This window comes from Altericroceibacterium indicum (assembly GCF_009828105.1).
Lineage (GTDB): Bacteria > Pseudomonadota > Alphaproteobacteria > Sphingomonadales > Sphingomonadaceae > Altericroceibacterium > Altericroceibacterium indicum.
Genome location: NZ_WTYQ01000003.1, coordinates 112,324 through 529,677 on the forward strand (window position 1 = coordinate 112,324; position 417,354 = coordinate 529,677).

A 417,354-nucleotide genomic window follows, 5' to 3' on the forward strand; every position below is an offset into this window, starting at 1 on the left:
CTGTCCGGGGTCGCAGTTCTGTGTGGACAGATGAAGAAGTGAGCATCGCTGAAGGGCTTCGTGTCACGCTGCTTGAAGTGATCATCCGCGTCACTGATGAAGCGATGGAAGAACGCCGCCGCGCGCAGCAACAGCAGGATTTGTTGATTGCTGAGCTTAACCATCGTGTGCGCAACATCCTCACGCTTATCCGTGGGCTGGTAAGCCAGTCGCAGGCCGATGCGCATAGTGTGGAGAGTTATGCAGAAATTATCGGCAGCCGCATCCGCGCACTGGCCATGGCGCATGACAATATCACCCGCGAACAGTGGGAAGCAGCCTCTCTCCACGACCTGATTACACAGGAGGCTGAAGCCTATCTCTCGGGCAAGCAAAACCGCGTCCGGATTGAGGGCACCGACCGCCTGTTAGCCCCTGAAGCCTATACGGTGCTTGCGCTTGTCGTCCACGAAATGATGACCAACTCAGCCAAATATGGCTCACTTTGCGATAGCGCAGGGCGGCTGGAAATCAGGACTGAAGTTGAAGCCAGTGGCGATTATCTTATCCGCTGGAAGGAAATCGGTGGCCCGCCTGTCCAGCCCCCCAAGCGCAAAGGTTTCGGCTCTACCATCATCGAACGGTCCATCCCGTTCGAGCTGAAAGGCGACGTACAGATCAGCTATAAATTGACCGGCGTGGAAGCCAGCTTTTGCATTCCGGCAAAATTTGTCTCTGCCAACAGACGCCAATCAAGCAAGAACAGCCAAAGCGCCTTGAACAGCGAAACCAAGCGCCCAGCCAGCAAACCCAATATCCGCGACACCACCTTGCCAGAACATGTTCTGCTGGTGGAAGATAATATGATTATCGCCATGGATGCTGAGGAAGCCTTGCTGCGCCTGGGCATTGGGCGCGTGACAATGGCTAGCGGCACCGCCGGCGCGCTGAAGGAAATCGAGAAAGAAGCGCCAGACTTTGCTCTGCTGGATTTCAACCTTGGGTCTGAATCGAGCGAGATCATCGCAGAAACTCTGTCCGAACTTGCGATCCCCTTCTGCTTTGCCACAGGCTATGGGGAATCGATTTCCAAAATGTCGGGCACTGCGGCCCTTGGCGTTTTGAAGAAACCTTATTCGGACAGCGATATTCTGAAACTTCTCGAACAGGTGTGGAGCGCAACCTCAGATGCTGCCGAGTAAAAGGAACACAGGCGCTACTCAATACCAACGCTGCCGCCAAAGATAGCGCCCTGTAATCGGTTCACCGGCTGAATTTAAGGCAGGCGCAAAGCGGAACCTTTCTGTCGCCAATTGGCAGGTAATAGCATCGGCTTTCGGATCGGGGCTTGGGTCGGTCACACGGCAGGATTGTACCCGCCCATCCGTCCCCACGGTCAGTTCAATCACCACATCATGCCCGCGCCGTAATCTCCGCGTGGAGCGAGGGTAATCGCGCGCGCTGGTGATGTTGCCGTCGATCTTTTTCAATCCACGTGCCCCGCCGCCGCCCTGTCCATCGCCATTATTACCACTTCCGGTGCCACTGCCTTCACCGCCAGCCCCTGTTCCCTGACCAGCATCCGCAGCGCCTGAGGAACTCTCCGAACCATTTGAACTCACCGGAGGAAGAGGTTGAGGGGATTTGCGCGCAATTGCAGGCTTGGGCGCAGCCATTTCTTTTGGGATGGCCTGCCTGCCGGCTTCCGCCGCCGCGCCTTCCGCCTTGAGGCTTTTTTGCAGCTCAGCTTCTGGTGGCTCTGGTTCTGGTTCGACAGTGCGCACAGTCACCGTGACAAGCGAGGTCGCTTTTTCGACAACAGATTGGGTGAATTCTGGTGCAAATGCGCGCGCTAATGCGCCCAGAATGATGATATGGAAGATACAGACCAGCAAGAGCACACCCCCATTGATGCCCCTGCGCCCCTTCCCATCAGCATTCACATAAGCCACTCACTTCTCCCAGCAGCATCTCTGCTTCCCTGAAGAAATGCCTGAACCCCTGAGAAAGTGCCAGAACGGCTATTCAGGCTTGGCGGGCAGGCCTCTCACATCTTCCACAAAAGGTCGCGCCCCATGCGGATAGGCTGACCTGCGGTAATATCTGTCGCCAACCGCCAGCCAGGAGGTGCCACCATCACGATGGTCGAGCCATGTTCAAACCAACCCATCTCCTCACCACGCTCAAAAGTGGCCTGACACATCTCAACCCGCGCCCCGCCTTCGCGAACGCCTTTGCTCTGATCCAGAAAGGGCAGACGAATGCTTGCCACCAGTACCGCCGCGACAGGCACCAGCACGATCTGGGAATTTTCCTCAGTCAGTCGCACGGTAATCGGCGCTCTTTCATTTTTGCAGAACAGCCGTTCAATCCGTTTGAGCGCAATGGGATTCACATTCCACGTATCCCCGGAGATATAACGCACCTGCTCCACGCTGAGCGCTGCCGGGGCATGGAAGCGGTGATACATACCCGCCGTCAGCCGCATGGTGACAAACAGCCCGCCTTCAAACTGTGCCGCCTGTTCCACATCTCCCAACAGATCGCCAAGATCATAGGGAAAGCCCTTGATCTGATACACTTGCCCTTTGGTGATCCGCCCATGAGCACCCACAATCGCATCGCATGGGGCTGCAAGGCAGGCTGGATCGGTGTTGATAGGCCTGGCGCCTTCCTCCAGCTGCCGGATGAATGCGTCATGCAGGCTCACAAATGTGCTTTTGCGCGCATCGGTCAAATCGACGTCACAAAAGAAGCGCCATAGCGCAATCGACAAAGCCCGAACGGCAGGCTGCTCTATCCGGCTGAACTTGCCCATAAAGCGAGTGAAGGCGAGGCGCGGAATGCGGTTGGTCAGGAGGAAGTTGATATCCTCCTGCAAGCAGATCCGGGCGATGGTGGAACGCAAACTCATATCGGGCCGATCGGTCTGGAAGGGAACGGGGTGTGACGCGCAAAACAATAGCTTACTGGCTGGCCGGTAGCGCCGCTTTATTGGGCTTGAATAAGGCACGAAAAAGACTCCTTCTCTCGAAGGCCAAACATCGTTCGCTCACCGGCCATGTGCGGATGGCAAAACGGATGGCGGGCCAGATTCCCCATTATGAATTCAACTATCAGGAATTTTTCCGCGCTGATGTCGCGCCCGAAGCCATCGCACTCCAGCGTCAGAAGGGGCTGGAGGAACTTTCCGCACTCTATGCTAGGCGCTACCCCAAGAGCGTCAGCCTCGCCGCCGAAGCGCGTGAGGGCATACCCGATGTGGATTTCACCAGCCGTTACCGCGTGCCCTTTCCATTCAGCCCCATTATCCGCGAAAAGCTCGCCACCGGGGCGGCTTATGTGAAGTCCGATGGGGTGATGCTGACGGATCTAGACGGTAACCAGTTTTATGACCTCACAGGGTCCTATGGGGTTAATCTTCTCGGTACCGATGCCTATAAGCAATTAAGCGCAGACGGTATGGCCATGATGGGGGATATCGGGCCGCATCTCGGCGGATTGCACCCCGTCACCGTGGACAATATGCACCGGCTGAAAGCCATCTCTGGGCTCGATGCCGTATCTTTCCATATGTCTGGCACGGAAGCGGTGATGCAGGCTGTGCGGCTTGCGCGCTATCACACAGGCCGCAGCCATCTGGTGCGCTTTGCCGGGGCCTATCATGGCTGGTGGGGTGATGTGCAACCGGGAATCGGCAACCCCACCCCCGCAGACAATACTTACACGCTGGCCGATATGAGCGATGCCACATTGGAAGTGCTCGCCAGCCGCAACAATATCGCCTGCGTTCTGGTGAACCCCTTGCAGGCGATGCACCCCAACAGCTCCGCCCCCGGTGATTCTGCGCTGGTCGATAGCAGCAGGCGCGCTGAAGTGAATCGGCAGGCCTATACACGCTGGCTGCGCAAGCTGGCCACGACCTGCCGCCAGAACGGCATTGTGCTGATTGTGGATGAGGTCTTCACCGGCTTCCGCCTCGCCGAACGCGGAGCCTGTGAATATTTCGGCATTGCACCCGATATGGTGACCTATGGCAAAACGCTGGGTGGAGGCCTTCCTGTCGGCGTGGTGTGCGGACGGGCTGAATTGATGAAGCGCTATCGCGATGATCGTCCGGCTGACATTTGTTTTGCCCGCGGCACCTTCAATTCTCATCCCTATGTGATGGGCGCGATGAACGCCTTTCTGAAACATATGGAAAAGCCCGAGAGCAAAGCGCTCTACAACGGGATGGATGAGCTATGGAATGACCGCGCCGCATCTCTCAACGCCATGCTGGAGAAAGAAGGTCTCCCGCTCAGAATTGCCAATCTCGGCACGATCTGGACATGTTTTTACACCACGCCCTCGCGCTATAATTGGATGCTGCAATTTTATCTTCGGGCTGAAGGTCTGGCAATGAGCTGGGTGGGAACAGGCCGCTTCATCTTCAACCTCGCCTATAGTGCGGATGATTTCGCGGAAGTTGCCCGCCGCTTTATCGCAGCCGCCAAGGCGATGAAGAAAGATGGCTGGTGGTGGACCGACGGCCAGACCACCAACAAAGCGCTGAAGCGGCAGACGATGAAGGAAATGCTCCGCAGCCGCTTTAGCTGACAGGCAAGCACCCGGCACGTCCATGGATGCGCCGGGTGCTGGTTGGCTTTGATCAGCCGCGTGCTGGCCGCCAGGCAAGACCCCGGCGCAGCAATTCCAGCGGTGCGCGGAAATACAGCTTCATATCGTGGAACGGATCGGTGATGATCTTGGTTGCCCAGACCAGCCCGGTTTCCACATCGCGGATGATGAACAATTGCACCGTGCGGAAGATCAACCCGCCAATGCCCAGAACCAGCCACATCAGGCCGAGGTGCTGGAAGAACTCAATCGTCCCCTGATGCGGGGCAAAAATGCCAAACAATGTCGGGTCGATCAACAGCGGGACAGGGCTCAGCGCCCATAGCCCCATCAACACCACCTTGCGGGCCAGATTATAGCCCACTTTGACGTCTTCCTTATATTCATGGCTGACATCGTTCACATGGTCATAGCCGCGCGGTTCAAAGAAGAAATGCCCTGCCTGACGGCTGGTCATGGCCACACCCCACGCCAGAAGCGCGGCCAAAGCCGGATCGCTCCAGACAATGACATAGGCCACTACGAAGGTCATCGCGCTGATGAAGTGGAGGCTCTGATTGATGATACTATGGTGGTAAAAACGATGATCATCCCAGCGTTGCTCGCGCAGATGCTCGCGAAAACGGCCCATGATGAACTCCTCGAATGGTTTCGGCCGCGAATAGATCGGCCTATGACTTTTGGGATGCGCGGAAATTCAGGCCGGCATCTTACGGTAACGAATCAGCGAAAAATGCCCCAGCGGCGGGAGCGGGCGATTATCCATCAACCGGATACCCGGCTGGGTGGCGGCCCAGGCTTCATAGCGGCTCCACGGAAACTCCGTCCGCCAGCCAAGCTTGCTGGTAACGGGCATCAGAGCCTTTTCAATATTGCCGCGCACGCCCTTGCTGGCCCCGATCCGTGTGGTGATGACAATATCACCGCCGGGCCGGACAACGCGGGCAAATTCATTGAGCGCCTGTTCCGGGTTAGGCACCGCCGTAACGACATATTGCGCCACCACAACATCGAAGCTGTTATCTGGAAAGCTGAGGTTTTCAGCATCCATCACAGAGATCTGTTCAACATTGCTGAGGCCAAAGCGCTTTACCCGCTGGCGTGCTTTTTCCAGCATAGCATCGGCGATATCGACCCCCACCAACTGATTGGCGCGGCTATATTGCGGCAGGGATATCCCGGTTCCCACGCCCACTTCCAGAATGCGCCCACCGACTTCTTCAGCGGCATCAATGGACTGGCGACGACCAGTCTTGAAAACGCCGCCAAACACGAGATCGTAAATCGGCGCCCAGCGGTCATAAGCCGTAGCAACACCAGCCGTCTTCATTTCCATTATGCAATACCCGTCCAAGCCAAGCCAAAATCCGACCGTCTGGAATGCATTGCCGCACCAGACGATTTCCCAAGTGATCGAATATTCCCGGCCAGTTCCCCATGAGGAAAAGACCCATTCAAAGACCTATAGGCGCGGTTTTTGAAACGGATTGGTCGCTTTGGTGACAGTTCGTTTAAACTGCGATGTGCATCTTATGACCGCGATACAACAAAGCCCGCCAAAAGGCGGGCTTGATGCGTGATGTTATGTCACGAAGGGTGGTGAGCCCTGCTGGATTCGAACCAGCGACCTACTGATTAAAAGTCAGTTGCTCTACCGACTGAGCTAAGGGCCCGACCACGCGGTGCTCCCTAGGGAGGGGATGCGGCTTGGTCAAGCGGGCATGAAGCTGTTTTAGTGTAAAATTTGTGACAGGGTCCTTCCAAAGCGGTGCCAGAACGCTCGCCGGAGCGGTTACAAAGGGCCTTTCGCGGAACAGAACATGCGGAATTGTCAGCGTAGAAGAGGCGTAATTTCCACCGCTCCAGAGGATAATATCGAGGTCCAAAGTGCGCGAACGCCAACGCTGGCCACGATTATCGCGACCATGGGCGCTTTCGATTCGCTTGAGCGTGGCGAGCATATCCTCTGGCGCTTCGTCACTCCGCACCAACACCGCGCCATTGGCATAGCGACGCAGGGACGGGCCCACGGGTGCGCTGCTGAGAATCGGAGCGACATCCAGCACGTCCATTCCGGCCCGCGCCAGACAGTCCGGCACATTGTCCAAAATCTGGCGGGGCGACCCGATACGGTGGTGCCGCTGGTTAGACCCCAGGGCAAGAAGATAGATGTGGCTCAAATATCCTCGCTTATCCGCCCATAAAGCTGCGGCCGGCGATCACGGAAAAAGCCCATGCCTGCACGGTGTTTTGCCGCCTGCGCAAGGTCAAGCGTCGCCACAAGGACCCCCGTTTCCTCAGCACCATATTGCGCGAGATAATCGCCCCACTCATCGGTGATGAAACTATGGCCGTAAAAGCTCTGCCCGCCTGCTTCCTGCCCGATGCGGTTGGCGGCAATCACCGGCATACAATTGGAAACGGCATGGCCAATCATCGCGCGGCGCCACATTCGACTGGTGTCCAGATCCGCGTCATAAGGTTCAGACCCGATCGCAGTGGGGTAGAGCAGCAATTCAGCCCCCTTCAAAGCCATCACACGGGCGCATTCGGGATACCATTGGTCCCAACAGATCCCGACACCAATCCGCGTGCCAAAAACATCCCAGACCTTGAACCCATCATTGCCGGGACGGAAATAATATTTCTCCTCATACCCCGGCCCGTCCGGAATGTGGCTTTTGCGATAGGTGCCCATAATGTTCCCATCGCTGCCGATCATGGCCAGCGTGTTATAATAATGGTGCCCATCGCGTTCAAAAAAGCTCGTGGGGATCGCCACATTGAGCTTGCCTGCCAGTGCCTGCATCGCCTTCACGGAAGGATGTTCTGCGGTTGGCCGGGCCAGCGCGAAAAGCTCTTCCTCCTCCACCCGGCAGAAATAGGGGCCGGAAAACAATTCCGGCGGCAGGACGATTTGCGCACCTTGCGCCGCAGCCTGTTCAACCAGAGCGGAGACAGCAGCGATATTTTCCTGCTCATCATCGCTTCCAAGCGGAAGCTGCAGGGCAGCAACAGTAATTTTAGCCATGCGCCCTTTTATGAAGCGCGCAGTGCGCTGTCCATCGTTCCCGCAGCCTAAAAGATACGCATCATGCCATTATCGCGCCATCAGCCGGGCGCGGATCGTGCTTTGAACCAGTGGCATTTTATGAGCAACGCGCAAGGCGACATGGCGAATGACACGCGACGACGGCGCCTCATGTGTGAACAGCCGCACCAGTGCATTCGTACCGCGATAGAGCGGTGCCGAATCTCGCCTGTGGGCAGTTTCATAGGCTGTGAGCACTCTGCGGCCAGCGATATCCTGCCCTTTGCGTGCTGCATCAAGAACCGCCTTTGCCAGCAAGTCCTGCCCGCTCAACCCCAGATTGAAGCCATGCGCTGTGACCGGGTGCATCCCCACCGAAGCGTCACCGATCAGGGCCGCGCGATCCGCCGCGAAATGATGCGACCATGTTGTCGCCAGCGGGTAGAGGTGACGAGTGCCGACGAGCTCCATCTGCCCCAGCCGCCCCTTATACCGGCGTGTTACCTCGGCGTTGAATGCAGCTTCACCCAACTGCATCAAACTTTCAGCCTGCCCCATCGGGAGAGTGATTACCGCTGAGGAGTTGTTACCCTGCAATGGCAACATAGCCATGGTTTGATGATGATCGAACCATTCAGTGGCAACGGCATCATGGGGCTTAGCGTGCTGCATCCGGGCCACCAGCATTCCACGGCCAAGGCGATTGATCTCAGCAGCAATTCCCAATTGCTCCCGTACCCAGGAGAAGCGCGAATCGGCCCCCACCAGCAATTTTGCCGTAATCGCCCGGCCGTCTGCCAGCTTAACCACCACATCACTGCTTGATCGCTCAATCGATACGACTGATGCACCGGTCAGCAGTTCAACATTCTGCTGCTTCTGCGCGCAGCGAAAGAGTGCCCGGCGGATTTCATGATTGCAAACCAGCGCCCCTAAGGCATCTGCCCCGGTTTGCCCGGTATCAAAGTTCAACGCGAAAGAGGAATTGCCGTTCAGCACCCTGGCTTTGCGCAGCGGTGCAATGGCCTCATCGGGCAGCAAGTCCCATGCCCCCAGATCATGCAACAAAGATTGGGAATGATGCGTCAGCGCAATTTCACGCCCATCATATTTGGGGTCGGCAATATCGTCATAAGATTGGCGATCAATCAAGCAAACCGAAAGCCCACTTCCCGCAACCGTACTCGCAAAAGCGAGACCAGCAGGGCCAGCACCAATAATGACGATATCGCAATCCATGAATGGAAACTCCTTTGCGCCGCTATGGACGACAGAGGTGTTCCCATCTTTGCGACGGATCAATCCTTATGCGGATTCGATCATGGCCGTTTGCGGAACAGCAAAGTCATCCGGTCACTTTCACCAATCGCGGCAATGGCTGCCCGGTCTGCATCGGACACTCCACTAAAGCCAGGGGGCAAAGTCCAGACACCGCCGGGATAATTGGCCATATCTTTGGGATTGGCATTGATCTCGCTGGAATCGACCAGATCGAAACCATTGGCCTGAAACAACGCGATCACGTCCTCTTCGCGCATATATCCTTTGCTGCCATCGGTATAATCTGCCGAAGCGTCCGGCTTGGCCCGGTGCTGCACCACGCCGACCAGACCATCATCCTTGAGGAATTTGCGCGCGGCAGCCAGTGTCGGCCGCAGCGAGTCTCCCCGAAACATATTGTGAATCTCGCGGAAGATGAGCAGGCGATCGACTGTGCCATTCCATTCTTCTGGAATCGAACCAACATTCGCACCGAGCACTTTGGCACCTTGATCACCGACCCATCCGGCGGCCTGTTCCGGCATCCGCTGGGCCGTATCGCGCATGGTGGCCGCATAGCCGGTAGCATCGGGCGCAACTTCAGGATTAAGGCCGATGTAAGTGCCGTCTTTCCCGAGATAAGGCACCAAAACGCGGGTATACCAACCACTTGATGGCATGAAATCCACCACGATCATTCCCGGCTCTACCTGAAAGAATGACAGAGTTTCTTCCGGATGACGAAAGGAATCACGAGCCGAATCTTTGGCCCGAAAATCCTGTGATAGCACCTGCGCAAGCTCGGGATTGCCAGACTTTTGATGGTCGTCTGCCATACCCGGCATGGCCCATAACAGGCCGCTCACAGCTATCGCTGTCATAAAAATTCTACGCAAAGTGCCCCTCCTCCTTGGAATGTGTGCGATGAAGACTATCCTTTAGGGCAAGTAAGACAAGCGCGTTTCGGTCCTCAACTGATGGTCCGAATTGACAAAACCTCGAAAGGAGGCAGGAAATGAGCGAGACGCAAACAGCCATTCTGGCAGGCGGATGTTTCTGGTGCACAGAAGCGGTTTTCAACGATGTGGTTGGTGTGGAAAAGGTCGAGAGCGGCTATATTGGCGGCGCGGTTGAGAACCCAACTTATAAGCAGGTCTGCGAAGGCACGACCGGTCATGCAGAAGCCATCAAGGTCAGCTTCGACCCCAGCGTGATTTCCTACGCGGATCTACTGGATATTTTCTTCGGCACCCATGACCCGACGCAACTGAACCGTCAGGGCAATGATGTAGGCACGCAGTATCGATCTGCTATTTTCCCGATTGATCCGGAACAGCATGAAGAAGCGATTGCAGCCATCGGGCGCGCTAATGTCGATCACAACGATCAGGTTGTGACCACGCTGGAATCACCCGGCGTATGGTATCCAGCCGAGGATTATCATCAGGAATATTGGGAAGGCGAAGGGCAGCGGAACCCTTATTGTCAGGCCGTGATTCCTCCTAAACTGCAAAAGCTGCGGAAGAGCTTTCAGGCTCGCGCCAAGTCTGCCTGAACCAATGTGGCGGGGGCCATTTCAGCCCCCGCTGATTGACCTGTTTTATACGGCGCGGCGGAACCGGGCGATGAAGAAGCCATCAAGCCCGCCAGCTTCGGCGTGCATTCCGGGATGGGTCTGTATGTGATTGCCAGAACAGGCGCCTGCCAGACTTTCGGGGCATTCATCGGCCGAGATAGGATCAGGCGTGAGAGCGGCAGGGAAATTCTGCTTTACCCCTTCTTCCTCTTCCAAAGAACACACGGCATAGACAAATTGCCCATCCGGCTTCAGCCATGTTGAAGCGCGCTGGAGCAAATCTTCCTGCAGATCAGCCATTTCATCAATTTGCCGCGAACCAATCCGATGCAGAACATCGGGATGGCGGCGGCATGTGCCTGTAGCTGTGCAAGGCGCATCAAGCAGGATGGTATCGAACTGCCCTTCCGGCTGCCATTCCAGCGCATCGGCGACGATGACCTCAGCGGCAAGCCCTGTCCGTTCGGTATTTTCACGCAGGCGCTCAAGCCGTTTGTCGCTAATATCAAGCGCCGTCACTTTCCAGCCAGCTGCAGCAAGCTGAAGAGTTTTGCCGCCCGGTGCTGCGCAAAGATCGAGCACGGTCCGGCCTTCGCCTGCACCCAGCAAGCGCGCGGGCAGACTGGCCGCGAGATCCTGCACCCACCATTCACCCTCGGCATAGCCGGGCAATTCGCTGATCGTCGCCCCACGCGCCAGCCGTACATGCCCACGTGCAAGGCTGATACCACCGAGCTTTTCAGTCCATTGCGCAGTTTCTTCCGGATTGCGCAATGTGAGATCAACGGCCGGAGGAACGGCAAGACCTCTGGCGATATCTTCACCACGCTCACCCCAGCGCATCATTACGCGATCAGGCAAGGTTGGGACTTCTGGCAGCTTCACTTCCTGCCGCACCAGTGTTGAGAACACACCATGCGCCAATTTGCGCGGGCCACCTTGCAGCAGTGGTAGGCCGGTAGCGATCACCGCATGGGGTGGGGTGTCCAGCTGAAGCCATTGCACCAGCATAATCCGCAAGACCATGCGGGCCTTGGCATCGTCAGGCAAATTCTTGCGCGTGGCCGAATCGATCAGCGCATCAAGATCGACCATATAACGCAGCGCATCGCCAGCAATCGCCCGCGCCAGAGCGCGATCAGCGAAATGATCGAGCCCCTTGGTGGAAGAAGACATCGCCTGATCCAGAGTCTCTCCACGGCGGAGGACGGCATCAAGCAGGCGCATGGCTGCGCGGCGGGCAGGAAATCCGGGTGTTTCGGGCATCCGGGTGCCATAGAACAAGTGACAGAAAAGTGGGAAACGCTTTTTTCACCAGCAAAGCCCCAAAACAGCCAGCGATTGCATCATGATGCGCCCATGCCCATTATAGAGCCTATGAGCAGCGAAACATCTTCCAACCCGAAATCATCGCGTGATTTCAAGAAGCCCGATTACTGGACGAATGATCCAGTACCGCAGCCCGCTGCGCCAAAGCCGCAGACCGAAGCCGCAGATGGGGACCACGATGGGGTCAGCCCAACCCGCTATGGCGATTGGGTAAAAGACGGAATCGCGATAGATTTCTGATTGAGTTGGTGGCGGCAAGTGCGCCGGACTAATCCGTTCAGATCCAGCCAGCCAGTTCGCGCCGCATCAGCATTTCCAGCATATCCATGCCAGCCTCCCCGGTGTTGAGACAGGATAGGGTGGCAAATTGCTCCCCACCTGCTTCCATAAACTGCTCTTGTCCCCGAATCGCCAGTTCCTCCAGCGTTTCAAGGCAATCTGCCGAAAAGCCCGGAGCGGCAATCGCCACCCGCTTGGTGCCTTTGCGCGCTTCTTCTTCCAGCACCACATCAGTCGCCGGTTCCAGCCATTTGGCGCTGCCAAAGCGAGACTGAAAGCTCGTTTCAATCCGCAAGCCCGGCCCCACGAGAGCGTCTGACAAAAGGCGCGCGGTTTTTCGGCAATGGCAATGATAGGGATCGCCCAGTTCCAAGGTGCGCTGCGGCATTCCGTGGAAGCTCAGCAGGAGCAATTCCGGCTGGAAAGTCAGGGCATCCAACTGGCGGCCCAGATCCTTGGCTAGCGCATCAATATAGGCCGGATCATCATAATAAGGCGGCAAGGTCCGCAAGGCAGGCTGCCAGCGCATCGCTTTTAACGTATCAGCGACCTTATCCACCACAGTGGCATTGGTCGCACCGGAATATTGCGGATAGAGAGGGGCCAGCACAATCCGCTCACACCCGGCCTCCATCATTTCTGCCAGCCGCGAGGGGATCGACGGATTGCCATAACGCATGGCAAAGCTGACCTGAACGCCATCCCCCAAGCGCTGTTGCAAACCGGCTGCCTGATCCTCCGTAATCACGGCGAGAGGTGATCCGCGATCGGTCCAGACCTGTTGATAGGCATGGGCCGATTTCTTCGGTCGTATATTCAGCACAATCCCGCGCAGAATCGGCTGCCACGCAATCGCTGGAAGCTCCACCACTCGCCGATCAGAGAGAAATTCGCGCAAGTAACGCTTTACGGCTGCTGGTGTAGGCGCATCCGGTGTTCCCAGATTGACCAACAGCAGCCCAACTTTTCCGGTCGTGACGGGCGGATGATCTGCTGGCAGATTTTGCGATTGGTAAGTCATACTTCCCCTGTGTGCAGCGGCAGGCGGCGCAAGCGCAGGCCGGTTGCCGAATAAAGCGCATTGGCCAAAGCCGGAGCGACCGGCGCAACGGAAAGTTCCCCCGGATCGAATGGGTCAGCATCGCTGGCAATCAGTTCAATCTGAATTTCTGGCGTGCCAGAAAGCGTCGGCAAAGCAAAATCTGCGAGCCGCCCATTGGTCGGCAGGCCCCGTTCATAGCCGGTGGCAGACCCCAGAGCGAGGCCAAGACCATATATCAACCCGCCTTCAATCTGTTGCAAGGCAATGTCGCGATTGATGATTCTGCCAATATCCACCGCAGCAGACATGCGCTTCACATCAAGCCCACCTTCCCCGATCTGAACATCAGCGACAAGCGCGATACGCCCGCCGGTTTCCAGTGTGCCCATGTGATGGCAGGCAAGCCCCTGCCCGCTATTATCGCCGCCGCCGCCCCAGCCCCCAAGGCGAGCCGCACGTTGCAGACATTCCGCAAGGCGCGGATCTTCGCCCAACATCTGCATCCGGAATGACAGCGGCTCACGCCGGGAAAGAGCCGCCACTTCATCGATCAGGCTTTCCATAAAGAAAGCGGTATAGCCATGGGCGTTGCCGCGCAGCCTGCCAGTTGGAAGGCCAATCGATGCAGGCACATGATCGACCGCAACATTGGGAATGGCATAGGCCGGGGTCAGGCCTTCCAGCGCCATCGGATCAGCGACACCTGCCACCTCTGCCATGGCGTCCCAATCTGTCCGGTCATCAAACAGTCTGGCACCAAATTCACGGACAGTCGCGGGAAGTGCCGCACGGGCCAGAAGAGTCTTGATCGCTCCCTCTGCATCCAACTTCACGCTCATCTGCGCGGCAACGGGTGCTCTTGGGTGCAGGGTTAGCTGTTCCTGCCAGCGCGACCATGTAAGCTGCACCGGACGGCCCGTTTCGCGCGCGATCAGGGCCACTTCAACGGCATGTGCATAATCAAGCCGCCGGTCAAAACTGCCGCCAGCAGGCATGGGATAAAGCACCACATCAGCGGGCGACATACCTAATGCCTTTGCCGCAGCACGCCGTGCATGATCCGGGGCCTGCGTCGCGATCCATAGTTCCAGCTTGCCATCCAGTAACCGCGCGGTGGCACTGGCCGTTTCAATCGTGCCATGCACAGCGGGCGCAACATCATAGCGAAAAGACAAGGACGGTTCGCCAAGGCTCTCATCCCCTTCGCCGCGCGTGTAGATGCGCTGCGCTGTGCCTTGCTTCACAGCCTGATCCAGCGTCCGTTCAATCCGGCCACTGTCAATGGGATTGGGAACTGTGAATCGCGGAGCCATCTGGTCCAGCGCCTTTTCCGCGGCCCACCAACTGTTCGCCACGGCCGCCAGCCAGCGATTGCCCTGCACCACACCGACTAAACCTGACCGACCCGCCGCATCTTTGATGTCAAAGGAAGACAATTGCGCCTCTGTCACCGGACCATGTCGGATTGCAGCAAAGACCAGATCCGGCACACGAATGTCTCCTGCGAACAGGAAACTTCCATCCACTTTGGAAGGCAAATCCAATCGTGGAAAAGCAGTGCGTTCTTCCAATTCCAGCGGATCGCTGGGATCGCTCGGCGCTTCAGCGCGCAAGGGTGGGGGATTGGGCGGCGCAATGGCCGCAGCCTCTTCGGCCAGTTCTGCAAAGCTCAGGCGCTTGTCTCCATGCAGGATGAAACCGCCGCGCGCTTCGCATTCCAGCCAGTCAACATCCCAACGCTTGGCCGCTGCCTTAGTGAGCATTGCGCGGCTGAGTGCTGCAGCTTCACGGCAGGGCATTTCATAGGCTGGCAAAGACATACCATCGGCAGTGACAGAGAAGCGGGTTTGTTCAGCCCAGCGACGTACCAGCCAATCATCGGGTTCATCCGTCAGTGCTGCAATGGGCGGCCGCCACAGCGGTGACCAGCGCGCCGCCAGTGCCAGATTGGGGTAGGCCCCGCTGATCGGGGCCGGCTCCACCGCGATTTGCCGCCAGTCTGCCCCCAGTTCCATTGCCACGATCTGCGCCAGAAGTGTGGTGATGCCCTGCCCCATTTCGATCTGCGGAATAGCGACGGTCACCACACCATCGCTCGCAATTTTCAGCCAGGCGTCAAAACTATATTCGTCCCGGCCAGCAGGTAGTGGCGGGTCATAATGGCGTGGCACAAAGCTCCACGCCACCAGCAGGCCGCCGCCCACGGCGGCGCCCGCCAGAAGACCACGCCGCGTCAGGCTCATCCGTGTGAGCCTTTCGCCTTGAGCCAATCACTCACCTTGCGGGCAATCCCGGCAAAAGCCTGCCCCTGTGGCGTATCCCCTGCAGCAAGCGGCTGCCCGGTATCGCTGGAAACACGAATTTCCATGGCCAGTGGAATGCGGCCAAGGAAGGTCTCTTCCAATTGCCCGGCGGCGGCCTGTGCCCCGCCCGTCCCGAAAGGATCGCTGATTTCGCCACAATGCGGGCACATATAGCCCGCCATATTCTCAACCAGGCCAATGATGGGAACATGGGCCTGCCGGAACAGGTCCATCGCGCGTGCGGCATCAATCAATGAAAGATCCTGCGGGGTGGAGACCACCACTGCGCCATCTGGCTTGAACTTCTGGATCATGGTGAGCTGGATATCGCCAGTGCCAGGCGGCAGATCAATCAGGAGAAGCTCCGTATCGCCCCAATCGGCTTCCATCATCTGCGTCAAAGCGCCGCCAGTCATCGGCCCGCGCCATGCAATTGCCTTGCCCGGTTCAATCATGTGGCCGGTAGAAAGCAGCTTCACGCCAAATTCGCTATCGACCGCAATCAACTGCTTGTCTCGCGCTTTCGGCTTCTGCCCCGAAGGGTCCAGCAAAGTGGGCTGCGACGGGCCATAAATATCCGCATCGACAACACCGACCTTATATCCGGCCCTTGCCAGCGACACTGCAAGGTTGGCGGTCAGCGTAGATTTACCGACGCCGCCCTTGCCTGAACCCACAGCGATAATAGGGCGCTTTACCTTATCCGCCATCATCGCCACGCGAACCTCGCTCACGCCCTCGGCACCTTCCAGCGCTCCCCGCAGGTCAGCTTCGAGCGCTTCTGCTTGTGGCCGCGCGAGGCCGGTTGCATCCATGACCAGAGTGGCCACACCTTCGCTCAATTTGGCGGAACGCACCCTTGCAGAAATAGCGTCAGGAAGCTGGTTCTTGATTGTATTTTCACTCGTCATACCAGCCCTGCTAGCGGTTTCGCTTGAGCCATGCAGCGAAAACTTGGTCCACCGCCCCTGTTTTTCCTCCATTATGTGCCTATAACAGACTGCATGAATATTCTGGGTGGGATCATCGGACGGATCGGATTGGCAATGGCCGATAAAAACAGCCCTTGGGGGAAGCCCTCCAAGAGCGGCAATGATGGCGAGAGCAACGGCGGAAAGCCAATGGGTGACAAGGATGACAGCGAGGGCGGCAATGACGCACCTCCGCCGCGCGGACCACGCAACCCCTGGCTCCCTGACGGCAATTCCACGCCTGAACGCCCGCGTCGTAAAGCAAGTATTGAAGACATTTTCAAAGGCAAAGGCCCTGAAGGCCCACGTCGCAGCGGTGGTGGAGGGGGTGGCCCCACATTCCATATGCCCACCCGCCCCGGCGGCAAAAGCTGGGTGCCTTTCATCGTTGCCGCGGTCATTCTTGTGTGGATTTTATTCAGTTCGTTCCATCAGGTTGGCCCACGTCAACAGGGCATCGTCTCCACTTTCGGGCGATATTCGCACACTATTGATTCCGGTATTTCGCTGACTGCACCATGGCCGATTCAGAAAGTCGATATCACTGATGTAACTTCCATCCGCCGCGAGAACATTCCGGAAAGCGGCAATGAGAAGCTGATGCTGACGGCGGATCAGAATCTGGTGGATCTGTCCTACCTCATTCGGTGGAACATCAAGGATCTCAAGCAATATCGATACCAACTCGCAGAACCGGAAGAAACCGTGCGCGAAGTGGGTGAGGCCGCCATGCGTGCATCGGTGGCCGAACATGATCTTGATCGGGTTTTATCCGGCTCAGGCCGTGCAGAAATTGAACAGCGCGTGCGCGACCGGATGCAGGACATTCTTGATGCCTACCGTTCCGGCATTGCTGTGCAGGGTATTGAAATCGAGAAGACCGATCCGCCAGCGCGCGTAGTGGACGCCTTCAAGGCAGTTTCGGCTGCTCAACAAGCCGCCCAGACAGACATCAACCGTTCTCGTGCCTGGGCTCAGCAACTTCTCGCGCAAGCGGAAGGTGACGCTGCTTCCTTTGACAAGGTTTATGCCGAATATCGCCTTGCGCCTGAAGTGACCCGTCGGCGGATGTATTATGAAACCATGGAGAAGGTGCTGGCCAATACGGATAAGACGATCATCGAAGCAGATGGTGTTGTACCCTATCTCCCACTTCCAGAGACGCGCAAACGCAAAGCTGACATCACAGTCTCTGCACCTTCAACCCCCGCGAAACCAGCGACCACCACAGGAGGCCAGTAATCATGGAACAGATCTGGCACAAATATAAGGTCCTGATTATCGGCGCAGTGGTGGCCATCGCGATTGCAATGTCCTGTTTCATCGTGGTTCCGGAAACGCAGCAAGCCGTTATCATTCGCGCAGGTGATCCGGTCCGGGTAGCCAACCGCTTCCGCCCGGATACCCAATTTGGCAAAACCGGCGCAGGCATCATCTTCCGCATCCCGCTCCTCGAACGGGTCGTTCGGATCGATAAGCGCGTGCTTGATTTGGATATGGACCGCCAGCAGGTTCTATCGAATGACCAGCAGCGTCTTGATGTTGATGCTTATGCGCGCTTCCGCATCATTGATCCGATCCGCATGGTGAAAACTGCAGGGACCGAAAGTCGGGTTGCTGAACAGCTCAAACCCATCCTGACATCCGTTCTTCGGCAGGAACTGGGGCGCCGCGCCTTCAGTTCACTGCTCACCGCCGAACGCGGCGATGCCATGAAGACCATTCGGGATAATCTCGACAGGCAGGCTCGCCAATATGGTGCGCAGGTGATCGACGTGCGCATCAAACGTGCTGATCTTCCCGATGGCACACCCCTCGAATCCGCTTTCACCCGCATGGAAACGGATCGTGAAGAAGAAGCGGCCACCATCCGTGCTCAAGGCCGTAAGAATGCGCAGATCATTCGTGCAGAAGCCGAAGCACAAGCATCGGCAACCTATGCGAAGGCTTTTGGCAAAGATCCGGACTTCTACGATTTTTACCGTGCCATGCAGAGCTATACCACGACCTTTGGCAGCGGATCGGGTGAAAGCCAGATCATTCTTTCGCCAGATAATGAGTATCTTAGGCAATTTCGTGGCCGAAAGCGCTGATCATTCAAATCGTATTCAGGCCGAATAGGCTGCAATAGAGCAGTATCCGAATTGGCGTTTTTCAGCGCCTCAGCTGAAAGGAAATAAAGGACGTGAAGCCCATGCGTTATTCTTATGGCATCACATCAGCCCTGCTCGCCGGCGGGGCTGCCATCTCGCTCATCACCGGTTATCCGGCAGGAGCTCAGGTCGCACAAAATGACGCGGCCCATATGGAGCATGTCACACCCCGAGCGGGCGCCCCGTCCAGCTTCGCCGATCTTACGGAACAATTGCAGCCAGCGGTGGTGAATATTGCCACCAAGCAGCGCATTACTGTCAACAACAACCCCTTTGCAGGCACGCCTTTCGCTGAAATGTTCGGCAACCGTGGCCGCCCGACAACGCGTGAAGCACAATCGCTGGGTTCCGGCTTCATCGTCTCGGCAGATGGCTATGTGGTGACCAACAACCACGTGATCGCAGCCGAAGGCGGCGGTGAAGTGGAAGAAATCACCGTCAGCACAACAGACGGCACCGAATATCCCGCCGAACTGGTAGGCCGCGACGCCGATTCCGACCTCGCAGTGCTCAAGATCAAGAGCGACAAGCCGTTCAAATTTGTGAAATTTGGCGACTCCGCTCATGCCCGGGTGGGCGATTGGGTGATCGCTATCGGCAACCCTTTCGGCCTGGGCGGCACGGTGACGGCCGGGATTATTTCCGCTGTATACCGCAACACCGGTCAGCTTGGCGCCTACGATCGCTACATTCAGACTGATGCCAGTATCAATCGCGGGAACTCCGGCGGTCCGCTGTTCGATATGGAAGGCAATGTGATCGGCATTAACAATGCGATCTATTCCCCATCGGGCGGTAGCGTCGGCATTGGTTTTGCCATCCCGGCAGAAATCGCATCACCCATCGTCGATAAGTTGATCGCTGGCGAAGAAATCAAACGCGGTTACCTTGGCGTTTTGATCGGCCCGGTTTCTGAAGATATGGCAGAAGCTCTGGGTATCCCCGAGAACCACGGGGAATTCGTCCAGTCCGTCACCTCAGATGGCCCTGCAGAAAAGGCGGGGCTCCAGCCTGGTGACGTGGTGATGAAGGTGGATGGCAAGGATGTCACTCCCGACCAGTCACTGTCCTATCTTGTTGCCAATATTGAACCAGGCAAGCGCGTACCGGTAGAGATCAATCGCAACGGCAAGCGCCAGAGCATTACGATCACAGTTGGGGAACGCCCGAGCCAGGAAGAATTGGCCAAGCAGACATTTGACCCGGACAGTCAAAATCTTGACTCTCAACAAGGTCAGTCTGCTGGGCCAGGTGTCATCGAAAACGCTCTTGGTTTACAGGCAATCCCGCTCAACGCACAAATCGCGCGTCAATTGGGTGCCAGCCCTGATACAAAGGGTGTTGTGGTCACCGCTGTAGACCCAAGCTCGGATGCAGCCCAGAAGGGCTTACAGCGTGGTGATATTCTCCTCACCGCCAATTATCAGCGCATCGCAAGCGTTGAGGACCTGGAAAAAGTCGTCAAGGCTGCTCAGGCAGAAGGCCGTGAAGCCGTTCTTCTACGTGTTCAGCGTCGTGGCCAGCAGGCGGCCTTTGTTCCGGTTCGCCTGAATGCACCTGACAAGAAATAACACTATCTTCGGCCTTCCTCCCGTTTAGTGGGGAAGGCCTTCAGGAATGAGAACACCGGCAAGAGTGGAATGCTCTTGCTGGTGTTTTTGTATGTCCTGAATGAATAGAAAAGCAGAGGTCAGCAGTCGCAGTCAAAACCTGCAACTGGGCACGTCCTCCTTTTACATAAAAGCGCGGCAATCTGAATGATTGCCGCGCTCTATCTCAATTATGGATAATCACACCTTCAGGAGGAGGATCACGGCGTGTAGGCTTTGTGCTCATCTGCTCAGCCGGTGTCGTCGTGCTTCGCTGCTGCGGTTTGCGTTGCTGCGGCTGTGGTGAGGAGCCAGTGCTCCCACCTGTCGCCCGCTCAAGGAAATCATCACTCGCCGCCTGCGGGGCAGAATCGTCAGAACCGCTGCGCCCGCCGGTTTGTGGCTGTGGTGTCTGATCGCCAGGGAGGGGGTCCTGCCTGTCACCCGGCGGCAATTCATCCTTCTTGGATTTGCCATTAGGTTCAACCAGATTACCCTGATCATCGATGAAGTAATATTCGTCCGGATTGCCGTAGAAATACTCGTCATCAGGCTCAAGCTGCCACTGCGGAAGCTGCAGATCTGTATCGAACTGCTCAACCGGGCGATCCTTGACAGCATAGCGCATATAGGAGGCAAAGGCTCTCGCAGGTGCCGTGCCGCCATACAGGCCAGCCACTGGCTTTGCATCATCTCGTCCCATCCATACCGCAGTCGTGATGCCGCTTGAGAAGCCAACGAACCAACCATCCTTGCTGGAATTCGTTGTGCCAGTCTTGCCAGCGACCGGGCGGCCGATCTGCGCGGCACGGCCCGTGCCTGTCGCAACAGCGCTCTGCAACAGGTCAGTCATCCCGGCGGCTACATAGTCAGGCACCAATTGATGGCCCCGCTGAGGTTCACGGCGATAGAGAACCCGCCCCTTGGATGTTTCGACACGGGTGATGCCGTAAGGCTCAACCGATTCACCTCCGTCAGAAATCTCCGCGAAGGCGCGCGCCATGTCGATCACACGTACTTCTGAAGTGCCAAGCACCATCGAAGGGTAGGTCGAGATTGGGGTGGTAATCCCCATCCGGCGCGCCATTGAGGCAACAGTATTAAACCCTACATCCTCACCGATCTGGGCAGCCACGGTATTCTTGGAATAAGCAAAGGCTGAACGCACATCGATCTCACCTGCATAGGTGCCACCTGAATTATGCGGGCTCCAATTGCCAATGGTGGTGGGCTTGTCGACCACCCTGTCATCTGGCGTGTAACCTGCTTCAAGTGCGGCGAGATAGACAAACAATTTCCATGCCGAACCGGGTTGGCGCATCGCGCTGACCGCACGGTTGTAATTGCTTTTCACGTAATCCGTGCCGCCCACCATGGCCAGCACTGCGCCATCACGGTCCAGGCTGACAAGGGCGCCTTGCGCACCTTTGGGGGCATGGCTCTTGACCGCGTTGATCGCAGCTCCCTGCATCCCAACATCAATGGTTGTCCAGACCTGAATTGGCTCATTCGAATCGCTGTCTGACAACAGTGTGTCGAGCTGAGGAAGAGCCCAGTCGGTGAAGTAACGGATCGAATTGCCGCCCTCATCCTTCTTCAGCTTCACGGCTGAGACGTTAACGGAGGCCGCTTCATCCGCGCCCAGAGCACCATATTTGCGCATCTGGGCCAGCACGACTTTAGCACGTTCAACAGCGGCATTAACGTCAGCAGAAGGTGCGTAACGCGATGGCGCTTTCACCAGCCCGGCAATAATGGCCGCTTCGCCAACGGATAGGTGGCGTGCCGAGTGGCTGAAGAACTTCCGGCTCGCAGCATCAATGCCGTAAGCCCCGCCGCCGAAATACACCTTGTTAAGATATAGTTCGAGGATCTGTTCCTTCGAGAACTTCGCTTCAAGTGCCATAGCCAGCACTGCTTCGCGCAATTTGCGATCCATTGACCGGTTGGAGTTGAGGAAGATATTACGCGCAAGCTGCTGGGTGATCGTCGAGGTAGCCGAGGTACGGTGATCATCGCGAATGGAAACCCAAACCGCTCTCATCAGACCGAGTGGATCGACACCAAAATGCGAATAGAACCGGCGATCTTCCACCGAAACCATCGCATCCTTCATCACCTGAGGGATTTCATCAGAAGAGAGCCATTCGCCATAGCTCGGTCCCAAAGAGACGATCTCTGTGCCGTCACGGGCGCGCATCACAATGGTCTGCCCGCTCTGGCTATTCATCAAAGATGAATAGCTCGGCAGACTGCGCTCTGCAAAATAGACTGCGGTGCCGAGCGCCAAAGCGCCCAACACACCAATGATAAGACCTGCAACAAAAAGCCGCTTGAACCATCTGCCGATGAAACCGCTTGGCGCTTTATGATCTGGTGCTTTTTTCGAAGTGCGAGAATCCCGCCGACTTCCTGCCATATGGCCAATTCAACCTTGTATCCCCGACGCTGGAAAATGCGTCATATGTCCGTCCCTACTGTGCATAGGGCAAATGTAACCCAGCGTTAACGGGGAAAACAGCTTAGGTCATTCTTCTTCCGGCTTGAAATCAAGGGCTGCACTGTTGATGCAATAGCGAAGCCCGGTCGGAGCAGGGCCATCCGGGAACACATGGCCCAGATGCCCGGCGCATTTTGCGCAGCGTGCTTCGGTTCGGATCATGCCATGGCTCATATCGCGATGTTCGATGACCGCACTTTCTTCTGCCGGACGAACAAAGCTGGGCCAACCGGAACCGCTGTCATACTTGTCATCGGATTCGAACAGCACAGTCCCACAACCGGCACAAACATATTCGCCAGCCGCTTTATTCGATTCATACTTACCCGTGAAAGCGCGTTCAGTCCCGCCTTCGCGCAACACCTGATATTGCTGAGGGTCGAGCCGTTCGCGCCATTCTTCGTTACTCAGGTTGAGCTTGTCGGACATCTGTTATCTCCTTTACCGGCCATATGGGGAGCATAGACGCTCAGTCCAATGGCCTGCAAAGTTCAAGCATTCACATCAGAATAATGGCGCGGAGGGGGAAGGCCTTCCATTTTGTCGAGCAGCAAAGGCCGGAAACTGGGGCGGCTTTTCATCACCCGGTACCAGCCGTGAGCACCTTCATGTCCGCGCCAGTCCACACCACCGAGATAATCAACAACGGAAATCTGTGCCGCCGCCGCGAAATCAGCAAGACTCAACTGCGCGCCGGCCAGCCAACGACGGTTATCAATCAGCCAATCCATGTAATCGAGATGTTCATGCAGCAGCCTGATCGTTTCACGCAGCAGGCCCGAATCGGGAGCCGCGCGATAGATGATCCGCTTCTTCATCTTCTCTTGCAGAATGGGGTTTGTGACATCGGCAAAAAAACTCTCATCAAACAGAGCTGTCAGCCGGCGAATTTCTGCCCGATTGGCTGCGGTGCCAAGGATCAGCGGCGTCTTGTCGACGGTTTCTTCAAAATATTCGCAGATGGCCTGACTATCGATCAGAACCACGTCTTTTTCTGAATGCCGCAGCACCGGTGTCTTGCCCGTCGGATTCAGCGCGAAGAATTCCTCGCGCCCCTCCCACGGATTTTCCCGCAAAAGATCATAGGCGATGCCTTTTTCACCCAAGGCCAGCCGAACCTTGCGGCTGAACGGACACAAAGGGAAATGATAGAGCTGCCACATAGTGAAATGCTATTGCCGCAAGCCAAGCGTGACGTCCACTCTCACCGAGCAAATTGCGTTCAAAGTCCAGTGCTTTCGAGAGACAGTAAGCATGGCGGCATCGCTTCGTCGAGCTTACCCGGCTTGGCCAGTTCCACCATCTGGGCACGTAAAAGATCGACAATACCCGCACGGTCAAGACCAGTGTGATCCATCACTTCCGCCATAGCGCGCACGAAATATTCGCGCCCCCTTTCATTGAGAGGCGGGTAATTTTTCGCATCAGCGTCATTATCGTCCTGCTGGCTAGAGACCATCGCGAAGGCCGCAGAACAGCGCATCAAAGTGCTATCTTGCAGAGTAAGCTTGCTCTTCGCTTCTCCCTGCTGAGCGGAGGCAGGTGTCGCTATCACAATGCAGAGCGAGGCGGTGAGTGCCGTATAAAACTTGATCATAGCGCATAGCTCTAGCTCTTTCGCCTGAGCAGGTCGTGAACAATTTAACATGCAACATGCTGAAACCGCGCAAGTGTAGAGAGCCGGCACCTGCTGAAGGCGCCGGCTCTCTCGGAGATTGTCAGGCTTATTTCAACGCCCGTGCTTTGGCGCGTGTTTCAGCAAAGCTGTTCCGCCGCATATTTTCAAAGCCGATCCGCTTTTCGTAACCGGGATCTTCAGGATAATCGTGGAAGTCTTCAAGCACTTCTTCTGCCAGTTCGCGCACTTCATCCTTATGTTCAGGGTGCGGGAAGATGTGCATCTGATTATTGCGGATGCCTTCCAGAATCCGCTCCCCGATCACATCGGGCTCCATGCCGAATTCATGCAAGCCAGCGAGCCGTTCAACAGCCTTTTCATCAACCGCTTGCATCTCGCCCTTAAGCGCTTCCGGGCGGACATCATCGCTGGCGTAGATGTGGCTCTTCACCAGACCGGGGCATACCATCGAGACACCAATACCATATTTCGCCATTGAATAGCGCAACGAATAGGATAGGCCGCGAACAGCAAATTTTGCCGTGTTGTAAATTCCCGGCACAGGGCCAGCGATAAAGGCTGCCATGGATGCGGTGTTGACAATCTGACCACCCTTCACTTCACCTGACAAAGCGCGATCCTTCATCCGGGGAGCAAAGGTGGCGACACCGTTGATAACGCCGTTCAGGTTGACCCCCATAACCCAATCCCAATCATCATAGGAACTGTCTTCAATGGTCTGGAAAAGATTGATCCCGGCATTGTTGAACAGCATGGAGACCGGGCCAAATTCAGCTTCCACCTTATCGGCAGCAGCCTTGTAACCTGCCCGGTCCGCCACATCGAGCTGGACACCCATGACTTCGCGATTGTCGAGCGAAGCCAGCGCCTTATCGATTGCATCCTGCCGAATATCGGCAATAGCGACCTTTACACCTGCATTGAGCAGGTTGCGGACAATGCCAATTCCAACGCCATTGGCACCGCCAGTAACAAAGGCCGTGCGGCCTTCAAAATCCTTCATGATCCTATCCCTTATTTATGTGCGACGAGAGCCGCTTGATCCATGGCCAGCACCGGATTTTCTTTTGAGGATTCACGGCCCGGCAGAAATTCGTTGAGGATACGGCGCTTGGAAAATTTCCATGCTCCATCCACCTTCACCAATTCGTCCTCATAGAGTCCGAACGTGCCCATCTTGAGAGTTTTGCCTGGGCCATCATTGGCCATTTCGTACCAGAAAGCCCGAGTCCAGGCGCGTTCGCCTTCAATCCGGATAGTAGTCTGCGCCAGCACATGACGAAGCACGGCGGGATTGCCGTCTTCATCTTTGTAACGCTCCCCAATCACCTTTTTAAAACCGGTGACAGTCTCCAGAATATTGGCTTTGCCGTAGGCGGTGCCTCGGGCGTATTCGAATTCAGCATCATCCGTGAACATCTCGATAAATGTGTCGAGATCATTCCAATCCAGCGCGAAGAGATAGCGCGCCATTAAATCTTCAATTTCGGCGCGATCCCTAGCGTAAGCATCATCGTAGTTTTGCGAAATAGCGTTAGCAGTCATTACGGTAACTCCGGTGGAAAATAAGCGTTGGGCGAATCAGGGCCGGAGCTTTTCCTGCCGTTCTGTTTCCTCAGCGTGGACCGGGTTACGGAACAGCATGGAGAAGGTTTGCTTATATTCCGGATTTTCGGGCAAATGCCGGGGCACAGATGCAACCATGGCATCGGCCCGATCCTTCACCCCTTCATAAAATTCCGCATGGGTGAGGATGAACAGTTCATCGTTCAAAATGCCCTGCAACACACGCTCGCCCACTTCTTCCTTGGTTTGGAACAGGTGCATGAAATCGCCAGCCATCTGACGGCCGCGATCGCTCTGCGCATAACCAGTGTCGGCATATTTTTCCGGCCGTGTCTTGCCCGCTTCGGCGATGTTGGACTGCACAGCACCAGGACAGAAGGCAGAACAGATCACACCGCGCCCCTGTAATTCAGAGCGCATGGTCTCCATCAGAGCCACCACCGCAGCCTTGCCCGTGGTGTAAGTTGCCGCACCGCCATGCGGCATCATGCCAGACATGGAGGCGGTTGAAACAATATGCCCACCCTCACCATGCGCCAGAATACGCGGCAGAATCGTCACGATCCCATTGATCGTTCCGCCCAGGTTTACCCCAAGGGTCCAGTCCCAATCGCCATAGGATGCCAGTTCAACCGGCCCCAGCGCCGCAACGCCTGCATTGTTGACCAGAATGTGAATTTTGCCGAACTTTGCTTCCGTAGCATCCGCAGCCTTAGCGTAAGCTTCCCGATCTGTAACATCGAGTTTAAGCGGCAGAATATTCTCCCCGCCATTCAGTTCAGCCACTGCCTCTTCGAGATGATCATCTCGGATATCGGCAATCGCTACTTTCATTCCCTGCCCCAGCAGAGCCTTGGCGATGCCAAGCCCGATTCCACTGGCACCGCCCGTAATAAAGGCGGTTTTACCGTTCAGTTCTTGCATGTTTCTCACTCTCCCTTATGCCCTAACACATAGGCTGCGTTGCGGACCTAATCAATTTTTGCTTCGCCTTTTTGTATTCACCACATACAATTTGGCCAAGTGGAATCACTAAGGCTTCCAAAAAGAGAAGCCAGACTTTGGAGAGGATAGCGATAATGGCGATAGCGCCGAGCACACCTGTGGTGCATTCCGACTCGGAAGACCCCGAAACCGGTAAAGCTGCGATACCCTGGCCATCCGAGAAGGCCGGCTTCTATGCCCTTTTCGTGATCATCTTTGCGACATTCCTGTCGTTCTTCGATCAAACTGTTTTCGCCATGCTGGCTGAGCGAATCAAAGTCAGCTTTGGGCTTAGCGATACAGCGCTGGGCTTTCTGCTCGGCCCGGCGACAGTGCTTGCCTATGTGTTTGTTGGCATTCCGTTGGCTCGCCTGGTCGATATTTTCCCGCGCAAATATGTGCTGGGTGGCGGCATCGCGGTTATCGGCGCCATCACCGCACTGGGCGGATTGGCGCAAAACTTCGCGCAATTTATCGGAACACGCCTGTTCGTAGGTGCCAGCGGTTCAGCCCATGGTCCGGGCTCCTATTCCATGCTGACCGATTATTTCCGACCTTTGCGAATTCCTCTTGTTTTTGCGCTTATGCAGTTAGGCTTTATTCTGGGCCAAACTGTTGGGACATGGGGCGGTGGCCAGCTTATTGGCTGGACCTCAACATGGCCCGAGACCAGCGAGTTTCTTGGCCTCACCATCTTTAACTGGCAATATATCCTGCTCATGATCGGTGCACCGGGCCTGCTCGTGGCAGTGCTGTTTATGTTCGTGAAGGAACCGCCCCGCCGCACCAGACCGGATGTTGAAAAACTTGTCCCGGCAGACGCGTCGCTGGGCCGCAAAATCCTGTCATTCACAGGCATTGATGCCATCCGCGCCATCAATATGCGGGGCAGAGCCTATTATCCTCTCTTCATTGCCCTGGCACTTGCAGCAGTCGAAAGTCAGGGGATCAGCGCATGGCGTGTGCCTTTCGTTCTGCGGACCTATGGTTGGGACGAATCACAGATCGGCAATATTCTTGCGCCAATGCTGTTGGCTGCGATGCTGCTGGGAATCGCGTTTGGCGGTGCCTTTGTGACCTGGCTTGGCAAACGCTATAAGGATGCGAATATCCGTGCGGCAGCGATCCTCTTCACTGGCACGACCATTGTTTCCATTGCTGCGCCTTTGATGCCGACTGCAGAGCTGGCACTGGGCTGCATGGCCCTTGCCGCAATGTTCGGCCTCGCTGGGGCTGTACCGCAGAATGCGGCCATTCAGCGCATTGCACCTAACGAGATGCGCGGTCAGGTTACGGCCGTCTACCTGTTCATGTTCACCTTCTTCGGGGCGATGGGTAGCTTTGTAATCGGCTTTATCTCTGACATCCTCAATCACCTTCCGGGTGCAACCGGCGCATTGTGGGAAGCGATTTTCATCACAGCAGCGATCTTCATGCCTACTGCAACCTTCTTCATGTTCCGCGGCATCAAGCCTTACCGTGACGAAGTGGAGAGGCTCGAAGCAATGGGCCTCTAAACCAAAATCTAGAGTGTCATCTGTCAGGAAGATGGCACTCTGCAAGAATACGCATGATATAAGGCATCGAAATAGAACTGATGCAAACTGAGGAATGCAGATGAGCAATTATCCAGAACTCTATATGATGATTGATGGTGAGAAGGTAACCGGAGGCAATCGAGAGACCTTCAACGTCGTCAATCCAGCGACAGGAGAAACCATCGGAGCCTTGCCTCTGGCTGATGCGGCCGACCTTGATCGCGCTCTGGAGGTTGCGGAAAAAGGCTTCAAAATCTGGCGTAAATCCTCGCCTCAGGACCGCGCCAATGTGCTGCAGGGTGCGGCCAGACTGATGATGGAACGGCGCGAAGATCTGGCCCGCACGGCCACAATGGAACAGGGTAAGCCACTTGCCGAAGCACGCATCGAAGTGATGATGAATGTTGGCCTGTTCAATTTCTACGCAGGCGAAGTATTCCGCCTGTATGGCCGCGAACTGGTTCGCCCGGAAGGCACGCGCTCCACTGTCCGGCATGAACCTGTCGGTCCTGTAGCCGCTTTTGCACCGTGGAATTTCCCGCTCGGCAATCCGGGGCGCAAACTGGGCGCACCGATCGCAGCGGGTTGCTCTGTGATCCTGAAATCTGCCGAAGAAACGCCGGCTTCTGCGCTGGGCGTGCTGCAATGCCTGCTGGATGCGGGGCTTCCCAAGGAGGTGGCACAGGCTGTTTTTGGTGTGCCTGATGAAGTCAGCCGCCATCTGCTTGGCTCCCCCATCATCCGCAAACTCTCTTTCACCGGATCGACCGTAGTGGGTAAGCATCTGGCCCGTTTGGCGACGGAAAACATGCAGCGCACCACGATGGAATTGGGCGGACATGGCCCGGTTCTCGTGTTTGATGATGTAGATGTGGAGCGTGTGCTCAACACCGCTGTGGGCGGCAAATATCGCAATGCCGGGCAGGTTTGCGTCAGCCCGACGCGCTTTATCGTGCAGGAAAATGTCTTCGCCAAATTCCGCGATGGCTTTGTTGAACGCGCTCAGAAGATCAAAGTTGGTAATGGTCTGGATGACGATACGCAGATGGGGCCGATGGCCAATGCCCGGCGCCCTGAAGCCATTGACCGGCTGATCGCCAATGCCAAGGGAAAGGGCGCTATTCTCAACACTGGCGGGGAGCGGATTGGCAATCAGGGGTTCTTCTATGCCCCTTCTGTTCTGTCTGAAATTCCGCTTGATGCCAACATCATGAATGAAGAGCCTTTTGGCCCGGTAGCACTGATCAATCCCTTTAAAAATGAAGAGGATATGATCGCAGAAGCCAACCGCCTGCCATATGGTCTGGCGGCCTATGCCTGGACTGAAGACTATAAGCGCCAGCAGCGTCTCGGGGTGGAATTGGAAGCCGGAATGATCGGCATCAACAGCCATATGATTGGCGGATCGGATTCCCCCTTTGGCGGGGTCAAATGGTCCGGCCACGGCAGTGAAGATGGCCCAGAAGGCGTGCGCGCCTGCATGGTCACCAAGGCTGTTCACGAGGGGTAGAAAGGCACTGAACGGAGGCAAAGAGGGCCACAAAGACCTCTAAAGGTTCCAAGAAATAGGAGAGGATGCGCAGCATGACACAGACTGAACTCAAAACCGGAGGCGAGCGTGGCTATCTGCGCATCGCCACCGAAGAAGCCTTCGCCACCAGAGAATTGATCGAGGCGATCATGAAGCTGGTGAAAGATGGCAAAGCCGATAAGGGCACAGAAAGCCTGTGGGGCTTTTACGCTGCCAGCCCTTCAGAGCGGGCGCAGTGGATTATGGAAAGCCTCTATGATCTGAATGACAAACGCATCGCTGATATGGACCGGATGGGAATCGACAAGGCCATCCTGTCGCTCACCTCTCCCGGTGTGCAGCCCTTGTTTGATGTCGATCAGGCCAAGGGCATTGTCACCCGCGCGAATGATTTTCTGAAAGAACGCTGCGAAGCGCATCCTGATCGCTTCTATGGCACGGTGGCCGTGGTACCGCAGGACCCGGAATGGTCCGCTGAAGAAATCCGCCGAGGCAAGGAAGAGCTGGGTTTCCATGCGGTGATGGTGAACAGCCATACGCAGGGGCATTATCTGGATGAAGAACAGTTTGACCCCATCCTCAAAGCCTGTGTCGAATATGATCTGCCGCTTTATATCCATCCCCAGGGCCCGCCGGATAAGCTGATCGGCGATATGGTGGAAACCGGGCTTGATGGCGCAGTGTTCGGCTTTGGTGTGGAAACGAGCTATCATCTGCTCCGCCTCCTCACCATCGGCATTTTCGACAAATATCCGAGCCTTCAGATCATGGCCGGCCATGGCTGCGAAGCGCTGCCTTATTGGCTCTATCGCACCAATTACATGCATCAAGCCGGTGTGCGCTCCAACCGCTATAAGCGGATGAAGCCGTTGAAGCATGATCTGTTCTATTACATGCGCAACAATGTGCTGGGCACCACCAGCGGCCTGCCGTTTGAACCGGCAATCAAGCTGATGATCGAGGTTATGGGCGAAGACCGCGTGATGTACGCGATGGATTACCCATATGAATATGTCGCCGAAGAAGTGCGCATCATGGATAATCTTTCCATCCCCGATGCACAGAAGAAAAAGCTCATGCAAACCAACGCAGAGCGCTGGTTCAAACTGTAATTGAGCCCATCAGAGGAGAATTGTATGACGATCTATGGAGTAACCGGCGCAACCGGCAAACTCGGCCATTTCGTTCTTGATGAGCTTTTGCAGAAAGTGGCTGCCAAGGAAGTGGTGGCCTTTGCCCGCGATCCGGCCAAACTGGCGGATTACGCTGCAATGGGTGTGGATGTGCGCGCGGCCGATTATGATCAGCCCGAAAAACTGCCGGCCGCCTTTGATGGTGTGGACCGCCTGCTGCTGATTTCAGGCAGCGCACTGGGTGAGCGCCCCCGCCAGCATCAGGCCGTGATTGACGCGGCCAAGGCGGCGGGCGTGAGCTATATGGCCTATACCTCCATCCTCGATGCGCCGAACACGCCGATCAAGCTGGGCGAAGAACACCGCGCGACGGAAAAATCGCTCGCCGAAAGCGGGCTGACTTATGATCTGCTGCGCAATGGCTGGTATAATGAAAATTATATCGGCTCACTTGGCCCCCAGATCGAAGCCGGAGTGATTACCGGCGCTGCTGGCAAGGGCAAGATCTCCTCCGCTTCCCGGTCTGACCTTGCCGCTGGGGCCGCCACTGTGCTGGTCAACGGCAAGGGAGGTGACATCTATGAACTGGCAGGCGACACGGCCTGGACCATGGACGAATTTGCTGCCGAAGTATCCCGCCAGTCTGGCAAGCCGGTCAAATATGTCGATATGAGCGAAGCAGACTATACCCAATCACTTGAACAGGTGGGCCTGCCCGATTTCATCGCCAAAGTGGTCGCCAATTCGGGCTACAGCACCAGCAAGGATGCGCTGTTCAATGATAGCGGGACGCTGGGCAAACTGATCGGCCGTCCCACCACGCCCATCAGCCAGACCATTGCCAAGGCTTTGGGAAAATGATTCCCAACCGCCGAAGCTCATGACCATTTTGCCCTGCTGCCATCATCAAAAACTATAAGGCAGCGGGGCAGTGCAGCTTGAATATGTCAGGTGTAGCTGCAAAATTTCCAGAGGATGCCCATGGCGACACCCAATGCCGCAGCCCCGAAAATGGCTGCTTCCACCAAGGTCAGCCGAGCCGGCTGGTATGCGCTGACGCTCGTTTCGCTGACTCAGGCCATGAGCCTGCTCGATCGGCAAATCCTGTCGATTCTGGCCACCAACATCCGCGAAGACCTTCATATAGGCGATGCCGAACTGGGCCTGCTTTACGGCACGGTTTTTGCGCTGTTCTATGCGCTGTTCTCTTTACCTCTGGGGCGGCTGGCCGATGGCTGGTTGCGCGGCAAATTGCTCGCCATTTGCATCACTATCTGGTCATTTTCGGCAGGGCTGGCCGCCTTTGCCAGTGGCTTTGGCCTGCTCGCCATTTCACGCCTTGGTGTTGGCATCGGAGAAGCCGCCGCACAACCGGCTGGCAACAGTCTCATTTTCGATGAATTCCCCAAAGCCCGGCGCGGGATCGCCATGGCCGCCATGGCCATTGCTGTGGCAGTCGGGCTGGGCCTGTCGATGATTTTGGGCGGGATTGCTGCCGATTGGTGGGATAAAACCTACGCGCAAGGCAATGCCCCGCTTGGCTTTTCGGGCTGGCAATTTGCCTTCATCATCGCATCGCTTCCCGGCTTTATTCTCGCCATCCTGCTCTATCGGATGAAAGAACCCCGGCGCGGCGCGATGGAAGGGATTGAAAGCCCCAAAGATCCGCACCCATTCAAGGCCAGTGCCGCAATGCTGGGCGCAGTGACACCGGGCACCAATTGGTTCCTCCTCTGGCATCGCGGTGCCAGCAAAAAACAATGGACGATCAACCTTGTCGGCCTCGCGCTGATCGCCATTTTCGTGGTCAGTATGATTAGCTGGACACAGAGCTTTTCACCCCGCCCTCCGCTTGAAATCGGCAGCTTCCACCTCAACCCGCATGTCCTGCAATGGCTGGTGGTGGGTTTTGGCCTGTTTGTGGTGCTCAACCTGTTTCAAAGCTTCAAGCTGACCGACGCTCCTACCGCAGCAGTTGTCTTGTCCCCTTCCCTGCTCATGCTGATTTTGGTCGGCGGTTTGCAGACCGCCATCAATTATGGCGTGATGGGTTTCACACCGAGCTTTATCATGCGCTCCTATGGGTTAAGCGCAGGCGAGACGGGCTTGCAATTCGGCTTGCTGGCCGCCGCACTGGGAGTGATGGGGCCGCTGATCGCCGGGCCACTGACTGATCTGGTGAACAAACATCTGGCAGGCGCTGGCAGAGTGGGCCTTGCGCTCTTCTCTCTGGGGGCTTCGCCACTGCTCGCCATCTGGGTCTATAGTGCAGACACATCCGGTAGCTTCTACTTACGCTTCACACTTTACAGCCTGATCCTGACAATGTGGATGCCGCCGCTTTATTCCATGATGTATGATCTGGTGCTGCCCCGGATGCGCGGTGTAACCTCTTCGCTCTATATTATGGTTTCAACATTGCTTGGCCTGGGGATTGGCCCCTATGCCGTGGGCATGATCAGTGATGCCAATGGCGGCGATCTGGCCTCTGCCATTATATCGATCAATCTGGTTTCACCTGTTATCATCACCCTGCTGATCATCGTGATGATTCGTGTCAATCGCGATGAAGCCAGTGTGCTCGACCGGGCACGCGCTGCAGGAGAGAAAGTCTGATGCCCACCGTCCGCGAAGTCTCGTTCAAAATCTTTCAGCATTTCGGGGTCGACCGCCTGTTCGGCAATCCCGGCTCCACCGAATTGCCGATGCTGAAAGCAATGCCGGAAGGCTTCGACTATGTGCTGGGTCTCAATGAGGCAGTGGTGGTGGGCATGGCCGACGGTTTTGCCCGGTCCAGCGGGAAGCCAGCGCTGGTCAACCTCCACTCTTCGGCCGGGACGGGCCACGCACTGGGCAATCTCTTCACCGCCTTTCGCAATCATGCGCCGGTGGTGGTGACAGCAGGCCAGCAGGCGCGGTCCATCCTGCCCTATGACCCCTTCCTCTTTGCCGAACGAGCAACAGAATTTCCGCAGCCTTACGTCAAATGGGCGTGTGAACCGGCACGGGCTGAAGATGTGCCGCAAGCGCTGCTGCGCGCTTTCCATATCGCGCTGACCCCACCGATGGGGCCGGTTTTCGTCTCGATCCCGGTGGATGATTGGGACCGCGAATGCGAAATGCCGGGGCTGCCTGATCTTTCACTCGAAACTCTGGCTACACCCACCGGGCTGGATCGCCTCGCCGCTTTGCTCAACGAAGCCTCCCGTCCGGCGCTGGTCCTCGGCACCGGTACGGCGGATAGCCATGGCTGGGAGGGCGCTATTGCGCTCGCTGAAAAAAGCGGGGCGAGCGTGTGGGTCGCGCCTTTTGCAGCGCGTGAAGTTTTCCCGGAAAACCACCCGCAATTTGCCGGTTTCCTACCCGCCATGCGCGAAGATATTGTCCGCCTGCTGTCGGACCATGATGCCATCCTCGTCGCAGGCGCTCCGGTGTTCACCTATCATGTCGAAGGCAGCGGGCCGCATTGGCCGACCCATGCCAAGCTCGCCGCGTTGAGCGATACGCAAAGCCACCTCGCCGCCCTTCCCGGTGATGCGCTGGGTGTGCTGGGCAGTGTCGGCCCGGCGCTGGCAGCATTGGCGGACACAGTGAACCCCCGCAGCTTTGCAGGCAAGCAACACTCTCTCGACACGCCCGATGCTGAGATGACCGACCGCTATGTCCTGTCGCGTATTGCCGCGCTTCGGCCTGACAATGCTGTGGTGGTGGAAGAAGCGCCCACGGCGCGCGGTCCAATGCATGACAATTTGCCGATTCTACGCGAAGGAGGCTTCTTCACCTGCGCCAGCGGAGGGCTTGGCTATGGCCTGCCAGCTGCGATTGGCGCAGCTTTCGGGCAGAGCGACAAGGTGCTCGCCGTGCTGGGCGATGGCGGGGCGATGTACACTATTCAGGGCATCTATTCAGCCAAGCTCCATGATGCGAATATCAGCTTCCTGATTCTCAACAATTCACGCTATGCCGCGCTGCAAGGCTTTGCCAGCCACTTCGGGATGAATTCTGTGCCCGGCACCGATCTGGAAGGCATCGACTTTGTGAAGCTCGCCGAAGCGCAAGGTATCCCTGCCCGCAAGGTGGACGATACAAGCGATCTGGACGCAGCCCTTGCATGGAGCTTTGCCGCAGAAGGCCCGACCCTCGTCGATCTCAGGATCGCTTGAGAGCCGCGCCACATAAGAGTTGAAGGTCAGGTAACGCGCCAGACCCACAGCTTGATGCCAAATTCATAACGCGCGCCCGAGCAGATGAAGATCGACTTGTTCATCCAGTCATAGGGGCCTTCGGGCGCGATAAATTCGGGCACCGTGCGGAAGTAATATTCCGCCGGGTCCACCTCTTCCCCCGCTGCCAGCCGCGCCATCACATCGGGCGGGCCATGGCGTAATCCCCGATTGCGGATCTGAATAATCGCACCATCATCTGTCTCGATGGCATAGAGTGCATCAGCCACGGTCACACCATCGTGCCGGGTCAATTGCCAATCGGCCGAGCTGCCCATCAGCTTCCCGCTTATTTTCGGGCCTTTGACATAACCGCCCTCATTGATCGGAATGATCCGGCGGGTGCCATCCATCGTCTTGCCGATAGGTTTGGGGGCACCCAAATCGCCCCCCGCTTCATAGACAAACTCAAGTTCTGGCTTGATCATCTGGCATTTCTCCCAAAGAGTGGTAATGGATAAATAAACAAAAAACTGAGTGCACCGGGCGAACGAATCGCACGATTGCACTCAAAAAACAACGAGAGGAGTTTTGGATGGCTGCGGACCTTTACGCGGACTATGTCATTGTCGGGGCCGGAAGTGCCGGATGTGTTCTGGCTAATCGGTTGACAGAAAGCGGCAAATACAAAGTGGTTCTTCTGGAGGCGGGCGGGGATGATCGCCCGATGAAAGAACCGAGCCAGTTCATGTCCAACATGATGATCCACACGCCCATCGGCTTTGGCAAGACGCTGAATGATCCGAAGGTCAATTGGCTCTATGAAACCGAAGTGGATGAAGGCTCGGGCAATCGCAGCCACAAATGGCCTAAGGGCAAAGTGCTGGGCGGCTCCAGCTCAATCAACGGAATGCTCTATATTCGCGGTCAATCAGCCGATTATGACGGTTGGGCGCAATTGGGTGCACGTGGCTGGAGCTACGATGATGTCCTGCCCTATTTCCGCAAGAGCGAACATCAGGAGCGCGGTGAATGCGATGTGCATGGTTCAGGCGGCCCGCTCAATGTGGCTGACTTTTCTGAACACCACCCGGTAAGCGCCGCGCTGATTGACGCCTGCGTTGAAGCGGGCATCCCTTATCGCGATGATATTAACACCGGCGATCAGGAAGGTGTGAGCTGGTTCCAGCTGACCTGGAAGAAGGGCCGCCGCCATTCCGCCGCTGTGGGCTATCTGCATCCGGCGATGAAGCGCTCCAACCTCACGGTTGAAACCCGTGCGATGACCACGCGGATCATTTTCAACGGCAAGAAGGCTGTCGGCGTCGAATTCAATCAGCGCGGCGAAACGCGCAAAGTCATGGTCGGCCGCGAAGTCATCCTTGCCGCAGGTTCAGTGGAAAGCCCCAAGCTGCTGGAAATTTCCGGCGTTGGTCAGGGCGCGCTGCTGCAAAAGCTGGGTGTGAACGTGGTGCATGAATCACCTATGGTTGGTGAAAATCTGCAGGATCACTTCATGATCGGCTGTCAGGCCCGGCTGAAGGAAGATTGGCACTCGATCAACCACCTTTCGACCGGCCTCAATCTGGCCAAGGAGGTCGCCAAATACGGCCTTGGGCGTAAAGGCCTGCTTTCCTATCCGGTGGCGCATGGCACAGCCTTTGCCAAAACCCGGCCGGAACTGGAAAACCCCGACGTCCAAATTCACGTCATGGCGGCCAGCATGGACATTGCCGAACTCAACGCCACACAGGCCTTGCAGCTTGAAAAAGAACCCGGCCTTGCGTCCAACCCTTGCCAGTTGCGGCCAGAATCGCGCGGCTCGATCCACGCAAGAACACCCAATGGCAATGACCACCCTTCGATCACGCCGAACTATCTGTCCGATCCGCTGGATCGGGAATCGGCCGTGGCTCAGCTCAAGCTGGTTCGCAAAATCTGGCAGCAGCCAGCTTTGATCCCGTATCTGAAAGAGCCGGGTGACCCGTTTGGTGATACGGATGATCAGATGCTGGAATATGCCAAGATCGCAGGGGGCACGCTTTATCACCCGGTCGGCACGGTGGCGATGGGTCCAGATGATCGCGCGCCGCTGACGCCTGACCTCAAGGTGCGCGGTGTAGAAGGCCTGCGCGTGATTGACGCATCGGTGATGCCGAAAATCATTTCCGGCAACACCAATGCCCCCACCATCATGATCGGTGAAAAGGGCGCAGACCTGATCCTGCAGGATGCGCGTGAAACCGTGATGGCCTGAGCCATCCATCACTGACATAGAAAAGGGCCGCTCCGGATGATACGGAGCGGCCCTTTCTCTTTCTTTTGGGTTTAACCCAGTCAGGCGGGAACAGCTTCTTTCAGGCCAATCGCTTCGGACGTAGCGAAATTGCCATGCAGGCCAAAACGCAGGCGAACCGGCACATTGATCGTTGCCACAGGCCCCTTTTCAATATCGAGCGCGTCGAAAATCAACAGATCAGAACGGCGCTCTTCCAGCCGGTTGCAGACTTGCACAATCCAGCCATCCCCTTCCGGTGCATCGGCTGTCCGGGGGATAAAGCAGGGTTCCTGCAAAGAACTGACCGGGCCGCACCACCAATGCTGTTCATCTCCCGTTTCAAGGTCTTTGAGGAAAAGGCAGTTCATCAACAGGCCTCCTGCACTGCCCCCCTTCAATTCCACCGGGCGGCGCATGTCCATTTCCAAGCCCCAGCCATAACGGTTCTTCTTGCCGGTGAAGCGGTCATCAATCCGGGGAAATTCGGAGGCTGTTTCAGTCAGCGGTGTGATCGAATCAAATTCTTCCCCATTGGAGGCCATGTCGACTGTCCAGCGGGTGAGCTTGCTCATCGCTTCCATTCCGTTGAACGGTTCGCCATGCACATCAGGGAAGAAGGGGAACATATTGTTCTTGGCTTCCGGCGTCACGAAGTGAACCTTCGTGCCTTCCTGCCAGGCGTTGAGCACATGGCTGGCAAAGCAATTGTTACGTTTGAACCAGCGAATATCGTCCTGCTGCACATCATCGCGGCGTGGAATGATGCCAAGATACACCGGCATCGTGGTGTCAAAACCGAAATGCGGCAGGCCTTTTTCAAGCCGTTCCCAACTGCCGATGGATGGGACTATGTGGAGTACCAGATAATCCGGCGTAACCGCGAAATCGTGCATCATGCAATAATAAGGCACCTTGAACCACACTTCGCGGATCAGTTCGCCTTGCGGGTTCACTTCATAATAGGTCACATCATCGCTGCACAGCCCACTGGCCGCATAGCCAATGGCGACCATATTGCCGGTGTCCGGGTCAATTTTGGGGTGTGCGGTAAAGGTTTCCCCGGTCATCTTGCCGTCGAATTTCTCGAACCCTTCAGTCTCCATCGTAACCGGGTCCATGATGAGCGCAGGGCTATCTTCCTTCATGGCCCATAATTTGCCGGCGTATATCCATGCATTGGTGTTGGCGGTGGAGCGGTAAATACCCTTGGCGGCTGGGTCATCCGTCAACGGATTACGGTAAGCGCCGAACAGTCCACGGCCTGCTTCCCGCTCCGCTTTCCACTTATCCGTATGTGCCCAGCGCTGCTTGAAATCGCATTGCCCGTTATGGATGTGAAAGCGGGTAATCATTCCATCACCATTGAAGGCGATGTCATCCCCCAGATAGGGCGGAAATTGCGGATCGGGCTGCACCCGATAGAAGGCACCGTCGATTTCTTTGGGAATTTCCCCTTCATGCGCAAGGTCGCGAATATCCGCCTCAACACGCGAAGGTGTGTTAAATCCGGTGAAATTTGGATTGTCCGGGAAATGTACCATTTTTTATCCTCTCCTTGCGCCGAATTGTATGCTTCACTAACGAATTAGCAAGATCAAAGACGCGGGGCAGGGGATCATTAGTGAAAGAGCGTGGCAGTTTAGTGGAAATGGATAAAATAGAGGGGCTGAATGACATCGTCGGATTTCACATTCGTCTCGCTCATGGCGCAGTAAACAGGCACTTTACGGAGACTTTTGCTGATCTGGACCTCACGCAAAAGCAGGTCTCTGTCCTGTGGCTGACAGACGATCATCCGGGCATTTCCCAGATCGATCTTGGCCGTGAATTACAGATGGATCGGGCCACCACCATGACCATCGTCAACCGCTTGCAGCAAAGAGACTTTATCCGGCGCGAACGCAGTCTGACAGATGGTCGCAAGCAGGCTCTGCATCTTACGGATGAAGGGCGAACGGCTTTAAGCGCCGCGAAACAATGTATCGCTCAACATGAAGCATGGCTAAAAAGTCGACTAAAACCGAGCGAAATTGAGAAATTAGTGGAAATGCTGAGCCGAATACACGATTGAGCGGCCGAGTGAGGGAGAGAACAGAATAATGGCTAGCACCGCCACGACGATGAATGATCCACGTATCATCATTGACGAAAATCCGATGAGCCTGCGCCAATGGGCCGTGGTCGTCATCATGATTATGCTGAATGCGCTGGATGGGTTCGACGTTTTGTCGAGCGCCTTTGCAGCGCCAGGCATTTCGGCTGAATGGGGCGTTCCACGCAGTGAATTGGGCATTGTTCTGTCCGCCGAACTGGTGGGTATGGGCGCCGGTTCTGTGCTGCTGGGCGGGATGGCTGACCGCTTCGGGCGCAAGCTTACCATGCTGGCCTGTCTGGTGGTGATGGCCATCGGCATGTATTTCGCCCATGCGGCAAGCGGTGTCACACCGCTGACCTTGTGGCGTTTCCTCACCGGCATCGGCATCGGTGGTATGCTGGCGGCGACCAATGCTGTGGTGGCCGAAACCACCAGCAAATCCAGCCGCAGCATCGCGATGGCGCTCTATGTTATCGGCTACCCCTTGGGCGGCGTGATTGGCGGTTTTGCGGCACAAGCATGGCTGCTGCAAGTCTATGACTGGCGTGCTGTGTTCCTGTTCGGCGCTGTTGTCACCGCCATTATGATCCCGCTCGTGATGCTGATCGTTCCTGAAACTCCAGCCTATTTCACCGCCCGGCGCGGGGATGGGGCAGTGGCCAAGATCAACCGCGCTTTGCGTGCCTTTGGCAAACCACAAATCACGGAATTGAAAGCCATCTCCACCAGCGCACCCAAGCCCAAAGTGTCAGATATCCTGACCAATTCGCGGCTACGTCCGGTCACGCTGCTGCTGGCTTTTGGCTATATGTTCCACACCATCACCTTCTATTACATCCTGAAATGGGCGGTAAAGATTGTGGCTGATGCTGGCTTCTCACAGCCAGAAGCAGCCAGCACCCTCACCTATGCCAATATTGGCGGGGCAATTGGCGGACTGATCTTCGGCTTTCTAATGAAGCGCTGGCAGATCCGTGGGCCAACCATCGCCATGCTGCTGCTGGGTGTGGTTGCGGTGACTGCCTTCGGCTATGGGCAGGACACATTGTGGGGCTGGCGCATGATGGCCTTCTTCGCAATGTTCACCACCAATGCTGCCATCGTGGGTTATTATTCTGCCTTTGCACTGGGCTTCCCTGCCTATGCCCGGGCGACCGGCACGGGCTTTGTGCTGGGTGTGGGCCGTTTGGGCGCAGCAAGTTCACCGATCATCGCAGGCTTCCTGTTTGATGCATTGGGCAATGATAATTTGCTGCCAGTGTCGGCGATCATGGCCATGGGCTCGGTCATTTCCGCTATCTTGTTCATGCTGCTACCGCTGCGTGATGGTGATGCGGATTTGGGAGACAAGCCAGCCGATCCGAAGGAGGCTGTCTGATCATTCTCTTGCCGAGTATTACCAGTCTGGAAGCCCCTTCTGGCTGGTATACGGCAAGCAGAAAGACCTCTATGGGCCAAGACATTCAAACGCATTGATAAGATGAGGTAACCCATGAAAACCCGCGCAGCAGTCGCATTTGAAGCTAAAAAACCACTCGAAATTGTCGAGTTGGATCTAGACGGCCCCAAGGCGGGCGAAGTGCTGATCGAAATCATGGCGACCGGTATTTGCCACACCGATGCCTACACGCTGGACGGGCTGGATTCCGAAGGCCTGTTCCCGAGCGTTCTGGGCCATGAAGGTGCAGGGATTGTGCGCGAAGTGGGCGCTGGTGTGACCTCGGTGGTGCCCGGCGATCACGTGATCCCGCTCTACACGCCTGAATGCCGCCAGTGCAAAATGTGCCTGTCGGGCAAAACCAACCTGTGTTCCGCGATCCGCGAAACGCAAGGCAAAGGCTTAATGCCTGATGGCACCAGCCGCTTTTCCTACAAGGGCCAGACCATCTATCACTATATGGGCTGCTCCACCTTCTCCAACTTCACGGTGCTGCCGGAAATCGCCGTCGCCAAAATCCGTGAAGACGCGCCTTTCCAGACCTCTTGCTATGTAGGCTGCGGGGTCACCACCGGGGTGGGCGCAGTGGTCAACACAGCGCAGGTCAAGCCGGGTGACAATGTGGTGGTCTTTGGCCTTGGCGGGATTGGCCTCAACGTTATTCAGGGTGCCAAGATGGCCGGGGCGGACCGGATTGTCGGCGTCGACATCAACAACGACAAGGAAGAATGGGGCCGCAAATTCGGGATGACCGATTTTGTGAATCCCAAGCAGGTCGGCAATGTGGTCGAACATCTGGTTAATATGCTGGATGGCGGCGCGGATTATTCCTTTGATTGCACCGGCAACACCACGGTGATGCGTCAGGCGCTGGAATGCTGCCACAAGGGCTGGGGCACCTCCATCGTGATCGGTGTGGCCGAAGCCGGCGCAGAAATTTCAACCCGGCCCTTCCAGCTCGTGACGGGCCGCAACTGGCGCGGCAGTGCCTTTGGCGGAGCCAAGGGCCGTACCGATGTCCCCAAGATTGTCGACTGGTATATGAACGGCAAAATCCAGATCGACCCGATGATCACCCATGTGCTGACCCTTGATGAAATCAACAAGGGCTTTGACCTCATGCATGCCGGCGAAAGCATCCGCTCCGTCGTCGTGTATTAAAGACATACTATTGTGCAGACCGGCACACTGTCGGTCTGCAAATAAGGAGAAAGACGATTTTCAGGCACATCGTTCTTGGCACTGACAATGTCGAACAAGCGCGCAAATTTTATGACGCGACGCTTCAGGCAATCGGCATTCCTGCTGCAAAAATCGACTCCCAGGGCCGGCTCCTTTACGAGCAGAATGGACAGATATTTATCGTCGGCAAACCCATCAATGGTGAACCGGCCACCTATGCCAATGGCGGCACCATCGGCTTTATCGCCCCTAGTACTCAAGCCGTGCATGATTGGCATCGACTGGGCCTCGAAAATGGCGGACATTTTTGTGAAAATCAGCCGACTACCCGCATTTCACCTGCCACTGGCCTGGAGGTCGATGTGGCTCATCTGCGCGATCCGGCTGGCAACAAGCTCTGCGTTGTGCATGAAATAAAGCCAAGCGCCTGAATCTCTCGCAATAAAGGAAACCCCCATGTTCAATCATCTCTACATCGGCGCCAATGATATGGCCGCCTCGCGCAAATTCTACGATGCGGTGATGGCCGTTCTCGGTCAGGATGCACCGATTGACCTGCCCAATGGTGCCGTCGCTTATCCAACCGCAGGCGGCACTTTCATCGTGAATAAGCCAGCCAATGGCGAAGAAGCGCCCGCCTACAACGGCTTCACATTGGGGCTGAAAGCTGCCGATTATGATACGGTTGAAGCCTTCCACAAGGCAGGCCTTGCCAATGGCGGCAGCGATGCGGGTGAACCCGGCTTCCGCGCCAATTCCCCCGGCAATATGTATGGCGCTTATCTGCGCGATCCAGCCGGACACAAGATCTGCGCCTTTGCCCCGAATACGGGCGACAGGGATTGATCTGATGACATTGGATGTGGTCAGCGAAAACCGGAGCTTTGGCGGCACGCAAGGTGTTTACAAGCACAGCTCTTCCCAAACCGGCACGGAAATGACCTTTGCGGTCTTCGTGCCGGACCATGTTGAGGGCACGAAGCTGCCCGTATTGTGGTATCTTTCCGGTCTCACCTGCACCCACGCCAATGTCATGGAAAAGGGCGATTATCGTCAGTTCTGTGCTGAATATGGCATCATCTTCGTCGCGCCGGATACGTCCCCGCGCGGCGAAGATGTGCCCGATGATGAAGCCTATGATTTCGGTAAAGGTGCAGGCTTCTATGTCGATGCGACAGAGGAACCCTGGGCTAAACATTACCGGATGCGCTCCTATATCGAGGAAGAACTGCCCGATCTGATCGCGGCGAATTTCCCGGTCGATATGGAACGGCAGGGCATCACCGGCCATTCAATGGGAGGCCATGGCGCACTGACGATTGCCCTGCGCAACCCGGAACGGTTCCGATCCGTCAGCGCCTTTGCGCCCATCACCAGCCCGCTCAACTGCCCTTGGGGTGACAAGGCCCTGCCCGGCTATCTGGGTGACGATCAGGCTCTATGGCGCGAATATGATGCTGTGGCGCTGATTGAAGATGGTGCGCGCATCGCCGATGTGCTGGTCGATCAGGGCACAGCCGATAATTTTCTGGAAGAACAGCTGAAAACCCCGCTGCTGGTTCAAGCCTGTGACAAAGCGGGCATCGCTGCCACCATCCGGATGCAGGAAGGCTATGACCATTCCTATTATTTCATTTCGACCTTTATGGGCGATCACATCGCCTGGGCTGCTGAAAGGCTGAAAAAGTGAGCAAGGAACAGCGCCTCAGCGAAATCATCGCAGAGCATCAGAGCCGTGAAGGGCCGCTGATGCCGATCTTGCATGATGTGCAAGCCGAATTTGGCTGCGTAGACGCTGATAGCGAGCGGATCATCGCCGCAGGCCTCAACCTCAGCCGCGCCGAAGTGCATGGGGTGGTGAGCTTCTATCACGATTTTCATGGAGAGCCTGATGCGCGCCCGGTGGTGCAGATCTGCCGTGCCGAAGCCTGCAAATCGCGCGGCGTTGAAGCGCTGATCGCGGATGCAGAAGCCGCCGCTGGCACCCGCGTCAAACTGGCCACTGTCTATTGCCTTGGCCTGTGTTCGGTCGGCCCCAATGCCCGCATTGGTGACGATCTCCACGCCCGCCTTGATTCAGACCGCCTCAAAAAGCTGATCGAAACCGTATGACCCTTGTTCGTATCTCCGATGACGCCCTCGCCCGCGCTTGCGGCGCTGATGCTCTGGCTGCGGCTTTTGAACAGCACGGCTGCACCGTTCACCGCGTCTCCAGTTGGGGGATGCAATGGCTTGAACCGCTGGTAGAGATTGATGGCAAGGGCTTTGGCCCCGCCACGCTGGACGATGTGGCGGCTATTCTGGACGGCACCAGTGACCTTGCCATCGGCGTCATCGAAGACCATCCCTTCATCGCCAAACAGCAGCGCCTGACCTTCGCCCGCGCTGGCAAGACCCGCCCTACAAGCCTCGAAGATTACGCAGCCACCGGCGGGTGGAACGGGTTGAAACGTGCGCGCGAAATCGGGCCGGAACAAATTGTCGAAGAAGTGCTCCATTCCGGCCTGCGGGGCCGTGGCGGGGCAGGTTTCCCGGCGGGCATCAAATGGCGCACCGTCGCCGCTGCACCGGGATCGCAAAAATATATCGTCGCCAATGCCGATGAAGGCGATAGTGCCACTTTCGCTGACCGGATGGTGATGGAAGGCGACCCTTACGCTCTGATCGAAGGCATGGCGATTGCCGGGCAAGCCGTGGGTGCCGATCAGGGCTATGTCTATCTACGCAGCGAATATCCCGATGCTATCGCCAAGATGAACCGGGCGCTGGAATTGTGCGCAGACATCATCGCGCCGTTCCAATGCGAAGTGCGCGTGGGCGCTGGGGCCTATGTCTGCGGCGAAGAAACTTCGCTCCTCAACAGCCTTGAAGGCAAACGCGGTGAAGTGCGCGCCAAACCGCCGCTTCCGGCTCTCGAAGGGCTGTTTGGCAAGCCGACGGTGGTGAACAACATCCTCACCCTCGCCGCTGTGCCCCATATCCTGGGGCAAGGCGGCGCCAATGATTATGAAGCGCTTGGTATGGGGCGCTCCAAAGGCACCATGCCGATCCAGCTTGCCGGAAATATCAAACATGGCGGACTGTATGAAACCGCTTTTGGCATCACTCTGGGCGAGCTGGTGAACGATATTGGCGGCGGCACCCAATCGGGCCGTCCGGTAAAAGCAGTGCAGGTCGGCGGGCCATTGGGCGCCTATCTCCACCCCGATCAGTTCGACATCAAATTCGACTATGAAGAATATACCGCCAGCGAAGCGCTGATCGGCCATGGCGGCATCACCGTGTTTGACGATAGCGCGGATATGGGCGGCATGGCCCGTTTCGCCATGGAATTCTGCGCGGCGGAAAGCTGCGGCAAATGCACGCCCTGCCGGATTGGTTCGGTGCGCGGGGTCGAAATTATTGACCGGATGCGCGCAGGCCGCAAGCGGGACACACTCGAACGCCAGCCGCAAATGCACAACACGCCAAAGCAGGATCGTTCAGCCGAAGATGAAGTCACCCTGCTGGCTGATCTTTGCGATGTGATGAAATCCTCTTCACTTTGCGCATTGGGCGGCTTCACCCCCTATCCGGTATTGAGCGCCATGCGCCACTGGCCTGAAGATTTCAGCGACAATCCTGACAGTGTGCGCAATGCGCTTGATCGGGTCGGCACATGATTTTGGGCGTGGTTCTGGCAGGCGGCCTCTCGACCCGCTTCGGCAGCGATAAGGCGCTGGCGGAACTTGGCGGCCATACGCTGCTCACTCGCGCAGTAGATGCACTGTCCGGCTGGTGCGAAATGGTGGTGATTGCAGGTCGGGAAACCGGCCCCGCCCCTTGCATCCCGGACTGGCCTCATCCCGGCATGGGTCCGCTCGGCGGGATCGCAGCGGGCCTGCGATACGCGCAGGATATGGATTATGAAACGGTGCTGACCTGCGGGGTGGATTCGCTGAACCTGCCTGCCAATTTGCTGGAACTGCTGTCTCCTGCCCCTGCATCTCTCGAAAGCCAGCCGGTGATTGGTCACTGGCCCGCAAACGCCGCCACGGCGGTGGAGGCGATCCTTGAAGGCAGCGGCAAACATTCCATGCGCGCATTTGCTGAAAAGATTGGCGCAACACCGGTGAAAAGCACGCATAAAACTGCTAATATCAACACGCAGGCGGATCTGAACGCGGCGGAGAAAAATTATGGGTTATGAGAGGCAAAAGGATTTCGGCACCCCCCGGGTCAAGTCTGAAAAACACGTCACGCTGACCATTGATGGCCGCGCGGTCACAGTGCCAGAGGGCACTACCGTCATGCGTGCGGCCTCCGAAATCGGCAGTTCGATCCCCAAACTCTGCGCGACAGACAATTTGAAGCAATTCGGCTCCTGCCGCTTATGCCTGGTTGAAATCGAAGGCGCGCGCGGCACACCGGCAAGCTGCACCACACCCGCCGCTGAAGGCATGGTGGTCAAAACCCAGACCCCGCGACTCGACAAATTGCGCAAAGGGGTGATGGAGCTGTATATCTCCGATCACCCGCTCGATTGCCTCACCTGCTCGGCCAATAATGATTGCGAACTTCAGGATCAGGCCGCCGCCGTTGGTCTGCGCGATGTCCGCTATGGCTATGAAGGGGCCAACCACCTCGCCGAGCCGACCGATCATTCCAACCCCTATTTCGACTTCGACCCGAGCAAATGCATTGTCTGTTCACGCTGCGTGCGGGCTTGCGATGAAGTGCAAGGGACGTTTGCACTCACCATTGATGGGCGCGGCTTTGGCTCTGAAGTCAGCGCGGGCCAGACGCTGGATAATTTCATGTCCAGCGAATGCGTCAGTTGCGGGGCCTGTGTTCAGGCCTGCCCGACCGCGACCTTGCAGGAAAAAAGCGTCAAGAAAATCGGCAAGCCTGAACGCGCGGTGGTCACCACTTGCGCCTATTGCGGCGTGGGCTGCACCTTCCGCGCCGAAATGCGCGGGGAACAGCTTGTCCGCATGGTGCCTTACAAGGATGGCAAAGCCAATCGTGGCCATTCCTGCGTAAAGGGCCGCTTTGCCTGGGGTTACGCCAACCATCAGGACCGCATCACCCGCCCTATGGTGCGCGACAATATCGACCAGCCTTGGCGCGAAGTGAGCTGGGAAGAGGCCCTGAGCTTCTCCGCCAACAAGCTGAACCAGATCAAGCGCGATCATGGAGCGCGGGCGTTGGGGGGCATCACTTCCAGCCGCTGCACCAATGAAGAAACTTTTCTGGTACAAAAGCTCATCCGGGGCGGCTTTGGTTCAAACAATGTCGATACTTGCGCCCGCGTTTGCCATTCCCCAACCGGCTACGGATTGAAAACCACTTTCGGCACGTCAGCCGGGACGCAAGATTTTGATTCAGTCGAAGATTCTGACGTGATTCTGGTGATCGGAGCCAACCCGACCGATGGCCACCCGGTTTTCGGCAGCCGTATGAAGCAGCGCCTGCGCCAGGGTGCCAAGCTGATCGTGATCGATCCGCGCCGGATTGACCTTGTCAAATCTCCGCATATCAAGGCAGCGCATCATTTGCCGCTGCAACCGGGCACCAATGTCGCCTTGCTCACCGCCATGGCGCATGTGATTGTGAGCGAAGGGCTGGCCGATGAAGAATTCATCCGTACGCGTTGCGATTGGGATGAATATCAGGATTGGGCGCGTTTCGTGTCGCAAGACAAGAACAGCCCTGAAGTGCTCGAAGGGGTCACCCGTGTGCCTGCACAAAGCGTGCGGGAAGCCGCACGGCTCTATGCCACCGGCGGCAATGGCGCGATCTACTATGGCCTCGGCGTAACCGAACACAGCCAAGGATCTTCCACCGTGATGGCGATTGCCAACCTTGCGATGGTGACCGGCAATATCGGGCGCAAGGGCGTCGGCGTGAACCCGTTGCGCGGGCAGAACAATGTGCAAGGAGCCTGCGATATGGGCAGCTTCCCGCATGAATTGCCCGGATACCGCCATATTTCCGATGCCGACACTCGCGCCTTGTTTGAAAAGGATTGGGGCGTCACACTTGATCCTGATCCCGGTTTTCGCATCAACAATATGCTCGATGCCGCCGTGGATGGCGAATTCCGCGCGATCTACATTCAGGGCGAAGATATTCTCCAGTCCGATCCCAACACCCAGCATGTCGCCGCCGGGCTTGAAGCGATGGAACTGGTGATTGTCCATGATCTCTTCCTCAATGAAACCGCCAATTACGCGCATGTGTTTTTGCCGGGTTCGACCTTCCTCGAAAAAAACGGCACTTTCACCAATGCAGAACGGCGGATTCAACCCGTTCGCAAGGTGATGGAACCCGCCAATGGGATGGAAGATTGGGAAGTGACGCAGGCGCTGGCCAATGCGCTTGGCCTTGGCTGGAGCTATACCCATCCTTCTGAAATTCTCGACGAAATCGCTCGTCTGACGCCAAGCTTTGCCGGGGTTTCATGGGACCGGCTGGAGCGCGAAGATTCGCTGCAATGGCCTGTAAATGAAGAATTTCCTGATGGCGCGCCGGTCATGCATGTGGATGGTTTCGTGCGCGGCAAGGGCAAATTCGTTGTCACCGATTATGTGCCGACGGATGAGAAAACCGGCCCGCGTTTCCCACTGCTACTGACCACCGGGCGTATTCTCAGCCAGTATAATGTGGGTGCGCAAACCCGGCGGACCGCCAATGTGGAATGGCACCCGGAAGATTTGCTGGAAATGCACCCATCGGACGCGGAAAACCGGGGCCTGAATGATGGGGACTGGACCACGCTGAAAAGCCGGACGGGTGAGACGACATTGCGCGTCAAAGTCACCGACCGGGTGGCTCCGGGCGTGGTTTACACCACATTCCACCATCCTGCGACGCAGGCCAATGTGGTCACCACTGATTTCTCCGACTGGGCCACGAATTGCCCGGAATATAAGGTGACAGCGGTGCAGGTAATGCCATCGAACGGCCCGTCTGACTGGCAGGAAGAATATACCGACCTGTCCCAGAAATCCCGCCGAATTGCAGGCGAAATGGAGCCTGCGGAATGAGCGGGAGCACAATTGAAACGCTGCGCCGCATGGCCAATCAGATCGCCCGGAATTTCGAGATTATGGGCCATGTTGATGCGGTGGAAGCGACTGCTGACCATATCAATATGTTCTGGGACCCGCGGATGAAAAAGCAGATCTTTGGCGATGGCGGGCAAGACCTTTCTCCCATCGCCAAAGCGGCAATTGAAGAGCTGGCACAGGGCGAGATTCCCGCGCATCAAACCCGGGCGACCGAGTTCAATGCGGTAGACGATATCGGGCAGTCTGACGCTGGCTGAGATCACCCAAATTTGCGCTGACTTAACGGCCCAGCCTGTCACGCGGGAATGGGTGCCCGAAGTTCCTATTGCCTTGGAATTTAACGGTTTAGCCTATTCGGTGATGATGGGCACGCCCGCTGATCTGGAAGATTTTGCGCGCGGCTTTGCGCTCAATGAAGGACTGGCCCGGCAGCTTTCTGACATCACTGATATCGGTGTGGCCGAAGTTGAAAATGGCTGGATTTTACGTGCCACATTGTCTGGCCTGGGCATCGAACAACTGACCGAAAGAGTCCGCACAAGAGTGGCTGAATCAAGCTGCGGATTGTGCGGAATCGAGAATCTGGAAAAGGTGGCACAAAGGCTCCCAAAGGTGCCTGAACACGTTCTAGCGGAACCTAAAGCGATCTTTGGGGCACTGAAAAGCCTGCGCGCGCATCAACCGCTCGGCCGGGCGACCGGCGCAGCCCATGCAGCGGCATTTGTCGATATGGATGGCACCATTCTTCATGCGCGCGAAGATGTCGGGCGGCATAATGCGATGGACAAATTGATCGGCGCGCTGGCATTGGCGGGGCAAAATCCGGCGGAGGGTTTTATCCTTTCCAGCGCGCGTTGTTCTTATGAGATTGTCGAAAAAGCAGTCCGCGCTGGGGCGAGCCAATTGGTGACCATTTCCCTGCCCACCAGCATGGCGGTCGAACGGGCGAGCGCTGCCGGGTTGAGCCTGTGGTCCCTGGCGCGCGAAGATAGCGTGCTGCTGGTCAATGATAGTTCGGGCGGGCTTTAAGCCCTCCCGTTACCGGCTGAGCTGATAGACCGCATATTCGGCGCGCCAATTGGCGGCGAAATGGCCGATTTCGCGGTCCCCGTGGAAGAACCAGCTTTTGACGATCGAAACGCCCTTGGCGGACAGCAGCACTTCAAAATCCGCCACGGTCAGATGGTGGATGTTCTGCGTTTCATACCAGGTGACGGGCAGGCGATTGGTCACCGGCATCCGACCCTTGAACATCAGATGCGAACGCACATGCCAATGGGCGAAATTGGGGAAGCTGACAAAGGCCTGCCGCCCCACGCGCAGCAATTCGTCCAGCATCAGATCGGGCCTTTCTGCGGTCTGCAATGTCTGGCTCAAAATCGCATAATCGAACGCGCCATCGGGATATTCGGCCAAATCACGATCCGCATCGCCCTGGATGGCGGAAAGGCCCTTGCTCACACAATGTTCAACGCTTTCCGGGTCAATCTCGATACCGCGCGCATCCACACCCTTTTCGGACTGGAGCACAGCCATCAGATCGCCATCGCCGCAACCAATATCGAGCACGCGTGAACCGGCTTTCACATTGTCAGCAATCACGCGAAGGTCAGAACGCAAAGCCATCAGCCCAAGAACCCCCCAACCACACGGTCCAGCGCAGGCACATCGAGCAGGAAACTGTCATGCCCATAAGGCGCGGAAAGTTCCACAAAGCTGACCGGGGCCGCCACCGCGTTCAGCGCATGAACCACGCTGCGAGCATCCGATGTCGTATAAAGCCAGTCCGTGTCGAAACTGATCAGGCAGAAGCGCGCAGAAGAACCGGCAAAAGCATTCGCCAGCCTGCCGCCATGTTCTTCCGCCAGATCGAAATAATCCATCGCGCGGGTGATATAGAGATAGGAATTGGCATCAAAGCGGCTGGTAAAGCTAAGGCCCTGATAGCGCAGATAGCTTTCGACCTGAAAATCGGCATCAAAGCCAAAGCTGATCGCGCCCTTTTCGCCATTGGGCCGATCCTGCAGGCGGCGGCCAAATTTATGCGTCAGCCCCGCTTCGGACAGATAGGTGATGTGTGCCGCCATCCGCGCTACGGCGAGGCCGGAATCCGGGTCGCGCCCGGTGTCGTAATAGGCGCCTTCCTGCCAGTTCGGGTCTGCCATAATGGCTTGCCGCCCGACTTCATGGAACGCGATATTCTGGGCTGAATGGCGCGCGGTGGTGGCAATCGCCAGCACCCGTTCGGCGCGTTCAGGGAAATTGGCCGCCAATGATAATGCCTGCATTCCGCCCATCGACCCGCCCACCACGGCGTGCAGTTTTTCAATGCCAAATTCATCCAGCAGCGCGAGTTCTGCGCGCACCATGTCGCGAATCGTGATGACCGGGAAGCGCATCCCGTATGGCTTGCCATCAGGGGCGATGCTGGCAGGCCCGGTGGAGCCCATGCAACTGCCGATGACGTTTGAACAGATGACAAAATAGCGATCGGTGTCGATCGGTTTGCCGGGGCCAACCATCCGGTCCCACCAGCCGGGCTTGCCGGTAATGGGGTGCGGATTGGCGACATGCTGATCGCCGGTCAGGGCGTGACACAGCAGAATCGCGTTGTTTTTTGCAGGGGCCAGCGTGCCATAGGTTTGATAGGCGATCTGGACGCGCTCCAACACCTGCCCGCTGTCGAGCGGCAGAGGTTTGGAAAGCGTCAGGCTGGGGCCGGTTTCAAGCGCAGTTGCCATAAGAAGCGCGGATTGGGCCAACGCAAGCAGGCTGTCAATTCCTCGCAAGGGAAGCTATGCGCGCAAGTGATGACAAAGCGCCCTGAAATGAAGCCGTGGATCGAGGCAATCCACGCTTATGTGCCCGGCAAATCGCGTTCCGCAAGCGGGCGCGAGCTGATCAAACTTTCCGCCAATGAAAATCCGCTTGGCACCAGCCCGGCGGCATTGGCTGCGCGCGCCGCAACGCCGGGGCCGGATCGCTATCCCGATCCCGATTCACGGGCCTTGCGCGAAGAAATCGCGCATCTGCATGGGTTGGATGCGGCACGGGTGGTCTGCGGCACCGGTTCGGATGAATTGCTCAATCTGGCGGTGCAGGCTTTCGCCGGGCCGGGCGATGAAGTGCTCTATGTGCGCTATGGCTTTTCGGTTTACGAAATTGCCGCAAGACGCTGTGGCACGACGCCGGTTATCGCGCCTGATTTGGATTATGGCACTGATATTGATGCCCTGCTTGGGCTGGTGAGCGACAAGACCCGCGTGGTTTTCCTTGCCAATCCGAACAACCCCACCGGCAGCTTCTTGCCCAAAGGCGAGATTGCCCGGCTCCATGCTGCTTTGCCGGATGATGTGTTATTCGTGCTCGATCAGGCCTATGCCGAATATCTTGCCCCGGAAGATGATGATGGCGGGCTGGCACTGGCAAAAGTGGCCAACAATGTGCTGGTCACGCGGACGTTTTCGAAAATTTACGGCCTTGCCGGTGAACGCATTGGCTGGGGCACTGGTGCGCCGCATATCATTGATGCACTGAACCGCATTCGCGGGCCATTCAATGTCTCGCTTTCCGGGCAGGCTGCGGGCCTGGCAGCCTTACGCGATCAGGAGTTTGTCAAGAAATCGCGCGCGCATAATCTGGCGGAACGCGCGCGCTTTGTGGCGGCATTGGAAGCGCTGGGCAATCACGGCATCCGCCCGCTGCCGAGCCAGGCCAATTTCGTGCTGATCCTGTTTGAAGGTGCGCTAACGGCTGAGGCGGTGCATGATGCGCTGGCGGACCGAGGCTATGCGACGCGCTGGCTGCCCGGACAGGGCCTGCCACAAGCCTTACGGATCACCATCGGCGCGTCTGACCATATGACCGAGATCGCCGAGACGATCCGCACATTGGCGGAGCAGGCCGGATGAGTTTCCATCGCATTGCGATCATCGGCCTTGGGTTGCTGGGTGGCTCTATCGGGCTTGCGGTCAAAAGCCACCTGCCGGGGGTTCAGACCACCGGCTATGATGCAGACCCCGCCGTGCGCCTTCGGGCAAGCGAACGCGGGCTGGCTGACGTGATTTGCTCCACCGCCGCCAAGGCCGTGAAAGATGCCGATCTGGTGATCCTGTGCGTGCCTGTGGGCGCGATGGGTGCAGCCGCGCAGGAATTTGCCGATGCGCTGAAACCGGGCGTGCTGGTGAGCGATGTCGGCTCTTCCAAGGCGACGATCACGCAAGCCCTGCAAGATGCGCTGCCCGGTGTGGCGGTGATACCGGCTCATCCCGTGGCAGGCACGGAAAACAGCGGGCCGGATGCAGGCTTTGCTTCCCTCTTCCAACAACGCTGGTGCATCATTACCCCGCCTGAAAGGGCCGATTCCAAACTGGTGGACCGGCTGGTCGATTTCTGGGAAGCTCTGGGTGCGATGGTCGAAGTGATGGACGCTGCCCATCATGATCGGGTGCTCGCCGTCACCAGCCATATTCCGCATCTCATCGCTTACACAATCGTCGGCACTGCTTCTGACCTTGAGGAAGTGACCCGCAGCGAAGTGATCAAATATTCCGCCGGGGGTTTCCGCGATTTCACCCGCATTGCCGCATCAGACCCGACCATGTGGCGTGATGTATTCCTGAACAACCGGGAAGCGGTGCTCGAAATGCTCGACACATTCCTCACCGATCTGGCCCATATGCGCGAAAGCATCATTGCCAGCGATGGCGAAGCAATGTTTGACCTGTTCACCAAAACCCGCGCTATTCGCCGATCTATCGTGGCATTGGGGCAGGATGATGCGCGGCCGGACTTTGGCCGCAGCGATCATAAAGGATAAGGCATCGCCGCGATCAATGCTGGCACGGTCAATTCAGGGCATTGATCGCGGCATGAACCTTTTCTTCCACTTCAGCGCGGGGAAGCCCGGCCGGAATGATTTCGCCATAACGATAGGTGATCGTGCCGGGTCGCTTTAAGCGATGCTGATAGAGCGGGCCGCTATCCACAGCCACCGGCACCACCGGCAAGCCAATCATTTTATAAATTCCCGCAAAGCCTGAGCGCAAAGCCGGGCGTTGCCCATGGGGCACGCGGGTGCCCTCGGGGAAAATACACAAGGGCCGCCCATCATGTGCATGGGTCTTGGCCTGCTTGATCATGCTGCGCAGCGCCTTGGCTCCATCCAGCCGGGCCACCGGGATCAGCCCATAGACCACCGCCGCGCGACCCCAGATAGGAATGTTGAACAATTCCTGCTTGGCGAAGATCACCGGCCGCACAAATAAAGTCGGAAATTCAATCGCCTCAAAAAAACTCTCATGCTTAAAGGCAAAGAAACAGGGGCCTTCAGGCTTCACCCCCTCTTCACGAATGGTGATGCCGAGCAGATTGCGCACGCACCAGCGATGGTGGCGCGACCAGGCATCGCAAATGGATGGCGCAGCAGATGGCGCAACCAGCACCACCGGAATCAGCAGCAGCAATAACAAAACCGTGCCGCCATAGAAGATGACATAAAAGAGGATGTTGCGCAGTAAGATCATATTACCCCGGCCAGGCTTCGGACAGGAAGGTGAGCAGAAACTTGTTATATTCAAGGAATAGCATCTTCAAAGATGGCTCTGTGCGCACGCCATCTTCCAGCACCACGACATCAGCGGGGAGCGCCTGACGCAATTCCTGCCGAATACGGCGCATGTGCCAGTCGCTCGTCACGATGCGGATGGAATGGTAACTGTTCTTCTTGATCCATTGTGCGGTTTCGCGGGCATTTCCACGCGTATCCAGAGCATCAAAACCCAAGGTTACACAGCAATCCATCAACCGGTCTGACACCTTATATTCGGTGGCGAATTCAACCGGACGGACATGAATATCCACGCCGCTTACCAGAAGCTTCTTTGCCTTGCCTTCGCGCAGCAAATCGAGCCCCCGCCCGATACGCCCTGCCCCACCCGTGGGCACCACAATCGCATCCGTTGCCTGCGAATCGTCAGGCCCCGGCAGTGTCACCGCGAACCACAGGAACCCGACCAGCCAAAACAATAAAAACGCAGCAAAAATTCGACCGATCACAGCATTCGTCTCAAGGCACTCAGCACAGTTATCCGGGCAGTTAAGAAAGCAACAGCCACACCGATAAACGGAATTGCGCCAATTGCCACCCAATCCCCGCCCGTAAGCCATGCACTCTGCACCATGCCCGAGCCAAGGGCTGCAAATTGCCGCGCCAGAATGGCAATCGCGCCAAGTCCCACCGCCATCCCGATCACCGCCCCAAGGGCAGCATCGCGCGCCGCAGAACGCTGGAAAATCCGCGCGATCTGGTGGTCGCTCGCGCCGAGCATATAGACGATTTCAATCGTCGCGCGATTGGCCGCCATGGCACTGCGGGCGGCGAGCCATACAGCGGCAATGCTGGTCATTCCGATCAGCATGATCAGCCCCATGGCCAGCCAGCGGAGCGAATTGACCGCGTCAAACACCGGCCCCAGCCATGTCGATTGTGCATCCACTCTGGCAGCGGGGACCTTTTTTGCCAGCACTTTGCGCAGATTTGCCAGATCAGCGGCGGTCACTTGCCCCTTCAGCCGCACATCGATCAGCGCCGGCACAGGAATGGTGCTGTCTGTCGCGAAATCCTTGCCCAACCATGGTTCCAGCAAGGCATTCAGCTCTGCATCAGGCACCCGGCGCAGTTCATACATGCGCGGTACCCCGCCTAAAAGGGTCAGCGCCAGCCGGGCCTGCCGCTCACGCGCAGTCGGGTCGGCTTCGACGATCTGTACCGTTACCCCGCCCGAAATCTCAGCCTGCGCATTATGGGCCAGATTGCTCAGCGAAAGGGCAGCCGCAGCAGCCATGACACTCAAGGCAATCATCACGGCGATGACGGATGGAATCGGCCCTGCCAATCGCGTGCGCGGGATCAGCCCTTGCGCGGCGTCAGACCCGCGCCAGCGCTGTACCCAACCTTCAATCCGCTCCCAATGGTCCCAGCGCGACCTCATCGCCTTGAACCTTCCGAAGAAGTCGCATTTCGTCGGGTCAGCCGCCCCCGCTCCAGATGAAGAATTTGCGGATTGGGCAGATTTTCGCGCAAATGCGCATCATGCGTGGCGACCACCACTGTCGTTCCCAGTCGGTTGAGCGCTTCAAACAGGCGCAGCAATTTGAGCGCCATTTCCGGGTCGACATTGCCCGTCGGCTCATCAGCCACGAGAATTTCCGGCCGGCCAATCACGGCCCGTGCAATCGCGACACGTTGCTGTTCGCCACCAGAAAGCGATGCGGGACTGGCAGTTGAACGATGCGACAAGCCTACCCAATCGAGAATATCGGCCACCGGGCGGGCAATATCGCGTTCGGGCAAGCCTGACAGCCTGAGCGGAAGCGCCACATTCTCAAAAGCAGAGAGGTGCGACACCAGCCGGAAATCCTGAAACACCACCCCAATTCGCCGCCGATATTCGGGCAGCTTCTCTCTCGGTGTGGTGATCAGATCCTGCCCGAACATGCGGATAATTCCCCGCGATGGGCGCTGGGCCAGATAAAGCAGCCGCAACAGGGATGTTTTGCCCGCCCCGCTTGCCCCGGTGAGGAAATAAAACCGCCCCGGCTCAAGCGTCACAGTAATATCACTGAGAACTTCGCGATCCGTGCCATAGCGCAATCCGACATTATCGAATTGCACCACGCTTCGGTCGCTGGGCCGGCTATCGGGGCGGAAACTTGAGTTCACCGCGCATAATCCAATGAGAAGCAGGCTTGCCACAACCGATGGGTATAATAGGGATCGCAAAGCATGTGCGGGTGCTATAGCCTGTGTTGGATGTGGAAAAAAGCTGTGCTTGATGCGTGGTATAGGGGTTCGTGCCTTGTTGGCATGTCGTTCCCGTGCTTTAGATTCAATCCAGTATGATTATTGCCTGCCCAGCCTGCTCCACACGCTATGTCGTGCCGGACAATTCCGTCGGACCGGAAGGTCGGACTGTTCGTTGCGCCAAGTGCCGGCATAGCTGGTTTCAGGAAGGGCCGGACTTTTCCCGCCCTGCGGAAAGCCAGAAAGCGGAGGAATCCAGCGCTTCGCCCCCTCACAATGAGAGTGACAGCGCGGCGCAGACACACGACGCTGCGGCTGTTGCAGAACCGCAAGAATCATCGCTCAGCGTGGCGCAAGCCCCTGTCAAAACCGCCTTTGCTTCAGAAGATCGCGTGCCCCCGCCGCCCATGGCGCCCTACCCCTCAACCGAAGATTCGACGAACTCATCGCAGTTTGACCCAGCACCGCCCTTTCGCCCGCGTCGCAATCCGTTGAAATTGTGGACCTATGCTGCGGTGGTGTTTGCTGTGCTGGCCGCAGCGACTTTGGGTGCGGTCAGCTATTGGGGAATGCCGGACTGGCTCCCGATGAGCCGCCCGATCTTCGCGCAGGCGGAACCCGATTTGCAGCTCGATTTTCCAGCAGACCAGCAAGAACGGCGGCAATTGCCCAATGGCACTGAATTTTTCGGCGCCAGCGGCACAGTCACCAATATCGGCAGTTCCTCGACCCGCGTGCCACCGATCCTGATCGTATTGCGCGATGGGCGGGACCGAATCGTCTATAGTTGGGAAATCATGCCTCCCAAACGCACGCTTGGGCCGGGTGAAAGTATGAGCATCAACGAAGCGAAGACGGATGTGCCCCGGTCGGCCAAATTTGCCGAAATCGGCTGGAAACCAGACTAATCCGCCCGTTTCAGCCGATGACTGCAATCTTTTTACAGAAAAATGCGATTATTTTCACGAGTGCGCTTGCCGGATCATAGACCCTTTGCTAATGGCGCGCTCCTACCCCGCAAGGACGCTGCAAAGCACCTTGTTCGACGTGCGGTCGTGGCGGAACTGGTAGACGCGCAACGTTGAGGTCGTTGTGGCCGAAAGGCCGTGGAAGTTCGAGTCTTCTCGACCGCACCATATTTCACAGAAAATATGAATATTGCCTTCGGGCACCCCCATTCATTGGTGGGCTTTGTGTGCTTATGGTGCTGTGCCACACTGCATTTGGCACACATTTTTTATGTCCTGAATGGCACGAAATCCTCTCATCATTCGAAAATTGCGTGTAATCACGACGACTGATGACAGGAAAAGCAGCTTTTGAGCGCTGAATGCACTTCTGTAATAAAATTACAAATCACTTGCCATAAGCCTCAAAGCCGTGAAAAGCGTATCCAAATTGCCTCTATTCGGATCTTTTGAGATGCAGATTCCCACCGATACTGGCCGCCCACAACATAGCACGCTTGAAGATGCCTATGCGCTGATCGTGGGCTGCATCATGCTGGCACTGGGAATGGCCATATTGAAAGCCACCGGTCTGGTGACAGGCGGCATGGCCGGCTTTGCCCTGCTGGTGGGGCATTTCATTCCTCTGTCGACCGGCCTGCTCTTTGCGCTGCTCAACATCCCGTTCTTTCTCTTGTCGCTCAAGGTGATGGGCTGGACCTTCACCTTGCGCACATTGCTGGTAAGTCTGGGCGTGGCAGGCTTTTCGATCCTGTTCGATCATACGGCTGATTTCACCATCCATAATGCCCCGCTCGCTGCCTTTTCCGCCGGGATTATTCTTGGCCTGGGCATTTTGGCGATTGCCCGCCACGGCGCAGGCGTTGGAGGAATCGGTATTGTCGCGCTCTGGCTGCTATCGTCGCGCGGATGGAATGCAGGCCGAACACAGGTATTTTTCGATGTCGTGATCCTGTCCGCCTCTATCCCCTTTATCGGGACGACGAATATTCTCTATTCTCTGGTTGGTGCCGTAGCGATGTCTTCTATCCTCTATGTCTGGCACCGGCCCGATCTCTATGCCGGAATATCGCCTCCGTTCAGGGCTGCACGCGCCAAATAGAATAATCGGGCATTGTCAAAAACCTCTTCCCCAAGCGCCAAGGAATCGGCACTCTTGGCAAAAAAGGAGAGAGAACAATGTCTGCCACAATGGCCCATCCTCGCACTGTTGAGGGGACTGTATTTTATGCAAGAGACACAGGGAGGGTGGAAACTTTCCACGCCAATGATCTCAGCCTCGATACGGTTCAAAAAGACGCACACACTGTGCCGATCATCGATGCGCGCACATTGGCACAGGCTCCGCAGCTTGATGTGAACGGGTTTGAACTGTTCACCATGCTCACCGCTGTTACCGATTGGCGTGATGCAGAGCGGGCCAGCGCCATCCATCCGGACGAAATTGCTGCCTTTGTGAAGCGCATCACCGGGGCTGATGAAGTGCTGGTGGCAGGCCCACCTATCCTGCGCTGGGGTGAAAGATCACCGGAAGCTGGCACACGGCACAATTCCTATGCCGCGCGGCTGGTCCATTCCGATTCCTATTTCTCAGCCGCTGAACAACAATCCACCGACAGTAACCCGCATCCTGACCGGACAGTGAAACGCTGTGCCCATCACAATATCTGGCGCGCATTTTCCGGCCCGCCGATCGACGTGCCGCTGACAATTTGCGATGCCACAACAGTGAAAGATGAAGATGTGATCGAAGCGAGCGCGGCCTTCGATGTAGATGGCAAAGTCACATGGCGGCTGCCGTCGATGAATTTCATCTATTCTCCCCGGCATCGTTGGTATTTCTTTTCCGACATGACGCCCGATGACGTTCTTGTCTTCAAAAGATGGGATACGGACAGTGCAGTTGCGCGTTATGTTCCTCACACCGCCTTTACCGACCCTTCCGTCGGCTCCGACAGTGAACCGCGTGCAAGCGTGGAGATGCGTACCTTGGCGTACTGGTATGAATAAAAAGGAAAATTTTTCTTTTCGCCGGGACGTCCAAATGCGCAAAAATCAGGATCACCTCATGTTTGCAAGGGGTTGAAGCTGAGAGAACCGGGGCCAGATGGGTAGAGAATGAATCAGTTTTCAGAAAGCCCGCCCATGATCGATCGCACCGCCCTCCGCTCTGCTTATCGCCAGGACGAGCCCGAATGCAACGCGCAACGGATCGCCCAGGCCAAGGACGCTGACAAGGCCCATGATGAGGCCGCCGCTCTGGCTGTAAAGCTGATCGAAGGCGCTCGCGGGCACAAGGAAGATGGCCTTGATGCCTTTCTCCATGCCTATGGTCTGGCGACGGAGGAAGGCATTGCGCTGATGTGCCTCGCCGAAGCACTGCTGCGGGTGCCTGACACAGAAACGCTCGATGCGCTGATCCACGATAAGCTGGGCGATGTGGCGTGGCAGGAGCATCTGGGCGAAAGCAGTTCCAGCTTCGTCAATGCTGCAACATTCTCTCTGATGCTGACCGGGGAAGTCCTGCGCGGTTCCGGCCTGAAGGAAGCGGGCCTTGGCAATGCGCTGCGCCGTTCAGTCGGGCGTCTGGGTGAACCGGTGATCCGCAAGGCCACTTTGCAGGCCATGCGCATTCTGGGCGGGCAGTTCGTTTTTGGCCGCACCATCGAAGAGGGGATGAAGCGCGCCCTGCCTGAACGCAAGAAGGGTCTGACCCATTCTTACGACATGCTTGGCGAAGCAGCGATGACCTTCGAAGATGCTGAACGCTACCGGGTTTCCTATCTCGATGCGATTTCCAAGCTGGCGGCACGGGCCGGTGGCGGCATCGTCAAATCGCCCGGAATTTCGGTGAAGCTATCGGCACTTTATCCCAAATATGACTATCTTCACGCCAAGGCCGCGATTGATGCGCTAGTGCCAATCACGCGCGAACTGGCCGTGGCGGCGCGCGATGCAAACATTCACTTCACCATCGACGCTGAAGAAGCGGAACGGCTGGAATTGCAGCTCGATGTGATGGAAGCGCTGGCTTCTGATGATGCATTGTTCACGCGGGAAGACGGCACCCAGTGGGAAGGCTTCGGCATGGCCATTCAGGCCTACCAGAAGCGCGCCGCCCCTCTGTGTGACTGGATTGTACGCCTTGCTCGCAAGAACGATCGCAAGATGATGATCCGCTTGGTGAAGGGCGCTTATTGGGACACCGAAATCAAGGCAAGTCAGGTCGGCGGATTTGAAGATTATCCGGTGTTCACAGCCAAGGTCGCGACGGATGTTTCCTTCCTCGCTTGCGCAGCCAAACTGCTGAAGGCGGATGACGTGATCTTCCCCGCTTTTGCCACGCATAACGCTTATACGATCGGATCGATCAAGCAGTTGGCCAAGGGTCAGGCGTTCGAGTTCCAGCGCCTGCACGGCATGGGTGAAGAAGTTTACGAAGCGCTCGCCAAGCTTGAGAAGAAGAATGGCGAACCACAAACGCCGGTGCGGATCTATGCCCCGGTGGGCGGGCATAAGGATCTCTTGGCCTATCTGGTGCGCCGCCTGCTGGAAAATGGTGCGAACAGTTCTTTCGTCAACCGGATGGCCGATGCGGAAGTCCCGGCGGAAGAGCTGGCCAAGAATCCGATGACTGAGCTGGGCGACATGCCCATCATGCGCAACCTCAATATCCCGCTCCCGCGCGAAATTTTTGTCACCCGGGTCAACAGCGCTGGCGTCGACATTGCAGACCGCGATGTTCAGGCCGATGTGCTGGCCAAGGTGGATGCGTTGAAAACCCGGAGTTGGCTCGCCACACCAACCGTGCTCGCCGGAGAGGGCGGTGAAGAACATGATGTGTTTTCACCCATCGACACCAGCGATGTGGTGGGCACTGCGCTTTATCCCACTTCAGACGACGTGGATCTGGCCATCACTCGTGCAGTGACGGCACAACGCCGGTGGGACGCGGTGGGCGGCATTACGCGTGCCGACATTCTGGAAGCGGCCGCCGACGGGCTGGAAGCCAATACGATTGAATTTATTTCGCTATGCCGCCGAGAAGCTGGCAAAACTATCATCGACGCGATCCTCGAAATTCGTGAAGCAGTGGATTTCCTGCGCTTCTATGCCAGCGAAGCACGGATGCAATTTGCCGCACCAGTGCCTTTGCCGGGGCCAACGGGGGAGCAGAACCGCCTGCATCTGTCCGGGCGCGGTGTGTTTGCAACGATTTCGCCGTGGAATTTCCCTCTGGCCATTTTCGTCGGCCCAGCGGCGGCAGCTCTGGCTGCGGGCAACACCGTGGTCGCCAAGCCCGCCGAACAGACACCGCTCATCGCGGCCCATGCGGTGAAGGTCATGCATGAAGCCGGCATTCCCAATGATGTGCTGCAATTGCTTCCCGGTGGCGGTGAAGTGGGCGGCATGATCACCAGCGATCCGCGCATTGCAGGTGTGGCCTTCACGGGATCGTCTGCAACCGCACGTGCCATCAACCGCAGCCTTGCCGCACGCGATGGCGGAATTGCGACCTTTATTGCTGAAACCGGTGGCCAGAATGCAATGATCGTGGACAGTTCGGCTCTGCCCGAACAGGTGACACGTGATGTGGTAGCATCATCTTTCCAAAGTGCGGGCCAGCGCTGCTCAGCCTTACGGGTGCTCTATCTGCAAGAAGATGTTGCGGACACTATGCTGCACATGATCAAGGGCGCATTTGAAGCGCTCGACATTGGCGACCCGGCTGATCTTCCTACAGATGTTGGGCCAGTCATCGATGAAGAGGCCAAAGAGAAGCTCGACGATCACGTGGACACCATGCGCCAACGCGGGTTCAAAGTCTGGCAACGTGAATTGCCTGAAATCACGCAGAAGGGCAGCTATGTTGCGCCTACGATCATCGAGATCAATTCCATCGAAGATCTCGATCAGGAAAATTTCGGCCCGATCCTGCATGTGGTGCGATTCAAAGGTACGGAGCTTGATAAGATCATCGATGAGATCAATTCCACCGGTTATGGCCTGACACTTGGCCTGCACAGCCGGATCGACGGCACGCGTCAATTGGTAGAATCTCGCGCCAGAGTCGGGAATTTCTACGTCAACCGCAATCAGATCGGCGCAGTGGTGGAAAGCCAGCCCTTTGGCGGTGAAGGCCATTCGGGCACCGGACCCAAGGCCGGGGGCCCGCATTATGTTGCCCGCTTTGCCACAGAACGGGTGATTACGATCGACACAACAGCCGCCGGCGGGAATGCCAGCCTGCTGGCTGCAGGATAAAATCACTTGCCTCCTGAATCGCTATCCGCAATCCCATGCGGATGGCGATTCTGAGTGATAAATGGATCCGCAACAAAGCGGTCAGCGAGCAAATGATTGAACCCTTTGTGGAAGCACAAAGGCGCGATGGGTGCATCAGCTATGGGCTATCGTCCTATGGCTATGACGCTCGCGTAGCGGATGAGTTCAAGATCTTCACCAATGTCGATAGCGCGATTGTCGATCCCAAGGATTTTGACTCTAACAGCTTCGTGGATCGCAAAACCGATTGCTGCATCATTCCGCCCAACAGTTTTGCGCTTGCCCGCACAGTGGAATATTTCCGCGTGCCAAAGGATGTGCTGGTAATCTGCCTTGGCAAATCCACCTATGCACGCTGCGGCATCATTGTGAATGTCACACCACTGGAACCGGGTTGGGAAGGCCATGTGACGCTGGAATTTTCCAACACCACCCCCTTGCCTGCGCGGGTCTATGCCAATGAAGGCGCTTGCCAATTTCTGTTCCTGCAAGGCAATGAACCTTGTGAAACGAGCTATGCCGACAGAGCAGGCAAATATATGGGCCAGCGCGGAGTAACTTTACCCCGCCTCTAACGGCCCACCATCTCACGGGAGAGAGATTATGGATGCCGAACTCGCCGCGATGCGGGCAGAATTATCTGATCTGCGGGCAGCACAGCAAAAGCTGGCGGCCCGCTTGCAGGAAGCGGAAGACTATCGCGACCTGATGAACCTGCAATGCGCTTATGGCTATTATGTCGATAAGGGCATGTGGGACGAAGCCGCCGATCTGTTTGCCGAAAATGGCACGCTGGAGATTGCCGGGCGCGGAGTCTATGTCGGCCGCGAAAGGGCACGCGCCTATCTTAAATGTCTGCCTGCCTATGGTCACGGCGTGCTGTTCAACCACATGCAATTGCAGCCGGTGATCCATGTAGACAGCAAGGCTGGCACTGCCAAAGCGCGCTGGCGCACCTTCATCACGATTGGCTGGCTTGGCAAAGAGGGCCGCTGGGGTGAAGCGACCTATGAAAATGAATATGTGCGCGAAAATGGCAAATGGCGGATCGCCAAATTGCATGGCGTCATCAATTTCTACGCTGAATATGACAAGGGCTGGCACAAAGGCGGCGTGCCTCTGTTACGCTCAATCGATGGGCTGGAACCCGATCTGCCACCAAGCTTCGAATATGAAGCCTATCCAGAGCCGGTGATTACCCCGTTCCATTTTGACGAGCCTTGAAGAGGGGGCTTCAAGGCTCGTCTGGGGGAAGTTCATATTACCGCAGGGGACTGGAAATTGGTTTGCGGTAATCAGCCACCTTAAATGCTCATACGGACGCTCAACTTAACATTGCGCCCAACCAGCGGTGCGTAATCCTTCGTAGCGCTGGCAGCACGGCGGCCTTCGACATCGAATATATTGTCACCCTGCAGCATAAGGGTGACGTTTTGATTACCGCGCAACGGCTTCCAGGCGAGCGACAGATTCACAAAGGTGAAGCCATCCGTGGACGTCTCATAAGAGGCCACGCGATCCTGCTTGTCGAACCACTGGACTTCCGCCCGGGCATCCCAGCGATCATTCTTGGCTTCAAGCGCACCAAGCAGGCTGAGCGGCGGAATGAATGGAACAGCACCGCCATCATCGAGCGTAGCACGCACATAACTGCCGCGCAGATCGGTCAGGAATTCAAGCCCGCCTTCAGTTTTGTAAAGCGGCAGATTCACTTCGCCTTCCAGGCCGAAATAATGCGCATCCTGTTGCAGATAATTATAGACGGGAAGGCCATCTTCAATCGTCCCTGCGGCCTGCAGATAGATGTAATTATCGAACCAGTTCTTGTAGATCGAGAAATTGACCGTGGCCGGCCCCACATCACCGCGCACATAGCCTTCGAGGCCCCATGCAGTTTCCTTGGTGAGATCCGTGCTACCAATTTCATATTGCTGGGTAGCTTCATGCGCACCATCAGCGAACAATTCTTCCGAATTGGGTGCCCGCGATGCACGCGACCCGTTCACGCCAATCCGCAAACCATCTGCCACTTCGTAGGACGTTCCGATCGATGCGGAGATATTGTCATACTTCTTGGTCGTGTCGTAGGTCGGCACATCAATATTGACGTGCTCATAGCGCGCACCACCCTGAAATTGCAGCGGCCCCTTGTTGATTTCCTGCAAGGTGAAGAGCGAATATTCATCGGTGGTGCTGGGCGGCACGAAGGCTTCGTCACCAATAGCTTCGAACTTGTTGTTGACGAACTGGCCGCCAATCGAGCCACTCCAATCGCCTTGCTGTTTCTGCACCAGTTCCAGGCGGCCTTCGAGATTCTTTACGTTGAAGGTCGTGCCGCGTTCACCACCGGCAATTTCAGTGTGGCTATAGTCAGAATAACCCCAACGCGTCCGCACTTGCGAGAATGGCCCGCTGGCAAGATCGACGGAGCCACGCAGATCGCCGCGATATTGGCGCATGTGGATCTGGACGGGGCCTTCATCCTCTTCGCCTTCGCCGGAGATATCCGCGCTGGGGCGCTCTGGCGTGCCATATTGGGTGTTGTAATAGCCAAAGGACGCACCGAGGGTAGCACTGTCGCCGATCCAGGCAACGCCGGTTCCGGCAGTGTATGTGCGGGTGTTGCTGTTGGGCAGCGTGCCGCGCTCATTCGCTGTTTCACGCAGTTCTGAGGCTTTATCCGGATCGCTGCCCTCCACCGTATTGGCAGCATCAAGCAACTGCTTACGCAGGCCCGGTGCGATGACATAGCCGGGAATGTCGATATCATCCGTCTTGCGGTAGGAGCCATCCACATGGAGCACGAATTGCTTGCCCAAAGGCATATCGGCCGATCCCCCTACCTGACGCAGATTGGTGGCCGTATCGACACCGCCGATGGCATCGATATGAACCGGCTCTTCCGGCACCGCACGCGGGATACGCTTGTCGATAATATTAACCGCACCGCCAATTGCTGAGCTACCATAAAGCAGCACAGCAGGCCCACGCAGCACTTCAATGCTCTGGGCTGTCAGCGGATCGATCGAAACGGCATGGTCAGCCGAAACGCCCGAGGCATCGCTCACCCCGATACCATCAACCATAATGCGCACACGGTCACCTTGCAGACCGCGCAGGATCGGGCGCGATACACCCGGTGCAAAGCTGGAAGTCGAAACACCTGGCAGCTTGGCGAGCACATCGCCCACCTGGCCATCAAGGTTACGCTGTAATTCGATGCCGCTGACAACAGAAGTGCCTGCCAGCAAATTGAGCTGCGAAAGACCCGGTGCTGTCACCACGATCGTCTTATGAAAATCGTCATCTGATGAATCAGCGGTGCTGGTGCTCGTTGCCTGCGTTTCGCCATTATCCTGAGCTGTCTCGGCATGAGCAGGGACAAGCGGCAGCAAGGCGCCAGCACAGAGCAACGCATATTTCGACAACATAGGGGGGAACTTTCTCAACTGTAGCTGAATATTGATATGTTACACTATAACATAAATCGTATATTGTCGAGTCACTTTTGCGCAGTGCAACAATTGCGCCAGAACTGCGATATTCCGCGTAAGAAACAGGCGGCAAGGGATCGTGATCCTTGCCGCCTGTTTCGTATCCGAATTTGTGTTTTTAGAAGCTGGTGCTCAGCCCGACATTGATGGACCGGCCCCGGCCCGGCACATTGCGCAAATCGCCCGTCACTCCATAATCCCCCAGCGACACCCCGCCCATCGGCAGATCATAGGCCTTATCGAAGAGATTGGTTGCATCCACGCTCAAGCGGGCACCCGCGATAGTGTAGGCTGCGCTGAGATTGACCAACGCATAGGCATCGGTGCGCATTTCGTGGCGGGTGGCATCAAGGCGGGTCTTGGCATCCACCCATTCCAGATCCGCGCCCAGTTCCAGAGCACCTTGGCGATGCGTGAGGCCTGCCTTAGCGTTCAGCGGCATCTGACGATAGAGTGGGCCATCGTCAGTAAGGTTATTGCCCCTGAGCCATGAGAGCGATGCGTTAAGCTTGGTCCCATTTTGGCCGCTGCCCTTCCACAGATCGACTGCGCCTGACACATCCACGCCGTAAAACTCAGCCTTCTGATTGGCGAATTGAAGCTGCACAAAACCGCTTGGCATCCCCATCATGTCGGTCAGATCCTGCACAAAGGCAGCATCGATATAGTCATTCACATGGGTGTAGTAGGGCGAAACGCGCAGGCTCCAGCCGCCCTTCCCGGCAAAAGACAATGCCGCACTGAAAGTATCGGCCCGCTCAGGCTTCAGATCGAGATTACCGACATAGCCATTGCCATCACCATACCAGCCGATCATCCGGCTCGCCATGGAGCCACGACCCCATGTGTAGCGTTCATAGATATTGGGCGAACGGGTCTTATGGGCATAGCCCAGCTCCAGCGAAGCCCAATCATTCAGCGCATAATTGACCAGCAAAGAGCCATTCCAATTGTTGTCCACGCGCTTATGGCCGACCGCGTTGAAGGCATTGGCGGCCATCACATCGGCCATGTTCATCATACTGGTGCCATAGGGTGCGACATCACCCGTATCCATTTCCACCCGTTCAAAACGGACACCGGCAATGGTGGAAAGCTGATCGCTCCATTGCGCTTCCCATTCACCATAAAGGCCAATCCGGTCGCGCGTCGCTTTGTTGATGTTGATGAACGTGTTCGGCCCCATCATCATGCTGCCAGCGACAGGCGGCCAGTAATCATTGAGCCATTGATGGTGAAATTCGCTTCCCAGTCGCAGCGTGTCCCGCTCCGTCACAGGCAGGCTGACCTTGGCCGAAGTGTTGAAGCTGTGCACCTGCGTGTTCATCGGCATATCGCCGGGAAGCTTGTCTTCAAGGAAGTTCATTTTGTGACGGGTGTCGCGATACGCCATCGACAGATCGAGATCACCCCAATCGTAAACCCCGCGATAGCTGCCATTGAGGAACCAGCTCTTGTTGGATGTCATATCCATATATTGATTGGGGAAGCCCTCATAAGGCGAGAAATGATAGCCACCCTTCAGCTTGATGAGGCCAGCCCCGGTTTGATAGGCCAGCGCCAGCGCATGATCCGTCTTGGCATATTCGGTTGACCGGACGAGCCCCTTGCTCCCCCCGCCGTCATATTGATCTGACTGGATGTAGGAGCCGGTATAGGTCGCGCTGAGCTTGCGGCCAGCGACGGTGAGCTTCACCGCTCCGCCAAAACCATCACCGTTGGAACGATAGAAAGTGGAGGCATCGCCCGTCACCAGCAAAGCATCTGAGGTCGAGAACAGCGGAGGCGCGCTTTCAACTGAAATCACCCCGCCAATATTGTCCCCCCCTGCACTGACCGGAGCAACGCCCGTCAGCACGCTAACCGAGGCAATATTCTGCGGATCAGCGTAAGAAAGCGGTGAGTTCATATCATTGGGGCAGGCTGCATCAATCAACTGCCCATCGACCAGCACTGCGAGGCGCTGTTCCCCAAGACCGCGAATGGCCGGCATAGTCGAAAAACCACCGCCCGTTGCACCGCTGACACCGGGTAAATCAGCAACCACCTCTGCCATATCGCTGGTGCTGGACTGCTTGCGCGCGATGCTGGCGCGATCCAATTCTGTTGCCGGGTCAGGCATGGCGACCGTCACTTGCGCACCAAGCGTAGCGTCATTCGTATCCTGTGCCTGTGCCATCACCGGCACGCAGCAGCCAGCCACCAACCCCGCGCGAAACGCGGCTTTCCAAATCATCATCATATGTCATCCATCATGGCCCGACAGTTCGGGCCGTACATCATTCAATTTCGCCCGCAATTGGGCGGTCTTGTCACGGGTGCAGGATGGAGAAGGGGGGGCCGCGAAGCGGTGGTCTGGCGTAAAAGATACGTCTCAGATCAGGGGTAGTCAGCGGCGCGAAACCAAGCGCCATGATAAAGGCCAGAGCAATCAGCAGCAGGACCACGTCGCTCGCTTCAAGCCCGCTCATGGCCATGGTCGCAAAGGGGCAGTGATTGGCTGCATGCGAAGCCGTGTCACCATCATCGCCATGATGCATAGACACGCCCTTCATTGGAACCTTCACTAGAAGCGCCGCGCCACCAGTCTGCCCATCACAAATTCGCAAGGAGAGAAAATCCTGCGCTGAATCGACCATATAGCCAGTCGGCACCGCAAATTTCAGGCACAGAGCCAGCGCCATGATGATGGCGACAAGGCGATAATGCCCTTGCAGGAATTTGCGGATCAGTCCCATGGCTCAGGCTCTACAGGGAAGTGGGGCAATAGTCATCATTAAGAAAAGGCTCAGCTTTGTGAACGGGCCTGTTCAACAGCTGCGCGCAAATCTTTCAACCCCAATGCACCGGGGACCAGGTAATTGCCAATCACCATGCCGGGTGTGCCCTGAAGTCCCAAAATTCGAGCCTGCCGATTGCTCTGCGCCAGAACCGCATCAATCTTTGCCGCATGTTTGGTGAGATCCGCGTTCAGCCGCTCCCAATCCACTCTGGCACTGCGTGCAGCGGCCTTGATATCCGCACGTGACAATTTGCCCTGATGGCGCATCAGCGCATCGTGAAACGCATCATGCTTGCCCTGAAACTGGGAAGCCAGTGCAGCACGAGCAGCAAAGTCAGACTCCCCGCCAAAGATGGGCCAGTCCCGATAGACAATCCGCACCTTGGGATCGCTTTTCATCAATTCTTCGAACGCCAGATGCTGCTTCTTGCAATAGCCGCATTGGTAATCGAAAAATTCAACAATCGTCACATCATAGCCGTCTGGCGCAACTTTGGGCACCAGTGGTGCTTCACGCAAAGTATTGCGGAAACGGGCTACGGCATCGGCATCTGGCTGCCCCTGCGCCATGGCGGAAGGAGCGAGCAACGCAAACAGCGCTGCGACGATAGTCAGGAACACAGTCTTCATCCCCCTGTCATGGAGGTGGAAGTTCGCCTTGCCAAGGTGACTTATCGCCATAGCGATGAAATCTCTGGCGAAGCAGCTCCAGTATAATTGACCTTCTCCACGCACCATCATACTCCTTACACCATATTGGTAGCGCTACCCTCCACCTAAAACATCGGCTGGAGCGCAGAGACCAAACGGGAGAGATAGGTTGAAAACGCAATTCACGCGCCGCGCTGTTCTGGAAGCTTCGACAGCAGGTGCTGCCAGCATGGCACTGCCGATGCACCTTCACGCGCGCGAAGAAAAAGAAGAAAAAGGCCCACGCCCTCACTCTGATCGCCTTTGGTATCGCCAGCCTGCGCAAGAATGGGTCGAGGCTCTTCCTGTAGGCAATGGCCGGATCGGCGCGATGGTGTTCGGCGGCATCGGTACGGAACGCTTGCAGCTCAATGAAGACACTCTGTGGAGCGGCGGGCCTTATGATCCGGTCAACCCCAGGGCCAACGCCGCCCTGCCCGAAGTGCGCCGGCTGATAGAGGCTGGTGATTACGCCGCGGCGCAGGAGCTTGCCAATGCCGAACTGATCGCCACTCCCGCCAGCCAGATGGCTTATCAGACCATGGGCGATCTGATGCTGACTATCGGCAGTGGCGAAACTGACGACGCACAGGATTATGAACGTGATCTCAATCTCGATAGCGCCATCGCCAGCACCCGCTTCACTGTCGGCGGAGTGCACTACACCCGCCAAATCATCGCATCGCCTCATCATCAGGTACTGGCCATCCACATCACGGCAGACCAACCCACTGCTCTCAATCTGAAAGCAGCGCTGCTGACTCCGCATAAGGCTTCCTGGCGGGTTGAGAATGGTGAGATTCACCTGATCGGGCATAATGGCGATGGGCCGGACACACCGGGAGCCTTGCGTTTTTCCACTAGGGTTGCGGCCATTCCCGAAGGTGGCGCGCTGGCTGTCCGCGACAATGCGCTTGTGCTCGAAGGGGCGAGCAGCGTCACCCTCTTTATTGCCATGGCAACAAGCTATCGCCGCTTTGATGATCCTGAAGGAGACCCCAAAGCGGTTACGGCCCGGCAAATCCACAATGCCCGCAATATTTCCTTTGCCGAAATGGCGCAAAGGACGGCATATGAACATCGCAGGCTTTACCGGCGTGTTTCTCTCGATCTTGGCACTGACGCTGCAGCCAGTCTGCCCACGGATGAGCGGCTGCGGCGGAACGAAAGCTCGCCATCAGCGTCGCTCGCCGCGCTCTATTTTCAATATGGCCGCTATTTGCTGATTGCCTCTTCCCGGCCGGGGAGCCAGCCCGCCAATCTGCAGGGCATCTGGAATGAATCGGTCAATCCACCATGGGGCTCCAAATATACCATCAACATCAATACGGAGATGAATTACTGGCCCGCTGAAATAACCGGCCTTGGTGAATGTGTGGCCCCGCTAGTGGAGATGGTGCGTGATCTGGCGGTGACAGGCACCCGGACAGCCCGCAGCATGTATGGCGCACGCGGATGGGTGGCCCATCACAACACTGACCTGTGGCGGGCCACCGCTCCGATTGACGGGGCGCAATGGGGCCTGTGGCCGATGGGTGGCGCGTGGCTCTGCACCCATTTGTGGGACCATTACGACTACCATCGTGATGCAGCCTTCCTGAAGGACATCTACCCCCTGCTGCGAGGCTCCGCGCTGTTCTTCCTCGACACTTTGCAACGTGATTCCACCAGCGGAACGCTTGTCACCAATCCCTCCATTTCGCCGGAAAACTGCCATCATGGAGAGATTGCAGTCTGTGCAGGGCCGGCGATGGACCGGCAAATCCTGCGCGACCTGTTCGATCAAACCTCCAGAGCCGCAGAACTGCTCAATGTCGATGCTGATCTTGCCGCGCAATGGCGCGCAGCACGCAGCCAGCTTGCGCCTGACCAGATTGGGCAAGCCGGGCAATTACAGGAATGGCTGGAGGATTGGGACCTCACTGCACCTGAACCCCATCACCGCCACGTGTCCCACCTCTATGGCCTCTACCCCAGCCATCAGATATCGCTTGATAGCACGCCCGAACTTGCACAGGCCGCGCGCACATCTCTTATCATGCGGGGTGATGAATCCACCGGCTGGGCAACTGCCTGGCGGGCCAATCTATGGGCCCGCTTACGCGAAGGCGACCATGCCCATGCGATCCTGCATTACCTGCTGGGGCGGGAGCGGACCTATCCCAATATGTTCGATGCCCACCCGCCGTTTCAGATCGATGGGAATTTCGGGGGTACGGCTGCCATTGCTGAAATGCTGATGCAAAATCACGGCGATACCATCCGCCTGCTTCCCGCATTGCCATCAGCATGGCCAGAAGGTGCCATCAAAGGCCTCAGGGCACGGGGGAGGTGCAAGGTGGATATCGCCTGGAAAAACGGCGCGCTGGTCAACGCCACAATCCTGTCTGATGTCCCCGGCCATAAGACCATTCAATGGGGATCAGGTGAACGCGTGATTGAATTGGTCGCGGGCCGGCCGACGATAGTGACCGGCCCGGACTTCAGTTAAGTTACTTCGGCAGAGCAACCGCATTTTGAACGGAGAAACTGCCTGACTGGAAAGCAAGGCCACTGCCCGGCTGAGCAGACCCAACACTGACAGTATAATTCCCGGTGAAGACCATGCGGTTGCCGTCCAGATCCACCGCGCTGAGATCGCGTGGGGTGAGATCGAACACCACCTTGCGGCTTTCACCCGGTTTCAACGTCACCCGCTGGAAACCGCGCAAGGCGATTTCTGGCGTGCCGGGCTTATCCGGGAAATTGAGATAAAGCTGCGCCACTTCATCCCCTTCCCGCGATCCGCTGTTGCGGATTTCGGTCGCAACACGCAGGCCTTGCCCGGCCCCTTGCGCGCTCGGCGTGATCGTCAGCGGCGCATAGGTGAAATCTGTGTAGCTGAGGCCATAACCGAAGGAATAGACGGGCTTGCCTTCAAAATAGCGATAGGTCCGCCCCTTCATGTCATAATCTTCAAACGGTGGCAGATCATCTACGCTGCGATAGAAGGTCAGGGGCAAACGGCCGGATGGGTTAGTTTTGCCGGTCAGCACATTGGCAATCGCTTCCCCGCCGGTTTCCCCCGGATACCATGCTTCCAGCACGGCGGCAGCGTTGTCTTTCGCCCAGGACAGATTGATCGGGCTGCCATTCATCGCCACCAGCACAATCGGCTTGCCGGTCTTTTTGGCTTCAGCCAACAATGCAAGCTGGTCAGCAGGCAGATCGAGCGTGGTCTTGTCCCCACCATCGAAGCCGGGGATTTCCACCGGTGCTTCTTCTGCTTCCAGATCCGATGTGAGACCAACCACAGCCACCAGCACATCTGCATCACGCGCTGCGGCCTGCATCGCTTTCACAGGGTCAGCGGAAATTTTCTTCCACACCAGCCCGACATTGGACGACCCCATCGCCTGCGAGCTGACTTCCACCGGATATTTGTGGCCCGCTTCCAGGGTCACCGTCTTGAAATTGGGCAACGTACCCCAGCTCGCCTCGGACATATCGATGAAAGGCTTGCCTTCGAAATTCATCACCCCGCCACGGCCACCAAGACCGAGCCGATAGGTGCCGCTTTCCTTGGGGACGATAAAGCCGGTCCAAACCACCTTGTGGTGATCGGCCACTTTGCCAAGCCCCAACCCACGGCCATGGACATCGCTTTCACGCTGTATCAGCGCGGGCTTTGCCTCATAGCGAACGGTGGCATCATATTTTTCCAGCTCACCGGGTGCAAAGCGCTCAGGCGCCTTGCCGATGGGGTTGTAATAATGAGCCGTAAGACCCGGCTTGCCATCTTCCGTTTGCAATGCACTTTCCGGCACCGTGTCGCTGTCAGTGTATGATTCACCAAAGGGAACATATTGCACCTTGGCTTTCGGCATCGCCGCGCGCAGACCTTCCAGCACGGAAACAGGCTCACCCGACATCGGGGAAGAGTAATTGCCCCGTAACACGCGGGTAGCATCGCCCAGGGGGCCGATTACAGCCACACGCATTCCGGCGGTCTGGAACGGTAGAATCCCATCATTCTTGAGCAAAACGAGGCTGCGTTCAGCGGCCTTCAAGGCTAAGGCGCGATGGGCAGGTGTCGCAATGTCACGCACCGAAGACATGCTAGTGCTCAAAGGGCGCACACCGGCCAGATCGCCATTGCGATATCGAGCTGAGAACAGCCGCACCAACGCCCGGTCAATATCATTTTCGGTAATCAAACCCCGGTTCAGCGCATCGCGATAGCGTTCGCCCAGCCCTGCGGTGTCTGACAGGGTTTGCGTGTTGCACTCATTGTCCACCCCTGCCCACAATGCTGCGGTGACGCCCGTTGCCGGGTCGGGTGCATAATGATGGTTTTCGCTAATATCGCGCACTGCATCGCAATCAGACACAACATAGCCGGTAAAGCCCCAGGCATCGCGCAAAGTATCTTTCAGCAATTCCTCACTGGCGCAGGCAGGTGCCCCATCCACCCTATTATAGGCGCACATGACAGATCCGGCTTTCGCCTCGACAATGGCAGCGCGGAAGGCGGGCAGATAAGTGTCTTCCAGATCGTGTTTTGACACGAAGACATTAGCATGGTGGCGGGTCGCTTCCGGCCCGTTATGGACCGCGAAATGCTTCGGTGTAGCCACCACATCTGGAAGATCAGGGTTCGGCCCCTGCATTCCTTCCACATAAGCGACACCCATCCGAGCCGTCAGGAAAGGATCTTCGCCATAGGTTTCCTGGCCCCGGCCCCAACGCGGATCACGGAAAATATTGATATTGGGTGACCATGTATCGAGCCCCGTGCCAATCCGGCCCAGCTTCCCGGTTTCCCGGCCCAGTGCATGAAGCCCGCGCACTTCGGTGCTGATAGACCCGGCGACATCATGGACCAGTTCGGTATCGAATGTCGCGGCCAGACCCACAGGTTCAGGAAAATTGGTCGTCGGCACCGGGCCAAGTGCACCATGCAAGCTTTCGGTCCACCAATTATAGGCCGGAATCTTGAGGCGTGGAATGGCTGGGGCTGTATTGAGAAGTTGGTCGAACTTTTCATCCAAGGTCAACTGGCTGACGATTTTTTCAGCCATCTGATCTGCTTTTTGCCATTCGGCAGATTGGGCAGTGCTGGCCTGATGGGCGGCAGTATCCTGCGCCTGCGCATTCCCTGCAGACATGGCTGTCATGCTGGCCAGTGCAAAACCGCTCGCAGCCAGCAATCGGCTTTTCCATGCTCTCATTATGTTTCCTCTCACGATTAATTACGTTGCAGGAGCGTCGTTTCTCTGGCGATCACACCGGCTGCATCCCGCGTTCCACGATCTTGTTGATAAGATCACGGTGGCGCGGCAATCCGGTTCGCAGACGCTCCGTTTGAATGACATTGGCGCGGATAGCCTGTTCAGCGATACGCGCTTCGCTGGTCAGTGCTTCGGGTTCGACTTGTGTGCGAAACCCCATCCCATAGAGCACATATTGATAGCTGGCTGGCGGGAAGACCTCCTCCACCCGGTCAAATTCATCGTGAAACCAAGGCGATTGATATTGCCACAAGAGCATCAGTTCCTGCAGCCGATCCGGGATCGTTTCAGGTAACAGATTATCACGCCAGAAAGCGCTGTCCGTACGCTTGGTCAGCACATAATGCAGCTTGAGAAAATCGATAATCCGCCCCCAGCGATAATGAGTAGTGGCGTTAAATCGATGTGCGATCACATCCATTACCTCACGGCAGACCGGCATTTGTTCCGCGATCATCTTTGCAGACAGTTCAATCAGCACAATCGCTGACGCTTCGAGCGGCTCAAGAAAACCAGCGGCCAGCCCCACGGCAACGCAATTGCGCTTCCAGAATGTCTCGCGGTGACCCGACCGGATCGGAATTTTGCGTAAAGTGAGATCCTTGCCCGCAGCGCCAATATAGGCCCGCAATTCGCGCTCGGCGTCTTCGTCCGAAATATGCCGGCTGGAATAGACATGGCCTATCCCACGGCGTGAAGGCAGGCCAATGTCCCAGATCCAACCTGCCGATTGGGCGGTGGAGATCGTGTGTGATGCAATCGGGCTAGCCGCATTGTCATAAGGCATCTGCACCGCAAGGGCGGTGTCGCAGAACAATATGTCGCTGCAATCGCGAAACGGAACCTGCAAAGCATCGCCGATCAGAAGCGCTTTAAATCCGGTGCAATCGACAAACAAATCACCGGTAATTTCTCCTGCCTGTGTGGTGACGATCGACTGAATATCGCCATCCTCCGCCAGTTTGACCTGCTCCACATCGGCCAGTACATGGCGAACGCCCAATTTCTCGGAGCAGTGACGCTGCAAGAAAGGTGCGAATTTCCCCGCATCAAGATGGTAGGCATAATTGGCCAGCCCGTCATATTCCGGGGTGGCGATCGTTTTGGGTGCCAGCCCGTCGTCGCAGATTTTCCCCTGTGGGGAGACTGCGTCGCAGAAGCTCATCGCGCCGCTTGGCTCAACAGCTTCTGAACCCGCGAGCCAATGGGGTACAAGATTTAGCTGGGCAAAGCTCTGCGGCAGCATCAAAGGGTGATAATATGCGTCATCTGGAGTGCCCGTGGTCCAGCGGGCAAATTTTGCACCCTGCTTGAAAGAGGCATCACATTCGCGGAAGAAGTCGCTTTCCGAAACGCCCATCCGCTGCAAGGTCGTGCGCAAGGTAGGCCAAGTGCCTTCTCCCACTCCGATAATAGGAGTGTTGGGCGATTCGACCAGCGTTACAGTAAAGCCGGATGCCATCCGCCCTTTGTGCCGGGCGGCAATCACGCCAGCGGTGAGCCAGCCTGCCGTGCCGCCTCCTACGATAACGATATGTTTGACCGGCTTCACCATCCAACACCTCCACAAAGAAGAACCGGGGACACCCTACAGGATGTCCCCGGTCAGGGGAGAGCTCAGAAACGAGCGCGCACACCAGCGCTGTAGCGACGCCCGTAAGCATACACATCGAGCAGTTGGTTGCTGTAACGGCCATGCGTGCTCTGCGTGGCATTGGTGACATTCTGCACATCGGCGAAAACGCTGATGCCTTCTGTGAGCTGATAACTCGTCGTCACGTCCACCTGGGTGTTCGCGTCAACAAATGTCGGCTCTGCACCGAATGCACTGGTATTCTGCAACTGTCCAAAGGCTGAGAGATATTCATCACGCCAGTTGACTGCTACGCGCGCCTGGAACCCATATTTATCAAAGAAGCCGACAAAGTTTGCCGAGTTGGCAAGGCCGGTCACGGCAAAGCCGCTCTGGCTTATATCATCGGGATCATATGGCTTATTGGTTTCGACAAAGGTAGCATTGGCATTGAAGCCAAAACCGCTGTCCCCAAACACATGCTGCCAGGCAAGTTCGATGCCCTTCACCGTCGCGTCAGGTCCATTCACGCGCTGAGAAACAGTGAATTGCGCTGGCTGACCTGTACTCGGGTCAATCACATCATTGATCGTCTGGCGTTGGGTGCCCTGCACCACGAAGTTGGAGACGTTCTTGATGAACACATTAGCTGAAGCGTAGGAATTGGGCTGGTAATACCATTCCACCGCGAAGTCGAAATTGTCCGCCAGATAAGGCTTCAGGTTAGGATTTCCGCCATCAGCCGTCAGCGCACCGACACGCTGGCCACTGCCGATATTCAATGCTGGGGAGAGAAGATCCAGCCCCGGACGCGTTAAGGTACGTGACGCATCAAAACGCAAGTGCAGTGAATCGCTGAGCAGCAACTTCATATCTACACTTGGCAGCAAATAGGAATAATCGCTTTTCGTCGTCACATCCTGCGATTCACTGAAAGCAACGGTCAGCAATGTCGGATCAGTATCGCTGCGTGTGAGGCCAATAGGCAAACGCCCGATACCGGTCGAACTGAGATGCGTCACTTCCTGCCGCAAACCAGCGTTGAAGTAGAACGGCATATCAGCAATTTCGGTTTCGAAATTCGCCCGCATATACAGCGCCCAGGTCTTTTCCTGAATATCGCGCACACTGCCCGGATCGATCGCAACATCGAAAGTTCCGGTGAAATCACCGTTGCAACAGCCATAGCCATAACCAGGAATATTCTGTGCCTGCGGATTACCGAGTGCAGTCAGGAAGGCCTGATAGTCCTGCGCAGTGAAGTCCAGCAGTACCGGCGGCAGCGAACCAGAGAAGCCCGGGATGAAGCCGTCAGTGCTAATAGTCCCCTTGAACAAATCAGCCGGAATAGCGACGCCGCCTGACGTTCCTGATGCGGGGCCATAGCCGGAGTACGCCTGCCAGAAATTATTGGTGAAAGTGTTAGACGCTTGGAATTTATAGTGATCTTCCAGATAAGACCCGCCAAATCTTAGCGTCAGCCCTTCTTGCTCCCAAGTCGCCGCCAAACGTGCCTGCTTAACTGTATCCTTGTTCTTCTGAGCCTGATTAACCGTAACATGCGAACCGATAAAGTCTGGATTCGCCCAGTCCGCTGCATTCCCATTCGGGCCATAGTCATGGAGTTGGGGAATAGCATCCGAGCTATCACCATTAATAGCCACGCCAAGAGCTGGCCCGATAGCAAAGCCATAACCAACATCAGCACCGATATTGCTGAGACGGCCGTCTGGGTTGAGCCAGCTCTGCGAATAGGCCCCGTCAGCCTCAACCTTGAAATTATCGCTGACGTCCCACTTGATGTTCAAGCCGGTCATATTGGTGCGCTGATAAGATTGCGTGGTTTCAGCAGTGAAGTCTGTCTGGGAACCGCTCTGGGTGAAATCGACGGTGGTACCGTTTTCATCCAGCACGACATTGCGCAGACCGCCCTGATTGAACCAAATGCCCACACCGACACTGTCGCCACGGATTTTCTGATTCGAATAATTGTTATCGAGCGTGATTTCTACGGCATCGGACGGGCGCCACTGAAGGGCAATACGCCCGTCAACACGCTCATCGCGTGAATAAAGCTGCTGCGCACCATATTGCTGTGAGAAGAAGCCAACCACTGTCTGCTTGTCAGAATCTGCAGCATCAGGGTTGGTTTCCGGGTTCACAGGATTGCAACTGGTGGCAGTGCTTCCCGCGAGCTGGCAGGGGGCATAACGACCGCCAGGGAAGCCGTGGTTGAAGACATTATTCGTCTGAGTATCGCGGCGGGTATAAATCGCATCGACCAGAATACCGAAAGTGTCGTCTGCAAAGGTGTTGCTGAACAGCAAGCCACCTGTCGGAACGACCTTGCCCGCCTTGTCCTGAATTGAACCGGACGCGGACGCGGCCAGTTGCAAACCGGGCCGGTCAAATGGCTTGGGATATTCAATATTGATCGTCGCGCCGATCGAGCTGGATGTCAGCATTACATCCGGTGTCTTGAGGACAGTCAGGCTACCAAGGAAGTCAGAGCCGACGGTACTGAAGTCGATCGAACGGCCACCAGTGGCGGTGGACAGGCGGCGTCCGTCAACCAGTGTCGTGTTGAAATCGCCGCCAAAGCCGCGAACCGTCACGCCTGTGGCTTCTCCACGCGGGCCGTTCCGAGAAATCGAAATGCCAGGCAGTCGCTGCAGCGAGGCCGCCACGTTGTTATCAGGGAATTTACCGATATCTTCGGAAGAAATCACATCAACAACGCCGGGAGCAGCGCGCTTGGCATCAAGGTTGCGCTGCAACGAACCGCGGATACCGACCACCACAATATCATCGCTATCATTACGCTTTGCGAGAGCGCTATCATTTTGGGACGAATCGCTTGTGTCATTCGTCTGTTGATTTGAAGCAGACAGGCTCCAATCATCAGCACTTTCCTCTGCAGCTGAGGCCGGATTAGCAATTGCCAGAGCAATAAAGCTAGAAGCGCCAGCAAGTAAAAACTTTGCAGACTTAGAGTCGCGAGTGAAAATGGTCTTCATACCCCCTCCTTTTCCTGCTGGTCATTTTTGCCAGCTTGGGAATTGAACAGCAGGCCATTATGGCCCGTCATGCGCACGGGAGAGTTTGTGCCCCGCAATGCAGGACGCCAGAATTCTCCCAAATTTATTTTCTGACACGATGCTAGCGTCAAAAGGTAGCGCTATCAATATCAATTTGTACGTGTATTTAGAATAAATCACATTCGCCTTGCAGGAATGGCGGGATTCCGTAACTTTGCCAATAAGATTAGCAAAGTTCATGACTCTATCATGTGATACAATAACAATTGCTAAGAAAAAGCCGGAGAGGAAAAGGAAAATGGAACTACTTGATAAGCAAAAGCACGCGGATCTACGGATTCAGCAGCCCTCATGGCGCAATGACCATTTCCGGCAAATAATGGTGAATGAATTTTCCGCTGCAGCCTCTGTCTGCCCTATTTTTCTGACCAAGAACCCTGAGACCGGAGATTTCTACGCCGGTGCATTATTTGGCTTCACCGCCAATGAGAATCTGCTTGCCGAACAGCCGGAGATAGCAGGTGCATTCCAACCGCTCGACCTTGCCCGAGAAGCTTTTTACATCACAGGAGAGAATATCAGTATCGATCCTGAACATAGCCGCTTCAGTGAAACTGCGGGTGAACCTTTGTTCGAATCGGATGGAGAGCCCAGCGATGTCTTGCGCAAAATTCAGCGCGTGTTGGGGCAGATGAACATCGGCATGGCAGAAACAGAGCGGTTTATCGCAGCCCTTTTGGCGGATAGTCTGGTTGAACCGCTGGATATTTCCTTGCGCTTTGACGATGGCGAAACGGTCAATTTGCAGGGACTCTACACTGTCAGCCTCGACCGTCTTCATGAATTGGACGATGCTCAGGTGCTGGCCCTGTTTCGTGCCGGCCACTTGCAACTGATTTACACGATGGCAGCATCGCTTAAACAAGTGAATATATTGGCCCATCGCCGGAACATGCGCCTGACAGCAGCAGCCTGAACCGCACGTGCCACACTCACTGGAACCCCTCCCACAATCTGCTCATGCAGCATTGGCCGATCCTGATGCCTTCCGGGAAGGCATCATGGAATATGGCCAGCCCAAGCTCTTGCGCGGGGTGTGCAAGGAGTGGCCTGTTGTTCAGGCTGCGCAATCCGGCGCACAAAATGTGGCGGCTTACCTGCAAAGATTTGATAGTGGGGCACAAGCTCAGGCCTTTATAGGCGCGCCCGATATTCAAGGCCGCTATCATTATGGAGACAATGCGGAAGGCTTTAACTTCCGCCGAGAAACTCTGTCCCTGCCTGATGCGCTGGCGACCATTCTCCGTCTTGCTCAAGCGCCCGGAGAAGGGACAGCCTATTTAGGCTCCATCCCGACACGCGATTATTTGCCGGGGTTTGAGCAAGAAAACAGCTTGCCCTTTCTCTCCGCCAATGTGGAACCGCGTGTCTGGGTCGGGAACGCCTCCACCGCATCCTGCCATTATGACACCTTCGACAATGTGGCCTGTGTGGCAGCTGGCAAAAGGCGCTTTACGCTCTATCCGCCTGAAGCCATCGCCGATCTCTATATTGGGCCGATTGATCACACCATGGCCGGCCAGCCAATCAGCATGGCCATGGGAAGCACAATTGGCGATCCGCGTTACCCACGTTTTGAAGCCATTCGCGATGAAGCCATCATTGTTGAACTGGAACCCGGAGATGCGCTCTACCTGCCAAAGCTCTGGTGGCATCAGGTGGAAGCGACTGAACCGTTCAACCTATTAGTCAATTACTGGTGGGATGGATTCCCGCAAGGGCCGGACACCCCCTTCACCGCAATGATGCTGGCAATGACCGTTCTTGCTGAACGCCCCGCTGCTGAACGGCAAGCCTGGAGGGCCTTCTTCGATCATTACGTCTTTCGCCCAAATGGCCATCCGCTCAGCCACATGCCGGACGAAAGGCACGGCATTCTAGGTCCACTAGGCAATGGAAACCGCAAGCGTATCCGCGCGATGGTGATGCAATGGCTGAGGGGAAGTTAAACACGCAAAAGGCCCGTTTACGCCGCAAACGGCCGCTCTGAACAGATATTCCAGGAACAATTTTACTATATCCTTTACTTCACACATGCCGAAATGATAACGATACCAAAACTTATTTTCTTAGGTTTTCTTACAGAGCGGTGAGAAAATCTCCGAAATAACAATTTCTGAAAGTGAACGTTCGATTCGCGAAACCAGAAATACACGGTGTGAATGCACTCATGAACGGGTGTCATCAACAGGGAGAGTTGATATGTCAGACAAAACAAAGGGCACTATGCAGTGCATTTCATTATCGAGCGTGCGGCACTTCGGGCTGGCCTCTTTGGCAACGCTTGCACTGGGCACAGCCTCCATCGCAATGGCCCAGGTTGGAACGCAGGTTCCACCGCCGGTTGTCAATGCCGCACCGGTAAATGTGCAGAAAATTACCGTCCATTCGGCTGCGATTGAAGGCAATCTTGAAGGGGAAAGCGCGGACCGCACCGTTCTGGTCATGCTGCCGCCGGGCTACGCCAAACATCCTGAGCGGCGCTATCCTGTCGTCTACGCCCTGCACGGCTACTCCATTGGCGCTGAACAATGGGCCGGAGAAATTCATGTGCCCCAGACGATCGAAAGCGCCTTCGCCAAAGGGGCGCATGAAATGATCGTGGTCATGCCTGACAGCAAAAGCGTTCATAACGGCTCGATGTATTCAAGCTCGGTCACAACGGGGGACTTTGAAGCCTTCATTGCCCATGACCTCATCGCCTATATCGACAGCCATTACCGCACGATTGCCGACCGCCGCAGCCGTGGGCTGGTGGGGCATTCCATGGGTGGATATGGGGCAACCCGCATCGGTATGAAACATGCAGATGTGTTTGGCGCGCTTTATCTGATGAGCCCATGTTGCCTGTCTGTCCGGGCTCGCGACAGTTTCGACCCTTCGATAGAGGCAACGCTCGGTAAGCTGAAGTCCCCGCAAGAATCCTCTGGCCTGCCCTTCATTTTGCGGGGGACACTGGCGATGGCGGCGGCATGGTCTCCAGACCCTGACAACCCGCCGCTCTACCTCGATCTACCGATTAAGGATGGCAAGATTCAGGAAGATGTATTGGCAAAATGGACGGCCAATTCACCGCTGGCGTTTGTCGATCAATATATCGGTAATTTGCGGCAATATGCTGCGATTTCCATGGATGTTGGCGACAAGGACAGTTTGAAGAGCGATACAGAGAAGCTCCATAATATTCTTCAAAGCTATCACATTGCCAACCAGTTCGAGATTTACGAAGGGGATCACACAAGCCGCGTTGCCTGGCGTTTTCAGGACAATGTCCTTCCCTTCTTCAGCGAACATCTCGTCAATGAAGATGCAAGCCAGTGATGAAAGCGCTCTATTGTATGCCAGCCCTCGCGCTGGCCGCTATTGCTGTGCCTTCATCGGCGCAGGTTTGGCAGTCAGATCAGGGGAACGGTACATTCCGCAATCCAGTGCTCTATGCTGATTATCCCGATCCTGATGTCATCCGTGTGGGTGACGATTTCTTCTTTGCCACCACCACCTTCGTCAATGTGCCGGGCATAACGATCCTGCATTCGAAGGATCTGGTAAACTGGGAAATCTACAGCCATGTCATCGACCGGATCGAAGGCATGCCGCAATATGATCTGAAAGATGGCAATGCCTATCGCAAAGGGCTGTTTGCCACCAGCCTCAGGCATCACAATGGCCGCTATTATCTGGTGGTGACCCCTGTCGGGCTGAACACGCGAATCTATTACGCCGATGATCCCAAAGGCCCATGGAAATTCCATGAGCTAGACCGGGAAGCTTTTGATCCCGGCTTTTTCATCGATGATGACGGAACAGGTTATATCGCAACAGCGGTGAATTCAGACGGCACGATCACTCTTCTCACGCTCGACAAGGATTATCGTAAGGTCGTTCGTTCGCGGGAAATTCACTACATCAAGGGCGCCGAAGGGTCGAAAATCATCAAGCGTGATGGCTGGTATTATCTCTTTAATGCCATCCCACCGCGCATGGCGCTGACGGTTTCAAGAGCGCGCAGTCTGGACGGTCCGTGGGAAACACGCGAACAGATTGACGATCAGACAGGTGGCCATCAGGGTGCGCTGGTCGATCTGCCCAATGGTGACTGGTTCGGCTTTGTCATGGTCGATTCAGGCGCCATCGGCCGGATGACCAATTTCAGCCCGGTCTTCTGGCAAGATGGCTGGCCGGTTTGGGGAACACCTGATGCACCGGGCAAAGTGCCGGAAATCGCCCGAAAGCCTATTCAAGGATACGCACCTGCTCAACCTGCCAGTTCGGATGATTTCAGCCAACCGACACTTGGGCTGCAATGGCAATGGAATCATAATCCTGACAACACCCGCTGGTCACTCAGCGAAAGGCCGGGTTTCCTACGGCTTCACGCAACTCAGGCAGACAGCCTCTGGTCAGCGCGCAATACGCTGGTGCAAAAGGCACAAGGGCCTCGCAGTCGGGCCGAAGTGAAACTGGACCTCAGCCACATTTCCGCAGGTGATCGCTGCGGTTTCGGCACGTTCGGTCAACACAGCGCAACCCTCTCTGCCAATCGCACTTCAAACGGTGCACTTTTTGTGGATATGAGCGTGATAACCAGTACGCTCGAAGGGCCGGTGGAAGAACAACGCACCAAGCAGCCACTGACATCCGGCAACACGCTGTGGATGGCCGTGGATGCAGATTTCATCAATGATACGGGCGCGCTGTCTTACAGCGCTGACGGCAAGAACTGGACGCCAATCGGCGGCACATTCCCGCTTTCCTTCGCTTGGCGGACCGGCACTTTCCAGGGTGAGCAATTCGCCATTTCCTGTTTCAGCACCAATTCCCAAGGCGGTTATCTGGACGTGGATTCTTTCACGCTCATGCCTCCGCCCGCCACGACCAACGGAGTGGATGAATGAGAGCTTTCAGCAAAATACTCGTCAGCAGCGCGGCCAGTGCCGCCTTTTGCCTGCCCCTTGCAGCCCATGCCGAAGGCGACCTGGAACCTACAGGTGAATGGAGCGCCTATCAGCGTGGCAATGCCGATTTGCCGCCTATGGGCTGGAATAGCTGGAATGCCTTTACAAGCGATATCGATGAAGAAAAGCTGATCGGATCTGCCGATATTATCGTTAAGTCAGGCCTGGCCCAAAAGGGTTATCGTTACATCGATATTGATGACGGCTGGTGGCTTCACCGCCGAACATCAGATGGGCGGATGATTATTCGCACCGATAATTTCCCTTCCGCTGCCATGCCCGATGGCAGCAGCAGCTTCCGCCCCCTGACAGACAAGCTCCATGCGATGGGCCTGAAAGCAGGGATTTACTCTGACATCGGCCGCAATAGCTGCGGTCAGGTCTTCACATCCACCTTTCCTAATCAGCCCGAAGGCAGCGTGGCGGAACGCGAAGTCGGCCTTTATGGCCATATTGATCAGGATATCGCGCTCTATTTCAAAGATTGGGGCTTTGATCTCATCAAGGTCGATGCCTGCGGTATTCGCGGGCTGCCCGCCAGTGATCCCAAGGTTCAATCCGGGCAATATCGCGCCCTGAAACCGCTGATCGATGTCGATTCGCTTGGCCGCACCGACATTCCAGCCGTTCAGGATCTCTATGAACAGGTCAGAGATTCGCTGGAAAAATACAATCCTGACGATGATTTCGTCTTTTCCCTCTGCCTGTGGGGTTCTGCTGATGTGCGCTCATGGGCCAAAAATGTCGGCAATATGTCGCGCACCAGCGAAGATATTTCCCCCACCTGGAGCCGCCTGCTTTTCAATCTCGATTCCACCAGCCGGCGCGCACTTTATGCCCATCCCGGTTCGTGGAACGATCCGGACATGCTTTATCTTGGGGCAGGCGAATTTGATGCAAATCATCTCACCCAGGCGCGTTCGCATTTCGCCTTGTGGGCCATTCTCAACGCACCTTTGATGATTGGCTATGATCTGCGCAAGGCCGACCCTGAAATCATGAAAATTCTCGGCAATCAGGATATCATTGCGCTTAATCAGGACAAAGCCGGCAATCAGGCAGTGCTGGCGTTTGATTCAAGCGACGCCCAGATTTTTGTTAAAACCCTCGCCAATGGCGAAAAGGGTGTCGCCATCCTCAACCGTACCAGAGCGCCGCTGGAAGCAGTGCTGACAGCGGAACATCTCAAATTCCTGAGCAATGCTGGCATTGACCTCACCGACCTGTGGAGCGGCAAGACAATGCGTTTCGTCGGTGAACAGAAGTTTACCCTCGCCCCTCAGGAAACCCTCATATTCCGGGCCAGGGGCAAACGCATTTTGCCCGATGGAATCTATCTTTCCGAACAGCCCGGCATCATCAACCCCGCTGATGATGGAGTGGTGGTGCCAGAGCCTGAACCCGTCACCTATCGTGCGCTGACACCCTGGAATGGCACAAGGGGCACTGGCGAACATCCCCGTTATGGCGGATGGGGCGGCGCGCAGGCGGACAGTACCCCTTATGGAGAGCAATTGGCGATCGGCGGGAAACGTTACGCCACTGGCCTTGGAGTCCTTGCCAATTCAAGGCTCGAAGTTCGCAATGAGGGCTATCGCCAGTTCACCGCCGAAGTAGGAGTGGATGATTCTGCCCGCAATCGCAGCGCGCCAGTGACTTTCGAGATTTACGGAGACGGGAAATTGCTGGCAAAATCGAAACCACAGAGCTTTGGCGATGCACCACAGACACTGGAAGCGGATATCTCGGGGGCAAAAATTCTGGAGTTGGTTGCGCGAAGCCCCGCAGAAACCCTTCAGCCTGATACGGTAACATGGGGAAATGCGGCATTGCTCAAATGAGATGCTTGCTTCCAAGATCAATTACCGCTTAGGTAGCGCTATCATTAAGCTGGTCTAATAGGGCTGGGAGAGGGAAAAATGGATAAATCACAGGACGAACAGGTCCATATACCACTGGTGGCAGCAATTGTGGCTGTTGCGACGATTGGCGGCTTGTTGTTTGGATATGACAGCGGTGCCGTCAACGGAACCCAAGCCGGACTTCAACATGCTTTCAACCTGGATGAAACGGGTCTCGGCTTCACCGTCGGGTCCCTGTTGATCGGGTGTGCGGCCGGTGCCTTTCTGGCCGGACGCTTGGCTGATGCCATCGGGCGCAAACGCGTGATGATGATTTCAGCGATTATCTTCCTCTTCGGAGCGTTGATTCAAGGGTTGACCGGGGACCATACGATTTTCGTTATCGCCCGCTTTGCAGGTGGCATGTCCGTCGGTGCGGCGAGCGTCCTGTCACCTGCCTATATCTCCGAAGTCGCTCCTGCCCGTATGCGTGGACGGATGACATCGGTACAGCAGGTCATGATTATCACAGGGCTGACACTGGCCTTTGTGGTCAATTACTTCCTTGCACAAGCGGCCGGAAATTCGCTCGGGGAATTGGCCGGAAGGCCCGCATGGCGCTGGATGTATCTGGCACAGGCTGTTCCAGCAGCGATCTATCTTGTCGCCTTGTTCTTTATCCCTGAAAGCCCGCGTTACCTTGTCAGCAAGCGGCGTGAAGAAGAAGCGCACGGCGTTCTCGCGCGGATTTTCGGGGGCGACGCAGCCATGCGCAAGGTTGCAGAGATTCGCGCCAGCTTCTCGCTGGATCACCGCCCTCGGCTTTCCGACGTTATGGCCAAAGGCACCATCCTGCGCCCCATCGTCTGGGCAGGGCTGGTACTGGCCGTGTTCCAGCAATTCGTTGGGATCAATGTCATCTTCTACTATGGCGAAACGCTGTGGAAGCTGGCCGGTGTTTCGGAAGAGGCAGCGCTTCAGCGCAATATCATTTCTGGCCTTGTTTCGATCGGCGCCTGTTTCGTTGCGATCGGACTGGTTGATAAAATTGGCCGCAAGCCACTGCTTCTCATCGGTTCTGCCGGCATGGTCTTAACGCTTGGCGCGATGACCTGGGTCTTTTCCAATGGTGATTTTGATGCAGCGGGCAATCTGGTGCTCACCCCATCCAATGGCATGATCGCGCTGGTTGCCGCCAATCTCTACGTTATTTTCTTCAATGCGAGTTGGGGGCCAGTCATGTGGGTTATGCTCGGTGAGATGTTCCCGAACCAATTGCGCGGCTCTGCCCTGGCCATTTGCGGTCTTGCGCAATGGGGTGCCAATTATGCCGTGGTGCAGTCTTTCCCTGAAATGGCGAGCGGGCTGGGCCTTGGCGTGACTTACGCCTTCTACACGATCTGTGCCTTCGTCAGCTTCTTTCTGGTTCGGATGTTCATTCACGAAACGGCCGGTAAGGAACTGGAGCAGATGGAAGGTTGGACAGCCAAAGACTAATCCAGCACTCCCATCCAACAAAAAGGGCTGCCGTGTCGCTACGGCAGCCCTTTTTGGTGCATTAGCATTAAGACGATTCAAGCCATTGGCACAGCCTGTTCAAAGGCCAATGCCAGTGCTTCGCGCATAGACTTCGGCTGATAATCATCATCATAGGGGCAGCAGCGCACTTCCAACCCATCATCACGTGGGGCAAAGCCTTGCAGCCAGCTATATTTGTCCACCAGCCCCCAAGCGAGAAAATCGCCAAGTTCAGGGTAGGACAGCATCAGATCACAATAGCGCCGCGTGAAATCAGCCACCTTCTGATCGCGCAATGCAATATCTGACGGTAAGGCCTTATCCTTCACATCAAACTCAGTGACGATGAGCTTGTACCCCATACCCGTCACTTCATCGAGAAAGCGGCGCCAGCCTTTCTCCCGATACGGCCCGGTCCCCGTGGCAGGGTCGATTTCGAATATCTCGATATGAGACTGGATGCCCAGAGCATCTACCGGGGTTCCTCGTTTGCGGAAGCCTTCCAGCAAACGCAGAACATCATTGCAATGCGCCTCATGCTGCGGTTCCCAACTCATATAATCATTATAGACCAGTTGTGCCTCAGGTGCCGTCTGCCGTGCCGTATGGAAGGCCAGATCAAGCACATCTTCCCCGCTACCCATCGCCCCGGAAAGGCTAGTGGCAAGGATGCCATGCCCATCATGGTCAATGGCTTCATTCACCACATCCCAGGAATGGATCTGCCCGCCATAGCGCTTCATCACCGTCTCTATGTGATGGGTAAGCAGCCTTGCTGCTTCACTGGCAGGCTGCGCACCGAAGTCATAATTGTTCAACCATTCTGGAAACCACTTTGGCCGGTGCCAGAGAAGGGTATGGCCGCGCAATGCAATGGAATTCGCTTTCGCCCATTGCGCGATGGCATCCATTTCTGTGAAGTTGAAGCTCTGAGCATCTGGCCGAATGGCCTGCCACTTCATCTCATTTTCAGGGACAACAATCCCGCATTCATTGAGCACAAGATCAGCATAGCGCGGATTTTGCACAATAGCACCGCTGTGCCGCAAATGGCTCGATGCAATACAACTGCCAAACTTTCGCCCAGTGGACTGCGCCAATTGAGTAAGGCTTGGCGGTGGATTCAACAGATCCTTTGCACGAGCCATTGACCCCATCGTCCCAGCCAAAGCTGTTCCCCCCAACCCTGCCATCACATGGCGACGGCTCAATCCGGCTGACAAAATATCTCGCATTATCATTCCTCTCCCCCGCTTCATTGGGCCGTTTCTCAGCTTTCTTGGGTAACGGGCTATGGTTGCACTATTTGATAGCGCTACCTTTGCTTTGCAGGTTGCTTCTGTCAATCGCAACACAGGCTGAGGCGCCGGCTCTTCGCCTCCCATATAAAGCTAATGTGCACTTAGTATTCGATATGCTTGCAGAACGGCACCTCTAAGGCGTAGATTATCCGTTATGAACAAGGATAAAAGTCCGCGCAAAAAGGGCGGTCGTAGACAGTCAGGCCAACCGACAATCTCTGATGTCGCGAATTTAGCGCAATGCTCCCCCATGACGGTCAGCCGCGTTATCAATGGCGAAGACAGTGTCCGCAAATCCACGAGAGACAAAGTTCTCGTCGCTATAGAGCAGCTGAACTATTCTCCCAATCGTGCTGCGCGCAGCCTGGCAGGTGCTTCGCAAATCCGCATTGCCTTGCTCTACACTAACCCATCCGCATCTTATCTCAGCGAATTGCTGATGGGCTGTCTGGATGAAGCAAGCAAAAGCGACGTGCATCTGGTCGTCGAGCGTTGCGCTTTTGGGGAGGACGAAGAAAAGGTCGTTCGCAACCTGATTAAAAGCGGGATTGGCGGCTTCCTTTTGCCGCCACCTCTTTGCGATGAACAGCCCTTGCTGGAACTGATCGAAGAATTAGGCGGCAAGGCCATTCTGGTCGGCCCCGGTAAAGCGCAGCCGCATCAATCTGCCGTGATGATTGACGAATATCAGGCCGCCTTCGATATGACGACGCACATCATTGGCCTTGGCCATAAACGGATTGGCTTCATTATTGGAAACCCTTACCAGACTGCCAGCGGGCAACGCTTGTCAGGCTTTCTTGATGGCATGGCGGCTGCCAACCTTAGCGTACCCGAAAGCATGGTCCGGCAAGGCCTCTTCACCTATCGCTCCGGCATTGATGCCGCAATGTATCTGCTTGACCAGACCGACCGCCCGACGGCAATCTTTGCTTCCAATGATGACATGGCGGCAGCCGTGGTTTCGGTTGCGCAACGCCGCCATCTTGATGTGCCGCTTGATCTGTCCGTCTGCGGCTTTGACGATACAACTATTGCCAGCACGATCTGGCCGGAATTGACGACCATCCGCCAGCCGATTCAGGAAATGGCGCGCCATGCGCTGGAAATTCTGGCGGAACAAATGCGTTCGGCTCGAACTGGTAAGTCGAGCAAGCCGGTACACCTCAAGATCGACTATACCTTGATGCGCCGCCAATCGGATGGCGCTCCGGGGCTTGCCAGAAGCGCCATCCGCAAAGACAACTAAATCACTGGGTGACGGGCAGTTCGAACCCCGGCAGCGGTATCGCTGTGTCGTCATAAACATTGACGATCGGACTATCGGCCCAACCATAACGAATGCGCGATACCGGCTTGCCATCGCCCTTCACTAACACGCTGGTTTCATCCGGGCGCGCTTCTGCATAACGGCAGCTTGCTTCATCGGCGCCGCACATTTCGATCGATAAGATCTGATTGCCGCTCCACGTATGAAGCGCATCTTTCACGCCCGAAAAGCTTATGCGAATATCGCCATTTTCGGCCACAGCCGCTTGAGGCATGATGAGATTATCCCCCATCGCAGCGAGAGCCAGACGTTCACCCAACACTGTTTTATTGGCAGGGTGAATATCGGTGCGCTCACCCAGATCAATGGCCGTGACCAGCGCTGCATTGGAATCGGCGACCACCGCTTCACGCTGTGCTTCGCGGATTATCGCCCAGCCTGATTGCGTTGGTGCAAGCTGCGGAGGTCCATAATTGGCAAGCTGCACAACCAGCATCCGCATGTTGTTGCTAAACTGCGTCCGCCAGCCAGCGAAAAGGCCTTTCATTCGATCTGCGTAACCCGGAAGGTTTACGTCGCTTTCGCCCTGGTACCATGCGGCCCCTTTCATCGCGACATGGCCGAGCGGGGCCACCATGGCGTTATGCCTCACACCGATACCGGCATTGGCATCCCATGGGCTGCGCGGAGGTAAATCCTTTACCGGCGCCCGTGAATAGTTCCACCCGTCTGCCAATGAAATGCGATTGTTCCCAGCCGTCGTCAGTGCGAGCTTGTCACCCTTGGAGGCAAAACCACCGGAACCCCATGTGTTTGTAATCGCGACAAGAATTTCATTCTTGCCAGCTTTCAGGAATGTCGCTGGCACTGTATAATCGCGGGAATAGTCCCAGCCGAAGCTATTGCCGATGGGATGACCGTTAACCCAGGTCATGTCCACTTCATCAATAATACCAAGCGCCAGTTGAGCCGGGGATTTCGCCTGCTCTGGTGTTAAATCCACCGTCCGCCGCAGCCAAACAGTGCCAACAGGATCATCCGCAAGGCCCTGATCCCCCCAATCACCCCACATGCCAATCTGCGGCACAGGCTTCCATTTCAGTTGGCTGCTATCCGCCCAAGGCTCACTTCCATGAGCGGATTTGCGATACCAGGCCTGCCACAGCGGCGTGAAACGTTCGACCGCTTTAAGTTGGTCTTTGCCGAACAGATTGAGCATATCCATCTGCTCCTTGCCATAAAGCGGCAAGGCTTCATCCGGCGTCAGCCAAACGCGGATCTGAGATCCACCAAAACTGGCGTGAACTGCACCAATCGGAATTTTCAGCTTCTCTCTGAGGTCACGCGCCATGTGATAGCAGGCCGCCGAAAATGCACCGACATTGTCTGGCCCGGCAGCCTGCCATTGCACAGGACTGGCAAATTGCGACTGGGGATGCGGTGCAGATCCCTTGGGAATGTCAAACAATCGCAGGCCATCATCTGCCGAACGCATCACTGTACCCGGTCCATCCAATCCGCGGCTGACCGGATATTCCATATTGGACTGGCCTGAACACAGCCACACATCACCAACCAGAAGATCATCGATCCGCTGATCACCCACGGTGAGACTGACCGGCGTCATGCTCGCTTTGCGTGGACTGAACTTCAAGGTGAAGTGCCCGTCTTGTCCTGCTTTCTCCTGATGCGTTTCATCACCCAAAGTGCCGGATACCACCTCACCAGGACGGGCCGTGCCTTCCACCACAACAGGCTGCCCTTGTTGAATCACCGCATGGCTCGTCCAATAGGGTGCCAATGTGGGAGAGGCGAAAGCGGGTGTCGTTACCATGACCCCAGCGATTGACAGAAGGGCGAGTTTTTTCATTTTATCTCCACAGGCGCTATTGGAATTCCAGACACGTCACTTCGGAAGGTGAAAACAGCTCCAGCCAACGGCTGAGCGGTACGCTCATGATCTGCCAATCCCTTGCTGGCGGTTGTGACATAGGCTGTTTTGAGATCAGGCCCGCCAAAGGCCATTTTCGTGACATTCGCCGCCGGAATAGCCACCTGCCCCAACAACTGACCTTCAGGCGAATAGCGTGCGACAGCAAAGCCGTTCCACAGGCCGGTCCACAAGCAGCCTTCGCTATCGACAATGGGGCCATCAGGATAGGCATCAGGAAAATCTGCCGCGATATCGATCAAGGGCTGCCATTCACGAAGGGCACCATCACTATCGATATGAGAGCGATAAATGGCTTGGCCCAGCGTATCGGTGAAATACATCACCGTCCCGTCGGCATCAGCAGCAGGGCCGTTGGTGATGGTGATCGCATCCGGACCTGCAGGGTTCAATTCTCCCCTGTCAAAGCAGTAGAAACGGCCTGAAGCCTGTTCTTCCGCATCATCCATTGACCCGAACCACACGCGCCCGAAACGATCCACGCAGGCGTCATTCAGGCGGTTACCCTCCGGCATTCCATGAATATTATGTCGCTTGTCGAAAGTACCACTTTCGGGGTCGAAGAGGTGCAGTCCATCGCGCAGGCCCGCAAGAAGCTGTCCGCAACTGGTCGGCAAGACCCAACCCACCTGATCCGGAGCGGGATATGATGCGTTGTCACCGGTTGAGGGGTCAAATCGCCAGATCGCCGGGGCCTTAATGTCCACGAACCACAGACATTGCCGCTGCGCGTCCCAGACCGGTCCTTCCCCCAGAATCGCCTTGGCTTCGAATGCCAGCTCAACCTTGCCAATCAGCGCCACCCTGCATCCACCCAATAATTGTGGCCGGTGCAAAAGCGTGCATCATCGGAAGCAAGGAACAACGCCATCGCGGCAATGTCAGCAGGCTGGATACGGCCATTCAAACATTGCCCGTCGACAATTTCCTGCTCGCCTTCGGGAGAGTACCATTGCATCTGACGCGGGGTCTGAACATTGCCCGGAATGATGGCATTGACGCGAATGGCCTTGCGGCCCAGTTCGCGGGCCAAGCTGCGGGTGAGCCCTTCAATAGCGGCCTTGGCCGTCTGATAGATTACCAGATCGGAAAGCCCCAGATGCCAACTGATGGAGCCGAGGTTGATAATACAGCCTCCGCCCGCTTCATCCATGATTGGGGCGACAATTTTTGCAGCAAAGAACTGATGCTTGAGATTAACCGCCATGCGCTCATCCCAATAATCTGACGTCACATCCTGAACGCTATGACGATCATCATTGCCAGCATTATTGATCAGAATATCGCAGCCACCCAATGTCTTCATCAGCCGGGTCAGGCTCAATTCCAGAGCTGCGTTATTCGTAATATCGCATTGCTCGAAGACAGGTGCTGATCTTGCCCCGGACAGGCGCTCAACCAGCGCGTGAGACTCGCTTCCCTGAATGTCGATAAAGCCGACGTTAGCACCTTGTGCTGCAAAGCCTTCCACCAGACCTTCGCCAATTCCGCTCGCGCCGCCGGTGATAATCACCTTCCGGTCCAGAAGACTGGGATATTGCGCCTGTTTTGTGGATGGGGCTTGATCCATTTCAGTTACTAACATCAACTTGCCGAGATACCTTGTTAATCAATGGAACGAACCGGCAGCGGCACGCCCAAAGGCGCACCACCTGCTGGCCATTCAGATGCGCTCGCTCAGCTGGCGACGAGCCAGATTGCGAATGAACTCGCCGATGCCCATTTCCCATGCTGGCGCATCGCGGGATGTCGTCACCACATTGGAAAGCATGCCGAGCCGATGCGATGAAATGGTTACTTTATCGCCGATCTTATGGGTGAAACCAGCACCCGGCGTGTCCCGATCCTGCGTCGGCGCGAAAAGCGTGCCGCAGAATAATACGAAACCATCAGGGTAGTGGTGCTCGCTGAGCGTCTGGTTCACCAGATCGAGCGGATCACGGCTGATCTGCGTCATCATGTTGGTGCCTTCGAGACGATAATCGTCCGGCCCTTCAATCGACAAATCCACCGTGGCATTGCGCACGTCATTCATGGTGAAACTATCGTCAAATACCCGGATGAAAGGACCGATGGAGCAAGACGCCGTATTATCTTTGGCTTTTGACAGCAGCAGCGCGGAGCGCCCCTCGAAGTCTCGCAAATTCACATCATTGCCAAGCGTAGCGCCGACAGTTTCGCCCTTGGAATTGACCACCAGAACCACTTCAGGTTCAGGGTTGTTCCAACTGGAATCGGAGCGCACACCGATCAGCGCCTCCGCACCCACGGTTGAGAGCACAGGAGATTTGGTGAAGACTTCCGCATCCGGGCCGATGGCGACTTCAAGATATTGCGACCACATGCCCTGATCGATCAGCGCCTTCTTGAGTGCAGCCGCTTCCTCGCTGCCAGGAACGACCGAGCGAATGCCACTGCCGATATTTTCTTCCAGCTTGGCGCGAATATCCGCCGCATGGGCAGCATCGCCGCGCGCTCTTTCCTCAATCACACGCTCTATGGCGGAAAGTGCGAAAGTGACGCCGCAGGCCTTGATGCATTGAAGGTCAACCGGTGAGAGAAGAGTCCAGCCTTCGGGAAGCCCTTCCTCGACCGGCCCTAAACGCTCCCCTTCAGGCAAAGTCTCGCGCTCAAAGAGCCATGAGACAGTGGCGCAATTTTGCGTAAGATCGAAGAGAAAGCCATCGCGTATGGCCAAAACATGCGGGCCATCCTTCGCAAGAGCACGGCCAACGAAAACGCCGCCGCGAAAATCGGCGGGTAAAATTTCAATCAACGACACGGGCATTTGCCCCCTCTCCCATCTGATAGCGCTACCATAATGGTGCGCCGATAATTTGCAAGAAGCCTTGTAATTTTCAATGCGCGCGCCGCATCACGGCGCGCACTTCATTTCAGATTGCTTTAGTTTGAGCCACTAGCCTGAGCGTATGGCCCAACGACGAGACCTGTGAAAAGGCCAGCGTGCACTGAGGCCATATGTTCAACATCAACATTACGGGCCAAGACCTTCCATTTGCCGCCTGATACCGGGCGCCAGAGAAAGTCTGCTGAACCGCGGTCAAGCGCCATTCGCAACTCCACATCTCCTGATGTCGTCAATGGCGCAGTGGCAATCGTAACGCCAGTTTCAGGCTGATTGGCATCGCGCCGCTCACGCAAAGCAACCTCACGTTGCCTGCCCTTGCCCGTCACACCTATCGTAATGAAGTGATTTTCATTCATGAAAGCCATGAGACCCGCAAAATCGCCGTTCTGTTCAGGTTTGAAGCCCAGTGTCATGGTGACATCAGCCGCGTGATTACGCAGGCGCCGCCCAAGGAACGCAGGCTGGCCGGACACACTTCCAGGTGTTGCCGTGCTGGCAGTGAGATCAAGCCCTTGGCCGAGCTTAAACCATGGCTGCCCTTCATATGTGCGCAACCGCAACCATTCCGGAGACAGTTCCTTTTGGTCAAAAGAGTCCTTCCACTGAGACCAGTTCGCTTGCGGTGACGCAGGGAGCTTCGGCTTTTTGACGAATTCTGGCACGGCCTTGCCTGGTGCCAGAATCAATGGCCAGCCATCCTTCCATTCCACTGGCAAGAGGTAGGTTTCCCGGCCCAGAAGTGTCGATTGACCTGCAAAGGGGCGGGTCGCCAGAAAGGTGACCCATGATGTGCCATCATCCAGCGTTACCATTCCGGCGTGCCCCGTGGCTTCCACCCGGTGCGGACGATCGGGCGACAGATCACGCTGAGTCAGGATCGGGTTGATCGGCCCGGCTTCATAGGGTCCGTCCGGATTGCGGGAACGATAGACCGTCTGCGAATGATCTTCGGCAGTCCCGCCTTCGGCTGGCATCAGATAATACCACTCGCCCCTTTTATAGACGTTGGGGCCTTCCGCCCAAATGGGCTTATCTTCAGGATGCACACCGCCATCCACCAGCACTTTGCGCGGCCCAAACAGCGTGTTGCTGCCAAGGTCAAACTGCTGAATCCAGATAGCCCGGTGTCCTTCATAACGAGGTTCACCTTCCGGAGCGCCATTGTTCAATATCCATGCACGCCCTTTGTCATCGACAAAAAGCGATGGGTCGATCCCTTCAAAATCGAGCCATATAGGATCTGACCAGGGGCCTTCCGGGCGATCAGCCGTGAGCATGAAATTCCCGCCGCAACGCACGCATGTGTCCAATATTCGGAACTTGCCACCGTAATAGCTGATGGTGGGCGCATAGATGGCGTCTGTTGTCCGCATATTCGAAAAGTCGAATTGCTCCGGACGGTCGATCGCGTGGCCGATCAGACGCCAGTTCACCAGATCGGTGCTGTGGTAAATCGGGATGCCAGGGAAATAGTTAAAGGTCGAGGTCGTGAGGTAAAAATCGCGCCCCACTCTCAAAATGGAGGGATCAGGCTGGAACCCCGGCAGTACCGGGTTGCGATAGAAACCTTCCGGTGCAGGCGGTTCTTCGACACCCTTATATTCAACGCTGGCAATATGGGCGACTGGCTGCGCCAAAAGGGGCGCTGCCAAAGACAGAGCCGCCCCGGCCGCGGTAATCATAGCAAATAGCTTCATCAATTTTCCCTCTCCTGCGCGTGGGTTCAACCTCTTTGCGCACAATCTATCTATTTATGCCCGGGAGCATCCGGGAAGTTGAGCGCTTCGTACCATTGAAGATCATGCGGCGGTGCAGTTGCGCCGGCAGGCAGGTCGCATTCGCAGCGTGACGCAAAATAGCTGACCGACGCATCACGCCACCATTGGGCTTCACGCGCTTGCACTTTCAGGTCATCCGCCACATCCTGATAGCGTTGCGCATCAACATAAGGGGCCAACGCCGCCCATTCGCGCTGCATCTCATGCGTTTTGGCAACGCCCCGATCATAGCGAGCCACAAGTTCTTCCCACACGGTCCGGCCCGATTGCGTGCGAAAATTCCATGGAAGGTGCTGGAACCACAAGAGATAATCCTCATCCATCGTGTGAGGATCGCTCCACCCGCTTGCCACAGATGGCGCATATTGGCCTAGGGCGTCACTGCCATTTTTGGTACGATCAAAGCCGATGCCGCTTTTGTCAGCCCGGTTATAATAGGCCGGATTCCACTCAGGCCGCTCCAGATCATTGACCCATGGGCCTGGCCCATAATGGTGCCCGGTGGCCATCTGATGCGCCAATCCCAACGGCGTCATGTAATCGACAACAGCTTGCCGACTGTCATGCATCATCTTCACGGTCACGTTCAAAAACTGCGGGTTTCTGCTGAATGTCTGGGCAGCCCATTCTCTGGCAATGGCGTCGGCGCTCAACGATGTATCCCAGGCAAGCCTTCCAAACGCATACCAGTTCGCCTGATCAAAATGGCTGCCCGACCAGTTCCGGTCGGACCCGATGTTGGACACACCAGCCATTCCGCCCGAAACAATCGTATCGGCAACCGTCAGATGGCCGTTTTTCCCATGCCCGGTGTTAGCGTCGAGCACTTCGGTCCACATCGTGCCAAGATAGGCAAGATGGGTTGCAAACCCGAGATATTCCTTGGTCTGCTGCACTTCCAGCATCATTCTCGTGTGAGGCATCGCACCAAACAGCGGGTGAAATGGCTCGCGTGGCTGGAAGTCGAGCGGGCCATTCTTCACCTGCAAGATGACATTGTCAGCAAACTTCCCATCAAGCGGTTTGAACTCTTCATAAGCAAGCTTGACACGGTCCGTTTCTGCGCTGCTTTGATAGACAAAGGCTCGCCAGATCACCGTGCCGCGATCGCCAATTGCTGTGGCCAACATATTCGCGCCATCAGCATGAGTGCGGCCGTAATCCTGCGGCCCGGGCTGCCCTTCTGAATTGGCTTTGACCAGAAAACCGCCGAAATCGGGGATGGCAGCGTAAATTTCATCCGCCTTGCTTTTCCACCATGCGGCGACTTTGGGGTCGAGCGGATCAGCACTATCCAGCCCGCCCAATTCCCGTGGGGATGAGAAGCGGACCGAGAGATAAACACGGATACCATAGGGGCGGAATGCATCCGCAAGCCGCTGTAATTTGGCGATATAGCGCGGCGTCAGCATGATCGGGCTGGCATTCACATTATTGACGACCGTGCCGTTAATTCCAATCGATGCGTTGGCCCGCGCGTAGTCAATCATGCGGGGATCGAGATGGTCGGGCAGATGCCACCAGTCGAAGATCGATTCTCCCGAATAGCCGCGCTCCACCCCCCGATCAGGATTGTCCCAATGGTTCAGCAAACGCAGCGGGAGAGCCGGAATTGCAAGCTGGTCGAGCTTTTGATTTGCACTATCTGTCTGGAGGTGACGCAGTAGGCCGAAACTGCCGTAAAGAAGGCCGATATCATCATTGGCGGCAATCAGAATACGCCCATCCGCCATTGTCGCCAGCCGGTAGGAACCGGCCATCTGACCGCGCAAACCCTCAGAAAATTGCGCTTCCTTTCCGGAAAGCTGATCGGTTCGCGCCAGAAGGATGGTCGGCTTTTGCGATTCGCAGCGGAAAAGCGAAGCCAGCCCACGATGCAGCTCTGCCACCGCAATATCGACGGTCGCACTGCGCTGCGCCTGCAATTGCACGCCTTGTGCAACAGGACCAGAAAGGTCCACAGCAGGATCACAAAGTGACTGAGAAGCGCCAGAAAGCGGCTGATAGCGCAGCCACAAATCATAGCCATCTTCTGCCTGCGCGCTTGCTGAAAACGCACAGAGCGCGAGCCCCGCCAACGCGATTTGCGCGGCCAATTCAGATAATTTTCTCCCAATCATTTTGGTAGCGCTATCAAATATTGCCTTCCAGTCAAGCCAACGCTTGCTCTTGGGGGTAAAGTAATGGTAGCGCTATCTCGAAACAGTGGAAGGCAAAGACCTTCATTTGTGGAAGAGGACATTATGCGCAGGAAACGTTTTTCAAGCCGTACAGCAATGCTCGCCATCAGCGCATCACTGATGCTGGCTGGCTGCTCGCAAGGCGAGAAGGCCAGTGAGCCAGCAGCCAGCGAAACAGCAGCGACCGACAGTTCGAAATTTCTTTCCCAACCTTTGGTGACCGAAATCTTCACGGCGGACCCTTCCGCCCATGTCTTTGACGGCAAGCTCTACATCTACCCCAGTCATGACATTGACGCCGGAATCCCGGATGATGATCTGGGCAACCAATATGCCATGCGCGATTATCGCGTGCTGGAAATGGACAAGCCTGGCGGCAAAGTCACCATCGGCCCGGTGGCGCTGGATGTGGACGATGTTCCCTGGGCCGAAAAGAGCATGTGGGCGCCTGACGCCGCCTATAAGAACGGCACCTATTACCTCTACTTCCCGGCCAAGGATAAAGACGGCGTCTTCCATATTGGCGTGGCGACCAGCAAAGACCCGATGGGGCCATTCAAGGCCGACCCCGAGCCGATTGCTGGCAGCTATTCCATCGACCCCGCTGTCTTCACCGATACGGATAACGAGAGTTACATGTATTTCGGCGGTATCTGGGGTGGCCAGCTTCAGCGCTGGCACACCGGCAAATATGATGAATCAGCGGGTGAGACGGATCTGAAGCAGGATGACAAACCCGCTTTGATGCCAAAAGTCGCCAAAATGAGCGCGGATATGAAGAGCTTTGCCAGCCCGCCGCAGGATGTCGAAATCCTCGATCAGAATGGCAAGCCAGTGCTTGGCGGGGACCACGAGAAGCGCTTCTTTGAAGCCGCCTGGATGTATAAGCGTAATGGGAAATATTACTTCACCTATTCCACCGGTGACACGCATTTCCTCAATTACGCGATTGGGGACAGCCCGATGGGTCCGTTCACCTATGCCGGGCATATTCTGAAGCCGGTTCAGGGCTGGACCTCGCACCATTCCATCGTCGATTGGGATGGCAAGACCTGGCTGTTCTATCACGACACGCAGTTGAGCGGCAAAAATCACCTGCGCAACGTCAAGATGACGGAACTCACATTCAATCCCGATGGCACGATTCAGGAAATCGACCCGTTCAAGCATTGATCTCAGGCCGCAGGTAGACACACCATGTTTCTCGGTATCGATATCGGCACTTCCGGCGTCAAAGCGGTCGTGATCGATAATGCTGGCTCTGTGGCGGCCCAAGGGGTCGCCGCATTGACAGTCCAACGCCCTCACCCGCTGTGGTCTGAGCAGGACCCGGAAGCATGGTGGGCAGCTACCCATGCGGCCATCCGCTCCATCCCGCGCGATATCCGCCATTCGGTGCGTGCCATCGGCTTGGCCGGGCAAATGCACGGTGCCACTCTGCTGGGCGCAGATGACAAACCGCTGCGCCCTGCCATCTTGTGGAATGACGGACGCAGCCATGCAGAATGCACAGCGCTTGATGAAGCGACACCTGCTTTCCGCGAAACCGGCGGCAATATCGTCATGCCCGGCTTTACCGCGCCCAAGCTTGCATGGGTGCGGGAGCATGAACCGGAAATTTTTGCCGCAATCAAAACCGTGCTGCTGCCCAAGGATTATGTTCGCCTGAAAATGACCGGAGAGAAAATCTCCGACCTGTCAGACAGTGCCGGAACCTTGTGGCTTGATGTGGCCGGACGCTGCTGGTCCGATGAATTGCTGAGCGCCTGTGGGTTGAGCAAAAGCCAGATGCCAGCACTGGTGGAAGGCACTGAGAAGGCTGGCCTTCTGCGCGCTGACATCGCTGAATTGTGGGACATGGATCAGGTGCCGGTTGCAGGTGGCGGGGGCGACAATGCCGCTGGCGCTGCCGGTATTGGCGTGGTGGCCGATGGCGATGCGCTGATGTCGCTTGGTACATCAGGCGTGATCTTTGTGGCTAATAAGGAATTCCGCCCTAACCCGGCACGGGCCGTGCATGCCTTCTGCCATTGCCTGCCTGATCTGTGGCACCAGATGGCGGTTCACCTTTCGGCCGCCTCCTGCGTTGACTGGGCTGCCCGCCTGATCGGCGTCAAAGGCGCGGCGGATCTGTTCGCCTGCGCGGAACAAGCAGGGCCTGCCAATGGGCCGGAGATATTCCTGCCCTATCTCTCGGGCGAACGGACCCCGCATAATGACGCGCAGATCCGTGCCGGCTTCCTTCAGATGGACAATGACACCACGCCCGAACGGCTGGCCCAATCGGTGCTCGAAGGCGTGGCTTTTGCCCTGGCAGACGGGCTGGACGCCTTGCGCGGGGCTGGCACTGAAGTCTCCAGCCTCAGCGTGATCGGTGGCGGCGCCCGTTCATCCTATTGGGGCGAAACGCTTGCCGCTGCCCTCAATGTCGAGCTGGTTTACCTGCGCGGCGGAGAAGTCGGCCCGGCGATGGGCGCTGCCCGGCTTGCGCAGATTGCAGTTGATGGCGGCAGCCCGGCACAGGTCTGCGCTGCACCGCCCGTTTCCCACCGGATCGCCCCCGATCCAGACATTGCCGACAGGCTCGCCCCCAAGCGCGAAGCCTTCATTCAAGCCTATCCCCGTATCACTCCAAGGACGACCCTATGAGCAACCAATTCTTCGCTGATATCCCGACCATTCGCTACGAAGGGCCGGATAGCCATAATGAGCTGGCCTATCGCTTCTATGACAAGGATCGGGTCGTCATGGGCAAGCGGATGGAAGACCATCTGCGCTTTGCCGCCTGTTTCTGGCACACTTTCTGCTGGCCCGGCAGCGATGTGTTTGGTGGCGGCACATTCAACCGCCCATGGCATCGCGGCGCCAATGATGCAGCCGCCGCCCATGAAAAGCGCGAAACCGCATTTGAATTTTTCACCAAGCTCGATATTCCGTTTTACTGCTTCCACGACGTGGATGTGATGGCCGATGCGCAGAGTGTTTCGGAACATCGCTCCCACTTCGCAGAAGCGGTCGATCATCTCGAAGCCCTGCAAGGCACGAGCGGCCGCCGTCTGCTGTGGGGCACGGCCAATCTTTTCAGCCATCCACGCTTTGCGGCAGGTGCCGCCACCAGCCCGGACCCTGAAGTCTACGCCTTTGCCGCCATGCAGGTGCGTGATGCGCTCGAGGCGACGCACCGCCTCGGCGGGGCAAACTATGTGCTGTGGGGCGGCCGCGAAGGCTATGAAACGCTCGCCAACACCAATCTTGGCCGGGAAATGGACAATTTTGGCCGCTTCCTTGCCATGGTGGTGGAGCATAAGCACAAGATCGGCTTCGATGGCACGATCCTGATCGAACCCAAGCCGCACGAGCCGACCAAGCATCAATATGATTTTGATACCGCCACCGTCTATGGCTTCCTCAAGCGCTATGGCCTTGAAAACGAAGTCTGCGTGAATATCGAAGCCAACCACGCCACGCTGGGCGGCCATACATTTGAACATGAACTGGCCATGGCTTCGGCGCTGGGCATCTTCGGTTCCATCGATGCCAATCGCGGCGATCATCAAAATGGCTGGGACACCGACCAATTCCCCAATTCGGCCGAAGAAATGACTCTCGCCATGCTCGAAGTGCTGCGCGCCGGTGGCTTCACCAATGGCGGCTTCAATTTTGACGCCAAGGTGCGCCGTCAGTCTGTCGATGCGGCTGACCTGTTTTATGGCCATGTCGGCGGGATCGACACGGTGGCACGCGGATTGCTCAATGCTGCTGCCATCATCGAAGATGGCCGCATCGATCAGATCAGAAGCGAACGCTACGCTGGTTGGGACAATGATCTTGGCAAGAAGATCGGCACGCTTGATCTGGGCGGCATTGCCGACCTGGCCGAGAAAGAGGCGCTGAATCCCAAGCACCGTTCCGGTCAGCAGGAAAGAATCGAAAACCTCGTCAATCGCTTCTGCTGAAGGACGAGCAAACTCTCCTCTCGGGGAAACCTATCCCGGAAACAGGCTCCTCCTCCTTGTTTCCGGGAGCTTTCTAACGACAAACTGGGCAAGCCGCAGGTAACGGATCATTGCAATATTGGTCCGCAGCGCTGTCTGGCTGGTCTTGACTGATTTCAGCACGCTCCGGTACCGACTGCGGTCTTGCATATTGCTTTCCTCATGCGTTTCGAACACTAAATTCGGCATGAGAACTCGAATCAAAGTCTGCTGCATAGCATCACCGCAAGAAGCCCATTTGGCAGTCCAGGCCGGTGCCGATGCTCTGGGGCTGGTGGCACGTATGCCATCCGGCCCCGGCCCGATACCCGATACCATGATCGCTACCGTCACTGCGGTTGTACCGCCCCCTGTAGCCACATTCTTGCTGACATCGGAAACAACAGCGGAAGCCATTTCCGCTCATGTCCGCGCGACGAACCCAGCCACAGTTCAGGTCGTGTCACACATTGCCCCCGAAGAGTCAGAAAAGCTGGCAAGGCTGGAACCGCATGTGCGCCGCGTGCAGGTGATCCATGTCGAAGGGCCTGAAGCTCTGGACCTTATCCCGGCTTACGCACCCCACGTTCACGCCTTCCTGCTCGATTCCGGCAGACCCAATGCCGCGATTGCAGAGTTGGGTGGAACCGGACGCGCCCATGACTGGGAGGTCAGTGCGGCTTTCGTGCGATCCACCGAAAGGCCTGTGTTTCTGGCTGGGGGCTTGTCAGCCCGGAATGTCGCCGAAGCAATCCGTCAGGTTCGGCCCTACGGGCTGGACCTGTGCTCTGGTGTGCGGACAAATGGCCGACTCGATCCAGAGAAGCTGGCTGCCTTTATGATGGCTGTGAGCCAAACCGATGCTGCATTGGCCACGGCAAACGCCATCTCCTAAGGCCAGCACGACACTGAACCTGAAGAGTAGCTCTGGAGTGTTCAAAAGAACGCTCCAGCGGCGGCCCAAAGCAAACTTTTCCATGAGGATAAGGGCGACCCGAAGGTCGTTATTCTATCGATTTGCTTAAGGAAAAATGGAGCGGGCGAAGGGATTCGAACCCTCGACCCCAACCTTGGCAAGGTTGTGCTCTACCCCTGAGCTACGCCCGCTCACTGGCGTTTCCGGGAGAGTGTCCCGGTGGGGTGGACGGGCCTCTAGCAACGCCTCGCCAGTCCGACAAGAGGAAAGTTACATTCCCATCACATTTTCTTTCCACCCTTCACAAATTCGCCAGAAAGCCCACATTAGCAGCACGTCTTTTTACGCAACAGGAGCACCACCTTGGCGACCAATGCCCTCAGCATCGATGAACAGAAAGCGGTCGAACGGTTTCGCACGGATGTCGTCGAACCTTCTATGACCAAACTGGTCATCCTCGACTTCTGGGCCGAATGGTGTGGCCCCTGCAAGGCACTCACCCCGACATTGGAAAAAGTCGCGGCAGACTATGCCGATAAGGGCGTGGTTCTCGCCAAACTCAATGTGGATGAAGAGCCTTTCATTGCCGCGCAGTTTCAGGTCCGTTCCATCCCCACAGTCTACGCGATGTATCAGGGCCAACCGGTCGCCGATCTCACACAGGCACGAACCGAATCGCAATTAAAGCAGATGATCGACCAGATCCTCGAAAAGCTGCCGGTCCAGGGTGGTGACGATGCGGGCAGTCAGGCTCCTGATATTGATCAGCTTGTGGCCATGGCTGACCAGCTTGTTGCCGATGGTGATCCTGAACGCGCAGCCGCCGCTTTCATGCAGATCGCCAAGATGGCCCCTGACAATGCTTCTGTCCACTCAGGCCTCATTCGCGCACTTCTGGCCGCTGGCCATAAGGAAGAAGCCCAGACCGCTTTCGATGCGCTGCCTGATGACATGAAATCAGACCCGGCGATTGCACAGGCTGCCAGTGCGCTGGAACTGGCGGGTGATGATGTGGACGATAGCGAATTGCAGGCTCTGCGTGCAGCGGCAGCAGAACGGCCCGGCGATATGCAGGCGCAGTTCGATTTTGCCCAGGCCGCCTTTGCTGCGGGTGAACGGGACGAAGCAGCCGATACTCTGCTGCGCATGATCGAAAGCGATGCGGCGTGGGAAGAAGGTGCCGCCAAGGCCAAGCTGCTGCAGATCTTTGAAGCGGTAGGGCTTGAAGATCCGTGGGTCTCTGACAAACGGCGCAAACTTTCTCTGATATTGTTCGGCTGATGGCAGGAACGCGGCTCTCGATCTTTCCGCTTGGCGGCGCAGTCCTGTTTCCGGGGCTGCAACTGCCTTTGCACATCTTTGAGCCGCGTTACCGTGCCCTTGTAGGTGATGCTCTGGCGCGTGACCGGCGCATTGCGCTGATCCAGCCGCGTGCGCCCGGTGAACGTGCGCCCCTCTTCACCATCGGCACTGTCGGCCTGATTGACGAAGTCGAGGCGCTGGATGACGGGCGCTACAATATCGTGCTGGAAGGGGTGGCCCGCTTCCGCCTGCTGCGCGAACTGGATGTCACCACCGCCTTCCGGCAAGTGGAAGGGCAATTGATCGACGAACCCGCCGATGAATTTCTCAGCTCCATTGAACGCGCCAGCATTGAACAGGAAGCGCAGCGTTTTGCGGACCGGCAAGGTTATAGCGTGGATTGGGAGTCCGTCTCCCAGCTTGACGATCTGGCGCTGATCAACGGCATCAGCCAGATCGCGCCCTTTGATGCCGCAGCAAAGCAGGCGCTGCTCGAAGCAGACGGCCTTGGCACCCGCTGCGAGCTATTAATTCAACTGATGCAGTTCTTCGGCCGGAGCCACCCGGACGAAGGCCACGTTACTCTGCAATAGGCCGCAGAGCCTCAGCCAAAGCCGAAAGAGCCCTTCAGGCCATCTATCACATATTGTGACGCCAGAGCCGCCAGAAGCACCCCCAGAAGGCGAGTGATCACAGCCTCCACCTTGTCTCCGAACAAACGCATCAGTGGCGTCGCGGCTAACAGCGCCAGCAAGGTCAGACCAAGCACGGAAACCAACGCCGCAAGCACCGCCAGCATATGCGAATAGGTTGGAGCCTTGCTCATCAACAGCATAATCGATGCGATAGCGCCCGGACCTGCAAGCATCGGCATCGCCATCGGGAAAACCGACACGTCTTCAATATCCGGTGTCGCCATCACCTTTTCGGCGCGTTCTTCGCGGCGTTGTGTGCGTTTCTCAAACACCATTTCGAGCGCGATGACAAACAGCATGATGCCGCCTGCAATGCGGAATGAGTCCAGTTCAATATGAAGCGCAGCCAGCAGCCCGCGGCCAAAAAAGGCAAAACCAAACAGGATGGCCCCGGAAATCACAGTCGCCCGGATAGCCATGGAGCGCCGCTCATTCTCCGGCGCGTCCACGGTAAGGCCAGCATAAATCGGGGCGCAACCGGGAGGGTCAATAATCACGAACAGCGTCACAAAGGCGGAAAGGAAGAGTTCGAGCATTATCTGCCTCCTTGCGCCTGCATGGTCAGGACGTCCTCATCCTGCCCATTGCGTTTCATGGTCACGCTGAACTTTGTGTCATCACCGGTATGGCGCCAGCGATAGGATAGTGTGCGGTCATGAGAGACGCCTTCGCCCCCTGTCGCGGTCAGCTGATTCACAAGCGCCATAGCACTTTTGCCAGATTCCCGCTGGAAAGGCCCCGGCCTGTCACGCTTGGCACAATCGGCAACCTTGGCCTGGATAAAATCAGGAGCAAGCGGAGCTGTTGACTTGAGATTTTCCAGATGGACGGCCCATTTGAAGTCCCCCTTGGATTGGCGCTGCCAGACTGTCGCATATTCGCCGCTCGCACCATCCGCCTTGGTGATCGCGCCATAGGTTACGACCAGCGAACCATCGCAACTGGCCCATACGCTTTGCGGCACCCAAGAATCCGCTTTGGCATTATCTGCAGCCTTGCCCGATGCGGGAAAAGCTGTTCCGCCCATGCTGCTCAGCACAATTGCCCCGGAGGTTGCATATTTGCTTAGAGCATCCAATTGCCCCTTCTCCCGAGCGAGGCGCGCAAGAGCAAGGTCCGTTGCCAATACATTGCTGGGATTGGCGACCCGTTCATAAGAGCCGCCAACGCGCGGCCCGCCTGCACAGGCGCTGAGAGAACCTCCAAGCGCCATTACCAATGCGAGCCGCCGCCACATCATAGAGCGCCGTCAGCCAGTGCGATATTTTCACGGCGATAAGCCGAAACCATCGTATTGCGCAGAAGCACCGCAATCGTCATCGGGCCGACACCGCCCGGCACGGGTGTGATGGCACCGGCAACTTCACTGGCTTGCGCATAATCGACATCACCCACAAGGCGCGTCTTGCCTTCTTCGGCGCCCGCAACGCGGTTGATGCCCACATCGATGACGGTAGCTCCGGGCTTGATCCAATCACCCTTGACCATTTCTGGCCGTCCCACTGCGGCAACCACAATGTCAGCCTGCTTGACCACGGCAGGCAAGTCCTTGGTGCGGCTATGCGCGATAGTGACTGTGGCATTCGCATCGGTGAGCAATTGCGCCATCGGCTTGCCGACAATGTTGGAACGGCCAATCACCACAGCATTGAGACCAGACAGGTCTTTCCCAAGCTTATCCTGCAACAACATCAGGCAGCCGAGCGGCGTGCAAGGTACAAAGCCTTCTTGCCCCACCGATAAACGGCCAGCATTGATGATGTGAAAACCGTCCACATCCTTATCCGGGTCGATCGCGGAAATAACTGTCTGCTCATCCAGATGTTTGGGCAGCGGCAGTTGCACCAGAATCCCGTCAACCGCCGGATCATTGTTCAGCTTTTCAACCAGCGCCAGCAGTTCTTCTTCGCTCGCATCGTCATTGAGGCGGTGTTCATAGGAGTTCATGCCCGCGGCAACAGTCGCTTTGCCTTTGCTGCGAACATAGACCTGACTGGCAGGGTCTTCGCCGACAAGCACCACCGCGAGCCCCGCCTTGCGGCCAGCCTTGGCTTCAAACGCTGTGGCAAACTCGCCTATTTTATCCCGCAAACCCGCGGCAAATGCCTTCCCGTCAATGACCTGTGCACTCATGCAACACTCCCATACGCCAGATTTTGTAATATTATATTGAGGATATTCAGCCCGATGATCAGCACCAGAGGTGAGAAATCAATCGCGCCTGTATCTGGTAAAACGCGCCGAATGGGCCTTAGCATAGGGTCTAGCAGCGCATTCACGGCACGCCAGATGGCCAGCACAAAATCATTGCGCGTATTCACGACATTAAATGAGATCAGCAGGCTGAGAATAAATTGCACGATCACCAGAATGATGATGATGCTGATCAGATAGCCGACGATTTGAGAGAGGGTGAGCAATATCACTGCAGGGGCCTTTCCTTGGTCTTGCCGTGGCCTAGCCGACCAAGGGGTAGTGTATCAACAGGGCAATACAGATCACTTATCAAAGGTGAGCTGGCGAACCCGCCAATCGAGCTGCTCTTCAGTGGCGCCAGGCACATCATTGACCCGGCTGAGCGTGATTGAGCCCTTACGATTCATTTTTCCACTATCAGCAGTCAGAGCGACCGGAACCGTGTAATAAAGGGTGCCAGCAGCCCCTTCCGTCTCGCCATCACCAAAGCTGATCTTCACATCAGGGTAATCACCAATCTGCTCTTCCAGCAGGGCACCGGTCATTTCCGCTTCAGAACGCCATGCGAGCGCAGCATCCGCCAGCCGGTGCTGCGCCACGGCCTGGCTGATATAGGCGAGCACTCGGCGTGGGTTGTCCCGCTCCTGCAACGCATCGCTTGAAAGTGGGGCCGTGGTATCCACGTCATCCTCATCACTCACGACCGGTTCAGGCGTGGAACTATCCAGTTCCGCCGCGACCTGATCCGTTTCATCCGAAGCAGGCTGCTGAGATGAACATGCTGCCAATGCGAGGGCGGCACATGGAATGACAAGAAAGAGGCGCATTATTCGGCCTTTACCAATGTCCCCGCACCGCGCGAGGTGAAGAATTCCAGCAACATGGCATGAGGCACACGGCCATCCAGCACAACGGCTGCATCACAGCCAGCTTCTACTGCCGCCACACATGTTTCAAGCTTCGGAATCATTCCGCCGCTGATCGTGCCATCATCGCGCAGCTTCGCAATGCCAGCAGGGGTCAGGTCGGTCAGCAATTGCTTCTGCTTGTCGAGCACGCCGGGAACATCAGTCAGCAGGAACAGCCGCGCCGCGCCTAGCGCTGCAGCGATAGCACCTGCCATCGTGTCCGCATTAATGTTGTACGTATGGCCATCCTCACCGGCACCAATAGGCGCAACGATAGGAATCATTCCGGCATCGCTCGCCACTTTGAGAATGGTGGTATCGATCTTGGATGGCTCACCGACAAAACCCAGATCGACCGCCTGTTCGATATTGCTATCCGGGTCGCGGGTCGTGCGCTGCACCTTGGTGGCCGTTACCAGGCCGCCATCCTTGCCGGAAATGCCCAGTGCCTTGCCGCCGGCTCCCATGATCCAGCCAACCAGTTCTTTGTTGATGGCACCGGAAAGCACCATTTCAGCAATTTCAGCCGTTGCCTTATCGGTCACGCGCAAGCCGTCAATAAATTGGCTTTCAACCCCAAGCTTCTTGAGCATTGCCCCGATTTGCGGGCCTCCGCCATGAACCACAACCGGGTTGATACCAACCGCTTTCAACAGCACGATATCCTGCGCGAAATCCTTGGCTGCAGCAGGGTCACCCATGGCGTGCCCACCATATTTGACGACAAAGGTGCGGCCAGCATATCGCTGGAAATAGGGCAAAGCCTCAATCAGCGTTTCCGCTTTATTCAGCGTCCCCTTGCTCTCACCCATGCTCATCGTGCCAATAACTCCTTACGCGGCATTTGGGTGTTGCCTTAGCGATTCGCTCTTCCAACTGCAAAGCTTTGCACGCGCGAGTTCTCATCCTTCGTACATTTCATATTATTGCCCTCAAGCTCAATGACGGCAATTGATTTTCAAAACCAGTAAGGCCATATCTGGTCCAACAAGCTACATAAATTTCAGAGCGTCTTTTCAGGAATTTCGAGATGAACGATTTTGCGGCTCGCCTCCAAGCCGCCTATGAAGCGTGGAACAAAAGTGGCGGGCGCACGCCTGATCGTTTCATGGCGCTGGTAACCCCTGATGTCGAATTTCGATCCATCCTTGACACAACGCTGCCCAATGTCTCTCTCGCAGGGCCATATCGGGGTAAGGCAGGCCTGTTCCACTATTTCGCCAAAATGGCTGAAAACTGGGAATTAATCGAAACTCAAACCACCAATATCGTAGTAGGCGAAAAACACGTTGTCTGGCTTGGCCATGAAACGTGGCGCAACCTTCAGACATTGAGAAAGTTTGACAACCCCAAGGTTCAGGTTTGGGAAATCGACATGGAAACCAAGCTCGCCAGCACTGTCTTCAATATGGTGGACACATATGGATTTGCTGACGCTGTAGGGGTGCTGGCCTCACCGGAACTTGGCTAGGCTATGCCTTGGAGGCAGGCCAGCACCTTCCATCCGCATGTTATTGCGCGGTCGGCGCATTGCTTTGTGCGGCTGGTGCCGTTTCAACAGGATAGTTTTCGAGCGTGTTCTGACGCTCAGCATCGCTCGCTGCTGCAGGCACATTCTGATCAGTGACTTCTTCGACCGGAGTCGTCGGGTCTGCAATCCAGATGATAGCCAACACGGCAAAGAGAACGATCAACGCCAGCCAGAGCCATTTGGCATTTGATTTTGACGGTGCTTCGCTGTCGATAGGTTCAGCCATAGGTCTCTCCTGTTGCACTAAGCTGTTGCATAGTAATTACGCGGCACAAGTGGTCCTGTTCCAAAATCAGTCCAGGCTGCGTTAATGAAGCAGGAGAATGACCCGTTGAGATGATGTATAATTTCATTCCAGCGAATAGAGAAACATCTGGTCGCTTATATAAACCGATCAAACTTATAGAAGCGGAACCGTTCATCCACTGTTTCTTTTAAACCTGTGATGAAGCCTGTGCCGCCCCAATGCACTGATGTGCCACGGATGCGGCTCAAGTGAAGTCCCTTATCTGTTGAACCGGTTTCCTCCCTCCCCGGTTCGGCCCTCCCCAACTAAAAAGGCGGCGGTTTTTAAAAACCGCCGCCTTCTTTATATGTCACGGCTCATGCCGATAACGTTGATGGAGTGGCTGCTTACTCAGCCGCAACACCGGCATTGTCACCGAAAAGACCAGGGCCATCATCATCAACCGCCTCATCTTCGTCATTCGCATTGGCCTTACGGCGCGAATCAAAGCTCGACCAGACATCGTTCCAATTGCCGCGTGTGGCAGCCTTGGAATATTCCGTGGAGCGCGCCTCGAAGAAGTTGGCATGTTCCACGCCATTAAGCAGCGGCGTCAACCAGGGCAGAGGATGCTCTTCAATCAGGAACATCGGTTCAAGACCAAGCTGGTTAAGGCGCCAATCAGCGATATAGCGGATGTAGCGCTTGATATCCTTGGCCGTCATGCCGGGGACAGGCCCCATTTCAAACGCCAGATCAATAAACGCATCTTCCAGCCGCACTGTGGTGTGGCACTGATCGTAAATATCTTCCTTCACCGATTTGGTGAGGCAATCACGCTCTTTCGTGAAAGCATGGAAAAGACGGGTAATACCTTCACAGTGCAGCGATTCATCGCGCACAGACCAACTAACGATCTGCCCCATGCCCTTCATCTTGTTATAGCGCGGGAAGTTCATCAGCATGGCAAAGCTGGCGAAAAGCTGCACACCTTCGGTGAAACCGCCAAACATCGCCAGCGTACGGGCAATATCTTCATCGCTATCAACGCCGAACTGCTGCAAATAATCGTGCTTATCCTTGAGTTCTGAATATTCAAGGAAAGCACCATATTCGCTTTCAGGCATACCGATCGTATCAAGCAAATGGCTGTAAGCGGCGATGTGGATCGTTTCCATGTTGGAAAACGCTGCCAGCATCATCTTCACTTCCGTGGGCTTGAACACCCGGCCATATTTTTCGTGATAGCAATCCTGCACTTCGACGTCGGCCTGAGTGAAGAAGCGGAAGATTTGTGTCAGCAGATTACGCTCATGGTCAGCGAGGTTCTGCGCCCAATCGCGGCAGTCTTCGCCAAGCGGCACTTCTTCGGGCAGCCAGTGAACTTGCTGCTGCTTTTTCCAATATTCATAGGCCCACGGATATTCGAAGGGTTTGTAGGTCTTGCGGGCTTCGAGCAACGACATCTTGTGCCTCCGTGAGTGATAAGGCAGCCTATATAGACATATCCTCACAAAACTTCGACTGCTTTATCTGGCATTGGTGGGGATAAAAAACCAAAACCCCCTATTGCGATTTGAAAATCGCCCGTCCCTCCGCGATTCATTGCTGCGGAACAGGAGCAGCTTCCTGCCCGTTACTCCCATGAAGACGCCAAAGCCATGCGATGAAAGGAACTATGATGAGTGCGAATAAGCCTAATGATAAGCAGGCAGACGGTTTCATAACCAGCGGCGATCAATATGCCGTCAATCAACCAGCATTCAATCATGCAGATGATGGCGATGCGGATGAAATTGAAAGAGAAGAGGCAGAAGATCGTTCAGACCCTATCGGTCATGAACCATTGCCGCGCGAAAAGGGCCAGAATAATCAAGCTTCTCCGTCTGCGGATGATCCGCATAAAGCCAAAGGCTTGGGATATGGGGCCAATGGTGAGACAGAGATGCATGATGCTCCAGACAGCTCTGACTGACATCCACATCCCCTAAGATTATCACTCAGCCTACCTGTTCTCATTCAAGGTAAAGGTCAGAAAGCCCATCATGGACGCTGAACTTGTTAAACCCCGGCTCGAACATGACGCCACAGACTGGCTGCGGCGCGCGGCGCTGGAAGGCACCACGATGGGTGAAGCAATCGCTGCTTTTGACCTTCTGCCGCCCCTCACCACAGATGAGATGATGGGGCGATGGCGCGGTTTTGGCGTGCCGACGCAGCACACCTTGGATGGGATGCTCGAAGCCTTTGGTTGGCGGGGGAAAGAGTTCAGAAGCGAAGAGACGGTCTTCCCGCTGCTGTTCAATGATCCTGAAAAGGGCGTGATCGCAATTGACCCGCAATTTCTGCCGCTCGACACCGCTTTACGGTTTGGAGTGAAAGATCAAAGCTGGGCCGTTTCCGCATTTCAGCAATTGGGGCGCAAGCTGGTCAGCACCAACAAGCCCACCGCGCGACTGCGGATGGTAGAATATCGCGGGAAAAGCGGCGCAGCGATGATCTATGATCGCCAGCCCATTATGGACCATTTCCGCCGTGCAGGCCCCGGCCTTGTGATAGGACTGATGGATATGCGTGGCCAGCATCCGTTCTTCTTCGCGCTGGAGCGGGAGGAGGCGTAGAGCCTCCCCCCGCACCCATGCACTCCCGTCAAGCGATGGCGGGCAACTTGTCGAGATATTTGTCCAGCGTTAGCGGGTAATCACGCACCCGAATGCCGCAGGCGTTATATACGGCGTTGGCAATCGCCGCGCCAACACCGCACAGGCCCAGTTCACCCACGCCCTTGGCTTTCATGGGCGTGGAAGCGGTGTCGGCTTCATCGAGGAAGATCACTTCCTGATACGGGATATCGGCATGAACCGGCACTTCATAACTGGCCAGATCGTGATTCACGAAAAAGCCGAAGCGCTTGTCCACTGCCAGTTCTTCGGTGAGCGCAGCACCTGCGCCCATCGTCATGGCACCGATAACCTGACTGCGGGCCGATTTCGGGTTGAGGATGCGCCCGGCAGAACACACTGCCAGCATCCGGTCGATCCGGGTAACGCCGGTGAAGCGATTGACCGAAGCTTGCACAAAATGGCCTGAGAATGTGGCCTGCGCATATTCATCGCCAAAATCGCCATATTCGATTGCATCTTCAGCGACCAATTCGCCATCCTTGGCGGCGTCCTTCAAGGAAAAGGAACGGTTGCCTTGCAGGACATTGCCATCGGTGAAATCAGCCTGCTCAGGATCAAGCCCGAGCTTTTTGGCAATTTGTTCACGCAATTTCACACAAGCTGCATAGGTGCCCGCAGTGGAGTTGGCTGCGCCCCACTGCCCGCCCGAACCAGCAGAGGCTGGAAGGTCGGAATCGCCCAACACCACTTTCACTCTATCGAGCGGCAGACCCATCATTTCCGCCGCTGTCTGCGCCAGAATCGTATAGCTGCCGGTGCCGATGTCGGTCATATCGGTTTCCACCGTCACCACACCATCTGTTCCCAAGCGGACCCGTGCAGCGGATTTCATCAGCATATTGTTGCGGAAACCAACCGCCATACCCATGCCGACCAGCCAATCTCCGTCCTGCTGGGAAGCAGGTTTGGCATTGCGCTTGTCCCAGCCGAATTCCTTGGCGCCGCGACGCAGGCATTCGATCATGTTTCTTTCGGAAAAAGCCTTTTCCGGGTTCATCGGATCAACTTGCGTATCGTTGATGATGCGGAATTCCACCGGGTCCATGCCCAGTTTTTCAGCCATTTCATCCATCGCGATTTCCAGCGCCATCATGCCCGGTGCTTCACCCGGTGCGCGCATCGCATTGCCTTCCGGCAGGTTGAGCACAGCAAGGCGCATAGAGGTCAGGCGGTTGCCCGCTGCATAGAGCAGCTTGCTCTGATTAACGGCCGTTTCCGGGCCGCCACCCGGCAAATCGCCCGAAGTGCTTTCATGTGCAATCGCCTGTAACCTGCCATCTTTATGAGCACCAAGGCGGATACGCTGGATCGTTGCCGGACGGTGCGTGGTGTTGTTCGCCACCAGTGGGCGCTGCAATGTCACCTTCACCGGACGCCTGACCTTTTTGGACGCGAGCGCTGCCACAATGGCATCGGCCCGAACGAACAATTTCGAACCAAAGCCACCGCCAAGGAAAGGCGAGTCCAGCCGCACCTTGTCTTCTGAAACTTCCAGCGATTTGGCGAGCGCCTTCTTGGACCATGCAATCATCTGATTGGAAGTCCATAAGGTCACCTTATCCCCGTCCCAGCTGGCAATGGTGGAATGCGGTTCCATCATGGCGTGGGTTTCATCGGGCGTGGTATATTGGGCATCAAATTGCACCGGCGCTGCTTCAAAAGCGGCTTCGAAATCGCCATAGCGATCTTCGCCCGTGTCATCATCGCCATTTTTATAAAGCGGCGCGGCTTTGGCGACAGCCGCCAGATCAAAGCTGCCATTCTTGCGCTCATAGGTAGTGCGGACAAGATGGGCAGCAGCGCGGGCTTCTTCGAAACTATCAGCTACCACCAAAGCGATCGCCTGATGGTAATGCTGCACTTCTGCGCCGCCAAACAGATTGGCCGTGTTATTGGAACTGAGCGGAACCGGCTTATAATCCAGCGTGGAAATCACATCCACCACGCCCGGCGCATTGCGGGCATCGCTCACATCCAGACTGGTGATTTTGCCACAGGCAATGCTGGCACCGACCATATAGCCATAGGCCTGATTGGGCGCGACATCGTGGCGTTCATAAGCATATTTGGCTTGCCCTGACACTTTGAGCGGGCCATCGATCCGGTCATGTGATTTGCCGACCACCTTCAGGCGGTCAATCGGGTTTGCGCCTGCGCGACTTTCAAATTTCATCGGTTCAGCTCCTTGCCTTGCCAGAAGCGGCCTGCGCCATTGCGGCGGCAATTGTGCGCTCTACCAGAGCGACCTTATAGGCGTTGTCAGGTGTGGTTTTGGCACCCTTGGTAAGAACGCGGGCAACGGCTGCAGGGCCATTGCGCATCTGTGCGTCAGCCGCATCATCGCGCCACGGTTTGGGGGCAATGCCACCAACCGCCACCCGGCCTGTGCCATCAGGCTGCACAATCGCGGCCACCGAAACCAGCGCAAAGGCGTAAGACGCACGGTCCCGAACCTTGTGATAGATATGCTGGCCACCGACAGGTTTGGGCAGAGTGACAGCAGTAATCAGCTCCCCTGTTTCCAGCACATTGTCGAGATCGGGGCGATCACCCGGCAGGCGATGGAAATCTTCCATTGGGATCATCCGCTTGGTGCCATCGGCTTTCACCGTCTCCACCTGTGCATCAAGCACCCGCAAAGCCACGGCCATATCGCCGGGATAAGTGGCGATACAGGCATCGCTTACGCCCATAATCCCAAGCTGGCGACTATAGCCTTCCTTGGCGGAGCAGCCATCGCCCGGCTTGCGCTTATTGCAGGCCATGTTGGTGTCGTAAAAATACGGGCAGCGCGTCCGCTGGAGGAGATTGCCGCCGGTAGAAGCCTTGTTCCGCAACTGGCCGGATGCGCCCGCCACAATCGCGCGGGTCAGCACGCCATAATCACGGCGGATACGCTGATCGCTCGACAAATCCGTATTGCTGACCATCGCGCCGATGCGTAAGCCCCCATCTTCGGTTTCGGTGATTTCATCGAGGCCGAGGCCGTTCACGTCAATCAGATGGGTGGGGGTTTCAATTTCCAGCTTCATCAGATCGATGAGATTGGTGCCACCGGCGATGAATTTAGCGCCTTTGGTGGCAATGGCCGCTTTGGCGGCAGCTTCGGGGCTGGTCGCCCGTTCATAGGTGAAGCTCTTCATGCTGCGCCTCCGACCACTTCGGACATGGCTTCTGCGATGTTGGAATAGGCCCCGCAGCGGCAGATATTCCCGCTCATCCTTTCGCGCATTTCCATATTGGTGGGGGCAGCTGCCTGGGTGATATCTTCAGTCACATGGCTGGGGAGGCCCTTGGTGATTTCATCGAGCACCGCCACGGCAGAACATATCTGGCCCGGTGTGCAATAGCCGCATTGATAGCCATCATGCTTCACGAAAGCTTCCTGCATCGGATGCAGATTATCCGGCATACCAAGGCCTTCAATGGTGGTCACTTCATCACCATCATGCATCACAGCAAAGGTGAGGCAGGAATTGATCCGTTCTCCATTGACGATCACTGTGCAAGCACCGCACTGGCCATGATCGCAGCCCTTTTTGGTACCGGTGAGTTGCAAATGCTCTCGCAATGTGTCGAGCAGCGTCGTGCGTGTATCGAGATTCAGTTCATGGTTTTCACCATTCACCGTGAGGTTGAGTGTATGCATGGAAGGCCTTTGGACAGATGCGCTCTGCGTTCTTGCTGCGGCAGACGGAACCGCCGTTAGCGCTGCAGATGCCACGCCACTGGCGAGCATAGAGCGGCGTGATAATGGAAGAAAACCCTCTCGAGTCATGAGTGCAGCCCCCGTGCATTTGAGAAATGTTCGTCGCAAATTGTGTGATTAGTTTTTTCAACGCACCAATATAATGATAGTTTCAGGCTGCCCCCAAGCGCAGAAAAATTCCTCAGTAATTTCTGAAACTTGGCGCCATATACACAAAGGCCCGAGCGGTTTCCCGCCCGGGCCTTTGTGTCATCTGCCGATCAACCTGCGCTTATTGGCAAGCAAGGCATTCGTCATAATCGGTCTGCTCGCCTGACCCTGCGGTCAATTCGAACCTGGCCGCATCGGGCGTGTTGTCCGCTTCTACGCCACCGGCAAAGCCTGCACGCTGCAAACTCTTCGAACGCAGGTAATAGAGCGACTTGATGCCCCTTTCCCACGCTTGGAAGTGCAGCATCGCCAGATCCCATTTATCCACATCTGCCGGGATGAAGAGGTTCAGGCTCTGCGCCTGATCGATATAGGGCGTGCGATCGCCAGCAAATTCCAGCAACCAGCGCTGATCGATTTCAAAGCTGGTCTTGAACACCAGCTTTTCCTCTGGGCTGAGGAAATCGAGATGCTGAACTGAACCGTCCTTTTCGAGGATAGAGTTCCACACATTGGTGGAATCCTTGCTCTTTTCCTTGAGAATTTTCTCAAGATAAGGGTTCTTCACGATGAAGCTGCCGGACAGCGTCTTATGCGTGTAGATATTGGCCGGGATCGGTTCAATGCAAGCGCTGGTACCGCCGCAGATAATGCTGATCGACGCGGTCGGCGCAATCGCCATCTTGCAGGAAAACCGCTCCATCACGCCCATATCTTCGGCGTCCGGGCAAGGTCCGCGTTCCTTGGCCAGCATCATCGAGGCTTCATTGGCCTTGGCGTTGATGTGCTTGAACATCTTGAGGTTCCACGCCTTGGCCATGGCGGTTTCAAACCCGATGCGCTTCTTTTGCAGGAAGGAATGGAACCCCATCACCCCCATGCCGACAGACCGTTCACGCGAGGCCGAATATTTGGCGCGAGCCATTTCATCCGGCGCACGATCAATGAAATCCTGCAGCACATTATCAAGGAAGCGCATGATGTCTTCGATGACCAGCTTGTCTTCATGCCATTCATCCCACCGCTCCAGATTGAGCGAGGAGAGGCAGCAGACCGCTGTCCGGTCCTTGCCCAAATGGTCAAAGCCGGTGGGCAGAGTGATTTCGGAACACAGGTTCGAAGTTGAAACCTTGAGCCCCAGATCGCGGTGATGCTTGGGCATGGCGCGGTTCACCGTATCGGAGAACACGATATAAGGCTCACCCGTAGCAAGGCGCACTTCCAGCAGCTTCTGGAACAGTGAACGGGCATGAACCTTGCCGCGCACTGACCCATCACGCGGGCTCTTCAATTCAAAATCAGCGCCTGAACGAACAGCTTCCATGAATTCATCAGAAACCAGCACGCCATGGTGCAGGTTCAGCGCCTTGCGGTTGAAATCGCCGCTGGTCTTACGGATTTCGAGGAATTCTTCGATTTCCGGGTGCGACACGTCGATATAGCAGGCGGCCGAGCCACGACGGAGCGAACCTTGGCTGATTGCCAGTGTCAGACTGTCCATCACGCGCACGAACGGAATGATACCGCTGGTCTTGCCGTTGAGGCCGACCGGTTCACCGATCCCGCGCACATTGCCCCAATAGGTGCCAATACCGCCGCCGCGCGAGGCAAGCCACACGTTTTCATTCCAGGTGTTGACGATGCCTTCAAGGCTGTCTTCCACCGAGTTCAGATAGCAACTGATCGGCAGGCCACGGCCAGTACCGCCATTGGACAGGACCGGGGTGGCCGGCATGAACCAAAGCCTGGAGATATAGTCATAGATGCGCTGTGCATGTTCTGCATCATCGGCATAAGCATCGGCAACACGCGCAAACAGATCCTGAAATTCTTCACCAGGAAGCAAATAGCGATCGATCAGCGTTTCCTTGCCGAAATCGGTCAGCAAAGCATCGCGTGAACGGTCAACCTGCACATTGAAGCGGCGCGGATTGATGCTTTTGGAATCGGTCTTTACGGCCGCGGTTTCTTCAGCCGCGGAATCGTCGGACAGACTGGGCGCAGCCGGGCTGTTCTCCGAAGAGGGGCCGGTCATATCTCTATCGGACGTTGCGCTATCCAGATCGTCGAAAGTCATCGCCGTCTTGTCTCCACTATTGTAATTCATGCTCACGCCCCTTTTTGGGCTCTGCAAGACAGGGCCTCAATCATTCTCAATTGCCATGATGACGTTGCGCACATACCAGTTGGGACGAGACGCAAAAGAGAAGCCTCTATCTCGTTCTACCCCGGCTGATTTTCGCTTAACAGCATCGGCAAAATCCAAATTTGATAGCCGTCTTGTTCAAAAAAGGGACGACAAAAAACTCAGTGTTGTGGTGCTTTGCACCGCATTGCTACTATAGATAGTGGTCCAGTGCTAGCAGATATGCAAGTTAGATAATGCCACATAACGCACTGCGATGCGGGTGTGTTGTCATACCAACACGGCGCGACGCATGGCGTTACCTGTGTTGCAAGCCTGAAAACGACCTGGAAAAATATTTGTGATTTCCACAGGTGATTTCACGACAGAGAATCTTTCGGAAATTTTCGTGAAATCTATCAGCCTGCCCTGAGCGTGGACACATTAAGAAAGCTAAGAAAATTCGCCGGCAATCCGGCGCAATTGGTAGCTTTTGCCCCCGTCAGAGATTATCTTGAGAGAATCACGCTTCGGCCCAACGCCGCATCAATTGATGATAGATTCCGGTCAGTCGAGAAACCTGTTCATTTTTCCCGCCGAGCGTTTCACTCAGTGCCTGAACCGTGCGATCCAGCTCATACAGCGTGTTACGCGCTGAACTGTCGCCCACCAGTGATTGCATCCAGAAGAAGCACAGCTTCAAGCGCCCCTCCTTGACCGGGGCGATACTGCGGAAACTTCCCGGTTCGAACACCATCATGTCGCCCGCTGACAAACGATAGCCTGCCCGCGCAAATCGGCCGGACAGGCGCAATTCGCCCCCTTCGTAATCCGCAGGGTCTGACAATGCTACCATAGCGGCGAGATCAGGGCGGAACGGGGCACCGGTTTCCGGATGGCATTGCGGCACCTTGCTCATCTGGCGAGTGAGCGCTTCACTGTCGGACGAAAAATCGAATATCGGCGGCACCAGGGAATGGGGCAATACTGATGACAGGAAGCCCGAATGGTCCATCAGTGCCGCTGTGATTTCTGCTTGTGCAGCCTGTGTTGCATGGGTGCAGGCCGCAGTATCACAGCCTCTTGCGTGATGTTCATAGGCCGCACCCGCTACCAAATCCGCCAATTTCGTAGCCATAGCGGGAGGCAGCACATTTTGCAGTGTAACGATCATGGAATCCCCCAACCATATCGGGGAAGGAAGCTCTGCTGAATTTCGAAACATTGGTGGGTTGGACCTGGCAAGCGACATGGCCAGGCCCAACCCACCTAATCCGCCGCAACCGTGTCGCCCCGAACAACCTCGCCCGCAATGGGAAAAAAACGGACGCTGGAACAGGACTGGGGGGCTGACATCGGTTTCCCTCACTGGCGGATCCCCCGCTCACCGGACACCCTGCAACCCATGATAGAGGGGTCGGCAAGATCTATCATGGCCATTAAGGGCCGGCTGAGCGAAGCTGTGAATTTCATAATTGCCCTCACTTCGTGTGAAAGCGGTTATTGCGACGCATTCTCATTTAGTCAAATGGTATTTGCGAGTTTTTCTCAACAATCGACCTACCGCTCTTTCCAAGCGGTAAGCGACAGGTGTTTTTCGGGTGCGTAAGGCAGTTTGGCGCGTTAGCTTTGAAAACCAGCCCACCCACAAGGACACGGTATACGATGATGAATATTCTAAGCGCCATTCTGGGCGGATTAATCATCGGCGGCCTCGCCCGCTATTTCTACCCTGGCCCTGTCGATATGGGATGGATACCCACCATCGCGCTCGGCATTGGCGGTTCGCTATTTGCAGGCCTCTTCGCCTCAAGCGGCAATCGCAACATCAACCGGGCGGGCTGCCTGGCATCCATTGTGGGAGCCATGGCGCTGATTCTGATCGGACGGGCGTTGGGGATTGGCTAAAGAGCCACATCCAAAAAGCAGCCCATTTAGCGGACGTTGAGACCCAATTCGCTGAGCAATTGTCCGGCCTGTTCGCGAGAAATGGTTGCTCCGCGAAACAGGTTTGCGTCGGCCAGCCGCAGGCCGCCGAGGTCTGCGCCGCGCAAATCTGCCCCATCAAAGCGCGCGCCATCCATATTGGCATCGCGCAAGCTGCATTCGTTAAAGGTCGTAAGGCGGAAATCGCATTTTCGGAGGTCGCTTTGGGAGAAATCGATCTTGGTCAGCGTGGCCTTACGGAAAGAATGGCCAGGTAATTTGGCGTTGATGAGCAGCGTTTCTTCCAATTTCAGCTCCATCGCCTTGATGTGTGTCAGATCGGCTCCGGTCAGTTTACATTGCACGAAGCTGGCCGAGCCAAGCGATGCGGTTTTGAACGTGGCATTGTTGAAATCACACGAGGTGAATTGCGCTTCACCCAGATCACTGCCGGTAAAATTGGCAAAAGGCCCCCGGCAGGATTTCCAGACAGTACCTTCCAGCCGCGCATGGCTGATGTCAGCATGGCGCAGATTGCAACGCTCAAACGTCCAATGCGTGAGATCGAGGCCAGACAGGTCGACCTCTTCCAGATCGCAACCGAAAAGCTGCTGCGCGCCAGCCTTGAACAGAGCTTCCACATCTTGGCGCGTCAAAGCGCGGTCACGCAGCACGCGATCTGCAAAGAGGTCATTCATAGGGTGGCGGTAATAGGCGATATTCGCGCCCACGACCATGCGGCATTCAAACCTTCTCCACCGGATCGATCACCAATAGCAGGCGCTGCTCACCGGTCCCACTGATCGGCGGGGAACGATGGAGAATGGTCGGGCTATCCTGCCACAAGCGCCCTTTGAAAAAGCCGACTTCTCCAAAGCTCAGTTGCTGGATAGGCGGCTCTGGCTCCTCACGGTGGCGCGCTTCGATCCATTGCGTGCCCTGCCCGACATAGGTGGTCAACAAACGGCAGGTCACATAATCGGCGTGGAATTTATAGCAGGAGTTACTTTCCACCACTTCCAGCCGAATTTCTACTCCAGAACTTTGGGCCAGTTCTGCCTGGGCTTGGCCCAGCCTCTGAATATCTGCCAAAAGCCGCGGGCATGGTGGATAGCCAGCTTCATCCAGCGCGACCGCAAGATCAGCCTCTAGAAGATCTGTTGAGGTAGTGAGGCGGACGTCATCTACGTGATCGAGCTGTAATTCTGCCAGCTCCTCCTGCAGTCCAACGCCAATCTCGCGCGACCAGAGGCACAGGCCCAGGTTGCTATCGCTAATCGTGGAAAAGGATGGCGGTGCGCCAACCTTTAATCCTGCCAGACAGGGCTGCGAGCGCTTGCGCTCCAACAATTGCACCGAACGATCAGGCGCACAGATAAGCTGCGCAGCAATATTTTTTGACATGGCACCTTCTTTCACAGGACACATGTTCTATATGATACATTGTATCATCACACAAGCTAAGCCAAGAACCATCATGCAGCAGGATTTCGCGATGCCCAAAGGGAACCGAGCTACCGATCTAGTGGAAGGCACCGCGCTGACGGCGTCCTTCCTGTGCCTGATCCATTGCTTAGCTTTGCCGTTACTATTGCTGATTCTGCCGGGAATTCTGGGCGCCTTCGCCGCTTCCAAAGGTTTCCACATGGCAGCTTTTGCGTTGGTTGCCCCTGCTGCCTTCTGCGCTTTCTGGCTTGGGTATCGCCATCACCGCGTGGTGGCACCGGGGCTCACCGGCATGGTTGGCGTGCTATGCATTGGCGCAGCACTGCTACCGGGCGTCTCACACGCTGGCGAAACCATGCTGACCGTGGTCGGCAGCCTGTTTCTGGTCGCCGGGCACCTGTGGAACTGGCGCAAGCGCAGCGCGCATCACGCCTGCCCCTCAGGGGACGAGCACTGTGTCTCTCGGCGCGGTTGAAGTTTCCGGGTAATCCAGCGTGAAATGCAGCCCCCGGCTCTCATGCCGCTTCAAGGCGCTGCGCACGATCAGATCAGCACATTGCAGCAAATTGCGCAATTCGATGAGATCGGTCGTCACCCGGAAATGGCCGTAATAATCCTCAATCTCATCTGTCAGCAATTTGATACGATGGGCCGCGCGTTCCAGCCGCTTGGTGCTGCGGACAATACCGACATAGTTCCACATAAAGCGGCGGATTTCAGTCCAGTTTTGCTTGATGACCACTTCTTCATCGGAATCGGTGACACGGCTTTCATCCCATTCGCGAATCGAAGGCGGTTCATCGAGCCTATCCCAGCAATCGAGAATATCCTTGGCCGCAGCTTCCCCGAAAACGAAACATTCGAGCAAAGAATTGGACGCCAGCCGATTGGCACCATGCAGGCCGCTTTCGGTGCACTCCCCTGCCGCCCACAGGCCCGGCAGGTCGGTTCGCGCGTCAAGGTCCACCAGTACACCACCGCAAGTGTAATGCTGGGCAGGCACCACCGGGATCGGCTCCTTGGTCATATCGATTCCAAGGCCGAGCAGCTTTTCATGAATGGTGGGGAAATGCTCTTTCACAAATTCCGGCGGCTGATGGCTGATGTCGAGATGAACGTAATCGAGGCCGAGGCGCTTGATTTCATGGTCAATGGCGCGGGCGACAATGTCACGCGGAGCCAGTTCCGCCCGCTCATCAAAATAGGGCATGAAGCGTTCCCCCGTTTCGGGGATCTTCAAATGCCCACCTTCACCGCGCACCGCTTCGGTGATGAGGAAGTTTTTCACTTCCAGATTATAAAGGCAGGTCGGGTGAAACTGCATCATTTCCATATTGGAAACGCGCGCGCCGGCCCGCCATGCCATGGCGATGCCATCGCCCGTGGCCCCGCGCGGCGCGGTGGAAAAGCGATAGACACGCCCCGCCCCGCCTGATGCCATTATGGTGGCCCGACCGGTATAGGCTTGTACCTTACCGCTCGCCTCATCCAGTGCATAGACACCCCACACCCTGCCGGAACCGGAATAGCGTGTTTCATGCTGGCCAGTAATCAGATCAATGCATGTATGATCGGGCAACAGGGTGATATTTGGATTTTCCTTCGCAGCCTTGAGCAATGCGGTCTGAACGGCCCAGCCGGTGGCATCGTTTACGTGGACAATCCGGCGATGCGAGTGGCCCCCTTCGCGGGTGAGATGCAGGTCCGTGCCTTCTGTGTTGAACGGCACGCCCAATTCCACCAGCCGCTCAATCGCATGAGGCGCACGTTCAATGACATATTCAACCGTTTCGCGCCGGTTGAGGCCCGCGCCAGCATCCATTGTGTCGGCAATATGATTGTCAAATGTGTCACCCGTGTCGAGCACCGCTGCAATGCCGCCCTGTGCCCAAGCAGTGGAACCACTGGTGAGCTTGCCTTTCGCAAGCACCAGAACCTTGAGATTTTCCCCTAGTGCCAGCGCCGCGGTTAGCCCGGCCGCCCCCGAACCAATGATAATAACGTCATAGGGTGAAGGTGCGGAGGCTGCGTGACCGTTCGTGTTCATCCATCCGTCATGCCGCGCCTTACGCTGCGCCGCAAGCACGGTGTGACATGGCCCACTTTTCCTTGCTTTTACGCGAATCATGAAGCAAATTTGCTGCGGCGCAGCATTGTCTGCGCGAGTCGCACACTACTGAAATAAATGTAACTCGGGCGCGTTCCACTTCGCAGCCTGCTTTTGCATGACGTCTTGAAGGAGTGACTGCTGACGATGATACATAAACCTCTCGAAGGCCTAGCATGTACTCTGGGTAATCATAAGCCGGCACCCGGCACAAAAACCCGCATTGGGCTTCACCAACATGCCCAGTGCAAATATTGTCAGGAGCCAATCCATCGCGGAACCTCAGGAAATTGGCTGACCGATAGCCGCGATCAACCTACCCCACCGCGCTTTCAAAGCTTGCGGTGCTTGCTGAACCGGCACTTCCCGAAAAAACGCTCAGTCATATGGACGGGCACCACCTATATCAGCCATTGCCACGTGTGCTCTACTCCGATCCGCCGGGAAAGACACAAACTCTGGCGCAAAGACAATGCCATTGATTCAGAAAAAAACGGGCAAGCATAATAAAACGACCGCTTCAAAATCTTCAAGCTGCGCATATTATTTGACGAATAGAATGTGGCTGCATATTACCCACACACCCCCCCATGGAATAGATAATCTCTATTCATTTCGTATGCATGTTACAGATAAAATGTTAAATATTATTTCACGCATTATGTGCGCCATCGGCGTGCATGTTCCGTCGCGGGAAAGTATTGCCAAACACGGGCCGAGAATTGAAGGAAATTGTCGGCATTGTGGCAAAGCTCTATTACGTAATACCATGCATGATTGGGTTGTTGCAGATGCGACGAAAGCCCATTTCAGGCATAGGATTCCGCTCTGCCTGATTGGGAGGCACTACCCCAATGCCCACGCTGCGCGGTGGGATGGCGATTCCTTTGTCAGCCGCTGCAGCCATTGCCGCAAACCGATCCGCCGTGCCCCAACAAGGCGTTGGCGTTATGATCCTGAACGCGCGTAAGGCAGGCAAAGCCGCGGAAGCACTGTATTCCGTCTCTTCGTACTAACCGGCAGGCCTGTCATGACTGGCCTGCGGGCTCCGCAGTCAGCTTCACAAAAACATCCTCCAGATCTGCTTCACGGGTGGAAACATCCTTGATCTGGAAGCCTTCAGCCTGAACAGCAGCCATGACCTGTCCGGCGGTCATCTCATCCTTATCATAAGCGATTTCCAGCATCCGCTCGGCGGGCGTCTCGCAGCGGATAAAGGCAGGATTTTGTGGTAATGCCTCGATATCCTTATCCACGCTCAGAACAATGATCTTCTCGCGAACCATGCCAACCAACTCCCGAGTCGGTTTATTGGTGACCAATTCACCATGATTGATAATCGCAATCCGTTCACACAGAGCTTCGGCTTCTTCGAGATAATGGGTGGTGAGCACCACTGTCACGCCTTCCGCGTTCAATTCGCCGACCAATTCCCAGAGTTGACGGCGCAATTCCACATCCACCCCGGCAGTCGGTTCATCGAGCACCAGAATCGGCGGTGAATGGACCATGGCTTTAGCGATCAGCAGGCGGCGCTTCATCCCGCCAGAAAGCGAGCGCGCATAGGCATTGCGTTTATCTTCAAGGTGCACCGCGCGCAGCAACTCTTCAGACCGGCGGAGCGCTTTGGCCACGCCATACATGCCACCCTGATTTTCCAGCACTTCAAATGGCGTAAAAAAGGGATCGAAAACGATTTCCTGCGGGACGATGCCGATACTGGCCTTGGCATTGCGCGGGTTGCGATCAATGTCATGACCCCAGATGGACACTTCGCCCGAAGTCTTCATTACCAGCCCAGCCAGCGTATTGATAAGCGTGGATTTGCCCGCGCCATTTGGCCCCAACAGACCAAAGATACCGCCTTCTGGCACATCAAAGCTGACGCCTTTCAGGGCCAGTTTGGGCGGAGAATTGCCCTGTCCGGCATATTCCTTGACAAGATTGCGGATAGAAATTGCTGCTTCGGTCATAGCAGCGTCTCTAGGCCGCAAAGGTGCGTTCGCCAAGCGCCTGTGTGGCCTACAACAGCGCAAGGGTAATTCGCACGTCGCCGATTGACTGCACATATTGCAGGAATCATCGCTTGGGGGTAAGCGCAGTGCCATGACAGACGTGCCCGAAACAACCATGGTCGAAACCCGCCGCGTCTCTTGCGATGGTTCCGGCTCGATCCGCCCCGGCGCAGGATACAAGGCTTCTGCTTTGGGCCACCCGCGCGTTTTCCTGGAAATCGACGAGAAGGGCTATGTCGAATGCGGCTATTGCGATCGCCGCTTCGTGCTGAAAGGCAGCCCGGCAGAACATGGCATCCATGAACTTTCCGCCGGTGACCTTCCTGAACCCGGTGACGCCAGCGTCGCCTGAGCGATCAAAGGCTGGTTGAACGCCAGCCTTTCAGGCTGCTGATCTTCACCCTATATCATAGGGATGAATCATGCAGACCCGCGCGCTTTCCTCTATGCAGATGATAAGCTGTCGCCCGAAGAGGCCCAGCGGCTTGCTTCGCAAACTCTCAGTTCTTGCGATGACGGGGAATTGTATCTCCAGTTTTCCGCCAGTGAGACTTTTGTTTTTGACGATGGTCGGCTGAAAACCTGCGATTATTCCCGCGATGCTGGTTTTGGCCTGCGCGGTGTCTCGGGCGAAACCACAGGCTTCGCCCATGCCAGCGATATCAGCGCCGCAGCCATTGCCAGAGCAGGCGAGACGTTGAAGCTGCTTGATCCGGCCAACGGTGATCGCCCACTTCCTCCGCGCGCGACCAACCGTCACCTCTATACCGATCAGTCGCCGCTCGATCTTGTGCCCTTTGCCGAAAAAGTCGCGCTGCTGGAAAAGATCGACACCGCCGCCCGTTCGCGTGATCCGCGTGTGGCGCAGGTTAGCGCATCGCTGGTCGGCAGTTGGAGCGTGATTGAAATCGTCCGCCCCGATGGCTTCATCGGCATGGACATTCGCCCGCTTGTCCGGCTCAATGTCAGCATTGTGGCTGAAAGCAACGGCCGGCGCGAAAGCGGTAGTTTCGGCATGGGTGGCCGTTATCTTTATGACAGCTTGTTCCACGAAGCGAGCTGGAACCGGGCAATTGATGAAGCCTTGGCTCAAGCCACGATCAACCTTGAAAGTGTCGCTGCACCAGCCGGTGAAATGACTGTGCTGCTCGGCCCAGGCTGGCCGGGCATCTTGCTGCATGAAGCCATCGGGCACGGGCTGGAAGGCGATTTCAACCGCAAGGGCACCAGCGCTTTTTCCGGCCGTGTGGGCGAACAAGTCGCCGCATCGGGTGTGACGGTGGTGGATGATGGCTCGATCCATGATCGCCGCGGCTCTCTCTCCATCGATGACGAGGGCACCCCGACTGGCGAAACCGTGCTGATCGAAGATGGTATTCTCAAAGGCTATATGCAGGACCGTCTCAATGCACGGTTGATGGGCGTGGAGGCTACCGGCAATGGCCGCCGCCAATCCTATGCTCATGCGCCTATGCCAAGGATGACCAACACTTTCATGCGGCCCGGCCAGGATGACCCGGCAGAATTGCTCGCAGGGATGAAAGATGGCATCTTTGCCAAGAGCTTTGGCGGCGGGCAGGTGGACATTGTCTCCGGCAAATTCACCTTCTCCTGCACCGAAGCCTATAGAGTAGAAAACGGAAAGCTTAGTGCCCCGATCAAAGGCGCAACGCTGATTGGTGACGGACCATCAGTTCTCACCCGCGTAAAAGGCATCGGCAATGATCTGGCGCTGGATGAAGGTGTGGGCACATGCGGTAAAGGCGGGCAAAGCGTTCCGGCAGGTGTTGGTCAGCCGACATTATTAATTGGGGGTCTGACTGTAGGTGGAACCGGTTGAACGTTTCGTCTTTCAGTCAGCACGTATTAACAGACAATAGTTAATATGTTGGCTTTCTTAGGAGGTTCACCCATGAAGAAGTTGATTCTTGCTCTCACTGGTGTCTCAATGGCGCTTTCCGGTACTATAGCTCATGCAGAAACGCGCGCTGAGAAGGGCCAGCAACAACTTGCCAAAATGCTCGAAGGCCGGACGGCGGGTAAGCCCGTGACCTGCATTTCAACGCCGATCGATAGTCGTCTTCAGATCATCAATCAGACCGCTGTTGTCTATGATACGGGCAAAACGATTTATGTCGCCCGCCCTGATCGCCCTGAAGATCTCGACGATCGCGATATTTTCGTGTTCAAGCGTTTCGGTAGCCAATTGTGCCGCCAAGACGTCATCCGCACGGTTGACCGTAGCAGTGGTTTCCCAACCGGTTTCGTCTTTCTGAGCGATTTTGTACCCTATACCAAGACTGACTCGAAATAAGGAATAAGCTCCATGGCCGCATCACAACGCCGCTGGGCGGCCGAACTGCTTCATTTCTGGTTTCACAGCCTTAAACCATCAGACTGGTTCATGCCCGGATCTGATGTGGACGACACATTGCGTGAGCGGTTCGAGAGCGATCTGTTGATGCTCTGGAACCGCCCGGCATCTGAATTTCTGGGTGATCCGCAGACCGCTCTTGCAGCCGTGCTGTTGTTCGACCAAATCCCGCGCAATATCTATCGCGGTAGTCCCCGCGCCTTTGCGTTTGACCCATTGGCCCGAACGATTACGCGCAGCGCCCTATCGAGCGGCTATGATAAAGATCTAACCCGCCGCCAGAGCCAGTTTCTGGCCATGCCGCTCATGCATAGCGAATTTATCTCCGACCAATTGTGGAGCAAGGAATATTTCACCCGGCTCGGGCAGAATTTTGGTCGCCCCTATGCCCTTGCACATTTCAAGATGATTGCCCGCTTTAGCCGTTTCCCGCATCGCAACAAAGTTCTCGGCCGTAAAAGCAGTGCCGCAGAAAAGCGCGCCGTAAAAGCAGGTTTTGCCTGGTAGGCACTCTCGCCACACTCATGACGAGGGTGTCTGAGAACATAGGGTTCAGGGTTTGAGCAGAATCTTTCCCGCCTTGCCCTTTTCACGTGCTGCTGTCGCCGCATCTGCAACCTCATCGAGCGAGAATATCTCTCCAGTTTGCAGCGTCACTGTCCCCTCTGCCAACAGTTCTACCAACTCCTTGATGAAGCCATGCAGACGCTGCGGCGGCATGGTTTCCAACATCTTTCCGAGCCAAAAACCCTTCACCACAGATTGCTTGAGAATCAGATCGTTGGGCGAAAGTTCAAGCGGTTCACCCGACATTGCACCAAAGCTCAAAAACACACCCTTATCGTCAATCAGATGCAGCATCTGGCCTGCAAGCTTGCCGCCCACACCGTCGATCACACCTTTGATTCTGTTGCCATCAAGAATCTCATGAACCCGGTCTTCCCAATCCTCTTTTTCCGTCGAAACCGCATTGGTGATGCCCAGTTCGTTCAGTTCATCAATGGCCGACTGGCGCCGCACCAGATTGATGACACCGATTCCACGCGCCTTGCCAACCATAGACACAACTTTGGCCACGGCACCGGTTGCCGCGCTTTGCAGAATCCAGTCTCCCTCCTCAGCACCCAGCGCATCGATGGCAAATAGAGCACTCAGTGGCATGGAGAGCATTTGCGCAGCAGTCTTATCGCTAATCGCATCGGGGAGCGGCACGACATAGTCGGCCTTCACAGTGAAATATTCCGCCCAAGTGCCTTGCGTAAAGCTGGTCGCAATCCGCTGACCGATTTCAAACCCGCTCACACCTTCGCCCAGCGCATCCACGACGCCCATGGCTTCGCTGCCGCCAATGGCAGGCAGTTCCGGGCGGTAGCCATAGTTGCCTTCGACAAGAATCAGGTCATGATTATGAATCGATGCAAGACCGGTTTTAATCCGCACCTCACCCTTGCCTGGCTCAGGCTTGTCAGCCTCTCCACAGGTCAGCACCTCACTTGGTTGGCCGAAAGATTCAAAAATAGCAGCTTTCATAATCAATTCCTTTCGCTGCTAATATGAGTGGTATCCATTGCGGTTCCACCTCCAAGGATATGTGAGATTGCAGCCACCCTGATCCAATCAGCGGGATAGCCCACAGCAACGACCCCTCACTGAAAAATTCAATAGGATTGACATGAATAAGTCTGAGTAATACTCATGATAACGTTATCATTATGGCCGCAACCGATGTTCGGTCTCTTTCAATACCCCAGAATAATGTAATTCATCATTTTTTAATGAAAATTTGAATTTTTTGAAACTTATTTCAGGAATTTAATCCTTATATTAAATAATGTTATATTGAATATAAATAATAAATAAGAATTGATTAATAATGTATTTTCCAAAATATATAATATAATCGGGAGATGGGATAATGAGGGTAAAGATTTCAGCAGGGTCAGTGAATCGTCACGCCCGGCTTATGGTGACAGGCTCACTCACTGCAGCGATTGCGATGATGGCTTGTCCTTCTCATGCACAGGCACAATCGGCGCAAACAACATCACAGGCTGATCAACAGTCAGAAGCACCTTTTGCCGCGCCTGCCAGTGAGGGAACGCAAGACATCGTGGTGACCGGCTCACGGATCGTATCCAGCGGATTTAACGCCCCCACTCCCACGACAGTGATCGGGGTGGATGAGATTGAAGCGAACGCGCAACCCAATATTTTCAATACGATCGCCCAGCTTCCATCGCTTCAGGGTTCAACCGGCTCAACCGTGAACACTTTCAGCACTTCGAGCGGACAACAAGGCCTGTCATCGTTCTCTTTGCGCGGGCTTGGTCCCATTCGCACATTGACATTGCTTGATGGTCAACGTGTGGTCGGGGCCAATGTCACCGGCGTGCCGGATATCAGTCTGTTCCCGCAATTGCTGATCAAGCAGGTGGACGTGGTGAACGGCGGCGCATCCGCCTCTTATGGCTCAGACGCAGTCGGCGGGGTGGTCAACTTCATCACCGATACGCATTTTGAAGGCATCAAGGGCAATGTTCAGGGCGGCATCACCACCTATGGCGATGACGAGCAATATCTGGTCCAGCTTGCTGCTGGTAAGAGCTTTCTCGATGGCCGTCTGCACGCAGTGCTAAGCGCTGAATATGGTGATGAAAAAGGCGTGGGTGGGGGCGACTTCGGCATCGGCCTTGCAGGCGGACGTGACTGGTTCCGTCAGTCCACATTGTTCAACCGCAATGTCCTCAATGATGGGTCCCCCCAATATCTCTACCTCGATTACGCCCAGCCTTACAATTATACCAAATATGGGCTGATTACCGCAGGCCCCTTGCAGGGTACGGCCTTTGACCAGGCAGGCAATCCTTTTGCTTTTGAATATGGGTCAAACGGCACCCCTTCAGGCGATGCCGCAGGTTCGGTCAACGGGTGCTATCCCGGCTTTTGCATTGGCGGTGATCTTTCAGGCAATGTCGATGCCGGCCGGTCGCTCCAGTCCGGCGTTAAGCGCCTCAACACTTACGGCCGTTTGGGCTTCGATTTCGCGCCGAATAATGAGATCTATGCGACCTTCAACATCGCGCAGGTGAAGACGCACAACCAGCCCGTTGGCGGCATGAACCGCCCGAACCTCACCATCCAATGCAGCAATGCCTATCTACCCACATCGATTCAGCAGGAATGCGCAGATGCGGGAATTACCAGCTTCACCTATGGAACGAGCAACGCCATTCTTGGCAATACGCAAGTCCATACGGATCGCCGCCAATATCGCTTTGTCGGTGGCTTGAAAGGGGAAGTGCCGGTTTTCGGCTCTGACTGGAATTACGATTTCTATTACGAACACGGCACCAATTACACCGATGTCGACATCAGCAACATCATGCTTTCCCGCCGGTTTAATCAGGCCATTCAGGCGATTACTCTGGACGGAACCATCGTCTGCGCTGATCCGGTGGCACGGGCCAATGGCTGCCAACCACTCAATATCTTTGGTGGGCAGACACCTTCACCTGCTGCGCTTGAATATATCATGCCTAGCAACGGGCCTTATCAGCGCACTCGGCAGACGCAGGATGTCGCCAGCCTCAACTTTTCCGGCTCCCCACTGGACCTGTGGGCAGGCCCGCTATCCGTCGCCTTCGGTGCGGAATTCCGGCATGAATTCTATACGGTTTACGCCGACCCATACGGTGCCGGAGTATCGGAACGCACGCCCTACAACCAGGACTATCCTCAAGATCCGCTGCTGCTCGACAGTGGTAACAATTGGTATGCAGGCAACTATAAGAACGGTGAAGGTGCCTACAGCGTCAAGGAAGCATTCCTTGAACTCGACCTTCCCCTGTTTGACAATTCCGCAATCGGCCGCGCCAATGTCAATGCTGCTGGCCGCCTGACAGATTACAGCACTTCAGGCACAGTCACCGCCTGGAAAGTAGGCGGAACATGGGATCTTCCCATTGAAGGGCTACGCCTACGCGGCGTGACATCACGCGACGTGCGTGCGCCCAATCTGTCAGAATTATTCGCCGCCCCGGTAACCACGACGCTGCCAAACTTCTTTGACCCGTTCAATAATGTTAACGTTCTCGTGATCGCCAATCAGATCGGAAATACCGAACTGACACCGGAAATTGCGAGGAACACCACTTTCGGTGTGGCATTGGCGAATGCTCCTTGGTTGCCGGGTCTGAGCCTGTCGGTGGATTATTATAAGATCAAGCTAACCGACATGATCTCCAGCCTTGGCGCAGCCGATATCGTCAACCTTTGCTATGTCGGCGTCCTGCCTGATGCCTGTAGTGCGTTTAATCTCAACAATCAGAATGGCCCGAATTACGTAAACGTCCAGGCCTTCAACCTCGCGTCGATCAAGACGGAAGGCGTTGACATTGAAGCGAGCTATCGTTGGCAGCAACCGCTAGGGCTGGATGGCACGCTCACCTTGCGTGCACTGGCGACACATATCCGCAAATTCGTCACTGACACAGGGATTCCGGGGACCATTCCGAACGACTCTGCCGGAGTCAATCTGGGAAGCACACCGGACTGGAAATGGCTTGCGGTGCAGAGCTACTCGAACGACCTGTTCTCGCTCTATATGCAGGAACGCTGGTTCTCTGATGGTGTGCTGGGGAACAATTATGTCCAGTGTGATGCCGGAAGCTGCCCCGAATCTACCGTCAATCATCCAACCATCAATACCAACTTCATGGCCGGTGCTTTCTATCTGGATGTCGGCGGAAGCCTCAATGTCACTGATGGCGTGACCGCCTATTTTAAGGTCGACAATGTCTTCAACCGCGATCCGGAGCCGTCACCCTATTTCGTCAACCCCAATCTCTACGATGTATTGGGCCGGGTATTTCGTGCCGGAGTTCGGTTCAATTTCTGACCTGTGCCTCCTCCGCGCAGTGACGACTGGCCGGGAGGCGGTTTCGGCCGCCCTCCGGCCCTTTTCCGTAACCTGCTCAGCCGGTTACGGGCGCAGTGGACTGCCGTTCAATCAGTTCATGGGCGAAAACACATTTGGGATGGCGGGTTTTGGAACCTTTCCGCGAAGACTTGACCTCTTGGATCAACAACCGAAGAGCCTCCGCCGCCAGCGCCCGGACCGGCTGACGAATGGTGGTCAATGGTGGCCACAAGGTCACGGCTGCACTCGTGTCATCAAAGCCGACCACGGTGAGATCATCTGGCACGGACATATGCCGGCGATGCGCGACCGAAACGACCGCAGCAGCCATGTCGTCACTACTCGCGAAAATAGCGGTTGGTGGCTTGGCCATATCCAGCAATTGCTCTCCGGCAACCAGCCCGGACATGTAGGTGAAATCGCCCTGAACCAGAACGGTTTCCACCCCGCCGGCTTCGCGCACAGCCTGATCGAAACCGGCGAGCCGTTCTTCACTGGCCGACTGGCTGGGGTTGCCGATGATGAAACCGATACGTCTGTGGCCCAGAGCAATCAGGTGCTGCGTCATATCATAAGCCGCTGCCCGGTCATCAATCCGTACCGATATCGCATCGCGCGCCGGACCACCGACAACCGCCATCGGCAATTTGGCCAGGCTGATCGGGTCGCGCACAGCCCGCGATTCCCCCATTGGCGGTGCCATAAGCACGCCGCCGATCCCGGAAGCGATCAGGCGATCAATCGCATCGGGCGGCGGTGGCCTGCCATCCTGCCCGCCGAGCAAAAAGAGCTGCGCCCCCAGGACAGAGGCTTCTTCATACACGCCAATAAGAAAGTCATGCATGAAGGCTGCACTGGGATTGGAATAGATCACCCCAAGACGAATTTCCTGCGACGTTACCAGAGCGCGGGCAGCAACATTGGGCGTGTAATTCAGTTCACGGATAGCGTCTTTGACGGCCTTGCGCGTCTCATCGCGTACACTGGTGCTGCCATTAATAACGCGCGACACGGTCATCGGCGATACGCCGGCCCGTTTCGCCACATCGATGACGGTTGCACCGCGCGGTTTGGACGGAGTGATGGTCAAATGTTCCCTTTCGCACTTGCTTCGCCGCATCTTGCCGCAGGGGTCACGCTTTGCAACACCCGTTATGAACCACGCAGATCGACACTCATCTATTCAGCCTGGCACCGGTATGCCAGCTCTGCCAGCACATATTTGATAACGTTACCGAGGGGTATACGCCGATGAAACGCTTTCCGTCGATCCGTTGGACGATCATCGGCCTGTTTTCGCTCGCCATGATCATCAATTACCTCACCCGCAGCGTATTGGGTGTGGCCGCTCCGACAATCATGGCTGAGCAAGCCATCAGTTCCGAGCAATATTCATGGATTACCGGCGCATTCCAGATCGGCATCATGTTCCAGCCAGTCGCTGGCTATGTGCTGGACATTGCCGGGCTCCGCTATGGTTTTGCCTTTTTTGTCATCATCTGGTCGCTCATCACCATGGCCCACGGCCTGGTGCAGGGCTGGCTCGGCTTTCTGGGCTTGCGCGGGGCATTGGGCGTCATTGAAGGCGGTGCTCAGCCTGCCGGGATGAAAGTGGTGTCCCGGTGGTTTCCTGCGCGCGAACGAGGAACAGCAGGCGGCCTGTATCAAATCGGTGCATCGCTTGGTGCCGTGGCCGCACCGCCCTTGGTGGCCTGGGCGGTGCTCAATTACAATTGGCGTGCAGCGTTCTTTGTCGCCGGTGGTCTGGGTCTTGTTTGGGTGATGATCTGGCTGCTCTGGTATCAATCGCCCGAACGTCATCGCGCGATCACCAAGGCTGAGCGCGAAAAGATTGAGAGCGGTCAGGAAAAGCGCCTTCAGAAGAAACGCAAACGCCCCAATCTCAAAGCCATTCTAGGCCGCCGCGACATGTGGGGCATCGCATTGCCGCGCTTTCTGGCGGACCCTGTCTGGGGAATGCTCTCCCTGTGGATGCCGCTATATCTCGTGCAGGCACGCCATTTCGATATCCACCAGATCGCGATTTTCGCCTGGCTGCCCTTTCTTGCGGCAGATCTTGGCTGCTTGTTCGGTCCTGCTGTGGTGGCGTGGCTCCAGCGGCGCGGAATTGATCTGATTGATGCACGCCGTCTGGCCTTTACGCTGGGCGCCATATTGATGACCTGCATGATCTTCGTCGGCACGGTGCAGAGCGCGATTGCCGCTGTTGCCCTGTTGTGCCTTGGCGGATTTGCCCATCAAACGCTGTCGGTCACCGTCATTACCATGGCCGCAGATTTATTCCCGCAGGACGAAGTGGCAACCGCTACGGGCGTCGCCGGGACTGCGGCCAATCTTGGTGTGCTCATCTTCACCCTGCTCTTGGGAATGTGGGTCGATACAGTCGGCTACCAGCCCTTCTTCATTCTTCTTGGCCTGCTCGACCTTGTCGGTGCAGCGATTCTATGGACCTTAGTACGAAAGCCTGCTGCTCTATGATTTCGAACCCAATTCTGCGCGGCTTCAATCCCGACCCATCGATTGTGCGCGTGGGGCCTGACTATTACATCGCCACCTCAACCTTCGAATGGTATCCGGGGGTGCAAATTCACCACTCTCGGGATTTGGCGAACTGGCAATTGGCCGCGCGCCCGCTATCACGCGCAAGCCAGCTGGATATGCGCGGTAACCCTGATTCCTGCGGCGTTTGGGCACCCGATATCAGCTATGCCAATGGCCGCTTTCACCTGATATACACCGATGTGAAACGCTATGGCCGCACAACACAGAGCGATTTTTCCGAAGCCTCCTTGCGGGATTTTCACAATTACTGGGTGTGGAGCGACAGCATCGATGGTGACTGGTCAGACCCTGTGCACCTCAACAGCAGCGGCTTTGACCCGGCTCTGTTTCACGACGATGATGGCCGCAGTTGGCTGCTCAACATGCTGTGGGATCACCGCCCCAACCACCGCCGCTTTGCGGGTATCGTGGCACAGGAAATCGATCTCAGCGACGGAAGCCTGTTGGGCGAGCGGCGGACGATCTTTGAAGGCAGCCACCTTGGTTTCACCGAAGGCCCCCACCTCTACAAGCGGAACGGATGGTATCACCTGCTCGTCGCAGAAGGCGGCACCGGGCGTGAACATGCCGTGGTGATGGCGCGCTCACGCTCTCTCTTCGGACCATATGAGCTGCACCCTGACACCATCGTCCTTTCTGCCAGCCACCACCCAGACGCCTCGCTTAAACGTGCCGGCCATGGTGATCTTGTCGAGACATCGGAAGGTGAGACATGGATGGTCTATCTGTGCGGACGCCCGCTTCCCAAAAGTGACCGCTGTATTCTGGGCCGCGAGACTGCGATCCAGCCGATGCGCTGGGGTGAGGATGGATGGCTTCGCACCCTGGATGGTTCGGCCGCTCCGACCACAGAAATAGAAACCCATCATCGCGCTTCCACACCGCCGGCAGGCCTTGATGAACGGGATGATTTTGACGCGCCAACCCTCCCCCAAGCTTTTCAATGGCTACGCACACCCTATCCGGACGATATCTTCAGCCTTACTGCACGGCCTGGGCATTTGCGGCTTTTCGGGCGAGAAACCGCAGGAAGCCAGTTCAACCAGTCGCTTGTCGCGCGTCGCCAAAGCGAATGGTGCTTCAGAGCTGAAACCCTAATCGACTTTTCACCCGCCAGCTTCCAGCAATCAGCGGGTCTTATTCATTATTATAACAGCACCAAATTTCACTATCTCTACCTGTCGCGGCAGGATGATGGCACCTTATGCCTGCAAGTTCTCTCCGTACTGCCAGACGAAAACAGAGCCAGTACCTGCACAGCCCCGGTGGCAATCGAGGGCGGCCCTGTCCATCTGGCACTCGATGTCCATCACGAGGATATGCACTTTTCCTACCGCATGGCAGGGAAAGAGGAGTGGCACCCCATTGCCGGCACATTCGACGCCAGTATCCTGTCCGATGAAGCCACACTGCCCTACCTGCCCAACTTCACCGGTGCCTTTATCGGAATGGCCTGTCAGGACATGGAAGGGGCAGGCGCTTGTGCCGATTTCGACTATTTTCATTATTCAGAGCAAAGCGAATAGCGCTCTATGCAGGCTCATGCGATTTTACGCTTAAGTCAGCCTGCCCTAATAGCAAAACCGCCCGAGGGTCATTCCTCGGGCGGTTTCATTTTACTTCATTCTGCAATGGGCAGAGCGGATGTTTACTCCCACTCGATCGTGCCAGGGGGCTTTGACGTGTAGTCATAGACCACGCGGTTGATGCCCTTTACTTCGTTGATGATGCGGGTCGAAACCGCGCTCAGGAAGCTGGCGTCGAATGGGTAGATATCGGCGGTCATGCCATCGGTGGAAGTCACCGCACGCAGAGCGCAAACATTATCGTAGGTGCGGCCATCGCCCATCACGCCCACAGTTTTCACCGGAAGCAGCACCGCAAAGGCCTGCCAGATGGCATCGTAAAGCCCGGCATTGCGGATCTCTTCGAGATAGATCGCATCAGCTTTGCGCAGAACGTCGCAGCGCTCCTTGGTCACTTCACCCGGAATGCGGATCGCAAGGCCAGGTCCCGGGAAGGGGTGACGGCCAACGAAAACTTCCGGCAAGCCTAGTTCGCGGCCCAACTCGCGCACTTCATCCTTGAAGAGTTCGCGCAAAGGCTCAACCAGCTTCATGTTCATGCGTTCAGGCAAGCCGCCAACATTGTGGTGGCTCTTGATGGTGACTGAAGGGCCGCCAGTGAAACTGATGCTTTCGATCACATCAGGATAGAGCGTGCCTTGAGCGAGGAAATCCGCACCGCCAATGGCTTTGGCTTCCTTCTCGAACAGGTCGATAAACGCCCCACCAATGAATTTGCGCTTCTTTTCCGGATCGGTTTGCCCGGCAAGCCCTTCCATGAACTGCTCTTCAGCATCCACATGGACCAGCGGAATATTGTAGTGATCGCGGAACAGGGTGACGACCTGCTCAGCTTCATTCATCCGCATCAGGCCGTGATCCACAAAAACACAGGTGAGCTGTTCACCGATCGCTTCATGGATCAACACAGCAGCCACTGCGCTGTCTACACCGCCGGACAAGCCGCAGATGACTTTACCATCACCCACCTGATCGCGAATTTCCTGAATCTTCGTCTTGCGGAATTCGGCCATCGTCCAATCGCCGGCAAGGCCGCAGACATGGCGCACGAAATTGGCGAGTAACTTGCCGCCATCGGGCGTGTGGAACACTTCCGGATGGAACTGTGTGCCGTAATACCGGCGTTCGTCATCTGCGATCAGCGCGAAAGGCGCACCATCAGATGTGGCCACAATGCGGAAACCGGGAGCAAATTTGGTGACCTTGTCACCATGGCTCATCCAAACCTGATGGCGTTCACCCTTATTCCACAGCCCATCAAACAACACGCAATCATCGCTGACGGTCAGGAATGCGCGGCCAAATTCGCCACCATCGCCGGTTTCATGGCCGGGGCGTACTTCGCCACCCAATTGCTGCGTCATCACCTGTTGGCCGTAACAGATGCCAAGAATAGGCAATCCGCTATCAAACAGAACCTGCGGTGCGCGCGGACTGCCCTCATCGCAGACAGAAGCCGGAGAGCCGGACATGATAATGCCCTTGGGCTTCATCCGGTGGAAGGCTTCTTCCGCTTGTGTAAAGGGTGCGATTTCGGAATAGACACCAGCTTCGCGCACACGGCGCGCAATAAGCTGAGTCACCTGGCTGCCGAAATCGACGATAAGGATGGAATCGGGGAGATGTGAAGCGTCCATGCAGGCCCGTTAAGCCTTGTCTATGTGGCCTGTCCAGACAGCTTCTTGGTTCAGCCCCTATAAGAAGGGCAGTAACGAGCAGAATATGCTCCTTACTCCGCATTTTTATCAATTGCTTCAGAACCGTCATCAGGCAATAATTAGGATAGTAGCTTTCACCTTACTCTCGTGGCTGCCTTCATATCCGTGGGGCAGCCACATTTTGCGACCGGTATGATCGGGCGCTTCATTCGCCACAGCTTCACCTGATTGCAAAACCTGCAACACGTATGTTGGTTTTCTCATTTGAGCTGGCCAATGGCCTTCGCCATATGCGCACTCAAGAAATCATAAGAATATAGATCGGATGACCGGGAAGGTGCCCAACATATTTATGGAGGACACCATGCTCATTTTTGCCAAGCGTTTCGTCAAGATGTTCATTGCTGGCGCGTCACACCGCCCACTGATGATGAACTGGCCAATCTAAGCTTCAGTAAGCTTGAAGATGCCAAAACCCGCCTTGGTTTCAGGGCGGGTTTTTGTTTGCACGCCATACAAATTCCTGACTGCAGAATCACTTGCAAGATCGGCTGACAATCATTCAAGTGATCGAAAATCGTTGAAAATCTTCTATATTTTATCGATTCTGTAAGTTGCAAAACTTGCAATTGGCGGCGCGTAAATCGCATTTGTACCGATGCAACTTTGACTTCAGTATACATTTCGACAAAAAATAAAATCTGGATGACCGAAGAAAGGCGGCTGAAAATCTTTGGAAGGACCTCATTCATGAAAAAATTTACCCTCCCGCTTTTCGCCGCTGCCTGCCTCACTGCTGTTGCCACTCCGGCGTTTGCAGATGAAGTGACGGTGCGCGTGGACTATTCCGACCTCGACCTTAGCAATCCACAAGATGTTTCGTCGCTCAAACAGCGTATCGTGGCACAAACTGAAGCGGCCTGCCGCAAGGGCGCAGGAAGCCCTCTCTTCTCCGCAAAATCCTTCACCGACTGCCGTAATGACGGCGTGAGCAAAGCTTTCCGCCAGCTTGAACAGCGCCGCACACTGGCTGCCGCACAAGATTCCGTGGAACGCAGCTAGAGCCCACTATTCTTCAAAAACGCAAAGGCGCACCGTCTCCCGACGGGCGCTTTTGCTAGTTCTGCTGTGCACAAGGCACAAATAGAAGCGTTTTTCTGCCAATATAACGCATTAGCCTGTGGATGAGGGCAAGCAGTGCTTCCTTCGCGCGCGCACGCAGCCTATATGACCATTATGGCAGAAACACCCGAAACGCAGAAAAACGCCAATGTATATGGCGCAGATTCGATTAAGGTCCTCAAGGGGCTGGACGCAGTGCGCAAGCGCCCCGGCATGTATATCGGGGATACTGATGATGGCTCCGGCCTGCACCACATGGTCTTCGAAGTCTCGGACAACGCGATTGATGAAGCCCTTGCCGGGCATTGCGACCTTGTCCTGATCGAAATCAATCCCGATGGGTCTGTCTCTGTAGAAGACAATGGCCGCGGTATTCCGGTGGATATGCATGCTGGCGAAGGTGTCTCGGCAGCAGAAGTTATCATGACCCAGCTCCATGCGGGCGGGAAGTTCGAAAACACCTCTGACGATAATGCCTATAAGGTTTCAGGCGGCCTCCATGGGGTGGGCGTTTCAGTGGTGAACGCGCTGTCTGAATGGCTGGAACTGACCATCTGGCGCGATGGCAAGGTGCATTGGATGCGCTTTGAACATGGCAATACGGTTGCCCCTTTGATCGTGACCGGCGAGTGCCCACCAGACAAGACCGGCACCAAGGTGACCTTCCAGCCATCGCATGACACGTTCAAGAATGTGCTGGAATTTGATTTTGCCAAGCTGGAGCATCGCTACCGCGAACTCGCTTTTCTCAATTCAGGCGTCCACATCCTCCTGCGTGACAAGCGCGGTGAAGAAGTGCTTGAACATGATTTGTTCTATGAAGGTGGTATTGCCGCTTTCGTCCAGTATCTGGACCGTAACAAGCAAGCGATGATCCCTGCGCCAATTGCGATTTCCGCAGAGAAAGACGGGATTGGCATCGAAGTGGCGCTGGAATGGAATGATTCCTATTACGAAAACGTGCTTTGCTTCACCAACAACATTCCGCAGCGTGAAGGCGGCACCCATCTGGCCGCATTCCGCGCGGCTTTGACCCGCACGCTGAATGGCTATGCCGATCGCTCGGGCATGATGAAGAAGGAAAAGGTCACGCTATCAGGGGAAGATATGCGTGAAGGCTTGACCGCGATCGTGTCAGTCAAGCTGCCTGATCCCAAATTCGGCAGCCAGACTAAGGATAAGCTGGTTTCCTCCGAAGTGCGCCAGCCGCTCGAAAGCCTGATGAGCGATAAGATGAGCGAATGGCTGGAAGAAAATCCGGCTGATGCGAAAAACATCATTCTCAAGGTGATCGACGCTGCCGCTGCACGTGAAGCCGCCCGCCGCGCGCGCGAACTCACCCGCCGCAAAGGTGCGATGGATATTGCCTCACTCCCCGGTAAACTTGCGGATTGTCAGGAACGTGACCCGGCCAAGTCCGAACTCTTCCTGGTCGAAGGGGACTCCGCTGGCGGTTCTGCCAAGCAGGGCCGTGACCGCAAGACACAGGCGATTCTGCCGCTGAAGGGTAAAATCCTCAACGTGGAACGCGCACGGTTCGACCGGATCATCGGCTCCAAGGAAGTGGGCACGCTGATTCAAGCGATGGGCACCGGCCTGCGCGATGAATTCAATCTCGATAAGCTGCGCTATCACAAGATCGTCATCATGACCGATGCTGACGTCGATGGCGCACATATCCGCACATTGTTGCTCACCTTCTTCCATCGGCAGATGCCGGAAATCGTGAAAGCAGGGCATCTCTTCATTGCCCAGCCACCACTGTATAAGGTCGCTAAGGGCCGGTCCGAAGTTTATCTGAAGGATCAGGCTGCACTGGATCGCTATCTGGTGGAAGGCGGTTTACAGAACCGAATGCTGGAAACGCAGGAAGGCACGCGCGCTGGCGCGGACCTATTCAAGCTGGTTGAACAGGCTCTACGGTTCAAGAACATCATGAGTTTCATTCCGCGCAAATATGACCCTGCCATTGTAGAAACGCTGGCCATTGCCGGTGCTTTCAAGCCGGGTCTTGACCGTGCCGAGCTGGAAGAAAAGATCGCGCTTGCCGCCGCTCGCCTCAAAGCGGGTGACATGGAGGCACAGTGGACTGCCGAAATCGAAGAAGAAACCGGCGCTATCCGGATTGACCGGCTGTGGCGCGGCGTGCGCGATGTCCGCCGCATTGAAGCCACGTTCCTCACCGGTGCAGAAGCTCGCAAGCTCCATACTGTCGCCGAGCTTCAGGCTGATGCCTATGCTGCACCGTCACGCCTCATCCGCAGCGATTCTGAACCCGAAGCCACCGCCGCAGACGGTGAAGAGCTGGAAATCCACGCAAGCGATGATGATGCCATCACCCGGCCTACGCAATTGGTGGAAGCAGTGCTTTCTACCGGACGCAAGGGGCTGTCGATTCAGCGTTATAAGGGTCTTGGCGAAATGAACGCTGAGCAGCTTTGGGAAACCACGCTTGATCCTGAGAACCGCGCCTTGCTGCAAGTTAAGGTCGAAGACGCAGATGTGACGGATGAAATCTTTACCCGTTTGATGGGCGATGTGGTGGAACCACGCCGCGACTTCATTCGCGAAAATGCCTTGAACGTCGCCAATCTCGATATTTGATCGATCAGAATATCCGGGCCAGCTTTTCATGCAGTCTGGCCCGGATGGTTCTTACGGCTTTTCTACTGCCGGAAGCTGATACATCCGGTCTGGTGTCACATCATCCAGTGGCACATTTTCATTGGTCATCCGATACAGCGCACCATTGGCAACCAGCACGATGGGACGGCTTTCGACACCAATCAGGCGCAGGCGCTTGCCATCAGGCAACCACTGATATTTGCCGCTAACTTTCTTCCCATTTTCTGCCAGTGCGAATGTGCCATCGGGACGAATCGTAAGCCCGTTCTGGCTTTTCGCATCCGAACCTGCAGGGACATATTGCTCAGCAAATTTCACCGCTTTCTTGCCGTCAGCCGCAGCTTGCGGAAGATTGGCCACCGCGGCATTCTTCTTTTGGTTTGAAGCATTGGCCGATGCGGCGCTTTCGCCTTTGATCCGCGCAGCGAAATCATTAGCGCTCTCGCCTTCATCGCGTGCGCCGCACCCTGCCAGCATCATTGCCAGAACTGCGCCCAGCACAGCCCGTTCACACAAACGCCCCATCCGTTAAAATCCTTAGACAATCGCGTGATCGCTATCGATCACCATTGCAGTATAGGACTTTTGCGTGACAGTTTTCTGTCACCTTTCGACGGCGGGCAGTCCATGATCGAGCCGATCAAGCATGTCTTCAAACAACTCATTATACAGCTCGATCTTTTCTTCCGAGTAACCGTGCAGCAACCGTGCACGAAGATCGTCAGCAATGATCAGAATTTCTTCCAGCGCCGCCTCGCCCTTGTCAGTAAGGCGAAGCTGTTTGGTTCGGCGATCGCGCGGATCGGGCAGGCGTTCAACCAGCCCATCCTTTTCCAGCGTGTCGAGCATCCGGGTAAGAGTAGGGCCTTCAATCCGCAAACGGCGAGCGATGTTGACCTGTGCTTTGGGTTCCGGCGCATTCATAATGGCAGCAAGGGCTTCCATTCGTGCGGAACTCTGGTTTATGCGACGCAAATGCTCGTCCAGCAATCCGCGCCAACGCCTTGCGGCGAGCACCATATAGATGGTGAAGCGGATTTCCGGTGTGATATGACCTTCGCGGTAATTGGGGAAGCTGCCAACCTCGTTCTGTGAACGCTGCTTGCTGGTTGTGAGAATCATGCTCATTCGCTCTTCAAGTCCAAACTTTAAAACTGACCTCCCCATCTTTGCGATGTCCCCTATCGGGAGGAGCGCGTATGGGGAAGCCCTTTGCCCTAGAAAATCGCGCAAAATCTTATCCAGATTCTCAATATTGAAAAATAAGGCCCCCTTTCGATGAGACGTCTCCCTCTGATCCTTCCGTTGCTCGCGCTCTTATGTGGCTGCGCCACAATCGACGAGACACACAATAATGCCCCCGCCCCCACCACGGCTGACGTGCCGGTGGAAGTGGGCATTATCGCTCTCAATGATTTTCATGGCGCATTGGAACCACCCAAGCTGGCGATTTCAATCAAAGGGAATGCTGGCGAGCACGGTGACCTGCCTGCTGGCGGCGCTGCATGGCTGGCTGAAGCAGTCAAAGAGTTGCGCAGCCAGTATAAAAACGCACTGACTGTATCCGCAGGCGATCTCACCAGCGCGTCACAGCTTTCATCTTCGCTTTTCCTTGATGAACCAAGCGTGGGTGTGATGAATCGCATCGGACTTGATTTCAACGCAGTCGGCAATCACGAATTTGATCGTGGGGCAAAAGAGTTGCAACGCCTGCAAAATGGTGGCTGTGAGAAAAATAGCATCCGCCAACCCTGCGCTGTGGAACCCAATTTCCTCGGCGCATCCTATCATTATCTAGCAGCCAATGTTGTAAAACAGGATGGGCAGACTCTATTCCCCGGAACCGCTCTGCGCAGTTTCGGCGCCGGCGCTTCGAAGGTGACGATTGGCCTCATTGGACTGACGCTCAAAGGTACTCCTGCGCTCGTTTCACCTGATGGAGTGACCGGCCTCACCTTCAAAGATGAGGCTGACACGATCAATAAGGCCACCGCATCATTGAAAGCACAAGGTGCCGAAGCGGTGGTCGTGCTGATTCACCAGGGGCTTGATCCCGCACCACAAAATGATCCCAATAGTTGCGATGGCGCAGCGGGCGACCTGCTGCCGATCATCAACAAGCTGAAACCGGGCGTGGATGTGATGATCTCCGGCCACACTCACCGCGCCTATATCTGCCAATTGCCACAACCGGGGACCAGTCAGCCACTGCTGGTTACCAGCGCAGGAAAATATGGCACAATCCTGACCGACATTCGCCTGATGATCGATCCGAAGACAGGCAAGCTACTGTCTCGCGATGCGCATAATGTGGTGGTCCAGTCTCAAGCGTTTCAGGAGGGGAGCAAGAGCTACACAGTAGACAACCGCTTTCCGCATTTCACGCCTGATAAAGTGGTTGCTGATTATGTCGGCCTATACACCAAAGCTGCCCAGCAGTTTTCGGCACGCAAGGTGGGAACGCTGGCAGGCATTGCTGAGAAAGACCCGAACAACCCGGCCCGTGGCGGCACGCTTGGGCGTTTGATAGCGGATTCTGAACTCGCGGCGACGCGCAGTGCCGGGGCGCAAATTGCCTTTATGAACCCCTTCGGTATCCGGGCGACACTTGCTCCAGCGCCAGATGGCACTGTCACTTTCGCCGATATCTACAAGGTGCAGCCCTTCAGCAACGGATTGATAACATTCACACTCACCGGCAGAGAGGTCAAACAATTGCTTGAACAGCAATTTGACTCAGAAGGACCGATGCAGGTTCTATCTCCATCGCAAGGTTTTCACTTCACTTACGATCTGTCCCGCAAGGAAGGTGATCGGATCACCAGCATGACCCTCAATGGCTCTGCGATCAATCCCACCAGCACTTACCGCATAACAACCAACAGCTTTCTGGCCAGCGGGGGCGATTCCTTCACTGTGTTTGAAAAGGGGCAGGATAAGGTGACTGGTGAAAATGAACTCATCGCGTTTGAAAAATGGCTAACCGGAGCAAAGCCCCGTGCGCTTCCTGAAAAGCCGCGCGCCATCGATGAAACGCATTGATTGATGCGATCAGAAAGGCCCATACCCGCACCGGTCATGGGCCTTTCATGGCTTTGGACCAATTACTTCTCTGCGCTATCCTTGGTTTCGGCAGTGTCAGCTTTTAATGCCTGCGCCGCATCAGGGTCGCGTGAATACATATTCACTTCCTTCACATCGGTCAGCGGTGTGTCTGCGCTATCCATGCGATAGATAGCGCCGGTGCCAACTGCAAAGATGGCCGGTTTTCCGCCAAAATCAGCAAGCTCAATACGGCTACCATCATCCATCCGTTTATATTTGCCGGAGATGACTTTCCCATCACCTGCATCATACTGATAGGTGTCATCCTGAGAATTCAGCGTGATATGGGATGTCGTACCATCCCCCATATCCTTGCTATAGGTCCCGGCATATTCGATCGTTGTGAGCGAATTGACAGGGATGGTCGGCAGGTTGACCGGAACATCGGCTGCCACCGGCTCAGGCGTCGCCTGCTCCGCTGGAGTCGTCTCCCCGCAAGCCGCCAGAGCCAGCGCGAGTGGGGCAGCAACTATCACGGAAACGATCTTACGCATTATAACATCTCCTTTACTCTCAAATCATCAATTCATCTTGGGTCAATCAGGTCCCATCAAACTCACATCAACAGATCAATGTCGCTTTAATGTGAATCAAACCAAAGCAAAAATCAGCCTGAAAGATAAGCAAATGTCACCCAGCCGCTTCGGTCAAGCGCACAGGGCCAGCAGGTCATATTGAAAAAGGGTGTATAGCGCACCATCGCTACCATCTGGCACGGCGTGGCAAGTGGTATGTGGAAACAAAAGTAGCACAAAACAGATCACTGCCCTTTAAATCTTTAGATTTTCGGGTAATTATGAAGATCGATCAGGACGACTATTTTGAACACCAATTTCCCCCCTTCTGCCAGAACTGGCGCAATCTCGCTGCCCACCCCTAATGTGGTGAGTACTGAACAGCGCAATCGCGCTTTGCAGGCTTATGGCCTGGATGCACTGGAAGACGATCCGGAATTGGCCAAAATTGTCAATTTTGCGTCGAAATTATGTGATGTCCCGATCGCACTTGTCAGCCTTGTAGAAGAAGAACGGCAACGTTTCCTCGCACGGAAAGGGCTGAACGCCCGAGAAACCCCGCGCAGCTCATCTTTTTGTGCCCATGCCATGCTGCTTGGCAGCATTATGGAAGTGCGTGATGCCATGCGAGATGAACGGTTTCACACCAACCCTTTGGTGACAGGGCCGCCAAATATTCGGTTCTATGCCGGTCAACCCCTGCGTTCGCCTGAAGGGGTCCCGCTTGGGGCACTGTGTGTCATCGATCATCATCCCCGGCCTGAAGGGCTGACAGAATTTCAGCGCGAAGGCATGGCCGTGCTGGCAGATGCAGTGATGCGCCGATTGCGCTCACGCCGCGAAACCCTCGCGGCCAAGCAGGAGCTGGAATATAGTGAGGGGCAGTTCAAAGCTCTGGCCGATTCCATACCTGCTATTGCATGGTCCTCCGACGCGAATGGCAATTTTGAATATTTCAACAAAAGGTTGATCGAATTTACCGGCGTTGACCCTGACCGCACCACTATTCATCCCGATGACTTGCTCCCGATGCAAAAGGCATGGGCGCAATCGCTGGAAAAGGGTGAAGAATTCGAGCGAGAACTACGCCTCCAGCGTCATGATGGTGAATATCGCTGGATGATGGCCCGCACGGTTCCGGTCAAAACGGCTACCGGTAAGATTATCCGCTGGTTTGGCACAGCCGTTGATGTGGACGAATTGCACCGCATCTCGGAAAGCCGCGATCTTCTGGCGAAAGAGCTTTCGCATCGCATCAAGAACATCTTCGCCGTAGTGGCGGGGCTGATCTCGCTCTCCATCCGCCGCAAGCCGGAGCATAAGGATTTTGGGGAAGAATTGGTGCAGACGATCCGCGCCTTGGGCCGTGCACATGATTTCGTCAGGCCGGCTCAACATGCTGCCGATGGCAAGCTGCAGGGCCTTCTGGAAGAATTATTCGCACCCTATGGCACCGATGAATATGCGCGCATCAAGGTCACAGGCGATGAAGTAAAAATCGGTTCGCGTGCAGTAACACCGCTGGCACTGGTGTTCCACGAATTGGCTACCAACTCCGCAAAATATGGCGCTTTGTCGATTGAAGAAGGTTTAATTGACCTCGAAATCATCGACGAGGGAGACATGGTTTCTCTGCTGTGGCGTGAAAAAGATGCCCCTCCCGGTGAACTCAAGACGGCGGAAGGGTTTGGCTCACGCCTCATAGATATGAGCGTTTCAGGCCAGCTTGCCGGCTCATGGAATCGCCGCTGGGAAGGCACAGGCCTGTTTGTCGAATTGCACCTTTCCAAAAAAGCACTCGCCGCCTGACGGATGGCGGCAGGCGCCCGCCCCTTCCTCCGCTTTGATGGCGTGATCCGGACATTTGGTGAAACCACTGCCGTTGGCGGGATTTCACTTGAGATTGAAGCCCACAGCTTTGTGGCATTGGTGGGCGCTTCAGGTTCAGGCAAATCGACCCTGCTCAAAATGGTCAACCGCCTGACCGAACCCAGCAGCGGCAGTGTTTTGCTGGAAGGGGAGGAGGTTACTTCCATTTCAGCCCCGGCATTGCGCCGGAAAATTGGCTATGTGTTCCAAGGCATAGGCCTTTTCCCCCATATGACGGTGGCTGAAAATATCGGCATTGGTCCACGCCTGACAGGGGAACGTGCCAGCCTTGCCCGTATCTGCGAATTGCTGGAACTGGTCGAGCTTGATCCCGGCATGGCAAGCCGGATGCCTGATGAACTGTCAGGTGGCCAAAGGCAGCGTGTTGGCGTCGCGCGGGCGTTGGCAGGAAAACCACATCTCTTGCTGATGGACGAACCCTTCGGCGCGCTGGACCCTATCACCCGCGATTCTCTCGGGCAGCGGGTGCATGACTTACACCGCGAATTTGCCCTCACCACCGTCATGGTTACGCATGATATGGCCGAGGCTCTGCTACTGGCAGACCGCGTGCTTGTGATGGATAGCGGTGCGATTGTTGCCGATGCCACCCCGGCGCAATTACTGAATGGTCAAGGTGGCGACATTGCACAGGCTCTGGTCGCCGTACCGCGCGATCAGGCGCGCGCTTTGGCAGATCTCGCATCGTGAACGACCTGCTCCCTGCGCTGCTGCGCCTTGGAGACCCCTTGGCAGCCCATGTCCTGCTCAGTTCTTCGGCCATTGGCCTTGGCACGCTGATCGCCCTGCCTCTGGCCATCTGGGCGAGCCGGTCTGCCAATGTCGCACGAATAGCGTTAGGATTTGCTAGCCTCATCCAAACGATCCCAGCGCTGGCTCTGCTGGCGCTGTTCTTCCCCCTGCTGCTCGCCTTGCGCTCTGTTTTCGGGGAAGGCTTGCCTACGCTCGGCTTCCTGCCTGCTCTGCTGGCGCTTACTCTCTATGCCCTGCTGCCTATTTTGCGCAATGCCGTCACGGCCAGAGCCAATATGGACCCCGGCGTGCTGGAAGCCGCCGATGGCGTGGGCATGACCGCCTGGCAGAAATTGCGCCTCGTCGAAGCACCCCTGGCCGCGCCATATATTATGGCCGGTATTCGCACCGCTTCAGTCTGGACGATCGGCGCAGCGACATTGGCCACAACCATTGGTCAGCCCAGCCTCGGCGATCCGATCTTTGCCGGATTGCAAACGCAGAACTGGGTGCTGGTGCTGGCAGGCTGCATCGCATCTGCGGGCCTTGCCATGATTGCAGACGCATTGCTGGGGCTGGTGGAACGCGGCTTTGCTTGCCGCAAAAAATCGCTCATCTGGATCGGTTTGGGCATCGCCCTTGCCGGTATTGCCACTGCGGGTATCACCAGCCGAGACACGGGCGGACGCGGCACGGTTGTGATTGGCGCGAAGAACTTTTCTGAACAGTTCATTCTCGCCCGCCTGATCGGGCAAAATTTGCAAGATGCGGGCTATCTTGTGGAATATCGCGAAGGGCTTGGCTCTGCCGTGATCCATGGCGCGCTCACCAGCGGGGCGATTGACGTCTATGTCGATTATGCGGGCACCATCTGGGCTAATGAAATGAAGCTGGGCGATAACCTCCCCCGCCAGCGCATGATCGATGCGATTACCCAATGGGAACAAAAGAGCACGGGCACTTTGGTTCTGGGCGATCTCGGATTTGAAAACGCCTATACTTTCGTGATGAATGGCGATCGCGCTCAGCAACTCGGCGTGCGTTCTCTGACAGACCTTGCGCCTGTGTCCCGCAATCTGATCGTTGGCGGGGATGTGGAATTTTTTGAACGTCCTGAATGGCGCGCTGTGAAGCAAGCCTATGGCCTCAACTTCGCCCAGATCCGCAATTACACCGCCACTTTCATGTATAATGCGCTCCAAAGCGGGCAAAGCGATGTGATCGCGGCGTTTTCTTCAGACGGGCGCATCGCAGCCGATAGACTCACTGTTCTCCAAGATCCCAAACACGCATTGCCCGCCTATGATGCGCTGCTGCTCATCACACCCAAACGTGCTCATGAAGAACGCTTTATCAATGCCTTAAAGCCTCTGATCGGCGCGATATCGGTCGAAAAAATGCGCGAGGCGAATTACGAAGTGGATCGCAATGACAACAAGCTTTCCCCCCAGGCAGCGGCGAAAAAGCTTGCTGAAAGCCTCAACACTGCGCCTTAAAAAGCCGCTCCATTCGGCCAATTGGGGGCAGCCAGGCCCATCACTTTGAACAAGCGACCCATCTGCGCATCATCAACAAGCCGGTCTTTCGCCACTTGCAAAGCTTCACTATGCGCCGGTGATTTTTGCGCCAGCGCCTGCGCTCTTTGTTCAATACCCAGAGCCTTCAGCCATGCGCCTTGCGTTACAGTGCCAAGATAACGGCTCCCCTTGGGCGCGATCATTTCAGCCAGTGTGGCGAAATCGACGAGCGCGGTCAGATCAGCTTCACCGGGCGCGGCGAAAGGATCAACCTTCTGATGCGCCCGCACAGCCTGCAAGGTGGAGCCTGTCTGCACCTGATCATAACCGTAGTCGATCAACAGAGCCGCACCGCCTTGAGCGGCCAAACGCTGCGACACTTCCCCCACAACCGCCGCCGCACCGGGGCAGGTTTCGATAATCGCCCCGTCCGGCGCATCACGACGTTCTACAGGTATCGCGGCATCCATTGGATTGGGCCCCGCAACGCAGACGAATTTCTCGCCCTCGACCGCGACCATCCGTTCACGCCAGCCTTCTGCCGTTTTCACCAATTGGCGGATCGGCAGAGCATCAAGGAATTCATTGCCAACAATCAACAGTGGCGCATCATCAGGCAAACTGGAAAGGTCATCATGGAAGTGCGCGCCGGGCACAGCTTTGCTCTGTTCACTTCGCAAAACCTTAGAACCTTCCACAAAATGCACTTCTGGTGTCAGGCCATATTGCCGCATGGCCCGCAGCGCATCCTTGGCCAATGTGCCGCGTCCTGGCCCCAGCTCAACATAATGGACCGGTTTGGGCTGCCCCGCCCGTGTCCAGATGTCGACCAGCCACAGGCCGATCAATTCACCGAACATCTGGCTGATCTCTGGCGCGGTCACGAAGTCACCAGCGCTGCCCAGCGGATCTTTTCCGGCATAATAGCGGGCGTTGGATTCACCCATATAATGCTGGATTGAAATCGGCCCGGTCAGCGAAATCAGCCGCCGGAAACTGTCACCAAGCGATCTATCGCTCATTTCTCGTCCTGCTTTGCTCCACTGGCGATGGCAGGGCGAGAGAGCGACCACACAATTAGCCCGATACCCAGCACGATCAGCGGGATAGTAAGCCATTGCCCCATGCTAAGCCCTGTGCGAGCCGCAAAGGCAGCCAATTGCGCATCAGGTTCGCGGAAGAATTCTACCGTGAAACGCGCTGCCGCGATCCCAGTCACAAAGACACCGGTCAGGAAACCTGTGCGGAACCGCGCACGGCTCAGCCAGAACAGCAGCAGCATGATGACGATCATCAGCGCGCCCTCCAATGCCGCTTCGTAAAGCTGACTGGGATGACGCGGCAATGGCCCTGCGCCGGGGAAAACCATCGCCCATGGTACGTCCGGGCCAGCAGGGCGGCCCCACAATTCGCCATTAATGAAATTGGCGATACGCCCGAACATCATACCGAAAGGCACATTCACCGCCACATAATCGGTCACCCGGATAAACGGCAGCTTCCCGCGCCAAGAGACATACGCCATGGCAATAACGGTGCCGATCAAGCCGCCATGGAAGCTCATCCCCCCATGCCAGACGGCCACCAGTGCCGCCGGATCAGTCCAAAGGGAAGGCTCGTAGAAAGTGGCGTAACCGAGCCGTCCACCCAGAATCACACCCAGCGTACAATAGAAAAACAGATCATCGACATGGGCTTGGCCCATCGGCGCGCCCGGCCGTTTGATCATCCGGCTCAAATGCCAATAAGCGAGCAGAATCCCAGCAAGATAGGCGAGCGAATAATAACGCAGGGTGAAAAAACCCAGATCAATCCCCGGCCGCAATCCCAATTCCGCCCAGTAAATCGGGTGACTTGCGCCAGCAGCCAGAAATTCCATCATGCGCCTTGCCTTATGTCCACGTCTTCTCCCACATCATGTGGGCGTCGGTCAGTCCTTTGGCACAGGCTGCGCATAGACGAAAGACCGCGCAATCATCACAGGACCATTTGCATCGTTCTTTAGGCTAGCTATCTAGGTATTGTGACTGCCATCAAAATTCAAAATCAGCGCGCGGTAATCAACCGACGCAAGCTCGCCGCAGCGATTGCGGATGAAGTTGCTCTCACTTCAGCCGAGAAAGCACGCCCGCGCGTGGTTGAATTGCTGCGGCAAGCACTGGCCGATGGCCGCACGGAACTAGCCAGGCGATTGCAGGAGAAGCCCTCCGCTGGCCATGAATGCACCCATGGCCATGCTTTCCTGATGGATCAACTCATCCGCGTGATGCACGATCATGTGGTAAACGATGTCTATCCCGCTCCCAATCGTTCGACCGGAGAGCGGCTGACAATCATCGCCGTGGGTGGATATGGACGCGCCGAAATGGCGCCGCATTCCGATGTCGACATCGCCTTTATCACCCCTTCCAAGAACACTCCCTGGTGCGAGCAGGTGATTGAAGCCCTGCTGTATTTCCTGTGGGATTTGAGCCTGAAGGTCGGCCATTCCAGCCGCGCATTGGATGATATGGTGCGGATGGCCAAGCAAGACCTCACCATCCGCACAGCCTTGTTGGAAGGGCGTTATCTATGGGGCGATCAGAACCTGATGGATGAGGCCAGCCGTCGCTTCTGGGCTGAAGTCGTGCGCGGCAGTGAAGCGCAATTCGTCGCTGAAAAGCTGGCTGAACGCGATGCACGTCATAAGAGGATGGGCGACAGCCGCTATGTGGTTGAACCCAATGTGAAGGATGGCAAGGGTGGTTTGCGCGATCTGCAAACGCTCTATTGGATAGGCAAATATATCCATAAGGTGCGCAATGCGGCGGAGCTGGTCGATGTGGGCCTGCTCACCAAGCCCGAATATCGCGCTTTCCGCAGGGCAGAAAACTTCCTCCTTGCCACGCGCTGCCATCTCCACACGATCACTGGCCGGGCGGAAGACCGGCTGACTTTCGACATGCAGCCACAAATTGCCAAGGCGATGAATTTTGCGGATCGGACCGGCAAGAGTGCGGTCGAACGCTTCATGCAATTCTATTTCCTGCAAGCCAAGCATGTCGGCCATCTGACCGGGGTCTTCCTCGCACAGTTGGACGAACAGATCGCCAGCAAGCGCAAGGCGCGTGGGTTGCTGGCCGGTTTCCGGAGCAAGCCCCGCATCGTCAAAGGCTACCGCGTGGGCGGCGGCAAGATTGCCGCGCCGCACGATGGCTGGTTCCAGCAAGATCCGGTGCGCCTGATCGAAATCTTTCAGATTGCCGAGGAAGATGGTTTTGAAGTTCACCCCGAAACCATGCGTATGGCCAGCCGGGACGCTGGGCTGATTACTGCGAAGATCCGCAAGGATAAACGCGCAAACGAATTGTTCATCAAGCTTCTGACTGGCCGGAATGACCCGGAAATGGTCCTCCGCTGGTTCAATGAAGCAGGTGTCTTTGGCCGTTTCGTGCCCGATTTCGGCAAGGTCAACGCGCAGATGCAATTCGATATGTATCACCACTATACGGTGGATGAGCATACGATTCAGGCCATAGGCCTGCTGTCGCACATCGAACGCGGGGAGTTAACTTCCGAACATCCGCTGCTCAGTGAGATCATCCATAAGGTATCATCGCGCCGCGTCCTCTATGTGGCGACCTTGCTGCATGACATCGCCAAGGGACGGGGTGGCGATCATTCGGTTCTGGGCGCAGAAGTTGCGCTGAAAATTTGCCCGCGCCTCGGGCTCGATGAGAATGAGACCGAGCTGGTGAGTTGGCTGGTCGCACAGCACCTTTTGATGAGCGCCACAGCCTTCAAGCGCGATCTTTCTGACATGAAGACCATCGTCGATTTCGTGGCCGAAGTGCAAAGTCTTGACCGGTTACGGCTGCTGACCGGGTTAACGATTGTCGATATCCGTGCGGTTGGCCCCGGCATCTGGAATAGTTGGAAAGGCCAGTTGCTCGGGGAGTTGTTCGAACTGTCCGAAGAACGCTTGCGGCTGGGGCATAAACGACGCGGACGGGCCGAACGGGTGGCCCAGCGCAAGGAAGATGTCGCGAAACTGCTGGGCGATCAGGCGCATATTATCGATGATCTGGATAACCGCTTTGACGATTCCTACTGGATTGCCGAGCCTGACGACATCATCGCCATCAACCTGCCCCACTATGCCGCCGCTAGGGAAAAGCAGCATAAGCTCTCGATCCATGCCGAATATTATGAAGCGCGTGGGGCCACGCTGGTGACGGTGATCGGGGATGACCACCCAGGCCTGTTCTACCGGATTGCAGGCGCGATTCACCTTGCGGGTGGCAATGTCATCGATGCTCGGATTCACACCACGCGAGTAGGCAAGGCGGTCGATAATTTCCTTGTGCAGGACCCGCTCGGGCGGCCTTTCAAAGAAACCAGCCAGCTTGAACGGCTACGGGTTTCCATTGAGGATGCACTGGCGAATAAGATCGAATTGCTGCCTCAGCTTGCCAAGCGGCCCAATGCGCGCGCGCGCTCGGAGAGTTTCGAAGTCCGCCCGCGTGTGTCGTTCGATAATGATGCCAGTGAACGCTTCACAGTGATTGAAGTGCACGCCAAGGATCGTCCGGCCCTGCTCAATCGCCTGGCCCGGGCGATGTTTGAAGGCAATCTGATGGTCAATTCCGCCCACGTCACCCAATTCGGCGAACGCGCTGTGGATACGTTCTACGTTACCGATCTGCTGGGCGAGAAGCTGAAGGCGGCTGATCGCCGTCAAGCGGTGGAAGAGGCGCTGCTTGATGCCGCCAGCGAGCAGGTAGAAGCACGACAAGTCGAAGAAGCCTGAAACCTCTTTAACAGACATAGAAAAGCCGGGCCGCTCTGTTGAACGACCCGGCTTTTCCATATTTCAGACTGCAAAGCCTCAGCGCGGCAATTCGCTGACGCCCATCAACGCTTCATCCACTGAACGGGCGCACTGGCGGCCTTCGCGGATCGCCCAGACGACAAGGCTTTGGCCACGGCGCATATCGCCGCAGGCATAGATACCATCCTGACTGGTGCGATAATCGGAGGTATTGGCATCCACATTGCCGCGATCGGTCAATTCCACTGAAGACTGGTCCAGCAGACCCGTCTTGCGCGGGCCGACGAAACCCATAGCGAGAAGGATGAGATCAGCCGGAAGCACGAATTCGCTACCCTCAATCTCTTTCATCTCACGGCCTTCCCATTCGATGCGGACGCATTTGAGGCCAGTCATCTGACCGTTTTCGCTTTCCACTTCCTTGGTCAGAACCGCCCAATCACGGGTTGCCCCTTCTTCATGGCTGGAAGAGGTGCGCAGCTTCATCGGCCAATCGGGCCATGTCAGCAGCTTGTTTTCCTTTTCAGGTGGCTGCGGCATGATTTCGATCTGCGTCACGCTCTTGGCGCCCTGACGGTTGGCTGTACCGACACAGTCAGAACCGGTGTCACCACCGCCGATCACGATCACATGCTTATCCGTTGCAGTCAGCGAGCCACGCGGCGCGGCGCGCAATTCTTCATCGCCGGCATTGCGCTTGTTCTGCTGAGTCAGAAATTCCATCGCCAGACGCACACCGGAGAGTTCTGAACCCGGAATATCCAGCCAGCGCGCTTCTTCCGAACCGCCAGCCATCACAATCGCGTCAAAATTTTCCTTGAGCGACTTCACCGACACATCAACGCCCACTTCAGTCGAAGTGCGGAAGGTCACGCCTTCTGCCTCCATCTGCACCATGCGGCGATTGATGAGATGCTTTTCCATCTTGAAGTCAGGGATGCCGTAGCGCAGCAGGCCACCCACGCGGTCACTCTTTTCGAACAGGGTCACCGTATGCCCGGCCCGTGCGAGTTGCTGCGCACAGGCCATGCCAGCCGGGCCTGAACCCACCACAGCCACTGTCTTCCCAGTGCGCTTTTCAGGGGTTTGTGGCTTGATCCAGCCTTCTTTCCATCCCCGATCAACAATCGCACATTCGATCGATTTGATCGTGACGGGTTGGTCGATGATATTCAGCGTGCAGCTCGCTTCGCATGGAGCGGGGCAGACGCGACCGGTGAATTCGGGAAAATTATTGGTCGAATGCAGTACTTCGAGTGCATTCTGCCAATCCCCTTCATAGACCAGATGGTTCCAGTCCGGGATGATGTTGTTCACCGGGCAGCCATTGTGACAATAAGGAATGCCACAATTCATGCAGCGAGAGGCCTGTTTCTTCAGACCGTCTTCGCTGTGCGGAATGGTGAATTCCTTGTAATGCTTCACCCGTTCCTTGGGATCGTCATACGTCCGGTCCTGCCGGTCGAGTTCGAGAAAGCCGGTTTCCTTGCCCATCTTAGTAACCCTTACTCAGCCGCTTGCGCAGCAGCTTCTTCACGTTCGGCTTCGAGTTGTGTCAGCGCACGCGCATAATCGCGCGGCATGACTTTCACGAATTTGCCGAGTGCATTGTCCCAATCAGCGAGCAATTCCGCTGCCCGTGTCGATCCGGTATGGAGCTTGTGGCGCTCCACCAGAATCTTCAGCCGTTCAGCATCGTGCCGCAGCATATCGCCCATACCCGCATCGTTCACGCTCTGCGCACGCTGCTGCGGACGGCCAGTGCCTTCATCGGCATCCGGTTCTGGTGAAATGGCCGAAAGATCAACCATCGCCATATTGCAACGCTGTTCGAAGGTCCGCTCAGGGTCATAAATGTAAGCAACACCGCCAGACATACCGGCTGCAAAGTTGCGCCCCGTATTGCCCAGCACGACCACGACACCGCCGGTCATATATTCGCAGCCATGATCACCAGTGCCTTCAACCACGGCGACAGCACCCGAATTACGGACGGCGAAACGTTCACCCGCCACACCGTTGAAGAAAGCTTCACCGGCGATCGCGCCATAGAGCACTGTATTGCCGACAATGATATTGTCATTCGCAGTGCGGTTCACCCCTTCGGGCTGGCGAACGATCACGCGGCCGCCGGAAAGGCCCTTGCCGACATAGTCATTCGCATCGCCCACCAGATCAAGCGTCACACCATGGGCAAGCCATGCGCCGAAGCTCTGCCCGGCGACCCCGGTAAGGTTGATGCGCAGCTGTTCAGGCCGCAAACCGGCATGGCCATGAGCCTTGGCGATTTCGCCTGAGAGCATGGCACCAACGGTACGGTTCACATTGCGGACCTCACGATCAAGGACCAGCGTTTCACCCTGTTCAATGGCTGGCTTGGCCGCCTTGATCAGTTCGACATCCATCGCCGAGGCAAGGCCGTGTTCCTGCGTTTCGGTATGGTAAAGTGCATGCCCTTCAGCCGGTGGTACCTGATGCAGAATGCGCGCAAGGTCGACCCCTTCTGCTTTCCAGTGGTGAAGCGCCTTCTTCATGTTCAGACGATCAACCCGGCCGACCATTTCTTCAATGGTACGGAAGCCCATTTCCGCCATGATCTGACGCAGCTCTTCGGCCACAAAGAAGAAGTAATTGATGACATGCTCAGGCTGGCCCATGAAGCGCTTACGCAATTCAGGGTTCTGCGTGGCAACGCCCACAGGGCAGGTGTTGAGATGACATTTGCGCATCATGATGCAGCCTGCCGCGATCAGCGGAGCGGTCGCAAAGCCGAATTCGTCAGCCCCGAGCAGCGCGCCGACGGCCACATCACGCCCGGTCCGCAAACCGCCATCAACCTGCACCGCGATCCGACTACGCAGATCGTTGAGAAGCAGTGTCTGCTGCGTTTCAGCAAGGCCAATTTCCCAAGGGGAACCGGCATGGGTGAGTGATGTCAGTGGCGATGCACCAGTGCCACCTTCATAACCGGAGATGGTCAGATGGTCGGCCCGTGCCTTGGAAACACCCGCAGCCACCGTGCCCACACCCACTTCGGAGACGAGCTTCACGGAGATACGTGCCACCGGGTTAACGTTCTTCAGATCGTGGATCAGCTGGGCGAGATCCTCGATCGAATAGATGTCATGGTGCGGTGGTGGTGAAATCAAGCCCACACCTGGCGTTGCATGGCGCACCTTGCCGATCACCTTATCGACCTTATGGCCGGGCAATTGGCCGCCTTCACCAGGCTTTGCCCCTTGCGCCATCTTGATCTGAATATCGTCTGCATTGACGAGATATTCGGTTGTCACACCAAAACGGCCAGATGCGACCTGCTTAATGCGGCTACGCATGGAATCGCCATTGGCCATCGGCGTGAAGCGATCCACTTCTTCGCCGCCTTCACCCGTATTGGAGCGGGCTTCGATGCGGTTCATCGCAATTGCCAGCGTAGTATGCGCTTCACGGCTGATCGAGCCATAGCTCATCGCGCCAGTGGAGAAACGCTTCACAATTTCACTCGCCGGTTCGACATCTTCCAGCGGAATGGGGTTTTCGGCTTTTTTGAATTCCATCAACCCGCGAATGGTCAGCAGCCGTTCGGACTGCTCATTCATACTGCGGGCGAATTCTTCGTAATTCTTGTGGTTATTGCCACGCACAGCGTGCTGGAGATTGGCGATATTCGCCGGAGTCCAGGCATGGTCTTCACCGCGCAGACGATATTGGTAGATCCCGCCCACATCGAGCATGTTCTTGTAGATCGGATTATCGCCATAGGCTGATTCATGGCGACGAACCGATTCTTCGGCCACTTGTTGCAGGCCGATGCCTTCAATCGTGGTCGCGGTGCCGGTGAAGTACTTATCGATGAACGCGCTGGACAGGCCAACCGCGTCAAAGATCTGCGCGCCGCAATAGGACTGGTAAGTCGAGATGCCCATCTTGGACATGACCTTACGGATGCCCTTGCCGACCGCCTTGATATAGTTCTTCTGGACCGTCTTGCTGTCGATCTCAGGGAACTTCGCTGCGCGCAGAGCTTCCATCGTTTCGAACGCAAGATAGGGATTGACCCCTTCCGCACCATAGCCTGCCAGCACGCAGAAGTGATGCACTTCACGCGCTTCGCCGGTTTCCACCACGAGGCCGGTTTGCATCCGCAAACCCTGACGAACGAGGTGATGATGCACTGCTGCTGTTGCCAGCGCGGCAGGCATTGGAATGCGTTCCTTGGATTCTGCCCGGTCAGACAGGATCAGAATGTTGCGATCCTGAAGCACCGCTTCGGTGGCCGTCCAGCACATTTCCTTGATCGCCATTTCCAGACCATCGGCACCGGTGGAGGCATCCCAGGTCATGTCGATCGTTTCGGTGCGGAAAGCACCATCCAGACCCTTTTCCACCGAGCGGATCTTTTCCATCGCTTCATTGGTGAGGATCGGCTGGCTGACTTCCAGACGCTTATGCGTACCGGCATCACGGCCGAGCAAATTCGGGCGCGGGCCGATCATGGAAAGCAGGTCCATCACCAGCTCTTCACGGATCGGGTCAATCGGCGGGTTGGTCACCTGCGCGAAGTTCTGCTTGAAATAATCGTAGAGCAGGCGGCTCTTGTTAGAGAGCACCGCGATCGGCGTGTCCGTGCCCATCGAACCGATGGGATCATCGCCTGCGGTTGCCATCGGCTCAAGGAAGCGGGTGACGTCTTCCTGTGTGTAGCCGAAAGCCTGCTGGCGCTGGAGTAGGCTCGATTCCGTATTGCGAACCGCTTCGTGATCGGTTTCAATCGCTTCGATGTCACGCAGCTTATACTGCGCATGATTGAGCCATTCCGCATAAGGATGCGCCTTGGCGAGATCCGCCTTCAGCTCTTCATCTTCGATGATGCGCCCCTGCTCGAGATCGATCAGCAGCATACGGCCCGGTTGCAGGCGCCATTTGCGAGTGATGTCTTCTTCCTTGAACGGCAGAACGCCGCTTTCAGAAGCCAGGCACACCATATCATCCTTGGTCACACAGAAGCGTGCGGGGCGCAGGCCATTTCGGTCAAGCGTGGCGGCAATCTGGCGGCCATCGGTGAAAGCCAGGGCAGCCGGGCCATCCCAAGGCTCCATCAAGGCCGCGTGATATTCGTAAAATGCCTTGCGATCCGGGTCCATCAGATCATTGCCGTTCCACGCTTCGGGCACGAGCATCATCATGGCGTGTGCAAGGCTGTAACCGCCGGCCAGCAACAGTTCGAGCGCATTATCCAGGCATGCCGTATCCGACTGACCATGCGGAATGATCGGCCACAATTTGTCGAGATCAGGGCCCAGTAGCTCGGATTCCATGGTGCGGCGGCGGGCGTTCATCCAGTTCACATTGCCGCGAACCGTGTTGATTTCACCATTATGGGCAATCAGGCGGAACGGCTGCGCAAGGCGCCAGCTTGGGAATGTGTTGGTTGAAAAGCGCTGATGGACAAGGCCCAGTGCCGAAACGCAAGTTGGATCGCGCAAATCATCGTAGAACGTCTCAACCTGATTGGCGAGAAGCAAGCCCTTATAAACCACAGTCCGGCTGGAGAAGCTGGGCATATAGAGCCGGGCGATGTCCGGATCATTATGCTTTTCAGCCAGTTCCTTGAGCGGGTTCTGGAGCTGCTTGCGGATGGTGAGCAATTTACGCTCAAACGCATCCTGGTCGGGGCAGCTTTCACCGCGCGCGATGAAGGCCTGCCGGATAAGCGGCATGGAATCGAGTACGGCTTTACCGAGGCCGTCCAGCGTCGTCGGCACATCACGCCAGCCGATCAAGCGCTGGCCTTCCTTGGCGATATATTTTTCGAACTGTTCGACCACGAAGCTACGGGCCTTCTCGCCTTGTGGCAGGAAGCACATGGCTACAGCGTAATCGCCTTCGGGCGGAAGCGTGAGCCCTTCGCCATCGGCCCATTTTCGATAGAGCGCATCCGGAATTTGCATCAGGATACCGGCGCCATCGCCCAGCAAGGGGTCAGCACCCACCGCACCGCGGTGATCGATATTGGCCAGAATCTCCAGAGCCTGGCTTACAATTGCGTGGCTTTTTACACCTTTGATATTGGCAACGAAACCAACACCGCATGCGTCATGCTCATTGCGCGAATCGTAAAGGCCCTGGGGGGCGGGGAACTCGGTCAATTCTTCTATCCTGTTTTTGCCCGGCATAATCACCACCTCATTGCCCGGCCCAGTCAGGCAATGAAGCGCGACCCACCCTCGCTGGGTGGCACCGAAAATGTCGCGAAACACCCCCATGACGACATGATTGTATTTTTGCAAGTCTCAGAGATGTTCATTGAATGCTGTTTCAACTGGCGCTGACGTAATAATCTCACTTTTCCTCACCTTTGCCAAGGGAGAGGCGCGCCCATTTTCCGGGCCTTTGAGATAGAATAAGGACTCAAGCCGCAACAGTTGCGGCCAAAGAGGTCAGTCAGGCAGCGCCACTCATCCGCTGGAGCTTTTCGAGTGCCGCCCGCAGAACGCGCTCCGTCTCCGCCCGATCACCTGACGATTCAGCGCGAGGCTCATCAGCGGAAGGCTCCGTTGCAGTAGTGGCTGGCGGTTGCATATGCGCGGGCGGGTCAAACGGGCGTGTTTCGGGAGACGGTTGTTTCTCCAGCGCAGCACTATCTCCACTGCCTGCCTTGTCTGCATCAACTGCAGGCGATGCGGCCACACTCTCATTCGGTGCAGGATTTTTCCGTGGCTTGGTTTTCAACCGCACCAGCGGCCTTCGTTTGGCCGGCAGATCATCGCTACTGGATACGAGCGAAAGCCGTTGCCCCTCAGCCATCGGTTCCATGCTATTATCAAGCGACGCTTCAAAATCGCGGGGTTTATCATCCTGAGTTGCAGGGACGGAAAGCGAATCGAGGATCGATTCGCCATGATCGGCGGCGGGGCTTTGACCGTATTGTGTGGTGGCCGAAGCGGGTTCAGCCGTCACGCCGCTTGTCGCTTCAGCATCAGGCCGGTTGAAATAAGCAGCCATCGCCATTTTGGCCTCTTCTGCCTCAGCCGCGAGAAGATCATTGCCCAAGGAAATGGTCTGCTCAGACTGCGCGCTCTGAGGTGCCGGTGCATCCTGTTTCTGCAGAACTTCCTGCTGTTTTTCGTGCAACCAATGCCGACGTGCCTCAATGGCTTGGCCTAAACGCTCCGCCAGTTGCACCAGTCCCAACTCATCCAATTCAGTTGTTTTTTCTAAACTGCTGGCCTGCTCTTCCTCATCTTGCGGCACATCCGATTGCGGCTGAAACTCCGGCTCGAAAGCAGCATCATCCACTTGGGGTGCGGGTTCTTCGGGTTCAATTTCCGAAAACTCGGCAATTTCGGCATCAATTCCGTCACTATGATCCGGCACGATCGATGATGGAACAGCCTCCTGCCAAAATGCCTCCTCGCTCGGGAGCGCAGGATCGGGAACATCTGCAAAATCATCTGCCGAGGCCTCAGCACCACCAAAGCCTTCTTCCCCCAGTTCCCGACTGGCATAGAATGGCTCTCGTGCCTTCTTCGCCTCAAGATTTCTGCGGCGCATTTCCTGCAATTCGTCATGATGAGCCGATGGCTGGGTGGAAAGACGGCGGCCCAATATCCAGCCGCCAAGACAGCCTGCAATGGCAGCGGCAAAGGCAATCGCGAATTTGGCCGTACCGCCCAAGGGAGGAGCGGCTGGCGGCAGAATATTCGCAAGGCCAGTCAAGGAAACAACCCGCTCAAACAGACTCAGCGGTAATACCAGGCTCCCCAGTCCCAGAAGAGCCGCAAACCATAAAGCGACCAGAGCAGGAAAAGCTGGGTGAGCGCTGATCGGGTTGGAACCGCCAGCAGGCTGTTTGCCATCGCGTCCATAAGGGGTAGCCATCGTCTTGTCTCTTCCTGTTCGCTCTGAGCGAATCACCACGCCTTTAAACTGGGCTGTTCGTCAGTTTGACGCTTTACTTAGCAATGCATCGTAAACGTCCTGATAACGGTTGACGTTCCGTGCCCAATCGTGATTGCGTTCAACATGCTTGCGCGCTTGCTCAATGAAAGTGGGCCATTTGTCTTTGCGGTCAATCAAGCTCACCAGCGCTGCGCCACATGCCTCTGGATTGTCCGGCGCAAAAAGAACGCCCGTTTCACCATCATTGATCAATTCCCTGTGGCCGCCGACATCAGATGCAGCAACCAGCTTTCCCTGCGCCATGGCTTCCAGCGGCTTCAAAGGCGTGACCAGATCGGTCAGCCGGCTCTTTTTGCGGGGGTAAGCCATGATATCGCAGAGCGAATAATACCGTTCCACCTGATCATGGGGCACCCGCCCGGTGAAGCAGATCGCATCAGCCGCAGGCGAATTTTCCGCCTGAAACTTCAAACTACCTGCCATCGGCCCACCACCGACCATCAGCAGGCGCGCATCGGGATAGCGCGCTGTCAGATATGGCATGGCGTTAATCAGATCATCCAGCCCTTCATAATCATAGAAGCTACCTATGAAGCCAATCACAGGGCCATCATTCAAACCCAGTTCCTGGGCCAGCGCACTATCGCGTGGCGGCGCTGTCCCGAAAAGGGTCAGATCGACACCATTGGGCATGATCGTGATTCGCTCCGCCGGACAATGGCGTTCCAGCAGGTCATCACGCAAACCTGCACAGATAGTCACAATCGCATCGGCTGAACGAATCACGTGATTCTCCAGCGCTCTGGTCAGGCGATATTTAAGTGAATTGGCCCGCACACTACCGTTGCCAACAGCGGCATCTTCCCAAAAAGCGCGAATCTCATAGACCATCGGAATGCCATGACGCCGGGCCACTCTGGCAGCGGCAGCCCCACACAGCGCAGGTGAATGGGCATGGATGATATCCGGTTTCCAATCACCGACCAATTGCTCAATCCTTTGCGCAAAAGCACCGATTTCTCGCCATTCTGCAAAGCCGGAAGGCCCCGAGGGCTTACCAGGTGTACGGTGGAAGCGCAGGCCATCAACCTCCTCCACCAGAGGGCCATCCTGCACATGGCGCTGCCCGGTGACACCGCAAACCTCATAGCCCAGCGCCTGCTGCGCTTTCAAAATAGCGCGCGTGCGAAAGGTATAGCCGCTCTGTAATGGGAGCGAGTGATCGAGAACATGTAATATCCGGGTCATTGCTCTATAGCTCTGCCTCAAGAAACTTAACGAGGTATCAACCAACGCTCTCTAGCGCATATTATTAACATGGTTTCTTCCACGGGAATGAATTCTTGGTCGATTATTTTGCCATTGGCCTTTCGCATGGCCTTATAGCACTCGCCATCTGGCGATTGCTGATGCGTGACGACCTCGACCAGGACACAGATTCAGGCGATTCTTTGCGCGAGCGCCCCTGGCTGAAAAAGACACCCACTGCCGAGAGAGAGAAGGATGCTTGACCTTGCCCTCCTGGGGTTTGTCGCCTTGTTTCTTCTTGCAGGGTTGAAGCGCCCCTTCATCTGGGTGCTTGCCTATATTTATATCGATATCGTCATACCGCAGAAAATTGGCTGGTCATTGATCAGCTCGATCCCCTTGTCGCTCATTTCATTTGTGGCCGCATTTGGTGGGTGGCTGTTGCTGGACTCCAAAAAGGGCAGCAGCTTCACCCTCCGTCAGGGCATCATCGGCTTCCTGTTGTTATATTGCGCGATGACCACGCTCACCGCCGCTTATCCCGAGGCGGCAATGACCAAATGGTCCTGGGTGTGGAAGGCACTGCTCTTCGCGCTGTTTCTGCCGCTGGCTCTGCGTACCAGGCTGCGATTGGAAGCAACCGTGCTGATATATGTCCTGTCGCTGGCCGCGATCCTCATCGATGGCGGTATCAAAACGCTGGGCAGTGGCGGCGGTTATGGTGAATTGGCACTATTGGTGAAGGAAAATTCGGGCATTTATGAAAGCTCGATCATCTCCTGTGCTGCGATCACTGTGATTCCATTGATCTTGTGGCTCACTAAACATGGCACAATCTTCAAACCTGATAAGCGAGTGCGCCTTTTTGCCGCCGGACTGATATTTGCAGCCCTGCTGATCCCGGTTGGAACACAGGCCCGGACTGGCCTTTTGTGTATTGCAATGCTGGGCGCCCTCCTGCTGCGTTCTGTCCGCCACCGTTTTCTGTTTATCGGGCTTGCCGCCATTGGCGTGCTGGTAGCGATCCCCTTGTTACCAGATAGCTACACATCGCGGATGGATACGATCGCCGATCATGATTCAGATGAATCGGCCTCCACCCGTATCGCTGTATGGAACTGGACAATTGATTATGCCAAACAGCACCCTCTGGGTGGCGGTTTTGACTCCTATCTCGCCAACAGCTTCACCTATCAGACCCGCTCTGTGCGCGATGTGGGCGGCACCACGGAAGTTGTTTATGACACCGTCACGGACAAAGGCCGCGCGTTTCATTCATCCTATTTCGAAATGCTGGGTGAGCAAGGCTGGCCGGGGCTGATCATCTGGCTATGGCTGCACCTGCTCGGCATCTGGCAAATGGAGAAATTGCGCTGGCTGTTTGGCAAACGCGAAGGTGGCAAAGAGAGTTGGCAATGGGGCCTTGCCACCAGTTTGCAGCAATCGCAGATCATCTATCTGGTGGGCGCAGCCTTTGTCGGCATTGCCTATCAGCCCTTTGCCTACACCATTATCGGCCTGCAATGCGCCCTCTGGGCCTATGTGAAGCGGGTGGATAAAGAAAGCGTGGACGCGCCTCAGCCATCCTATGCGCGCCACCTCAAGCAAAAGCCGGTGGCACGGCATCCCTCCACCGGCTCCTGAATACTGACGCAGTCAAAGCACGGCGACAACCGCGTTATTTTACCTTACCCGGATTGGCGGAGATCCATTCTTCCACCACCGGGGCAATGCGGCCGCGCCATTTGCTGCCGTTAAAAATACCATAATGGCCAACGTCCCGGGCAAGATGATACTTCTTCATCCGCACTGGTAGATTCACTGCCAGATCCAGCGCAGCTCGTGTTTGACCAATGCCGGAAATATCGTCTCGCTCGCCTTCAATCGCCAGCAAGGCTGTATCGCGAATATCTGCCAGATTGATGAGCTTGCCGTGATGTTCCAGTTCCCCCTTGGGCAAGGAATGGCGCTGGAAGACATGGTCGATCGTCTGGAGATAGAATTCTGCCGTCATGTCGCAGACCGAGAGATATTCATCATAGAATTTCTTGGTCGCGTCCGCGCTCTCCTGATCGCCCACGGTGAGATATTTAAACATCTCATAATGGCTCATCATATGGCTCTGGAGGTTCATGGAAATGAACCCGGCGAGCTGGAGAAAGCCCGGATAGACCTTGCGGCCGGCACCTTTATGATTGAACGGGACCGATGCGATCACATTGTTGCGGAACCAACTCAAAGGCCGGTCCATCGCCAGATCGTTCACCGATGTCGGGCTTGCGCGTGTATCGATTGGCCCGCCCATCATGGTGAGCGTGGCAGGGCGGTTCGGGTTCTTATCTGCCCCCATAATCGCCGCCGCCGCCAATGCAGGCACGGCTGGCTGGCACACTGCAAGGACATGCGTGTTCTTGCCGATAAACCCAAGGAATTCGATCAGATAATCGATATAATCGTCGAGGTCGAATTGCCCTGCACTGAGCGGCACGTCCTTGGCATCGGCCCAATCGGTGATCCACACCTCATAATTTTGCACCATACGCGCCACAGTGCCCCGCAAAAGCGTGGCATAATGGCCGCTCATCGGTGCCACTATCAGCAGATGAGCTGCATTTTTCGGCAGCCCTTCTCGTTTGAAATGAATCAAACCGCCAAACGGCTTTTCGAGCACGACTGTCTCGTGAACCGGATAGGATTTTCCATCCAGTTCGACATCGGGAAGATCAAACGAAGGCTTGCCGCGCGCTTCATACAGATGAGCAAAGACCTGAAGCGCGCTGGCCACCACCGGCCCGCCCCCAAAATACCCGATTGGCAAGGCAGGATTGTTGAGAAGCTCCGCCCCGATAGAGGCCCAATTGCTCGCGCTGGAAAGAAGCGAGCGCTGAAGTTCATATGCCTGATACAGCATGGTGTATCCCCTATTAGCGCAACACCTGAACGGCAGCGCTGGATGGATTCGTGCGACTTGGCAGACGCTTACACCCTATGTTGCACTGCGGCAAAGCTCTTTCAAGAGGCAGGCCCTTCGGTTCCACTTTCGGACAGTGCCAAGAATGCTTCAAACTACGCCACGGATGGTCTATCGGCCATGCATGGCTCGATCCCCCACGCGAACAGACGTACAGCCCGCCGATTCCATCGGCCCTCTCAAAATGATCTGGAACGCTGCGGCGCACTACCCAGGGCGAATGGCATTGGCGTGTATCGCCCTTACCGTCACCGCTGCTGCTACTCTGGCTATCCCGGCAGCTTTCCAGCTTATCATTGATCGCGGTTTTGCCAGCGGCGGGGACATAGCGGGAATTGGCCGATGGTTCCGCTATCTGCTGATGATTGTCTTTATCCTGGCGATCGGCACGGCCTGCCGGTTTTACTCGGTCAGCTGGCTGGGTGAGCGGGTGGTGGCCGATATCCGGCTGGCCGTGCAGCGTAATCTGTTGCGCCTTTCCCCATCCTTCTTTGAAGAGAACAGCCCCAAGGAAATCTCTTCGCGGATGACAGCGGATACCGGGCAGATCGAACATGTCGTGGGGACGACGATTTCGGTCGCTTTACGCAACCTTATTATGGTGGTCGGCGGCGTCGGTTATCTCCTCTATCTCGCGCCCGGCCTCACGGCGATGCTGGTGATTGCGGTTCCCATTATCGTTTTGCCTCTGGTGTGGTTTGGTCGGCGCCTGCGGGTGATTTCGCGCCATAGCCAGGACCGTGTGGCCGATGTCGGGGCGATGGTATCGGAAGTTCTGGGGGCGATGAAGGTCGTTCAGGGCTTTAATCAGGAAGCGCGCGAACAATCCCGCTTTACCGAAGCCGTTGAAGCGACCTTTGACACCGCCCGCCGCCGGATTTTCCTGCGCGCTATCATGACAGGCATCCTGATTACCTTTATTTTTGGCTCTATCACGCTGCTATTGTGGCGAGGTGCCATGCAAGTGGCAGAAGGCACCCTCAGCGGGGGCACCATTGCTGCATTTGTCCTGACCGGCGTCATGGTGGCCGGTGCATTCGGTTCACTCACGGAAGTTTATGGCGATCTTTTGCGCGGAGCCGGTGCCGCCAGCCGCCTTGGCGAATTGCTACAGGAAAAGCCTGAAGTTGCCCCACCTGCCCGGCCACAGGCGCTGCCCGAACCACCGCGTGGCAGCATTGCCTTTCAGAATGTGACATTCCGTTATCCCACACGCCCGGAACAGGCCGCCATTTCCGATTTCAGCCTGACCGTTGAACCGGGAGAAACCGTGGCCATTGTCGGCCCTTCGGGGGCGGGCAAATCTACCATTTTCCAATTGGCCGAACGTTTCTATGATCCGCAGGCTGGCCGGGTGCGGATGGATGGCGTGCCGCTGACCAGTGCTGATCCTGCCGATATTCGCCGCCGTATCGCCTTTGTACCTCAAGATGGCGTGCTCTTTGCTGCCAATGCGCGCGACAATTTGCGTTATGGCGAATGGAACGCTTCGGATGATGATATCTGGGCGGCAGCACGGGCGGCCAATGCTGAAAGCTTCTTGCGCGAATTGCCGCAAGGCCTCGACACATTCCTCGGCGAAGGTGGCGCTCGCCTGTCTGGTGGGCAACGCCAGCGGATTGCCATTGCCCGCGCACTGCTCCGCGATGCGCCGATCCTGCTCCTCGATGAAGCAACCAGCGCACTGGACGCCGAAAGCGAACGGCTGGTGCAGGAAGCGCTCGACCATTTGATGAAAGACCGCACCACACTCGTCATTGCACACCGCCTCGCCACGGTTCGCGCGGCAGATAGGATCGTGGTGATGGAAGCCGGCAGGATAGTTGAAGAAGGCAGCCATGGAGTATTGAGCGCCGCCGGCGGACTTTATGCCCATCTTGCCTCACTGCAATTTGATGGGGTAAATTGATTCACTAGCCTCGTCCTGACATCGCCATTCCCCGATAACATTCCCGATAAAATCCGCGCCACGGCCACTTGGCCCGCCGCCTGTCCGCAGCTGCGCACCTTATTGCGCGCAGGATGCGTGCGGAAACATGATTGTTCGACGCCTCTATTCGACGAATCGCCAATATGGACCGACGAATGTTTGCCGAAAGGTGGCTTAGTGGGATAGGTATAGAGCCATCTTACCGCAGAACCGGACTGCACTGCGGGAACCTTTCGAAAGGTACACTATGATCAAGCACATCCTGACGGCCGGCGTTTCCGCTGCCGTACTGGCGCTCGCCACACCGGCCCTTGCACAAGATACAGCACCACAAGCTGACGCGGCAAAGGCTGAAACCATCCCCACCCCTGAAATGCATTTTGGCACATGGGGTTTTGATCCGGCCTCGCTCGACAAATCGGTCAAGCCGGGCAATGACTTCTTCGATTATGTGAATGGCAAATGGGTTCGCAACAACCCAATCCCGCCAGAATATACCCGTTTTGGTGCTTTCAACCTGCTGGGTGAAAAATCCACTGCCGATGTGAAAGCGGTTGTAGACGACCTCATCGCGTCCAACCCAGCCCCCGGCACGGATGAGCGCCGCATCGTTGACGCTTATGAGGCTTACTTCAACACCGATGCAATCAATGCAGCCGGTCTTGCTCCAGCCTATCCTTATCTAACCGAAATCTTCAACGCCGCTGATCTCACGCAATTGGTCAAAGTGATGGACCAACCGGGTATCCCCGCGCTCATCACCAGCGGTGTAACGGTCGATTCCAAAGACCCGAATGCTTACATCGTCAGCATCGGCTTTGACGGAATGGGCCTGCCTGATCGCGATTATTATCTGATCGACAGCGAACAGAACCGCACGATCCAGGCAGCCTATAAGAAATATCTCTCCTTCCTGCTGAAGCAGGCGGGATATTCCGATCCTGATAGTGCCGCCAATGCGGTTTATGAATTCGAACATAAGGTCGCGGCACTTGAGTGGGACCGCACGGCCCTGCGCAACCGCGACATCACCTATAACAAGCTGACCAAGGCTCAATTGCTGGCATTGGCTCCTTCCTTCCCAACTGAAGCACTGCTGGCCAATGCCGGTGTGGCCGATCAGGCCACATTCCTTGCGCCGCAATTGCCGCCCAGTGCCAGCGAAGTTAAAGAACTCGGCCTGACGGACGATCAGATGGCAGGCATTGGCGCTGGCCTTCCGGGCATGATGAAACTGGTGGCAAGCACGGATCTTGCAACGTTGAAAGCCTTCATGGCCGCGCAATTCCTGTCTTCTCATGCCAGTGTGCTGCCCAGCAACATTGATGATGCGCGTTTTGATCTGTTCGGAAAGCTCCTCAACGGTCAGCAGGAACAGCGCCCACGCTGGAAGCGCGCCATCGCCGCTACAGAAGGTGAATTGGGTGAATTGCTCGGCAAGGCCTATGTCGCCCGCTATTTCCCGCCTGAAAGCAAGCAGGCGATGGATGATCTGGTCAGCAATTTGCGCAAGGCACTGGCACAATCCATCGCTGAAAACACCTGGATGACACAGGCGACCAAGGTTGAAGCCGAAGCCAAGCTGGACGCTTTCACACCAAAGATCGGCTATCCTGACCATTTCAAGACCTATCAGGGTCTGGCGATTTCACCGACCAATCCGCTGGGCAACAGCATTTCTGCCGCCAAGTGGGAGCGTCAGGATGAATTGTCACGTCTTGGCAAGCCAGTAGACCGCAGCGAATGGTTCATGCTGCCCCAGACGGTGAACGCTTATTACAACCCGGTCATGAACGAAATCGTCTTCCCGGCAGCGATCCTTCAACCACCATTCTTCAATCCCAAGGCAGACCCTGCCGTGAATTATGGCGCTATCGGCGCGGTGATCGGGCATGAAATGGGCCATGGTTTTGACGATCAGGGCGCCAAATCGGATGGCACCGGTATGCTGCGCAATTGGTGGGCACCGGAAGATAAGGAAAAGTTCGAAAAGGCCACTCAGGCTCTGGCCGCCCAATATGACAAGTTCTGCCCCTATGATGACGGCAAGACCTGCGTGAACGGCAATTTCACGCTGGGTGAAAACATTGGCGATCTTGGCGGTCTCAGCCTTGCCTATCGCGCCTATAAGATGTCGCTCGATGGCAAGGAAGCTCCGGTAATTGATGGCCTCACAGGCGATCAGCGCTTCTTCCTGGCCTGGGCGCAGGTCTGGCGTTCAACCCAGCGCGAAGCGGCCGGCCGTCAGCGCCTTCTGGTCGATCCACATTCCCCTGAGAAATATCGGGTGAATGGTCCGGTTCGAAACATGGATGCCTGGTATAAGGCCTTCAATGTGAAACCCGGCGATGCACTTTACCTCCCACCGGAAGATCGCATCAAGATCTGGTAAGCCCATTCAAGCCAGCCCTGCTATCGTGGTGGGGCTGGCTTTTCCTTATATTGATTCCAGCGCAGCCTCACCTCGTAGCACTCCCGAAATACGCCCATCCGTAAACTCACTTGGTCGTATTTCATGGAACAATCGAACACCTCAGCCTTTTCATGAGATGAGTTGCTGAAGGATTGTTACATGGGTTTCGTCTTTATGGTCGTGATTGGCGCCATCCTAGGATGGCTCGCCTCGATCGTTGCCAGAGTCGAAACACTCAAGGGAATCCTTGTAAATGTGGGCACTGGCATAGCCGGAGCGCTGCTTACTGATTTCCTGATCAGCCCTTTATTGAGCAATAACAGTATTTTTGGTGGAACCAATTCGGTGGCGACCTTGTTGTTGTCCCTGTTAGGATCGGTATTATTGCTTTTGGCGGTGAATTTTATCCGTAGTTACCAACTACGTTAAACATCGTGAGGGAATATATCCTATTCCTAAATGATCCTATCCCGGGTAGTTATATCAAGATACTATCCAGTTTACTAAAGGGGAAAGTTATGAAGAAAATCATCATGTTCGCGTCTGTCGCCGCTCTGGGCCTTGGCGTTGCCGCTTGTGACAGCGCTGCTGAAAACAAGATGGAAGACAAGGCTGAAGCCGTTGAAGATCAGGCTGATGCAAAGGCTGACGAAATGCGCGCCGGCGAAACATCTCCTGCAATGGAAGAAAAGGCTGACGCTGTGGAAGCAGCTGGCGAAGCCAAGTCTGATGCCATGGAAGAAAAAGCTGACAATATGGATTCAACCCCGCAATAAGCGGATCAGTTGGTCTTATAGAAAGCCGGTGCTGGACAGATTTTCAGCACCGGCTTTTTCATGCCTGCAATAAAAGCTGATAGCGCGCCTTAGACCGGCGGTGCATCCGATCCGCGCCCGCCACGCAAATGATATTCCTGCGTCCCCCGATGCAGTACATGATCTGTATCGATCACCGCTGCATTGGCGTAAGTGAAGCCCGGTGGCAGCGTGTTGTAAATTTCATTGAAGTCCCGCTCCACCGTCTGGCGGTAGAGGTCTTCAAAACTCTCAATCACGAAATAGGTCGGCTGGAGATCATCAATCACGTAATCGGTGCGCATGGCACGGTCCACGCTCAGCATCAGACGATTGGGCGATTGGGCTTCCAAGGAGAATACCGCTTCACGCGGGCCGGACAGGATCCCTGCCCCACAGATGCGCAGCCCCCCTGCTTCGCGGATCAGGCCAAACTCCACCGTATACCAGTAAAGCGCGCCCAGCGCCTTCAGACGGTTGCGCTGCATCGCCTTCCAACCGGCGCGGCCATAGGCCTGCATGTAATCGGCAAAAGTCGGATCAGTGAGCAGGGGCACATGGCCGAACACGTCATGAAAAACGTCCGGCTCCTGAATATAATCAAACGTCTCTTTCGTGCGGATAAAATTGCCCGCCGGGAAACGCCGATTGGCCAGATGCCAGAAGAACACATGGTCTGGAATCAGCATTGGCACCGGAACCACGCTCCACCCGGTGAGCCGGTTCAGTTCTTCCGACAAGGTGGCAAATTCGGGAACACCGCCGCGTCCCAGATCCAGAGCCTCCAGCCCTGCGAGAAAAGCGCTACAGGCTCGCCCTGGAAGAATCTCCATCTGCCGCGCGAAAAGCGCATCCCAGATGGCATCATCGCCCGAATCATATTCCCGCTGCTTGGGTTCGAGCCAATCTTCACCCAGATGCACAGGCCGTTTGAGCGGCGCTGCGAATGTTCCTTCCGGGACAACCGGCAGCGCGGAGAAGTCAAATTCAGATGTAAAATCGTTGGTCATAGTTTCGAATGAAACATTACCATCCTAACCATAACAAAGCAATCGCCTGGCGTCTTTCTAATCCGCTCCGGCTGGCTTGGGTGTGCTGGGCTGAAATTGAACCGCGGGTTCCAGAGCCTCTTCAGGCAATTTGCGTTCTTCCAGCATTTCTGCCGCTTCATCAAGCGCCCGTGCTTCGCCCACAGTCACACCGCCGGGGCCAGGATCGCTATCGCTCTTCTGGCAGCCTGACAGCACAGCAATAACAAAGACAGCAAGAAAAGTTGCGCGCATGGGGTCATCCTTCAAACAGGCGGCCTGCCGCCATTGCCCTTGCGGCCAATGGGACATCTTCCAAAAGAAAAGCGGGCAAAGCACCTGGCTTCACCCGCTCATCCTGAAACAGCCGTTGCCGGCCGCGAACATTAGTTCTTTTCGGCAGCCTTGGTAGCAGCTTCAGCAGCAGCAGCAGCATCATTGGCAGCAGCTTCTGCATCGTCAGCAGCAGCCTTGGTGGAGTCTGCAGCGTCAGAAGAAGAAGCAGCAGCATCGGTTGCAGCAGCAGCGGCATCGTCAGCTGTTGGCGTTGCAACAGCGTCAGAGCTCATGGCTTCGTCCGCAGGCATTTCAACATTGTCAGCAGTCACATCTTCAGATGCCTTGTCCGTGCCGCCGCAGGCAGACAGAGCAAGAGCAAAAGCAGCAGCAACGGCGGTGTAAGCAATCTTCTTCATCGGGTAACCCCTTCAAAAATTTCAATTGCCGGGAATCAAACCCATCCCAGCGCGCCGCGCAAACTAGACCTCATCCACGCAGTTGCAAAATAGAATTTCACTTACCCCGGTTTCCCAATCGCCACTCTTCTGGCACTGGCAGCGGATGGCTGATGAAACCACGCTGCTTCCCAATCCCAAAGACACTCTGCGCCGGGTCTTCGGTTTCCCCGATTTCCGCGGTGTACAGGGAGATGTGGTGAACCGTGTGCTGGCCGGCCGCTCCACTTTGGCAGTCATGCCCACCGGCGCAGGCAAGTCGCTGACTTATCAATTGCCTGCCGTCATGATGGAGGGAACCTGCATCGTTATCTCTCCATTGATCGCGCTGATGCATGATCAATTGCGCTCTGCCCGCGCCAATGGCGTGCGCGCCGCAACTCTGACCAGTGCCGATTCTGATTGGCGTGAAACGATGAACACCTTCCGCGCGGGCGAGCTGGACCTGCTCTATGTCGCGCCAGAACGCGCCAGCCAGCCGCAGTTCCTCGACTTTTTGACCAGCGCCCCGGTGGCACTGTTCGCCATTGATGAAGCCCATTGCGTGTCCGAATGGGGCCATGATTTCCGCCCGGATTATCGCGGCCTGCGGCCTTTGCTCGACAGTTTCCCCGATATACCGCGCCTCGCCCTCACCGCCACGGCAGACCGGCACACCCGCGCCGATATTCTGGGTCAGCTTGGCATTCCGGAAGACGGTTTGATCGTGGCCGGATTTGACCGGCCCAATATCCGCTATGACATCCGCCATCGCGATAATCCGGTCAAGCAGATTACCCGGCTGATGGAAGAACACCCCGGCCCCGGTATCGTCTATGCCCCCACCCGCCGCAAGGTGGAGGAATTGGCGCTCAAGCTGGCTGCGGCCACAGGCCGGGACGTATTGCCCTATCACGCAGGGCTGCCGGGCGATGAACGCGCCGCCAATCAGGCCGCCTTTGTGGCAAGCGAAGATATGGTGATGGTCGCCACGGTCGCCTTTGGCATGGGGATCGACAAGCCCGATGTGCGCTTTGTCGCCCATGCAGGCATCCCCAAATCAATCGAAGCCTATTATCAGGAAACCGGCCGTGCAGGCCGCGATGGTGACCCGTCACAGGCGATGATGTTCTGGGGGGCGGAGGATTTCGTCCTTGCCCGCCAGCGTCTCGCAGAAGTGGAAGGGGAGCGGCAACAAGGCGAAAAGGTCCGGCTTGATGCGCTGGCAGCCCTAGTGGAAACACCTGGCTGCCGCCGCGCCGTGTTGCTGCGCCATTTTGATGAAGATCCACCCGAACAATGCGGCAATTGCGACAATTGCATTGATCCGCCCAAAGTGGTGGATGCCACGGAACTCGCCCGCAAATTGCTCAGCGCGGTCTATCGTACCGGACAGAGTTTCGGTTTTGGCCATATCCAGAAAGTGCTGGTCGGCATGGAAGATGACCGGGTGCGCCAACGCGGGCATGATAAATTGAGCGTCTTTGGCATTGTAAGCCGCGAAGAAGCGCCCATGTTACAACCGCTCGTCCGCGCCCTGAAGGCACGCGGTGCGCTGATTCAGACCGAGCATAATGGCCTTGCGCTGAGTGGTGATGCACGGCTGATTCTGCTCGGCGAACGGCCCGTCAGCATCGCCCAGCCACCACCCCGCAGCAAAAGTGTACGCGGCAAAAGCGGGCAGGAAGCCAACCCCATTGGCAACCCCTTGTTCGAAGCCCTGCGTGCCTTGCGCCGCCGGATGGCCGAAGATTCAGGCGTGCCGCCCTATGTCATTTTCCATGATGCGGTGCTGCGCGAAATGGCGCTTACCCAACCGTCCAGCCTTGCAGAAATGGGCCGGATCAGCGGTGTGGGCCAGAAGAAGCTCGATGCCTATGGCACTGCCTTTCTTGAAGTGATCCGGCAATATTGATTGCACGATTGGCCTGGATATTTATCCTTGATCCATTGTTAACCGCTATCAGGCAGACCCGTGACCATGACAATTTCCGCCAATGCAGGACATTTTTCGGCGAAACGTAAGTTCGGCATGGCGCTGCTACTGGCGGCCATATGCCCGGCAAGTGCAGCTATGGCGCAAAATGCCAGTGCCCCCTTCACTGTTGTAGATACCGGGAAAAACTTCCCCACATTGCAGGCAGCGATCAAGGCGATCGGAGATGGTAGCGGCTCCATCTCGATTGCTCCGGGCACCTATAATGAATGCGCAGTGCAGGAAAAGGGCCAGATCAGCTATCTCGCGGCAGAACCGGGCAAGGTGATTTTTGATGGCGTTGCCTGCGAAGGCAAAGCCGCTCTGGTGCTGCGGGGCATAAGTGCCGAAGTGTCCGGCCTCACTTTCCGCAATATCAAGGTACGTGATTATAATGGCGCCGGAATCCGGCTTGAAGGCGGAGACCTGACGGTGGCGGAAAGCTGGTTCCAGAACAGCCAGCAGGGTATTTTGACCGCAGGTGATCCATCCGGCAAAATTGTCATCGATCGCTCAACTTTCTCAGGCCTGGGTACGTGTGATGGGCCCGGTGGCTGTGCCCATTCAGTCTATGTCGGCGATTATGGCTTGCTGCGCATTACCCGCAGCCGCTTCGAAGAAGGGCGCGGCGGACATTACGTGAAATCCCGCGCGGCGCAGATACAGATCGCCAGTTGCAGTTTCGATGATTCAAAAGGCCGTGCCACCAACTATATGATCGACCTTCCTGCCGGCGCGACCGGACAGATCAGCAACAATTGGTTTGTGCAGGGCAAGAACAAAGAAAATCACTCAGCCATGATTGCCGTCGGGGCGGAGAATCAGAAAAACCCTTCCACTGGCCTGAAGATTATTGCCAATAATGCCAAATTGGCACCGGGGGTGGAGTGGAGCACCGTTTTCGTGGCGGATTGGTCGGGCGACAAGCTCGACATTGCTGACAATATACTTGGTCAGGGAATCACGCGCTTTCAGCGCCGATAAAACCCCTTCTGCGCCCTTTAGGTTCCGCTCTGGAACTTTCAGTACCCGTTACCGGTTGATTTGTCTCAAGGAGATAAATCATGGCAGGTGGATGGGCCCGCGACGGTGCGGTTCAGGAACAGATAGACGATACAATCAGCGATGCGGTGCAACGCGCACGTGCAAGCTTTTCAAATCGTTCAGGAACTTTGGAATGTGAAGTTTGCGGGGAGGATATCCCCGAAGCCCGCCGCAAGGCTCTTCCCGGTGCCAGAACGTGCGTGGCGTGCCAATCTTCGCTGGATCGAAACGCACGCAACGCTTCAGCATTCAACCGCCGAGGCAGTAAAGACAGCCAATTGCGCTAATCTGTATTTTTCAGCTTATTAATCAAGTAGGTGACCCGCACGATTACGCTTCGTGTCAAGGTAATGACTATTATGCGGATTGCTCGGCAATTGATGCGGCACCCGCTCCACAACATTTACCCCAGTCGCTTGTAAAACTGCGACTTTCTGCGGATTATTGGTCATCAAACGGATGGATGGAACGCCGAGCAAATCCAGCATCCGGGCCGCAACCGGGAAGTCCCGTGCCTCCTCGGGCAGTCCCAGCCGGCTATTAGCGTCCATCGTATCAAAGCCCTGATCCTGCAATTTATAAGCTCTGAGCTTGTTGATGAGGCCAATCCCGCGTCCCTCCTGGCGAAGATAAAGTAACACGCCCCACCCGCCATTTTCCTCAGATTCCTGCGCCATAGAGCGCAAGGCCGCATCCAGTTGCGGCCCGCAATCGCATTTCAGACTGCCAAGAATATCTCCCGTCAGACATTCCGAATGCAACCGTACCAATGGCACATAATCGCTCGACTGCTGGCCGATAATCAATGCCACATGCTCACGCATGTCATCGGTAGAACGGAAGGCGACAATCTCTGCATCCTCGCATGCCGCAACGGGCAATCGTGCCCTCGTCGCGATGGAAAGCTGCCGGATATCCCGCCATGCTGCCAAGTCGGACAAAGCCACACTTTGCGGTTCTCCAGCATTGTCAGGGGCCACCAGAAAAGCGGGGAGAATCCCCGCAATTCTGGCAAGTTCCAACGCGAAAGTCGCAGAACTGCGCCATTCCAGTGCTTCGGCCCGGAAAGGCCCTTTAAGCGGCGTGGCAAGATCAAGCGATGGATCAGCCGTCGCCTGGGCGGATGCCAGGTCGAACTTCTCGGCCCCGCGCAGCAGCACCGGCCCTTCAGCAAGCGCCGCTTCTCTTTGATTCGTCAGTTTTAAAGTAGCCGCCCTGCTCGCACCGAGCAGGAGCTGAGGCGCCGAAATAGCCGCCCCTGCGACCGTTTCCACGGGCACAAGAATTGGCGCGCCTTCAATCGCAATAGACCAGCCATGGCGCAAAGCATCGATGGCCTGCGCAACCCGCCGTGCCGGGGACGGCTCGTTCACAATCAGAGGTCGAACTCCGTAGTGATCGGCACATGGTCGGAAGGTTTCTCCCAATCGCGTGCCTCTTCCTTCACGCTATGGCCCACAGCCTGCTTAGCAAGCTCCGGTGAGGCCCACATATGATCCAGGCGGCGTCCCCGGTCATTGACCTTCCAGTCCTTTGATCGATAGCTCCACCAGCTATAATAGCGTTCAGGTGCCAGAATGTGCTCACGGCCGATATCCACCCAGCCATGTGCATCTTTGAACCGTTGCAACGTTTCCACTTCAATCGGCGTGTGGCTGACAACCTTGAGCAATTGTTTGTGGTTCCAAACATCACTTTCAAGCGGCGCAACGTTAAAATCGCCTACGATGAGAGTTGGCCGGTCAATCACATCGGCCCAGCGTGTCATCCGTTCGAAGAAGTCGAGCTTCTGGCCAAATTTGAGATTCTGCTCGCGATCAGGAATATCGCCACCTGCCGGAATATATACATTTTCCAGGATCATGCCCTTGCCGGGTCCGAGCAATTCAACCCCGACATGGCGTGCTTCGCCATTATCCTGCCAATTGTAGCGGGACACTTCACGCAAAGGAATACGGCTGACAGTAGCCACGCCATGATAGCCCTTCTGGCCATGAACGGCATGATGGGTATAGCCCAGATCCTCAAAAGCCTTGAAAGGGAAGAGTTCTTCCACCGTCTTGATTTCCTGCAAACACAGGACATCGGGTGCCTCTTCCTTCAAAAAACGTTCGACGATCGGCATGCGCAAGCGCACCGAATTGATATTCCAGCTCGTGATCTTGACCATGAAGGAGCTTTAGGGCGAGCAAGGAAACCCCGCAAGCGATTGCCGGGACAGCAAAGAAAAACCCTCGCCCCGGGGGCATGGGGACGAGGGTTTCGCTTGAGCGTTCGTCACGCTGTACAAGGCGTATGTCGCGGCCGGGGCAACAGGGGGGAAAACCCAGCCTTCGACGCCTTGCCCATTCTGAATAGGCCCGCTTGGCTTTCCCGAGGATGAATGAAAGTCAGACTTTCATTCACAGAACCGGCCTTGCGACCAACCGTTTACCCTGGCCGACGAGATGTGCGGCGAGGATCTTTGTAGGTGAAGGCAGAATCAGAAACTGCCACTCCGTAACGCTGATTCGACAGCCGCACGGTCGTTCGTTTGTTTTGCGAATCGACCGCTACCCAACTCGATAGCTCGAAACCACCCGGTGCAGCCGAATCACGGACGAAGATCAAAGTGATCACACCATATTCTGGCCTCTTGGCATCCTTCACTTGCACGGCAATCACATTGGGATCGCCAGTTTCCTGCACAGTGCCATACTTCTTCACATCGCGGTTCGGGTCTAGCAAAGCACCAAGTGGGGAATTGCTGATCGGCCAGCGCTGCACCTGCTGAACATCATAGTCCACCAAAGTCAGTGCCTTACCATTCGAAACGATCAGCATATTGACCGAATCTTCATATTCGAATCGAATTTTGCCGGGCCGCTTCAGAGTAAGCTTGCCGCTAAGTACCTGCCCGGAGCGATCCGTCTGAGTGAAATCAGCTTTGAGAGTGGTGATCCCGCGCAAGGCGGCAACCGCCTTGTCTAATTGAGCATCCTTCGTGGATTGCGCAATTGCAGGTGTAGCGCCAACCATCACCAGAACGGGAGTGGCACATGCGAGAAGCCCGGCCATAAAGGCACGGGCCATCTTGTGGTCTTGTTTGTGTAATTTGGTCATAGTGCGAGTTCCAAGCATTGCGCCATTGAACCCGCACTGAACCCGTATAGTTCCTGCGGTTCAGGAAAACCGATCAAAATTACTTGATCTTGGCTTCCTTGAACTCAACGTGCTTGCGCACGACAGGGTCATACTTACGGAAAGTGAACTTTTCCGTCTGGTTGCGTGGGTTCTTCTTCGTGACGTAGAAAAAGCCAGTGTCTGCGGTGGAGACAAGCTTGATCTTGACTGTTGCGGGCTTCGCCATGGCGTAATCCTAAAATTTCTCGAAAGCGGCCGCGGCGGGCCAAACAACAAGGCGGCGCAAACGCACCGCCCTTCCGGGGCGGCAATTGGGACAGATCGATGAAAAAGTCAAGCGCCTGGCATGTTGCGACCAAAGCTTACCAGTCCACCTTACCCCGGTTAGCCTTCACTGCCCCCCTCACCTTCTTGCCTTTGAGCCGTTTTACCTTGCCGACACGGTTAAGCCGGCTTTTCTTGCGCGCCTTGGGTTCAACCTCTGCCTTCTCCAGCAATTCGGTCAACCGCTCGCGCGCATCCTGCCGATTCGCCTCTTGCGTTCGGTGACTGCGAGCGGTGAGGACAATTTCACCCTTGGCATTCAAACGTGTTCCAGCAAGCGCCTTTAACCGATGAAAAACCGGCGGTGGCAAGCGCAAGGCGAATATATTCACCCGCAACTGCACAGCCGTGGCCACTTTATTGACGTTCTGCCCGCCAGGGCCGGAGGAGGCGATAAAGCTCTCCTCCGCCAGTTCAATTGCGCGGGCAGCCAGATCAGCCATCGGTGAAGCCAAGACGGGTGAACGTTTCGGGCAAGGGGGCCGCCGCCACTATAGGTGGCTTACCTTCACGATGCACGGTCAAGCCTGCGGCATGAAGCATGGTGCGCGGTGCGCGGCTGTCCTTCTGGCCATAGACAGGATCGCCGAGCAATGCCGTGCCAAGGCCTGCCGCTGCGTGAATCCGAATCTGGTGGGTTCGCCCGGTTTCAGGACGAAATTCAACCAGAGTAAGGCCATCCACTTCCGCCAGTTTTTTCCAATGGGTGACAGAAGGTTTGCCCTTTTTGGCTGCGATCATCCGCCAGCCACCTTGCGCGCTGCTGATCTTACTAAGCGCGAGTTCAATCGTGCCTTCCGATTCGCTGAGCGGTCCAGCGACCACGCCAAGGTAGCGCTTTTCCACCTGCCGATCTTCAAATGCCTTGGAGAAACGCTTCAGTGACTTGGGGTTCCGAGCGAGAAGCAGGCAACCGGATGTATCTGTATCGAGCCGGTGAACCGGGGAAGGCGCACGCTGAAAACCGAGCTTCAGCGAATCAAGCCGGTCCTCCAGTGCGATGCCGCCAGCGCGCGGACGATCAAGCGGAAGGCCCGCTGGCTTGTCGATAACCAGCGCTTCGCCGTCTTCGAACAATATAGGAATCATATTCATGCCAAAGCCCCTGCGATACGATGGAGCGCTTCGTCCAGCGCGGAATCATCTGCAGCAAAGCTAATCCGAAATCCGCTATGCCCACCAAAGGCGCTTGCCGCGACCACGGCAACGCCGTTTTCCAGCAGATGTAATGCCAACGCCTCGTCAGTTTTGAACCGCTCCATCAGTGGCTGAGCATCAATGAAGCAGTAGAAAGCGCCATCTGGCACAGGCGTTGTGAGACCCGGAATCGCATTAATCGCGGCCACAACCCGATCCCGTCTTGCCAAGAAACGCTCCCGCCATGTGCCCAGAAATTCCTGCGGGCCTTCAAAAGCGGCCACAGCAGCGGCCTGACTGATCGAAGAGGGATTGCCGGTGGAATTGGACTGCAAGCGCCCCATGCCCTCTATCAACCAATCTGGGCCAGTTGCCACGCCGATACGAAAGCCGGTCATCGCATGGCTTTTTGAAACACCGGAGATCGTACAAATACGATCGGCAAGATCAGGGCATAATGATGCCAGCGTATGATGCGGCTTGCCCGTATAGATCAACGGGGCATAAATATCATCGGACATGACCATCACCTGCGGATGACGGCGCAGTACATCCGCAATCCCCAGAAGCATCTCCCGAGAGTACACAGCCCCGGTTGGATTACCGGGCGAGTTCAGCAGCAGCCACTGGGTACGCGGTGTAATCAGTGCTTCGAAATCACCGGGAGCAAAGCAGTAGCTATGATGCGGATGCGTCATCAGAGGCACCACTGTGCCCCCCGCATAGCGTATAATCTGCGGATAGCTGACCCACCATGGCAAGGGGACGATCACTTCATCACCCGCGCTCACCGTAGCGCACAGTGCTTCAAAGATGGCCTGTTTGCCACCCGCACTCACCAAAATGCGCGATGGGTCAGTCGTGATGCCGAGATCCCGTTCGAAATGGAGCGCTGCTGCTTCCTTGAGGCGCTGTGTGCCGGTGACGGGTGTATAGCGGGTCTGCCCAGCATCGAGAGCCTGCTTGGCCGCTTCAATCACGTGCGGAGGAGTGGCGAAATCAGGTTCCCCCACTGAAAGAGAGATAATATCGCGCCCTGCCTCTCGCAAAGCTTGCGCCCTATCCGTCATCGCATTGGTGCCGGACACTTCCATGCGAGACAGAGCTTGCGATAAAATTGCTTTCGTCATGCCTTCAACCTTGCTGACATCAGCCCGCGCAGGGCATTGCCAATGAAAAACCCATCTGTCAGGTCATCGAGCGTCAATTCCGCTTCGCGCGCACGCCCCTGTTCGATCAGCGATTGGCGCAAAATACCCGACAGCAAGCCAAGACCAACAGGTGGTGTTAAGAAGATGCCGTCGCGCTCCACAAAGATGTTGGTGAAGCTTCCTTCCGTTAACAAGCCATCATCACGCAGTAACAGCGCTTCATCTGCGCCATGATCTCTCGCTATACGCAGCGCATCTTCATAGAAACTGCGATCACTGGTCTTATGGCGAAGACGCCAGTCTCCCGGCACCACCGGCAATGGCATGGCAACACAGGTCACTGGCTCGGTTCCGCCATTTTGCAGAGGCGCAGTCTGCAGTGCGACCGCACCGCTTCGTGATAGCAACATGCGGAGGCGGGCAGGCGCTTCCAGTTCAAAACACAATGCCTGAATACGGTTGCGGGCTTCGTGACGGTCAAAAGTAAAGCCCAGTTCCCGTGCGCTCCCTTTCATACGCTCCAAGTGCATTTCAAGGAGAGGAATCCCCTCAACCGGATCAAACCGCATGGTTTCGATGAGATCAAAGGCAGGTGCCGTGTAAAGAGGCGATGACTCGCGCAGAAAGCTGCCCTTCACCAGACATTCGCGCCATTCTGCCAACCCATCACTATCAGCCACCACTGCACCGCCCACGCCAAGTTTTGCTTTATGGCGATTGTTCTCACCCGGCGTGATTTGAAGAGTACGGATGGCCACGTTAAAGCTGGCATTGCCATCTTGATTAATCATGCCAATTGCCCCGCAATAGGCCCCGCGCGGGGCTGCTTCTACAGCATCGATCAGCTCCATCGCCCGAATCTTCGGCGCACCTGTGATCGAACCACAAGGGAAGAGTGCAAGCACCAGATCCATCGCCCCCGTTCCCTGCGGCAAGGTGGCGCGAACGGTAGAAACCATCTGATGCACCGTGGGATAGGACTCAATCGCAAAAGGTGCGTCCACCATGACTGATCCAGGCACGGCCACGCGGGACAGATCATTGCGCATAAGGTCAACGATCATCAGGTTTTCAGCTTTGTCTTTTACCGATCCCGCCAGTTCCAGCGCCAATGCCTTGTCCTGCTCAGGATCATCGCTACGCGGACGTGTACCCTTCATCGGCATGGCCGTGACCTGCTCGCCTTCAAGGGCGACAAAAAGTTCCGGGCTGAAGCTCAAAAGCCACTGCGAACCATCAAAGATGACACCACCATGTCCGGCATTGGATGCAGGACGTATTGCAGCATATATCGCCAGCGGGTCCCCTCTCGCTGCGCCGGCCAGCGGGAAAGTCAGGTTCGCCTGATAAATGTCGCCAGCACGAATCGCGTCCTGGACTTCAGCAAAGGCCGAGAGATACTCTCCTGCCGAGATTTGCGGCTCCAACGGGCCTATCTCTGCTGCCGCTCCACCGCATCGCTCGGCCAACCATTCAATGACATCAACCGAGGGAATTTCCTCGCAACCGTCAAACAGGCCAAGCCATACCAAAGGCCCATCCCCACCGCAGCGAAGGTCTGCCAACGGCCTCAGGCGAGATTCCAGTGCAAGACCCGCCTCATAGGAGACATAGCCTGCCAGTATTCCGCCACTGGATTGGCGGGCTTCATCCGCTCGCCGAAGACATTCAGCAACGTCCTGGGCTCTACGGGCAATGAAAATTTCGCGCGGGGATTCGAGGAATTGCGCTTTCGATCCGACATGACCGCCAGCATCGTCGAGCAGAATGAAAGGTTTTTGTGCCGCCATTCTGTCCGCAATAATGACAAATGCGCGCAAGTCTATTGCTTGACCTGCAACCAATCGCTGCGCCAGACCTGACGAATGATCAGACTGTGGCGGTGAACAACATATGACGCATATTTTTATCGGCCTTGGAAGCAATGGTGAGCGGCAGATTCTCGAACTATCGCGAGCCAATCGGCATGGTTTGATCGCTGGAGCCACAGGGACGGGAAAAACCGTTAGCCTGCAAGGGCTCGCTGAGAGTTTTTCAGCGGCAGGCGTTCCGGTGTTCCTCTCTGATGTTAAAGGCGACCTATCGGGAATCGCACTGGCGGGTTCGCCCACCTTCAAGCACGCTGCCAGTCTGGAGGAGCGGGCCGCGAAACTTGGCATGAGCGACTATAGCTATAGCGATAATCCGGCCATCTTCTGGGATCTGTTTGGGGAGCAAGGCCACCCGATCCGCACCACCATCTCAGAAATGGGGCCGCTCCTGCTGGCCCGCCTCCTCGATCTCAACGAAACGCAGGAAGGCGTGCTAAATATCGTTTTCCGCTTTGCTGATGAAGAAGGGTTGCTGCTGCTTGACCTCGATGATTTGCAGGCAATGCTGTCCTACACAGCAGACAATGCCAAAATGTTAAGTGCACGCTTTGGCAATGTGTCGCGCGCCAGTGTCGGAGCCATTCAGCGTCAGTTGCTGACATTAGACAGTCAGGGCGGCGCACAATTTTTCGGCGAACCCGCGCTCGAAATCACAGACTTCATTCAATGTGATGAGCAAGGACGCGGCTATATCAATGTACTGGCCGCCGATCAGCTGATGCGCAGCCCGAAACTCTACGCCACATTCCTGCTCTGGCTTCTCGCTGAATTGTTTGAAACACTGCCTGAGGTAGGAGACCCGGAAAAGCCGAAACTGGTCTTCTTCTTTGATGAAGCCCATTTGCTGTTTGACGATGCTCCAAAAGCCCTGATGGACAAGATCGAGCAGGTTGTTCGGTTGATCCGGTCCAAGGGTGTGGGTGTCTATTTCGTCACTCAGAACCCCATCGATATACCTGAAGAAGTGGCCGGGCAGTTGGGCAACCGCGTACAACATGCTCTGCGCGCTTTCACACCGCGCGATCAGAAAGCAATCCGGGCGGCGGCTGACACCTTTCGTATCAATCCCGATCTCGACGTCGCGACAGCGATCACCCAATTGCGAGTAGGCGAAGCATTGGTGTCCACATTACTTGAAGATGGCGCACCATCGATTGTGCAACAGACATTGATTAAGCCGCCCCGCTCGCGCCTTGGGCCTGTGAACCAAAAGGAGCGAGCCATCCTGCGCTCAATCTCTCCGGTTCAGGGAAAATATGATGAGCGGGTTGATCGCGAAAGCGCTGAGGAAGTGCTGTTAGCCAAAGCAGCTGACGCAGCAGCCACCGCAAAAGAGGTCGCTGAAAAGGGTGAAAGCGAAGTCCGCAAGCGAGAGAGGCGCAGCCCAAGCCTGTGGGGTGGCCTTGGCGGAAAGATGGCAAAAGCAGCCGCCAGTGCAGCCGCCGCCAGCGCCGGGACGATCCTGGCCAGCAAACTGCAAGGCCGCACATCGCGCTCCAATCCAGCAGCCCGCGCATCCAGCGCCGCTGCCGCAACGGTGGGTGACGAAATCAGCAAGGCAATAGGATTTCCCGGCCTTGGTCGCTTTGCCCGCAACCTTATCGGTGGTCTGATGCGTTAAGCCCCTGGGCAAAACTGCCGCGACCAATGAAAAGCCCCGCAGAATCTCTCCTGCGGGGCTTTTTATCAGATAAGGAACAGCTTACTTACCGGACAGCCATTCTTTGAGTTCCGACTGCAAACGAGGGCGGCTTTCAAGCCGTTGCTGCAAGCTTGCAATCGTCTGATCGACTGGCTTGCGCTCGTCGCTATCCAACGTCCCAGCATAGGCTTTGAGCTTTTCCAGAACCGCTGGGTCGGTGGCCCCTGAGACAAGGCGAGTAATGAAGCGCGAACGGGCTGAATTATCGACCAGTTCATCGACGCGAGCCTGATTGTCCATCACGAAATCGAAGGCAAGTTCAGGATAATTGCGGCCTACGCTGGAGATTATCGAGGCGCTTGTGGTTTTGCCGGGTTGGTCCGTCAAAGCCAGTGCCAGTGCCTTCTTCGCCAGTGCTTCATCCTTTACCGCGCCCAGCAGGCGGTAATAAGTCGCACGCTCAACAGCCGATGTTGATGCTGCTGCCATTTCAGACAACATGTCCCAATCTTCAGGTGTCGCATTACGCGCAGCCACACTCAACAAAGTAGTCTTGAGAGGACCATCCAGTGCGTGCGGATCTTGTTTCAACTGGGCAAAGCGCTGACGAACATTGGCAACAACAGTCTCATCACCGAGATTGCCAAGCGTCGTAATAAGAGCCGCCCGCAAATTAGAATCGATCAGTTGATCATCATCTTTCGGATCGAAACCGAGTTGCTCAAGCCTGGGCAACCATGTGCTTTCTATCAGCTTGTTGAGCTTTTTCTGTTCTGGCTGACCATCCAATAGTGTGGAAATGCCACCCCATGATTCAACCGTATTTTCTGCAACAACTGGATTCGCATTCACCGGAATTGCCGACAGCAAATCAAGCGCGGCGGCATAATTCTGGTAACCTGCCTGCGCCAACGCCAGATTGTCGTCCACCAGGCCCATCTGATCGATCGGCTGGGCTTGTGACAGGTTTGTCGCAAGCTGCTTCAACATCTCCGGCGTATAGAGCGTGCGGAAATACCCCAACTGCCCGCCATTCACGATCACCGGACCACAGCCAGGCAATGTGAGTGAGGCAGTGCCGTCAAGCACATGCCGGGTGGCTTTATTGCTACCGATAGAGATCAGCAGTGGCACTTTCCAGCTCTGCGGATTGGCTGACGCTTCATCCTTGCGGTCCCGGCTGAATTCACTTTGCTTGAGCGAAAGCTGCGTAGACCCATTAGCACAGGTTCCCGAGACTTCGACGAGCGGAATCCCCGGCTGGCGGGTGAATTCATTGGCGATCTCTGTCAGGCCCGGGGCCCCCGCTTTTTCGACTGCACTCCAGAGGTCATTGCTCTGCGTGTTCCCGTAAGCATGGGCCTTCATGTAAGTGCGGATGCCATCACGCCACACATCTGGGCCAGCATAGGCTTCCAGCATTGCAATGACGGCTTCACCCTTTTGATAGGTGATGGCATCAAAGGCCTGATTGGTTTCTTCCACCGTCCGAATCTTCTGAACGACGGGATGGGTGGTTTGAAACCCGTCGAGGCTCATCGCGTATTCACGTCCATTCACCCGGCCAAGCAGCGCATCCCATTCAGGATGGAAATGGTCGGTCGCCTTGGTTTCCATCCAGCTGGCGAAGCCTTCATTGAGCCACAAATCATCCCACCACGCCATGGTGACGAGATCACCGAACCACTGGTGCGCCACTTCATGCGCCTGGGTCACATAGATTTGCTGGCGAACAGCAGGGCTGGTGATCGCAGGATCATTCAGCAAAATGCGTTCAAAGGTGAAAACGGCGCCCCAGTTTTCCATCGCGCCAAAGAATTGTGACTGACCCGGCCCGGCAATATTATCGAGCTTGGGAAGCGGAAATTTCACCCCGAAATAATCGTTGTAATATCCCACAAGCGGGGCCAGCGAATCAAGCGCATAGCGCGATTGCTCACCGCTTCCCTTGGGAGCGACAATCCCCACTTCCGTACCGCTCGGAGTAGGCTTGGCCAAACGCTCGAAATCACCAAGGCCGAAGAACAGCAGATAGGTGGACATTTTAGGCGTGGTTTCAAAAACCACCTGCTTGGTGCCGTCTCCCAAATCTGTTTGACTTTTCACCGGCATGTTGCTGACGGCCATCTGATCCGACGGCACGATGGCAGACAGGTCGAAAGTAGCCTTATAACTCGGCTCATCAAACATCGGCGCAAAGCGGCGTGCATCGGGCGCTTCAAACTGAGTGAACAACCCGCGCACGTCTTTGCCGGTCTGCTTGTCAGGATAATCCAGCGCAAAAAGGCCATTGGCCTGCGTGTTGATGATTCCAGTGTAGAGCGTATCGAGGCGATATTTGCCCTTGGCAATAGCTTTGGAGGCTTTGAAGCTCGCTGTTTGCTTGGCCGGGTCAAGCGTCACCGTCAGAGGAATGGCAGCTCCACCACCAACCGGCACAAGGCTCGCTTCAGTGATATCAAGATCAGCGGCATTCAGCGTCAGCGCATCGACATTGTCGAACACTTCAAGATCGATACTCGACCTACCCGAAAAGTTGAGGTTGTCAGCCTCTGGGCGGATCGCAATTGTATAATGCGAAGGCCGTGCAACGCGCGGCAAATCACTTGGAACACTGTCAGGAAGCGGAGCTTCAGAGGCTGTATTTTGCGCAAAAACCGGTGCAGGTGTGAGAATAGCAGCGCTACCGGTTAAAAGTGCAGCAGCCAGCGCGGGAAAGGCAAAACGCATGAAGAATTGCTCCGGGTAAAGGTTTCGGATGCAATTACCTAACAGCACTCGGTTTAATTGGCGACGGTGTTTATCGATCCTCATCAACCGTTCGTCGGCAGTCGCAGTTCGGCGAGTAGTCCGATAGTATCACCAGTGGGACCTATACGGTTGGACAGATTCAACTGCCCACCATGTTGCTCAGCAATAGCTTTGGCCAGTGTCAGACCCAGCCCGGCACCCCCGGTCTCCCGATTGCGGGACGGATCTCCACGTCGGAAAGGCTCCAGCATGGATGCCATTTCAGCGTCAGGAATACCCGGCCCCTTGTCCGTAATATGAATTACAGCATCACTGCCTTCGCGGTGCAAAGAAATCTCAGCCGCCTTTCCATAGCGAATGGCATTGCTGATCAGGTTCCGCAAAGCACGGCGCAGCCAGGTGGCTCGTATCGGAAGCGATATACGGGCACATTCACCTAGGATGACAGGCTCACCCATATCCTCAAATTCCTCAACCACTGAAGCCGTGAGCGCACCCAGTTCCGTTTTCTCCAAAGGGTCGGTTGGCTTGCCGACTCGTGCCAGTGACAGAATATCATCCAGCGAGTGGGTAATATCTTCAATCGTCGCCGCCATCCGGCCGCGTTCTTTAGAATTTTCTACGGATTCAATCCTGACGCGCAACGATGCCAAAGGTGTTTTCAGATCGTGGCCAATCGCGCCAAGCATCACGTCCTTCTCGTTAAGCAGGGCTGCGATGCGTCCTTCCATCAGATTATGCGCCAAAATCAAGCGACGCATGTCATCTGGGCCTTGTGGTACAAGCTGGCCTTCCAGCGCTCGTGTCTCTGCAAATGCTTCAACCCGATGCGTTAAACCCGCCAAAGGCCTGGTGATCCGCCGAAGAACTATAGCCAGCCCGCCGATCAGCACCACGAAGAGCACGACCGTATTGGCAACAAGGCCCCCAATGGCTTGCAATTGAGGGCGCGGCATGGGTGCCCGTACCACTTCCCAAATGTCCCAACCCGGCTGCTTGATCGCCGCAACCAATATCGGGTTATGCACCCATTCGTCACCCCGCCGGGTCAGCTGTGCCCTTTTGGCTATCTGCTTCAAGGTGAAAGGGTCATCGGTGGGAAGGCGTTCAGTGGCAACGATTTCGACATTATCGATACCGTGATCGGACAGGATTTGCCTGAGCGCGTTTTCCCTCTTTGTATCGCGAATCTCGCCTTTTCGGATCGGAAATTCCACCTGCCGTTCCACAGCCAGCTGGCCGCGGTGACGGCTTTGACGATGATCTCGCCGGGGATCTTCCATCATAGTACCCAGCCGAAAAGCCACCGAGTTCACCAGCAAGGCTTCAAGCCGCTGCTGCTGCGCACGATATAGTAGGACAGCCGACAGCCCTTGGGCGACCAGCAACGCCAGTGCCACTGCCTGAAGCACCTGCCCGAACAGGCTCTTAGGGCGCAATAAGCTCATTATAATGAAGGGGCAGCGATGCGTTTAACGTCAGCCGCCAGCCTATACCCACCGCCCCACACCGTTTGGATAAGTTTGGGATCACGGCCATCTGCTTCAATCTTACGCCGTAATCGACTGACCTGATTATCAACTGCGCGATCAAACAGATGGGCTTCCCGGCCCTGCACCATGTCGAGCAAACGGTCCCGGTCCAAAACCTGCCGTGGGTGATCCAGAAAGGCTTTGAGTAAACGAAATTCAGCGGATGAGATCGTCACCACAGTGCCTTCCTGATCCGTCAAACGATGCTTCAAGGGGTCGAGTGTCCACCCCTCGAACGTATAGAGCGCATCTTCTTCGACTTCTGCAGGAGGCTTATGCGCGCGTCGCAAAACAGAACGGATACGTGCGACCAGTTCGCGCGGTTCAAAAGGTTTCACCACATAGTCATCGGCGCCGATTTCCAAGCCGATGATTCGATCCATCGCTTCGCCTTTGGCCGTCAGCAGAATGACCGGCATTCCTTTGGCTTCACTAAGATGGCGGCACAGGGAAAGACCATCTTCTCCCGGCATCATAATATCCACCAAGGCAATGTCAGGCATTTCCAAAACAAGCAGACTGCGTGCTTTTGAAGCATCGCCCGCTTCGCTCACACGAAACCCCTGGCGAACAAGATATTCCGCCAGAGGCTCCCGCAAATCGGGCTCGTCATCAACAAGCAACACGTGAATAGATGCTGCGTCAGTCATGAATGGCCCGATCTTTCTTACTTGATGTTGGCTCGTGCTTCGCGCTGCTGACTGAATTTGGCACGCATCGCATCGCGGTCGGCTTTACGTTCTGCGGCAGTTACTGTCCCGTTCTTATCGGTATCCATTGCATCGAACTTGGCAAGAGCATGGGCCTGAAATTCAGCCCTGGTGATCTTGCCGTCCTTATCCGTATCAGCCATCATCCCCATCGGGCCATGGCCGCCACGCCCCATCCGATGATGGCCACGCTTGCCCTTCCATTCAGGGCGAGCGGAAAATTCAGCAAAACTGATGGAGCCGTTCTTGTCCGTATCCATCTTGTCAAAGCGTTGCTTCATACGCGCTTCACGGTCTGCGGCATCGATCACGCCATCACTGTTCACATCCATGCGTTCAAACATTTTGGTGGCACGTTCCTGTGCCTGCGAACGGGTGAAATCGCCACCCATCTTAGGCTGGGCATAGGCCAGAGTGGAGCCGCCAGCGATTGCAACGGCTGCAGCGGCAAGAGAGATTATTAATTTACGCATCTTCAAAACTCCAATAAATTGGAGAATGACGGGGCCCGGTAGAAGGGGGAGGAAAACCGTTAACCCCGTCACTCACAAGATGCTTTCTAGAACCCTCTTGTCGCATAGATTTGCCGGTTAGAGCCAAAAGTGTCGCAAAGTGTCGCAGAAGCCAATGAGCGTTCACCTATCCGCAATAATGGCAGTAATTCACAAGGTTAAGATGCTTCTCTGGCCCGGTGGATAGTCCCGTAAGCTGTGGTGATAAAAATCGCTGTAACTTGTGTGGTCGCATCGGCGGTATGCCACCATCCCGCTGGATTGATCGCATAATCCCCACTCTTGAGCGTAACGGTAGCGGTTTCACCGGTTTCGCTTTGCTGATGCAGAACCATTGTCCCAGCAATGCATAGAACAATCTCGTCACCGTGAGGGTGCATTTCCCAGCTTTCCCAATTCTCCGAAAAGCTGAATTGAGAAATAAGCCGCCCCTGTGTGCCATCACCTGCAAAGCGCGCGAGGTACTCATCATACCAGCGCTCACTATCGATTGCAGGCAAAGGCACGGCATTGCCATCTAACCCAAGATGGATCGGGTGGTTCGGCAATGTTTTGGGAGAGGCGGCTTCATCAATCACAGCGGTTGGCAAGCCTCTTCCAGCCACGCCAAGGCATCGCCTTCAAGCTCGGGTGCCAGAAGGTTACGGACCTTGCTGTGGTAATTGTTCCACCATTCCAGCTCTTCTGCTGTCAGCAAAGCACGATCGACCAGTGTCTTGTCGATCGGCACAAAGGTCAGGGTTTCAAACCCGAAATATGTGCCTTCCATCCCGTCAATCTGCCGCTGTTCGATCCTGATAAGGTTTTCAATCCGAATGCCGAAAGCACCCGGTTTGTAATAGCCCGGTTCGTTGGACAGGATCATGCCTTCAAACAATACCTGATCGGTTCCGGCCTGACCGCCACCAGATTTACCGATCCGCTGAGGGCCTTCATGTACAGCAAGGAAACTGCCGACGCCGTGGCCTGTGCCATGGCCGTAATCGACGCCTGCCATCCACAGGAATTGCCGTGCCAAGGTATCAAGTTGCCCACCATTCGTCCCAGCCGGAAAGACTTGCCGATCCAGCGCAATATGCCCCTTCAGCACGCGGGTAAAACGGTCTTTCACTTCTGCTGGAGGTTCGCCAGGACCAACCCACACGGTACGGGTGATATCAGTGGTGCCATCAGGATATTGGCCGCCCGAATCGACCAGATAGACGCTGTTCGGCTCAAGCTGGCGATTGGTTTCTTCATTCACACGGTAATGCGGATTGGCACCATTCGGGCCAGAGCCTGAAATCGTATCAAAGGACAGATCACGCAAATCGCCGCAAGCCTTGCGGCAATCATGCAACTTCGCCGCTGCGGAAAGTTCGTCCACATTGCCCTTGGGCGCTTCTACTGAAAGCCAATGCAAAAAGCGCGAAACGGCTGCCCCATCGCGTTTTTGCGATGCGCGCTGTCCAGCCATTTCGACATCATTCTTGATCGCTTTTGGCAGAACTGCGGGGTCCATCGCCTTGACCGTCTGCGCGCCACCTGCTTCCAGCGCCTGAAATACTGCCGCTACTGTTCGATCAGGATCAACAGCGATCAATTTGCCGGAATAGTCAGACTTGAGAGCAGTTTCAAAAGAATCGCGTGGGCGGATGCGCACGGCGTTGCCAAGTTTATGGACTACATCATCAGGCACCTTGTCCGGCGCAATAAACCAGTCCACCGTGCCATCCGCATTGGCGACAATGTAGGACAGCGCCACGGGCGTGTGCGAAACATCGCTGCCGCGAATATTGAGCAACCATGCCACGGAATCGAGCGCCGAAATCACGGTTGCATCGTAATTCTTGGCTTTTAGCCATTCAGCAATGGCCGCGCGCTTTTCGGCACTCGACTGGCCAGCCAGCGATTCATCCTGCAGGAAGGCAGGTGCATCTGAGGGTGCCGGCTGATCTTCCCACACAACATCCAGCGGATTGCCCTGCGCTTCAACCAGTTCCACGCCATATTCTGCCAGCGTTCTGGCCGCAGCCTGCGCCCAGCCGCGGGTGTGGAGCCATGGATCATAGGCAATTTTTGCGCCCTTGGCGGCATTCTGGCCAATCCATTCAGCCATACTATCAGCCGGAACGGATTTATATTCCCACAGCTTTCCATCAACTTGCGCACGGACCTGCCCGGTATAGCGGCCATCTACAAAGATCGCGGCCTTATCTGCCAGCAAAGCAGCAGAACCGGCAGAGCCTTCAAATCCGGTGAGCCAGAGCAGCCTCTGGGCGTAAGCTCCGACATATTCGCTCATATATTCATCGGAGATCGGAACAACGAATCCGTCGAGCTCGCGGCGCTTCAATTCTTTGCGCAGGGCATCAAGACGGGCTTCATGGGTTTGCATCAACATATTGCGGTCCTTTCCCGTCATACATAGATGCTTACCATGACCAATTCCACCGGCACCGCGCCCGCTCACCCGCCGATAGCGGCGAAGAAACCTTCCCGTGTCACGCATCATGGAATTACCTTAGAGGATTCCTACGCCTGGCTTCGTGATTCAAACTATCCGGAGGTATCCGACAAGGCGATTCTTGCGCATCTGGAACAGGAAAATTCCTGGTTTGAAAACCGCATGGCGCCGCATCAGCCGCGCATAGATAATCTGTTCAAGGAAATGCGTGGGCGGATCAAGGAAGCCGATAAATCCGTGCCGCAGAAGGATGGCGATTATCTTTACTGGGTCGAATATGAAGAAGGTGCGGAATATAAAAAATGGTGGCGCCGCCCGGTGGGTGCTGCTGACGATGGCAGTGCAGACCAGTTGATCCTTGATGAAGTGGCTCTGGCTGAGGGTTGTGAGTATTTCCGGCTCGGCGCGATTGCCGTCAGTTCGAACGCCAAGCTTCTGGCCTATGCGGTGGACGATAATGGGTCTGAGCGGTTTACCGCGCGGATCAAGAATCTCGAAACAGGCGCGATGCTCCCTGATGAAATCCCCGGCACCCTATCATCCCTTATCTGGGTAGCGGGCGATACGGGCATTGTTTATTCACTGGCCAATGAGCAATGGCGCACGGATAATGCGCGGCTCCATTGGCTTGGGAAGCCCCTTTCCGATGATATTGAACTGTATCACGAGGATGACGAAGGTTTCCGCGTATCTTCCTCTCTATCCGCCAATGAAGAATGGCTGATTATCGGCACAGGTGATCATGAAACGAGCGAAGTGCGCTTGCTGCCCGCTGCCGACCCGCTGGCCGAACCTATCCTTGTAAAGCCCAGAAATGCTGGAGTTGAGTATGATGTGGAACTGCGTGACGATACGCTGTTCATCCATACGAATGACACGCATGAGAATTTCCGCCTTGCCACAGCGCCCCTGTCAGAGCCGGAAAACTGGACCACTCTGATCGAAGGATCGGACGAATTCTACCTCACCGGCTTTGATGTTTTCAAACAGTTCTACGTGACAGAAGGGCGCCAGAACGGCCTCGATAAGATACAGATCAGAACCTATGATGACCCTAAAGCGGTCAAGGAAATCGAATTTCCAGAAGAGAGTTATGCGGCCAGCCTGGGCGATAATCCCGAATGGGATATGAGCGTTTTGCGCGTCTCTTATGAGAGCATGATCAGCCCGGCGACGACATTCAATTATCATGTCGAAGATGGCCGGCTTGAAGTTCTGAAAGTGCAGGAAATTCCATCCGGCTATGATCGCGATCTTTATGCGACCGAGCGGCTGGAAATAACTGCGCGCGATGGCACGGCCATTCCGGTGAGCGTGATGTATCGCAAAGACCGTGTGGGCACAGGACCGCTGCATCTTTATGGCTATGGCGCTTATGGCATTTCTATTCCGCCGGGCTTTTCAACCACCCGCCTCAGCCTGGTGGATCGCGGCTTTGCCTATGCCATCGCCCATATTCGCGGCGGCGATGATTTGGGCCGGGCTTGGTATAAGGCCGGGAAGCTGGAAAGCCGCACCAATGCCTTCACCGATTTCGTTGACGTAGCCAAGGGTTTGATTGAGCGTGGCTACACGCAAGCCGGCAAGATCAGCATTTCCGGTGGCTCTGCTGGTGGTGAATTGATGGGCGCGGTGGTCAATTCCGATCCGCAGCTGTTCGGGGCCTGCGTTGCCCATGTGCCTTTTGTCGATGTGCTGGCGACAATGCTTGATGCCTCGCTCCCGCTGACACCGGGCGAATGGCCTGAATGGGGCAACCCGATCGAAGACCGGGCGGCCTTTGAGCTGATTCGAAGCTACAGCCCCTATGACAATGTGAAAGCACAGGACTATCCACCGCTGATGGTAACCGCTGGACTCAACGATCCGCGCGTGACCTATTGGGAGCCTGCCAAATGGGTCGCCAAATTGCGTGAATTGAAAACTGACAGCAATGAATTGATCTACAAAACCAATATGGGCGCAGGCCATGGCGGCAAATCGGGCCGGTTTGAATCGCTTCACGAAACCGCTGAGGAATTCGCCTTTATCCTGTGGCAATTGGGAGTGACTGATTGAGCAATAGCTACACGCTTAGTTTTACCGCAGAGCCGCAGCATATTGATGTGAATGGCCATGTGAACAATGCCGTTTGGGTGCAATGGATGGAAGATCTGTCCACGGCCCATTGGAAAGCGATTGCACCGCTTGAACATCAGGACAAATATGCCTGGGTCGTTACCCGGCATGAGATCGACTATCGCGGCAATATCAAGCTGGGCGAAAGCGCGCAGGGCACCACCGAAATCCGTGAAGGCCCGCGCGGAGCCCGCTTCACGCGCTATTACAGCTTTACCAATGCAGCGGGAAAAGAAATCCTCAGCGCACAAACCGGCTGGGCGATGATTGATCTGGCCAGCGGCCGGGTCATGCGCGTTCCGGAAGAGGTGGCCGCGCCATTTATGCCAGACGTGGAAGCATCTTGAAACAATGCATCACATAGAAAAACTCCCGCCGCTTCCTGAAATATCGGCAGCGGCGGGAGCAGTATTTGTAAACGGCGTTTAAGCCAGCGCTTCTTCCAGCGGCAGGAGATCATAGCCAAGCTCTTCAGCCACGGCGGCATAAGTCACCCGGCCTGCATGGACATTGAGGCCAGCGGCCAGATGGGGATCGCGGCGCATGGCCTCTTTCCAGCCCAGCTCGGCAATCCGCAAGGCATGGGGCAGCGTCACATTGTTGAGCGCATAGGTGCTGGTGCGGGCAACAGCACCGGGCATATTGGCAACGCAATAATGCACCACGCCATCCACCACAAAGGTCGGATCATCATGCGTGGTGGGATAGCTTGTTTCAAAGCAGCCGCCCTGATCAATCGCCACATCGACCAGCACTGCACCGGGCTTCATGTCTTTCAGCATCTCGCGCGTTACCAGCTTGGGGGCCGCGGCGCCCGGAATCAGCACGGCGCCAATCACAAGGTCCGCTTCGCAAATGCTGTCATGCAGATTCACCTTGTTGGAAAAGCGCGTGGCTGCGCGATTTTCAAAATGGGTGCCAACTGTTTCCAGCACTTCCGGGTTGCGATCAAGGATCGTTACCTGCGCGCCCAGACCCACGGCCATTTGCGCCGCATTAAAGCCAACTACGCCGCCGCCGATCACGGCAACCTTGCCCGGCATCACACCCGGAACGCCGCCCAGCAATACACCGCGCCCGCCATGGGCTTTTTCCAGCGCAGTTGCACCGGCCTGAATGCTCATCCGTCCAGCCACCTGGCTCATCGGCTTCAACAATGGCAAGCCACCACCCGGCCCCGTCACAGTTTCATAAGCAATCGCGGTGACGCCTGACTTCACGAGATCGGCGGTCTGTTCCGCATCCGGCGCAAGGTGGAGATAGGTGTAAAGGATCTGGCCTTCGCGCAGCATGGCGCGTTCACTAGCCTGTGGCTCCTTGACCTTCACGATCATGTCGCATTCGGCGAAGATATCTTCTGCCTTGGCTGCAATCGTAGCCCCGGCACGGCGATATTCTTCGTCAGATGCGCCAATGCCTACGCCTGCACCGGTTTCGATCACGACATCATGCCCATTGACCGTCAGTTCATGCGCGCTTTCGGGCGTCAGGCCGACACGGAACTCATTATTCTTGATTTCTCTGGGGCTACCAATGCGCATGGGGCATCTCCTGGTTGCGATTCTCTTTGCAGTTGAAACTTTTGTAAAGGGTAAAGCAACAAATTAAACCCTGTATCCGAATATCTCAGATGAGAGCCGTAGAGAACCGTAATGGGTCAGCTGTATATCTTGCTCAGCAACCGGTTCAGTTGCTCGATTTCCTCTTCACTCAGCCTTTTGGTCAAAATCTCATCGGACTGTTTAACCTTGGCCCGCAAATCAGCCCATATACACTGCCCCTGTTTGGTCAGATGAATACCAAAGGCCCTGCGATCGTCCTGATCCACCCGCCGTTCCACCACACCACGCGCCTGCCAGAAATCAATCGCGAGAGACGTTGCCGGGCGCGAAAGACCAAGAGCATGGGCTAGTTGCGTTTGAGCAAGCCCGGGATTGCAGCCGATCAATTCCAGCATGGTCACGCGCTGCGGAGTGATAGCAGGGTCTGGCATTTTTTGGCTCAACAAACTGTAACCCAAAATCCACACCATCTTGACGGAAAAGCCCGTGAGCGTCGCCATCATCCCAAAATCAACATTCTCGTCTTGCACTTTCGGCAGCCGCGAAACCTTTGAATTATCTTTATTTTCTTTCATTATATCTTACCGTAAGTGCATCCCCTGAACCCAGATTGCCTCCCTCCCTGACAGTTAGCAACCACTTTAGTTATTGCCTGCATTAGTTATCGCCACTAACTAAAAATCTGTCTGATATTGCTTCAAAAAATGAAGGCCGGGCAACAGGGAGAGGAAGTGATGAAAAGTCTCACACATTTAATGGGTCATTGCGCCTTGGCGACACTCGCCACAGCAGGCCTTTGCTGGAGCCTTCCAGCTACCGCACAAGATATGTCCACCCAGTCGGATGAAGCTTCTGCCAACGCCAGGCAGGACAGCGAAACCATCGTGGTTACCGCACGCCGCCGCGAAGAATCCTTGCAGGAAACGCCGATTGCCGTGTCGGCCTTTAGCGCGGCGACGCTGGAAAACCGGCAGGTGACGCAAACGCAGGACCTGGAAAAGATTACCCCAAGCCTGCAGTTCAAGCCCGCTGGGCAGCTTTCGGGCAACAGCGCTGCATCCGTGGTGTTTATCCGTGGTATCGGCCAGCTTGATCCCACCGCAGCGGTCGATCCGGGTGTGGGTATGTATATCGATGATGTTTATGTTGGCCGTTCGGTCGGCGGGACGGTTGAATTTGGCGATATCGCCAGTGTCGAAGTGCTACGTGGACCGCAAGGCACCCTGTTTGGCCGCAACACCATTGGTGGCGCCATTCTGATCCGCACCAAAGACCCTGAATTTGGCGAATTTTCAGGCCGCGCCCGTCTCCGCGCCGGTGCTGATAATCTGATCGAAGGCTTCGGCGTTATCAATGTACCGCTGGCTGATAATATGGCTGCGCGCGTTTCAGGCGGTTTCCGCAAGCGTGATGGCTATGTCATCCGCGCCTTTGACGGGCTGGATCTGGGCAATGACAACAGCCGCACCTTCAACGGTGCCTTACGCTGGGAACCAGCCTCCAACCTCACTATTTCGCTGCGCGGGGATTATACCAAGCGCAAGGAACATGGTGCACCTTTCGTCTTTGCCGGAATCAATGAAAATGCGCCTGTTCCAGCGATTGTCAGCGTGGGGGCAGGGTGCCCCGGTGCAACCATCCCATTTGCTCCACTGACGCCTGGCGACCCTCGGTTTGGCGCGCCATCCGTACCGCAGATCGATGATCCGCGCTGCGCGAATGACTTTCAGGCCAAAGGCAAATTCGTCAATGGCGGCACCGCGAAGGTCCTCAGCACATCGGAAGTCTGGGGCGTCTCGGGCACAGCCGTGCTGGATCTGAACGATGCAGTGACTCTGAAGAGCATCACCGCTTACCGCTCAACCGATTCGCGCGGGATTCGCGATGCGGATAATACGCCGTTTGAAATCCTCACCACTGATGTTGGCTCACAATCCAAACAGTTCAGCCAGGAATTGCAACTGCAGTATGATTCCGGCCCGTTGAGCGGTATCCTTGGCGGCTATTATTTCAACGAAGACACCGATGAACGGGCAACCGTATATCTCGCATTCCCGCCCACTCCAGCAGTCATCGGTTCCATTCTGGATGGTGGCCCCGGATCGCGCGACTTGCAGTTCTCCAAACTGGAAACCCGCTCGCTCGCAGCCTTTGGTGAACTGTCTTATGAAATTGTTACCGGCCTCGAGCTGACTGGTGGCCTACGCTACACGGAAGATCGCAAGACCTATCAGGGCACAGTGTTCAATCTGTTCCCCTCCACCTTGCCCGATCCCGACCCGCTGCCGACCAAGGCCATTCCTGAAGGTGGGCCGCTCTATATCTATAACACGCCCAACCGCCGCACGTTCAGCGCGCTCACCGGTTCTGCCAGTGCACGCTATGAATTTACCGATTGGTTGAACGCCTATGTGTCTTATGCACGCAGCTTCAAATCGGGCGGCTTCAACACCCGCTATAATGCACCGCCACCCGATTACGAGCCGGTGCCATTCAACGAAGAAACGGTGGATAGCTATGAAATTGGTGCCAAGATGGAAATGGGCGATTTCCGCCTGAATCTTGCGGCCTTTCAAGCCAATTATAAAGACATCCAGCTCGTCTTCCGCGAAGGCGCTGTGCCGCTGCTGTTCAATGCAGGCAAGGCACGGATTCGCGGGTTTGAAGCCGAAGCCAGCTACCACCCATGGGGCACTGGCTTGCGGATTGATGCGGGCATGAGCACGCTGGACGACAAGATCCTCTCCATCACCGAGATACCGGGGGCTACCGCCACCGTATCGCCCGGTGATGGCCTGCCACTCACACCGTCCTTCCAGGGTAATTTCGCTATCAGCTACGAATTCCCGCTGGGTGAACGTTACACGCTGACACCCCGCTTTGACGGCAGCTACACGTCCAGCCTCACCTTCATCACCGGCAGCGTGCCGGAGATCGAACAGGATGGCTATTTCGTGGCCAATGGTTCGGTCGAACTGGCGGTGGATGAGAAATGGAAAATTCAGGCCGGTGTCATCAACCTGTTTGACAAGGACTACCTCATTCAAGGCAACGCCTCGCTGGGCACGCTTGGCTATGCCGAAAAGATCTACGCCCGTCCGCGCAATTGGTATGTGCAGGTATCAGCCTCTTTCTAAGCTGATGCACAACCACACAGGCTGATATTGAAAGAGCGGGGTGACATCAGTCACTCCGCTCTTTTCCTATGCGCTTTGACGATAAGGCTTACAGCGGGTTACCGTCCTGATCGCGGAAGATTTCGCGGCGGCCGACATGGTTGGCCGGGCCGACCAGCCCTTCTCCTTCCATCCGCTCAATCCATTTGGCAGCGGTATTATAGCCCACGCCCATTTGCCGCTGAAGCCAGCTTCCACTGGCCTTCTGGTTCTCGATGACGATCTGGCAGGCCTGCCGATATTTGCGCTCTTCCGGATTGTCGGATGCGGTCAGTTCATCTTCGAAGCTGAGGCCCCCGCCATCGGCAGGCTCTTCGGTCACCGATTCAACGTAATCAGGTTGCCCCTGCTTGCGCCAGTGATCGGCCACAGCCTCCACTTCCTCATCCGAAACAAACGGCCCATGCACGCGTACCAGCGGGCCGGTGGTTGGCTTATAGAGCATGTCGCCCTTGCCCAGAAGCTGTTCCGCGCCCTGTTCACCCAGAATGGTGCGGCTGTCGATCCGGCTGGTGACGTTGAAGCTGATCCGGGTCGGCAAATTGGCTTTGATGACGCCGGTGATAACATCAACCGACGGGCGCTGCGTCGCCATGATGAGATGAATGCCAGCGGCACGCGATTTCTGCGCCAGCCGCTGAATCAGCACTTCGATTTCCTTGCCCACAGTCACCATAAGGTCGGCCAGTTCGTCCACAATCAGGACAATCTGGGGCAGCACTTCATAATCGAGCTGCTCTTCCTCATACAACTCTTCACCAGTGTCAGGGTCAAAGCCCGTTTGCACCCGGCGGCCCAGCGGCTTGCCCTTGGCCGCCGCCGCTTTGACGCGTTCGTTAAAACCGCCAAGATTACGCGCACCGATGGAGGACATCATCCGATAGCGCCGCTCCATTTCCTCCACCGCCCATTTCAGCGCCCGCACCGATTTGTGCGGCTCTGTCACCACGGGGGAGAGGAGATGCGGAATATCGTCATAGCTCTTGAGTTCGAGCACCTTGGGATCGACCAGAATCATCCGACATTCGCTGGGGCTGAAGCGATAGAGCAATGACAGCAAAATACAGTTGAGGCCGACCGATTTACCCGAACCGGTCGTCCCGGCGACCAGCAAATGCGGCATAGACGCAAGATCTGCCACCACCGGTTCACCGGCAATATCCTTACCCAGAATGATCGGCAGATTGCCCTTGGAATTGGCAAAGGCTTCACACCCGGCCAGTTCCTTGAAGGACACGGTCTGGCGCACCGCATTGGGCAATTCGATACCCATCACCGTCTTACCGGGAATGGTCGACACACGGGCGGAAATCGCGCTCATATTGCGGGCGATATCTTCAGCGAGGCCAATCACGCGGGCGGCCTTGGTACCGGGTGACGGCTCCATTTCATACATCGTCACCACCGGCCCGGTGCGCACAGCCGTGACTTCGCCCTTTACGTTGAAATCATCGAGCACATTTTCAAGCAATCGCGCATTGCGTTCCAGCGCCAGCTTGTCGACCTTGGGGCCAGTATCTTCCGGCACATCTTCGAGAATATCGAGGCTGGGCAGCTCGAAATTATCGAAGAAGTCCTTCTGCTTCGGCTTGCCCGAAAAAGGCGTGATCTTGGCCAGTGAGCTGGGGTCGGAAATTTCCGGAGGTTTGCGCGGGGGCTGCGTGGGCACGCTTTCTGATGGAGGTGCCGTGCTGATGCTTCTGGCTTCTTTGACGGGCTTTTCAGCCTTTTGAGTGAAAGGCAAATCCTTGGCAGAGAAGAATGGCGCACGCTTCAAAGCCGCCGGAATGGTGAGCAATTGCACCCAATCGATCGTGAACACACGGCTGACCAGCACGGCTCCGCCACCAAGACATAGCAAGGCAAGGCCCAGAATCGTCCATCCTTGCGCCGCTTCAGGCAAGCGCCCGGCCAGTGCTTCAATCGCCCCTGCACCCAGTAGTCCAGTAATCCCGCCCAAAGATGCAGGCAGACTTCCGCCCGGCGCATCGAAAGTGATTGAGAGGACAGTGCAAAACAGCAGCATGGCCACCAGCAGCATCACCACCGTGCGCCACCAGCGGCGGCCTTGCAGGGTTTCTTCATCGTCCGCATCGCGCCACAATTTGCTGGCGAAAACATAAAGCAGCGGCAGCAACAGGATCGACACTGGACCGAAGAAGAACAGTGCCCGCTCAGACGCCCAGGCACCCGCCAGCCCCATCCAGTTTTCCACCCCGCCACCAGCCGCAGCGGTAGAGGGCGACGGGTCCGTCTGATGATAGGAGATCAGTGCCAAGGCGAGAAAGATCGCCGCCAAAAACAAAATGGCCGCTCCACCAAGCTGTAACGCCCGGCGCACGGAGCGGCGAAAGGCTGCTCGCCAATCCGTTGTGGGCGCCTTGCCGCTTGCGCGTGTCGCCATAGTAAATCCCCTTAGAGCAATTCCTGGGAGAATCGGGAGTCAGCCCTCCCTTTGGAATTGCGATACAAATTAGGCCAGAGCACAATCATGCCCGCTTGGCGGACTCCCCGTCAAGAATGGTGAATTTACGCAAGGGTTTGCGCTGGAACATTCTCACTGGACAGCCCATCGATAGCTGCCCAGCGATTCACCCGGCGGCCTGTGGCCAGCACCCGCGCCCTGTGCCGTGTCACACCGCCCAGCGCAATGACCGGCATCATCGCGCGCTGTTCAAGCAGGTGGAATCGATTGATGCCCAACACCTTGCCGCCGGGATGTGAACGGGTGGGGAAGGCCGGCGATAGCAGCGCCGCATCAGCGCCCGCCCGGTGGGCAGCACCCAATTCATGCAGGCTATGCACGGTGGCAAGGCGAAGCAGGCCCGCTCTTCGCTCGCCCAAATGCTCCGGCGCACCATAAACCCCATCGGCCCGCCATTTGCGAGCCAGTTGAGCGGTGTCTGCCAGAATAATTGAGTGCCCGTAACGCCGGGCGATCCGGGCCAAATGGCGGAATCGGGATTCGCGCGTTGGCGGCGGTAAATGATAATGCCGATAGATAAAGCCAGAGCCATGGGGCAGATTGCGAAGCACCCGATCCAACCCCGCATCATTGCGGGCATCGGAAATCAGCCACAGGCGGGCCAGATTTAAGCATTTCTTGGTCTGGCGTTCATGCATGGGATTTGTATAGCGCAAGACTTATGAAAAGCGCAGTCACACCCTTGAGCGAAATTCGCGAATCCATCACCCGCACCTGTCAGGTGGCCTCTCGCAAGCCAGATATCACGCTGATCGCGGTCAGCAAAACGCATCCGGCAGAACGAATCGTGCCGCTTCTGGAGCAGGGCCACCGCGTATTTGGTGAAAACCGTGTGCAGGAAACGCAGGAAAAATGGGGTGACTTGCTGGAACGTTTCCCTGATACGGAACTGCATCTTGTCGGCCAGCTCCAGTCCAACAAGGCAGAAGAGGCTGTGGACTGGTTTGACTGCATCCATTCGCTCGACCGGCCCAGCCTCGTCAAAGCGCTCGCCAAGGCGATGGACAAGGCCGATCGCCGGGTGCCTTGCTTCATACAGGTCAATATCGGCGCGGAAGACCAGAAGGGCGGCTGCGCTATTGCTGATCTGCCGGACCTGTTGAAGCAAGCCCGCGATGCCAATATCCCGCTCGCCGGTCTGATGTGCGTGCCGCCAGTCGGTATCGAACCTGCGCCATTCTTCGCCCTGCTCGACAAGCTGGCGCGTGACAATGGCCTGTCCGAACAAGACGGTGGCGGCCTCAGCATGGGGATGAGCAGCGATTATGAAACCGCGATCATGCTCGGCGCAACCCATATCCGCGTTGGCAGTGCTTTGTTTGGTGAGCGGGAAGGTTGATCGCTGAATCTGATCTGCCCCTATCATAAAGGCCTATGATGATGCTGACGAACCTTCTTAGCTCCACCTATGTTCAGATGCTCACGGCATTGTCGAACTGGTTGGATAAAGCTGCAGCGCAAATGTCGCCGGAAGAGGCGCAGGCCCTGCTTCGTGCCAAGCTCGCCCCTGACATGTTCCCTCTGTCAACACAGGTGCGCTTTGCCTGCGTGCAAGCACAAGAAGGCATGTACCGGCTGAGAGGAAAGGATTTTCCGCCGTCGGTACAGATTCTTCTGGATGAAGGCCGCAATGCAGATGCCCACCCTGGAACCATTGCAGAGGCCAAAGCGAGGATCGAGGAAACCATGGCTCTCGTACAGTCGCTCTCAACAGGTGAAGAACCAGATCGGGATCAACCTGTGGCACATGCTTTGCCTATGGGGATGATCTTTGATCTTTCAGCGGAGCAATATGCCTGCGACTGGGCACTTCCGCAGTTCTATTTTCACGTGATGACCGCCTATTCGATCCTGCGCAACCAAGGTGCCGAACTCGGTAAAGCCGACTATGTCGCCCATATGTTCGCATATCTGCGCCCCGGCACCATGCCTGAGCAATAAGGCCTCACCCCTCAGCCGGAATAGCCCAATCAATGCCTCCGCGCCCATGCTCTTCCAGAAAGGCATTGGCGCGGCTGAAGGGTTTGGAGCCGAAAAAGCCGCGATAGGATGATAGCGGGCTGGGATGGGGTGAGGCGATCACCAGATGGCGGGTGCCTTTCCCCAATTGCGGAATATTGCGCGCCTTTTTCTGGGCATGGCTCCCCCACAGGATGAACACGCTGGGCTTGTCCTGCGCGGCGACAGCAGCCACGGCCGCATCGGTAATAGCTTCCCAGCCGCGGCCCTGATGTGATCCGGCCTGCCCTGCTTCCACCGTCAGCGCATTGTTCAGCAACAGCACGCCCTGGCGCGCCCAATGTTCCAGATTACCATGGCCGGGGATGACAACCCCGCAATCATCGGCCAGTTCCTTGTAAATATTCACCAGCGATGGCGGCACTTTCACACCCTTGGCCACCGAGAAGGACAGGCCATGCGCTTGCCCCGCCCCATGATAAGGGTCTTGCCCCAGAATCACCACTTTCACCTGGTCAAGCGGTGTCAGTTCCAGCGCACGCAGGCGCTGGCCGCGTGGGGGGTAAATGATCTTGCCCGCCGCCTCTTCAGCCTTAAGCCAGCCACCCAGACGGCGGCTTTCCGGGGTATTGAGAACAGGCTCCAGCGCGGGAGCCCAGCTTGCGGGGATTGCTTCATTTGCCATGCGCCCGTCTAACGCGATGCGCGCCGTTGCAAAAGCGCCTCTTTCCCTTGTTCTGCATTCGTCCTAAGGCCAGCGCATGGCTGTACATTTCCACGAAGAAGATTTGCCCGAAGGCGTGCTCGCGCCGGGGCCTGTTGCAATCGATACTGAAACGATGGGCCTCATCACCAGGCGCGATCGCCTGTGTGTCGTCCAGATCAGTGACGGCAAGGGTGACGAACATCTGGTGCGGTTCGGTCCGAACAGCACCTATGATGCGCCGAACCTCAAGAAAGTGCTGGCTGATCCTGAACGGATCAAGATCTACCATTTCGCCCGCTTCGATATTGCCGCGCTTGAATATTATCTTGGTGTCATGGCGGCACCTGTCTTCTGCACGAAAATCGCCAGTAAAATGACCCGCACCTATACAGACCGCCACGGCCTGAAGAATCTCGTCAACGAATTGCTCGGTGCCGAGATTTCCAAGCAGCAGCAGTCCAGCGACTGGGGCGGCAAGGTCTTGAGCGATGCGCAGCGTGATTATGCCGCGTCCGATGTGCGCTTTTTGCACCGCTTGCGTGATATTCTGATTGAGCGGCTGGAACGTGAAGGCCGCACAGAGCTTGCACAGGCATGTTTTGATTTCCTTCCGACCCGTGCCCGGCTCGATATTGCCGGTTGGGAAGATAAGGATATCTTCAGCCACGAGTAAGGCAGGAATACGCACGCTTCCCACATGACGATTCAGGCTGACCAGATACGTGACAAAAGGCGCCATTCCGCAGCGCCCGGCGGCGCGCATGACCGGATGGTGCGGTGGCTTGCCATCGTGCTGCCCGGCCTTGTCGGCGTGGTTGCCGCACTGATGCTGCTGACCCCGCTTAGCCCGCGCGGCGAAGTCAGCTTCCTGCTGGATCGCAATGATGTGGGTATCGCACAAGACCGTTTGCGGGTCGATAATGCGATGTATCGCGGTCAGGATAAAAGCGGCCGGCCCTTCTCGCTCCGCGCAGGTGAAGCGGTGCAGAAGACTGCTGCCGTACCTGTTGTGCAGATGAGTGACCTCATTGCGCGTATTCTACTGCCCAAAGGCCCAGCCATGCTGCAAGCCAGAACAGGGCAGTATAACATTGATAAAAATGAAGTTTTTATTGATGGTCTGGTCCGCTTCACCGCCGCTGACGGCTATCGCATGTCAGCCAGTAATGTGACGGTCGATCTCAACAACAACACGCTGTTTGGCAAAGGCCGTGTCGAAGGCTCCGGCCCCGCTGGTACTTTCCAAGGCGATTCCATCGAAGCCAATCTGGCAGAGCGCACAGTAGCGCTCGAAGGCAACGCAGGCCTTCGTATGATCCCTAATAAGTTGCAGACACCATGACAGCTTATGGGTTTCAGTTGGCGAACAAGCAGGAAAGCTCTATCAACTCTGCCATGACCCGTCCTTCGCTCAAAAGACTTGCCACACGCAGTCTTGCCGCTGGCCTTTTTGCTGGTGCTATCGCCACAGTCGGTTTCAACACTTTGGCTGGTGCACAGGCGATTGCCGGCTTCAATTCCAACGCGCCGGTGAACTTCTCAGCAGATCGGATTGAATTGCAGGACCGGCAGGAACGCGTGGTTCTCTCCGGCAGCGTCATCATCAATCAGGGCGATTTACGGCTGACAGCGGCACGGACCACCGTGGCCTATAAAAACACCGGAACCACCCAGATTCAGCGCATCGATGCGACCGGTGGGGTGGTTGTCACCCGCGCCAATGAACGGGCAAGCGGTTCTGCCGGAGTCTATGATTTCAACAAACGGATCATTACACTCACCGGCAATGTCGCATTGAAGCGCGGCAGTGATACGCTGAATGGTGGGCGCCTAGTGATTGACCTCAATACTGGCCTTTCCAGCGTTGATGGACGTTCTTCAGGTGGTGGAAGCGGCAATACCTCCACCAACAATGGCCGGGTAAGCGGTACATTCTCTGTTCCCGATAAGAAGTGATAGTATCAATACTGTCACTGCAGAACGGCTTAACGCCGTGGTGCGGCCGCACGGGTAATCTCCGCAAGCGCCTGTGCCAGCAGCAATTCAGCTGAGCGATTATCCGCCATCAATTCGCGGTGGGTATTCACCAGCCTCGACACCAGCCGGTCAAGCTTGCGCCCCTGCCAATTACGCAATTGCACAGTCAAATCTGCCCGGTCTTTCCAGAAAATCCGGCGTGCTTTCTGTTCGGCTTCCAGCAAGCCGTTCACATCGCCGCTTCCGCCAAGCTTCGCTGCCAGCCCAGCCAATTGCGCTGCACGGCGTTCAAGCGCAAGAAGCAGACCGACAGGGTTGAGCCCCAACTCATGCATCCGCTTCAATTCACCCGGAAGCTTTGCCCGATCTCCTGCCAACACCGCGTTGACGAGGGTCATAAAGCCCTCTTCTTCAGTCTTCGCGCCGACTGCATCAAGCGCATCCGCATCGGCTGAACGCGGCGCCTGGGGCGATGCATCAAGGTAAAGCGCCAGCTTGGTGACTTCCGACTGCGCCAGCCGGACATCCAGCCCGGCACTGCGGGCAATCCGTTCCGCCAGATCGCCATTGAGGCGAAGACCAGCGGCATCCGCCATCGCCCGCACATCGGCAGTCACCGCCCGAAGATCCGGGGGATAGAACATGGCCACCAGCGCATCATCACGATTGGCAAGCAGTTTGGCAGTGCGCGATTTATCGCTGGCGGAAGTCGCCACCACCAGCACCGGGCAAGCGCCGGCAGCTTCGCCTGAATCAATCGATTCTGCGAGATTTTTCAGTGCATCATGTGCTTCATCGCCCGAAGCACGGACAAAGATATGCCGTGCCTCACCGAAGAGTGAGGTGGAGAGGGCCTCATCGCTGAGCTTCACAGGATCGCGGCGCAATTCCGCCCCGCCGATTTCAACCCGCTCACCCGGATTTTCCAACGCGGCCGTGATCTTTGCAGCCGCCGCAGAGGCGCCCGCTTCATCAGGCCCGCAAAAGAAGAACAGGCGACATTGCCGGGCCGCTTTGGCAGCGCCGGCATTAAAATCGCGTTGAGTAGCCTTCACGATTCGCTTTTACGCAAGGTGAGCGAAACGCGGGTTATAATCCGGTTGGCTACTTCTCGCGCAAGATTTTCCAGCGCCGTGTCTTCCGCAGCAATAGTCGCATATTCGGAAGACACCACATCAATACCCGCATCCGAACCGGCTGTGGCATCCAGCAGCACTTCATCCTTGGTCATATCGACCAATTGATAGCGCGCCCGCAAAGTGCGGCGCTCACGGCCGATCGTATCATCGGTCAACAGGCCCAGACCTTCGAGCCTGTCGTCCAGCACAATGTCCAGCCGATAACGCGGCGTGGCTGCTGCACCGGACTGGCCCAACCGGTCACGCAATTCATTGCGCACCAGCCAGCCAGCCTTGCCTTCAATCGGGGCGACTTCCACCGCCGCCAGTCCGCGCGCCACTGCGCCATTGCCGCCACCAGCATACATCGGCTGCAAACCGCAACCAGTCAGAGCGGCAAGACACAGCAACAGAGGCGCGAAACGGATCATATAACGATGTTCACCAAGCGATCAGGCACGACGATGATCTTGCGGATATCCGCACCATCAATCGCACGCTGAACCTTCTCGCTGCCAAGCGCAAGCGCTTCCAACTGATCCTTGGGCAAGCCCTTGGCCACGGTCAGCGTGTCGCGCAATTTGCCCTTCACCTGAACAGCGAGGGTGGTTTCATCATCCACCAGCAGCGCCTCATCCACTTCCGGCCAGGCCGCTTCGGCCACCAGACCCGTGCCAGACATAGCGGCCCAGGCCTCTTCTGCCAGATGCGGCATCATTGGCGCGATCAGCAGCAGAATCGTACGAATCGCTTCACTCCGGCTGGCTGATGGCTTGGCCTTTTCGGCAGCAGCGGTCAGTTCATAGATGCGCGCCACAGCCTTGTTGAAGGACAGGCCTTCAATATCGCCAGCGGCAGCGGCAATCGTCTGATGAACCTTGCGAGCAAGTGCCTTGTCCTCGCCTTGAGCGCCTGCATCATATTGGCCAAACAAGCGCCACAGACGCTGCACAAACCGCGCGCAGCCTTCAATACCAGCTTCAGACCATGGCAGATCTCGTTCTGGTGGGCTGTCTGACAGCATGAACCAGCGCACTGCGTCCGCCCCATAGCTGTCCACAATGGCATCGGGATCAACGACATTCTTCTTCGACTTGGACATCTTGATGACCCGGCCAATTTCAATTGGCTGGCCATCGGCCTTTAATGTCGCACCATCGCTGGTCCGCTCAACCTCGGACGGGTTAAAATAGACCGGCTGGCCGTTTTCCTCATTACGCCGCGAATAGGTCTCATGCGTGACCATGCCTTGCGTGAACAGGCTGGCGAATGGCTCTGCCACATCCAGCTTGCCAACATGCTTCAGCGCCCGTGTCCAGAACCGTGCATAAAGCAGGTGCAGAATCGCATGTTCGATGCCGCCAATATATTGATCCACCGGCAACCAGGTCGCCGCTTCTGCCGCATCGAAAGGCTTATCCTTCGGCTGGCTGGCAAAGCGGATGAAATACCATGAACTGTCGGCAAAAGTGTCGAGCGTATCCGTCTCGCGCACAGCCTTGCCACCGCATTTGGGGCAGCTTGTGTGTTTCCAGGTCGGGTGACGTTCCAGCGGGTTGCCGGGAATGGACACGTCCACATCTTCCGGCAGTGTTACCGGAAGCTGGTCTTTAGGCACCGGCACCACACCGCAAGTGTCGCAATGGACGAAAGGAATCGGTGTGCCCCAATAGCGCTGGCGCGATACGCCCCAGTCACGCAGGCGCCATACTGTTTTACCTTCGCCCCAGCCTTCGCTTTCCGCGCGGCCAATCACGAATGCCTTGGCTTCGCTCACACCCATGCCGTCGAGCGGACCGGAATTGACCAAAATGCCGTCCCCGGTTTCAGCTTCGCCATCGAATGGCTTGGCCGCATCGCCAGCAGAGGCCGCAACCACACGAATGATCGGCAGATCATATTTGGTCGCAAATTCAAAGTCGCGCTGGTCATGGCCCGGCACAGCCATCACCGCACCAGTGCCATAGTCCATCAACACGAAATTGGCGATATAGACCGGAAGCTGCCTGGCCGGGTCAAGCGGGTGTTGCGCTGTAATACCAGTGTCGAACCCCAGCTTTTCAGCCGTTTCCAGCTCTTCCGCCGTCGTACCGCCTTCACGGCATTTTTCAATGAAGGCTTGCGCCTCAGCGCTTCCTTCAGCGACCTTCTGCGCAACCGGATGGTCTGCCGCAACCGCGACAAAGCTCGCCCCGAAGATCGTATCCGGCCGTGTGGAATAGACATCCACGTGATCGCCATCAGACAGGTCAAAGCGGAATTGCAGGCCGGTGCTCTTGCCGATCCAGTTTTCCTGCATCAGCTTGACCTTATCAGGCCAGTTTTTGAGGTCATCCAACCCATCAAGCAGATCTTGCGCGAAATGCGTGATCTTGAGGAACCATTGGCTGAGCTTGCGCTTTTCCACCAGCGCACCTGAGCGCCAGCCGCGCCCATCAATCACCTGCTCATTGGCGAGCACCGTCTGGTCCACAGGGTCCCAATTGACCGCGCTTTCCTTGCGATAAACGAGACCCGATTCGTAAAAATCAATGAACAGTGCCTGTTCATGACCGTAATAGGACGGGTCACAGGTCGCGACTTCACGGCTCCAGTCGAGCGCAAAGCCAAGGCGCTTCAACTGCGCCTTCATGTTTGCGATGTTCTGATAGGTCCATGCGCCGGGATGCACCTTCTGTTCCATCGCCGCGTTTTCCGCAGGCATCCCGAATGCGTCCCACCCCATCGGGTGAAGCACTTCATGGCCGCGCATCCGCTTGTAGCGGGCCAGCACGTCGCCCATCGTGTAATTGCGCACATGGCCGATATGGATGCGGCCGGAAGGATAAGGGAACATCTCCAGCACATAAGCCTTGGGCTTGGTGCTGGAACTGTCAGCTTCAAAACAGGCGCCTTCATCCCACGCGCGCTGCCAGCGCCCGTCGGCCTGCGACGGATCGAAACGTGTCTCACTCACTTCAAAATGCCCCTGCTTCGATCAACCGGAAATGGCGGAACGGCGGATATCCCGGGCCTTGGTCAGGATGATTTCTTCCAGCTTCTGGACTGTGGCGGCCTGAACCGGCGCATTCACCCAATTACCGCCCTGATAGACCTGGCGACTCGCAGCAACGCGCAAAGCGTCAGCGCGCAGATCCTGATCGAGAATCGACACGGAAACCTTCATCCGTTCACCGGGTTCACCTGGCTTGGAATACCAATCGGTCACGATGACGCCGCCTGCACTGTCTGCCTGTGCCAAAGGCATGAAGGACAGCGTTTCAAGCGCTGCACGCCAGAGATAGGAATTCACTCCGATCGTATTGATCTTTGCCGCGGCGACATCTGCCTTGGGGCGCGAATTACCGCCACCACATGCGGCCAGACCAACACAGACGGCACCGGCAACCATCGCCCTGAAAGCCAAAGCACTTGGTGAAAGGCGTGATGCGTTGCCGGATTCGGTCTTGCGGATATTCGAAATTACCATGCTTGGTCCTGTTCAGATGAAGGCCACCCGCCCGGAAGACCGGAAAGAGCAGCCTCCAGAGCAAATTCAATGCAGTTCCTTTAACCGCCTCTATACTCTGCACACCGTGCGGGACAAGGCTACGTTATGAAGCCCATTGGGCCAAAATGGAGTGAATACGCGCTTAACGCCGGTCTTCCGCTGTGTGGTCTATGCAACAGTAAGCTAAAACCCGGAATTGATTGACAAGAAAGAACTAGGCATTGGTGGCTCACAAGCGTAATTGTGCTTCACTAAGAAACATAAATGCAGTTGGAGAATTCCGGTCAGATAAGCCAGCAAGCCAGTCAGTGCTCAATAACATGATGCTGATGGCGGCCAATGTGAAGATCAGGAATATAAGGGGTTAGTTGAGTCATGGGGCAGAATCGTATCAGGCATTGGAGCAGCGGTAAGGCCGCATGCTTGCTTGGTGCTGCTGCCCTCAGTCTGGCTGCAATTCCAACATCCGGCTGGGCACTCGATTCTCTTTCTCATTCTGTAGAAAAGCCGGTTAGTCTCGCGGCTAGCGGAAGTTTCGCTTCCTTCACCCCTGCATCCATTGACCCTAAAATGGCTAAGCTTGTGGCCAGTTACGGTAATGGCAAGGGGCGCATGATGCGCTTCACTCCCGCCGGCATGGATGAACGCCCGAATCGTTCTGTTACCGTCGCAGTTCGCGTCGATGAACAGACCGCTAGAGCAATCTCTGTCCGGTCCGCTTTGGCCTCTGCCAAGGAACAGGTCGCACCAGATCGCAATCTCGGCATTACACCGACTCGGTATAATCTGGGTATCTCGCGCGGATATCAGAGCTTTGCTCAGCAGCAGGCGCCTGCTCTTAACAAGGGCTTGAGCGATGCCGCACTGCCTGATCTATCATCCTATAAGTTGGCTCCTTCAAAGGAGAGCAGCAAGCCAAGCCGCTTTGGCGCACGCATTACGCTTCAGGAAGAAGATAAGCACGGCAGGTCGCCTAACACGGCTGATTCGATTAGCAATCAGATGATCGATGTTGGTGGTAGCTACAGCCTCACACGCAATCTCAATGTGACTGCTGGCGTCCGCTACTCTCAGGAACGTGACCGGATCGCTCCGCTCACCAGCAGCAATGAACAAGACAGCCAAGCTGTTTATGTCGGGACTCAATTCCGCTTCTAATCTCGCTGATTACCGCGCCCGACCTTTCATATAAAACCTTTCGTCGCGTTATTTTATAAGTAACTCGTGGCTTTCGAATTTCCTTTAATTACGCAGATTTGCTGCCTACTCTGCTTGCGGGTTACCCACAGATAGGTAGGAACTGACTTTTATGGCACGTGTTGCGATCGTTACCGGCGGAACCAGAGGAATTGGCAAGGCGATTTGCCTTGCACTGAAAGAAGACGGCGTCACCGTCGTTGCCAATTATGCAGGCAATGACGAGAAGGCACAGGCCTTCACCAAGGAAACTGGCATTCCTGCCTACAAATGGGATGTCGGAGACCATGAAGCGGCGCTTGCAGGTTGCGCCAAAGTGGCAGAAGATATCGGCCCAATCGACATTCTCGTGAACAATGCTGGCATCACTCGTGATGGCACATTGATGAAATTGTCGTTCGAAGATTGGGATGCGGTGATGCGCATCAATCTTGGCGGATGCTTCAATATGGCCAAGGCTTGTTTCCCCGGAATGCGTGATCGCAAATGGGGCCGCATCGTCAATATCGGTTCCATCAACGGTCAAGCTGGCCAATATGGTCAGGTCAATTACGCTGCTGCCAAAAGTGGGATACACGGATTCACAAAAGCTCTGGCTCAGGAAGGCGCAAAGTTTGGTGTCACTGTGAACGCCATCGCCCCTGGCTATATTGATACTGATATGGTTGCCGCCGTTCCAGAAACCGTGCTGCAAAAGATTGTATCGCGTATTCCTATCGGGCGCCTTGGCCATGCGCATGAAATTGCGCGAGGCGTGGCATTCCTTTGCGCCGATGACGGCGCTTTCGTCACTGGCTCTACGCTGTCCATCAACGGCGGCCAGCATATGTATTGATCAAGAACGCCTGCCCTAGTGCATTGCCTAATGCGCTGGGGCAGGCGTTTCGCGATCAGAGGGAGGGATGAGATTGTCGACCAGCCCTTATCATCCGCCAGTCAAACATTCTGTTGAAATCGCCGGTCACAAAACATCCATTAGTCTGGAACCGGTTTTCTGGAATTTGCTGCGTGATGCAGCCGCTAAACGTTCGCTTCCGCTTAACGCATTGATTGCCGATATTGATGCTCAGCGTATCCTTGCAGACACCCCACCTGGACTTGCCAGCGCTATCCGTATTTGGCTCACTCTCGAGGCTGCACGCTTACACGAAGCAGACCTCGAAAGGGCGGGATAACACCCGCCCTATTTTAGCAGCCCACCATAGCTCGTTAATAATTTGCTGGCGGATCGCTTGCCGGAAAGCTTTCATCACTGGCTTGATCGACACTGTTCCACTGTCGTTTGGGCTTATCCGCCATCGCGGCTGGCCCTGCATCACGTATGGATGAGTTGCCCTGACCACCAGCATAGGCAGGCGAACTGCCATCGCGGGTTTTCTCATAATATTTATAGCCTGCATAACCAAGGCCACCAAGAACTGCGAGTTTGAGAAGCATATTCTCACTCCTTTCATTTACACTGTCCTCAACGTGCCGTGGAAAGGAAAGGTCCAAAGAAAAGGGGCCGGGCGATCACTCGCCCAGCCCAAAAATCATGCTTTATCAAGCAGTCAACCCTGGGAATAAGGGAACAAAGCGGCTGAACACTCCCTCTTGCGGAAGAGCTCTATTCGCCAACCCGTTCGATATCCGCGCCCACCAGTGCCAACTTTTCTTCCAACCGCGCATAACCACGATCAAGATGATAGAGCCGGTGCACCATGGTTTCCCCTTCGGCAGCCAATCCGGCAATCACCAAGCTCATCGACGCGCGCAAATCCGTAGCCATGACTTCAGCACCAGTCATTTTGGTCACGCCATGAACAATCGCCGTACGGCCCGACGTTTCAATATGCGCCCCCATGCGGTTCAACTCCGGAACGTGCATGTAGCGGTTTTCAAAGATCGTTTCGGTCAGCACAGAGGTGCCTTCCGCTCGGCACAAAAGAGCCATCAATTGCGCCTGCATATCCGTCGCGAAGCCAGGGTAAGGAGCGGTAGAAATATTTACCGCACGCAAAGGACCGTTTGCGTCAATGAAGATGCCATTCTTGCCGGTCTCGACATGTACGCCAGCGTTGCGAAGAGCGTGAATGGTGGCTGCCATGTCCGCCGCTTCAGCACCATCCAAATGAACCGCACCGCCAGTAATCGCCGCGGCACAAGCATAGGAACCCGCTTCGATCCGATCAGCCATGCATTTATAGGTCGCCCCATTCAGCCGCTTCACACCGTGAATGGTCAGATCTGACGAACCAATCCCCTCAATTTCCGCCCCCATGGCGACGAGGAGGTTACACAAATCAACAATTTCCGGCTCTCGCGCGGCATTAGTGAGGCGGGATGTTCCATTGGCCAGCACTGCAGCCATCAAGGCGTTCTCCGTGGCACCGACAGACACAACGGGAAAATCGAAGTCACCGCCACTCAGGCCACCGTCAGGCGCCATGGCGCGGACATAGCCCTGTGCCAGTTCAATTGTCGCGCCGAGCGCTTCCAGAACTTTCAAATGAAGGTCGATCGGCCGATTCCCGATTGCACAACCGCCCGGCAAGGAAACGGTCGCTTCTCCGGCTCGGGCAAGCAATGGACCCAGCACCAGAATCGACGCACGCATTTTCCGCACAAGATCGTAAGGCGCAGTCGTTCCGGTCAGCCGAGTCGCTTGCAGGGTAATCACCCGGCCAAAATCATCCGGGCGGCCACCAGCGATCGACACTGACACGCCGAACTGTGTCATAAGGTGTTGAAAGCCATCGATATCCGCCAAACGCGGCAAGTTGCGTAAGGTCAGTGGCTCTTCTGTCAACAGGGCGCAGGGTATCAGAGTCAGCGCAGCATTCTTGGCACCGGAAATTGGAATTGTGCCGGCGAGACGATTGCCGCCGCGAATAATAATCTTGTCCATACCAAGCGTTTAGCGCGATTGGCAAAACGAACAAGAGAGTCATGTCAATTAGGTTGTTGACCTCAGGCTTTCCCCTCTTATTGTGCAGTGCAATGAGCACGCATAAACCCATCAAGAAAGCCGTTTTCCCGGTCGCCGGGCTCGGTACTCGTTTTCTTCCAGCCACCAAGGCTATCCCCAAGGAGCTGCTGCCGATCGTTGATCGCCCGCTGATCCAATATGCGGTGGATGAAGCGCGGGAAGCTGGCATTGAAGAGATCATTTTCGTCACCGGGCGCGGCAAGACTGCGCTGGTCGAAAATTTCGACATCGCGTTTGAGCTGGAACAAACCATGCGCGAACGCGGCAAGGATCTCGGTGTGCTGGACCCGACCCGCTTTACACCTGGCGATCTCATCACTGTGCGTCAGCAGGTGCCCCTGGGTCTCGGTCATGCAATCTGGTGCGCACGGGCAATCGTTGGAGATGAGCCTTTCGCCATTCTTTTGCCCGACGAATTGATGGTGGGTGAAACCGGCTGCATGAAGCAGATGGTCGAAGCCTATAATGAAGTTGGCGGCAACCTCGTCTCTGTGCTGGAAGTGCCGCATGATCAGGTGTCAAGCTACGGCGTGATTGATCCGGGTAGCAGCAGCGGCGCACTCACCGAAGTGCGCGGTCTGGTGGAAAAGCCCAAGGTTGAAGACGCACCTTCCAACAAGATTGTTTCAGGCCGTTACATCCTTCAGCCAGACGTGATGCGCACTCTGCAGACGCAGGAAAAGGGCGCAGGCGGCGAAATCCAATTGACCGACGCCATGGCCAAAATGATCGGTCACCAACCATTCCATGCCGTCACCTTCAACGGCAAGCGCTACGATTGCGGTAGTAAGGTGGGCTTTGTGGAAGCCACGCTTGCTCTTGCGCTTGAGCGTGAAGATATGGGGGCTGAAATTCGCGCAATCGCTAAGAAGCTTCTCGACTAGGCCCTAATTCCACCACATAAAAACCAAAAAGCCCGCCAGGTTATACCTCGCGGGCTTTTGTTTGCCTGACAGAATAATAGGGACACAGAAAAGGCGGCATTACTGCCGCCCTTTCACCCTCTCCAAACACTTAAGCCTTTAGCTTATTCAGCCTTTACCTTATTCTGGGCCACCCATGCCGCCACCATTTTCATTCACAGCCAGTTCGGTGGTAATCATGTAAGGACGTGGATCAACCGCTTCACCATCTACACGCACTTCATAATGAAGGTGCGGGCCGGTGGACCGGCCAGTTGTGCCAATATAGCCGATCAATTCGCCCTTTTTCACATGCTCACCGGCATTCACAGTGTAGCTGGAAAGGTGGGCGTAGCGGGTTTCCAGATCGCCGCCATGTTCGATCTGCACGTAATTCCCATAGGAACCGAAATATTGCGCCTTGCCGACTGTGCCATCAGCGGTGGCATATACCGGTGTGCCGCGTGGGCCGGCCAGATCGACACCCTTATGCGCAGCGCGCTTGTGCAGAACTGGATGATTGCGCATCCCGTACCCGCTGGTGAGGGTAACCCCTTCAACCGGCATACCTGCAGGGACAAAAATTTTCATTTGAGGACCAGCGGCCAGTTCGCCGCCATTGTCAATCTTGCGCCAGCTGGCAAAGAGCTGCTGAAACTCGCGCTCACCGTCACCAATCTTGCTGTCCTTGTCGGACTTCACAGCGCCAGTAATCTGAGTGGTTGCGGCATTGGTGCCTGCATGGGCCGGGCTTGCTGCCATCACGATCATTGCGGCAGTAGCACCAGTGATTGCTCGGAATGTGTTGTTCAAAAGCATGCGACCTCTTTGTTCCCGTCCATAGTCGTGGATACATCTGTATCCGTCGGCTTCCCCCGGTGAGGTCGACCACAAATTGATAGGCCGAACTCGCTTTTCGAAAAATACGGGAACCTCCCGCCTTCCGTCTGGTTACTAGGTATGCGGGTAAAAGAAGATTAAGCAACAGCCTCATAGAAGCTGCGCGACAAACCGGCTGCACTGCGCGCTGAGTCGTTGAACGGAGGCTTCAAGCTGCCTCTAAAGTGCTTTTTGACCAGCCTTTTCCAAAGAATCTCAGGTGTTTCATCGTGGCTTAGGCACCAAGCGGTGAAATGTTTGGCGCCGAAGTGAACATGACGAATCTCGTCTGACAGGATTCTTTCCAGAATCTTCGCCCCACCAAGATCGCCTTGCCCGCGCACGCGATTGAGCGTCGCCGGTGTGACATCAAGCCCGCGTGCCTCCAGCACCATCGGCACAATCGCCAGCCGCGCGGCAACATCATGACAGGTTTCCTGCGCGGCTTCCCACAGACCATCATGCGCTGGCAGATCACCATATTGGATACCGATTTGGCGAAGCTTGCGATCAATGAGTGCAAAATGCATCGCTTCATCCGCCGCCACGGAGAGGAAATCGGCAATGAATTCCTCATCCATCTCACTGCCAAACCGGCCAACCATATCCAGCGCCAGATCAATCGCGACAAATTCAATATGCGCGAGTGAATGCCACAAGGCGATGCGGGTTTTCTCTGAACCGCCCTTGGCCCGCCGGGGCATCTGGCTGGGAGGCAAGAGTTTCAGGCGATCTGGCCAGCAGGGCCGGTCAGGCATCGCGGTGCTCAGTGCACCGCTTAACCGACCCTGCCGCCAATCGCGCACCAATTGGCGCGTCGCCATGACTTTGGCACGCGGATCGCCGGTCAGCAGAGCTGCTCTGATGGCTTCCCCCAGACTTTGCATGAAAATTCCTTAAAGCGCCTGTGCCGCTTCAAGCACGGCCTGGGCATGGCCTTTCACTTTGACCTTACGCCACACCTGGGCAATTTTGCCATCCGGCCCGACGAGATAGGTCGTGCGTTCCATCCCCATGTATTTTCTACCATACATGTTTTTCTCAACCCAAATGCCGAGCGCTTCAGCGATTCCCTCAGGGCCGTCCACCGGTGTGTCAGAGGCAAGTGGAGCCGTCAGCTCCTGCTTTTCAATGAATTTCAAATGCTTGGCTGGCGGGTCTTTACTTACCCCTAGCAGTGCTGTGCCTGCTGCATCAAACTCAGCTTTGAGCGCAGAAAAATCCTTATTCTCCGTGGTGCAGCCCGGTGTTGCGTCCTTGGGATAGAAAAACAGGACAAGCTTTTTCCCGGCAAAATCTGACGGTTTTATCTGTCCACCATCCGTGGTTTCCAGCGCAATATCAGGTATCATATCGCCAATGTCTGGGCGTTCGCTCATGCTGTAATCTCCAATGTCTCGCCAAACAGATCAGCCCAAAGGCTGGCCACTCCATGCCGTGCTTCTGTCAGGTCTTTCAAGAGCTGAGGGAAAGAAGCCTGCCCGCAAATCCGCGCGAGAGCCTCCTGCCCGATGGCGCTGGGGATATGCCCGTCAGGCGCAAGCAGGCGCGCTGCAACGAGCAGCCGGGTAAGCCGGTCATACCATTGCGCGAAATCGGTCGGCACCAGATCTCTTTCTGCTAATGATGCAATGGCTTGGCCCAGATCAGGCTCCAGTGCTACGCCATCACGCAATTGCAGATAGTGCAGTGCAAATTCACAATCGACGAGGCCACCACGCAGCAGTTTGGCGTCCAGCGGCCCGGAAGGGTGTTTGTGCTTTTCCATCTCATTGCGCATTTTCAGCACATCTTCGCGCAAAGTGGCCGGATCACGGGCCGCTTCAAGCACCGAACAGATCATATCGCGCAATTCCGCCTGTGCAGCGGGTGGCCCGTAGAGTGGGCGGGCACGGGTAAGTGCCATATGCTCCCAGGTCCAGGCATCCTGTTTTTGGTAGCGGGCAAAACTCTCCAAACTCACCGCCAATGGCCCTTGCGCACCTTGCGGACGCAACCGTGTGTCTACTTCATACAGCGCGCCCTGTGCGGTCGGCACGCTCATCGCAGCCGAGACCCGTTGGGCCAGCCGGTTGAAATAGAGCGAAGCGGTGAGCGGGCGTCGCCCATCGGATTCGATCCCGATATCTCCGGTGAAGAGAAATACGATGTCGAGGTCAGAGGCATGAGTGAGTGCGCCCCCGCCCAATCGGCCCAGCCCGAGAATCACCAGTTCACCGCCGGGCACCTTGCCGTGGGTTTCCTGAAATTCGGTGCAGGCGGCCTGCGCCCCAGCTTGCAACGCCGCTTCAGCAACGCGTGACAGGCCTGCCGCAATATCGAGCGGATCATGCCGTGCCTCGATCAATTGCGTACCCAGAGCAAAGCGTTCTTCGCCCACAATCCGGCGAATCCGATCGAGCCGCCGTTCATAATCATCACCGCGTTCCGGCCGAACCATTCGCGCGCGCAGAGCCTCTACGCCTCCGGGCAGGTCGAGCGCACTGGTATCAATGAGCGCATCAAGCAATTCAGGGCGACGCGAGAGTTCATCAGCCAGTGGCGGAGCGAGCGTCAGCAAACGGAGCACCTGATCGAGCAGGCCCGGCCGCGCTTCAAACAAGCGGAACAGGTTAATCGCGCTCGGCAGGCGCGACAGCAGCGTTTCCCAGCGGGTAAAGGCGCGCTGTGGATCGGGTGCTTCGATCAAGGCTTCAAGCAGGGCCGGCAGTACCGCATCGAACGCCAGCCGCGCTTCGGCGCTGCGCAACGCACGCATATTGTCTTTCCAGCTTTCAATCCGAGCAGCCAAAGCGCCGGGCTGGTCAAAACCGAGCGCTTCCATTCTGTCCGATACTGCGCCCCCATCGGGCAAAGACGCAAAAGAGGCAGAATCCTCCCCCGGACGGTCAAGCAATTGATCATAACGCTGTGCCACTTGGCTGGTAATCTCGGCCAGCTCGCGCACCAGTGCCGCACCATCTTCCAGCCCAGCCAGAGCAGCGACATTATCCAGCGATGAAGATGATTCAGGCAGGGAATGCGTTTGGCGGTCATGGACCATTTGCAAACGGTGTTCGATCTCACGCAGCCGGTCATAGGATTGCCCCAGAACATCGGCATCTTCGCGCTTGATAATGGACGCATCGGCCAGCGCATCCAGCGCTTGCCGCGTGCCACGGCATTGGAGGGAAGGATTGCGCCCACCATGGATCAACTGATGGGTCTGGGCATAGAATTCCACTTCCCGAATCCCGCCCCGGCCCTGTTTCACATTGAAGCCAGGCCCCGGTTCACGCGGGCCATCATGATGATCGCGAATCCGCTCTGTCAGGCGTCGGATCTCTTCCAGCGCGGTGAAATCAAGGCTCCGGCGCCAGACGAAACTGTGAATCGCATCGAGGAAATCCTCGCCTGCTGTGATGTCACCTGCCGCAGCCCGCGCGCGAATAAAGGCTGCCCGTTCCCACGCCAGTGCGGAGCTTTCATAATGGCTAAGCGCCGCTGGCACCGACACAGATAGGGGGCTGACTTCGGAGGCCGGACGCAGTCGCAGATCAACCCTGAACACATATCCTTCACCGGTTTGTTTGGTGAGCACTTCCATCAACGTTCGCGCGACCCGTTGCGCCGCTTCGCCCGGATCATCGCGTTCCCGCCGGGGCAAAGTGTCAGGATCAAATAGCAGAATCGGGTCAATATCCGAGCTGTAATTGAGTTCGCGCGCACCATGTTTGCCAAGCGCCAAGCCAATAAAGCCCAGTGGCTCCGCATCAGGCACCCGGCGCGTGACCGCATGGGAAATCGCTTGATCAAGCGCGCGATCAGCGAAATCGGACAGTTCTTCCATCACCCGGGTGACCGGGAAAGCCCCCGCCAGATCGCCAATGCCCAGCGCCACCGCCAGGCCAATCCGTTCGCGCCGCAAAGCCACGCCCACATCATCGCAAGATTGCCCGGCAGCTTTCGCCCATGCCAGTGCTTGTTCACCGTCCCCTTTGGCGAGAATCTCTGCGAGTTCGGGTTGCCGCTCCAGCCCGAGCGAGAGAAAAGGGGAATGCGCCCGCGCGCGCTTCAAAGCCTCTGTGAAATCACCTGTCATGCCTTGCGTGGTGCCCGCTTGCAGCCATCAGAGCAAGAGTCTGGATTTGCACTCATAAAACTCCATTCGGCTCAGCACACTTGAGGCGCGCGCCATGCTTTGCCACAAGGCCGCATCGCAATGCCCAAAAGGGGGATTAGAATGTTCAAATTTGCCAGCATCGCGGCCGCATCACTTGCGCTTGCCGCTTGCTCCGGCGGGACAAAAGACGCATCGACGGACGCCTCCACCGACCTGTCTATTCCCGACGTTAAACCCGGTGACATTTCCATCGAGACGATGAAGGAAGTCACCAAGACGTTGTCTTCTGATGAATTCGAAGGCCGTGCGCCCGGCACGGAAGGGGAAAAGAAAACCCTCGCTTATCTGGTAGAACAGTTCAAGCGCGTCGGCCTCCAGCCGGGCAACAATGGCAGTTGGTTTCAGGATGTTCCGCTGGTGGAAATCACCTCGGAAAACTTCAAGCCACTGACCATCACGGGCGGCAAAGAGCCTCTTTCCTTCACCTATGGCAAGGATTGGGTCGGCACGACCTATCGTGAAGAGAAATCCACTGATCTGAAAGACAGTGAACTGGTCTTTGTTGGCTATGGTATCAATGCCCCGGAAAAGGGCTGGAATGACTATGCCGGCGTGGACATGAAGGGGAAGACAGCCGTCATTCTCATCAATGATCCCGATTGGGAAAAATCCACGCAGGATGGCGATTTCAACGGCCGGGCGATGACCTATTATGGCCGCTGGACCTATAAATATGAAGAAGCCGCCCGTCAGGGTGCTGCTGGCGCAATCATCATCCATGATACGGTTCCGGCTGCCTATGGCTGGAATGTGGTCGAAAGTTCGTGGTCAGGCCCGCAAGCCTATGCCCAGCGCAAAGATGGCGGTGCGGATCAGACGCAGGTAAATGGTTGGGTCCAGCAGGATGTGGCCAAAAAAATCATGGCCGCTACCGGGCATGATCTCACCAAGCTGATGCAGGAAGCCAAAACCAAGGGCTTCAAAGCGGTCCTACTGGGCGCGAAAGTGTCTACCCAGTTTGACAATAAGGTCCGCAAATTCGCGTCCAAGAATGTTATTGGCATTCTTCCCGGCAGCGAAAAGCCGGATGAATATGTCCTCAATTCCGCCCATTGGGATCACCTCGGCCATTGCAAAGCCAATGCCGAAGGCGATGACATCTGCAATGGCGCGGTGGACAATGCCACTGGCACTGCGGCTCTCGTCGCGCTGGCGGAAGCAAATGTGAAAGCTGGCCCGGCCAAGCGCACACTGGTCTACCTGGCAGTAACGGGTGAGGAATCCGGCCTGCTGGGTTCCGAATATTATGGTGCCAATCCGGTCTTCCCGCTGAGCCAGACCGTTGGCGGTGTAAACATGGATGCCCTGTCGATGGCAGGTGAAGCCAAGGATGTCACGGTGATGGGTGGCGGAAAGAGCCAGCTTGATGCTTTCCTTGATGCAGCCCTGAAAAAGGAAGGCCGCGTGGCCACCCCAGACAGCGAACCGCAAAACGGCTATTATTATCGTTCGGATCACTTCAGCTTCGCCAAACGCGGCGTGCCGATGTTCTACATCGATGGCGGGATTGATCTCGTCAACGGCGGCACCAAGGCGGGCAAAGCCTATAATGACGATTACACCAAGAACCGTTATCATGGGCCGGACGATGAATATGATCCCAATTGGGATTGGAGCGGCGTCGCCAAGGACCTCCAACTGTTCTACACTTTGAGCCGGATGCTGGCTGACAGCACAAGCTGGCCCAATTGGAACGAGGGTGACGAGTTCCGCAAGACCCGTGATGACAGTTGCGCTGCCTCGGATAAGGGCTGCTAAACTGATGACACAGCGCCTCCCGCCCGAATGGCATCCGCAGGATTGGCTGTGGATCGGCTTTCCCCATGATGAGGAGGAATGGCCGGGCTTTCTTGTTCGTGCACAGGAACAAATGGCAGCTTTTGCCAATGTTGTGGCTGAAAGCGGGCAGGAGGTGCGTTTGGTGGTGCGCGATGCGGCTAATGAAGCCCGCGCGCACTCCCTCACCAATGGATCGGTGAAGCTGGTGCGTCATCATTATGGTGATGTATGGCTGCGCGACACCGGACCTTTGGTAACATTGGGTGCGGACGGGACAGCCCATGCCCAACGCTTTGGCTTTAATGGCTGGGGCGGCAAATTTCTGATGGATGGCGATCAGACTATCGGGGCGGACCTCGCTGCTGAAGCGAGCCTTCCCATATCAACGGCAGACTGGATTCTCGAAGGCGGTGCGATTGATACCGATGGCACCGGCCTTGTGGCCGTGACCGAGCAGGTGTTGCTCAACCCCAATCGCAACCCGCATCTTTCGCGCGGGGATATTGAAACACGGCTCCGCCGCGATCTTGGCTTTGACCGGGTTTTATGGCTGGGTGATGGCCTCATCAACGATCACACCGATGGCCATGTCGATAATCTGGCGCGCTTTGTGGCCCCCGGCGTGCTGGCAGTGCCAGAAGCCACCGGACCGGATGATCCCAATGCCGCCATCTATGCGGACGCCAAAGCACGGGCGGAAGCCTTTGGTCTCACTGTTCGCAATGTGCCTTCACCGGGTCTGGTGGATTCCGGGGATCATATTGAACCGGCAAGCTATATGAATTTCGTCATCACAACGCATCTGGTGGTGGTGCCAACGTATGGCACGCAGCATGACGAGGCGGGCGTGGCCGCTATTGCCGAACTCTTCCCCGACCGGGCCGTTGTAGGCGTTCTGGCCGATGCCGTGCTGGCAGGTGGCGGGAGCTTCCATTGTTCCAGCCAGCAAATGCCTTCAGCACACGCATAAAAATGCCACCCCGGATTGCTCCGGGATGGCATTCTATTTCATTCATGTAACGACGGGCTTTAACGCAAGTCAGGCGCGGTTGCGTTTTCCTTGAGGAAAGCAATCGCTTCGTCGAGCGAGATGAACTTCTGTTCTTTCTCGCCCAGCGTGCGCATGGCCACCGTGCGTTCTTCTGCTTCACGCATGCCGAGCACCAGCAGATGCGGCACCTTCTTCACCGAATGGTCACGCACCTTGTAATTGATCTTCTCATTGCGGAAGTCAGTCTCGACGCGGATCCCAGCCGCTTTCAGCTTGGCTTCCACTTCACGGCCATAATCATCCGCATCGGAAACGATCGTTGCCACGACAGCCTGCACCGGGGCGAGCCACAGCGGCAATTTGCCGGCAAAATGTTCGATCAACATGCCGATGAAGCGTTCATATGAGCCAAAGATCGCACGATGCAGCATGACCGGGCGGTGGCGATCACCATCTTCACCGACATAGCTTGCATCAAGCCGTTCAGGCAGCACGCGGTCGGACTGGATCGTGCCGACCTGCCATGTCCGGCCAATCGCATCGGTTAGATGCCATTCGAGCTTGGGCGCATAGAAAGCCCCTTCACCGGGCAATTCTTCCCAGCCATATGCTTCGGTTGCAAGGCCCGCTTCCTCAACCGCATTGCGCAATTCCTCTTCGGCCTGATCCCACATTTCGTCCGTGCCGAAGCGCTTTTCAGGGCGCAGCGCCAGCTTGATCGAATAATTGCCAAAGCCCAGATCCTTGTAGATCCGGTCCGCCAACGCGCAGAATTTGCGCACTTCATCGACAATCTGATCTTCGCGGCAGAAAATATGCGCATCGTCCTGCGTGAACTGGCGCACCCGCATCAGCCCATGCAACGCGCCATGCGGTTCGTTGCGATGGCAGCAGCCATTTTCATACAGGCGCAGCGGCAGATCGCGGTAGGATTTGATGCCCTGCTTGAAGATCAACACATGCGCCGGGCAGTTCATCGGCTTCAGCGCCATCCAGTCCGCATCGTCCGAAACGATCGGGCCTTCATCTTCTGTATTCGGCACTTCATCGGGAATCACGAACATATTTTCGCGATATTTGCCCCAATGGCCGGACTGTTCCCACTGGCGAGCATCCATCACCTGCGGCGTTTTCACTTCGCGGTAGCCGGCACCGTCGATCGCACGGCGCATATAGGCTTCCAGTTCCCGCCAGACGATATAGCCTTTGGGATGCCAGAACACGCTGCCATGGGCTTCGGCCTGAAGGTGGAACAAATCCATCTCCGCACCGAGCTTGCGATGATCGCGCTTGGCAGCTTCCTCCAGCCGCACAAGATGTTCATTGAGTTGCTTCTTGTTGAGCCAACCAGTGCCGTAAATACGGCTCAGCATCGCGTTCTTCTGGTCACCGCGCCAATAGGCGCCGGACACGCGCGTCAGCTTGAAAGCCTTGGGATCGAGCTTGCCAGTCGAGGCCAGATGCGGGCCACGGCATAGATCGAGCCAGTCCTTGCCAGAATGATAGACAGTAAGCGCATCGCCTTCGGGCAATTCCGCCGCCCATTCGGCCTTGAAGCTTTCCCCATGATCCTTGAACCATGTGATCAGTTGGTCACGCGTCCATTCCTCGCGCACCAGAGGCTTATCCGCCTTGATGATGTCCCGCATCCTCTCTTCAATGACGGGAAGATCTTCTTCGGTGAAAGGGCCACGCTTGCCGGGGGCGAAATCGTAATAGAAGCCATCATCGGTCGCCGGGCCAAAGGTCACTTGCGTATCTGGCCAAAGCGACTGCACCGCTTCGGCAAGCACATGGGCATAATCATGCCGCGCCAGTTCCAGCGCTTCTGCTTCATCCTTGGCGGTAATCAGCGCCAGTTCCGCATCGCCATCAAATGGGCGGTTGAGATCGCGCACTTCACCATTGACCCGTGCGGCCAGCGCTGCCTTGGCAAGGCCCGGCCCGATGGCTGCTGCCACATCTGCCGGGCAGGAGCCTTCCGGCATATCCCGCGTGGAGCCATCGGGGAGGCTGATTTTCATTACTTCGGTCATCGAACCCGTCTCTTAATCTGTTGCGCGCCAAAATCTGGTGCATCCCAATGGCACAGGCGCGCGCGCATCGGAAGATGTGGCGTTCTGCTCATTCAACCGGTTTCGGGAAGTGACGCCATACCGCCCGAACCCGGGCAGTGATGGCAGCGACTAGATCGCGACCGACCGCTCCCCCGGGGAACCGGTGAAGGTGGTAGTGGTCGTGATAGTCAGCATCTGAGCCATGGCCCACGCTCTAGCAACGCTTTGCCAAGGAGTCACTAGCCTTTACCATAGGCTGTTTGGCGTCACCGATCGGCGATGCGCCCAATGCGAAGCAGCACCCCGCCAGGACCACTCACCGCGAATTCACAGACAATCCCATGGCATCATCCAGACTTGAGCAGCAGGAGCGCTAGATAAGGACGGTCAAGTGTGTTCCGCAACGCCTTGTTGTCCCAACAGTCAGCCCCCATCTGCTGTGCATGGCCGAGATACACTTTCACGATATGCCCGATGGGCGCCGCATCGCTTTTCGTCACACGGCTGGCACGGGCCCCGCTTTGGTGTTTTTGCCGGGTTATATGTCCGATATGGATGGCACCAAGGCGACTACGCTGTTTGCCTGGGCGCAGGAGCAAGGACGCGAGGCGCTGCTGCTCGATTATTCAGGATGCGGGCAGAGTTCAGGCGATTTTGCTGATGGCGCGCTGTCTGTGTGGCGCGATGAAGTGCTGGCGCTGATCGCGGCTTATGTGTCGCATCCGGTTTTGCTGGTGGGTTCTTCCATGGGCGGATGGCTGATGGTGATGGTAGGCCGTGCGCTGGACGATCGGCTTCATGCGATGGTCGGCATCGCCGCAGCACCCGATTTCACGCATTGGGGCTATGATGAGGAAGAACGCCGCCAATTGGCCGCTGGTGAGACATTGCTGCGCCATAATCCCTATGGCCCGGAACCCACCCCCACCCATGCGAAATTCTGGGCCGACGGTGAAGCCAACAAACAATTGGATGGCGAGATTCCTGTCACCTGCCCGGTGCGCCTGCTGCATAGCCGCGCTGATGGCGAAGTCCCGCCGCGCATATCGCTCGATCTGGCGGAAAAGCTGCGTTCAGAGGATGTGCAGGTGATTCTGGTCAAGGGTGGCGATCACCGCCTGTCCCGCGATAGCGACATCGCATTGCTGCTGCAGGTGGTGCAGACTCTCGATTGAACAGGCCCTCCCCCTATGTCCATTTCACTCCCCCTCGCCATGCTTGCCCCGCTACTGCTGCTGCAATCCACTGCCGGCGGCGTGCCCGGTTCATCCTCTGCCCCTCTGCCCCAGGATATTGGGCGGGATGACACCACTCTTCCCCCAATGCGCCGCCGGATTCAGGCCAAGCCAACCATTGAACAGGACAGGCTCAGCGTATGTCTTGATAATTCGCGCCGGGACCCGGCCACAGCTATTGTCAACGCATCCACCTGGTTGGCCGAAGTGACCGGGGCTGAGCGGAGTTTCCCGCAGCAATGCCTCGGCATGGCCTATGTCAGCCTGCTCCGCTGGGATGCAGCAGAAAATGCCTTCCTCGCTGCACGCAACTTCAAGCTTGATGATGATCATGTGAATCGCGCAAGGTTGGCCGGAATGGCCGGCAATGCGGCCATGGCTGCTAGCCACGCCCAAGAAGCGCTTAACGCGTTCGACCTCGCGATTGGCGATGCAGAGAAGGCGGGGGACACGGTTCTGGCAGGCACGCTTTCCGCCGATCGCGCCCGCGCATTGGTCCAGCTCAACCGTGATAGCGACGCAGAAACGGCCTTGAACAAGGCTATCACCGACGCCCCCCAGAACCCAACGGGCTGGCTGCTGCTCGCCACACTGGAGAGGCGCGAAGGCAAGCTTGCTGAAGCGGCTGAACATATCCGCACCGCTGGCGGCCTCGCTCCGCATGACCCAGCCATTGCATTGGAAGCCGGGGTGATCGCCGCGCTGGCAGGCGATGACGATACCGCCCGCAAAAACTGGCACGCAGTGATCGATATGGCCGCATCTGACAGCGCGGAAGCCACCAACGCCAAAGCCTATCTGGCGCAATTGAAACAGGAGGATCAACCATGATCCCACTTTCCGTCCTAGATCTCATTCCCATCCGCGAAGGCGGCACCGTCTCGCAGGCTTATGAAGCATCGGGCAAACTGGCCAAAGTGGCTGAAGATGCTGGCTACAAACGCTTCTGGGTGGCCGAGCATCATGCCACGGAAGGCATTGCCGGAGGCGCAACCTCTGTTGCACTTGCGCATATCGGCCATTGCACCAGCACGATCCGCATTGGCGCAGGGGGTATCATGCTCCCCAATCACAACCCTTTCGTGATCGCAGAGCAATTCGGCGCGTTGGAAGCCTTGTTTCCAGGCCGGATCGACTTGGGGTTGGGCCGCGCACCGGGTGCCGGCGGGCGCATCGCACAAGCATTACGCAAGGATTTGCACGCATCGGCGGAGGCTTTCCCCAGCGATGTGGTGGAACTTCGCGCCCTTCTGACAGGTGACATTGACCTGCCGATCAAGGCCACTCCCGGCTATGGCGCGAATGTGGAAATGTGGATTCTCGGCTCCAGCCTGTTTGGTGCACAGCTCGCGGCGAAGCTCGGAATGCCCTATGCTTTCGCCAGCCATTTCGCGCCGGATCATCTTGATGAAGCCTTGCGGATTTATCGCGAACGGTTCGAACCTTCCGAAGCACTCGACAAGCCGCACGCCATGGCCGCGATGACCGCGATTGCGGCCGATAGCGATCAGGAAGCGCTGGATCTCGCCACATCGCAGGATCAGTCCTTCATTCGCCTGCGCACTGGTGATCCGGGGAAATTGCCGCCCCCCATCTCCGGCTATCGCGACAGCCTGCCCATCACGGGGCAGGCCATGCTGGAGCGGATGGACGTGGCCCGGGCCGTAGGCTCTCCTGATACTGTGCGGCAGAAAATTTCCCGCTTTGTCGAACGCACTGGCGCAGATGAAATCATCCTGTCCGGGGCAACCTTCGACCCTGCTGCGCGGGAGAACTCTCTTCGCCTCATCAAGCAGGCTATGGCATGATCGAGAAAATCCGCACTAAGCTGGATTGAAACTCTTCACCGGAAGCCTAAAACAATAATCAGAAAGTCCAGCAAAAGAATCATTCATTTGCAAAATAAGCTTGCTGGAACAGGCGGGCATGGCCCGGATTAGTCCTTTAAGGACTGGAGAAGGACAGAGCATATGGCAGAAGAGATCATCGGTAACGATTCGCAAGCGCAACAGGAACTGACCCAGCAGCTTGTAAGGAGGATCGAAGCATCTCTCCTGCCCGATGAAAAAGGCCTTGCTGAAAATGACCTTCACAAGGCTGCAGCGTTCATTCTCGAAGCGGCTGAAACCCGCAAGAGCGGCACGCCTACGATCCTGATCCGCTCTACCACCGGCCCGCGCCGGTTCCTGCGTATCGCCTGCATCAATAAGGACATGCCTTTTCTGGTCGATTCCATCGCTGCAACCGTGGCGGAGTTCGATGTCCAGATTGATCGGCTGGTTCATCCTATCGTATCTGTGGAACGCGACGATCAAGGGCGCCTCACCGGCATTGCGGAGCATGGTAGCGAGACCGGCTCTGATCAGGAATCGATGATCTATCTCGAAACGGGCCGGCTGGATGCCAGACAGCGGCGCGAATTATTTAACGCATTGGAAGTCACGCTAGCCGATGTTCGTGCCGCAGTGGCGGACTGGCCGGAAATGAGAACCCGGCTTCAGGAAGATGCGGACCAGTTGCAAGATAGCGAAGGCGCGGCCCTGCTGCGCTGGCTTGGTGATGGCATGATGACTCATCTTGGCCACATCACCCGCAACCGCGCGGGCGAGCAGGTGGTTAATCTCGGGATCTGCCGGGAAAGTGCGAAGGACCTGCTATCAGATAAGGCATGGGACACGGCCTTTGCATGGTTTGATGGCCATTTTGGCAAATCGGATAGTCATCAAGACCGTCTGCCCCTGATCGTGAAGGCCAACCGCGTCTCCCACGTTCATCGCCGCATACCGCTTGATCTGTTTGTCATGCCCGTGATGGAAGACGGCAAGGTCACAGCCATTTCTATCCATGCCGGGGTATGGACCAGTTCAGCACTTGCAACCCCGCCCAATGAAGTGCCGCGCCTGCGCCAGCAATTTGCTGCGATTATGGATAAGCTGCACCTGCAAGAGGCCAGCCATGACGCCAAATCGCTGACTCATGCGCTGACCACCCTGCCGCACGATATTATCATTGGCTTTTCGGATGATGACATCGCCCGCATTGCCACGCTGATGATGAGCCTGTCTGACCGCCCACGCCCGCGCCTAGCGCTGGTCACCGCTCCATTGCAGCGCCATCTGTTCGGTTTCGTCTGGTTCCCGCGCGATATGCTGTCCACTTCGATGCGCCAGCAGATCGGACATATGCTGGAGGAAGAAACCGGTGCTTCGATTCTTGACTGGAGCCTTGCTGTCGAAGGCGGCAATCTGGTCATGCTGCGTTATGTTCTCGATTTCCGGGGCCACCTGAACACACCTGATGAAGCCGCCGTCAACGCGCGGCTGGTGGAAATGTTGCGCGGCTGGACCGAAGCTGTCGAGCATGAACTGGCGGACAATGAAGAACCCGGCCGGGCCGCAGCCCTCGCCACCCGCTACGCTGATGCCTTCCCACCATCCTATCGGACCGACTACGGCGCACGGGAAGCAGCACAGGATATTGAACGTGTCCGCCGCCTCACCAGTGGTGAAGACAATAATCCAGAAGGCCGCGATGCACGGCTCTATCGGATGGCTGGGGACGCGGAATGCGATCTGCGTCTGAAAGTCTATCAACTCGGTGGCTGGCTGCCGCTTTCTGACGCGGTGCCTGCATTGGAAAACTTCGGTTTTCGCGTGCTGGCGGAAATTCCCACGGAACTCGACAACGGCAAAATCGGCACGGTTCACGATTTCAAGCTTGGCCTGTTAGCAGGCGATAAAGCGGATCAATTGATGGAGCGAGCAGAGGAGATCGAAACTGCGATCACCGCTGTGCTCAACAATCTTGCGGAAAATGACGTGTTCAACCGCCTCGTGGTGGGCACTGCGCTGGCCGCAGAAGAAGTGAACTGGCTTCGCGCCTTCTATCGCTATCTGCGCCAATGCGGCGTGAGCTTTACAATTTATACGGTTGTGGATGCGCTGCGTGGCGCGCCAGATGTCACCCGTGCCCTCATCACACTGTTTCGCACCCGGCATGATCCCGCCTTTGATGGTGATCGTGCAACAGCAGCAGAAGAGGCAGATACGGCCATTCGTGCAGGCTTAGCCAATGTGGCTGCAATCAATGATGACCGTTTGCTGCGCCTTTACTGGGCCTGCATTCATGCCAGCCTGCGCACCAATGCCTTCGCTCTGGCAGCGCAGGAAGCTTTGGCCTTCAAATTCGATTCCGCTGAAGTGCCAGGTCTGCCCAAGCCGGTGCCATGGCGCGAAATCTTCGTCTATTCACGCCGGGTGGAGGGTATCCATTTGCGCGCAGGCGCCGTGGCCCGTGGCGGTCTTCGCTGGTCTGATCGTCGCGATGATTTCCGCACCGAAGTGCTCGGCCTGATGAAAGCGCAACGGGTGAAAAATGCTGTCATCGTGCCAACCGGCGCGAAGGGCGGGTTTTACCCCAAGCAATTGCCTGATCCAGCAACAGACCGGGAAGGTTGGGCAGCCGAAGGCCAGGCAAGCTACGAAATTTTCATTCGCACACTGCTTTCCATAACGGATAATATCGTAGGCGAAGCGGTCACTCATCCTGATGATGTTGTGATTCACGATGGGGAAGATCCCTATTTCGTGGTGGCCGCAGACAAGGGCACGGCGCGATTTTCCGATGTTGCCAATGGCATTGCAGAATCGCGCGATTTCTGGCTCGATGATGCCTTCGCCAGTGGCGGCTCGCATGGCTATGACCACAAGGCCATGGGCATCACCGCCAAGGGTGCATGGATTTCGGTGCAGCGCCACTTCCTTGAAATGGGTGTCGACGTGCAGACCGATTCGGTCCGTGTGATCGGCTGCGGCGATATGTCAGGCGATGTGTTCGGCAATGGCATGTTGCTTTCCAAAGCGATCAAGCTGGTTGCCGCCTTCGACCATCGCCACATCTTCCTCGATCCCGATCCCGATCCGGCGAAAAGCTGGAATGAACGCAAGCGCCTGTTCGATCTGCCCCGGTCAAGCTGGGCGGATTATAGCAAGGAATTGCTGTCTAAAGGCGGCGGGATCTTCCCGCGCAGCATGAAGCGTATTCCGCTGTCCGAAGAAGTGCGTGCGATGCTCGGCACGGAAGAAACCGAACTCGATCCGGACACCCTGATTTCCACCATTCTGAAGTCGCAGGTCGATCTCTTGTGGTTTGGCGGCATCGGAACTTACATCAAGGCCGAGCGGGAAAACAACGTGCAGGTTGGTGACCCCACCAATGATTCCCTGCGTGTCGACGCGCAAGACATGCAGGTTAAAGTGATTGGTGAGGGTGCCAATCTGGGCGTTACCCAGGCCGGGCGTATCGAATTTGCGCTGAATGGCGGCCGGATCAATACCGATTTCATCGACAATTCTGCCGGGGTTGATTGCTCGGACAATGAAGTAAACATCAAGATCGCACTGGCCGCAGCCGTGCGTTCGGGCATGCTCGACAAGGACAAGCGCAATGTTCTCCTCGCCAGTATGACCGACGAGGTTTCCGATCTTGTGCTGGAAGATAACCGCTTGCAGGCGCTGGCCTTGTCCATCGCGGAAATCGGCGGTGCAAAAGCTGTTCCGGCACTCACCAGCCTGATCGACACACTGGAGGAGGTTGGCGAACTCGACCGTAAAACCGAAGGGCTGGCTGACAATGATGCTCTTTCGCGCCGGGCCGGTGATGGTCACGGGCTGACTCGCCCTGAACTCGCGATCTTGCTGTCAAATTCCAAGCTGGTGATGCAGGCAGCGATTGAAGAATGTGAATTGGGCCGTGATGACGCCCTGATTCCTCTGCTTCTGGCAGATTTCCCGCAAGAAATGCGCGAAACCTACCGCCAGCAAATCCTCGACCACCCGTTGCGCAAGGAAATCGTGGCAACGATCATTGCCAATCAGATTATCAACCGTATGGGGCCGGTTCACCCGTTTGAACTGGCAGAAGAAGAAGGCGCAAGCCTCGATCAGGTTGCCGCAGCCTTCTGCGCCTCAGCTCGCCTCCTCAAGATGGAAGAGAGCTGGTCCGCACTGGAAAAGGCAGACATGCCCGAAAGTGCGCGGCTCATGCTGTTCGATTGGAGCGCTCAGGCATTACGCAGCCATATGGCGGACTTGTTGCGGGTAACGGGCGGCAACATTGCCGTTGGGCCGCTGGTTGATAGCCTGCAGGCAGATATCGACATTTTGCGCCGCGAAGTGGACGGTTTGCTGGCATCTGAAGGCCGCGATCATGCCCGCCGGATGATTGATGAAATGCGCGAAGCCGGGGCACCTGAAGGGTTTGCGCTTGATGTCGCGCGGCTGTTCAAGATCGATGGGGCAATCGGCCTGTCGAGCCTTGCAATGGATACAGGGGTAAGCGTCACCTGCCTTGCCGATGCCTTTGTCGATCTGGGCCATCAGATGGGCATAGACTGGGCACAATCGCGCGCAGCGGTCATGAACCCGTCCGATCCATGGGAACGCTTGCTGGTTGCCGGGCTTGCGCGTGATTTCCAGCAGATGCGGCTGGATTTCCTACGCAGCTTTGCCAAGCGGCATGACCTGCAGGCAACAGCCGATACCGCCATCGCCCAATGGGTCGATAATCATGAGGCTGCGCTCAAGCGTTTCCGCCATGTCATTGCCAGGGCGCAGAGTTCGGCATCCATTGCCCCGTCCATGTTGGCGCAAATTGCAACGCAGGCCCGCAATATTTTGCAGCGTTGATACGCTTGACCTGACCCCATATTCTTAGCAAGCACTCATCTATGATCGAAACTGATGTGGCTATCGCAGGTGCAGGGCATGGCGGCGCACAAGCCGCCATCGCTCTCAGACAACAGGGCTTTGAAGGCCGTATCCTCTTAATTGGGCGGGAATCTCACCTGCCCTATGAGCGGCCTCCTTTGTCCAAGGAATATCTCGCCAGAGACAAACCTTTTGAACGGATCATGATTCGTCCGGAGAAATTCTGGGCCGATAAGAACATTGATCTCCGGCTTGGCACGGCTGTTACGGATATCGATCCAAGGGCCAGAGAAGTGAAGCTGACGGATGGTGAAACCGTCCGCTATGGCTCACTGATCTGGTCTGCCGGGGGGGATGCAAGGCAATTATCCTGTTCAGGGGTGACTCTTGCCGGGGTTCACTCTGTCCGCAACAGACCGGATGTGGACCGGATCATGGCCGAGCTGGATGCAGGCGCGAAGAAGGTCGTCGTTATCGGCGGCGGATATATCGGCCTTGAAGCGGCGGCAGTGATGACCAAGCTTGGTTGCTCTGTCACCTTGCTGGAAGCGCAGGACAGACTGCTTGCCCGCGTGGCCGGCGAAGACCTGTCCCGCTTCTATGAAAAAGAACATCGTGAACACGGAGTCGATATTCATCTCGAAGCCAAGGTTGATTGCCTTGAAGGCGATGGAGAGAAGGTCACAGGCGTCAAAATGCACGATGGCAGTGTGTTGCCGTGCGATATGGTCATTGTCGGTATCGGCATTGTGCCCGCCGTAGGGCCGCTGATCGCAGCCGGTGCAGCAGGCGCCAATGGCGTTGATGTGGATGAATATTGCCGCACCAGCCTGCCTGACGTTTATGCCATTGGAGATTGTGCAGCGCACGGTAACCCTTACGCTAATGGCGCAGTGATCCGGTTGGAATCCGTCCAGAATGCCAATGATATGGCCACTACGGCCGCCAAGGATATTTGCGGCAACTCTGAGAGCTACAACGCTCTGCCGTGGTTCTGGTCCAATCAATATGATCTGAAATTGCAAACCGCGGGCCTCAGTTTCGATCATGACACGACAGTGCTGCGCGGTGATCCTGACAGTCGCAAATTCTCGGTGCTTTATTTACGCGATGGGCGGGTTATCGCCGTGGATGCGGTCAATAATACCAAGGATTATGTGCAAGGCCGAAAGCTGATCGAAGCACGTATTCCGGTCAGCCCGGATACCCTGATGGATACGGAAATACCGCTTAAGGACCTGCTGTAAGACGCGGGCTACTTTACGGGATACTATCAGCCTGAGCAAATCGCTTGCCTGATTGCTCAGGCTGATAGTATCCAAACGATATGAAGCATTTGCCCGATTCAGCCATCGGAGCCGGCATTTCCTCGCATGGGCTGGCGATTGAGGCGCGTGGCCTTGTCAAACGCTTTGATGGGACGCTGGCCGTAGACGGGGTTGATCTCTTCGTTCCTGAAGGGGCAATATACGGCGTTCTAGGCCCTAATGGCGCGGGCAAAACCACCACCTTGCGCATGTTGCTTGGCATCATCGAACCCGATGAAGGCGAAAGACGTATTCTAGGGCACAGCCGGCCACAAGATATCGCCAAAGTCATCGGTTATCTGCCGGAAGAACGCGGCCTTTATCCTTCCATGAAAGCCTATGAAGCGATTGCATTTATGGGAGCATTGCGCGGGCTTCCCATCGCTGAGGGTCGCCGCCGCGCCCGGATCATGCTGGAAGAAAACGGCTTGGAACATGCCATGGAACGGCAGATCCGGCAGCTTTCGAAAGGCATGGCGCAAACAGTTCAACTATTGGGCACGCTGGTGCATAATCCGCGACTGGTCGTGCTGGATGAACCTTTTTCGGGTCTTGATGCGCTTAACCAAGGAAAGCTGGAAATTCTGATCCGGTCACTGGCGGATAAGGGCACCACAGTGATCTTTTCTACCCATGTCATTTCCCATGCCGAACGATTGTGTGAAAACATTGCCATCATCGCCGGAGGCAAGGTGCCCTATGCCGGGAATGTCGATACAGCGCGTGATCGTATTCCGGCACAGGTTCGCCTGGAAACCCGCAATACGGACGGGCCATGGCAGGCAGCACTGCCAGCTAACACGCAGAAGGAAGGCAATGTCTGGACCTTCCCCCTGCCTGATAATGGGGTTGAACCCTTATTGCGCGCACTGATTGAAGGCGATGCAGGGATTCTTTCCCTCTCCATTGAACGCGCCGGGCTCCACGATGCCTTTGTCGCCATTGCTGGAGAGACAGCCGCATCGCAGCTCAAAAGTGACACGGCTGTGGAGATGGATGAATGAGTGAAAGCGGCACGTCCTTAGGTCGCCTCTCAATCTGGCAAGCCGCTTTGGTCATTGCCCGGCGAGATTTCACCGCGATTCTGTTCAGCCGCGCCTTTCTCTTTTTTCTGCTGGGGCCCCTCTTTCCGCTGGCGATCGGGGTTCTGGCAGGGGGCATTGGTGGCAATATTGCCAATTCGGATGGCCCGGAAACCATTGCCATTGCGATGAGCGCTCAGGATACGGCGCACATTCTGGCTGCACGCAAGAATCTGGAACCTGTGATTGCCCGGGATTTACCCAAGCTGGAATCCTTGCCTGCAAGCTCGATGGAGCCCCCTTTCGATCCGGTCCATTTTTTGGCCACGGATAAGCGGCAATTTGCCGCCGTCCTTTCCGGAAGCACTGAAAAGCCAGTGCTAACCGCCACATCAGAACGGCTTCAACAATGGCATGGGGTCGTAGGGCTCATATGCGCTGCGGCAATGTCTGGAAACTCTCTGGCCATCCCGCATGTTGCTGAACAACATCTCGCCTCAAGCAGCCTCAGCCAAAAACGCGGGCGCGCGATCACTGCCAAGGGCGCGCAAGCCATCATGTTCCTCCTGATCATGCTGCTGGCGGGCATGGTGCTTTCCAATCTCGTAGAGGAGAAAGGCAATAAGATCATTGAGATTCTGGCTGCTGCCATCCCGATTGACGCAGTGTTTCTTGGCAAACTCTTTGCGATGCTCGGAATATCGGTTTTAGGGATTACCGTCTGGGGAAGTGTGGCCATACTCGGTATCGGTATTGCCGGAATCTCTCCATCTGACATTCCCACACCTGCCGTCGGCTGGCCGGTCTTTCTCCTTCTGGGCACCATATATTTCGCGATGGGCTACCTGCTGCTTGGATCAATCTTCCTTGCAATAGGATCACTCGCCAGCACCGTGCGTGAAGTTCAGACTCTGTCCATGCCGGTCACGATGTTTCAGGTTCTGGTGTTCTTTCTGGCCAGTCAGGCAAGTGACAAAGCTGGAAGCGCGCTGGAATGGCTGGCGATCATTTTCCCGCTGTCATCCCCTTTCACCATGCTGGCGCGGGCAGCAACGGATGGGCATTTATGGCCCCATATCGCTGCACTGGCCTGGCAAATCACCTGCGTCGCGGTGTTTATCAAAGTGGGGGCAAAGCTGTTCCGCCAGCGCGTGATGAAAACCGGTAAGCTATCACCTCGTAAACGCAGATTCTTTGGCGCAGGATCGCTCTTGTTCAGGAACAGTTCTGCCCGGCATCGGTAAATTCGATAGAATGCAAAGCTCTTCTCTTCATAGACGTAGCCTGTTGGCATGGCTGGGCAGCGCGGGCTGTTATGCGGCGCTCACTGCCTGCGGCAGCAAGGCGGAGGCCAAGACCTACCCCTTCTCACTCAGTGACGCGCAATGGAAAGCCAGATTGACGCCTGCGCAATATCGTATCTTGCGCAGACAGGGCACAGAACGTCCCTACAGCTCCCCCCTGAATGATGAAAAGCGCAAAGGCATCTTCCGCTGTGCCGGGTGCAAGAATCATCTCTTCTCATCCCGCACCAAATTTGACAGCGGGACTGGCTGGCCAAGCTTCTGGGAGCCACTCCCGGGAAAAGTAGAAATTTCGCGCGATTTTGCCCTGGGCTACCCTCGCAATGAAGTGCATTGCGCAAACTGCGGCGGCCATCTGGGCCATGTGTTCAATGACGGGCCAAAGCCCACCGGCAAACGCTATTGCATGAATGGCGCTGCAATGACCTTCCTGCCTGCCTGAACTTTAGCATTCCCGGAGATCCGGATTATCTGTTCGAATCAGCTTGCGGATGGTGCAAAGCCTCATCGTGATTGATCGCCGCCACTATCGTTGCAAGCTCGGCAAAGGCGAGCGTGCGGCCAAAACAGACGCCGTAATGAGGCTCTTTACGCCACCGGACAGTGCATTTGATCTCTGACAGATAGTCGAAATACAAATCAATCCGCTCATCCATCGCCAGAAACTCATCACAGATGATGCACGCGCCTTGCTGAGAAAGGTTAACCAGCCTCACCCGGATCGTATGCCCCAGATGCACAATATAGGCATCATGCGACAAGTTGACGCGCAGCCCGCGTTTCGGATGATCTTTATGGCTTGAAATGATCGCCTTTACATCGATGGGTTTGAGAAAGCGAAAGCCCGCACAATTACCTTCAGTCCATACTGGTTCAATGTCAAAGCAATCGCCATCGGGCATTTCCAGACATATGGTCTTACTGGCCGGGAGGGGGTGAAACAGCCGCAAGCGGACACCGGTATCTGAGATATCACGCAGGACACACACATATTCACCACTATCGAGGCGTATCTTCGCAGTGCGGATGATCAAGGTGGAGCGCAGCGCAGCACGCCTCTCTGCTTGCCCATCGATGTCGACTGAACGCCCTTTGAAGTCCTCTGGCCTTTCTCGCACAGCACACCCCCACTCAAAACAACAAACCTCTCAATTTGTGCTCATACTGATCACAAAGTTAGCAGGCTTATGTTAATGATCGATCAACTGATCGAAGATGATCCTGTTCCGGCAGAGAGCATTAGCGCAGGTTTAGACCATTCATCGGGCTAAGTGGCGAACAGCTGGAAATGGTGCGGGCGGCGGGACTCGAACCCGCACGAGCAAAGCTCAGGGGATTTTAAGTCCCCGGCGTCTACCATTCCGCCACGCCCGCTTATGAAGGCAAACGCCTTAGCCGCGACCAGCCGCGCTTTCCAGAGGGCAAATTTTTTCTGGCGTATTTGTGGCGATTTTTTGCTTCAGCCAAACCGTTTTGCGCACCGTGCATGAAAGGCCGGTTGGAGCAAGCCGCATATGGCACGGTAATTTTCTTCGATCCAAATTAGTATGCATTGCATACTAATTTTTAACTTGCTTGCTTTCGAACCGTTTGCAAATAACTTGAAGAAGCGGGGGCGGAATAGATAATTTCCTGTAAGACTGGGACATCTTCCCCCGTGGTTTTGGAGACCGGCAGAACGTCGGCTGCAATCAATATAGCACCTCCCAGGGGGGGAGGTGTGGGGAGGGGAAAACATGAATATCCAAGCTCTTGGATTTGTCTCGTTCTGTGCGCTCGCCACAGGTCTGGCAACGCCAGCCTATGCGCAAGATACCACGACAACACCCGTAGAAGGAAATGCCACCGGCACCGGTGCCCGAAATACTGAAATCGTCGTCACAGCGGAATTTCGCGATGCGAATCTGCAGGATACGCCCATTGCCATTACCGCAGTGAACGCCGAAATGCTTGAAGCGCGCGGCCAGACTGACATTGCAGAAGTGGCTGGGCAAGCACCCAATGTGACGTTGAAACAACAAAGCCAATATGGCGGTTCGGGCATGGTCGCCTTTATTCGCGGTGTCGGGCAAACCGATTTCAACTACGCATTAGAACCGGGCGTTGGCGTTTATATCGATGACGTTTATTTTCCCACTCTCACCGGCTCGCTGCTGGATCTGACCGACCTTGAACGGGTGGAAGTGCTGCGCGGTCCACAAGGCACGCTAGCCGGAAAGAACTCCATTGGCGGTGCGATCAAGCTGTTCACCCGCAAACCAGATGGCAGCGGACGCGGCATGATTCAGGCCACCTATGGCTCTTTCAATCAGTTGGAAGCGCGCGGCTTTGCTGATTTCGGCCTGACCAATAATCTGTTTGCTCGCCTCGCGGCCACTACGAAACATCGCGATGGCTATGTGACTCAATTAGATTACGGAAAAACGCATCCCGATTCGAACGTGCCGGTTGGCCCTGGCACAACCGAGAAACTGGGCACGCTGGGAGACATCGCTTATTCCGGTGCGAGACTTTCCCTGCGCTGGCTGCCAAGCAGCGATGTGGAAGTGAATGTGTCAGGCGATTATACGCATGACCGTTCCTCTTCGGGTGCAGGCACCTTGCGCTATGTAAGCCCTACTGCGCCCTACACCACGCCAGACGGTATCCCTTTCCTGAGAGGAAAGGATGGCACGGCGGTGCCTTATGATTGCCGCTTTGTCCCCACAGGTCCCTACTCCTGCGACACATTGTCGGGTTCGGGGTATAATCCTCGCTACATCACCTATGAAAACTTTATCGACAATAAGGAGCCTACAAGTCAGGCCCCTTTCAAACCGGTAGCCTTTGACCCGATCCAGCATTTCAACGGCTGGGGAATCCAGGGCACGGTGGACTGGACGATCTCCGATCAATTCCAGCTCAAGTCGATTTCCTCCTATCGAGGCTATGACACGACGTGGGCCACAGCAGTCGATGGCTCCCCCGTCGGGTCTCAGCAATTGAAGCAGCACCTGGATTTCAAATCCTACAGTCAGGAACTGCGTCTCAACGGCTCTGTATTTAATAACTTTCTCGATTTTACGCTGGGCGGGTTTTATTTCCATCAGGACGGTTCGTTGACCGCCCGTGTAGACCTCAACTATGCGGGTCTGGATTTCATTCATGGGCCGGACACAACCCCTGCCACGTCAAAAGCTGCCTTTCTCAATGGCACCTTTCATCTGACGCCAGCATGGTCGATTTCAGCTGGCGTGCGCTATTCTGATGATAAGAAAACCTATACCTACCGGCGGAGCGATCCGGATGGGCACGTTCCGGACAAACCATGTGCTTTCTTCAGCAATCCATCGCTCGGTAGCCCCACATCCATTGGCAATGAACCGAATTGCCTGCTGGTTGGGCTGAACAACGCCAAAGGGAAATTCAAGGGTAGCCGGTGGGATTATCGCCTCGTCAGCGATTATCGCTTCTCCGATGCGTTTCTTGCTTATGCTTCGGTTTCGACGGGTTACAAAGGAGGCGGTGTCAATCCACGACCCTATTTCGGCCCGGATACAGGCGAATGTTCGGACCTTCCGGCCGGCGTGATCAGACCTTGCAATCAGATCAAAAGCTTCGAACCGGAAACAATCACCACTTACGAGGTCGGCTTCAAGGCCGATCTGTTTGATCGCCGCTTGCGGATCAACTCTGCGGCTTTTTTCAACAAATATGACAATATCATCCTCACCCTCAGCGCCTGCCCCGGCTCGCCATGTCTTTTGCCAGCAAATATCGGCAAGGCTGATGTGAAAGGGTTTGAAACCGAAATCACGGCCTTCCCGATTGATGGCCTCTCCCTTGATGGGTCCCTCAGCTATCTGGATTTCCAATATAAAGACACGGGGGATTCCGGCGTACCATTGGACAATGTCACGCCTTACACACCAGAATGGACCTACAGCTTCGGCGTCCAATATGATTGGGAGTTGAGCGCTGGCACCATCACCGGTCGTGTCGATGGAAGTTATCAGTCCAAGATCTTCACCGAGCCATTGAACGATGTTCTCAACACGATTGACAGCTATTTCATTGCCAATGGCCGGCTAGCTTTTACGGCACCCGATAAGGATTGGCAGGTTTCGCTGGAGGTGAAGAACATCTTCAACAAATATTACTTCCTCACTCTATATGACCAGCATTTGAGTTCAGGCACAGTGTCCGGCCAGCCATCACTGCCGCGCACATGGTCTGTCAGCGTTCGGCGCAACTTCTGATAGAACGTGTTCAAAAGCATGAAACGAAAAGGGGAGCGGAAGACATCTTCCGCTCCCCTTTCACCTGGCGTTTGAGATAGGATTGGCGCTACAAAAACATGCAACGCGCGTTCTGCCTAATTGGTGTTCAGGCGTTCGCGCATTTCTTTGCCGGGCTTGAAGTAGGGAACGCGCTTGGGTGGGACTTCTACAGAAGCACCGGTGCGAGGATTGCGGCCTGTGCGACCGTCGCGCTGGCGCGTCGAAAATGCACCAAAACCGCGCAATTCTACTCGACCGCCTTCGGCCAGTCGCGTAGAAATCTCATCGAAAAATATATCGACGACCTGTTCGATCTCTTCGGGGCGCAATTCGGGATTATCATCAGCCAGAGACTGCAACAGTTCGGATCTGATCATCAAGGTCCTCCATACCGACCGTCTCAGATACACAGTCGGCGTATTGGCTATTATTATTACCCACACCTTCACTCAAAGATATGGCACGACCCGGAACGGCGCTTGCCAGACCAAAGCGTCAGGCGCAATCATCCATTTGTATTTTTCGCACCTAACTGCCTAGAAATTACGCTTCCGACAGCAAACTGTGTAAATTAATACCCAAGCGACCCATTTTGGCGCGTATTTCAGGCCATTCCTGATCCAGAAAGCGGGCCTTCTCAATGGCGCGCAGCTTTTCTGCTGCGCCGCGAGTCACGAACATTCCGACCCCACGCCGCACCTGAACCAGACCGTTCACCTGAAATTGCTGGTAAGCCTTTGCCACGGTCAGTGGATTGGCCCCCTGCTCGGCAGCGAATGCCCGGACAGAAGGCAACATCTCACCTTCACCATAACGCCCATCGATGATGGCCGCAGCGATCAAATCGCGCAATTTCAAATAAACGGGGCGGGCAGTTTCACTCATTCCAGTGATATAGTGCCATAATACAGCGACGCGGGTCAAGGCAGGGCCGTATCAGCAGTCTCTGTTTCCTATGTAACGAAAACAGCTTCACATAGGTGTCATTTTCTTTAGGTTGCCGCTCATGATGATCAAGGTGCGCTCAAAAGCGCCCTTTGCTATGAAATTTTGAGGGGACTGCGGGTCGATGGCCAGTCAATATGCTGAAAGCGGGGATGCCCGTGGGACATTTTTAGGACACCCTAAAGGGTTGTTCGTGCTGTTTTTTGCAGAGATGTGGGAGCGCTTTTCCTATTACGGGATGCGCGCGCTGCTCATTTTCTATCTTACCAAGCACTGGCTTTTTTCAGACGGGGATGCAGGCGTTATTTATGGTGCCTATACGGCGCTGGTCTATATTACGCCGGTTCTCGGCGGATATCTCGCTGATCGCTATTTGGGGCAGCGAAAAGCTGTTGCCTTTGGCGCGATATTGCTGACTTTCGGCCATTTCCTGATGGGTTTTGAAGGCAATGGCGGCAGTGATGCGGTTGCTCTCAACATGTTCTGGCTGGCACTTGCCTTTATCATCGTGGGTTCCGGCTTCCTGAAAGCCAATATCTCGGTGATCGTCGGGCAACTCTATCCGCGTACGGATGTGCGCCGCGATCCGGCCTATACGATCTTCTACATGGGCATTAACCTGGGCGCGTTCCTCGGTTCGCTGCTGTGCGGCTATCTGGGCGAAGTCTATGGTTGGAGCTACGGTTTCGGCGCTGCTGGTGTCGGCATGTTGCTTGGTCTTATCGTCTTCGTCTGGGGCAAACCCTTGCTGGTCGGCCGCGGTGAAGCACCCGGTCCGCTTTCCAAAACCAAGGAATGGAGCCTTTATGCTGTAGGCCTGCTGGCCGTTGTAGTATGCTGGTGGATGGTACAAAATCAGGAAGTTGTCGGCACCCTTCTGGGAATTTTCGGCGGCATTCTGGTGCTTGGCGTCGTGCTTTATTCCGTCGTGAAACTGCCACCCCATGAACGCGACCGCATCTTGGCCGCACTGTTCCTGATTTTCGTTTCCATTGTCTTCTGGGCTTTGTTCGAACAGGCAGGCAACTCGCTCAATCTCTTCACCGACCGTGATGTGGACCGGATGGGCATTCCAGCCTCCATGTTCCAATCGCTCAACGCTGCTTATATTTTCCTTCTCGCACCACTTTTCGCCGGTCTGTGGACTGCATTGGGCAAGCGCGGGAAAGAACCTTCTGCACCCTTTAAATTCGGTCTTGGCGTGATTCAGGTCGGCCTCGGCTTTCTTGTTCTGGTGTGGGGTGCAAACGCGGCTGGCATGGAAAATGCCGTGCCAGTGATTTTCATTTTCCTGATCTATCTGCTTCACACAACGGGTGAACTTTGCCTGTCACCGGTCGGCCTCAGCGCCATGAACCGCCTTGCGCCATCACATATGGCGTCGCTCATCATGGGCGTTTGGTTCTTCGCTTCGGCAACCGGTAACTTTGCCGCAGGTCTGATTTCCAGAGCCGCCGGCGGTGATGGCCTTGAAGGCGCTGAAGCTGGCAAGGAACTGGTGCTCGGCGTTTACAACACGGTCGGCTGGTATGCGGTCGGCATCGGCATAGCCGTGCTGGTGGTTTCACCCTTCATCAAGAAGCTGATGCACCTCGATACGCTGCGCGACGCGTCTGATGAATTGACCGGCAGCAGCGAAGCAGGGCTTGAAGCACAGGAAGCAGGCGTACATCCACAAAACTCCCCCCGCGCATAAGCGCCGGGGGCATCTTTTTCAGGAAACGGAGGGGGCAAATGAATTTGCGATTCCTGACTCTCGCAGCCGGGGCGGCGCTCGCCCTGGCTGGTTGCAGCACGGCCAATAACAGCGTGGCGTCCACCGGCAGCCCACGGCCTGCCACTAATGACGCTGTACCCTATGCATCGACTTATAAGCCTTATTCCGGCACGGCCACAGCGCTAGTCGGCGCGACCGTGTTTGACGGCGAAGGTCGAGAGATCGACAATGGCACCGTGCTGTTTGCCGATGGCAAACTGGTGGCGATTGGCGGGCCTGAGCTGGCCATTCCAGCGGGTTACACACGGATCGACGGGACGGGAAAATTCGTCACCCCCGGCGTGATCGATATCCATTCCCATCTGGGTGACTATGCCTCTCCCGCCGTTGCCGCCAATAGCGATGGCAATGAAGCCACCTCACCCACGACCCCTGAAGTCTGGGCGGAGCATTCGGTCTGGCCGCAAGACCCTGGCTTTTCGCGTGCGCTCGTCAATGGCGGAGTGACCAGCCTACAAATTCTTCCCGGTTCGGCAAATCTGATGGGCGGGCGTTCGGTTACGCTGAAGAATGTGCCATCACGCACGGTGCAAGGCATGAAATTTCCTGGCGCACCCTATGGCCTCAAAATGGCCTGCGGTGAAAACCCCAAGCGCGTTTATGGTAGCCGCAATCAGATGCCCTCCACCCGGATGGGCAATTTCGCGGTGGATCGTGAAAATTGGCTCAAGGCGCAGGAATATGCCAAAGGCGATCATTCCACCCGCGACCTTGGCCTTGAAACGCTTGAAGGCGTGCTGGAAGGCAAAATCCTCGTCCATAATCACTGCTATCGCGCTGATGAAATGGCACTGGTGCTCGATATGGCCAAGGAATTTGGCTATAAAGTCACCGCCTTCCATCATGCGGTGGAAAGCTACAAGATTGCCGACCTGCTGCGTGAAAATGACGTTTGCTCTGCCGTCTGGGCTGATTGGTATGGCTTCAAGATGGAATCCTACGATGCCATCCCTGAAAACGCTGCTTTGATTGCCAATGCAGGGGCCTGCGTCATCATCCATTCGGACGATGAAAATGGCATCCAGCGGCTCAATCAGGCGTCAGCCAAGGCGCAAGCTGCGGGCGCGCGAATGGGAATCAACATCCCTGACGCTCAGGTCATCAGCTGGTTCACCTATAATCCGGCCAAAGCGATGGGCATTGCGGATCAGACCGGCAGCCTCAAGCAAGGCAAAATGGCTGATATCGTGCTGTGGAATGGTGATCCACTCTCTGTCTATTCCCGGCCTGAGAAGGTCTGGATCGATGGCGCGCTGATGTATGACGCGATGGACCCCAAACGCCGCCCGGTGAGCGATTTCGAACTGGGCCAGCCGGGTGAAGGAGACGTGAAATGAGCTTTCGCAAACTTCTCGTCACCGCGCTCATTGCCAGTGCCGCTCCATTGCTGAGCACCCTTCCAGCCAATGCGCAGGATATGGTCATCACCAACGCCAAACTGGTGATCGGTGATGGGAGCGATCCGATCGAGAACGGCACTGTCATTGTCCGCAATGGCACGGTAGTTGCAGCGGGGACAGGCATTGCAGCGCCCGCAGGCATTCCGGCCATGGATGCGCAGGGCCGCTGGGTTACGCCCGGGATCGTTGCCTCGCTGACTGATCTTGGCATTCTCGATGTGTCCGGCGTGAGCGACAGCAATGACAGCTCCGCAGGAGGTGCCGCTTTCAGCGCTGCGCTGGACGTTGCACCAGCGGTGAACGCCAAGTCTGAAAACATTGCAGTCAGCCGCGCTGGCGGGGTTACCCGCGCCACGGTCACGCCCTTCGCCTCACGATCGATCTTTGCCGGACAAGGCGCGCTGATTGATCTGGGCGCTGATCCTGACGCCTTGATGAAACCACGTGCCTCCCAATATGTCGAATTGGGTGAAGACGGCGCGCGTCTGGCAGGGGGCAGCCGCACGGCAGCTTACGCCCAGCTGCATTACGCATTGGCACAGGCCAGCCAACCCGACGGCCCGACTGGCGCCATTGAAGGTGGGGACGTTCAGGTCAGCCAGTTCGACATCGCCGCATTGGCACCCGTCGTCTCCGGCGAACAGACGCTTTATGTCCATGTAGAACGAGCGGCAGATATCCGCTCCGCTCTGCTACTGAAGCGCGAATTTCCCAAGTTGCGCCTGGTGCTTGTCGGCGCAAGCGAAGGCTGGATGGTCGCCAGAGATATTGCCGCCGCAGGTGTTCCGGTGATTACCATGGCGCTGAACGATCTTCCGGCAAGATTCGAACAGTTGGCGGCGACCCAGAGCAATGTCGGCCGCATGGTCGATGCCGGGGTTAAGGTCGCCATCGGGCAGTTTTCAGACATGAACCAGCCGCGCTGGGCACCCGAGGAAGCCGGCAATCTCGTTGCGCTGAACAAGATGCCCGGCGCATCCGGTCTCAGTTGGAACGAAGCCTTTGCTGCGATCAGTTCCGTTCCGGCAGACATTGCCGGGATGGGCGGCAAGATGGGCGTTTTAAAGCCCGGCGCCGTGGGTGATGTCGTGGTGTGGGACGGTGATCCGCTGGAAGTGGGGACGGTCCCGGTGAAGGTCTTTATCGACGGAGTCGATCAACCTTTGGAAAGCCATCAAAGCAAGCTGCGTGATCGCTATCGCTCGCTTGAACGCAGTGATTTGCCGCCGGCCTATAATTGGTGATTATCTGGCCGGAGCGAGTTGGCGATGCGCTAGCCCGCTCCGGCCTCACTAGGCAAATGCATGTCAGGTGCTTAATCTGCGCTGATGCATCTGATTCATGACCCCGCCGCAGAGCCTGCGCCTGAAATCACTTTCGACGATTTTCTGAAAGTTGATATTCGCGCTGGTACCATCGTGACGGCCGAAGCCTTTCCCGAAGCGCGCAACCCTGCCTATAAGTTACAAGTCGATTTAGGCCCCGGCATAGGCATCAGGAAAAGCATCGCGCAAATTACCCAGAACCATACGCTGGAAAGCCTTCCGGGCACCCGCGTGATGGCAGTGGTCAATTTCCCCAAGCGCCAGATCGGCCCGGCCCGTTCTGAAGTGCTTTTGCTGGGATTTGCCGATGAAGCTGGCCATATCGTGCTGAGCGAACCCGGTCAGACCGTGCCCAATGGTGCACGTCTGGCCTGAAAGCTCGGGCGGTTTCTACCAGAACCGCCCGGAAATTCTGTTTAAGCCCGCGCTTCTTCCACGCCTGCGCTGTTATGCCGCAAAGCGGATAGCACCGTATCGACGATTTGCGGCGCGTTAAGCCCCGCCTCGTCATATTGCTTGTCCGGTGTATCCTGATCCTGAAAGAGATCAGGCAGGCGCAACGTGCGGATCTTGAGGCCCGCATCGATCAGGCCTTCATCGCTCGCCAATGTCAGCACATGCGCGCCAAGGCCCCCAATACTGCCTTCTTCAACCGTGATGATCACTTCATGTGTCGCCATGAGCTTACGGATCAGCGCACTATCGAGCGGCTTGGCAAAGCGCATATCGGCCACGCTGGTAGAAAGCCCTTTGGCTTCGAGCTGATCGGCAGCCTTGAGACTTTCCGCCAACCGCGTGCCAAGCGATAGAATGGCAACCTTACGACCCTGTTTCTCATCCCCGCGCACCATCCGGCCTTTGCCGATTTCAAGCTGCTGAGGCGTTTCAGGAAGTTCAACACCAGTCCCATTCCCACGTGGATAGCGGAAGGCGATCGGGCCGGAATCATACTTCGCGGCGGTGTGGACCATATGGACCAGTTCCGCTTCATCTGCCGCCGCCATCACCACCATATTGGGCAGTGTGGCAAGATAGGTCACGTCAAAACTACCCGCATGGGTCGCGCCATCCGCACCGACCAGGCCAGCACGGTCAATCGCGAAGCGCACGGGCAGATTCTGGATCGCCACATCATGCACCACCTGGTCAAAGGCGCGTTGCAGGAAGGTGGAATAAATCGCACAAAATGGCCGCATACCCTGCGCGGCCAAGCCAGCGGCGAAGGTCACAGCATGTTGTTCAGCAATGCCAACATCGAAATGCCGTTCAGGAAAGGCGGCGGCGAATTTATCCAGCCCGGTGCCCGTGGGCATGGCCGCCGTAATCGCACAGATCGTGTTGTCCTGCTCGGCTTCGGACAAAAGAGACTTGGCAAAAACATTGGTGTAGCTTGGTGGACCACCAGCGCTTTTCTTCTGTTCGCCCGTGATAACATCAAACTTTTGAACGCCGTGATATTTGTCCGCCGCTTCTTCAGCCGGGCCGTAGCCCTTGCCCTTTTGCGTAATGACATGAATCAGGCACGGGCCTTCCGCCGCATCGCGAACATTTTCCAACACCGGAATCAGCTGATCGAGATCATGCCCATCAATCGGGCCGACGTAATAAAAGCCCAATTCTTCAAACAGAGTCCCGCCCATGGCCATGCCGCGGGCATATTCATCCGTTTTGCGCGCCGCGACTTGCAACGGTGCAGGCAAGCGCTTGGCGAATTTCTTAGCCAGATCGCGCAGACCCAGAAAACGCCCAGAAGACACAAGCCTCGCGAGATAGCTCGACAGACCACCTACCGGCGGTGCAATCGACATATCATTATCATTGAGGATGACGATGAGGCGATTGCCGGCCTGTTCGGCATTGTTCATCGCTTCATAGGCCATGCCAGCGCTCATCGCGCCATCACCGATCACGGCAATGGCCTTGCCTGGCGTGCCCGCCAGCTTGTTGGCAACCGCAAAGCCAAGCCCGGCCGAAATCGAAGTGGAACTATGTGCAGCGCCGAAAGGGTCATATTCGCTTTCAGCACGCTTGGTAAAGCCGGACAGGCCCCCACCCTGACGCAAAGTACGAATACGGTCTCGCCGCCCGGTCAGAATCTTATGGGGATAGGCCTGATGGCCCACGTCCCAGATCAGACGATCATCAGGCGTGTTGAAAATATAATGGATCGCAACTGTCAGTTCGACAACGCCAAGGCCCGAACCCAAGTGCCCACCGGTCGAACCGACGGCATCAATCATTTCGGTGCGTAATTCATCCGCCAATTGGCGTAGCTCACTTTTTGGGAGCTTGCGCAGGTCATCAGGCGTATGGACGCGATCGAGAAGCGGAGTAACCGGAGCTTTGGTCATCCCTTCCGCTTACACTTCCAAAGCGGGCATGTCGATAAATCGCTGCAATCTCATCCAATGTTCTGAAAGCTGATTAATATCAGGTCGTTGCACAATCATTACACAATCCGCGTAGTTCAACCACTGGGCGAACATCCGCAAAGCCATGTCGCTGGCCCGCGTCACGCAAAGCATTTGTCAGCGTGTCATCATCAAGATGAATCGCAATTCCGCAGTCATCACAGATCAGGAAGATGCAATCATGCTGACAGCCCGGATGGCTGTTGGCGATGTAGGCGTTGGAGCTTTCGATCCGATTGGCGAGATTGGTTCGCACAAACAGGTCGAGAATCCGGTACACACTGTTAGCGGCCACGCGTTTTCCGCGCTTCTGACCAACCGAATCAGCAATGTCATAGGCCGAGGCCGGTCGGTCGTGATCGGCAAGCGCTTCAAAAACGTCCGAGCGCATGGCAGTCCATTGCTCACCTGCCTTGGTCAGGACAGATTTCGCTTCTTCGACGAGCTTGCTGCCCGAATGCTCATGATGTGAATGGCTTGCCATGGCCCTGATATAGGGCGCCTAAGCGCCCCCGGCAATCATGCGTGTGCCGCTGGTGTCGTTCAGTTGATCACAAAACTCGCACGATACAGTTTGGGGTAGAGCTTTTTCAGTGCGGCAATTTTGGGAGCGTCCCAACGGAGAAAATAGCCATTATGCGGATGCTTTATGCCAAAATCCTGATGGTACTGTTCTGCTCTATAGAAGGTCCGGGGATTTTCGATCGGGGTTACGATTCTCGACGGCCATTTACCGCTCGCCTGCATCTGCTTGAGATACATTCTGGCGACAATACGCTGTTCAGAGCTTTGCGGCACCAGAGCTGAACGATATTGCTTGCCAATATCGGGCCCCTGCCGGTTGGTCAGTGTAGGGTCAGCGACAACTGAAAAAAAGATCTGCAACAATTGATCATAGCGGACTTTCGATGGGTCATAGACCACTTTCACCGCTTCTGCATGGCCGGTTCTGCCAGTGCTCACCCTGCCATAGGTTGCATCGGCTCTACTGCCGCCATGATAGCCCGCAATAACGCTTTTCACGCCTTTGACATGGCTGAAAACCGCTTCAACGCCCCAGAAGCAGCCACCAGCGAAGATGGCAGTCTTAAGACTGGAGCCTTCCTCAGCCTGCCTTTGAGCAACAGGCGCTCGGACGATATTTTCAGCAGCATAGGCCTGACCTTGGCAAGCGGCCGCCCCCAAGGCCAGGGAAAGTGCAGCGAAGGCAGTGAACCACCCTCGCATCCGCTTAGACCAATTTCGGCAGGATAAAGGCCGCCATTCCAAGCGCAGTAACGCCAAAGCCTACGAAGAAGGCGCGGTACAGGTCTGGCTTAAATAATCCCATAAATAATTCTCTTCACGTCTCGATCCTGTCCCCGCCCCCTCAGATAGGAAGCCGCAGATTGCCCAGCGGTGAATACAGGACGGCCCGTCACGAAGCTGAGACGGGCCGAAAGTGGCATGCTTCCTTGCAGGCTCATTTAGCTTTTCGCGCCATCAATTCAATAGCGCGCAATCTTTTTAATCGATGATTAGTGACGGAAGTGCCGCATACCGGTGAAGACCATGGCAAGGCCTGCTTCGTCAGCCGCGGCGATCACTTCATCATCACGCATCGAACCGCCCGGTTGAATCACCGCCGTCGCGCCAGCTTCAACCGCGGCCAACAAACCGTCAGCGAAGGGGAAGAAAGCGTCCGATGCCACAGCGCTGCCCTGCGTGCGGACAGCATCCCAGCCGTATTTTTCAGCCGCTTCACGTGCCTTGATGGCCGCGATACGTGCACTGTCGCGCCGGTTCATCTGGCCAGCACCAATGCCAGCAGTTGCGCCATCCTTGGCATAGACGATCGCATTGGACTTCACGTGGCGCGCCACAGTCCAGGCAAACAGGCAATCCTGCAGTTCCTGCTCGGTCGGTTCGCGCTTGGTCACGGTTTTGAGAGCAGCGCGTTCAATCGCGCCATTGTCCCGCGACTGGACTAGCAACCCGCCGGTAATCGGCTTCGTGACAAGACCCGTGCGACGTGGATCGGGCAGATCATCGATCAGCAACAAGCGCAGGTTCTTTTTCTTGGCAAAGGCCGCTCTGGCTGCATCATCTGCACCTGGAGCCACCACCACTTCGGTGAAGATTTCGCAGATCGCTTCTGCCGTCGGACCATCCAGCGGACGGTTGACCGCCACAATGCCGCCAAAGGCCGAAACACTGTCACACGCCAGCGCATCATTCCATGCCTGCAACAGTGTGGGGGCCTGCGCCACACCGCAAGGGTTGGCATGCTTCACGATGATGACAGCCGGTGCCTGGCCCTTGAACTCTGCACAAAGTTCCAGCGCCGCATCGGCATCATTGTAATTATTGTAGCTCAGTTCCTTGCCCTGAACCTGTTCAGCCTGAGCAAGGCCCTGCTCCGTGGAGCCATAGGGCAGATAAATCGCTGCCGATTGATGCGGGTTTTCACCATAACGCAGTTCAGACAGCTTGGCGGCGCTCAGCGAAAACTGGTCAGGCAGCGCCTGCCCTTGATCGACACCGAGGAAATACCGGCTGATGGCTGCATCATAACGCGCCGTGGCAGAATAGGCCTTGGCCGCCATTTTCTTACGGAAATCGTAAGAGGTCGCGCCATTGCGGCTTTCCAGCTCTTCCACCAGGTCGCCATAATCGGCGGCATCGGTGACAATGGTAACGAATTTGTGATTTTTCGCAGCAGAGCGGACCATGGATGGGCCACCAATGTCGATATTTTCGATCACTTCATCACGTTCAGCACCACGCGCCACAGTCGCTTCGAAAGGGTAAAGGTTGACAACCACCAGATCGATCGCGCCGATTTCGTGGTCTACCATGGAAGCGGCGTGTTCAGGATTGTCCCGCACGGCGAGCAAGCCGCCATGAACGATCGGGTGCAGCGTCTTCACGCGGCCATCCATCATTTCAGGAAAGCCGGTCAGTTCGGAAATGTCTTTCACGTCCAGCCCGGCATCGCGCAGAGCCTTGGCCGTACCGCCGGTGGAGACCAGCTCAACACCGCGTGCGCTGAGCACTTTGCCCAGATCCGCCAAACCGCTTTTGTCAGACACCGAAAGAAGTGCCCGCTTGATCGTCACATCACTCACGTAAATATCATCCCATCTTTTTCAGCAGCCAGGAGAAGTTGCCCCCGCCGCGAGAGGCCAGCCCCTGTAGCACCAATTGCTGAATAGGGTGAGCCCTGCCGCTGCCATCGATCCACATGCTCTCCTCAATGGTGACTTCACCAGAGCCGGAGACAAACTGCCAATAGCTTCCATCGGGCAAAGCGAAACCCACTCCCTTGCGATTTTCCGCAAGTCCCAGCTCAATTCCGGGGCCAATATGGAATCGCAGCGCATAAGGCACCTTGCCTTTTTGCCCGCGACGCCCTGAAGGCACCAAAAGATCTTCTCCGCGCAATTCTGTTCCATCATCGCGCAGGATAAGAATGCGGCGATGCACCAGCCCAAAGCGCGAACCATAGCCATCATGGCTCGCTTCAATCCGAGTCGCAGTGCCCTGCTGACTTTCCAGCAAGCGCCGATCCAGCTCCACCTCTTCCACACCTTTGCCAAGCTTGCCCCGGATCAAAACCGCGGTGGAATTGGCATCATCGAGCACCAATGTGGAATGTGCGGCAGAAGCCCGGAGGCCCTGTTCCACCCGCACTGGCACTTGCCCGCCCGCAAAAGCAGCTCCGCCACAATTAACGATCAGGCGGTGCCCCCCATGCGAAAATTCAAACGCCAATGTCGAGGCACAACCATTGCGCGCATGTTTGGCCAATGGCGGGGGCGCTGTATCAAATTGCAGGATGCTGCCTTTGGCAGAGACGCGCTGATAACCCCATTGGCGCGGATTGCGTAAAGGCCGCGTGCGCACGCCGCTGGCTTCAATCAATTTGCCGAGCTGGCTGCGATCAATCGCGCCAGAACCCTGCCAGCAGCCAAGCCCGCCGTCTGAATGCGTCAGCGAGAGAAGCGGTGGCACCAGCATGTTCAACATCGCTTCAAAGGCTTCGGGAAAAGGCAATTGCACCGCACGATAGCAGGCACGCAAATCTACCAACAACGCAATCAGTTCAATCTGACCCAGCGGGCTGCGTGACAGAACCCCGCCATCTTCACCGACAAAATCGCCCAGTGCATGAATGAGGCCAGCCTCTGCAAAAAGGCGGCGTGGTTTGCCATCGGGCAGCAACAGCCCCGCAGCGGCAATCGCACACCAGCCGGCGATCTGGCCCAGAAGATCATCGGCACGGTTGACGTTGCGATCCAGCCAGCGGGCCGTTTCTGCCATAATATCCAGCACCCGATTGCGCATCGCCTTGTCCGGCCCAGACATGATAAGCGGCGCATGGACGAGACAATTGAGCAGCCGGTGCCCAGCATGTTCAACTTTCCACGGCACACCCTTCCCGATTTCGGGGTTGGCATTCATCCAGTTGATCAGCAGCCGTTCGCTCGTCTGGATGCATTGTTCACGGGTACCGGATGCACCCAAATCACGCAGCCAGGAAAAGCCATGCATCACCCGCTCAAATGGCGGGGTGAGCTTGGCGCTTGGAGAAAAATCGAGCTGCGCAATAGGCGCTTTCACACCATAAATCAGGAAGTGCCCTGCCCTGAGCGCCATGCCGGCCTGCCGGTCCCCTTCCAGCGGACTTTCGACAGTAGCCAGCAAACGCAGCTTGGCGGGTTTGCGAAAAGGCGCGGCCAGGGTGGAGCCCGGCACACCCAGCCGATAGGCAAAGCGCATGAAGCGTTCCGCCGGGCCAATATCAGGTGGAGTGAACTGAGCGACAGAGAGCGAACGGCCCGGCTGGATCAATTCCCCGCGCGGATCATCATCCTGATCGCTATCACGCAGCAAACCATCTTCATGTAGGCTATCCAGCGGAACGGCCATATCATGAGCAGCCGCGTCCCCTTCCAGCGCATAGCGCTTCGGGGGAGCGGCCGTGTTCACTCAGTTAGGCCTTTGAGCGCAGCGATATTGGCGGCATAACGTTCTGGCCCACCCTTGAAAGTGGCGGAACCTGCCACCAGCACATCGGCACCAGCATCGACGCATTGTCGCGCCGTTTCCACATTCACACCCCCATCGACTTCGAGGCGAATATCGCGCCCCGCCTTGTCGATCATCTTCCGCACCGCTTCAATTTTGCGCAGCTGGCTGGAAATGAAGCTTTGCCCGCCAAAACCGGGGTTCACACTCATCACCAGAACCAGATCGATATCGTCGATCAGATAATCGAGCATCTTGGCAGGAGTGGCCGGGTTGAGCGAAATGCCCGCCTGTTTACCCAGACCCTTGATCGCCTGCACTGTGCGATGGGTATGAGGTCCAGCCTCCGGATGCACCGTGATGATATCCGCGCCGGCATCAGCGAAATCCTTGAGGAAAGAATCCACAGGAGAAATCATCAGATGAACATCGAATGTCTTGTCTGAATGCGGGCGCAGCGCCTTCACCACTGCAGGGCCGATAGTAATGTTGGGCACAAAATGGCCATCCATCACATCAATGTGAATCCAATCTGCCCCGGCAGCGTCTATTGCCCGCACTTCTTCACCAAGACAGGCGAAATCAGCAGACAGAATTGATGGTGAAATAAGTGGCACGCTCATACCCCAGCTTTAAACTCCTGAGAATCATGGAACAAGCTGGATTTGGTCCATTTTCCACATGGTTCTCCTTTCCCCGTGCAAATACCGAGCTGCCTGTTGCCATTTCACCCCTGCGCGAAGGCTGCTTTGGTGAGACACACCGCCCCTCCCGCCAGATTTTTGGCGGAACAGGCCAGATTATCCTTTCGGCATGGTGACAGGTAAATTCAGACGTCATTCACTGCATTTGCGCGATAAAGTGCACGAAAACGGGGTAGATGCATGTCGATAAGATCACTGGATTGGCCAGTGCAGGCATGACATTGTAACACTCTCCCCGGAACAGAAATATTTGAGGTCTGTAACCGATGATCAAAAGCACCAAATTACGCTCCGCACTGATGGGTATCAGTGCCGTTACGGCTGTTTCGCTCGGGATGCTGGCCACACCGGCTGCAGCGGCTACCCCACCAGCCAATTGCGAAGGCGAGAAGAGCGATACCTGGGTTCATGTCGTGGTGGAAGGTGTTCGCAACAGCGACGGCCTGATCGGCGTCACCCTCTATTCAGACGATTCCAGCAAATTTCTCGCCAAGGGCGGATCGCTTTATACGGAGCGTTTCAAAGCCAAGGCTGGCACCACAAACACCTGCATTTTCGTGCCCAAACCCGGCGTTTATGCGATTGTGGTCTACCATGATGAAAATGGTAACCGGAAGTTTGACCGGAGCGGCCTCGGCCTGCCTACCGAGGGCTTCGGCTTCACCAATAACCCATCCACGCTCGCAGGTATTCCGACCTTCAGCTCAGTTCGCCTGAATATCGGCAAGACCAACTTGGGCACGCGGATCAAGCTGCGTTACCCTTGATCAATGACCGATTGAAAAATGCAGAAGGCCCGCAGAAATGCGGGCCTTTTTGCTGGCCTAATGCTTCCCGGTGCGCCGTTTCTTTGCCCGCCAGACCGATAGCAAGACACCCGGCGCAGCCAGAACAGGATGCTTTTCACGCCAGGGGGTAATCTCCACCGGTACGCCGGTATGACGTTCAATCTTCCAGGCAGCATAGCGCGCCGCGCCGTCAAACGTAGTGGAAGCCTTGACCAGCCGAGCCAGATTCAGCGGCTTGCCCATCCTTTGACGGGTTTTCCACCAGCTGAGAACGCGGCGGCGTTCGGCTACGGGAATTACGATGCTGTAATGCCCATCTTTACGCTGCCAGGGAATTCCTGCTTCATTGAGTGCGAGCGGCAATAATCCGTCAAAATGCGCAGCATTTGCATCGAGAATGGAGCGTTCCCGCCCTGGGCTTTCCACTCTGAATTCTGCCTTATAGGTCGCGCGGAATAAGGCGACCCAATAATCATCTGCCGTGCCATGATCCGGCCCCAGAACCGCTGCCAGCCGCGCGGCCGTAACGGAAGCATCGGCAATGGCTTCACGCACATCACGCACTGCCATTTCATCACGCACATAAGCGAGCCCACTGGGCTGGACGAAACGCGCCCATATGGTCGTATCAAGCAAGCGCCCCGCAGCAGCATCGCGGAATTTAGCCAATGTCATGCTGGCAATCTTGGCGCGCAATAATGTGCCTTCATGCAGCCATTCACGATAGCTCACCCGTGGCCAGATACCGCTTTCCGCCTTCCCCGGCAGCAGGACATAGAAATCGAGCACACCTTCCAGCGATCCCGTGCGCAGATTGGAACCATAAAACAGCACCGCCAAGGCACCAGATTCCTGCCCTAGCTTACGGGCGAAAGCACGGATAGCGGCGGGAATATCCCGCTCAAGCCCTGCGGCTATGCGGCTACCCAGGCTCATCGTCACGAGACAACGAAGCTCAAACATGGCCCTAACTGCAAGCGGTAATGCCCCGGTTCAAAAGCCTCCCCATCGAGGATGAATTTCTCTCCCAGCTCAAGGTCGAAAGCTTCCCCCTTGCCGCGATGGACACCAAGGCCTGCCAAGTGCGGCCCTTCCATTCCAGCCAGCAAGGCAGGCAAGCGCATGATGACTTTGCGTAAGGCAGCATCCAGCACGAGATAGCGCAGGCCCGAGCTATTCCTGCCAAATGGCTGCATCCGGAGCGGAAAATTCTCCAGCGTGGAAAAACCCGCAAAATAGCGCAAATCATGCGCCACATGCCCACTGTGAGGGATCTCTTCGCCCGTCACATCATCGCGGATCTGCATCGACGCAAGCTGCCGCCATGCACCTTTGCCAAAGCCGAAGAGGGCCTGTGCCAAGCCGCTGAGCGCCGTAACGCCAATCGCAAAGCTCTGAAATGCACCAAACCGATGCGCCATCTGACCGGTCTCAATGGCCGCATTGAAAACGCCGGCCCCAAACAGAAAGCCCATATGCTGGCTGCCCGTTCCATCTGCTTTCTCAAGCAGCAACGGGTGCCGCGTCACACGCCGGCTCACTCCGCCCTCTCCAATCGCCTTCATCGCATCGGCAAGGCTCCAACCATCGCGAATGCCCAAGTCTAACGCCAGTGCATTGGTTTTGCCATTGGGAAGAATGATCAGTTCCGGCCATTGATCACCGAAAAGCCGTGCCCCGCGCGTCAGCACGTCACGGATCGTACCATCGCCGCCATCAATGGCGAGGTAATCTACACCCTCTGCAGCAAAGCGAGCCAGTGCCTGATCCAACTCCCCTTGTGTGTTTGGCAGCACCGTCAACACCGTATCATCGGATACGGTAACTGGCCCATTCTTCACATTTCGGTGACTACGTGGATTATGAATCGCACCAATTCGGATCGGATTCTGATGCGAATCCACAGCTTTGCTGTCCGCCCCGGGTTTGGTCATATTGCGTGCAAGATAAGATGGTTGAGATCCATCTGCGCGCTCTTAGCCCTTGCAGATAGGCATAGGCCAGCTTTTTCGCACCCGCTCTCAATCCTTCGCCGGAAACCTGACATCTGCCGCGCGGGCATGGCTCCCACGTATCAACGACCAGATAATCAGGCCCAGCAACAACGCCTGCGTAAGCGCATTAACAAAAACGGCCACGGCCACGCCATCTGCCCCCATCACCGGTTCAAACAGCCACGACCCACCGATCAACGCCAGCCCCCCCGCCATTTGCGCAATCATCGACCAATGCGCGCGCTGCGCTGCCATGATGCTGGGTTCAAAGCCAACCACAACCAGCTCCACACAGCCTGCGGCTGCCAGCCATAACAGGCTGACATAGGCCCGGCGGAATTCCTGCCCGCCAACCATGACAAGGATATCGTCCCCGAAAAACACGGCGAAGGCGAAAACCACCACGCTGACTGCAAAGGCAAAACGCATCGTCCGCAAGGTCATGCCCGCCACGCTCCCAATGCCGACATTGCGAACCGCCCGCACGATTTCAGGAAAGGCGGCGCGTGCAACCAATTGTGACAGCATGGTGAGAGAACGGGTCAATTGCGCAGCGAGACGAAAAGCACCTGCCGCCGCCGTACCGGTCAACCCACCAACCAGAAACAATGGCAGTTGCTTGATCGTCATGTTGAGTGACTGGCTGAAATTGGTGGTCAGCGCGAAGCGGATAATGCCCGGATTATCTTCGATCACCTGCTTCTGGCCTCGCCATTTGCCAAGCAGCAAAGGCATGTCCCCGATTTTATAGACCCCGTACCAATGGGCCGCAGCCGTCGCCAGTTCCGCGATAGCCCAGGCAATCAGGAAGCCCTGCAAAGTCGGGTGGGTCAACCAACACACAAGCGCGCCAATCAAGCGGAATGTGGGTTGGGCACTTTCCGCCGCCGCAGCCAATGAGAAACGGTCTCTCAGTCGCATGATCCCCAAGGGCGTGGAGCGCAGCGACAACAGCATAATGATGTTGAATACCAGAGTGGCGCGGGCCAGCGTCGGCTTCACATTGAGGGGTTCGGAAAGGTAATGCAGGATCAGGGCAGCGGCGAAAATGCCGCCTATGGCGCTCACCAGATCCAGCAGCAGACAGCCCCGATAAAGCCGGCCCAGCTTCTCTTCATCGTGATCTTCTGTATGCGTCACGCCATATTGGACGATTACCTGCCAGGTTTGAAACGCCAGAAGATTGGCCAGCAATTGCGCAGCGCCCGTGATGATAGCAAATTTACCGAAGCCGGATACGCCGAGTTCCCGAGTGACAATCGCCAGATACATCAGCGAGAAAACCGCTGCGACGATTCTCCCGCCAACCATCCAGCCGAAATTGTGGACGACAGATTGCGCCGCTTGGGGCGCGTTTCGCAATTTGGCCAATAATGAGGTCAAACCGACATGTCTTTCCTGTTTCGGCGCGGCATCAAGATCATTGCGTTGTCCCATTCCCTTCGAAGCAAAGGCCTCGAAGCACAGGCAAGTCCCGAAGGTCAATTGGCCATTCAATCACTATGGATGAGTTTCTCTTGAAAGAGCCAGCAAAAAGCGATGGTTTCCATTCTGCGGCGAGGGGGGACGAGTGCCAAGCTGGACGAAAGAGCGCTATTGCGATGGCAGATCGTGAACTTCAATCGCAGGAGAGTTGTGAACATCCTGCCTTTCGTCAGCTTTCAAATACCGCCGCCATTCTGTTTCGATCATCGTCTAGCAGCCAGCTGTTAAATTGTGAGTATAGTTCTACCAGCGGCTCTTTGGTCAGCGCGGTAATGTCCATTCCCCGGTCATCATAGGCGTTCACGCATACCCCGCGCTCCAAGTCGACTAGCTTTGTTAAGACAGGTGCTCTCGGCTCTACGCCAAGATCCAGTGCAATCTGGTTCCAGAGGAAAATGTCAGCTTCGTCCCAAGTAAGGCTTACAGCACGTTGCACCCACTGTTCTGCTTCGGGGTCAGCTTCGTCGCCAGGCCACCAAAAGCCACTCCATGAGCCAAGTGCGGCTTCGCATGAGACACCCAACTCGGAAAGCTGTTCAAATCCGGTCTCCGTTGTCCAGCCGTATTGTTGTGCATTCATAACCATGCTTGGGTGAGGAAACGCTCCAATGATCCCGGTGACACTGTCGGTGGGCAAAGCCATACGAGCGAGACAACGAGCGCGATCGAAGCTTCTCGTAAATTTAGTTAGATATCTCCCAACATGATCGCCATCGCACAGCTCAAACCGGAGCCGGTAAGGCGAGGCCCATAATTCACGCTGCCAGTTGGGTTCGAGCGATAAAATCATGAGGTAACACATCTACCAATAGGGCTGACCGCGATTGGTCCATTTCCGATTAGGCTGCATTCCGATAGGAATTTCGCAAAGCTGCCATGTCTGTTTTCAAATGTGGAGGCCGACCGATCAAATGACGTGATTGTCGTGGAAAGCGAACGAGCAGCTTTCAGGCGGCTTCTGGATTGGGCACGCCTTCGCGTGCCTTCCGGCACCAGCGGCGACGCGGTCATCGTCTGGCTCGCAGGTCTGTTATGGCACCGAAGCGGTCGGCCAAGGTGCGGCGCATGATCTGCCGCTGGCTAAGCTCGGTGGAAAGCGCAGGATCAGCAAGCTGAGGACAGGCCCCCGCCGGCGCCCGTGGTGCCAACGGGTCCTCACACACAACCAACCAACCCGCTGATGCGGCCTCGCCGCGACGGTAGATATCACTCGCTTTCGTGCACAGAGCGGGCATCCCGTCGGTGCAGCCCATCGCATAAGCCAGATAGCGGAGATATTCGCGCGGCCATTGCGCATCGCTTCGATCCATCACGCGTGCCTCGGGCAGACTGTCAGCAAGCGCTGCACAACCTCGACCGTCGAGATAATGGTCGGCATTGTGGGTAAAGCAGGCTCGCACCAACGAGTAGGCGCTCTCGCGGAGGAGCCGCTCGCCGCCCAGTCCCACACGCTGCATGATACCCAGATAGGTGCAGCCATAGGGGCCGATTCCGACATCACCGGAGGCGCACACGCGCGCCATCCGCTTTCGCGCCAGGTGATAGTCGCGCAAGGCCGGATTGAGGAATGCGATCTTGCCGGCCTCATAACACCCGTTAATCGTCAACCCAGCCGAGCAAGAGCGGTCGTAGGCGGCAAGTGCTACCGCCTCATCGCCCCGTCGCTCGGCGAGGACCCCATCCTTCCAGCAGCTGTCCACGTCATCTACTGCGGCGCAGGCTGTCGCATCAACACTCGCGGGCGATACGCGAGCAAGCGTAGGCTGCGTTGGCCACAGTACAAACGCCATCAGGGCTGCAAGCCAGCGCGCAAACCTCATATTAACTGCGCCTCGCGCCGTAGAAAATCGCGCCACAGGCCACGGCTAGCGGTGCCCAGAAGTGGAGCAGACCGATAGAGCTCAGCACGTCGAACCGCTCACGGCAGCCGGTCGGGTTCATGCCACACCCCAGCGGCACAAAATAGAAGAACCACACGAAGGTAGCGATGGCGAGCAGCAAGCCGAATATCAGCGAAAGCATCTTCATGCCTTCTAGTTTCACCGAAAATTGTTTGTCGTCTACTCCCTATCTTCAAAGAGCGCGTTCCGCCCTCAAAGCAGGCAATCCGCAGCCGGACGACGAGGTGGGCATAGCCTCGCCAATATGGATTAAATTCACCCCGCAAAATGCCTCTCTCCCGTCTCTCGACAGGGGCAGTCTCCCATGCCTATCATGGCAGGCCATTCAACGGAGCCAAACATGCTGCATGATACACTGCGCGCCGATGCACGTGCCTTGTCGGACGATATCATCACCCTGCGGCGGGCGATTCATGCGGAACCGGAATTGGGTCTGGAAACACCCAAAACACTCGCCAAAGTGCGTGCTGCGCTGGCCGATTTGCCACTGGAATGGCGCGAAGGGGGCTCGTGCACAGGGGCCGTCGCCACGCTGAAGGGCACCGGCTCTGCAGCCGCGGACCCGCGCCGTGTACTGCTGCGCGGCGATATGGACGCATTGCCGATGGAGGAAGCCACCGGGCTGCCCTTCGCCTCGCGCCTTGCTGGACGGATGCATGCTTGCGGGCATGATACGCATACCGCCATGCTCGCCGGAGCGGCGCGCTTGTTGTCCAGCAAGCGGCACGAATTTTCCGGTGAAGTGCACTTCATGTTCCAGCCAGGGGAAGAAGGATTCCACGGCGCACGCCATATGATCGATGATGGCTTGCTTGATCCGCTACCCGATGCGGCCTTTGCGCTCCATATCATGCCCAATTCACGCCATGGCACTCTGGCAAGCCGCTCAGGCCCGCTGATGGCGGCCGCAGATCAGCTAGAAATCAGCGTAAATGGCAAGGGTGGCCATGCCTCCATGCCGCATGATGCAGCCGATCCGGTTCCTGTCGCCGCAGAAATCATCACCGCTCTCCAATCCCTCGTTACGCGGCATTTCAATGCTGCTGATGCCGTGGTGATCACTATCACCCAGATGGAGGCTGGCACTGCGCATAATGTCATCGCCGATAGTGTGAAGCTGAAAGGTACAATGCGCAGCCTTTCCCCTGCCAACCGCGCTTCCTTGCATCAATCCGTTGCACGCCTTGCTGAACATATCGCAGCCGCCCATGGAATCAGTGCGGAGGTCACGATCACCCCCGGCTTCCCTGTCACTATCAATGATCCGCGCGCGATCGCACTGGGTGCCAAAGTCGTACAGGGCCAGCCCGGCGGCGAATTTGTAGAGCTTCCCGCCCCCATCATGGGGGCGGAAGATTTCGCCTATGTGCTAGAACAGGTGCCCGGCGCCATGTTCTTCCTCGGCGTGGCGGAAGAAGGGACCGATTGGCAACATTGCTGCGGCATTCATTCCAACCGTATGATGGTGGATGAAAGCGCCCTGCCCATTGGCACAGCCTTTCTGGCCGGATGCGCATTACGCTTTCTGGAAAGCGGCTGGGAGGGTTGAAGCGTCACCCTCCGCTAAACAATCGCTCCACTTCCGCCAGTGATTCATCCTGAAGCTGCTGGTAGAGTACAAAGGGATCAAGCACCGGAACACCCAGCGCGGCTTCAAACGTATCCTGCGATGCCTGCGCATCATAAGATCGCTGCTCTGCTCCGCCAAGATTGGACTGGAAGATACCCGCAGCACTGACCGGCAGGAAATCCTCATACAGGATCGGCTCTGCCACGATCAGACCCGCTTCAAGCAGCTTATCGACCCCTTGTGTTCCTTTATGGTCACTTTGCGTCGCGTTCAAACCTTCTGCAGTGGGCACATATCGAAAGTAAGCAAGCCCTTGTTTTCGCAAAATTTCCATATCATCCGGGAAGTGAGCAAAGGCTCGTTGCAGCCGCTCTGCATAGTCTTCCGATGTCGATCCCGATGCCCCGCGTGCTTCCGCAAGGCATTGATCATAAAGGGTTCTTCCGGCAGGCGTCAGTGCGATACCGCGCTGCTCGATCTCACCAAATCGCGCTGTATGTGTCCCCTGCGCATCGCCTGTATCGTCAGTGAAGCAGACCACTTCTTCAAGCGCTGTGAAACTCGTCTGGCGCAGCAGAATCGGTACCTTTCTGGCCGGTGGCCCTTCAATGACCGATTTTGCGCTGATCCCCCTCTGCTTCATACCTTCCTGCGCGGCATCGATGTCCAATGTGCTGGGAGTTAAGTGATTGATATGGGGGCCTTTAAAGCTCACAACATCAGCAATCAAACGATGAGCATCATGCAAATTCCGGTAAGTTTCATGATCCACAATCGCATTCGGGTGCCACCGGAAGACATTCAGCACTTCCTGCAAGAATTCATCTTTGTGCTCCAGCGGAAGGCCATTCTTTTCTTCTGCAATTTCAACCAGTTCCAACCCTCGATCTGAGATAATCTGCCGCCCGGCCAGAATAGCCGCCGCCTTATCCCGCAAAGCGACATCTTCGATCAGTTCCAACCGCAGCAGGGAAGTAAAGATTCGGAACGGACTGGCGTTCAGATCAGAGCGCTCCACAGGCCGGAATGCCGTCGAATGCACCGGCACACCCGCGATTGAAAGATCATAATAGGCAACCGGCTGCATTCCCATCAGCGCGAAAATACGGCGCAAATTGCTAAGCTCCTGGGCTGTCCCGACACGGATAGCCCCGTGTCTCTCCACCCCAAGGCGGGCAATCTCTCCGCTGCGCTCCAACCGCGCCTTCAAATCAGGAAATGCATCCATAACACTTTGATTTATCTCAGATACAAGAGAAATCAGATCACCATAGAGCGGCACTTCAGCACGATACATTTCAGACATTGCATCCGAAAAGGTGGCGCGAAGATCACTGGCGGATACGAAATCGGACACTGAAAGGCTCCTGCTTCAATTCATACCCGCCCTATACCGGTTTCTGTCGCCCGAAAGCCAACCTCTTTCAAAAGTTTCCCACCGACTGGCGGCTTTCCACGCGCTTTTCCATGCTGTCCCTCTTGCGACAATTTTAACGATCGTTATCGTTGTTCGTAATGAGGGATATAGAAATGAAACGTCACCCCGGCATGAAGACCTGCGATCAAGGCCAGAAAATCAGCTTTTTCCCTGAGGAAACCGCTGAACATGGATAAGCGCCTTCCGCCGCTTCTGGTCGCGGTCTTCATCAATATTGCGGGCTTCAGCCTGATTCTACCTTTGCTGCCATTTTACGGACAGGTGTTTGACGCGAGTCCCTTTGGTATCGCGCTGCTTTTTGCCGCTTATTCCTTTGGGAATGTGTTTGGCGAAATTCACTGGGGACGCCAATCCGACATCTGGGGAAGGCGTAAGGTTCTGGCAATCACGACCTTCATTGCCGGAGTCAGCTATTTCGCTTTCGCCTATGCTCCCAACTTGTGGGTCGCCATTATCATCCGGATGTTGAGCGGTTTCTTTTCCGGCACGATGAGCGTCGCGCAAGGCTTCATCGCTGATGTCTCAACACCGGAAAAACGCGCCAAAACCATGGGTCTCTTCGGTGCAGCATTCAGCCTGGGTTTTGCCTTTGGTCCGGTGATCGGCGGGGTTTTTGCTGGAACCGAAGTGGCCGCATCCAGCTTCCGCCTACCAATCTTTATCGCAGGTGGTTTCTCAATAATGGCCTCTCTCTGGTGCCTTATCGTCCTGCGCGATGCAGTGGCACCAAAAGGCAAGGGCGCACCCTTGCCACGCTATCGGGAAGCATTTCACTTCGTTGGGACTCGCCCCATTTTGCTCAGGCTCTTCATCATTGGCTTTTTTGGCATCGCCGCCTTCGCCTCAATGGAAGCCATTTACGGATTATGGACTGAAGAGAATTTCGGCTGGAACGCTCATGATCTGGGCTGGGCCTTTCTGGCTATCGGCGCAGGTGGCTTTATCGCGCAGATTTTCCTGATTGGCCCCTTAGTCGCGCGTTTCGGGGAAGCCCGCGTTATCGTGATAGGACTTGTCCTGCTATCCTTATCCATGCTGCTTCAGCCTATCATACGCCTGCCTGTTTCAGGTATTTTGCTGATGGGCTTGCTCATGGCCGGCCATAGCCTCGCTTTCCCCACAGCAGGGGCACTGATTTCCCGTAATACGCCGCCAGAAAGACAAGGCAGCACGATGGGTCTGTTGATGGCATCCAATGCCTTAGGCCGGATCATCGCCCCCCCTATATTCGGTGCAATTTACGGTTCTATCGCCCACGATGCGCCCTGGTATATCGGGGCTGGTATGATCGGTCTGGTGATAGTTTTGGCACTCCAACTGGTAAAAATCACAAGTGCAGCCAAAACCGCCGTGTGAAGTGAGCCAGTGAGATGTCGTAAATGCCCAATCTTTTGCTATTCATTAGCTTATCGGGAGCCGAAAGCGTAAACTGCCGTTTGCTGCAGGATTAAGATACCACCTATTTAGACAGCAGCTTCGAAGTGATTACAGGACGTCATCTATGATACCCGGATTTCCGTATGCCCAGCCAATCGAAGGGTTCTTAGGAGGCCTTCTCATCGGCCTTGCCGCTGCCATTATGTTGCTCGGTATCGGCCGAATTGCAGGCATCAGCGGCTTATTGGCACGTGCATCCGGAATGAGTGACAGCGGCCCCAAGCAATCTATCGCACTGATGTTTATTATCGGCCTTGTCATTGGTGGCGGGCTCTTTTCGCTTACTCTTGGTCCTATAGAAGTCCGTTACCCCCCTAATCTCTGGTGGCTTGTCCCTGCTGGCTTGGTTGTTGGCATCGGCACCAGACTTGGAAGCGGCTGCACCAGTGGACATGGTGTTTGCGGCATGTCGCGGCTCAGCCGACGGTCGATCATAGCAACACTGACCTTTATGGTCGCAGGCTTTGCTACAGTCGCTTTGGTCAATCTTTCAGGCGGAGGATGGTAATGAAGCGCCATATGATCGGCCTGGTTTCAGGCGTTGTTTTCGGTTTTGGCCTTGCTTTGTCGGGTATGATGAACCCGGCCCGTGTGCGCGGCTTTCTTGACATTTTCGGCCATTGGGACCCGACACTGGCCTTTGTCATGGGCGGTGCAATGCTGATTATGGCTTTAGCCTGGGCCTTTCAGCGCCGCACGATCAAGCCTGCTTGCGCAGAGGAATACCACCTTCCTGGCACCAAAAGGATTGATGCTCGCTTGCTGATAGGTGCCGGGTTGTTTGGAGCAGGCTGGGGCCTTGGAGGCCTGTGCCCTGGGCCTGCTATCGCCTCGCTTGGGACGCAATTTGTGCCTGCAGCGATTTTCTGTGCGTCCATGCTGGTTGGAATGCTGCTGTTCCGGGCATGGGATTCACGCATGAGTTGAAGGCTAGCGGTACAGGACTGATCGTTCGTTGATACGATCGGTCAGATCAAAAAAGTCCTGATTTAAGCGCCTTAGCGCGAAGGTGAGGCCAAAGATCCGCCCGACTTCCTCAAAATCGAGATTGCTGGCTTCCTGAGAGTTACGGAAATCTTTGAAGGCCGATTCAAATTCGAACAGGCACTTTCTGGCATCATCCCGATCAATGCTCTCTAGCGATTTAAGGGAAGCTCCACAGGCTTCAGCCAAACGTCCTTCTGCATGGATGAAGGCAGTAGCGGATTCTCCCAAGGCTTGCAGAACACCTTCTGAGTAAGGTTTATCAGTCAAACGGCTGACATGGGTGATATCATTACGGATGCGCCACAGGGTTCGCACGATAGCATCGGACACGCCGGGGCGGCCTAGTTTTGCGGTCTGTTCCTGAATCACATCCGGGAGGATTTCCTCAGCGCTCGCCAGTGCTGTGCGCAAAGCGATATTGGTTTCCGTGGCGCTGTAGCCCTCCCCTTTTTCCAACGCATCGGCTTGGTGGTCGAGCAATTCCTTGATACTTTTCAGCACATTACCAAGCTTGTTCACCATTACTGTACTGGCCTGAACCGGCAGAACCAGGCGCATGGCCAGAACGCCCACGACCCCGCCCATCGCAATTTCGATAATGCGCAAGGTGACGAAAGTGAAAACCGGAATGTCTGGCGCTCTTGTCAGCATGACCACAGCGGCAGTGAGCCCAGCCACGCGAAGGCGTGGGTTGAGAGAGGCTGCAACGCTGGTAATTCCGGCCACAATAACCAGAGAAATGCCGGTATAGAGCGGGCCTGGGGGTGCGAGGAGGACGGCTACGCCGCCCATAATGGCGCCGGCAATCGTCGCAATCAGGCGGTCTATCGCTGCCCTCAATGTTGCCCCGACGGAGCCTTGCATCACCAGCAAAACCGTGAAAATCGCCCAGAAACCCTGATGTAAGCCGGTGATCTGGGTGATGGAATATGTGACCGCGCAGGCGATCATAACGCGCAGGGCCTGAAAATAGGCCGCTCTGTGCCGGTTGAAGATTTGCGCGCCTGTCATGATCGTCCTGTTTCGGCTGAAATTCGAGCTTTTGAAGCGGTTGAGCGCCTCAGAAGATCCGGACGAATGAGTTTTGCAGGCCTGTCGAAAATGTCCAGCCCCAGCGTAAATTGCACCGCTCAAAGGTGGTTGATCGGAACCTAAAGTAACTGAACGGCACCACACACCGGCATAAAGTGCGGCAAAAGGGGGCAAGAGGTGTCACGCCCTGCCCCCCAGATATAAGCCCGCTCAACCCGCGCTGTTTTTCACGATCTGGCGATAGTGATGCAGCAGAGGTTCGGTATAACCATTGGGCTGATTGACCCCATCAAACACCAGAGCGCGAGCAGCCTGATAGGCCTGACTGGTGCCTTCATGGCCCGACATCGGTGAATAATCCGCCGTGCCTTCATTCTGCCCATCAACCTTGGCGGCCATGCGCTGGAAGGCAGCGTCCACATCATCGGCTGAGCAAATGCCATGCAGCAGCCAATTGGCCATATGCTGCGAGCTGATCCGCAAGGTGGCGCGATCTTCCATCAGGCCGATGTCGTGAATATCGGGCACTTTGGAGCAACCGACCCCCTGATCGACCCAGCGCACCACATAGCCGAGGATACCTTGCGCATTATTCTCCAGCTCTTCGCGGATCGCAGTGGCGTCCCAATCGGGTGACGTGGCCACCGGAATGGTCAGCAAAGAATCCAGCCCGGTGACGCCTTCCCTAGCCCGGATGGCTTGACGCTGCGCCACATCAACGCGGTGGTAATGGGTGGCATGAAGCACCGCCGCCGTAGGGGATGGCACCCAAGCCGTGCTCGCCCCGCTTAAGGGATGGCCGATCTTCTGTTCAAGCATATCGGCCATGCGGTCAGGCGCGGCCCACATGCCCTTGCCGATCTGCGCTTTACCCGAAAAACCGCAAGCTAGGCCAATCTGCACGTTGCGATCTTCATAAGCACTGATCCAGCGGCTGCTCTTCATATCGCCTTTGCGGACCATTGGCCCTGCCCGCATGGAGGTGTGCATTTCATCGCCCGTGCGATCCAGAAAGCCGGTATTGATGAAGAACACCCGGTCTTTCACCGCATGGATTGAGGCGGCAAGATTGGCCGATGTGCGCCGTTCTTCATCCATCACCCCGACCTTGATCGTATGGCGGGCGAGCCCCAGAAGATCTTCCACCGCATTAAACAGACGATTGGTGAAAGCAGCTTCTTCAGGCCCGTGCATCTTGGGCTTCACAATATAGATCGAACCTGTCCGGCTGTTCCGGATCGGCCCTTGCTGCTGCAAATCATGCAGTCCGATCAGGCTGGTAACGATCGCATCAAGAATGCCTTCAGGCGCTTCCCCGCCATCAGCGAGCTTCACCACCGGCGTCGTCATCAAATGGCCGACATTGCGCACCAGCAACAGACTGCGACCGGAAAGCGCAAATTCTGAACCGTCTTTGGCGCGATAGGCCCGGTCAGGATTGAGACGGCGCGTCATGCGCTTTCCGCCCTTTTCAAACTCTGCTTCCAGATCGCCCTGAAGCAAGCCCAGCCAATTGGTGTAAGCGGCGACCTTATCTTCGGTATCCACAGCGGCGACGGAATCTTCCAGATCGCAGATCGTCGTGGCAGCGGCTTCCATGATGACATCAGCCAGCCCTGCCGGATCATCTTTGCCGATGGGATGGTTCCGATCAATCACCAGTTCCAGATGCAACCCATTATGGCGCAGCAGGTAATTGTCCCCGGCCGTGCCGACCAGTTCCGCCCCTTTGGCCAGCACCGGCGCACTGCCATCCCAATTTTTCCATGAGCCTTCAGCCAGTGGCACAGTGTCATCAAGAAATTCGCGGACCCAGCCGATAACCCTGGCGCCACGATCTGCGTCATAACCCTTGCCTGCCGGCTCTCCGGCAATCGCGTCAGTGCCATACAGCGCGTCATAAAGGCTGCCCCAGCGCGCATTGGCGGCATTGAGGAGGAAGCGGGTATTGAGGATCGGCACCACCAATTGTGGCGCGGCCAGTTGGGCCAGCTCTGTATCGACCTTTTCCGGGGCGATGGTGAAGGCTTCAGGTTCCGGCACCAGATAGCCAATATCGCGCAGGAATTGCTGGTAGCTTTCTGCATCCCCGACACCATTGGATTGCTGGATATGCCAGCGATCAATCTGTTCTTCCATCCGTGCACGAATGGCGAGCAGCTCGCGGTTTTCCGGCGCGAAGCGGGCGAAAATATCGGCCATTCCGGCCCAGAATTTTTCAGCCTCTACCCCGGTGCCGGGCAAAGCCTTGTCTTCAATGAAACGGATCAGGGGATCGGCAATGGACAGGCCATATGTATTGGTCATCGACATGGTGCGCCTTACTCCTGCGGCTTCAAGCCAGCCGCTGCGATCCCGGCTAGCGCGCAAAGTTCATCATTGTCGCTGGTATCACCCGTGATGCCGACAGCGCCGATGGGGAAGCCATCTGCACCGACGACAATCACCCCGCCTGCAGCAGGCAGTACGCCTTTGGGGGCGATGGCCCCCAGAGAACCGATGAAAGAGGGGCGGTCTGCCGCCATATCACCGATGGTGCGGCTTGATACGCCAAGCGCCAGCGCTCCAGCCGCTTTGGCCGTGGCGATTTCAGGCCGCAGGGTAGACGCGCCATCCTGCCGCTGAAAGGCGAGCAAATGCCCGCCCGGATCGAGTACGGCCACGCTCAAAGGTTTGAGGCCCAGTTCTGCGCCCTTCTCCAGCGCGCTGGTGATGATGGTGTTTGCGTGAGCAAGTGTGATTCGTGACATGAATCCTGTCCCTTTTCCCTAATTTAGTGCCGGGTCTGTTGATCGACCTGTTCGGCAACGAGTTGAGCAGTTGCAGCGGACAGCGTCCAGCCAAGATGACCATGTCCGGTATTATAAAAAATATGAGGCCGCTTTCCGGGGCCAACGCGCGGTAACATGCTGGGCGTCATCGGCCTCAGGCCCGCCCATGGCTTCACATCGCGGGTGCACATGTCGGGAAACAGCTTTTCGCACCAGCGCACCAGCGGGGCGATGCGATCAGCCCGGATATCCTTATTCTCGCCATTGAATTCGGCTGTCCCGGCCACGCGGAACCGTTGCCGCCCCAACCGGCTGGTGACGATCTTGGCATCCTCATCCAGCAGGCTGACCGTGGGTGCAGCGTTCTGGCTCACCTCATCGTCCAGTGAAACGGTGATGGAATAGCCTTTCACCGGATAGATATTCACCCGGTCGCCCAGCATATGCGCAAAATGGCGGCTGGCGACCCCGGCGCAGATCACCAGCGCATCGCCTTCGATGGGATCATCAGGCCGTGTGGCCACTTTCACCTTCACATGATCGGGTGATGCAATGATGCCATTGACGGGCGCATTGAAAACAAAGCGCGCCCCGCGCTTCTCGCAGGCTTTGGCAAGTCCGGAGGTGAATTTGTGAATGTCGCCCGTGCAATCGGACGGGGTAAAGAAACCGCCGGCAAACTGGCCATGCAATGCAGGTTCAATGCTCAGCATTTCTTCAGGCGTAACGGGATAGCGTTCCAACCCGCCTTCAACCATCAGAGCATTGGACAGTTCAGCCTTTTTCAGCGCAGCGGGGTTATAGTAAAGGTGGAGAATGCCACGCTTTTCGAGGTCGAAGTCGATATTTTCCGCTTTGGCCATGTGGAACAGATGCTGCCGCGCGGCGATAGCGAGGCGCGTGGTCTCCACCGTATTGGGCTTGTAATGCAGGATCTGGCCACAGAACTCCGCCATCCAGGAATATTTGTGATAATTGGGCCGGGGATTGACCAACAGCGGCGCATCAGACCTCAGCATCCATTTCAGCCCTTTTAAAATGGTGCTCCAATTGTTCCACACTTCGGCATTGCTGGCCGAAAGCTGCCCGCCATTGGCGAAGGAGGTTTCCATCGCCGGATAACGGTGCTTTTCGACCACTGTGACCTCATGCCCGCGTTCCAGCAGCGCATAGGCTGTGGTGACGCCGGTAATGCCTGCTCCGAGGACGATGATATGCGCCATGTCCTTGTATCTCCATCTATAAAGGCATTCAGGACGCGCGCCGATAGCGGACGCAATTCGCCTGTGGCTCGCCGCTGCCCCATGTTGAGGAAGCGCACCGCCTGCCTGTTGCATTCGAATTTGACCAAATGGCCTGCCCGGCTGATTGTTGGCTGGTCGGGCAGACCGTGACCTTAAGCTTCGTCAGCCACCAATCGGCATCCCCGGTGGAATGTCCGGCAAGCGTTCTGCATCTCCCATTTCCTTTTCGAACAGATCAGAATCGCCCAGTCGGGGGGCAACGTGATGAACGCCGCTGCGCTCCATTCAATCTGCGTTCCAAACTGACCATCGTCCCCCCAGAACCTGACGAATCTTTTTCATTTCGTGGGTACATTTTTAACAGGAAAGGGCTTGCGGATCTGATCGATTTTTCACAGAATTTCTGGTCAAATCTTTATTTTCTCAATTCTATGGGAGTATTTGTGGAGGAATCCGTCAAACTAGCGCTTGATCCAATTGACTATCGCATCCTGCAAGCCCTGGATGCCGATGGACGAATATCTGACGTCGCCTTGGGGGAACGGGTTCACCTATCCAGTACGGCTGTTGCCAGAAGGCGGAAAATCCTTGAAGAACGGGGCCTGATCTCGGGCTACACGGCCGGAATAGACCTGCTCCAGCTGGGCCTTGGCATCAGTGTTATGGTGATGATCGAACTGGCATCACAAGCAGAGGATAAGCTGGTCGAATTCGAAGAGGCGGTGCAGCGCTGCCCCTCCATGTCTTATTGCAGCTTTATCTCAGGCGATGTCGATTTTCTGATGATTATTCATGTCCGGTCCTTTGAGGATTATGACCGGGTCTATCGCCAGGAACTGTCGAATTTACCGCATGTTGCCAAGATTCGGAGCAGTTTTGTGATGCGGACTGTGGCGCAACGCCAATCTCCCCCCGCAGCCTTCCAAAAATAGGGTGCCAGCCATTTTGGCAACTATTTAAAACAATCGGATTTGCGCTTCCGCTCCCTGTGTCTGAACTGTGATCAATTGCCGAGCCGGCTTGTCAGAAAATCACGGAAAGCGTAGCGGCTTGGGCCTTATGTTTATCCGTTTGATGCTCTCGATCCTCGTCCTCCTGGCACTGCCGGCAGTGGCAGTGGCGCAATCCAATCCGCTGGCAGCGGCCACTTCCAGTGCAGAAAAGTCCAAACCGGCTGATCTCTACGGCCGGGGGACACCCCGCACTGCGGTGACCGAATTGCTCGGCGCTCTGGCAGCGCGCGATTATGATCGGGCAGGCTATTACATGGACCTTGGCCAAGGTGCAGACGCCAAACCGCCAGCCAAGGCCGCGGACCTTGGCAAACGCCTGCAGATCGAATTGGACAATTCCGGCTCGCTGATGCCCTTTGCCGCTCTGTCAAACGATCCAAATGGCCAGACAGACGATGGGCTTGCGCTTGATCTTGAAAAGGTTGGCACGCTCAACAAAGATAATCCGATCCTCCTCAAACAGACGCAAGGCCCAGAAGGTCCTATCTGGCGGATTTCGCCAGAAACGGTGGCTGTGCTGAAAAAGCTGGATGTTCCACCAGAGCAGGAAGCCAGCCTCACCAAGCCTGTTGGAACGCAGTTTGCTGGTGCGCCAATCAAGGATTGGCTGGTACTTCTGGCCGGGGCCTTTTCCAGCTTTCTGGCGCTATGGCTCATTTCCAAAGCCATTCTGTTTGTCATGCGCGCAGTGATGGGGAACGAAAAGGAAAGCGCGGTCTACCGCTTCTCACGCGCAGGTCTGCCGCCATTGGCGCTGTTTTTAGCCGTCGTTCTGTTTAACCTCTGGGCGAACGACATCGGCGTCTCGATTATCGCACGGCAGACATTGATGCGCTATTTCGGGATCATCGCGATGATCTCGCTGGTATGGTTCGGCTTGCGTCTCGTGGATGCCATCACCGGCGTTACTTCCGCCAAAATGGCCCGCAGTGAACGCCGACAAGCTGTCTCGGTGATTTCCCTGATGCGGCGGGGTGCCAAGATTGTTCTGCTGGCTCTGGCGACCATTGCTATTCTCGATACGCTGGGCTTTGATGTGACGACCGGGATCGCCGCTTTGGGTATCGGTGGTATCGCATTGGCACTCGGCGCTCAAAAGACAGTCGAAAACCTCGTCGGCAGCGTCACCATGATTGCCGACCGCCCGATTCAGGTAGGTGATTTCTGCCGTGTGGGCGATATTCTGGGCACGGTCGAAGATATCGGCATCCGCTCCACCCGTATCCGCACCCTCACCCGCACGATAGTAACGATCCCCAATGGCGACCTTTCTGCACTGCAGATCGAAAATTATGCCGCGCGTGATCGGTTCTTGTTCAATCCGGTCATTGGCGTGGAATATGGTATTTCTGCTGCCAAGCTGCGTGAAGGCGTCGATATTGTCGAAAGAATTTTGAACGAACATGAAAAGATCGACGCAGAAGGTGCGCGCGCGCGCTTTGTTGCCTTTGGAGACAGTTCGCTCAACATTGAGGTATTCTCTTATATCACCGTTGGCGATTACGCGGAATCTCTGGTGATCCAGCAGGAATTGCTGCTCGATATCTATCGCCGCCTCACCATGGCCGGTCTCGGTATCGCCTTCCCGACGCGGACGATTCATATGATTCAGGAGAAACCGGCCGATGTGGAAGGAGACCCCAAACCACCCAGCCCGCCGCGTGAAATCAAGTAAGCGCCTGCCCGCCATGGTGGTGGGCGCAGTCTTGCTGGGCCTCACCTGCCCCACTTCTGCGCTCGCTCAGGCTTATCAATGCAGCGTCCCGGGAAGAGCCGTTTCCGTCCCTCCCGTCACGCAGGAAGGACCAAGCCGCAAAACACAAATCAGCGGCTATACGCTGGCCCTCAGCTGGTCACCTGAATATTGCCAGATGCATAAGGACAACCCCAGGGACTGGCGGCAATGCTCAGGCAAAGCAGGCCTGTTTGGTTTCATCGTGCACGGCCTGTGGCCAGAAGGCTCCCGCCACTATCCGCAATATTGCAGCAGCCCTGCCCCCTTCTTGTCCGGCGCAGAGGCAGCCCGCAATCTGTGCATGACCCCTTCGGCAAGATTGCTTGCCCATGAATGGGCCAAGCATGGCACCTGCATGGCACGAAGCCCCGAAACCTATTTCAAGATCACCCGCATCTTATGGAACAGCCTGCGCTGGCCCGATTTCGACCGGATCTCTCGCAAGAAAGGCCTCACCGCGGGCGATGTGCGCCAGGCTTTTGCTGATGCCAATCCCTATTGGGAAGTACCGCATATTGGGCTGGTGATCGACAAGAAGGGCTGGCTCGAAGAAATGCGGCTTTGTTACGGCACGGACTTCATGCCCAAAGCCTGCAAAGCAGCGCGCTTTGGGCCGGCTGATTCAACACCTGTCAAAATCTGGCGCGGGCTTTGATTCACCGCCGTTCGGCAAAGAAGCGCCGTAGCAACAAGGCCGCCTCCCCTTCCCCGATGCCGGAATAAACCTCTGGCCGGTGCAGGCATTGGGGTTGCTCAAACACTCTCGCACCATGCTCAACCGCCCCGCCCTTGGGATCACTCGCACCATAATAGACCCGCGCGATCCGGGCATGGACAATAGCCCCGGCACACATCGCGCAAGGCTCAAGCGTCACCCACAGATCGCAATCACTCAGCCGCTCCTGCCCGAGAATCAGGGCTGCAGCGCGAATCGCCTGAATCTCCGCATGGGCTGTCGGATCACATGATTGTCGCGGGGTATTATGACCTTCAGCAATGATTTTACCTTCGCGTGTCACCACCGCCCCAACCGGGACTTCTCCCGCCAAAGCCGCCTGCTGCGCCAGTTTCAGCGCATGCTTCATAGGTTCAGGGAGCGGCCAGCGATTCATGCTATATTGCGCTAATCACTTGCGCCCCGCCCTGCAATGCCGCAGGGAAACTTGACGATTCGGTCAGGCAGCGCTAAGCGCGCCTCTTTCCGAGTAAGCCTGCTTTTGAAGACTGAGAGATAGACCATGTCGCGCATCTGCGAACTGACCGGTAAGAGCCGCCAGATCGGCCACAATGTGAGCCACGCCAACAACAAGACCAAGCGCGTTTTTCTGCCGAATCTGCAGAATGTTACGCTGCTGTCCGAAAAGCTCGATCGTAGCTTCAAGTTCCGCGTTTCGACGCAGGGCCTGCGTTCGGTTGAACACAATGGCGGCCTGGATAATTGGTTGCTGAAAACCACGGATACGAAGCTGTCCGCTCGCGCCATCAAGGTGAAGCGCGAACTGCAGAAGGCTGGCGAAGCCGCCGCCTAAGCAGAACAGGCGCTTCGGCGCCTGCCAGCTTCAGAAGAGCTACGCGATAAGGGCGTGCGGTATTCCGTGCGCCTTTTCGTGTCTTCGTTAATGGGCTGAGCTCATTTTCAGGGCCTGGGTTGCAGCGGCCTCAGTTTGCTTCCCTTTGGCCTGCCCCATGTCCCAACGGATCTGGAGCAATAGCGTTTGCTGTAGCACAGCCTGATTGTCATCCGAAATCATCCACAGATCGACTAACCCTCCCCCCAGATCACGAACGGCTAAGCCCTCATAATTTTCCGAAGGAATGGGCGATGCAAAGTCGAGCAATGTCTGCCAATGCCAATATTGGCCTTTCTTGATCGTCGCCGGGTCCGCAATCAGGAGCCGTGAACGAAATATCGGCGGAAATGGCGGATCAAAATCGCGTAGCAAAATCAGAACCCGCCCGTCCGGTAGTTGCGCCATATCGGTGGACCGATAGCCTTTGGGGTGTGCCAGCCCGAAGATCAGCGGCGTGCCGCCCTCCACGGGATCATGATCATAAAGCAGCCCCACGCTCGGCGCGGGTTTCGGCCCCGTCCCACCTTCAGACATGACAATGAAGCGCCCATCTGCCAACCGCAGGAGGGATTCAGCGCCGCTATTATGTGGCCAATGTGCCATTTCGGGCGGATGCACAGAGGCCCATTTGCCATTCGCTGCAGAATGCCGGCGGATCATGTTCATGCCTTCATATCCAAGCCAGATATCACCGGTCTTGGGGTCACGCGTGGCCGATTCGATATCACTTTGCCACTTTTTCAGCAGTTTACGATCAGTCGGTACGTGATCGAGCCGAGCAGGCCGTTGTGGTGCGCCAGGTGCGGAAAAGCGCAAACGCCAGCCAAAGTCACTGTAAGTCTGAAATTGCCCATCAGGCATCGCCAGCAAGCTGGAATAGCCTCCAAACTCCCGCGCATCGCTCGCAAGCTGCCACACACCCATCAGCCGCATATGCCCCTGTGCCGCTGGCAGGTCACTTTCACCCACAAGCCGGGTAATCTGCATCGCTCCATCCGACCAGGGCGGCGGAACCGGCGATCGCCACCAGATCGGCGGCAAGAGACAGATGGCAACGAGCAGGCCGAGTAGCAGTCGCTTAATAGAAGCAGCAGCAAGCCTGCTCACAAACCGAGATCTTTACGCGCTTGTGCATATGCGACGCCAAATGGCTCCAGCCATTGCGCATATGGCTCAGAACTGCCGATCGATTGAGTCGATATGGGTTCCCGGACCTGAGCCGAACTGTTTGTCGTGACAACCCTCTTCGAACTATGTGGCGTTAGCATAGCGGCTTCGAATGGCAGCCCGACATGCTCCGCCATTCGCTTGATTTCCCGCTCCGAATTACGCACCAATTCTTCATACTGCACGCTCATCAATCGCTCACCCAGTGTCTCCTGCCAAAAATGGCGCAGGCGATGCTCACTCGCTGAACGACGGGCAATCAATTCCAGGGATTGGGACCAATCAATCCCTTCAGCAAAGTGATTGCTGAATATTGACCAGGCACAATCCCGTGGGTTCCGTTCCAACCAGATGAACCGGGCATTCGGAAACAGAATGGCAGCGAATCCCATCAGGCGCGTCGTGCTCAGTGATTTATCAACGACCCGCCCTGTGCCGAAACGATCCGCCATCAGCCTGTGATAATGGGCTTGAGCACTCTCCAGAGCTTGCCAAATATTATCACGAGAGCGCAACTGTATGGGGTTTGCACTTCCTAAAATGCGCCGGCAATGGGCGAGGATTTCTACCTCCCCTCCCCCAACTATATGGCTGTGTGAAGCAAGAATTTGCTCTACAAGTGTTGTCCCGGAGCGTGGCAGACCTGTAACAAATATGGGGCCCACCTTGTCATCATGAATCGCCAGTTCCTGAATAGCATCCCGGCTCCATTCGGAAAGAATGTGCGAGAGCTCCTCCTGATCTTTCAACATATCATAGGGCGTGATTTGCGCCTGAAGCTGACCAGCCTCGCTAAATGCAGCAAAAGCCGAAGCGTAATCCTTGGCAGAATGCTTCAGACTGCCAAGCGCATAATAAAAAGGAATAGCCGCTGCTGGTTGAAGATTGGCACACAGCTCTTTCAACACCGCTTCATCTTCTGATCGAATGCCGCCGGCTTTTGCCAAACCGAGCCAGGCCGGCCCGGTTTGGGGTGCATATTCCACCGCCCGCCTCAAATAGCTGCGTGCCGTCTCGATTTCCCCTTGATCAAACGCGAGCATACCCTGGAAATAGGCATTCTGAACGGGATCAGGTACGGATTGGGGTACAGTTTTCAGTAGCGCTTGCGCTCCTGACAAATCGCCCGCCTTGGCCTTGATGGCCGCAGCATCGAAGCGGGTAAGTGTGCTTGCAACCTGTTCAACCAGAAGATCGGCCGCTGCTCGTGCCAGAGCGAACTCGCCATCCTTGAGCATAACAGTGGCCACACTGCGCCATTGCTGACCCATGGGGTAGCGTAACTGAACAAGGCCGCGCACCGCACTCAGAACTGCGCCATGATCCCGCCTTTGAAGAGCGGAGACGAATTGGCGAATATATTCGGGCCCGGTTTGCTCTGTCATCCAGCAGCCATAGCAAGACAGCACGTGATTGTAAGTTTCGAATATGGCTGTTTTGGGCAAAGAAAAAGGGCCCCGCCAAGCGGAGCCCTTTCCCTGTTTTCAAACTGGTCAGGGCGTTTAGAAGCCCATCTGGAACTGGAAACGTACGTAGCGCGGCGTTTGATAACCGGTAGCCACGCCATAGGAACTGCGCGGTTGGAAGTTTGACAATGTTCCACGCTCTTCGAAATCGAGCTTTGCCTTTGAATTGAAGATATTGAAAACGTCCACACGGAATGAGGAGTCAAAATCTTCAACCGGCAGTTTGAACACAGCAGAGAGGCTGACTTCTGTGAGCCAATCACTGTCGAACTGCGAACCGCGCGGCGTCAGCGTTGTGGAATTGGCAGGGACTGTTACTGATGGGTCAGAGATAATATCTCCGTTTCCATCAACGTTACAATACCAGGCAGCCGCGCCATAGGCACCTGCATAGGGATCAATTGTGCTAGGAATACGCCCGATACAGCCAAATTTCCGTGGCGACTGCACAGTCGCAGACCCACCGAGCACGAGCCAGTTCGTTGGCTGATAAGAGCCAAAGATCTTGAAGTTGTGCTCACGGTGCGGCGGCAGATAGCCATAAGCGCCATTGGTCAAGCCGGGCTGGTCAAAGTCAGTCGTGATTCCGGAGTCATCCTGACCATTATCAGATTTCACACCGCCTTCGGTGTTCCCCTTGAGCTTGGACCATGTGTAAGACCCTTGAAGGCTCCAAACACCGTCAAACTCGCGTTCGAAAGTGGCTGTAATCGCCTTGTAGGTGCGCTTTGCAGCAGGATAGCCCAGTTGCTCTGCCGTGAAATCGATCGTCCGCAGATCGGTTTCACCCGGCAATGGATCAGACAGTGTAATTGTCGCGGAATCGCCCGGGTTGATCAGCACATATTGATGGAACCCCGACCAGATACCTTCACAAGCATCCCTGTCATAACCATTGTCGGCACAGTAATTGTTGACTGCCGCATCAATAGCGCTGTCTTCCAAGGAACGGTTCAGACTGCGGTATGTGCCATAAAGACCAAAGACCCATTTTTCACCAAAGCGCATTTCACCGCCGATGATATATTCATCCATGGATTGCGGCTTGAGGCTCTTTGAAACCAGTGCTTCGGTTGGGTTGGCAGTACCATTGGAAATAACTTCGCAGTTTTCCGTACCTGTATCGAGACAGGCCGCTGATCCTTCAAATCCAATCAAAGGGGCACCGAGAACTGGCGAACCATCCTCGTTCACGCCTTCCAGAACATTGTAGCGTGTCTGGTCAAATTCCGCGCCGGCCAAGCGAATATTGGTATTCGCAGGGATCGGCAGGAAGTAACGGCCGAAAGAACCATAGAGCTTCGCCCGTCCATCATCGAATACGTCAAAGGTAAAGCCAGCACGCGGCCCCCATTGATCTCCCGATTCATAGAACGCTACACCGTCAGCATTTTTATTACGGAAACGGTCGTTGCGGATGCCCAACTGCAATTGCAGCCGATCACCCATCAAAGACCAATTGTCCTGAATATAGAACGCGTCGTTGACAGTAGAGAAAGTACCACCGTTGATGAAGGTTCGGCCTGCGGCATAATCTACACCTGGCGCGGCATAAAGATCGCCTGCGCCAGCTGTATAATAGGAATATGCCACACCGCCGGTATATCGTGTTTCGTTAATGGAATTCAGATTTTCACGGTAATAGCCGCCACGAATATGGTGCGACCCCAGCGCTTCGAAGAATACATCGACGTCGCCACGATAGAACTCGCGTTCATCTTTCGCAAATTCGATTGTATTGCTTGGGTTACCGATGATTTGCAGTTCACCGCTACGATAATCGGCAACGTATGGACGGTTCGGATCACTTGGCGTGTAAGTGTCAGAAAGCTTGCTTTTACCGTAGGCAGCGGAAACTGTCAGCCAATCTGTAAAGTTGCCCGTGTAGCGGCCGACATAGTTTTTACCGCCGTAATTATAAAGCTCTCCCGCTTCATATTTATCGACAATATCAGTTTCAGGATCATAGGTATAATTGCTATAAGTTTCGGTGCCCGAGCTATCGAAATAGGTAAATTCGAGGCGATGGCCATCAATGGGAACAGCGTCCACTTTGACTGCCCAGAATGGGCTATCGGTATAACGGTTCTCGTAAATGTTCGAAGTCGCAAGGCCTCTGTTCGTGGTATAATCACGGAACTGATAGAGGCCATATACGAACAGGCGATCTTTAATGATCGGGCCTGAAGCCTGAATGATCGCATCCTTCTTATCGACCCCATCCATGCTGTTGTCGACATAGAGATTGCCAGAATATGGGTCGCGGCTGTACGGGCTGTCACTGCGAAGGCCATCTGGCTCCCAGTTGAATTTCAGACTGGCGTGATATTCATTTGAACCGGATTTGGTTGTGGCGTTGATAACACCGCCGGTAGCCGGGCCGAATTCAGCCTGATAGCCACCATTCTTGACTTCGACTGTTTCATAGAAATCAAATGGAACGGTTCCAGCACCGAGCCCTTTGCGAAAATCGGTGATGTTGAGGCCGTTCACAAAATACTGGTTTTCCGAAACCGAAGAGCCTCCGATATTGGGAAGGTTCCCGAAGGCAGTATCCCCCTGGGTTGTGCCAGGAGACAATTCGATGATCGATGTCAGATCACGTGCGACAGGCACACGGTCAGCAAGGTCAGCCACTTTGACGACAAGCCCGGTCGTCGTACGGTTGAAGTCGACAACTTCAGTACGGCCTGCAGTAACGATAATTTCGCCGTGTGAACCGCCCACCGGTACAAGCGCGAACTGGTTCGCAGCGCCGTTCTGAGACAACGTCACCCTTGGATCGGTGAAAGTTTCATATCCGTCTGCTGAAACAGTAACCGTGTAATTACCAGCCGGCACCTGACCGATGCGATAAGTGCCGCTTGAGTTGGTCGTCGCTGTCCTGCTGAAGCCTTGAGCGTTTGATACGATGGTGATGCTGGCATCCGCGATGGGTTCGCCATCGGTGCTGACAATGCGGCCTGATGCGGTGACATTGGTATAATCCTGGGCGGCAGCAGGTGCGGCGAACATGGCTGCGGCGCTGATGCCTCCCAGAGCAAGTGCCAATGGTGCCGCGCTACCCCGCAAGGCTTTCGAAAATTTCTTCAAGTTCCAGTCCCCTATTTCATTCGACTGCTCGTTACGAGCATCCGTCAGAACATGTTTGGGAACGCCCCCACCTACCCCGTAAGTGTTGACAGCAGGCACAGTCCCCAAACCTGATGGGAGGTAATGGACCGCATTGTATCCAAAGTGTAAAGTCTAGCTGAAGGCCAGATGAACATATGGTTGAAACTGTAACTTCTGCGCCACAGATTCGAAGCTGATTTGTAATATTATTAGATATCTGAAGCGTTAAATTTCAACATACGGGAATATGCTTAGGCTGCTGTCGCTGAGCATTGTAATATCTTGAGAATTCAAGATTTTACAATCTGTATAATGCCCGGCGGCTCAAGGCAGTACCTTATCAGATGATAAACCAGTGAACCTTCACAAGTCGCTGAGCCAATCACAAGCTACAGAGCGGTTCGCGAGTGAGCCGCCTAACAAGGTATACACGCAAACAAAAAGGCGCGAGCCGAAGCCCGCGCCTTTCTATTCTCAAAGAGAGAAACCTATCAGAATTTGGCGCTAAGAGTTGCCATGTAACGGCGGCCCAGAGCGTCATATGTCGATGGGTATGTGTTACCAGCGTTATAGGTACCATCGCCAATGTAGTTGCTGACGATCGGTGGCTTCTTATCGAACAGGTTCGATACACCCATTGTGAAGGTTACGTTTTCGAACACGTCCTTGCGGTATGTCAGATCAAACGTGCTGTATGAATCGATCTTCATATATTCCGGAAGAACCGAAGATTCCGGATCGGCCAGTTCAGCGGCACGATCTTCATATTCCATTCCGTCCATCCAATGCCACAGCAGCGAGAAATCACCGATGTTGTCAAGGGAAACAGTGGAGCGGAACTGGAAGGAGAATTTCGGCAGCATCGGGTCACAGGTTGAACCGTACTTACCGGCACATTCTACACCGTCAGCAGTCAGGAACTGATCGGTCCAGTTACCATTGAAGCTGAAGTTCAAACCACCGAAGTTTGTCGGACGGCTGTAAGCAACCGAAACGTCGATACCGGACGAAATGATTTCACCGTCCTGGTTGCCCAGTGCCAGAGTAACACCAGGCGTATCGCCGCCGCCATTCAACGAACCATTGAGCGGGTTACGACCAATCAATGCGCATTCAGGTGCGTTCGGATTGGCATCAGAGTAATCACCGTCATTGTTCGGATCATAACATGCGTTCAAGATTGTGTTGGTGGACAGATATTCAATCGGGTCCGTAATCTTGATGTGGTAGTAATCGGCCGTGAAGGACAGACCCGGGACCTGAGTTGGCGTTACAACCATACCCAGCGTGTAGGAATCTGCCTTTTCTGGCTTCAGGCTGAGTGAACCACCCTGAGTTACATTGATCTGGCTTGCAGAAGGCTGATCGATATTGCCAATGATGGCAGCAGGAGCGCCCTGCGCAATACAAATCGCACTCAGCGTTGCGGAGATGCCAGGACCTGCACAAGGATCCTTGGAAAGGCTGCCAAGGCCGGTTGAGGCAGGCAGGAACAGCTCTTCAAGGTTTGGTGCCCGAACAGCGTGCTGATAGTTGCCGCGGAAACGAAGACCATCAATTGGTTCCCAGTTCAGGCCGCCCTTATACGTCCAGGTATCGCCGGACGTAGAGTAGTGTGAATAGCGGATGCCGCCTTCTGCACTCAGGCTGTTGATGAATGGCTGGTCTTCAATCAGCGGAACGTTAAGTTCAGCATATGCTTCCCAAACATCATACTCACCCGAGTAGCTGGGTGAAGGAGCACCGGTGCCCAAGACTTCGTCCTGCGTGCTGGAAGCAGAATCGGAAACCTGGTCAGCAGTGTATTTGCGATATTCACCGCCCAGAGCGAAACCGATTGGAGTGGTCGCACCAAGGAAGCCGGTTTCAGTCAGATCGCCGTTCAGCGTTGCGTTCAAAACGCTCATCGAGGTTTTCACCTGAACGATCGTAGGGGCATTAATGAAGGCAATCGTGCCATCGCTGATGGCCTTTCCATCACCGAACAGGTTGATCGGCACACAACCGTTGGATTCATCAACACAGGTATTTGCATCAACTGCGCGCAACGCCTGCTGAACGCGGGATTTCAAACCCCAATTGTTATATGTGCGGGTCTTTTCGGACTCGCCATAGCTTGCCGAAACATCGAACTTGATAAGGTCTGTCAGGTCACCGCGTGCCCCGACCCAACCCTGGAACATGTTCGTGGTGTACTGAGCCTTACGAGCACCCATTTCCACGAAACGACGATTAATCGTAGTCGTGATTTCGGTACCGTTAGCAATCGCGCCTGCACAGTCAGTGATGCCGTTATCGGCACAAAGCTGCTGCTGGACACCTGCTGGCAGGAACGGGTTGTTAAGCGGGAGCTGCCATGTGTCACCAAACATGCCCGAAGGGGCAAGTTGCAGGTTCACAGTTGTCCGGTTGAACATGCCCTTGGCATAAAGTTCGACGCTATCGGTCAGATCATACCATGCCGACGCATAAGCATTGTAACGCTTACGCGGTGTCTGGAAATAGTTATCCGGCGCGAAGTTATAGGTGTTATAAGTTGGAACCAGTGTACCTGTGTCTGGGTCAAACTGGCTCAGCTTCTTATCGTTAGCATCACGCAGATTAATCAGATTCACACGGGTTGGCGTGCTCGTGCCTGAACCGACAAGTGAGCCGTCAACATCCAAAGTCTCGCGACTGAAGGACCGATCGCCCATCAGAACAGGCTTTACGTTCTGATAGCCGAAGGACACAACCGCATTACCACGACCATCAGCAAAATTGCCGCCCATGGTGATGTCAGCGTTGAATGTGTCGCCGTCGCCTTCTTCGGTCAGGCCATAGCTTGTATTCAGCTGTACGCCGGAGAAGTCCTTCTTCATCACGAAGTTAAGAACGCCTGCCACAGCGTCAGCACCATACACAGATGATGCGCCGCCCGTCAGGACTTCAGTACGCTCGATCAGCGCAGTCGGAATGTTGTTAAGGTCGACAACAGAGGACAGGCCTGATGGAACAATCCGGTTACCGTCGATCAAAACGAGGTTACGGTTATCGCCCAGACCACGAAGGTTGAACGTCGATGTACCGTTGCTGCCATTGTTGACAGCAGAGCTGATACCAGTTGTCACACCGGGAAGATCACCAACGAGATCTTCAGCATTGACGGTCTGGCGAAGCTGAAGTTCTTCAGCGCCGAGCACCTTGACCGGGCTGGAAGTCACCAGGTTAGGATTGGTGATGCGCGAACCGGTCACAACGATGACATCGGCTGCGTTGTCGTCAGCAGCTTGGTCTTGTGCGAATGCAGGAGCTGCCGCAAGCGCCAGTCCAAGCGCGAGAGGTGCTGCACTGAGACGCAGAGCAATATTCTTGGAGTAGGTCAAAATTTGTCCCCTAACTTGAAAACCCGCGCCCTCAGGTCGCGGGATCGTTCCAGTCGCTTTGATCAACCGATTTTAAAAAGCTGATCCGGCGAATGATGAGGCGCAATCAAATTTATTATGGGCTCCACGTAAAGTGACTGTTTCATTACAGCACTCGTTCGTGAGCCAACTGTGGCATGGTAGCCACAAATCTTAAAGCGCTAAAATCCTACGAGAAAAGTCGCTTTATATAATAATATTACGTTTTCCAACTCATTATTGCAAGATGCGTTGCTAAATTACCGCACGGCTGAAAGAAGGGGCCAATTGGATATTAAACCTGCCCCCGATACTTCTTTACATCGGCGGAAGGAACAACAACGGATCGAGGCGCGCGTCGCGCCATTTGATGCTCCAGTGGAGGTGAGGGCCTGTTGCTCGGCCGGATGATCCGATTCTACCAATCATCTCTCCCTGACGCACTTTTTGTCCATTTTTAACGTCGATTTCGGACAGATGAAGAAAGGCGCTGTTGAGGCCCATGCCGTGGTCAATCATCAACAGATTACCTTCAAGACTGAAGGGTTTATTCGCCGCCAGAACCACCACTCCATCGGCAGGGGCGACAATCGGGGTGCCACTTTCACCCGTGGCGATATCGAGACCTGTGTGATAGCTGCCGGGTTCGCCACGATAGATCCGCTGAGAGCCAAAGCGCCCTGAAATCCGGCCTTTGACCGGCCAGATAAAATTCTGACTCCAGCCATCGCTATCGGCGAATACTGCGCGAGCGGCATGAATTTGTGCCAGCTCAGGGCGGCGGCGCTTCATGAAGGCTTCGCTTGGGCCACCGGCATGGCGAGCGACATTTATGTGTTCTATATTCCATTTACGCGGCGAAATCGCCACCGGGCTTTCAACCTTGCGGCCATCGGACAAACTTGCAACCAACAGTTCTTGTGTACCGGCATCGCGGTCGAAAGCGGCGAAAAATTCGCCCTTATCGGTCAGTGTGAGATCCTGATCGCCCAGCTTGGCAGAAACTGTCCCAGCAGGAGCCTGCCCGCGTATCCAACCGCCTTGTGTCAGCTCACCAGAATAGACAAAAGTCGTTGGGCCGGTCGGTTTGGGCGCGGGTGCCTTCGCCGCAGGAGCCGGCTTAACAACCTGAGGTTTAGCAGGGAGGGGTTGCACAACCGCAACCTCTTCACCGCCGCCCTTGCTGGCGGAAGGGACAACCGCACAGGCGGACAGCGCGGACAGAATTGCCACTACAGCCCCAACAAAGACGAGGCGCGACCCGGTTGCTGGCATCATGCCTGATCGAGGATGCGGCGCGTTGCAATCAACGGGCTGGCATAGGCTTCCTGCCTATCCACGCTCCAATATCGCAATTCCTCAAGCGGAATGGATTCTCCGCTCACAGCACAAACGACGAAGTCGCCTGCTTTGACAACACGGAAGGCACTTGGCCCGTAAATGAGAGTTGCGGCACGTCCACCGCCTGAAGGCATCAACATGCCTTCCATCTAGGCATTGGAGGGCAAAGGGGCAAGCGCCCCGCAGCTCAGAACAGGTCGCCCTGCTCGGCAGGCGAGGCAGGTGGAGTGCGGCCTGGCTTGCGTAGCGGGGGGGAACCAGTGACGACTTCCAACTCACCATCATGGAATTTCAGCGTGAGTCTGGCTTCAGCCGAAGCCGCTTTTTGCGATGTCATCGTGCGATTGTCCGATGCGATGACCCGGGCATATCCGCGCTCCAGAGGCTTGTCCGGGTCCAATTGCGGCAGCACGCGAGAGAAGCTGTCCAACATTCCACGCGCCCGGTCGATTCTTGCGCGAATGAGCGCGGGGCGGAGGCCTGCGCCTGCCTGATCGAGCCGCCGCTCACCCAGTTGGACTGCCTGCCGCAATCCTGCGCCAAGCCGGTTGCCCTGCGCATCCAGCCGCAAGCGCCCTTCCTGCACGGGCCGCTGCAACATATGCACCGACAGCCTTGCGCGATCAGCTTGCAGCCGCTCTCTGGCCGTCGACGCGCAATCAGCGAGGCCACGACGGAGGCGTTCCCCCAAATCATCCAGCTTTTGCGTAGATTGTTGCAGCAGTGCTTCGGGCTTGGGGAGACGGTTTGCCCGCGCTTCGAGACGTTCCCGTCCAAGGTCCACGGGGCGCAAAGCGCATTTGCGCTGGCGGAAGGCGTATTCATCCAGCGTGGCCGCCAGATCGCGCAGCACTGGCACAGCGATTTCGGCCGCTGCAGTAGGGGTCGGCGCGCGCCGGTCGGCTGCGAAATCGGCCAATGTCGTGTCCGTTTCATGGCCCACAGCGCTGATGATAGGGATCGATGAATCGGCAATCGCGCGAACCACCACTTCTTCATTGAAGCTCCACAAATCCTCAATCGAACCGCCGCCCCTCGCCACAATCAGGAGATCAGGGCGCACATCATCAGGCAATTGGCCAAAGCCACGCACCGCATGGGCGACCTGCTCCGCAGATCCTTGCCCCTGCACCATGACCGGCCAGACCATCACATGGCTGGGAAAACGATCCGCCAACCGGTGCAGAATATCACGAATAACCGCACCCGTGGGAGAGGTAACCACGCCGATTCTGCGCGGAATAAAGGGTAGGGCACGTTTGCGTTCAGGCGCAAAAAGCCCTTCGGCTTCAAGCCTCTTCCGAGTCTTTTCCAGTAGTGCCAGCAGCGCGCCTTCGCCGGCGATCTCCATAGAATCGATCACGATCTGATATTTGGAGCGGCCGGGGTAGGTGGTCAGCTTACCGCTGGCGATCACTTCAATCCCGTCTTCAGGCAGGAAGGACAGACGTTGTGCGTTGCCCTTCCACATAACCCCATCGATCACCGCCTTCTCATCCTTGAGGGCGCAGTAAAGATGGCCGGAAGCCGCACGTTTCACGCCGGAAAGTTCGCCACGAAGCTTCACATGGCCAAACTGATCCTCCACAGCGCGTTTCAGCCGGGTGGAAATTTCGGTGATGGAAAGCGGTGCAGCGTTGTCCCCGCGCGAAGCCTTGGCTACCAGCCCGCCAGAAGACATATTATCATCGAAGGGAAGGCCGGGCATGAATATCCTTTTGCTGGGTTCGGGTGGACGCGAACATGCGCTGGCATGGAAACTGGCGCAATCACGCGCAATTGCCAAGGAGGGGGGCACGCTTTTTGCCGCTCCTGGCAATCCGGGGATGGCTGACCATGCCGAATTGGTGGCGCTCGATGCCACAGATCATGGGCAGGTAGCCAGCTTTTGTAACGAGAAATCCATTGGCCTTGTGGTCATCGGGCCGGAAGCGCCGCTGGTGGACGGTCTGGCTGATTCACTGCGATCAGAAGGTGTTGCGGTGTTTGGCCCTTCCAAAGCAGCCGCGCAGCTGGAAGGCAGCAAGGGCTTCACCAAGGATCTGTGCGAGCGGGCGAATATCCCCACCGCTGGCTATATCCGCACCACCAGTCTCGACGATGCTGTGCACGCACTGGAGCGTTTCAAAGCGCCCTATGTGCTGAAGGCTGACGGGTTGGCCGCAGGCAAGGGCGTCGTGATTGCGGCGGATCGCGCCGAAGCTGAAGCCGCGCTTGACGATATGTTCGGCGGGCGGTTCGGCGCTGCTGGCGCGGAAGTGGTGATCGAAGAATTCATGGAAGGCGAAGAAGCCAGCTTCTTTGCTCTGACCGATGGTGCTTCTGTCATGGCCTTTGGCAGTGCGCAGGATCACAAACGGGTTGGGGAGGGCGATACCGGCCCCAATACCGGGGGAATGGGCGCATATAGCCCGGCCAAAATCCTCACCCCTGAGCTGCGGGCACAGGTGATGCAGCGAATCATCGCGCCGACCGTCAAAACCCTTGCGGATGAGGGGATGCCCTATTCCGGCGTGCTTTATGCAGGGCTGATGCTGACCGAGGATGGCCCCAAGCTGATCGAATATAATTGCCGCTTCGGAGACCCTGAATGTCAGGTTCTGATGATGCGGTTTGAAGGCGATCTGGCTGACTATCTGCTGGCCTGTGCCGAAAGCCGTTTGGGCGCGATGGAGCAGGCAAAATTTGCCAAGGACGTGGCGCTCACCGTGGTGATGGCGGCCAAAGGATACCCTGATTCCCCTGAAAAAGGGGGGCTTATTCAAGGCATTGGCGAGAGTGAGCGCAATGGTGCCAAGGTCTTCCATGCAGGCACAAAACGCACAGAAAATGGCGATCTGGTAGCCAATGGGGGACGGGTACTGAACGTGACCTCAAAGGGACACAACACCGCCACAGCGCAATTGAACGCATACACAGCGGTGGAGAGCATCGACTTCCCATCAGGCTTCTATCGCCGCGATATCGGCTGGCGTGAAATCGCTCGCGGAGAGAAGTAAGCGGCTTGTCCAAACCGCTCGGTTGAACGCCGAGCGCATTATGAAATGGGAGGGCAAAGCGCCCTCCCATTCATTCCATCAGCCCAACTTCTTTGCAGCCAGCGCTTTCAAATCGACTTCCGGCCTTGCGCCGTAATGCGAGATGATTTCTGCCGCAGCGATGGCACCAAGGCGGAGGCATTTTTCCAGCGGTTCATCGCGCACGAAAGCGTGGAGGAAACCAGCGGCGAACAAATCACCAGCGCCAGTCGTGTCCACCACCTGTTCGATTGGTTCCGCCGCCACTTCAGCGCGTTCCCCATGGGCGACAACCACAGCGCCTTCTGCCCCGCGTGTGACGACCAGCACCGGCACACGGGCAGACAGCAACGCAATGCCTGCTTCGAAATCATCTTCACCCGTCAGGGCGGCCAGTTCGAGATGGTTGGCAAAGATGATGTCCAGCAAACCTGCATCGATCAGATCGTGGAAATCCTGCCCATGGCGGGAAATCACGAAAGGATCGGACAGGGTGAAGGCAACCTTGCGGCCAGCATTCTTGGCCGCGTCAATCGCCCGGCGCATAGCAGCGCGCGGTTCTTCCGGGTCCCACAAATAGCCTTCGAGGAACAGGATCGACCCACCGGCCACCACATCCAGATCCAGCGCATCGGCCGGCAGGAACTGAGTGGCACCTAGATAGGTATTCATCGTGCGCTGACCGTCTTTGGTGACGAAAATCAGGCAACGGGCCGTTGGCGGTTCACCGGGGCGGGGCGCTGTATCGAAATCAATACCCACCGCGCGAATATCGTGGCCAAACACATCGCCAAGCTGATCGTCCGCCACCTGGCCGATGAAAGCGCATTGCGAGCCGAGGGCGGACAGACCAGCCAGTGTATTGGCGGCGGACCCACCGGAAATTTCACGCGCTGGCCCCATGGCGGCGTAGAGTTCTTTCGCCCGTTCGGTGTCGATCAGGGTCATCCCCCCCCGCACCAGATCAAGCTCTTCAATCAATTCGTCTTCACAGGGAGACATCACATCGACGATGGCATTGCCGATCGCGACGACATCATATCTGGGTTCACTCATGGGATTCCTCATTTACTGGCAATGCTTTGGGCATTCGGGCGTTGACTTGGACGCAAGGCCGCGCAATCGCAACCTTATATGCCGATAATTGTCACCAGTCTTCTGCTTGCACTTGGCCAATTGGCCGGGCCGAAACTGTGGCGCATCCTCGCCAAGAGCTTCGCGCTGACGCTGGTGATCGCCGCTGTTTTAGGCACAGGCGCCTGGGTTTTGCTGGATTGGACTTTGAGCATCTTGGGCTTGTCGGACGACCTTTTCAGCGGTTCAGGCGCTTTGCGCCAGACGGTGAGCCTGCTCCTTTCCCTCATTGGCCTGTGGCTGGTCTGGCGGATTGTGGCGATGGGTGTGGTCCAATTCTTCGCTGACGATGTGGTGGACGCAGTGGAAACGCGGCATTACCCCCAAGCAGCCCAGACATTGAGGAACATCCCCTTGCGCGAAGAATGGTCCGTGGGCCTTGCCGCAGCGGGCCGCGCCTTGCTGGCGAACCTCATCGCGCTGCCATTTGCCCTGCTGCTGATTCCTACTGGCATTGGCCCGGCGATCTTGTTCTGGGCCGTCAACGCGGTTCTGCTGGGTCGCGAATTGCAGGACATGGTGTGGCTGCGCCATCGCCCGTCCGCACATGCCCCGGTTCCCTTTTCCCGGCCTGAACGCGTAATTCTTGGCGGAGCGGTGGCCGCCTTGCTGCTGGTTCCCTTCGTCAATTTCATTGCCCCCGTGCTTGGCGCGGCTGCGGCAACCCACCTTCTTCATCGTAAGAGAGACAGACATGCGGTTTAACCCGGCACTGCTGATGCTCCCCCTGTTGGCGGCCTGCGTGAGCCCCGGTGGAATCACCGGCAACAGCACGCCGCCACCCCGGCCAGAGCGGCCAACCCATGTGCCGCCCACCAAACCCAACATGCCGCCACCGACCCATGGCTTCCAGCCGCCGCAAATTCTGCGCATGGCAGGCCTTGAGAATGTGATTCTGAAGGATAGCAAATCGCTGACCCGCATGTTTGGCGCGCCGCGTCTGGATGTGCGTGAAGGCGATATGCGCAAGCTGCAATTTGGCGGAACAGCCTGCGTGCTCGATATCTATCTTTACCCGCTGCAAAAAGGCGCTGAACCGGTCGCCACCTATGTGGATGCCAGACGTGAAAGCGACGGGCGGGACGTGGATCGCGCAGCCTGTGTCGCGGCTCTGAAGCGCTAAGTGCAGCGTGATCGTGAAGCGACGAGATTCTTGGCCTGTCTATATTAATTGCGTAAAATATAATTTGGCACAATTTAACTTCTTTGGCGTTGGTGGATTTGATTCAACATTGGAAGGAGAATAATATGAGCCAGCTTTATACCACCAAAGTCACCGCTGTCGGCGGACGCAACGGCACGGTCCGCAGCGATGATGGCAATCTCGATCTCACCCTAGCCATGCCCAAAGAACTGGGTGGGAAGGGCAATGCGACCAATCCTGAACAATTGTTCGCTGCCGGCTATGCAGCCTGTTTTGAAAATGCCGTCATCCACGTCACGCACGGACAGCCTGACAAGGTGCGCGATGATGATATTGAAGTGGTAGGTGAAGTGGGTCTGCTCCCCAATGATCAGGGCGGCTTTCATCTTGCGGTCACGCTTCACGTTGAAATTGCCGGCGTTGAACCGGCCAAGGCAGAAGAGATCGTTGCTGCTGCCCATGCCGTATGCCCTTATTCCAACGCTGTTCGAGGCAATATCGACGTGGCGCTTAACGTGAGCACACGCTGACGGTTGTACTGCTCGCCTTTTTGAAAAGCCGAGCAGTAACTCAGACTTAAACTTATCTCGCCAATATGCCGCTCTGGCGCAGAAGGGGCATATTGGCTGGGTATGAGCATTCAATTTGAAGACATTGCACGATCTATCGCAGCCGATGGGGTGATATCCTCCACCGATGTTCTGGCCTTGCGCCGTACAGGCTGGTCTCGTGGTGAAATTTCGCCCAGTCAGGCAGAGGCGATCTTTGCTCTGAACGATGCGCTGGAAGAACGGCCTGGTGAATGGGCCGATTTCTTCGTCGAAGCGATTGGCGATTTTGTGCTCAATACGCTCGACCCTAAAGGCCATATAACGGATGAACATGCACGCTGGCTGATTGAACGGGTGAGCGCATCAGGCCATGTTGAAAGCATGGCCGAGATGGATTTGCTCGTCCGGCTGGTGGAACGCGCGGAAACGGCCCCGGAAGTCCTCAAAAGCTTTATTCTGGAAGCTATGGAGCGCGAAATCCTTACCGGTACTGGCCCCACGCGCTGCGGGGGTGAGCTGACAGACCATTTCGTCACCGTGGCGGAATGTTCCATCCTGCGCCGGGTAATCTTCGCTCCTGCCAGCGACCGCCCCGCTGCGGTGAGCGAACGGGAAGCCGACATGCTGTTCCGCATCAAGCAAGCGACAGTCCATTGCCCGGACAACGCGCCGGAATGGAAGACCCTGTTTGTGCAAGGGGTAGCCAATTATCTGAAAGGCTTTTCGCCCGCCAAACACGTGCTGTCATACAAGCGAGCGGCAGAACTGGACCGCTTCATGTCGGACCATAGCAGCGACACAGGCGCATTTCTTGGCAAGATGGCGCGCCATGCGCCCAACAGCCTTGGGGTGGTGTTTGGGAAGAGGCAGAGCGCCCCACAAAAGCCCGATCATGCAGCGATCATCAAACAGGCCGGGGTCATTTCAGCAGCAGAGCAGCTCTGGCTGGATGCGCATCTCAATGCGGACGGTAGCCGCGACGAATATGATCTCGCGCTGCTGGCATTTCTGGCGGAAGAGCAGGGCTGACCTGCCACTCCCGCACACAACTCAGACCATGAAGCTTTCACCGCAACCGCATGCGCCCTTGGCGTTGGGGTTTTCAAAAGTGAAGCCAGCGGTAAAATCGTCTTCCTTCCACTCCATGATCGAACCGACCAGATACAGCACCGAAGCGCCATCGATGTAGAAGGTGCCGCCGGGCGTTTCGATCTTTTCATCGAAGGCCTGTTCTTCGGTCACATAATCCACCGAATAGGCAAGCCCCGAACAGCCCCGGCGCGGGGTGGACAGTTTCACCCCGATTGCCCCTTCGGGCGCTTTGGCCATCAGATCGGCAATCCGCTGCTCGGCTGAAGGGGTCAGCGTCACGGCAGCAGGGCGGGCGCGGGTTTTGATATCAGCCATTATAACATTCCCAGTTCGAGACGGGCTTCATCGCTCATCTTGGCAGGGTCCCATGGCGGATCCCAGGTCACATTGACCTGCGCATCACGGACACCGGGAATATTGCCAATCCGAAGCTCGATTTCACCCGGCATGGTTTCAGCCACCGGGCAATGCGGCGTGGTGAGCGTCATGGTGACGGCCACATCCGCATCTTCCGTCACATCAACGCCATAAATCAGGCCAAGATCATAGATATTCACCGGGATTTCCGGATCATAAATATCCTTCAGCGCCTCCACAACGGAATCATAGATTGCACCGCCCGGTTCGCCTGCGGAAACCGCTTCCGGCTTCTTGGCGAGGAAACCATCAAGATAATCCTTCTTGCGTTCCGCTACAGGCTCGTCTTCCGGGTCACGTTCTGGTGCAGGAATGTCCGAGACGCGCGCACGTGGCGGCTTATCCACCCCGACCACCTGTTCATTAGGCGGCGGTGCAGCGACATATTCCTTCTTTTCGCTCGTCTCGCTCATCCGAAAATCCTTCTGGTCCTGTCAATGCCGCGGATCAGCGCCGCTACATCATCGTCATCGCTATAGAGGCCAAAGCTGGCGCGGGCCGTTGCCGGAACGCCGAGATGGTCCATCAAGGGCTGTGCGCAGTGATGGCCTGCCCGGATAGCGACATTCTCTTCATCCAATATGGTGCCCAAATCGTGCGGGTGAACCCCGTCCAGCGCAAAACTGACAATGCCTGCTGTGTCTTCAGGGCCAAACACGGTCACATCATTCATGCCGCGCAAGGCTTCGCGCGTGGCAGCCACCAGCCGCGCTTCATGGGCATGGATTGCCTCCAGACCGATGCCGGAAACATAGTCACAGGCCACAGCCAGCGCGATGGCTTCGACAATGGCAGGCGTTCCCGCTTCAAAACGCTGCGGGGCAGGGGCGTAAGTGGTCTTTTCAAAGGTCACCCGGTCGATCATCGAACCGCCACCCTGCCAGGGTGGCATGGCATCGAGAATCGGCTTCTTTGCCCACAAAGCCCCGATCCCCGTGGGTCCATAGAGCTTGTGGCCTGAAAAGACGTAGAAATCACAATCTAGTGCAGCCACATCCACCGGCACACGCGGCACCGCCTGGCAGCCATCGAGCAGCAGCTTCGCACCCACACAATGGGCCAGCCCTGCCGCACGCTTCACATCGAGCACCGAACCAAGGACATTGGAGACATGTGCCAGCGCCACCAATTTGTGCTGCGGCGTCAGCATCTGTTCGGCAGCATCAAGATCGATCTGGCCATCCACCGTCAACGGGCAGACATCAATTTCAAACCCGATCTGATCGCGCAGAATCTGCCAGGGCACGATATTGGAATGGTGTTCAAGCCGGGACAGGAGAATCCGGTCCCCGGCCTTCAATTCCTGCGCGCCCCAGGTATAGGCCACCAGATTGATCGCTTCGGTCGCGCCGCGGGTGAAGGTGATTTCATCCTCCTGGCCCCCGATAAATTCCGCCACCCGCCGCCGCGCCGCTTCATAGCCCAGCGTCATTTCGGCAGAGCGTGAATAGACCCCGCGATGCACGGTCGCATAATCCGCGCCCATCGCTTTGGCCGCAGCATCGACCACGATCTGCGGCTTTTGCGCGGTGGCCGCCGTGTCGAGATAATGCCACGCCTTGCCCTCTGCCGTCAGAAGGCCGGGGAAGTCAGCCTTGCGGGTGATGGTCATGCTCACACAGCGTCTCCCAGAACCGTCAGCGCCTGTTCCAGCAAGCGTTCCTGCTCCGCTTCATCATCCAGCGCCGCAAAAGCATCGGCCAGAAAAGCGCGAACCAGCAATTTGCGCGCCATATCCGGGGAAAGTCCGCGCGCCGCCATATAAAAACGGGCTTGCTCATCCAATTGGCCAACCGTGGCACCATGGGCGCATTTCACATCATCAGCGAAGATTTCGAGCTGCGGCACAGCATTGGCCGAAGCCCCGCGTTCCAGCAGCAGCCCCTTGAAATCCTGCGCCGCATCGGTGCGCTGCGCATCGCGCACAACATCAATCCGGCCCAGGAAATTGCCTGTGCCCTTGCCCCAATGAACGGCGCGCACCGTCTGGTTTGAGGTCGCATCAGGTTCAGCATGGATTGTGCGGGTGACAAATTCACGGATCGTGCTGTCGCCCCCCAGCGTCACACCGCCAAATTCGAAATGCGCCTTGCTGGCTAAGGTCACTTCCACTTCAAGCCGGGCATATTGGCTGCCTGCGCTGACCGCGAAAAGTTCGCACTCTGCACCCTTGCCCAAGGTCACCCGCAGACGGCGTAAATCCGTGCCATCGGCCTGATCGAATGTGAAAATTTCACGATGGGTTTCCCCGGCAGGAACAGTGATCTCCCGCCAGCTGTTAATCGCCGCAAGGTCGAGAGATTTCAATGCGTCCACATCGGAATAGCGCCAATTCTCTTCTCTTCGCGTCGGATATGTTGTGGCATCAAGCATCAGGCAGCCACCGTTTCATAGCCTTCGCTTTCAAGCTGCAAGGCCAGTTCCGGCCCGCCGGTCTTCACGATCCGACCCTTGGCCAGAACATGCACCACATCGGGCTTCACATAATCGAGCAGGCGCTGATAATGGGTGATCAGCAGCACAGCCTTATCAGGCTTGCGCATGATCGCATTGATTCCTTCACCCACCGTCTTGAGCGCATCAATATCAAGCCCGGAATCGGTTTCATCGAGCACAGCGAATTTGGGGTCGAGAATGCCCATCTGGACCATCTCGGCGCGCTTCTTTTCACCGCCCGAAAAGCCGACATTCACATTACGCTTGAGCATATCCATGTCGAGCTTCAGCAAAGCCGCCTTTTCGCGGGCAAGCTTCAGGAAATCGCCGCCTGAAAGCGGTTCTTCACCCCGGCTCTTGCGCTGCGAATTGAGCGCTTCACGCAGGAATTGCACATTCGATACACCGGGAATTTCCACCGGATATTGGAAGCCAAGGAAAGTGCCCGCAGCCGCGCGTTCATGCGGTTCCATCGCCAGCAGATCTTCGCCATTGAAGGTCACGGAACCTTGCGTCACTTCATAGCCGGGGCGACCACCCAGCACATAAGCAAGGGTGGATTTACCTGCGCCATTGGGGCCCATGATGGCGTGAATTTCGCCTGCATTCACTTCAAGGTTCAATCCGCGAAGGATTTCCTTGCCGTCAATCTCGGCGTGGAGGTTTTCAATTTTCAGCATGTCGATCTCTTTTGTCTGAGCAGGTATGGCGCTTTGCCTTATCGGCCGCGCACCCGCTGGAAACTGTCTATGTCCGCCGCTTTCTTAGTAGCGCCCGCGCCCATGTCCCGGCCCTGTGCCATGGCGATTATTGCGTGCGCTGGCCTTGGCCGCTGCCAGAGCGACTTCGTGGTTTAGCGGCTTTTTGAGCTCTTCCAGAATCAAGCGCAGCACCGCATCCACATCTTCCAGAACCTGATCGGCAGTGAAACGGATCACCCGAATCCGGTCATCATGAAGCTTGCGTTCAATGCCGAGCGCTGCGCCGGGATTGTCATGCTCATCCCCGTCCACTTCAACCACCAGCCAGCGCGTGGGGCAGGCGAAATCGACGATAGCCGAGCCGATAATCATATGCTGGCGGAACCGGCAATTGCCGAGCTTGGATTCCGACAGATGGCTCCACAAAAGCGCTTCGGCTTCGGTGGGATTGCGGCGCATATCGCGGGCAAATTCGTGCAGCCGATCAAGGCGCGCGGGCGAAATGGGTGAACGCTTGGGCGCTGGCTTCGCATCACCGGCATTTTGCCGTGCGACAGCATCGCCAAGACTCAGTGTTTTCTTCATCCGACGCTCCCTTCAAGCGAAATGGCGAGCAATTTCTGCGCTTCGACGGCAAATTCCATGGGCAATTGCTTCATCACTTCCTTGGCAAAGCCATTCACGATCAGCGCCACGGCCTGTTCTTCATCAAGCCCGCGCTGCATGGCATAAAACAGTTGATCGTCGCTGATCTTGGAGGTGGTCGCCTCATGTTCGATCTGCGCGGTGGGGTTTTTCACTTCAATATAAGGCACCGTATGCGCCCCGCATTCGTCGCCCAGAAGCAGGGAATCGCATTGGGTGAAATTGCGGGTATTTTCTGCATTCGGACCCACGCGGACCAGGCCGCGATAGGTGTTGTCACTGCGCCCGGCGGAAATGCCCTTGGAGATGATCGTCGAACGGGTACCCTTGCCGTTATGAATCATCTTGGTGCCGGTATCGGCCTGCTGGCGATTATTGGTGACAGCAACGGAATAAAATTCCCCGACCGAATTTTCACCATTCAGCACGCAACTGGGATATTTCCACGTCACCGCGCTGCCGGTTTCCACCTGCGTCCAGCTGATCTTGGAACGATCCCCCTGACACAAGCCCCGCTTGGTGACGAAATTGTAAATCCCGCCCTTGCCGTCTGCATCGCCGGGGTACCAGTTCTGCACGGTCGAATATTTGATCTCCGCATCTTCCAGCGCGACCAGTTCGACCACTGCAGCGTGGAGCTGGTTTTCATCGCGCATCGGCGCGGTGCAGCCTTCGAGATAGGAAACGTATGATCCCTTATCCGCCACAATCAATGTGCGTTCAAACTGACCGGTATTCTCCGCATTGATGCGGAAATAGGTCGACAGCTCCATCGGGCAGCGCACGCCTTCAGGGATGTAGACAAAGGTGCCATCCGAAAAGACCGCGCAATTGAGCGTGGCGAAGTAATTATCACGCGTCGGCACAACCTTGCCGAGCCATTTGCGGACGAGATCGGGATATTCGCGGATCGCTTCGCTGATCGACAGGAAGATCACGCCCGCTTTTTTCAGCTCTTCACGGAAAGTTGTGGCGACCGACACGGAATCGAACACCGCATCCACCGCAACTTTGCGTGCGCCTTCCACCCCGGCGAGCACTTCCTGCTCGGCAATCGGGATACCCAGTTTATTATAGACGCTCAAAATCTCAGGATCGACTTCGTCGAGACTTTTCAGCGTCTCTTTCTTCTTGGGCGCAGCATAATAATAGGCGTCCTGATAATCGATCGGCGGAATATCGAGCTTGGCCCAATCAGGCTGCTCCATCGTCTGCCACAGGCGGAATGCCTTCAGACGCCAGTCGAGCATCCATTCCGGCTCATTCTTCTTGGCCGAAATGAAGCGGACCGTGTCTTCGTTAAGACCTTTGGGCGCGAATTCCTGCTCAATGTCGGAGGAAAAGCCGAACTCATAGGTTTCCAGCCGTTTGGCGGCATCGCGCGCGGCCTTATCCTTGATTTCGACGCCCTGTTCAGGGGCTTCGGCGATTTTCGTCTGTTCACTCATGCAGGATGTTCCATTTGTGCCCGTTTCAAAGGGGCCCCTTCTATCTGGGCCAACCGGGTCAGCGGTACTTCGGCCAGCGCGCCGCGTAGCGCCTCATTCACGATTGGCCAATGCGGACGAACCGTGCAGCTTCCTTCCAGCGCACATTCATGGCGGGACGATTCCACACAGGCCGTCAGCGCAATCGGCCCTTCGACCGCCTCGACAATATCAGCAAGGCTGATTGCCGCAGCCGGACGGGCCAGTTGCAACCCGCCTTTCACGCCGCGGATCGAATGCAGCAGGCCAGCACTGCCAAGCAGGCTCACCAGCTTCTGCACCGTGGGGAGGGGCAGGCCGGTTTCTTCAGCCAATTGCGTGGCAGAAACGCGCGCATGGCCGCAATGGCGCGCGGCGGCGCTCATCGTGACGACGGCATAGTCAGCCATGCTGCTCAGGCGCATAAAGTTTCCGTTTCCGACCCGTAATCGGGCCGTTCCAGTGACCCTTGGCAATCGCATCCATTAAATCGGAGCGATTCCATCCGGTTTCACTTAAGGGGGATCAACGGGTTTTTCAATCACCTGAAGGTGCAAAAGCCTGAGAAATTCGCGACTACGATTCGTGGAAACCGCCCCATTCCAATGATTCGGTTTTGTTTCGCCCATTCAGCAGGCCTGCTGCTATCGCAGACCAGCAGCATCTGGGCCCATTATCGATGATAAATCATTGATCTGGCGGCGTTTCATAAAAAAAGGGCGGCAACATACGTTACCGCCCTTAAAGTAGAGAACTCGTTGCATTCCTGCTCCGAGCCCTTCGGGTCGCAAGGGGGAGTCTTGCTATTTTAGGTTGTTAATAATTGTAAAAAGCCGACAACACTGTTCTAATCTTGTTCAGTCGAATGAATTTGCATTATGAACGAACGCATGCTCGTGACAGCGTGAAACCTCTCTGGCATGGGTCCGGCATGATCTATTCGCTGTTGAAGCCTGCCTTTTTCGTTCTCGATCCCGAAAGGGCGCATGGATTGGCTCTGCGCGCGCTGCAATATTGCCCAGGCAGCAAGGTGCAGGCCGGTGGGCCGCTCTCGATGAACCTGGCCGGACTGACCTTTCCCAATCCCGTTGGATTGGCGGCTGGTTTCGATAAAGATGGCGAAGCGCCAGACGGCATTTTGCGGGCGGGTTTCGGCTTTGCTGAGGTTGGTTCGATCACCCCGCGCCCACAAGCAGGCAATCCCCGTCCGCGCCTCTTCCGGCTGGTGGAAGACCGTGCGGTCATCAACCGGATGGGCTTCAACAATGGCGGGGCAGAGGCCGCCGCCCACCGCCTCGCTGCCCGCCAGAATCGCCCCGGAATTGTCGGCATCAATATTGGCGCCAATAAGGATTCAGAAGATCGGGTGGCCGATTATGCGCAGATGACCCGCATTATGGCCCCGCTGGCGTCTTATCTCACGGTCAATATCTCCAGCCCGAACACACCGGGCCTGCGCGCTTTGCAGGATGAATCTGCGCTCACCGAATTGCTCGATGCGGTGATCGAAGCGCGCGGCACCTGCGCAGCCCCCATCTTCCTCAAGGTCGCGCCCGATCTTGAACCGGCCGATATTGACGCGATTTCCCGCATTGCAATGGATCGGAAACTGGGTGCGCTGATCGTCAGCAACACCACAATTTCACGCCCGGCACTCCGCTCAACCCAGGCCCGGGAAACCGGCGGGCTGTCCGGCGCGCCTCTCAAATCTCTGGCGCTCACCCGCCTGCGAGATTTTCGTAAAGCCACCGGCGGCCAGATGCCGCTCATCGGAGTAGGTGGCATTGCGACCGCTGAAGACGCGTGGGAACGCATAACAGCAGGGGCCAGTCTGATTCAGCTTTACAGTGCGATGGTCTATGAAGGCCCCGGCATTGCCCGCAAGATCACCAAAGGTCTGGAACAGATGTTGAAGCAAAGCGGTTTCTCTCACTTAAGCGAAGCGGTAGGCGCCGCGTAGGAGAGCACGCAGCGGCACAGCGATTTGTAGCTAAACCATTGCTTGCAGCCCTTATTCTGCGATCCTACCCATTGATTGATATATGCGGCCGGACCACCGGCCCCAGATGGAGGATGTCCACAAGTGCAGCTTTCCGACATTGCTGGAGCGGACAATCTCGTTCGCCTGTTTTTCGACCGCGCCGATACTCTGGGTAATACGCCCTTTCTGACTGCCAAGCGCGACGGGACATGGCAGTCCATCAGTTGGAAAGAAGCCGCCAAGCAAGTGGCATTGCTCGCCGAAGCGCTGCGCAAGATGGGTCTCGATGAAGGGGACCGGGTGGTGCTGGTGTCCGAAAACCGGCCCGAATGGTGCATCGCGGATCTGGCCATTATGGCCGCGGGCTGCATCACCACGCCCGCCTACATCACCAACACCGAACGTGACCACGTCCATATCCTGTCTGATTCAGGCGCCCGGGCGGTGATCGTTTCCTCCGCCAAGCTGGCCAAGCCTTTGCTCCCCGCAGTCACCAAAACCGCCCTTGTCGAACATGTGATCGGCATGGAAACCGTGCCCACCGCCCAATCAGGAAGCTATGCCTGCCACCAGTGGAGCGATCTGCTGGAAGGTGATGCCACCGCCGCGCGGGCTTTGGTGGATCAACGCATTGCCAGGATCAAGCGCTCAGACACGGCTTGCATCATCTATACCAGCGGCACAGGCGGCGCACCGCGCGGGGTATTGCAACATCATGGCGCTATCCTCAGCAATATGTCTGGCGCAGCCACATTGCTGGATAAGGACTTCAGGGCGTGGAATCACCGCTTCCTGTCATTCTTACCACTGAGCCATTCCTACGAACATACTGCAGGCCAGGGCCTGCCAATCGGTTTGGGGTCCGAAATCTGGTATGCTGAAGGCCTCGACAAACTGGCCGCCAATATCGAGGAAGCCAGCCCCACGCTGATGGTGGTGGTGCCGCGCCTGTTTGAAGTGTTGCGGACCAAGATCATCAAACAGATCCACAAACAGGGCAAAGTCGCCAATGTGCTGCTGGAACAGGCCATCAAGCTGGAAGAGCGCCGCGCTGCGGGCAAGAAGCGCCCCGGTGATCGATTGCTCGATCTGGTTCTGGAAAAGTCCCTCCGCCCCAAGATCAGAGCCAAATTTGGCGGGCGAATGAATGCGCTTATCTCTGGTGGCGCGCCGCTTAACCCGGATGTCGGCAATTTCTTTCAAGCGCTCGGCCTCATCATGTTGCAAGGCTATGGGCAGACTGAATCCGGGCCGGTGATCAGTTGCAATCACCCCAGCGCCGGAATCAAGCTCGACACGGTTGGTCCGCCCTTGGCCGGGGTCGAAGTCAAAATCGCAGAAGATGGCGAGATCCTCGTGCGTGGTGAGCTTGTCATGCATGGCTATTGGCGCAATCCGGCAGAAACCGCCCGCGCCTTGCAGGATGGCTGGCTGCATACAGGCGATATCGGCCATTTCGATGATGGTGGCCGGATCAAGATTACTGACCGCAAGAAGGATATGATCGTTAATGATAAGGGGGACAATATCGCCCCCCAGAAGGTCGAAGGGATGCTGACTCTGCAGCCCGAAATCGGTCAGGCGATGGTTGCTGGTGAACAGCGCCCCTATATCGTCGGGCTGATCGTGCCAGATCAGGAATGGGCGATGGAATGGGCCGCTGCCCATGGCGCGGCCAGGGATCTCGCCACACTCAAGGACAATCCTGACTTCCGTCAGGCTATCCGCGCAGCGATTGACCGGGTGAATCAGGATATTTCCGTGACGGAAAAGGTCCGCCAATTCGTGTTTGCCGATGCGCCTTTCTCAATCGAGAATGAGCAGATGACGCCAAGCCTGAAAATCCGTCGCCACAAGATCCGCGAACAATATGCCGAGCGGATGGATGCGCTCTATCGCAATTAATGGATGTAAAGCGACAGGGTCTTAGCCCGGCGCCTCACAAGTGTCAGGCGACTTGTTCGTCGTCGAAGTAATCCGGATAGAAGCTTGGCTCGTCTTCTGACCAGGCAGGTGCGGTGGCGGCCGCCTGGCTCAGCGATTGCAGCAGGCCCTTGCGGTGATCTGGCCGGATCTGGGGGAGGGCAGCCGCCCCGCAGAAGGCAGAGGCGAGCCAGGGCCGAACAGCTGCACCCAGCAGCCGCTCATAAAGAAAGCGATAGGCTGAAAAGCCCTTCAACGCGCCTTGCGAAAGATCAAAAGCCGTCATGCGCAGCAATGTGCCCATGAAGGCCTCGATCCCTTCAAAGGAATATTCGCTGGGAATAGACCGCTTCAATTGCGCAATCGGGCGGTAGGCCTCGCGATGATCACGCACCAGCGAGATATCACCGGGCTTGCGCACCCAATGTTCCAGCACATTGCGCCGCGCAAGACCAATATCGAGAGCGCGATGAATGTAATCGCGTTCCTCAGCCGAGAAGCTGGCAAATTCGCGCCACTCGGCGACTGTCAGCGATAGAGTAGCAGTTTTTCCCACGATGGCTCCGTCCTTTGTCCCGGACAGAGAAAATCGCAAAATAAGCTTATCAATCGGTAAAGATGGTTAAATCAATCCGGCGAGGGGGCTCGAAGGATCGGCATATTTGCGCGTTCCCATGCGGCCTGCAAGATAGGCATGACGCCCCGCTTCTACTGCCAGCTTCATCGCCCGTGCCATGCGAATCGGATCTTTCGCTTCAGCAATAGCGGTGTTCATCAGCACGCCGTCACAGCCCAGTTCCATCGCCACAGCGGCATCGCTGGCGGTGCCGACTCCGGCATCGACCAGCACCGGCACATTGGCCCCTTCCACGATCAGGCGAATCGTGACGCGGTTTTGAATGCCGAGGCCTGAACCAATCGGCGCGCCCAGCGGCATCACCGCCACAGCGCCGGCTTCTTCCAATTGCTTGGCCGCAATCGGATCATCAGTGCAATACACCATCGGCTTGAAGCCTTCGGCCACCAGCGTTTCAGTAGCTTTCAACGTCTCGCGCATGTCAGGATAGAGCGTGCGTGCTTCGCCCAGCACTTCGAGCTTCACCAGCTCCCAGCCACCCGCTTCACGTGCCAGACGCAAGGTGCGCACCGCATCTTCTGCGGTGAAGCACCCGGCGGTGTTGGGAAGGTAGGTCACCTTTTTAGGGTCGATATAATCCGTCAGCATCGGCGCTTTAGGGTCTGAAACATTCACCCGGCGCACGGCCACGGTGACGATTTCTGCGCCTGCGGCCTCCATTGCAGCAGCGTTCTGCGCGAAATCCTTATATTTGCCTGTGCCGACGATCAACCGCGAGGAAAACCGGTGCCCGGCCACTTCCCAGCTATCATCGGCAAATGTTTCGTCACCACCACCTACGAAATGGACAATTTCCAGCACATCACCATCGGCAAGTGCTGCATCACCCAGTGTGGAGCGCGGCACGATGATGCCATTGCGCTCTACCGCAACCTTGGCGGGGGTGAGGTCCAGCTCTTCAACCAGCCTGGCGATGGTGGAAGCTTCAGTACGGCGGGTTTCGCCATTAACGGTGAGTGTGAGCGGTGCAGTCATACACTGCGAAATAGCGACTGTTACGCCTTACGCAAGTTGAGCATATGGCCAACAGCCACAAGAAATACCCCGGCCACTGTCAGAACAGCTTCTTCCACGCCATGTCCGACGAAAAGCGCAAAGGCCATGCAGCCAAGGCCAGTGGTCGCCACAAAGAGTGGGCCACGGCGGCGGTGATGCATGGTACCAAGCCCGATCGCAAGAGCCGCAATAATCGTCGCCAGCACCAGACCGAAACGATGAATCTCTGGCGAGAGCAGCAATCCGCCGCCAAGACCCAGAACCGCAACGATAATGACACCTGCCACGCAATGCACAGCACAGAGCGCTGAAAGCAGTACGCCTAAGCGATCAAGACGCAGACGAAGCGAGGAAGTGCCGGAAGCCATGTCTCCTTGTATATGTGACAGTATAACATTGCGCAAGTCTCAGAATATGCCAAACCTGCCGAACGGGTGCCTTTGTGAGACGAGTTTTCTCACATTACTTGCGATTTATATGTTTCCGTCGCAATCACTGCTGCCATGTTTTCTGTATCTCCCCGCAAAACCGGCTCGATCGGCTCTCATATCGGCCCGCTCCGCCCCTATGCCATAGCCTGCTGGCTGATGATCGTGGCAGCACTTGTGGTGCTGATGGTGGCTGTGGGTGGTATCACCCGCCTGACAGAAAGCGGCTTATCCATCACCGAATGGAAGCCGGTTACGGGTGTCCTGCCGCCCTTCAGTCATGCGCAATGGCAGGCAGAATTTGATGCCTATCGCAAAATCCCGGAATATATTGAAATCAACGGCCCGGCGGGGATGACCCTGGCCGATTACAAATTCATCTATTTCTGGGAATGGAGCCACCGCCTTCTTGGCCGCCTGATCGGCATGGCCTTCGCGCTTCCTTTGGCCTGGTTCTGGCTGCGCAATGCGATCCCTCCGGGCTATAAGCGCCGCCTTGTTGCCCTGCTGGCGCTGGGGGCCTTGCAGGGTGTTTTCGGTTGGCTGATGGTACGCTCTGGCCTGACGATCCGCACCGATGTCAGCCATTTCTGGCTGTCGATCCATTTGCTGACCGCCCTGTTCACGCTGGCAGGGCTGATCTGGACTGCACTTGATCTGCTGGATCTGGAAGCCAGCCCGCTCGCACGCCCTGCGCGATTGACCTTCCCGCCTGCGACAATCGGTCTGATATTATTCATCCAATTGCTGCTGGGCGCATGGGTAGCAGGCCTCAATGCAGGCCTCGCCTCCGACACATGGCCGCTGATGCAAGGCCGTTTCTTCCCTGAAGCCGATTGGAGCCATGGGGTGTTGTGGGCGATGACGCATGACCCCTTCCTCCTGCATTTCATGCATCGCTGGTGGGCATGGGTGGCTGTGGCCGGGCTGATCATCCTTGCCCGATTAGCCAGAACGGCTGGAGACCGGCCCGCATCCATTGCTGTTCACGTCACCTTTGGCACGCAAATTCTTCTTGGCATTTGCACCGTGCTGACAGGCGTGGCGCTATGGGTGGCGGCATTGCACCAGCTCGTCGGGGCCTTGCTTGTCTGCGCAACCACATGGGCGGCGCATTCCGCTGGCAGGCGGGTCGATGCCGGCCCCAGACTTCGGTGAAAAGAGAACCGGTTATGATAGAGAGGTATTATTTTACCTCTCTGCTAACCCCCGGATTCGCTTGACTTACACCCGATAAACCGACAAACGGCGCCCACTTCGCGCTGGCGAGCCTGTGTGGCGATTCTTTTGACCTGCCCACCGTCTGCTTCGCGAGCCAGACATTCGAAATGCAAGGACTTGTATAGCCATGAAGGCTTTGACCAAGATCACGCAGTCCATCAAGCCGGCTGACGTGGAAAAAAAATGGCATATCATTGATGCCGAAGGGCTGGTCGTTGGCCGCCTCGCGAGCATGATTGCCAACATCCTGCGCGGCAAGACCAAGCCGAGCTTCACCCCGCATGTTGATTGCGGCGATCACGTGATCGTCATCAACGCGGACAAGGTGGCGTTCACTGGTAAGAAGCGCAACGAAAAGGTCTATTACAAGCACACCGGCTACGCCGGCGGCATCAAGGAAATCACCGCAGACAAGGTTCTCGACGGTCGTTTCCCTGAGCGCGTGCTTGAAAAGGCTGTTGAGCGCATGATTCCGCGCGGCCCACTTGGCCGTCAGCAGATGAAAGCTCTTCACCTCTATGCCGGCACCGAGCACCCGCATGATGGCCAGAAGCCAGAAGTGCTCGATGTTGCTTCGATGAACCGCAAGAACAAGGTTGGCGCATAATGGCTGACGAACAGAACACCGTTTCCGATCTCGCCGATCTGAAGAACCTCTCCAGCGAAACTCCGGCACCTGCAGCAGACGCTGAAGGCACTGAAGACGCTGCCCCCAAGGCTCCGGCTGCTCCTGCAACCCCGCTGCGCGATCAGGTCATTGACGCACAGGGCCGCGCTTATGCCACTGGCCGTCGTAAAGACGCCACGGCTCGCGTTTGGGTCAAGCCCGGCACTGGCAAAATCGTCGTTAACGGTCGCGATCAGGAAGTGTATTTCGCACGTCCTTCGCTCCGCCTCGTGATTAACCAGCCGTTCGAAATCACCGAACGTGAAGGCCAGTATGACGTGTTCTGCACTGTCACTGGTGGTGGCCTTTCCGGTCAGGCTGGCGCAGTCAAGCACGGCATCAGCCAGGCTCTGACCCGCTACGAACCAGCTCTTCGCGCAACCGTGAAGGCCGCTGGCTTCCTGACACGCGACAGCCGCGTTGTGGAACGTAAGAAGTATGGCCGCGCCAAGGCACGTCGTAGCTTCCAGTTCTCGAAGCGTTAAGCCTCGCGATCATGCAAAACGAGAAAGGCGGCCCGCAACGGCCGCCTTTTTTGTTCCTTCATACCATCTGACTGCTCTACCCATGCGGTGAAAAATTCAACACAAGGTCTATGCTTCCATGAAAGCCAAAACGATGAAACAGCTTCGCCAGCTTCATCACTATGTCGGGCTCTTCCTGTCACCCATGATCTTGCTATTCGCATTGAGTGGCGCTTTTCAGACGTTTCGCCTGCAGGAAGAAAAGGGCTATGGCGGCACACCGCCGGACTGGATCGTGTGGATGGCCAGCATTCACAAAGATCAGGCACCGCCGCGCGAACGTCACACCAAAGCCGAACATGCTCCAAAAGCGGAAGCGTCGGTCACCCCGAAGGCCGCCAAACTTGCGGCAATGAGCAAAAAGAAACCTTTCACTCTGCCGCTCAAGATCTTCGTAGTCCTCGTCGCCATTGGCCTTATCATCTCAACCATGCTGGGCATTGCCATCGGGCTGAATAACCGCGCGATGCGGCGGACATCCATCCTGTTGCTTATCGCCGGTACGATCGTTCCGATCGCGCTTTTGATGCTCTAATCCGCCAATCAGCTGGTTTTAATGCACAGGCGGGTCGGTGCGCGGGACTTTCCCGACAGGAGCCACAGGGTCTGAAGGGTCACGCGGTGGGCGAGCATCTTCGGGCACATCGCGGATTTTCATCTGGCTTGATTCAATATCGTCAATATTGCGCACTGTGACGTCAAGCATTTCACCATCCCAGCGGATTTCGTTGAAACTCTGCGGGGTGGACCGGATGCGCTGAGACAATGTTCCGGCACCGATCATCCGGATCGGGCCGCAGGCGGTATCATGCGTCAAATCGAACGCATCATGCACATGGCCGCTCAAGACCGCCAGCACACCGCGCCGGGCCAGTTCTGTCAGCGCCTTTTCCCCGCCATGCGTCAGCGCCGTGCCATGGGTGCCAACCTCCACCAGAGGGTGATGAACTGCCACCAGCGTATTGGTCGTCTCCGGCAATTGGTCCAGGGCGGTCAGGCATCGCTCCAGCGCGACCTTGGACACCCAGCCCTTGGACCAGTTCAGCCGAGGCTGCGCACGTGCGGTGGTTTTTAGCGGGACAATGGCGAGATCGGGCAAGTCGATCTCACGCTCCACCAATTCTTCGATTGCATGGAAGCGCTTGTAAGGCGTGATGAACCGTTCCAGCAGGTTGAAATAGGGCAGATCGTGATTGCCCACTTCCACTGTCACCGGGGCATTGAGCGAACGTATCCAGCGGCAAGCTGCATCGAACTCCCGATGGCGTGCACGCATGGTAAGATCACCCGTAATTGCCACAGCATCAGGTTTCTTTGCGTCAATTTCATGCCGCACCCAGTCCAGTGCCTGATTGTCTTCCAATCCGAAGTGAATATCGCTGATATGAAATAAGTGAATTGTCTTAGTCATTCGGAGAGAGTCGCCAGTAGATCAACTTCGCACAGGACAAGCAGGAATTCAGTTTCCGCACTTTCGGCTTCGGCAGGCTCGCCATCGAGCAGCATCTCCAGTGGCTCACCCGACAGGTTACGCAATTGAAGGCGCGTGACTAAGCCCAGATCATCATGGGGGCCTGCACGGAAGTTGCGGCGCAATAAGGCGAAACCCTGGGTAACATAGTCGCCAATATTCTCTGCCCGGTAACCAGATAGCTGAATACCATCATTGGTGGGCGTGAGCATGATCAACGGATAGCCTGCCGCCCGGCCAAGCTGCGGCTCAGCACAGGTGACGGTGGGGGCGTTGAGCGATTTATCAAGCGCATCGGCAGCCCCTTCAGCCATGCCGCGAATATCTATATGCCGCATCGCTTCACGCACATCGTTCCACGCCGTAGCCGGCCCCGCTAAAAGACCTGCCAGCGCATCGCCCTGTGAACAGCGCACAATGCCGGGGCGCACCTTCTGCATATCGCCTTTGGCGGCTCTCTCAAGCACGTCCGCCATTTCGGTATCGCCGTGCAACCGATGGTAGAGAATATTCATCGTGCCGCCCGGCAGGACAAGAATCGCGCCTTCCCAGCCATACAGGGCAGTGATCAACGCATTGGTTGTTCCATCACCGGCAAACACGACCACGGTTTCAATTCCGGCTTCCCGAAGCTCTTCAACTTTCGGTAAGTCGTCATCAGGAAAGCAAATATGCCGCGTGATCGTAAAACCCGCTTTTCCGCAGCAATTCTGCATCATCTCAACAGCGCAATCATCATTGCTGCCGCTTGCAGCATTTGTGACCACCCAGATGGCATTCGTCTGATTCATGTCGATGTAGTGCTTTAAAGAGGCAAGAGGTTCCCGATCATACGCGGTGGCTTAGAATAAGCCAGCCGGCGAGACCGTTTACTATCGTATAGCCTACATAGCCCCAGACCCAATTTTCATACCCCCCGCCAACCAGCAGCATCGCCCCCAGCAGAATCAGAAATTCGATGAAAAGGCTGAAATTCATTCCCAGCCTGTCAGTCAGCCATTGGCGCTGCCAGATCATGGGGTGGCGGGTTTCCAACACGGCCTTGTGAACCGCAAAATTGCCGATTCCGAGGCAGAAGATCACTATTAAAGCCATTTCCTATGCAGTGTGCCTTAACATTCGTCGGTTGCCAATTGCGCTTCGCCGGGAATCGAATGGATTTGGTCGGAACCGCACATCGCTTGTCGTCGAACAAAGATTACTGATCGAATCTTGCGCGAAAGCCCTCACAAACAGGCCTAATCATACTCCTGCATCACGGTTCACATATCCAGTCCCATGCGGATCGTGATGCACCAAAAGGAGGAGATACCATGAAAATTCACAGTCTGATACTCGCCGCTGCTGCAGCCGCAACGGTTTTTGCAACCCCAGCAATGGCCCGCCCTGCTGCCTTTGTAAAAGTTACCGATCTACAATTGACGACAGCTGAAGGTCAGGCAGAATTGCAGAAGCGCCTTAACAAGGCCGCGCATAAAGTATGCCTTTATGATTCACGGGGGCAACTCAACACTCCAGCACAGGAATCCGCTTGTTTTCGTCAAACTCGCAAGGATGTGCAGGTGCTGGTTGCAGAACTCACTTCCAAAGAAAAACTGGGCGGATGAAAACAACCAGTCCAACGCCATAGCGGGCGCTTGGCAAAGTTGCTGGCGCCCAAAGCGTTGTTCAAAGCGAATAAACGAGCCTGGGCCTGTGCCCCTATGTTCGTATGAGATTCAGTCTGGGCCCAACAGTCAGAATGACCGGCCAAATCAAAGTATCGATAATATCACGCATACTTTGCCAATAATCATATCGGCCACCGTTTTCATAGACATAGAGAAAGTCTACGATTTCACCGATGAACGACAAGCCGATCACTGTAAACAACATGCGCTTGTCGCCAAATCGTCCGCGCGTGAAAATTTGAACTGTTATAAAGGTGAACAACCCGGCATGGATATACATCGCATCCCGGGATATGTTTGTTATCTCTAGCAACCAGATTTTACTATCATGGAACGCTACGATCATCGCCCTGCCATTGTTTTGACCTTACGCAGATAGGTTCTCCCTATTCGCAAGGCTTCGCCATTTTCCAGTTCGGCGCACCAAACGCCTAAACCTTCATGACGCAAACCGCGGATGAAGTCTTTACGTAGGATCGTCGAGCGGTGAATACGTATGAAGCGCGAGGGATCGAGCCTTTCTTCAAGCCCGGCAATGGTTTGCAGCAGGAGATAGCTGTTCTCACCCACATGCAGCCGCACGTAATCGCGTTCTGCATCGATCTGATCGACCTGCCTGGCTTCGATCCGCAGTAATTCTGAACGGTGCGGCACCCAGAACTCATCAAGCCAAGCGCTGGCCACTTCACGCTTCTTCCCGCGGCTCACCACAGCGCGAGCAATGGCACGTTCCAGCCGTTCACTGCCAACCGGCTTCAGAACATAATCCACCGCTTCCAGATCGAAGGCTTCGACCGCAAAATCATCATGCGCCGTCACGAAAATAACCGCAGGGTTGCGGTCAGACTGGCCCAGCTCGCGCGCCACGGCAAGGCCATCCATACCCGGCATCGTCATATCCAGAAGCAACAGATCGGGCTTCAATTTTTCCGCCAGCCGCAAGGCTGATGCACCATCGCTCGCTGTTCCGACGACGGAGATTCCGTCCAGTTCCGCACAGATCACCTGCATTCTTTCAATCGCAAGCGGTTCGTCATCGACAATCAATGTGCGAAGTGGTGCATCCTCGCTGAAATCATTCATGAATCATGTCCCTCTACCCCGATCAGGGGAATACGAATATGGGTGGCATAGCCGGTAGGGGTTGGCCCTGAGACAATGCTGGCCTGATTGCCAAACCGTGCTTCAAGCCGTTCGCGCACATTGGCAAGGCCAATTCCATGGCCTTCAGTCGCCACTGCCTGCGCCGCTGCGCTGGTCTTGCCATCATCCTCCACGGTCAAAACAAGCCGACCATATTCCTCCCGGGCAGACAGAGTCAGCGTGACCTTGCCTGACGAGGTGGCAATGGCGTGTTTCACTGAATTTTCGACCAGCGGCTGAAGAATCATGCCCGGCACTTTCGCATCGGCAATCTCATCAGGAAGATCATATTCAGGCTTCAAGCGGGTTGGGAATCGAACGGATTCAATGTCGAGATAGAGCCGCTGCAGGCCAAACTCATCACGGACGGAGACATCAGCTGTCGGGTCTTCTGCCAGACTGTAGCGATAGAAGGTCGACAGCATCTGGATCATTCGCTCTGCCTGCTGGGTCTTGCCGGTCAACACCAGCGCCGACAAGGAATTGAGCGTGTTGAAGAGGAAATGCGGATTCACCTGATAGCGCAGGCTGCGTAACTCAGCCGCTTTGGCAGCACGCCTGTAGGTCCCCTCTCGCCGTTCAGCTGCTTGCGCTTTCTGGCCGGTCAGCAGTGCCAGATAGACCGCACACCAGGTCAGCATCATGAAATAGCGACCAAAAGCCACCTCGGTTAATTGCTGCGTCGCCCCTTCTGCCTGCCGTTTTTGGTCGATCGTGATAGCGCCGCCCGGCGGGGCTTCTCCGGGCATTCCTGAACTGCCACCTGCCGAGGCTCCCGGCAGATAAAGCAAGATATCTCCGCTCTCATTGCGGCGCATTTCCATACCTTCACGCTCTGCCACGCGCGCCAATATACGTTCTTCCATATCAACGAATGCCAGCCGGTTGGCTTCAGCCAGCGCCAAAGCGACAGGAGCCGATGCAAGCAATGCCACAACAATCTTGACCCATTGTGCCTTGCCATCAAACAGGCGCAGCACCAGCCACAGGCCCAGCGTGATCGCGATGCCAGCGAAAGTTGCCAGCAAGCGTCGCCACAACAATTCCTCGGCATAGCCAAGGTCGAGCATATCGGCCCGGAGCGTTGTCAGAAGAAAATAGCAGAGCCAGAGCCCGCAAATCGAAGCGAGAACCGTCTTGAAGGGAACTCTGGCGATATGTTCGTCAGATTTTGTGGACTTTTCCATCCGCCCAACATAGCCCGCTAAAGGCCCGGAGCGCCATGATTATGGTCGACGCGCATAAACCATTGGTCGAAAAGGGAAGGCACCTTTGCACCTCCCCTTTTCCAGCATATTTTACGCTTTTTCGAGCAAATGCTCTTTGGCGATCTTGTCCCGCCAATGAAGCGGGGCGAGGGTGTGGACATTCTGCCCTTCGCTATCCACTGCCACTGTGACCGGCATATCCTTCACGGTGAATTCGTAGATCGCTTCCATGCCGAGATCTTCAAAGCCCACCACTTTGGCTTCCTTGATCGCACGGCTGACGAGATAGGCAGCGCCGCCCACGGCCATCAGATAGGCGACCTTGTGCTTGGCAATCACATCCACTGCACCGCGGCCACGTTCCGCTTTCCCGATCATGGCGAGAAGGCCAAGATCAAGCATCATATCGGTAAAGGAATCCATCCGCGTGGCCGTTGTTGGGCCTGCCGGGCCAACCACTTCATCCATCACCGGATCGACCGGGCCGACATAATAGATCGCCCGTCCCTTGAATTCGACTGGCAATTCTTCACCGCGCGCCAGCATGTCCTGAATCCGCTTATGCGCCGCATCGCGGCCTGTCAGCATGGCGCCGTTCAAAAGCAAGCGATCGCCTGCCTTCCAGCTTTGCACCACTTCAGGCGTCAATTCATCCAGATTCACGCGCTTGGCATTGGCATCGGGCGCCCAGCTTACCTTGGGCCAAGCATCCAGATCGGGCTGCGGAATGAAGCTGGGGCCTGAACCGTCCAGCGTGAAATGCGCATGGCGCGTGGCCGCGCAATTCGGAATCATCGCCACAGGCTTGCCGGCAGCATGGCATGGCCAGTCCTTGATTTTCACATCCAGCACAGTGGACAGGCCACCAAGGCCCTGCGCACCGATACCCAATGCATTCACCTTGTCGAAAATCTCGATGCGGAGCGCTTCAATATCGTTCTGCGGCCCGCGCTGTTTCAACTGGCCCATATCGATAGGGTCCATCAGACTTTCTTTGGCAAGCTTCACGCAATGCTCAGCCGTGCCGCCAATCCCGATGCCCAGCATACCAGGTGGGCACCAGCCAGCGCCCATCTGCGGAATCATCTCAAGCACCCAATCGACGATATTGTCGGAAGGATTCATCATTTTGAACTTGGATTTGTTCTCGCTGCCACCACCCTTGGCGGCCACATCGATCGAAAGCGTATTGCCCGGCACCATTTCGACAGACAGCACGCAAGGCGTGTTGTCGCGCGTGTTGCGACGGGTGAAAGCGGGGTCAGCCAGAATCGAGGCGCGCAGCCGGTTGTCGGCATTGGTGTAAGCACGGCGCACACCTTCATCGACGACTTCCTGCAACGGCAGTTTCGAATCAAGGCGGCAATCCTGCCCCCATTTGATGAAGACATTCACGATGCCAGTATCCTGACAGATCGGTCGATGGCCTTCTGCACACATGCGGCTATTGGTCAAAATCTGCGCAATTGCGTCTTTTGCCGCCGGGTTGGCTTCTGCATCATGCGCTTCACCCAACGCTTTGATGTAGTCCATAGGATGGTAATAAGAGATATATTGGAGGGCATCAGCGATGCTCTCAATCAGATCATTTTCACGAATGGTCACCATGTCGCTCATCGAAGCAGCACTCCTCCTAGTCGATTGGGAAGCCCCATAAGCCTGCTTTACCCCTATGGTCAAAGCGCTTGGCCTCGCTGGCTTGAGGGCTTAAAGCGGCAGCGCCAGCCAACAAGAGAGTTTTTACTGTGACCATCGTCGAAGAAAGCCCGAAGAACACACCCTTTGCCACAGCACGCAAAGCGATGATTGATAGCCAGTTGCGCACCAGCGGCGTCAACACCGAATGGGTATTGAAGCGCATGAGTGCCGTTGCACGCGAAGATTTCGTGCCTGAATCTGCCAAAAGCGTCGCCTATATGGACCGCGCTGTGCCATTGGGTGACGGCAAATATCTCGCTGCGCCGGTGGTGCAGGGGACCATGCTTCAGGAAGCCAACCCGCAAATGTCCGACAAGGCTCTGCTTGTCGATGGTGGCAGCGGCTACCTTGCGGAACTTCTGCGCCCATTGGTTGCATCGCTTGATGTGGTCAGTGCCGAAAATGCTGTTGCCGGAACCGTTCCGTCACGAGGTTATGATCTTGTGCTGATTGACGGCGCCGTAGAACATCTGCCGGAAGCGCTCGTCACGCAACTTGCCGATGATGCCCGTGTGATCACCGGATATATGCTGAACGGCGTGACCCGTATCGCGACCGGCCGCAAAGCAGCCGATGAAGTGGCGCTGCTGCCGATTGCCGAAATCGGGGTACCGGTTCTGCCAGAATTTAACAAAGCGAAAGCCTGGAGCTTCTAAATATGCGTGGGGGAGGGTGTCTGAAAAAAGGAAAAATTATGCGTTTCATTGCACCGGGCCTGATCGGGGCCGGGTTTGCAATCGCATCTCCAGCACAGGCGGATACGCTTGAAGACGCCCTCGTCGCTGCTTACGAAACCAATCCTACACTGCAAGCGGCCCGGGCAGACCTTCGCGCTACGGATGAGAATGTTCCCATTCAGCGTTCGTCCGGCCTGCCATCGGTTAATGGCAGCAGCCAATATACCGAATTTCTCAAGCAATCCTCCGCATCTTTCACCGCGCCTGACCGCTCCGTTTCAGGCAATGTCGATCTGTCTGTACCGCTCTATTCAGGCGGTGCGGTGAAGAATTCGATTCGCGCAGCCAAGACCAGGGTTGTGGCCGGTCGCGCTGATCTGCGTGCAACCGAAAGCAGTGTCTTCAATCAGGTTGTTGCGGCCTATATGGATGTTGTTCTCAATGAAGCGCTGGTCAGCCTGTCGCGCAACAATGTCGATGTGCTGACCGTCAACCTTCAGGCGACGAGCGACCGGTTTGAAATTGGTGATTTGACCAGAACCGATGTTGCGCAATCCGAATCCCGCTTGGCGATTGCCCGTGGCAATCTGGAAAGCGCAGAAGCCAATCTGATCAATGCACGCGAGACTTACATTCAATTGGTCGGCAAGGCTCCGGTTGATTTGCAGCCGCCACCTCCATTGCCGAATCTTCCCGAAGACGTGCAAACCGCTGTTGCTGTTGCGCTGGAAAACAACCCCGACATTGCCGGTGCGCAGGAAAGGGCCAAGGCTGCCGGTTACGACATTGACGTTGCCGGAGCAGGCCGAGCCCCGAAAATCTCTGCTTTCGCCGGGGGTAATTACACAAACTACCTCGACACTTTAGGCGGTGTTGTTGGTGCGGGTTCCATTGCTCAGGCGCAAACATCTGCGCAGGCAGGCATTCAGCTTTCCATCCCCATCTTCCAAGGCGGTCTCCCGGCCGCTCAGCAGCGGCAAGCGCAGGCGCGTGCATCGCAGGCCTTAGAGCAGACTATTGCCACAGAACGCCAGGTCATCGCGCAAACCCGTGCGTCCTATGCCAGTTGGCGCGCGGCCAATCAGATCATTCAATCCAACCTCAGTGCCGTTTCTACCGCAGAGCTGAGCCTCGAAGGCGTGAAGGCCGAAAATTCCGTCGGCAATCGCACCATTCTCGATATTCTTAACGCACAGCAGGAATTGCTGAGCGCACAGATCGATCTGGTGACAGCTCGGCGCAATGCCTATGTCGCCGGTTTCTCTCTCCTGGCAGCAATGGGGCAGGTGGAAGCCCGCGATCTGGGGCTGGGTGAAGACACCACACTGTATGATCCTGTCGCCAATTATAAGCGTGTCCGGCACCGTATATGGGACTGGGATCGTGACCCTGATCCTGCTGCTCAATCTACGCGCACCGTTGACATCCCGGCACAAGGCGGTGACATTCCCGGAGATTAACAGCCATATTAAGCAGACAGATAGGGTCCGGATTAATGAGACAAGAGGGCGAACCCTCGGTCGAGGAAATTCTCGAATCGATCAAGAAGGTGATCGCTCGGGATAATCCGGGGCGGATTCCCGCCACGCCGCGTAATCGGCAGTTCGAAGTTCTGTCAGGCACCCATGTGGCTGAAGACACTTTGCCTGAGGAAGATGAAGCCGCTGATTCAGTCGAAGCTGAAGAAGTGCTCGACCTGTCCGAGGCAGATGAGTGGTCAGAGGCTGAACAGAACAGTCCGGCCCAGACAGATTCTGCTGAAACATCAGAACCTCAATCAGATTCGCCGCTGACCCGGCCTGAATCAGCCAGTTCCATGCGCGAATCCCTGGCTGCTTTGGCTATGCTGTCACAACCTGGCGCTGGCACTGCCGGGGGCGCGGCAGGCAGCACGTCACTTGAAGATCTGGTCCGTTCGATGCTCCGCCCCATGCTGGCGCAATGGCTCGATGCCCATTTACCCGCCATCGTTGAACGGATGGTGCAGGATGAAATTGACCGGATCGCCGGAAAAAAGCGCTGATTTGAACGGTTGGACAAGCGGCAGGCTCTTGCCTCAGGCGATGGTCAGGCTACTGTCCGTGCATGACAATATTCACCACTGGTAAAGCCTTCGGGCTCATCGCCCTTTCCATCGCTTTTGCCGCCCCGGCGCTTGCGGCCAATGATGGCGAAGTGAATGGTAAAGCGCGCTTTTCTGCGCAAGACCTTGTGACAATGCCCCGGCTGGGCTCGCCTGCTGCTTCACCTGACGGCACGTGGGTCGCCTATACGGTCACCACCACCGACCCTGAGAGCTACAAACGCTCCACGAAGATTATCCTTCAGCGCAGCGATGCGGGGCCGGACAGCGGGGTGACTGTGCCGTTTGATGGCTCAGTCTCTTCTCCTTCCTTCGCATCGGACGGTACTTTATATTTCACCGCTTCAGGCAAAGGTTCTGATGGCAAATCTGCCAGCCAATTGTGGCGAATCGCCATACCCAAATCATGGAATGGCAATGCCAGTCGTTTGCCCAGGGCTCAGCAGGTGACTCGCTTTGCCAGTGACGTGGTGGGCTATAAAATCTCTCCCGACAGCAAAAAGCTGCTCGTCTGGGGCGATGTGGCGCGCAAGTGCACGACACTGGATTGCACAATTCAGGGAAATCGCAGCAAGGCTGAACATGGCAATGCACGCTTCTACGATTCCACCGATGGCTTCGTGCGGCATTGGGATCATTGGGAAACCCCCGGCGAATACAGCCGCGCCTTTGCCTATACACTCACCGCCAAAGGGGTTGCCGATCCCGTCGCCCTCGATGGCCCGGACGGCCCCGGCGCACTGATCGCTGACACGCCGAGCAAACCGTTTGGCGGCGGCGAAGAACTGAACTGGAGCGCTGATTCAGCCAGCGTCTATTTCACCGCTCGCCTGGCAGATGTGAATGAACCCACTTCAACCAATCTCGATATTTATCGCACTGATCTTTCTGTCGGCAAGCCAGTAGACCTGACGGCTGACAATGAAGCCACCGATACGCAGCCGGTGCCGTCACCCGATGGCAAATGGCTGGCCTGGCTGGCAATGGAACGGCCCAAATATGAAGCGGATCAACTCACCATCCATCTGCGCAACCTGCAGACGGGCGAAAGCCGCGCGCTGACCAAGGATTTTGACCGCAGCTTTTCTTCCATCGCCTGGACACCCGATTCCCGCGCCATCATTGCAACGGCAGCAGATGAACTGGATGTGCCTGCGTTCCGGATCGATCCGACCAGCGGCATGGTGGAAAAGCTGGACCTGGTCGATGGGAATGAAGCCCATATCGCCAATGTCATTCCGCTGAGCCTCAACCGGATGCTGTTCACGCGTGATTCCATTGCTAATCCGCCCGAACTCTACATTGCAAACGGTCCAGATAAGGCCAAGCGTCTGACCGACATTGCCTATAGCAAAATGGCAGCCTTGGCCCCGGTCACAACCAAGCGTTTTGCCTTTGCCGGTGCCGAAGGTGACACGGTGCATGGCCAGATCACGAAACTGGCAGGCACGGACGGTAAGATGCCCGCGATCCTTTATGTTCATGGTGGGCCACAAGGCTCCTTCAATGATTCATGGTCCAGCCGGTGGAATCCGGCTGTGGTTGCCAGTCAGGGCTATGCCGTGGTCTCGGTCGATTTCCATGGGTCCACCGGATATGGTCAGGCCTTCACCGATTCGATCAATAAGGACTGGGGCGGTAAGCCGCTGAAAGACCTGCAACTCGGCCTTGCTGCGGCCTTGAAGGATGATTCCCAGATTGACGGTAGCCGCGCCTGCGCGATGGGGGCTTCCTATGGTGGCTTCATGATGAACTGGATCGAAGGCAATTGGCCGGATCGATTCAAATGTCTTGTTCAGCATGACGGGTTGTTCGACATGCGCAGCTTCTATTATGTCACCGAAGAAAGCTGGTTTCCGCGTTGGGACTTCGGTGGGTCTTACACCGAAAATCCGGAAATCTATGAAAAGTGGAATCCGGTCAATTTTGCAAAGAAATGGAAGACCCCGATGTTCGTCATCACCGGCGAGCAGGACTTCCGCGTGCCTTACGGCCAAGGGCTTGGCGCATTCACAGTGCTGCGCGAAAACAACGTACCTGCCAAGCTGATGGTGCTTCCGGATGAAAACCACTGGGTGCTCGATCCGGAAAATTCCCTGCAATGGCATCAATCGGTCTTCGCTTGGCTCGATCAGTGGCTGAAACCATGAGCAAGCCCGATCTCGTCACGGCCGAAAGGGCTCTGGCAAAGATCGGCGGTGCTTCGATCGAGCGCCATATCTTCCTCTGCGCACTTGCCGAGAAGCAGAAATGCTGCTCGCGCGAGTGCGGGGAGCGTTCATGGAAATATCTCAAGAAACGCCTCAAGCAACTAGGGCTGACAGGTCCCAAAACCGGGCAGGGTGGGGGTATTCAGCGTACCAAGGCGGATTGCCTGCAAATTTGCGCAGCAGGCCCTATCGCGGTCGTTTGGCCGGATAATGTCTGGTATCATGGCTGCACGGAAGAGGTTCTCGAAACCATCATCCAGCAGCATCTTATCGGCGGCCATGTGGTAAGCGAATATCAGCTCCACCCGGCTACCTGACGGGGCGCATCGCCTTAGGCTGAGTTACCTGTCTTTATCACTGTCAGCTACAGCTTCGTCATGGCCGGTGCCGCTCGATAGGAAAACGAGCCCCATCAGCGCTGCCATCAACAGCATCGCAACCGTAATCCCGAGTGCGGTTGCAATGTAAAAGTGGATCGAGACCAGCCCGATCTTCCAATACAGAACGGTAAGCGCGATGGTGACAAGGCTCACCGTGAACAGTCCCATAAAGACCATCAACCGCCTGTAACGCGCCCAAGCATGGGCAGAATTGCGCGGATTATCGAGGGGGGATTGGCCTGCCATAACCCGCATCATGCGCTTCAGCCACAGCTTGCGCAAGCAACGGCTTCTCAGAATTTGGTGAGACTCGGCTTTCATGGCATGATCGCTCTACCAAAACAAAACCATCACCATGGGTAGAGGGAGACCACAATGACTATCAGAAAGGTAATTGACGGCCGGAATCAGGAAATCCTTCACTGTCTGGAAACAGATAGCGTTCGGGATGCAGCCAGAATACTCGCTGACAACCGGATTGGCGCGTTGCCGATCTTCGATGATGCAGGTGCGGTGACCGGAATATTTTCCGAGCGTGACCTGCTGTATTCAATCGCGCGGGATGAAATGGCATCTCTCGACACGCCGCTGCGCGAGGTGATGACAGCCCCTGCCATCACTGTTACCCCGCAAACAGAAGCCATCGAAGCCCTGTCGCTGATGACCCGCAGGCGAATCCGCCATTTGCCGGTGGTCGATGGCGCTCAACTTGTGGCCTTCGTTTCCATCGGGGATCTGGTAAAATATCGCCTCGGCCTGGTCGAAGCCGAAGCGGAACAATTGCGAGAATATATCCAGACCGCTTGAGGAGCCGCACGGCGCGTCCTACATAGGGACTATGCCTGAAATGCTCACATTGACTGAAGCTGCGGCCAAACGCATTGGCCTGATTGCCGAAAAGCAGGGGAAGCCCGCGATTCTGCGCCTTTCTGTCGAAGGGGGCGGCTGCTCGGGCTTTCAATATAAGTTTGATCTGGCAGACAGCCCTGAAGCTGATGACACTATGAGCGAGACCGATGGCGTCAAGCTGGTGGTCGATCCGGTCAGCCTTGATCTGGTTGCGGGCTCGGTCGTGGATTTTGTGGAATCCCTTGGCGGCGCAGCTTTCAAAGTCGAAAATCCCAATGCCGCGGCCGGCTGTGGATGCGGTTCCAGCTTCGGCATCTGAATTTTCATCACCAGCTTAGGTGAAAAAGCGGTTTCCCTTTTAAGCACGATGCTTAGGTTGCGCGGCCATGCGCATTGCCTCTTTCAATATCAACGGCGTCAAAGCACGCCTCCCGCGGCTTCTCGAATGGCTGGAGGAGCGGCGGCCCGCTATCGCCTGCCTGCAGGAAATCAAGAGTCAGGACGAAACCTTCCCGACCAAGGAATTTGAAGCCATCGGCTATCACGTCGAAACCCATGGCCAGAAGGGCTTCAATGGCGTTGCCCTGCTGACAGATGGCGAAGCGGCAGAGAATGTCGTGCGGGGCCTTCCGGGCGATCCTGACGATGTTCAGTCCCGCTTTATTGAGGCGGATGTGAAAGGGATTCACATCGTGAATCTCTATCTGCCCAATGGCAACCCGCTTCCCGGGCCTAAGTTCGACTATAAACTCGCCTGGATGGAACGGCTGAGCATCCGCCTCACGGAGCTGAGAGCCAGCGAGAAGCCGACTGTGGTGGTGGGCGACTTTAATGTCATTCCGGAAGATAAAGACGTCTGGTCTGTCGCCGCCATGAAAGATGATGCGTTGATGCAGCCGCAATCACGCGACGCGTATCGCACTCTCCTCAATGACGGTTGGACTGACGCAATCGATACGTTGAACCCACGCGGTGGTGTGTGGACCTTCTGGGACTATCAGGCAGGTGCCTGGCAGAGAGACCACGGTTTCCGCATCGATCACCTCCTCTTGTCCCCTGAATGTGCTGACAGGCTCGAAGGGGCAGGGGTCGACAAAGAGTATCGCGGAAGAGAGAAAGCGAGCGATCACGCCCCTGTGTGGGTCGAACTACGCGATTGATGGGCGTGCCACCTGCCCGGCATAGCAGCCGGGCAGGATGTTGCATCAACGATAGAAGATGTGGCGATCGATGGTGGCGAGCGTAACCTTGCGGTTGGCCCAGCGCGGACGGACATATTTCGCATGGAAATACAGCGCATCGCTGGCCTTACTTTCCCACAATTCCTGATGCGCGATCTTGGCAATCGCCTTGGCACGCTTCCAGGCTGCTGAAGACCGGTTCACGGCCGGAATATGTCCGCCACGCACGAAAGAGAACTGCTTGCGCTGCGTGACAACGCCGCAATAATCATCCGGAAATTCATCAGACTCGGCCCGATTTACGATCACCTGCGCAACCGCAAGCTGGCCGTCGAGAGGCTCACCACGCGCTTCAAAATACACTGCACCTGCAAGGCAGTACATTTCACGCGACAGATTGGCCTGAGTGGGCACAGTGCTGACCAATTGGCGCAAAGTGCTGGCAGAATGCTCTGGCAATGCGATCTCGCCTGTCGGTGCATCTGCAGCAAAAGAACTGTCTGGTGCATCCTGTGGAAGCGGTTGAACCACTTCCTGTGCGACAAAGCGAACGTCTGATTGTGCGGCGTCATCCTGAGTCTGACCTGCCTCGTCAGAGGGATTCGTGGCCGAGGCAGAATTTTGTGCCAAAGCGCCGGAACCTTGGACGGCAAAAACCGTAATAAACAACATGATCACCGCTGCAATAGCAGCGGTTTTATAGTTGAAACGACTCATTCATCCTGTGCTTCAGGGCGGTGAACGCACCTGACGCAGAGGTGGCGAACTGGCGGTTCATAAGGAACCTTTCATGCCAATTCGAACGCAGAGCCCTGCCGGCCGTCCCCCGTCTGCGCAACAGCTATTCTCGACGTCAATGTCGAGCCAGTAGCCGCCAGCGCTGTTTGGAAGTGAGGCGGCATCTAGGGATGGTTACCGCAATGTCAACACTCGTTAGGTTTCTATCCCTATGAAGCGAGTGGCATTTGCGATGTCCAGTTCAACCACCCACACATCACGATCCTGATTCACCCGCTTTTGCCAATATTCGGTGAATTCCCAAGGCTTTTCAGGATTTTGCTCCCTGTTTACCGTCCATTGCCGAGTGCCTTCCAGGCTTGGCATACGCTCATACAGAACCGCATTTGTGCCCTTTTCGCAACAGATCAGAAGGATTGTGCCAGCGTCCCTTTCGCCCTTGTGCAGCACGGTTGCGAAGCCGCCTTCCTGCTCAACCAATCGTATCAAACCGCCAATTTCGATATGGGTAGGGAGTCTGGAGTCGGTCATCAGGATTGGCTGGCCATGTAGCCGGGAAGGCCTGACAGGGCGATGCGAGAGCGCATGAATGTGCCCGTACCCCGACCAATCTCTTCACCTTCCTGATCGATCAGGCGCGCCTCGGCCACAAAAACGCGGCGGTGGCCACTGACCCAGCGCCCTTCTGCAATGACAACACCTTCCTTCACCGGCTTGGTGAAATGAAGGTTGAATCCGGTGGTCAGCAGGAAGCGATCAGTGACGAGCGTATTGGCCGCATAAAAGGCCGCATCATCGAGCATCTTGAAATAGATCGTGCCATGCGCAGCACCCGCTGCATGGAAAAATGTTTCATCAATCGTAAAGGTGATTTTCGCCTGACCTTCAGCAGGAATTTCCAATGTGGAATCGAACAGGCGGTTTATTGCAGCCGAAGCATAAAGTGTTTCCAACCCCCGATAATGAAGATCAGCACCTGATGATGGCATCTGTTCAGGCGGCATCACGATCAGTGGCATTGGTCAGCAAGGAATAGATCGCTTCGGCATTGGGCGCATCTGACAAGGCTTCGTACATTTTTTCGTCACGCACCGTCCGCGAAATCGCCGCAAGCGCATGGAGGTGTCCAACGCCTGAATTTTCAGGGGACAAAAGGCCAAACACCAGATTGACCGGCAAACCATCAGAGGATTTGAAATCCACCGGCTCATCAAGCCGCAGCACGACAACTGCGGGACGCTGCAAACCGACAATTCTGGCATGAGGAATAGCAACATTCCGGCCAAAGCCAGTGCTGCCAAGCGTTTCACGCTCTTCCAGACGCTCCTGCACATCCACGGCATCAAGGCCGTAGCTCGTTGCGAAACGCGCTGCCAGTGCTTCGAGTATGGTCTGCTTGGTCCCAGCCCGCAGACATTCTACCGCATCCGGTTTCAAAGAAAAAAGCGCCGTCATTCCTAACAATCTACCATTTGTATACAGTTTCCCGAAATTATATGACATTGCCGACGAAAAATTACGCCGGCAATGTCTCCGAGAAATTCGGAAATCACGAGATAATGCTGTATAAAGCCTTTATCTTGCTGGTTCGACCCAGCCGATCATTCCATCTTCGCGGCGGTAGACCATATTATGGCGTCCGCTTCCAGCGTTTTTAAAGAACAGTGCGCTTGTATCCCGAAGATCGAGAAGCATCACTGCGTCTGACACGCTGACTTCAGGAATGTCGATCCGTGTTTCAGCAACGATCGGCATTGCATCGGGCACGTCTTCGGACTCAGGCTCTTCACCTGCAAAGACCGTGTAGCCTGCTTCTTCCATGTCGACAGTGTAATCGACTGTTTCATGACGCGCCTTCAAGCGGCGCTTGTAGCGGCGGAGTTGCTTTTCAATTTTATCGGCAGCTTGATCGAAGGCCAGATACACATCTTGCGCCTGGCCACGGCTTTTCAGAATAAGCCCGTTCAGAACATGCATCACGATATCACAACCAAAGGCAGATGCCGGGGCTTTGCCAAAAGTGACGGTGGATGAGAGCGCTCGGCTAAAATACTTCTCGATAATGGCATTAAGACGGTTGGTGACATGCTCCTGAAGAGCTGCACCTGTTTCCATCTGATGGCCCGAGACGCGAATATCCATCGAATGTAACTCCTGTTCTGTTTATACTTCCTCGTCTGGCTGAAAAATCTTGCGATTAATTCAACCAGAGTGGTGATTCCAACGTTTGCACGAAGGCTTTGTGCCGGGCCAACTCCTCCTCGCTGGCAGAATGTGGGCGGGGTGAACGAAATTCACGGCGGAGCGGACGGTTTGTGGTCATTTCCACCACATCGCGCTGCGCTTCCGCAGCAAGCTCAAGACCGATCTGCCGCCCGCCGGTCAGCTCCACATAGACCTGCGCCAACAGCTCCGCATCGAGCAGCGCGCCATGTTTCACACGGTGGCTGCGATCGACACCATAACGGCTGCACAATGCATCCAATGTATGCTTGGCACCGGGATGGCGGCGGCGGGCAATGCTCAGCGTATCCACCATCCGCTCAAGCGGAACGATAGGCATGGAACATTGCGCCAATTCGGCATTCAGGAAGCCAAAATCGAATTGCGCATTATGGGCGACAAGCGGTGAATCACCCAGAAAATCGAGCAATTCCTGCGCGCAGTCACGAAATAAAGGCTTATCGGCAAGGAAGGCTTCCGAAAGGCCATGCACATTTTCAGCCTCAGCTGGCATCGACCGTTCCGGATTATAATAGGCATGATAGCTATTGCCGGTCGGAACCCGATTGACGAGTTCGACACAGCCCATTTCCACCATGCGATCCCCCGTCTTGGGGTCAAGGCCAGTGGTTTCTGTATCAAAAACAATTTCACGCATGAATGGCAGTATCACCCTAGCTTAAGAGGCTGGCAAGAGCCTTAGCCTTCTATTTGCGTAAGGATTGAACCAGATTGGCCACGATTTCTTTGGTCCGTGTCAAACTACAGCCTGTATCGATGCAATAATCAGCCTTTTTGCGTTTTTCTGCATCCGGCATCTGAAGCTTCAGGATGGCATCAAAGCGTTCCGCCGTCATGCCGGGACGCGCCAAGACTCGCTCACGCTGAATTTCAGCCCCGGCGGAAACCACTGCAACGGCATCAACATCCTTATAGCCGCCTTTTTCAAACAGAAGCGGGATGTCAAAAACCACCATTGGTGCTTGCAAATGTTTCGCCACAAAAGCTTCACGCCGCGCATAGACTGCCGGATGCATGATCGCTTCCAGCCGGGAAAGAGCAATGGGGTCATCAAAGACTTGAGCACCAAGCGCTGCGCGATTCACCCCAAGCTTGCCCGTTGTGCCCGGAAAGGCCTCTTCAATGGCCGATAGCATCGTGCCCTGTGGGCCTTGCATCATGCGAACCTCGGCATCAGCATCGAATACCGGCACACCGCATTCTTCAAACATGGCTGCGACGGTCGATTTCCCCATTCCGATGGAACCGGTCAGCCCAAGGATGAAGGGGCGGCTCATCGGGTGAGCATGTCGCGCAGTTCTGCATCCTGATCTGCACGCAGGGGAGCCGTACCAAAGAAGCGCTCAAACGCCTCTGCCGCCTGCCCGATCAGCATGTGCAGCCCGTCGATGGTCGGAAAACCGGCAGCCCGTGCCGCTTTCAACAGCGGCGTATCGACCGGATGCGTCACAATATCGTAGAAGATACTGCCCGGCGGTGCATGGCTAAGATCAAAGGCGAGCGGCGGTTGCCCCTCCATACCCAATGGGCTGGCATTGACAATCAGATCGAAAATACCTGTCCGATCATCAAAGGCGAAATTCGTCTCATCCGCAAAATGCGCAAGCGAAACGACATGATGCTCACCTTGCGGGTCCAACTCATCAAGCAATGCGCGCGCCTTGTCAGGATTACGCCCGGCCACCACCAGAACGATATTGGCCCGTGCCAGCGCCACGATAATGGCCCGCGCCGCGCCGCCCGTGCCCAGCACGCGCGCCATGCGGAAAAGGTGCTGCTGCGCCAGAAAGGGCTTCAAAGGGTCGAGAAAGCCGCTGGCATCGGTATTATAACCGAGCAGGCTGCCATCTTCCTCCCGGATGATCGTATTCACTGCCCCAATATCGCGGGCCAGCGGATCAAGCTTGTCGAGCAGCGGTATGACCGCCTGCTTATGTGGCATAGTGACATTGCATCCACGCCAGAGCCCATCTGCCCGGCGCTCAGCGAGATAGGCTTCCAGCCCCGCTGCAGTCACATGATGCGCCTCATATGTTGCATCAATGCCAAGTTCTCTTAGCCAATAAGTGTGAATAGCAGGCGATTTGGACTGGCTGATCGGATCACCGATCACTTCAGCATAGGGACGTGTCATTGCGGCAATTCTCCAAAGTCGCGCAATGCGCCCAGCACGGGGAGCAAAGGCATCCCCAATATGGTAAAGTGATCGCCTTCCATCCGCTCGAACAATTGCACCCCCATGGCTTCAATCCGAAACACGCCTACGCAATAGGACACTTCCGGCCATTCAGCGTCCAGATAGGAGGCGATGAAATCTTCAGAGAGCACGCGGCAATGAAGAGTCGCAAGCGCGTGATGGCGCCACACGATAGCTCCATCACGTGCCAGTGTTGCGGCGCTGTAGAGGTGCATAGGCCGGCCGGAAAAGCAGCGCAGATGGTCAACCGCCTGTTCACGGCTTTCAGGCTTGTCGAACCGCTTGCCATCAACGCAGATAAGGGAATCGCTGCCCAGTACCAACCTGCCCGGATTGGAAGCGGAAACGGCCAGCGCCTTGGCTTGCGCGAGCTGCAAAGCAATCTCTGCAGGCTCAGCATCTTCAAATGAGGCTTCCAGTGCGCGTTCATCAAGATGGGCCGGTTGCGCTTCAAAAGAGACACCGGCAGCCTCCAGCATCGCCTTTCTGGAGGCGCTTTGTGACGCAAGAATAATCATATTGGCTTGGTTCCAATGCGAGGCGGAATGTCCCTCGCTTCGCGTTCATTATATAGTCGGATGATTGCCGCAGCGGTCTCTTCGATAGAGCGCCGTGTCACGTCAATCACCGGCCAGCCATTATCGGCAAACATCCGCCGGGCAAAGGCTACTTCCTTTTCCACCCGCTCTTCATCGACATAATCCGTCTCATTGCCTTCATTGAGCGTCAGCAGCCGGTTGCGGCGGATCTGCACAAGCCGCCTTGGGGCGGTCGTCAGCCCCACAATCAGCGGATGGCGAAGCTGGAATAGCGATGGCGGGGGCGGGCTTTCCACCACCAGCGGAATATTGGCCACCTTATAGCCGCGATTGGCGAGATAGATGCTGGTAGGCGTTTTCGAACTGCGCGAGACACCGGCAAGGAGAATATCGGAATCTTCCCATTCCTCCCAGGCAATCCCATCATCATGCGCAATCGTGAAGTGAATCGCATCCACCCGGCGGAAATAGGCATCATCGAGCGCATGCTGGCGGCCTGGCCTTCCGCGCGCTTCCTGCCCGAACAATTCTTCCAGCGAAGAGGTCACGGCATCCAATGCCGCGACATGGGGCAACCCCAATGCACGGCACCGTTCTTCCAACCGGCGGCGGATATCAGGATTGACCAGCGTGAAGAGCACGAGGCCCGGATTGGCAGCCAGTTCCTCCACGATCCGATCAAGATGCTGGTTGGAGCGCACCATAGGCCAGAAATGGCGGATAACATCAGCATTTTCGAACTGGGCAAGTGACGCTTTTACAACCATTTCCAGCGTCTCGCCGGTAGAGTCAGACAGCAAATGGAGGTGTAATCGGCTCATTCAGCGCCCCTTGCGCGACTTGTGGACAATCAAGGGCATAAACCACGGCACAAGCCTGCGGACAAGTTCGGGGATAGATTCACTACCCACTGCCAGCCGATTCTCCCGGCGTGTTGCGAACAGAAGAGGGAGTCTTTCAACAGGCTGTGGAGAGCGGGCATAAGAGTCGTTTGACTCAACCAGAGTCGAGAGTCGCCATTCGGACTCTTTCTGGCTTCTCGACAAGAAATAATGCAGTGGGCCGATATCCCCAGTATCCACAGGGCCAACAGACTCCAGAATCCTTTAATAAGACTCAATTTTTTTGATCGGACCGCCACAATGCCAGGAATCCTCCTCGACACTTTGAACCGGAAAAACACTGCTCAGCGGCCTATATGGCTCATGCGGCAAGCAGGGCGATATTTGCCTGAATACCGGGCCTTACGAGCCGAAAAAGGTGGCTTTCTTGAACTGGTCTATGATTGCGAAGCCGCAGCAGAAGTGACTCTGCAACCAGTGAGACGCTTTGGTTTTGACGGGGCAATTCTGTTTTCCGATATTTTGATCGTGCCTTATGCCATGGGTCAGAATCTGGAATTTCTGGCAGGTGAAGGTCCACGGCTTTCACCGCCATTGGTGGATCAGGCACTTGAAACGCTGGAGATGGTCCCACAGCGCCTTCAGCCGATTTACAACACCGTGTCCCGTGTTCGCGAGCAATTGAGCCCTGAGACCACCTTGCTAGGCTTTGCTGGCAGCCCATGGACCGTTGCAACTTATATGGTCGCGGGTGAAGGCAGCCGTGATCAGCATGTGACTCGTGCCATGGCTTATCGGGATCCAGAAGCTTTTCAGACCATCATTGATTCCATCAGCGCTGTGACGGTGGAATATTTGTGTGGTCAAATCGAAGCAGGGGCTGAATCAGTCCAACTCTTCGATAGCTGGTCCGGGACTCTTGCACCGGATGAATTTGAACGCTGGGTGATTGCTCCCAATGCGTTCATTGCGAGTCAGATCAAAGCGCGATTCCCGCATGTGCCTGTGATTGGTTTTCCAAAAGGTGCTGGGGCAAAATTGGCTGCCTATGCGCGTGAAACCGGGGTTGATGCTGTCGGGGTAGACGAAACGGTCGATCCGCTCTGGGCAGCAGCAGAATTGCCAGATGGAATGCCGGTGCAGGGGAATCTGGACCCCTTGCTCCTTTTGGCCGGAAGCGCATCGCTCGAACAACGCGCTATCGCGATTCTCGAAGCCTTTGCCGACCGCCCTCATGTCTTCAATCTGGGACATGGAATCGACCGGCATACCCCGATCAGCCATGTTGAACGCCTGCTTGCGACAATCCGCAACTGGCGGGGATGACTCAGGCGTTCTAAAGGCGTAAATTCCCTTCTATGCAGGATGCTCTCTCCATGATTTATCTCTGGCTGAAAGCCGGCCATATCATTTTCGTAATTTTCTGGATGGCGGGGCTTTTCATGCTCCCGCGATATTTCGTGTATCATCAGGAATGCGCGCCGGATTCCCCTGAAAATGCCATGTGGGTGGACCGGGAGCGCAAGCTGCTCAAGATTATCCTCAATCCATCCTTGATCGTTGTCTGGGTGCTGGGGTTGGCTCTGGCCTATTCTCTCAATGCCTGGAGCGAAGGCTGGCTTCATGCCAAGCTCGCTCTCGTCCTGCTGCTTAGCGGATATCATGGTTGGATGGCCTCTTATGCCAAGAAGCTGGCGCGCGGTGAACGGCCCTTGTCAGGAAAGACTCTGCGTCTGCTGAACGAGATTCCAGGCGTTACGGCTGCCATCATCGTAATTCTGGTGGTCGTGAAACCCTTCTGATCTCCGATTCCATTTTGAATCTCTTTTGCCGGCGGGCTTTTATCAGCTCGCCGCGAAGATTTGGCGGATGGTCTTGAATCGCACGCTTGTGAATTGACCTTAATGCCGCTCAGGCTTATTAAGGCTGCTATCCGGTAATCGGCAGCCATATCTGGCGGCCAGGCCTGCTTTCTCCAAGCCCATAGGTCCACCGGCACCTTCTCCTTTGAGTGGAACTCCACAATGCATTTAAAAGAATTAAAAAAACGGGCGCCGGCTGAGCTGGTGTCCATGGCTGAAGAAATGGGCGTTGAAGGCGCCTCAACCATGCGCCGCCAGGATCTCATGTTCGCCATTCTCAAAGAAGTGGCGGATGATGGTGAAGAAATTCTCGGTGTTGGCACGATTGAAGTGCTGCAGGATGGCTTTGGCTTTCTGCGTTCGCCCGAAGCGAATTACCTCGCCGGGCCGGACGACATCTATGTCTCTCCCAATCAGGTCCGCAAATGGGGCCTGAGGACCGGTGACACGGTTGAAGGCGAAATCCGCGCCCCGCGTGACGGGGAACGCTACTTCGCGCTGACAAAGCTCCTGAAGGTCAATTTCGATGATCCGGATGCTGTCCGTCATCGTACCAATTTTGATAACCTCACACCGCTTTATCCGGATGAAAGCCTCAATCTCGATACGATTGACCCGACGGTTAAAGACAAATCAGCCCGTGTGATCGATCTGATCGCGCCACAGGGGAAGGGCCAGCGCGCCCTGATCGTCGCACCGCCGCGCACCGGTAAAACCGTGTTGCTGCAAAATATGGCCAAGGCGATCACCGATAATCATCCTGAAGTATTCCTGATCGTTCTGCTCGTGGATGAACGGCCGGAAGAAGTCACCGACATGCAGCGTTCGGTGAATGGTGAAGTGATTTCATCAACCTTCGATGAACCCGCGCAGCGCCATGTTCAGGTGGCTGAAATGGTGCTCGAAAAGGCCAAGCGTCTGGTGGAGCATAAGAAGGATGTGGTCATCCTGCTCGATTCCATCACCCGTCTTGGCCGGGCCTATAATACGGTGGTGCCAAGCTCTGGTAAGGTGCTGACAGGCGGTGTTGATGCCAATGCCCTGCAGCGCCCGAAGCGCTTCTTTGGTGCAGCGCGCAATATCGAAGAAGGCGGTTCGCTTTCCATCATCGCCACTGCGCTGATCGATACCGGCAGCCGCATGGATGAAGTCATCTTCGAAGAGTTCAAGGGGACGGGTAACTCTGAAATCGTGCTGGATCGCAAGGTTGCGGATAAGCGCATCTTCCCGGCGCTCGATGTTGGCAAGTCCGGCACCCGTAAGGAAGAGCTTCTGGTCGGCAAGGATCAGCTCTCCAAGATGTGGGTGCTGCGCCGGATTCTCATGCAGATGGGCACGATCGATGCGATGGAATTCCTGCTCGACAAGATGAAGGATTCGAAAACCAACGAAGATTTCTTCGCCACGATGAATCAGTAATCTTACCCGATTACCGGTCACAAAAATCCCGCCTTTCCTCTCATTGGATCGGCGGGATTTTTATATTAAAAACAGATATTTACCGCAGTCTATACTGCAGCATAAAGTTCACTGTGCAGGTCGGAAATCCGAGGCCTGAGCGGCCTTCCAATATCGTGCATATTGCGTGTCTTCCGGGCTATCAAGCAGAGCATTCTTGGGCAGGAATTTATAGAACTGATCGATGCTATCAGACCGTACAGTGTTCCACCGCTGACCAATATGGCTGGGCTGAATCTCCCATGGAGAATTGAGCCCCATGGCAACCACAATATCACGCAACCCTTTGACCGTTTCCTTGTGATAGCGGGCCACGCGGGTCGCCTTGTCTTCAACCACCAGGCCCCGTTGCCGGGTTGCATCCTGTGTAGCCACGCCTGTCGGGCAAGTGTCTGTATGGCAGCGCATGGATTGCACACATCCCAGCGCAAACATGAAGGCTCTTGCTGCATTGCACCAATCTGCCCCCAATCCCAATTGCATGGCCATATTCGCCCCGGAATGAACCTTGCCACTGGAGGCGATTTTGATCTCATCCTTCAACCCGCAACCCACCAGTGCATTGCGCATGATGATAAGGCCTTCCCGCAAGGGCAGGCCAACCCGATTGGACAGTTCAATCGGAGCCGCGCCGGTTCCGCCTTCGGCACCATCGACTGTGATGAAGTCGAGCCTGATTCCGGTCTCCAGCATGGCTTTCATCACCGCAAAGACTTCGTGTTGCTGGCCGATACAGAGCTTGATTCCGACGGGTTTGCCGCCCGACATATCGCGCAGACGGGCAGCCCATTCGAGCATTTCAATCGGTGTTGAAAAGGCAGAGTGACCGGGAGGGGAGAGGCAATCCTTGCCTACCGGGACCTGTCGTGCCTCAGCAATTTCCTCTGTGACCTTACTGCCCGGAAGCAGGCCACCATGGCCGGGCTTGGCACCCTGACTAAGCTTGATCTCGATCATTTTGACCTGATCGCTTTGCGCCGTCTCCTGAAAGCGATCGGCACAGAAATGGCCATCATCTGTCCGGCAACCAAAGTAACCGCTGCCCAATTCCCACACCAGATCGCCACCATGGGCGGCGTGATAACGTGACAGCCCGCCTTCGCCGGTGTCATGGTAAAATCCACCCAGCTTGGCACCTTTGTTCAAAGCCATGATGGCATTGGCTGAAAGCGCGCCAAAGCTCATCGCGGAGATGTTCAACAAGGATGCCTGATAGGGTTTTGAACATTGGCTGGAGCCGACCTGTGCCCGCCATTCAGCAGGAATGTCATCCTTGGGTTTGATGGAGTGGCTGAGCCACTCATATTCGTCGGAATAGACATCGAGTTCCGTGCCAAAAGGGTGGGAATCCAGCTCACCTTTGGCACGGGCATAGACGAGGCTCCGCTCATCATGGTTGAATGGCCGTCCGTCGAGATCGCTCTCCACAATATAGCTGCGTAAAAATGGCCTCAGATCCTCCATGATCCAGCGAAACCGGGCAATAAGGGGGTAATTGCGCCGGAGACTATGACGCGTCTGAAAACCATCCCACAAAGCGATGGCCAGCAGGGGAAGGGCAATGAGAAGCACCCATAGAGCGCGGCCTCCTATGAGTAGCGCTACTATGGCGAGAATGGCCAAAGCGGCGGTGGGTGCGAAACGGCGGAAGAGATTGGCGGAAGAACGCCAGTCTGCGTTGTTGGTCATCCCCATAGCTTTATGCCAGATGGGTTTTGAAGAAATCTGCCGTGCGCGTGTCTGCCAGTTGCGCGGCCTCCTCACTGCGGCGCTTGCCAAATTCGGTGGCAAAGCCATGATCGAGGCCAGCATAATCATAGAGCGTCACACGCGGGTGATCGTCCAGCCCTTCATGCATTCTGGCCTGGGTGTCCTTATCGACAAATCCGTCTTCCGTCGGAATATGCAGCATCAGCGGCTGAGCGATGGCGTGTTTTTCATTCAGCAGGCCATCAATCCCCACGCCGTAATAGCCGACCGTGGCATCGCAATCCGTGCGCGCGGCAGTCATATAAGCAAGTCGGCCGCCAAGGCAGTATCCTACGGCACCAACCTTTTGCATTCCTTCTTCCTTGCGGAGATAGGTGATGGAAGCTTCAATATCGCGAATTCCGAGGTCCTGATCGAATTGCCCCATCAGATCGAGCGCCTGCTGCATTTCCTTGTCGATGTCAGGATCAAGCTCGATGCCTGGCTCCAAACGCCAGAACAGATCGGGGGCGAGGGCGAGATAGCCTTCTTCGGCAAGTCGATCACATTTGCGCCGGATTCCGGCATTCACGCCAAAGATCTCCTGAATCACAATGATGGCCGCTTTGGCTGTGCCTTGTGGCCGCGCAACATAGGCTGAAAAAGCATCTGCACTATCAAGGGTGGAAATGCGAAGATTGGCGCTCATATAGGATTCTCCCGGTGGTGTTGCGGATAGGACTATCCTATCAAACATACGGTTGTTGAGCAGCCATGTTCCTATTTGCAGCCCGAGGACAGGAGAGACAGCCATGAAAGTGAATATCGAGATTGAATGCACGCCGCAGGAAGCGCGCAGCTTTATGGGTCTGCCCGATGTAGAGCGGGCGAATGAAGCCTATCTTGAGCAGATGTCCAAAGCGATGAAGGGCGTCTCCAACGTCGATCAGCTACAGGAATATGCAAAGCAACTTGCACCCATGGGGCAGATGGGCGTGAAATTCTTTCAAAGTCTGATGGAGAACAGTGCATCATTCAACGATGGTGCAAAGAAGTCTCGTCCATCCGACGATAAGACCAAACCGTGAACGGCATCCTATTTTGACATATAAGCAGAGCGCTTGATTTCCATGGATACTATTTTTGCACTGTCGAGCGGTTCACCGCCGGCAGGAATAGGGGTTGTACGTATTAGTGGGAAAGCGGCGGGAAATGCGCTGCAAATGCTTTTCGGGCGCTTACCATCTCCGCGCAGGGCAGTGTTTGGCGCTCTGACATCACCGCAAGGTGATGTCCTTGATGAAGCCCTGGTGCTTTGGTTTCCTGGACCGAACACGGCAACCGGGGAAGATTTGGCTGAACTCCATCTGCATGGTGGGCGGGCTGTGGTTGCCGCCGTTTTGAAGGTTCTAGGCACTTTGCCAGACCTTCGCCCGGCTGAGGCTGGTGAATTTACCCGGCGGGCCTTTGCCAATGGCCGGATCGATCTGTCTGAAGCGGAAGGGTTGGCTGATCTCCTTTCGGCAGAGACCGAAATTCAGCGCCAGTCAGCGGTTGCGATGGCGGGGGGGGCATTTTCGCAGCAAGTGTCCCAATGGCGTGATCAGACATTGATGTTTGCAGCGCAAGTGGAAGCAGTGCTGGATTTTGACGATGAAGATGACGTTTCAACGCTCCCCACTGATTTTTACGCAAGTATAGAATCGCTGAAGTGCGACATTGCCCAATGGCTTGATGCCCCTCGTGCTGAGATTTTGCGAGAGGGATTCAGAGTCGCTCTTGCCGGGCCGCCTAATGCCGGAAAATCGACTCTGTTTAATGCATTGGTTGAAAGTGATGCCGCGATCATCGCACCGATTGCGGGCACCACCCGTGATGTTCTGGTCCGTCCGGTTGCCTTGGGGGGAATACCCTTTTCCTTTGTCGATATGGCGGGGCTGCGTGATGATGCAGGTGACGTGATCGAGGCTATCGGAATAGAGCGGGCCAACAAAGAAATTGCGCAAGCAGATGTAGTCTTGTGGCTCGGGCCAGAGGGGCGGGGGCCCGAAGCAGCATGGGAAATCGCTGCGCAATGTGATCGTGCTGATCATCAACCCAAAGTTGCGCCCTTGCATCGTATCTCTGCAGTGACGGGTGAAGGAATCTCAGAATTACGGCAGGCGCTGATTCTTGCGGCGAGGGAAGCCATGCCCAAACCCGGACAATCAGTGATCAATGCCCGTCAGCGTGACCTGCTGACTCAGGCTCATGATGCACTTAATCAGGCTGCATCTCAGCCAGACCCTTTGTTGCTTGGCGAGAATCTGCGGCAGGTACGCTTGGCTTTTGACCATTTGATTGGGCGTGCCAGTACGGAAGATGTGCTCGACACTTTGTTTGGCCGTTTTTGCATCGGAAAATAGCGAATGGAAGTGAGAGTGTTTCACGTGGAACACTTTTCCGGTTTTGACCGGCCACGTTTGAAAGCGTAATATCAACTCATGGATGAATTCGATATTCTTGTGGTCGGCGGCGGCCATGCTGGTTGTGAAGCTGCTGCTGTCGCAGCGCGTATGGGTGCGCGCACGGCTTTGATCAGTTTCGATCTCAATGCAGTGGGTGCGATGAGCTGTAATCCGGCTATTGGAGGGCTAGGGAAAGGCCATCTCGTGCGCGAGGTCGATGCTTTTGATGGGCTTATCGCACGTGCTGCCGATCACGCAGCCATTCACTATCGGATGCTCAATCAGTCAAAAGGCAGCGCAGTGTGGGGTCCGCGTGTGCAGGCTGATCGCGCTCTGTTCAAGCAAGCCATTCAAGCGATGTTGCGCCGGCAGGAGAATCTGACGCTGATTGCGGGTGAAGTCGCTGAACTGAAAATGGACGGCGAACGCGTAACCGGTGTGCGTTTAGCAAATGGCAAAGCATTGCAAGCTCAGGCCGTCATTCTGTGCACGGGCACCTTCCTAGGCGGAACTCTGTTTCGCGGCGAAGAGCGGTTCGAAGGCGGACGGATCGGCGAGGATTCAGCGCAAGTGTTGGCGAAGCAGTTGCGAGAAGCCGATTTACCCATGGCACGGCTCAAGACTGGTACGCCACCCAGACTCGATGGTCGAACAATCAATTGGGCGATTCTGGACGAACAACCATCAGATTCAGAACCTTGGACGATGTCACCGATGACGCAGAGCCGGAGCAACGCTCAGGTTTTCTGCGCTGTGTCTCGAACAAACAATGCCAGCCATGACATTATTCGTGCAAATTTGCATAGGTCCCCGCTCTTCAGTGGTGCTATTGGTGCCACTGGGCCCCGTTATTGCCCCAGCATTGAAGACAAGATTCATCGCTTTGCTGATCGAGATGGGCACCAGGTCTTTTTGGAACCTGAGGGCCTGTCAACGCACCTTGTCTACCCCAATGGTATCAGCACATCCCTGCCGAGTGATGTGCAGCTTGCCATGCTTCGGACGATGATTGGTCTGGAGCAAGTTGAAATGGTCGTGCCGGGATATGCCGTGGAATATGACCATATTGACCCCCGCGCCCTTTCCAGGGGGCTGGAAGTGCGTCGCTTGCCCGGTCTGTTTTGCGCGGGTCAGATCAATGGTACGACCGGTTATGAAGAAGCTGCAGCACAAGGGCTCATTGCTGGTATGAGCGCAGCAGCACACGTGCTGGGCCGGGCGCCTGCAGCAATTGATCGTTCGAATAGTTATATGGCTGTGATGGTTGATGATCTCACCCTTCAAGGTGTGAGTGAGCCTTATCGTATGCTGACTTCTCGCGCGGAATATCGCCTGCGTCTGCGTGCCAACAATGCGACGACCCGGCTTACACCTCTGGCACGTGATGCTGGATGCTTGTCGGAGGGAAGGGTAGACTGGTTCACCAAGCGTGAATCGCAACATTCGGTATGGGGTGATGCGTTGGAACGCGTTGTGCACTCACGCGAATTAGAAGAGACTGGGCTTCCTGTGCGCCGTGATTCGGGTTCATTGCCTTTAAGAGAGTGGCTCCGATTTGGTGGTGTCGATCTCACTGACCTCACGCCATGGCTGCCAGAGGGCTTCGACCCCACAGACGATGTAGGTTTGGAGGTCGCCGAAGATGCGGTCTATGCGCCCTACCTTGCACGGCAGGACGCTGAACTGCGCGACTTGAAGGCAAGCGATGCTGTGCCTTTGTCACAGAATTTTCCCTATGATCAGGTACCAGGATTATCCAACGAAATGATTGAGCGACTTCAGGCCGCTAAGCCGGAAACTCTAGCTGCGGCAGGCCGTGTGAGAGGAATCACACCCGCCGCACTGGCTGCGGTTCTGGTTCACGCTAAGCGCCAGAATGCAGTAGTTGCAGCATGATGATCGAACAAGAAGATGAAGCGAAAGCGTTTTGCGCGAGCCTGACCAACAGCACCGGGATAGCACGTTTGGAACGTTTTGCTGAATTGCTAAAGCTGGAGAATGAGCACCAGAATCTTGTAGCGAAGGCCAGTCTGGAGACCATTTGGCAGAGGCATTTTGCTGATAGCGCGCAACTGTTGAACTATGTTCCACGTGAAACAAGCCCATGGCTTGATCTCGGAACCGGGGCAGGGTTTCCCGGTATTGTTATCGCTGCGATGAAGGCCGACTGTGAAGTTGTGGTGGTGGAATCCCGGAAGCGTCGCATTGAGTGGCTTGAGCGCCTGTGCGACGAACTGGAACTGACCAATTGTCACGTTGAAGGGGCGCGTTTGGAACAGGTGGAGAGTTTTGAAGCACGCGTCATTTCTGCCCGCGCATTTGCTCCGCTGCCCCGTCTTTTAGAATTGTCAGCAAGATTTTCTTCGATCAACACGACGTGGGTCTTGCCAAAAGGGCGTTCTGCAGCGCAAGAATTGTCTGAACTGAAAAAAGCTGCACAATCGATGTTCCACGTGGAACAGTCAGTCACCGATCGGGATGCTGGCATTATTGTCGGTAAATACCGCCATAAACCGAGGCATAGAGCATGATTTCCATAGCCATCGCCAATCAGAAAGGTGGGGTCGGCAAAACGACCACTGCGATTAATATCGCCACAGCGATGGCTGCAGCGGGCTGGAAGACCTTACTGGTTGATCTTGATCCGCAAGGAAACGCCTCCACGGGGGTAGGGATCGAACCAGCGGCGCGCGAATATTCAAGCTATGATTTGCTTGTTGATCAGGCTGATCTGGCTGATTGCACGGTCAAATCTTCGGTTCCTGGGCTTGATGTGGTGCCGGCAACGGTGGATCTGAGCGGGGCAGAAGTGGAGTTGGTGGGGGTTCATGCCCGCACGGAACGCCTTCGCGAATCCATGGCTGGTAACAGCGAGTATGATATTTGCTTTATCGACTGCCCACCCTCTCTGGGCCTTCTGACTCTCAATGCGCTGACGGCGGCTGATCGTTTGATGATTCCGCTGCAGTGTGAGTTTTTTGCTCTGGAAGGGCTGAGTCAGCTTCTTCAGACAGTTGAGCAGGTGAAGCAGCGATTTAATCCTGATTTGGGCATTGTAGGCGTGGTTTTGACAATGTTTGATCGCCGGAATCGCTTAACTGATCAGGTGTCGGAAGATGTGCGTGAAGTGCTCGGTAGCCTGGTGTTTGACTCAGTAATTCCGCGTAATGTTCGACTTTCCGAAGCACCTAGCCATGGGCTTCCGGCCTTGGTTTATGATCATGCCTGCGCGGGCAGCCGATCTTATATTGAACTCGCCAAGGAATTGATCGGGCGTCTTCCCCCTGAGAAAAGGAAAGCTGCATGAGCAGCAAATCGCAATCTGCCGTGAACGATACTGCAGCCAAACCAGCAGCAGCCCCCAACAAGCGCAAATTGGGCAGGGGGCTCGGCGCATTGCTGGGCGAAGTGCGCCGTGAAGAACCTCTCAATCAAGGCAATTCTACAGCGCCTTTGCGCAGCGATTCTGTCCGAAATAACAAAGCTTCTCCTCAATCATCACCAGAGCGCGGTTTGATGAATCTGACGGTTGCACTAATCGAACCGCATCCGCAGCAGCCCCGGACTCATTTTGATGAGGATGCGCTGGATGAGCTGGCAGCATCCATTGCGCAGCGTGGTGTGATTCAGCCTGTGATTGTGCGGCCTTTGAGTAATGGTCGCTTCCAGCTTGTGGCGGGTGAACGGCGCTGGCGGGCGGCGCAAAAAGCGCAATTACATGAAATACCGGCGCTTGTTCGTGATCTGGAAGAGCGTGAAGTGATGGCGCTGGCGCTGATCGAGAACATCCAGCGCGAAGATCTCAGTCCAGTTGAAGAGGCACGCGCCTATCAGCGTCTTGCTGATCAAGAGAGCATGACGCAGGCTGAGATTAGCCGTTTGGTCGAAAAATCCCGCAGCCATGTCGCCAATCTCCAACGATTGCTCGCTCTGCCTGATGAGGTGTTGAACCATATTGAGCTGGGGCGGTTGGATATGGGCCACGCCCGCGCTCTCATTGGTCAGGAGAACGCGGTAGAGCTGGCGCAACGTGCGATCGAAAAGAAACTGTCTGTCAGGGAAGTTGAAAAACTGGTTCGCAAACAGGTGCGAGAAGCGAGTGGTGAAGTTGCCGCGAAACGCCATGCCCGCGAGCCCCGCAGTCAGGCTGAGGATGCAGATATTCTAGCTGTGCAGAGCCAGTTGGAGGAATTTCTCGGCCTGCCGGTGAAAATCAGTTCTGATGAAGATCCGACATCCGGGACAGTGACGATCAAATATCGCACGCTTGATCAGCTCGATCTGATTTGTCAGCGGCTCAGCGGTGGAGACATCTGATTAGTAAAACTTCAGATGGTTAGTATTACTGCGAATAGGTAACGGCGCTGGAAGCGATATTCTGGCTTGATATATATGCCGTATCGCGCCGTTTCAGAGCACGGATCTTCGGGCTGTCAGGGAGAGGTTCCGCTTCAGCTTTTGCAGCTTCATCACGGAAACCGGATCGAGGCGCTGCATATCGCTGCGAATAAGCGGCTTCATAGCTGCTCAGGTAATCTTCGCATTGATTACGAACATGCGTAGCAACAGGCGAATTTTCACGTGCGCTTCCTGTCACCGAACGGGCATCGAGAAATCGCCTGCTGCATTCAGAAATCCAGCCTGAACGTTCCGGCTCAGGATATCGGAAGGATGATTCACCCTGAGCAGAGTCTGTGTCAGCAGGTTGTGCGCGATAATAGGTTCCGGACCAGACCCCGTCATAATTACCGTCAGAGTTCCAGGAGCCTTCCCAACTGCCATAATATTGGCCATGAGTCTCACCCGACCCATCCTGCGCATCAGCTGGGAAGCTCCCACAGACTATGCCTGCAAGTGCACATGCTGATAGAGTGATGAACCGCACAAACATGAAGGTCTCCTCCGGAATGATCCGGTGTTAACCTTTTCTTTACCATTTTGTTTCGATCATGACTACCGCTTGCATGATACGCAAAAATGCATCTGCTTATCAGACTCGCGCGCTGAGAATTTCTGCCAGAGCCTCGATCCCTTTTTGATCCTCTTGGTCAAATCGGTTGGGGAGGGGGCTATCAAGATCAATGACGGCGATAACCTTGCCATCCCGCATAATCGGAACGACCAACTCAGCACGGCTTTCTGCATCGCAGGCGATATGGCCAGGAAAGGCGTGCACATCGGGGACAAGCTGGCTTTGTCCGGTTCCCACCGCTGCGCCGCATACGCCGCGCCCAACAGGGATACGGATACACGCTGGCTTGCCGCAAAATGGGCCAAGCACCAATTCGTCTTGAACCATCCTGTAAAAGCCAGCCCAGTTGAGATTAGGAACGATTTGGTACATTAAAGCCGCAATATTAGCCATATTGGCAATAGTGTCTGGCTCTCCCTCTGTCAGGGCTTTGGCCGCTGAAAGCAGGTCGCTGTAAAGCTCAGCCTTGGGCTGGTTCGGATCGCTGGAGAAATCGTACATGGCAGGTGATTTAGTGATCGTTCTGATTGCCGCAAGCGATTGGCTAGCTTAAAATAGAAGATATGAGCATTTGGAAAAAGATCGCCTTGGGCGTCCTCATCGTCATCCTCGTGTTGCTGGCTGCGGGCTGGTGGCTCACACGTGGGGTTCCAGCGCAATATTCAGTGGCCGATGTGACGGGTGATGACCCCAAACTGGCCAAACCTGATGCGCAAACCATCCCAACCGTCAAGATCGCCAAGCCCATTGGCTGGCCTGATGATATGACTCCTGCTGCGGCAGAAGGGCTGGAGGTGAATCGCTTTGCGACGGGGCTGGTACATCCGCGGACGATGTACACCTTGCCCAATGGCGATGTCATCGTGGCTGAAACCAATTCCCCACCGCGTGATCTTCCCGGTGGTCCGGAAGGCTGGATCATGAGTCTGCTCTTCCGGGAAGCGGGGGCAGATGTTCCTTCTCCCAACAAGCTGATCCTGCTGCGCGATGAAGATGGTGATGGCAAGGCCGAGAAAAGCTTCACTCTGCGTGATGGTCTGGCGTCCCCTTCAGGCCTCGCTTACGCGAATGGCAAGCTGTATGTTGCCAACCATAATGCAGTGCTGAGTTTCGATTATACACCTGGTGAAACGAAGCTCTCCGGCAATCCGAAAAAGCTCATGGATCTGCCGGGCGGCGGCAATCACTGGATGCGTAATCTCAGCCTGAGCCCGAACGGAAAGCTGCTTTATGTTGCGGTAGGTTCGGCGTCCAACATCGGTGAAAACGGTATGGATGCTGAAAAGGGCCGCGCGGTGATTGATGAGATTGATCTCGAAAATGGGTCGCACCGCGAATATGCGGCGGGTCTGCGCAATCCCAATGGGCTGGACTGGAATCCCTGGAGCGGTGAGCTTTGGGTGACCGTCAATGAACGCGATATGTTGGGTTCCGATCTGGTGCCGGATTATCTCACCAATGTGCCGGTTGGGGCGCAATATGGCTGGCCGTGGGTCTATTGGGGCAACATCATCGATGAGCGTGTCACCGCACCCATGCCGAACTTCCTCGTGTCTTACACGCGCCGTCCTGAATTTGCTCTTGGGCCGCATGTAGCGGCGCTGGGCCTTGCCTTCACCAAAGAGGGCAGCCGGATGCCGGAGAAATTCTCCCACGGTGCCTTTATTGCCCAGCATGGCTCGTGGAACCGCAAGCCAGCATCGGGATATGATGTCGTCTATGTCCAGTTTGACGAACGGGGTAATCCGGTTGGTAAGCCAGTGCCAGTGCTGAAAAGCTTCCTTACGGCCGACGGTGAAACGCATGGCCGTCCGACATGGGTGGCCTGGGACAAGACCGGCGCATTGCTGGTCAGCGATGACACGGCGGGAATCATCTGGCGAGTCAGTGCGCCGGGTGCGGAGCCTGCGCCTGCGCCCAAGCGAATCAAAAGTCAGTCACTTCCGCCTCAGCGTGAGCTTCATGGTGACCCGGCGGATGCCTTTAACCATCCGCCTGCCGATCTGATGCCGGGTAACTTTTAAGCGCCCCGGTTTCGGGCTTAGAATTGTTTTCCGGCGCGCCCTGCCAATTCAGTGATGAAGTGGCGGGCGATCCGGCCTGAGCGGGCACCACGGCGCTTTGACCAATTGAGCGCTTCGGCTTCATCCCATTCAAGGCCCAGCTCTTCGGCATAGCCCTTGATGATCGCCAGGAAATCATCCTGCGTGCAGGCATGAAAGCCAAGCGACAGGCCAAAACGGTCTGCCAGAGCAAGATTATCATCCACCGCATCGCGTGGGTTGAGCGGGTCATCCTGTTCCGAGGAATGGCGTTCGACAATTGCGCGGCGGTTAGAGGTCACCGCAAGGCGAACATTTGCCGGCCGGGCCTGTACACCGCCTTCCAGCCAACTGCGCAGATGGCGGGGGCCTGCGGTATCCTCAGAGCCAAAGCCCAGATCATCGATAAAGACGAGGAAATTGCGCTCTACCCTGGCCAGTTCCGTAAAGAGCTGGGAGAGGGTAGGGAGCGCATCGGTACCAATCTGCACCAGTGCAATGCTCGCCTGATCACGGGCCTGACTACTCAGTACCGCCGCACGGACCAGAGCGGATTTGCCCATCCCGCGTGCCCCCCACAAGAGCATATCATGCGCGGCACTGCCTTGCGCCAATCGCGTGACATTGGCGACAACTGCGGCCTTCTGCCTGTCAATGCCCTGCAGCAGAGCCAGTTCGGGCGCATCCATCTTGGCGACACCTTGCGCACCATTTTCGGTCCAGACATAGGCCGGGAAACCAAGCCAGTCCGTGCGCCGATGGCGTGGTGGGGCCATACGCTCCAGAGCGTCTGCGATCCGTTCGAGCAGTTCAGATTGGTCTTTCATCAAAGCCTGCATTATAGCGCAGCACCATGAGCGGCAAGCACCCACCCCATATGCTCACCCCCGATGAAACGGGCATCGCTGAGGCTGCCCGGCTTCTGCGTTCGGGAAAGCTGGTCGCTGTGCCGACTGAGACAGTCTATGGGCTGGCTGCAAGGGCTGATCAGGCAGAGGCGGTCGCCAATATCTATCGCGCCAAAGGCCGGCCTGATTTCAATCCGCTGATCTCCCATGTCGCCACGATGAAGCAGGCGCAGGATCTGGCGATTTTCGATGCCCGCGCGCTCAAATTGGCTGAGACCTACTGGCCCGGTCCGATGACGCTGATTCTGCCCGCAAAACAGCCTTCGGGCGTGGCGGCGGCGGTCACAGCGGGCTTGCCTACCATTGCGGTGCGTATACCCGCACATCCTATCATGCGCGCCTTGTTAAACGAACTGAGTCTGCCGCTTGCTGCACCTTCAGCCAATAGGAGCGGATGTATCAGCCCCAGCAAGCCGACTCATGTCATGCAATCGCTGGGCGGTAAGGTGGATGCGATTCTTGATGGTGGGCCGTGCGCCAAGGGTGTGGAATCGACCATTGTCGCCCTGCGCCCTGAGGGCTGGCAGATTCTGCGCCCCGGACCGCTCACTGAAGAAGATATTACCGCAACTCTGGGCAAAGCGCCGCTTACACTGGACAAGGGCAAGATTGAGGCACCGGGGCAATTGGCCAGCCATTATGCCCCCGGAAAGCCCGTGCGGCTTGAGGTGACTGGCCCACAAGCGGATGAGTTCATGATCGGATTTGGCACGGTAGCAGGCGATGTCACTCTGTCTGCCAATGGTGATTGCGCGGAAGCGGCGGCGAATCTTTACCAATGCCTGCATGATGGCGCAGCTGCGCCGCATCCCCGGATTGCCGTAGCGCCGATCCCCCAAAGCGGAATCGGCGCGGCTATCAATGATCGGCTCCAGCGTGCCGCGGCTTAACGCGCCGACTGCTTCACTTTTTACCGCAAGTCACTGTTCCTGAACCACTCACTTTCTGGGTGCATTCTGCGGTTCCATAGACATCAACATCCCCGGAGCCTGCGACTGAGACATCGGCATGGTCCAATGCGCGAACCGCCACATCACCAGAGCCGCTGATCTTGACGCTGGCTGTGCTTGCGGTCAGCTCGGACATATAGACGTTGCCGCTCCCGGCTATGCTGACTTTGAGTTGATCCGTACTGCCTTTGGCGCGCAGATCACCCGAGCCAGAAATCGAGGCGTTCAGTGACTGCGCCTGAACCGATTGGGCATTGATTGATCCTGAACCAGCGATCGATAATTTCCCTGTCTGGCCGAGTTCTTGCGTGGTGATATCGCCTGAGCCTTTCAGAGCAAGCTCTGCCGGGGGCGGCATCGTCAAATGAATGCGGGCTGCATTTCGTCCGGCACCATCCTTGTCATTTCGGCCAATCAGCAAAGTTCCGTCTTCCAAGCGGAAGCGCAGGGCTTTTTTGGCCTGTTCGTCGCCCTCAGCCGTGAGGGAGGGGGTTGTACCAGAAGTGATTTCAAGCACGTCCGGGCCGGCAAGAGTGACCTTGTCAAATGATTGGCTGGTAAGATCCAGCTCAGACAAGGTTTGCCCTTCCATCGCGTTGGACTGATTAATAAATGTGCAGCCACTCAGAGCGGTTGCGCCTATCACCCCCAGAGCCAGAGCACGAAAAATGTTTCGATTGGACAATTGCATAATAAGAACCCCTTAAAGATGGGGCTATTTTGCGGTGCATTCTGCCAAATCAGCAAGCGCTTTGATCGAAGCAAAGGCGCATTTGGCAGAAAAAAAAGCCGCCCGTTTTCGAGCGGCTTTTTCATAAGACCTGCAAAACGCTCAAGCGTCTTCAGTGTTCTCATAATATTGCGGAGCATGTTCGTTCAGCACTTCGAGAATTTTCTTCAGTGCAGCAGGCTCATCAGTTTCTTCCATCGCCGCCAATTCGCGGGCCAGACGGCTTGAAGCGGCTTCGAAGATCTGCCGTTCAGAATAGCTCTGTTCAGGCTGATCGTCCGGACGGAAAAGATCGCGGGTCACTTCGGCGATGGATACCAGATCGCCGGAATTGATCTTCGCTTCATATTCCTGAGCGCGGCGCGACCACATGGTGCGCTTGACCTTGGGTTTGCCCTTGAGGGTCTGCATCGCTTCTTTCAGCGTCTTGTCGCTGGAGAGCTTGCGCATTCCGATCGCTTCCACCTTATTGGTGGGGACGCGCAAGGTCATACGCTCTTTTTCAAACCGCAAAACGTAAAGTTCGAGCTGCATTCCAGCGATTTCTTCGCTCTGCAGTTCCATCACGCGACCTACGCCGTGCTTTGGGTAAACGACATAATCTCCGACATCGAATGCGGGCGCATTGGCAGCCATTTACTTTCCTTTCCTAGCCAGGCAGACACACGCTCAAGCGGAAATGACACGAAAACCCGCGGGCAAACGCCGGTTGCTTTCCTGTCACTTCGGGCGTGGGTAGGGTGCCTGCCTTCCTGTTCAGGCTGTCACCTGGGGGATATAAAGGTGACAGTTGACGCATTATATAGCAGAACCGTAACAAAATTGCTAGCCTGCAACGTTATAGCGCTCACACTGCCTATCTTTTATGCAGCGCCATAATCAGGTTTTTCCAGCGCCGCATCCAGCTCTGCTCCAAAAAGCAGCACATAGGCGGACAGATAAAGCCAGGTCAGCAGGACAATGACAGCGCCCAGTGATCCATAGGTTGCGTTGTAATTTCCGAAATTCGCAACGTAATATCCAAAACCATTGGTGAGGATCATCCATCCCAGTGCCGCAAATAACGCACCCGGCGTAAACCAGCGTGCATCGGTGCGATCTTCCGCCGGGCCGAATCGGTAGAGTGCAGATGCGCCGATGATGCCACCCAGCAGCAACACACCATAGCTCACCAGCTTGGAGATTACGGCAGATGAGCCGGAGATGTCCGGCACCATAGAGCTTAGCGCTGTGAGTATGGTGGTGGCTGTCACGCCAATACCGGCCGCGATGATTCCGCAGGCGGTAATCGCCAATGACAGCAGATTGGACTTCAGGAAGCTGCGCTTTTCCTCACAATTGAAAGCAATGTTAAGCGCCACCACAATGCTATTGGCGGCCTTGCGTGCACCAAACAGGGCAATGGCCAGAGCAATGGCGAGGCCGATCCCCTTTTTGCCGGAAGAGCTTTGCACCACCGCTTCCAACTGGCCACCGATCAACTGGGTGCCGGGGCCGGGAATCATCTGGGCCAGAGCGTGGACATGTTCAGATACGGTCTGCGTATCGACGATGAGGCCATAGGACAGAACCACTGCGGCCAGCAGCGGAACAATCGCCAGAAAGATGAAATAGGCAACGCCAGCAGAGACAATACCGACATTATCATTGCCGGCAGCTTTGAAAGATCCAATGAGGGTGGATTTGATATCGGCAGCAAATCGCTTCCACGGCGAGCGGTTGGTTGTCAGATAATCTGTCACAACCAACCTACTCTCTATTCGCTAAATTGTGCCGAAAGGGGAAGAATCAGTCGCCTTCGCCGGGCTCTTCGGAGAAGAACTTTTCGAACTTGCCCTCTTCATCCTTCATTTCATCGGCATCCGCGGGCGGATCTTTACGCTCAGTAATATTGGGCCATTCCGCTGAATATTTGGTGTTGATCTCAAGCCATTTTTCAAGGCCTGGTTCGGTATCCGGAAGGATGGCTTCTGCCGGGCATTCGGGCTCACATACGCCGCAATCGATGCATTCGCTCGGGTTGATGACGAGCATATTCTCGCCTTCATAGAAGCAATCCACCGGACAGACCTCGACGCAGTCCGTATATTTGCAGCGGATACAGGCGTCGGTGACGACATAGGTCATGGCTGCTTCTTCCCTTTCTCAGTCTCAAAATGTGAATCGGTGCCTGCTATGGCGATTGATCCGCCAGCGTCAAGTTCCTCATAACATGAACGTGCTTCTGCCGGGGAGCCGCGCCGCGCCGGAAGGGCTGTCAAACGCAGCACCATCACACGTTTTGGCAGAGGCAGGGTCAGAATGTCACCTGTGGCTATTGGCCGGTCAAGCCGGACCACGCGCTGGCCATTGCAACGGATATGGCCTTCTGAAATCCAGCGCTGCGCTGCGCCCCGCGATTTTGCGAGGCGCAGAAAACACAGCAACCGATCAATCCGCATTAACGGACAAGATCCGCCAGAGCGGCAAAGGCATTGCCTTCCCTCGGCTTGACCGGGGCTGATTTGCGTACCGGTGCCTTATCCTTGCGGACCGGACGCCAGCTCCACAAAGTGGGGGCAGGGGGGCCAAAAGCTCCTTCTGCCAGCTCGGGTGTTTTACCGGGTCGGAAACCAGCGTCGCGCATCAGCCCGATGAAATTTTCCGGCAACAGGCCCATGGATGTTGGCAGAGCCACATCCACACGGAAATATTTGGCCCCTGATTTGGCGCGGCTTTCATGGGCGGCACGAAACAGCTTTTCAGCCATATCGACCCGGATCGCCTGTGCACCGGCACGGCGATAGCCAGCAGGCGCCTGCTTGCCTCCCGGGATAACGGCTTCCATTGCTTCACGGACAGGGCGGCGGTCTACGCCAATTGCCCGCAGCAAACGGCGCGGGGCAGGCTTCAGCAGCAACGGCACATAGACATCGAGCGAACCGATATTCACCCCAAGCTTGCGCATGAAAGGGCGCTTTTCCTTGGGGATCTGTGCCAATCCAGCGGCTTCGCGGTGAATCGTACCGGCCTTGTCAGCCAGAATCAGCAGCAGTGCGCGCACTTCGGAACCCGCATTGGGATCAGCCGCTGCCTCTTCGATCTTGCGCAAAGGGGCAAGTGGGGCAAGCTGGCCTTCCAGCCATACTTCCAGCGCTTCCTGCAACCGGGCCTTATGCGCCATATCCAGCGCGTTCAGTTCATTCGCCAGAACGAGACGCGGGCGAGAAGCGGTCTTACCCGGCTCCAGCACAGCCACCACCTGGCCGTCTCGCCAGATTTTGCCCTTCTCGATCGTGAGTGAACCCAGATCCTTGTGAATCAGCATAGTGGCTTTGTCTGCCAGCAATTGCGGCAAGTGCTTTTCCGCCGCAGCGAGCATCAGCCGCCGGTCCTCATGATTAGCCGAGGCATCAACCACGAAGCGGAAGCCTTCAAGATGGCCGATCGGCTCATCTTCCACTGTCACGATATTTTCGTCGGTCAGCGCAACGCGCATCAATCCTGAATCCTTACCCATGGTTTTCATCAATATAGCAGTTCGCCGATTGACGAAACGCTCCTTTAATCTTCCGTGCAGCGTATCAGACAGACGCGCTTCCACAGCTCTGGCGCGGGCCGCCATCTCATCGCGGGCCAGAACCCAATCGGGGCGCTGGCAAATATACGCCCAGCTCCGAATGGCCGCGATCCGGCCCTGTAGCGTGTGAATGTCCCCCTGAACACGGTCAAGCTCAGCAATTCTTGCAGCAACAAAGTCTGCCCCCAGATATCCGCCCCGTAAATCCTGCCATAATCTTGTGACAAAACGGGAATGGGTTTCTGCCCCTTGCTGGCGGAAATCAGGCAATTGGCACACTTCCCAGAAGCGTCGGACCATGCCGGGTTTTCTGACCGAAGCGGCAATTTCAGGAAATTCTGCCAATTGTTTCAGCACTGCCAGATCAATTGCCTGTGGTGCGGGTGCGAGTTGCGGGTGGTCGGGCTTTTCTTCCAGATCCGCAATCAATGTTGCGAGTGAGTGAAAGCGCGGTTCTGCCTCGCGCCAGAACAATCTGGTCAGCGGTGCAAAGCGGTGTTCTTCAATGGCGTAAACTTCGTCTTCGGTAAATTCCGCCCCGTCAGAGCCCTTCGCACCCGCCAAAGTGCCGAATGTGCCATCCCGCTGATGACGCCCGGCACGCCCGGCAATCTGTGCCATTTCGGCCGGGTGAAGGCGGCGCAGGCGCACCCCGTCGAACTTGGACAGGCTGGCAAAGGCCACGTGATTCACATCAAGGTTCAGCCCCATGCCGATAGCATCGGTGGCGACGATGTAATCCACTTCGCCCGATTGGAACATTTCGACCTGGCGATTGCGGGTTTCCGGGCTGAGCGCGCCCATCACCACTGCGGCCCCGCCGCGAAACCGGCGGAGCATTTCGGCCATGACGTAAACCTGCTCCACCGAGAAGGCGACAATGGCAGAGCGCGGCGGCAGGCGCGATAATTTGCGAGACCCCAGATGGGTAAGGGTGGAAAAGCGCGGCCGATCGCTCACTTCCACACCCGGAACCAGCGCCCGCACCAGCGGCTCTACTGTGGCAGAGCCGAGAAACATCGTTTCATCGCGGCCGCGCGCATTCAGCAAACGGTCGGTGAAAATATGACCACGTTCACGGTCAGCGGCAAGCTGCACTTCATCAATGGCGACAAAAGCGCGGCCACCGCCATCACGCGGCATGGCTTCAGCGGTGCACAGAAGATAACGCGCACCCGGCGGCTCTATCCGTTCTTCGCCAGTAATCAGGGCGACTTGCTTGTCCCCCTTGATGGCGCAAACCTTGTCATAGACTTCACGCGCCAGCAGCCGCAGCGGAAAGCCGATGGCACCGCTGGAATGGGCGCACATCCGCTCAATCGCGAGATGGGTCTTGCCGGTATTGGTGGGCCCCAGAACGGCGCGCACCCGACTATCGGAAGCTGGGGACATCACAATGCCGATGAACTTGGCAATTTCGGCGCCGTCCCGCAAGGTGGTTCGACCAATTTGCCCCAAAATGGAGGGGATTGATCGCGATTCATGCCAAATTTACTTTATTCCTGCGAATGTCATGGCATGAAATAGAGCAGCAACCTTGGACAGCTGACAGGCAGAAATGCCGATAATGACCGCAAGATCGGTCATTGAAAGGGAGCGCCGACGGAGGGCGGATCGTGTTGGAACATGGTGACCTCACCGATAAGGATGAGGGTGGGAATGAGAGTCTAAGCAATGGCGCCGAGAAACCTCGTCGCGATCTGCATGATGACGCGCCTCAGATTCTGCACCTGCGCCGGACAGATGTGCACACGATTCAAACCCGCCAGAATGATCCGGGCTGGAGGGAATCTTACGCAAGATGGCGGCAGAGCTTTTCGCAGCGCTTCGCCAAATGGGATATCGCCCCGGATCTTGCCAAAGATATCGGATCAGCCCGCTGGCTGCGCGGATTGGGCACGCTGATCGCGTTGAGCGTGTTGGCGCTTCTGTGCTGGCCGGATTTCGCCCCAGTGGAAGCGGCACCGGCCATGCGGATTGATGAACGGGCGCGGGATGAATTTCGTAGCCAGATGATTATGCCACTGGCTCTGGGTGCTGACAGTGGCCGCCATATGGGGGCGACGCGCTTTGTTTCTCCGCTGAATGATGCACCCGAACGCCCCAGCCTTGAATTTGTGGCGACGCTTGCTCGGGGCGATAGTTTTGCCCGCATGTTGCAGCGCGCAGGGATTGGCAGGGAAGAATCAGCGCATCTGGCCAATATGATCGACAAGGCGATGCCGCTTTCTGAAATTGAACCGGGAACACAGGTTGATATCGTGCTCGGCCGCCGCCCGGCCAAAGATGCACCGCGCCCGGTGGATTCGCTTTCCTTCCGCGCCCGCTTTGACTTGAAACTGGCGGTGGAGCGGCGTGATGGCCGCTTGCAGCTCGCCCCCCATCATATCCGGGTGGATGATACGCCGCTCAGAATCCGGGGCACGGTTGGCTCCAGCCTTTATCGTTCCGCCCGCGCTGCCGGTGCGCCGCCGCGTGCGATTCAGCAATATTTGCGCCAGCTCGGCACGGAACTGAACGTGCAGCGCGATATCAAAAGCTCGGACGAATTTGATCTGATGCTGGATTACAAACGTGCCGCCACAGGTGAAGTGGAGCCGGGCGATTTGCTTTACGCATCGGTGATCCGCAACGGCAAGCCGGTCAAACAGATGATGCGCTGGGGTAAGGATGATCGCTTTTTTGAAGCCTCTGGCGTGGGGGCACAGCAAAATGGCCTGATGGCTCCGGTGCCGGGCCGGATCACGTCGAATTATGGAATGCGCCGCCATCCGATCCTTGGCTATAAAAGAATGCACGCAGGCATGGATTTCAAGGCCACCTATGGCCAGCCAATCTATGCGGCGAGCGATGGCAAAGTGGTCTATGCCGGGCGTCATGGCGGGCATGGCAATTATGTGAAGCTCAACCATGGCAATGGCCTTGCCACGGGCTATGCCCATATGAGCAAAATCGCCGTGCGATCAGGCTCTTACGTAAAGCGGGGTCAGGTCATCGGCTATGTCGGTTCCACGGGTCTCTCCACCGGGCCGCATCTCCATTATGAAATGTATCGCAACGGGCAGACGATCAATCCTGCTTCGGTGAAATTCGTCACCCGTGCGCAGCTTGCAGGCAGCGAATTATCTGCTTTCCGCGCTGAACTGGCCAATTTGCAGAGTATTCCGGCAGGGGCTGCGCTGGCTAGCCTGCCACCTGATACAACCATGCAAGGCGGGCCGGAACGCGAGATTGACCGGGTGGAACAGCCGAAAAAAATCGATTGAGGCATTCCGCCTGATTGAAGCGGGGCCTTGCATGATGCACTGAAGGGGTATGACTCAGAGCTATCCCGCAACCCGCCTTCGCCGTTCCCGTGCCACCGCCTGGAGCCGGGCGATGCACCGTGAAAATACGCTCACCCCCGATAATCTCATCTGGCCGCTATTTGTGACCGAAGGGGATGGGGTGGAAGAACCGATTGCCTCACTGCCCGGCGTCTCGCGCTGGTCTCTCGATGGGATCGCTGCCCGTGCACGTGAAGCGGTGGATCTGGGCATTCCCTGTCTTGCCCTGTTCCCCAATACACAGGCAGAACGGCGCAGTGATGACGGGGCCGAAGCGCTCAACCCTGATAATTTGATGTGTCGCGCCATCCGGGCGATCCGCGATTCTTGTGGCGATCAGATCGGCATCCTTACCGATGTCGCGCTCGACCCCTATACTGTTCACGGCCAGGATGGGCTGATGGATAATGACGGCTATGTGATGAACGATGCGACGGTGGAAGTGCTGGTCAAGCAGAGCCTTAATCAGGCGCTGGCCGGTGCAGACATCATTGCCCCGTCTGATATGATGGATGGCCGGATTGGTGCGATCCGCGATGCTTTGGAGGCAGAAGGGCATCACAATGTTCAGATCATGTCCTATGCCGCCAAATATGCTTCGGCCTTTTATGGCCCATTCCGCGATGCGGTGGGATCACGTGGGCTGCTGAAGGGTGATAAGAAGAATTACCAGATGGACCCGGCCAATGTGGAAGAGGCGTTGCGCGAAGTGGCGCTGGACCTTTCCGAAGGGGCGGACAGCGTGATGGTGAAGCCGGGGCTGCCCTATCTCGACATCATCACCCGCGTGAAACAGCGCTTCGAAGTGCCGGTGTTCGCGTATCAGGTGAGCGGCGAATATGCGATGATCGAAGCTGCTGCTGCGGCAGGCGCCGGGGACCGTGAAGCGCTGGTGATGGAAACCTTGATGGCCTTCAAGCGCGCGGGCTGTTCCGGTATTCTCACCTATCACGCCCCGCTTGCTGCGAGATTGCTCCATGGCTGAATTTTACCTTGAAACAGAACGCCTGATCCTGCGCGACTGGCGCGAAGAGGATTGGGAGCCGTTCTTCCGACACACCAATACGCCCGCCGTGATGCGCTGGCTGGGCGGGGTGCTGGGCAAAGACAACACCCGCATGACCTGCGATTCCGTGCGCGAACGGCTGGAAGGCTTTGCCAGCGATCACGGTTTCACCTTCTGGGTGGTGGAGCGGAAAGGTGATGGCGGGCATCTGTCCGGCGAAATCCTCGGCTTTTGCGGGTTAAAGCGCGCCAATCAGCCGGGCGGGCCGCAGGGCGATATGGAAATCGGCTGGCGTTTCCGTAAAGATAGCTGGGGCAAGGGTTATGCCCGTGAAGCAGCACAAGCTGCGATGAAGGCGGGGTTTGAGCAATTTGGCGCGCCGCATATGATCGCCCTCACGGTGGAAGGTAACACGGGCAGTTGGGGCCTGATGAAGCGGCTGGGCATGGTGCGGCGTGAAGATCTCGATTTTCCCAGCGATGATTTCGGCGCGCATGGCACGATCATCGCCTATTCCATCACTCGTGAAGCATGGGAACAGGGGCAGGGCGCGGCATGACTCAGCACTTCGGCGCGCTGATCCTGCCCTTTGAAGGCAAGACCCCGCAAATCCACGAAAGCGCCTTTATCGCGCCCGGTGCGCGGATCATTGGTGATGTCACCATCGGGCCGGAAGCTTCCATCTGGTATAATTGCGTGCTGCGGGGCGATATTCACAAAATCGTGATCGGCGCGCGCAGCAATGTGCAGGATGGCAGCGTGATTCACGTCGAAGGCCCGCGCCCGGATACAGAGGGCAATCCCACTATTATCGGCGATGATTGCGTGGTCGGCCATATGGCCACCGCCCATGGTTGCGTGTTGGAAGACCACGCCTTCCTTGGTATGGGGGCGATTGCGATGGATGGCGCGCGGATTGGCCGCCATGCGATGCTGGCCGCAGGGGCGTTGCTGTCCCCCGGCAAGGTGATTCCGGAACGTGAAATCTGGGCTGGCCGCCCGGCAAAATTCATGCGTGCCTTGTCAGAAGAACAGGCGACCAAGGTGGCGTTCCAGAGCCTGCGTTATGTGGAACTGGCCCAGCGGCACAAGGCGGCGCTTCGTGGCGAAACCGAAGCCTGATTTCCCGCCCGCAGCGGATATTCTTGCCCAATGCGATAGGGAAGGGCGGCTGGCCGTGCGGGTGACTCCGGGTGCCCGCAGCGAGAGTATCACCATTGCCAAGCAGGGAATCGCCCTGAAAACCCGCGCCAAGCCCAAGGATGGGGAGGCGAATGGCGCGGTGATTGCCATGCTGGCCAAAGCGCTGGGCACGGCCCCTTCGCGGATTACGCTGCTGCGGGGGGATACATCGCGTGAGAAGATGGTGCAGATTCAGTAAGGGGCAGATCCGGCTGGTATCCGCCCTATTCACCATCGTGATGGATAGTTGGGTCGGGGCCAATGTAGATCGTGGCGAGCACGGCGATGCAGGAAAGAGCGCCGGCCAGCGCCACGGCCCACCCGCCAAACTGGCCGTAAGCCAGCGCCCCGGCCACAGCGCCGCTCGACAGGCCGAACCAGAGCGCCAGCAACCCACCGAAACCGGGCACATCCTTGCCGCAGAGCCAATAGGCCAGCCCCTGCCCGAAACGGACCAGCGCCCCGGTCATATAGGTCAGGCCGAAAGGGCTGCCGCCATCGCGCTGGAAACTGTTGTTGAGCGCTCCCATGGCCAGCACCATGCAGCCGACCGACAGCACCACCGAGCCAAACGCATAGGCCAGCGCCCCGCCAAGCAGCAATGCGGTGACAAGGATCAGCACATTGCGTGTTTGCTGCATCCCGCTTTTCAGCGCCACCACACCGCCCGCCAGCACGCCGAGCACAAAGCCGCCAATCAGCAAGGCCGGAATGCGGGCCATATGCGTGTCCGTCACCAAATCCACCGCCAACCGCGTGGTATTGCCCGACATGAAGGAGACGAAATAGCCATTGGCAGAGAGAAACCCCACCCCATCCACAAAGCCAGCCAACCCCGCCAGCCCAATAGCCAGACGCCGCTGCGAAGGGGAAAGACGTTGCATGGGTGTAGCTCTACTCCGCTAAGGCAGGAGGCTCAATCGGGGATTGGGGGCGGTGAAGTTGATGGTATTTTTGGATAAGGTGTATTGGGCCGTAAAGACACCTCGGGATAGCTGCTATTTTGCACATCACCTCATCGGACGCTGCGGGACTACAGAGGCGGATCTACAGCTTTTCCATTCACAACACGCGCAAAATTGACTGATTGCGAACATGTGGCACTACCGCATCTGCCATACGAGACCAATTCAAGCAGAAGGACCGCTCTTCATTAAAACAAATCCTCGTGGGTTGCGCGCCGATCGCCAGCCCAGCTTATTTCGAGTACTGTCACTTACATGCTCAGTCACCCAGTCATGCCCCTCTAAATAGTCAAGCACATAGAGAACGTCTGAGACTGTAATTAAGTGCCTATCTATTACTTCCTGATCCGGAGTATAACCCGCATGTGCCAGCTTATTTCTGTCTTCACCCACGATCTGACAACTATTAAATAGTTTTTTCACTTTTTCCCAATCTAACTTCCTGGCATTAGAGGCATGGATATCTGGAAGGTAATCTCGCAGCACTTTATGAACCGGAGGCGAAGGGACATTGAACGCCAGCCACTCTACGACTGGTGCGACCCGACTGATATGGCCTTTCACACCCACCTCAAGAGCACTTGCTGCCATCAACAAAGCGCTGCGCGGCGAGGTGACTTTTATTAGCTCAGCTTCTGATCGCAGTTCATGAGCGAGAGGTTCTTCCGCCGTCTTGGAACGCCACAGCGCGCGCATTTCAGCTTGATCGTCGGTCTCCCACTTTATGCCCCCAAGTGTCGGGCCGGAAAAAGAGGATGAACGTGGAGGTAGTAAGTCATAATGCCCTGAGGACGCTGTTCGCCAATAGAGACTGTGATCGTCCTGCTTAGGGAGCGGAAAAGGCTCGTTCTGGTGCCATCGTAGCAATCGCAAGAAGCGGAATAGTTCATGCCACATCTCGGATTCTTGCTGTTCTAAAATCTGCCGGATATCGGCAGGTAGCCAGTCGTACCAGAAAGTCATACCTTTCTGAATATTTCCATCGCCATCTACTACGGTCACGTCCTTGTGCTCCAAGGGAAACGCCAAACCGCTTTCGCCATAAGGTTTCAAGCGACGGTGTATGAAGTTCTGTACGTACGAGAACTGCTCAGAAGTCGCTGAAAAATATCTGGCTACTCTAGCATTTATGCCCAAGTGATGACCGTGCTCATCTTTTTCCGGACTAACAGGCTTAATAGTTATCCTGCTTCTAGCCTTACTGGCCGGAAGGACAATCCCGTCTTTTCGTCCAGGGTTAAACATAAATTCTGGAACGCGAGTTTTTAAGAGGAGATGAACTTTCTTGACTGCCACTTTTTTCCTCCATCTCGAGCGGGTAATTTAAAGAACAGTTTTCTGCTCGGGAAGAGTCAATATTACCATTTGCGTTTAAGGGTAGGGCACAGAATCTTGGTATCAATTTAGCTGTTGCGACCCTAGACAGTAATGCCTGCTTGCAAGAGTATTACTAATTGGTGGCACTTGCTGTCATGGGTTCAAAGCCGCGATAACTAAAACCCTCAATCCCGAACCATCGCTCTTAAAGTATCAATCCGGTCCGCTTCATGGACGGGTTTGTCTTTGCGGATGCGGTGGATGCGGGGGAAGCGCATGGCGAGGCCGGACTTGTGGCGTTTGCTCAGGTGAACGGAATCAAAGGCGACTTCGAAGGTGAGGCTCTTGTCGGTCTCGCGCACCGGGCCGAAGCGGTTGATGGTGTGCTGGCGGACATATTTGTCGAGCCATTTTAGCTCGGTATCGGTGAAGCCTGAATAGGCCTTGCCCACCGGAAGCAGCTCTGCGCCCTTGTCCGGGTCGCCATCCCAGCAACCGAATGTATAGTCCGAATAGAAGCTGGAGCGTTTGCCGCTGCCGCGCTGGGCATACATCAGCACGCAATCAATCAGCAGCGGATCGCGTTTCCACTTATACCACAGGCCGGTTTTGCGCCCCGCAACATAGGGGGAATCGCGGCGTTTGAGCATCAGCCCTTCAATCGCATCGGCGCGGGTGCCTTCGCGGATTTGTGCCAGATGGGCAAAATCGCGCGCCTCCACAATCTGTGACAGGTCAAAGCGGGTGGCAGGCAGGCGGGGCAGAAAGGCCTCCAGCCTTTGCCGCCGCTGTTCCCATGGAAGCTTGCGCAAATCCTCCCCCTCCAGACCCAGCGCATCATAGAGCCGCACAAAGGCCGGAAATTCGCTCAGCATTTTCTTGCTGACTGTTTTGCGCCCCAAACGCTGTTGCAGCGCGTTGAAACTGGCTGCGCCGCCTGTCTCTCCGCCCTGATGCTGGCCCTGCACCAGCAATTCGCCATCGAGCACGGCGGGAATCGTCAGCGCTTCGGCCATTTCGGGGAAAGTGGCGGTAATATCGTCACCCGACCGCGAATAGAGCCGGGTTTCACCGCCTGCGTGAACAAGCTGCACGCGAATCCCGTCCCACTTCCATTCGGCGACATAATCGGCAAGATCGACTGTGCCATCCTCCAGCGGATGGGCCAGCATGAACGGCCGGAACAGCGGCATATTCTCTGTATCGGGCGGCGCTTTGCCATGGGCGGCCCAGTCGAACAGTTCGGTATAGGGTGGGGCAATCCCGTGCCAATATTCCTCCACATCATCGACCGAGACGCCAAACCCTTGCGCAAAAGCCACTTTGCCAAGCCTTGCCGAAATTCCGATCCGCATGGCTCCGGTGGCAAGTTTGATAAGGGCGTAGCGGCCGGACACATCGAGCCGGTCGAGCAAGCGGGGCAGTTCGGTGATGACGCTGGTGCGGTTCATCGCTTGCAGCATGTCCACCGTTTCGGACACGGATGGCGGGGGGAGCGTTTCGCCGATGGGATTCGGCCACAGCAAGCTAGCGGTTTCCGCCGTGTCACCCACGAAATCGCGGCTGAGAGACCAGAGCACCGGGTCCACCCGCTCTTTCATTAGATTGCGAATGGTGCTGGCTTTGACCGCTTTGAAATCAAGCCCATCGGTGAGGGCCGCAAGCGCCCAGCCACGGTCAGGGTCGGGGGTTTGGTGCAGATAGTCCGCGATAAGCGCGAGCTTGGCATTGCGGGAGGATGTGTAAACCAGCGCATCGAGAAGGGCGGCGAATTGCTCCATCAGCGGGGTGCCTCAGACAACCCACGCTTGTCATTCCCGCGTAGGTAAAAATCACCAGCTTCGTCATTCCCACGAAGGTGGGAATCCAGATACGGCATTGCCGGGAACGCTGGATTCCCGCCTGCGCGGGAATGACGAGAGGGTGGGCAGCGCATCAGGTCAGTCATCCTCATCCTCGTAACCCACCAGCGCCAGTGCACGGGCGCGGCGTTGGTGAAGCTGGCACCAGCGCAGCAGAGCTTCTTCCCGGCCATGGGTAATCCAGCTTTCCGCGGGGTTTACCTCTTCGATGGTGCGGGTCAGTTCATTCCAATCGGCATGGTCGGAGATGATCAGCGGCAGTTCGACATTGCGTTGCCGCGCCCGCTGGCGAACGCGCATCCAGCCAGAGGCCATGGCTGTGATCGGATCGGGCAGGCGGCGGCTCCAGCGGTCATTCAGCGCAGAGGGTGGGCAGATGACGATATGGCCGCGCATGTCATCCTTGGTGTGGTCGGACACGAGGCGAAGGGGGCCAAGGTCCACGCCAAATTCTTCATAGAGGCGGCACATCTTCTCCATCGCGCCGTGGAGATAGATCGGTTCATGATGGCCTGCGCGGCGCAGTTCGGCGATCACCCGCTGCGCCTTGCCCAGCGCATAGGCCCCCACCAACACGCAGGAATCCGGATGGGCGGCGAGGCGGGCCAGCAGCTTGGCCATTTCCTCCTCAATCGGGGGGTGGGTGAAAAGCGGCAGGCCGAAGGTGGCTTCGGTGATGAAAATATCGCAAGGCGTGACTTCAAAGGGTGGGCAAGTGGGATCAGTGCGGCGTTTGTAATCGCCGGTCACCACCACCCGCTCGCCCGCATGTTCGAGCAGAATCTGCGCTGAGCCCAACACATGGCCAGCGGGGATATAGGTGGCGCTGACATTGCCCAGCAGTGTAATCGTCTCGCCATAATGGACGGCTTGCGTACCCTCATCCGTATTGTAGCGCAGCTTCATGATGGCCAGCGTTTCAGGCGTGGCGATAGTGGCGCCATGCCCGCCGCGCGCATGGTCGGCATGACCATGCGTCACCAGCGCCCGATCCACTGCTCGGGAGGGGTCAATCCAGCAGTCGGCGGGGACAACATGGATGCCATGCGGTTCGGGCCGGATCCATGAAAAGGGCGCGCTCATGAAGCATGGAATGGATGGCGAGGGGTTGGGGTTCCGCCCCCTCGCTTTATGGCCGCAGTTTGAGCACTTGTGGTGCGGTTCAGTTCTTTTCAGCTGCCTTTGTGTCCTTTTCAGCTGCCTGTTGTTTTTGCCACGCGGCAATCGCCGGATCATAGCGCAAAAGCTTGGTATTGGGGTCGATGACGACATGCGCATCGGGTGATTCGAGGTCGATCTGGCCTGTGCCACCGGCCATTTCGACGGTGCTGATCCGGCCCCCGACCTGCACCTCTACCGGCAGGATAAAGGGCTCTTTCGATCCGCTTTTCCATTTTAATTTCAATATGTTGCCATCACGCTGGCTGACCAGTTCCGGCAAGGCAGCCTGGCGGAAATAGGCGTCCACAAACCAGCCAAGATCCTGGCCTGACGCCTCTTCCATCACCTGCTCGAAATCATCCGTATTGGCCACTCGCCAGTGGAAATTGCCGGGCTTGGGATCGCTTCGGCCATAGACCAGCCTGGTGGTACCGGCAAAGAAGGCCTCATCGCCAATATATTCACGTAGCGTGTGGAGAATCCACGCGCCCTTATAGTAAATATCGCCGCCCCAACCGGCCTTATCATCGTTGTAATAAGCGCTGGAAACGGGGGTTTTCGGGGCCAGAGGAACCTTGCTGACGATCTTCTTACGCAAATCCCACAAGGCCACGCGATAGGCCGTTTCGCCATTCTTCCAGCGCAGATAAAGCGGCTGCATATAGGTCCCATACCCCTCATGCAGCCACATATCGGCAATGGTCTCATCGGTTAGCTGATTGGCGAACCATTCATGGCTGAATTCATGCTGCATCAGCCAGTCGTAGCCTTCGGGCGAGAGCTTGAAGCCATTGCCGTAAGCGTTGATCGTCTGGTGTTCCATGCCCAGATGAGGGGTCTCGGCAAGGCCGACTTTCTCATCCGAAAAGGGATAGGGGCCGATGGTGGATTCGAAGAAATCAAGGAAATCCCGCATCTGCCCGATGAGCATTTTTGCGCCCTTTTTATCGCCCGGAAGATACCAGAATTTGATCGGATATGCGTTCCCAAAGCGGCTATGGTAGGTTTCCTGTGCCAGCTCATAAGGCCCTATTTGCAGTGAAACACCATAACCTTGCGGCCAATGCGCCTGCCAGCGATAGGTGCTCCAACCGTCTTTTTCGGTCACTTCCTGCAAGGTGCCATTGGAGGCAACCACCAGCGGTTTGGGTACAGAAACGGCGAGATCCAGCCATTCCACACGCTTGGTTGGATGGTCGATACAGGGCCAGAACAGATCGCAGCCATTGGTCTGGACAGCAGTTGCGATCCATGGTGTCCCGTTTTTGGTTTTGGCCCACACAAAGCCACCATCCCACGGTGCCTTAGGGGCCACGCGGGGTTTTCCGTCATAGGAGATGGAGACGATCGTACTGCTGCCGGCTGCAAGCTGTTGGGGTAAGGTGATGCGCAGTAAGCCATCGTCATTACGCCAGTTTCGGCCAGAAATTGGCTGCCCGTTCACTGCAATTTGGTTGATCGCAAAGCGCGGATCGAGGTCGAATTCCACCACTTTAAGCGGCTGGGTTGCCTTGACGGTGTAGCGCGCAATGCCTGCGATGCTTTCACTCGCCGGATCGACTGAGAGCGATAGTGCGAGGTGGGGAAGTTCCATCGCTTGTTGTACGCTATCAAGCGCCACGCCGCTTTCTTCCGTACGTTTCGCCAGGGGGACCTGTTCATCAGTGGCATAGACCGGGGTTGTGAGCGTCAGGCCCAAAAGGCCCAGGCTCAAGCCAGCAGTTTCGACGAGATTACGCATGATGAAGTGGCCCCTGAAATTATCCAATATACGGGGCTTAGGGGTTTTTAGGCGGAGAGGAAACGGGGTGGGTGGCAATGTTGCCATAAAATAAGCCCTCCAAAGCATATGGCTCTGGAGGGCTTGGATTTCATCATTTGCAGCATCGAAACGATGAAGGGTTAGTCCTGACTTTCTTCACCCTTCGCATCATCCTTGCTCGCTTCAGATGTTGTCTTGGCCGCTGGTTTCTTGCGTTTGCGCGGCTTGCTGACCTTGGGCGGGGCCGGTGTCAGTTCGAAGGCGAGCTTGTCCTCCTTTACACTGACATGGACTTCGCCGCCGCTTGCCAGCTTACCAAACAGCAGCTCTTCCGCGAGCGGTTGCTTGACCTTTTCCTGCATCAGGCGGCTCATCGGGCGGGCACCGTAAAGCCGGTCATACCCACGCTTGCCGAGCCATTTGCGGGCATCGCCGTCGAATTGGATATGCACGTTCTGCTCTGCAAGCTGCAATTCGAGCTGCAGGATGAACTTGTCCACTACGCGGCTGATCGTGTCCTGACCGAGATAGCCGAATGGCACAATCGCATCGAGGCGGTTGCGGAATTCCGGCGTGAACATCCGCTTCACGGCTTCGTCGCTCGCGTCTTCCTTCGACACATCGCCAAAGCCGATCCCCTGGCGAGCCATATCCGCTGCGCCAGCATTGGTGGTCATCACCAGCACGACATTGCGGAAATCGACCGTTTTGCCGTGGTGATCGGTCAGCCGGCCATTATCCATCACCTGCAACAAAATGTTGAACAGGTCAGGATGTGCCTTTTCGATTTCATCAAGCAGCAACACGCAATGGGGCTGCTGATCAATCGCATCGGTGAGCAGGCCACCTTGATCATAACCGACATAGCCCGGAGGCGCGCCGATCAGACGGGATACTGAATGCCTTTCCATATATTCGGACATATCAAAACGCTGGAGCGGAATGCCCATAATGCTGGCCAATTGCCGCGCGACTTCGGTCTTGCCGACGCCGGTGGGGCCGGAGAACAGGAAGGAGCCAATCGGCTTATCCGCATCGCGAAGCCCTGCTCGGCTGAGCTTCATGGCGGTGGACAGCACCTCAATCGCCTTATCCTGCCCGTAAACCACGCGCTTCAGATCGCGACTGAGATTTTCCAGCGCCTTCTTGTCATCCTTGCTGACCGATTTGGCCGGGATACGCGCCATCGTTGCGATGACCTTTTCAATCTCGCGCGCGGTGATCGTTTTACGGCGGCGGCTCGGCGGCACCAGCATTTGCATCGCCCCCACTTCGTCGATCACGTCAATTGCCTTATCGGGCAATTTGCGATCATTGATGTAGCGGGAAGAGAGTTCCACCGCCGTTTTGATCGCATCAGGCGTATATTTGACCTTGTGATGTTCTTCGAAAGCGGAACGTAGGCCTTTGAGGATCTTGATCGTATCTTCGACGGTTGGTTCATTCACATCAATCTTCTGGAACCGGCGCAGCAAGGCGCGGTCCTTCTCGAAGTGATTGCGAAATTCCTTGTAAGTGGTTGAACCGATGCAGCGAATGGAACCGCCGGACAGCGCAGGTTTTAGCAGGTTGGAGGCATCCATTGCCCCACCACTGGTTGCACCAGCCCCGATAACAGTGTGAATCTCATCAATGAACAGGACAGCATCGGGCATTTTTTCAAGTTCCGATACAACCTGCTTCAACCGTTCTTCGAAATCACCGCGATAGCGTGTGCCAGCCAGAAGCGCGCCCATGTCGAGCGAATAGATCACCGCATCCTGAAGAACTTCAGGCACTTCGCCTTCGACGATCTTGCGGGCTAAACCTTCTGCGATGGCGGTTTTGCCAACACCCGGGTCACCAACGTAAAGTGGGTTATTCTTGGAACGACGGCAGAGGATTTGAATTGTCCGGTCCACTTCCGGGCCACGCCCGATCAGCGGATCAACCTTGCCTGCCTTGGCCTTGGCGTTCAGATCCACGCAAAATTGATCGAGCGCTGAATCCTTTTTGTTCTTTTCGGGCTTTTCTTCGGCCTTTGCGCTGGATTCCCCGGCGCCTTCGGGCGAACGATTTTCGAGCTGGCGGCCACCTTTGCCGATGCCATGGCTGATAAAACTCACCGCATCCAACCGGCTCATATCCTGCTGTTGCAGGAAATAGACCGCATAGGAATCACGTTCAGAAAACAGCGCCACCAGAACATTTCCGCCCGTGACAGTGTCTTTGCCGGAAGACTGTACATGTAGGATGGCGCGCTGAATGACGCGTTGGAAACCAGCCGTGGGTTGTGGATCTGCACCATCTTCGGTTTTCAGGGATTGATATTCCTGATCGAGATATTGCTTCACGACCCCGCCCAGCTCTTCCAGATCGACGCCGCAGGCCGTCATTACTTCGCTGGCATCCGCATCGCTCACCAGTGCTAGCAGAAGATGTTCGAGCGTTGCATATTCATGCGAGCGGTCGCTGGCATTCTGCAATGCTGCGTGGAGTGTCTTTTCAAGATTTTGCGCGAAGCTAGGCATATCAGATGTCCAATGGCGAAAGGATGCGATCCGAGAACGATTGTGTTGTCTGCTGAGGATGAAAGGGCGAGAGTGAATGGAAGTGTAACGGCGCAGCAAGGACTATTTCATATAATCTATATGGTGCGCTGCCGCGCAATTGCGAGAGGGGAGTAAGGGGCGGCCGCCCGATCAATCTGTTTCTCTCGGGCTGAAAAGCCTTTCAGCCGCTGCGCGATGGGCATCAGCCTTGGCATGATGCGCTTTCACCCGTTCAATCTCTTTTTCGAGTATGCGGATGCGCGCCGTCAGCTCATCTTGTGAATAGCTGTCCAGGCTCTCGTTTGAGAGCTTGCTCGCGGCATCTCCGCGCAACCGGGGGAGATCGTCTTCATCCATTTGCCGAGCATCGAGCTCTCTCGCCTTGCTGTCAATGGGGTCGATGCTTAGAATTGTATTTCCGCTGATGTTAGCGGATGGCGTTCAGGCAGGAAGGCAAGACATGATATCAGGCATGATGACCGCAATCGGATTTGATGAGCCCGGTGCGGCAGATGTTCTTTATCCAACGCAAGTGTCTATCCCTCAGCCCTCTGCCGGTGAAGTACTGATCAAAGTCGCTTATGCCGGGGTCAATCGGCCAGATGTGATACAACGGCAGGGCAATTACCCGCCACCTGAGGGGGCATCACCGATACTGGGGCTTGAAGTGTCCGGTGAGGTGGTTGCTGTTGGGGAAGCGGTGGACGATGCGATGATTGGCCAGAAGGTCTGCGCACTCACACCCGGTGGCGGTTATGCGCAATATTGCGTAACCCAATCCGGCCACTGCCTTCCGATTCCCAAGGGTCTTTCATCCGCAGAAGCCGCCGCCTTGCCTGAAACCATTTTTACGGTTTGGCACAATGTGTTTGAACGGGCCTGGGCTACCGAAGGGGAAACTCTGCTGATTCACGGTGGCACCAGCGGCATTGGCACTATGGCAACCATGCTGGCCAAATTATATGGCCTCAAGGTCATCGTCACTTGCGGCAGTGATGCGAAATGTGATGCAGCCCGGTCTATCGGGGCCGATCATGCGATCAATTACCGCAAGGTTGATTTTGTCGAGGCGGTGAAGGAAATCACCAAGGGTAAGGGCTTACAGATTGTCCTCGATATGGTGGCGGGCGAATATACACCGCGCAGCCTGCAATGTCTGGCGAGTGACGGGCGGCTGGTGACGATCGCTGTGCTTGGCGGAGCCAAGGCCACCATCAATATGGCGCAGGTCATGGTGCGGCGTTTGACCATTACCGGATCGACCCTGCGTGCCCGTTCGGATACGTTCAAAACCCTGTTGGCTCAGGAAATCAGCCGGAACGCATGGCCCTTTGTCGAAAGTGGCCAATTGCGCCCGGTGATGGATAAGAGCTTCCCGCTGAGCGATGTGATCAAGGCGCACGAACGGATGGAAGCAGGCCAACATATCGGGAAGATTGTCCTCGAAATTGGAGACTGATCACTCCCGGTTTCATGGGTTGCCTGAAGGCAACAGGCCAAGCAGCGCAAGCACTTGCAATCTTTCGCGCAAGGCAGCGTAACGGGCGGAAATGCTCGTCGTTTCTGATTGGGCAAGGTCGGCTTCGGCTCTTTCGTAATCCTGATAGGGCCGAAGCCCGCGTTCAAACTGTTCACGTACGGCGGTCACTTCGGCGCGTTGGGCGGCCACTGCGGCTTCGCGTGCTGTGGCCACTTCGCCAAAAGAATGAATCCGCTGAATGCCCTGTTCAAGCTGGCGGCGGTAATTACGGGTGAGGCGCTGAATTTCACCCGCAGAAGAGGCGGCCCGGGCGCGGGCTTCATCGCGTTCCCCGCCGTAGCTTCCGCCTGAAAAAAGCGGCATCTGCACATCGATCCCAACTTTTTTTGCCAGATCCCAGCGTTTCATCAATTGATCATACTGATAGGCTCCTACGCCTTCGATGCTGATCACGGGGCGTTGTACCCGGCGGGAGGTTTCCAGATCAGCCAGCGCGGCTTCACGCATGGCAATAGCTGCTTTGACTTCCGGCACAGCAAGCGCCGCATTGAGAGAATCGAACGAGGTACCCATCACAATGGGTGGAATGTCCAGAGTCTGGGCCACATGGCTTGAATCATCACAGGGTAATTGCCGGCTGCCCGTCAGTAGACTGATTTCAATTTCCGCTGTCTCTAGCGCCAGTTCAACCTCGACCTTCTGGGCAGCAGCAGATGCCGCTTCTGCAAGTATACTGCTGGCCGTGGCCTTGGTGATGAGGCCTGCTTCAAGCCGCCGATCCACCCCGTCAGACAATTCCATGAAGCGGGATTGGCGGCGCTTGGCCGCAGCCAGCCTTTCCCGACCTTCTAGAATATCCAGATAGCTTTCTCCTGCATTTACGCGGGCCTGAGTGGTGGCGTCTATAATGCTGAACAGCGCAGCACGCGATTTTTCCCGTGCTGCTTTCATCCGGAAGTGGCCCTGACCAAAGTCGAACAGACGTTGTGATGCAATCAAGCCGGTTTGGGTGTTGGTTCTCCCATCAACCAGCCCTGTGTCACCATCAGCCGCACGCGCATAGGCTGCAAGGCTGGGAAGGCCAGTGCCCTGTTCCTGTTTCATTCGGGCTTTGGCAATCTGGCGTTCTGCCAGTGCCAGATTGCGTTCCGGACTATGGCTCATGGCGAGTTGTAGCGTTGTGGGAAAGGCAAGGCATTGTATGGAATCTGTCGATTCAGCCGCTACACTACCCATCACTGGCGGCCCGACGAAGTCCTGTATCGGTATCGTGACGGGCTGGGGTTGCGTGTTGGTACCGGCTGGTGGAATCGGTAAGGGGGCAATCATCTGAGCCTGTGCCGCCGAAAGGGCGGTTGCGATCAGTGCAACCCCTGCGAGTATATGAGCAGAAAGGCTTCTCATGATTGAGCTGCCCTCCGCATGGTGGAGTTGAGCGGTTCGAACAGATAATCAAGCAATGTGCGTGTATGGCCTGACTGTATGAAGGCTTCGATGGGCATACCGGGAATGACTTCTGCACCCACACGCTTCAATTCATCGGCATTCATCCGAATACGCGCTTCATAATAGCTGTAGTCCCCGGACTGGCTGGTTTTCAAATCAGCGCTGACCTGTGAGACCTGACCTTGGAGGCTTGGTGTGCGCCAGCTAGCCAGACCTGAAAGGCGGGTGCGGACAGAAAGGCCGCTGTAAACATTCTCAATATCGGATGGCCGCACCTGCACTGTTGCGATCAGAGCATCATGGTTGGGAATGATCTCCATGATGGGTTCACCCGCACGAACGACCCCTCCGGTGGTATTCATGGTTAGGTTGAGGATTGTTCCGGAAACCGGAGCGGTGATGACGGAGCGGTCCACCACATCTTCCATCGCCAGCAGTTTCTGCGCAAATTCCGAGCGTTTGCTGCGTGCATCGACCATGTCTCTGGCGACTTCCTCAGCAAAGTCAGCTTCGATTTGCGCAATCTGCTGGGTAAGTTCTTCAACCTCAGCCTTGCCAGCGGCCTTGGCAGTGTTGAGACGGCCAAGTTCAGCTGAAAGCGCGGCCTCATCGCGTTCCAATGCGGTGACTTCTGCTGAAGCGATCAGTTTTTCTTTCAAAAGCCCGCGTTTTTCAGCCAGATCGCGCTGAATAATGTCCAAAGCCCGACGATTGCTGGCGATTTCTGTTTCGCTGTTTTCAACCTGCTCTTCCATCCCGTCACGGCGGGCGGACAGCACGCTGACATCGGCGGCCAGTTTCCGTTTTTGCTGAGCGAAGAGATCTTGCTGGCGGCGCATGATTTCCATCTTGGTTTCATCTTCGATTTTCCCGAAGTCAAAATTGGAGAGATCGAGCGCGCTCTCGTGTGCGGATAGGGCTGCCAGACGGGCAATGGTGGCCCGAATATCGGCATAATCAATGGCGACTTGAGTCCGTCCGGACATGGCGGAAACATCGCGCAGTACAATCAACTGTTGTCCGGCTTTAACCGTATCCCCTTCGCGCACCAGAATTTCATCGACAATGCCGCCTTCAAGATGCTGCACAATTTGCCGGTCCATATCCGCTGCCACCTTGCCATAGGCGGTGACGCCTTCGGCTAATGGTGCGAGTGTTGCCCAGAGGAGAAAACCTCCAAAAATGACTCCACAGAAAAGAGCTGCGCGGCGCAGCCAGGGGTCTTGGCGTATGATAGACATCAGTCAGCTCGCTTTGCGAATGGAGAGGGTGAAGTGGAAACCGGTTCGGCGATGGGCGCGGCCAGATAATCTTCTGGCCTGGCAGCAGCGACACGCTGCGGGGACATGAGAATTACCCGATCACATTGTTCGATCAGGCGCGGATCATGGGTGGCCAGCACGATAATGGTCCCCCGCTGGCGCATTTCGTTGAGTGCCGTGAACAGCACTTGGTGCAGATGTCGATCAAGATTGGCGGAAGGCTCGTCCAGTAAAAGCAAAGCAGGGGACCCAAAGAATGCCCGTGCCAGACTGATGAGCTGCTTCTGGCCGGCGCTGACATGGTTACCTCCAGGGCCAACGCGCGTGTCATAGCCGTCCGGCATACTCATGATCGTGCGGTGCGCACCTGATACCCGCGCGGCATTGATGACATCATTTGCATCCGCCTCGCCAAAGCGGGCAATGTTTTGGGCGATCGTACCGGACAGCAGTTCAGCATCCTGCGGCACATATCCGATATAGCGCCCGCGATCGGCTGACGGCCAGCGGTGCACATCGCGTCCGCCCAGATGAACAGTGCCGGAAAGCGCTGGCCATGCACCTGCAAGTGTTTGCAGGAAGGTGGTTTTGCCTGACCCAATACCTCCGACCAGAGCGGTTAGGTTGCTTTCCTCAAAGGATATGCCGAATTTGGGGACAAGCGGCTTGTCCCCGCCGGGAACGCTGATTTCAAGATTTTTGGCTTCCAGAATAGGGTCAGGCCGAGGAAGTGCGGTGAAGCTCTGCTTTTGCTTTTCGCTCAGTAGTTTCTTGCCCAGTTTCCTCCATGATGTGCGGGCGTTCACGATCTGGCGCCACATTCCCACAGATTGATCGATCGGGGCCAGTGCCCGCCCAAGAAGGATGGAGCCTGCAACGATGGTGCCGGGGCTGGCCTGTTGCTTGATCACGAGAACCGCCCCGATTCCCAATGCAGCGCTTTGCAGAACCATGCGCAAACCGCGCGTGGTGGAACTGTAGGCTGCATTTTCGCTCGCATTGCCAAGAGCGCGTGAATCGGCTGCATCCTTGCGCTGCTTCCATGCATGAAAGGCCGGACCAATCATCCCCATGGCAATGATGGCAGAGCGTTGCCGCTCAAGCCCGGCAGCATAAAGGCGAGCGGAATTTTCTGCCTTTTGCGCTTCTTCCACCCTGTCCCGCGTGAACTTTTCACTACTGAAGGCGATCACCAGCAACAGAACCGCCCCGCCCAGCGCCAGAAAACCCAGAATGGGATGAATCAAAAACATCACACCGATGAAAAAGGGCGTGAAGGGCAGATCGAAAAAAGGCAGAATCATTCCGTGCGTGAGGAAAGTCTGCATGGTCGAAAGGTCCGTCTGATCCCCCGCCAACTGCCCTTGTTTGAGCGTTTGCAATCCATTGGCGAATTCTTCTTCGTCATAGAGCGACTGTAACTTGGTGGAGGCCAGCGCTACCGCGCGGCGGCGGGCAGCTTCTGCAACGCCATAAACAATCAGAAGGCCGATCGCGAGGATCGTGATGAGGATCAAAGTCTCCATCGAACCGGAAGTCAGGACCCGATCATAGACCTGCAGCATATACAGGGGTGAGACGAGCAACGTCAGATTCACGATCACAGTGAATCCGGCTGTTGCCATGAAATAGGGGCTTAAAGGCCCCCGCGTTCCGGGTAGTTTTGTCCAAAGGGAGGCTGATCCCGCTGCCGCTGCTTGTGCCATGTTTGTTCCTTCTGCGTCGCTTCCCCCCAAACGCGAGGTGTGCGACCGAATGAACACAGCATATTTAACCAGACCACTAAGCGACTACCCGTAATAACCTCCATTTCGGAGCATAAGGATTATGTGCTAGAAGTAAGAAGCGTAAAAAATCCTTGTGTTTCAGTTGAAAAATCATGGTTTAATATGGATCATGAATATCTCTTTGAACTGAATAGGCTTTAACACCTAATTGCTGCTTAAGACTGTCTGCGGGAGTGTATCGGCAACACTTACCGTCAGATTGGGAAATCGTATGTCTAAGCTACAGCAACACGTCCGTAAGGGAGCCTCTTCACTCTTGGGACTGTTGGCGATGGGATTCATGGCCGACGCTCATGCCCAAACCGGCGGGGAGGCTGTGGCGATTGGCGATATTCAAGGCGCTGAAACGTCCAATGTCCTGGCGGATGGGTCTTTGCAGATCACCATGTCCAACGGATTTACGATCAATATACCCCCCAGTCAGTTCTACATCGCCAATGGAGAGATTTACATCTCGCAAGGAGCGATGGCGTTGAATGGCCTTGTGGCCGGGGCAACCACGGGCTTGCCGTTTGGCACTGTGGTGCTGGGTGTTGGCGCAGTGGGGGCAGGGGTTGCTGCTGCCGTTGCTGCATCAAGTGACAAGGATTCAAAATCCGGGTCCGACGGAGATGGGAATGGCGGCGATGGAAAGGGCGATGGTGATGGTGGAAATACAGCTAATCGTTCTCCCGTTTTAGCTGGGGAAAGCATCGTCACAGTCGATGAAAATCAACTGAAAGCCTACCAGATTTCAGCCACGGATGCGGACAAGGACACGCTGACCTATTCCATCTCCGGGACAGACGCGGCGCTCTTCAACGTGAATGCTTCCACAGGTGAAGTGACCTTCAAGGAAAAGCCTGACTACGAAGCGCCCAATGATGGCAATGAAGACGGTATTTATATCGTCAAAGTCACGGCGAGCGATGGCACCAAAAGCGCCTCCAAATCGGTCAGTATTGTCGTCAAGAATGCCAATGATGCGCCGGAATTTACCAGCAGCGATGCGGTTAGCGTGGAGGAAAATCAGACTTTGGCCTATCAGGCGGTTACTGAAGATCGGGAAGACGATAATATTACCTACAGCCTTTCCGGGACAGACGCTTCGAAGTTTCTGATCAATCAAACCACAGGTGAAGTGACCTTCAAAACGGCTCCCGACTATGAAAGCGATCCCGGAAAAACCTATCAGATTACCGTTTCTGCCGATGATGGAACCCATACCACGACGCAGGATGTGACCATCACCGTCACGGATGTGGATGAAGCGCCGGTTATTAGCACCGCAGCCAGTGTGGATGCGGCAGAGGAACAGACTTCAGTTGTTACCATCTCAGCGGAAGATCCGGAAGGTAAGGATCTGACCTATTCTATCACTGGTGGTGCAGATTCAGGGAAGTTCACTATAGATTCTGCTACGGGCGAACTGAACTTCCAGTCAGCGCCAGATTATGAAACGCCCGGTGCGGCCGATGGTTCGAACGCTTATCAGGTGACTATTACGGTCAGTGATGGTGTCGAGGATTCCACACTCGATCTGACTGTGAATGTTACCAATGTTGCGGACCCAAGCAACATGCCTTCAACCCCCGCTAATGCTGATGATTTTACAGAGGATTCAATAGCGCTCACTTCGCTTGTTGATGCAGGTGCCGTGGACTTGAACATCTTTGAGGATGATCCTGATACGATTGCAGCGCTTGCGGCCTCTGTCCCCACAGGCGAATGGGCCGAAGATCATTCCCAAACTGACCCTGGCATGATGCTGGTGGCTGATGATGTGTTGGAGCTGAGCTTGCAACAAATGGCTGAGAGCGATCATTCGGACATGCTGGCTGCATAAGCCAATAGCAATGGCTTTGCGGGATATATTCAAACCCGGAATGAATATGAGCATATAAAGTAAATGATCTATTCATTTTAAAAATAATATGAATTAATCATTTATATTTTTGCCACATAGTCTTTGAAATGTCGCGGAAATGTTCATCTTCTGTAACAAAGGTTTGCTAGAGAAAATTCGCCGAGCTGGGTAAACTGGGGCTTCACCATGTTTGACGAATTCGACGGACTGACGAAACACCAAGGCACGACCATTGCCGCCTTTCCACAATTGGCGGTGCAGGAACCTGCCAAGCCTGAGCCATCACTGGAAGGCAGACGAAAGTTTCGCACCATCTGGATTAGTGATGTGCATTTAGGCACCAAGGGCTGCAATGCCGAATTGCTGATCGACTTCCTCGATAGCGTCGATTCTGAAACCATGTATCTGGTAGGCGATATTATTGACGGCTGGCGGTTGAAGAAGAAGTTCTACTGGCCCGCTGCTCACAATGATATTGTGTGGCGTATCCTGAAGCGCGCCAAGCGGGGAACGCGGATCGTGTATATTCCCGGCAATCATGACGAGATGTTCCGCCAGTTCACCGGGCTCAGCTTTGGCGGAGTGGAGATTCGCCGCGCAGCCTTTCACACTACCGCCGATGGCCGCCGTTTGATGGTGCTGCATGGTGATGAATTTGATGCGATCATGCTGGCCCATCGCTGGCTCGCCTTTGTCGGCGATGCGCTTTACACCATGACAATGGGTCTTAACCGCTGGGTGAATGCGGTGCGCCGCAAACTTGGGTTGCCTTATTGGTCGCTCAGCAAAATGGCCAAGCACAAGGTCAAGAATGCGGTTGAATTTATTTCCCAATATGAAGAGATCGTGGCGCGCGCAGCGGGAGAACGCGGCGTCGATGGTGTGGTTTGCGGCCATATTCACACCGCTGAAATCCGTAATTTCGACGGCATCGAATATTATAATGACGGGGATTGGGTGGAAGGTTGTAATGCCTTGGTTGAGCATTTCGATGGGCGGATGGAGATCCTCCATTGGGCAGATGAGGTGGCCAAGCGAGATGCAGAAGCAGCAGAAGCCGAAACCGAAGATCTGCCCGAATCGTTCGCCGCATGAAAATCGCGCTCATCACCGATGCCTGGGCACCGCAGGTTAATGGCGTTGTCCGCACCTTACAGACCGTGACGGAGGCACTGCGCCAGCGCGGCCATGATGTGCGGATTATCTCACCCGACCAATTTCGGTCTTTCCCATGCCCAACCTATCCGGAGATTCGCCTGTCTCTGGTGGGGCAGCGCGGTATGGCCAAGCGACTGGATGATTTCGCCCCGGATGCGGTGCATATCGCCACGGAAGGGCCACTGGGTCTTGCTGCAAGGCGATATTGCATCAAGAATACGAAGCCCTTCACCACCGCCTATCATACGCAATTTCCTGATTATCTTGCCCGGCGTACTGGTTTGCCGGCTGCGGTGTTCTGGCCATTTATCCGTTGGTTTCACCGCCCGTCTTCAGGGATCATGGTGGCGACAGAGACCATTCGCCAACAATTGCACGAGCATGGGCTGACGCGGTTGCGCAATTGGAGCCGTGGGGTTGATCTGGCCACTTTTCGCCCTGATGTGACGCCGCCCGATCTCTTTTTTGAACTTCCGCGTCCGATTCAGCTTTATGTCGGGCGAGTCTCTGTTGAAAAAAACATTGAAGCCTTTCTCGCTAATAGCCATCCGGGAACCAAGGTGGTGGTGGGCGATGGGCCAGCATTGCCCCGATTGCGACAAGCTTTTCCCAATGCGCTGTTTCTGGGCAAACAGCAGGGGGCCGCTTTGGCGTCCTGTTATGCGGGTGCAGATGTCTTTGTCTTCCCAAGCCGGACAGATACTTTTGGCCTGGTGATGATCGAAGCGCTGGCCTGTGGCACGCCTGTTGCTGCTTACCCTGTACCCGGCCCGCTGGACGTGTTGAGCCCGGCCAGTGGTGCGATGGAAGAACAGCTGGAGCAGGCTATTGCCAAAGCGGTATGCCTCGACCGCGAAGACTGTCTGGCCCATGGCCAAAGTTTTAGTTGGGAGGCGAGCACGGATCAGTTTCTTGCGGCTTTGGAGCCAGAACATCAGGCTTCGAGTTTTTCGCAATTCATGCCCAAATTGTCCTGCGCCTGAGCCGGAAAAGAGCACTGTAACTAACGAAAATTACTGAATCGGCGTGTCTATGCCGCTTTATCTTGCCGAAAAGCAGGCAATAGCCTAAATGATAGGGGAAAGGCCGCTCCGAAAAGGGGCGGCCCTTATATTTTACGCTCCTTGACAGGGAGCCGAGACATCGGAGATTACCGTGGCCCAGCCCACCCCCCTGATGCCGCACGCGACCGCTTCCTGGCTGGTCGATAACACCGCGCTCAGATTTAATCAGATCGCGGATTTCTGCGGTTTGCATATTCTTGAAGTCCAGGCGATGGCGGATGATTTGGCGAGCGCCAAATACACTGGCCGTGACCCCGTCCATTCGGGCGAACTGACGCATGAAGAGATTGAACGCGGTCAGAATGACCCCGAATATCGTCTCAAAATGCAGAAGGCCCCGGTTGAAGTGGGGCGCACCAAGGGTGCACGCTACACACCGGTTTCCAAGCGTCAGGATAAGCCCGACGGTATCGCATGGATTTTGCGCAACCATCCGGAAATGTCGGATGCGCAGATTTCCAAGTTGATCGGCACGACCCGCACAACCATTGCGGCTATTCGTGATCGCGAACATTGGAACATTCAGAACATTCAGGCGAAAGACCCTGTGACTCTGGGCCTGTGTTCGCAGCGTGAACTCGATGCGGCTGTCGCCAAGGCTGCCAAGAAAAGCGGCGCGACGGAAGCGGAAGATGCAGCTCCTGTGGCGGAAGGTGTGGATGAACGCCAGAAGCTGATCGATGAATTGCGTGCAGAGCGCCAGGATCAGGTTCGCGCCGCAGCAGAAGCTGCTCAGGAAGCAGAAGCCGCAGCCTGGCTTCAGGCCAAGCGTGCTGCTGAAGCAGGGGATACCAAGGAATAGTCTTCCTTCATCTCATGAGTGAATATTGACAAGCCGGCCCCGCAAGAGGCCGGCTTTTTCATGTGCAGATAGCGGCAGGTGATTGATTAATTGGAGTTGGCCAGCGTCAAATTCGGAAGTTCTGCAGATTTCTGCTCACTTTCGTTCTTTTGGGCGCCCTTCTGGGCGAAACGGCCATCCACCTTGGCGCCTTCTTCAATCGTCAATGCGTCGTAGAATACATCCCCTTCGACCACCGCGCTCTGCAAAATCACCACTTGGCTGGCAGTGATGGAGCCGGTGATCCGGCCGGAAAGCCGGGCGCTTTCTGCGGTGACAGACCCCTCTATCACCCCGCTTTCGCCCTGCACCAGCGCGGCGCAGGCAAGATCGCCCTTGATCTGGCCGTCCAGATGAATTTCAGCACTGGCATTCAGATCGCCGGTGATCACCACATCAGCGCCGATGACCGAGAATGTTGATCCGCTTCGTGGCATGGCCGGATTATTCCGCGATGTGGGAAGCAGTGGGTTGCTTGGTGCGGATTTCTTCGAGAACATGCGGGGCGGACTCCAGAAAGGGGCGCGGGTTGACCGCACGATTGTTGATGCGCACTTCAAAATGGAGATGCGAGCCGGTGGAACGGCCTGTGCTGCCCATCGCGCCGATGATATCGCCTGCCTTCACCTTCTGGCCAGCCTTGGCTTTCCAGGCAGACATATGGGCATAGCGGGTCATCAAGCCATTGCCATGGTTGATTTCCACGACTTTGCCATAGCCTGATCGTCGGCCGACAAAGCTCACCACACCGCGCGCGGCGGCGTGAATGGGCGTGCCGATCGCTCCACGAAAATCGATGCCCTTGTGCATCGCCCCTCCGCGGGTGAAGGGATCATGGCGATAGCCAAAGCCTGATGAAATCGAGACATTGGTTACGGGCATTACTTGCGGAATGCCTGCCAGTGCCTGTTCATAGATGGCTAGCCGAGCAAGGCCGAGGCCGAGCCTTTCAAACCGGGGGTCAACCGAGCCATCGCTGCTGGTGGAGAGGCTTTCAAGCGGACCGCCTTGTGCCATTCGCCCTTTGGCGGAGCGGGTGGCGGCGGCCATGATCTTGGGGTTGAGACCCAGGGCACGCATGGCAGCTTCGGCCTGCCTGTTGCGCTGATCAACGATGCGGGTGAGGTGATCGACAAAAGCGATCTGGCGCCGGTCCAGTTGCGCGAAAGAGGCCGCTTCCGGAATCGCTGCGCTCACCTTATTCGCTGTTTCCAGCAATGTCTGGTCGGAAGCAGGTGTGGCCGTTGCGGCGGGCGTTTGCGCGGCTTCCTTGCGCAAATCATCGGGCAGCATATCAACCATCTCTTCGAGGAAGACCTGCCGCCGCTCCAGATCATCGGCCAGATTGTGAAGGTCATCGCGATAGGTGGCGACGCTCTTTTCCGCTGTGGCCACTTCGGTTTCGCGTTCTGCCAGCGCGACGATATCATGCTGCGCGCGGTATTGGTTGAAGGCCATCACCGAAATGGAAATGATCCAAGCCAGCAGCAGAGCAGCAACAGCGCCCACTGCGGCCATTTGCACGCGTGAGGTTAAAGTAATAAAGCGGACCTGCCCTCGGGAACGCATAAACAGCTCCCGATCAGGAAAACAGCTCCGCAGGCGATCCCATAGCCTGCCAGCATTCATAAGCGGTCTTCGATACCCCCGAATCCCTATTTCCGTCCGCCGGAAATGCTATCAGATAGACCTTTTGCCGCCAGAGCGGATCAGCGATAAGGGGGTGAACCGGTTCGCTGAAGCGATGAACCGTGCATTAATATCGGTATACGCATTCAGTTTGTCGACATTTTCGGGAACCAAATCTCATGCCTCCCACTGGTTAAGTAAATCAGCGATACAATGACAAACCGCTCTGCCGGTGCTAGGAATACAACATGGCTACACAACCCGAAATCTCCGACGATTGCACAGATCTTGTGCATGATCTGGCCCGCGATGCGCGTAGCGCGCAGCGGGTGCTTGCCCGGATGAGCGACGCCGAAAAGGCTGACGCTCTGCGCGCCGCTGCCGCGGCCCTGCGCGCCGAGGCTCCAAAAATTCTTGAAGAAAATCGCAAGGATATTGCCGCTGGTGAATCCAATGGCCTCAGCAGCGCCATGCTGGATCGCCTGAAGCTGGATGAAGACCGGCTTGAAGGCATTGCCAGCGCAGTGGAATCCGTTGCCGGCCTCGCCGATCCGGTGGGTCAGGTGATTGATCAGAGCACTGCGCCAACCGGCCTCAAGCTCCAGCGCATTCGTATTCCCATTGGCGTGATTGGCATCATCTATGAAAGCCGCCCCAATGTGACTGCTGACGCGGCATCACTTTGCGTGCGTTCAGGCAATGCCACGATCCTGCGCGGCGGCAGTGAAGCGGTGCATTCCAACCGTGCGATTCACGCGGCCATGGTGAAGGGCCTGTCCTCCAAGGGCGTGCCCGAAGCGGCGGTGCAATTGATGCCGACGCAGGACCGTGCTGCTGTTGGCGCGATGTTGAAAGCCTCCGGCCTGATCGACATGATCGTGCCACGCGGCGGCAAGGGGCTGGTGGCCCGCGTGCAGAATGATGCGCGCGTGCCCGTGCTGGCCCATCTTGATGGCATCAACCACACCTATATTCACGATAAGGCTGATCTGGACATGGCGCGCGCGATTGCGCTCAACGCCAAGATGCGCCGGACCGGCGTATGCGGTGCGATGGAAACATTGCTGATCGATGCCAAATTCCCTGCCGGTGAAAAGGTCGTGGCGGCATTGCTGGATGCGGGTTGCGAAGTGCGCGGTGATTCGCGTGCCCGTTCGCTGGACAAGCGGATCGGTATGGCGGGTGCCAATGATTGGGATACGGAATATCTCGAAGCGGTGGTTTCGGTTGCCATTGTCGATGGAATGGAAGCTGCGCTTGAACATATCGCACGCCATTCATCGGGCCACACCGATGCCATTGTGACGGCTGATGATGATGCCGCTGAACGCTTCCTCACCGAAGTGGATAGCGCCATTGTGATGCGCAACGCTTCTTCCCAATTTGCTGATGGCGGTGAATTTGGTCTGGGCGCAGAAATCGGTATCGCCACCGGGCGTATTCATGCCCGTGGGCCAGTCGCTCTGGAAGGGCTGACCACGTATAAATGGCAGGTGCGTGGAGAAGGCCAGACCCGGCCTTGAGCTTAGCCAAAGCAAACACAATATTCAGCGGGCAGGAATGGAAATTCCTGCCCGTTTTCAATTGGGGGCAGGAGACCAGACGATGAAATATAATCAATTCGGCCGCACCGGGCTGTTCGTTTCCGAACTCTGCTTTGGCACTATGACCTTTGGCGGGGAGGGGATCTGGACCAAGATCGGCGCGCTCGATCAGCCCGATTCGACCCAACTTGTCAAAACCGCGCTGGATGCGGGAATCAATTTCATCGACACGGCTAACGTCTATTCCGCCGGATTATCTGAAAAAATCACCGGGCAGGCATTGCGTGACCTCGGTATCCCCCGGCATGATTATGTCCTTGCTACCAAGGCCATGGGGCCAATGGGCGAAGGCGTGAATGATCGCGGCACATCGCGTTATCATTTGATGAATCAGATTGATGCCAGTCTTGAACGACTCGGTGTCGACCATGTTGACCTCTATCAGATTCACGGCTGGGACCCGGCTACCCCCATGGATGAAACCCTGCGCGCGCTGGATGATATCGTGCGTTCGGGCAAGGCGCGTTATATTGGCGTGTCCAACTGGGCCGCATGGCAGATTACCAAGGCTCTGGGCATTTCGGAGCGTAAGGGGCTGGAGCGTTTTGCTTCGCTACAGGCCTATTATTCGCTGGCAGGCCGTGATCTTGAGCAGGAGATCGTGCCGATGCTGGAAAGCGAAGGGCTGGGCCTGATGGTCTGGAGCCCGCTGGCCGGCGGTTTCCTATCCGGAAAATATACACGCGATGGCGAAGCTGAGGGTCGAAGGGTGGAATTCGACTTTCCTCCGATCAATAAAGAATCAGCCTATGATGCGGTGGATGTGATGCGAGAAATCGCTGCCGAAAAAGGGGTGAGCATTCCGCAGGTCGCTTTGGCATGGCTCATGGCAAAACCCGCCGTCACCAGCGTGATTCTGGGCGCTAAGAAGCCGGAGCAGCTCACCGATAATATCGGCGCGGCTGATCTGGAATTGAACGACGAAGATATGAAACGGCTGGACGCTGCCGCGCCACCTGCCAGCACCTATCCCGGCTGGATGCTTGAACGGCAAGGTGCCTATCGCAAAGGCGGTGTTGCCGGGGACGAACCTCCCAAATGAATCATGTAAGGGGCCAGACTAAGCGGCCTGTCAAAGGCCCTCTGATTGGCCTTTTGGGCGGAAGCTTCAATCCAGCGCATCGCGCGCATCGGCGGATTACGCTTGATGCCATGCGTGCGCTTTCGCTGGATGAAGTGTGGTGGCTGGTGTCCCCCGGCAATCCGTTGAAGCCCAAAAAGGGGATGGCGCCCCTTTCTGTACGGGTGAAAGCCGCCCAACAGATGGCCCGGCGCGCGCCGATCAAGGTGAGCGCGATAGAGCGTGAACTGGGCTCTCCCTATACGGTGGACACGCTGCGGGCGCTCAAGCAGCGCTATCCGGGGCATCGCTTTGTCTGGCTGATGGGGAGCGATAATCTGGCTCAGTTTCACCTTTGGCGGGACTGGCGCGGGATCGCTGCGGAAATGCCGATTGCGGTGATTGCGCGTCCGGGCTATGGAAGGGCTGCCATCGCGAGCCCCGCGATGGCATGGTTGCGGCATTTCCGGTTGCCCGCAAGCAGTTTGAAAAACCGGGATGAATGGAGCGCACCGGCGCTGACAGAATTGCGTTTTGATCCTGATCCGCTCTCGGCGACCGTGATACGCCAAGCTGATCCACGCTGGGCTGACCGCTTTTCCGGCGTGCTACCCAGGGATGATCTGACGCGCTCGCTCATTCATGACCCCACCACCAAATCGGCCGAATCGGCAAAGGGCGTATGATTCTGCCTTTACTAAAAAATCGCCCGTACAAATGCAGGAGCTGGAAACGCTACGATGAATTCAATGCAGACACTGTCCAAACAGACCTCGTCTGCCCGGAATCCATCGCAACCTTTCACCATGGCTGACATATCAGAAAATCAGACGCCTCACGGCGACATGCCCAAACAGGAACCCATCAAGGGTGAACCGGGCAGCCTTCACGCTCTCGTCCTCGAAAGCCTCGATGAAGATCAGGCGCAGGACATTGTTTCGATCGAATTGATCGGCAAGTCGAGCATTGCGGACTATATGGTGGTCGCCTCCGGGCGCTCGACCCGTCAGGTCGCATCCATGGCCGCCAAAATGGCAGAACGGGTCAAAAAGGCGGGCTATGATTCGCCGCGTGTTGAAGGCCTGCCTGCCGCTGACTGGGTGCTGGTGGATACGGGCGATGTTGTCGTCCATCTCTTCCGCCCCGAAGTACGCCATTTCTACAACCTTGAACGGATGTGGGGATTTGGCGATGATGCACCGGTGAGCAAGGCCGAAGCCTGACGCTTGTCGGCGTGACGCTGCTTTATGTCGCGGCCTCCTCCGACGATGGGAGGAGGCGGGCAGGGGCAGACCCGCAACACTCCCAATTCCTTTTGGTGCGATATCGGGTTAGGGCAGCCCTATGCTGCTCCATGTTATCGCTCGCGGAAAAATTGCCCGCTCACCCGAAGCGGAATTGGTGGCGCGTTATGAAAAGCGCATCACCTGGCCCACTCGGCTGACTGAACTGCCCGAAACAGGCGGTAAGATACCAGAGGCACAAACACCCTTCCGGACCGTGCTGCTCGATGAAAAGGGCAAGCAGATGGGCTCGGAAGAATTTGCCCAGCGGCTTGGTCGGTGGCGTGACGATGGGATTCGCGAAACTCGCTTTGTGCTCGGTGCGGCGGATGGCCATTCCGAACAGGAACGTCAGGAAGCCGATTTGCTATTCGCTTTTGGCGCGGCAACATGGCCGCATCTGCTCGCCCGGGCGATGCTGATGGAGCAATTGTTTCGCGCCACCAGCATTCTCGCTGGCCATCCTTACCACAGGTCCGGTTAGGAGCCTTTTGGTGCGCCTTTGGTTACTTTGTGTCTCCCTTACGTTCCTTTCGGTGTCTGTTGTCGCCTGGGGAACAGGGGTGATGGGAGTGCCGTCGTCGCCGGCTTATGATGACCCGAAGGAGATGCGCGATGCACTTCAACGGGCGCTGATCCAGCAAGAAGCAGCGCGCAAACGCAGTGCTGGTTTTGAGGAAAAAGCCCGTAATTCTGCGGCTGAGGCGGATAAGACTGCCAACAGACTGGCGGCTCTGGCGGCCGAGGTTCAGCAGGCCGAAGCTGGTATCGCGGCGGCCGAAGCCAGAATTGCCCTGATTGACCGCGAACGCCGCCAGCTCAATGCAACACTTGCCGAACGGCAGCGCCCGCTGGTGCAATTAAACGCTGCATTACAGCAGCTTAGTAGGCGCCCGGTGGCCTTGAGTGTGGTCCAACCCGGCTCGGTCAAAGATATGGTCTATATGCGGGCAATTCTCTCCACCGCATTACCTGAAATTCAGCACAAAACCGCCGATTTGCGCGATGAAATCGGCCGTAGTCGAAACTTGCACCAAGCCGCAGAAGCTGCTGCACAAACCTTGCGTGCACAGAATCGCAACCTGTTCGAGCAGCGTCAACGCCTGACCGCACTCGAATTGCAACAGCGCCAGATTACGAAAACGGCCGGTAGCAGCGCTGAACGCGAAGCCGAGCGCGCTCTGACACTGGGTGAGAAGGCGCGTGATCTCAATAGCTTGGTGGTCGACCTCGACCGGATGGGCACTTTGCGCCGCCAACTCGCCCAGCTTCCCGGCCCGCTGCTCAGGCCTGCAAAACCATCTGAGGCCAGATTGCCCGAAGCGGCAAAGCCACCGCAGCTTTCCGCCGATCAGGCCGCGCCAAAACTTTATCTGTTGCCTGTCAATGGCAAACTGGTCAGCGGTTTTGGCGTGCCCAATGCCACCGGTACGTCCACCAACATCACCCTCGTACCCCGTGCAAAAGCGCAGATTATCGCCCCGGCAGCTGGACGGGTTGCCTTTGCTGGACCCTACAAAGGCTATGGTCGGATTGTCATTATCGAACATGACGGAGGCTGGACCAGCATCATCACCGGCCTTGGCCGCAATAGTGTTAAAGTGGGTGATACGGTTACGGCAGGTATGCCGCTGGGGGCAGCACAAAACGGCCGCTCCACCGTGTCTGTCGAACTCAGACATGATGGTGAGCCGGTTAATCCGCTGCGTTTCATTTCCTGAAACGCCATTCGACCAGCATCATCTGGTATTCAGGCCGCATGATCTATACATTCGGGTGAAACGAAAGGCTTTTGTTGATGAAATTCGCTCCCGTACTGCGCGCTACTGCCCTTTTGACTGCTGTCGCGCTGCTCCCTGCGACCACTGCAGGTCTTGCGCAGGTGGACGGAACTGTATCTCCTGAATTCAACCGGTTGTTTGCAGTCTATCAGCGAATCAAGTCGAGCTATGTCGAGCCGGTGGATGATGACAAGCTGATCCGCGGTGCCATTGATGGGATGCTGGCATCGTTTGATCCGCATTCATCTTATCTGGACGGACCGGCGCTGCAGCGTCTGGAAACCATGATTGATGGCAATTATCAGGGTCTTGGCATTTCGGTGCAAATGGATGACGGTGCGGTGAAGATCGTTTCGCCATTTAAGGGGAGCCCGGCGGACAAGGCCGGCCTCAAGGCTGGCGATTACATCACCCATATCAATGGCAAGCTGATTTATGGGATGGAACTGGATGAAGCCGTGCAGCAGATGCGCGGGGAAGCGGGAACTTCGGTCACGCTGACAGTCTTCCGTCCGGGGCGTGACGAACCGTTTGATGTCGATGTGACACGCGGCGTCATCGAATTGGAACCGGTCACTTCGGAACTGAAAGATGGCAAGATCGGGGTTATCAGTGTCAATGAATTCAGCCGCGATGTTGGCAAAGATGTCTATAGTGCACTGAAAAAGCTCAACAAAGAGGCTGGCGGAAAGCTTGAGGGTCTGGTGCTTGATTTGCGGCGTAATCCGGGCGGGGCACTGGATGAAGCGGTTGCGCTGTCTGATCTCTTCCTCGACAAGGGGCAGATCGTTTCGCAGCGTGGCCGGACCAAGCGTGATACGATCTATTACGATGCTGAAACAGTATTCCCCGGCGATGCGGCCAAGGGAATCCCGATGATTGTGTTGATTGATGCTGGTTCGGCCTCAGCCAGTGAAATTGTCGCCGGTGCGCTGCAAGATCAGCACCGGGCATTGATTATGGGTGAACGCAGCTTCGGTAAGGGGAGCGTCCAGTCTCTGCTGCCACTGACACGGGACAGCGCACTGAAGTTGACGACTGCTCGCTATTACACGCCATCCGGCCGTTCGGTGCAGGAGGGTGGAATTGAACCGGACATCAAGGTGCCCCAATTGTCTGACCCGGACGCTGCAAAGCGCGCCAAATTTTCTTATCGTGAATCCGATCTTCGTCGCCATCTGGTCAACGAAGCGGGTTTGAAGGATAAGGATCTGGAAAATGACACCAAGCCCGATCCTCGGTTCACAGCGACGCCTGAGGAATTGAAGGAAAAGGGCATTACGGATTTCCAGCTCGATTACGCGGTGAAAACACTGGAACGTACTGGCGGAACGGCCCTTGCTGCGCGCAAATAGACTAATTTTTACAGGATCAGATCTGTGACAGTTTCGAACAGGATGGCGCAGTGGTTGGCGATTAGTATCCCTGCTTTGCTGCTGCTTGGGGCTTATATCAGCGAATATGGCTTTGGCCTCTATCCATGCGAAATGTGCTGGTGGCAGCGTTATGGCCATTTTGCTGCTCTGGGCTTTGCCCTGCTTTCCACCGTTGCAGCACCCAAGCGTCTCTGGATCGGGCTGTCGGCGTTTGCGATATTAATATCCGGCCTGATTGGCGGTTTTCATGCCGGGGTTGAATATGGTTGGTGGGAAGGTTTTACCACCTGCTCTACCCTTGCAAGTGGCGGACAAGATCCATTGATGGCTATTTTGAATGCGCCACTAATCCGCTGTGATGAAGTGCAATGGAGCCTGTTTGGCATTTCCCTTGCTGGATGGAATTTCCTTATTTCCACCTTGAGCGCTATAGTCATAGCGGTTCTCTTGAAAGGAAAGCGCCGCATATGAAACCTGACCGTTCATCGATGATCCGGGTGGATCAGGCGGGCGAGTATGGTGCGACACGCATCTATGCCGGGCAATTGGCCGTAATGGGGGATCGCGCTCCCTATTCAACCGAAATCCGCGGCATGGCTTTGCAGGAAGAACGGCATCGCAAGGCGTTTGATGCATTGATAGCCCAGCGTGGGGTCAGACCCACCGCTTTGCAGCCCATCTGGTCTGTGGCGGGTTTCGCTTTAGGTGCTGCGACGGCTCTGATCGGGCCAAAAGCAGCGATGGCGTGCACCGCTGCGATCGAAGAAGAGATCGACCTTCACTATACCCAGCAGCTTGCTGATTTGGATCAGGCCGGCGACGATCCTGAGTTGAGCGCGCTGGTAGAAGATTTTCGGGATGAAGAGCGTGAACACCGGGAAGCCGCTCTGGCAGCAGGTGCAGAAGAAGCCCCAGCCTTTCCGTTACTTTATGGTGCGATCCGGTTGGGGTGCCGTGCCGCGATCCGTTTGTCTGAAAAGATTTAACCGGGACGCTGTAAGCGTTTTTGCTTGCTTCAGTTGATATTCACGGGCTGTGGTCCCTAAAACCATGCTGATGATGTGGGGAGTATTCCCTTGGAAGGACATGCGATGAAACGCCAGATTGCTGCATTTGTAACGCCAGGACTGATGCTTGTGGGTGTTGCCTGCATCCCGGCACCTGCTTTTGCGCAGGATCAGGCCGGTGAGAAGGTCAATCAAGTCATCGTTTATGGCGATGACCCATGCCCGAAATCGGAAGATGGTACGATCACAGTCTGTGCCCGCATGGATGAAAGCGAACGCTACCGCATTCCAGAAGCTCTGAGGCAGAGCGATAATCCAGCGAATGATAGCTGGACGGACCGGGTGCGGTCCTTTGAAACGGTCGGTGATTTTGGTGCCTTGTCTTGTACCCCTGTGGGGGGAGGCGGAGACCTTGGCTGCACACAGAAGTTGATTGATGCAGCCTATGCAGAGAAGCGCGCTGGGCCATCGGTGCACTTTAGTCAGTTGATCGAGGAAGAGCGCGCCAAGCGCCTGTCCGATATTGATGAAGAAGCAGCCGCCACACAAAGCCGGGTTGAGGAAATCGAGAAAGAATATCTTGAACGCCAGCGCAAGGCGCAGGAAGCTGGCAGTGATGATCAATCAAGCGCTGCCGATGCGGCTCTGCCTGACCCGAGTTCAAAGAAGTAAAGCGGCTTTAAGAAAAGCACGATAGGGTCAGGCTCTATGAACAGCCCTAAAGTGATTCTCACAGTCTTTGGCACGCGGCCGGAAGCCATCAAGATGTTTCCGGTGATTCATGCTTTGGAAGCCGACCCACGCTTTACTTCACGGGTGTGTGTGAGCGGGCAGCATCGCGCGATTCTGGATCAGGTACTGGAAATTTCCAGCATCAAACCCGATCATGATCTGGCTGTGATGCAGCCCGATCAAACGCTCGATGCACTCACCGCCAATCTCCTCATCGGCCTTGGCAAAGTAATGGATGAAGAAAAGCCGGATTGGGTTTTGGTTCAAGGTGATACGGCAACCGCGATGTCTGGTGCGCTGGCTGCTTATTATCGCAAAATTCCGGTGGCGCATCTCGAAGCGGGTCTGCGCTCTGGCAATATCTATCACCCATGGCCTGAAGAGGTTAACCGCAAAATGATTGGCACGATTACCGCGCTTCATTTTGCCCCTACGGAAACTTCTGCTGAGGCGCTGCGCCGTGAGAATGTCGATCCTGCAACCATACATGTCACCGGCAATAGTGTGATCGATGCGCTTCATTGGATCACGGCGAAGATTGAACGAGAGCCGGAATTGGCTTCCGGCCTTGCTCAGTTGGAGCAGCGCTTTGCCGGAAAGCGGATCATTGGCGTTACCAGCCACCGGCGGGAGAATTTCGGCGGCGGGCTGGAAGCCATTGCCGATGCCGTGCGCCGCCTTGCGCAACGCGACGATGTGGCGATGATTTTTCCGGTTCATCCCAATCCCAATGTTCGCAAAGTGATGGATGATGCGCTGGGCAATCTTGTCAATGTCGCGCTGATTGAACCGCTGGACTACCCCCATTTTGCCCGTTTGCTTGATATTTCGACACTGATCCTCACCGATAGTGGCGGGGTGCAGGAAGAAGCACCGGCCTTGGGCAAACCCGTTCTGGTGATGCGTGAAACGACGGAGCGGCCTGAAGGTGTGATGGCTGGCACTGCCAAGCTTGTCGGGACGGATGCCGACACGATCGTAGCTGAAGCGACACGCTTGCTTGATGATAAAGCAGCCTACGCCGCCATGGCAAAATCGCACAATCCGTTTGGTGATGGCAAAACGGCTTTGAGAGTGGCTGATCTTCTGGCTGAAAACGCTGGTGGAGCACCAGCCTAATTACGCTTGATTCACCTTTTGCCACTAAGCGGAAGCTATAAATTTAGAAAGGCGATCCATGCGGGGCACAGAGCAACCCAAAGTCAGTGTTATCGGTCTTGGTTACATCGGCCTGCCAACGGCAGCAATTATCGCTCGCGCAGGGATGCAGGTTATTGGTACCGATGTGTCCCAACATGTTGTTGACACAATCAATCGTGGCGAAATCCATATTGAGGAAGTCGATCTGGATGGGTTGGTGCAAGGGGTTGTTGCGCGCGGGCTTTTGAAAGCCTCGCTTGATGTGGCGCCCGCAGATGTCTTCGTGATCGCCGTGCCGACGCCGTTCCTCAAAGATGGGCAGCACACGCCCGATATTTCCTATGTGCTCGAAGCAACGCGCTCTGTCGCCAAAGTTCTGAAGGCGGGTGATGCGATTATTCTTGAGTCCACATCGCCTGTTGGCACGACCGAGGCGATGCGAGATCTCCTGTCTGAATTACGGACCGATCTTGCAATGCCTGGTCTCACAAGTGGCACCCCGGATGTGTCGATCTCCTATTGTCCTGAGCGGGTGCTCCCAGGCCGGATTCTGGAAGAACTGACTCATAATGACCGTTCGATCGGGGGAATAACCCCGCGCTGTGCTCGTAAGGCTTTGGCTTTTTATAAAAGATTCGTGCGCGGAACCTGTGTCACCACGGATTCACGCTCAGCCGAAATGACCAAGCTGGTCGAAAATGCCTTTCGCGATGTGAATATCGCTTTTGCCAATGAACTCTCCATGGTGGCGGATTCTATGGGGATGGATGTGTGGGAGGTTATTCGCCTCGCCAATCGGCATCCACGGGTCAATATTTTGCAACCTGGCCCCGGTGTGGGTGGGCATTGTATCGCGGTCGATCCGTGGTTCATCGTACATGGTGCGCCTGAATTGACGCCGTTGATTCGCAATGCGCGCGAAGTGAATGACGCCAAGATTCATCACGTCATCGCGCGGGCATCCGAACTGGTGGAAGCCCACCCAAGTATGGGTGTGGCCTGTCTTGGTCTCGCTTTCAAAGCCAATATCGATGATTTCCGCGAAAGCCCGGCGCGTCTGGTGGCAGCCAGCCTCGCCCGCAAGTTTGGCGAGCAGATTCACATTGTCGAACCCTATGCCGCTGAATTACCGCGTGAATTTGATGGTACAGGCGCCGTCGGTATCGATATTGATACTGCGCTGGAAGATTGCGGGATTTTGATCGTGCTGGTGGACCATGATGTGTTCAAATCGGTTCCGCTCGCAGAACGGGCCGATAAGCTGGTGTATGACACGCGCGGTATCTGGCCCGACCAGCCGAAAAACCCCTGATCTTATATTGGTGAACTAGCCGGGGTAGCGGTCAAAGGTGGGCAAAGTGTCCAGTGTTTTCACCCATTCCAACCGTTCAGCGCATTGGACTTGTGCGGTCGGTTGGAGTTGATTGGCCAGATCAAACGTCACGGTTTGAATATCAACAATGCCGGGCAGCGCGACCGCGTTACGGTAAAACAGGCCAGTGCCACATTTGGGACAGAATGCACGCCTTGCGCCATCCCGGCCTTCGTAAAGCGTAGGCTCGCCTTCGAGCAGCTGGAACTGACCTTCATGCACAGCCGTCCAGGCGACCATCGGTGCACCGGATGATGCCTGGCAATCATGGCAATGGCACAGGCTGTTGCGTTCAATTACGCCTTCAACCTGATACCGCACTGAACCGCATTGGCAGCCGCCGCTTTGCATTATGATTCTCCCTGTTTAATCATTTGAACATAAAGAGAACAAAACAAGAGGGAAAGCGAAAACGGCGGCTGTGAGCCAATTAGCCCAAGGCGATATCCGGAGCGTCTTCCTGCTTCATGCCGACAACATGATAGCCGGCATCAACGTGATGCACTTCACCCGTGACACCAGACGACAGATCAGACACGAGATAGAGACCTGCACCGCCCACATCGTCAATGGTGACATTGCGACGGAGTGGGGAGTTCAACTCGTTCCATTTGAGGATATAGCGGAAGTCGCCAATCCCACTGGCGGCAAGTGTTTTAATCGGTCCGGCAGAAATCGCATTTACGCGAATATTGCGCGGGCCAAGATCATTTGCCAGATATTGAACGCTGGTTTCCAATGCAGCTTTGGCAACACCCATGACATTGTAATGCGGCACCACTTTTTCCGCCCCGTAATAGGTGAGGGTGAGAATAGAGCCGCCACTTTCCGGCATCATTTCAACTGCACGCTTGGTGACAGCAACAAGGCTGTAGGCCGAAATGTTCATCGTCATCAGGAAATTGTCGAGGCTGGTATCGACATATTTTCCGCGCAATTCATTCTTGTCGGAAAATCCGATCGCGTGAACGACGAAGTCGAGACTGTCCCAACGTTCTTTCAACGCATCAAAGGCCGCATCAAGCTTGCCCATATCTGCAACATCGCATTCGATCAGCAGATCTGAGCCAAGGCTTTCTGCCAAAGGCTTCACCCGCTTTAGCAGCGCGTCACCCTGATAGGAGAAGGCCAGTTCGGCGCCTTGTTCATGTAGTTTCTGCGCAATACCCCACGCCAGCGATTTGTCATTCGCCAGGCCCATGATCAAGCCGCGCTTGCCCTCCATAAGACCGCTCATCAAAGTGTTTCCTCCGTAGTCTCAATATCTTTAGATCTGTTTGTGCGAATTCGGTCATCCGACTGACCAATCCAGTCAGCTTCTTCCGGCGTTTCTGCCAGAGCCGCATTTAATTCCGCACCCATCACCATCCCTAAGCCGACCAGCCAGAAAAAGAAAAGCGCGATCATCATCCCGGCCAAAGAACCATAGGTCAGATCATAGCTGAAAACACTACGCAGAAGAGGCGGTAAAAAGAGTGTGACCAACATCCACCATAGTGTGACCAGCAAGACACCCGGCCATTTGGGGTAGCGGCGATGGCGATAGGCAGCAGGTGTCAGCGTATAGAACAACAGGTAGATGGACAGGAAGAGGCCGAATGCCGGCACAACCCGCGAATAGGCTAGTCTCCCGAGCCATGTGCTGAGCTGTGGCATGAAGGCGTCGATCACTTCCTGAGCGGCCCCGATCAGCACCTGAAGCACGAGTGATGTCATCAACAGGACAACCGCCCCGATAATAATTCCGGTCGATAGCAGGCGATACTTCCAGAAGGCCGCTGTGGCTTTTGTGCCATAGGCACGGCGTAAAAGATCACGGATGGTTTCGATGAGGCTGCCCACGGTCCAAAGGCCGAACAATCCGCCCACCCAGAGGAACCATCCGCTGCGACTCTCCACCACGCTGCGCGCGACCGGTTCGATCACATTGGCGACGACGGGGGGTAACGCATAAAGCACGGCATTGATTGACGCCATACGTTCGCCATCCTCGCCAATCAGCGCGAAGATCGCCGCACCGGTGATGAAGAAGGGGAAGATCGCCAGCATGGCCATATAAGCCAGATTACCTGCATGGATGAAGCCATCAGTATAAGTGCCGACCAAGACGCGCTTGGTGACTTCAAAGGTGCGGGAGCTGAGCGCTCTTTGCCGGCGCGTTTGTGGTGGGAACCCTTGCTGGCGCAAGGCTGCACGGCGGCGGGCTTCTGGCGAAAAATCAGGGAGCGGAGGTCCGGCCTCGTCATCTATCTGGATGCTGGGTGGTGCCATCGGTCCGTTTCTGCCGCTTCATAAAGGATGGTCCCGCAATGAAGCGGGACCAGGGGACACACCGATTAAACGCCCAGAGCGCTGCGGGGGTTTCCAGAATCCTGCCAGTCCGCCAGCTTTTCGGTGAGAGTAGCAAGATCATCGGGCAGGTGAATCTCCAGCCTGACGAATTGATCGCCGCGTTCGCCGTTCTTTTTGGAGAAGCCTTTACCGCGCAGGCGCAGGACTTTGCCAGAATCAGAACCCGCCGCCACGGTCAGCATCACTGCCCCATCGACGGTGGGAACTTTAACCTTCGCGCCATGGATCGCTTCGTTCAGTGTAATTGGCAGATCAAGCCGGACATGGTCGCCATCGCGTTCGAAAAAGGCGTGGGACTGCACTTCGATGGTGACCAGCGCATCGCCTGCGCCACCCGGCCCTGGCTCACCCTTGCCGGAGAGGCGCATCTGCGTGCCATTTTCGACTCCGGCAGGGAGCTTCAAATCAATCGTTTTACCATCGCTCAAAGTGATCCGCTGCGGGGAAAGGGTAGCGGCGTCCACGAAAGGCACTTTCAGCCGATATTGGACATTGGCCCCCTTGGGTGGGGGGCGACGGTTGAAATTGCGCGCGCCGCCCATGCCAGCCCGGCCACCCCCGAAAAGACCTTCGAAAATATCTCCGAGATCCTCTTGGGCAAAGCCTGTGTCATGACCGCCAAAACCTTGCGAGCCAGCGCGAAAACCGCCAGAATTTCTTCCCCCGCCCCCCATGCCAAAAGGCATGGTAGGATTTCCGTCTGCATCAATTTCGCCCCGATCAAACTGGGCGCGCTTTTCTTTGTCAGACAGCAAGTCGTAAGCCTGTGTCACCTGAGAAAAGCGTTCTGAAGCTTTGGGGTTATCTTTGTTGTGATCGGGGTGGAGTTCCTTCGCCAGCTTGCGATAGGCGGATTTGATATCCTTTTCGCTTGCTGAACGTGCAACGCCGAGAGTGGTATAGGGATCTGCTGCCATGGTGTGTTAGCTAGGTAATGCAATGCCTCAGCGCAAGCAGAACACTTCCCTCTTTCACAAGCAATCGATAGAGCACAGACACGTAAAAGTCTAAAACTGGCAGATCTATCGCCAAGTGGAGCATGGAACATGGACCTCGAACAGGATGCTATCCCTGAGAGCAACCCTTTCGACCTTTTCGAGAACTGGTTTGCCGAAGCCCGCAAGAGTGAGCCTAATGATTCAAACGCCATGGCTCTGGCAACGGCAACTCCGGATGGCGCGCCATCGGTACGCATGGTGCTGCTCAAAGGCCATGACCGTGACGGATTCATTTTCTACACCAATGTGCAAAGTCGCAAAGGTGGAGAAATCCTCGCCAATCCGCAGGCAGCGCTGCTGTTTCACTGGAAATCCCTGCGTCGCCAGATTCGGATTGAAGGCGGGTTGAGCGAAGTGAGCGCAGATATGGCGGATGCCTATTTTCACAGCCGTCCCCATGTTTCGCAGATCGGTTCGGCCGCATCGGATCAATCGCGCCCGCTTGACAGGCGACAGACCTATCTTGACCGGGTGGATGCGCTGGAAGAGCGTTTTGCCGGTCAAGATGTCCCACGTCCTGCACATTGGACAGGCTTTCGGCTCCGTCCAACAGCTATGGAATTCTGGATCGACCGCCCGAATCGTTTGCATGAACGCCGCCGCTTCACCCGTGATGGGAATGGGTGGTCCAGCACATTGCTCTATCCATGAGTGAATCCGCCAGAACAGAAGCGGACATCCGCGCAAGGCTGACCACCAGCGCTGCTGGCGCATCGATTACGGTGGCGTTGCTGCTGGTGGGTCTGAAAATCTGGGCGGCCTGGCGCACGGATTCGACCGCCATGCTGGGGAGCCTTGCCGATAGCTCGCTTGATCTCATTGCCAGTATTGCCACCCTTGTAGGTGTGTGGATCGCCGCGCAGCCTGCGGATGAGGATCACCGTTTTGGACATGGCAAGGCGGAAGCGATTGCGGCCATGTTTCAGGTGGTGCTGATTTCCATATCAGCGGTGGGCCTGGGCGTTCGCGCGGTGGAACAATTTCTCGAAGGCGGGCGCACAAATGCGGCTGGCGATGGCGTGGTGGTATCGCTGATTGCTATTGCAGCGACTTTCGCACTGTTGGCGTGGCAAAGGCATGTGCTCAAGCGTACTCAGTCGGTCGCCATCCATGCCGACCATGTCCACTATCAGTCAGACCTTTATCTTAATTGCGGTGTAATCGCGGCTCTGTTGCTCGATCAATATGCAGGTTTCGCGCTGGCTGATCCTATTTTCGGCCTTGCCATTGCCCTTTGGCTGGGATGGGGCGCTTACCACGCTTCAACCAACGCGATTGACCATCTGATGGACCGGGAATGGCCGGAAAAAAAGCGGCAGCAATTTCTTGATGTTCTGGCGCTGCATCCTGAATTGCGTGGTGTGCACGACTTACGCACCCGTACGAGCGGTACGCATGATTTCGTGCAATTCCATGCCGCTGTGGATGGGCAAATGAGTGTCGCTGAAGCCCACCGGGTGATGGACGAAATCGAAGCGAAAATTGAGAAGGAATTTCCTGGCGTCGAGGTGCTGATTCATCCCGACCCGGAGGGACGGCTCGAAGGAGACGGTCTTCAGGCTGAGGAATTGCTGCCAGACCGGCAGAACGATGGAGGCAATTCGTGAACGCGATTCCCTATTGGCATGTCGATGCCTTTGCTGATCGGGCCTTTGGCGGGAATCAGGCTGCGGTCATGATTCTCGACCATTGGCCTGCAGACAGTGTTTTGCAGGCGATTGGTGCGGAAAATAATTTCGCGGAAACCGCCTTTCTGGTGAAGGATGATAGCGGCGCTGCCGATTGGGAATTGCGCTGGTTCACCCCAGAATGTGAAATCAGGCTCTGTGGCCATGCCACTTTGGCATCTGGCCATGTTCTGCTGTCGCGCGATTCTGACTTGCAGAGAGTGACCTTCTCGACGCGCAAGGCGGGTTTGCTGTCTTTGCAGCGCGGGGACGGTGATCTGTATGAGCTTGCCCTGCCAGCTATTCACACTGAACCGCAAGAATGGGCTGAAGCATCTGAACTTCTGGGTGGGCAGGTGCGCCAAGTGTGGCGCAATTCCGACCGCTACAACATTTTCCTGTTTGATAGTGAACAGGACATCCGCGCCTTAACGCCTGATTTTCGGGCTTTAGCCACTTTGGGTGATCATCAGTTCATTTGCACCGCACCGGGGGATGCTTGCGATGTGGTCAGCCGGGTATTCGTGCCCGGCGCGGGGGTGAATGAAGACAGCGTGACCGGTTCTGCCCATGCGGTGCTCGCACCTTTCTGGGCTAAGCGATTGGGGCGCACTAGCTTCACCGCCCACCAGGCCTCACGCCGTGGCGGTGACCTCACATGCCGGTTGGATGATGAAAGAGTATGGCTGGGTGGGCCTTGCGTGACCGTGGTGGAAGGGCGCTTTTACTTGCCTGAATAAAGCTGGACGATATCGGCCAATGCTTGTGCCAAGGCAGGGCGCTCGGAATCTTGAGTCTTTCCAAGCCTCACCACCGTCAGTTTCTCGCTTGGAACGACGATGACGAATTGGCCCAGATGACCAATCGCAGCGAATGCATCAGCAGGCCCGCGTTTGGCAAACATCTCATTACGGCCGCTTTCGGTCGGTCGGTTCAGCCAGATCAGGGCACCATAATCAGCCGCGCGTGGGCTGGGGCGGCGCATGAACTCGATCCATCCACGCGGCACGACCTGAACGCCCTTCACCGAACCGCCATTGCGCATGAATTCGCCAAATCGTCCCCAGTCGCTGGCGCTGGCCCACAGGAGGGTCCCACCGACCATCGTGCCCGAGGCGTCATATTCGGCTGTCAGCGTGTCCATCCCCAAGGGGGCTGCGAGACGACTTTTCAAAAAGCGGTCCACTGCCTCACGCCGTTGTTCTGCTGACCCATGTGGGGCAAGAATACGCGCGATCGTATCTGACAATATCACCACGCTGGGGGTGGAATATTCAAATATCTGCCCCGGATTAAATTCCAGCGGTTCCGCCTCAGCCCAGGCGGCCATATCATCCCGTCCATCAAGCAGAAGCATCCGCACCGTGTCGGAATGATAGGGCGGATCATCTGTTTCATTGTGCCGGAGGCCAGAGCGCATTTGCAGCAATTGCCGAACGGTGATTTCGCCGCGTGGGTCGCCGGGGCGCTCCCAGTGAGGAATCGGCGGCGAATCATCGAGCGCCAACCGCCCTTCGGCAATCATCATGCCGATCATCACGCCGACCACGCTTTTCGACATCGACCAGCCGAGGAATTTGGTGTTCGCATTATAGCCATTGGCATAGCGCTCAGCGACGATCTTGCCGCCATGCATGACGATCAATGCTTGTGTTTCGCCCAGATCATCACGAGTAAACAGGGCATCTGTCGCCCGAGCGAGCTTTTCGCGGTTTACGCCGGGGTTTTGGGCCACCGTATCCATGACTTCTGCCGGCACAGGTGGAGGGCCGGTTTCTTCCACTGAGGAACAGGCCGCGAGCGACAGGAAAATCGCTGCGAGGGCTGGCAGGCGGAGCGAGCGAGGGGTAGGGCAGGTAAGGCGCATCATGACGCGCCCCTCTTCCTTCATGCGAACCCAGATGGCAAATTCGAAAAGCTCCCAAACTTCAACCCGCATCAGACGTGATGGCACAGCGCCCCGGCCCCGCATCCCATGGGTCCAGATTGCTTTGGTTGTCATTCTGGCAGTTGGCGGACTGCTATTCGTCTATTGGGCTCCGGTACGTGAAGCTGCCCAGGCTGGAACTTCCTATAGTGCGCACCTCACCTGTTCGTGCCGTTTTCTGGCTGGGCGGGAGGCTGGCGATTGCGCATCGCAGCTCGCCGATGGGAGCGATTTTGTCTTCACCAGCACAGATGAGCATGATCGCAGCGTTACCGCCTATGTCCCGCTGGTCGCGAGCCAGACTGCAACCTATCGTGAAGGCTATGGCTGCGTTCTGGAATCATGGAAAAATTAAGCAGGAATCGCGAGTCTGTCGGTTTCTTCGATCCAACCACCACCAACCACACGGTCCCCGGCATAAATCACTGCAGCCTGACCCGGGGCGACTCCGAATTCAGGTGAAGCAAATTTCAGCGTGATGGCGCCGCCATCCCCGAACTGCCCTTCCAACACCACTGGAACCGGCTTGGAAAGGGAGCGAACCTTGGCCGAGAGTGGTGCATCTGGCAGGGAGCCGATACGGTTGGTTTCGCTGATTGTGGCGCTGGCTACAGCCAACAGTCGCTTCGGTCCGACCAAGACCTGAGCTTTTTCAGCGTCGAGCGCGATAACATACAGCGGTTCTGGCTGGCCGCCGATGTCCAGCCCCCGGCGCTGGCCAACGGTGTAATGAATAACGCCTGCATGACGGCCCAGTTCTTCACCGGTCTCGGCATGTACAATCGCGCCCTCACGCCCGCCTTCGGGGCGAACTGAGCGGACGATCTTGGCATAATCACCATCGGGCACGAAACAAATGTCCTGACTGTCCGGCTTGTCCGCCACGCGCAGGCCGAAGGCTTCCGCAATCTTGCGAACATCCTGCTTGGGCAGTCCACCAAGCGGAAAGCGCAAGAATTCGAGCTGCTTTTCGGTGGTGCCATAAAGGAAATATGACTGATCGCGCGCCGGATCGAGCGCCCGATGAAGTTCTACCCCCTGGGAACTTTCAATCCGGCGAACATAATGTCCCGTGGCGAGGCAATCCGCGCCCAATTCCTTTGCCATTCGCAGAAGATCGGTGAATTTCGGCCCCATATTGCAGCGAATGCAGGGAATGGGGGTGCGGCCTGCCAGATAATCATCGGCAAAACGCTCCACCACTTCTTCGCGGAATGAGCTTTCATGGTCGAAGACATAATGCGCAATGCCAAGCCGGTCGGCCACTGCGCGGGCATCGCGAATATCGTCACCTGCACAACATGCACCCTTGCGCCCCGTGGCAGCACCATAATCATAGAGCTGCAGCGTAATGCCGATCACTTCTGCTCCGCTTGCAGCAGCAAGGGCTGCAACAACGGAAGAATCAACGCCGCCAGACATGGCCACGACAATCCGACACTCTTTGGCAGGGCGTGGCAGATCGAACAGCGAATCCGGCGCAAAAGGCAAGTCAGCGATAGGGGAAGCAGTCATCGGCTGCCCTTACACCTGAACGATGAGTCCCGCAAATTTTGCCGATTCACCCGATTAATCAATGAGAAGCCGTCATAATCTAGGGCTCAGGCTTTACCGCTTATTGAGATTTAGAGGCTTAAGTGTGTCACCATGAAGGACAGAGCACCACCTGATGATGACAAGGCCCAGCCCCTGGATGACACGCATAGTGCAGGGTTGCGTCAGGTGTCCTGGGCGCTTCTTGTAGAGAGCTTCGCTAAAATAAGAGCGTTCCGCAATTGGCACCTTGAGCAGAATGAAATAGGCAATGAAAGTGTTTTGTCCAATAAAAACAACGTTTTACCGTAAATCTGCAATGTAAAATTTTGTGTTAACCTTAATGGTTTAGGCATTGGCAAATGGCCACGGTGCACAAGAGAGGTGCCGTTGAAGCGCAACCGTCTGGCATCTGAGGAAGAGTATGATTGAGAACCAGAAAATCCGCCCTGCACAGGTGATTGGGCCGCTAGGTGAACCGTTGACCATTGCTGATTTGCCCGACCCCAACACCAAACGCTGGGTTGTGCGCCGCAAGGCTGAAGTCGTGGCGGCTGTTAATGGTGGTTTGCTGACGATCGATGAAGTGCTGGAACGCTATGATCTGACGCTGGAGGAATTCGCCAGCTGGCAGCGTGCGGTGGACCGTTCGGGTATGCAAGGCTTGCGTGTCACCCGGATACAGCATTATCGCGATCTTTATGAAAGGCAGCTTAAATATTGAGTTATTGTCTTTCTCGATATTCAGCAGGGCCGGCTTTGCCGGCCCTTTTCTTTACCGTTCTCCTATCTCGCTGAACATAATAGGTATTGCAGCGAGATACGCGTGGGGAACGCTTTCCTGTATAAGCGATTAATTGGGAAGAGACGCACAATCCGTGCGACTGTAAAACAGGAGGAAGCTGAGATGGGTTGGATTATCGCCCTTATCGTCGGTGGTGTCGCAGGTTGGCTTGCAAGCATGGTTATGAACCGGGATGGCTCTATGGGCATCTTCTGGAACATCGTCGTTGGCTGTGTAGGCTCCTTGATTGGCAATGCATTGTCAGGCCCATTGCTCGGTGTCCAAGGCACGGTGCAGGCCTTTTCGCTGACTGGTCTGATTATCGCCTTTATTGGTGCAGTTGTGCTTCTGGCGATTGTGAATCTCATTCAGCGTGGACGTGTCCGCTAAAGTTTGAACGATTACCCGTTTAGGGTCGCAAAATGAGAGTGCGGTGCGCCTAACGCGCATCGCACTCTTTTTATGTCCAGTCTGGCCATATAGACATTCGTCGGGATACAAATGTCACTTGTAGAGCGGTGGATTGCTGTCACCCTGTTACCAGCCTATCGGAAGATGTAACATCTCGGTACTAGCGGGGTGAAGCCGTTGGGCGTGGATTGAATGAATTGGGCAGGGGCTTGGATTACCGCATGGAAAGTGAAACGACTGATACGCTGAACCAACAGCCAGTCCTCAATGGAGAGACGTTGGAAGCGGAGCAGCATTCTCCGCGTTTCACTCGTAGTCAGAAGATTGTCGGCGGTATTGCTGCAGTTGTTATCATTATCCTTGCGTGGCTGATGCTGTCGGGTGGCAAGGAAGAGCGCCCCTTTGCTGACAATGATGGTCAGGCTCCGGCTGTTTCGGTCATCACACCGGGAACAGGGGCCATTGCTGATGATATCACGGCTACAGGTACTCTGGCTGCGCGCCGTGAAATGCCCGTTGGCGTGGTTGGAGAAGGTGGCCGGGTGGTTTCCGTTCAGGTGGAACCGGGTGACTGGGTGAAGGCCGGGCAAACGCTCGCCGTGATTGACCGTTCAGTCCAAAATCAACAGGCCACAAGCTCCGCTGCTCAGATCGATGTTGCCAAGGCTGACGCAAAACTCGCGCAGGCGAATCTTGATCGTGCCCTCAAGCTCGTGGATCGGGGCTTTATCAGCACAGCTGATATCGACCGCCTGACGGCAACCCGCGATTCTGCTGTTGCGCAAGTAAAGGTAGCCCAGGCGCAGTATCGCGAATTGCTAGCCCGTAACAACCGCCTCAATATTACCGCTCCTGCAGCCGGTCTCGTGCTGACGCGCGATGTTGAACCGGGGCAAGTGGTCGGTGCAGGCTCCGCCGTCTTGTTCAATATTGCCCGTGATGGGCAGATGGAAATGCTGGCCGAACTGGGCGAAAATGATCTGGCCTCGGTCAAAGTCGGTGTTGTTGCTGAAGTAACTCCTGTTGGCACAGATAAGACATTCAAAGGTCAGGTCTGGCAGGTCGCGCCGGTCATCGATCAGAACAACCGACAGGGTATTGCCCGAATTGCTCTCAATTACGCTAAGGAATTGCGTCCCGGTGGCTTCGCCACAGCGCGGATTGCGGCTGGTTCCGTGAACGCGCCGATGTTGCCGGAAAGCGCTATCCTTTCGGATGAAAAGGGCAGCTATGTCTATATTGTCGGCAAGGACAATAAAACGGAACGCCGTGCAGTTAAGACCGGACTGGTGACAGAAAAGGGTATCGCCATCACATCGGGCCTTAAGGGGTCGGAAAAGATTGTGCTGAGAGCAGGGGCCTTCCTGACCGAAGGTGAAGCCGTGCGCCCGGTTGCCTCCAGCAAGGAATGAGCAGGGCGCTATGAACTTCCGCAATATCTCCGCTTGGTCGATCAAGAATCCGATCGTTCCGCTGCTTATGTTCGCCGGTCTGTTGCTGGCGGGTATGATGAGCTTTTCCCGCATGGAAGTGCAGGACAATCCGGATATCGAATTTCCGCTGGTAATCGTGAATATCTCGCTGCCCGGTGCGGCTCCTACGGAAATCGAAAATCAGATTACCCAACGGGTGGAAGCCGCGGTCAATACGATCAACGGTGTCGATCAGATCACATCGACAGCGCAGGAAGGCTCCAGCCAGACCCAAATCCAGTTCGACCTTGGCACAAATATCAATGAAGCGGTTAATGAGGTTAAGAACCAGATTGACCAGATCCGCGGTGAACTACCTGACGGAATTCTCGAACCCTATGTTTTCAAGGTAGAAACCAGCAACAATACGCTGGTCTATTACGGTATATCCGCAGATGATATGACGATGGAGCAGCTCTCCTGGTTCGTGGATGATACGGTCAAAAAGCGCTTGCTGAGCATCGAAGGTCTGGCAGAAGTCAATCGTGCTGGCGGGGTTGATCGAGAGATTCTTGTTATCCTTGATCCGGGCAAGATGCAGTCACTTGGGGTTACGGCCAGTCAGGTCAATCAGACCCTGCGGTCTTTGAACGTAAACGCAGCAGGTGGCCGGGCTGAAATTGCCGGATCACGTCAATCTGTTCGCGTTTTGGGCAATGCGCAGGATGCCTATGAGCTGTCGCAAACCCAGATATCGCTAGGCGGCGGGCGCACGATCAAATTGGCTGATATTGCGACCGTTCAAGACAAATACGGCGAAATCACTTCCATCAGCCGGATCAATGGCAAGCAGGTGGTGACCTTCGGCGTCAGCCGCGCTCGGGGTGCATCGGATGTGTCAGTCTATGATGAATCCGTAAAGGTTCTCAAACAGATTGAGAAAGAAAACCCAGGCATCAAATTCACCCGGCTTTATACGACCGTCGATTACACGAAGGCACAGTATGAAAGTTCGATCGCTGCTATGATCGAAGGTGCTGTGCTGGCGGTTGTCGTGGTGTTTTTTTTCCTGCGAGACTGGCGAGCGACGGTTATTGCCGCCATGGCGATCCCGCTTTCGGCTATCCCGACGTTCTGGTTCATGGATCTGCTCGGATTTACGCTGAACCAGATGTCCTTGCTTGCTTTGGGGCTGGTGGCCGGTGTGCTGGTCGATGATGCTATCGTGGAGATTGAAAACATCGTGCGCCACATGCGCATGGGGAAAAGTGCTTATCAGGCCTCCATTGATGCGGCTGATGAAATCGGACTGGCTGTTGTAGCCACTACATTTTCCATTGTCGCCGTGTTCTTCCCGGTTGCTCTGATGCCGGGTGTGGCTGGGCAGTTCTTTAAGAACTTTGGCCTCACCGTGGTTGTCTCGGTGCTGATGAGCCTTGCGGTCGCCCGTATGATCACGCCGATGGTTGCGGCCTATTTCTTGAAAGCGCACGGCCATGCGGAACATGGTGGTGGCCGCTTGATGGACGTATATCTTTCCGTTTTACGCTGGTCGCTGAGCGAAGGCCGGGTCAAGGAATATCGCGAAAAGCGGCTGCGCGAAAACAAGAAGGTCGGCTTTTTCGCGCGCGTTAAATCGCGTTTCCTGGATCACCGGATGTGGATGATGGGCATCGGGATGGTGGCTTTGGCCTTAACTCTCACATGCGCTGTCTCCATGCCGACGCAGTTCTTTCCCGATACAGATAGTGATTTTAGCCGTCTTAACATTCAGATGGTGCCGGGAACGACGATCGAGCAGACGGGTGAGGTAACCAGCAAGGTTGCCAATATCCTGCGTAAACAGCCTGAAGTCGATTTCGTGCTTGAACGGGTTCGTGAAGGGGAATCGTTCATCATGCTGACGCTTGCGGCAGATCGGAAGCGTTCCAGTATTGAATTTGAACGTGAAATGACTCCGGTGCTGCAGAAAATTCCGGATGCTCGGATTAACTTTGAAGGCAACAACCCTGGCGGCAGCGGGCGCCCTATCCAAGTTATGCTGTCCGGTTCAGATCCTGTCGCTCTCAAAGCTGCAGCCAGCACACTGGTGGAACAGATGAAGGGGGTGGAAGGGGCTGTCAGTCCACGGATTGATGCCGACCTTCAACGGCCGGAAATCATTATCAAGCCGCGCGAAGATCTTGCATCCAGCCTTGGCGTATCCACTGCGGTCATCAGCCAGGCCATCCGCATCGCAACGCTGGGTGATATCGATCAGAATGCCGCGAAGTTCTCGCTGTCTGACCGGCAAATTCCCATTCGCGTGCGTCTTTCTGAAAAGGCACGCCGAGACATTTCGGTGATCCGTAATTTGCCGGTGCAAAGGGCGGATGGTGGTTCAGTGCCTTTGAGCCGCGTTGCCGACATAAGTTTCGGGTCCGGCCCGACCACCATCGAACGTTATAATCAGCAGCGCAGGACATTTGTCAGCGCCGACCTTGCGCCGGGTGTCAGCAAAGGCACGGTGATGGATCGGATCAACAATCTCCCGATCATGCGCAAACTGCCAACCGGCATTTCCAACGCGCCATTTGGTGAAGATAAGTTCCAAACTGAAATGATCGACAATTTCGGGGTGGCTTTGGTCACTGGCGTCCTGCTGGTCTTCGGTGTGCTGGTGTTGCTTTATCACCGGCTGGTATCGCCGCTTGTGAACATGAGTTCGCTGTTTCTGGCTCCGTTAGGTGGCTTTATAGTTCTCCTGATAGATGGTCAGCCGCTGTCTCTGCCTGTTTTCATCGGTATTTTGATGCTTTTTGGTATCGTGGCAAAGAACTCGATCCTTCTCATCGACTTTGCAATCGAGGAAATGGCGGCGGGAGCGAACCGGTTTGATGCCATCGTTGAAGCTGGCCACAAACGCGCCCAACCGATCGTGATGACCACCGTTGCTATGACTGCGGGCATGGTGCCAACCGCTTTATCCTTGTCAGGCGACTCGGCCTGGCGTGCACCGATGGGTTTGGTCGTGATCGGCGGCCTGCTACTTTCTACACTACTGACACTGCTCATCGTTCCGGCAGGTTTCAGCCTCGCAGATGGCCTTGAAAAGCGCATAGGGCCGTGGCTGCGTACACGTCTGTTGACTTACGATCCCAAGCGCGAGGATAACACGGGTTCCCACACGCATCCTGCGGAGTAACGGATAAGGATTTTCATGGCCGGTAACCCCTGCGAGCGCCGAAGTTCTAAAGGGGTTTCCCCAGCCTTGTCGCCAATCTCAGACCGTGCCCGGCGGATGCGGATCATGGCGACGGGGCTGCTACTGCTGATGGCGGCCATTTTTCTCACCGCGCGTCATTTTCTGCCAGCCTATCCCGGTTTGAGTTACCTTATCGCGTTTAGTGAAGCGGCGATGGTCGGTGGATTGGCGGACTGGTTCGCCGTCACAGCGCTTTTTCGCCGCCCGCTGGGTCTGCCGATTCCGCATACGGCGATTATTCCTGAGAAGAAGAATCGCATCGCTGACAGTATGGCCACTTTCCTGCAGGCCAACTTTCTGACACCGGAAGTTGTGGCCCGCCGTATGCGCGCTTTCAATCTCGCCAGAGCGGCAGGAGATTTTCTGATCGCTCCTGGCAGTGGAGAAAATTCACGAATCCGCACCGGTGCGGGCGCATTGCTTGCAGACATCCTCGAGTCTTTGGACCCGGACAGGTTGGGCAATCAGGTGAAGGCCGGCCTCAAATCTCAATTGGACAGAATTGAAGTATCTCCACTGTTGGGGCAGGCCTTGCAGGCTGCCATTGCGGATAAGCGCCACCTTCCCCTGATCGAGAGCCTGATCCGTTGGACAGGTGTTGCGCTGGAGCAGAATGAAGAACTGGTCCGATCCATGGTGCGTCAACGAGCTAATGCTCTGGTCCGCTGGACGGGGCTGGATGAGCGGTTAGCGAACTCGGTGGTCGATGGGCTCTACAAGATGCTGGCGGAGATTCTGATCAACCCTCAGCATCCCTTGCGCTTGAAATTAGAAGAGGGGCTGGAAAAATTCGCCCATGACCTTTCCCATGACCCAGCCATGCAAGCCAAGGTTGAGCGGATGAAGCGCGAGATCACGGATAATCCTGCGGTTGGAAAATGGTGGGAAGGGGTTTGGGAGAGAATGCGGCTGGCGATGATCGATGTGGCACGCAACCCCAATGGGGCGTTGCCGGATCATTTGGGGGGGAGCCTTGCTGAACTGGGCCATGCCCTGCGTGATGATGAGAGGCTTCAGTCTCAGATCAATCGCTTTGCGCGCCGAACAGCTGTCGGTTTAACCACGCGCCATGGCGGAAAGATCGTGCAACTCGTGTCGGAAACGGTGCGTCGGTGGAATGGTAGAACGATCTCGGACCGGATCGAAGGCGCAGTGGGGCGCGACCTTCAATTTATCCGTATCAATGGCACGCTGGTCGGTGGTCTGGTCGGGCTTACCATTCACATTTTGGATCAATTGTTATGAGTGAACGGCCCTTCTTGCAGACTCAGCGGCTGGAATTATGGAAGCCGCAAGCGCGAGACATGCACGAATTGGTTGCGCTGACCCGGCATGAAGAAACAGCGCGTTTCATCGGCGGCCCAAAAGCTTACGCAGAGGATGTCACACGCTTCATGCGTCATGCGGGCAGTTGGATGCTGTTTGGTTATGGTAGTCTTATGCTCCGTGAACGCGGCAGTTCAGACATTCTGGGGACGCTGGCTATTTTTTATAGCTGGCGTGATCTGGGGAAGGATATGGACGGCCTACCGGAAGCTGGCTGGATACTTCGGCATGATACTGCAGGGAAGGGATATGCTCATGAGGCGATGAGCGCCATTTTTAACTGGTTCGATGAAGAGCACGGCCTGCCGCTCAATTGTATGATAGATTCAAATAATTTTGCATCGATCAAACTTGCAGGAAAACTGGGGTTCAAGCCAATGCGGGAAGCACAGCTTCCAGATGGGGCGAGGACGCAGCTTTTTCATCGGGAGGCAAAGCGAAAGAATTGATCGAATATGAAAAGGGCGGGAAATTATCCCGCCCTTTTGCTTTGATATAAATGAAAAGCTTAGAGCTTCCCGGTCAATTCCGGCACGGCTTCAAACAGATCAGCCACCAGACCGATATCGGCGATCTGGAAGATCGGGGCATCCTCATCCTTATTGATCGCCACGATCACTTTGGAATCCTTCATGCCCGCCAGATGCTGGATCGCGCCGGAAATACCGACAGCGATATACAGTTCGGGCGCCACGATTTTGCCAGTCTGGCCAACCTGATAATCATTCGAGATGTAGCCTGCATCGACCGCCGCGCGTGATGCGCCAACGGCAGCACCAAGCTTATCAGCCAAAGGCGTAATGACCTGTTCGAATGTTTCAGCATCCTTCAAGGCCCGGCCACCGGATACGACAATCTTGGCGCTGGTAAGATCGGGGCGCTCGCTCTCAGATGCTTCGAGACCGACGAAGCTCGATAAGCCGGAATCGCCTTCCGCGCTGGCATTTTCGATAGCGGCAGAACCGCCTTCAGCTTCGGCTTTGTCAAACGCTGTCCCGCGCACTGTGATGACAAGCTTGGCATCCGATGATTCAACCGTTGCAATGGCATTGCCGGCGTAAATCGGGCGAGTGAAAGTCTTCTCACCTTCAACCGACAGGATATCAGAAATCTGCATCACATCGAGCTTGGCGGCCACGCGTGGTGCGATATTTTTGCCGTTGCTGGTGGCAGAAGCAACGAATGCGTCATAGCCATCCATCAGGCCGGTGATGAGCGGAGCAACATTTTCCGGCAGCATCTTGGCGTAGGCAGCATCTGATGCCAGCAGCACTTTTTCAACGCCTGCGATCCTGGCTGCAGCATCGGCGGCCTTGCTGGCTTCATCACCTTCGCCGGCGACCAGCGCATGAACTGCACCGATTTTGGCGGCTGCGGTGACTGTGGAAAGCGTCACGTCCTTAACCGCGCCTGCTTCATGTTCAACGAGAACGAGGACAGTCATGCGTTCACTCCCAATGCCTTCAGCTTGGCAACCAATTCATCGACCGAGCCAACCTTTTCGCCAGCCTGACGGACGGGCGGTTCCGCAACCTTCAGCGTTTTCAGCCGTGCGGTAATATCAACGCCGTAATCTTCTGGCGTCTTCTCATCCATCGGCTTCTTCTTGGCCTTCATGATATTCGGCAAAGAGGCATAGCGCGGTTCGTTGAGGCGAAGATCGGCGGTTACAATAGCAGGCAGAGCGAGCTTCACTGTTTCAAGACCATCATCCACTTCTCGGGTGACGGTGACGTGATCGCCATCGATTTCGACCTTGCTGGCGAAGGTGCCTTGCGGGCGATCTATCAGAGCTGCCAGCATCTGGCCGGTCTGGTTGCTGTCATCATCAATGGCTTGCTTGCCCAGGATGATGAGTTGCGGATTTTCCTCTGCGGCAACGGCTTTGAGGATTTTGGCAACAGCGAGCGGTTCCACCTCAGCTTCGGTCTGAATCAGTATCGCACGGTCAGCGCCCATGGCAAGCGCGGTGCGCAGCACATCCTTGGACTTTGGGGCGCCAATCGAGACAGCAATCACTTCGTCAGCCTTGCCTGCTTCCTTGAGGCGCACGGCTTCTTCCACCGCAATCTCGTCAAACGGATTCATGCTCATTTTGACATTGGCGATATCGACGCCAGAGCCATCAGGTTTCACCCGAGGCTTCACATTATAATCAATGACCCGTTTAACGGGTACGAGGATCTTCATGGGGTCAGCCCTTCCTCTCGGCTCGTATAAAACTCTTCACTACTATGTGTCCGCCTTCGCGCCGACCACGCTGGTCGTCAAGAGGCACGATGTCCCGACCCATCTGGTAGCAGGGGCGGTGATGATCAAGGCGCGAGGCTTTGCTGCGACTGTCTTCCGGACAAAATAAAATCGCCGGATGCGCTTGGCACCCGGCGATTGTGATGTTCCATGTGGCCGGGATTGATCCAGCCTCAAACATTACGCTTGATCAGGCAGCCTGCTTCACTTCACCGACGATCTTTTTGGCGGCATCGCCAAGATCTTCAGCAGCTACGATTGGCAGACCGGAATTGGCGAGGATGTCCTTGCCTTCCTGAACATTGGTGCCTTCGAGGCGAACCACCAGCGGTACACTGAGATCGACTTCCTTGGCAGCGGCAACAATACCTTCAGCAATGATGTCGCAGCGCATGATGCCACCGAAGATGTTGACCAGAATGCCTTTAACTGCAGGGTCGGACAGAATGATCTTGAAGGCAGCCGTGACCTTTTCCTTGGTCGCGCCGCCACCAACGTCGAGGAAGTTGGCTGGGAAAGCACCATTGAGCTTGATGATATCCATCGTCGCCATGGCCAGGCCTGCGCCATTCACCATGCAGCCGATGTCGCCATCGAGCTTGATGTAAGCCAGGTCATACTTGCTGGCTTCGATTTCCATCGCGTCTTCTTCGCTTTCGTCACGCAGCTCAGCCACGTCCTTGTGGCGATAGAGTGCGTTCGAATCGAAGCTCATCTTGGTGTCGAGAACGAGCAGCTTGCCATCCTTGGTTTCCACCAGCGGGTTGATTTCGAGCATTTCGCAGTCGAGATCAACAAACGCCGTGTAAAGCTGTTTGGCCAGCTTCTGGGCCTGCTTGTTGAGATCGCCTTCAAGCTTGAGAGCGAAAGCAACCGCGCGGCCGTGATGCGGCATGAAGCCTTGTGCTGGATCGATTGTGATGGTGGCAATCTTTTCAGGCGTGGAGTGAGCCACGTCTTCAATGTCCATACCGCCTTCGGTCGAAACGATCATGGCAACCCGGCCAGAGGCGCGATCAACGAGAAGCGAAAGATAATATTCGCTCGCAATGTCGACACCGTCTGTGATGTAAAGGCGGTTCACTTCCTTACCGGCATCGCCGGTCTGGATGGTCACCAGAGTGTTGCCGAGCATTTCCTTGGCATTCGATTCGACCGCTTCGATCGAGTCGGACAGGCGAACACCGCCCTTGGCATCGGGGCCGAGTTCAATGAACTTGCCTTTGCCGCGGCCGCCAGCATGGATTTGTGCTTTAACAACATAAAGCGGCCCAGGGAGCTTCTTTGCGCCTTCAACAGCTTCTTCAACCGTGAGTGCAGGGTAGCCAGCGGGGATGCCGACACCATATTTAGCCAGAAGTTCCTTGGCCTGATATTCGTGGATATTCATGGGAGAGTATCTCCGACTGGGAGGGATTAACAGACTCCCGTGCGCATAAGCATATGCTGAGGCGCTTGAAAAGAGGCGCGTCGGCGCGCAATCCTTAATATTGAATGATAGACCACCTTCATCTTGAGCAGATTTGCCGCGAAGCAGCGACCATCGCGATGGGCCAATGGCCCGGTGCAGGGCATGCGCTGGATATTTGGCAAAAGGAGGGCGGCAGCCCGGTATGTGCCGCTGACCTTGCCGTCGATTCGTTTTTGAAAAGAGAACTGAGTGCTTTGCTACCATCGGCGGGGTGGTTGTCAGAAGAAACGGCAGATGATCCCGCTAGGCTTGATAGAGGCCTGTTATGGCTGGTCGATCCGATCGATGGAACACGCGACTATATAAGGGGGCTTAGCGGCTGGTCTGTCTCGGTGGCTCTGGTAAGCGAAGGCCGCCCCCTTATAGGAATGCTCGTCGCCCCGGCGCGGGATGAAGTGTGGAGCGCTGTGGCAGGGCAGGGTGCCTGGCGTAATGGCATCGCTCTTCAGGCCAGCAAAAGAGAGCAATTAGCAGGCGCACGTGTTCCGGTCGATTCGCTGCCGCGCGAAGATGCCGATCTGACTATCGTCTATAAGCCGAATTCCATCGCTTTGAGAATCGCAATGGTTGCGGCTGACGAAGCGGATCTGGTGGCGACTTTAAGGTGGGGCTTTGAATGGGACATCGCTGCCGCCACTCTTATAGCGCGTGAGGCGGGGGCGGCGATCAGCGATGCATTTGGAGAGCCACTCAATTTCAATAAGCGTGATCCAAGAGCATTTGGCCTCCTCGTATGCTCACCAGCCATGCATAATGCGGCAATAGAGCGTTTGGCCGATCGTGCAGAGCGATACGCCTGAATTCAGTTTGTGAGGCGATGGATTGGCGATGCGCACGGACAGATTCGCGACGCTTGGAGCTGTCAAATCACAGCCCGAGTCTTGAAATGTTTTGACTGACCAGCAGCGCAAACCAGCACCTGAATAGATGTTCAACGCAATTCAGCCGTTTCAACCCATAGTTAACAAACTAAAAGACTGATAGTTTCGCTAAATTGAAACTTTTTGACGATTTCATGAAAAAAGTGTGTTGACCGAATCTGGGGTTAGTCCTAGAGGGGCTTCACCGACACGGGGACGGCGCTTCTGGCGCTACTGAGTTGGTCGCCAACATTGATGGGATAGCAATTCCCCTGGGATTTAATTTCAGGGACTGATTGCTGTCTTTGTTGTTGGGGTTCTTTGACATTGTTGATTGATTGATGAAGGGACATGTGGGCGACGGCGCCCGGTCCGGGGGTTTTAAGGCTCCGGATACCGGTATTTAAGTCGTTACCTTACATAGTCCTTCGTATCCATTACGTTTGATAGATGCAGGTAATCGGCTCCTTGAACGTTGGTATGATGGCTGGCTTTGGCTGGTTATTGTATTGATGCACTCAAACTTGAGAGTTTGATCCTGGCTCAGAACGAACGCTGGCGGCATGCCTAACACATGCAAGTCGAACGAACCCTTCGGGGTTAGTGGCGCACGGGTGCGTAACGCGTGGGAACCTGCCTTAAGGTTCGGAATAACAGTTAGAAATGACTGCTAATACCGGATGATGTCTTCGGACCAAAGATTTATCGCCTTAAGATGGGCCCGCGTTGGATTAGGTAGTTGGTGGGGTAAAGGCCTACCAAGCCGACGATCCATAGCTGGTCTGAGAGGATGATCAGCCACACTGGGACTGAGACACGGCCCAGACTCCTACGGGAGGCAGCAGTGGGGAATATTGGACAATGGGCGAAAGCCTGATCCAGCAATGCCGCGTGAGTGATGAAGGCCTTAGGGTTGTAAAGCTCTTTTACCAGGGATGATAATGACAGTACCTGGAGAATAAGCTCCGGCTAACTCCGTGCCAGCAGCCGCGGTAATACGGAGGGAGCTAGCGTTGTTCGGAATTACTGGGCGTAAAGCGCGCGTAGGCGGTCTATTAAGTCAGGGGTGAAATCCCGGGGCTCAACCCCGGAACTGCCCTTGAAACTGCTAGACTAGAATCTTGGAGAGGTCAGTGGAATTCCGAGTGTAGAGGTGAAATTCGTAGATATTCGGAAGAACACCAGTGGCGAAGGCGACTGACTGGACAAGTATTGACGCTGAGGTGCGAAAGTGTGGGGAGCAAACAGGATTAGATACCCTGGTAGTCCACACCGTAAACGATGATAACTAGCTGTCCGGGTTCACAGAACTTGGGTGGCGCAGCTAACGCATTAAGTTATCCGCCTGGGGAGTACGGTCGCAAGATTAAAACTCAAAGGAATTGACGGGGGCCTGCACAAGCGGTGGAGCATGTGGTTTAATTCGAAGCAACGCGCAGAACCTTACCAGCGTTTGACATCCCGATCGCGATGAGAGGAGACTCTTTTCTTCAGTTCGGCTGGATCGGTGACAGGTGCTGCATGGCTGTCGTCAGCTCGTGTCGTGAGATGTTGGGTTAAGTCCCGCAACGAGCGCAACCCTCATCCTTAGTTGCCATCATTTAGTTGGGCACTTTAAGGAAACTGCCGGTGATAAGCCGGAGGAAGGTGGGGATGACGTCAAGTCCTCATGGCCCTTACACGCTGGGCTACACACGTGCTACAATGGCGGTGACAGTGGGCAGCTAGTTCGCAAGAACATGCTAATCTCTAAAAACCGTCTCAGTTCGGATTGTTCTCTGCAACTCGAGAGCATGAAGGCGGAATCGCTAGTAATCGCGGATCAGCATGCCGCGGTGAATACGTTCCCAGGCCTTGTACACACCGCCCGTCACACCATGGGAGTTGGTTTCACCCGAAGGTAGTGCGCTAACTCGCAAGAGAGGCAGCTAACCACGGTGGGATCAGCGACTGGGGTGAAGTCGTAACAAGGTAGCCGTAGGGGAACCTGCGGCTGGATCACCTCCTTTCTAAGGATTAGTACGAAAGCGCCAGCCCTTGCGGTTGGAAGAGCTTCGCACTTTTTCAAAGAACATTGCCGTCGTCCTCATGTCCTTTCATCACTGGAGATTGTTACAGGCGCTTTACTGCGCATGTGATAAATGCCTGAGCTGGCTCACGCCGCCCGCGGCTTGGCAATTCTATTGTATAGAATTGAGAGCTTGTGATGGCGCGATGGGCCGGTAGCTCAGGTGGTTAGAGCGCACGCCTGATAAGCGTGAGGTCGTAAGTTCAACTCTTACTCGGCCCACCATAGATTTTAAAGTTTGGTAGGGGGCCTTAGCTCAGCTGGGAGAGCACCTGCTTTGCAAGCAGGGGGTCATCGGTTCGATCCCGATAGGCTCCACCATTTATGTGGCCTACCGCTGCGCTGCTTGAGGCGTTTAAGCGCCTATCGCTTACGCTACTTGAGGCGCATTCTTTACACTCCAGTGTATGAAATACATCTGATCCCGCCCGGCTTTGGCCAGGGTGTGGTAGCGAAGAGATCTGCTCTTCGCGTCTTTGACATTGTGAATGGGTTTTTAATCGATGCCGTGGCGCATGGATTTATATTGGTCTACGGACTGATGTGATCATGCGACACAACAGATATTTTATGTCTGGCTGAGATAACGTCCGCAACAAAAGCTACAGGTTAGTAGCATGGGTTTGAGGACTTGCTGGTTTATGCAAGCAGCAAGTTTTATCACTCTCAGGCCTGTCGTTGATGGTGTGGATTCTCAAGCGTGAGGTAAGAGCATTTGGTGGATGCCTAGGCATGTACAGGCGATGAAGGACGTGGCACGCTGCGATAAGCGTCGGGGAGTTGTGAGCAAACTTTGATCCGGCGATTTCCGAATGGGGAAACCCACCTTCACCATTTCTCTCGTTGTTCGAGCAATCGGATAATGAGCGAGGTGGATAGGGTATCACCTTAGTGAATATATAGCTTTGGTGAAGCGAACCCGGAGAACTGAAACATCTCAGTACCCGGAGGAAAAGACATCAACCGAGATTCCGTTAGTAGTGGCGAGCGAACGCGGACCAGGCCAGTGCTTCTCATTCAATTAACAGAACACTTTGGAAAGAGTGGCCATAGCGGGTGACAGCCCCGTATGTGAAAATGATGTGAGAAGACTCGAGTAGGGCGGGACACGTGAAATCCTGTCTGAACATGGGGGGACCACCCTCCAAGCCTAAATACTCGTACATGACCGATAGTGAACTAGTACCGTGAGGGAAAGGTGAAAAGCACCCCGATTAGGGGAGTGAAACAGTACCTGAAACCGAATGCTTACAAGCAGTTGGAGCCTCTTTAGGGGGTGACAGCGTACCTCTTGCATAATGGGTCAGTGACTTAATCTACCATGCAAGCTTAAGCCGATAGGTGTAGGCGCAGCGAAAGCGAGTCTGAATAGGGCGACAGAGTATGTTGGATTAGACCCGAAACCCGGCGATCTATGCATGACCAGGATGAAGGTGCGGTAACACGCACTGGAGGTCCGAACCGTTTAATGTTGAAAAATTATCGGATGAGTTGTGCTTAGGGGTGAAAGGCCAATCAAGCCGGGAAATAGCTGGTTCTCCGCGAAATCTATTGAGGTAGAGCGTCGGATGTATGCCGTTGGGGGTAGAGCACTGGATGGGCTAGGGGGTCGCGAGATCTACCAAACCTAACCAAACTCCGAATACCAACGAGTCTTATCCGGCAGACAGACGGCGGGTGCTAAGGTCCGTCGTCAAAAGGGAAACAGCCCTAACCTACAGCTAAGGTCCCCAAGTCATCACTAAGTGGGAAAGCATGTGGGAATCCCAAAACAACCAGGAGGTTGGCTTAGAAGCAGCCATCCTTTAAAGAAAGCGTAACAGCTCACTGGTCTAAATAAGGGTTCCTGCGGCGAAAATGTATCGGGGCTAAAGTGATGCACCGAAGCTTAGGGTTCAGAATTTATTCTGAGCGGTAGCGGAGCGTTCCGTAAGCGAGTGAAGCTCAAGGGTAACCGAGGGTGGACGTATCGGAAGTGCGAATGCTGACATGAGTAGCGATAAAGAGGGTGAGATGCCCTCTCGCCGAAAGACCAAGGGTTCCTACGCAATGCTAATCAGCGTAGGGTGAGCCGGCCCCTAAGACGAGCCCGAAGGGGGTAGTCGATGGGAACCACGTTAATATTCGTGGGCCTGAAGATGTGTGACGGATTGTGGAAGTTGTTCGATCTTAACGGATTGATCGGGCAGCCAAATAGTCCCAGGAAATAGCCTCTTCATATAGACCGTACCCGAAACCGACACAGGTGGTCAGGTAGAGTATACCAAGGCGCTTGAGAGAAGTATCCTGAAGGAACTCGGCAAATTGCCTCCGTACCTTCGGAAGAAGGAGGCCCTGTCTTAAGGCAACTTTTGGCAGGGGGCACAGGCCAGGGGGTAGCGACTGTTTATCAAAAACACAGGACTCTGCTAAGTCGGCTTCAAGACGACGTATAGGGTCTGACGCCTGCCCGGTGCTGGAAGGTTAAGAGGAGGAGTGCAAGCTCCGAATTGAAGCCCCAGTAAACGGCGGCCGTAACTATAACGGTCCTAAGGTAGCGAAATTCCTTGTCGGG

Annotated in this window: 374 protein-coding genes, 6 tRNA genes and 2 rRNA genes (1 of these 382 only partly in view); 183 read left to right on the forward strand and 199 right to left on the reverse strand. The window is 56.1% G+C overall.

Features of this window, described 5'->3' with window-relative positions; genetic code table 11:
- Positions 1-1,181, forward strand: the end of a protein-coding gene (locus tag GRI39_RS09000; protein ID WP_160739389.1) for an HWE histidine kinase domain-containing protein. It extends 1,414 nt beyond the left edge of the window; only the last 1,181 of its 2,595 coding nucleotides appear in the window; its start codon lies beyond the left edge, outside the window; it ends in the stop codon at positions 1,179-1,181.
- Between the two features lie 18 nt (positions 1,182-1,199).
- Here GRI39_RS09000 and GRI39_RS09005 read toward each other — a convergent pair whose 3' ends face one another.
- The gene (locus GRI39_RS09005; RefSeq protein ID WP_343033321.1) at positions 1,200-1,931 is read right to left on the reverse strand and encodes a TonB family protein; all 732 of its coding nucleotides are present in this window, start codon (positions 1,929-1,931) and stop codon (positions 1,200-1,202) included.
- Positions 1,932-2,026: 95 nt separating this feature from the next.
- On the reverse strand, positions 2,027-2,893 hold the full coding sequence (gene asd / locus GRI39_RS09010; protein ID WP_160739390.1) for an archaetidylserine decarboxylase: 867 nt from the start codon (positions 2,891-2,893) through the stop codon (positions 2,027-2,029).
- Between the two features lie 32 nt (positions 2,894-2,925).
- Between asd and GRI39_RS09015 the strand changes: the two genes are divergently transcribed.
- Positions 2,926-4,578, forward strand: a complete 1,653-nt coding sequence (locus GRI39_RS09015; RefSeq protein ID WP_160739391.1) for an aminotransferase class III-fold pyridoxal phosphate-dependent enzyme — start codon at positions 2,926-2,928, stop codon at positions 4,576-4,578.
- Positions 4,579-4,630: 52 nt separating this feature from the next.
- Here the strand turns inward: GRI39_RS09015 and GRI39_RS09020 are convergent, their stop codons facing one another.
- From GRI39_RS09020 to GRI39_RS09050, 7 genes are all read right to left on the reverse strand, one after another.
- Positions 4,631-5,230, reverse strand: coding sequence for a hypothetical protein (locus tag GRI39_RS09020; RefSeq protein WP_160739392.1), 600 nt, complete (start codon positions 5,228-5,230; stop codon positions 4,631-4,633).
- A 66-nt stretch (positions 5,231-5,296) separates the two neighbouring features.
- Complete coding sequence (locus GRI39_RS09025; protein WP_160739393.1) at positions 5,297-5,935, reverse strand: class I SAM-dependent methyltransferase; 639 nt, start codon at positions 5,933-5,935, stop codon at positions 5,297-5,299.
- Between the two features lie 261 nt (positions 5,936-6,196).
- Positions 6,197-6,272, reverse strand: a tRNA-Lys gene (locus tag GRI39_RS09030).
- Positions 6,228-6,779 (reverse strand): 2-amino-4-hydroxy-6-hydroxymethyldihydropteridine diphosphokinase, encoded by a 552-nt coding sequence (folK, locus tag GRI39_RS09035; RefSeq protein WP_160739717.1) that lies wholly within the window; start codon positions 6,777-6,779, stop codon positions 6,228-6,230. The genes GRI39_RS09030 and folK overlap by 45 nt, the downstream gene beginning before the upstream one ends.
- Positions 6,776-7,630 (reverse strand): N-carbamoylputrescine amidase, encoded by an 855-nt coding sequence (aguB, locus tag GRI39_RS09040; RefSeq protein WP_160739394.1) that lies wholly within the window; start codon positions 7,628-7,630, stop codon positions 6,776-6,778. Before aguB ends, folK begins: the two co-directional genes overlap by 4 nt.
- Before the next feature lie 69 nt (positions 7,631-7,699).
- Positions 7,700-8,869, reverse strand: a complete 1,170-nt coding sequence (gene ubiM, locus GRI39_RS09045; protein WP_160739395.1) for a 5-demethoxyubiquinol-8 5-hydroxylase UbiM — start codon at positions 8,867-8,869, stop codon at positions 7,700-7,702.
- Between the two features lie 80 nt (positions 8,870-8,949).
- The gene (locus GRI39_RS09050) at positions 8,950-9,786 is read right to left on the reverse strand and encodes a class I SAM-dependent methyltransferase (RefSeq protein WP_246205003.1); all 837 of its coding nucleotides are present in this window, start codon (positions 9,784-9,786) and stop codon (positions 8,950-8,952) included.
- Positions 9,787-9,905: 119 nt separating this feature from the next.
- Here GRI39_RS09050 and msrA (GRI39_RS09055) point away from each other — a divergent pair, with 119 nt between their 5' ends.
- Positions 9,906-10,445, forward strand: coding sequence for a peptide-methionine (S)-S-oxide reductase MsrA (gene msrA / locus GRI39_RS09055; protein ID WP_160739396.1), 540 nt, complete (start codon positions 9,906-9,908; stop codon positions 10,443-10,445).
- A 45-nt stretch (positions 10,446-10,490) separates the two neighbouring features.
- On the opposite strand, the gene GRI39_RS09060 is transcribed toward msrA (GRI39_RS09055), so the two are convergent.
- Positions 10,491-11,732 carry an RsmB/NOP family class I SAM-dependent RNA methyltransferase gene (locus GRI39_RS09060; protein WP_160739397.1) on the reverse strand — a complete coding sequence of 414 codons (1,242 nt, stop codon included), beginning with the start codon at positions 11,730-11,732 and terminating at the stop codon, positions 10,491-10,493.
- Between the two features lie 111 nt (positions 11,733-11,843).
- Here GRI39_RS09060 and GRI39_RS09065 point away from each other — a divergent pair, with 111 nt between their 5' ends.
- On the forward strand, positions 11,844-12,035 hold the full coding sequence (locus GRI39_RS09065; RefSeq protein ID WP_160739398.1) for a DUF1674 domain-containing protein: 192 nt from the start codon (positions 11,844-11,846) through the stop codon (positions 12,033-12,035).
- A gap of 37 nt (positions 12,036-12,072) precedes the next feature.
- On the opposite strand, the gene hemH is transcribed toward GRI39_RS09065, so the two are convergent.
- Genes hemH through GRI39_RS09080 form a run of 3 tightly spaced genes read right to left on the reverse strand, consistent with a single transcriptional unit; the run spans position 12,073 to position 16,132 of the window.
- The gene (hemH, locus tag GRI39_RS09070; protein ID WP_160739399.1) at positions 12,073-13,095 is read right to left on the reverse strand and encodes a ferrochelatase; all 1,023 of its coding nucleotides are present in this window, start codon (positions 13,093-13,095) and stop codon (positions 12,073-12,075) included.
- On the reverse strand, positions 13,092-15,359 hold the full coding sequence (locus GRI39_RS09075) for a xanthine dehydrogenase family protein molybdopterin-binding subunit (RefSeq protein ID WP_160739400.1): 2,268 nt from the start codon (positions 15,357-15,359) through the stop codon (positions 13,092-13,094). The genes hemH and GRI39_RS09075 overlap by 4 nt, the downstream gene beginning before the upstream one ends.
- Positions 15,356-16,132: an Mrp/NBP35 family ATP-binding protein gene (locus tag GRI39_RS09080; RefSeq protein ID WP_246205038.1), complete on the reverse strand. Its 777-nt coding sequence runs from the start codon at positions 16,130-16,132 to the stop codon at positions 15,356-15,358. The genes GRI39_RS09075 and GRI39_RS09080 overlap by 4 nt, the downstream gene beginning before the upstream one ends.
- 291 nt (positions 16,133-16,423) lie before the next feature.
- On the opposite strand from GRI39_RS09080, the gene hflK reads away from it, so the two are divergent.
- The 3 genes from hflK (at position 16,424) to GRI39_RS09095 (ending at position 20,114) form a co-directional block, all read left to right on the forward strand.
- Positions 16,424-17,632 carry a protease modulator HflK gene (gene hflK, locus GRI39_RS09085; RefSeq protein ID WP_246205004.1) on the forward strand — a complete coding sequence of 403 codons (1,209 nt, stop codon included), beginning with the start codon at positions 16,424-16,426 and terminating at the stop codon, positions 17,630-17,632.
- 2 nt (positions 17,633-17,634) lie between these two features.
- Positions 17,635-18,483 carry a protease modulator HflC gene (gene hflC / locus GRI39_RS09090; RefSeq protein ID WP_160739402.1) on the forward strand — a complete coding sequence of 283 codons (849 nt, stop codon included), beginning with the start codon at positions 17,635-17,637 and terminating at the stop codon, positions 18,481-18,483.
- A 101-nt stretch (positions 18,484-18,584) separates the two neighbouring features.
- The gene (locus GRI39_RS09095) at positions 18,585-20,114 is read left to right on the forward strand and encodes a Do family serine endopeptidase (RefSeq protein ID WP_211371526.1); all 1,530 of its coding nucleotides are present in this window, start codon (positions 18,585-18,587) and stop codon (positions 20,112-20,114) included.
- A gap of 205 nt (positions 20,115-20,319) precedes the next feature.
- Here the strand turns inward: GRI39_RS09095 and GRI39_RS09100 are convergent, their stop codons facing one another.
- The 7 genes from GRI39_RS09100 to GRI39_RS09130 all read right to left on the reverse strand — a co-directional run bounded on the left by GRI39_RS09100 (position 20,320) and on the right by GRI39_RS09130 (position 26,761).
- The gene (locus GRI39_RS09100) at positions 20,320-22,551 is read right to left on the reverse strand and encodes a transglycosylase domain-containing protein (RefSeq protein WP_160739403.1); all 2,232 of its coding nucleotides are present in this window, start codon (positions 22,549-22,551) and stop codon (positions 20,320-20,322) included.
- Between the two features lie 108 nt (positions 22,552-22,659).
- Complete coding sequence (gene msrB / locus GRI39_RS09105) at positions 22,660-23,061, reverse strand: peptide-methionine (R)-S-oxide reductase MsrB (protein WP_160739404.1); 402 nt, start codon at positions 23,059-23,061, stop codon at positions 22,660-22,662.
- Positions 23,062-23,123: 62 nt separating this feature from the next.
- Entirely contained in the window at positions 23,124-23,795 is a 672-nt protein-coding gene (locus GRI39_RS09110) for a glutathione S-transferase family protein (protein WP_160739405.1), read from the reverse strand.
- Positions 23,796-23,854: 59 nt separating this feature from the next.
- Positions 23,855-24,229 carry a hypothetical protein gene (locus GRI39_RS09115; RefSeq protein ID WP_160739406.1) on the reverse strand — a complete coding sequence of 125 codons (375 nt, stop codon included), beginning with the start codon at positions 24,227-24,229 and terminating at the stop codon, positions 23,855-23,857.
- A 127-nt stretch (positions 24,230-24,356) separates the two neighbouring features.
- Positions 24,357-25,274, reverse strand: a complete 918-nt coding sequence (locus GRI39_RS09120; RefSeq protein ID WP_160739407.1) for an SDR family NAD(P)-dependent oxidoreductase — start codon at positions 25,272-25,274, stop codon at positions 24,357-24,359.
- Positions 25,275-25,285: 11 nt separating this feature from the next.
- Positions 25,286-25,816, reverse strand: a complete 531-nt coding sequence (locus GRI39_RS09125) for a nuclear transport factor 2 family protein (protein WP_160739408.1) — start codon at positions 25,814-25,816, stop codon at positions 25,286-25,288.
- A 36-nt stretch (positions 25,817-25,852) separates the two neighbouring features.
- Complete coding sequence (locus GRI39_RS09130) at positions 25,853-26,761, reverse strand: SDR family oxidoreductase (protein ID WP_160739409.1); 909 nt, start codon at positions 26,759-26,761, stop codon at positions 25,853-25,855.
- Between the two features lie 155 nt (positions 26,762-26,916).
- On the opposite strand from GRI39_RS09130, the gene GRI39_RS09135 reads away from it, so the two are divergent.
- The 6 genes from GRI39_RS09135 (at position 26,917) to mdlC (ending at position 35,186) form a co-directional block, all read left to right on the forward strand.
- Entirely contained in the window at positions 26,917-28,338 is a 1,422-nt protein-coding gene (locus tag GRI39_RS09135; protein WP_160739410.1) for an MFS transporter, read from the forward strand.
- 100 nt (positions 28,339-28,438) lie between these two features.
- Positions 28,439-29,869 (forward strand): NAD-dependent succinate-semialdehyde dehydrogenase, encoded by a 1,431-nt coding sequence (locus tag GRI39_RS09140; protein WP_160739411.1) that lies wholly within the window; start codon positions 28,439-28,441, stop codon positions 29,867-29,869.
- Between the two features lie 74 nt (positions 29,870-29,943).
- Positions 29,944-31,002 carry an amidohydrolase family protein gene (locus GRI39_RS09145; protein ID WP_160739412.1) on the forward strand — a complete coding sequence of 353 codons (1,059 nt, stop codon included), beginning with the start codon at positions 29,944-29,946 and terminating at the stop codon, positions 31,000-31,002.
- A gap of 24 nt (positions 31,003-31,026) precedes the next feature.
- Positions 31,027-31,884, forward strand: coding sequence for an SDR family oxidoreductase (locus tag GRI39_RS09150; RefSeq protein WP_211371527.1), 858 nt, complete (start codon positions 31,027-31,029; stop codon positions 31,882-31,884).
- 120 nt (positions 31,885-32,004) lie between these two features.
- Positions 32,005-33,639, forward strand: a complete 1,635-nt coding sequence (locus GRI39_RS09155; protein ID WP_246205005.1) for an MFS transporter — start codon at positions 32,005-32,007, stop codon at positions 33,637-33,639.
- Entirely contained in the window at positions 33,639-35,186 is a 1,548-nt protein-coding gene (mdlC, locus tag GRI39_RS09160) for a benzoylformate decarboxylase (RefSeq protein ID WP_160739413.1), read from the forward strand. The genes GRI39_RS09155 and mdlC overlap by 1 nt, the downstream gene beginning before the upstream one ends.
- Positions 35,187-35,212: 26 nt before the next feature.
- On the opposite strand, the gene GRI39_RS09165 is transcribed toward mdlC, so the two are convergent.
- Positions 35,213-35,674 (reverse strand): DUF3237 domain-containing protein, encoded by a 462-nt coding sequence (locus GRI39_RS09165; RefSeq protein ID WP_160739414.1) that lies wholly within the window; start codon positions 35,672-35,674, stop codon positions 35,213-35,215.
- 107 nt (positions 35,675-35,781) lie between these two features.
- On the opposite strand from GRI39_RS09165, the gene GRI39_RS09170 reads away from it, so the two are divergent.
- A complete protein-coding gene (locus tag GRI39_RS09170) occupies positions 35,782-37,443 on the forward strand; it encodes a GMC family oxidoreductase (RefSeq protein ID WP_160739415.1) in 1,662 nt (553 codons plus the stop codon).
- A gap of 80 nt (positions 37,444-37,523) precedes the next feature.
- Here the strand turns inward: GRI39_RS09170 and GRI39_RS09175 are convergent, their stop codons facing one another.
- Positions 37,524-39,005 carry a lignostilbene-alpha,beta-dioxygenase gene (locus GRI39_RS09175; protein WP_160739416.1) on the reverse strand — a complete coding sequence of 494 codons (1,482 nt, stop codon included), beginning with the start codon at positions 39,003-39,005 and terminating at the stop codon, positions 37,524-37,526.
- Positions 39,006-39,112: 107 nt separating this feature from the next.
- Here GRI39_RS09175 and GRI39_RS09180 point away from each other — a divergent pair, with 107 nt between their 5' ends.
- The 3 genes from GRI39_RS09180 to GRI39_RS09190 all read left to right on the forward strand — a co-directional run bounded on the left by GRI39_RS09180 (position 39,113) and on the right by GRI39_RS09190 (position 42,158).
- The gene (locus tag GRI39_RS09180; protein WP_160739723.1) at positions 39,113-39,535 is read left to right on the forward strand and encodes a Saro_0803 family transcriptional regulator; all 423 of its coding nucleotides are present in this window, start codon (positions 39,113-39,115) and stop codon (positions 39,533-39,535) included.
- 28 nt (positions 39,536-39,563) lie between these two features.
- Entirely contained in the window at positions 39,564-40,937 is a 1,374-nt protein-coding gene (locus GRI39_RS09185) for an MFS transporter (protein WP_246205006.1), read from the forward strand.
- Positions 40,938-41,051: 114 nt separating this feature from the next.
- A complete protein-coding gene (locus tag GRI39_RS09190; protein ID WP_160739417.1) occupies positions 41,052-42,158 on the forward strand; it encodes an S-(hydroxymethyl)glutathione dehydrogenase/class III alcohol dehydrogenase in 1,107 nt (368 codons plus the stop codon).
- On the opposite strand, the gene GRI39_RS09195 is transcribed toward GRI39_RS09190, so the two are convergent.
- On the reverse strand, positions 42,155-42,484 hold the full coding sequence (locus GRI39_RS09195; RefSeq protein ID WP_160739418.1) for a hypothetical protein: 330 nt from the start codon (positions 42,482-42,484) through the stop codon (positions 42,155-42,157). The two genes, GRI39_RS09190 and GRI39_RS09195, sit on opposite strands and share 4 nt — an antisense overlap.
- 151 nt (positions 42,485-42,635) lie before the next feature.
- Between GRI39_RS09195 and GRI39_RS09200 the strand changes: the two genes are divergently transcribed.
- Genes GRI39_RS09200 through fdhD form a run of 8 tightly spaced genes read left to right on the forward strand, consistent with a single transcriptional unit; the run spans position 42,636 to position 50,260 of the window.
- Complete coding sequence (locus GRI39_RS09200) at positions 42,636-43,025, forward strand: VOC family protein (protein ID WP_160739419.1); 390 nt, start codon at positions 42,636-42,638, stop codon at positions 43,023-43,025.
- A gap of 4 nt (positions 43,026-43,029) precedes the next feature.
- Entirely contained in the window at positions 43,030-43,869 is an 840-nt protein-coding gene (gene fghA, locus GRI39_RS09205) for an S-formylglutathione hydrolase (RefSeq protein ID WP_160739420.1), read from the forward strand.
- Positions 43,866-44,291 carry an NAD(P)H-dependent oxidoreductase subunit E gene (locus tag GRI39_RS09210; RefSeq protein ID WP_160739421.1) on the forward strand — a complete coding sequence of 142 codons (426 nt, stop codon included), beginning with the start codon at positions 43,866-43,868 and terminating at the stop codon, positions 44,289-44,291. The genes fghA and GRI39_RS09210 overlap by 4 nt, the downstream gene beginning before the upstream one ends.
- Entirely contained in the window at positions 44,288-45,841 is a 1,554-nt protein-coding gene (locus tag GRI39_RS09215) for an NADH-ubiquinone oxidoreductase-F iron-sulfur binding region domain-containing protein (RefSeq protein WP_160739422.1), read from the forward strand. The genes GRI39_RS09210 and GRI39_RS09215 overlap by 4 nt, the downstream gene beginning before the upstream one ends.
- On the forward strand, positions 45,838-46,368 hold the full coding sequence (mobA, locus tag GRI39_RS09220; protein ID WP_160739423.1) for a molybdenum cofactor guanylyltransferase: 531 nt from the start codon (positions 45,838-45,840) through the stop codon (positions 46,366-46,368). Before GRI39_RS09215 ends, mobA begins: the two co-directional genes overlap by 4 nt.
- On the forward strand, positions 46,358-49,207 hold the full coding sequence (gene fdhF / locus GRI39_RS09225; RefSeq protein WP_160739424.1) for a formate dehydrogenase subunit alpha: 2,850 nt from the start codon (positions 46,358-46,360) through the stop codon (positions 49,205-49,207). Before mobA ends, fdhF begins: the two co-directional genes overlap by 11 nt.
- Complete coding sequence (locus tag GRI39_RS09230) at positions 49,204-49,488, forward strand: formate dehydrogenase subunit delta (RefSeq protein ID WP_160739425.1); 285 nt, start codon at positions 49,204-49,206, stop codon at positions 49,486-49,488. Before fdhF ends, GRI39_RS09230 begins: the two co-directional genes overlap by 4 nt.
- A 52-nt stretch (positions 49,489-49,540) precedes the next feature.
- The gene (gene fdhD, locus GRI39_RS09235) at positions 49,541-50,260 is read left to right on the forward strand and encodes a formate dehydrogenase accessory sulfurtransferase FdhD (protein WP_343033323.1); all 720 of its coding nucleotides are present in this window, start codon (positions 49,541-49,543) and stop codon (positions 50,258-50,260) included.
- Positions 50,261-50,269: 9 nt separating this feature from the next.
- Here the strand turns inward: fdhD and metW are convergent, their stop codons facing one another.
- Positions 50,270-50,857, reverse strand: coding sequence for a methionine biosynthesis protein MetW (metW, locus tag GRI39_RS09240; protein WP_160739426.1), 588 nt, complete (start codon positions 50,855-50,857; stop codon positions 50,270-50,272).
- Positions 50,857-51,972, reverse strand: coding sequence for a homoserine O-acetyltransferase MetX (metX, locus tag GRI39_RS09245; protein ID WP_160739427.1), 1,116 nt, complete (start codon positions 51,970-51,972; stop codon positions 50,857-50,859). The genes metW and metX overlap by 1 nt, the downstream gene beginning before the upstream one ends.
- Positions 51,973-52,041: 69 nt before the next feature.
- On the opposite strand from metX, the gene hisC reads away from it, so the two are divergent.
- Both hisC and GRI39_RS09255 read left to right on the forward strand, forming a co-directional pair.
- Positions 52,042-53,142 (forward strand): histidinol-phosphate transaminase, encoded by a 1,101-nt coding sequence (hisC, locus tag GRI39_RS09250; protein ID WP_160739428.1) that lies wholly within the window; start codon positions 52,042-52,044, stop codon positions 53,140-53,142.
- Positions 53,139-54,050: a prephenate/arogenate dehydrogenase family protein gene (locus GRI39_RS09255; RefSeq protein ID WP_160739429.1), complete on the forward strand. Its 912-nt coding sequence runs from the start codon at positions 53,139-53,141 to the stop codon at positions 54,048-54,050. The genes hisC and GRI39_RS09255 overlap by 4 nt, the downstream gene beginning before the upstream one ends.
- Positions 54,051-54,078: 28 nt before the next feature.
- Here GRI39_RS09255 and GRI39_RS09260 read toward each other — a convergent pair whose 3' ends face one another.
- The 4 genes from GRI39_RS09260 to ftsE are packed head-to-tail and all read right to left on the reverse strand — an operon-like array spanning position 54,079 to position 56,954.
- Entirely contained in the window at positions 54,079-54,756 is a 678-nt protein-coding gene (locus tag GRI39_RS09260; RefSeq protein ID WP_160739430.1) for a lysophospholipid acyltransferase family protein, read from the reverse strand.
- A 1-nt stretch (position 54,757) separates the two neighbouring features.
- A complete protein-coding gene (locus GRI39_RS09265; protein ID WP_160739431.1) occupies positions 54,758-55,288 on the reverse strand; it encodes an ElyC/SanA/YdcF family protein in 531 nt (176 codons plus the stop codon).
- Positions 55,285-56,223: a cell division protein FtsX gene (locus GRI39_RS09270; RefSeq protein ID WP_160739432.1), complete on the reverse strand. Its 939-nt coding sequence runs from the start codon at positions 56,221-56,223 to the stop codon at positions 55,285-55,287. Before GRI39_RS09270 ends, GRI39_RS09265 begins: the two co-directional genes overlap by 4 nt.
- Entirely contained in the window at positions 56,220-56,954 is a 735-nt protein-coding gene (gene ftsE, locus GRI39_RS09275) for a cell division ATP-binding protein FtsE (protein WP_343033324.1), read from the reverse strand. Before ftsE ends, GRI39_RS09270 begins: the two co-directional genes overlap by 4 nt.
- A gap of 176 nt (positions 56,955-57,130) precedes the next feature.
- Between ftsE and GRI39_RS09280 the strand changes: the two genes are divergently transcribed.
- The 7 genes from GRI39_RS09280 (at position 57,131) to GRI39_RS09310 (ending at position 64,513) form a co-directional block, all read left to right on the forward strand.
- Complete coding sequence (locus GRI39_RS09280) at positions 57,131-57,943, forward strand: zinc-ribbon domain-containing protein (RefSeq protein WP_160739433.1); 813 nt, start codon at positions 57,131-57,133, stop codon at positions 57,941-57,943.
- Positions 57,944-58,084: 141 nt separating this feature from the next.
- Positions 58,085-58,171 (forward strand) — tRNA-Leu (locus GRI39_RS09285).
- 286 nt (positions 58,172-58,457) lie between these two features.
- Positions 58,458-59,105, forward strand: a complete 648-nt coding sequence (locus GRI39_RS09290) for a YitT family protein (protein WP_160739434.1) — start codon at positions 58,458-58,460, stop codon at positions 59,103-59,105.
- A gap of 77 nt (positions 59,106-59,182) precedes the next feature.
- The gene (locus GRI39_RS09295) at positions 59,183-60,013 is read left to right on the forward strand and encodes a CmcJ/NvfI family oxidoreductase (RefSeq protein WP_160739435.1); all 831 of its coding nucleotides are present in this window, start codon (positions 59,183-59,185) and stop codon (positions 60,011-60,013) included.
- Positions 60,014-60,121: 108 nt separating this feature from the next.
- Entirely contained in the window at positions 60,122-63,268 is a 3,147-nt protein-coding gene (gene putA, locus GRI39_RS09300) for a bifunctional proline dehydrogenase/L-glutamate gamma-semialdehyde dehydrogenase PutA (protein ID WP_160739436.1), read from the forward strand.
- 41 nt (positions 63,269-63,309) lie between these two features.
- The gene (gene dcd, locus GRI39_RS09305; RefSeq protein WP_160739437.1) at positions 63,310-63,864 is read left to right on the forward strand and encodes a dCTP deaminase; all 555 of its coding nucleotides are present in this window, start codon (positions 63,310-63,312) and stop codon (positions 63,862-63,864) included.
- 28 nt (positions 63,865-63,892) lie between these two features.
- The gene (locus tag GRI39_RS09310) at positions 63,893-64,513 is read left to right on the forward strand and encodes a nuclear transport factor 2 family protein (RefSeq protein WP_160739438.1); all 621 of its coding nucleotides are present in this window, start codon (positions 63,893-63,895) and stop codon (positions 64,511-64,513) included.
- 80 nt (positions 64,514-64,593) lie between these two features.
- On the opposite strand, the gene GRI39_RS09315 is transcribed toward GRI39_RS09310, so the two are convergent.
- From GRI39_RS09315 to GRI39_RS09330, 4 genes are all read right to left on the reverse strand, one after another.
- On the reverse strand, positions 64,594-66,720 hold the full coding sequence (locus GRI39_RS09315) for a TonB-dependent receptor (protein WP_160739439.1): 2,127 nt from the start codon (positions 66,718-66,720) through the stop codon (positions 64,594-64,596).
- Between the two features lie 181 nt (positions 66,721-66,901).
- Positions 66,902-69,025, reverse strand: coding sequence for a TonB-dependent receptor plug domain-containing protein (locus tag GRI39_RS09320; protein ID WP_425482331.1), 2,124 nt, complete (start codon positions 69,023-69,025; stop codon positions 66,902-66,904).
- Between the two features lie 70 nt (positions 69,026-69,095).
- Positions 69,096-69,521: a DUF2946 family protein gene (locus GRI39_RS09325; RefSeq protein ID WP_160739441.1), complete on the reverse strand. Its 426-nt coding sequence runs from the start codon at positions 69,519-69,521 to the stop codon at positions 69,096-69,098.
- Between the two features lie 50 nt (positions 69,522-69,571).
- The gene (locus GRI39_RS09330) at positions 69,572-70,246 is read right to left on the reverse strand and encodes a DsbA family protein (protein ID WP_246205007.1); all 675 of its coding nucleotides are present in this window, start codon (positions 70,244-70,246) and stop codon (positions 69,572-69,574) included.
- Between the two features lie 139 nt (positions 70,247-70,385).
- Here GRI39_RS09330 and GRI39_RS09335 point away from each other — a divergent pair, with 139 nt between their 5' ends.
- Entirely contained in the window at positions 70,386-72,746 is a 2,361-nt protein-coding gene (locus tag GRI39_RS09335) for a glycoside hydrolase family 95 protein (RefSeq protein ID WP_246205008.1), read from the forward strand.
- Position 72,747: 1 nt separating this feature from the next.
- On the opposite strand, the gene GRI39_RS09340 is transcribed toward GRI39_RS09335, so the two are convergent.
- The 3 genes from GRI39_RS09340 to GRI39_RS09350 all read right to left on the reverse strand — a co-directional run bounded on the left by GRI39_RS09340 (position 72,748) and on the right by GRI39_RS09350 (position 80,115).
- Positions 72,748-75,465, reverse strand: coding sequence for a glycoside hydrolase family 3 C-terminal domain-containing protein (locus GRI39_RS09340; protein ID WP_246205009.1), 2,718 nt, complete (start codon positions 75,463-75,465; stop codon positions 72,748-72,750).
- Positions 75,466-75,517: 52 nt separating this feature from the next.
- Positions 75,518-77,080, reverse strand: a complete 1,563-nt coding sequence (locus GRI39_RS09345) for a tryptophan halogenase family protein (protein WP_211371529.1) — start codon at positions 77,078-77,080, stop codon at positions 75,518-75,520.
- Between the two features lie 62 nt (positions 77,081-77,142).
- Entirely contained in the window at positions 77,143-80,115 is a 2,973-nt protein-coding gene (locus GRI39_RS09350) for a TonB-dependent receptor (protein WP_160739443.1), read from the reverse strand.
- 319 nt (positions 80,116-80,434) lie between these two features.
- Between GRI39_RS09350 and GRI39_RS09355 the strand changes: the two genes are divergently transcribed.
- The 6 genes from GRI39_RS09355 (at position 80,435) to GRI39_RS09380 (ending at position 88,489) form a co-directional block, all read left to right on the forward strand.
- Entirely contained in the window at positions 80,435-81,112 is a 678-nt protein-coding gene (locus tag GRI39_RS09355; protein ID WP_160739444.1) for a SapC family protein, read from the forward strand.
- 7 nt (positions 81,113-81,119) lie between these two features.
- Positions 81,120-82,145 (forward strand): cupin-like domain-containing protein, encoded by a 1,026-nt coding sequence (locus GRI39_RS09360; protein WP_343033325.1) that lies wholly within the window; start codon positions 81,120-81,122, stop codon positions 82,143-82,145.
- 253 nt (positions 82,146-82,398) lie between these two features.
- Positions 82,399-83,517 carry an alpha/beta hydrolase gene (locus GRI39_RS09365; RefSeq protein WP_343033326.1) on the forward strand — a complete coding sequence of 373 codons (1,119 nt, stop codon included), beginning with the start codon at positions 82,399-82,401 and terminating at the stop codon, positions 83,515-83,517.
- Positions 83,517-85,091 (forward strand): glycoside hydrolase family 43 protein, encoded by a 1,575-nt coding sequence (locus tag GRI39_RS09370; RefSeq protein ID WP_160739445.1) that lies wholly within the window; start codon positions 83,517-83,519, stop codon positions 85,089-85,091. The genes GRI39_RS09365 and GRI39_RS09370 overlap by 1 nt, the downstream gene beginning before the upstream one ends.
- Positions 85,088-86,992: an NPCBM/NEW2 domain-containing protein gene (locus GRI39_RS09375; protein ID WP_160739446.1), complete on the forward strand. Its 1,905-nt coding sequence runs from the start codon at positions 85,088-85,090 to the stop codon at positions 86,990-86,992. The genes GRI39_RS09370 and GRI39_RS09375 overlap by 4 nt, the downstream gene beginning before the upstream one ends.
- A 78-nt stretch (positions 86,993-87,070) precedes the next feature.
- Positions 87,071-88,489 (forward strand): sugar porter family MFS transporter, encoded by a 1,419-nt coding sequence (locus tag GRI39_RS09380; protein WP_160739447.1) that lies wholly within the window; start codon positions 87,071-87,073, stop codon positions 88,487-88,489.
- Positions 88,490-88,566: 77 nt separating this feature from the next.
- Here GRI39_RS09380 and GRI39_RS09385 read toward each other — a convergent pair whose 3' ends face one another.
- Positions 88,567-89,745, reverse strand: a complete 1,179-nt coding sequence (locus GRI39_RS09385; RefSeq protein WP_160739448.1) for an endo-1,4-beta-xylanase — start codon at positions 89,743-89,745, stop codon at positions 88,567-88,569.
- Positions 89,746-89,965: 220 nt separating this feature from the next.
- Between GRI39_RS09385 and GRI39_RS09390 the strand changes: the two genes are divergently transcribed.
- Positions 89,966-91,060, forward strand: a complete 1,095-nt coding sequence (locus tag GRI39_RS09390) for a LacI family DNA-binding transcriptional regulator (RefSeq protein WP_160739449.1) — start codon at positions 89,966-89,968, stop codon at positions 91,058-91,060.
- Between the two features lies 1 nt (position 91,061).
- Here GRI39_RS09390 and GRI39_RS09395 read toward each other — a convergent pair whose 3' ends face one another.
- The 6 genes from GRI39_RS09395 to GRI39_RS09420 form a co-directional block, all read right to left on the reverse strand.
- Positions 91,062-92,951 (reverse strand): sialate O-acetylesterase, encoded by a 1,890-nt coding sequence (locus GRI39_RS09395; protein ID WP_246205011.1) that lies wholly within the window; start codon positions 92,949-92,951, stop codon positions 91,062-91,064.
- The gene (locus GRI39_RS09400) at positions 92,948-93,835 is read right to left on the reverse strand and encodes an SMP-30/gluconolactonase/LRE family protein (protein WP_160739450.1); all 888 of its coding nucleotides are present in this window, start codon (positions 93,833-93,835) and stop codon (positions 92,948-92,950) included. Before GRI39_RS09400 ends, GRI39_RS09395 begins: the two co-directional genes overlap by 4 nt.
- Positions 93,826-94,602: a D-xylose 1-dehydrogenase gene (xylB, locus tag GRI39_RS09405; RefSeq protein ID WP_160739451.1), complete on the reverse strand. Its 777-nt coding sequence runs from the start codon at positions 94,600-94,602 to the stop codon at positions 93,826-93,828. Before xylB (GRI39_RS09405) ends, GRI39_RS09400 begins: the two co-directional genes overlap by 10 nt.
- A 93-nt stretch (positions 94,603-94,695) precedes the next feature.
- Positions 94,696-95,820, reverse strand: coding sequence for a fumarylacetoacetate hydrolase family protein (locus GRI39_RS09410; RefSeq protein WP_160739452.1), 1,125 nt, complete (start codon positions 95,818-95,820; stop codon positions 94,696-94,698).
- 116 nt (positions 95,821-95,936) lie between these two features.
- Positions 95,937-97,598, reverse strand: coding sequence for a glycoside hydrolase family 43 protein (locus tag GRI39_RS09415; protein ID WP_160739453.1), 1,662 nt, complete (start codon positions 97,596-97,598; stop codon positions 95,937-95,939).
- 50 nt (positions 97,599-97,648) lie between these two features.
- Positions 97,649-99,799 (reverse strand): alpha-glucuronidase family glycosyl hydrolase, encoded by a 2,151-nt coding sequence (locus GRI39_RS09420; RefSeq protein WP_160739454.1) that lies wholly within the window; start codon positions 99,797-99,799, stop codon positions 97,649-97,651.
- 123 nt (positions 99,800-99,922) lie between these two features.
- Here GRI39_RS09420 and GRI39_RS09425 point away from each other — a divergent pair, with 123 nt between their 5' ends.
- The 4 genes from GRI39_RS09425 to GRI39_RS09440 all read left to right on the forward strand — a co-directional run bounded on the left by GRI39_RS09425 (position 99,923) and on the right by GRI39_RS09440 (position 104,728).
- Positions 99,923-101,032: a glycoside hydrolase family 43 protein gene (locus GRI39_RS09425; RefSeq protein ID WP_425482332.1), complete on the forward strand. Its 1,110-nt coding sequence runs from the start codon at positions 99,923-99,925 to the stop codon at positions 101,030-101,032.
- 24 nt (positions 101,033-101,056) lie between these two features.
- Positions 101,057-102,508 (forward strand): xylulokinase, encoded by a 1,452-nt coding sequence (xylB, locus tag GRI39_RS09430; RefSeq protein ID WP_160739455.1) that lies wholly within the window; start codon positions 101,057-101,059, stop codon positions 102,506-102,508.
- Positions 102,505-103,815: a xylose isomerase gene (xylA, locus tag GRI39_RS09435; RefSeq protein ID WP_160739456.1), complete on the forward strand. Its 1,311-nt coding sequence runs from the start codon at positions 102,505-102,507 to the stop codon at positions 103,813-103,815. The genes xylB (GRI39_RS09430) and xylA overlap by 4 nt, the downstream gene beginning before the upstream one ends.
- 226 nt (positions 103,816-104,041) lie before the next feature.
- Entirely contained in the window at positions 104,042-104,728 is a 687-nt protein-coding gene (locus GRI39_RS09440; protein ID WP_160739457.1) for a phosphoribosylanthranilate isomerase, read from the forward strand.
- Between the two features lie 137 nt (positions 104,729-104,865).
- Here GRI39_RS09440 and GRI39_RS09445 read toward each other — a convergent pair.
- Positions 104,866-104,940, reverse strand: a tRNA-Gly gene (locus tag GRI39_RS09445).
- Between the two features lie 172 nt (positions 104,941-105,112).
- Here GRI39_RS09445 and GRI39_RS09450 point away from each other — a divergent pair.
- Positions 105,113-106,030 (forward strand): tetratricopeptide repeat protein, encoded by a 918-nt coding sequence (locus GRI39_RS09450; protein WP_160739458.1) that lies wholly within the window; start codon positions 105,113-105,115, stop codon positions 106,028-106,030.
- On the forward strand, positions 106,030-106,644 hold the full coding sequence (locus GRI39_RS09455) for an LON peptidase substrate-binding domain-containing protein (RefSeq protein ID WP_160739459.1): 615 nt from the start codon (positions 106,030-106,032) through the stop codon (positions 106,642-106,644). The genes GRI39_RS09450 and GRI39_RS09455 overlap by 1 nt, the downstream gene beginning before the upstream one ends.
- An 11-nt stretch (positions 106,645-106,655) precedes the next feature.
- Here the strand turns inward: GRI39_RS09455 and GRI39_RS09460 are convergent, their stop codons facing one another.
- The 6 genes from GRI39_RS09460 to argB form a co-directional block, all read right to left on the reverse strand.
- Positions 106,656-107,282 carry a MarC family protein gene (locus tag GRI39_RS09460; protein ID WP_160739460.1) on the reverse strand — a complete coding sequence of 209 codons (627 nt, stop codon included), beginning with the start codon at positions 107,280-107,282 and terminating at the stop codon, positions 106,656-106,658.
- Positions 107,282-107,983, reverse strand: coding sequence for a hypothetical protein (locus GRI39_RS09465; protein WP_160739461.1), 702 nt, complete (start codon positions 107,981-107,983; stop codon positions 107,282-107,284). Before GRI39_RS09465 ends, GRI39_RS09460 begins: the two co-directional genes overlap by 1 nt.
- Positions 107,983-108,879, reverse strand: a complete 897-nt coding sequence (gene folD / locus GRI39_RS09470) for a bifunctional methylenetetrahydrofolate dehydrogenase/methenyltetrahydrofolate cyclohydrolase FolD (protein WP_160739462.1) — start codon at positions 108,877-108,879, stop codon at positions 107,983-107,985. The genes GRI39_RS09465 and folD overlap by 1 nt, the downstream gene beginning before the upstream one ends.
- Entirely contained in the window at positions 108,876-109,172 is a 297-nt protein-coding gene (locus tag GRI39_RS09475; RefSeq protein WP_160739463.1) for a YggT family protein, read from the reverse strand. The genes folD and GRI39_RS09475 overlap by 4 nt, the downstream gene beginning before the upstream one ends.
- Positions 109,173-109,244: 72 nt before the next feature.
- Complete coding sequence (locus GRI39_RS09480) at positions 109,245-109,769, reverse strand: hypothetical protein (RefSeq protein WP_160739464.1); 525 nt, start codon at positions 109,767-109,769, stop codon at positions 109,245-109,247.
- On the reverse strand, positions 109,769-110,668 hold the full coding sequence (gene argB / locus GRI39_RS09485) for an acetylglutamate kinase (protein WP_160739465.1): 900 nt from the start codon (positions 110,666-110,668) through the stop codon (positions 109,769-109,771). The genes GRI39_RS09480 and argB overlap by 1 nt, the downstream gene beginning before the upstream one ends.
- 212 nt (positions 110,669-110,880) lie before the next feature.
- Between argB and GRI39_RS09490 the strand changes: the two genes are divergently transcribed.
- Positions 110,881-111,321, forward strand: coding sequence for a nuclear transport factor 2 family protein (locus GRI39_RS09490; RefSeq protein ID WP_160739466.1), 441 nt, complete (start codon positions 110,881-110,883; stop codon positions 111,319-111,321).
- A gap of 40 nt (positions 111,322-111,361) precedes the next feature.
- Here GRI39_RS09490 and GRI39_RS09495 read toward each other — a convergent pair whose 3' ends face one another.
- Together GRI39_RS09495 and GRI39_RS09500 are read right to left on the reverse strand one after the other, a co-directional pair.
- Positions 111,362-111,607 carry a hypothetical protein gene (locus tag GRI39_RS09495; RefSeq protein ID WP_160739467.1) on the reverse strand — a complete coding sequence of 82 codons (246 nt, stop codon included), beginning with the start codon at positions 111,605-111,607 and terminating at the stop codon, positions 111,362-111,364.
- A gap of 407 nt (positions 111,608-112,014) precedes the next feature.
- Positions 112,015-113,073: a ribonucleotide-diphosphate reductase subunit beta gene (locus GRI39_RS09500; protein WP_160739468.1), complete on the reverse strand. Its 1,059-nt coding sequence runs from the start codon at positions 113,071-113,073 to the stop codon at positions 112,015-112,017.
- Between the two features lie 212 nt (positions 113,074-113,285).
- Here GRI39_RS09500 and GRI39_RS09505 point away from each other — a divergent pair, with 212 nt between their 5' ends.
- Together GRI39_RS09505 and GRI39_RS09510 are read left to right on the forward strand one after the other, a co-directional pair.
- Complete coding sequence (locus GRI39_RS09505; protein ID WP_211371530.1) at positions 113,286-113,582, forward strand: hypothetical protein; 297 nt, start codon at positions 113,286-113,288, stop codon at positions 113,580-113,582.
- Between the two features lie 70 nt (positions 113,583-113,652).
- On the forward strand, positions 113,653-114,228 hold the full coding sequence (locus tag GRI39_RS09510) for a DUF4334 domain-containing protein (protein ID WP_160739470.1): 576 nt from the start codon (positions 113,653-113,655) through the stop codon (positions 114,226-114,228).
- Between the two features lie 28 nt (positions 114,229-114,256).
- On the opposite strand, the gene paoC is transcribed toward GRI39_RS09510, so the two are convergent.
- From paoC to GRI39_RS09535, 5 genes are all read right to left on the reverse strand, one after another.
- The gene (gene paoC, locus GRI39_RS09515; RefSeq protein ID WP_160739471.1) at positions 114,257-116,464 is read right to left on the reverse strand and encodes an aldehyde oxidoreductase molybdenum-binding subunit PaoC; all 2,208 of its coding nucleotides are present in this window, start codon (positions 116,462-116,464) and stop codon (positions 114,257-114,259) included.
- A 4-nt stretch (positions 116,465-116,468) separates the two neighbouring features.
- Positions 116,469-117,434, reverse strand: coding sequence for an FAD binding domain-containing protein (locus GRI39_RS09520; RefSeq protein WP_160739472.1), 966 nt, complete (start codon positions 117,432-117,434; stop codon positions 116,469-116,471).
- Positions 117,431-118,069, reverse strand: a complete 639-nt coding sequence (paoA, locus tag GRI39_RS09525; RefSeq protein ID WP_160739473.1) for an aldehyde dehydrogenase iron-sulfur subunit PaoA — start codon at positions 118,067-118,069, stop codon at positions 117,431-117,433. The genes GRI39_RS09520 and paoA overlap by 4 nt, the downstream gene beginning before the upstream one ends.
- Before the next feature lie 202 nt (positions 118,070-118,271).
- Entirely contained in the window at positions 118,272-120,257 is a 1,986-nt protein-coding gene (locus GRI39_RS09530; protein ID WP_160739474.1) for a ribonucleoside-diphosphate reductase subunit alpha, read from the reverse strand.
- A gap of 541 nt (positions 120,258-120,798) precedes the next feature.
- Positions 120,799-121,449, reverse strand: a complete 651-nt coding sequence (locus GRI39_RS09535) for a 2OG-Fe(II) oxygenase family protein (protein ID WP_160739475.1) — start codon at positions 121,447-121,449, stop codon at positions 120,799-120,801.
- Between the two features lie 491 nt (positions 121,450-121,940).
- Between GRI39_RS09535 and GRI39_RS09540 the strand changes: the two genes are divergently transcribed.
- Positions 121,941-122,183 carry a GlsB/YeaQ/YmgE family stress response membrane protein gene (locus GRI39_RS09540; protein ID WP_160739476.1) on the forward strand — a complete coding sequence of 81 codons (243 nt, stop codon included), beginning with the start codon at positions 121,941-121,943 and terminating at the stop codon, positions 122,181-122,183.
- Positions 122,184-122,209: 26 nt separating this feature from the next.
- Here GRI39_RS09540 and GRI39_RS09545 read toward each other — a convergent pair whose 3' ends face one another.
- Both GRI39_RS09545 and GRI39_RS09550 read right to left on the reverse strand, forming a co-directional pair.
- Positions 122,210-122,899 (reverse strand): pentapeptide repeat-containing protein, encoded by a 690-nt coding sequence (locus GRI39_RS09545; RefSeq protein WP_160739734.1) that lies wholly within the window; start codon positions 122,897-122,899, stop codon positions 122,210-122,212.
- A 46-nt stretch (positions 122,900-122,945) separates the two neighbouring features.
- The gene (locus GRI39_RS09550) at positions 122,946-123,605 is read right to left on the reverse strand and encodes a DUF1826 domain-containing protein (RefSeq protein WP_160739477.1); all 660 of its coding nucleotides are present in this window, start codon (positions 123,603-123,605) and stop codon (positions 122,946-122,948) included.
- A gap of 91 nt (positions 123,606-123,696) precedes the next feature.
- Here GRI39_RS09550 and GRI39_RS09555 point away from each other — a divergent pair, with 91 nt between their 5' ends.
- Positions 123,697-124,122 carry a MerC domain-containing protein gene (locus GRI39_RS09555; protein WP_160739478.1) on the forward strand — a complete coding sequence of 142 codons (426 nt, stop codon included), beginning with the start codon at positions 123,697-123,699 and terminating at the stop codon, positions 124,120-124,122.
- Here the strand turns inward: GRI39_RS09555 and nadB are convergent.
- On the reverse strand, positions 124,087-125,694 hold the full coding sequence (nadB, locus tag GRI39_RS09560) for an L-aspartate oxidase (protein ID WP_160739479.1): 1,608 nt from the start codon (positions 125,692-125,694) through the stop codon (positions 124,087-124,089). The two genes, GRI39_RS09555 and nadB, sit on opposite strands and share 36 nt — an antisense overlap.
- 538 nt (positions 125,695-126,232) lie before the next feature.
- Here nadB and GRI39_RS09565 point away from each other — a divergent pair.
- Complete coding sequence (locus GRI39_RS09565) at positions 126,233-126,724, forward strand: hypothetical protein (RefSeq protein ID WP_160739480.1); 492 nt, start codon at positions 126,233-126,235, stop codon at positions 126,722-126,724.
- Positions 126,725-126,782: 58 nt separating this feature from the next.
- Here GRI39_RS09565 and GRI39_RS09570 read toward each other — a convergent pair whose 3' ends face one another.
- Positions 126,783-127,727, reverse strand: a complete 945-nt coding sequence (locus GRI39_RS09570; RefSeq protein WP_160739481.1) for an ABC transporter ATP-binding protein — start codon at positions 127,725-127,727, stop codon at positions 126,783-126,785.
- Between the two features lie 133 nt (positions 127,728-127,860).
- Between GRI39_RS09570 and GRI39_RS09575 the strand changes: the two genes are divergently transcribed.
- The 4 genes from GRI39_RS09575 (at position 127,861) to GRI39_RS09590 (ending at position 130,650) form a co-directional block, all read left to right on the forward strand.
- On the forward strand, positions 127,861-128,121 hold the full coding sequence (locus GRI39_RS09575; RefSeq protein ID WP_160739482.1) for a zinc-finger domain-containing protein: 261 nt from the start codon (positions 127,861-127,863) through the stop codon (positions 128,119-128,121).
- 63 nt (positions 128,122-128,184) lie between these two features.
- Positions 128,185-129,609: a metalloprotease TldD gene (gene tldD, locus GRI39_RS09580; RefSeq protein WP_160739483.1), complete on the forward strand. Its 1,425-nt coding sequence runs from the start codon at positions 128,185-128,187 to the stop codon at positions 129,607-129,609.
- 72 nt (positions 129,610-129,681) lie between these two features.
- The gene (locus GRI39_RS09585) at positions 129,682-130,083 is read left to right on the forward strand and encodes a hypothetical protein (RefSeq protein WP_160739484.1); all 402 of its coding nucleotides are present in this window, start codon (positions 129,682-129,684) and stop codon (positions 130,081-130,083) included.
- A 12-nt stretch (positions 130,084-130,095) separates the two neighbouring features.
- Positions 130,096-130,650, forward strand: coding sequence for a DUF924 family protein (locus GRI39_RS09590; RefSeq protein WP_160739485.1), 555 nt, complete (start codon positions 130,096-130,098; stop codon positions 130,648-130,650).
- Positions 130,651-130,695: 45 nt separating this feature from the next.
- Here the strand turns inward: GRI39_RS09590 and GRI39_RS09595 are convergent, their stop codons facing one another.
- The gene (locus GRI39_RS09595; RefSeq protein ID WP_160739486.1) at positions 130,696-131,673 is read right to left on the reverse strand and encodes a zinc-binding dehydrogenase; all 978 of its coding nucleotides are present in this window, start codon (positions 131,671-131,673) and stop codon (positions 130,696-130,698) included.
- 385 nt (positions 131,674-132,058) lie between these two features.
- Here GRI39_RS09595 and GRI39_RS09600 point away from each other — a divergent pair, with 385 nt between their 5' ends.
- The gene (locus tag GRI39_RS09600; RefSeq protein ID WP_160739487.1) at positions 132,059-135,040 is read left to right on the forward strand and encodes a TonB-dependent receptor plug domain-containing protein; all 2,982 of its coding nucleotides are present in this window, start codon (positions 132,059-132,061) and stop codon (positions 135,038-135,040) included.
- Positions 135,041-135,116: 76 nt separating this feature from the next.
- Here the strand turns inward: GRI39_RS09600 and GRI39_RS09605 are convergent, their stop codons facing one another.
- Positions 135,117-136,151, reverse strand: a complete 1,035-nt coding sequence (locus tag GRI39_RS09605) for a LacI family DNA-binding transcriptional regulator (RefSeq protein ID WP_246205013.1) — start codon at positions 136,149-136,151, stop codon at positions 135,117-135,119.
- A gap of 161 nt (positions 136,152-136,312) precedes the next feature.
- Between GRI39_RS09605 and GRI39_RS09610 the strand changes: the two genes are divergently transcribed.
- A complete protein-coding gene (locus GRI39_RS09610; protein WP_160739489.1) occupies positions 136,313-137,560 on the forward strand; it encodes an MFS transporter in 1,248 nt (415 codons plus the stop codon).
- Complete coding sequence (locus tag GRI39_RS09615) at positions 137,557-139,170, forward strand: glycoside hydrolase family 43 protein (RefSeq protein ID WP_160739490.1); 1,614 nt, start codon at positions 137,557-137,559, stop codon at positions 139,168-139,170. The genes GRI39_RS09610 and GRI39_RS09615 overlap by 4 nt, the downstream gene beginning before the upstream one ends.
- 122 nt (positions 139,171-139,292) lie before the next feature.
- Here GRI39_RS09615 and guaA read toward each other — a convergent pair whose 3' ends face one another.
- Positions 139,293-140,867, reverse strand: a complete 1,575-nt coding sequence (gene guaA, locus GRI39_RS09620; RefSeq protein ID WP_160739491.1) for a glutamine-hydrolyzing GMP synthase — start codon at positions 140,865-140,867, stop codon at positions 139,293-139,295.
- Between the two features lie 419 nt (positions 140,868-141,286).
- Positions 141,287-141,640, reverse strand: coding sequence for a hypothetical protein (locus GRI39_RS09625; RefSeq protein WP_160739492.1), 354 nt, complete (start codon positions 141,638-141,640; stop codon positions 141,287-141,289).
- On the opposite strand from GRI39_RS09625, the gene GRI39_RS09630 reads away from it, so the two are divergent.
- Positions 141,639-141,950: a UrcA family protein gene (locus GRI39_RS09630; RefSeq protein WP_160739493.1), complete on the forward strand. Its 312-nt coding sequence runs from the start codon at positions 141,639-141,641 to the stop codon at positions 141,948-141,950. The two genes, GRI39_RS09625 and GRI39_RS09630, sit on opposite strands and share 2 nt — an antisense overlap.
- A 174-nt stretch (positions 141,951-142,124) precedes the next feature.
- Complete coding sequence (gene gyrB / locus GRI39_RS09635) at positions 142,125-144,614, forward strand: DNA topoisomerase (ATP-hydrolyzing) subunit B (protein WP_160739735.1); 2,490 nt, start codon at positions 142,125-142,127, stop codon at positions 144,612-144,614.
- A gap of 51 nt (positions 144,615-144,665) precedes the next feature.
- Here the strand turns inward: gyrB and GRI39_RS09640 are convergent, their stop codons facing one another.
- Positions 144,666-145,160, reverse strand: a complete 495-nt coding sequence (locus GRI39_RS09640) for a copper resistance protein NlpE (RefSeq protein ID WP_160739494.1) — start codon at positions 145,158-145,160, stop codon at positions 144,666-144,668.
- Positions 145,161-145,238: 78 nt separating this feature from the next.
- Positions 145,239-145,757 carry a MarR family winged helix-turn-helix transcriptional regulator gene (locus tag GRI39_RS14715; protein ID WP_281351865.1) on the reverse strand — a complete coding sequence of 173 codons (519 nt, stop codon included), beginning with the start codon at positions 145,755-145,757 and terminating at the stop codon, positions 145,239-145,241.
- A 156-nt stretch (positions 145,758-145,913) separates the two neighbouring features.
- Between GRI39_RS14715 and GRI39_RS09650 the strand changes: the two genes are divergently transcribed.
- Positions 145,914-147,677 (forward strand): bifunctional metallophosphatase/5'-nucleotidase, encoded by a 1,764-nt coding sequence (locus tag GRI39_RS09650; protein ID WP_160739495.1) that lies wholly within the window; start codon positions 145,914-145,916, stop codon positions 147,675-147,677.
- Between the two features lie 62 nt (positions 147,678-147,739).
- On the opposite strand, the gene GRI39_RS09655 is transcribed toward GRI39_RS09650, so the two are convergent.
- On the reverse strand, positions 147,740-148,234 hold the full coding sequence (locus tag GRI39_RS09655) for a hypothetical protein (protein ID WP_160739496.1): 495 nt from the start codon (positions 148,232-148,234) through the stop codon (positions 147,740-147,742).
- 327 nt (positions 148,235-148,561) lie between these two features.
- Here GRI39_RS09655 and GRI39_RS09660 point away from each other — a divergent pair, with 327 nt between their 5' ends.
- From GRI39_RS09660 to GRI39_RS09670, 3 genes are read left to right on the forward strand one after another with little or no spacing between them, the layout of a single operon-like run.
- Entirely contained in the window at positions 148,562-150,064 is a 1,503-nt protein-coding gene (locus GRI39_RS09660; RefSeq protein ID WP_246205014.1) for an HWE histidine kinase domain-containing protein, read from the forward strand.
- Between the two features lie 3 nt (positions 150,065-150,067).
- Entirely contained in the window at positions 150,068-150,835 is a 768-nt protein-coding gene (locus GRI39_RS09665; RefSeq protein ID WP_160739497.1) for an ATP-binding cassette domain-containing protein, read from the forward strand.
- Entirely contained in the window at positions 150,832-152,373 is a 1,542-nt protein-coding gene (locus GRI39_RS09670; protein WP_160739498.1) for a glycine betaine ABC transporter substrate-binding protein, read from the forward strand. The genes GRI39_RS09665 and GRI39_RS09670 overlap by 4 nt, the downstream gene beginning before the upstream one ends.
- On the opposite strand, the gene GRI39_RS09675 is transcribed toward GRI39_RS09670, so the two are convergent.
- On the reverse strand, positions 152,370-153,416 hold the full coding sequence (locus GRI39_RS09675) for a class I SAM-dependent methyltransferase (protein WP_160739499.1): 1,047 nt from the start codon (positions 153,414-153,416) through the stop codon (positions 152,370-152,372). The two genes, GRI39_RS09670 and GRI39_RS09675, sit on opposite strands and share 4 nt — an antisense overlap.
- A complete protein-coding gene (gene lgt, locus GRI39_RS09680) occupies positions 153,413-154,276 on the reverse strand; it encodes a prolipoprotein diacylglyceryl transferase (protein ID WP_160739500.1) in 864 nt (287 codons plus the stop codon). Before lgt ends, GRI39_RS09675 begins: the two co-directional genes overlap by 4 nt.
- Before the next feature lie 141 nt (positions 154,277-154,417).
- Between lgt and GRI39_RS09685 the strand changes: the two genes are divergently transcribed.
- A complete protein-coding gene (locus tag GRI39_RS09685; RefSeq protein ID WP_160739501.1) occupies positions 154,418-157,183 on the forward strand; it encodes a [protein-PII] uridylyltransferase in 2,766 nt (921 codons plus the stop codon).
- Positions 157,184-157,261: 78 nt separating this feature from the next.
- Here the strand turns inward: GRI39_RS09685 and GRI39_RS09690 are convergent, their stop codons facing one another.
- The 4 genes from GRI39_RS09690 to GRI39_RS09705 form a co-directional block, all read right to left on the reverse strand.
- Entirely contained in the window at positions 157,262-158,698 is a 1,437-nt protein-coding gene (locus GRI39_RS09690; RefSeq protein ID WP_160739502.1) for a glutamate synthase subunit beta, read from the reverse strand.
- Positions 158,699-158,709: 11 nt separating this feature from the next.
- Positions 158,710-163,380: a glutamate synthase large subunit gene (gene gltB / locus GRI39_RS09695; protein WP_160739738.1), complete on the reverse strand. Its 4,671-nt coding sequence runs from the start codon at positions 163,378-163,380 to the stop codon at positions 158,710-158,712.
- A gap of 268 nt (positions 163,381-163,648) precedes the next feature.
- On the reverse strand, positions 163,649-165,085 hold the full coding sequence (locus tag GRI39_RS09700; RefSeq protein ID WP_160739503.1) for a hypothetical protein: 1,437 nt from the start codon (positions 165,083-165,085) through the stop codon (positions 163,649-163,651).
- 60 nt (positions 165,086-165,145) lie between these two features.
- Positions 165,146-166,354: a TIGR04063 family PEP-CTERM/XrtA system glycosyltransferase gene (locus tag GRI39_RS09705; RefSeq protein ID WP_160739504.1), complete on the reverse strand. Its 1,209-nt coding sequence runs from the start codon at positions 166,352-166,354 to the stop codon at positions 165,146-165,148.
- Between the two features lie 95 nt (positions 166,355-166,449).
- Between GRI39_RS09705 and GRI39_RS14395 the strand changes: the two genes are divergently transcribed.
- Both GRI39_RS14395 and GRI39_RS09710 read left to right on the forward strand, forming a co-directional pair.
- Positions 166,450-166,617, forward strand: coding sequence for a hypothetical protein (locus GRI39_RS14395; RefSeq protein ID WP_170324287.1), 168 nt, complete (start codon positions 166,450-166,452; stop codon positions 166,615-166,617).
- The gene (locus GRI39_RS09710; RefSeq protein ID WP_160739505.1) at positions 166,610-167,998 is read left to right on the forward strand and encodes a putative O-glycosylation ligase, exosortase A system-associated; all 1,389 of its coding nucleotides are present in this window, start codon (positions 166,610-166,612) and stop codon (positions 167,996-167,998) included. The genes GRI39_RS14395 and GRI39_RS09710 overlap by 8 nt, the downstream gene beginning before the upstream one ends.
- 34 nt (positions 167,999-168,032) lie before the next feature.
- Here the strand turns inward: GRI39_RS09710 and GRI39_RS09715 are convergent, their stop codons facing one another.
- The gene (locus tag GRI39_RS09715; protein ID WP_160739506.1) at positions 168,033-169,265 is read right to left on the reverse strand and encodes a polyhydroxyalkanoate depolymerase; all 1,233 of its coding nucleotides are present in this window, start codon (positions 169,263-169,265) and stop codon (positions 168,033-168,035) included.
- Positions 169,266-169,449: 184 nt separating this feature from the next.
- On the opposite strand from GRI39_RS09715, the gene GRI39_RS09720 reads away from it, so the two are divergent.
- The 4 genes from GRI39_RS09720 (at position 169,450) to GRI39_RS09735 (ending at position 174,444) form a co-directional block, all read left to right on the forward strand.
- Positions 169,450-171,234 (forward strand): ABC transporter transmembrane domain-containing protein, encoded by a 1,785-nt coding sequence (locus GRI39_RS09720; RefSeq protein ID WP_246205015.1) that lies wholly within the window; start codon positions 169,450-169,452, stop codon positions 171,232-171,234.
- Positions 171,235-171,502: 268 nt separating this feature from the next.
- Positions 171,503-173,647, forward strand: a complete 2,145-nt coding sequence (locus tag GRI39_RS09725) for a M13 family metallopeptidase (RefSeq protein WP_160739507.1) — start codon at positions 171,503-171,505, stop codon at positions 173,645-173,647.
- Between the two features lie 180 nt (positions 173,648-173,827).
- Positions 173,828-174,097 (forward strand): GlsB/YeaQ/YmgE family stress response membrane protein, encoded by a 270-nt coding sequence (locus GRI39_RS09730; RefSeq protein WP_160739508.1) that lies wholly within the window; start codon positions 173,828-173,830, stop codon positions 174,095-174,097.
- Positions 174,098-174,186: 89 nt separating this feature from the next.
- Entirely contained in the window at positions 174,187-174,444 is a 258-nt protein-coding gene (locus GRI39_RS09735; protein ID WP_160739509.1) for a hypothetical protein, read from the forward strand.
- 89 nt (positions 174,445-174,533) lie between these two features.
- On the opposite strand, the gene phhA is transcribed toward GRI39_RS09735, so the two are convergent.
- The 3 genes from phhA to GRI39_RS09750 form a co-directional block, all read right to left on the reverse strand.
- A complete protein-coding gene (phhA, locus tag GRI39_RS09740; RefSeq protein WP_160739510.1) occupies positions 174,534-175,472 on the reverse strand; it encodes a phenylalanine 4-monooxygenase in 939 nt (312 codons plus the stop codon).
- A 57-nt stretch (positions 175,473-175,529) separates the two neighbouring features.
- Positions 175,530-175,745, reverse strand: a complete 216-nt coding sequence (locus GRI39_RS09745; protein ID WP_160739511.1) for a hypothetical protein — start codon at positions 175,743-175,745, stop codon at positions 175,530-175,532.
- A gap of 131 nt (positions 175,746-175,876) precedes the next feature.
- Complete coding sequence (locus GRI39_RS09750) at positions 175,877-176,185, reverse strand: hypothetical protein (RefSeq protein ID WP_160739512.1); 309 nt, start codon at positions 176,183-176,185, stop codon at positions 175,877-175,879.
- A gap of 145 nt (positions 176,186-176,330) precedes the next feature.
- On the opposite strand from GRI39_RS09750, the gene recQ reads away from it, so the two are divergent.
- The 3 genes from recQ (at position 176,331) to GRI39_RS09765 (ending at position 179,509) form a co-directional block, all read left to right on the forward strand.
- Entirely contained in the window at positions 176,331-178,118 is a 1,788-nt protein-coding gene (gene recQ, locus GRI39_RS09755) for a DNA helicase RecQ (protein WP_160739513.1), read from the forward strand.
- Positions 178,119-178,184: 66 nt separating this feature from the next.
- The gene (locus GRI39_RS09760) at positions 178,185-179,162 is read left to right on the forward strand and encodes a right-handed parallel beta-helix repeat-containing protein (RefSeq protein WP_211371559.1); all 978 of its coding nucleotides are present in this window, start codon (positions 178,185-178,187) and stop codon (positions 179,160-179,162) included.
- A gap of 80 nt (positions 179,163-179,242) precedes the next feature.
- Positions 179,243-179,509, forward strand: coding sequence for a DksA/TraR family C4-type zinc finger protein (locus GRI39_RS09765; protein ID WP_160739514.1), 267 nt, complete (start codon positions 179,243-179,245; stop codon positions 179,507-179,509).
- Positions 179,510-179,527: 18 nt separating this feature from the next.
- Here the strand turns inward: GRI39_RS09765 and ribA are convergent, their stop codons facing one another.
- The 8 genes from ribA to pabB all read right to left on the reverse strand — a co-directional run bounded on the left by ribA (position 179,528) and on the right by pabB (position 186,747).
- Positions 179,528-180,595, reverse strand: coding sequence for a GTP cyclohydrolase II (gene ribA / locus GRI39_RS09770; protein WP_343033327.1), 1,068 nt, complete (start codon positions 180,593-180,595; stop codon positions 179,528-179,530).
- A 2-nt stretch (positions 180,596-180,597) separates the two neighbouring features.
- Positions 180,598-181,392 (reverse strand): exodeoxyribonuclease III, encoded by a 795-nt coding sequence (gene xth / locus GRI39_RS09775; protein ID WP_160739515.1) that lies wholly within the window; start codon positions 181,390-181,392, stop codon positions 180,598-180,600.
- A gap of 260 nt (positions 181,393-181,652) precedes the next feature.
- Positions 181,653-182,324: a LolA family protein gene (locus GRI39_RS09780; RefSeq protein ID WP_425482333.1), complete on the reverse strand. Its 672-nt coding sequence runs from the start codon at positions 182,322-182,324 to the stop codon at positions 181,653-181,655.
- A gap of 79 nt (positions 182,325-182,403) precedes the next feature.
- The gene (gene rpmG / locus GRI39_RS09785) at positions 182,404-182,571 is read right to left on the reverse strand and encodes a 50S ribosomal protein L33 (protein ID WP_120323726.1); all 168 of its coding nucleotides are present in this window, start codon (positions 182,569-182,571) and stop codon (positions 182,404-182,406) included.
- 136 nt (positions 182,572-182,707) lie between these two features.
- Complete coding sequence (arfB, locus tag GRI39_RS09790; protein ID WP_160739516.1) at positions 182,708-183,112, reverse strand: alternative ribosome rescue aminoacyl-tRNA hydrolase ArfB; 405 nt, start codon at positions 183,110-183,112, stop codon at positions 182,708-182,710.
- Positions 183,105-183,764, reverse strand: a complete 660-nt coding sequence (locus tag GRI39_RS09795) for an RluA family pseudouridine synthase (protein ID WP_160739517.1) — start codon at positions 183,762-183,764, stop codon at positions 183,105-183,107. The genes arfB and GRI39_RS09795 overlap by 8 nt, the downstream gene beginning before the upstream one ends.
- On the reverse strand, positions 183,761-184,936 hold the full coding sequence (locus tag GRI39_RS09800) for a pyridoxal phosphate-dependent aminotransferase (RefSeq protein ID WP_246205016.1): 1,176 nt from the start codon (positions 184,934-184,936) through the stop codon (positions 183,761-183,763). Before GRI39_RS09800 ends, GRI39_RS09795 begins: the two co-directional genes overlap by 4 nt.
- Entirely contained in the window at positions 184,933-186,747 is a 1,815-nt protein-coding gene (gene pabB, locus GRI39_RS09805; protein ID WP_160739518.1) for an aminodeoxychorismate synthase component I, read from the reverse strand. Before pabB ends, GRI39_RS09800 begins: the two co-directional genes overlap by 4 nt.
- A gap of 103 nt (positions 186,748-186,850) precedes the next feature.
- On the opposite strand from pabB, the gene GRI39_RS09810 reads away from it, so the two are divergent.
- Positions 186,851-188,449: a helicase HerA-like domain-containing protein gene (locus GRI39_RS09810; protein ID WP_160739519.1), complete on the forward strand. Its 1,599-nt coding sequence runs from the start codon at positions 186,851-186,853 to the stop codon at positions 188,447-188,449.
- 81 nt (positions 188,450-188,530) lie between these two features.
- Here the strand turns inward: GRI39_RS09810 and GRI39_RS09815 are convergent, their stop codons facing one another.
- The 6 genes from GRI39_RS09815 to GRI39_RS09840 all read right to left on the reverse strand — a co-directional run bounded on the left by GRI39_RS09815 (position 188,531) and on the right by GRI39_RS09840 (position 196,358).
- Complete coding sequence (locus GRI39_RS09815) at positions 188,531-191,200, reverse strand: M1 family metallopeptidase (RefSeq protein WP_160739520.1); 2,670 nt, start codon at positions 191,198-191,200, stop codon at positions 188,531-188,533.
- 83 nt (positions 191,201-191,283) lie between these two features.
- On the reverse strand, positions 191,284-192,669 hold the full coding sequence (locus GRI39_RS09820; protein WP_160739521.1) for a sensor histidine kinase: 1,386 nt from the start codon (positions 192,667-192,669) through the stop codon (positions 191,284-191,286).
- Entirely contained in the window at positions 192,669-193,403 is a 735-nt protein-coding gene (locus GRI39_RS09825; RefSeq protein ID WP_160739522.1) for a response regulator, read from the reverse strand. The genes GRI39_RS09820 and GRI39_RS09825 overlap by 1 nt, the downstream gene beginning before the upstream one ends.
- 17 nt (positions 193,404-193,420) lie before the next feature.
- Entirely contained in the window at positions 193,421-193,936 is a 516-nt protein-coding gene (locus GRI39_RS09830) for an EF-hand domain-containing protein (protein WP_160739523.1), read from the reverse strand.
- Between the two features lie 197 nt (positions 193,937-194,133).
- A complete protein-coding gene (locus tag GRI39_RS09835) occupies positions 194,134-194,580 on the reverse strand; it encodes a cupin domain-containing protein (RefSeq protein ID WP_343033328.1) in 447 nt (148 codons plus the stop codon).
- Positions 194,550-196,358, reverse strand: coding sequence for an aminopeptidase P family protein (locus tag GRI39_RS09840; protein WP_160739524.1), 1,809 nt, complete (start codon positions 196,356-196,358; stop codon positions 194,550-194,552). The genes GRI39_RS09835 and GRI39_RS09840 overlap by 31 nt, the downstream gene beginning before the upstream one ends.
- Positions 196,359-196,394: 36 nt before the next feature.
- Here GRI39_RS09840 and GRI39_RS09845 point away from each other — a divergent pair, with 36 nt between their 5' ends.
- Positions 196,395-198,479, forward strand: a complete 2,085-nt coding sequence (locus GRI39_RS09845) for a S9 family peptidase (protein ID WP_425482334.1) — start codon at positions 196,395-196,397, stop codon at positions 198,477-198,479.
- Positions 198,476-198,886 (forward strand): acyl-CoA thioesterase, encoded by a 411-nt coding sequence (locus tag GRI39_RS09850; protein ID WP_160739526.1) that lies wholly within the window; start codon positions 198,476-198,478, stop codon positions 198,884-198,886. The genes GRI39_RS09845 and GRI39_RS09850 overlap by 4 nt, the downstream gene beginning before the upstream one ends.
- A gap of 78 nt (positions 198,887-198,964) precedes the next feature.
- Here GRI39_RS09850 and ald read toward each other — a convergent pair whose 3' ends face one another.
- Both ald and GRI39_RS09860 read right to left on the reverse strand, forming a co-directional pair.
- Complete coding sequence (gene ald / locus GRI39_RS09855) at positions 198,965-200,080, reverse strand: alanine dehydrogenase (RefSeq protein WP_160739527.1); 1,116 nt, start codon at positions 200,078-200,080, stop codon at positions 198,965-198,967.
- A gap of 116 nt (positions 200,081-200,196) precedes the next feature.
- Positions 200,197-200,676, reverse strand: a complete 480-nt coding sequence (locus GRI39_RS09860; protein WP_160739528.1) for a MarR family winged helix-turn-helix transcriptional regulator — start codon at positions 200,674-200,676, stop codon at positions 200,197-200,199.
- A 159-nt stretch (positions 200,677-200,835) separates the two neighbouring features.
- On the opposite strand from GRI39_RS09860, the gene GRI39_RS09865 reads away from it, so the two are divergent.
- Positions 200,836-203,238: a TonB-dependent receptor gene (locus GRI39_RS09865; protein ID WP_246205017.1), complete on the forward strand. Its 2,403-nt coding sequence runs from the start codon at positions 200,836-200,838 to the stop codon at positions 203,236-203,238.
- Positions 203,239-203,326: 88 nt separating this feature from the next.
- Here GRI39_RS09865 and GRI39_RS09870 read toward each other — a convergent pair whose 3' ends face one another.
- The gene (locus GRI39_RS09870; RefSeq protein WP_160739529.1) at positions 203,327-205,681 is read right to left on the reverse strand and encodes an FtsK/SpoIIIE family DNA translocase; all 2,355 of its coding nucleotides are present in this window, start codon (positions 205,679-205,681) and stop codon (positions 203,327-203,329) included.
- Positions 205,682-205,806: 125 nt separating this feature from the next.
- The gene (locus GRI39_RS09875; protein WP_160739530.1) at positions 205,807-206,400 is read right to left on the reverse strand and encodes a thiamine phosphate synthase; all 594 of its coding nucleotides are present in this window, start codon (positions 206,398-206,400) and stop codon (positions 205,807-205,809) included.
- A gap of 23 nt (positions 206,401-206,423) precedes the next feature.
- Here GRI39_RS09875 and GRI39_RS09880 point away from each other — a divergent pair, with 23 nt between their 5' ends.
- Both GRI39_RS09880 and GRI39_RS09885 read left to right on the forward strand, forming a co-directional pair.
- Positions 206,424-207,101 (forward strand): YggS family pyridoxal phosphate-dependent enzyme, encoded by a 678-nt coding sequence (locus GRI39_RS09880; protein WP_160739531.1) that lies wholly within the window; start codon positions 206,424-206,426, stop codon positions 207,099-207,101.
- A gap of 38 nt (positions 207,102-207,139) precedes the next feature.
- Complete coding sequence (locus tag GRI39_RS09885; RefSeq protein WP_160739532.1) at positions 207,140-207,703, forward strand: DUF1993 domain-containing protein; 564 nt, start codon at positions 207,140-207,142, stop codon at positions 207,701-207,703.
- 4 nt (positions 207,704-207,707) lie between these two features.
- Here the strand turns inward: GRI39_RS09885 and ung are convergent, their stop codons facing one another.
- Positions 207,708-208,406: a uracil-DNA glycosylase gene (ung, locus tag GRI39_RS09890; protein ID WP_160739533.1), complete on the reverse strand. Its 699-nt coding sequence runs from the start codon at positions 208,404-208,406 to the stop codon at positions 207,708-207,710.
- A 76-nt stretch (positions 208,407-208,482) separates the two neighbouring features.
- On the opposite strand from ung, the gene GRI39_RS09895 reads away from it, so the two are divergent.
- From GRI39_RS09895 to GRI39_RS09905, 3 genes are read left to right on the forward strand one after another with little or no spacing between them, the layout of a single operon-like run.
- Positions 208,483-209,100: a ribonuclease D gene (locus tag GRI39_RS09895; protein WP_160739534.1), complete on the forward strand. Its 618-nt coding sequence runs from the start codon at positions 208,483-208,485 to the stop codon at positions 209,098-209,100.
- A gap of 24 nt (positions 209,101-209,124) precedes the next feature.
- Positions 209,125-209,769, forward strand: coding sequence for an LPS export ABC transporter periplasmic protein LptC (lptC, locus tag GRI39_RS09900; RefSeq protein ID WP_160739535.1), 645 nt, complete (start codon positions 209,125-209,127; stop codon positions 209,767-209,769).
- A 53-nt stretch (positions 209,770-209,822) separates the two neighbouring features.
- Positions 209,823-210,383, forward strand: coding sequence for an LptA/OstA family protein (locus tag GRI39_RS09905; RefSeq protein WP_160739746.1), 561 nt, complete (start codon positions 209,823-209,825; stop codon positions 210,381-210,383).
- Positions 210,384-210,412: 29 nt separating this feature from the next.
- Here GRI39_RS09905 and holA read toward each other — a convergent pair whose 3' ends face one another.
- From holA to GRI39_RS09925, 4 genes are read right to left on the reverse strand one after another with little or no spacing between them, the layout of a single operon-like run.
- A complete protein-coding gene (gene holA, locus GRI39_RS09910) occupies positions 210,413-211,459 on the reverse strand; it encodes a DNA polymerase III subunit delta (protein ID WP_160739536.1) in 1,047 nt (348 codons plus the stop codon).
- Positions 211,456-211,953 (reverse strand): LPS assembly lipoprotein LptE, encoded by a 498-nt coding sequence (lptE, locus tag GRI39_RS09915; protein ID WP_246205019.1) that lies wholly within the window; start codon positions 211,951-211,953, stop codon positions 211,456-211,458. The genes holA and lptE overlap by 4 nt, the downstream gene beginning before the upstream one ends.
- Positions 211,950-214,478 (reverse strand): leucine--tRNA ligase, encoded by a 2,529-nt coding sequence (gene leuS, locus GRI39_RS09920; protein WP_160739537.1) that lies wholly within the window; start codon positions 214,476-214,478, stop codon positions 211,950-211,952. Before leuS ends, lptE begins: the two co-directional genes overlap by 4 nt.
- Before the next feature lie 21 nt (positions 214,479-214,499).
- Positions 214,500-214,913, reverse strand: a complete 414-nt coding sequence (locus GRI39_RS09925) for a DUF3576 domain-containing protein (protein WP_160739748.1) — start codon at positions 214,911-214,913, stop codon at positions 214,500-214,502.
- Positions 214,914-215,387: 474 nt separating this feature from the next.
- Here GRI39_RS09925 and GRI39_RS09930 point away from each other — a divergent pair, with 474 nt between their 5' ends.
- From GRI39_RS09930 to GRI39_RS09940, 3 genes are all read left to right on the forward strand, one after another.
- Complete coding sequence (locus tag GRI39_RS09930; protein ID WP_160739538.1) at positions 215,388-216,170, forward strand: hypothetical protein; 783 nt, start codon at positions 215,388-215,390, stop codon at positions 216,168-216,170.
- 151 nt (positions 216,171-216,321) lie between these two features.
- Positions 216,322-217,044, forward strand: a complete 723-nt coding sequence (gene phbB / locus GRI39_RS09935) for an acetoacetyl-CoA reductase (protein ID WP_160739539.1) — start codon at positions 216,322-216,324, stop codon at positions 217,042-217,044.
- 73 nt (positions 217,045-217,117) lie between these two features.
- Entirely contained in the window at positions 217,118-217,384 is a 267-nt protein-coding gene (locus tag GRI39_RS09940) for a ribbon-helix-helix domain-containing protein (RefSeq protein ID WP_343033329.1), read from the forward strand.
- A 34-nt stretch (positions 217,385-217,418) separates the two neighbouring features.
- On the opposite strand, the gene GRI39_RS09945 is transcribed toward GRI39_RS09940, so the two are convergent.
- Both GRI39_RS09945 and murA read right to left on the reverse strand, forming a co-directional pair.
- A complete protein-coding gene (locus GRI39_RS09945; RefSeq protein ID WP_160739541.1) occupies positions 217,419-217,646 on the reverse strand; it encodes a hypothetical protein in 228 nt (75 codons plus the stop codon).
- A gap of 169 nt (positions 217,647-217,815) precedes the next feature.
- Positions 217,816-219,096: a UDP-N-acetylglucosamine 1-carboxyvinyltransferase gene (murA, locus tag GRI39_RS09950; protein ID WP_160739542.1), complete on the reverse strand. Its 1,281-nt coding sequence runs from the start codon at positions 219,094-219,096 to the stop codon at positions 217,816-217,818.
- 92 nt (positions 219,097-219,188) lie between these two features.
- On the opposite strand from murA, the gene galU reads away from it, so the two are divergent.
- Positions 219,189-220,061 carry a UTP--glucose-1-phosphate uridylyltransferase GalU gene (gene galU / locus GRI39_RS09955; RefSeq protein ID WP_160739543.1) on the forward strand — a complete coding sequence of 291 codons (873 nt, stop codon included), beginning with the start codon at positions 219,189-219,191 and terminating at the stop codon, positions 220,059-220,061.
- A gap of 159 nt (positions 220,062-220,220) precedes the next feature.
- Here galU and GRI39_RS09960 read toward each other — a convergent pair whose 3' ends face one another.
- From GRI39_RS09960 to glnE, 4 genes are all read right to left on the reverse strand, one after another.
- A complete protein-coding gene (locus GRI39_RS09960) occupies positions 220,221-220,898 on the reverse strand; it encodes a M23 family metallopeptidase (protein WP_160739544.1) in 678 nt (225 codons plus the stop codon).
- 158 nt (positions 220,899-221,056) lie between these two features.
- Entirely contained in the window at positions 221,057-221,845 is a 789-nt protein-coding gene (locus tag GRI39_RS09965; RefSeq protein WP_160739545.1) for a ferritin-like domain-containing protein, read from the reverse strand.
- A 9-nt stretch (positions 221,846-221,854) separates the two neighbouring features.
- Positions 221,855-222,337, reverse strand: coding sequence for a peroxiredoxin (locus GRI39_RS09970; RefSeq protein ID WP_160739546.1), 483 nt, complete (start codon positions 222,335-222,337; stop codon positions 221,855-221,857).
- Entirely contained in the window at positions 222,334-225,039 is a 2,706-nt protein-coding gene (gene glnE, locus GRI39_RS09975; protein WP_160739547.1) for a bifunctional [glutamate--ammonia ligase]-adenylyl-L-tyrosine phosphorylase/[glutamate--ammonia-ligase] adenylyltransferase, read from the reverse strand. Before glnE ends, GRI39_RS09970 begins: the two co-directional genes overlap by 4 nt.
- A 141-nt stretch (positions 225,040-225,180) precedes the next feature.
- Between glnE and GRI39_RS09980 the strand changes: the two genes are divergently transcribed.
- Together GRI39_RS09980 and GRI39_RS09985 are read left to right on the forward strand one after the other, a co-directional pair.
- Positions 225,181-226,878: a M28 family metallopeptidase gene (locus GRI39_RS09980; protein WP_160739548.1), complete on the forward strand. Its 1,698-nt coding sequence runs from the start codon at positions 225,181-225,183 to the stop codon at positions 226,876-226,878.
- Positions 226,879-226,882: 4 nt separating this feature from the next.
- Entirely contained in the window at positions 226,883-227,869 is a 987-nt protein-coding gene (locus GRI39_RS09985) for an agmatine deiminase family protein (RefSeq protein WP_160739549.1), read from the forward strand.
- Between the two features lie 59 nt (positions 227,870-227,928).
- Here the strand turns inward: GRI39_RS09985 and thrS are convergent, their stop codons facing one another.
- On the reverse strand, positions 227,929-229,926 hold the full coding sequence (gene thrS, locus GRI39_RS09990) for a threonine--tRNA ligase (RefSeq protein ID WP_160739550.1): 1,998 nt from the start codon (positions 229,924-229,926) through the stop codon (positions 227,929-227,931).
- Positions 229,927-230,390: 464 nt separating this feature from the next.
- Between thrS and GRI39_RS09995 the strand changes: the two genes are divergently transcribed.
- The 8 genes from GRI39_RS09995 to msrB (GRI39_RS10030) all read left to right on the forward strand — a co-directional run bounded on the left by GRI39_RS09995 (position 230,391) and on the right by msrB (GRI39_RS10030) (position 241,964).
- The gene (locus GRI39_RS09995) at positions 230,391-231,122 is read left to right on the forward strand and encodes an alpha/beta fold hydrolase (protein ID WP_160739551.1); all 732 of its coding nucleotides are present in this window, start codon (positions 230,391-230,393) and stop codon (positions 231,120-231,122) included.
- Positions 231,123-231,137: 15 nt separating this feature from the next.
- Positions 231,138-232,013 (forward strand): tetratricopeptide repeat protein, encoded by an 876-nt coding sequence (locus GRI39_RS10000; RefSeq protein ID WP_160739552.1) that lies wholly within the window; start codon positions 231,138-231,140, stop codon positions 232,011-232,013.
- Positions 232,010-232,990, forward strand: a complete 981-nt coding sequence (locus tag GRI39_RS10005; protein WP_160739553.1) for an LLM class flavin-dependent oxidoreductase — start codon at positions 232,010-232,012, stop codon at positions 232,988-232,990. The genes GRI39_RS10000 and GRI39_RS10005 overlap by 4 nt, the downstream gene beginning before the upstream one ends.
- Before the next feature lie 162 nt (positions 232,991-233,152).
- A complete protein-coding gene (locus GRI39_RS10010) occupies positions 233,153-237,868 on the forward strand; it encodes an NAD-glutamate dehydrogenase (protein WP_160739554.1) in 4,716 nt (1,571 codons plus the stop codon).
- Positions 237,869-237,909: 41 nt separating this feature from the next.
- Positions 237,910-239,136, forward strand: a complete 1,227-nt coding sequence (locus GRI39_RS10015) for an NAD(P)/FAD-dependent oxidoreductase (RefSeq protein ID WP_160739555.1) — start codon at positions 237,910-237,912, stop codon at positions 239,134-239,136.
- Positions 239,137-239,216: 80 nt separating this feature from the next.
- Positions 239,217-240,200, forward strand: coding sequence for an ABC transporter ATP-binding protein (locus GRI39_RS10020; protein WP_160739556.1), 984 nt, complete (start codon positions 239,217-239,219; stop codon positions 240,198-240,200).
- Positions 240,197-241,462 (forward strand): ABC transporter permease, encoded by a 1,266-nt coding sequence (locus GRI39_RS10025; protein WP_160739557.1) that lies wholly within the window; start codon positions 240,197-240,199, stop codon positions 241,460-241,462. The genes GRI39_RS10020 and GRI39_RS10025 overlap by 4 nt, the downstream gene beginning before the upstream one ends.
- A 10-nt stretch (positions 241,463-241,472) precedes the next feature.
- On the forward strand, positions 241,473-241,964 hold the full coding sequence (msrB, locus tag GRI39_RS10030; RefSeq protein WP_160739558.1) for a peptide-methionine (R)-S-oxide reductase MsrB: 492 nt from the start codon (positions 241,473-241,475) through the stop codon (positions 241,962-241,964).
- A 25-nt stretch (positions 241,965-241,989) separates the two neighbouring features.
- Here msrB (GRI39_RS10030) and GRI39_RS10035 read toward each other — a convergent pair whose 3' ends face one another.
- On the reverse strand, positions 241,990-242,640 hold the full coding sequence (locus GRI39_RS10035; RefSeq protein WP_160739559.1) for a PilZ domain-containing protein: 651 nt from the start codon (positions 242,638-242,640) through the stop codon (positions 241,990-241,992).
- A 171-nt stretch (positions 242,641-242,811) separates the two neighbouring features.
- Positions 242,812-242,896 (reverse strand) — tRNA-Leu (locus GRI39_RS10040).
- A 362-nt stretch (positions 242,897-243,258) separates the two neighbouring features.
- Between GRI39_RS10040 and GRI39_RS10045 the strand changes: the two genes are divergently transcribed.
- Positions 243,259-245,760: a TonB-dependent receptor gene (locus GRI39_RS10045; protein ID WP_160739560.1), complete on the forward strand. Its 2,502-nt coding sequence runs from the start codon at positions 243,259-243,261 to the stop codon at positions 245,758-245,760.
- Between the two features lie 116 nt (positions 245,761-245,876).
- On the opposite strand, the gene GRI39_RS10050 is transcribed toward GRI39_RS10045, so the two are convergent.
- Together GRI39_RS10050 and GRI39_RS10055 are read right to left on the reverse strand one after the other, a co-directional pair.
- The gene (locus GRI39_RS10050; protein WP_160739561.1) at positions 245,877-246,158 is read right to left on the reverse strand and encodes an integration host factor subunit beta; all 282 of its coding nucleotides are present in this window, start codon (positions 246,156-246,158) and stop codon (positions 245,877-245,879) included.
- A gap of 166 nt (positions 246,159-246,324) precedes the next feature.
- Positions 246,325-246,666: a GntR family transcriptional regulator gene (locus tag GRI39_RS10055; protein ID WP_160739562.1), complete on the reverse strand. Its 342-nt coding sequence runs from the start codon at positions 246,664-246,666 to the stop codon at positions 246,325-246,327.
- 184 nt (positions 246,667-246,850) lie between these two features.
- Between GRI39_RS10055 and GRI39_RS10060 the strand changes: the two genes are divergently transcribed.
- The 4 genes from GRI39_RS10060 (at position 246,851) to GRI39_RS10075 (ending at position 251,603) form a co-directional block, all read left to right on the forward strand.
- Positions 246,851-248,422 carry a peptide MFS transporter gene (locus GRI39_RS10060; protein WP_160739563.1) on the forward strand — a complete coding sequence of 524 codons (1,572 nt, stop codon included), beginning with the start codon at positions 246,851-246,853 and terminating at the stop codon, positions 248,420-248,422.
- Positions 248,423-248,460: 38 nt separating this feature from the next.
- The gene (locus tag GRI39_RS10065) at positions 248,461-249,840 is read left to right on the forward strand and encodes an amidohydrolase (RefSeq protein WP_160739564.1); all 1,380 of its coding nucleotides are present in this window, start codon (positions 248,461-248,463) and stop codon (positions 249,838-249,840) included.
- Complete coding sequence (locus GRI39_RS10070; protein ID WP_160739565.1) at positions 249,837-251,147, forward strand: amidohydrolase family protein; 1,311 nt, start codon at positions 249,837-249,839, stop codon at positions 251,145-251,147. Before GRI39_RS10065 ends, GRI39_RS10070 begins: the two co-directional genes overlap by 4 nt.
- 84 nt (positions 251,148-251,231) lie before the next feature.
- The gene (locus GRI39_RS10075) at positions 251,232-251,603 is read left to right on the forward strand and encodes a tRNA-binding protein (RefSeq protein ID WP_160739566.1); all 372 of its coding nucleotides are present in this window, start codon (positions 251,232-251,234) and stop codon (positions 251,601-251,603) included.
- A 41-nt stretch (positions 251,604-251,644) separates the two neighbouring features.
- Here GRI39_RS10075 and dxs read toward each other — a convergent pair whose 3' ends face one another.
- The 6 genes from dxs to rpe form a co-directional block, all read right to left on the reverse strand.
- Positions 251,645-253,579 (reverse strand): 1-deoxy-D-xylulose-5-phosphate synthase, encoded by a 1,935-nt coding sequence (gene dxs, locus GRI39_RS10080; RefSeq protein WP_160739567.1) that lies wholly within the window; start codon positions 253,577-253,579, stop codon positions 251,645-251,647.
- Positions 253,580-253,658: 79 nt separating this feature from the next.
- The gene (locus GRI39_RS10085; protein ID WP_160739568.1) at positions 253,659-254,123 is read right to left on the reverse strand and encodes a Fur family transcriptional regulator; all 465 of its coding nucleotides are present in this window, start codon (positions 254,121-254,123) and stop codon (positions 253,659-253,661) included.
- Between the two features lie 59 nt (positions 254,124-254,182).
- The gene (gene msrA / locus GRI39_RS10090) at positions 254,183-254,866 is read right to left on the reverse strand and encodes a peptide-methionine (S)-S-oxide reductase MsrA (RefSeq protein ID WP_160739569.1); all 684 of its coding nucleotides are present in this window, start codon (positions 254,864-254,866) and stop codon (positions 254,183-254,185) included.
- 290 nt (positions 254,867-255,156) lie between these two features.
- Positions 255,157-256,746, reverse strand: coding sequence for a bifunctional phosphoribosylaminoimidazolecarboxamide formyltransferase/IMP cyclohydrolase (gene purH, locus GRI39_RS10095; RefSeq protein ID WP_160739570.1), 1,590 nt, complete (start codon positions 256,744-256,746; stop codon positions 255,157-255,159).
- Between the two features lie 7 nt (positions 256,747-256,753).
- Positions 256,754-258,610: a heparinase II/III family protein gene (locus GRI39_RS10100; protein ID WP_343033330.1), complete on the reverse strand. Its 1,857-nt coding sequence runs from the start codon at positions 258,608-258,610 to the stop codon at positions 256,754-256,756.
- Complete coding sequence (rpe, locus tag GRI39_RS10105; RefSeq protein WP_160739571.1) at positions 258,607-259,272, reverse strand: ribulose-phosphate 3-epimerase; 666 nt, start codon at positions 259,270-259,272, stop codon at positions 258,607-258,609. Before rpe ends, GRI39_RS10100 begins: the two co-directional genes overlap by 4 nt.
- 347 nt (positions 259,273-259,619) lie before the next feature.
- Between rpe and GRI39_RS10110 the strand changes: the two genes are divergently transcribed.
- The gene (locus GRI39_RS10110) at positions 259,620-260,120 is read left to right on the forward strand and encodes a DUF2141 domain-containing protein (protein ID WP_160739572.1); all 501 of its coding nucleotides are present in this window, start codon (positions 259,620-259,622) and stop codon (positions 260,118-260,120) included.
- A gap of 57 nt (positions 260,121-260,177) precedes the next feature.
- On the opposite strand, the gene GRI39_RS10115 is transcribed toward GRI39_RS10110, so the two are convergent.
- From GRI39_RS10115 to GRI39_RS10140, 6 genes are all read right to left on the reverse strand, one after another.
- Positions 260,178-261,104 carry a hypothetical protein gene (locus tag GRI39_RS10115; protein ID WP_246205020.1) on the reverse strand — a complete coding sequence of 309 codons (927 nt, stop codon included), beginning with the start codon at positions 261,102-261,104 and terminating at the stop codon, positions 260,178-260,180.
- A complete protein-coding gene (locus tag GRI39_RS10120) occupies positions 261,080-262,075 on the reverse strand; it encodes a diacylglycerol kinase family protein (protein WP_160739573.1) in 996 nt (331 codons plus the stop codon). Before GRI39_RS10120 ends, GRI39_RS10115 begins: the two co-directional genes overlap by 25 nt.
- Before the next feature lie 87 nt (positions 262,076-262,162).
- The gene (locus GRI39_RS10125; RefSeq protein WP_160739574.1) at positions 262,163-263,572 is read right to left on the reverse strand and encodes a lipopolysaccharide biosynthesis protein; all 1,410 of its coding nucleotides are present in this window, start codon (positions 263,570-263,572) and stop codon (positions 262,163-262,165) included.
- 217 nt (positions 263,573-263,789) lie between these two features.
- Positions 263,790-264,410 carry a DUF3885 domain-containing protein gene (locus tag GRI39_RS10130; RefSeq protein ID WP_160739575.1) on the reverse strand — a complete coding sequence of 207 codons (621 nt, stop codon included), beginning with the start codon at positions 264,408-264,410 and terminating at the stop codon, positions 263,790-263,792.
- Between the two features lie 217 nt (positions 264,411-264,627).
- Complete coding sequence (locus tag GRI39_RS10135; RefSeq protein WP_160739576.1) at positions 264,628-265,440, reverse strand: hypothetical protein; 813 nt, start codon at positions 265,438-265,440, stop codon at positions 264,628-264,630.
- 1 nt (position 265,441) lies between these two features.
- On the reverse strand, positions 265,442-265,642 hold the full coding sequence (locus GRI39_RS10140) for a hypothetical protein (protein ID WP_211371532.1): 201 nt from the start codon (positions 265,640-265,642) through the stop codon (positions 265,442-265,444).
- 219 nt (positions 265,643-265,861) lie between these two features.
- Between GRI39_RS10140 and GRI39_RS10145 the strand changes: the two genes are divergently transcribed.
- On the forward strand, positions 265,862-267,070 hold the full coding sequence (locus GRI39_RS10145) for a M20 metallopeptidase family protein (protein ID WP_160739578.1): 1,209 nt from the start codon (positions 265,862-265,864) through the stop codon (positions 267,068-267,070).
- Between the two features lie 4 nt (positions 267,071-267,074).
- Here GRI39_RS10145 and hglS read toward each other — a convergent pair whose 3' ends face one another.
- Positions 267,075-268,448, reverse strand: coding sequence for a 2-oxoadipate dioxygenase/decarboxylase HglS (hglS, locus tag GRI39_RS10150; protein WP_343033331.1), 1,374 nt, complete (start codon positions 268,446-268,448; stop codon positions 267,075-267,077).
- A gap of 249 nt (positions 268,449-268,697) precedes the next feature.
- On the opposite strand from hglS, the gene GRI39_RS10155 reads away from it, so the two are divergent.
- From GRI39_RS10155 to GRI39_RS10165, 3 genes are all read left to right on the forward strand, one after another.
- Positions 268,698-269,885, forward strand: coding sequence for an MFS transporter (locus GRI39_RS10155; protein ID WP_160739579.1), 1,188 nt, complete (start codon positions 268,698-268,700; stop codon positions 269,883-269,885).
- Positions 269,886-270,030: 145 nt separating this feature from the next.
- The gene (locus tag GRI39_RS10160; RefSeq protein ID WP_160739580.1) at positions 270,031-270,474 is read left to right on the forward strand and encodes a YeeE/YedE family protein; all 444 of its coding nucleotides are present in this window, start codon (positions 270,031-270,033) and stop codon (positions 270,472-270,474) included.
- Positions 270,474-270,893: a YeeE/YedE family protein gene (locus GRI39_RS10165; protein WP_160739581.1), complete on the forward strand. Its 420-nt coding sequence runs from the start codon at positions 270,474-270,476 to the stop codon at positions 270,891-270,893. Before GRI39_RS10160 ends, GRI39_RS10165 begins: the two co-directional genes overlap by 1 nt.
- A 3-nt stretch (positions 270,894-270,896) precedes the next feature.
- Here the strand turns inward: GRI39_RS10165 and GRI39_RS10170 are convergent, their stop codons facing one another.
- The 5 genes from GRI39_RS10170 to GRI39_RS14720 all read right to left on the reverse strand — a co-directional run bounded on the left by GRI39_RS10170 (position 270,897) and on the right by GRI39_RS14720 (position 276,285).
- Positions 270,897-271,964 (reverse strand): FUSC family protein, encoded by a 1,068-nt coding sequence (locus tag GRI39_RS10170; protein WP_160739582.1) that lies wholly within the window; start codon positions 271,962-271,964, stop codon positions 270,897-270,899.
- A gap of 231 nt (positions 271,965-272,195) precedes the next feature.
- The gene (locus GRI39_RS10175; RefSeq protein ID WP_160739583.1) at positions 272,196-274,292 is read right to left on the reverse strand and encodes a malate synthase G; all 2,097 of its coding nucleotides are present in this window, start codon (positions 274,290-274,292) and stop codon (positions 272,196-272,198) included.
- 14 nt (positions 274,293-274,306) lie between these two features.
- Positions 274,307-274,735, reverse strand: a complete 429-nt coding sequence (locus GRI39_RS10180) for a GlcG/HbpS family heme-binding protein (protein WP_160739584.1) — start codon at positions 274,733-274,735, stop codon at positions 274,307-274,309.
- A 23-nt stretch (positions 274,736-274,758) separates the two neighbouring features.
- Positions 274,759-275,979: a D-amino acid dehydrogenase gene (locus GRI39_RS10185; RefSeq protein WP_160739585.1), complete on the reverse strand. Its 1,221-nt coding sequence runs from the start codon at positions 275,977-275,979 to the stop codon at positions 274,759-274,761.
- A gap of 183 nt (positions 275,980-276,162) precedes the next feature.
- Positions 276,163-276,285, reverse strand: coding sequence for a hypothetical protein (locus tag GRI39_RS14720; protein ID WP_281351878.1), 123 nt, complete (start codon positions 276,283-276,285; stop codon positions 276,163-276,165).
- 158 nt (positions 276,286-276,443) lie between these two features.
- Between GRI39_RS14720 and GRI39_RS10190 the strand changes: the two genes are divergently transcribed.
- The 3 genes from GRI39_RS10190 to GRI39_RS10200 all read left to right on the forward strand — a co-directional run bounded on the left by GRI39_RS10190 (position 276,444) and on the right by GRI39_RS10200 (position 279,403).
- Positions 276,444-276,932: an Lrp/AsnC family transcriptional regulator gene (locus GRI39_RS10190; protein ID WP_343033332.1), complete on the forward strand. Its 489-nt coding sequence runs from the start codon at positions 276,444-276,446 to the stop codon at positions 276,930-276,932.
- Between the two features lie 127 nt (positions 276,933-277,059).
- Complete coding sequence (locus GRI39_RS10195) at positions 277,060-278,688, forward strand: mechanosensitive ion channel family protein (RefSeq protein ID WP_246205048.1); 1,629 nt, start codon at positions 277,060-277,062, stop codon at positions 278,686-278,688.
- Positions 278,639-279,403 (forward strand): ribonuclease T2 family protein, encoded by a 765-nt coding sequence (locus GRI39_RS10200; protein ID WP_246205021.1) that lies wholly within the window; start codon positions 278,639-278,641, stop codon positions 279,401-279,403. Before GRI39_RS10195 ends, GRI39_RS10200 begins: the two co-directional genes overlap by 50 nt.
- Position 279,404: 1 nt before the next feature.
- Here GRI39_RS10200 and GRI39_RS10205 read toward each other — a convergent pair whose 3' ends face one another.
- Positions 279,405-279,860 (reverse strand): nucleoside deaminase, encoded by a 456-nt coding sequence (locus tag GRI39_RS10205; protein ID WP_160739587.1) that lies wholly within the window; start codon positions 279,858-279,860, stop codon positions 279,405-279,407.
- A 126-nt stretch (positions 279,861-279,986) separates the two neighbouring features.
- Between GRI39_RS10205 and rpmB the strand changes: the two genes are divergently transcribed.
- Entirely contained in the window at positions 279,987-280,277 is a 291-nt protein-coding gene (gene rpmB, locus GRI39_RS10210; RefSeq protein ID WP_160739588.1) for a 50S ribosomal protein L28, read from the forward strand.
- Between the two features lie 87 nt (positions 280,278-280,364).
- Here the strand turns inward: rpmB and GRI39_RS10215 are convergent, their stop codons facing one another.
- The 7 genes from GRI39_RS10215 to xseA form a co-directional block, all read right to left on the reverse strand.
- Positions 280,365-281,426: an esterase-like activity of phytase family protein gene (locus GRI39_RS10215; RefSeq protein WP_160739589.1), complete on the reverse strand. Its 1,062-nt coding sequence runs from the start codon at positions 281,424-281,426 to the stop codon at positions 280,365-280,367.
- On the reverse strand, positions 281,423-282,871 hold the full coding sequence (locus tag GRI39_RS10220) for a tetratricopeptide repeat-containing sulfotransferase family protein (protein ID WP_160739590.1): 1,449 nt from the start codon (positions 282,869-282,871) through the stop codon (positions 281,423-281,425). The genes GRI39_RS10215 and GRI39_RS10220 overlap by 4 nt, the downstream gene beginning before the upstream one ends.
- Positions 282,872-282,988: 117 nt before the next feature.
- Complete coding sequence (locus tag GRI39_RS10225; protein WP_160739591.1) at positions 282,989-286,045, reverse strand: TonB-dependent receptor; 3,057 nt, start codon at positions 286,043-286,045, stop codon at positions 282,989-282,991.
- Between the two features lie 512 nt (positions 286,046-286,557).
- Positions 286,558-289,431 carry a TonB-dependent receptor gene (locus GRI39_RS10230; RefSeq protein ID WP_246205022.1) on the reverse strand — a complete coding sequence of 958 codons (2,874 nt, stop codon included), beginning with the start codon at positions 289,429-289,431 and terminating at the stop codon, positions 286,558-286,560.
- 336 nt (positions 289,432-289,767) lie between these two features.
- Entirely contained in the window at positions 289,768-290,724 is a 957-nt protein-coding gene (locus GRI39_RS10235) for a M23 family metallopeptidase (RefSeq protein WP_160739755.1), read from the reverse strand.
- Positions 290,724-290,930: a DUF2093 domain-containing protein gene (locus GRI39_RS10240; RefSeq protein WP_160739592.1), complete on the reverse strand. Its 207-nt coding sequence runs from the start codon at positions 290,928-290,930 to the stop codon at positions 290,724-290,726. Before GRI39_RS10240 ends, GRI39_RS10235 begins: the two co-directional genes overlap by 1 nt.
- Positions 290,931-290,977: 47 nt before the next feature.
- Positions 290,978-292,498: an exodeoxyribonuclease VII large subunit gene (xseA, locus tag GRI39_RS10245; RefSeq protein WP_160739593.1), complete on the reverse strand. Its 1,521-nt coding sequence runs from the start codon at positions 292,496-292,498 to the stop codon at positions 290,978-290,980.
- Here xseA and purD point away from each other — a divergent pair.
- The gene (gene purD, locus GRI39_RS10250) at positions 292,497-293,789 is read left to right on the forward strand and encodes a phosphoribosylamine--glycine ligase (RefSeq protein ID WP_160739594.1); all 1,293 of its coding nucleotides are present in this window, start codon (positions 292,497-292,499) and stop codon (positions 293,787-293,789) included. The two genes, xseA and purD, sit on opposite strands and share 2 nt — an antisense overlap.
- Positions 293,790-293,867: 78 nt before the next feature.
- On the opposite strand, the gene GRI39_RS10255 is transcribed toward purD, so the two are convergent.
- Positions 293,868-294,863 carry an adenosine kinase gene (locus GRI39_RS10255; protein ID WP_160739595.1) on the reverse strand — a complete coding sequence of 332 codons (996 nt, stop codon included), beginning with the start codon at positions 294,861-294,863 and terminating at the stop codon, positions 293,868-293,870.
- A 78-nt stretch (positions 294,864-294,941) separates the two neighbouring features.
- Between GRI39_RS10255 and GRI39_RS10260 the strand changes: the two genes are divergently transcribed.
- The 4 genes from GRI39_RS10260 to GRI39_RS10275 all read left to right on the forward strand — a co-directional run bounded on the left by GRI39_RS10260 (position 294,942) and on the right by GRI39_RS10275 (position 297,665).
- Positions 294,942-295,646, forward strand: coding sequence for an EI24 domain-containing protein (locus GRI39_RS10260; RefSeq protein ID WP_160739596.1), 705 nt, complete (start codon positions 294,942-294,944; stop codon positions 295,644-295,646).
- The gene (locus GRI39_RS10265; RefSeq protein WP_160739597.1) at positions 295,636-296,064 is read left to right on the forward strand and encodes a hypothetical protein; all 429 of its coding nucleotides are present in this window, start codon (positions 295,636-295,638) and stop codon (positions 296,062-296,064) included. The genes GRI39_RS10260 and GRI39_RS10265 overlap by 11 nt, the downstream gene beginning before the upstream one ends.
- A 125-nt stretch (positions 296,065-296,189) precedes the next feature.
- Positions 296,190-296,615: an organic hydroperoxide resistance protein gene (locus tag GRI39_RS10270; protein ID WP_160739598.1), complete on the forward strand. Its 426-nt coding sequence runs from the start codon at positions 296,190-296,192 to the stop codon at positions 296,613-296,615.
- Between the two features lie 102 nt (positions 296,616-296,717).
- The gene (locus tag GRI39_RS10275) at positions 296,718-297,665 is read left to right on the forward strand and encodes a hypothetical protein (RefSeq protein ID WP_160739599.1); all 948 of its coding nucleotides are present in this window, start codon (positions 296,718-296,720) and stop codon (positions 297,663-297,665) included.
- A 21-nt stretch (positions 297,666-297,686) separates the two neighbouring features.
- Here GRI39_RS10275 and GRI39_RS10280 read toward each other — a convergent pair whose 3' ends face one another.
- From GRI39_RS10280 to GRI39_RS10315, 8 genes are all read right to left on the reverse strand, one after another.
- Entirely contained in the window at positions 297,687-298,043 is a 357-nt protein-coding gene (locus GRI39_RS10280; RefSeq protein ID WP_160739600.1) for a HesB/IscA family protein, read from the reverse strand.
- Positions 298,043-298,558: an SUF system Fe-S cluster assembly protein gene (locus GRI39_RS10285; protein ID WP_160739601.1), complete on the reverse strand. Its 516-nt coding sequence runs from the start codon at positions 298,556-298,558 to the stop codon at positions 298,043-298,045. Before GRI39_RS10285 ends, GRI39_RS10280 begins: the two co-directional genes overlap by 1 nt.
- Positions 298,555-299,757, reverse strand: a complete 1,203-nt coding sequence (locus GRI39_RS10290) for an aminotransferase class V-fold PLP-dependent enzyme (RefSeq protein WP_160739756.1) — start codon at positions 299,755-299,757, stop codon at positions 298,555-298,557. The genes GRI39_RS10285 and GRI39_RS10290 overlap by 4 nt, the downstream gene beginning before the upstream one ends.
- 2 nt (positions 299,758-299,759) lie before the next feature.
- A complete protein-coding gene (locus tag GRI39_RS10295) occupies positions 299,760-300,518 on the reverse strand; it encodes a SufD family Fe-S cluster assembly protein (RefSeq protein ID WP_160739602.1) in 759 nt (252 codons plus the stop codon).
- Complete coding sequence (gene sufC, locus GRI39_RS10300) at positions 300,518-301,261, reverse strand: Fe-S cluster assembly ATPase SufC (protein ID WP_160739603.1); 744 nt, start codon at positions 301,259-301,261, stop codon at positions 300,518-300,520. Before sufC ends, GRI39_RS10295 begins: the two co-directional genes overlap by 1 nt.
- A gap of 84 nt (positions 301,262-301,345) precedes the next feature.
- Positions 301,346-301,867: an endonuclease domain-containing protein gene (locus tag GRI39_RS10305; RefSeq protein WP_160739604.1), complete on the reverse strand. Its 522-nt coding sequence runs from the start codon at positions 301,865-301,867 to the stop codon at positions 301,346-301,348.
- On the reverse strand, positions 301,864-303,375 hold the full coding sequence (gene sufB / locus GRI39_RS10310; RefSeq protein ID WP_160739605.1) for a Fe-S cluster assembly protein SufB: 1,512 nt from the start codon (positions 303,373-303,375) through the stop codon (positions 301,864-301,866). Before sufB ends, GRI39_RS10305 begins: the two co-directional genes overlap by 4 nt.
- Entirely contained in the window at positions 303,372-303,818 is a 447-nt protein-coding gene (locus GRI39_RS10315) for an SUF system Fe-S cluster assembly regulator (RefSeq protein WP_160739606.1), read from the reverse strand. The genes sufB and GRI39_RS10315 overlap by 4 nt, the downstream gene beginning before the upstream one ends.
- Positions 303,819-304,324: 506 nt before the next feature.
- Between GRI39_RS10315 and GRI39_RS10320 the strand changes: the two genes are divergently transcribed.
- Both GRI39_RS10320 and GRI39_RS10325 read left to right on the forward strand, forming a co-directional pair.
- Positions 304,325-305,353, forward strand: a complete 1,029-nt coding sequence (locus GRI39_RS10320) for a quinone-dependent dihydroorotate dehydrogenase (RefSeq protein WP_160739607.1) — start codon at positions 304,325-304,327, stop codon at positions 305,351-305,353.
- A 123-nt stretch (positions 305,354-305,476) separates the two neighbouring features.
- A complete protein-coding gene (locus tag GRI39_RS10325; protein WP_160739608.1) occupies positions 305,477-307,279 on the forward strand; it encodes an AMP-binding protein in 1,803 nt (600 codons plus the stop codon).
- 43 nt (positions 307,280-307,322) lie between these two features.
- Here the strand turns inward: GRI39_RS10325 and GRI39_RS10330 are convergent, their stop codons facing one another.
- The 3 genes from GRI39_RS10330 to GRI39_RS10340 all read right to left on the reverse strand — a co-directional run bounded on the left by GRI39_RS10330 (position 307,323) and on the right by GRI39_RS10340 (position 309,298).
- Complete coding sequence (locus tag GRI39_RS10330) at positions 307,323-307,853, reverse strand: hypothetical protein (RefSeq protein ID WP_160739609.1); 531 nt, start codon at positions 307,851-307,853, stop codon at positions 307,323-307,325.
- A 66-nt stretch (positions 307,854-307,919) separates the two neighbouring features.
- Positions 307,920-308,909: a sulfur carrier protein ThiS gene (gene thiS / locus GRI39_RS10335; protein WP_160739610.1), complete on the reverse strand. Its 990-nt coding sequence runs from the start codon at positions 308,907-308,909 to the stop codon at positions 307,920-307,922.
- Positions 308,910-308,929: 20 nt separating this feature from the next.
- Positions 308,930-309,298, reverse strand: coding sequence for a MerC domain-containing protein (locus GRI39_RS10340; protein WP_160739611.1), 369 nt, complete (start codon positions 309,296-309,298; stop codon positions 308,930-308,932).
- Between the two features lie 135 nt (positions 309,299-309,433).
- Here GRI39_RS10340 and GRI39_RS10345 point away from each other — a divergent pair, with 135 nt between their 5' ends.
- The 4 genes from GRI39_RS10345 (at position 309,434) to GRI39_RS10360 (ending at position 312,305) form a co-directional block, all read left to right on the forward strand.
- Positions 309,434-310,516 (forward strand): COX15/CtaA family protein, encoded by a 1,083-nt coding sequence (locus GRI39_RS10345; protein WP_160739612.1) that lies wholly within the window; start codon positions 309,434-309,436, stop codon positions 310,514-310,516.
- A gap of 190 nt (positions 310,517-310,706) precedes the next feature.
- Entirely contained in the window at positions 310,707-311,186 is a 480-nt protein-coding gene (rplM, locus tag GRI39_RS10350) for a 50S ribosomal protein L13 (protein ID WP_160739613.1), read from the forward strand.
- Complete coding sequence (gene rpsI / locus GRI39_RS10355) at positions 311,186-311,731, forward strand: 30S ribosomal protein S9 (RefSeq protein WP_160739614.1); 546 nt, start codon at positions 311,186-311,188, stop codon at positions 311,729-311,731. Before rplM ends, rpsI begins: the two co-directional genes overlap by 1 nt.
- 133 nt (positions 311,732-311,864) lie before the next feature.
- Positions 311,865-312,305: a hypothetical protein gene (locus GRI39_RS10360; RefSeq protein WP_160739615.1), complete on the forward strand. Its 441-nt coding sequence runs from the start codon at positions 311,865-311,867 to the stop codon at positions 312,303-312,305.
- A gap of 18 nt (positions 312,306-312,323) precedes the next feature.
- Here the strand turns inward: GRI39_RS10360 and GRI39_RS10365 are convergent, their stop codons facing one another.
- The 3 genes from GRI39_RS10365 to GRI39_RS10375 are packed head-to-tail and all read right to left on the reverse strand — an operon-like array spanning position 312,324 to position 314,336.
- Positions 312,324-313,181 (reverse strand): metallophosphoesterase family protein, encoded by an 858-nt coding sequence (locus GRI39_RS10365; RefSeq protein ID WP_160739616.1) that lies wholly within the window; start codon positions 313,179-313,181, stop codon positions 312,324-312,326.
- A complete protein-coding gene (locus GRI39_RS10370; protein ID WP_160739617.1) occupies positions 313,178-314,032 on the reverse strand; it encodes a diacylglycerol kinase family protein in 855 nt (284 codons plus the stop codon). Before GRI39_RS10370 ends, GRI39_RS10365 begins: the two co-directional genes overlap by 4 nt.
- Before the next feature lie 37 nt (positions 314,033-314,069).
- Positions 314,070-314,336 carry a hypothetical protein gene (locus GRI39_RS10375; RefSeq protein ID WP_160739618.1) on the reverse strand — a complete coding sequence of 89 codons (267 nt, stop codon included), beginning with the start codon at positions 314,334-314,336 and terminating at the stop codon, positions 314,070-314,072.
- 218 nt (positions 314,337-314,554) lie between these two features.
- Here GRI39_RS10375 and GRI39_RS10380 point away from each other — a divergent pair, with 218 nt between their 5' ends.
- The gene (locus tag GRI39_RS10380) at positions 314,555-314,848 is read left to right on the forward strand and encodes a UrcA family protein (RefSeq protein ID WP_160739619.1); all 294 of its coding nucleotides are present in this window, start codon (positions 314,555-314,557) and stop codon (positions 314,846-314,848) included.
- Between the two features lie 405 nt (positions 314,849-315,253).
- Here the strand turns inward: GRI39_RS10380 and GRI39_RS10385 are convergent, their stop codons facing one another.
- The 3 genes from GRI39_RS10385 to GRI39_RS10395 all read right to left on the reverse strand — a co-directional run bounded on the left by GRI39_RS10385 (position 315,254) and on the right by GRI39_RS10395 (position 318,879).
- Positions 315,254-315,994: a LytR/AlgR family response regulator transcription factor gene (locus GRI39_RS10385; RefSeq protein WP_160739620.1), complete on the reverse strand. Its 741-nt coding sequence runs from the start codon at positions 315,992-315,994 to the stop codon at positions 315,254-315,256.
- Positions 315,991-317,241 carry a sensor histidine kinase gene (locus tag GRI39_RS10390; protein WP_160739621.1) on the reverse strand — a complete coding sequence of 417 codons (1,251 nt, stop codon included), beginning with the start codon at positions 317,239-317,241 and terminating at the stop codon, positions 315,991-315,993. The genes GRI39_RS10385 and GRI39_RS10390 overlap by 4 nt, the downstream gene beginning before the upstream one ends.
- A gap of 111 nt (positions 317,242-317,352) precedes the next feature.
- Positions 317,353-318,879: a fumarate hydratase gene (locus GRI39_RS10395; protein ID WP_160739622.1), complete on the reverse strand. Its 1,527-nt coding sequence runs from the start codon at positions 318,877-318,879 to the stop codon at positions 317,353-317,355.
- Positions 318,880-319,007: 128 nt separating this feature from the next.
- On the opposite strand from GRI39_RS10395, the gene GRI39_RS10400 reads away from it, so the two are divergent.
- From GRI39_RS10400 to GRI39_RS10420, 5 genes are all read left to right on the forward strand, one after another.
- Entirely contained in the window at positions 319,008-319,616 is a 609-nt protein-coding gene (locus GRI39_RS10400) for a protein-L-isoaspartate O-methyltransferase family protein (protein WP_343033333.1), read from the forward strand.
- Positions 319,617-319,654: 38 nt separating this feature from the next.
- Positions 319,655-321,097, forward strand: a complete 1,443-nt coding sequence (locus GRI39_RS10405) for a TolC family outer membrane protein (RefSeq protein ID WP_160739623.1) — start codon at positions 319,655-319,657, stop codon at positions 321,095-321,097.
- Positions 321,098-321,132: 35 nt separating this feature from the next.
- The gene (locus tag GRI39_RS10410) at positions 321,133-321,660 is read left to right on the forward strand and encodes a DUF2497 domain-containing protein (RefSeq protein WP_160739624.1); all 528 of its coding nucleotides are present in this window, start codon (positions 321,133-321,135) and stop codon (positions 321,658-321,660) included.
- A 62-nt stretch (positions 321,661-321,722) separates the two neighbouring features.
- On the forward strand, positions 321,723-323,870 hold the full coding sequence (locus tag GRI39_RS10415; protein WP_160739625.1) for a S9 family peptidase: 2,148 nt from the start codon (positions 321,723-321,725) through the stop codon (positions 323,868-323,870).
- Positions 323,867-324,247, forward strand: coding sequence for a (2Fe-2S) ferredoxin domain-containing protein (locus GRI39_RS10420; RefSeq protein ID WP_160739626.1), 381 nt, complete (start codon positions 323,867-323,869; stop codon positions 324,245-324,247). The genes GRI39_RS10415 and GRI39_RS10420 overlap by 4 nt, the downstream gene beginning before the upstream one ends.
- 24 nt (positions 324,248-324,271) lie before the next feature.
- Here the strand turns inward: GRI39_RS10420 and GRI39_RS10425 are convergent, their stop codons facing one another.
- Positions 324,272-324,556, reverse strand: coding sequence for a hypothetical protein (locus tag GRI39_RS10425; protein WP_160739758.1), 285 nt, complete (start codon positions 324,554-324,556; stop codon positions 324,272-324,274).
- A gap of 129 nt (positions 324,557-324,685) precedes the next feature.
- On the opposite strand from GRI39_RS10425, the gene GRI39_RS10430 reads away from it, so the two are divergent.
- The 3 genes from GRI39_RS10430 to xth (GRI39_RS10440) all read left to right on the forward strand — a co-directional run bounded on the left by GRI39_RS10430 (position 324,686) and on the right by xth (GRI39_RS10440) (position 326,319).
- Positions 324,686-325,117 (forward strand): CBS domain-containing protein, encoded by a 432-nt coding sequence (locus GRI39_RS10430; RefSeq protein ID WP_160739627.1) that lies wholly within the window; start codon positions 324,686-324,688, stop codon positions 325,115-325,117.
- A 31-nt stretch (positions 325,118-325,148) separates the two neighbouring features.
- On the forward strand, positions 325,149-325,478 hold the full coding sequence (erpA, locus tag GRI39_RS10435) for an iron-sulfur cluster insertion protein ErpA (RefSeq protein ID WP_160739628.1): 330 nt from the start codon (positions 325,149-325,151) through the stop codon (positions 325,476-325,478).
- 67 nt (positions 325,479-325,545) lie between these two features.
- A complete protein-coding gene (xth, locus tag GRI39_RS10440; protein WP_160739629.1) occupies positions 325,546-326,319 on the forward strand; it encodes an exodeoxyribonuclease III in 774 nt (257 codons plus the stop codon).
- Positions 326,320-326,364: 45 nt separating this feature from the next.
- Here the strand turns inward: xth (GRI39_RS10440) and GRI39_RS10445 are convergent, their stop codons facing one another.
- The 10 genes from GRI39_RS10445 to GRI39_RS10490 all read right to left on the reverse strand — a co-directional run bounded on the left by GRI39_RS10445 (position 326,365) and on the right by GRI39_RS10490 (position 332,879).
- Positions 326,365-327,057, reverse strand: a complete 693-nt coding sequence (locus tag GRI39_RS10445; RefSeq protein WP_160739630.1) for a cell wall hydrolase — start codon at positions 327,055-327,057, stop codon at positions 326,365-326,367.
- 216 nt (positions 327,058-327,273) lie between these two features.
- The gene (locus GRI39_RS10450) at positions 327,274-327,609 is read right to left on the reverse strand and encodes a DUF1491 family protein (RefSeq protein ID WP_160739631.1); all 336 of its coding nucleotides are present in this window, start codon (positions 327,607-327,609) and stop codon (positions 327,274-327,276) included.
- Positions 327,609-328,082, reverse strand: coding sequence for a PaaI family thioesterase (locus GRI39_RS10455; protein WP_160739759.1), 474 nt, complete (start codon positions 328,080-328,082; stop codon positions 327,609-327,611). The genes GRI39_RS10450 and GRI39_RS10455 overlap by 1 nt, the downstream gene beginning before the upstream one ends.
- A complete protein-coding gene (locus GRI39_RS10460; RefSeq protein WP_160739632.1) occupies positions 328,072-328,533 on the reverse strand; it encodes a PTS sugar transporter subunit IIA in 462 nt (153 codons plus the stop codon). The genes GRI39_RS10455 and GRI39_RS10460 overlap by 11 nt, the downstream gene beginning before the upstream one ends.
- A 120-nt stretch (positions 328,534-328,653) precedes the next feature.
- A complete protein-coding gene (gene hpf, locus GRI39_RS10465; RefSeq protein ID WP_160739633.1) occupies positions 328,654-329,220 on the reverse strand; it encodes a ribosome hibernation-promoting factor, HPF/YfiA family in 567 nt (188 codons plus the stop codon).
- A 55-nt stretch (positions 329,221-329,275) separates the two neighbouring features.
- Positions 329,276-329,959, reverse strand: a complete 684-nt coding sequence (gene dnaQ / locus GRI39_RS10470) for a DNA polymerase III subunit epsilon (protein WP_160739634.1) — start codon at positions 329,957-329,959, stop codon at positions 329,276-329,278.
- Between the two features lie 49 nt (positions 329,960-330,008).
- Positions 330,009-330,599 carry a dephospho-CoA kinase gene (gene coaE, locus GRI39_RS10475; protein ID WP_160739635.1) on the reverse strand — a complete coding sequence of 197 codons (591 nt, stop codon included), beginning with the start codon at positions 330,597-330,599 and terminating at the stop codon, positions 330,009-330,011.
- Positions 330,596-331,456, reverse strand: a complete 861-nt coding sequence (gene aroE, locus GRI39_RS10480; protein WP_160739636.1) for a shikimate dehydrogenase — start codon at positions 331,454-331,456, stop codon at positions 330,596-330,598. The genes coaE and aroE overlap by 4 nt, the downstream gene beginning before the upstream one ends.
- A complete protein-coding gene (locus tag GRI39_RS10485; RefSeq protein ID WP_160739637.1) occupies positions 331,453-332,037 on the reverse strand; it encodes a Maf family protein in 585 nt (194 codons plus the stop codon). Before GRI39_RS10485 ends, aroE begins: the two co-directional genes overlap by 4 nt.
- A complete protein-coding gene (locus GRI39_RS10490) occupies positions 332,034-332,879 on the reverse strand; it encodes a pyruvate, water dikinase regulatory protein (protein ID WP_160739638.1) in 846 nt (281 codons plus the stop codon). Before GRI39_RS10490 ends, GRI39_RS10485 begins: the two co-directional genes overlap by 4 nt.
- A gap of 321 nt (positions 332,880-333,200) precedes the next feature.
- Between GRI39_RS10490 and hemE the strand changes: the two genes are divergently transcribed.
- The 3 genes from hemE (at position 333,201) to rho (ending at position 336,181) form a co-directional block, all read left to right on the forward strand.
- Positions 333,201-334,226, forward strand: coding sequence for a uroporphyrinogen decarboxylase (gene hemE / locus GRI39_RS10495; RefSeq protein WP_160739639.1), 1,026 nt, complete (start codon positions 333,201-333,203; stop codon positions 334,224-334,226).
- 50 nt (positions 334,227-334,276) lie between these two features.
- Complete coding sequence (locus GRI39_RS10500) at positions 334,277-334,702, forward strand: CopD family protein (protein ID WP_246205024.1); 426 nt, start codon at positions 334,277-334,279, stop codon at positions 334,700-334,702.
- A gap of 222 nt (positions 334,703-334,924) precedes the next feature.
- Positions 334,925-336,181 carry a transcription termination factor Rho gene (gene rho / locus GRI39_RS10505; protein WP_160739641.1) on the forward strand — a complete coding sequence of 419 codons (1,257 nt, stop codon included), beginning with the start codon at positions 334,925-334,927 and terminating at the stop codon, positions 336,179-336,181.
- 108 nt (positions 336,182-336,289) lie between these two features.
- On the opposite strand, the gene GRI39_RS10510 is transcribed toward rho, so the two are convergent.
- A complete protein-coding gene (locus tag GRI39_RS10510; RefSeq protein ID WP_246205025.1) occupies positions 336,290-337,909 on the reverse strand; it encodes an FMN-binding glutamate synthase family protein in 1,620 nt (539 codons plus the stop codon).
- 10 nt (positions 337,910-337,919) lie between these two features.
- Positions 337,920-338,618: a dienelactone hydrolase family protein gene (locus GRI39_RS10515; protein ID WP_160739643.1), complete on the reverse strand. Its 699-nt coding sequence runs from the start codon at positions 338,616-338,618 to the stop codon at positions 337,920-337,922.
- A 103-nt stretch (positions 338,619-338,721) separates the two neighbouring features.
- On the opposite strand from GRI39_RS10515, the gene GRI39_RS10520 reads away from it, so the two are divergent.
- The 6 genes from GRI39_RS10520 (at position 338,722) to GRI39_RS10545 (ending at position 344,673) form a co-directional block, all read left to right on the forward strand.
- Positions 338,722-338,997 carry a DUF6489 family protein gene (locus GRI39_RS10520; RefSeq protein WP_160739644.1) on the forward strand — a complete coding sequence of 92 codons (276 nt, stop codon included), beginning with the start codon at positions 338,722-338,724 and terminating at the stop codon, positions 338,995-338,997.
- A 42-nt stretch (positions 338,998-339,039) separates the two neighbouring features.
- Complete coding sequence (mnmE, locus tag GRI39_RS10525; protein WP_160739645.1) at positions 339,040-340,314, forward strand: tRNA uridine-5-carboxymethylaminomethyl(34) synthesis GTPase MnmE; 1,275 nt, start codon at positions 339,040-339,042, stop codon at positions 340,312-340,314.
- Positions 340,315-340,392: 78 nt separating this feature from the next.
- Complete coding sequence (gene mnmG / locus GRI39_RS10530) at positions 340,393-342,252, forward strand: tRNA uridine-5-carboxymethylaminomethyl(34) synthesis enzyme MnmG (protein ID WP_160739646.1); 1,860 nt, start codon at positions 340,393-340,395, stop codon at positions 342,250-342,252.
- On the forward strand, positions 342,249-342,887 hold the full coding sequence (rsmG, locus tag GRI39_RS10535) for a 16S rRNA (guanine(527)-N(7))-methyltransferase RsmG (protein ID WP_425482335.1): 639 nt from the start codon (positions 342,249-342,251) through the stop codon (positions 342,885-342,887). The genes mnmG and rsmG overlap by 4 nt, the downstream gene beginning before the upstream one ends.
- Positions 342,884-343,663, forward strand: coding sequence for a ParA family protein (locus tag GRI39_RS10540; protein WP_160739647.1), 780 nt, complete (start codon positions 342,884-342,886; stop codon positions 343,661-343,663). Before rsmG ends, GRI39_RS10540 begins: the two co-directional genes overlap by 4 nt.
- Entirely contained in the window at positions 343,660-344,673 is a 1,014-nt protein-coding gene (locus GRI39_RS10545) for a ParB/RepB/Spo0J family partition protein (protein ID WP_160739648.1), read from the forward strand. The genes GRI39_RS10540 and GRI39_RS10545 overlap by 4 nt, the downstream gene beginning before the upstream one ends.
- A gap of 25 nt (positions 344,674-344,698) precedes the next feature.
- Here GRI39_RS10545 and GRI39_RS10550 read toward each other — a convergent pair whose 3' ends face one another.
- Both GRI39_RS10550 and GRI39_RS10555 read right to left on the reverse strand, forming a co-directional pair.
- A complete protein-coding gene (locus GRI39_RS10550; protein ID WP_160739649.1) occupies positions 344,699-345,247 on the reverse strand; it encodes a hypothetical protein in 549 nt (182 codons plus the stop codon).
- A 99-nt stretch (positions 345,248-345,346) separates the two neighbouring features.
- Positions 345,347-345,829 (reverse strand): GAF domain-containing protein, encoded by a 483-nt coding sequence (locus tag GRI39_RS10555; protein WP_160739650.1) that lies wholly within the window; start codon positions 345,827-345,829, stop codon positions 345,347-345,349.
- A 62-nt stretch (positions 345,830-345,891) separates the two neighbouring features.
- Here GRI39_RS10555 and GRI39_RS10560 point away from each other — a divergent pair, with 62 nt between their 5' ends.
- Positions 345,892-347,352, forward strand: coding sequence for a PQQ-dependent sugar dehydrogenase (locus tag GRI39_RS10560; RefSeq protein ID WP_160739651.1), 1,461 nt, complete (start codon positions 345,892-345,894; stop codon positions 347,350-347,352).
- Between the two features lie 17 nt (positions 347,353-347,369).
- Here the strand turns inward: GRI39_RS10560 and GRI39_RS10565 are convergent, their stop codons facing one another.
- Positions 347,370-348,197: a DUF815 domain-containing protein gene (locus tag GRI39_RS10565; RefSeq protein ID WP_160739652.1), complete on the reverse strand. Its 828-nt coding sequence runs from the start codon at positions 348,195-348,197 to the stop codon at positions 347,370-347,372.
- 26 nt (positions 348,198-348,223) lie between these two features.
- Between GRI39_RS10565 and GRI39_RS10570 the strand changes: the two genes are divergently transcribed.
- The gene (locus GRI39_RS10570) at positions 348,224-349,168 is read left to right on the forward strand and encodes an L-threonylcarbamoyladenylate synthase (protein ID WP_160739653.1); all 945 of its coding nucleotides are present in this window, start codon (positions 348,224-348,226) and stop codon (positions 349,166-349,168) included.
- Positions 349,169-349,181: 13 nt separating this feature from the next.
- On the opposite strand, the gene GRI39_RS10575 is transcribed toward GRI39_RS10570, so the two are convergent.
- The 6 genes from GRI39_RS10575 to GRI39_RS10600 form a co-directional block, all read right to left on the reverse strand.
- Positions 349,182-349,919 carry a head GIN domain-containing protein gene (locus tag GRI39_RS10575; protein ID WP_160739654.1) on the reverse strand — a complete coding sequence of 246 codons (738 nt, stop codon included), beginning with the start codon at positions 349,917-349,919 and terminating at the stop codon, positions 349,182-349,184.
- A gap of 141 nt (positions 349,920-350,060) precedes the next feature.
- Entirely contained in the window at positions 350,061-350,594 is a 534-nt protein-coding gene (locus GRI39_RS10580; protein WP_160739655.1) for a CarD family transcriptional regulator, read from the reverse strand.
- Between the two features lie 227 nt (positions 350,595-350,821).
- Positions 350,822-351,700: a YihY/virulence factor BrkB family protein gene (locus tag GRI39_RS10585; protein ID WP_343033334.1), complete on the reverse strand. Its 879-nt coding sequence runs from the start codon at positions 351,698-351,700 to the stop codon at positions 350,822-350,824.
- Positions 351,701-351,746: 46 nt separating this feature from the next.
- Positions 351,747-352,085, reverse strand: coding sequence for a ferredoxin FdxA (fdxA, locus tag GRI39_RS10590; RefSeq protein ID WP_160739656.1), 339 nt, complete (start codon positions 352,083-352,085; stop codon positions 351,747-351,749).
- The gene (locus GRI39_RS10595; RefSeq protein WP_160739657.1) at positions 352,082-352,399 is read right to left on the reverse strand and encodes a S4 domain-containing protein; all 318 of its coding nucleotides are present in this window, start codon (positions 352,397-352,399) and stop codon (positions 352,082-352,084) included. The genes fdxA and GRI39_RS10595 overlap by 4 nt, the downstream gene beginning before the upstream one ends.
- Complete coding sequence (locus GRI39_RS10600; protein WP_160739658.1) at positions 352,399-354,909, reverse strand: helicase-related protein; 2,511 nt, start codon at positions 354,907-354,909, stop codon at positions 352,399-352,401. The genes GRI39_RS10595 and GRI39_RS10600 overlap by 1 nt, the downstream gene beginning before the upstream one ends.
- A gap of 194 nt (positions 354,910-355,103) precedes the next feature.
- Between GRI39_RS10600 and GRI39_RS10605 the strand changes: the two genes are divergently transcribed.
- Genes GRI39_RS10605 through GRI39_RS10625 form a run of 5 tightly spaced genes read left to right on the forward strand, consistent with a single transcriptional unit; the run spans position 355,104 to position 359,230 of the window.
- Positions 355,104-356,783: a M23 family metallopeptidase gene (locus GRI39_RS10605; protein ID WP_246205026.1), complete on the forward strand. Its 1,680-nt coding sequence runs from the start codon at positions 355,104-355,106 to the stop codon at positions 356,781-356,783.
- 49 nt (positions 356,784-356,832) lie between these two features.
- On the forward strand, positions 356,833-357,828 hold the full coding sequence (gene hemB, locus GRI39_RS10610) for a porphobilinogen synthase (RefSeq protein ID WP_160739659.1): 996 nt from the start codon (positions 356,833-356,835) through the stop codon (positions 357,826-357,828).
- Complete coding sequence (locus GRI39_RS10615; RefSeq protein WP_160739660.1) at positions 357,821-358,408, forward strand: GNAT family N-acetyltransferase; 588 nt, start codon at positions 357,821-357,823, stop codon at positions 358,406-358,408. The genes hemB and GRI39_RS10615 overlap by 8 nt, the downstream gene beginning before the upstream one ends.
- Positions 358,405-358,971 carry a gamma carbonic anhydrase family protein gene (locus GRI39_RS10620; protein WP_160739661.1) on the forward strand — a complete coding sequence of 189 codons (567 nt, stop codon included), beginning with the start codon at positions 358,405-358,407 and terminating at the stop codon, positions 358,969-358,971. Before GRI39_RS10615 ends, GRI39_RS10620 begins: the two co-directional genes overlap by 4 nt.
- The gene (locus GRI39_RS10625) at positions 358,952-359,230 is read left to right on the forward strand and encodes a DUF167 family protein (RefSeq protein WP_160739662.1); all 279 of its coding nucleotides are present in this window, start codon (positions 358,952-358,954) and stop codon (positions 359,228-359,230) included. The genes GRI39_RS10620 and GRI39_RS10625 overlap by 20 nt, the downstream gene beginning before the upstream one ends.
- 25 nt (positions 359,231-359,255) lie before the next feature.
- Here the strand turns inward: GRI39_RS10625 and GRI39_RS10630 are convergent, their stop codons facing one another.
- The 7 genes from GRI39_RS10630 to GRI39_RS10660 form a co-directional block, all read right to left on the reverse strand.
- On the reverse strand, positions 359,256-359,915 hold the full coding sequence (locus tag GRI39_RS10630; RefSeq protein ID WP_160739663.1) for a YoaK family protein: 660 nt from the start codon (positions 359,913-359,915) through the stop codon (positions 359,256-359,258).
- Between the two features lie 246 nt (positions 359,916-360,161).
- On the reverse strand, positions 360,162-361,292 hold the full coding sequence (locus GRI39_RS10635; RefSeq protein WP_160739664.1) for a hypothetical protein: 1,131 nt from the start codon (positions 361,290-361,292) through the stop codon (positions 360,162-360,164).
- 206 nt (positions 361,293-361,498) lie between these two features.
- The gene (locus GRI39_RS10640; protein WP_160739665.1) at positions 361,499-363,094 is read right to left on the reverse strand and encodes a cisplatin damage response ATP-dependent DNA ligase; all 1,596 of its coding nucleotides are present in this window, start codon (positions 363,092-363,094) and stop codon (positions 361,499-361,501) included.
- 159 nt (positions 363,095-363,253) lie between these two features.
- Positions 363,254-364,258, reverse strand: coding sequence for a ligase-associated DNA damage response exonuclease (locus GRI39_RS10645; protein ID WP_160739666.1), 1,005 nt, complete (start codon positions 364,256-364,258; stop codon positions 363,254-363,256).
- A gap of 79 nt (positions 364,259-364,337) precedes the next feature.
- Positions 364,338-366,077 (reverse strand): M1 family metallopeptidase, encoded by a 1,740-nt coding sequence (locus GRI39_RS10650; protein WP_160739667.1) that lies wholly within the window; start codon positions 366,075-366,077, stop codon positions 364,338-364,340.
- Between the two features lie 161 nt (positions 366,078-366,238).
- Complete coding sequence (gene clpA, locus GRI39_RS10655; RefSeq protein ID WP_160739668.1) at positions 366,239-368,608, reverse strand: ATP-dependent Clp protease ATP-binding subunit ClpA; 2,370 nt, start codon at positions 368,606-368,608, stop codon at positions 366,239-366,241.
- A 171-nt stretch (positions 368,609-368,779) separates the two neighbouring features.
- The gene (locus GRI39_RS10660; protein ID WP_160739669.1) at positions 368,780-368,986 is read right to left on the reverse strand and encodes a DUF1192 family protein; all 207 of its coding nucleotides are present in this window, start codon (positions 368,984-368,986) and stop codon (positions 368,780-368,782) included.
- 118 nt (positions 368,987-369,104) lie between these two features.
- Here GRI39_RS10660 and GRI39_RS10665 point away from each other — a divergent pair, with 118 nt between their 5' ends.
- Positions 369,105-370,088: an NAD(P)H-quinone oxidoreductase gene (locus GRI39_RS10665; protein ID WP_160739763.1), complete on the forward strand. Its 984-nt coding sequence runs from the start codon at positions 369,105-369,107 to the stop codon at positions 370,086-370,088.
- Between the two features lie 12 nt (positions 370,089-370,100).
- On the opposite strand, the gene GRI39_RS10670 is transcribed toward GRI39_RS10665, so the two are convergent.
- From GRI39_RS10670 to GRI39_RS10680, 3 genes are read right to left on the reverse strand one after another with little or no spacing between them, the layout of a single operon-like run.
- Positions 370,101-371,513 (reverse strand): TolC family protein, encoded by a 1,413-nt coding sequence (locus GRI39_RS10670; protein ID WP_160739670.1) that lies wholly within the window; start codon positions 371,511-371,513, stop codon positions 370,101-370,103.
- On the reverse strand, positions 371,510-372,796 hold the full coding sequence (locus tag GRI39_RS10675; RefSeq protein WP_160739671.1) for an HlyD family type I secretion periplasmic adaptor subunit: 1,287 nt from the start codon (positions 372,794-372,796) through the stop codon (positions 371,510-371,512). The genes GRI39_RS10670 and GRI39_RS10675 overlap by 4 nt, the downstream gene beginning before the upstream one ends.
- Entirely contained in the window at positions 372,796-374,442 is a 1,647-nt protein-coding gene (locus tag GRI39_RS10680) for a type I secretion system permease/ATPase (protein ID WP_160739672.1), read from the reverse strand. Before GRI39_RS10680 ends, GRI39_RS10675 begins: the two co-directional genes overlap by 1 nt.
- Before the next feature lie 442 nt (positions 374,443-374,884).
- Here GRI39_RS10680 and GRI39_RS10685 point away from each other — a divergent pair, with 442 nt between their 5' ends.
- From GRI39_RS10685 to GRI39_RS10700, 4 genes are all read left to right on the forward strand, one after another.
- The gene (locus GRI39_RS10685) at positions 374,885-376,429 is read left to right on the forward strand and encodes a cadherin domain-containing protein (protein ID WP_160739673.1); all 1,545 of its coding nucleotides are present in this window, start codon (positions 374,885-374,887) and stop codon (positions 376,427-376,429) included.
- A 207-nt stretch (positions 376,430-376,636) separates the two neighbouring features.
- Positions 376,637-377,545 (forward strand): UDP-2,3-diacylglucosamine diphosphatase, encoded by a 909-nt coding sequence (locus GRI39_RS10690; RefSeq protein ID WP_160739674.1) that lies wholly within the window; start codon positions 376,637-376,639, stop codon positions 377,543-377,545.
- Complete coding sequence (locus GRI39_RS10695; RefSeq protein WP_160739675.1) at positions 377,542-378,591, forward strand: glycosyltransferase family 4 protein; 1,050 nt, start codon at positions 377,542-377,544, stop codon at positions 378,589-378,591. Before GRI39_RS10690 ends, GRI39_RS10695 begins: the two co-directional genes overlap by 4 nt.
- A gap of 172 nt (positions 378,592-378,763) precedes the next feature.
- A complete protein-coding gene (locus tag GRI39_RS10700; protein WP_160739676.1) occupies positions 378,764-379,474 on the forward strand; it encodes a cell cycle transcriptional regulator TrcR in 711 nt (236 codons plus the stop codon).
- An 86-nt stretch (positions 379,475-379,560) separates the two neighbouring features.
- Here GRI39_RS10700 and GRI39_RS10705 read toward each other — a convergent pair whose 3' ends face one another.
- Both GRI39_RS10705 and GRI39_RS10710 read right to left on the reverse strand, forming a co-directional pair.
- Entirely contained in the window at positions 379,561-379,950 is a 390-nt protein-coding gene (locus tag GRI39_RS10705; protein ID WP_160739677.1) for a bactofilin family protein, read from the reverse strand.
- Positions 379,951-379,957: 7 nt separating this feature from the next.
- Positions 379,958-381,142, reverse strand: coding sequence for a M23 family metallopeptidase (locus GRI39_RS10710; protein WP_281351870.1), 1,185 nt, complete (start codon positions 381,140-381,142; stop codon positions 379,958-379,960).
- Positions 381,143-381,390: 248 nt separating this feature from the next.
- Between GRI39_RS10710 and GRI39_RS10715 the strand changes: the two genes are divergently transcribed.
- The 12 genes from GRI39_RS10715 to wecC all read left to right on the forward strand — a co-directional run bounded on the left by GRI39_RS10715 (position 381,391) and on the right by wecC (position 392,437).
- Entirely contained in the window at positions 381,391-382,665 is a 1,275-nt protein-coding gene (locus GRI39_RS10715; RefSeq protein ID WP_160739679.1) for a glutamate-5-semialdehyde dehydrogenase, read from the forward strand.
- Positions 382,666-382,702: 37 nt separating this feature from the next.
- A complete protein-coding gene (locus GRI39_RS10720) occupies positions 382,703-383,788 on the forward strand; it encodes an aldo/keto reductase (protein WP_425482336.1) in 1,086 nt (361 codons plus the stop codon).
- Complete coding sequence (locus tag GRI39_RS10725) at positions 383,785-384,492, forward strand: nicotinate-nucleotide adenylyltransferase (RefSeq protein ID WP_160739680.1); 708 nt, start codon at positions 383,785-383,787, stop codon at positions 384,490-384,492. Before GRI39_RS10720 ends, GRI39_RS10725 begins: the two co-directional genes overlap by 4 nt.
- 159 nt (positions 384,493-384,651) lie before the next feature.
- Entirely contained in the window at positions 384,652-385,029 is a 378-nt protein-coding gene (gene rsfS / locus GRI39_RS10730) for a ribosome silencing factor (protein ID WP_160739765.1), read from the forward strand.
- A 121-nt stretch (positions 385,030-385,150) separates the two neighbouring features.
- A complete protein-coding gene (locus GRI39_RS10735; RefSeq protein WP_160739681.1) occupies positions 385,151-385,573 on the forward strand; it encodes a 23S rRNA (pseudouridine(1915)-N(3))-methyltransferase RlmH in 423 nt (140 codons plus the stop codon).
- A gap of 88 nt (positions 385,574-385,661) precedes the next feature.
- Complete coding sequence (locus tag GRI39_RS10740; protein ID WP_343033335.1) at positions 385,662-386,810, forward strand: murein hydrolase activator EnvC family protein; 1,149 nt, start codon at positions 385,662-385,664, stop codon at positions 386,808-386,810.
- A 77-nt stretch (positions 386,811-386,887) separates the two neighbouring features.
- Positions 386,888-388,225: a S41 family peptidase gene (locus GRI39_RS10745; RefSeq protein WP_160739682.1), complete on the forward strand. Its 1,338-nt coding sequence runs from the start codon at positions 386,888-386,890 to the stop codon at positions 388,223-388,225.
- A 42-nt stretch (positions 388,226-388,267) separates the two neighbouring features.
- The gene (locus tag GRI39_RS10750; protein WP_160739767.1) at positions 388,268-388,717 is read left to right on the forward strand and encodes a disulfide bond formation protein B; all 450 of its coding nucleotides are present in this window, start codon (positions 388,268-388,270) and stop codon (positions 388,715-388,717) included.
- Complete coding sequence (locus GRI39_RS10755) at positions 388,714-389,232, forward strand: demethoxyubiquinone hydroxylase family protein (protein WP_160739683.1); 519 nt, start codon at positions 388,714-388,716, stop codon at positions 389,230-389,232. Before GRI39_RS10750 ends, GRI39_RS10755 begins: the two co-directional genes overlap by 4 nt.
- Before the next feature lie 105 nt (positions 389,233-389,337).
- On the forward strand, positions 389,338-389,925 hold the full coding sequence (locus tag GRI39_RS10760; protein WP_246205027.1) for a hypothetical protein: 588 nt from the start codon (positions 389,338-389,340) through the stop codon (positions 389,923-389,925).
- A gap of 36 nt (positions 389,926-389,961) precedes the next feature.
- The gene (gene wecB, locus GRI39_RS10765) at positions 389,962-391,104 is read left to right on the forward strand and encodes a non-hydrolyzing UDP-N-acetylglucosamine 2-epimerase (RefSeq protein WP_160739684.1); all 1,143 of its coding nucleotides are present in this window, start codon (positions 389,962-389,964) and stop codon (positions 391,102-391,104) included.
- 58 nt (positions 391,105-391,162) lie between these two features.
- A complete protein-coding gene (gene wecC / locus GRI39_RS10770) occupies positions 391,163-392,437 on the forward strand; it encodes a UDP-N-acetyl-D-mannosamine dehydrogenase (protein WP_160739685.1) in 1,275 nt (424 codons plus the stop codon).
- A 15-nt stretch (positions 392,438-392,452) separates the two neighbouring features.
- Here wecC and GRI39_RS10775 read toward each other — a convergent pair whose 3' ends face one another.
- From GRI39_RS10775 to GRI39_RS10790, 4 genes are all read right to left on the reverse strand, one after another.
- On the reverse strand, positions 392,453-392,848 hold the full coding sequence (locus GRI39_RS10775) for a GFA family protein (RefSeq protein ID WP_211371537.1): 396 nt from the start codon (positions 392,846-392,848) through the stop codon (positions 392,453-392,455).
- A 79-nt stretch (positions 392,849-392,927) separates the two neighbouring features.
- Positions 392,928-393,734, reverse strand: a complete 807-nt coding sequence (gene fabI, locus GRI39_RS10780; protein WP_160739686.1) for an enoyl-ACP reductase FabI — start codon at positions 393,732-393,734, stop codon at positions 392,928-392,930.
- Entirely contained in the window at positions 393,734-394,768 is a 1,035-nt protein-coding gene (locus GRI39_RS10785; protein ID WP_160739687.1) for a YihY/virulence factor BrkB family protein, read from the reverse strand. The genes fabI and GRI39_RS10785 overlap by 1 nt, the downstream gene beginning before the upstream one ends.
- A gap of 65 nt (positions 394,769-394,833) precedes the next feature.
- Positions 394,834-395,766 (reverse strand): DnaJ C-terminal domain-containing protein, encoded by a 933-nt coding sequence (locus GRI39_RS10790; protein ID WP_160739688.1) that lies wholly within the window; start codon positions 395,764-395,766, stop codon positions 394,834-394,836.
- Positions 395,767-395,895: 129 nt separating this feature from the next.
- Between GRI39_RS10790 and pdxH the strand changes: the two genes are divergently transcribed.
- Genes pdxH through GRI39_RS10805 form a run of 3 tightly spaced genes read left to right on the forward strand, consistent with a single transcriptional unit; the run spans position 395,896 to position 398,254 of the window.
- Positions 395,896-396,498 (forward strand): pyridoxamine 5'-phosphate oxidase, encoded by a 603-nt coding sequence (gene pdxH, locus GRI39_RS10795; protein ID WP_160739689.1) that lies wholly within the window; start codon positions 395,896-395,898, stop codon positions 396,496-396,498.
- Positions 396,495-397,454, forward strand: coding sequence for a cation diffusion facilitator family transporter (locus GRI39_RS10800; protein ID WP_160739690.1), 960 nt, complete (start codon positions 396,495-396,497; stop codon positions 397,452-397,454). The genes pdxH and GRI39_RS10800 overlap by 4 nt, the downstream gene beginning before the upstream one ends.
- The gene (locus tag GRI39_RS10805; RefSeq protein ID WP_160739691.1) at positions 397,451-398,254 is read left to right on the forward strand and encodes a PhzF family phenazine biosynthesis isomerase; all 804 of its coding nucleotides are present in this window, start codon (positions 397,451-397,453) and stop codon (positions 398,252-398,254) included. Before GRI39_RS10800 ends, GRI39_RS10805 begins: the two co-directional genes overlap by 4 nt.
- Here GRI39_RS10805 and GRI39_RS10810 read toward each other — a convergent pair.
- Positions 398,239-399,384, reverse strand: a complete 1,146-nt coding sequence (locus GRI39_RS10810; protein WP_246205028.1) for a serine hydrolase domain-containing protein — start codon at positions 399,382-399,384, stop codon at positions 398,239-398,241. The genes GRI39_RS10805 and GRI39_RS10810 overlap by 16 nt on opposite strands.
- A gap of 31 nt (positions 399,385-399,415) precedes the next feature.
- Here GRI39_RS10810 and GRI39_RS10815 point away from each other — a divergent pair, with 31 nt between their 5' ends.
- Positions 399,416-399,796 (forward strand): hypothetical protein, encoded by a 381-nt coding sequence (locus GRI39_RS10815; protein ID WP_160739692.1) that lies wholly within the window; start codon positions 399,416-399,418, stop codon positions 399,794-399,796.
- On the opposite strand, the gene mnmA is transcribed toward GRI39_RS10815, so the two are convergent.
- Positions 399,793-400,956 (reverse strand): tRNA 2-thiouridine(34) synthase MnmA, encoded by a 1,164-nt coding sequence (gene mnmA, locus GRI39_RS10820; RefSeq protein ID WP_160739693.1) that lies wholly within the window; start codon positions 400,954-400,956, stop codon positions 399,793-399,795. The genes GRI39_RS10815 and mnmA overlap by 4 nt on opposite strands.
- Positions 400,957-401,088: 132 nt before the next feature.
- On the opposite strand from mnmA, the gene GRI39_RS10825 reads away from it, so the two are divergent.
- The 7 genes from GRI39_RS10825 (at position 401,089) to GRI39_RS10855 (ending at position 408,600) form a co-directional block, all read left to right on the forward strand.
- On the forward strand, positions 401,089-401,286 hold the full coding sequence (locus tag GRI39_RS10825) for a hypothetical protein (RefSeq protein ID WP_160739694.1): 198 nt from the start codon (positions 401,089-401,091) through the stop codon (positions 401,284-401,286).
- A gap of 112 nt (positions 401,287-401,398) precedes the next feature.
- Positions 401,399-401,698, forward strand: a complete 300-nt coding sequence (gene sciP, locus GRI39_RS10830; RefSeq protein ID WP_160739695.1) for a CtrA inhibitor SciP — start codon at positions 401,399-401,401, stop codon at positions 401,696-401,698.
- 183 nt (positions 401,699-401,881) lie between these two features.
- Positions 401,882-402,148 carry a GlsB/YeaQ/YmgE family stress response membrane protein gene (locus tag GRI39_RS10835; protein ID WP_160739696.1) on the forward strand — a complete coding sequence of 89 codons (267 nt, stop codon included), beginning with the start codon at positions 401,882-401,884 and terminating at the stop codon, positions 402,146-402,148.
- A gap of 242 nt (positions 402,149-402,390) precedes the next feature.
- Positions 402,391-403,581 (forward strand): efflux RND transporter periplasmic adaptor subunit, encoded by a 1,191-nt coding sequence (locus tag GRI39_RS10840; RefSeq protein ID WP_160739697.1) that lies wholly within the window; start codon positions 402,391-402,393, stop codon positions 403,579-403,581.
- Positions 403,582-403,591: 10 nt separating this feature from the next.
- Positions 403,592-406,765: an efflux RND transporter permease subunit gene (locus GRI39_RS10845; RefSeq protein WP_160739698.1), complete on the forward strand. Its 3,174-nt coding sequence runs from the start codon at positions 403,592-403,594 to the stop codon at positions 406,763-406,765.
- A gap of 96 nt (positions 406,766-406,861) precedes the next feature.
- Positions 406,862-408,070 (forward strand): DUF445 domain-containing protein, encoded by a 1,209-nt coding sequence (locus GRI39_RS10850; RefSeq protein WP_160739771.1) that lies wholly within the window; start codon positions 406,862-406,864, stop codon positions 408,068-408,070.
- Positions 408,067-408,600, forward strand: coding sequence for a GNAT family N-acetyltransferase (locus GRI39_RS10855; protein WP_160739699.1), 534 nt, complete (start codon positions 408,067-408,069; stop codon positions 408,598-408,600). Before GRI39_RS10850 ends, GRI39_RS10855 begins: the two co-directional genes overlap by 4 nt.
- Before the next feature lie 59 nt (positions 408,601-408,659).
- Here GRI39_RS10855 and GRI39_RS10860 read toward each other — a convergent pair whose 3' ends face one another.
- The 3 genes from GRI39_RS10860 to sucC form a co-directional block, all read right to left on the reverse strand.
- Positions 408,660-409,595, reverse strand: coding sequence for an electron transfer flavoprotein subunit alpha/FixB family protein (locus GRI39_RS10860; protein ID WP_160739700.1), 936 nt, complete (start codon positions 409,593-409,595; stop codon positions 408,660-408,662).
- Positions 409,592-410,341 carry an electron transfer flavoprotein subunit beta/FixA family protein gene (locus tag GRI39_RS10865; RefSeq protein WP_160739701.1) on the reverse strand — a complete coding sequence of 250 codons (750 nt, stop codon included), beginning with the start codon at positions 410,339-410,341 and terminating at the stop codon, positions 409,592-409,594. The genes GRI39_RS10860 and GRI39_RS10865 overlap by 4 nt, the downstream gene beginning before the upstream one ends.
- Positions 410,342-410,591: 250 nt before the next feature.
- Entirely contained in the window at positions 410,592-411,791 is a 1,200-nt protein-coding gene (gene sucC, locus GRI39_RS10870; protein WP_160739702.1) for an ADP-forming succinate--CoA ligase subunit beta, read from the reverse strand.
- A 104-nt stretch (positions 411,792-411,895) separates the two neighbouring features.
- Between sucC and GRI39_RS10875 the strand changes: the two genes are divergently transcribed.
- The 5 genes from GRI39_RS10875 to GRI39_RS10895 form a co-directional block, all read left to right on the forward strand.
- Entirely contained in the window at positions 411,896-412,672 is a 777-nt protein-coding gene (locus tag GRI39_RS10875; protein ID WP_160739703.1) for a 3'(2'),5'-bisphosphate nucleotidase CysQ, read from the forward strand.
- Positions 412,673-413,252: 580 nt separating this feature from the next.
- A 16S ribosomal RNA gene (locus GRI39_RS10880) occupies positions 413,253-414,741 on the forward strand.
- Positions 414,742-414,948: 207 nt separating this feature from the next.
- Positions 414,949-415,025: transfer RNA gene (locus GRI39_RS10885), tRNA-Ile, on the forward strand.
- A gap of 20 nt (positions 415,026-415,045) precedes the next feature.
- A tRNA-Ala gene (locus GRI39_RS10890) sits at positions 415,046-415,121 on the forward strand.
- 374 nt (positions 415,122-415,495) lie between these two features.
- Positions 415,496-417,354: ribosomal RNA gene (locus GRI39_RS10895) — 23S ribosomal RNA — on the forward strand; the annotation flags it as partial.

Excerpts from the sequence above, each read along its gene's own strand:
- asd (WP_160739390.1), bottom strand. The coding sequence starts at position 2,893 with ATGAGTTTGCGTTCCACCATCGCCCGGATCTGCTTGCAGGAGGATATC.
- GRI39_RS09020 (WP_160739392.1), bottom strand. The coding sequence starts at position 5,230 with ATGGGCCGTTTTCGCGAGCATCTGCGCGAGCAACGCTGGGATGATCAT.
- GRI39_RS09025 (WP_160739393.1), bottom strand. The coding sequence starts at position 5,935 with ATGGAAATGAAGACGGCTGGTGTTGCTACGGCTTATGACCGCTGGGCG.
- aguB (WP_160739394.1), bottom strand. The coding sequence starts at position 7,630 with ATGGCTAAAATTACTGTTGCTGCCCTGCAGCTTCCGCTTGGAAGCGAT.
- ubiM (WP_160739395.1), bottom strand. The coding sequence starts at position 8,869 with ATGGATTGCGATATCGTCATTATTGGTGCTGGCCCTGCTGGTCTCGCT.
- msrA (WP_160739396.1), top strand. The coding sequence starts at position 9,906 with ATGAGCGAGACGCAAACAGCCATTCTGGCAGGCGGATGTTTCTGGTGC.
- GRI39_RS09060 (WP_160739397.1), bottom strand. The coding sequence starts at position 11,732 with ATGCCCGAAACACCCGGATTTCCTGCCCGCCGCGCAGCCATGCGCCTG.
- GRI39_RS09065 (WP_160739398.1), top strand. The coding sequence starts at position 11,844 with ATGAGCAGCGAAACATCTTCCAACCCGAAATCATCGCGTGATTTCAAG.
- hemH (WP_160739399.1), bottom strand. The coding sequence starts at position 13,095 with ATGACTTACCAATCGCAAAATCTGCCAGCAGATCATCCGCCCGTCACG.
- GRI39_RS09075 (WP_160739400.1), bottom strand. The coding sequence starts at position 15,359 with ATGAGCCTGACGCGGCGTGGTCTTCTGGCGGGCGCCGCCGTGGGCGGC.
- GRI39_RS09080 (WP_246205038.1), bottom strand. The coding sequence starts at position 16,132 with ATGATGGCGGATAAGGTAAAGCGCCCTATTATCGCTGTGGGTTCAGGC.
- hflK (WP_246205004.1), top strand. The coding sequence starts at position 16,424 with ATGAATATTCTGGGTGGGATCATCGGACGGATCGGATTGGCAATGGCC.
- hflC (WP_160739402.1), top strand. The coding sequence starts at position 17,635 with ATGGAACAGATCTGGCACAAATATAAGGTCCTGATTATCGGCGCAGTG.
- GRI39_RS09095 (WP_211371526.1), top strand. The coding sequence starts at position 18,585 with ATGCGTTATTCTTATGGCATCACATCAGCCCTGCTCGCCGGCGGGGCT.
- GRI39_RS09100 (WP_160739403.1), bottom strand. The coding sequence starts at position 22,551 with ATGGCAGGAAGTCGGCGGGATTCTCGCACTTCGAAAAAAGCACCAGAT.
- msrB (WP_160739404.1), bottom strand. The coding sequence starts at position 23,061 with ATGTCCGACAAGCTCAACCTGAGTAACGAAGAATGGCGCGAACGGCTC.
- GRI39_RS09110 (WP_160739405.1), bottom strand. The coding sequence starts at position 23,795 with ATGTGGCAGCTCTATCATTTCCCTTTGTGTCCGTTCAGCCGCAAGGTT.
- GRI39_RS09115 (WP_160739406.1), bottom strand. The coding sequence starts at position 24,229 with ATGATCAAGTTTTATACGGCACTCACCGCCTCGCTCTGCATTGTGATA.
- GRI39_RS09120 (WP_160739407.1), bottom strand. The coding sequence starts at position 25,274 with ATGAAGGATTTTGAAGGCCGCACGGCCTTTGTTACTGGCGGTGCCAAT.
- GRI39_RS09125 (WP_160739408.1), bottom strand. The coding sequence starts at position 25,816 with ATGACTGCTAACGCTATTTCGCAAAACTACGATGATGCTTACGCTAGG.
- GRI39_RS09130 (WP_160739409.1), bottom strand. The coding sequence starts at position 26,761 with ATGCAAGAACTGAACGGTAAAACCGCCTTTATTACGGGCGGTGCCAGT.
- GRI39_RS09135 (WP_160739410.1), top strand. The coding sequence starts at position 26,917 with ATGGCGATAGCGCCGAGCACACCTGTGGTGCATTCCGACTCGGAAGAC.
- GRI39_RS09140 (WP_160739411.1), top strand. The coding sequence starts at position 28,439 with ATGAGCAATTATCCAGAACTCTATATGATGATTGATGGTGAGAAGGTA.
- GRI39_RS09145 (WP_160739412.1), top strand. The coding sequence starts at position 29,944 with ATGACACAGACTGAACTCAAAACCGGAGGCGAGCGTGGCTATCTGCGC.
- GRI39_RS09150 (WP_211371527.1), top strand. The coding sequence starts at position 31,027 with ATGACGATCTATGGAGTAACCGGCGCAACCGGCAAACTCGGCCATTTC.
- GRI39_RS09155 (WP_246205005.1), top strand. The coding sequence starts at position 32,005 with ATGGCGACACCCAATGCCGCAGCCCCGAAAATGGCTGCTTCCACCAAG.
- mdlC (WP_160739413.1), top strand. The coding sequence starts at position 33,639 with ATGCCCACCGTCCGCGAAGTCTCGTTCAAAATCTTTCAGCATTTCGGG.
- GRI39_RS09165 (WP_160739414.1), bottom strand. The coding sequence starts at position 35,674 with ATGATCAAGCCAGAACTTGAGTTTGTCTATGAAGCGGGGGGCGATTTG.
- GRI39_RS09170 (WP_160739415.1), top strand. The coding sequence starts at position 35,782 with ATGGCTGCGGACCTTTACGCGGACTATGTCATTGTCGGGGCCGGAAGT.
- GRI39_RS09175 (WP_160739416.1), bottom strand. The coding sequence starts at position 39,005 with ATGGTACATTTCCCGGACAATCCAAATTTCACCGGATTTAACACACCT.
- GRI39_RS09180 (WP_160739723.1), top strand. The coding sequence starts at position 39,113 with ATGGATAAAATAGAGGGGCTGAATGACATCGTCGGATTTCACATTCGT.
- GRI39_RS09185 (WP_246205006.1), top strand. The coding sequence starts at position 39,564 with ATGGCTAGCACCGCCACGACGATGAATGATCCACGTATCATCATTGAC.
- GRI39_RS09190 (WP_160739417.1), top strand. The coding sequence starts at position 41,052 with ATGAAAACCCGCGCAGCAGTCGCATTTGAAGCTAAAAAACCACTCGAA.
- GRI39_RS09195 (WP_160739418.1), bottom strand. The coding sequence starts at position 42,484 with ATGTCCGCCATTTTCGAGGCCCAGTCGATGCCAATCATGCACGGCTTG.
- GRI39_RS09200 (WP_160739419.1), top strand. The coding sequence starts at position 42,636 with ATGTTCAATCATCTCTACATCGGCGCCAATGATATGGCCGCCTCGCGC.
- fghA (WP_160739420.1), top strand. The coding sequence starts at position 43,030 with ATGACATTGGATGTGGTCAGCGAAAACCGGAGCTTTGGCGGCACGCAA.
- GRI39_RS09215 (WP_160739422.1), top strand. The coding sequence starts at position 44,288 with ATGACCCTTGTTCGTATCTCCGATGACGCCCTCGCCCGCGCTTGCGGC.
- mobA (WP_160739423.1), top strand. The coding sequence starts at position 45,838 with ATGATTTTGGGCGTGGTTCTGGCAGGCGGCCTCTCGACCCGCTTCGGC.
- fdhF (WP_160739424.1), top strand. The coding sequence starts at position 46,358 with ATGGGTTATGAGAGGCAAAAGGATTTCGGCACCCCCCGGGTCAAGTCT.
- GRI39_RS09230 (WP_160739425.1), top strand. The coding sequence starts at position 49,204 with ATGAGCGGGAGCACAATTGAAACGCTGCGCCGCATGGCCAATCAGATC.
- metW (WP_160739426.1), bottom strand. The coding sequence starts at position 50,857 with ATGGCTTTGCGTTCTGACCTTCGCGTGATTGCTGACAATGTGAAAGCC.
- metX (WP_160739427.1), bottom strand. The coding sequence starts at position 51,972 with ATGGCAACTGCGCTTGAAACCGGCCCCAGCCTGACGCTTTCCAAACCT.
- hisC (WP_160739428.1), top strand. The coding sequence starts at position 52,042 with ATGACAAAGCGCCCTGAAATGAAGCCGTGGATCGAGGCAATCCACGCT.
- GRI39_RS09255 (WP_160739429.1), top strand. The coding sequence starts at position 53,139 with ATGAGTTTCCATCGCATTGCGATCATCGGCCTTGGGTTGCTGGGTGGC.
- GRI39_RS09260 (WP_160739430.1), bottom strand. The coding sequence starts at position 54,756 with ATGATCTTACTGCGCAACATCCTCTTTTATGTCATCTTCTATGGCGGC.
- GRI39_RS09270 (WP_160739432.1), bottom strand. The coding sequence starts at position 56,223 with ATGAGGTCGCGCTGGGACCATTGGGAGCGGATTGAAGGTTGGGTACAG.
- GRI39_RS09280 (WP_160739433.1), top strand. The coding sequence starts at position 57,131 with ATGATTATTGCCTGCCCAGCCTGCTCCACACGCTATGTCGTGCCGGAC.
- GRI39_RS09290 (WP_160739434.1), top strand. The coding sequence starts at position 58,458 with ATGCAGATTCCCACCGATACTGGCCGCCCACAACATAGCACGCTTGAA.
- GRI39_RS09295 (WP_160739435.1), top strand. The coding sequence starts at position 59,183 with ATGTCTGCCACAATGGCCCATCCTCGCACTGTTGAGGGGACTGTATTT.
- putA (WP_160739436.1), top strand. The coding sequence starts at position 60,122 with ATGAATCAGTTTTCAGAAAGCCCGCCCATGATCGATCGCACCGCCCTC.
- dcd (WP_160739437.1), top strand. The coding sequence starts at position 63,310 with ATGGCGATTCTGAGTGATAAATGGATCCGCAACAAAGCGGTCAGCGAG.
- GRI39_RS09310 (WP_160739438.1), top strand. The coding sequence starts at position 63,893 with ATGGATGCCGAACTCGCCGCGATGCGGGCAGAATTATCTGATCTGCGG.
- GRI39_RS09315 (WP_160739439.1), bottom strand. The coding sequence starts at position 66,720 with ATGTTGTCGAAATATGCGTTGCTCTGTGCTGGCGCCTTGCTGCCGCTT.
- GRI39_RS09320 (WP_425482331.1), bottom strand. The coding sequence starts at position 69,025 with ATGATGATGATTTGGAAAGCCGCGTTTCGCGCGGGGTTGGTGGCTGGC.
- GRI39_RS09325 (WP_160739441.1), bottom strand. The coding sequence starts at position 69,521 with ATGGGACTGATCCGCAAATTCCTGCAAGGGCATTATCGCCTTGTCGCC.
- GRI39_RS09330 (WP_246205007.1), bottom strand. The coding sequence starts at position 70,246 with ATGGCGATAAGTCACCTTGGCAAGGCGAACTTCCACCTCCATGACAGG.
- GRI39_RS09340 (WP_246205009.1), bottom strand. The coding sequence starts at position 75,465 with ATGAGAGCATGGAAAAGCCGATTGCTGGCTGCGAGCGGTTTTGCACTG.
- GRI39_RS09345 (WP_211371529.1), bottom strand. The coding sequence starts at position 77,080 with ATGGTGAAGCCGGTCAAACATATCGTTATCGTAGGAGGCGGCACGGCA.
- GRI39_RS09350 (WP_160739443.1), bottom strand. The coding sequence starts at position 80,115 with ATGAAGACCATTTTCACTCGCGACTCTAAGTCTGCAAAGTTTTTACTT.
- GRI39_RS09355 (WP_160739444.1), top strand. The coding sequence starts at position 80,435 with ATGGAACTACTTGATAAGCAAAAGCACGCGGATCTACGGATTCAGCAG.
- GRI39_RS09365 (WP_343033326.1), top strand. The coding sequence starts at position 82,399 with ATGTCAGACAAAACAAAGGGCACTATGCAGTGCATTTCATTATCGAGC.
- GRI39_RS09370 (WP_160739445.1), top strand. The coding sequence starts at position 83,517 with ATGAAAGCGCTCTATTGTATGCCAGCCCTCGCGCTGGCCGCTATTGCT.
- GRI39_RS09375 (WP_160739446.1), top strand. The coding sequence starts at position 85,088 with ATGAGAGCTTTCAGCAAAATACTCGTCAGCAGCGCGGCCAGTGCCGCC.
- GRI39_RS09380 (WP_160739447.1), top strand. The coding sequence starts at position 87,071 with ATGGATAAATCACAGGACGAACAGGTCCATATACCACTGGTGGCAGCA.
- GRI39_RS09385 (WP_160739448.1), bottom strand. The coding sequence starts at position 89,745 with ATGCGAGATATTTTGTCAGCCGGATTGAGCCGTCGCCATGTGATGGCA.
- GRI39_RS09390 (WP_160739449.1), top strand. The coding sequence starts at position 89,966 with ATGAACAAGGATAAAAGTCCGCGCAAAAAGGGCGGTCGTAGACAGTCA.
- GRI39_RS09395 (WP_246205011.1), bottom strand. The coding sequence starts at position 92,951 with ATGAAAAAACTCGCCCTTCTGTCAATCGCTGGGGTCATGGTAACGACA.
- xylB (WP_160739451.1), bottom strand. The coding sequence starts at position 94,602 with ATGGATCAAGCCCCATCCACAAAACAGGCGCAATATCCCAGTCTTCTG.
- GRI39_RS09410 (WP_160739452.1), bottom strand. The coding sequence starts at position 95,820 with ATGCCCGTGTCGTTGATTGAAATTTTACCCGCCGATTTTCGCGGCGGC.
- GRI39_RS09415 (WP_160739453.1), bottom strand. The coding sequence starts at position 97,598 with ATGAAGCTATTTGCTATGATTACCGCGGCCGGGGCGGCTCTGTCTTTG.
- GRI39_RS09420 (WP_160739454.1), bottom strand. The coding sequence starts at position 99,799 with ATGATTGGGAGAAAATTATCTGAATTGGCCGCGCAAATCGCGTTGGCG.
- GRI39_RS09425 (WP_425482332.1), top strand. The coding sequence starts at position 99,923 with ATGCGCAGGAAACGTTTTTCAAGCCGTACAGCAATGCTCGCCATCAGC.
- xylB (WP_160739455.1), top strand. The coding sequence starts at position 101,057 with ATGTTTCTCGGTATCGATATCGGCACTTCCGGCGTCAAAGCGGTCGTG.
- xylA (WP_160739456.1), top strand. The coding sequence starts at position 102,505 with ATGAGCAACCAATTCTTCGCTGATATCCCGACCATTCGCTACGAAGGG.
- GRI39_RS09440 (WP_160739457.1), top strand. The coding sequence starts at position 104,042 with ATGAGAACTCGAATCAAAGTCTGCTGCATAGCATCACCGCAAGAAGCC.
- GRI39_RS09455 (WP_160739459.1), top strand. The coding sequence starts at position 106,030 with ATGGCAGGAACGCGGCTCTCGATCTTTCCGCTTGGCGGCGCAGTCCTG.
- GRI39_RS09460 (WP_160739460.1), bottom strand. The coding sequence starts at position 107,282 with ATGCTCGAACTCTTCCTTTCCGCCTTTGTGACGCTGTTCGTGATTATT.
- GRI39_RS09465 (WP_160739461.1), bottom strand. The coding sequence starts at position 107,983 with ATGTGGCGGCGGCTCGCATTGGTAATGGCGCTTGGAGGTTCTCTCAGC.
- folD (WP_160739462.1), bottom strand. The coding sequence starts at position 108,879 with ATGAGTGCACAGGTCATTGACGGGAAGGCATTTGCCGCGGGTTTGCGG.
- GRI39_RS09480 (WP_160739464.1), bottom strand. The coding sequence starts at position 109,769 with ATGCGCCTCTTTCTTGTCATTCCATGTGCCGCCCTCGCATTGGCAGCA.
- argB (WP_160739465.1), bottom strand. The coding sequence starts at position 110,668 with ATGAGCATGGGTGAGAGCAAGGGGACGCTGAATAAAGCGGAAACGCTG.
- GRI39_RS09490 (WP_160739466.1), top strand. The coding sequence starts at position 110,881 with ATGAACGATTTTGCGGCTCGCCTCCAAGCCGCCTATGAAGCGTGGAAC.
- GRI39_RS09495 (WP_160739467.1), bottom strand. The coding sequence starts at position 111,607 with ATGGCTGAACCTATCGACAGCGAAGCACCGTCAAAATCAAATGCCAAA.
- GRI39_RS09500 (WP_160739468.1), bottom strand. The coding sequence starts at position 113,073 with ATGTCGTTGCTCGAAGCCCGCAAGACCTACAAACCCTTCGAATATCCG.
- GRI39_RS09505 (WP_211371530.1), top strand. The coding sequence starts at position 113,286 with ATGATGAGTGCGAATAAGCCTAATGATAAGCAGGCAGACGGTTTCATA.
- GRI39_RS09510 (WP_160739470.1), top strand. The coding sequence starts at position 113,653 with ATGGACGCTGAACTTGTTAAACCCCGGCTCGAACATGACGCCACAGAC.
- paoC (WP_160739471.1), bottom strand. The coding sequence starts at position 116,464 with ATGAAATTTGAAAGTCGCGCAGGCGCAAACCCGATTGACCGCCTGAAG.
- GRI39_RS09520 (WP_160739472.1), bottom strand. The coding sequence starts at position 117,434 with ATGAAGAGCTTCACCTATGAACGGGCGACCAGCCCCGAAGCTGCCGCC.
- paoA (WP_160739473.1), bottom strand. The coding sequence starts at position 118,069 with ATGACTCGAGAGGGTTTTCTTCCATTATCACGCCGCTCTATGCTCGCC.
- GRI39_RS09530 (WP_160739474.1), bottom strand. The coding sequence starts at position 120,257 with ATGAATTACAATAGTGGAGACAAGACGGCGATGACTTTCGACGATCTG.
- GRI39_RS09535 (WP_160739475.1), bottom strand. The coding sequence starts at position 121,449 with ATGATCGTTACACTGCAAAATGTGCTGCCTCCCGCTATGGCTACGAAA.
- GRI39_RS09540 (WP_160739476.1), top strand. The coding sequence starts at position 121,941 with ATGATGAATATTCTAAGCGCCATTCTGGGCGGATTAATCATCGGCGGC.
- GRI39_RS09545 (WP_160739734.1), bottom strand. The coding sequence starts at position 122,899 with ATGAATGACCTCTTTGCAGATCGCGTGCTGCGTGACCGCGCTTTGACG.
- GRI39_RS09550 (WP_160739477.1), bottom strand. The coding sequence starts at position 123,605 with ATGTCAAAAAATATTGCTGCGCAGCTTATCTGTGCGCCTGATCGTTCG.
- GRI39_RS09555 (WP_160739478.1), top strand. The coding sequence starts at position 123,697 with ATGCCCAAAGGGAACCGAGCTACCGATCTAGTGGAAGGCACCGCGCTG.
- nadB (WP_160739479.1), bottom strand. The coding sequence starts at position 125,694 with ATGAACACGAACGGTCACGCAGCCTCCGCACCTTCACCCTATGACGTT.
- GRI39_RS09570 (WP_160739481.1), bottom strand. The coding sequence starts at position 127,727 with ATGACCGAAGCAGCAATTTCTATCCGCAATCTTGTCAAGGAATATGCC.
- GRI39_RS09575 (WP_160739482.1), top strand. The coding sequence starts at position 127,861 with ATGACAGACGTGCCCGAAACAACCATGGTCGAAACCCGCCGCGTCTCT.
- tldD (WP_160739483.1), top strand. The coding sequence starts at position 128,185 with ATGAATCATGCAGACCCGCGCGCTTTCCTCTATGCAGATGATAAGCTG.
- GRI39_RS09585 (WP_160739484.1), top strand. The coding sequence starts at position 129,682 with ATGAAGAAGTTGATTCTTGCTCTCACTGGTGTCTCAATGGCGCTTTCC.
- GRI39_RS09590 (WP_160739485.1), top strand. The coding sequence starts at position 130,096 with ATGGCCGCATCACAACGCCGCTGGGCGGCCGAACTGCTTCATTTCTGG.
- GRI39_RS09595 (WP_160739486.1), bottom strand. The coding sequence starts at position 131,673 with ATGAAAGCTGCTATTTTTGAATCTTTCGGCCAACCAAGTGAGGTGCTG.
- GRI39_RS09600 (WP_160739487.1), top strand. The coding sequence starts at position 132,059 with ATGAGGGTAAAGATTTCAGCAGGGTCAGTGAATCGTCACGCCCGGCTT.
- GRI39_RS09610 (WP_160739489.1), top strand. The coding sequence starts at position 136,313 with ATGAAACGCTTTCCGTCGATCCGTTGGACGATCATCGGCCTGTTTTCG.
- GRI39_RS09615 (WP_160739490.1), top strand. The coding sequence starts at position 137,557 with ATGATTTCGAACCCAATTCTGCGCGGCTTCAATCCCGACCCATCGATT.
- guaA (WP_160739491.1), bottom strand. The coding sequence starts at position 140,867 with ATGGACGCTTCACATCTCCCCGATTCCATCCTTATCGTCGATTTCGGC.
- GRI39_RS09630 (WP_160739493.1), top strand. The coding sequence starts at position 141,639 with ATGAAAAAATTTACCCTCCCGCTTTTCGCCGCTGCCTGCCTCACTGCT.
- GRI39_RS09625 (WP_160739492.1), bottom strand. The coding sequence starts at position 141,640 with ATGAATGAGGTCCTTCCAAAGATTTTCAGCCGCCTTTCTTCGGTCATC.
- gyrB (WP_160739735.1), top strand. The coding sequence starts at position 142,125 with ATGGCAGAAACACCCGAAACGCAGAAAAACGCCAATGTATATGGCGCA.
- GRI39_RS09640 (WP_160739494.1), bottom strand. The coding sequence starts at position 145,160 with ATGGGGCGTTTGTGTGAACGGGCTGTGCTGGGCGCAGTTCTGGCAATG.
- GRI39_RS14715 (WP_281351865.1), bottom strand. The coding sequence starts at position 145,757 with ATGATTCTCACAACCAGCAAGCAGCGTTCACAGAACGAGGTTGGCAGC.
- GRI39_RS09650 (WP_160739495.1), top strand. The coding sequence starts at position 145,914 with ATGAGACGTCTCCCTCTGATCCTTCCGTTGCTCGCGCTCTTATGTGGC.
- GRI39_RS09655 (WP_160739496.1), bottom strand. The coding sequence starts at position 148,234 with ATGCGTAAGATCGTTTCCGTGATAGTTGCTGCCCCACTCGCGCTGGCT.
- GRI39_RS09665 (WP_160739497.1), top strand. The coding sequence starts at position 150,068 with ATGGCGGCAGGCGCCCGCCCCTTCCTCCGCTTTGATGGCGTGATCCGG.
- GRI39_RS09675 (WP_160739499.1), bottom strand. The coding sequence starts at position 153,416 with ATGAGCGATAGATCGCTTGGTGACAGTTTCCGGCGGCTGATTTCGCTG.
- lgt (WP_160739500.1), bottom strand. The coding sequence starts at position 154,276 with ATGATGGAATTTCTGGCTGCTGGCGCAAGTCACCCGATTTACTGGGCG.
- GRI39_RS09690 (WP_160739502.1), bottom strand. The coding sequence starts at position 158,698 with ATGGGCAAGGAAACCGGCTTTCTCGAACTCGACCGGCAGGACCGGACG.
- gltB (WP_160739738.1), bottom strand. The coding sequence starts at position 163,380 with ATGCCGGGCAAAAACAGGATAGAAGAATTGACCGAGTTCCCCGCCCCC.
- GRI39_RS09700 (WP_160739503.1), bottom strand. The coding sequence starts at position 165,085 with ATGGCTACCCCTTATGGACGCGATGGCAAACAGCCTGCTGGCGGTTCC.
- GRI39_RS09705 (WP_160739504.1), bottom strand. The coding sequence starts at position 166,354 with ATGACCCGGATATTACATGTTCTCGATCACTCGCTCCCATTACAGAGC.
- GRI39_RS09710 (WP_160739505.1), top strand. The coding sequence starts at position 166,610 with ATGCTTGACCTTGCCCTCCTGGGGTTTGTCGCCTTGTTTCTTCTTGCA.
- GRI39_RS09715 (WP_160739506.1), bottom strand. The coding sequence starts at position 169,265 with ATGCTGTATCAGGCATATGAACTTCAGCGCTCGCTTCTTTCCAGCGCG.
- GRI39_RS09720 (WP_246205015.1), top strand. The coding sequence starts at position 169,450 with ATGGCTCGATCCCCCACGCGAACAGACGTACAGCCCGCCGATTCCATC.
- GRI39_RS09725 (WP_160739507.1), top strand. The coding sequence starts at position 171,503 with ATGATCAAGCACATCCTGACGGCCGGCGTTTCCGCTGCCGTACTGGCG.
- GRI39_RS09730 (WP_160739508.1), top strand. The coding sequence starts at position 173,828 with ATGGGTTTCGTCTTTATGGTCGTGATTGGCGCCATCCTAGGATGGCTC.
- GRI39_RS09735 (WP_160739509.1), top strand. The coding sequence starts at position 174,187 with ATGAAGAAAATCATCATGTTCGCGTCTGTCGCCGCTCTGGGCCTTGGC.
- phhA (WP_160739510.1), bottom strand. The coding sequence starts at position 175,472 with ATGACCAACGATTTTACATCTGAATTTGACTTCTCCGCGCTGCCGGTT.
- GRI39_RS09745 (WP_160739511.1), bottom strand. The coding sequence starts at position 175,745 with ATGCGCGCAACTTTTCTTGCTGTCTTTGTTATTGCTGTGCTGTCAGGC.
- GRI39_RS09750 (WP_160739512.1), bottom strand. The coding sequence starts at position 176,185 with ATGAAGAAGATTGCTTACACCGCCGTTGCTGCTGCTTTTGCTCTTGCT.
- recQ (WP_160739513.1), top strand. The coding sequence starts at position 176,331 with ATGGCTGATGAAACCACGCTGCTTCCCAATCCCAAAGACACTCTGCGC.
- GRI39_RS09760 (WP_211371559.1), top strand. The coding sequence starts at position 178,185 with ATGACAATTTCCGCCAATGCAGGACATTTTTCGGCGAAACGTAAGTTC.
- GRI39_RS09765 (WP_160739514.1), top strand. The coding sequence starts at position 179,243 with ATGGCAGGTGGATGGGCCCGCGACGGTGCGGTTCAGGAACAGATAGAC.
- xth (WP_160739515.1), bottom strand. The coding sequence starts at position 181,392 with ATGGTCAAGATCACGAGCTGGAATATCAATTCGGTGCGCTTGCGCATG.
- GRI39_RS09780 (WP_425482333.1), bottom strand. The coding sequence starts at position 182,324 with ATGACCAAATTACACAAACAAGACCACAAGATGGCCCGTGCCTTTATG.
- rpmG (WP_120323726.1), bottom strand. The coding sequence starts at position 182,571 with ATGGCGAAGCCCGCAACAGTCAAGATCAAGCTTGTCTCCACCGCAGAC.
- arfB (WP_160739516.1), bottom strand. The coding sequence starts at position 183,112 with ATGGCTGATCTGGCTGCCCGCGCAATTGAACTGGCGGAGGAGAGCTTT.
- GRI39_RS09795 (WP_160739517.1), bottom strand. The coding sequence starts at position 183,764 with ATGAATATGATTCCTATATTGTTCGAAGACGGCGAAGCGCTGGTTATC.
- GRI39_RS09800 (WP_246205016.1), bottom strand. The coding sequence starts at position 184,936 with ATGACGAAAGCAATTTTATCGCAAGCTCTGTCTCGCATGGAAGTGTCC.
- pabB (WP_160739518.1), bottom strand. The coding sequence starts at position 186,747 with ATGGCGGCACAAAAACCTTTCATTCTGCTCGACGATGCTGGCGGTCAT.
- GRI39_RS09810 (WP_160739519.1), top strand. The coding sequence starts at position 186,851 with ATGACGCATATTTTTATCGGCCTTGGAAGCAATGGTGAGCGGCAGATT.
- GRI39_RS09815 (WP_160739520.1), bottom strand. The coding sequence starts at position 191,200 with ATGCGTTTTGCCTTTCCCGCGCTGGCTGCTGCACTTTTAACCGGTAGC.
- GRI39_RS09820 (WP_160739521.1), bottom strand. The coding sequence starts at position 192,669 with ATGAGCTTATTGCGCCCTAAGAGCCTGTTCGGGCAGGTGCTTCAGGCA.
- GRI39_RS09825 (WP_160739522.1), bottom strand. The coding sequence starts at position 193,403 with ATGACTGACGCAGCATCTATTCACGTGTTGCTTGTTGATGACGAGCCC.
- GRI39_RS09830 (WP_160739523.1), bottom strand. The coding sequence starts at position 193,936 with ATGCGTAAATTAATAATCTCTCTTGCCGCTGCAGCCGTTGCAATCGCT.
- GRI39_RS09840 (WP_160739524.1), bottom strand. The coding sequence starts at position 196,358 with ATGTTGATGCAAACCCATGAAGCCCGTCTTGATGCCCTGCGCAAAGAA.
- GRI39_RS09845 (WP_425482334.1), top strand. The coding sequence starts at position 196,395 with ATGACCAATTCCACCGGCACCGCGCCCGCTCACCCGCCGATAGCGGCG.
- ald (WP_160739527.1), bottom strand. The coding sequence starts at position 200,080 with ATGCGCATTGGTAGCCCCAGAGAAATCAAGAATAATGAGTTCCGTGTC.
- GRI39_RS09860 (WP_160739528.1), bottom strand. The coding sequence starts at position 200,676 with ATGAAAGAAAATAAAGATAATTCAAAGGTTTCGCGGCTGCCGAAAGTG.
- GRI39_RS09865 (WP_246205017.1), top strand. The coding sequence starts at position 200,836 with ATGAAAAGTCTCACACATTTAATGGGTCATTGCGCCTTGGCGACACTC.
- GRI39_RS09870 (WP_160739529.1), bottom strand. The coding sequence starts at position 205,681 with ATGGCGACACGCGCAAGCGGCAAGGCGCCCACAACGGATTGGCGAGCA.
- GRI39_RS09875 (WP_160739530.1), bottom strand. The coding sequence starts at position 206,400 with ATGCATGAACGCCAGACCAAGAAATGCTTAAATCTGGCCCGCCTGTGG.
- GRI39_RS09880 (WP_160739531.1), top strand. The coding sequence starts at position 206,424 with ATGAAAAGCGCAGTCACACCCTTGAGCGAAATTCGCGAATCCATCACC.
- GRI39_RS09885 (WP_160739532.1), top strand. The coding sequence starts at position 207,140 with ATGATGCTGACGAACCTTCTTAGCTCCACCTATGTTCAGATGCTCACG.
- ung (WP_160739533.1), bottom strand. The coding sequence starts at position 208,406 with ATGGCAAATGAAGCAATCCCCGCAAGCTGGGCTCCCGCGCTGGAGCCT.
- GRI39_RS09895 (WP_160739534.1), top strand. The coding sequence starts at position 208,483 with ATGGCTGTACATTTCCACGAAGAAGATTTGCCCGAAGGCGTGCTCGCG.
- lptC (WP_160739535.1), top strand. The coding sequence starts at position 209,125 with ATGACGATTCAGGCTGACCAGATACGTGACAAAAGGCGCCATTCCGCA.
- GRI39_RS09905 (WP_160739746.1), top strand. The coding sequence starts at position 209,823 with ATGACCCGTCCTTCGCTCAAAAGACTTGCCACACGCAGTCTTGCCGCT.
- lptE (WP_246205019.1), bottom strand. The coding sequence starts at position 211,953 with ATGATCCGTTTCGCGCCTCTGTTGCTGTGTCTTGCCGCTCTGACTGGT.
- GRI39_RS09925 (WP_160739748.1), bottom strand. The coding sequence starts at position 214,913 with ATGGTTGCCGGTGCCGTCTGTGTTGGTCTGGCCGCATGTGGTGGCGGT.
- GRI39_RS09930 (WP_160739538.1), top strand. The coding sequence starts at position 215,388 with ATGGGGCAGAATCGTATCAGGCATTGGAGCAGCGGTAAGGCCGCATGC.
- phbB (WP_160739539.1), top strand. The coding sequence starts at position 216,322 with ATGGCACGTGTTGCGATCGTTACCGGCGGAACCAGAGGAATTGGCAAG.
- GRI39_RS09945 (WP_160739541.1), bottom strand. The coding sequence starts at position 217,646 with ATGCTTCTCAAACTCGCAGTTCTTGGTGGCCTTGGTTATGCAGGCTAT.
- murA (WP_160739542.1), bottom strand. The coding sequence starts at position 219,096 with ATGGACAAGATTATTATTCGCGGCGGCAATCGTCTCGCCGGCACAATT.
- galU (WP_160739543.1), top strand. The coding sequence starts at position 219,189 with ATGAGCACGCATAAACCCATCAAGAAAGCCGTTTTCCCGGTCGCCGGG.
- GRI39_RS09960 (WP_160739544.1), bottom strand. The coding sequence starts at position 220,898 with ATGCTTTTGAACAACACATTCCGAGCAATCACTGGTGCTACTGCCGCA.
- GRI39_RS09965 (WP_160739545.1), bottom strand. The coding sequence starts at position 221,845 with ATGCAAAGTCTGGGGGAAGCCATCAGAGCAGCTCTGCTGACCGGCGAT.
- GRI39_RS09970 (WP_160739546.1), bottom strand. The coding sequence starts at position 222,337 with ATGAGCGAACGCCCAGACATTGGCGATATGATACCTGATATTGCGCTG.
- glnE (WP_160739547.1), bottom strand. The coding sequence starts at position 225,039 with ATGACAGGTGATTTCACAGAGGCTTTGAAGCGCGCGCGGGCGCATTCC.
- GRI39_RS09980 (WP_160739548.1), top strand. The coding sequence starts at position 225,181 with ATGTTCAAATTTGCCAGCATCGCGGCCGCATCACTTGCGCTTGCCGCT.
- GRI39_RS09985 (WP_160739549.1), top strand. The coding sequence starts at position 226,883 with ATGACACAGCGCCTCCCGCCCGAATGGCATCCGCAGGATTGGCTGTGG.
- thrS (WP_160739550.1), bottom strand. The coding sequence starts at position 229,926 with ATGACCGAAGTAATGAAAATCAGCCTCCCCGATGGCTCCACGCGGGAT.
- GRI39_RS09995 (WP_160739551.1), top strand. The coding sequence starts at position 230,391 with ATGGCCGAGATACACTTTCACGATATGCCCGATGGGCGCCGCATCGCT.
- GRI39_RS10000 (WP_160739552.1), top strand. The coding sequence starts at position 231,138 with ATGTCCATTTCACTCCCCCTCGCCATGCTTGCCCCGCTACTGCTGCTG.
- GRI39_RS10005 (WP_160739553.1), top strand. The coding sequence starts at position 232,010 with ATGATCCCACTTTCCGTCCTAGATCTCATTCCCATCCGCGAAGGCGGC.
- GRI39_RS10010 (WP_160739554.1), top strand. The coding sequence starts at position 233,153 with ATGGCAGAAGAGATCATCGGTAACGATTCGCAAGCGCAACAGGAACTG.
- GRI39_RS10015 (WP_160739555.1), top strand. The coding sequence starts at position 237,910 with ATGATCGAAACTGATGTGGCTATCGCAGGTGCAGGGCATGGCGGCGCA.
- GRI39_RS10020 (WP_160739556.1), top strand. The coding sequence starts at position 239,217 with ATGAAGCATTTGCCCGATTCAGCCATCGGAGCCGGCATTTCCTCGCAT.
- GRI39_RS10025 (WP_160739557.1), top strand. The coding sequence starts at position 240,197 with ATGAGTGAAAGCGGCACGTCCTTAGGTCGCCTCTCAATCTGGCAAGCC.
- msrB (WP_160739558.1), top strand. The coding sequence starts at position 241,473 with ATGCAAAGCTCTTCTCTTCATAGACGTAGCCTGTTGGCATGGCTGGGC.
- GRI39_RS10045 (WP_160739560.1), top strand. The coding sequence starts at position 243,259 with ATGAATATCCAAGCTCTTGGATTTGTCTCGTTCTGTGCGCTCGCCACA.
- GRI39_RS10050 (WP_160739561.1), bottom strand. The coding sequence starts at position 246,158 with ATGATCAGATCCGAACTGTTGCAGTCTCTGGCTGATGATAATCCCGAA.
- GRI39_RS10055 (WP_160739562.1), bottom strand. The coding sequence starts at position 246,666 with ATGAGTGAAACTGCCCGCCCCGTTTATTTGAAATTGCGCGATTTGATC.
- GRI39_RS10060 (WP_160739563.1), top strand. The coding sequence starts at position 246,851 with ATGGCCAGTCAATATGCTGAAAGCGGGGATGCCCGTGGGACATTTTTA.
- GRI39_RS10065 (WP_160739564.1), top strand. The coding sequence starts at position 248,461 with ATGAATTTGCGATTCCTGACTCTCGCAGCCGGGGCGGCGCTCGCCCTG.
- GRI39_RS10070 (WP_160739565.1), top strand. The coding sequence starts at position 249,837 with ATGAGCTTTCGCAAACTTCTCGTCACCGCGCTCATTGCCAGTGCCGCT.
- GRI39_RS10075 (WP_160739566.1), top strand. The coding sequence starts at position 251,232 with ATGCATCTGATTCATGACCCCGCCGCAGAGCCTGCGCCTGAAATCACT.
- dxs (WP_160739567.1), bottom strand. The coding sequence starts at position 253,579 with ATGACCAAAGCTCCGGTTACTCCGCTTCTCGATCGCGTCCATACGCCT.
- GRI39_RS10085 (WP_160739568.1), bottom strand. The coding sequence starts at position 254,123 with ATGGCAAGCCATTCACATCATGAGCATTCGGGCAGCAAGCTCGTCGAA.
- msrA (WP_160739569.1), bottom strand. The coding sequence starts at position 254,866 with ATGCGAGGGTGGTTCACTGCCTTCGCTGCACTTTCCCTGGCCTTGGGG.
- rpe (WP_160739571.1), bottom strand. The coding sequence starts at position 259,272 with ATGAGCGTGCCACTTATTTCACCATCAATTCTGTCTGCTGATTTCGCC.
- GRI39_RS10110 (WP_160739572.1), top strand. The coding sequence starts at position 259,620 with ATGATCAAAAGCACCAAATTACGCTCCGCACTGATGGGTATCAGTGCC.
- GRI39_RS10115 (WP_246205020.1), bottom strand. The coding sequence starts at position 261,104 with ATGTTTGAGCTTCGTTGTCTCGTGACGATGAGCCTGGGTAGCCGCATA.
- GRI39_RS10120 (WP_160739573.1), bottom strand. The coding sequence starts at position 262,075 with ATGACCAAACCCGGGGCGGACAGCAAAGCTGTGGATTCGCATCAGAAT.
- GRI39_RS10125 (WP_160739574.1), bottom strand. The coding sequence starts at position 263,572 with ATGGGACAACGCAATGATCTTGATGCCGCGCCGAAACAGGAAAGACAT.
- GRI39_RS10130 (WP_160739575.1), bottom strand. The coding sequence starts at position 264,410 with ATGATTTTATCGCTCGAACCCAACTGGCAGCGTGAATTATGGGCCTCG.
- GRI39_RS10135 (WP_160739576.1), bottom strand. The coding sequence starts at position 265,440 with ATGAGGTTTGCGCGCTGGCTTGCAGCCCTGATGGCGTTTGTACTGTGG.
- GRI39_RS10140 (WP_211371532.1), bottom strand. The coding sequence starts at position 265,642 with ATGCTTTCGCTGATATTCGGCTTGCTGCTCGCCATCGCTACCTTCGTG.
- GRI39_RS10145 (WP_160739578.1), top strand. The coding sequence starts at position 265,862 with ATGCTGCATGATACACTGCGCGCCGATGCACGTGCCTTGTCGGACGAT.
- GRI39_RS10155 (WP_160739579.1), top strand. The coding sequence starts at position 268,698 with ATGGATAAGCGCCTTCCGCCGCTTCTGGTCGCGGTCTTCATCAATATT.
- GRI39_RS10160 (WP_160739580.1), top strand. The coding sequence starts at position 270,031 with ATGATACCCGGATTTCCGTATGCCCAGCCAATCGAAGGGTTCTTAGGA.
- GRI39_RS10165 (WP_160739581.1), top strand. The coding sequence starts at position 270,474 with ATGAAGCGCCATATGATCGGCCTGGTTTCAGGCGTTGTTTTCGGTTTT.
- GRI39_RS10170 (WP_160739582.1), bottom strand. The coding sequence starts at position 271,964 with ATGACAGGCGCGCAAATCTTCAACCGGCACAGAGCGGCCTATTTTCAG.
- GRI39_RS10175 (WP_160739583.1), bottom strand. The coding sequence starts at position 274,292 with ATGACCAATACATATGGCCTGTCCATTGCCGATCCCCTGATCCGTTTC.
- GRI39_RS10180 (WP_160739584.1), bottom strand. The coding sequence starts at position 274,735 with ATGTCACGAATCACACTTGCTCACGCAAACACCATCATCACCAGCGCG.
- GRI39_RS10185 (WP_160739585.1), bottom strand. The coding sequence starts at position 275,979 with ATGGCGCATATCATCGTCCTCGGAGCAGGCATTACCGGCGTCACCACA.
- GRI39_RS14720 (WP_281351878.1), bottom strand. The coding sequence starts at position 276,285 with ATGGAGCGCAGCGGCGTTCATCACGTTGCCCCCCGACTGGGCGATTCT.
- GRI39_RS10195 (WP_246205048.1), top strand. The coding sequence starts at position 277,060 with ATGTTTATCCGTTTGATGCTCTCGATCCTCGTCCTCCTGGCACTGCCG.
- GRI39_RS10200 (WP_246205021.1), top strand. The coding sequence starts at position 278,639 with ATGTGGAAGGAGACCCCAAACCACCCAGCCCGCCGCGTGAAATCAAGT.
- GRI39_RS10205 (WP_160739587.1), bottom strand. The coding sequence starts at position 279,860 with ATGAATCGCTGGCCGCTCCCTGAACCTATGAAGCATGCGCTGAAACTG.
- rpmB (WP_160739588.1), top strand. The coding sequence starts at position 279,987 with ATGTCGCGCATCTGCGAACTGACCGGTAAGAGCCGCCAGATCGGCCAC.
- GRI39_RS10220 (WP_160739590.1), bottom strand. The coding sequence starts at position 282,871 with ATGACAGAGCAAACCGGGCCCGAATATATTCGCCAATTCGTCTCCGCT.
- GRI39_RS10235 (WP_160739755.1), bottom strand. The coding sequence starts at position 290,724 with ATGCCAGCAACCGGGTCGCGCCTCGTCTTTGTTGGGGCTGTAGTGGCA.
- GRI39_RS10240 (WP_160739592.1), bottom strand. The coding sequence starts at position 290,930 with ATGTTGATGCCTTCAGGCGGTGGACGTGCCGCAACTCTCATTTACGGG.
- purD (WP_160739594.1), top strand. The coding sequence starts at position 292,497 with ATGAATATCCTTTTGCTGGGTTCGGGTGGACGCGAACATGCGCTGGCA.
- xseA (WP_160739593.1), bottom strand. The coding sequence starts at position 292,498 with ATGCCCGGCCTTCCCTTCGATGATAATATGTCTTCTGGCGGGCTGGTA.
- GRI39_RS10255 (WP_160739595.1), bottom strand. The coding sequence starts at position 294,863 with ATGAGTGAACCCAGATATGATGTCGTCGCGATCGGCAATGCCATCGTC.
- GRI39_RS10260 (WP_160739596.1), top strand. The coding sequence starts at position 294,942 with ATGCCGATAATTGTCACCAGTCTTCTGCTTGCACTTGGCCAATTGGCC.
- GRI39_RS10265 (WP_160739597.1), top strand. The coding sequence starts at position 295,636 with ATGCGGTTTAACCCGGCACTGCTGATGCTCCCCCTGTTGGCGGCCTGC.
- GRI39_RS10270 (WP_160739598.1), top strand. The coding sequence starts at position 296,190 with ATGAGCCAGCTTTATACCACCAAAGTCACCGCTGTCGGCGGACGCAAC.
- GRI39_RS10275 (WP_160739599.1), top strand. The coding sequence starts at position 296,718 with ATGAGCATTCAATTTGAAGACATTGCACGATCTATCGCAGCCGATGGG.
- GRI39_RS10280 (WP_160739600.1), bottom strand. The coding sequence starts at position 298,043 with ATGGCTGATATCAAAACCCGCGCCCGCCCTGCTGCCGTGACGCTGACC.
- GRI39_RS10285 (WP_160739601.1), bottom strand. The coding sequence starts at position 298,558 with ATGAGCGAGACGAGCGAAAAGAAGGAATATGTCGCTGCACCGCCGCCT.
- GRI39_RS10290 (WP_160739756.1), bottom strand. The coding sequence starts at position 299,757 with ATGACCATCACCCGCAAGGCTGACTTCCCCGGCCTTCTGACGGCAGAG.
- GRI39_RS10295 (WP_160739602.1), bottom strand. The coding sequence starts at position 300,518 with ATGCTTGATGCCACAACATATCCGACGCGAAGAGAAGAGAATTGGCGC.
- sufC (WP_160739603.1), bottom strand. The coding sequence starts at position 301,261 with ATGCTGAAAATTGAAAACCTCCACGCCGAGATTGACGGCAAGGAAATC.
- GRI39_RS10305 (WP_160739604.1), bottom strand. The coding sequence starts at position 301,867 with ATGAAGAAAACACTGAGTCTTGGCGATGCTGTCGCACGGCAAAATGCC.
- sufB (WP_160739605.1), bottom strand. The coding sequence starts at position 303,375 with ATGAGTGAACAGACGAAAATCGCCGAAGCCCCTGAACAGGGCGTCGAA.
- GRI39_RS10315 (WP_160739606.1), bottom strand. The coding sequence starts at position 303,818 with ATGCGCCTGAGCAGCATGGCTGACTATGCCGTCGTCACGATGAGCGCC.
- GRI39_RS10320 (WP_160739607.1), top strand. The coding sequence starts at position 304,325 with ATGATCTATTCGCTGTTGAAGCCTGCCTTTTTCGTTCTCGATCCCGAA.
- thiS (WP_160739610.1), bottom strand. The coding sequence starts at position 308,909 with ATGACTGCACCGCTCACACTCACCGTTAATGGCGAAACCCGCCGTACT.
- GRI39_RS10340 (WP_160739611.1), bottom strand. The coding sequence starts at position 309,298 with ATGGCTTCCGGCACTTCCTCGCTTCGTCTGCGTCTTGATCGCTTAGGC.
- GRI39_RS10345 (WP_160739612.1), top strand. The coding sequence starts at position 309,434 with ATGTTTTCTGTATCTCCCCGCAAAACCGGCTCGATCGGCTCTCATATC.
- rplM (WP_160739613.1), top strand. The coding sequence starts at position 310,707 with ATGAAGGCTTTGACCAAGATCACGCAGTCCATCAAGCCGGCTGACGTG.
- rpsI (WP_160739614.1), top strand. The coding sequence starts at position 311,186 with ATGGCTGACGAACAGAACACCGTTTCCGATCTCGCCGATCTGAAGAAC.
- GRI39_RS10360 (WP_160739615.1), top strand. The coding sequence starts at position 311,865 with ATGAAACAGCTTCGCCAGCTTCATCACTATGTCGGGCTCTTCCTGTCA.
- GRI39_RS10365 (WP_160739616.1), bottom strand. The coding sequence starts at position 313,181 with ATGACTAAGACAATTCACTTATTTCATATCAGCGATATTCACTTCGGA.
- GRI39_RS10370 (WP_160739617.1), bottom strand. The coding sequence starts at position 314,032 with ATGAATCAGACGAATGCCATCTGGGTGGTCACAAATGCTGCAAGCGGC.
- GRI39_RS10375 (WP_160739618.1), bottom strand. The coding sequence starts at position 314,336 with ATGGCTTTAATAGTGATCTTCTGCCTCGGAATCGGCAATTTTGCGGTT.
- GRI39_RS10380 (WP_160739619.1), top strand. The coding sequence starts at position 314,555 with ATGAAAATTCACAGTCTGATACTCGCCGCTGCTGCAGCCGCAACGGTT.
- GRI39_RS10385 (WP_160739620.1), bottom strand. The coding sequence starts at position 315,994 with ATGAATGATTTCAGCGAGGATGCACCACTTCGCACATTGATTGTCGAT.
- GRI39_RS10390 (WP_160739621.1), bottom strand. The coding sequence starts at position 317,241 with ATGGAAAAGTCCACAAAATCTGACGAACATATCGCCAGAGTTCCCTTC.
- GRI39_RS10395 (WP_160739622.1), bottom strand. The coding sequence starts at position 318,879 with ATGAGCGACATGGTGACCATTCGTGAAAATGATCTGATTGAGAGCATC.
- GRI39_RS10405 (WP_160739623.1), top strand. The coding sequence starts at position 319,655 with ATGCGTTTCATTGCACCGGGCCTGATCGGGGCCGGGTTTGCAATCGCA.
- GRI39_RS10410 (WP_160739624.1), top strand. The coding sequence starts at position 321,133 with ATGAGACAAGAGGGCGAACCCTCGGTCGAGGAAATTCTCGAATCGATC.
- GRI39_RS10415 (WP_160739625.1), top strand. The coding sequence starts at position 321,723 with ATGACAATATTCACCACTGGTAAAGCCTTCGGGCTCATCGCCCTTTCC.
- GRI39_RS10420 (WP_160739626.1), top strand. The coding sequence starts at position 323,867 with ATGAGCAAGCCCGATCTCGTCACGGCCGAAAGGGCTCTGGCAAAGATC.
- GRI39_RS10425 (WP_160739758.1), bottom strand. The coding sequence starts at position 324,556 with ATGGCAGGCCAATCCCCCCTCGATAATCCGCGCAATTCTGCCCATGCT.
- GRI39_RS10430 (WP_160739627.1), top strand. The coding sequence starts at position 324,686 with ATGACTATCAGAAAGGTAATTGACGGCCGGAATCAGGAAATCCTTCAC.
- erpA (WP_160739628.1), top strand. The coding sequence starts at position 325,149 with ATGCCTGAAATGCTCACATTGACTGAAGCTGCGGCCAAACGCATTGGC.
- xth (WP_160739629.1), top strand. The coding sequence starts at position 325,546 with ATGCGCATTGCCTCTTTCAATATCAACGGCGTCAAAGCACGCCTCCCG.
- GRI39_RS10445 (WP_160739630.1), bottom strand. The coding sequence starts at position 327,057 with ATGAGTCGTTTCAACTATAAAACCGCTGCTATTGCAGCGGTGATCATG.
- GRI39_RS10450 (WP_160739631.1), bottom strand. The coding sequence starts at position 327,609 with ATGACCGACTCCAGACTCCCTACCCATATCGAAATTGGCGGTTTGATA.
- GRI39_RS10455 (WP_160739759.1), bottom strand. The coding sequence starts at position 328,082 with ATGCCGCCTGAACAGATGCCATCATCAGGTGCTGATCTTCATTATCGG.
- GRI39_RS10460 (WP_160739632.1), bottom strand. The coding sequence starts at position 328,533 with ATGACGGCGCTTTTTTCTTTGAAACCGGATGCGGTAGAATGTCTGCGG.
- hpf (WP_160739633.1), bottom strand. The coding sequence starts at position 329,220 with ATGGATATTCGCGTCTCGGGCCATCAGATGGAAACAGGTGCAGCTCTT.
- dnaQ (WP_160739634.1), bottom strand. The coding sequence starts at position 329,959 with ATGCGTGAAATTGTTTTTGATACAGAAACCACTGGCCTTGACCCCAAG.
- coaE (WP_160739635.1), bottom strand. The coding sequence starts at position 330,599 with ATGAGCCGCCCCTTCATCCTTGGGCTGACCGGTTCCATCGGAATGGGG.
- aroE (WP_160739636.1), bottom strand. The coding sequence starts at position 331,456 with ATGACACGTCCCTATGCTGAAGTGATCGGTGATCCGATCAGCCAGTCC.
- GRI39_RS10485 (WP_160739637.1), bottom strand. The coding sequence starts at position 332,037 with ATGATTATTCTTGCGTCACAAAGCGCCTCCAGAAAGGCGATGCTGGAG.
- GRI39_RS10490 (WP_160739638.1), bottom strand. The coding sequence starts at position 332,879 with ATGAGCCGATTACACCTCCATTTGCTGTCTGACTCTACCGGCGAGACG.
- hemE (WP_160739639.1), top strand. The coding sequence starts at position 333,201 with ATGCCAGGAATCCTCCTCGACACTTTGAACCGGAAAAACACTGCTCAG.
- GRI39_RS10500 (WP_246205024.1), top strand. The coding sequence starts at position 334,277 with ATGATTTATCTCTGGCTGAAAGCCGGCCATATCATTTTCGTAATTTTC.
- rho (WP_160739641.1), top strand. The coding sequence starts at position 334,925 with ATGCATTTAAAAGAATTAAAAAAACGGGCGCCGGCTGAGCTGGTGTCC.
- GRI39_RS10510 (WP_246205025.1), bottom strand. The coding sequence starts at position 337,909 with ATGACCAACAACGCAGACTGGCGTTCTTCCGCCAATCTCTTCCGCCGT.
- GRI39_RS10515 (WP_160739643.1), bottom strand. The coding sequence starts at position 338,618 with ATGAGCGCCAATCTTCGCATTTCCACCCTTGATAGTGCAGATGCTTTT.
- GRI39_RS10520 (WP_160739644.1), top strand. The coding sequence starts at position 338,722 with ATGAAAGTGAATATCGAGATTGAATGCACGCCGCAGGAAGCGCGCAGC.
- mnmE (WP_160739645.1), top strand. The coding sequence starts at position 339,040 with ATGGATACTATTTTTGCACTGTCGAGCGGTTCACCGCCGGCAGGAATA.
- mnmG (WP_160739646.1), top strand. The coding sequence starts at position 340,393 with ATGGATGAATTCGATATTCTTGTGGTCGGCGGCGGCCATGCTGGTTGT.
- rsmG (WP_425482335.1), top strand. The coding sequence starts at position 342,249 with ATGATGATCGAACAAGAAGATGAAGCGAAAGCGTTTTGCGCGAGCCTG.
- GRI39_RS10540 (WP_160739647.1), top strand. The coding sequence starts at position 342,884 with ATGATTTCCATAGCCATCGCCAATCAGAAAGGTGGGGTCGGCAAAACG.
- GRI39_RS10545 (WP_160739648.1), top strand. The coding sequence starts at position 343,660 with ATGAGCAGCAAATCGCAATCTGCCGTGAACGATACTGCAGCCAAACCA.
- GRI39_RS10550 (WP_160739649.1), bottom strand. The coding sequence starts at position 345,247 with ATGTTTGTGCGGTTCATCACTCTATCAGCATGTGCACTTGCAGGCATA.
- GRI39_RS10555 (WP_160739650.1), bottom strand. The coding sequence starts at position 345,829 with ATGTACGATTTCTCCAGCGATCCGAACCAGCCCAAGGCTGAGCTTTAC.
- GRI39_RS10560 (WP_160739651.1), top strand. The coding sequence starts at position 345,892 with ATGAGCATTTGGAAAAAGATCGCCTTGGGCGTCCTCATCGTCATCCTC.
- GRI39_RS10565 (WP_160739652.1), bottom strand. The coding sequence starts at position 348,197 with ATGAAAGACCAATCTGAACTGCTCGAACGGATCGCAGACGCTCTGGAG.
- GRI39_RS10570 (WP_160739653.1), top strand. The coding sequence starts at position 348,224 with ATGAGCGGCAAGCACCCACCCCATATGCTCACCCCCGATGAAACGGGC.
- GRI39_RS10575 (WP_160739654.1), bottom strand. The coding sequence starts at position 349,919 with ATGCAATTGTCCAATCGAAACATTTTTCGTGCTCTGGCTCTGGGGGTG.
- GRI39_RS10580 (WP_160739655.1), bottom strand. The coding sequence starts at position 350,594 with ATGGCTGCCAATGCGCCCGCATTCGATGTCGGAGATTATGTCGTTTAC.
- fdxA (WP_160739656.1), bottom strand. The coding sequence starts at position 352,085 with ATGACCTATGTCGTCACCGACGCCTGTATCCGCTGCAAATATACGGAC.
- GRI39_RS10595 (WP_160739657.1), bottom strand. The coding sequence starts at position 352,399 with ATGCGGATTGATCGGTTGCTGTGTTTTCTGCGCCTCGCAAAATCGCGG.
- GRI39_RS10600 (WP_160739658.1), bottom strand. The coding sequence starts at position 354,909 with ATGTCCCCAGCTTCCGATAGTCGGGTGCGCGCCGTTCTGGGGCCCACC.
- hemB (WP_160739659.1), top strand. The coding sequence starts at position 356,833 with ATGACTCAGAGCTATCCCGCAACCCGCCTTCGCCGTTCCCGTGCCACC.
- GRI39_RS10615 (WP_160739660.1), top strand. The coding sequence starts at position 357,821 with ATGGCTGAATTTTACCTTGAAACAGAACGCCTGATCCTGCGCGACTGG.
- GRI39_RS10620 (WP_160739661.1), top strand. The coding sequence starts at position 358,405 with ATGACTCAGCACTTCGGCGCGCTGATCCTGCCCTTTGAAGGCAAGACC.
- GRI39_RS10630 (WP_160739663.1), bottom strand. The coding sequence starts at position 359,915 with ATGCAACGTCTTTCCCCTTCGCAGCGGCGTCTGGCTATTGGGCTGGCG.
- GRI39_RS10640 (WP_160739665.1), bottom strand. The coding sequence starts at position 363,094 with ATGGAGCAATTCGCCGCCCTTCTCGATGCGCTGGTTTACACATCCTCC.
- GRI39_RS10645 (WP_160739666.1), bottom strand. The coding sequence starts at position 364,258 with ATGAGCGCGCCCTTTTCATGGATCCGGCCCGAACCGCATGGCATCCAT.
- GRI39_RS10650 (WP_160739667.1), bottom strand. The coding sequence starts at position 366,077 with ATGCGTAATCTCGTCGAAACTGCTGGCTTGAGCCTGGGCCTTTTGGGC.
- clpA (WP_160739668.1), bottom strand. The coding sequence starts at position 368,608 with ATGCCTAGCTTCGCGCAAAATCTTGAAAAGACACTCCACGCAGCATTG.
- GRI39_RS10660 (WP_160739669.1), bottom strand. The coding sequence starts at position 368,986 with ATGGATGAAGACGATCTCCCCCGGTTGCGCGGAGATGCCGCGAGCAAG.
- GRI39_RS10665 (WP_160739763.1), top strand. The coding sequence starts at position 369,105 with ATGACCGCAATCGGATTTGATGAGCCCGGTGCGGCAGATGTTCTTTAT.
- GRI39_RS10670 (WP_160739670.1), bottom strand. The coding sequence starts at position 371,513 with ATGAGAAGCCTTTCTGCTCATATACTCGCAGGGGTTGCACTGATCGCA.
- GRI39_RS10675 (WP_160739671.1), bottom strand. The coding sequence starts at position 372,796 with ATGTCTATCATACGCCAAGACCCCTGGCTGCGCCGCGCAGCTCTTTTC.
- GRI39_RS10680 (WP_160739672.1), bottom strand. The coding sequence starts at position 374,442 with ATGGCAACAGCCGGATTCACTGTGATCGTGAATCTGACGTTGCTCGTC.
- GRI39_RS10685 (WP_160739673.1), top strand. The coding sequence starts at position 374,885 with ATGGCCGACGCTCATGCCCAAACCGGCGGGGAGGCTGTGGCGATTGGC.
- GRI39_RS10690 (WP_160739674.1), top strand. The coding sequence starts at position 376,637 with ATGTTTGACGAATTCGACGGACTGACGAAACACCAAGGCACGACCATT.
- GRI39_RS10695 (WP_160739675.1), top strand. The coding sequence starts at position 377,542 with ATGAAAATCGCGCTCATCACCGATGCCTGGGCACCGCAGGTTAATGGC.
- GRI39_RS10705 (WP_160739677.1), bottom strand. The coding sequence starts at position 379,950 with ATGCCACGAAGCGGATCAACATTCTCGGTCATCGGCGCTGATGTGGTG.
- GRI39_RS10710 (WP_281351870.1), bottom strand. The coding sequence starts at position 381,142 with ATGAATGCTGGCAGGCTATGGGATCGCCTGCGGAGCTGTTTTCCTGAT.
- GRI39_RS10715 (WP_160739679.1), top strand. The coding sequence starts at position 381,391 with ATGGCTACACAACCCGAAATCTCCGACGATTGCACAGATCTTGTGCAT.
- GRI39_RS10720 (WP_425482336.1), top strand. The coding sequence starts at position 382,703 with ATGGAAATTCCTGCCCGTTTTCAATTGGGGGCAGGAGACCAGACGATG.
- GRI39_RS10725 (WP_160739680.1), top strand. The coding sequence starts at position 383,785 with ATGAATCATGTAAGGGGCCAGACTAAGCGGCCTGTCAAAGGCCCTCTG.
- rsfS (WP_160739765.1), top strand. The coding sequence starts at position 384,652 with ATGCCCAAACAGGAACCCATCAAGGGTGAACCGGGCAGCCTTCACGCT.
- GRI39_RS10735 (WP_160739681.1), top strand. The coding sequence starts at position 385,151 with ATGCTGCTCCATGTTATCGCTCGCGGAAAAATTGCCCGCTCACCCGAA.
- GRI39_RS10745 (WP_160739682.1), top strand. The coding sequence starts at position 386,888 with ATGAAATTCGCTCCCGTACTGCGCGCTACTGCCCTTTTGACTGCTGTC.
- GRI39_RS10750 (WP_160739767.1), top strand. The coding sequence starts at position 388,268 with ATGGCGCAGTGGTTGGCGATTAGTATCCCTGCTTTGCTGCTGCTTGGG.
- GRI39_RS10755 (WP_160739683.1), top strand. The coding sequence starts at position 388,714 with ATGAAACCTGACCGTTCATCGATGATCCGGGTGGATCAGGCGGGCGAG.
- GRI39_RS10760 (WP_246205027.1), top strand. The coding sequence starts at position 389,338 with ATGAAACGCCAGATTGCTGCATTTGTAACGCCAGGACTGATGCTTGTG.
- wecB (WP_160739684.1), top strand. The coding sequence starts at position 389,962 with ATGAACAGCCCTAAAGTGATTCTCACAGTCTTTGGCACGCGGCCGGAA.
- wecC (WP_160739685.1), top strand. The coding sequence starts at position 391,163 with ATGCGGGGCACAGAGCAACCCAAAGTCAGTGTTATCGGTCTTGGTTAC.
- GRI39_RS10775 (WP_211371537.1), bottom strand. The coding sequence starts at position 392,848 with ATGCAAAGCGGCGGCTGCCAATGCGGTTCAGTGCGGTATCAGGTTGAA.
- fabI (WP_160739686.1), bottom strand. The coding sequence starts at position 393,734 with ATGAGCGGTCTTATGGAGGGCAAGCGCGGCTTGATCATGGGCCTGGCG.
- GRI39_RS10785 (WP_160739687.1), bottom strand. The coding sequence starts at position 394,768 with ATGGCACCACCCAGCATCCAGATAGATGACGAGGCCGGACCTCCGCTC.
- GRI39_RS10790 (WP_160739688.1), bottom strand. The coding sequence starts at position 395,766 with ATGGCAGCAGATCCCTATACCACTCTCGGCGTTGCACGTTCAGCAAGC.
- pdxH (WP_160739689.1), top strand. The coding sequence starts at position 395,896 with ATGGACCTCGAACAGGATGCTATCCCTGAGAGCAACCCTTTCGACCTT.
- GRI39_RS10800 (WP_160739690.1), top strand. The coding sequence starts at position 396,495 with ATGAGTGAATCCGCCAGAACAGAAGCGGACATCCGCGCAAGGCTGACC.
- GRI39_RS10810 (WP_246205028.1), bottom strand. The coding sequence starts at position 399,384 with ATGATGCGCCTTACCTGCCCTACCCCTCGCTCGCTCCGCCTGCCAGCC.
- GRI39_RS10815 (WP_160739692.1), top strand. The coding sequence starts at position 399,416 with ATGGCAAATTCGAAAAGCTCCCAAACTTCAACCCGCATCAGACGTGAT.
- mnmA (WP_160739693.1), bottom strand. The coding sequence starts at position 400,956 with ATGACTGCTTCCCCTATCGCTGACTTGCCTTTTGCGCCGGATTCGCTG.
- GRI39_RS10825 (WP_160739694.1), top strand. The coding sequence starts at position 401,089 with ATGAAGGACAGAGCACCACCTGATGATGACAAGGCCCAGCCCCTGGAT.
- sciP (WP_160739695.1), top strand. The coding sequence starts at position 401,399 with ATGATTGAGAACCAGAAAATCCGCCCTGCACAGGTGATTGGGCCGCTA.
- GRI39_RS10835 (WP_160739696.1), top strand. The coding sequence starts at position 401,882 with ATGGGTTGGATTATCGCCCTTATCGTCGGTGGTGTCGCAGGTTGGCTT.
- GRI39_RS10840 (WP_160739697.1), top strand. The coding sequence starts at position 402,391 with ATGGAAAGTGAAACGACTGATACGCTGAACCAACAGCCAGTCCTCAAT.
- GRI39_RS10845 (WP_160739698.1), top strand. The coding sequence starts at position 403,592 with ATGAACTTCCGCAATATCTCCGCTTGGTCGATCAAGAATCCGATCGTT.
- GRI39_RS10850 (WP_160739771.1), top strand. The coding sequence starts at position 406,862 with ATGCGGATCATGGCGACGGGGCTGCTACTGCTGATGGCGGCCATTTTT.
- GRI39_RS10855 (WP_160739699.1), top strand. The coding sequence starts at position 408,067 with ATGAGTGAACGGCCCTTCTTGCAGACTCAGCGGCTGGAATTATGGAAG.
- GRI39_RS10860 (WP_160739700.1), bottom strand. The coding sequence starts at position 409,595 with ATGACTGTCCTCGTTCTCGTTGAACATGAAGCAGGCGCGGTTAAGGAC.
- GRI39_RS10865 (WP_160739701.1), bottom strand. The coding sequence starts at position 410,341 with ATGAAGATCCTCGTACCCGTTAAACGGGTCATTGATTATAATGTGAAG.
- sucC (WP_160739702.1), bottom strand. The coding sequence starts at position 411,791 with ATGAATATCCACGAATATCAGGCCAAGGAACTTCTGGCTAAATATGGT.
- GRI39_RS10875 (WP_160739703.1), top strand. The coding sequence starts at position 411,896 with ATGATAGACCACCTTCATCTTGAGCAGATTTGCCGCGAAGCAGCGACC.